Source organism: Streptomyces sp. NPDC037054 (genome assembly GCF_055606745.1).
The window spans coordinates 1-455,215 of sequence record NZ_JBVJSJ010000002.1 but is presented as its reverse complement, the minus strand read 5'-3'; the positions used below and the strand labels follow the sequence as shown (position 1 = coordinate 455,215).

The following is a 455,215-nucleotide window of genomic DNA, read 5'->3' as shown; positions in this document are numbered from 1 at the left end:
CGAAGTCGCAACGATTAGTTCGGTGGGGCTGGCTGCTTCTCCTGCCCCTCGAACAGATATTGATAGATGCCCTTCAAATATCCGTACAAGCTCTCTTCGTCATCGAACTCGACGTCCGTCAGCCGCTCATATTCAGCGACGGACAGCTCCCTTGTTTGCAGCACCGCCTCCAGCCCGTCCCGAACCGCGGCGACGTATTCCTCCTTGAAAGCATGCAAGGTCGGACGCAGGTAGCCCGAGGTGTCATAAGCCTGTTCAAGGCTTAGATACACCTTAATAAACTTTTCAAGCTCTCTATTCATGGCTTCCTTGCTCATGGATGACGACCCGGCGCAGGGTTAGCGTACATGGTTATCAGCTTCCAACTGCCGTCCTCCATGCGGTAGACGGGCCGAATGGTGCCGCCCTCGAAGTCGACAGGAAGGTATTCATTCAGATTAGCCGGGTTGCGATAGAAGCCGGTGAAGCGCTTGTGCCCCTCGGGCCCCAAGAGGTCAGCGATCGGCAACTCAGCGTCCGGAGGCTCGCCAGTACGCGCGATTTCATCCCGGAAGTACTGGTCTGCCCGGACCATGTCCTCAGCATCGTCAAACCGGGTCGCATAGGGACCCACGCGATGGGCGCCACCGTGCACTCCGTCGACGGTGGTCCCCGTGAGGGGGTCGATGTTGTTTTCTGACTTGACGTGCCCTGCATTGGCCGAATTGGGGCCGTACATCTGGGGGTTGCCCGCCCCATCGAGCTTCGGCGTGCCCAACCGATCTTGCAGCGCTTGTTCGTCCGGGTACAGATGGCGGCCGGGTGCGTGCCCTTCCCCGCCCTGCCGGTCGTCGAGCTCCTTGATCCGGTCGTCAACGACCTTGGGGTCTAGAGGAGCGTCTGCATTCGGTTGTGATGCCGAGTCGTCCGCTGGTGACGCGGGAGGCGTCCCATTCGGGTCGGCCCCATCGCCAGTACCGGTACCGGTGCCGTACCCGGCGGAGTTGTCGGTTACGGAAGTGTCGACGTGGCCGGCCGAAGGCTGCTCGGCGTGACCACCACCTGAACCGACAGCAGAATCGCTTGTCGAACTGCTTCCATGCCCACCCGAATGGCTGCCTGAAGTCTCATGGCTCGCAGATGGCACTTGGTCCGCCGCGCTGCCACCAGGCAGGTTGTCCGCAACCCCGCCCGGCACATGGTTGCCCGCGCCGGTTCCAGGCATGTCCCCGCCCGCGTGCACCGTCGGGACGTCGCCGCCCGCTTGGACCGCCGGGGTGGTCGGGGCGTCGTCGCCGGTGCGGCCGAGGTCGTCCAGGCCGTCGCTGCCCAGCCGGACCGCCTGGCCCGCGTTGTCCACCGTGGCCGCGCCCGCGCCCACCAGGGCCGGCTCGCGGACCGGGGAGTCGACACGCGGGTTGTCCGCACCCGACACGGGCGGGGTGGTGTCGGGCTGGTCGACGATGTCGCCCGGGCCGTCCGCGCCCTTCTGCACGACATTGCCGCCCTCGTCGAGGAGGTTGCCGTCCGGATCCATGTACTGCGCCGGAACACCGTCCCCGGTCGGCAGCTTCACCGTCCCCGGAGGCAGGACCGTCACATCGTCCGGGAGCTTCACGTTCCCGTCCGGCAGACGCGTCGCACCGTCCGGCAGCGCCGCGCCCTCCGGCAGGTTCACCGTCCCGTCCGGCAGCCGCACCGCACCCTCCGGGAGGGTGAACGCGTTCTCCGGGATCGCCGGGATGTCGATGTTCCCGACACCCTTCAGCGCCGCACTGATGTCACCGATCTTCGACAACCCGGCGCCCGCGCCCTTGGCGATGTACGTCATCGGGTCGATCGCCTTGCCCGCCGTGCCCAGCACCTTCGCCACCGCACCGGCCTTGCCCGCACCCGACACCGCACCACCCGCACCACCGGTGAACACGGTCGTCAGCACGTTGAAGGTGACCGCACCGGCCGCACGGGCCGGGTTCTTGCCCCACTGGTCCCACGCCACCAGCGCCTTGCCCGTCTCCTTCATCGCCGTACGCGAATCACGGATCCAGGACGGCAGCTTGTCGTCCGGCAGCGTCCAGAACATCGTCCCCACGCCGGGGATGGAGGACAGCGCCAGGCCGGTGGCCAGCTGCGCGAGGCCCTTCCACGCCTGGCCCATCGCCTCCCAGCCCCCGAAGCCCACCAGCGTGCCCAGGCCCTTGATCGTGCCCCAGATGCCGTCCACGATCAGGCCGTCCCACACGAAGGACTTCACCCAGTGGCCGACCTCGTACCAGTGGTGCTTCTCCTCCACCGGGTCACCCCAGGGAAGCTTGGCGTTCTTCATGTCCTCGGCGTTGAAGCCGTACTGGTTCGCCTTGTCGGAACCGTCCCCGGCGACCATCTGGTGGGCACCCGGAACCAGCGCCACGATCTTGTTGTGGCACGTCCGCTCCGCCGCCCAAAAGGCAGCAACCGTCGCCGTGATGTCATCGCGGAGCTGGTTGTGCTCGGAGACCTTGTCCTCGTCGTACTCCCACTCGTCGTCGTCCTTGACGGAGTCGACGAACGCCGCCGCGTCCGTCTTCAGCTGCTTCAACTTCGCGACCAGCGGCCGGATCTCCGTCGCATACGACGACAACGCCGACGACACCGTCTCCAACTCGTCCGCGAAACGGTCCGCGCGGTCCTGGACCGGCTTCGTCGTGGCGAAGAGTTTCTCCGCCTCGGGCGCCTCGTAATACGCCGACAGACCCTGGAACTGGGAATGGACGTCGCTGCCCGCGCCGCGGACATTGCCCGCGTCCTTCTTCAGGCCCGCGTAGTCCTTCTCCAACTGTTCCAGGTTGCCCGTGTATTGGGGGATCTGGTCCGGCTTGATCACGCCTTGCCCACCCCGGGCATGTCGATCTTCGGCGCCGCCAGCGTCTTGCGCTGGGCCTCCGCCGCCATCTCCTGGTCGCCGTTCAAGTAGGCCGTCGTCGCGTCCACCACGCCCTGCAACGACTTGCCCGCGCGGGCCGCGACGAACTGCAGGTCCTTCGAGGCCCGTTCGGCGTACTGCGACAGGGCGAGGGCGACCAGGCCGCCCGTGGCCTGCTGACCGCCCTCGCCACCGCCGCCGCCCTCGGCGGAAATCGTGCCCGCGCTGGACGCGGCCGACGTCAGATGGTCACCGAAGTTCTTGCCATACGTCTCGAACTTCGACGCCGTCTCACCGGTCGTCTTCAGCACACTCGAAATGCCCTGCGGCTTCAGATCCCAGCCGGTCACAACCCAACCCCCGTGGATTCCCTACCCGAAACGCTTAATTACCGGACCGCTCAGCCGATGTTGTCGACCGCGGCCTTCGCCCGCTGCAACGTCGACTGCGCCGTACCGTCGTTCTTCTCCAGCGTCGTCTTCAGCAGGTTGATGATGTTCTTGACCTCCTGCGACGCCTTGTTCCACCGCTGCTCCTTGCCGTGGTACTCGTCCGCCACACCATCAGCCGTGAAGTCCGCCATCGCCGCCTTCACCTGCCGGTCACGCTGACCGATGACCTCCTCAAGACGGGCGATCACCGACTGGATGTTGCTCTGCGCGTCAGCCGACGCACCCGTGTCGTACGACCGACGGTCCGCACCCGCACCAGCCATCAGAAAATCCCTCCCCTGGGCTCAGCGGAACCGAGCCGCGTCGAAGTTCGCCGCGGCCATCTGCTGCCGCGCGTTGTCACCCTGCTCCTGGTCACCGGAGCTGAACGCCCCGTCCATACCGGCCTGACCGCCCAGGATCGCGGACAGGGAGCCGTTCAGATCGCTGGAGATCTGGTCGGCCCGCGCCTTGAACTGGTCGAACATCACACGACCCGAGCCGTTGAACTTGCCCTCCAGCGGCTGCGCCGCCTGCACCAACTGCCGTACCAGGCTGCCGAGGTCGTCACTCGAGCCGCGTGAGTCACGCTGCAGGGTCGAGAGCGTCTGGGCTCCCATGTCGAACTTCATTCAGAACTCGCCTCCCCCGTTGGGTTCCGTTGGCCAAATAGTACGTAACTCATCTCTATCAACCCCTCGAACGCTCTCGCAATCGAGCATCGAGGGTAGGGACAGAAGCAAGACAATCCAGTGACAAACCGTCCGGTGACAACGTTCGTCAGCGGGGCGTCGCCGTCGGGCCCTCGCGGCAGATGAGCAGCAGCGCCCGGTCGTCGTTGACGTCCTTCGCGACCGCCTCGATGAGGTGCCAGGCGGCGCCGTGGAAGCCGCCGGCGACGTAGCGGTCGGCCTCGCCGGTGAGGCGGTCGATGCCCTCGACTATGTCGCGGTCGGAGGTCTCCACGAGGCCGTCGGTGAACAGCATCAGGACGTCGCCGGGGCGCAGGCTGCCCTTGACGGAGTCGAACTGGGCGCCGTCGTAGACGCCGAGGAGCGGGCCCTCGGCGGCCTTCTCCTCCCAGCGGCCGCTGCCGGCGCTGAGCTGGAGGCCGGGCGGGTGGCCCGCGGAGTACAGCTCGTAGTCACCCGAGTCGAGGTCGAGGACGAGGTGGATGGAGGTCGCGAAGCCCTCGTCCCAGTCCTGGCGCAGGAGGTAGCCGTTGGCGGCCGGAAGGAAGGCGTGCGGGGGCAGGGAGCCCAGCAGGCCGCCGAAGGCGCCGGACAGCAGCAGCGCGCGGGAGCCCGCGTCCATGCCCTTGCCGGAGACGTCGGTGAGGACGACTTCGAGGGTGCGGCCGCCGTTGGTGCGGGCCGCGACGACGAAGTCGCCGGAGAAGGACTGGCCGCCGGCCGGGCGCAGCGCCATCTCGCGGTGCCAGCCGTCGGGCAGTTTGGGCAGTTTGCTCTGTACGCGGATGCGTTCGCGGAGGTCGAAGAGCATGGTGCCGCCGCGCCGCCAGGGCACGCCGACCCGGCTGCGGAACTGGGCGAGGAGCAGCCCGAAGAAGCCGCAGGCGGCGACGACGAGGACGACGCCCGGGGTGACCCGGGAGGGACCCTCGGTGTAGGGGCCCAGTCGGACGGACTCCACGATCAGGGCGGTGGCGGCGGCCGCGTACAGGCCGAGCAGGCTCGCGGGGCGCAGCACGAGGCCGCCCGCGACGATCGGCAGGACCAGGGCGGCCGGGGAGATCCAGACGGAATTGGCGAGTGTGGCCGCCGTGATCACGGGAATGGTGAGGAAGAGACCGGCGAGCGCGACCCAGTCGGAGCCGTCGCCGCGGAAGTAGTCGACGGCGCTTCTGCGCAGGCCGGTGCGGACCCGGTGCCACTGCTTCTTCCACCGGGCCGTGAACGTGTCGGCGGCGGCGCGCCGCTCCCGTCCTGCTGCCATTAGTTCGGGACCCTATCCATCGGACCGGCCGCTTGGCACGGGAGGTCCTGCTTGTCCCCCGTCCGAGGACCGACTTCACAGTGAACTTCACGGAACGCCGTCGCGCCGCCACCTGACGGAAATTCCCTCGCCCGTCCGGCACGGGCCCTGGTACGCATGGCTCATGGGCACTGACACCGACCTGCGGGTGCTGCGGCAGGACGAATGGGACAAGTGGTACGAGACCCTGGTCCGTGCTTTCAGCGGCGTCCCGGAGGCGCCCGAGGAGCGGGAGCTGTGGAACGCGCTGACGGAGGTCGACCGGTCGCTGGGCGCCTGGGACGGCGGCGAATGCGTCGGTACGGCGGGTGCGTTCGGCTTCCGGGTGACGGTGCCCGGCGGCGCCTCGGTGCCGGCGGCGGGCGTGACGATGGTCTCCGTGGCCGGGACGCACCGCAGACGCGGGGTGCTGACGGCGATGATGCGGCGCCAACTGGACGACATCCGGTCCTGGGGCGAGCCGCTCGCCGTGCTGACCGCGTCCGAGCCGGCGATCTACGGCCGGTTCGGGTACGGCGCGGCGACCTTCCAGCGCAACGCGGAGATCGACACGAGCCGTACGACGCTGTCCGTGCCGCCCGGCACTGACGACGTGCGGCTGCGGTACGCGGCGCCGGGTGACGTGCTCGACGCGTGCGAGGCGGTGTACGCGGAGGTGGCGGCGCGGCGGCCGGGGATGACGGCCCGGATGCCGGGCTGGGAGCGGGTCGCGCTGCTGGACCCGGAGAGCGAGCGGGACGGCGCCTCGCCGCTGCAGTGCGTGGTCGCGGAGCGGGAGGGGCGGGTCGTCGGGTACGCGCGGTTCCGGGTGAAGCTCGGCTGGGAGGAGTCGGGGCACAACGGCACGGTGGTGCTCCAGGACCTGGACGCGCTGGATCCGGCGGCGGACGCGGCGCTGTGGCGTTTCCTGTTCGGCGTCGACCTGACGACGACGCTGGTCGCGCGGGGGCGGCCGGTGGACGACGCCTGGCAGTTCATGGTGTCCGACATCCGCCGGTGCCGGCCGCGGACGCGGGACCAGATGTACGTGCGTCTGGTGGACGTCGGGGCGGCGCTGGAGGCGCGGACGTATCAGGCGCCGGTGTCGGTGGTGTTCGAGGTGGAGGACGCGTTCTGCCCCTGGAACGCGGGGCGTTGGCGGCTCACCGGGGACGCGAAGGGGGCGTCCTGCGAGCGCACCGACGACGCGGCGGATCTGGCCCTGACGGTACGGGAGTTGGGGGCCGCCTACCTCGGCGGCGTGAGCCTCGCGGCGCTGGGCGCGGCCGGGCGGGTGCGCGAGCTGCGGCAGGGCGCGCTGACGGAGACGGCCGTGGCCTTCGGCTCCACCGTGGCGCCGTGGCTGTCGCACGGCTTCTGACCCCGGGCCGCCCTGCCCGCGGCGAGAGCTACTGGCGCCCGGCGCCGTGGCTGCCGCGCGGGCTTCTAGCGCGGCAGCCACGGCCAACGATCGGCTTCCGGGCCGACCCCCGGCCGTCGCGCGGTCAGTGCCCGCGCCTCATGCCCGCTGGCAGCCCGGGCACCAGAAGAGGTTGCGGGCGGCGAGATCGGCGGTGCGGATCTCGCCGCCACAGATGTGGCAGGGCAGGTTGGCCCTGCGGTACACGTACACCTCGCCGCCGTGGTCGTCGACGCGGGGCGGGCGGCCCATCGCCTCCGGGGAGTGTTCGGGGCGGACGGTGTCGATGCGGTTGTTGCGGACGCCCTCCCGCATGAGTGCCACGAGGTCGGTCCAGAGGGCGTCCCACTCGGCGGGGCGGATGTCCCGGCCCGCGCGGTACGGGTCGACGCCGTGCCGGAACAGCACCTCGGCCCGGTAGACGTTGCCGACTCCGGCGACGACCTTCTGGTCCATGAGGAGGGCGGCGATCGTCGTGCGGCTGCGGGAGATCCGCCGGTACGCGGCGGCCGGGTCGGCGTCGTCGCGCAGCGGGTCGGGGCCGAGGCGGGCGTGTATCGCGGCCTTCTCGGTGCCGGTGATCAGCGCGCACGTGGTGGGGCCGCGCAGGTCGGCGTACGCCGTGCCGTTCGCCAGGCGCAGGCGGACGGTGTCCGTGGGGGCGGGCGCCGGGGCGGGGCCGAGGGCGACCTTGCCGAACAGGCCGAGGTGGATGTGGATCCAGTCGGTGTGCCCGGGGTCGCGGAAGCCGAGGAAGAGGTGCTTGCCGTGGGCGTCGGCGGTGTGCAGGACGGTGCCGTCGAGGAGGGCGGCGGCGTCGCTGAACTTGCCCTGGGGGCTGGCGACGCGCGTCGGCGCTCCGGCGAAGGCGGCGGCGTAGTCCTGGGCCAGCCGGTGGATGGTGTGCCCCTCAGGCACGGGTGACTCTCCTTCTTCCGCCCGCGCCCCGCCGACCGGGTCGGCGGGGTGCGGGCCTGTCCCGGTCCCGGCGCGCCGTTACTGCTGCGGGTGGTGGGCCGGGATGGGCGGGAGGTCGCCCGTCGTCTCGTACGTGGCGAGCATGTCGATGCGGCGGATGTGGCGCTCGTCGCCGGAGAACGGGGTGGCGAGGAAGGTCTCGACGAACTTGGTCGCCTCGTCCAGGGAGTGCATGCGCGCGCCGACCGCGATGACGTTGGCGTTGTTGTGCTGGCGGCCGAGTTCGGCGGTCTCGGTGCTCCAGGCGAGGGCCGCCCGGACGCCCTTGACCTTGTTGGCGGCGATCTGCTCGCCGTTGCCGGAGCCGCCGATCACGACGCCGAGGGCGTCGGGGTCCGCGGCCGTCTTCTCGGCGGCGCGGAGGCAGAACGGCGGGTAGTCGTCCTGGGCGTCGTAGATGTGCGGCCCGCAGTCGACGGGCTCGTGACCGGCTGCCTCGAGCCACTGGACGAGGTGGTTCTTGAGTTCGTAGCCGGCATGGTCGGAACCGAGATACACGCGCATGGGACGAGTGTGACACGCCCGTCTCGCGGCGGCAGCGTCGGGTGCCCGCACGGAAAACTGTGAGCAACACTACAGAACCTCAGGGAAACCTCAAGTAACAATCCGGAATCAAAGGTTCCTTGATTCGTTCACCTCCGTTTCACTGGACCGGCCCGTACACCGTTCGTACGGGGAACTGCTCGACCGGCGCAAAGGAAATGTGGTCCATGACGTCACAGGGCGGCCTCCAGGCCGGATTGAAGAATCGCCATCTGTCGATGATCGCCATCGGTGGTGTGATCGGTGCCGGCCTCTTCGTCGGTTCCTCCTCCGGCATCGCCACCGCCGGGCCCGGCATCCTCCTGTCGTACGCCCTCGTCGGCACGCTCGTGGTGCTGGTGATGCGGATGCTCGGCGAGATGTCGGCCGCGAACCCGACCTCCGGGTCCTTCTCCGCGCACGCGGACCGCGCGCTCGGCGGCTGGGCCGGGTTCTCCATCGGCTGGCTGTACTGGTTCTTCTGGGTCGTGGTGCTCGCGGTCGAGGCGACCGCGGGCGCGGTGATCCTGGAGGGCTGGATCCCGGCCGTTCCGCAGTGGGCGTGGGCGCTCATCGTGATGGTGGTGCTGACCGCCACGAACCTCGTCTCCGTGGGCTCCTACGGCGAGTTCGAGTTCTGGTTCGCCGGCATCAAGGTCGTCGCGATCGCCGCGTTCATCGTCATCGGCGGTCTCGCCGTGTTCGGCCTGCTGCCGGGTGTCGACAGCGAGCAGGCGGGTCTCGCCAACCTCACGGAGCACGGCGGCTTCCTGCCGAACGGGCCGGGCGCGATCCTCACCGGTGTGCTGCTCGTCGTCTTCTCCTTCATGGGCAGCGAGATCGCGACGCTGGCGGCCGGCGAGTCGGAGAACCCGCGGCAGGCCGTCACCAAGGCCACCAACAGCATCATCTGGCGTGTCGCCGTCTTCTACCTCGGCTCCATCTTCGTCGTGGTGTCCCTGCTGCCGTGGGACAGCGAGTCGATCGCCGAGGACGGCTCGTACGTCGCCGCGCTGAACTCCCTGGGCATCCCGCACGCCGGTCAGATCATGAACTTCATCGTGCTGACCTCGGTGCTGTCCTGCCTCAACTCCGGCCTCTACACGGCCTCCCGCATGGCGTTCTCGCTCGGTGAGCGCGGCGACGCGCCGAAGGCCTTCGCCCGGACGACCGAGCGGGGCGTGCCGCGTACGGCGATCATCGCGTCGGTCGTGTTCGGCTTCGTCGCGGTGTTCTTCAACTACGAGTTCCCCGACACCGTCTTCCTCTTCCTCGTCAACTCCTCCGGCGCGGTCGCGCTGTTCGTGTGGCTGGTGATCTGCTTCTCGCAGCTGCGGATGCGGAAGATCATCCAGGCCGAGGCGCCGGAGAAGCTGGTCGTGCGGATGTGGCTGTACCCGTACCTGACCTGGGCGACGGCCGCGCTGATCGTGTTCGTCCTCGGCTACATGCTGACCGACACCGAGCACGACGGCCGCCGGACCGTGCTGCTGTCGCTGCTGGTCGCGGCGCTCGTGCTGGCCGTCGCCTTCGTCAAGCAGAAGGTGAGCGGCGGGCGTTCGGCCCACGCGGCCGAGGCGGGCAAGGCGGGCGAGGCGGGCAGGGCCGGCGAGCAGGACAAGGTCTCCACGGGCTGACGGCCCGCGGTCCCCGCGCACGACGTGAGGGCCGGGACGGCTCACCGCCGTCCCGGCCCTCACGCGCGAACTCTCAAGCGGTCACCGCTTGTCGGCGACCTTCCACGCGGTCGGCAGCAGCCCCATGGCGAGCGCGGCCTTGAGGGCGTCGCCGATCAGGAACGGCGTGAGGCCCGCCGCGAGCGCGGCGGAGGCGGACATGCCGGTGACCATGCCGAGGTAGGGGACGCCGACGGCGTAGATGATCGCCTCGCCGAGCAGCATCGTGCCGGCCATGCGCAGCACGGAGCGGTCGGCGCCGCGGCGGGCGAGGGCGCCCACGACGGTGGAGGCGAGGATCATGCCGAGGATGTAGCCGAACGACGCGCCGCCCGCGCCCGAGGTGCCGCCCGCGAACCACGGCACGCCCGCCATGCCGACCAGCGCGTACAGGGCGAGCGACAGGAAGCCGCGCCCGGCGCCGAGGGAGGTGCCGACGAGCAGCGCGGCGAAGGTCTGGCCGGTCACCGGCACCGGGGAGCCGGGCACGGGCACGGCGATCTGCGCGGCGAGCCCGGTGAGCACGGCACCGCCGACCACGAGCGCGGCGTCCCGGACACGGGATGCGGGGAGGAGGTCGGCGAGGACCTGTCCGGAGCGGACGGGGGCGGCAGCGGTGCTCATGGGGTCTCCGCGAGAGGTGATGTGGGCATGTTGGGACACGGCGACGCTATCCCAGCGCCGCGCGGCGGATCACCGTCAGCGGTCGACAAAGGAGCGAACCGCGAGTTGGTGGGCTCCGGACAATGACCGCCGGTTACACAGGTGGCCGCGTGACGCCGGTCACTGAGGCCGGGGGGCTCCGGTCACCCCGGAGGCCGTCCGCGGCGTCTGTAGGGTTTCGCCAAAACGGCGTCCGGGGGCCGCAGGTCGAGCGGGTAACCGGACCTGCACCCTCCGTATCGCGGGTGTCCGGATGCTGAACGATCTCTCGCTCTGAGCGGACGCGCGCACCAGACTGTCGGCGTTTTGCCCTCTCACGCACTGGACGAGCCGCCCTCATGCCCAGCACCCCCACGAAGACGTCGTCACCGGTGTCCTCCGAGGCGGACGCCTCGCTGTCCCACGGCCTGAAGCAACGCCATCTGTCGATGATCGCCCTCGGCGGTGTCATCGGCGCCGGCCTGTTCGTCGGTTCCGGGGCGGGCATCGCCGCCGCCGGTCCCTCGATCGTCCTCGCCTACGCCCTCTCCGGCCTCCTCGTGATGCTCGTGATGCGGATGCTGGGCGAGATGTCGGCCGCGTATCCGTCGTCCGGTTCCTTCTCCGCGCACGCCGAGCGGGCGCTCGGCCCCTGGGCCGGCTTCACGGCCGGCTGGTCGTTCTGGGTGCTGCTGTGCACGGCGGTCGGCCTGGAGGCCATCGGCGCCGCGAAGATCGTCACGGGCTGGCTGCCGGGCACGCCCGAGTGGGCGTGGGTCGCACTGTTCATGGTGGTCTTCTGCGGCACGAACCTGGCCGCCGTGAAGAACTTCGGCGAGTTCGAGTTCTGGTTCGCCGCGCTGAAGGTCGTCGCGATCGGTCTCTTCCTGGTGCTCGGCGTGCTCGCGATCGCGGGCGTCCTGCCCGGCACGGACTCCCCCGGCGCGAGCAACCTCACCGACTTCATGCCGGGCGGCACCGAGGGCCTCATCATCGGCCTGCTCGCCTCGGTGTTCGCGTACGGCGGCCTGGAGACGGTCACCATCGCGGCGGCCGAGTCGGAGAACCCCGTCAAGGGCGTGGCGAGCGCGGTGCGCACGGCGATGTGGCGCATCGCCCTGTTCTACATCGGCTCGATGGCCGTCATCGTGACCCTGGTCCCGTGGGACTCCGAGGCGGTCGTCGCCAAGGGCCCGTACGTCGCCGCCCTCGACGAGCTGGGCATCCCGGGCGCCGGGCAGCTGATGAACGTGGTCGTGCTGGTGGCGCTGCTGAGCGCGATGAACGCCAACATCTACGGCTCCTCGCGCATGGCGTACTCGCTGGTGGAGCGCGGCCAGGGCCCCCGGGTGCTGGGCCGGGTCTCCGGCGGGGTGCCGCGGATCGCGGTGCTGGCGTCCTCGGTGTTCGGCTTCGGGTGCGTGCTGCTCAGCTACTGGCGCCCGGACGACGTGTTCTCCTGGCTGCTGAACATGATCGGCGCGGTCATCCTGGTCGTCTGGATCTTCATCGCCGTCTCGCAACTGCGCCTGCGCCGGCGCCTGGAGCGCGAGGCGCCCGAGAAGCTGGTCGTGCGGATGTGGGCGTTCCCGTGGCTGACCTGGCTGGCGCTGGCCGGCATGGCGGCGGTCTTCCTGCTGATGGCCCGGGAGCCGGACACCCGCGTGCAGTTGTACTCGACGGGCGGCATGACGCTGTTCCTCGCGGCCGTCGGCTACGCCTGGCAGCGGGCGCGCGCCAGGAGCTGACCCGCCCACCTCGCCACGAAGGCCCCCGCGTGCCGTGACGCGGGGGCCTTCGCCGTACCGGCGGCGGGGGTACGGGGTTACGGCTTGCGGGCCAGGCCGCCGTGCTGGCCGATGGGGCTGGGGTGCGTGCCGGGCTCGGGGCGCCACAGGGGCACCGAGACGACGCCCGGCTCCACCATCTCCAGGCCCTCGAAGTAGGCCTCGATCTGCTCCACGGGCCGCAGGAAGTACGGGACCGCGCCGGTCTCGTTGTAGCCGTCCTGCGCCTCCTCGTAGTCCGGGTCGGTGCCGCGCGAGCCGTCGTTGACGCACAGGTAGCTGCCGGACGGCAGGCCCGCCATCAGGCGGCGCACCAGGGCGCACGCCTCGGCGTGGTCACGGACGTGACCGAGGAGCCCGCTGAGGATCAGCGCCGTGGGCCGCGACAGGTCGAGGGTCCTGGCCGCCGCCTCCAGGATGCGCTCGGGCTCGTAGAGGCTCATGTCCTCGTACGAGGTGGCGCCCTCGGGGCTGGACGTGAGCAGGGCGCGGGCGTGGGCGAGGACCAGCGGGTCGTTGTCGACGTAGACGATGCGGGACTCGGGGGCGTACCGCTGGGCGACCTCGTGGGTGTTGTCCACGGTGGGCAGGCCGGTGCCGACGTCCAGGAACTGCCGTACGCCGGCCTCCTGCACCAGGTACCGGATGGTGCGCCCCAGGAAGGCGCGGCTGCTGCGGGCGATGGTGACGATGCCGGGGAAGACGGCGGTGTAGGCGTTGCCCGCCTCCTCGTCCACCGGGTAGTTGTCCTTGCCGCCCAGCCAGTAGTTCCAGATCCGGGCCGAGTGCGGCACCGAGGTGTCGATCTCCGTCATGGGGTGGGGCTCGCCTCCAGGGTCGGTCTTCCCGCTCATGGTCCTACGCGGGGTGGTCCTGCGCCACATCCGTCCCGCACGGCACGTCGAGGGACAGCAGCGCCGCGGACTCCCCGTCCAGGCGCGGCTCGCTGAGGGCCGCGTCGCGCAGCCGGGGGAACACGCGGCGGTACGAACCTCCGCCGGGGCGCCTCGGCGAACGAGTCCGGGGACGCGTTCGCCGAGTACGCCCCGCACTACGGCCTGGGTGTGGACGCGGTGGTGACGGACTTCCCGGAGCCGGCACGGATCGCCCGAGAGGGAGCGCCGGTCACGGGCGGGTGAGCACCCGTCAGAGGTTGCTGAAGTCGGGGCCCTTGGTGCGGGTGCGCTTGATCTCGTAGAAGCCGGGCACGGAGGCGACCATCAGGGTGCCGTCCCACAGCTTGGCGGCCTCCTCGCCCTTGGGCGCCGGCGTGACGACGGGTCCGAAGAACGCGATCTGCTCGCCGTCGGCGCCGGGGACGGCGATGACGGGCGTGCCGACGTCCTGGCCGACCTTGTCGATGCCCTCCTTGTGGGAGGCGCGCAACTGCGCCTCGTACGGCGTGGCGTCCCAGTGGTCCAGGAGGGACTCGGGCAGGCCGACGTCCTTGAGGGCGGCGGCGACGGTCTCCTTGCCCGGGCCCTCCTCCTTGTTGTGGATGCGGGTGCCGAGCGCCGTGTAGAGGTCGCCGAGCACCTCGGGGCCGTGCTCCTCCTGGGCCGCGATGACGACGCGGACCGGGCCCCAGGCCTTGGTCTCGAGCAGTTCCCGGTACTCCGCCGGGAGCTCGTCCAGCTTGTCCTCGTTGAGGACCGCGAGGCTCATCAGGTGCCAGCGGACCTCGATGTCGCGGACCTTCTCCACCTCCAGCACCCAGCGGGAGGTCATCCAGGCCCAGGGGCACAGCGGGTCGAACCAGAAGTCGACGGGGGTCTTGCCGGAGACGGACTCGGACATGGCTCTCCTCGGTAAAGGTTCTTTCCCCGGGCAACACCGAAGGTGTCCCGGCGCATTCCCGGCACACCGAAGGTGGCGCGACGATTCCCGGCTGCTGCGCGTCAGGGGCGCATGGCAGGATCGGTGCTGTCCACATCCTGAAACACCACCCGAGGGAGTGCCGCCCGTGCCCGGTGAGAATCTGTCCCGCGACGAGGCCCGGGAGCGGGCCGCCCTGCTGTCCGTCGACGGGTACGACGTGTCGCTCGACGTGCGCTCCGCCGTCGGCGAGGGGGGCGACGGGCCGCGCACCTTCCGCTCGGTGACCACGATCCGGTTCCGCTGCGCCGAGCCCGGCGCGTCGAGCTTCGCCGACCTGATCGCGCCGAGCGTGACCGCCGTCTCCCTCAACGGCCGCGACCTCGACCCGAGCGAGGTCTTCGACGGCTCCCGCATCCTGCTGGAGGACCTGGCCGCCGACAACGAACTGGTCGTCGACGCCCGCTGCGCCTACTCCCGCACCGGTGAGGGCCTGCACCGCTTCGTCGACCCGGAGGACGGCGAGGTCTACCTCTACACGCAGTACGAGCCGGCCGACTCGCGCCGGGTGTTCGCCAACTTCGAGCAGCCGGACCTCAAGGCGCCGTTCCGCTTCGAGGTGCGGGCGCCGCGGGAGTGGACGGTGTGGAGCAACGGCGTGGGCGAACTCGCCGACGGCGTCTGGCGGTTCGCGGAGACCAAGCCGATCTCGACGTACATCACGTGCGTGGTGGCGGGCCCGTACCACTACGTGACGGACTCCTACGAGCGGGAGCTGGCGGACGGCACGCGGCTTCGGATCCCGCTCGGCGCGATGTGCCGCAAGGGCCTTGCGCCCCACTTCGACGCCGACGACGTGTTCCTGGTGACGAAGCAGGGCCTGGACTTCTTCCACGAGCACTTCGACTACCCGTACCCGTTCGGCAAGTACGACCAGGCGTTCGTGCCCGAGTACAACCTCGGCGCGATGGAGAACCCGGGGCTCGTCACCTTCCGGGAGGAGTTCATCTTCCGGGGCAAGGTCACGCAGGCGTCCTACGAGGCCCGCGCCAACGTGATCCTGCACGAGATGGCGCACATGTGGTTCGGCGACCTCGTCACCATGGAGTGGTGGGACGACCTGTGGCTGAAGGAGTCCTTCGCGGACTTCATGGGCGCGTTCTCGCTGGTCGGCGCGACCCGCTTCAGCGACGGCTGGATCACCTTCGCCAACCGCCGCAAGTCGTGGGCGTACCGCGCGGACCAGCTGCCGTCCACGCACCCCATCACGGCGGACATCCGTGACCTCCAGGACGCCAAGCTGAACTTCGACGGCATCACGTACGCCAAGGGCGCCTCGGTGCTCAAGCAGCTCGTGGCGTACGCCGGCCAGGACGCCTTCCTGGAGGGCGCGCGGCGCTACTTCAAGCGGCACGCGTACGGCAATACGCGCCTCGGCGACCTGCTGGCGGTGCTGGAGGAGACCAGCGGGCGGGACATGACGGCGTGGGCGCGGTCCTGGCTCCAGACTGCGGGGGTCAACTCGCTGACGCCGCAGGTGCTGTTGAACGCCGACGGCAGGGTCGACGAGCTGGCCGTGGTGCAGGAGGCCGCCGAGTCGCACCCGCACCTGCGGCCGCACCGGGTCGCGGTGGGCCTGTACCGGCGTGACGCCGAGGGCGCTCTCGTCCGGTACGCGCGCGCCGAGGCCGACGTGGACGGCCCGCGCACGGTCGTGACCGAGCTCGCGGGCGCCGAGGCCCCGGAGCTGGTGCTGGTCAACGACGACGACCTGACGTACTGCAAGATCCGCTTCGACGAGACGTCGCTGGTGACGCTGCGGGAGCACCTGGGCGCCCTCACCGACCCGCTGGCCCGCGCGCTGTGCTGGTCGGCGCTGTGGAACATGACGCGGGACGCGCTGTTGCCGGCGCGGGACTTCATCGACCTCGTGCTGCGGTTCGCGGGCCGGGAGTCCGACATCGGTGTGCTGCAGATGCTGCACGCCTGGGCCAACACGGCGCTGGTCCACTACGCGGCGCCGGAGTGGCGCGAGACCGGCGGCCGGCTGCTCGCCGAGGGGGCCCTGCGCGCGCTGCGGGCGGCGGACCCGGGCGGCGAACCCCAGCTGGCGTGGGCGCGGTTCTACGCGTCGGTGGCGTCCGACGAGGCGGACCTGGAGCTGCTGCGGGGCCTGCTGGCGGGCACCGAGAAGATCGACGGCCTGGACGTGGACCAGGAGCTGCGCTGGGCGTTCCAGGAGCCGCTGGCGGCGCACGGCGAGGGCAGGGAGCGGGCGCTCGACGAGGAACTCGCCCGGGACGACACCGCGTCCGGCAAGCGGCACCACGTGCGCTGCATGGCCGCCCGCCCGTCGGCGGCGGTGAAGGCGCAGGCGTGGGCGCAGGTCGTGGAGTCGGACGCGCTGTCCAACGCCCTGGTGGAGGCGACCATCGCGGGCTTCGCACAGCCCTCGCGGCGCGACCTGCTCGCGCCGTACACGGAGAAGTACTTCGCGGCGATCGAGCGGGTGTGGGCCGAGCGGTCGATCCAGATCGCCATGCTCGTGGTGCGGGGCCTGTTCCCCGCGCTGCGGGACTCGCAGGACACGCTCGACCGGGCGGACGCGTGGCTGGCGGCCCACGAGGACGCGGCGCCGGCGCTGCGCAGGCTGGTGCTGGAGTCGCGGGACGACCTGGCGCGGGCGCTGCGCGCACAGGCGTGCGACGCCGCGTGACCGTTACGGAACGCGGATGACCGACCCCGTAACCCCTGGTTCGTACCCCGAATGGACCAGGGGCTTTCGGCATCCGAACATCCGTCCTTTAGTTCAGGGTTGTCCGGATTTACCGACAGGCGTGTAACAGCGGTTAAAGGAGGATTCGGAGGCGGGAAAGTCCCAGGTCATGAACAACACCCCGCTCTCTCCCCTCCCCCTCCCCCGGCCGACCGACGTCCGCCGCCGCGTCCTGACGGCCGCGCAGCTGCGCGCGCACGGCGTCCCCGCCGCCGAGACGAACGAGCGGTGCCGGTCGGGCGGCCCCTGGCGGCAGATCCTCCCCGGCGTCGTCCTGCTCCACCCGGGCCCGCCGACGAACGAGGAACGGCTGCACGCGGTGCTGCTGTACGCGACGCGGGAGCGGACCGCACGGGTGCCCTCCCAGGGCGGCGCGGAGGGCGAGGCCCCCGCCGCTCCCGCGCAGCCCGAGGCGATGATCACCGGTCTGGCCGCGCTCGCCCTGCACGGCTTCCGCGCCGTTCCCCCGCTGGCGGCGCTGGGCACGATCGACGTGCTGGTGCCACGGCTGCGCCGGCTGCGCTCGACCGGCTGCGCCCGCGTCGTCCGCGCGGCGGCCCTGCCGGTGCCGCGTCAGGTGATGGGCGTGCCGGTGGCGCCTGTGCCGCGGGCGCTGGCGGACGCGGTGGCGCAGGTGACGGACGCGGTCGCGGTGCGCCGCCTGCTGACGGAGGCGGTGCGCGGCGGTCACTGCGAACCCGCCGTGGTGGTACGGGAGTTGAGCCAGACGCGGCTGCTGAACCGGCCGCACGTGGTGGACGCGGTGGACTCGCTGCTCGCGGAGGGCCGGGCCGTGGCGGAGGACCGGCTGTACGCGATGGTGCGGGATTTCGGCCTGCCGGACCCGATGTGGAACGTCGACCTGCGGCTGCCGGGCAGCCCGCACCTGGGCGGCGTCGACGCCTACTGGCCGGAGCAGGCGGTGGCGCTGGAGCTGGACACCCGGGCGCCCCGGCCGGACGACGATCCGCTGGAGTCGGAGCACGCCCGCAAGCGGGAGCACCTGGAGCGGCTGGGCATCACGGTCGTGCGGGTGCTGCCGAGGAAGCTGCGGGACGCCGCGGAGCAGCAGGCCGCGGTGATCCGCACGGCGCTGATGGCGGCGGCGGACCGGGAACCGGCGGCGCATGTCGTGGTGCTGCCCCGGTAGGTCCCGGGAGGTGGTGCGGGCCCGCTCGGGCCGCCTTCCTCGGCCCTGCTTCAGCCCTTCTTCAGCAGCAGTTCCGTGTTGCGGTCGCCCGGTGCGCCGGCCAGGTGGGTGTGCGAGCCGGGGGCGTTGAGGGACAGCTCCCGGTAGAGGGAGGCCAGGCCGGTCTGGGAGAGGTCCGCGAAGTCCGTGCGGTGCGGTGCCGAGGACTCCACGCAGGTGGTGAACAGGGACAGCGTGCCGTCCTTGTTGTCCACCAGCTCGATCACGCGGGCGAGTTGGGGGTAGTCCACGTGGGAGGCGGTGGAGATCTCCCAGAAGGAGTGGCCCTCCGGTCCGGCGTGGGCGGTGATCTCGTTGCGGTGGACATGGCCGTTGACCCACGCGAGGACGTTGCGGTGGCGGCCGAGCAGGTCGAGGACGTCGGCGCCGTCGTGGCGGGCCTCGTCCGGGCGGGCCGGGTCCGGGCGGGGGTTGTCCATCGACTCGCTCGTGTGGTGGCTGAAGATCACCGCGTACGCGTCCTCGTTGTCGCGCAGGGTCCGGTCCAGCCAGCGCAGTTGCTCCGCGCCGAGGGAGCCCTCGTAGTGGCCGCCGGGGTCCGTGGTGTCGAGGCTGATGCCGATGACGTCGTCGGCGATGCGGAAGGCGTAGTACTGGGTGCCCGCCTCCAGGTTCGCGGTGGAGTAGCCGTGGCCGACCGGACCGGGGCCCTGGAACGCCGGGTCCAGGTGGGCCTTGAGGTAGTCGGCGGGGGTGAAGGTGGCGCGCCGCTCGTCCGGGGTGACGGGGCGCATCGCGCGGCTGTGCGCCTTGAGGAAGTCGTGGAACCGCACGCCTCTGGGGTCCTTCGCCTTCTTGATGGCGCGCTGGAGCCTGGCCGCCTCGGCGGCGGGGGCGCTCATGAGTTTGCGGCCGCCGACGGCGAGGTCGGTGAGGTAGGAGTCGCCGTGCGAGGCGTAGCAGCCGAGCGGCAGGGAGTCGTGGTTGCCGACGGTCGAGTACCAGGGCAGGTTGAGGCCGGGGCTGCGCACCTCGCGGATCGCGGCGGCGAGGAAGCCCTCGACGTGCGGGAAGCCGAGCTGCTTGTCGGCGTCGCGTACGGCGGTGTCGGGCTGCCAGTACTGCTTCAGGCCGCTGTTCTGGACGCCCTCGTAGTGGCGCGGGTCGCCGGTGTTGGGGGTGATCCGGCCGCCGCTCATGACGGTCAGGAACCACTCCAGCTCGGACCGGGCGTTGTTGTCGGTGTTGTCGCCGGTGGTCATCGCGAAGTGCAGCGGGGCGCCGGTGACGGGGGCGCCCCGCAGCGCGTTGATCCGCTCGACGAGGGAGATCGCGCCGTGCACGGTGAGCGCCTCCTGCGGGCGCCAGGCGTGCACGTCGGCCGAGCGGAGGTACTCCAGGCGCAGCGGGTGCTGGGTGTCGATGATGTGCAGGTCGGTGACCTGCACGAACGCGGCGAGCGTGGTCCGCCGGGCGGCGCGGCCCGACCGGGCGGCGGCCAGGTCGGTGCGGACGACGCGCTGCCAGCCGGGCCCGTCGCCGAGCCGGCGGAAGCCGGAGCGGCCGCGCGGGGCGGCGACCTCGGCGAGGGTGGTGCCCCGGGTGTACGGGGCGAGCGGCGCGGCGGGTGCCTTGCGGGAGGAGGCGAGGGCGGCCCCGGTGTCCGCGCCGGAGGCGGTGGCGGCGCTGCTCTCGGTGGGGCGGGCGGCGTAGCCGATGCCGGCGGCCAGGGCGACCGCCCCGGTGGTGGCGAGGAAGGAACGGCGGTGGACCCCGAGGGCGGAGCCGGCGACAGAGCGTGTGCGCGACATGGCGCTTGTCTCCCCGAGTGCGAACGCGTCGGCAGTGGTGGCGGGGCGCTCGCTCTCGCGAACGTCCCGCTCTCACTGGATCGTTGGCACCGGGGGTGGCCTGCGCGTGAACGCGGCGGCAACGTGCGACGCCGATCGCCGTACGTGGATCTTGGCCCACCCCGCGCGTCCGCGGCCGCTCCTCGGACGGCCCGGAACCGGTCACTCAGTGTTCATCTCGCCGGGCAGGGGATCAGCCCGCGGGGTCGGGGTTGGCGGGTGAGTAGTCGGGCGGGGACCAGCGCAGCGGGAGCGCCGAGGGGGTCTCGACGGCCTCGGTGAGCGTGAAGCGGACCCAGCGTCCGCCGTCCGGGGTGAACTCGGTGCGGGCCTCGCCGGTGAGCTGGAGGGTCGTGCCGTCCTCCCAGTCGATCAGGAGCAGTCCGGCCCGCGGGTCGGCGACCAGGTTGCCGAGGGTGAGGAACATGGCGTTGCCCGGGTAGTCGGGCCAGCTCAGCTCGCGCGGCGAGTCGACCCGCACGAAGCCGGGGTTGCCGCCCCGGTGGCTGGCGTCGGCGCCGGTGTCGTGCACGGTGGCGACGAAGAAGGTGTCGGCCGCCCGTACGAAGGCCTGCTGGGCGGGGGTCAGCGCGGTGCCGTACCGGGGGCCGGCCGGGGTGCGGTCGGCGACGGTCTCGTAACGCTCCCTTTTCTGGAGGTACTTGGGGCAGTTGGAGAACACCCGGTCGGCGTCGATCGCGAAGCCGCGCTCCGTGGGCCGCAGCCGGCCGTTCAGGCGCATGCGGCGCCGGGTGCGCGGGTCGAGGGCGATGGTGCCGACGGGGGTGCCGGGGGTGGTGAGCGCCGTCGCGAGCGGGGCGGCCGGGCTGGCGCCTCCCGCGCCGCCGGGGGCGTGGGAGGCGCCTGCGGCGACGGCGATCCGGCGCGGTCCGGTCGCGCGGACGAAGCCCGGGGCGCCGGTGAGAGGGGCGGCCCACACCTGGCCCGTCCCGGGTTCGGCGGCGCCGAGCACCAGCAGCGGCTGGAGTTCGAGGAAGGCCGCGGCGACCGGTTTGATCGCCTCGCCGACGGACCGGCCGACGTGGTCGGCGAGTTGCCGTACGCCGGCCCGGTCCTGCACGGCGCGCGCGCCGGCGTGGTAGACGGTCATGTCCCGCGCCGCCTAGAAGAAGCCGCAGGTCGGCGCGTCGGCGTGCGGGGCGGGCGCGTTCTCGGCGCCCGTGGGGGCGGAGATCTCCAGGCGGACGCCGTCGGGGCCGTGGAAGAAGATCCCGCCGGACGCCGCGCCCTCGCCGTGGGCGACGACGCCGTCGTACGCGAAGTCCACGCCGTAGGCGCGCAGCGCGGCCTCGTACTCCCTCACGCGCTCGACGGAGTCGACCTGGAGGGCGAGGTGGTGCAGTCCGGCGCGGTCGGCGTCGTACGCCTGCCCGGCCTGCTGCCACAGCGCGAGGGCGAGGTTCTCGCCGTCACCGAGGAGGGCGTACCGCCTGCCGTCCTCCTTGCCCTCGGCGAGCAGGACGAAGCCGAGGACGTCGCGGTAGAAGGCGAGCGAGTGCTCGATGTCGGTGACGTTGAGGCCGATGTGGCCGGTGCGCAGGGTCATGGTCGTGCCCTTCGAGTCCGTCGATCTAACCTGTGTAAGTGACTTTAAAGGTTAGAAGTCGGTGACGTCAACCGGTCACGTACTCTTGAGCGGTTAGCACGGAAGGAGCCCGCCATGTCCGTCGCCCGCGACCCCCGCCCCCTCACCGGCGAGCCGCTCTCGCTCGACCTGCTCAACACGTGGTGGGTGGAGGACGGCGCCCCGCGGGACCTCCTCGCGGACACCGACGGGCTGGCGGTGTGGCTCGTGGCGGGCGGGCTCGACGACCGGTTCGCCGCCGACGCGGCCACCCTGCGGCACACCCTGCAGGCGCGGGACGCGCTGAGGACCGCCGTGGACGAGTCGCTGGAGGCGGGCGCCGGGGCCGTGGACGCCGTGCTCGCGCACGGCCGCATCCGGGCCACCCTCACCGCCGAAGGGCCCGGGGAGCTGCCCGAGTTCGCGGACGACTCGTGGGGACCGGCCTGGCTCGCCGCGCGCAACTACCTGGAGCTGCTGGCCACCGCGCCCGACCGGATCAGGCCCTGCGCCCACGAGGCCTGCGTGCTGCACTTCTTCGACACCTCGCGCAACGGCTCCCGCCGCTGGTGCTCCATGGCCGCCTGCGGCAACCGCGCGAAGGCCTCCCGCCACTACGCGCGCACCAAGGACGCCTGACCGGCCCCGCACGAGGAGTGCAGGGGCGCAGAGGCGGGGCGCCGCAAAAATGTGGGCGACTTGCCCCCTTTTGCGGCTCATCTACCCTACGTCGGCCGGGGGTTTTCCCCATGCGTCCATTTCAATTCGGCCAACTCTTCCCAAACGTCCTTCCCTTGCATAAAGCTGAGCGGTCGTCCGGGGTCGCATTCCGGACTGCCGCGGCCAGAGCCGATCGGCTCCGGTCGCCAACCGCTGGTTCCTTTACCTACAAGGGATGCCGATGACCTTCACCACCGAGCGCGCTCCGTCCTCGGGCGCGAGACGCGTGGCCCGGATAGCCGTGGCCGCAGGCCTGGTGGCCGCGCTCTCCGCGGCCGGACCGATACCCATGGCCTTCTCCGCCGACGAGCCGGCCACGGACGGCGCCGTCAAGTCCGCGCCCGACAAGCTCGGTTCCGCCGACGCGGACCTGCTCGCCGAGGCCAAGGCCGACGGCGAGAAGACCGTCACCATGATGATCGCCACCGCGCCCGGCCAGACCGAGCAGGTCGCCGCGCAGCTGGACGCGGTCAAGGGCGGCATGGTCGGCCGCAGCCACGACAAGCTCGGCTACGTCCGCGCCACCGTCCCCACCGCCAAGGCGGACGCGGCCATCGCCGCCGCCGCCAAGCTCTCCTCCGTGCACGGCATCGACCTGCGCGAGGAAATCCCGCTGGACGACCCGACGCCGGCCGGGGACCGCGCCAAGGGCGCCACCACCGGCAGCACGGGCGGCTACCCGGCCCCGGGCAAGAACACCCCGGCCGAGAACCCGTACAACCCGTCCTTCGAGACCGGCGCCGTCGACTTCGTCGAGGACCACCCGAAGGCGGACGGCCGCGGCATCACCATCGGCATCCTGGACTCCGGCGTCGACCTCGGCCACCCGGCCCTGCAGAAGACCACCACCGGCGAGCGCAAGATCGTCGACTGGGTCACCGCGACCGACCCGGTCCGCGACGGGGACGGCACCTGGCGGCGCATGACCAGCTCGGTCAGCGGCCCCGCGTTCACCATCACCACCGCCAGCCAGGGCACCGAGGCCTTCAAGGCCCCCGAGGGCGCCTACAAGTTCAACTACTTCGCCGAGTCCGCCACCACCGGCGGCGACATGGCCGGCGACCTGAACCGCGACGGCGACACCACGGACGTCTGGGGCGTGCTCTACGACGCCGCCGCCGGCACCGTCCGCGTCGACCTGAACGACAACCTCGACTTCACCGACGACGAGGCGATGAAGCCGTACAAGGACGGCTTCCAGATCGGCTACTTCGGCACGGACGACCCGGCGACCGAGATCGCCGAGCGCATCCCGTTCGTCGTCGAGATCCGCAAGGACGTCGTCTACAACGCGGACGGCGCCAAGGCCGACTACGTCAGCATCGGCGTCATCGAGGGTTCCCACGGCACCCACGTCGCCGGCATCACCGCCGCCAACGGCCTGTTCGGCGGCGAGATGAACGGCGCCGCCCCCGGCGCCAAGCTGGTCTCCTCGCGCGCCTGCACCTGGAGCGGCGGCTGCACCAACGTCGCGCTCACCGAGGGCATGATCGACCTCGTCACCAAGCGCGGCGTCGACATCGTCAACATGTCGATCGGCGGCCTGCCCGCGCTGAACGACGGCAACAACGCCCGCGCCGAGCTGTACACGCGCCTCATCGACGAGTACGGCGTGCAGCTGGTCATCTCAGCCGGCAACTCCGGCCCCGGCGCCAACACCATCGGCGACCCGTCGCTGGCCGACAAGGTCATCTCGGTCGGCGCGACCATCTCCAAGGAGACGTGGGCCGCCAACTACGGCTCCGTCGTGGAGAAGTCGTACGCGATGATGCCGTTCTCCTCCCGCGGTCCGCGTGAGGACGGCGGCTTCACGCCGACGCTGTCCGCGCCCGGCGCCGCCATCAACACCACGCAGACCTGGTCGCCCGGCGGCCCGGTCGCCGAGGCCGGCTACTCCCTGCCGCCCGGCTACTCGATGCTCCAGGGCACCTCGATGGCCTCCCCGCAGGCCGCGGGCGCCTCGGCGCTGCTGCTGAGCGCCGCGAAGCAGAAGGGCATCGACCTGACGCCCGCGAAGCTGCGCACCGCCCTCACCTCGACCGCCGACCACATCCGTGGCGTCCAGGCGTACGAGGAGGGTGCCGGTCTCATCAACATCGAGGACGCCTGGGACGCGATCCGCGACGGCGCCACCGCGCACCAGTACACGGTGAAGGCGCCGGTCGACACCGCGATCGACCAGTTCCTGAAGACCCCCGGCCACGGCACGGGCCTGTACGACCGCGAGGGCGGCCTGAAGGCCGGCCAGAAGAAGACGTACGAGATCACCCTGACCCGTACGTCGGGCGCCGACCGTGCGGTCCGGCACGAGCTGCACTTCGAGAACAACGCCGGTGACACCTTCCGGGTCGTCGGCTCGGACGAGGTGTACCTGCCGCTGAACAAGCCGGTCACCGTCAAGGTCCAGGCCGCGCCGCGCTCCGGCGGTCTCAAGAGCGCCATCCTCGAGGTGGACGACCCGCGCACCGAGGGCATCGACCGTCAGGTCCTGACGACCGTCGTCGTCGCCTCGCCGCTCGCCCACACGTTCACCGCGTCGGGCTCGGTGCAGCGCAACAGCCACAAGTCGTACTTCGTGACGGTCCCCGAGGGCGCCAAGACCCTCGAGGTCGCGCTCGGCGGGCTGAAGGACAAGAGCCAGACCCGGTTCATCTCCATCCACCCGTACGGCGTCCCGTCCGACCCGACGTCGACGATCAACTGCTACCCGAACTACGCCAACCCGGCCAACACCTGCCGTCCCGACGTGCGGTCGTACACCGACCCGCAGCCGGGCGTGTGGGAGATCGAGGTCGAGTCGCGCCGTACGTCGCCGCTGCTGGACAACCCGTACCGGCTCGACGTCGCCGTCCTCGGCGCGTCCTTCGACCCGGAGACGGTCACCGTCCCCGAGGCCAAGGTCGGCACCCCGGTCGACGCGTCGTGGAAGGTGACGAACCAGCTCGCCGCCATCGACGGCAAGCTCACCGGCGGCCCGCTCGGCTCCGCCAAGGCGGCCCGCCCGGCCATCAAGGCGGGCGAGACGCACACCAGCACGGTCGAGGTGCCCGCGGGCGCCGACTCCCTGGACGTCGTCATCGGCGGGGTCTCCGACACCGCCGCCGACCTGGACCTCGCCGTGTACGACAAGGACGGCAACGAGGTCGGCAGCTCGGCCGACGGCGACTCCGAGGAGTCCGTCTCCATCAAGAAGCCGGCCGCCGGCACGTACACCATCGAGGTCGTCGGCTACGCCGTGCCCGCCGGCACGACGGAGTACGACTACCGCGACGTGTTCTTCGCCGCCTCCCTCGGCACCGTCTCCGTCGACGGCGCCGCGTCGGTGAAGCTCGGCACGGGCGACTCGGCCACGGTCACCGCGAGCGTCACCGCCGCGGCGGCCGCACCCGAGGGACGTGAGTTCTTCGGGCGGGTCCAGCTGGTCAACGCGCGCGGCACGGTCGCGGGCGCGGGCAGCGTCGCCATCGAGAAGGTCACGCCGTAGCACCACGCACGGCGAGTGGGGCGGGCGTCCGTACGGGCGCCCGCCCCTTTCTCGTGCCCGCAGTTCGCCCGCCGTTTGCGCCGGGCCGCCCGGTCAGGTCCCGGGACAGGTCAGGGAGCGGGACCGGGGCAGGGAGCGTTCGATCCAGGCCCGCTCGACGGCGATGTCCCGCAGGTGCGTGAACACGGCGTCCGGGAAGAGGCCTTCGCGGGGGAAGCCGACGAGGGCGTAGTCGCCCACGCGCAGCGGCTCGTCCAGGGTGTTGTCCTCCACCTGGAAGACCAGCGGGTCACCGGCCTTCGCGGGCTTCTCCGGCTTGTACTGGCGCGCCACGTCCAGGGTGACCCGGGACCGCCCGGCGCCGGGCACCGGCTCCACGCCGGTCACCGTGCCCTCGACGACGAGACGGGCGCAGGCGAGGTAGCGGGGCGAGCCGAAGCCCAGGCCGCCCGCCGCCTCCTCCTTGGAGTCCGCCTGGGCGGCGCTCTTGTCGGCTCCCGAGCCGTCGGCGCTCCCGCCGCCCTCCAGGAGCAGCCAGGCCAGGCCCGACACGAAGGTGGCGGCGCAGGCCACGGCGAGCCCGCCGAGGGCGAGCGCGAAGGGGCGGCGCCGGGCGCGGGGCGGCCGGGACGCGGCAGCGGGGCGTACGGGCGCCACGGCAGGGCCTGCGGCCTTCGTCGCGGCGTCCTCGGCGTCTTCCGGGGCCCGCGCCAGCGCGTCGCCGATGAGGCCCAGCTGTTCCCGCAGGACCGCCACGTCGGCGGCGGCCGAGCGGTGTTCGGCGAACAGCCCGGCGTCCGCGCGTGCCGCCTCGGGCAGCGGCTCGTCGGCGATCACGGCCATCAGGGGGTCCGGCACCGGGGGACCCCCGGGGAAGTCGTGCTCGGCGGTCATCTCACACCACCTCGTCCTCGTGCAGGCGGACCCGCAGGGCCCGGACCGCCGTGTGCAGCCGGCTCTTGACCGTGCCCTCGGGGACGCCGAGCTCCTCGGCGATCGAGCGGACCGGCAGATCGGCGTAGAAACGCAGCACGACGACCTGGCGCTGCGGGTCGGGCAGCTCGTCCAGGCCCCGCGCGACGGCGAGGGACAGCAGGCTGGTGTCCTCGCCCGAGGGGTGTTCGAGCTGGCGCAGGGAGGCGAGGCGCTCGCCGATCCGCTCCTGGCGGCGCCGGGCGCGGTGCCAGTCCATGGCGAGGTTCGAGGCGACGACGGCCGCCCACGCGGACACGTCGCGCGGCGCCTCGCGCCCGTCGGCGGCCCGCTCCAGGAGCCGCAGGCGGACCTGCTGCACCCCGTCCGGCAGGTCCGCCTGCGGCACCCCGCCCAGCGCGAGCACCGCCCGCACCCGGCGCTCCTGGGCCGCGTCCAGCGGGTCGTCCACAGCGTGGTCCGTCCCGTGGCCGCGGCGGATCATCCTGCGCAGCACAGCCACCCCTCCCCTCGCCACGTTTCTCCTATGACGCCGGCCGGCACCGGAACGTTCGATCCGGCGCCGGCGCCGGTAGAGGTGTACGTCACACCGCCGTGTGCGCCCGGGGGCAGTGGGCAGGTGCGGACCAGCACAGCTTGCGGTCCGGGGCCCGATCCGGCTGAATTCCTGCAGTTCACCGGGGGCGACGGCGCAATGCCCGCAGCCGCCGTGCGCCCCGCCCCGTCCCATTCCCCGGGCACCCCGTGCAAAGAATTGGACAGGTGGGTCGGGGTCGGCCGCATGATGGAAAAGCCTCGGTCAGGCAACAGGCACGCAAAAGAGACGTAGAGGGAGTCGCCGTGAGGGTCGGAATCGTCGGAGCCACCGGTCAGGTCGGCACGGTCATGCGCAGGATTCTCACCGAGCGGAACTTCCCGGTCGACGAGCTGCGCCTGTTCGCGTCCGCCCGCTCGGCGGGCAAGGTGATCGACGGCGTGACCGTGGAGGACGCGACGACGGCCGACTACTCGGGCCTCGACATCGTGCTGTTCTCGGCGGGCGGCTCCACCTCCAAGGCGCTGGCCGAGAAGGTCGCCTCGCAGGGCGCGGTCGTGATCGACAACTCCTCGGCCTGGCGGCGCGACCCGCAGGTGCCGCTGGTGGTGGCCGAGGTCAACCCGCACGCGATCGCCGACCGCCCCAAGGGCATCATCGCCAACCCGAACTGCACGACGATGGCCGCGATGCCGGTGCTGCGCCCGCTGCACCGGGAGGCCGGTCTCGAAGCGCTGGTCGTGGCGACGTACCAGGCCGTGTCCGGTTCGGGTCTCGCCGGTGTGGACGAGCTGTTCGAGCAGGTCAAGAAGGTCGGCGACGACGCGCCGAAGCTGACCCACGACGGCGCCGCCGTGGAGTTCCCGAAGCCGGACAAGTACGTCGCGCCGATCGCGTACAACGTCCTGCCGATGGCCGGCTCGATCGTGGACGACGGTCTCAACGAGACCGACGAGGAGCAGAAGCTGCGCCACGAGTCCCGCAAGATCCTGGAGATCCCGGGCCTGAAGGTGTCCGGCACCTGCGTGCGCGTGCCGGTCTTCACCGGCCACTCCCTCCAGGTCAACGCCCGCTTCGCCCGGCCGATCAGCGCCGAGCGCGCCAAGGAGCTGCTGGCCGGCGCCCCCGGCGTGGCCCTGACCGACGTGCCGACCCCGCTCCAGGCCGCCGGCCAGGACCCCTCCTACGTCGGCCGCATCCGCGAGGACGAGACCGTGGACAACGGCCTCGCCCTGTTCGTGTCCAACGACAACCTCCGCAAGGGCGCGGCGCTGAACGCGGTGCAGATCGCGGAGCTGGTGGCGGCCGAGCTCAAGGGCTGACCGACCGGCCCGGTCGGGGCCTGCGCACCTCGTAGAGGAAACAGCCGTACTCGACGGCCCGGACGTGGACGAGCTCCACGGCCGGGTCGTCGAACGCTTTGCGCAGGGCCGCGTCGAAGTCGAGGTCCGTGACGAGCTGCCCGCCGAGGATGCGCCCCTCGGCCGAGTAGCGCCGCACGGTGCGGTGGGCGTCGGTGAAGGGCAGGCCCGCCCCCTCCGGTCCCTCCGGCCCCTCCGCCCCTTCCGGTCCCGCGCACTCCTCGGCATGGACGAAGACCGGGCCCTGCTCGTCGTAGGCGCCCGGGTCGGCGCCCTTCGCGGCGGCCCAGCGGCGCAGCGGGGCGTAGCTGACCAGGGCGATCAGCTCGCCGGGGCGGCTGCGGCGCAGGCAGCAGCGCAGCGGGGCGCCGCCCTCGTCGTCGGTGAAGGGAACCGTCCGGCGGCCCGCGTCGTCAGTGGAGCGCAGCTCCTTCAGCGCGGCCCGCGGAACGGGACGTGCGGTGTACGTCGTCATGTGCCCAGGTTCGCGCCCGCGCGACCCGTTCACCGGCGGGATCCGGACATCGCCTTCGGCGCAGGTCACGTGGAAGGATGGCGCAACCCACACATAACGAGGAGATGACCGCGTGCCTGGCACAAACCTGACTCGCGAAGAGGCGCAGCAGCGGGCGAAGCTGCTCGCCGTTGACTCGTACGAGATCGACCTCGACCTCTCCGGCGCGCAGGAGGGCGGTACCTACAGGTCCGTGACCACGGTGCGCTTCGACGTCGCCGAGGCCGGCGCCGAGTCCTTCATCGACCTGGTCGCCCCGACGGTCCACGAGGTGGTCCTGAACGGCGACGCCCTGGACCCGGCGGAGGTCTTCGCGGACTCGCGGATCGCGCTTCCCGGCCTGCTCCAGGGCCGCAACGTCCTGCGGGTGGTCGCGGACTGCGCGTACACCAACACCGGTGAGGGCCTGCACCGTTTCGTCGACCCGGTCGACAACCAGGCGTATCTCTACACCCAGTTCGAGGTGCCGGACGCCCGCCGTGTCTTCGCGAGCTTCGAGCAGCCCGACCTCAAGGCGACGTTCCGGTTCACGGTGCGCGCGCCCGAGGGCTGGACCGTGATCTCCAACTCGCCGACGCCCGAACCGCGCGACTGCGTCTGGGAGTTCGAACCGACGCCGCGGATCTCGACGTACATCACGGCGCTGATCGTCGGCCCGTACCACTCGGTGCACAGCGTGTACGAGAAGGACGGCCAGTCGGTGCCGCTCGGCATCTACTGCCGGCCGTCGCTCGCCGAGTACCTCGACTCGGACGCCATCTTCGAGGTCACCCGGCAGGGCTTCGACTGGTTCCAGGAGAAGTTCGACTACGCGTACCCGTTCAAGAAGTACGACCAGCTGTTCGTGCCGGAGTTCAACGCGGGCGCGATGGAGAACGCGGGCGCGGTGACCATCCGCGACCAGTACGTCTTCCGGTCGAAGGTGACGGACGCGGCGTACGAGACGCGTGCGGAGACGATCCTGCACGAGCTGGCGCACATGTGGTTCGGCGACCTCGTGACGATGGAGTGGTGGAACGACCTGTGGCTGAACGAGTCGTTCGCCACGTACACGTCGATCGCCTGCCAGGCGGCGGCGCCGGGCTCGCGCTGGCCGCAGTCGTGGACGACGTTCGCGAACTCCATGAAGACCTGGGCGTACCGGCAGGACCAGCTGCCGTCCACGCACCCGATCATGGCCGACATCCGTGACCTGGACGACGTGCTCGTCAACTTCGACGGCATCACGTACGCCAAGGGCGCGAGCGTCCTGAAGCAGCTGGTGGCCTACGTCGGCGAGGACGAGTTCTTCCGCGGCGTGCAGGCGTACTTCCAGCGGCACGCGTTCGGCAACACGCGCCTGTCGGACCTGCTGGGCGCCCTGGAGGAGACCTCCGGCCGCGACCTGAAGACCTGGTCGCAGGCGTGGCTGGAAACGGCGGGCATCAACGTCCTCCGCCCGGAGATCGAGACGGACGAGGCGGGCACCGTCACATCCTTCGCGGTCCGCCAGGAGGCCCCGGCCCTCCCGGCCGGCGCGAAGGGCGAGCCGACGCTCCGCCCGCACCGCATCGCGATCGGCGCGTACGACCTCGACGCGCACGGCAAGCTGGTGCGCGGCGAGCGCGTCGAGCTGGACGTGGACGGCGAACTGACGCCGGTGCCGCAGCTGGTGGGCAAGCCCCGCCCGGCGGTGCTCCTCCTCAACGACGACGACCTGTCGTACGCGAAGGTCCGCCTGGACGAGCAGTCGCTGGCCGTGGTCACGGACCACCTGGGCGACTTCACGAAGTCCCTGCCGCGGGCCCTGTGCTGGGCGTCGGCCTGGGACATGACGCGGGACGCGGAACTCGCCACGCGCGACTACCTCTCCCTGGTCCTGTCGGGCATCGGCAAGGAGTCCGACATCGGTGTCGTGCAGTCGCTGCACCGGCAGGTGAAGCTGGCGATCGACCTGTACGCCGACCCGGCCGGCCGCGAGGCGCTGCTGACCCGCTGGACGGACGCCACGCTCGCCCACCTGCGGGCGGCGGACGCGGGCAGCGACCACCAGCTGGCGTGGGCGCGCGCGTTCGCGGCCACGGCCCGCACGCCGGAGCAGCTGGACCTGCTGGACGCGCTGCTGGACGGCTCGCAGACGATCGAGGGCCTGGCCGTCGACACGGAGCTGCGCTGGGCGTTCGTGCAGCGCCTCGCGGCGGTCGGCCGGTTCGACGAGGCGGAGATCGCCGCTGAGTACGAGCGCGACAAGACCGCCGCCGGCGAGCGCCATGCGGCGAGCGCGCGCGCCGCCCGCCCGACGCCGGAGGCCAAGGCGGAGGCGTGGGCGTCGGTCGTCGAGTCCGACAAGCTCCCGAACTCCCTCCAGGAGGCGGTCATCGGAGGCTTCGTCCAGACGGACCAGCGTGAACTCCTGGCACCGTACGCGGAGCGCTACTTCGAGGCGGTCAAGGGCGTCTGGGACTCCCGCTCCCACGAGATGGCCCAGCAGATCGCGATCGGCCTCTACCCGTCGATCCAGGTCTCCGAGGACACCCTGACCCGCACGGACACCTGGCTCGCCTCGGCCAACCCGAACGCGGCCCTGCGCCGCCTGGTCTCGGAATCCCGAGCGGGCGTGGAACGGGCGCTGCGGGCGCAGGGGGCGGATGCGGGGGCCGGGCGGTAGCCGCGGCGGTGCTCTTGGGGCGCCTGGCTTTGGGCCGGGCGCCCCTGCCTTTTGGGCGGGGGCCGGGCGCACCGGGTGGGCGGTCGGGCTCGGCCGCTCAGATACCGAAGCCGCTGATACCGAAGCCCTTGATCACGAAGGCGCCCGCGCCGATCAGGCAGGCGGCCGAACCCACGACGTAGGCGAGGGCGTCGCCGAAACCGGTGTCGGTCGTCTCCAGCGCGGACGCATTGACGCGGGTGGGGACCGCGGGGTCGTAGGTGACCTCCGTGATCTCGCCCGGCCGCACGCCGAGGAAGTGGAGAACGGGGTTCTGTGACTCGCTCTCGACGCGGGTGCCGTCGGGCAGTTCGAACGCCAGGGTGAGGAAGTAACGGATCGCGCCGTCGCCGTCGTGATCGGTGCGGTAGTCGACCAGTTCGCCGGTCGTGCGCACTCCGCGCATCCGCAGACGGTAGATACGGCGAGCGGTCACGGCGAAGCCGCAGGAGAGCACGCCCAGGAGGAGCGCCACGAGAGTGCTCACAGCCATGGCCATGGGCGGAGTTTACCGACGGGCGGCGCGGTGGGAGCTGCTGCGTCACAGCTCTGGCAAGGGTGGCGCCTCGCGTGCCTCGACCCGGAGCTCTCGGAGCTCTCGGAGCGGTGCAACTGCGCGGGGTGGCTGGCACGATGGCCCCGTGGACGACCTGGAGCGCGTCAAAGCAGAGACCGTGGCGTACTTCCGAGCACTCGATGAAGCCGCCACCCAGCGGCATCACTTCCGCCACGCCGACGAGGAAGGCGGCCTCTGGTACTTCGAGGCCGTACCCGACCGCGACGAGTTGATCGCCGTCAAGCAGGCCGAACTGAGGCCGGCCGGCCAACTCCACCGGTACAGCTGGGAGCATCTGGAGGACGAACACGGCTTCCTGACCGACCAAGCGATCGACCCGGCAGAGGATCCGCTGGAGCCCGTCTCGGCAGAAGAGTTCCAACGGATATGGACTTGGTAATTCAGCCGCTGGGCTGCTCTTCCGAGGTGGTGGTCACCGACACAGGGGCTGCTTGGGACCGTTCCAGGCGCCGCTGACGGGCACGTGCCACGCGAGCCGGGGACTGAAACAGGTCGTTCAGCACCTCATCCATGAGTGTCAAGATTTCTTCGGCCGCCTCGTGATCAACGGGGGTGAGATCTCCATGGGCCACCTCATTGCCGCCGAAGCGCACCTCGTGTGCCGCTTCCTTGATGTGCCCGCGCAGCAGCCCCAGTTGGTGGAGCGCATCAATCTTCGCGATCAGGCTCCCTTTGGTGACACCCTTTTCCTTGGCGGACGCCTCGACCACTGCACGGGCAAGTGCCACGGCAGCTCGGTCGGCCTTGATGCCCAACTCCCCGATGGGGCAAGGAATTTGCGACCTGCCAGTGTTGTCACGCGATGCTCCATCCACCAGATGCGGCGACCAATCAGCACTGCCGACACGATCACGAAGTGTCGGCAGATCATTCGCTCGACAGGTGCCTACGCGGGTCGGCGATGACCGCCCCGACGAGAGCGTCCAGCATCTGTTGCGGCCGAGGACGTGGACGTCACGCGCCACAAGGGAGCGTCGTACTGATTCGGACGGTTGCTGATGAGCAGTCGGCGAAGGTCCTCGCGCAGCGAGCCGTTGAGGTTCAGGGCCTCTGTGATGCGGCGGAACGTCGTGTGGGTGACGCCGCGGCTGCGGGCTTCGGCCTCGAACCGGTCGAGCTGAGACAGAACTGTCTCCCGGGCAAGCTGCACTGACGGCTGATCCTTGAGCCGTGCGGCCTTGTTGCGCTCGTAGTCGATCTCCGAGTAGCCGCAGATGTCGCGGCTGTGTGCCTCGACCTCGTCCAGGGTGGTAGTCGCCAGAATGGTGCGGGCCAACCAGTTGCGTGTCAACGCCTCGTCCAGGTCGACCTCATGGACCGTTGATCCTTCGTCGGTGAGCGGGACCGGGACGCCGGCGTCTCGGATCTCGCAGGTGCCGCGTACCCCCCGGGCAGTCGCCGCGAGCATCCCCGTCGCCTCGGAGGGGTGCCACTCCAGGACCGAGCTGACCCGCTCGACGTCCTTCGCGGTGAGGGTATGGACGAGCGGGCCAAGCATGCTGCGCAGGTCTTCGAGAGGGAGTTCACCGTCGAGGCCGGGGCCCGCCACCAAGAGGCGGACGGGTGCGTTCACCTGACAGCACGCGGCGAGCGTCACGGCATCGGCGAGCGGGCTCCTCAGCGTCGGCTCGTTGCCGCGCGCGAGGATGTCGCCGCCCACGTCCAGGAGGTCGATCGACGCCGGTGACAAGTGGTCCGCCAGCTCCCCGAGTTGGCGGGTGACGCCCTCGACTCCGTAGCGCGGGTCGATCAACGCGAGCGTGTGTCGGAGTTCGGCTGCGAGCCGGGGAAGGGTCGAGCCTGCCGGAGCGATGGGGCGGGCCTCGGCCGGCACAGCCCAGACGGCTGGGGTGAGGGGGTGGAGGCCGGTGAAGTCGTCCGGTCCTCGGGGGCCTGGGACTGGGTCGATCAGGAGGCGGTCCCAGGCGTACGTAAGGATGACAGCGTGGCCCTCGTCGCCGTAGAGGGCGGCGTGAATCATGGCGGCGGCGACCGCGTCGCCCCCTCCCCCCGCTGCGACGATCAACCGCGTCATGCGCCCCAGCCTACGAAGTTGAGCAGTGACCGCTCAGCCTGGGCGCAGCAAGTCACTCTTCGCCCCACCGGTCCGTCTTGAACACCGCCCAGACGGCCTTGCCCGGTGGGCACGGTGTGATGCCGAAGTCGTCGGCGAGGGCCATGACGATGCGGAGCCCTCTGCCTCCTTCGTCTTCTGTCCTGCCGTCCACCAACTCGGGCATCCCACCGCCGCTGTCGCGCACCTCGACACGGATCAGCGGGCCGTCGGCGGCCAAGGTCAGGGCGAACTCGCGTCCTGGCGGCACGCCGTGCAGAAGTGCGTTCGTGGCCAGCTCCGAGACGCAGAGACGTACGTCTTCGCTGCGGTCGAACAGGCCCCAGTCCGTGAGCGCTTCGAGGGCGAAGCTCCGCGCCGCCTGCACGGAGCTTCGAGCCCGGGGAAATCGGCGTTGCCGAGACATGGGCACGGCTGAACCACCGCCTTGTTCCAGTGGGTATGCGGTCCCGGTGATCGTATCGCTATTCACGAAAAGCAGAAAGCTTGCCTGCTTCAAGGGCTCCGCATCCGCGTCGCTTAACGTGTAAAGCGGCAAGGTTCGAACACCGCCCAGCCTGGAGGACACGGTGAGTGACGCCACGTGGGTCAGCACGTCCATGCCGTATGTGACCCCGCGCGAGAAGGGGCGGCCCGACCCTTGGGGTGAAGAGGCCGCGGCTCGTGGGGGCAAGGGCACGCAGCGCATCACGTACGCCGGGGAGACAGTGGCCCCGGAAGAGGTCGCCCCTCTGCTCGGGCTGGCTGCGGGCGAGGCGGTCGTAGTGCGTCGCCGGGTCATCGAACTGGGCGGCGAGCCTTGTGAGTTGACGGATACGTACTACCCCGTGGACATCGCCCGGGGCACCCGTCTCGCGGAGCAGAGGAAAATCCCCGGCGGTGCCGTGACGTTCCTCGCCGAGCTGGGGTACGTCGGCGCCCGCGTCCGTGAGGACGTCAGCGCGCGGATGCCGGGGCCCGAGGAGCGCGACGTGCTTCGCCTGGGACCGGACGAACCCGTTCTCCAGGTGAGCCGGGTCACGCTGGACAGCAGCGACCGGCCCTTTCAGGTCGACATGATGGTCATGCCGGCACACCGGCAGCGACTTCGTTACGAGATCCGGATCGGATGACCGTGCCCCTCACCAACCCCGACTCCCAAGACCGTCGGTCGCTCCACGAGCGCATCGCCGCCGACCTGCGGGACGAGATCATGACCGGCGACCTCGCGCCGGGCGCCAGCCTTCCCTCCACGGCCCGCCTCAAGGAGCGTTTCGACGCCTCGAACGCCACGATCCAGAAGGCGTTGCAGATCCTGAAGGAGGAGCGCCTGGTCGTCGGCCGCGCCGGGTCCGCCGTAACCGTGCGCGAGCACCGGCAGCGGACGATTCGCCCGGCCGCCTACATGGCTCCCGCGGCCCCTGGAGAGCCGTACCGCTGGCTTACCGAGGCCGCCAAACTCGGCACCGACGCTCGGAGCACACTGCTCGAAGTCCGCGAAACCCGCCCCCCGGCCGACGTCGCGGCCGCCCTGCGTCTGGACGACGGCGAGCTCGCCGTGCTTCGCCACCAACTCCTCTCCATCGACGGTGAACCAGTCGAGTTGGTCAAGTCCTACTACCCCCTGACCATCGCCCGCGGCACGGCCATCACCGAGAAACAGAAGATCCGCGGCGGTACGTCCACTCTCCTCAGCGGGCTCGGATTCCCGCCCCGCCTGAGCATCGACCGCGTCTCGGCCAGAGTCCCGACGCAGGAGCAGTACCAGCGGCTCAACCTGCCCAGTGACCTGCCTGTCCTGCGCACCCTGCGTGTCGTGTACAGCGACAACGATCGCCCCGTGGAGGCCACCGTCATGGTCAAGGCGGGCCATCTCTACGAGCTTCAGTACGAGTTCACGCCTTGCTGACGCCCACGCCAGCGCCCGAGGTCGATGGTCGAAGCCGTAGGGGCGACGTCACGCCGGGGCAGCGAGCGGCGGATGTTCCAGCACGCGAGGCTTGTACTCGACCAGTTGGATGCGGCCGTCGAAGGTGCGGTGGTCGGTCATGTCGAGGGCGACGTCCGGGTAGCCGTCGTAGATGCGTTCCTGGCCCGTGGCGCCGGTGATCACCGGGAACATCACGACGCGGAAGCGGTCGACGAGTCCGGCGCGGAGCAGGGACCGGCACAGGCTGAGGCTGCCGATCGTGCTGAGGAGTTGCCCCGAGCCGTTCGACTTCATGGCGCGGACCGCCTCGACGGCGTCGTCACGGACGAGCGTGGAGTTGGCCCAGGTAAGCGGCTCCTCCAGGGTCGAGGAGAACACCACCTTGGACGCTTGCGTGAGTTCGTCGACGGACGCCTCTTCCTCGGGCCGGAACTCGTCCTGGCCGCTCGGGACCTCGCCCGCGGCGAAGCCCGACATCAAGCGGTAGGTGTTCGCCCCCATCAGGTAGGTGACCTTGGGCTGCTCACTGAGCCAGGCGAGGTATTCCGGGCCTTCGAGGCCCCAGAACCCCGGCCACCCCTCTCCGGACGCGTAGCCGTCGAGGGAGGTGATGAAGTCCACGAGAAGCTCGGACATGGTGGTCTCCTTTCTCGGAGTGTCACCAGCTTGGACCCTCCGGGAGCCACAAAGTCATCGGCCGCGCCGGCAACGATCTCCACGGTGTCGACCGCTCCCTTCCCGCCTGACGCCCACGGCGGTGACCGCCGTGGGCGTCAGGTCCTGCGGCACAGAGGCCCGGCCATGCACCGGGGACCGGTCAGCGGCCCACCGCGCAGGCGTCCCCGTTCAGCATGAACCGCCGCGGCGGCGACGTGTCGCCCGTGTGCTCGACGAGGTAGCCGAGGGTGACGCTCGCGCCCGGGGCGATCGTCGCGTTGTGGGAGGCGTTCGACGCCCTGATCACGTTGCTCAGCTGGGTGAGGTCCGTGTTCCAGTCGGAGACGATCGTCTGGCCGAGGGCGACCGGGAATTCCAGGTTCCAGCCGTTCACCGGCGTGCTGCCGGTGTTGGTGACGGTGAGGTCGACCGTCTGACCGGTGCCCCAGGACTTCACCGTGCGGTCCACCCGGCAGGTGGGTGCCTCCTTCGCGAACGACACCCGGTGCAGGCCGCCCGGCAGGTCGTTCACCACGTAGAACTCCCCGGCCGCCGTCGTGCCGATCGTCGTCACCTGCGTGGGCATCTGCCCGATCTCGGCCTGCTCGTAGCCGCCGTTGCCGTCGGGGCGCAGCGCCCAGACCGTGGACGAGCAGTAGTCGGTGGCGATGTACGTGCCGCCGACCAGGTCGGCGTACTGTCGGCCCCGGTAGACCTGGCCGCCGATGACCGAACAGCCGCCGGTGTACGGGGAGTACGTGAAGACCGGCTTCGTGTACGTCTCACCGGCCACGCAGTCGCCGCCCGCGAACTTCTCCAGTCCCTCGTAGCAGGACCAGCCGAGGTTCAGCCCGCCCCGGCCCGGCGCGAGGTGGTTGATCTCCTCCCAGCGGCCCTGGCCCACGTCGCCGATCCACATCGAGCCGTCGGCCGCGTCGAAGGAGAAGCGCCACGGATTGCGCAGTCCGTACAGCCAGATCTCCTCGCGGGCGCCGGCCTTGCCCACGAAGGGGTTGTCGGCGGGGACGCAGTACGGCAGCGGGTCGCAGCCTCGGCTGACGTCGATGCGCATGATCTTGCCGAGAAGGGTGTCGAGGCGCTGCCCGGCGTCGAAGGGGTCGCCGGAGCCGCCGCCGTCGCCGATGCTCCAGTACAGCTTGCCGTCGGGGCCGAACGCGAGCTGGCCGCCGTTGTGGTTGTTGTACTCGGCGTGTTCCTGGGAGAGCAGGACCTCCAGGCGGGACTCGTCCAGGCGGTAGCGGGCGAGCGTGACCGCGCCGTCGGGCAGCGCCGTGTACGCCAGGTACAGGTCCTGGCTCGCGGCGAAGTCGGGCGGAAGCGCGAGGCCGAGCAGGCCGCGCTCGTTGCCCGACTCGTCCACGGCCGAGGTGATGTCGATGAGCGGGGTCGTGGCCAGGCCGGTGTCCGGGTGGTAGACGCGGATCGTGCCGGACTTCTCGGTGATGAACAGCCGGTTCGTGCCGTCGTCGGGCGCGACCAGGGCGGTGGGGCGTCTCAGGCCGGAGGCCACCTGGGTGGTGGTCGCCTTCAGCGACGGCAGGGGCGTCGTCGCCGCCGCGGTGGCCGTCTCGGGCGACGTCGCCGCGGTGGCTGCCCGACGGGCCGTTGCCGTCTCGGCGGCCGTCTTGGCAGAGGCGTCCGTCGTGGTGGCCGCCTTGGGAGAATCGTCCGTCGCGGCGGCCGGCAGTGGGGAGAGTGCGGTCAGCATGAGGGCGAGTAACGGTCCGATCCAGCGACGTCGTGGCATCTCGGCTCCATAACTGCATGGGGGACGTGCATGAAGGACGAGGGGCGCGGGAACGCACCCGACCCGTTCATGGCATGGATATGACAACGATCCAGCCGTGGGAGCGCTCCCGCGCCTCCAGGCTGCGCGCCCTCACGCGCGGGCGGCAATGTTTGAACGCGCCACTTTCGCGCCGCATGGCGCAAAGCATGCGGTGACCGACCCCGGGTCTGCGCAACGGACGCGGTGACCGACCCCGGGCCCGCGCAACGAACGCGGTGACCGATCTTGGGCCTGCGCAGCGGACACGGTGACCGACTGGAGCCCCGCGCAACAGACGCGGCCACCACCCCTGGGCCTACGCCTCAAGTGCCGGTCCTCACGGACCCTTCGCCCGATCCCTCGCGCGGGGAACGGCGGTTAGCGTCGCGGCATGCGTATAGGAATCCTTGGCACCGGCAATGTCGCCCGCGCGCTCGCCCACGGCTGGAAGGGCGCGGGCCACGACGTCCTCCTCGGCTCCCGTCACCCCGAGGACCGGGCGGATCTCGGCCTGCCCGTCGCGGGCCTGAGCGATACGGCGGCCCACGCAGATGTCCTGGTGAACGCGACCCCGGGCACCGTCTCCGTGGAACTGCTGCGCTCCATCGGCGCCCCGGCCATGGCCGGCGTCCCGCTCATCGACGTGGGGGTCGGCCTCTCCGACGACTACACCCAGCTCTCCCACCCCAACAGCAGCCTGGGCGAGCAGATCCAGGAGGCCTTCCCGGGGACCCCCGTCGTCAAGACGCTGTGCACGATGGACTCCACCGTGATGACCGCCCCGAACGACCTGGCGGGTCCGAGCACCGTCTTCCTGTCCGGTGACGACCCCGAGGCCAAGCGGCTCGTGGGCCGGCTGCTCACCGACCTCGGCTGGTCCCCGGAGTCCCAGCTGGACATCGGCGGCATCACCACGGCCCGCGGTCAGGAGCACTTCGCCTTCCTCTTCATGGGCATCGCGGGCGGCCTGGGCGCCCACACCTTCAACATCAATGTGGTGGCCCGGCGGCCCGCCGACTAAGCCCTCCGGCCGGGGCCTCCGACCAAGACCTCCGACCAGGAACTCCGACCGGGGCCGCCGACCAGGACCTCCGGCTAGGCCCTGCTCGGCTGCCTCTCGGGAGCGGCGAGTGCTTCGGTCTTCGGCCGACTCGCGCCGCGCGCACCGCCGCCCGGCCGCAGCTGTCCCACCACCGTCGCTCCGAACGCCACCGCCATGCCCGCCAGTTGGACCGGGGTCAGCGCCTCCCCCAGCGCCGCCCAGCCCACGATCGCCGCCGTGAGCGGGGAGAGCGGGCCGAGGAAGGTGACCTGGGTGGCGCTGAGGCGGCCGATGCCGCGGAACCAGAGCCAGTACGCCACCGCGGTGTTGGCCAGCGACAGGTACAGGTAGCCGCCGACCGCCGCGCCGTCCAGCGCGGGCGGCGCGCCCTCCACCAGGAACGCGACGGGGGCGATCAGCAGGCCGCCGACGGTCAGTTGCCAGCCGGTCAGGGCCAGGGGGCCCACGCCGTCGGGGCGGCCCCAGCGCTTGGTGAGGACCGTGCCGGTGGACATGGACGCCGTGGAGGCGAGGGCCGCGAGGACGCCGACCGTGTCCAGGGCGCCGGCCGCCTTCAGGACGACCAGGCTGACGCCGAACGCCGCCGCGATCCCGGTGAGCACGGTGCGTACCGTCGGCCGCTCCCCCAGCAGCATCGCGCCGAGCCCCGCGACGAACAGCGGCCCGATCGAGCCGACGACCGCGGCCATGCCGCCGGGCAGCCGGTACGCCGAGAGGAACAGCAGCGGGAAGAACGCGCCGATGTTCAGCGCGCCCAGCACCGCGGCCTTCCACCACCAGGCGCCGCGCGGCAGCACCCGGGCGAGCGCGAGGAGCAGCAGACCGGCGGGCAGGGCGCGCATCAGCCCGGTGAACAGCGGGCGGTCGGCCGGGAGGAATTCGGTGGTGACCGCGTAGGTGGTGCCCCAGGAGATCGGGGCGAGCGCGGTGAGGGCTATGAGGGCGGGGCGGCGGCTCGTGGCGCCGGTGGCGGTGACGGTGGCCATGGGACACACCCTTCGATTAGGTCGGCACTAAGTAGCTTACCCCTAAGCTACTTTCCGTCAAGCCACTTTCTTGCGCACGACCGGTGGCGGCCGGATACTCGCCCCATGAGTGCACGTCCCCAGCGGCCCGAAGACCGGCGCGAAGACCGGCGCACGGACCCCGTCGACGCGATCGTCGACCAGTGGGCGGCGGTGCGGCCCGATCTCGACACCCGCGCGATGGAGGTGTTCGGCCGGATCTACCGCCTCTCCCGCACGATGGGCGACCGGGCGGAGAAGGCGTACGCCCCCTTCGGGATCTCGCGCGGCGAGTTCGACGTCCTGGCGACGCTGCGCCGCGCCGGCGAGCCGTACACGCTGTCGCCGCGGCAGCTCTCGGCGACGCTCATGCTCACCACGGGCGGGATGACCGGCCGTCTCGACAAGCTGGAGCGCGCGGGGCTGCTGCGCCGCTCCCCCGATCCGCACGACCGCCGCGGCCTCCAGGTGACGCTCACCGAGAAGGGCCTCGACGTCGTCGATCAGGCGGTCGGCGCGGGTCTCGCCGCGCAGACGGCCGCCCTGTCCGCCCTCGACGACGAACAGGCCGGCCACCTGGCCGACCTGCTGCGGACCTTGCTCGCCGGGACGTACGGCCCCGAGGACTGAGCCGGTCGGGGACTCACGCCTCCCGGCCGGTCACGGCCGCCGGCCCACGTGGGCCGCGACCGCCGCCTCGATCGCGGACGGCTCGGCAGCGTCCGCCGCCCAGGCCACGTAGCCGTCGGGGCGCACCAGCAGCGTCGTACGACGCCGGCTCACCCAGCGGGTCACCGCCAGCCGGTCCTCGCGGGCGGCGCCGCCGTCCTCGTACGGCTCCGGCGTGATCAGCACGAACCGGCCGCCGCGCAGCACCTCGTGGAGGCGGCCGGACTCCAGGGCGACGTCCGGCACGCGCGTGCCGGTCAGGCGGTGGGCGCCCCGCGGGGCCGGGTAGCGGTAGCCGATGCCGGTGACCTGGCCGACCATCCTGCGCCGGGCGGGGCCGACGTGGTCGAGGACCGCGGTGAGCGCGGCGCGCAGGGCGAGGGTCCAGGGGCGCTTGGCCATGGCGAGCCGGACCATGCCGCCGCTGCTGCGCAGGACCGCCCTGCCGACCGGGTGGCGCTCGGCGTGGTACGTGTCGAGCAGGGCGTCGTCCGCGTGACCGCGCAGCACCTGGGCCAGCTTCCAGCCGAGGTTGGCCGCGTCCTGGAGGCCGGTGTTCATGCCCTGCCCGCCGGCCGGGCTGTGGACGTGCGCGGCGTCGCCGGCGAGGAACACCCGGCCCACGCGGTAGGCGGGCGCCTGGCGTTCGTCGCTGTGGAAGCGGGACATCCAGCGGGCGTCGTGCATGCCGTAGTCGCGGCCGAGGGCGAGGCGGGTGATCTCCTTGATCTCGTCCAGGTCGAGCGGGGCGTCGTCCGGGACGTTCCTGGCGCGGTGCCAGCCGATCACGCGGTGGTAGCCGTCCCCGAACGGCGCGATGAAGGCGAAGGCGTCACCGACGGCGTTGACGGTGAGGAGCGTCTCCGGCCGCTCGGCGAGACGGACGTCGGCGAGGATGACGGAACGGATCACCGACCGCCCGGGGAAGGGCACCCCGATGGCCTCGCGCACGGCGCTGCGCATCCCGTCGGCGCCGACGACGTACGCCGCCCGCAGCCGCCGCTCCGCCCCGCCGGGCCCTCGCACCTCGACGGTCACGCCGTCCGCGTCCTGGGCGACGCCGGTCACCTCGGTCTCGTACCGGAAGTCCACGCCCGCCTCGGCCGCGCGCCGCTCCAGCGCCTTCTCGACCTCGTACTGCGGGAGGACCAGGAGGTGGTTGAAGCGGGACGGCAGGGGGCGCAGGTCGAGGGTGAGCCGGCCGAACAGGCGGAGGCGGTCGAGGGGGCGGCCGAGGGACTCCAGGGCGTCGGCGAGACCCCGGGCGTCGAGCTGTTCGAGGGTGCGGGCGTGCAGGACGAAGGCGCGGGAGAGGTTGCTGATGCGGTGCGGGCGCTTCTCCACGAGGGTGACGCGGATGCCGGCGGCGGCGAGGTCGCCGGCCAGGAGGAGGCCGGTGGGGCCGGAGCCGACGACGATCACGGAACGGGTGGGGGCTGTGAGGTCCGCTGTGCCACTTCCGGGGCCGGTGCCGGTGCCGGTGCCGTTCATCTTGGGCCTCCTGATTGCCAACGGGTGTTGACCAACGCTTGTTGACCACCGTAGACGCGGCTCGGAGTTCGCGTCAACAGTTGTTGGCCTACGGGTGTGGGCGCACGGCCGTTGGCGAACACTTGTTGGCGAACATCCGTGGGCCTACAGTCGTTGACATGCCCGACGCCCCCGCCCCCGCCCCCGCCTCGCCGACCTCACGGGTCCGCTCGCCCGCCCCCGCCACTCCCCGCCGCTCCGACGCGACCCGCGCCGCGATCCTCGACGCCGCCCGCGAGCGCTTCGCCGCCGACGGCTACGAGCGGGCCACCATCCGCGCCATCGCCAAGGACGCGGACATCGACCCCTCGATGGTCATGCGCTACTTCGGCAACAAGGAGGGCCTCTTCGCCGCGGCCGTCGCCGTCGATCTGAAGCTGCCCGCCCTGGGCGTGCTCCCCCGCGAGGAGGTCGGGCGCGCCCTCGTCACGCACTTCCTCGCCATGTGGGAGGAGAACGAGGTGCTCACGGCCCTGCTCCGGGTCGGCGTCACCAATCAGGCGGGGGCCGAGCGGATGCAGGGCATCTTCCGGGACCAGTTGCTGCCGGTCGCCCTGGAGGTGTGCCCGGACCCCGAGCAGGTCCCGGCGCGCGCCGCGCTCGTGTCGACACAGGTCCTCGGGATGGCGCTCGCGCGCTACGTCCTGCGCTTCCCGCCCGCCGTGACGCTGAGCCGCGAGGAGGTCGTCGCGTGGCTGGCGCCGACGGTGCAGCGGTACCTCACGGCGCCGCACCCGTGACCGGAGCACCCGTGACCGGAGCACCACGGGAGGGCCGCGCGCACGACGAAGGCGCCGCCCTCGTCGTCGTACGGCGCGGGATGCGCGTGCGTACGGCGGCGAGGACGGCGCCTCGTGAAAACAGCGAGCCGGACCGGTAGCCCGGGCCGGGACCCCGTGGCGGGATGCCCGGGCCGGTCGGTGTCAGGCCTGGATCTGGGGCCTGGCCTCGGCCTTGGGCTTCTCGTGGCGGATGGTCGACCGGTCCAGGACCATCACGGCGCCGGTGATGAGGGCGAACAGCGCGAGGGGGGCGACGACGAACCAGCCCAGCGTCTCGATGACGCTCAGGCCCGGCCCGGGGTCGTCGCCGTCGTCGCGCGTGACAGCGAGCGCGGGGGACGACATGAGCAGCATCATCAGCGTCGTACCGGCTGCCAGGGCGCCGGCGCGCAGGGCGTTCTTCTTGTCCACGGTGCCAAATTAGCCGACGCCGCTCGGGGACGCTCAGTCGGGGGTGCGTTAGCGCTCGGCCGGGGGCGCGCCGGAGCGCCGGGCACCACGGCTACCCGGCCCCCCGGACCACCTCCAGCAGCGCGTGCAGCCGCGGCGACGACGTCAGTTCCTCCAGGGTCACCGGGCGGCCCTCGGCGTCGGCGATCGGCAGGCGCCAGTTCGGGTACTGGTCCCAGGTGCCGGGCAGGTTCTGCGGGCGGCGGTCGCCGACGCCGTCCGGGAGCCAGACGCCGATCATGCGGGCCGGGGTGCGCAGCAGGTACCGGTGGACGGCCTGGATCCCGGCCTCCTCCTCGGTCGCGCCGTGCCCGACGCCCGTGCCGTGCAGCAGGCCGAGTTCGCCGAGCCGGTCCAGCCACTCCCCGGTGTCGGCGGCGGCCTCCGCGCGTTCCTCCTCGAAGGGCCGGGTGAGCAGGCCGAGCCGGTCGCGGAGTTCGACGTGCTCGCCGGTGAGGCGGGCGGCGGTGGGCGGCAGGTCGTGCGTGGTGGCGGTGGCGAGGCAGTCGGCGCGCCAGCGGTCGGGCGGCAGGGGGCGGCGGTCGCCGTCCCAGTCGCGCTCGAACCACAGCACCGACGTGCCGAGCACCCCGCGCTCGCGCAGCGCCTCGCGCACGCCGTGCTCCACGGTGCCGAGGTCCTCGCCGATGACGACGGCCCCGGCGCGGGAGGCCTCCAGGACGAGGACGGCGAGCATGGCCTCGGCGTCGTAGCGGACGTAGGTGCCCTCGGTGGGCGGGCGGCCCTGGGGGACCCACCAGAGCCGGAACAGGCCCATGACGTGGTCGATGCGCAGCGCGCCCGCGTAGCGGAACAGGCCGCGCAGCAGGCGGCGGAAGGGCTCGTAGCCGGAGGCGGCGAGCAGGTCGGGGCGCCAGGGCGGCAGGCCCCAGTCCTGGCCGCGGGCGTTGAAGGCGTCGGGGGGCGCGCCGACGGACATGCCGGCGGCGAAGTGGTCCTGCTGCGCCCAGGCGTCGGCGCCGCCGGGGTGCACGCCGACGGCGAGGTCGTGCACGATCCCGACGGGCATGCCGGCGTCGCGTGCGGTGCGCTGGGCGGCGGTGAGCTGGGTGTCGGTGAGCCAGGCGAGGCGGCAGTGGAAGTCGACGCGGTCCATGAGGTCGGCGCGGGCACGGGCGGTGTCGGCGGAGCGGGGGTCGCGCAGGCCGGCAGGCCACTGGTGCCAGTCGGGGCCGTGCACCTCGGCCAGGGCGCACCAGGTGGCGTGGTCCTCCAGGGCCTGGCCCTGCTCGGCGAGGAAGTCGCAGTAGGCGGCGCGTCTGCCGGGGCCGAGGGGGACGTCGAGGACGAGTTCGAGGGCCTCCCGTTTCAGGTCCCAGACGGCGTCCCGGTCGATGAGGGCGCCCTTGTCGAGGACGGCCTCGCGCAGCCGGGCGGCGCGTTCCAGCAGGCCGCGCACCCGGTCGGGGTCGTCGACGTGGGCGTACTCGGGGATGTCCGCGACGCGCAGGTGCACCGGGTCGGGGAAGCGGCGGGAGGAGGGGCGGTACGGGGAGGGGTCGGTGGGGGCGCCGGGCACGGCCGCGTGCAGCGGGTTGACCTGCACGAATCCGGCGCCGGCGGCGCGCCCGGCCCAGGCGGTCAGCTCGGCGAGGTCGCCGAGGTCGCCCATGCCCCAGGAGCGGCGGGACAGCAGCGAGTACAGCTGGACGAGGAGCCCGTAGGCGCGGCCCGGGGGCGTGGGCAGCCGGGGCGGGGCGGCGATCAGGTGGGCGGTGGTGGTGCGTCCGTCGGGCGCGGTGGCGGTCAGGCGGTGGACGCCGGGCGGGAGGTGTTCGGCGGACGCGCGGGTCTCGCCCTGTTCGGTCTCGACGCGCAGGCGGGTGCCGTCGGGCAGCGCGGCCAGGGCGGCCGGTGGCGCGGCGCCCCAGCACACCACGGTCGGCGGCAGCAGCCGGCCGCGCAGTTCCCGCTCCCGGTCGGCGAGCGCGGCGCGCACGGCCGCGGGGCCGCCGGCGTCGACGCCGAGGGCGCCGAGGGCGGCCGTGAGCGCGGTGGCCGGGGCCGTGACCGTACGGTCCGGGGAGGGGCTGTAGGAGGTGGCGACGCCGTGCAGGTCGGCGAGCCGGGACAGGTCCTCGGTGGGGGGCTCGGCCGGCTGGGGCGCGGTCATCTAGGGCTCCGGGCGGAAGAGGTCCGGGCCCTCGGGGAAGTCCTGGTAGTCGTGGCCCGGGTAGTCCGGGTACGACGCCGCCGGGTAGGTGTCCGGCTCGCTGGCGAGCGGGGCGGCGTCGGCGAGGGGCGGCTCGCTGGTGAGGGGTTCGGCGTCGGGCAGCGGCGGCTCGCTGGTCAGCGGGGCCTCGGCGCAGGTTCCCTCCGCGCTGAACACGCAGTAGCGCAGGGTGTCGGGTTCGGCGGACGACTCCGCCACGGGTTTGGACGGGGCGGGGATCGAAACGTCTACCGGTACAGCCACGGGGGCCTCCTTGTGGGGCACGGCTTGTGTGCGGGTAGAGGCAGCCCTACCCAGCACGCGCGAAGGCAGGCGCGTTGAGACGAACATCGTGTTCCTGGTCACATTCTTCAGCCTTGCCCACGTCATGGGCCGGGGCAAACAACGCACATCGACCACTGTCGTTGACACCCTCGCCGCGCGGATGGTGGGCTCGGTGGTCGTGCTCCCCGTGAGTGCCGCAGCGACCAGGAGGGGGCCCGTGCAGTTCGGGCGCAGGAAGAGGGCCGCCGCCCTCGCGTTCGCCGTCGTCGCCGGTGCTCTCGGCGCGTCTCCCGCCGCCGTGGCGGCGCCGCCCGCCCCCGGTACGGCCACGACGTCGCCGGACTCGGCCGGGCCCGGGGTCTCCGTGTGGCCGCGCCCCCAGTCGCTGCGGACGAACGGCGCGCCGGTCCCGGTCACCGAAGAGGTCGCGCTGGTCGCGGACGGCACGGTGGACCCGTATGCCGTGGAGGCGCTGCGGGCGCTGCTGCGGGAGGCGGGGGCGCGCCGGATCACCGAGGTCGCCGCGGGCGAGCCGCTGCCCCCGGGCGCGCTGGTGGTGCGGGCGGGCCGGGAGAGGCCCCGCGGTGACGCGCGGCACGAGCTGCCGTCGGGCGGGTACCGGCTGACCGTGGGCAGCGGCGGGGTCATGCTGTCGGGCGCCGGCCCGGACGGACTGTTCCACGCGGTGCAGACGCTGCGTCAGCTGGTGCGCGAGGACGGCACGATCGCGGCCGTGGAGGTGCGCGACTGGCCGGGCACGGCCGTGCGGGGCATCACGGAGGGCTTCTACGGCACCCCGTGGACGCACGCGCAGCGCCTGGGGCAGCTCGACTTCATGGGCCGCACGAAGCAGAACCGGTACCTGTACGCCCCCGGCGACGACCCGCACCGGCAGGCGCGCTGGCGTGAGCCGTACCCGGCGGAGCGGCGCGCGGAGTTCCGGGAGCTGGCGGAGCGGGCCCGCCGCAATCACGTGACGCTCGGCTGGGCGGTGGCGCCGGGGCAGGCGATGTGTTTCGCGTCGGACGACGACGTGCGGGCGCTGACGCGGAAGCTGGACGCGATGTGGGCGCTGGGTTTCCGCGCCTTCCAGGTGCAGTTCCAGGACGTCAGCTACAGCGAGTGGCACTGCGAGGCGGACGCCGAGCGGTTCGGGTCGGGGCCGCGGGCGGCGGCGCGGGCGCAGGCGCGGGTCGCGAACGCGGTCGCACGGCACCTGGCGGACCGTCATCCGGACGCGGCGGCCCTGTCGTTGATGCCGACGGAGTACTACGAGGACGGCGCGACGCCGTACCGGGAGGCGCTGGCGGGCGAGCTGGCCGCGGGCGTCGAGGTGGCGTGGACCGGCGTGGGCGTGGTGCCGCGGACGATCACGGGGCGCGAACTGGCCGGGGCGCGGCAGGTGTTCGGCCGGCATCCGCTGGTCACGATGGACAACTACCCGGTGAACGACTACGCGCCGGGCCGGGTGTTCCTGGGCCCCTACCAGGGCCGTGAGCCCGCCGTGGCGACGGGTTCGGCGGCGTTGCTGGCCAACGCGATGGAGCAGCCGGAGGCGTCCCGCATCCCGCTGTTCACGGCCGCCGACTACGCCTGGAACCCGCGCGCGTACCGGCCGCAGGAGTCCTGGCGGGCGTCGATCGACGACCTGTCGGCGGGCGACGACCGGCGCGAGGAGGCACTGGCGGCGCTGGCCGGGAACGACGCGTCGTCGGTGCTGGGCGCGGACGAGTCGGCGTATCTGCGTCCGCTGATGGAGGCGTACTGGAAGGCGCGCGCGCAGGCGGCGGACGCCGCGGACACACCTCAGGAGCGCCGCCTGCGGGAGGCGTTCGGGGTCATGCGGGACCTGCCGGAGCGCCTGTCCGGCACGGCTCTGGGCCGGGAAGTCGCGCCGTGGGCCGAGCAGTTGGAGCGGTACGGCGAGGCCGGTACGACGGCGCTGGACATGCTGCGGGCGCAGCGCGCCGGGGACGCGGCGGCGGCCTGGACGGCGTACCGGAGGCTCGGCGAGCAGCGTGAGCGTCTGGGGTCGGCCCGGGTGACGGTGGGCAAGGGGGTGCTGGACCCGTTCCTGAGCCGGGCGCAGAAGGCGTACCGGACGTGGACGGGCATCGACCACGAGCCGGTGACGACCGCGGGCGACGAGGCGGAGTCCCACACGGTCCGTTTCCCGCAGGCCCGTTCGCTGTCGGCGGTGACGGTGCTGGCAGAGCCGGGCACGAAGGGCGACGTCGAGATCCACGTCCCGGGCGAGGGCTGGCGCCGGGTGGGCCGGCTGGACGGGGCGGGTGCCACGGAGGCGGCGGCGCGGCTGCGGGCCGACGCGGTCCGGGTCACCGGCGCGGGGCCCGGCGGCGTACGGCACGTGGTGCCGTGGTTCGGCGACTCCCCGGACGCGTCTCTGGACCTGACGCCGGAGTCGGCGGACGTGGAGATCGGCGGCGGGGAGAGGCTGACGGCGCGGCTCGGGTCGCGGCGGCCCGGCGACGTGCGCGGCCGGCTCACCGCCGAGGCGCCCGAGGGCGTACGGGTGCGGCTGCCGAAGGAGGAGCTGACGCTGCCGCGCGGCACGACCGTGGACGTGCCGGTCGAGGTGAGCGTGGCGGCGGGGACGCCGGCCCGCTCGTACGACGTCCGGGTCTCCTTCGGCGGCGTGACCCGCACGCTCACCGTCCGGGCGTTCCCGCGCACCGGCGGCCCGGACCTGGCGCGCACCGGCACGGCGCGCTCGTCGGCCGACGAGACGCCCGACTTCCCGGCGTCGGCGGCCAACGACGGTGATCCGGCGACGCGTTGGTCGTCCCCCGCGGAGGACGGCGCCTGGTGGCAGGTGGAACTGCCCGGCCCGGTACGGCTCGGCCGCGTCGCCCTGCACTGGCAGGACGCCCACGCCGCCGCGTACCGCGTCCAGGTCTCCCCCGACGGCCGCCGCTGGCGCACGGCGGCGACGGTACGGGACGGCAGGGGCGGCCGTGAGTCGCTCCGCATGGACGAGCGGGACGTGCGGTACGTACGCGTCCAGGGCGACAAGCGGGCCACGCGGTACGGGTATTCGCTGTGGTCGGTGGAGGCGTACGCGGTGGCGGAGCGGTCGGCGGACGACTGAGGAACTCCTCGGCTCCTGCGCGGAAACCCTTCTGGAATCCCTCCAGCCAGCTATTCACTCAGTACATGTACTCAGTGCATACTGATCTTCATGAGCACCCGCCACATTCTGCTGGGGCTGCTCGCCTCGGGGCCGAGCCATGGCTACGACCTGAAGCGACGGCACGACGAACGCTTCCCGCAGGCCCGCCCGCTGGCCTACGGGCAGGTCTACACGACCCTGCAACGCCTGGTCCGGGACGGCCTCGCCGAGGTCGACGGCACCGACTCGGACGGCGGCCCGGAACGCACCGTGTACCGCTCGACGCCGGACGGCGCCGGGGAACTCGCCCGCTGGGCCGCCGAGATCGCGCCGCCCGCTCCCTTCGTGACGAACGAGATCTTCGCGAAGGTCGTCGTCTCGATCCTCGGCGGCGGCGACCCGGCCGCCTATCTGGCGGCGCAGCGCGCCGCGCACATGGCGCGGATGCGGGAACTCACGGCGGTGAAGACCGCGGGCGGCGCCGACCTGGCGACCGTCCTCTCGGCGGACTACGCCCTCAATCACCTCGACGCCGACCTCCGTTGGATGAACACCACGGCGGCCCGGCTGTCCACCCTGACCGCGGAGGTCGACGCAGCATGAACGACATGCACGCCCCGGAGCCGCTCCTCGCGGCCCGGGACCTGGTCAAGACGCACGGCAGGACCACGGCCCTGCGCGGCGCCTCGGCCGACCTGCGGGCGGGCGAGATCCTCGCCGTCACCGGCGCGAGCGGCAGCGGCAAGTCGACGCTGCTGCACTGCCTCGCGGGCATCGTCCGCCCCGACGGCGGCTCGGTCACGTACGCCGGGCAGCGCCTCGACCGCATGCCGGAGAAGCGGTTGAGCGAACTGCGCCGCACGGAGTTCGGGGTGGTCTTCCAGTTCGGGCAGCTCATCCCCGAACTGACCGCGCTCGACAACGTGGCGCTGCCGCTGATGCTGGCCGGCACGTCCCGGACGCGGGCGCGGCAGCAGGCCGGTGAGTGGCTGGAGCGGTTCGGGGCGCGCGGCCAGGGAGAGTTGCGGCCGGGCGGGATGAGCGGCGGCCAGGCGCAGCGGGTGGCCATGGCGCGGGCCCTGGTCACCGGCCCGCGGGTGGTGTTCGCGGACGAGCCGACGGGCGCGCTGGACTCGCTGGCCGGCGAGCAGGTGATGACGGCCCTGGTCCACACGGCCCGGGAGGCGGGCACCGCGGTGCTGCTGATCACGCACGACGCGCAGGTGGCGGCGTACGCGGACCGTGAGGTGTCGCTGCTGGACGGCAAGGTCGTCGCCGAGGGCGCACCGGCGCTGGAGGTGACCCCGTGACGGCGGACCTGCGGCTGGCCTGGCGGCTCGTGCAGGGCTCCGACCGGCGCGAGTGGTGGCGCATCACGCTCACCGGGGTGGGCGCGCTGCTCGCGACGGGGTTCGCGCTGGCGGCGGTGGCGGTCGGCTCGCTGCGGGGATACCACGCGGTGCCCTTCGCGGACGGCCTGCTGAACAACCCGGGCGAGCGGCGGGGCATCGTCGTGGCGCTGCTCCTGCTGCTGGTGCCGGTGCTCGGCTTCCTCGGCCAGTGCGCCCGGATCGGGGCGGTCCACCGGGACCGCCGGCTGGCGGGGCTGCGGCTCGCGGGGGCCACGCCCTGGCAGGTGCGGCGGATCGCGGCGGCCGAGGCGGGACTGGCCTGCCTGGCGGGCTCGGCGCTCGCGACCGTGTTCTGCTCGGTGCTCGTGCTGCGCCTGTGGGACGACGCGCCGGCCACCGCGTGGGCGGGGTTCGCGGCGGTGCTGGTGGCGGTGCCGGTGCTCGGGGCGCTGGTGAGCGTCGTGGCGCTGCGCCGGCTGGTGGCGTCGCCGCTGGGCTGGGTGCGCCGGTCACCGCACCGGCCGCCGGGCCGGCTGTTCCTGCTCACGCTGGCGCTGGTCCTGGGCCTGGCGGCCGTGACGTACGTGGTGACGCACCGGGGGCCGCGCGGGCCGGGGCCGGGGTCGGCGCCCGTGATGCTGTTCCCGGTGGTGGTCCTGACGGGGGCCCTGGCGCTGTGGCTGACCGGCGCCACGTCCCGGCTGACCGGCCGGGTGCTGGCCCGGCGGACCGGTGATCCGGCGGTCCTGATCGCGGCGGAGCGGCTGCGGGACAACCCCTGGGCGGCGGCCCGTACCCATGCGGCGGTGCTGCTGGTGACGATCGTCGGGACGGCGTTCGTGGGCATCCGCCAGGTGCTGCTGGAGACCCTGCACTCGGGCAAGCGCCTCGCGGAGAACCTGTCCTTCTACACCACCGGCATCGACCTGACGGCCGCCGCGATCGGCGTCGCCCTCGTGATCACGCTGTCCGGGCTGGCCGTCGGCACGGCCGAGTCGCTGGCCGCCCGCCGCCGGGGGCTGGCGGCGCAGGTCGCGGCCGGGGTGCCGCGCGCGGTGCTGGGCCGGGCGCTGCTGCTGGAGACCGCGCTGCCGCTGGCGCCCGCGGTGCTGGTGGCGGGCACCGGGGGCATGGCGATCGGCACCGGCTACGCGACGCTCGCCGACGGCGGCGGCTGGTCGCTTCCGTGGGCGGCGCTGCTGGTGCCGGTCGCGGTGTACGCCGGCTGTCTGCTGTCCGCGGCGACCGCGCTGCCGCTGCTGGGCAGGTCGGTGCGCCCGGCCGAACTGCGCTACACCTGACGGCGCGGCTCCGGGCCTCGGGGAGTCCCCGGGGCCGGGGCGCGCCGCCTCGGCAACACGAAGGCCCGGATCGTCGTCAGGCGGAGATGCCGTCGATCCGGGCCAGGGCGTCGTCCGCGCCGAACGGCTGCAGGTACGGCAGCCAGCGCGGGTCCCTATGGCCCGTGCCGATGATGCGCCAGGCCAGTCCGGTGGGCGGGGCGGGTTTGTGGCGCAGCCGCCAGCCCAGCTCGAAGAGGTGCCGGTCGGCCTTCACGTGGTTGCAGCGGCGGCAGGACGCCACCACGTTGTCCCAGACGTGCTTGCCCCCGCGGCTGCGCGGGATGACGTGGTCGACGCTGGTTGCGACGCCACCGCAGTACATGCACCGGCCCCCGTCGCGGGCGAACAGCGCCCGGCGGGTCAGAGGAACGGGCCCCCGGTAGGGAACCCGGACGAATCGCTTGAGCCGGACCACGCTGGGTGCGGGGACTGTGACGGTCGCGCTGTGCATATAGGCGCCGGTCTCCTCAAGGCATACGGCCTTGTTCTCGAGGACGAGGACGAGCGCGCGGCGGAGCGGTACGACGCCGAGCGGCTCGTACGACGCGTTGAGGACCAGGACATGCGGCACGGATGCCTCCTTGTACGCCGGCGGCGCGTGGCTCGCGCCGGGACGATCCGTAGTCAGTCTCCCCTCATGCCTGGTGGAAGCGCCACCATGTGCCGGTAACGGGCTGGGAGTGTTTTCGACCACACCTGATTTCTCCCCCTGATCACGTGCGCTTCATCCCGCCTGTTCATCCCGCGAATGAGCACAGTTCGTCCCCACTATGTGACGGCGATCCACACACGATGCCCCGTTAGTGTGGTGGAGCTGCCCTCTCGGTGACCTTCCCGTGACCTGGACCACCGTGACCCCTGGGCCGGGGGCAGTCCGCTGCACCTGGAGGTACCTGTCGTGTCCTTGTCCGCCGTCCCGCTCGCCGCCGGTCCGTCGCCGTCGCCGACCCCGTCCGAGACCTCGACGCCGGCGGTCCCCTCGCTCCGGGAGGCCCAGGAAAGCGCGACGAACGCCGCGAGCTGGGTCGAGCAGAACTGGTCGACCTGGCTGGCGATCGGGCTGCGGGTGGTGCTGATCGTGGCGATCGCGGCGGTGCTGCGCGTCATGGTGCGGCGCGCGATCACCAAGCTGATAGAGCGCATGAACCGCACCGGGCAGGGCCTGGAGGGCACCCCGCTGGGCGGCCTGCTGGTGAACGCCGAGCGGCGCCGGCAGCGCTCGCAGGCCATCGGTTCGGTCCTGCGCTCGGTCGCCAGCTTCGTGATCATGGGGACGGCCGCGCTGATGGTGCTGGCCACGTTCCAGATCAACCTCGCGCCGCTGCTGGCGTCGGCGGGTGTCGCGGGCGTGGCGATCGGCTTCGGCGCCCGGAATCTGGTCACGGACTTCCTCTCCGGCGTCTTCATGATCCTGGAGGACCAGTACGGCGTGGGCGACTCGATCGACGCGGGCGTCGCCTCCGGCGAGGTCATCGAGGTGGGCCTGCGCGTGACGAAGCTGCGCGGCGACAACGGCGAGATCTGGTACGTCCGCAACGGCGAGGTCAAGCGGATCGGCAACCTGTCGCAGGGCTGGGCGACGGCCGGCGTCGACGTGACGGTCCGCTCCGACGAGGACCTGGACAAGGTGAGGGCCACGCTCACCGAGGTCGGCGAGAAGCTGGCCAAGGAGGAGCCCTGGAACGAGCTGCTGTGGGGGCCGGTCGAGGTACTCGGCCTGGACAGCGTGCTGCTGGACTCGATGGTGGTCCGGGTCTCCGCGAAGACCATGCCGGGCAAGGCCCTGACCGTGGAGCGCGAGCTGCGCTGGCGCATCAAGCGGGCGTTCGACGCGGCCGGCATCCGCATCGTCGGTGGCCCCACCGCCGCCGAGGACGCCCCGGCCGCCGCCGACCCGACGGCCGGGGTGGCGGCACCGTCGGCCTACGCGAGCACGTCGTCGCCGCAGTCGGTGGCGGCCTCCCCGCTGTCCCCGCCGAGCACGACGAAGTAGGCGACCCGCCCCGCCGGTTCCCCGCGCACCGGACACGAGTCACCCCCGCGAGGGGAACCGAACCACCCCACCCGACGTATTCATGAGGGGGGCGCGCTGCGATCCGATCAAGATCCGGCGAAGCCCGGTGCGGATGCCGGTCCCGGCAGCGATACTTGCCGCGACGGATGACCATGGGGGAGGTCAGCAGTGACGCAGCCGCCGACGCACAGCACGGCACCACCGGGGCGGGGCACCCCCGGCACCACGCCCCCCGGCACGCCCGCCCTCCCGCCCCAGCGCACGGCCCCCACCGGGCCCCACTCGACCGCCCCCGCTCCCGCCCCCACCGTCCCCCGCCGCACCGCCTTCGCCGAGGGCACCGCCCGTCTCCGCAGGGCCGCGACCACCGAACCGGGCCGGCTGCGCATCATCGGCGCCGTCCTCGCCGCCCTGGTCGTCGCGTTCGGCGCCGTCACCGCCTGGCAGACCCACGACCGCGCGTCCGCCGCCGACGCCGTCCTGCACCGCAGCCAGCCCCTCAGCTCCGACGCGGCCGACATCTACCGCTCCCTCGCCGACGCCAACACCGCCGCGTCCAGCGGCTTCCTCGCCGGCGGCCAGGAGACCAAGGCCTCCCGCGACCGCTACGAGAAGGACATCCGCACGGCGGCCGACAAGCTCGTCAACGCCGCGGCGAACTCGGAGCCCGGCTCCCTCTCCGCGCGGACGATCGCCCGCCTCAACCGCCTCCTGCCCGAGTACAAGGGCCTCGTGGAGCGCGCCAGGACGTACAACCGCCAGGGCTTCCCGGTCGGCGGCGCCTACCTCCGGTACGCGAACGAGAAGATGCAGAAGCAGATGCTCCCGGCGGCCGAGGACCTGTACACGAAGGAGAACGAGCGCCTGCGCTCGGACTACGCGCACGCCACCCCCTACCCCTGGGCGGCGATCGGCCTCGGCGTCCTCGCGCTGGCCGCCCTCGCCTGGGCCCAGCACCGCACCTACCGCCGCACCAACCGCGTCCTGAACCACGGCCTGGTCGCGGCGACGGCCACCGCGACGGTGGTCCTGCTGTGGCTGGTCGTCGGCCACACCGTCGCCCGGTCGTCCCTCGACGACTCCTACGACCACGGCGTCCGCTCGCTGAACGTGCTGCACGACGCCCGCATCGCCTCCCTCAAGGCCAGGGGCAACGAGAACCTCACGCTCGTGGCGCGCGGCGCGGAGACGGTCAAGGTCGGCGCGCAGACGTTCGACGCCTACGACCACGACTTCCAGACGGAGATGGACGCGCTCGGCAAGGGCCTCGCGCAGGCGCGGCGCCTCGCGGACGACCGGCCGGGCGAGCAGCCGGTCGCGACGGCGGTGGGCAACATGGCGGAGTGGCGAAAGCGCCACGCCGCCGCCCGCGAGCAGGACGAGAACGGCAACTACGACGCGGCGCTGGACAAGGTGATCGGCGCGAAGGGCGCGACCGGCGAGTGCTTCGACAGCGTGGACGCCAACCTGGCCCGCGCGCTGGAGCACGAGACGCGGGAGTTCGCGTCGGCGGCCGGTGACGGCCTGGACGCGATGACGGGCCTGTCGGTGGGCGCGGGCGCGCTCGCCGTGCTGGGCGCGGCGGGGGCCGTGCTGGGCATCGGCCGCAGGCTGTCGGAGTACCGGTGAAAGGGGGCGTGACGATGGGTGCGCGACGTCTGCGGGCCGGCCTCAGGGGCTGGGGCGGTGTGGGTGCGATGGCGGTCGTCTGCGCCCTGACGGTGGTCTTCGCGCTGCTGCTGCCGCACGTGGAGCGGGCCGGCGCGGGCGGCGGGACGGACACCGGCGGCTCGGCCGTGGCCCACGGCAGCCAGGTCCGGGCGGAGGACGACTGCGCGGACCCGGAGAAGCAGACGCTGTCCCCGTCGGGCGCCGACGGCCCGACGATCGAGGCGATCAAGGGCCGGGAGGGCGAGAAGCGCAAGCTGGTCGTCGGCGTCGACCAGAACAGCTACCGCTGGGGCTACCGCAACCCCAACCGCGGCGCGTCCGGCGACCTGGAGGGCTTCGACATCGACCTGGTGCACCGCATCGCCGAGGACATCCTCGGCGACGCGGACGCCGTGCAGTTCAAGGCGATACCCACCGACCAGCGCATACCGGCGATCCAGGACGGCCGCGTCGACATGGTCGTGCGGACCATGACGATCAACTGCGCGCGCATCCGGGACGTCGCGTTCTCCGCGCCGTACTTCAAGACCGGCCAGCAGGTCCTGGCGCCCAAGTCGTCGCCGATCACGGGCTTCGACGGCTCGCTCGCGGACCAGCGGATCTGCACGGCGGCGGGCTCCACCGCGTACTCGACGCTGGAGGAGGCCCGCGAGTCGGGCGAACTGCCGATCTCGGCGGACATCTCGGCGACCGTCCCCAACCAGCTGGACTGCCTGGTGCGGCTCCAACTCGGCGAGGCGGACGCGGTGGTGACCGACGGCGCGCTCGCGGCGAGCCAGGCGGCGCAGGACCCGACGGTGCAGCTGAAGGGCGAGGCGTTCACGACCGAGTACTACGGCGTCGCGATGCGCGAGGACGCCGACGATCTGGTCCGCCGCGTCAACCGCGTACTCGTGGACTACCGCAAGGACAGCTCGAACGGATGGCAGGCGTCCTACGACAGGTGGCTGTCGGCGACACTGGGAGAGGACTCGGCGAAGTCGGAACCGCCGGCCCCGGAGTACCGGCGTTCGAGCTGACGGCACGCCGCGGGACAGGCACGCGGGACAGAGGACCAACCACCAGTCGACGACAGCAGCGAGAGGTGATCGATGGGCGTCACGGGACCCACCGGGCCGGTAATGGACCGGGACGAGGTGGACCGTGCGCTGGCGCGGCTCGGCGCGGAGCACGAGGCGATCGAGACCTCGCTGCTCGCCCTCCAGGACCACGCGGGCCGCAGACTCCTCGAAGGGGCCGCCCTCACGGGCGTCACCAAGGAACGGTGGGCGGCCACGGAGGCGGCGATCACGCTGCTGTGGGCGTACTTCGACGCGTACGCGGGCGCGTTGCGCACTGCCCGTGAGATCCGCGCGCGCCGCCGCTGGTCCAGCCGTGAGGACCTGGTGGAGCTGACCGAGCTGCTGAGCGGCGAGTCGGTCACGCTCCCGGGCGGCGCGGCGGCCATCGCGGGGGCAGCCGCGCCCGCGCCGGACGGCGCTCCGGGCCGGCTCGCCGAGCGGTACTCGCTGACGACGCTCGTGGACCGCATGAACGAGCTGTACGCGAGCTCGCTGGACATGGTCGTCGCCGCCGACGCGGTCTGGTCGGCGCTGCCCGCCCGCATCGATTTACTCGCCGCGGAGCTCCAGCGCACCCGGCAGCTCGCGCACTCCGTCGGCGTGCGCCCCGGCGAGCACCCGGCGGGCGACGACCTGGAGCGCATCACGCGCACGCTGACGCGGCTGCGCGAGCAGGTGGTGTCGGACCCGCTGGCCTTCTGGAAGCCCACCGAGGGCAGTTCGGCGCCGGGCGGCGGCCGGCCGGACACGACGGTGTACGACCGTGAGGCGCGCGCCCTGGAGGACGTGCGCCGCGAGATCGACGCGGTGCTGGAGGTCCGCAAGGACGCGGAGGCGCGCATCGTGAAGCTGCGCGACCTGCTGTCCCGCGCGGACCGCACGCTCGCCGAGGCCCGCACCGCGCGCGGCGAGGTCCTCGCGAAGATCGCCGCGACGGAGGTGCCGGTGGTGAGCGGCCCGCCGACGGTGCTCCAGGAGCAGTTGGCGACGGCGGCCGAGTACCGCAGGAACGCGCAATGGCACCGCCTGTCGCCGCTCCTGGAGGCGCTGGAGCGCAAGGCGGAGGACGAACTGCTGCGCGCCCGCGAGTCGTTGACGGCGGTCACGGCTCCCCTGGCGGTCCGCGCCGAGCTGCGCGGCCGGCTCGACGCGTACAAGGCGAAGGTCGCCAGGCACGGCCTGGCGGAGGATCCGGAGCTGGTCGAGAAGTACGAGAAGGCGCGCCGCATGCTGTGGAGCGCGCCCTGCGACCTGCGGGTCGCCGAGCAGGCCGTGCTGCGCTACCAGCACGCGGCGGCCGATCTGCTGGGCGGCGGCGCACGGGTGCCCGGCCAAGGCGGGCCCGAGGACCGCGGGGGTCCGGGCGCGTGAGCGACGACGGGGAGGCGGCGCGATGAGCGGCGCGACGAGCGGGGCGGGCAACCGGGCGGGCGGTGCCGCGGGGCGGAGCTGTCAGCGGCCCGGCTGCGAGGGCGCGTACGAGGACGTGGGCGGCGGAGAGCTGTACTGCGACATGTGCGGTCTCGCGCCGGTGGTCTCCGCGACCGGCATGGTGGGCTCGGCGCCGACCGGCATCACGGTCGGCGGCCGCGGCTCGAAGAGTTCCAAGGGCTCCAAGGGCTCGGCGGGCAGCGCCGGTTCGCGCGCGGGCAGCCGCGGTTCCCGTACGTCGTCGCAGTCGTCGAGGTCGCGGCGTTCGGTGTCGGGACGGCTGTCGCGTTCGGTGTCGGGGCGGTCCACGAGCCGTTCGGTGACGGTGCGCAGCTCCGGTTCGGCGGCCGGTTCGTCCTCGCGGGGGCGGCTCGGCGCGGGGCTGGTGCAGGTGCCGCCGATCCCCCGGCCCGACCCGCGCGCGATGGTGCTGGACAACCCCGAGGTGCCCGAGCGCAAGCGGTTCTGCTCGCGTTCGGACTGCGGGGCGCCGGTGGGGCGGGCGCGCGGCGACCGGCCGGGGCGCACGGAGGGCTTCTGCACCAAGTGCGGCCACCCGTACTCGTTCGTGCCGAAGCTGCGGGCGGGCGACGTGGTGCACGGGCAGTACGAGGTGGTGGGCTGCCTCGCGCACGGCGGGCTCGGCTGGATCTACCTCGCCGTGGACCGTGCGGTCTCCGACCGGTGGGTGGTCCTCAAGGGCCTGCTGGACACCGGCGACCAGGACGCGATGGCGGCGGCGATCTCCGAGCGGCGGTTCCTCGCGGAGATCGAGCACGCCAACATCGTGCGGATCTACAACTTCGTGGAGCACCTCGACCAGCGCACCGGCTCCCTCGACGGCTACATCGTCATGGAGTACGTCGGCGGCAAGTCGCTGAAGGAGATAGCCAACGCCCGCCGCACCCCCCAGGGCCGGCGGGACCCGCTGCCCGTGGAGCAGGCCTGCGCGTACGGCATCGAGGCGCTGGAGGCGCTCGGTCATCTGCACAGCCGCAACCTGCTGTACTGCGACTTCAAGGTCGACAACGCGATCCAGACCGAGGACCAGCTGAAGCTGATCGACATGGGCGCGGTGCGCAGGATGGACGACGACGAGTCGGCCATCTACGGCACGGTCGGCTACCAGGCGCCGGAGGTCGCGGAGGTCGGCCCGTCGGTGGCGTCCGACCTGTACACGGTGGGCCGCACGCTCGCCGTCCTCACCTTCGACTTCCAGGGCTACACGAACGTCTTCGTCGACTCGCTGCCCGACCCGGACCACATCGAGGTGTTCCGGCGGTACGAGTCCTTCTACCGGCTGCTGGTGCGGTCCACGGACCCCGATCCGGCACGCCGGTTCGCCTCCGCGCAGGAGATGGCCGAGCAGCTGACGGGCGTGCTGCGGGAGGTCGTGTCCCTCCAGACGGGGCGTGCCCGGCCCGCGCTGTCGACGCTGTTCGGACCCGAACTGAGGGTGACCGACAGCGAGTTGTTCCCGAGGCTGGACGGCGAGGTGTCCCGGCTGGGCGCGCGGTCGACGGGCGGCCGGGGCAGACCCGGCGGCCGGGGCGGTTCCCCGGGGTCCGCGCACGTAGCGCTCGTGGCCGGTGCGCCCGCGGGTGGGGGTGGCCTCGTCAAGCCGGTCGCCACGCCCGCCGCGGGGCTCGCGCTGCCGGTGCCGCGGGTGGACCCGGCCGACCCCGACGCGGGTTTCCTGGCGGGCCTGATGACGTCAGCGCCGGGCGAGCTGCTCGCCGCGCTGGCGGCGGCGCCGTCGCCGTCCGTCGAGACCCGGCTGCGGCAGATCCGCGCCTGGCTGGAGAACGGCGAATCCTCCACCGCGCTGGAGGCCCTGCGGCACGTGGAGGAGGAACGGCCCGACGACTGGCGGGTGATCTGGTACCGGGGCGTGGCCTCGCTGGTCACCGGCGACCACGAGGGCGCGGCGCTCGCCTTCGACGCGGTGTACGACGCCTTTCCGGGCGAGCCCGCGCCGAAGCTGGCCCTCGGCCTGTGCGCCGAGGTACTGGGGCAGTTGGACAACGCCGCCGAGTACTACGGCCTGGTGTGGGCGACCGACCCGAGCCATGTGAGCGCCGCGTTCGGCCTCGCGCGCGTGCAGCTCGCGGCCGGGGACCGGCGGGCTGCCGTACGGACGCTGGAGTCGGTGCCGGAGTCGTCCATCCACTACACGGCGGCCCGCGTGGCGGCCGTACGGGCGCGGCTGCGGCAGCGGACGGCCGCGGCCGGTGACGTACCGTTCCTTGACGACCTGTCGGCCGCCGCCGGGCAGGTCGAGGCGCTGGACGCGTACGGGCTCGACCCGGCGCGGCGCGAGCAGTTGTCGGTGGAAGTCCTCGGCTGCGCCCTGGACTGGGTACTCTCCGGTGGCCAGGGTTCCGCCCCGGCCGCCCGGCGGGTGCTGCTCGGCAGCGAGCTGGACGAGCGGGGCCTGCGCTTCGGCCTGGAGCGTTCGTACCGCATGCTGGCACGGCTCGCGCACGGCGGCGAGGAGAGGATCGACCTGGTGGAACGAGCCAACCGTTACCGCCCCCGGACGTGGGTGTAATTGATGTCGCAGATGCCCCAGTTGTCCGCCTGCCCGAGCTGCGAGGAACCGCTCGAGTCGGGTGACCGTTTCTGCGGTGCGTGCGGATACGACCTGTCCGCCGTACCGACACGGCCGGACGACCATCCGACGGTTACTTCGAACGGCACGGCGACGCCTCCGGCCGGCGCGGGGGAGGCACCGCCGGTGACACCTCCGACGACGCCGCCCGCCACGCCTGCGGGGACTCCGCACGGGGGTGCGGCGCAGGCGGCCCCGCCGACAGGCACGACCGTGCCGCCGGCCCCGCCGGCCCCGCCGGTTGCGCCCGGGACGCCCGTGGTGCCGGACGCCGCGCGGGGCGCCGCCCGGGTGCCCGGCTCGCCTCCGCCGCCCCCTGGGCCCCCGCCGCCCCTGGCCTCCCCGGCGGCCACCGCGCCGCCGGTCGTACCGCCGGTCGTGCCGCCTGCCGTGCCTCCGGCCGCGTCTCCGGTCGCGCCGCCTCCGGTGGCTTCCGCGTCGGCCGCCGAGGCGGCGGGAACCGCCGAGCCCGCCGAGCCCGCCCCGCCCGCCGGAGGCGTCCGATTCGACCGGCCGCCGGGGCAGGGCGAGTTCGGGTCCTCGGCGGTCGGGCGGGACGGCGCTCGGCACAGCGGCTCCGATGCCGCCGGCGGCGCCTCCCCGGCTCCGGACGAGTACGCGCTGCAGGCTCCGGACGAGTACGCGCTGCAGGCCCCCGACCCCCGCGTCGCCGCCGAGCCGGCCGCCGCCCAGGACCCGGCCGAGCCCTCGGCCGCCGTCAAGGTGTGCGTGGCCTGCCGGGCCGGGCGCGTGGACAGCGACGGGTACTGCGAGAACTGCGGGCACGCCCAGCCCCGCGAGCGCGACCACATGGAGCAGGACGCCGGCACGGTCGCCGCCGTGAGCGACCGGGGCCTGCGCCACCACCGCAACGAGGACGCGTTCGCGGTCGCCCGCACCGCGCTGCCCGACGGCTCCGCCGCCACCGTGGCGATCGTCTGCGACGGCGTCTCCTCGGCGACCCGCCCCGACGACGCCTCGCTCGCCGCGTCCCGCGCCGCCGGCGAGGCGCTGCTCGCCGCACTCCCCCGGGGCACGCACCCGCAGCAGGCCATGCACGAGGCGATCGTCGCGGCCTCACGCGCCGTCAACTCCCTCGCCGCGGAACCCGCGACGGCCCTGGAGCAGGGCCCGCACCAGAACGCCCCCGCCTGCACCCTGGTCGGTGCCGTGGTGACGCCCGGTCTCCTCGTCGTCGGCTGGGTCGGCGACAGCCGCGCCTACTGGGTCCCGGTGGACCGCTCCGCGCCCCCCGCCCGCCTCACCGAGGACGACTCGTGGGCGGCGCAGATGGTCGCGGCCGGCCTGATGAACGAGGCCGAGGCGTACGCCGACGAGCGCGCCCACGCGATCACGGGCTGGCTCGGCGCCGACGCGTACGAACTGGAGCCGCACACCGCGTCGTTCAAGCCGGACCGGCCGGGTGTCGTGGTGGTCTGCACGGACGGCCTGTGGAACTACGCGGAGGCCGCCGAGGACATGGCCCGGGTCGTCCCCCTCGACGCCGCGACCCGACCGCTGCACAGCGCCCAGGTGCTGGTGGGTCACGCCCTGGACGGCGGGGGCCACGACAACGTAACAGTGGCCGTCGTGCCGTTCCCGGCGGAGCAGCAGGGGGCAGGATCGGCCTGAGGCCGCACGGGACGAGGCCACACAGGGACCGGAGGGGACCGGTCCCGCGGACAGCGGGCGCCCCGCCCCGGTGGGGCGCCTCAGGGGGAGCGGAACAGCCATGGCCAATTTCTCGAAGTCGAACGTGCCGCACTTCGCGGTGGACGTCCACCAGAACGAGTACCTGCCGGAAGGCGGCCGCGAGGTCAACGCGATCCTCACCGTGACCGCGACCGGCGGCGGCACGGTCGGCAGCGCGGTCACCGCTCCGCACCTGTACTCGTCCGGCCGGCGCCCCTCCGCGGCCGTGGTGCTCATGGTCGACTGCTCGGGTTCGATGGACTACCCGCCGACCAAGATGCGCAACGCCCGCGACGCCACGGCCGCCGCGATCGACACGCTGCGCGACGGCGTGCGCTTCGCCGTCATCGGCGGCACGCACGTCGCCAAGGAGGTCTACCCGGCCGACGGGGGCCTCGCGGTCGCCGGTGCCACGACCCGCGAGCAGGCCAAGCAGGCGCTGCGCAGGCTCAGCGCGGGCGGCGGCACGGCGATCGGCACGTGGCTGCGGCTCGCCGACCGGCTGCTGTCCTCGGCGGACGTCGCGATCCGGCACGGCATCCTGCTCACCGACGGCCGCAACGAACACGAGTCGGCAAAGGATCTGCGCGCGGCCCTGGACGCGTGCGCCGGACGGTTCACGTGTGACGCGCGCGGTGTGGGCACCGACTGGGACGTGAAAGAAGTCACAGGGATCGCCTCCGCCCTGCTCGGCAGCGCGGACATCGTCGCCGACCCGGCCGGGCTCGCCGCCGACTTCACACGGTTGATGGAGACGGCGATGGGCAAGGAGGTCGCGGACGTCGCGCTGCGGCTGTGGACCCCGGTCGGGACGACGGTGAGGTTCGTGAAGCAGACGGCGCCGACCCTCGAAGACCTGACCGACCGCCGCGCCGAGGCGGGCCCGCGGGCCGGCGACTACCCCACCGGTTCCTGGGGCGACGAGTCCCGTGACTACCACGTCTGCGTGGAGGTTCCGCCCGCGGAGCTCGGCCAGGAGATGCTCGCGGCCCGCATCTCGCTGGTGGCCCCGCAGCCCGACGGCACCGTCCAGAACCTCGGCGCGCAGGGTCTCGTACGGGCCGTCTGGACGGACGACGTCGTCGCGTCCACGGCGATCAACCCTCAGGTCGCCCACTACACGGGGCAGGCAGAACTGGCGCAAGTCATCCAACAGGGCCTGGATCTTCGCAAAGTGGGCGATAGGGACGGAGCAACGGCCAAACTGGGCCGCGCCGTTCAGCTCGCGAGCGCCTCCGGAAACGCGGACACCGCGAAACTGCTTGCGAAGGTGGTGGACGTGGTCGATGCCGCGACGGGTACTGTGCGACTGAAGGCGAAGGTCGAGGAGGCCGACGAGATGACTCTCGAGACCCGGTCGACGAAGACCGTTCGTGTGAAGAAGTGATCTGAGCGAGCCCGACCCCCCGGGGTTGGAGAAATCCGGCCGCGCGGCCGGAAAGGAGAGGGGGAAGCGCCGACATGCCGACCTGCCCGAACGGACACCAGTCGGGTTCCGACGACTGGTGCGAGGTCTGCGGTCACCGCATGGCCGGTGCCGTACCTCCGCCCCCTCCGCCGCCCCCGCCCGGCGGCGGCTACGGCTTCCCGCCGCCCGGTGGTCCGGGTGGCCCCGGCGGCCACGGTGGCCCTGGGGGCCCGCAGGGTTCCGGCGGCCCTGGTGGCCCCGGCGGTCCGGGTGGTCCCGGCCGGCACGAGCCGGAGCTGTGCCCGCAGTGCCGCACACCCCGTGAGGGTGGCGCGCCGTTCTGCGAGGAGTGCCGGTGGAACTTCCTCACCAACACGGCGACCTCGTACACTCCGGCCGCCCCGCCCCCGCCCGGCCCCGGCGTGCGCTTCCAGCAGCCGCCGTCCGGTCCGTCGTACGGCGGCGGTCAGGACTCGTTCGACTACCAGGGCTCGCGCCCGTCGCAGATGAACCGCCCCGCCGAGCCGATCCCCCCGGGCCCACCGCCCTTCGGCGACCCGTCGGGACCTGGCGGGCACGGCGGGCACGGCGGCCCGCATGGTCCTGGGGGCCAGGGTGGTCCGGGCGGCCTGGGCGGTCCGGGTGGACACGGCGGACCTGGCGGTCCCCCGCACCCTGGCGGCCCCGGCGGACCTGGTGGACCTGGTGGACCCGGTGGACCTTCCGGTCCGGGTGGCCCGATGGGTTTCGGTCCCGGCGGTCCCGGTGGGCCTGTGCACCCCGGCGGTCCCGGTGGCCCGGGTGGGCCTGCGGGTCCGGGTGGCCCTGGTGGTCCGGGCGGCCCGCAGAGCGGGCCTCATGGTGGACCCGGTGGACCGGGTGGACCTCAGGGTCCCGGCGGCCCTGACGGCGGCCCCGGTGGTTTCGGTGGCCCGTCCGGCTTCGGCGGCGGCCCTGGCGGCCCCGGTGGCCAGCAGGGTCCCGGTGGTCCGGGTGGACCCGGCGGTCCGTCCGGCGGCTTCGGCGGCGGCCCGGGTGGACCCGGTGGTCCCGGCGCCCCCTCCCCCTTCGGCGACCCGTCGCGCCCCGTGCCGCCCCCGCCCGGCCCCACTCCGCCCGCCGGCCCCGGTGGTCCCGGTGGTCCCGGCGGCGGCCCTCAGGCGTTCCAGCAGTCCGGCCCCCCGGCTCCGCCCGGATTCCCGCAGGAGACGCACCGGCAGCAGCCGGGCGGCCCGGCGGGCGGTGCCGAGGACGACTGGATGCTGCCCCCGCCGTCGAACGGCCCGGGCGGCCCTGGTGGTCCGGGCGGCCCACAGAACGGCGGCTGTTACGGCTACCCGCCCCCCGGCGCGACCCAGGCCCCGCCCGGAGGCCAGGGCGGCTACAACCAGGGCCCCGGCCCGACGACGTGGCTGGCGACCATCGGCCCCGACCGCGAGTACTTCATGGCGATGATGCAGCGGTCCGGCCCCGAGGCCGCGGGACTGAACCTGCCCGCGTACTCCCCGGAGCAGCAGCGCACGCTCACCGGCAACCAGGTGACCATCGGCCGCCGCCGCCACTCCACCGGCGAGACCCCCGACATCGACCTGTCGGTGCCGCCGGAGGACCCGGGCGTCTCGCACCAGCACGCGGTGCTGGTGCAGCAGCCGGACGGCAGCTGGGCCGTGGTCGACCAGAACTCGACGAACGGCACCACGGTCAACGGCTCGGACGAGCCGATCCAGCCGTTCGTGCCGGTGCCGTTGCAGGACGGCGACCGGGTGCACGTCGGGGCGTGGACGACGATCACGGTCCGCCGCGGCTGAACGCGCCGTCCCACGGGACACCAGGTGACCGGCTGCCTCACGGGGCGGCCGGTCACTTCGCGAGGAGCCGGACGTACGGCCCCTCCGGACCGCCGAGCCGGGCCCCCTCGCGGCCGACGTAACCGTCACCCCGCAGGCGCCGCGGGTCAGCCCCCGCAGAAAACGGAACAGGTCCTCGTCCCGTGCGGCCCCGGATGGGCCGATTTCCGCGGGGTCCTACGTCTTGAGTCCTCGGTCCCCCTGTCTGAGAGCATGGGGGGCGTGAAAGAGATTCGGCGCGGCACGCTTCAGGAGCAGACCTTCTACGAGCAGGTCGGCGGGGAGGAGACCTTCCGCCGGCTCGTCCACCGTTTCTACCAGGGGGTCGCCGAGGACCCGCTCCTGCGCCCCATGTACCCGGAAGAGGACCTGGGCCCGGCCGAGGAGCGGCTCACGCTGTTCCTGATCCAGTACTGGGGCGGCCCCACGACGTACAGCGAGAACCGCGGCCACCCCCGGCTCCGCATGCGCCACGCCCCCTTCGTCGTGGACCGCGCGGCCCACGACGCGTGGCTCAAGCACATGCGCGACGCGGTCGACGAACTCGGCCTCTCCGAGGAACACGAACACACCCTGTGGAGCTACCTGACGTACGCGGCGGCATCCATGGTGAACACCCCGGACTGAGCCACACGAGCCGTGCGCGGGAGCATGCTCCCCCGCCGTGCGAATTGCGGTCACCCCGCGCCGGATTCCGGTCACAATCGGATCAAGTCCGGTCTACAAGCGCTTACCCGTACCCCGTGCCCTCTGACAACATCGCCAAGAGGTCTGGACAACACGGGGTGTGGTGGGGGGCGGCCGGGTGGTGGGGGGCTGGGGGCGTGCGGGCTTCGTGGTGGCGCGGGCCTGGGCGCATCGGGTGGTGCTCGGTGCCGCGTTGCTCAGTGTCGTGCTCACCACGGCGGTGCTCGCCACGCTCACCGCGTACTCGGGTGCGATCGGTGACGCCGCGTTGCGGCACGCGCTGCGGGACGCCCGCAACGCCGCCGACACGGCGCTGGTCGTCAGGGCCGATGTGCCGCCGGAGCGGCGGGAGGCCGCCGGTGAGGCCGTGGCCGACGGGGCGCGCGAGGTCTTCAGCGGGATGCCGGTCACGCTGCGCACCCTCACCCGGTCCGGCCCGTACGCCCTCCCCCGTTCCCTCCAGGCGCCCGGCGCCCGTTCCGGCGACCCGGACCTGACGCACCTCGCGGCGCTGGACCGCACGCAGATCCGCGTCACGCGGGGACGTCCGCCGCGCGGTCAGGGCTCCGCCGTGACCGAGGTCGCGCTGCCCGAGTCCGCCGCCCGCGCCCTCGGCCTCGAGGCCGGCGCCCGCCTCACGCTCACCGACCGGCTCGGCGGCCCGGACGTGCGGATCCACGTCACCGGCCTGTACCGCCCCGTCGACTCGGCCGCCCCGTACTGGCGCCTGGACGACCTGCGCGGGCGCGGTGTCGTCGAGGTCGCCTTCACGACGTACGGTCCGCTGCTCGCCGACCCGGCCGTGCTGGCCGGCGGCCGGGTGAGCGTCGGGGCGTCGGCGTGGCTGGCGTCGGCGGACTTCTCGACGGTCACCGCCGAACGCGCGGGCGCGCTGCGCGAGTCCGTCCGGGACGGCGGCGCCGCACTGCGGAAGGAGGCGGCGCTGGGCGGCTCGCCGGAGGTGAGCACCGCGCTGCCCACCGTCCTCGACCGCGTGGAGCGCGCCTCGCTGGTGTCCCGGTCCACCCTGCTGATCGTGGCGCTTCAGCTAGCGCTGCTCGCGGGCTGCACGCTGCTGCTGGTGGCGCGGCTGCTGAGCGGCGAACGCGCGGCCGAGACACGCCTGTTGAGGGCGCGCGGCGGCTCGCGCGGCCAAGTCGCCCGGTCGGCCGCCCTGGAGGCGCTGCTGCTGGCCGTGCCCGCCGCGGCCTGCGCCCCGCTGCTCGCCGGTCCGCTCACCGGACTGCTGGCCGGGCAGGGCGCCCCGGCCCGCATCGGGCTGCACCTCGACACGTCGGTGGCGTCCGTGGCCGGGCGCGGCGCCGTGTGGCTGGTGGCGGCGGGCGTGGCCCTGGCGTGTGCGGTCGCGGTGGCGCTGCCCGCGCTGACGTCGACGTTCACCACCGGGCGGGCCCGGTCGCTGCCCGGCTCGGTGCGGGCGGGCGCGGACGTGGGGCTGCTGGTCGTCGCGGGCGTCGCGTACTGGCAGTTGGACGGCCGGGCCACGGGCGCCGTCAGCAGCGACCGGTCGGGCGCCCTCGGCATCGACCCGCTGCTGGTGGTGGCGCCCGCGCTGGCCCTGTTCGCCGGCACGGTGCTCACCCTGCGGCTGCTGCCGCCCGCGGCCCGGCTCGCCGAACGCCGGGCGGCCCGGGGCCGCGGACTGCCCGGGGCATTGGCGGGCTGGCAGTTCAGCCGCCGCCCGGGACGCGGCGCGGGCCCGGTGCTGCTGCTGGTGCTCGCGGTGGCGCTGGGCATGCTCGCGATCGGGCAGGGCTCCTCGTGGGACCGCTCGCAGGACGACCAGGCGGACTTCCGGGCCGGGGCGCCGGTGCGCGTACTCGGCACCGGCGACAGCGAGTTGGGCCGCACACAGGCCTACGCGGCCGTGCCGCACATCGAGGAGGCCGCACCGGCGGTCCGGTCGACGCTGCCGATGTCGGCGAGCCGGACGGCGACCGTCCTCGCGCTGGACACCGCGCACGCGGCGGACACGCTGCTGATGCGCGGCGACCTGGCGCCGGGGGGTGTGCGCCCGCTGCTCTCGACGCTGCGGCCGAAGGGTGACACGGAGGGCGTGCGCGTGCCGGCCGGCACCGAGCGGCTGCGCCTCAAGGCGGCCCTGCGCGGCGCGAGTCGGGGCACGACGGCCGAGGTCAGGGCCATGGTGCGGGACGCGTACGGGACGCCGTACAAGCTGGCGTTCGGGCGGCTCCCGGCCGACGGGCGGAGCCACACGCTCACCCTCGAACCGGCCGCCGGCGGCACCGATCCGGGCCCGCTCACCCTCACCGCGTTCCAGCTGGACCTGCCACAGCCCGCCGGCCGAGCCGAACAACACCGGCTCGTGATCGGCGGGTTGACCGCGGAGGGAGCACCCGGCTCGGACGGCACCCGGCTCGCGCTGAGCGCCGACTGGGCCCTCACCGCGAGCACCACCAGCACGGTGTCCTCGCCCGACGCGAGCACCAGCCCGACCACACCGCGCCTGGTCGGCGCCGCCCCGCTGACGGTCGCGTACGGCACCGGGTTCGTCCCGGAGGGCAGGTTCGCGGAGGCCGCGCAGCTGACCGTACGGATGCGGGTCGCCCAGCCGGCGCTGCCCGAGGTGACCGCCGTCGCCACCGACCGGTTCCTCGCCTCGGCCAACGCCCGCACCGGGCAGCGCGTGGACGTGACGCTCGCCGGGTCCACCGTCCCGGTGCGGATCGTGCGCTCGGTCCCGGCGCTGCCGACGACCACGGTCGGCGGGGCGGGCGACGGCGGCGCGCTGCTCGTCGACCTGACCGCCGTCAACCGCGTGCTGGAGGCCCGGTACGGCGAGGGCATGGCGCCCACCGAGTGGTGGCTGCGGCCCGCGCCCGGCGAGAGCGCGCGGGTGGCGGCGGCCCTGCGGGCGCGCCCGGACGCCGATCCGGCGCGGGTCGTCGTCCGGGACGAGATCGCCGCGGAGCTGCGCCGCGACCCGTTCGGGGCCGGTCCCTCGGCCGGGTTCGGCGCGGCGGCCGTCGCGGCGGCGGCGCTCACCGCGGTCGGGTTCGCGGTGAGCGCGGCCGGGTCGCTGCGGGAGCGGGGCGCCGAGTTCGCCGTACTGCGTGCCCTGGGCACCTCGCGGCGCCGGCTGGCCCGCGTGATCGCCGCCGAGCACGGCGTGCTGGTGGGGATCGGTCTGCTGGTGGGCGTCGTCCTGGGCGCGGTGCTGACCCGCGCGGTCGTCCCGTTGATCCTGCTGACCTCGGGGGCCACGCGGCCGGTGCCGGACGTGCTGGTGCAGTTGCCGGTGGGCCGCGTGGCCCTCCTGCTGGCCGCCGTGGCCGTCGTACCGCTCGTCGTCACGGGGGTGCTGGCGGCACGGCGGGCCGCACCGGTGACGTCGCTGCGGGATCAGGGAGGTGAGTGAGGTGGGCGGCACGGGGTCGAAGGCGGCGCTGTGGCTCCGGGACACCGCGCGAAGGGTGCGGGGCCGGGACGGGGGTCGGGTCCGGGACCGGGACCGGGGCCAGGGCCAGGGCCAGGGCCAGGATCGGGGTCAGGGCCAGGACCGGGGCCAGGGCCAGGGCCAGGACCGCGGCCAGGATCGGGGCCAGGGCCAGGACCCGGACCGGACGGCGATGCGGGCGCGCCCCACCGCGCCCTGGGTCCGCACGCGCCTGCGGGCCGCGCCCGGGGCCGCGTGCGCGCTGGCGCTGCTGGTGGCGCTGACCGCGTGCCTGGCCGCCGCGCTGCCCCGCGCCGTCGACCGGTACGGCGACGCGGGTCTGCGGCACGCCGTCACGGCGGCGCGGCCCGACAGCACCACCGTCCGGATGTACGCCCCGCAGCCCGACCTCGCCCTGCCGCAGCCGCGACGGGAGGCGGCCCTGCGCCCCGCCGCGCTGGACGGCCAGTACGCCCAGATCCGCGCCGCCGCCCGCGCCTTCCCCGTCGACGCGGACCAGTCGTCGTACGGCGTCCGCACCGCCGAGGACCAGGAGGTCCCGGAGCGCTGGCTGCCGAGGCCGTACGGGCTGCCCGCCCGCGTCTCCCTCGTCGCACAGGCCGGGCTCGCCGACCACTCCCAGCTGCGCGCGGGCCGGCTGCCGCGCGCCGACGGCACGGTCACCGCGGCGAGCCCGGAGATCGAGGCCGCCGTCAGCGCCGAGACGGCGAAACACCTGCGCATCAAGGTCGGTTCGGTCATCCACGTGCCCGCCGTGCGCCGCGGCCCGCTCGCCGTCCGGATCACCGGCATCGTCGTCCCGCGCGAGCGCGCCAGCGCCTACTGGTCGACAGAACCCCTGCTGCGCACGCCGTCCCTGATCCGGGTGCCCGGGCCGGGCGACCCGCTCTTCTACTGGCTCGGTGCGCTGCTGCTCCCGCCCGACGCCGCGCCCGCCATGCTCGGCACGGCCGGAGAACCGTGGCTCTACTGGCAGTTGGCCCCCTCCACCGACCGGCTGCACGCCCACGACCTGCCCCGGCTGCGGACCGCCGTCGCCGACCTGGAGACCGGACCGGCCATGCAGCGCGTCCGCGAGGCCACCGACCCCCGGGCCTGGGCGAGCACCGAACTCGACGAGGTCCTCGCCGGATACGCGGGTCTGCGCTCCGCCATCGGCCCGCTCGTCGCGGTCGCCGCGTTCGGCACCGGGACGGTCGCCGTGGTCGTCCTGCTGATGGCGGGCGGCCTCGCCGCGGACCGCCGTCGCCCCGAACTCGCCCTGCTGCGCGCCCGCGGCGGCTCCCTGCCGGGCATCGCGGGCCGGCTGTTCGCCGAGACGGCTGTCGTCGCCGTGCCCGCGGGCGCGCTGGGCCTGACGGCCGCGCTGCTCGTCGTGCCCGAGGGACGCCGCACGTACGCCGTGGCCGCCGCGCTCGCCGTCACCGTCCTGGCCTGCGCGGCCCTCCCGCTGCGCGCCGCCGCGGCCCACCGCTCGGCGGCGCTGCACGGCACACGCCGTGACGTGACGTCCGTACGCCCGTCCCGCCGCCGCACCGTCGCCGAACTGACGCTGCTGGTGCTGGCGACGGGGGCCGTGGTGGCGCTGCGGCGCAGGGGCACGGGCGGGGCCGGCCGCGGGGCCGATGAAGCCGGGGGTGCGCGGGGCGCCGTGAGCGGCGGTGACGTAGGTGACCAACTGGTCGCGCTGGCACCGGTGTTGGTGGCCGTCATCGCGGCGCTGGTGCTGGTGCGGCTGTATCCGCTGCCGCTGCGCGCGCTGGCCCGGCCCGCCGGGCGGCTGCGGGGTGCGGTGGCCCATCTGTCGCTGGCCCGCGCGGGCCGTACGTCGGTGTCGGCGGTGCTGCCACTGCTGGCGCTGCTGACCTCCCTCACCACCGCCGCGTTCGGCGGCTCGGTCCTGACGGGCGTGGCCGAGGCCCGCGACCGGGCGGCCCTGCTCGCGGTCGGCGCCGACGCGCGCGTCGAGGCGTTCCACACCCTGCCGACGGACCTGCCCGACCGGCTCCGCCGCACACAGGGGGTACGCGACGTGACCCCGGTGAGCATCGCCTACCACGCCGAGCCGAACGACGGCCGGGTGTCGACGCCCGTGGTGGGCGTGGAGCCGGAGGGCTACGCGGAGTTGGCGCGGCGGACGGGTCTCGGGGCGTTCGGTGCCGGGAAGTTGAAGGCGTCCCACGCCGAGGGAGCCAATGCCCCCGCCCCCACCTCCGCCTCCACTCCCGCCCCTACCTCCGTCTCCACCCCCGTTCCCGCTCTCGCCTCCCCCGCCGTGGCCGAGCGCTACGGCACCCGTCCCTTCCCCGTGCGCATGGAGGACCGCTCCGTCGTCACCGTCCGCATCGTCCTGGTCCGGGACCGCACGCCGGCCCTCGTCGACCAGGACTTCCTCGTCGTGGACCGGGCCGCGCTCACCGCCCGCGCCGCGCGGCCGAACGCGCTGCTGCTCACCGGCGACGGCCTGGACGGGCCCGCGTTGCGCGAGGCGGCCGGCGACGGCCCGGGCGTGAAGCTGCGGGACGAGGAACGCGCCCGGTACGTCGACTCGCCCCTCCAGTCCGGCGCCGAGCGCGTCTACACCGCGGCGGTCGCGGCCGGCGCCGGCTACACCGTCCTCGCCCTGCTGCTGACGCTGCTGCGTGCCGCCCCCGAACGCGCCGCGCTCCTCGCCCGGCTGCGCACCATGGGCCTCACCCGCGCCCAGGGCCGCCGACTGCTCGTCCTGGAGTCGCTCCCGCAGGCCGTGCTCGCCGCGGCGGGCGGCGTCCTGACGGGCTGGGCGACCATCCGCCTGCTCTCCCCCGGCATCGACCTGACGACGGTCGCGCTGCCGTCGGCGGCCGCCGCGGCGGAACGGGCCGCGCTGCACACCGACCCGGTGTCCCTGGCCGTACCGGCACTCGCGGTCGTCGCCCTGACCGTCGGCGTGGCGGCCGGCCAGGCATGGTGGACGGGCCGCAGAGGATCCGTACGGGAACTGCGGGCGGGAGACACGGGATGAACGACGGGACGAAGAACGGGACGGACGACGGGACGGGCGTAGGGACCGGCGTCGGAACGGCCGACGGGACGGCCGACGGGACGGCCGACGGGACGGCCGACGGGACGGCCGACGGGACGGCCGACGGGATCAGCGACCAGAGGACGCGGACGAACCACCGGAGGAAGCCCCGATGACCGCGAAAGCCGCCAAGACCACCAAAACCACGAAGACCACGAAGACCACGAAGACCACGATGTCCGACGCGAAGTCCGCGACCAACCCCACCCTCGCCGACCTGGCGCAGCGCGCGAGCGCCGCCCGCGAGCGCCCCGGCTACGGCCACGACGCGCTCATCACCTGCGACCGGCTCGTCCGCATCTTCACCGTGGACGGCGTGGAGGTCCAGGCTCTCCAGGGACTCGACCTGCTCGTCCGCGAGGGCGAACTCGTGGCCCTGGTCGGCGCGTCCGGCAGCGGCAAGTCCACGCTCATGAACATCCTCGCCGGTCTCGACACCCCCACCGCCGGCGCGGCCCGCGTCGCGGGCCGCGACCTGCTCACCATGAGCGCACGGGACCGGCTCGCCTACCGCCGCGAGGTCGTCGGCTTCGTCTGGCAGCAGACCGCCCGCAACCTGCTCCCCTACCTGACCGCCGCCCAGAACGTGGCCCTGCCCCTGCAACTCGCCGGAACCGGAGCCGGAGCCAGTGCCGGAGCCAGTGCCGGACGCCGGAGCCTGAGCCGGATCCGACGCCGCACCGCCCGCACCGCCCGCACCGTCCGCGCCCTGGAACTCCTGGAGTTGCTCGGCGTGGCCGACTGCCGCGACCGCCGCCCGCACGAGATGTCCGGCGGCCAGCAGCAGCGCGTCGCGATCGCCGTGGCCCTCGCCAACAATCCGGCGGTCCTGCTCGCCGACGAACCCACCGGCGAACTCGACTCGGGCACCGCGCAGCAGATCTTCGCCGCCTTCCGCACGGCGAACGAACAGCTCGGCACCACCATCGTCGTCGTCACCCACGACCAGGCGGTGGCGAGCGAGGTGCGCCGCACGGTCGCCATCCGCGACGGCCGCACCTCCACGGAGGTGCTGCGCCACAGCGAGGTCGACGAGACGACCGGCCACGAGACGGTGGTGGCACGCGAGTACGCCATCCTGGACCGCGCGGGCCGCCTCCAGCTCCCCGCCGAGTACACGCGGGCCCTGGGCATGCGCGACCGCGTCGCCCTGGAACTGGAACCGGACCACATCGCCGTACGCCCGGACGACGACCGCGACTGAACCGTCAGCGCACGCTGAGGCCCAACGCCCCAAGTCCCGCCCGCCGTACGGCGATCGACCCGTAGGGCGTGCGCAGCCGCAGCCACGCGCCCGACGCGAACAGCACGGGCGCGCCGGCCGCCGAAGTGGTGGGCCGGAGGAAGCCGAGGGACTGGGCGGCGTGCACCGCGCGGACGGGCAGCCCGGTGTCCCCGACCGTGCGGGACCAGATCTCCCGCCCGATCCGGTCGAGTTCGGCGCGGGTACGCCCCTCGGGCGCCAACTCCTCCGTACGGGACCGGAATTCACCGACCGCGGCGGCGACCATGGCGCGCAGCGCGTCCGGCGCGGGAAGCCCCGGCTCGGGCTGCCAGCCGCCGCGCGGTGGCAGGACGCCCGCCCACGGCGGACCGGTCACCGGTGCCGGCACGACGGCCGTGGCGGCCCGCTCGTCCACCGACTCCAGCAGTTCACCGGCGGACACGGTCACGTCGAGCGTGACGTCCAGACCGTCCTCGTAGGGCTTGGCGAGCCGCACCGCGCGGATGGCCAGCACCTCGAAGGAGGGCGGCCGGCCGAAGACGGCGAGCGCGGTGCCCGCCGCCTGGAGGCGCACGGCGGCGCCGCGGTCGTAGTGGAGCAGCCGGGAGAGGAAGGCGGCGAGATCCGCCGCCTCCCCCTCGTCGGCGAGGTGGAGCACCGTCATGCGGCGACGGCCTCCGGATCCTTGTCCATGTACTCCTCGAGGAACTCCCGCTCCTCGTCGGTGATCCGGCGCGGCCGCTGGTGCTCGAAGTCGAACGGCACGATCACCGTCGACGCGCGGACGTAGATCCGGTCGCCGTCCTTCACCTCGTAGGTGACGGTGAAGGACGCCACCCTTATCTCCGTGACCCACAGCTCGATGTCCACCGGCTCGTGCCGGTGGACGAGCTGCTGCTTGTAGTCGATCTCATGGCGCGCCACCACGGACCCCTGCTTGAAGTCCTTGTCCGGCCGGAACAGGAAGTCGATACGGGCTTCCTCCAGGTAGCGGAGGAAGACCACGTTGTTGACGTGACCGTACGCGTCCATGTCCGCCCAGCGCAGCGGGCAGCGGTAGATGTGCCGCAAGAGATCAGCCCCGGGTCAGCTTCTTGTAGGTGGCGCGGTGCGGACGCGCGGCGTCCGGACCGAGCCGCTCGATCTTGTTCTTCTCGTACGACTCGAAGTTGCCCTCGAACCAGAACCACTTGGAGTCGCCCTCGTACGCGAGGATGTGCGTGGCGACGCGGTCCAGGAACCACCGGTCGTGGGAGACGACCACGGCGCAGCCGGGGAACTCGAGGAGCGCGTTCTCGAGGCTGCTGAGGGTCTCGACGTCGAGGTCGTTGGTCGGCTCGTCGAGGAGCAGCAGATTGCCGCCCTGCTTGAGGGTGAGGGCCAGGTTGAGGCGGTTGCGCTCACCGCCGGAGAGGACCCCGGCCGGCTTCTGCTGGTCCGGGCCCTTGAAGCCGAAGGCGGAGACGTACGCCCGCGAGGGCATCTCCACCTGGCCGACGTTGATGTAGTCGAGTTCGTCGGAGACGACGGCCCACAGGGTCTTCTTGGGGTCGATGTTCTCGCGGCTCTGGTCGACGTAGGAGATCTTGACCGTGTCGCCGACCTTGATCGAGCCGGAGTCGGGCTGCTCGAAGCCCTGGATCATCTTGAACAGCGTGGTCTTGCCGGCGCCGTTCGGGCCGATGACGCCGACGATGCCGTTGCGCGGGAGCGTGAAGCTGAGGTCGTCGATCAGGACCTTCTCCCCGAAGGCCTTGGTGAGGTTGTTGACCTCGACGACGACGTTGCCCAGGCGCGGGCCCGGCGGGATCTGGATCTCCTCGAAGTCCAGCTTCCGCATCTTCTCGGCCTCGGCGGCCATCTCCTCGTAGCGGGCCAGACGCGCCTTGGACTTGGCCTGGCGCCCCTTGGCGTTCGACCGCACCCACTCCAGCTCGTCCTTGAGGCGCTTCTGACGCTTGGCGTCCTTCTGCCCCTCGACCTTGAGGCGGGATGCCTTGGTCTCCAGGTACTTGGAGTAGTTGCCCTCGTAGCCGTGCAGCCGGCCGCGGTCGACCTCGCAGATCCAGCCGGCCACGTTGTCCAGGAAGTACCGGTCGTGGGTCACGGCCACGACGGTGCCCTCGTACTTGGCGAGGTGCTGCTCCAGCCAGTTCACCGACTCGGCGTCGAGGTGGTTGGTGGGCTCGTCGAGCAGCAGCAGGTCGGGCTGCTCGAGCAGCAGCTTGCACAGCGCGACGCGGCGACGCTCACCACCGGAGAGGTTGGTGACGGGCCAGTCGCCGGGCGGGCAGCCCAGCGCGTCCATGGCCTGCTCGAGCTGGGCGTCGAGGTCCCAGGCGTTCGCGTGGTCGAGCTCTTCCTGGAGCTTGCCCATCTCCTCCAGCAGCGCGTCCGAGTAGTCGGTCGCCATCAGCTCGGCGATCTCGTTGAACCGGTCGAGCTTGCCCTTGACCTCGGCGACACCCTCCTGGACGTTCTCCAGGACGGTCTTCTCCTCGCTCAGCGGGGGCTCCTGGAGCAGGATGCCGACCGTGTAGCCGGGCGACAGGAACGCGTCCCCGTTCGACGGCTGCTCCAGCCCCGCCATGATCTTCAGAACAGTCGACTTACCGGCACCGTTCGGGCCGACGACGCCGATCTTGGCACCCGGAAGGAAGTTCAGGGTGACGTCGTCGAGGATCACCTTGTCGCCGTGCGCCTTGCGCGCCTTGCGCATGGTGTAAATGAACTCAGCCAAGAGAAACCGTCCGGCAGCTTGAAATCTGGCAGTGGGCAGATACACCCCATCTTGCCGTACCGCCACCCCTCGGCGGAAACGCGTATCATCCGAGGGCTCTGACCTGGGGTTTCCCTAATGGCGGGCCCGGTCTTCCGTCAGCCCCGCGACGGGTCCAACCCTCGGCGCGGGCCGCGCAGGGCCTCCCAGACCGCTCCCAGGGCCAGGGACTGGAGCAGCGCGGACACGATCACCCCGGTGATCAGGTACCAGGTCGCTGTCTCCGGGCCGAACAGTGCTTCCCCTGTCAGGGAGACCAGGGCGAACGTCGGGAGGGTGAGCAGGGCGGGCCACACCCAGATCAGGGATTCCATGCCGTGGTTCGTGAAGAGCGGCTGGATCAGGGCGACGCCGATGGCGATGCCGACCACCCCGAGGTAGACCGCCGAGGCGGGGTTGGCGAACATCAGGCGTCGAAGCGTGCGTTTCGGAGCACGTTTCATGGTGTCGTTTCACCCCGTGCCGTCGAGTACCTCCGATCGTCCGTCGGAAACGGGGAGGGGGACAGGGCGGGACTCCCCGACGGGCCTCGGAACGCAGGCGGCGCCTCCATGGTGGTGGCCGGAGACGGCGCCTCCATGATGGTTGAAGGCGCCCGCCCGCGTCGCCGTCAGCCGTTCGTCCCGCTGTTCCTGCGGCGCGTGATCGTCAGGGCCGTGCCGCCCAGGAGGAGCAGGGCCACCGCCAGGACCGCTATCAGTGGGGTCATGTCGGACGAGCCCGTTTCGGCGAGGTTGGTGTCCGGGGCCGTGCCGCCCACTGTCGCCGGGCTGGGCTCGGTCAGGGTCTGGGTCGTGTCGCCGGCCTCGCTGCCCTGGGTCAGGCAGTCCAGTACGCCGGTGAAGCGCTTCTCGACACCGCCCGGTCCCTGGATCGTGAAGTCGTACGCCTGGTCCTCGCGCAGCGGGATCGTCACCGTCCGCGTCTCGCCCGCCGGGATCGTGTGCCGCGTGCCCATCAGCTCGAAGGTGAACGGCTCGTCGCCCTCGTTGCCCGCGGTGATGTCCACGCCGCCCTTGGCGCAGTTCTTCGCCGCGGACAGCGCCGGGATCGCGCCGGTCCCGGCCCAGGTGGCGTCGGCCGTCGCCGAGACCGTGGACTCGCTGGAGCCGGCCAGGATCTGCGTCTGGCTCCGGCTCTCGGAGGTGAACGCCCGCCCGACCGGCACCGTCGTCGAGGCCTGCACGGTCAGCGTCGCCGTGCCGTCGGCGGCGTCCTCGGGCACCTCGAAGAAGATCTGGCTGCCGTCCACGGCGGACGTGATCTCCTTGCCGTCCTTGCCGACGACGCGCACCCCGCTCACGGCGGCGTCCGCAGGCGGCGTCACGGTGACGCCGGCGGCGTCGGTCCGGACCGTGACCGGCCCGAGCCGATCACCGGGGTGACCGGAAACAGCGGGCGGATCGAGGGCCAGGGACGCCTTGGGCTCCGGCAGCTCCCGGGCGTTCTTCTCCAGGTAGTCGGCGAGCTTCTCGGCCTGCGGGTCGACGGCGTCGACGTCCGCGCCGTCCGAGTAGCGCCAGATCGCCACCTGCGTCCCGGCCGCGGCGTCCTGCTCGGAGAGGCCGCCCTTGACGCCGGCCTTCGCCGCGAGGGCCGCGAGGTCGTTCACCTGCGGGTAGGAGTTCTGCAGGATCCAGCGGATGCGGCCCGCGTCCTTGTTCGCGCCGAGCGACGTGCCGCTCCACGGCGTCTCGTGGTACTTGGCGTCCTTCTGCGTGGGGTTGTGGACGTCGACGCAGTACGTCTGGAGCGTGCCGCCGCCCTCGACGGACATCTCGAACAGGCCCGCCGACACCTGCTGGTCGCCGGCTTCGCCGCGTATCACCGCGGTGCCGTAGGTCTCCAGGCCGTTTATGGTGGCGGTCGCCCCGCCCTCGTTCTGTGCCGTCTCGTCGGCGGAGGCGGCCGGGCCGGCGCCGGCCAGCGAACCGGCGGCGACCAGCCCGGACAGCAGCGTCGCGGCGGCGACACGGGCCGCCCCTCGCCGCCGCGTGGACAGCGCGGAGAACGAAGCAAACACGCAAATTCCCTTTCGAGCAGGACCCGTTGACGTGGGGGAACGGTCCCACCAGCAGAAATCAGAAGCCCCGGGAGCTATGCCCGGCATCCTAAGGAGGCCACGGAGCGTGCCTCGCGGCGATGCCGTCCGACGACCGATCCGACTCGGAATCGTTATCGCCAACACCGGCTCCGAGCAGGGCTTGTCGGCACATTGCCCGGTGTCGTCCGGGACGCATTCGCTGATAAGCCGCAGTTCGGGCCGCCGGGTGCCAACGGGGCGGCGGACCCGTTTCCGATCTTCCGTCATGTCGCCAAGGCCGGTTCCGACGCCGCCTGTTGGGCGCCCGCGCCGGCCGGTTCCGTGGAGGTCGTGGCCGTCGGCGGTGTTTCCCAGTCGGGTTCGGGGCGCGGTGCAGCGGCGGTCTGCTGCTCCGGCCTGTTGGTGCGCCGGAACGCGGCCGTGCCCCGCGCGAGGTCGTGGCCGATGGCGACGGCGTCGATGTCCGCCGACGTCCGGCTCTGGCCTTCTCGGATCTCCGAGCGCACCTTCAGCCTCCCCTGCACGATGACCGGTTCACCCACCGACAGCGACGCCACCACGTTCGTCGCGAGCTGCCGGTTGGCCCACACCGTGAAGAAGTTGGTGTGTCCGTCCACCCATGTCTCCTTGTCGCGGTCCCAGTAGCGTGTGCCGGCCGCCAACCGGAACCGCACCGACGCGCCCGACGCCAGTTCCCGGTACACCGGCTGCGTCGCCACGTTCCCCACCGCGCAGACCATCGTCTCGTTCACAGCGAACCCCTCCCTCTCCCGGCCCCGAACGCCGGGCGGACACGCGTACGGGCCCGTCCCGTACGGCTGCGTCTGCCGCGCCGCAGGCCTCGGACACCTCGTCCGCCGACCGTGCGCCGCGACGGCCTCGCCCGTCCTGCCGGGCGATCGCCGTGATGCCAGACTGCCGCCGCCGGGCCGAGCCCGCCGAACGCTGTGGACGCACCGCCCACCTGTGGAAAACCCCGCCACCCGAACGAGTGAGAAGGGTCCGGCACGGGGCCTCAGCCCACCGAGTCACGGGGCCTCAGCCCACCCCGGCACCTGCTCCCGCACCCACACCCACCCCCGTGACCTTGGCGTACTGCTCCCGCACCTCCCGGTACCGCAGCAGTTCCGCCGCCACCGGATCCAGCACCCGGGCCCTGCCGCACCCGGCCGCCGCCTCCCGCAATCGGCGTTCCGCATCCTGTCCGTATCGCCGGGCCGGTGCCCGTGCCGCCATCCGGCAGCTCCACTCGATGAGCGGACCGCCGACGATGCCCGCCACCATGAGCAGCACCGGCACCCCGAGGTTCGGCGCCATGAAGCCGATGATCTGCCCAAGCAGCCAGAGTCCGCCGACGACTTGCAGGATCGTCATGGCCGCCTGCGCGAGCACCGCCGCCGGCCACCACCCGGGGCGGGGCGGCCGGCCGGACGGCAGTCCGGCCCGGGCCGCGAGTTCGTCCAGCGCCTCCGGCAGCCCTTGCGAGCCGCGCACGGCCGCCTCGCGCACCGCCTGCGCCCACGGCGCGGGCAGCCCGGCCGAGGCCCGGTCGGACACCGTGCGCACCGCCTGCTCGACGCGCTGCCGCGCCGTGGCCTCGGCGTCGGCCTGGGCACGCAGGGGCAGCCGCCCCGTGGGGGGTTCGCGCCGGTCGTGGTACCAGCGCCACAGCCGCAGCCAGGGCGTCCCGCACGCGCGGTTGGCGTTGCGCAGCCACGCGCGTTCGGCGGCCTCGCCCGCCGCTGTCGCGCCCACCGCGTCCGCGAGCCGCGCCGAGAACTCCTCCCGCGCCTCCTCGCTGAGCCCGGTCTGCTGCCCGGAGACGTAGACGGGCCGCAGCCGCCACGCCGCCGCGTCGACGTCGGCGGAGATGCGGCGTGCCGGTGCGGCCCGCTCCGTCACGAACTGGCCGAGGGCCTCGCGCAGTTCGCCGACGCCGTCGCCCGTGAGCGCGGACAGCGCGAGCACGGTGGCGCCCGGTTCGCCGTACTCCCCCAGGGCGATGCCGTCCTCGTCGAGCAGTCGGCGCAGGTCGTCGAGGACCTGTTCGGCGGCCTCGCCGGGCAGCCGGTCGACCTGGTTGAGGACGACGAACATGACCTCCGCGTGCCCGGCCATGGGCCGCAGATACCGCTCGTGGAGGATCGCGTCGGCGTACTTCTCGGGGTCCACGACCCACACGACCGCGTCGACGAGGGCGAGGATGCGGTCGACCTGCTCGCGGTGCTGCACGGCGGCCGAGTCGTGGTCGGGCAGGTCGATCAGGACGAGCCCGCGCAGCTGCGGATCGGCGTCCCCGCCGTGCAGCGGGCGGCGCCGCAGCCGGCCGGGGATGCCGAGGCGGTCGATGAGGGTCGCCGCGCCGTCACTCCAACTGCACGCGATGGGCGCGGCGGTGGTCGGCCTGCGCACGCCCGTCTCGGAGATCGTCACGCCGGCCAGCGCGTTGAACAGCTGTGACTTGCCGCTGCCGGTGGCGCCGGCGATGGCGACGACGGTGTGCTGCCCGGACAGCCTGCGCCGCGCGGCGGCTTCGTCCAGCACCCGGCCCGCCTCGGTGAGCGTCCGGCTGTCGAGGCGGGCGCGGGAGAGCCCGACGAGTTCCCGCAGGGCGTCCAGCCGGGTCCGCAGGGGCCCGTCGTACGCCAGTGGCGCCGTGGTCTGCGCGGTCGACGCCCGGCTCTCCACGGCGGTGAACTGCTCGGCGGAGGACGCCGTCTCGTTCACGCGCCGGGCGATCAGCCCGTCGTCCCAGGCGCCTTCGGAGTCCGCGGCGTCGTCCGCCTCGGGGTCGGCGGAGCGGGCGCCGTCGGATCGGGCACCGTCGGAGCGGGCGCCGTCAGCGCGGGCACTAGCGGCACGAGCGCCGTCGACGGGGCGGCCGTCCGGGCGGGCACCGTCGGGGGCCTCACCGGAACGGTCCTCCCCGGCGCCACCCCGCCGCTCCGAGCGCCCCTCGGCGCCCTCACCCCCTTCGCGGCGCCCGCCGCGGTCCTCGTGGCGCTCGCCGCGGTCGTCCCGCCCTCCGCGGTCGTCGCGGGCGTCCCGCTCGTCGCGGTCGTCGCGGGCGTCGTGATCGGACGACCGGCCGCTGGACGACCGGCCGCTGCCGGATCCGGTGCCCTCCGGGCGGTCGGCGTGATCGGTGTGGTCCTGATCAGTGACGGCGGTCACCGGTCACCTCTCCTTCTGCAGTACGGACAGCGCGGCGATGAGTTCGGCCTGCGGCTCGGGCTGGACGTCCAGGGCGTCGAGCGGGGCGAGCCTGCGCTCGCGTTCGGCGTTGACGACGCGGTCGACGTGCTCGACGAGCAGCCGCCCGCCCCGGTCGCGCAGCCGCAGCGCCCCGTGCGCGCCGATCCGCTCGGCGATCCCCTCGCCGGCGGCCCGCGCGCGGCGTCCGCCGAGCAGCACCGTGGCGGCGAGCGCGGCGACGACCTCGGGGTCGGGGGCGACATTGCGGTCGAGCTCGGCGACCTCCTCCTCGGCGTACTCCTCGAGCTCGCGCCGCCAGCGTCGTACGGCGAGCCCGATGCGGTGCTCGGCGGTCTCCGCGGCCGGGTCGCGCTCGATCAGCCCGGCGGCGGCGGGTTCGCGCCGCCAGGCGTCGTCGACGCGCTCGTCGGCGGCGGTGACGGCGCACAGCAGGAGCGCGCCGAGACTTTCCACGAGGGCGTCCAGGAGCTCTCCGGCGGTGCAGTCCAGGGGGAAGGCCCGCCAGCGCTTCAGGGCGTCCCCGGCGAGCACGGCACCGGCCTGCAGTCGGCCTCGCACGCGCGTGTGCTCGCTGTCGTAGGCCGAGTCGACGGCGGAGGTGAGCCGCAGGGCGGCGGCGTACTGCGCGGCGGCGGCGCTCGCCAGCTCGGGCATGCGGGACTTGAGGGAGCCGAGGACGCCGTACGCGGTACGGGCCATGGCGTGCTGGCGGGCCGCCGGGTCCTGCGCCTGGTGGACGAGCCAGGTCCGCAGCGCGGCCACGGCGGTGCCGGGCAGCAGGCCGCCGCCCCAGGCCGACTCGGGCAGTTCGGGCACGGTGAAGCGCGGTACGTCGCCGAGGCCGGCCTTGGTGAGCAGGGCGCCGTACTGCCGGGACACCTCGGAGACGACCTGGTGCGGCACCCGGTCGAGGACGGTGACGAGGGTGACGTCGTACTCCTTGGCGGTGCGCAGCAGGTGCCAGGGCACCGCGTCGGCGTAGCGGGACGCCGTCGTGACCATCACCCAGATGTCGGCGGCGCACAGCAGCTCGGCGGCGAGCACCCGGTTGTCGGAGATCAGCGAGTCGATGTCGGGGGCGTCGAGGAGGGCGAGCCCGCGCGGCAGGGTGTCCGCGGTCTCGATGCGCAGTACGCGTGCGGGGTTCTCGCCCGGGAGCAACAGGTCGTCGTCCGGGTCGCGCCGGGGCGCCCACACGCGCGTGAGGTCGGGCAGCACGCGCATGCCGCTGAACCAGTGCTGGTCCTCCGGATGGCAGACCAGCACCGGCGTCCGTGTCGTCGGCCGCAGCACGCCCGCCTCACTGACCCGCCGTCCCACGAGCGAGTTCACGAGCGTCGACTTCCCGGCTCCGGTGGAGCCCCCCACGACGGCCAGAAGAGGTGCTTCGGGCTCTCTGAGGCGGGGCACCAAGTAGTCGTCGAGCTGCGCGAGCAGTTCGTCGCGGTTGGCACGCGCGCGTGGGGCCCCCGCCAGGGGCAGCGGGAAGCGTGCGGCGGCGACACGGTCGCGCAGGGCGGAGAGTGCGTCGAGCAGCTGAGGCCGTACGTCCAAGGTCACCACATGCGAAGAATGCCCAATTTTAGGGGAATTCTGAAGCATATGAGCATGTCTGCGCGCCGACCGGACACAAGGGGCGGAAGGGGCGAGCGGGGAGCAGGCGCGCTCCAGGCATAACGAGTGCACAACACCCGATGCGCGAGAGGCAAAAAACGGTGCACGATTCGTACCCGCCTGCGATTATCGGGACCGCTTCACCGAACCTCCACATCGAGCCACGGAGGCGAAGCGACAGGGGCAGGGATGCGGGAGCCCTATCCTTGTCCCCGGCAACGTCAGGTACCGGCCACAGCCGGTCGTACACGACAGAGGCCACCACACCAGGCCCCCGTAGCTCAGTGGATAGAGCAGGCGCCTTCTAAGCGCTTGGCCGCAGGTTCGAGTCCTGCCGGGGGCGCTCGCACTACTTGACCAGCGGAAAACGCTGGTCGCTTTCCTTTCTCGACCTATGCACATCGCTGTCAGGCCAAGCGCCTTGACTGTGTCCACGAGCGTGGACACACCCCGGCACCGGAGCTGCGGTTCGAGCTGACGGATGCCTGGCTACCGCTCCTCGTCCAGCACTTGGGCAGCCATACGTGGGTCCATGAGGTTGGACCATGCCTGTTCAGCAGGGAGCAAGTCCCTCTCGGGCAGGGCGTACTCCGGATACCAGCCCTCAGCCTCGCAGCCGGGGACGTTGCGCAGGATCAGCACGGTCAGGTTCGGCGGTACGGAGCCGGTGATTCGGACGGCGAGGTAGGTCTCGTGGCCGTCGTCCGCCCGCACCTGGAGGCCAAGGGTGAAAGTGTCGAACTCCCGCGTGTGCTCACGGCCGTCGCGCAGCGTGGCCTGCGCCAGGTCCCGCAGAGTCGCCCGCAGGCGGCGCACGAAGCGGACACCTGCCTCGGCGCGGTACCGGACGTGGTCCTCGCGCGCGGGCAGAAGGTAAGCGGTGTGCGTCGTGGTCTTCAGGCCGTCGGAATGTTCCGCGTTGTAGCGCGCCCGGGCGGCGCGGCCATCGGCCTCAAGGGCCGCATAGAAGTCGTCACCCGAGCCGTCCTCGCGCCGACCCGCCGCGACAAGCCACGGCAGGTCGGCGTCCAACCACACCGCGCCGCGCCACCGCTGCACCTTGACCTTGAACAAGACCTGGTCATCCACGGACCGGATGCGTTCATGTTTGCCGTCCTCGTCCGCGAACTGCTCGGACGCTTTGGCCAGCACCGGGTGGTCGATCTCGTCCAGCGGCGCCGTGACCGGCGGCACCGCGAGGCACAAATCCTCGCGTAAGCAGCGCAGTGTCGGGCGAGCCGGGCGCAGCGGGCTGGGTCCGCTCATTCCTCGATTCCCCCGACCGCGTCGATCTCCTCCGCGGTCAGCCCGGTCAGCAGCATCACATCGGATTTCAGCGACCCATCCAGCACGCTGAGCGCCTCCACCATCCCGGACCGCAGATCCTCACGGCGCTGCTCCAGATACGCCCGGACCGCCTCGGCCACCAGGTCCTTCTTCGTCAGGCCCAGGAAATGAGCACCCTGGCTGATCAACTTGTCCGTCGCCGGGTCCACCTTCAGCGGGGACTGGCGTACCGACTTCGCCGCGGTCGTCATCGTTAACGCACCTCCGTCGCCATAGTACCTAAATACCTCATGGTTGTCTCGGCGACACCGCTGCCGAATCGCCCCGGCTCCGGCCGACGGCACGCGCCCTCGCTACCCGAGACGTCCATCGAGCAGGGTTCCCGGAATCGACAGCAAGCGCTTTGACGATCTCCGTTTCGTGGACGACCTGCAAACACGCAGGTGAGCACATCGCTCAGGCCCGAGCACCTTTTGAGTACTTGGCCACAGGTTCGAGTCCTGCCGGGGGCGCCCTTTCCAGCCAGGGCCTGGATCACGGCCGGCCCGTACGCGCGCCGCCCGGCCCGCACCATGTACGCCGCCCCTCGCGGGCGCACCCCTCCCTGACCCTCGGCCTTCCTTTGCGGCACGCACTCCGCCTCGTCCAGGATTGGGTTCCACTGACGTGGCCGCGCTTGAGTGCGAAGTCGTCGACGCCGAACACCCGCTGGCTTCCTCAACCACCGGTTCAGGCAGGCTCGGACCAGATTGAGCAGAGTGTTCGCACTGACCGGGCACCGGACTCCTCGGACGCGGCGGGCCCCGGTCCGGTCCGCCAGCGCGAGGCCGACTGCCTGAAGTGCATTGCGCTGCAGCACTCAGACCGGACGTGAACCACGAGGCGCACTGAGTCGCCGGTGTCTACGACGTCCTCAACCACCACCTTGTCGAGCCGCGGAAACAACTCGTCCAAGACATGATCGGTCAACATGTCTGGCCATAGAGGCCGACGACCACCATTCACGCCTACCCGAAATGTTGATCGGACCGAACTGAATGGCTGTCAGCAGATCGGATCTCGTTGCATTGGATCTACGCGCAAGCGGGAAATTCCCCACCGAAGGGTGCCTACAACCCGGAGAACAACCAGGCATGGGTGCGCAAACTGGGGGACCAGATTGCCACCAGAGGACGCATAGTTGTCCTCGACATGCGCAATGCCAGCCAAGCGGCGATCGACGATGTGAAGTCGATCGTCGAACAGCATGGGTGGAGTGATCGAGTTGTCTGGTATCCGCGACGTGAACCGAATCGTCCGGATGATGCCGACGGATGCGGAGGCCGCCGCAGCCCTGCGCGAGTGGGCAGAGCAACCGGACTCACGTCTGGACGCCTCGGCACTCGATCTGTCCCAGGCCGACCTGTCAGGTGCGGACCTCGCCATGTCACTCCTGACCCAGACCGTCCTCCGCAGAGCCAAACTCGTCGGCACAGACCTCTACCGGGCCCACCTGGAGGGCGCCGTGCTCGATGAGGCCGACCTCTCCAGCGCGTCGCTGGTCAAGGTTGAATTCGACGAGGCTTCCCTGCGCGGCGCCACATTGGATGAAGCAGATCTGGGGAGTACCACCCTCTGGGCGGTCGATGCCCGTTCTGCTCGCTTCCGGGCGGCAAAGCTCGACGGGGCATCCTTGATCGACGTCAGGTTGGAGGGCGCCGATCTCACCAACGCGTCGATGCGTGAGACGTCGTTGAAGGCCGTGCTCGACGAGCAAACCGTCGTACAAGGGCTCTCCGGCACGATCTTTGGCCCTGCGGTCATCGAACGGGCAGGCGTACGGCGCGAGCTCAACGGGCCGGAACTCGAACAGTGGCTGAACAGCCGCGGAGCGAACTACAAGTTCTCAATCCGCGCTCCGGTGACATCACATATTACGCCAAGTTCAGCGAAGGCTACTCTCGCAGCAACCCTCAGGGCATCGTCAGACGCCGCATGGTGAACGGTGTAGCGCATGACGAGGCATTCACCAGGAACCTGCGCTGGGAACCGACCGAGTACCTGCGGCTCTACGAGCTGGGACACAACGAGGTCGACCACGTGGAAATCACCGAAACGGAAGCTCTCGCATTCATTGAAGAGGTGACGAAAGAGAACACATAGCCAACCCAGCAGACAAGAAAACAATCGGCGAACCTCACCTCCAGAACGCCGGACCTTCATCCTGCTCGCGGGCCTCTATGCCGACGGCCCCGAATCTCGGCGTGAACACCATCGCCGACGGCGCCGTCATCCAACTCTGCGCTCCCGACGGCCGCCCCCTCGTCGCCGTGGAAGCCCTCTCCTGGTCCAGGTCTCCGGCGAGACTGCCCGCCTGCTTGATCACGTGGTGACGGGACCGGTGTGGTGGACCGACGCCCGCGCCTCCACCGCCGTCCCCGAAGCGGCACGCCTCGCCGGATCCTTCGCCGGACGAGTCGCCACCGTCCTCGACGGCGCTGCCTGGCCCCCAGAGGCCGCCTCCACTGAGGTCGTCCCGCTCACCACCGACATCTCCGCCACCCTGACCCCCGCCGCCCCGGCCGCCTACGTCATGACCCCGACCACGGCGGTGGTCATCCAGGACCGTCCCCTTGGTCGCCATGACCAGCTGATTCTCCGACGCCCTGCGCGCCGCGACCGCCACCGACCGGGCCATGCAGATCGTCACCCCGGCCAACGACACGCCGCACCCTGCCCACCCGCACGGCCTTACGCGGCCGAGTTCGCACCTTCGCATGCGGAGAGGCGACGGCTTTGAGGCGTGGACCTTGCTCAGTGCGCCCGCTCAGGACTCGAAGCTGCGCAGCGCGAGAAAGTGACAGAGGGCCGTCATCGGCTCAGGTCTCCTTCCGGATCAGGTCCCCACTGCCTCAGGTCTCCCTCTCCGGCACGTACTCCGTCTCGTCCAGGCCGAAGGTCCACGCCACGCCCTCCCGGGCCGTCCGGGTCCGGGGTGGTACGCGCAGCCAGTACGTGCGGTGGGTGCCGTCCGGCTCCGGGGTGGAGTTGAGCACCTCGACCATCACCAGCGGCTCGTCGCCCTCCAGTTCGATGCGCCACAGCACGCCCGCCTCGTCGCGCTGCACCGGCTCGGCCCCGGACTCCTCCAGGTAGCGCTCGTAGCCGTAGTGCTCCAGCATGACGCGGCGCAGCTCGGCGTTCTCCTCCTCGCGTATCCGCCGCGGCGTCAGGCCCGTGAGGCCGTCGAGGAATTCGGCCGGGACCGGCATGCCACGCCACGCGTGCAGGGCGAATCCGTCGGGGAAGGCGAGCGCCGGGCCGTCGCCGCGGTCGAGCCGGCCCGCCTCGTCCCGGTGCAGTTCCACGGGGCGTTCGCAGACGATCGCGGTCTTCTCGTACGGCCACCACCAGCCCGCGGAGCGCGCCACCGCGGCGATGCCGTCGAGGGCCTCCGCGCCCTCCTGCCCGTCGAAGGCCGCCAGCCAGGCGGCATCGTGCTGCCCCAGCACGGCATCGAGCAGCACGAGACGGACGGCCCGCTCAGCGCCCGGCGCCTCGGCCGAGGCCTCGATCACGCCGGTGCGCAGGCGCTCGGTCAGCAGGGCCGTGGTGTCCCACAGCCGGGCTCCCGTCAGGGCCCAGTGCTCGGCCCAGCCGGCCGGACCGAGCCGATGGGCCAAGCGCTTTCGCGCGGCGGCCCACGGCCGGGTGCGCACCACGTCGCGGACGCTGCGGCCCGCCGTGCCCTCCGCGCCGAGCCGCGCGGCCAGTTCCGCGCCCTCGCGGGGCGAACCCGCCCACAGGACGCGCTCGGGCCCGGGCAGGCCCGCCAGCTCGTAGGCCAGGCGCACGCCTTCCTCGGCTGCCGTACGGTCCGCCGGGCCGGTCGCCGCGGCCACCTCGCGCCACACCGCCGTGACGTCCACCCGCGCGGTCTCCATCTGCGTCGTCATGCGCCACTCCCCCGTGATCACTGTCGTGTCGTTCACCATGTCCCCCTCCTCGGCCCGCGCTCAGTCCGCCACGACGCGCACCGCGCCGGGGACGTACTCGCGCTGCCGCACCACGCGGTACCAGCCCTTGGGCAGCGGTATCGCCGCGTGCTCCTCGTGCACCACGCGTCCGCCGTCCGGCAGATGGAGCCAGGACGCGCCGAACGGGCCCGGCTCTCGGACCAGCGTCCCCGGCCCGACCACCGCGTGGGCGTGTCCGGTGACCTCGCCGAGCGCCAGCACGAGCCTGCCCCGCGCGTCCCTCGGCTGCCGCGGCAGCCCGTCCGCGGCCGGTGGCACGGCGGCCTCCGCCACGGGCACGATCAGGACATCCCCTTGCCGGTACATGCACCTCTCCCCTCACCGCCGGCACCTCGCCGACCGATGTCCACGACGCTACGACGGGGGTCTGACAACGCCCCCGGGGCCGCGGCCCGCGGGCGCTGCCACGGCGTCACGACCCCTCCGTACACAGCTCCGACCCCTCCCGTACACGGCTCCGTGCACAGCCCGTCGGCCGCGCTGTCAGTGCCGCTTGGTACAACTCTCCGCACGAGCAGCGTCCGTCCGACCAGGAGACCGGAGACCCGCGACATGTCCCACGTCGAGCATCTGCAGGAACTGCACGGCCTCCCGGCCTTCGACTTCCCCGAAGCGGGGTCCGACCGGAAACTCCCGGCCGCGGACTCCGTCGCCTGGCGGCTGGCCGTCGACCCCTACGGGGACTCCCCGGAGGAGTTCGACGACCTGTGGGCCCGCTTCGTCGCCACCGTGGACCCGGCGGGCGTGCGGGCGCTCGTCGTGGGCCGGTGGGGCGAGCCGTACGACAACGACTCCGGCGTGATCGTCAAGCACCTGGTGGACGCCAAGGACCGGCTGACCTCGCTGCGGGCGGTGTTCCTCGGGGACTTGGAGATGGAGGAGGCGGAGATCTCCTGGATCGAGCACTCCGACGTCACGCCCGTCCTCGACGCCTACCCGCTGCTGGAGGAGTTCGGCGTCCGCGGCGGCACCGGGCTGCGCTTCCCGGCGGTCCGCCACGCGCACCTGCGCACGCTGAGCTTCGAGGCTGGCGGGCTGCCCGGCGAGGTCGTGCGCGGCGTCGTCGCGAGCGAACTGCCCGCTCTGGAGTACCTGGAGATGTGGCTCGGCGTCCAGGAGTACGGCGGTGACGCGACCGTCGCCGACCTCGCGCCGCTGCTCGCCGGAGGGCGCTTCCCCGCGCTGCGCCACCTCGGCCTGCGCAACAGCGAGATCCAGGACGAGATCGCGGCGGCCGTCGCCTCGGCGCCCGTCGTCGCCCAGCTGAAGTCGCTCGACCTGTCCCTCGGCGTGCTCACCGACGAGGGCGCGGCGGCGCTGCTCGACGGCCAGCCGCTCACCCACCTGACCTGGCTCGACCTGCACCACAACTTCGTCAGCGAGCCGGTGGCCGAGCGGGTCCGGGTGGCACTGGAGCCCTCCGGCGTGGAGGTCGACCTGTCCGAGACGGGCGACGAGGACGAGTGGGACGGCGTCGTCCACCGATACACCGCCGTAGCGGAATGAGGCCCTCATGACCGTCAACGAACACCTCGGGTCCTTCCACGGCCTGCCCGTCTTCACCCTGCCCGAGCCGCCCGGGGACGGCGCGGCGGAGAAACTCCCGGACGCGGCCGGCGTCGCCTGGCGGCTGGACTGCTTCGAGGCCGGCGAGGTGCCCTTCCCCGACCTGTGGCAGGAGTTCCTCGACCGGGTGCCGAGCGAGGAGGTACGCGCGCTGGTCCTCGGCCCCTGGTGGGAGGACGAGTACACGGAGCTGCGCCCGGTGCTGGAGCGGATCGTGGCCGACGCGGGGCGCTTCCCGGCGCTGCGCGCGCTGTTCCTCGCCGACGTCATCGGTGAGGAGTGCGAGATCTCCTGGCTCCAGCTCACCGATGTCACGCCCGTCCTGGAGGCCTTCCCCCTGCTGGAGGAGTTCGGTGTCCGCGGCGGTGACTCGCAGGGGCTGGGCGAGGAGCCCCTGTCGCTGCGGCCGGTACGGCACGACGCGCTGCGTGTGCTGCGGTTCGAGTCCGGCGGCCTGCCCGGGCAGGTGGTGCGGGCGGTCGCCGCGTGCGAACTGCCCGCTCTGGAGCGGCTGGAGCTGTGGCTGGGAATCTCCCACTACGGCGGCGACGCGACCGTCGCCGACCTCGCGCCCCTGCTGGCCGGCGGCCGGTTCCCCGCCCTGCGCCATCTCGGCCTGCAGAACAGCGAGTTGCAGGACGAGATCGCGGCGGCGGTCGCCTCGGCGCCGGTCGTCGCCCAGCTGTCGTCGCTGAGCCTGTCCATGGGCATCCTCACCGACTCCGGCGCCGAAGCCCTGCTCGGCGGCCAGCCCTTGACCCACCTGCGGCGCCTGGACCTGCGGCACCACTACCTGAGCGAGGCCGTCGCCGAGCGGGTGCGGACGGCGCTCGGGTCCGCCGGGACCGACGTGGACCTGTCGGACGCGCAGACGCCGCACGTCTGGCGGGACGAGGAGTGGCGCTATGTCGCTGTCTCGGAGTGACGTGCGACGCCCTCCCGGCGCGCCAGACCTCGTCGCCCCGCACCCCGACGCGCCGCACCCCGACACCCCACGCCTCGTCGCCCCGCACCCCGACGCGCCGCACCCCGACACCCCACGCCTCGTCGCCCCGCGCCCAGACGCCCCGCACCCCGACGCGCCGGGGCCCCACGCGCCGAGCCCCGACAAGGTCACCCGCTTCGCCGTCGTCGGCAACCCCGAGAACCGCCGGACGACGATGTTCGCCGACGCCGTCCGCGCGGCCGGCCACCCCGCCCCGCGCGTGCTCGCGTGGCGGGACGTGCTGAGCGGGCGGTACGCCTTCGCCGAGGGCGAGCGGGTGCGGATCGATTCCCCCGGTGAGAACGCCGAGGTGGACCGGCTGCTGCGGGACACCGACGATCCCACGCGGGTCGAGGGCACGGCGCTCTGGTACCGCCGGTTCACGGCGGCGGTCCGGGACGTGACGGAGGCGGCGCGGCACGCGGGCGCGGTGCCGTCGACCGGCCCGGAGGACGTCGCCGTGATGTTCGACAAGCGGCGCTGCCACGCCCGGCTCACCGCCGCGGGCGTCCCGGTGCCCCCGGCTCTGACGGGCCCCGTGGGCGGCTGGGAGGAGCTCAGGCGCCTGATGGCGGACGCCCGCATGTCGCGGGTGTTCGTGAAACCGGCCCACGGCTCGTCCGCGTCCGGCGTCGTGGCCCTCGCGACGGCGGGCCCCGGCCGCGTGAAGGCGACGACCTCCGTGGAGACCGCCCCCGACGGCCGCCTGTTCAACTCCCTCCGGGTGCGGCACTACACGTCGGAACGCGCGGTCGGCGCCCTCGTCGACGCCCTCGCGCCCGACGGCCTCCACGTCGAGCGCTGGTGGCCCAAGGCCGCGCAGGACGGCCGGGCCGCCGACCTCCGGGTGGTCGTGATCGCCGGCCGCGCCACGCACGCCGTCGTACGGACCAGCCGGCACCCCATGACGAACCTCCACCTCGGCGGCGTCCGCGGCGACCTGGACGCGGCCCGCGACGCGATCCGGGCGGCGGGCGGCCGCTTCGCGGACGTGCTCGAAACGGCGGAGCGGGCCGCCGCGTGCTTCCCGGACACGGACTGCGTCGGCGTGGACGTCCTCCCGGCCACCGGCTGGCGCCGCTTCGCCGTCGGCGAGGTCAACGCCTTCGGGGACCTGCTGCCCCGCCTCACCGGCCTGCCCGGCAGCGGCGCCGAAGGGCTCGACACGTACGCCGCGCAGGTCGCCGCCGTACGACAGGACCGGACGCCCGACGAGCGGACGCCCAACGAGCAGACGTACAGCACGCGAACGTACAGCCCGCGGACGTACGGCCCGCCCGGCGAGGCGGCAGACGTACGGCGCGCACGGCGCGGACGACGCGAGGAGCACCACCATGACGCCACCGGTTGACATGAACGAGGTCGTCGGCAGCCACGACCTGCTGATGGTCACGCTCGACACGCTCCGCTACGACGTGGCGCAGGAGTTGGCGGCGGCCGGCCGCATTCCGAACCTGGCCCGGCACCTGCCCGGGGGCAGCTGGGAGCGCCGGCACGCGCCCGGCAGCTTCACCTACGCCTCCCACCAGGCGATGTTCGCGGGCTTCCTGCCGACGCCGGCCGCACCGGGCCCGCATCCGAGGCTGTTCGCCGCGCGTTTCGCGGGGAGCGAGACCACCGCGGACGGCACCTTCGTCTACGACACGCCCGATCTGGTGTCGGGCCTGGCCGCCGCCGGCTACCGCACCGTCTGCGTCGGCGGCGTCGGCTTCTTCAACAAGCGGGGCCCACTGGGCTCGGTGCTGCCCGGGCTGTTCCAGGAGAGCCACTGGGAGCCCGAGTTCGGGGTCCCGTCGCCCACGTCGTTCGAGGCGCAGGTGGCGTGCGCCGAGAAGGTCGTCGCCGGGCTCCCCGGGGAACAGCGCCTGTTCCTCTTCGTGAACGTGTCGGCCCTGCACCAGCCCAACTGGTTCCATCTGCCCGGCGCCACCCGCGAGGCGGGCGACACCCGGGCCAGCCACGCCGCGGCACTGGAGTACGTGGACCGGCACATCGGGCGGCTGTTCGCCGCCGCCGCGAGCCGCCGGCCGTGCTTCGCCGTCGTCTGCTCCGACCACGGCACCGCCTACGGCGAGGACGGCTACACCGGCCACCGCATCGGCCACGACGTCGTCTGGACGGTTCCCTACGCCCACTTCTTCCTCGACGAGGCCCGATGAGCACCACAGTGACGAGCACGACCACCAGCACGACGAACACCCCGGCCGCAGCGACGCCCTCGACGTCCCCGCCCCCCGTCCGCCCCTACCAGCACTACGTCTACGCGTACCCGCACAAGACGGCCTACCGCCCGCTGCCCCGGGAACAGGCGTCGCTGCGCGCGTTGTGGGCCGGCGAGCCGAAGGACGCCCTGTCGCTGTACTTCCACATCCCGTTCTGCGAGGTGCGCTGCGGCTTCTGCAACCTCTTCACGCGGATCGGCGCGCCGGACGGCCTGACGACCGCCTACCTGGACGCGCTGGAACGGCAGGCGGCTGCGGCGCGCGAGGCGCTCGGCGAGGGCGCGCGGTTCGCGAACGCGGCCTTCGGCGGCGGCACTCCGACGTTCCTGGAGGCGGCCGAGCTGGAGCGGCTGTGCGACATCGCCGAGCACGGCCTCGGCGCGGACCTGGCCGCCGTCCCGCTGTCCGTGGAGGCCTCGCCCGCCACGGCGACCGCCGACCGGCTGGCCGTGCTGGCGGCGCGCGGCGCCACACGGCTGAGCCTGGGCGTGCAGAGCTTCCTCGACGCCGAGGCGCGCAAGGCCGTGCGGCCGCAGCGCCGCGCGGACGTCGAGGCGGCCCTCGCCCGGGTCCGCGACGCCGGCATCCCGGTCCTGAACATCGACCTGATCTACGGCATCGACGGACAGACCGAGGCGACCTGGCGCCAGTCGCTCGACGCGGCGCTCGCCTGGCAGCCGGAGGAGCTGTACCTGTACCCGCTGTACGTGCGCCCGCTCACCGGTCTCGACCGGCACCGGGGCGGCCCGGCGTCCGGCGACGCCGAGTGGGACGCGCAGCGGCTGCGGCTGTACCGGCACGGCCGCGACCACCTCCTCGCGCACGGCTACGAGCAGGTGTCGATGCGCATGTTCCGCCGCGCGGACGCCCCCGCGACCCGCGGCGAGGACTACGCCTGCCAGACCGACGGCATGGTCGGACTGGGCTGCGGCGCCCGCTCGTACACGTCCGAGCTGCACTACTCGTTCGACTACGCCGTGGACATGCACCGGATACGCGGGATCATCGACGACTACACCGCCCGCTCCACCGAGGAGTTCGGACACGCCGACTTCGGCCGGCGGATGGACGGCGACGAGTCCCGGCGCCGCCATCTCCTCCAGTCGCTGCTCCAGGCCGAGGGGATGCCCGTCGCGGACTACCGGTCCCGGTTCGGCACGGCGCCCGGCGACGACTTCGCCGCCGAGCTGGCCCGGTTCCGCGCGCGGGGCTGGCTGGACGACTCCGCCGGTCCGGAGCTGCTGCGGCTCTCCCCCGAGGGCCTCGCGCACTCGGACGCGCTGGGCCCCGAGCTGTTCTCCGAGGCGGTGCGCGAGCACATGGCCGCGTACGAGCCGAAGTGACGGAGCCCGAGCCCGCCATGGACCTGACGATCCTGTACCGGGGCCCGCTGGCGTCGTGCGACTACGACTGCCCGTACTGCCCCTTCGCCAAGCGCCGCGACAGCCGCGCCCAACTGGCCGCCGACCGCGCGGCCCTGGAGCGGTTCGCCGACTGGGCCGCCGGGCAGCGCGAGGACCGGCTCTCCCTGCTGTTCACGCCGTGGGGCGAGGGCCTGGTCCGCTCCTGGTACCGGCGCACGCTCACGGAGCTGAGCCGGCTGCCGCACGTCCGCCGGGTCGCCATCCAGACCAACCTCAGCTGCCGCACGGACTGGACGGCGGACGCCGACCCGGACACCCTCGCCCTGTGGTGCACCTTCCACCCGGGCCAGACGCCGTACGACCGTTTCCTCGCCAAGTGCCACGACCTGGCGGCCCGGGGCGTGCGCCACAGCGTCGGCGTGGTCGGTCTGCCCGAGCACCTGGAGCAGGCGCGGCGGCTGCGCGCCGATCTCCCCTCCGGCGTGTACCTCTGGGTCAACGCCGCCGAGGGGCACACGTACACGGACGCCGAGGCCGACGACTGGACCGCGCTCGACCCGCTGTTCCCGTACAGCCGCCACCCGCATCGCAGCGCCGGCCTGCCCTGCCGGACGGGGGAGTCCGTGATCTCGGTGGACGGCGAGGGCACGGTGCGCCGCTGTCACTTCGTCCGCGCGGAGCTGGGCAACCTGTACGACGGCTCCTACCGGCGTGCCCTGCGCCCGCGCCCCTGCCCGCTGGCCGTCTGCGACTGCCACATCGGCTACGTCCACCTGGAGTCCCTGCCGCTGTACGACGTGTTCGCGGGCGGTGTCCTGGAGCGCGTCCCGGCCGCCGTGCCGCCTCCCTCCGTGCCGCCTCCCGCAGCGGGCGTCCCGCCGCGCCGGGTGCTGCCGTTGACGTCGTAGGGTCGCTCCGCGATCGGCTCCGGTGCGGCGTTCGTGTTCAAAAAGGGTGATGCGTGCCGGAATGCCGTGACCGGTCCGCGTGTGCCGCGTTGAACGGGAAGTGCGGCGGCGCGTCCTGCTGTCGCGCTCACCGAGTCAAAGGAGAACGTGATGTCTCGCATCGCGAAGGCTGCTGGAGTCGCCCTCGGCACGGGCGCCGTGGTGATCAGCGGCGCCGGTCTGGCCATGGCGGACGCGGGCGCCCAGGGCAAGGCCGTCCACTCCCCCGGCGTGGCCTCCGGCAACGTCGTGCAGGTCCCGGTCCACATCCCGGTGAACCTGTGCGGGAACACCGTCAACGTGATCGCCCTGCTGAACCCGGCGTTCGGCAACACGTGCGTCAACAACGGCGGCGACCACCACAACGGCGGCGGCTACGGCGGCTGACCGCCCGACCGCGGTCACGCACGCGGAGAGAACCGCACGCACCACGCGGAGAGAGCCCCGGCAGCTCGGCGACGAGCACCGGGGCTCTCCCATGTCCCGCGCGGGCCAGACCGCCCGTCCCGCACCGCCCGGCGACGGCGGCGGCGGCGGCGGCGGCTCAGGCGTACCGGTAGATCCGGCTCACGTCCTCCAGCCGGTCCGGTGTCACGTCCCACGGCGGCAGCCTCTCGTGCCGCGCGACGACCCGGCCGCGCTGCAGGTCGCCCAGGGCGGGCTGACGGGCCGGCAGGTAGCGGGCGCCGCCGTGCCGGCGCTGCCACCGCGTCCACTGCAGGTCGATGAAGGCGTGCACCATCCAGAACACCGGGTCGTTGACGGACGCGCCGCCGACCATGGCGCCGCCGACCCAGCGGTGCACGCGGTTGTGGTTGCGCCAGGAGGTGCTGCCCCGGCCGGCGCCCCAGCCCTCCAGTTTGTTGCGGAAGCCCTTGCGGGACGTGGAGTTCCAGGGCGAGGAGTCGTAGACCGGGTCGTCCAGCGCCCACTCCAGGTCGCTACGGGTGGGCAGCTCGATCGGGTCGCGCGGTCGGCCGAGGTCGCGGGTGAGGAACTCCTCGTCGGTCACGTTCTCCCGAAGCGTCCAGTTGCCCTCGCCGTACGCGAACGGCCCGGTCGTGACCCGGCGGTCGGAGCGCCGTCCGGTGCCGCCGAGGAGGTCGTCGGTCCAGGGCACCGAGGTCGCCCTGCGGTCCTTCGTCCAGTCCCAGTACGGCACGGTCACCGACGGGTCCACCCGGCGCAGGGCGCGCTCCAGCTCCAGCAGGAACTGGCGGTGCCAGGGCAGGAAGGACGGCGCCATGTGGGCGGTGCGCAGGCCGTCCTCGCCGTCGGAGGTGTAGTACTCGATGTGCGTGCGCACGAACTCGTCGTACTCGCCGCGCCGTTTGATCTCCAGCAGCGCCTTCACGAACCGCCGCCGCTCGGTGCGGGTGAGCGTGCTGACGTCCTTACGGATGTACGCCATGGTGTCCCCCCTCGTGCCCGGGGCCGCGCCCCGTGTCCCGCAGCCTCCGGCCCGGCCCCATCTCGTCGACGGCCGCGCGGGCCGCCTCCAGCGGGGTCGGGTACGAGCGGTAGTGGTCGACCATGGTCAGCCAGGTGCCGTCGGCGCGGCGCATCAGGTGCAGCGGCCGGCCGTCGACGGTGACGTGCCATTCACCGGCGCCGACGGCCCGGCCCGCCGAGGTGCGGATGCCGCGGATGCGGCGCCCGCGGTACGTCTCGTCGAACGCCGTGTCCCGAGGGTCGCCGTGGGCCTGTGCCGACGTGGTCTCGCGGGGCGGGCGGGAGGCGGCGACGACCGGGGTGAGCGCCACGGCTCCGGCCGAGGCGAGCAGCCCGCGCACCACACCGCGGCGGGTGCCGCCTCCGTGGGGCCTGCGCCCGGGCACCGGCTCCGGTCTGCCGGGGTCCCCCGGTCCGTGCTCCGCGCGTTCTGCCGCTCCGCCGCCGCTGACGACCATGGTGTGCTCCTCGTCCGGTTCGGGTGTCGCCTGCGGTAACCGCGACGCGGGCCGCGCGGTCACCGGGGCGGGGCCGAAGCGGTGAGGGACGTGCCCCGGACGGCCGAGGGACCGGCCGGGCACACGGGCCATGCGCGGCCGGGCCCGCGGCCGCAGCCCTCCCGTACGCGGGCCGGTACGGGGACGGCACGCGGCCGATGCGTGCCCGACGCGTGGCACATACGCAGCCCTTGCGCGACCGATACGGCGCCGACGCGCGACCCGTTCGTGCCCGGCACGCAACCCGCGCGCGGCGGCGGTCAGCGGCCGCCGGGGCCCACGCCCAGGTTGGCGCCCGGCACCGTCTGGACGACGGGGGTCAGCACGCCCGCCTCGGGCAGCTTGGTGCCGGGCAGGCCGAAGTTGTCGGGGTCGGGCGCGGTGAGCGGGGCGTCCACGGACAGGCCGGGCGACAGGGTGCGCAGGTCGGAGGCGGGCACGTCGACGCCGACGTGGTCGAAGCCGTCGCCGAGGAGCCGCGGCAGCGGGGCGTGCACGCTCAGGCCGGGCAGCGGGCTGCTGACCGGCAACTGCGGCACGGCGCGGTCGGGCAGCAGACGCCCCTCGACGTAGCGCGGCCCGTCGGGCGTGCCCGGCGCCGGGAGCGGCACCTCGGCGCCGATCCTGGGCAGGTCCACGTTGAGGGAGTTCTCGACGCCCTCCAGCGGCAGGGGCACGGGCACCGTGTCGGCGGCCGCCGCCGGGGGCGAGGCGGCACCGACCGCGGCCGCGACGCCGGCGATGACGGCGGCAAGGGTTCCTCGGGTGGTCGACTTCATCTCAGGCACGGTCCCTTTCAACAGTCGGGGCGGGGCGTCCGTACCGCGTAACGATCCGGGGCCGGGCAGCAGCGCAAGATTCCCCCGTGCGCGCCAGTAGTACGACGGACGTACCGTCAGCTCGTCCAGAAGTCCCACCAGCGGGTCAGGATCAGCATCCCGACGATTCCGAGGTGCAGGACGGGCGGCAGCCAGGTGAACTCGCCGAAGAACGCGGCCAGCCAGCGCGGCGCGGGCAGGAAGCCGTGCAGGACGCCGAAGGACGTGACGTACCAGAACATGAGGATGGTCGCGACCCACGCCAGACAGCACCACAGGCACAGGGCGTTGATGCGGTACAGCGACTCGAACTGCAGCCAGGACACGAAGCCGACGCCGAAGAGGCATCCGGCGGCGAACGTCAGCCAGTACCAGCCGGGGAACCGGGCACCGGCCAGCAGGCTCACGCCGACGCAGATCACGATGCCGTAGGCGACCAGGCCCAGCATCGGGTTGGGGAAGCCGAAGGCGGCGGCCTGGTCGCTCTCCATGACGCTGCCGCAGGACACCACCGGGTTCAGGCTGCAGCCCGGCGTGAAGTTCGGGTCCTCGAGCAGTTTGAACTTGTCGAGGGTGATGACCCAGGAGGCCAGCAGCCCCGCCGCCCCGGTGACCACCAGCAGCAGGGCGAGTCCGCGTCCGGCGCCGGCGGCGTGGCGCTCCCGGCGTGCGTGCTGCGCCGTGGAGCCGGCCATCAGCCGCGCAGGCTGCGGGCGGGCAGGACGATGTGCGCCGCGGCGTTCAGGGTCTCGTCGGCGCCGGCGAACGCGGCCAGCGCCTCGGGGGCGAGCGGCCTGCCGGGCAGGGCCTCGGGCCAGGGACGCGTGGTGAACACGAAGTAGGCGTAGCCACGGGCCGCGACCGCCGCGAGCCACTCCGGCGGCGGGGTGCACTGGGCGTTGAAGCCCGGCATGCTGACGACGGCCTGGCCGGACTGGATGAGCATGCTGACGGGGAGGCTCGGCCGGCCGTTGCCGTCGACGAGGTCGCCGCCGACGGGCAGGCCGTTGCTCTCCAGCATGTTCCGCAGCGCGGCGGACGCGGCCCCGGGGCCGGCCGGGGCGTCCCCGAGGGAGTAGGCGAGGAGGTAGGGCATGTCGCCGCCGGGAGCCTCGCCGCTCCAGGCCATCACGACGAGCGTGCCCAGGTCGGCGGGCCGAAAAGGACGCGTGGCGCCAGTAGTTGAGGTCACCGCGCGACCTTATCGGCGTACCTGAACACACCCGGGCGCGTTATCACCCGCCCGGGGGAAGGCCCTCGTTCCGTCCACACGAACGAGGGACAGTCCTCGAACAGGGCCACCGGCGGCGACGCGACGCGGTCAGCCCTGGAGCGGGAGTCCGCCGAGGAGTCCGCCGGTCGAGTTCAGCGTCTCGGTGGCGCCCTTGACGGTGTTGAGCACGGAGTCCTTGTTCTCGGTGTCGAGGGCGCGGGACTGGCTCTGCAGCGGCATCAGGTCGCCGGGCCCCTGGGCGGCCAGCTGGTCCACGGCGCCGGGGAGCTGGGCGGTCAGCGTGTTCACGCCGCCGTTGAGGCTGGTGGGCGTGAGGCCGGACGCGTCGGCGGCGAACGCGGGCGCGGCGGCACCGGCGAGGACCAGGGAACCGGCGGCGACAGCGGCAGCCTTCAGGGACTTCATCGGGGTCCTTTCTGCGGCGACTCGGCCCCACCCAAGGGGATCCGGGTCACCAGAGGAGATCCGGAGGGATTCCGGAAGAGCTTCTGACGCCGTGCTCAACGATTCCCGTCCGGTGCGGAAACTCCGGCGTGCGGAGGTTTCTGCGGGCATACAAATGCCGCTGCGCCGGTCGGGGCGACCGGCGCAGCGGCAGGCGGAGGACTCGGACGGCGCCCGGCGTCAGGAGGCGGGCAGGTCCCCGGTCGGCAGGTTGCTGCCGGTGGGCAGGTTCTGCGTCGGCAGGTTCTGCGTGGGCAGCTCGGACGTCGGCAGCTGGGACGTCGGCAGCTCGGACGTGGGGAGTTGGGACGTCGGCAGCTGGGACGTGGGCTGCTGCGCGGCCGGCAGGCTCGGCAGGGCCGGCAGGCCCGCGAGGTCCGGGGCGGGCAGCCCGCCGCCGAGCAGCGTCGCGGCGACGAGGTTGACGAGGCCGGTCACCACGTCGGTGGCGGCGGGCTGGACCTGTTCGGCGTCACCGGCGGTGGCGGCCTTGAGCAGGGCGTCCACGGACTTCTGGAGCGCGGCCAGCGAGTCGGCCCTCAGGTCGGGGGCGGGCGCCGACTTCGCGGACGCGGGCGCCGGCAGGGTCGTGGCCGGGACGGCGCCGGCCTTGGCGATGGCCTCCTTGACGGCGGCGGCGTGCTTGGCCGCCTCCTCGGGCGCGAGCCGGCCGTTGTCCGCCTTCAGGACGGCGTTCAGCAGTTCGGTGGCGGGCTTCAGCGCGTCGCTGAGGTCGCCGAGGCTCTTGGTCTGGGCGAGGAGTGCCTTGGCGTCGGCGACGGGTGCCTGGGCGACCGCGGCGGTGTGCTCCCGGGGCGCGTCGCTGCCGGCCGCCACGGCGGCGGGCCCGGTGACACCGAGCAGGAGGAAGGCGCTGAGCGTGGTGGTCGCGAGTCGCCGTGCGGGCAGACGCATGGGGGTTCCTTTCGATGAGCGTCGGATCTTGAGCCCACCGTGGAAGCGGCCACCGCGCTCTGCAACCGTACGGACACCCCGAGTGAGTGACCGCTGTCCGCCATCTCCGCGTCGGGGCAGGTGAGGGGGCGCGTCAAGTTCCGTCGGCCGTGTCGGCGCCCCCGACCCCCATTCGGGGCAGAGGAAACCGGCCGCCCTCCCGCGGGGGAACCACGGGAGGGTGGCCGGTGACAGGACTGCGCGCGGACGTCAGTCGTTGACGCAGGTGTTGCCGAACGCCGGGTTCAGCAGGCCGATGACGTTGATGGTGTTGCCGCAGACGTTGACCGGGACGTGGATCGGCACCTGGATGACGTTGCCCGACAGAACGCCCGGGGAGTGGGCGGCAACGGCCTGGGCGCCGCTGTCCGCGGCGGCGATGCCGGAGGTGCCCGCAACCGCGGCGGCGGCGACGGAGGTCAGGACCAGGCCCTTCGCGATACGCGACATGGAGAGGTGCTCCTTGGGGTTGACACAAACATCCGGGCGGATGCCCGGCGCTGTGTCAACGCGTGACGCCCGCTCAGGTTGTGCCGCCAAGCGGGTGATCCCGCGAGAACGCCCTCCTTCACCATTCCGACACACTTGGGCGCTATCACCGAATTAGTCCGCTTGGCGACTAGTGTTGCCGATCACCTGACACCCCGTACGGCACGCGCCCCTGGCACGCCCTCGATGACGGCCCCCTGCCCCCGCCCAGGTCCACCTCCCGAGCGCCACCCGTGAGCGAGGAAGCCGCGCATGCACCTGTCACCGCCCCAGCCCCCGCCACGGATCCTGCACCTCACCCAGCCCGTGGACGGCGGAGTCGCCCGCGTCGTGACGGACCTGACGCGCGCTCAGCTCGCCGCCGGGCTGCGCGTCGCCGTGGCCTGCCCGGACGGGCCGCTCGCCGCCGGGCTCGGGGCGCTGGGCGCGGACGTGCACCGGTGGGAGGCGACGCGGTCGCCGGGACCGGCGCTCGCCGGGGAGGTGCGGCGACTGGCCCGGCTCGTCGAGGACGTAGGGCCCGACGTGCTGCACGCGCACAGCGCGAAGGCCGGACTGGCCGGGCGGCTCGCGGTACGGGGACGGATCCCGACGGTGTTCCAGCCGCACGCCTGGTCGTTCGAGGCGGTCGGCGGTGTCACCGCCGCGCTCGCGCTCGGCTGGGAGCGGTGGGGCGCGCGCTGGGCCGGACGGGTGGTGTGCGTGAGCGAGGCCGAGCGCCTGCGCGGGGTGCGCGCCGGGATCCGGGGCCGGTGGACCGTCGTCCCGAACGGCATCGACCCCGAGGGTTTCCGCCCGGAGCCCGCGTGGTCGGCGCGGGGCCGGCTGCCGCTGGTCGCGGGGCTCGACCCGCGGGCGCCGCTCGTGGTGTGCGTGGGGCGGCTGTGCCGGCAGAAGGGCCAGGACGTCCTGCTGCGGGCCTGGCCCACGGTCGCGCGGCGGGTGCCCGGGGCGCGGCTGGTGCTGGTCGGTGACGGGCCCGACCGGGACCGGCTGGCGGCGCGGGCGCCCGCGTCCGTGCTGTTCGCCGGCGCGGTCGGGACCGCCGCCCCCTGGTACCGGGCCGCCGATCTGGTCGTCCTGCCGTCCCGCTGGGAGGGCATGGCGCTGGCCCCGCTGGAGGCGATGGCCTGTGAACGGCCCGTGGTGGTGACGGACGTGGACGGCGCCCGGGAGAGCCTGCCGGGCGCGCTCGCGGCGTCCTGCCTGGTGCCGCCGGAGGACCCCGCGGCGCTGGCCCGGACCGTCACCGGGCTGCTGCTCGACCCGCCGCTGCGCGCGTCCCTGGCCCGCCAGGGGCGCGCGCACGTCCTGTCCACGCACGACGTGCGGCTCACCGCCGCGGCCGTCGCGGGCGTCTACCGCGACCTCCTCGCCGGCGGGCCCACCGCGCAGGACCGGCCCGCAGAGCGCCTCGCGCCCTCCGAGTACAGGGAGTCCATCCACTCGTGACCGCGGAAAGCACCGTCCCCACCCCCGCCGGGCAGCCACGGGACCTCGGATTCTCGCCCCTCACCGTCCTGCCGCCGCGCGGCGACGCCGGCTTCCGGTTCCCGGCCGCCCGGCCGTCGGCGCGCACCCCGTCGCCGTTTCCGTTACTCGCCGCCGACTGCGCCGCCGCGCTGCTGGGCGCCCTGGCGTTGACGGGCGCCCAGCGGCGTCCGCTGCTCGTCGCGTCGCTGGTGGCGGCGTCGCTGTTGCTGCGCCCGCACGTCACGCGCCGGACGGCGGGCGTCCTGGACGAACTGCCCGCCGTGTGCGGCCGGATCGCCGTGGCCTGGCTGGGCCTGGCGACCGCCGTCGCGGCGTACGCGCCGCATCTCGCGCTGTCCGCCGACACCCTGCTGCCCGGCTTCGCCGTGCACGCGGCGGCGGGCTGCGCGGGCCGCGGCGTCGTCCACTGGCGGCGGCGCGCGGCCCTGCTGCGCCGGCCGCGCGCCGCTCTCGTCGTCGGACCGGCCGCGACCGCGCAGCGCGTGGCCGCCGCCGTGCTGCGCCACCCGGGGTGCGGTGTGCGGCCGGTCGGCGTCGTCGCCGAACACCCCGACGGCGTCGAGGGGTTGCCGGTGCTGACCACCGGCGAGGAGGTCGAGCGGGCGGTCATCCAGAACGGGGTGCGCGAGGTGCTCACCGTGCACCCGGCGGTGCGCGCCCAGCAGGGGCCGCTGCTGCGGGCGCTCGCCGAGTCGGGCTGCGCCGTGTGGGAGGTCGACGCGGACTCGCCGTCGTACGAGAGCCGGGACCGGATCGCCGGGTTCTCCTGCCGGCGCCTGGACATGGGCGGCGGGCGGGACGGGGGTCCCGGCAAGCGGCTGCTGGACGTGGTGGTGTCGGGGGTGCTGCTGGTCGTCGTCAGTCCGGTGCTGCTGGTGTGCGCGGTGGCGCTGCGGCTGGCGGACGGGCCCGGGGTGGTGTTCCGGCAGGAGCGCATCGGCAAGGACGGCAGGCCGTTCACGCTGCTGAAGTTCCGCACCCACCGCCCGGCGGACGAGCACGAGTCGGCGACCCGGTGGAGCGTGGCCGACGAGCGCCGGATGCCGTGGTTCTGCCGTTTCCTGCGCCGCACCTCGCTGGACGAGCTGCTCCAGCTGTGGAACGTCTTCCGGGGCGACATGAGCCTGGTCGGGCCGCGCCCCGAACGGCCGTACTTCGTCGCGAAGTTCAGCCAGACCTACCCCGGTTACGCCGCCCGGCACCGCATGCGGGCCGGCATCACCGGTCTCGCCCAGGTCAACGGGCTGCGCGGCGACACCTCCATCGAGGACCGGGCCCGGTTCGACAACGCCTACATCGACAACTGGTCGCTGTGGCAGGACGTCTGCATCCTGCTGCGCACCGCCGCCGCGCTGCTGCGGCCCACGGGGAGCTGACCGGATGCGTCCCGCACCGCCCCGCGTCGCGTCCCTGCCGCCGGTCCTGCCGGTGGTGGCGGTCGTCGCGCTGCTCGCCCTGCCGCTCGGCGCGGGCGGCGAGGGCGGCGCGGGTCCGGCCGACGCGGCCTCCGCGCTGGTGGTGCTGTACTGCGCGGTCCGGGTCGTACGCGAGCGGCGGCGCCCCCTGCCGCGTACGGCGGCGGTGCTGTTCGGCCTGCCGGTGGCGGGGATCGCGCCGGCGGCGCTGGGGGCGGTGTCCCTCGGGGACGGACTCACGGGGCTCGGCCGCTACGTCCAGGTCTTCGTGCTGGTCCCGGCGGCGGTGCTGCTGCTGGTCCGCGGCCGGCGCGACTTCCGGCTGCTGGCCTGGGCGTTCGTGGCGCTGGCGATGTGGCAGGGGGCGGTCGGCGTGCACCAGTACGTCACCGGGACCGGCGCCTCCTACCAGGGCGAGCAGGTCCGGGCCGTCGGCACGTTCGGCGCGCAGGACGTGATGGGGATGGCGACCGTCGTGTCGCTGGGGCTGGTGTGCGCGGTGGGTCTCGCGCTGGGCCGGGACTCCGGGCGCCACCGGGCGCTGGCCGCCGGGTGCGCGCTGCTGCTGCTGGTGCCGCTCGCGGTGTCCTTCAGCCGCGGGGCGTGGATCGCCACGGCGCTGACGTGCGCGGTGCAGCTGCTGCTCGCCGGGCTGCGGCGGGCGCTGAAGGTGGGCGCGGCCGTGGTCGCGGCGGGCGTCGTGCTGGTCGGCGGGTTCGGCGTCGGCACGGCGATGCTCCAGGAGCGGATCAGCAGCATCACGCAGGTCACCGCCGCGCCCGACCAGTCGGTCACCGACCGGTACACGATGTGGGCGGCGGCCGTCGGGATGTGGCGCGAGCAGCCGCTGACCGGCGTGGGCCTGAAGGGTTTCCCCGAGTACCGGGACGCGCACGCCTCGCTGGCGCTGTCGTCGGGCAGTGACACGCAGGGCGCGGGGGCCGCGTTCCGCAAGCAGCCGCTGCTGTCGCCGCACAACATGTATCTGCTGGTGCTGGCCGAGCAGGGCCTGCTGGGTCTGCTCGCGCTGGCGGGCGGCTGGGTGACGCTGCTGGTGTGCGCGCTGCGCCGGCTGCCGGGGGCGCGGCGCTCCGGGCGGGCCCTGGACTGCGGGCTGGTCGCCTGCGGTCTGCTCGTCTGGCTGCTGACCGACTTCGTGTACGCCGACATCGGCGGCCCCTCGACCGTGCTCACGGCGGTGTGCCTCGGCCTGTCGGCCCGCTGGGCGCTGTCCGACGGCGACGCCGGCGCGGCCCCGGGCCGCGAGGAGACGGGCGCGGCGGAGGCCCGGGGCACGGCGGAGGAGGCGAGCGCGCGATGACGGGGGCGCGGTCGGACGCCGCCACGCCACGCGACACCCGCGCGGACGCGGGCGCCGGTGCGGACACCCGGCCCGCCGAGCGTCCCGCCGGTGACGGGCTCGCCCCCGTCACCGGCCGGTTCCTCGCCCGGGCCACCCTGCTCACCGCCGTGCTGTCGGTGGGCGGGGCCGTGCTGGGGCTGGCGCGGGACCAGGCGCTGGCGCGGCTGTTCGGGGCGGGCAGCGCGACGGACGCGTTCCTCGTGGCGTGGACCGTGCCGGAGTTCGCGGCCACGCTGCTGATCGAGGACGGGCTGGCCTTCGCGCTGATCCCGGTGTTCAGCCTGGCCCTGGCCCGCCGCGCACGGGGCGGTCCGGGCGACCCGGTGCGCGCCCTGGTCGCCGCCACGCTGCCCCGGCTGGCGCCGGCGTTCGCCGCCGTCGCCGCGCTGGTCGTCGTCACCGCGCCGCAGCTCGTCGCCGCCCTCGCGCCCGGTCTGCCCGACCCGCGTCTCGCCGTCGACTGCACCCGCCTGACCGCGACCTGCGTGGTGAGCTTCGGACTCGCCGGGTACTGCAGCGCCGCGCTGCGGGCGCACCGCCGGTTCCTGGCGCCCGCAGCGATCTACATCGCGTACAACACCGGCATCATCGCCACCATGATCGCCCTCGGCGGCCGTTGGGGGGTGCGGGCGGCGGCGGCCGGGGTCGCGGCGGGCGGCTGCCTGATGGTTCTCGTGCAACTGCCCGTGCTGTGGAGGCAGTTGCGTCGGCGGGCCGCTCCGCCGGAGGTGACCGGTGGGGCGAGCGGGCCGCCGATGGGGCTCGCGCTCGTCGCCGCCGTGCTGCTGTTCGCGCTGTGCCGGCAGTCGCAGGTCCTCGTCGAACGGTTCCTCGCCTCCTCCCTCCCGGCCGGCGCCATCTCGCACCTGAACTACGCGCAGAAGGTCGCCCAGATCCCGATGACCCTGTCGCTGATGCTGTGCACGGTCACCTTCCCGCTGGTCGCGCGGGCCGTGGCCGAGGGCGACACCGAGCGGGCCCGCACCCGCGTGGAGCGGGACGTGGCGCTGGCCGCGTGCGTGGTGCTGCTCGGCGCGGCCACGGTCGTCTCCTGCGCCCCGCAGATCATCGAACTCCTCTTCCAGCGCGGCGCGTTCACCGCCCGCGACACGGCTGCGACGGCCGGCGTGATGCGGGTGTACGCGCTCGGGCTGCTCGCGCAGACCCTGGTCGGGGCGCTGGTCCGCTCCTACTTCTCGGCGAACCGCCCCAGCTGGTACCCGCTCGGCGCGATGGCCGTCGGCATCGTGGTGACCGCCGGCGCGGGCACCTGGGCGGTCGGCCCCTGGGGCGTCACCGGGATCGCCGCCGCCAACGCCGCCGGCATCACCGTCACCGCCGCCCTCCTGCTGCACGGCATGGGCCCGCGCAGCGTCCCCGTGCACACCCGCCGGGTGCTGGCCGGTCTTGGCAGGGCGCTGCTCGCCGCGGTGGCCGCGACCCTCGCCGGCGCGTTCGCCGCACGGCACGTCACCGCACCACTGGCCGGCCTCGCCGCCGGGGGGCTGACCGTCGCCGTCGTCTTCGTCCTGGCCGGCCGGGTCCTCGGCGTCCAGGTCCTCCGTTCCGTCCCCTCCGTGACCCGAAGGCTCGCACATGGCCGCTTCCGTTGAATCCGTCCGCCCCGGGCGCGCCCGTCCGGCCCCGGTCCCGTGGGTGGCGATGTACCACTCCGTGGGCGACTGCTCCGACGACCCGTACCGGATCACCGTCACGCCCGAGCGGCTGGACGAACAGCTGGCCCGACTGGGGCGGTGGGGGCTGCGGGGCGTGTCCATGGCCGAGCTGCTCGCCGCGCACGCCCGGGGGGAGGGCGACGGCCTGGTCGGGCTCACCTTCGACGACGGGTACGCCGACTTCCTCGACCACGCGCTGCCCGTGCTGCGCCGGCGGGGCTGCGGCGCCACCCTGTTCGTGCTGCCGGGCCGGCTCGGCGGCGTCAACGCCTGGGACCCGCTGGGCCCGCGCAGGCCGCTGCTCACGGCGGACGGCATCCGGCGCGCGGCGGCCGAGGGCGTCGAGATCGGCTCGCACGGCCTGACCCACGTCGACCTCACGCGCGCCGACGACGAGGTGCTGCGCGCCGAGGTCGCCGAAAGCCGCGCACTGCTCGCGGAGTTGACCGGAGCCCCGGTCGCCGGGTTCTGCTACCCGTACGGCAGCGTCGACCGGCGCGCCGCCGACGCCGTGCGGGACTCCGGGTACGCGTACGCGTGCGCGATCGACCCGGGCGCGCTGAACGGGCGGTTCGCGCTGCCTCGCGTGCACGTCGGGCAGAACGACACCGCCGTGCGCCTGTTCCTCAAGCACCGGCTGCACCGGCTGCGCCGCCGGCCGGTCGAGGACCTGCGCGCGGAGGCACCCCGGTGAGGGCGCTGCACGTCATCACCGGTCTCGGCGTCGGCGGCGCCGAGCAGCAACTGCGCCTGCTGCTGCGGCACCTGCCCGTCGAGTGCGACGTCGTCACGCTCACCAACCCGGGCGCGGTCGCCACCGGTCTGGTCGCCGACGGCGTGCGGGTCATGAACCTCGGCATGGCCGGCAACCGGGACCTGGCCGCGCTGCCCCGGCTGGTCCGGGTGATCCGCTCCGGCCGCTACGACCTGGTGCACACCCACCTCTACCGGGCCTGTCTGTACGGCAGGATCGCCGCCCGGCTCGCGGGCGTCCGCGCGGTCGTCGCCACCGAACACTCCCTGGGCGACTCCCAGATGGAGGGCCGCCCGCTGTCCACGGGCGTGCGCGCCCTCTATCTCGCGGGGGAACGCCTGGGCCGCACCACGGTCGCCGTCTCCCCCACGGTCGCCGCCCGCCTCACCCGCTGGGGCGTGCCCGCGCCGCGCATCGCGGTCGTCCCCAACGGCATCGACGTGGACCGCTTCCGCTTCGACCCGGCCGTGCGCCGCCGCACCCGCCGCCGCCTGGGCCTGCCCGAGGACGCGTACGTCGTCGGCGGCATCGGCCGGCTCACCGCGGGCAAACGCTTCGACACCGCCGTGCGCGCGCTCGCCCGGCTCCCCCGTGACTGCTGGCTGCTGCTGGTGGGCGGCGGCCCCGAGGAGAACGTGCTGCGCCGCGCCGCCCACGAGGCCGGCGTCGCCGACCGGGTGCTGCTCGCCGGTGAACGCCCCGGCCTGCCCGACGGGTCCCCGGGGCCCGCCCTGCCCGCGCTCACCGCCGCGATGGACGTCCTGGTCTCGCCGTCCCCGGAGGAGGCCTTCGGTCTCGCGGTTGTCGAGGCGCTCGCGTCCGGCCTGCCCGTCCTGTACGCGTCCTGCCCGGCGATCGAGGACCTGCCCCCGCACACGGCGCCCGCCGCCCGCCGCGTCACCGGCGGCCCCGACGCCTTCGCCCGCGCCCTGACGGACGTACGGCGGCAGGGCCCGCGCCCGCGCGACGTGCCGGAGGCCGCGCGCCACTACTGCATCACGCGCAGCGCCGACCGGCTCATGGACGTGTACGCGACGGCCCTCTCCCCCTCCTCGTCCCCGACCCTCCAGGAAGCCAGCACCTCATGACCGACAACACCGCACACCACCGCCGCCCGGCGAACGTCCTGGCCCGCGTGCGCGCGCTGCCGCCCTGGTCCCTCGTCGCGGCCGGCGTCCTCGCCGGCGGCGTCCTCGGCGGCGGGTACGGCCTGGTGAACCCGCCCACCTACACGGCCACCGCCTACGTCGTCGCCGTGCCCACCGAGAAGTCCGACCCGCCCACGGCCCTCGGCTTCGCGCAGGCCTACGGCCGGGTCGCCACCCAGCTCGCCGTCCTCGGCGACGCCCAGGTGTGGGCGGGCGTGCCGGTGAGCACCCTCCAGGACAGCGTGCGCACGGCCACCTCGCCGGACGCGCCGATGGTCGCCGTCACGGCCACGTCCTCGCGCCCCGACCTCGCGGCCGACATGGCCAACGCCGTCTCCCGCTCCCTGACCCGGCACGCCGCCGACGCCGACAGCGACACCGGCGTCGAACTCCAGCAGTTCGCGCGCGCCACGAAACCCGCCGAGCCGTCCTCGGCGTCCGCCGGGGTGACGGGCCTGGTGGGGGCGAGCGCGGGCGGGCTGCTCGGCGGCCTCGCGCTGCTGGCCAGGCCCCGGGGTGCGGCGGCCGACGCGGGGCGCCCCGCCCCGGTGCCGGGCCCGGCGACCGCGGCCGACGTGCACGGGCAGCTGTGACGTACGCGACGCGACTGGTCACCGAGGAGGCCGACTTCGCCGCGCTCGCCGACGACTGGGCGCGGCTGTACCGGCGCTGCCCGTCCGCCACCCCGTTCCAGAGCCACGCCTGGCTCCACTCGTGGTGGCTGTCGTACGGCACGCCCGGCCGGCTGCGGGTGCTGCTGGTGCGCGACGGCGGCCCGGGCGGCGAACTCGTGGCCGCGGCGCCGCTGATGCGGGTGCGCCGGCCGGTCCCGGCGCTGGTGCCGCTCGGCGGGGCGATCTCGGACTACGGCGACGTCCTCGTGGCCGAGGAGCGCGGCGGGGCGGCGGTCGCCGCGCTGACCGACGCCCTGTCCGCCGCGGCCCGCACCGCGCTGATCGACCTGCGCGAGGTCCGCCCGGGCGGCGCCGCCGAGCGGGTCTACGAGCACTGGCGCGGGCCGTGCCACCGGGTGACCGACTCGCTGTGCCTGGAGCTGCCGGCGGTGCCGATGGGGGACCTGGTCGCGCGGCTGCCGTCGGCGAAGGCGCAGCAGCGGGTGCGGGCCAAGCTGCGCAAGCTGGACGCGCTCGGCGTGCACCGGCACGTCGTCAGCCCGGACGAGGTGGACGCGGCGCTGGAACGGCTGCTGGAGCTGCACCGGCTGCAGTGGCAGGGCCGGAACGTGACGTCCGAGCACCTGCGCGGCCGGTTCCGCGCGCATCTGGTGCGGGCGGTGGGGGCGATGGCGCGGTCCGGGGACGCGGTGGTCACCGAGTTCCGCATGGACGGCGACGTGGTGGCCGTCGATGTGACGCTGCTGTCGCCGCGGCTGGCGGGCGGCTACCTGTACGGCGCCCATCCGAGGCTGCGGGAGCGCAGGGCGGACGTGGCGGTGATGCTGCTCGACGCGTGCACGACGCACACCAAGGACGGCACGTACGACACGCTGAGCCTGCTGCGCGGCAACGAGCCGTACAAGCACCACTGGCGTCCGGAACCGGTCGTCAACCAGCGGCTCCTGCTGGCCCGGCGCCGCACCGCGCCGCTGATGTCGGCGGTGCTGTGCGACGTCGCCGCGCGGCGCCGGGGCAAGGACCTGCTGCGCCGCTACCGGGAGCGCCGCGGTGACGGCGGGAGCTGAGCGCGCCCGCCGCCGGGCGGGGCACCTGGGCGGACACCCCCTAGCGGGTGCGCGACCACCAGTCGAGGCGCAGGCACAGCTTCCCGCCGAGCCAGTACTCGACCCACTCGCCGAGGTCCAGCGGCGAGCAGTCCTCCGGCGGCCGGGTGCCGGGCACGGTCGGCTGCGGGACCGTGGGCGCGGTCGGGTCGGTCGGCGCGGCCGGGTCCGTGGGCGGCTCGGCGGGGCCACTGGTGCGGCCGGACAGCACGGACCGGTAGACCTCGGCGGACCTGGGGTTGGCGGCGCAGCTCCACACGCCGTGCGGGCAGTAGTCCGTGAGCGTGTTGTAGAGCGGCTTGTGCTCGTCCATCCAGGCGAGCATGCGCCGCATGTACTCGGCGTTGTCGCCGTTGCGGAACAGCCCCCACTCCGGGTAGGAGATCGGCTTTCCGTGCGCCTTGGCGAACTCCACGTGCTCCTGGAGCCCGTACGGCTCCCGCACCTGCTCGTCGAACGGCATCCCGCGCGGCTGGTCGTACGCGTCCATGCCGATGATGTCGACGGTGTCGTCGCCGGGGTAGCACTGCGTCCAGGCGATCGCGTCCCGGCCCCGGTTGGGGGTGAAGTCGAACCGGAACTCCTGGCCGGGCACCGCGCGCATGGTGGTGACGATCCGCCGCCAGTACGCCTTCCAGGCCTCCGGGTCCGGGCCGCAGCGGTGGGTGTACGTGGTGCCGTTCATCTCCCAGCCGAGCACGACGATCGTGTCCGGCACCCTCAGCGCGACCAGCCGCTCGGCCAGCGCCCGGAAGTGGTGGTCGAACCGACCGGCCGCGCCCTGCCGCAGCAGCCGGCGCACCTCGTGGTCGGAGACGCGCGCCTCGTTGCGCTCCAGCATGGGCACGTTGAGGACGAACATGCGGTCCTGCCGCGCGTTGCGCCAGTCGGCCCAGGCCTGGAGGAAGTTCGGCGCGCCCTCGATGTTGTGCCAGCGGTCGCCCGGCAGGTAGGTGTGGCCGACGCGCAGGTCGGCGCCGTTCAGCCAGCGGCTGAGTTCGTCGATCCGGGCGACGCCGCGCTCGTCGTACTCGAGGTAGGCGCCGAAGGCGGGCGTCTGTGCCCCGGCGGGCGGCCCGGCGTCGTCCCGCCCCGCCCCCACGGCGGGGCCGGACGCCAGGACGGCCGCGGCGGCGGCCGTGGCCGCGACGAACGCCGACCGCCGGGCCCGGGCCCTTCGCTTGCGTGGGGTCATGCCCATCCCCGCTCCTCGTTCGGAAACTCCTTACTGACACTGAGTCATATGAATGGTCATCACGCCACCGCCGATACGGCTTTCGAGTGTCTCGCTCGCCCGCACCGGTGACGACAGAAGGAAATGAGTCCGTGTCGCTGTTCGACACCCGCGTCCCCGCCGTTCTGCTGCGGATCGACCGGAATCCCTTTCATCACGGCACCCTGGGCGCCGTGCGCTCGCTCGGCAGGGCGGGCATCGACGTGCACGTGGTCGCCGACTCCACGGGGAGCCCGGTGCGCGCCTCCCGCTTCGTGACCGAGCTGCACACCCCGCCGGAACCGGGCGCCTCGCCCGCCGAGGTCGCCGCCGTGCTGCGCCGGGTGGCCGCCCGGCTCGGGCGGCCCGCCGTGCTGATCCCGCTGGACGACGCGGGCGCCGTCGCGGTGAGCCGCACGCGCGCGCTGCTGGCGCCGGCGTTCCTGCTGCCCGAGCAGCCGGACACGCTGCCGGAACGGGTCGCGGACAAGGCGGAACTCGCGGCGGTCTGTGCCACCGCGGGCGTGCCGCACCCGAGGACGGCGGTCCCGGACAGCGCCGACGAGGCGTCCCGCGCCGCCTGGCGGCTGGGGCTGCCGGTGGTGGCGAAGTGGAGCAGGCCCTGGCTGCTCCCCGCGGGCGGTGGGCTGCGCAGCACGGCGGTGGTGCGCTCGGCGCGGGAGGCGCGCGAGCTGTATCTGCGCGCCGAGGAGGCCGGCAGTCGGCTGCTCCTCCAGGAGTTCCTGCCGCCGGGCCCCGACCTCGACCGGTTCTTCCACGGGTACGTCGACCGGGGCGGTACCGTCCGCGCGGGCGGTACGGGCGTGAAGCTGTGCGCCTGGCCGCGCGGCGCGGGTCTGACGGCGGTCGGCCGCTGGACGCCGGACCCCCAGGTGCGGGCGCTCGCCGAGCGGATCACGGGCGCGCTGGGCTACCGGGGCGTCCTCGACCTCGACTTCCGCCGCTGCGCGACGACGGGCCGCTGTCACCTGCTGGACTTCAACCCGCGCCCCGGCGCGCAGTTCCGGCTGTTCACCGACACGGCCGGGCTCGATGTCGTACGCGCCCTGCACCTCGACCTGACGCGGCGCCCGCTGCCGGAGGGGGCGGCGCGGCCCGGGCGGACCTTCGTGGTGGAGAACTACGCGCCCCTGGCGGCGCTGCGGCGCGCGCCGGGCGGCGGCCGGGAACTCGCCTGGTGGGCGCGGGACGACCGGGCGCCGGGCCGGGCGATGTGGGGGCTGTGGGCCCGCCACGCGTCGAACCGGCTGGCGGCCCGTGCCCGGCGCCGGCTGCGGGCGGGGCGTACGGCCCCGGACCTGCCGCGCGTCGTACGGCAGGCGGGCGCGCCGACGGAGTCGACCGGGCTGCCCGACGACCAGTGCGCGGGCAGCCGCTGAGGGGAGGGCGGCGGGTGCCGTGTGGGGTGTTCGGCGGGTGCCGGACGGGGAGCGTCCGGCACCCGATGACCACCCGGCGCCCTGTGACTACCGGTGGGACGCGGCGCGTCCCCTGCGGTAGAGGATGGCGCCGCCCAGGATGAGCGCGGCGCTCGCGGCCGAGGCGCCCAGGACGGCGTCCGTGCCGGTGTCGGCCAGCGCCGGGGGCTTCTGGCCGCCGCCAGGGGACGGGGTGTTCGGCACGCCCGGGGTCGACGGCGTCGCCGGAGGAGTCGACGGCGGGGTGACCGGGGGCGTGACCGGGGGCTTGCTCGGCGGGGTCGTCGGCGGGGTGACCGGCGGCGTCGTGGGCGGCGTGGTCGGCGGGGTGTCCCCGTAGCCGGGCGGCTCGCAGTCGTTGCCGAAGGCCGGGTTGAGGATGCCGATGAGGTCGGCCGTGTTGCCGCAGGCGTTCACCGGCACGTCCACCGGCACCTGCCCGTGGTTGCCGGAGCCGACGCCGGGCGAGCCCGCCGTGCCGCCCTCGGCCGAGGCGCCGCCGGAACCACCGGAGCCGCCGGAACCACCGGAGCCGTACTCGTCGTCGCCGTGGCCGGACGTGTCACCGGAGCCGCCGTCGTCCGAACCGGAGTCGTGGGCACAGGAGTTGCCGAACGCCGGGTTGAGCGCGGCCAGCACGTCGACGGTGTTGCCGCAGGCGTTCACCGGCACGTCGACCGGAGCCTGGACGTTGTTGCCGGACAGGACGCCCGGCGAGTTCGATGCGGTACCACTCGCGCCCGAGTCGGCGAGGGCGGGGCTGCCGCACAGGGACATGACGCTCGTCGCGGCGGCGGCCGCGACCATTCCCCTGCTCAGGGTCTGTCGCAATCTCGTGGTCTTCCTGCTTGAGGAGATGGGCCCGAACTCGAGGAGACGAGTTCGAGCGGAGGAGCTCGGAGAGACGGCGAAGGCCGGCCTCGGAGCGCGAACTGGGCGGTCCGAGGCCGGCCGTGCCGCCACCGGGGCGGCTGTGCTCTACACCGTCAGTCGTTCACGCACGTGTTGCCGAACGCGGGGTTCAGCGCCGCGATCACGTTCACGGTGTTGCCGCACAGGTTGATCGGCACGTGCACCGGGATCTGGACGACGTTGCCGGACAGGACGCCCGGGGAACCGATGGCCGCGCCCTGGGCACCGGAGTCGGCGACGGCCGGGGCGGCCGCGCCAAAGGCCATGATCGCGCCCGCGACGACGGCAGCGCTCTTCTTCATGAGCTGTCCCTTCTCTGCGGTCATGCCCACCATGACCTGTGTGCTGTGAAACGAGGAACGGACGGCCGAAGAAACTGCGGAACGCCCGCGCACGGGCGAATTCACCCGAACGCCTTCACGGAATCCACACACCGGCGATCAGCTGATTCAGCTGTTGCCCGCACCGTTTCCGGACAGCGCCGAGATGTCGCTCAGAATGTGCGACAGCGGCTCGTCGCCCTTGGCCTGCGTGGAGTTCTCCGCGCACTGCTGGTTCTGCGGGGCCGACAGGATCGGGACGTCCTGGACGGCGATCGGGATGAGGCCGACGACGGAACCGATATTGGCCTTGGCCGGCAGACCGACGCACAGCTTGTTGAGCGAGCTCTGCACCAGCGTGGCCTGCGGGCTCAGGTCGCCCTTGGTCATCTGGTTGCCGAACGACTGGTGGGCGCCGTTGCCACTGGCGGAGGTGGTGCCGGCGTCGTTGCCGATGGCGAGCGCCTGCGGGGCGGCGGCGGCCGACGCACCGACGACGGACGCGGCGACCGCCGCCGTGGCCATTGCCTTCTTCAGCATTTCGCTTTTCCTTTCCTGGCCGCTGGCCAGACGGAACTGGCCGAGACGTAGCTGGGCCAAGAGGGATGTTCCTGCCCTCGCATCAACAGCGGCCGCGAGGATTGGTTGCGGGGGGTCACCCGATCGGATCGTTTCGCGCCGCGGAATTCCCGGAATCACGGGGCGCGGCCACTCGACGGAGTGACGGTCCCCTGTGCTCCGTCGGAGTGAATGGGAGCAACCAAACGGCCGCCGGGAAGTTGACCAGAGCGCTCCGGTGGACGGGGTTTCTCCAGAAGGGACTAGCAAGTGATCAAGAAGGTTATGGCCTCCGCCGCGGTCGCCGCGTCCGTCGTCGGTGTCTCCGCCGCGGCCGCGCCGCAGGCGCTGGCCATCGGCAACGACAGCGGCACCACGTCCGCCAGCGGCAACGGCGCCTCGCAGGAGTTCGGCAACTCGGCCACGTACGGCAACATGAGCCCGCAGATGGCGCTCATCCAGGGCTCGTTCAACAAGCCCTGCATCGGCCTGCCGGCCAAGGCCAACATCGGTTCCGTCGTCGGCCTCATCCCGGTCGCCGTCCAGGACATCCCGATCCTGTCGGCCCCGCAGAACCAGCAGTGCGTCGAGAACTCCACGCAGGCCAAGGGCGACGAGCCGCTGTCGCACATCCTCGACGACATCTCGGTCCTCGCGGGCAACGGCGCGGGCAACAACTGACCGTTCCGCCTCGCGGGTTCACGCACACCGAGCCCATCGGGCCCCCTCCTCCGGGCCCCGACGAGCGGGCCGCCGATCCTTCGGCGGCCCGCTCGTTTCCGTGTGCGGCGCGTGGGCCGCGGGGGCGCCGCGCGCAAGGTCGCCGGGGCGTGAACGGGCCGCGCGGGGGCGCCCGTTGGGCGCCGGTAACGCGCTGAGCCGAACGGGGCACTGCCCGCAACCACGGCGGGGGTCGGGGCGTTGACGATCATGCAGCTCCTCCCCCGGAGTCCGCTTTTCGAAGGGAATGAACATGAAGAAGCTGTGGGCCACCGCGGCCATCGCCGCCTCCGTCGCCGGCGTCTCGGCTGCGGCCGCCCCCCAGGCGCTCGCCATCGGCAACGACAGCGGCACCACGTCCGCCAGTGGCAACGGCGCCTCGCAGGAGTTCGGCAACTCGGCCACGTTCGGCGACATGAGCCCGCAGCTGTCGCTGGTCCAGGGCTCGCTGAACAAGCCGTGTGTCGGCCTCCCCCTGAAGGCCAACGTCGGTTCTGTCGTCGGTCTCATCCCGGTCGCCGTCCAGGACATCCCGATCCTGTCGGCCCCGCAGAACCAGCAGTGCGTCGAGAACTCCACGCAGGCCAAGGGCGACGAGCCCCTGTCGCACATCCTCGACGACATCTCCGCCCTGTCCGGCAACGGCGCGGGCAACAACTGAGCCCAGGCTCGGCGCGGCGGGTCACCGGTTCCCCCGGTGGCCCGCCGCTTGCGTGTGTCCCGGGCGAGGACGGGGCTCAGGCCCCGTAGAGCGCCTCGATCTCCGCCGCGTACGCCGCCGTCGCCGCGTGCCGCTTGACCTTCAGGGACGGGGTGAGCAGGCCGTTCTCCTCGGTGAACTCGCCATCGATCAGGGCGAAGGCGCGGATCGACTCCGCCCGGGACACGGCCTCGTTGGCGTGGTCGACGGCCTTCTGCACGTCCGCGCGCAGCCGCTCGTCCCGGACGAGCTCCGACAGCGGCGTGTCGGCGGGCCGTTTGCGGACCGCCAGCCAGTGGGCGACCGCCTCCGGGTCGAGGGTGATCAGGGCGCCGACGAAGGGCCGGTTGTCGCCGACGACCAGACACTGGCCGACCAGCGGGCGGCTGCGCAGCCGGTCCTCCAGGACGGCCGGCGAGACGTTCTTGCCGCCCGAGGTGACGAGGATGTCCTTCTTGCGGCCCGTGATGGTGAGGTAGCCGTCCTCGTCGAGGGCACCGAGGTCACCGGTCGCGAACCAGCCGTCGTCGAGGACGGCGTCCGTGGCCTCGGGGTTGTTCCAGTACGAGCCGAAGACGATGCCGCCCTTGACGAGGACCTCGCCGTCGTCGGCGATGCGCACGGCGGTGCCGGGGACGGGGCGGCCGACGGTGCCGGGGCGGGGGCGCAGGGGCGGGACGACGGTGGCGGCGGCGGTGGTCTCGGTCAGGCCGTAGCCCTCGTAGACGATGATGCCCGCGGCGAAGAAGAACAGGTTGAGGTCGCGGTCGAGGGGTGAGCCGCCGCTGATGGCGTAGCGGACCCGGCCGCCGATCTCCTTGCGGATGCGCCGGTAGACCAGCAGGTCGTACAGCGCCCACGCGGCGTACAGGCCGGGGCCGGGGCCCTTGCCGCGGCCGAGGAAGCGGTTGAGGTACGCCTCGCCGAAGCGGACGCCGATGCGGTGCGCGCGGTCGAAGGAGGCGCCGCGGCCGATCTTCTCGGCGGTCGCGCGGCCGGTCTCGTGGATCTTCTCGAAGAGGTACGGCACGCCGACGAGGAACGTGGGGCGGAACGCGCGCAGCGCCGGGCGGAGTTCGTCGGGCTTGATGCTGGGGCAGTGGCCGATCTCGATGCGGGCCGAGAGGCAGGCGATCTGGAGGGTGCGGCCGAGGATGTGGGCGAGCGGCAGGAAGAGCAGCGTCGAGGCGGCGCGGGAGGTGACCGCCTTGAAGATGGGGTGCAGCAGCTCGACCGTGTTGGCGGCCTCGGCGTGCAGGTTGGCGTGGGTGAGGACGCATCCCTTGGGGCGGCCGGTGGTGCCGGAGGTGTAGCAGACGGTCGCCACGGTGTCGGGGGTCAGGGCCGTGCGGCGCTTGGTGACCTCGGCGTCGGGGACGTCCGCGCCGAGGCGGGTGAGGTCGTCGAGGGCGTCCGCGTCGAGTTGCCAGACGCGGGGCGGCTCGGGGTGGCCGCTGGTGCCGGTCAGGACGGTGGCCGCGTGCTCGGCGGTCTCCGTGACGACGTACCGGGCGCCCGAGTCGCGCACGATCCAGTCCACCTGCTCGGCGGACGAGGTGGCGTAGACGGGCACGCTCTGGCCGCCCGCGGCCCAGACGGCGAAGTCCAGGACGGTCCACTCGTAGCGGGTGCGGGACATCACGGCGACCCGGCCGCCCGGTTCGAGGCCGGCGGCGATGAAACCCTTGGCGACGGCCGTCACTTCACGGGCGAAGGCCGCCGCCGTCACGGGCTGCCAGCCGCCGTCGTGCTCGCGGCGCAGCACCACGGCGTCCGGCGCCTCGGCCGCGTTGGTGTACGGGATGTCGGCGGTGCTGCCGGTGACGGGCCGCGGTGCCAGCGGGGCGGCGTGGGCCTCGCGAACGGTGCCGGTGTCGTCCCTGACGAGATCGACCCGGCCCCGTTCCAGCAGGTCGGTGCGCCGTTTCGCCCGTTTCAGATCCTTGCGTACGCCCATGACGGCTCCCGGTCGCGGCTTGAGCTGACGTGCCGTGGTCGTCGACCACCCTTACTTACTCACCAGTCAACTTACTCATACGTAAGGAAAGGTCAATGGGTGGCGTACGCCTGGTGCCCGCCGGCGGGGTTCCGGCGGGCACCAGGCGTGGGCTGGTGGGCGGCGTGAGTGGGCAGGGAAGGTCGTCAGGCTCCGTAGCGGTCCGCCTGGTCGACGGCGTCGGCGAGTTCGCGCACCGCGTCGTCCTCCGTGGTGCGCGCCAACCGGGCCGCGCGCTCGGAGAGTTCGCCGAGGGTCGGGGCGTCCGGGAGCCGGCTGTAGCGGCTGTCGCCGGAGCGGAGGGCGTCGGCGAAGTACGCGGCGACCGCGGTCACCTGGAACCGGGCGGGCGCCTTCGCCACCGAGTCGTGCAGGGAGTCGGACTCCACGCTGCCCGACTCCTCGTGCGGGGCGCGGGTCCCGGGGTCGAGCCAGCGGACGGTGGCCGTCGCGAGGTGGCCGTCGGCGCCCGGCTCGGTCCGCACCGCGTAGAGGGCGGTGACGGTGTGGCCGGGCCCGACCTCGCCGCCGTCGACGCGGTCGTCGCGGAAGTCCTCGTCGGCGACGGCGCGGTTGTCGTAGCCGACGAGGCGGAACTCGCGGACGGTCTCCGGATCGAAGGTCACCTGGGCCTTGGCGTCGCGCGCGGTCAGCTCGACGTTCTGCGGGAGCCGTTCGCTGAACACCTCGGCCGCGTCGCCCTCGTCGGACACGTACTCGGTGTGCCCGTCGCCCTTGTCGGCGAGGCGCTCCATGAGGGCGTCGCCGTAGTCGCTGCCGACGCCGACGCCGAAGAGGGTGATGCCGTGCTCGCGGCGCTCGGTCGCGATGCGTTCCAGGATCGCGTCCGCGTCGGTGTCGCCGGTGTTGGCGAGGGCGTCGGAGACGAGGACGACGCGGTTGGTGGCGCCCTTGCGCAGGCCCTCGACGGCGGTCTCGTAGCCGGTCTCGACGCCTGCGCCGAGGTTGGTGGAGTCGGTGGGCTCCAGGGTGTCGACGGCGTCGTGGATCTCGTCGCGGTTGCCGTCGAGGCGGGTCATCGGCAGGACGGTCTCGGCCTCGTCGCTGAAGGTGACGATGGCGACCGAGTCGTCGTCGCGCAGCCGGTCCGTCATCACGCCGAGGGAGTGCTTCGCGAGGTCGAGGCGGCCCGGTTCGGCCATGGAGCCGGAGATGTCGACGACGAAGGTCAGGGCGGCGGGCGGCCGGTCCTCGGCGCGGCCGGGCGCCTTGGTGGCGAGGCCGACGCGGACCAGGGACCAGTCCTCCTCGCCGGTGCGGGCGCCGTCGACGGTCACGGAGAAGCCGTTGCCGTCGGGGCGTTCGTAGTCCTGGCGGAAGCTGTTGACGAACTCCTCGGGGCGGACCGTCGACGGGTCGGGCAGCCGGCCCTCGGAGAGGGTGCGGCGCGCGTAGCCGTAGGAGGCGGTGTCCACGTCCAGGGCGAACGTGGACCGCAGGTCGGGCGAGGGGGCCACCTCGCGGGAGTCCTCGTCCCGTCCCTCGCCCCGCCGTTCGCCCGGGGCCGGGCCGTCGGGCGCGGGGTAGGAGCCCGAGCCGCGCCTGCTGCTGTCGTGTGCCTTGTTCGCCTCGCCGTCCGCCGCGCAGCCGGTGAGCAGGAGTCCGCCCGCCGCCGTGAGCGCGACCAGCGCGCCGCGCAGCCGTCGTGTCCCGTACCACTCCATCGTCCGTCCCCCATCGGTTCGTTGACGCCGGTTCTTGTGACTGTGACGTCGGCGGCGGCCGGAACGTGCGGCACGGAGCGTTGCGGATGAGTCTCGATGCGGGCACAAACACGGCCCGCCGAGACCGGTAGGTGATCTTCCGGAGACCTAGGACACGATGTCCTTGCGGGCGAAACCGCGGAAGGCCAGCGCGAACAGCACGAGCGCGTACGTTACGGAAACCGCGGTGCCCTGGATCATGCCGGACCACTCCAGGCGGGGCTGGACGGCGTCGGCCCAGGCGAACTGCCAGTGCGCGGGCAGGAAGTCGCGCCAGTCGCCGAGGGCGGTCACCGCGTCCAGGACGTTGCCCACGATGGTCAGGCCGACCGCGCCGCCCACCGCGCCGAGCGGGGCGTCCGTCTTCGTCGACAGCCAGAACGCGAGTCCGGCCGTGACCAGTTGGGACACGAAGATGTACGCCACGACCACCACGAGCCGCTGGGCGGCGGTGCCCGGCGCGAGCTCGCCGCCCGTCGGTATCCGCAGCGGGCCCCAGCCGTAGGCGACGGTGCCGACGACGAACGCCACGAGGGGCAGCAGGACCATCGCGGCCAGGCTGAGGCCGAGGCCGACGGCGAGTTTCGACGCGAGCAGCCGGGCGCGCGGCACGGGCGCGGCCAGCAGGTAGCGCAGGGAGGACCAGCCGGCTTCCGAGGCGACGGTGTCGCCGCAGAACAGCGCGACCGGGATCACCAGCAGGAAGCTCGCGGACACGAACAGGTTCACGGCGGCGAAGTTGGCGCCCGACGCCGTCGCCGTGTCCATGAGGGTGATGCGGTCGCCGCGGCCCTCCGGGTCGCCGCCGATCGCGAACGCCACGACCAGCACGAACGGCAGGACGGCGAGGATCGCGCCCATCACCAGGGTGCGGCGGCGCTTGAGCTGGCGGACCAGCTCCACGCGCAGCGGCAGGGTGCGGCCGGGACGGTAGCCGGAGGCGACCTCGTCCTGGCGGCGCGGTGGGGTCCGCTCGGTGAGCGTGCTCACGCGGAGCCTCCGATCAGGGTGAGGAAGGCGTCTTCGAGGCGGCGGTGCGGGCCCACCGACTCCACGGGCACCTCCAGGCGGACCAACTCGGCGACCAACTGGCGGGCGCTGCCGCCGGTGTCGAGCCGGATCAGCAGGCCGTCGTCGGTGCGCACGGCGGAGGCCACGCCCGGCAGGGCGGCGACCTTCTCCGCGACCGGCTCGTCCACGGGCGTGCCGGTGCCGACGAGCAGGGTGTCGCCCGAGCCGATGATGTCGGCGACCGGGCCCGCCTGGACGAGCCGGCCGCGGTCCATGACCACGAGGTGGGTGCAGGACTGCTCGACCTCCGCCAGCAGGTGGCTGGAGACGATCACCGTGCGGCCGGCGGCCGCGTACCGGATCATCACCTCGCGCATCTCGCGGATCTGGGGCGGGTCGAGGCCGTTGGTCGGTTCGTCGAGGATGAGCAGGTCCGGCAGGCCGAGCATGGCCTGCGCGATGGCGAGGCGCTGGCGCATGCCCTGCGAGTAGGTGCGCACCGCGCGGGCCAGCGCGTCGCCGAGTCCGGCGATCTCCAGCGCCTCGTCCAGGTGCGCGTCCTCGGCCGGACGGCCGGTGGCCCGCCAGTACAGCTCCAGGTTCTCCCGGCCGGACAGGTGCGGCAGGAATCCGGCGCCCTCGACGAAGGCGCCGACGCGGGACAGCACGGGCGCGCCGGGGCGGACGGCGTGGCCGAAGACGCGGATCTCGCCCGCGTCCGGGGTGATGAGGCCCATCAGCATGCGCAGCGTCGTCGTCTTGCCGGCGCCGTTGGGGCCGAGCAGGCCCAGCACCTGGCCGCGCTCCACCTGGAAGGACAGGTCGCGTACCGCGTACCGGTCGGTGGACTTCGCGTACCGCTTGCTCAGGCCGGTGATCCGCAGGGGGACGTCGGCCAGTTCGGGGTCGGGGGCCGGGGCCGCCGTGCGGCGGCGGGCGGTCAGCAGCAGGGCCAGGGCGAGGGCGGCGCCGGTGAGCGGCAGCCACCACACCCACGCGGGCAGCGGGGCGGCGGCCGTCTCCACTCCGGGGGCGGTGGGCACCTGGAGGTCGCTCCTGAGGGCGACGGTGTACGTGGCGGGTGCGGCGGGCGACGCGTAGCCGAGGTCGGTGGAGGCGAGGACCAGGCGGAGGCGGTGGCCCTTGCGCACCTCGTGGTCGACGGCGGGCAGCGTGATCGTGACATCCTTGCCGGACTTCGCGTCCGGCACGCGCAGGGGCGTGACGAGTTGGGCGGGGAGCACCTGCTGGGTGCCGCCCGGGCCGACGTCGTAGACCTTGGCGAAGAGCACCGCGTCGTCGGAGGTGGAGGTCACCCGCGCGGTGACCGTGGGCGATCCGGTGATGCGCAGGTCTCTCGTCACGGGCGCGGAGTCGAACCGCGCGTGCTGGCCGCGGAAGTCGAGGGAGATCCCGACGCCGAGGGAGGACAGCTGGGCGAGGCCCCCGGCGCCGCCGAGGCCGGGCAGGGCGGAGACGGCGGGCGGGTTGGCGCCCGGCGGGTTGGCGAAGGCCTGCTCGCCGCCGCTCAGGGCGACCGGCCGCATGCCGCCGGCCAGGCCGGGGTAGGTGTCGGCGCTCGCGCCCCTGAGGAGGGCGGCGCCGTCGGTGGAGTCGACGCCTCCGGTGCGGCTGACGCGGAAGGCGGGGCCGGTGTCGGCGGACTTGTCGTCCTTGAGGTGGCGGTCGAACCAGGCACGCACGCGTGCCTGCACGCGGTCCGTCTCCGGGTCGCCGCCGTCGTGCCCGCCGGCGATCCAGTCGACGTCGACGGGGGCGCCGTTCGCCCGGATCCTCGCGGCGGCGGCGTCGGCCTGGCCGAGCGGGAAGAGGGAGTCGCTCTGGCCCTGCACCAGCAGGGTGGGGACCTTGATGCGGTCGCCCACGGCGGACGGCGAGCGCTGCTCCAGCAGGGCGCGCGCCTCGGCGTCGGGGGTGCCGGACTCGGCGACGCGCTCGTACATCCGGCACAGGTCGGGCTCGAACCGGGCGCAGCCGCCGCCGGTGTTGACGAAGATGCCCGCCCAGAGCTTCTTGAAGACGTCGTTCGGGAAGAGGGCGTCCGCCAGGTTCCAGTAGGTGACCGCCGGGGCGAGGGCGTCCACCCGGTCGTCGTGTCCGGCGGTGAGCAGGGCGATCGCGCCGCCGTAGGAGGCGCCGGACATGCCCACGCGGGGGTCGCCCGCCGCGTCGAGTTGGACCTGGGGCTGTCCGGCGAGCCAGTCGATGAGCCTTGAGACGTCCGCGACCTCGCCCTCGGGGTCGTTCAGCCCGATCTTCCCCGTGGACCGGCCGAAGCCGCGCGCCGACCACGTCAGTACCGCGTACCCGTCCCGGGCGAGTTGCTCGGCCTGCTGCCGGACGGCGTGCTTGCTGCCGCCGAAGCCGTGCCCCAGCAGGACGGCCGGGCGGCGGCCGGCGGGGCCCGCGGTGAAGTACGAGGTGTCGATGCGCACTCCGTCGCCCACGCTCATGACGCGGTCGGCGCGGTGCACCGGGGGCGCGTCGTCGGAGGCGACGGCCGTCCAGGTGCCGGCGCCGGCGAGCACGACGACGGCGGCCCCGGCGGCCAGCAGCCGCCGGGGCCCCCGAAGCAGCCCTCGGAGCGCGGGCAGTCGAAGATCCATGCGTCAACAGTACGGTCCGGCTCCGACAGCCGGAGCAGCCTGTGGATCGAGGCCGCGGCCCTCCCCCGGGAGTACGGCGGACCCGCCGCGTACCACGGACGCGGTAGGCGGCGGCGCTCAGGCGCGCGCGTCCTCCGGGACGGACACCAGCCAGCGGGTGTCGCGGTGCGGGCGGAGGTAGAGCGCCCAGTAGAGGGTGGCGACGGCCGTGATGCCGCCGGTCCACAGGAGATGGACCGTCTCCTGGCGGCTCAGGACGTAGGCGAGGACGGCGATCAGCAGGACCGGCATCGCGGGCCACAGCGGCATGCGCCACGCGGGTGTGTGCCGGTGCGTGCCGCGCCGGGCGAGCAGGGCGGCGACCGCGACGAGCAGGTACATGCCGGTGACGGAGACGCCCGTGACGCCGTACAGGGTGTCCAGGTTGACGAAGCACAGCGCCGCGCCGGGCACGCCGACGGCGAGGGTGGCGGCCCAGGGGGAGCCGAACCGGCCGAGCTTGCCGAAGACCTCGTTGACGGGCTCGGGCCACGCCTTGTCGCGGGCGGAGGCGAACAGGACGCGCGAGTTCTGAATGACCATCACGATGCCGGCGTTGACGATGGCGAGGGCCACGCAGAGGCTGACGAAGGTGCCGACCGCGGAGTTGGACCAGGCGGTGACCATGGCGCCGATGTCACCGCCGGTGAGTTCCGCGAGGTCGGAGGCGCCCATGGTGATGGCGACGACCGGGACCAGGATGATCACGGCGGAGATGCCGAGGGTGGCGAGCACCGTGCGGGCGACGGTGCGGCGCGGGTCCTGGAGTTCCTCGGAGAGGTAGACGGCGGTGGAGAAGCCCTGCGTGACGAAGAGGGCGATGGCCAGGCCGGAGACGACCAGCATGGCGGTCACCGCGTCGGGGCCGCCGTCGGCGCCCGCGACCTGCATGGAGGCGAGGCTGCCGGGGCCGCGCTCGCTGTGCGCGAAGCCGAGGACCGCGACGACGGCCGCCGCGACGACTTCCAGGACCAGGAAGACGCCGGTGATCCAGGCGTTGGCGCGCAGGTCGAGCAGTCCGGCGAGGGTGGCGAGCAGCATGACGCCGGCGCCGGCCAGGGAAGGGTCGAGGTCGACGACCGGGGCGAGGTAGTCGGCGGTGCCCATCGCGATCACCGGCGGCACGATCATGACGACGAGCAGGGAGAGCACGAACACCAGCCATCCCGCGAGCCGTCCGGCCAGCGTCGAGACCATGGCGTACTCGCCTCCGGCGCTGGGGACGAGGGTGCCCAGCTCGGAGTAGCAGAACGCCACGGCGACACACAGGAGGGAGCCGATGGCGATCGTGAGGGCGGTGGCGGTGCCGAGCGAGCCGAACAGGTCGGGGACGACCACGAACAGCGTCGAGGCGGGCGTCACGCACGACAGTGTCAGCAGGGTCCCGCCGACGACCCCGATGGAACGCTTGAGCTTGCGTTGACTGCTGTCCGGCGGGCCGGCGAGGGGGGTCTCGACAGGGCGGAGCGTGTCGGTCATGCGGCAGTTCCGATCGACTCGTGCGGCGGGGTTCGGGCGGGAGCGCTATCGCCTCCGGCGGCTTCGGTCGTACGTGCTGGTCGTCCGCTCCCGACGCCGCATGGAATCCCAACGAAAACCGGCACGTCAATGGTCGTTTACCTACGGAATCCGTCGCCTGACGGGCATTTCGCACTCGAATACGGCACTTTCCACTGGGGATTCCTTGCCGTTGAGGGCTGCGGGAACCGCAGGGAGGGCGGTGAAAAAACCTTTGCCCGTCCGGTATCCGGACGTTGTCGGTGGCGCCCGCTAGAGTCGCCGCCACAGTTGATCCACAGCGAAAAGGGTGGGGGCTCATGAAGCCGAGGTACACCGCGGCCTGGGTGGGGCTGACGGCGGCTGCGACGGTCGCGACGTCCGCGTGCGGTGCGGAGGGCGCCAAGACGGCCGCGGAGGCGGTGGACAAGGCCGACACGATCATGGCGGCGCTGTCGCGGGCCACGGACCGCACCGAGCGGCTCGGTTCGGCCGAGGTCAGGATGACCACCGACCTGGGCGCGGGCGAACCCGTCTCGATGGACGGCACGTACTCGTGGGGCGACGGCTACGCGTTCGACGTCGAGATGGACGCCAGGGCCGCCCAGATGCAGGAGCTGACGGACTCGCCGACGGTGCGCACGCTGTTCGTCGACGGCGCCTACTACTACGACGTCGACCCGCAGCCCTCCGGCCCGCTCCAGGGCAAGGAGTGGATGAAGATCGACGGCTCGGCCATCTTCGGCGAGCAGGGCGCGAGCGCCCTCACGGGCAACTCGGCGAGCCCGTCGGCCTCCATGAAGGGCCTGAAGTACGCGAGCGACGTCGAGGACCTCGGCGAGGAGACCGTCAACGGCACGTCCACGACGCACTACCGGGCCGTGCTCGGCCCGGAGGACCTGGGCGAGTTCCAGAAGGCCTACGGCGGGGACACCCCGTTCCACTCGATCACGGGCGGCTCCGGCGAGGTCACCATGGACGTCTGGGTCGGGCCGAAGGACCTGCCGGTGCGCATCGTCCAGGAGATCGGCGCCATGAAGGTGAGCATGGACTTCGACAAGTTCGGCGCCACGCGGGACATCGAGCCCCCGCCGGCCGCCGAGACCGGCGACCTCACCGAAGAGGTGAAGAAGGTCTCCGAGCAGGAGGGCCGACAGGGCTGACACGCCGGTGCCCCGCCCCCGGTCGGCCAGGGGCGGGGCACGGTTCGGCCGGCGGCGTCAGTGGTTGCGCGGGAAGCCCAGGTCCACGCCGGACGGGGCGTCTGCCGGGTCCGGCCAGCGGGTCGTGACGACCTTGCCGCGGGTGTAGAAGTGCGTGCCGTCGTTGCCGTAGATGTGGTGGTCGCCGAAGAGCGAGTCCTTCCAGCCACCGAAGGAGTGGTAGCCGACGGGCACCGGGATCGGCACGTTCACGCCGACCATGCCCGCCTCGATCTCCAGCTGGAAGCGGCGGGCGGCGCCGCCGTCCCGGGTGAAGATCGCGGTGCCGTTGCCGAACGGCGAGGCGTTGATGAGCGCCACGCCCTCCTCGTAGGTCTCGGCGCGCAGCACGCACAGCACCGGGCCGAAGATCTCGTCCTGGTACGCCTTCGCCGTGGTCGGCACCTTGTCGAGCAGGGAGATGCCGATCCAGTGGCCGCCCTCGTGGCCGTCGACGGTGTAGCCGGTGCCGTCCAGGACGACTTCGGCGCCCTCCGCCGCCGCACCCGTGACGTAGGTCGCCACCTTGTCGCGGTGGGCCTTGGTGATCAGCGGGCCCATCTCGGACGCCGGGTCGTCGCCGGGGCCGATCTTGATCTTCTCGGCGCGCTCGCGGATCTTCTCCACGAGGGTGTCGCCGATGGCGCCCACGGCCACCACGGCCGAGATGGCCATGCAGCGCTCGCCCGCCGAGCCGTAGGCGGCGCTGACGGCCGCGTCGGCCGCCGCGTCCAGGTCGGCGTCCGGCAGGACCAGCATGTGGTTCTTGGCGCCGCCGAGGGCCTGCACGCGCTTGCCGTTGGCGGAGGCGGTGGTGTGGATGTAGCGGGCGATCGGCGTCGAGCCGACGAAGGACACGGCCTTGACGTCCGGGTGCTCCAGGAGACGGTCGACGGCCACCTTGTCGCCGTGCACGACGTTGAAGACACCGTCCGGCAGGCCCGCCTCGGCGAGCAGCTCGGCGAGCTTCAGGGACGCCGACGGGTCCTTCTCGCTGGGCTTGAGCACGAACGTGTTGCCGCAGGCGATGGCGATGGGGAACATCCACATCGGCACCATCGCCGGGAAGTTGAACGGGGTGATGCCCGCGACGACGCCGAGCGGCTGCCGGATCGAGGACACGTCGACGCGGCTGGCGACCTGCGTGGACAGCTCGCCCTTCAGCTGGACGCTGATGCCGCAGGCCAGGTCGACGATCTCCAGGCCGCGCGCGACCTCGCCGAGCGCGTCGGAGTGCACCTTGCCGTGCTCGGCGGTGATCAGCCCGGCGATCTCGTCGCGGTGGGCGTCGAGCAGCGCGCGGAACTTGAACAGGATCGAGGTGCGCTGAGCCAGCGACGACTGGCCCCACGTCACGAAGGCCTCCTTGGCCGCCGCGACCGCCGCGTCCACCTCCTCGACCGACGCGAACGCGACCTTCGTGGTGACCTCGCCGGTCGCCGGATTCGTCACCGGCCCGTAGCTGCCCGATGCGCCTTCGGCGATCCTGCCGCCGATCCAGTGGTTGACGATCTTCGTCATGCCGGGGAACTCCTTCACAGATGGCGGCGTCGGGTGCAGACGTGCCGTTCGTACAGCTCATGTGGCCTGACCGCCGACGGTCGGGTCGTGGTCTCGGCCCCCTCTCCATCCCACCAGGGGCGAGCGGGACGCGCGCCCGACACAGTGTCTGCCGTTTCGGCCCCCGCGTAGACACATGTGGGGGTCGGCGGCGCCGTCGGCACGGCCGGAACCGCTCGTCCGGCGGGAACCTCCGGCGCGGGGGCCGCGGCGGGCGGGGAGTCGTCGCTCGCGGTTCGCTCCTGCCAGGGCGAAACCGGGCTCCCGCACCGGAGGCGTTCTGCGTGCTGCTGTCGACCGGTTTCTAGTCCCGTACGTGGAGCCCTGTCAATAGTTTGTCCGGACATTCGGACCAGACGTCTGGAAGCTGCAGGTTCTCCCCCGGATGTTTCCCCCGGACGGCTTGTGCCTCCGCTTCCCCCGGCCCGCTGTGCGGCTTGCGCCGTTCCCGTCCGCAGGCGCTTTCGCCGTTCCCGTCCGCAGGCCGGAGTGCCGTAGCACGATGGGCGGTTCGATCGGGCGGTTCGATCGGGCGGGCGGAACGGGTGCACGGAACCGTGGGGGCGGGCGATGGCGAGTGGTCGGGTGAGCGTCGGAGCGGGGCACGGGCCCGGTGGCCGCTGGGAGATCGCCGTCGCGGCGCCCCATCCCCGGCTGCGGCCCGGCGTCATCGGGTACCGCGGCGTCCGGCTCGACCTGGACGGGCCGCGCCGCAGACTGGAGGCGCCGATCGGGGCGGCGACCCTGATGCTCGGCTTCGACCGGCCGATCCGCGTCTCACGCCCCGGGCAGCCCCCGGTCACGCTCGTGTGTCTCTACTCCGGGCCGACGACCACCGCGGCCGTGGGCGAGCACTCCGGACGGCTGTCCGGCATCGAGGTGCTGCTCATGCCGTGGGCGGCGTTCACCCTGTTCGGCACTCCGCAGTACGAACTCGCCGAGCGCGTCCTCGACCCCGACGAACTGCCGCACGCCCTCGGCCGTGACCGGACGGGCGGCCGGTGGCGCAGCGTCGGCGACCTGTGCGGCGCGCTGGCCGCGCTGCCGACGTGGGCGGAGCGCTTCCGGCTGCTCGACGACGCGTTCACCCGGTGGTCGGCGGCCGGGACGCCGAGTTCGGCGCGGGTGATCGACGCGTGGGCGGAGCTGGTGCGGTCGTGGGGAACGGTGCCGGTGCCGCGACTGGCCGAGCGTGTCGGCTGGAGCGTACGGCAGCTGGAGAACCGCTTCCGGGAGCAGATCGGGCTCGGCCCCAAGGCGGCGGCCAGGGTGCTGCGCCTGGAACACGCACGCCGGCTGCTCGCGGCGGGCCGGAGCCAGGCCGAGACGGCGGCCCTGTGCGGCTTCTACGACCAGGCGCATCTGAGCGGCGAGTTCAAGGCGATGACGGGATGCACACCGGGCGAGTTCGCCACCGCCCGACGCCTCGCGGTCCAGCCACCGGACGCCGACCGCCTGGCGGGCGAGGCGACGAGCCTGGTGCTGGACGGGGTGGGCCGGGGCTGAGCCGACCGCGCCTGCCCGGCGCCCCTGGGCACGAACCGGTAGCGCCGGTTGCCCGAGTGCGGATTTTTCCAAGACCCCCGGGTCGCGGTCGGTGCAGGCTGTGCGTCCGGCCAGTCCGCCACGGGGAGGCGCGCAGGCCCTCGGCCGCCGCGCCGAGCCACGCGGGGGGAGCCGGCGGGCCGGGCCCGGTCACAGGCGTGCCCCTGCACTCCTGTTGCTTCGCGTCGAGCGCAGTCGAGCGCGGAGCGCCGGGCCCGGCCCCGTCTCACCACCGCCTCGCACTCCCACCCACCGCTGCCACCGGAAACCGCGACCGGGATCGGGGCCGGGCCGGGACCGAGGCCGCACCGGGACCGAGGTCAGACCGGGACCGGGACCGCACTGTCAACGCGCCATGCCGATGAGCCGACCCATTCCTTTGCTCCACTTGTGTCACGAACACCACCCTCGTGTCACACATGTCCCGGCCCGGCGAAATTCCCGTCACACCCGCGCACGGCACCTGCCGGGTCGTCACTGTGCGTCGTTGACCCGGTACAGGCTCTGTCGCCAGCGCAGCACCCGGCTCCCCCGACGGCCGTCCCCGGTCGCGCCGCGGTGCGCGCGGGGAGGTGTACCTCATGACCGACCACCGGCTCTGGTCCTACAAGGAGATCGCCGCACACATCCGCGTCCAGCCGGACACCGTCCGCTCGTACCGCAAGCACGGGCTGCTGCCGCCGCCCGACCTGGTGGAGGCCGGCAAGCCCTTCTGGTACCCGGAGACGGTCCGGCGCTGGGTGGCGTCCAGGCCGCGCAATCGCGGCCGGGGGGAGACCTGACGTCGTCACCTCACCGTGACGCCCGCCCGCGCGCCCCGGTCAGCTCCAGGGCTCGACGACCGTCACCCCCGCTACCGGGGCCGTCCCCATCTCCGTCAGCGCGGCCGGGGCCGCGTCCAGGGGGATCGTCGACGTCACCAGCAGGTCGGGGCGCAGCACGCCGGACCGGACCGTCTCCAGCATCGCCGGGTAGGTGTGGGCGGCCATGCCGTGGCTGCCGAGGATCTCCAGCTCCAGGGCGACCGCGCGGGCCATGGGCACGGGGGTGGTGCCGGTCGGGGACGGCAGCAGGCCGACCTGGACGTGCCGGCCGCGGCGGCGCAGGCCGTTGACCGAGGCGGCGCAGGTGACGGGCGCGCCGAGGGCGTCGAGGGACAGGTGGGCGCCGCCCCCGGTCAGCTCCCGTACGGCCAGGGCCGTGTCGTCGGTACCGGAGGCGTCCACGCATTCCGCCGCACCGAACTTGCGTGCCAGGTCGAGCGCCCCCGGTGACACGTCGACGGCGACGACGCGCGCTCCGGCGGCGGCCGCGATCATCACGGCGGACAGGCCGACGCCCCCGCAGCCGTGCACGGCGACCCACTCCCCCGCCGCGACCCGACCCTGCTGGACGACGGCCCGGAACGCCGTGGCGAACCGGCAGCCGAGCCCGGCCGCCGTCGCGAAGGACATGCCGTCGGGAACGGCGACGAGGTTCACGTCGGCGTGGTCGAGCGCCACGTACTGCGCGAAGGAGCCCCAGTGGGTGAAGCCGGGCTGCGTCTGGCGCTCGCACACCTGCTGGTCCCCGGCGGCACAGGCCGGGCAGGTGCCGCAGGCGCAGACGAAGGGCACGGTGACGCGGTCCCCGGCCCGCCACCCGGTCACCCGGGCGCCCACCGCCTCGACCACACCGGCGAGTTCGTGCCCCGGCACGTGCGGCAGCGTGATGTCAGGGTCGTGACCCTGCCAGCCGTGCCAGTCGCTGCGGCACAGCCCTGTCGCCTCGACCCGCACGACCACCCCGTGCTCCGCGGGAGCGGGATCCTCCACCTGCCGCAGGCCGATCGGGCCTCCGAACCGCTCGAACACCACTGCCCGCATCGCTGCCTCGCCTTCCGTCGTCGCCGGGGCCTTCTTGCCGGACCCGGAAACGATCATCCCTCGCGCCGTGAACCGCTAGCGCTGCGGCCGGGAAGGTTTGCCGAACCGCTCGCGGCGTCCGGTGCGGTGCGTCGCGAGGCGGAGCACCGCCCGCGTCCTGGGCGTACGCGGGTGGTGCGACAACGCCGCGAGGTGCCGTGCCGGGCGTCGCGAGCCGGTGAACCTTTCCGGTCGCAGCGCTAGCCGCCCACCCCCACGGCGTCCCGGCCCTCCGCGCTCCCCTCGGTCCGCCCGCCCGGCCCGACGTCCCCGGTCTGCGCGACGTCCTCGGTCCGCGCGGCCCGCTCGGTCTGCCCGGCCTTCCCGGGCGTGGGCGCCGGCGGCTCTCCCTCGCTCAGGCCGAAGCGTCGGTGGAAACGGCGGAGGGGGGCCGGGGCCCACCACGTCGCCCGGCCGGTCAGGCGCATCACCGCGGGGACGAGGAGGCTGCGCACGATCATCGCGTCCATCAGCACCGCCAGGGCGATGCCCAGTCCGAGCATCTTGGTGTTGGTCACGCGGGAGGTGCCTATCGCGACCATCACCACCGCGAGGATGACCGCGGCCGCGGTGATCAGCCCGCCCGTGCGCTGCACACCGTGCCGGACCGCCTGCTCGTGGTCGCCGCTGTGGTCGTACTCCTCCTTGATGCGGGACAGCAGGAACACGCCGTAGTCCATGGAGAGGCCGAAAGCCACGCAGAACATCAGGACCGGGAGGGTCGTCTCTATGGAGCCGGCGCTGGTGAAGCCGAGCAGGCCGGAGAGGTGGCCGTCCTGGAAGACCCACACGACCGCGCCGAACATCGCCGTCAGGCTGAGCGCGTTGAGCAGCACCGCCTGCAGGGGGATGAGCACGCTGCCGGTGAGCAGGAAGACCAGGAACAGGGTGACGACCGTGATGAAGAGGGCCGCCCACGGGAGGCGCTCGCCGATCGCGTCCTTGGAGTCGACCAGCACGGCCGCCGTGCCGGTCACCCGGGTGTCGAAGGGGGCGTCGGTGGCGCGCAGCTCGCCCACGAGGTTCTGGGCGGGTTCGTCGACGGCCTCGCCCTTCGGCAGCACCGTGAAGTACGCCGAGTCGCCCTTCACCAGGGGGCCTTCCACGCCGCGCACGTCGGGCAGGGCGGCCATCCGCTCCTTGTAGGCGGCGTACTGGGCCTCGGTGGCGCGGCCCTCGGCGAGGACTTCGAGGCCGCCGCCGGGGTTGCCGGGGAAGCCGTCGCGGATGTGCTGCTGCACGACGCGCGACTCGGCGCTCGCCGGCAGCTGGCGGTCGTCGGCGGTGCCGAACTTCACGCCCAGGAAGGGCAGTCCGAGCAGGACGAGCACGGCGGTGGTGCCGAGCGCGAAGACCGGGGCGCGGCGCATGACCAGCGTCGCCGTGCGCGCCCAGGCCCTGCCGTCCTCGGCGGAGCCGGTGGGCCCCGGCCGGCCGCGGCGGAACAGGCGGCGCAGGTCCAGGGAGTTGACGCGGTGGCCGAGCAGGACCAGCGCGGCCGGGAGGAGGATCAGGGCGGCCGCGGCGGCGAGGAGCACCACGGCGATCCCGGCGTAGGCGAAGGAGCGCAGGAAGTACTGCGGGAAGAGCAGCATCGCCGCCAGGGAGACCGCCACCGTGAGCGCGGAGAACAGCACCGTGCGCCCGGCCGTGCGCAGCGTGGTGCCCACGGCGGTCAGCGGCTCGGCTCCGCCGGACAGTTCCTCGCGGAAGCGGCGGACGATGAACAGGGCGTAGTCGATGGCGAGGCCCAGGCCGAGGGCCGTGGTCAGGTTCAGGGCGAAGACCGAGACGTCGGTGAGTTCGGTGAGGCCGCGCAGCAGGGCGTTGGTGCCGAGGATCGCGACGATGCCGATGCCGAGCGGCAGCAGGGCGGCGACCGCGCTGCCGAAGACCATGACCAGCAGCACGAGCGTGACCGGCAGGGCGATGAGCTCGGCGCGGGTCAGGTCCTCCTGGATGATCTTCTGCATCTCGTGGCGCACGGCGACCGGGCCGCCGATGCTCACGTCCACCGGGCCGTGCGTGCCCCGGAACTCGGGGGCGATGCGGTCGAGGGTGTCGCCCATCGCGCTCTCGTCACCCGTGATGCGGGCGGCTATCAGCGCCTCGCGCCCGTCCTCGGCGCGCAGGGTGGGGGCGCCGGTGTGCCAGTAGGAGCCGACGCCCGTGACACCCGGCTCCTCGGCCAGGCGGGCGGCGAGCCTCTTCGCCTCGGCGGCGACGGCCGGATCGTCGACCGACGAGGCGCCCGCGTCGACGAGGAGCAGCAGATTGGGCTGGGAAGCGGGGAACTCGCGCTCCAGCGCCCTGGTCGCGTACGTCGACTCGGCGGCCGGGTCCTCCCAGCCGCCGCTGCCGAGGCGGTCGGCGACGCCGCCGCCGGCCAGCACGGCCAGGACCGTGAGCACGAGGGCCGCGAGCAGCGACAGGCGTGGGCGGGCGGTCACGAATCGGGTCCAGCCTCCGACGGGCCGGGCCTTGTTGACTTCAGTCATCCTGCGGTGTCCCCTTCACCGTGAATCCATCGTGAACCGGACCGTGCCCGACGCCTTCGCGCAGGCAGGCGGCATGGATCGGCCATTGCCAATAGACTGGCAAACACGAGAGATCGCTCGCGTTTCTCTAGAATGCGAGCGAGTACTCGCGTTTGTCAATCGCGTTCGACGAGCTGGGGATGACGCGTGCCAGAGAACCGCGAGAGGACCACCGAGAGGCCCGGCGAGGAGCAGTCGGCGAGACCCGGCGAGGAGCAGTCGGCCGAGAACAGGCCGCGCCGCCGCCAGGCCCGCGGCGAGCGCCGCATCGCCCAACTGCTGGAGGCCGCCGCCTCGGTCTTCTGCACGACCGGGTACACGGCGGCGAGCACCAACGCCATCGCCCGCGAGGCCGGCGTCTCACCGGGCACGCTCTACCAGTTCTTCCCGAACAAGGAAGCGATCGCGATCGAGCTGGGCGAGCGGCTCATGCACCAGATGCGCGAGACGTACGGCGAGGCACTCGCCCCGGTCGACCCGGCCACACCCCTGGAGGAGGCCGTCGGCGCGACGGTCGACCGCTTCATCGACTTCAACTGCCGCCACCCGGTGTTCTTCGCGCTGATGCACGGCCCCGACATTCCGGGCCGCATCACCGAGGAGCACGACGCGCTCCACGCGACCCTGCTGTCCCGCATCGAGGCGCTGATCTCCTCGCTCGTGCCCGGCGCCCCCGCCGCCGACGTCTCGCGCACCGCGCAGGTCTGCCTCGGCATCTACAAGGCCGGCCTGGAACTCGTCCTGAGCCACGAGGGCGCCGAACGGGAGGCGTACGTACGGGAGTTGAAGAACGTCCTGCTGCGGTACCTCCGGCCGCTGGTCGACGCCGGCGAGCAGTCTTTGACGAATACCCCCTAGGGGTATAACTTGGATGACGTAGGGGCGACACAGGGACGCTTTCGGCCCCCGTCGACCCACTATGCCCCCATAGGACCCATACGCCTCGACGAGGAGTAACGACATGACCGCCCAGACCGACACCCCTGGTTCCGTCACCGCCGTCTACAAGGTGACCGGGATGAGCTGTGGCCACTGCGAGGGCTCCGTCTCCGCCGAGATCTCCGAGATCCCCGGCGTCCACTCGGTGAAGGCCGTCGCCGCCTCCGGCGAGGTCACCGTCGTCTCCGAGTCCCCGCTCGACGACGAGGCGGTCCGCGCCGCCGTCGACGAGGCCGGTTACGAGCTGGCCGGCAAGGCCTGAACCGCCCGGCGACGCGAGCCGCGCAGCGCATCGGCACCACCCTCCCGGCCCGGGCCGCGCCGACCGGTTCATACTGGCTCCGCACGGCCCGGTCCGTCGTCTGGAGTCCGGACATGACCAGCACCACCGCCAGCACCCCGAGCAGCAGCGCCGCCACAGCCCGCGCGGGCACCGGCACACCCCCGGGACTCTCCGAGGTCGAGCTGCGCATCGGCGGGATGACCTGCGCCTCCTGCGCAGCCCGCGTCGAGAAGAAGCTCAACCGCATGGACGGCGTGACCGCCACGGTGAACTACGCGACGGAGAAGGCCAAGGTCGCCTACCCCGCGGGCGTCGAGGTCGCCGACCTGATCGCCACCGTCGTGAAGACCGGGTACACCGCCGAGGAACCGCCCCCGCCGGAGCCCGAGCCCGAGGAGCCCGCCACGCCCGGCACGGGACCCGACGAGGACCCCGCGACGGCCGCGCTGCGCCTGCGCCTCCTCGTCTGCGCCGCCCTCGCCGTCCCCGTCGTCGCCCTGTCGATGGTCCCGGCCCTGCAGTTCGACAACTGGCAGTGGCTCTCGCTGACCCTCGCGGCGCCCGTCGTCGTCTGGGGCGGCCTGCCGTTCCACCGCGCCGCCTGGACGAACGTCCGGCACGGCGCGGCCACCATGGACACCCTGGTCTGCGTGGGCACGCTGGCGGCGTTCGGCTGGTCCCTGTGGGCGCTGTTCCTCGGCGACGCGGGCATGCCCGGCATGCGCCACGGCTTCAGCCCGGTCGTCTCGCGCGCGGACGGCGCCTCCGCCATCTACCTGGAGGTCGCCGCCGGGGTCACCACGTTCATCCTGCTCGGCCGCTACCTGGAGGCCCGCTCCAAGCGGCGCGCGGGGGCGGCGCTCAGGGCGCTCATGGAGCTCGGCGCCAAGGATGTGGCCGTACTGCGGGGCGGCTCCGAGGTCCGCGTCCCGGTCGGGCGGCTCGCGGTCGGCGACCGGTTCGTCGTACGACCCGGCGAGAAGATCGCCACCGACGGCACCGTGGTCGAGGGCGCCTCCGCCGTGGACGCCTCGATGCTGACGGGAGAGTCGGTGCCGGTGGACGTCTCCGTGGGCGACACGGTCGCCGGGGCCACCGTCAACGCCGGCGGGCGGCTGGTCGTGGAGGCCACCCGCGTCGGTTCCGGCACGCAGCTCGCGCGAATGGCGAAGCTCGTGGAGGACGCGCAGAACGGCAAGGCGGAGGTGCAGCGGCTCGCCGACCGGATTTCCGCGGTCTTCGTGCCCGTGGTGCTGCTGATCGCGGCGGGCACCTTCGGCGGCTGGCTCGGCGCGACCGGCGACACCGTCGCGGCGTTCACCGCGGCCGTCGCGGTCCTGATCATCGCCTGTCCGTGCGCGCTGGGCCTCGCCACGCCGACCGCGCTCATGGTCGGCACCGGGCGCGGCGCGCAGCTCGGCATCCTCATCAAGGGCCCGGAGGTCCTGGAGTCCACGCGCCGCGTCGACACGGTCGTCCTGGACAAGACGGGCACGGTCACCACCGGCCGCATGACCCTTCAGGAGGTGTACGTCGCCGACGGCGCCGACGAGAAGCAGGTGCTGCGGCTCGCGGGCGCCGTCGAGGACGCCTCCGAGCATCCCGTCGCCCGGGCCGTCGCCACCGGCGCGCGGGAGCGGACCGGCCCGCTGCCGCCGGCCGAGGGCTTCGAGAACGTGCCCGGCAGGGGCGTACGCGCGCGCGTGGAGGGCCACGAGGTGGCGGTCGGCCGCCTGTACGGCGAGGAGCTGCCCGAGAGCCTCGCACGCGCGCGTGCGGCCGCCGAGCGCGACGGCCGCACGGCGGTCGTCGTCGGCTGGGACGGCGCGGCGCACGGCGTGCTGGCCGTCGCGGACGCCGTGAAGGAGACCAGCGCCGAGGCGGTGCGCGAGCTGCGCGCCCTCGGGCTCACGCCGGTCCTGCTCACCGGGGACAACCGCCTGGTCGCCGAGTCCGTCGCCCGCGCCGTCGGCGTCGACGAGGTGATCGCCGAGGTGCTGCCCGAGGACAAGGTCGACGTCGTACGGCGGTTGCGGGCCGAGGGGCGGACCGTGGCCATGGTCGGCGACGGGGTCAACGACGCCGCCGCGCTCGCCGCCGCGGACCTCGGGCTCGCGATGGGCACCGGGACCGACGCCGCGATCGAGGCGGGTGATCTGACGCTGGTGCGCGGGGACCTGAGGGTGGCCGCCGACGCGATACGGCTGTCGCGGCGGACGCTGGCCACGATCAAGGGCAACCTCGTCTGGGCCTTCGGCTACAACGTGGCCGCGCTGCCGCTGGCCGCCGCCGGACTGCTCAACCCGATGATCGCGGGCGCGGCGATGGCGTTCTCGTCGGTTTTCGTGGTGACGAACAGCCTGCGTCTTCGGCGATTTTCCTGACGACAGGGCCCCATGGCCCCTGGAGTCCCGGGCCGGGCTCACATAAGCTCTTCACAAGGCTCACGCATCTTCCTTACGCTTGGGTTTCGAGTCGCTGTTTCAGGGCTCTTGCGCACTTAACGGACATTTGCAAGAGACGCAGATCACAGTGACACGAACGTAACCATCGAAGGGGTTCGAAGGTCTAAGTTGACGATGCCGGGAGCGTCTTGGGGGGCGCTTCCCGACATCTGGAGACTGTCTTGGGGGACTGTCTCCGGAAGATGCGTTGCCGGGGCACCGTACGCCGGGAAGCTTTGAGCGGCCCTCCCGGGCGTGCGCTGTCCCGGCAGACCGCACCAGCACCACCGCACCACCCCGTGCCCGTCGGGTTCACCCGTCAGGCACAACAGCGATTCAGGCGCTGTTCTCACAAGCGCCCGGCCGGATCCCGTGGGGGGAATCCGCACCGGGACATGGGAAGGCGCCCTGGACGCCGGCCCGTGGGGGGACCGGCGCCGGGGCGCCTTCTGCTGTGTGCGGCCTCCTCGGCCCCGCCGCGGCCCGCTGCCGCCGGGCCTGCCGCGTACAGCGGGCCCCGCACCCGGGATACAGCGGGCCCCGCACCCGGGCTCGGGTACGGGGCCTGAAAGACGCTGCGGCTCAGCGCTCCTCGACGGGAACGAAGTCGCGCTCGACGACGCCCGTGTAGATCTGGCGCGGGCGGCCGATGCGGGAGCCCGGCTCCTTGATCATCTCGTGCCACTGGGCGATCCAGCCCGGCAGCCGGCCGAGGGCGAACAGGACCGTGAACATCTCGGTCGGGAAGCCCATGGCCCGGTAGATCAGGCCGGTGTAGAAGTCCACGTTCGGGTAGAGGCTGCGCGAGACGAAGTAGTCGTCGGAGAGCGCGTGCTCCTCCAGCTTCAGCGCGATGTCCAGCAGCTCGTCGGACTTGCCGAGAGCGGACAGCACGTCGTGCGCGGCGGCCTTGATGATCTTGGCGCGCGGGTCGAAGTTCTTGTAGACCCGGTGGCCGAAGCCCATCAGGCGGACGCCGTCCTCCTTGTTCTTCACCTTGCGGATGAAGGAGTCCACGTCGCCGCCGGAGTCGCGGATGCCCTCCAGCATCTCCAGCACGGACTGGTTGGCGCCGCCGTGCAGCGGGCCCCAGAGCGCGTTGATGCCGGCGGAGATCGAGGCGAACATGTTCGCCTGCGAGGAGCCGACCAGGCGGACCGTGGAGGTCGAGCAGTTCTGCTCGTGGTCCGCGTGCAGGATCAGCAGCTTGTCGAGCGCGGAGACCACGATCGGGTCCAGGTCGTACTCCTGCGCCGGGACCGAGAAGGTCATCCGCAGGAAGTTCTCGACGTAGCCCAGGTCGTTGCGCGGGTAGACGAACGGGTGGCCCACGGACTTCTTGTACGCGTAGGCCGCGATCGTCGGCAGCTTCGCCAGCAGGCGGATGGTGGAGAGGTTGCGCTGCTGCTCGTCGAACGGGTTGTGGCTGTCCTGGTAGAACGTCGACAGCGCCGAGACCACGGACGACAGCATGGCCATCGGGTGGGCGTCGCGGGGGAAGCCACGGTAGAAGTTCTTGACGTCCTCGTGCAGCAGGGTGTGCTGCGTGATGTCGTTCTTGAACACCGTGAGCTCGTCCACCGTGGGCAGCTCACCGTTGATCAGCAGGTAGGCGACCTCCAGGAAGGTGGAGCGCTCGGCCAGCTGCTCGATCGGGTAGCCGCGGTAGCGGAGGATGCCCGCCTCGCCGTCCAGATACGTGACGCCGGATTTGTAGGCGGCGGTGTTTCCGTAGCCGCTGTCCAGCGTCACCAGACCGGTCTGGGCGCGGAGCTTGCCGATGTCGAAGCCCTTGTCGCCGACGGTGCTGTCGATCACCGGGTAGGTGTACTCGTTGCCGTCGTACCGCAGTACTACAGAGTTGTCGCTCACGTCTTCCCTCACCGACGTTGTGCCTCATCTTCGAGGTGCCCTGACTGTCTCTACCATCCCCCACTTGGCTCAGGAGAGTGCACTCGGGGTCGACCATCGGGCCTACTGACGGCACTCAGTGCCGCCAACTTGCTCATCCTGCCCCCTGTCTCCCGGTTCCGGAAGTGCCATGTGACCTTTACGACTCATTTGATCGATCATTTTTCGCTCTCAGCCGCCGAGAGGGCGCGGTGAGCCCGCGAGACGGTGGTCCAGAGCCGTGCAGCGGCGACCCGCCGACACCGTGCGCACCGCCTGTCCGATCGCCTTGCGCGAGCCGACCAGGACGACGAGCCTCTTCGCCCGCGTCACCGCCGTGTACAGCAGGTTCCGCTGGAGCATCATCCACGCGCCCGTGGTGACCGGGATGACCACGGCCGGGTACTCGCTGCCCTGCGAACGGTGGATCGTCACGGCGTAGGCGTGGGCGAGTTCGTCCAGTTCGTCGAATTCGTACGGCACCTCCTCGTCCTCGTCCGTCAGCACCGTGAGGCGCTGGTCGACCGGATCGAGCGAGGTGACGACGCCCACGGTGCCGTTGAAGACACCGTTCTTCCCTTTCTCGTAATTGTTGCGAATCTGGGTGACCTTGTCGCCGACGCGGAAGACCCGCCCGCCGAACCGCTTCTCCGGCAGGTCGGGGCGGCCGGGGGTCACCGCCTGCTGGAGCAGGCCGTTGAGCGTGCCCGCGCCCGCCGGGCCCCGGTGCATCGGCGCCAGCACCTGGACGTCGCGGCGCGGGTCGAGGCCGAACTTGGCCGGAATCCGCCGGGCCGCCACGTCCACCGTGAGCCGCCCGGCCTCCTCCGTGTCGTCCTCGACGAAGAGGAAGAAGTCCTTCATGCCGTCGGTCACCGGATGCTGCCCCGCGTTGATCCGGTGCGCGTTGGTGACCACGCCGGACTGCTGCGCCTGCCGGAACACGCGCGTGAGGCGCACCGCCGGCACCGGGCTGCCGTCGGCCAGCAGGTCCCGCAGCACCTCCCCCGCCCCGACGCTGGGCAACTGGTCCACGTCCCCGACGAACAGCAGATGGGCGCCCGGCGGTACGGCCTTGACCAGCTTGTTGGCGAGCAGCAGGTCCAGCATGGACGCCTCGTCGACCACCACCAGGTCGGCGTCCAGCGGACGGTCCTTGTCGTACGCCGCGTCGCCGCCGGGCTTCAGCTCCAGCAGGCGGTGCACGGTGGACGCCTCGGCGCCGGTCAGCTCCGCGAGCCGCTTGGCGGCGCGGCCGGTCGGCGCGGCGAGCAGCACCTTGGCCTGCTTCGCGCGGGCCAACTCCACGATCGAGCGCACGGTGAAGGACTTGCCGCAGCCGGGGCCACCGGTCAGGACGGCGACCTTCTCGGTGAGCGCGAGCCTCACGGCCGCCTCCTGCTCGGGCGCGAGCTCGGCGCCCGTACGGCCCTTCAGCCAGGCCAGCGCCTTGTCCCAGGCGACGTCACGGAAGCCGGGCATACGGTCCTCGTCGGTGCGCAGCAGGCGCAACAGCTGGGCGGACAGGGCGACTTCGGCGCGGTGGAAGGGGACGAGATAGATGGCCGTGACGGCGTCCTGGCCGCCGCCGTCGGGGGCGGGCACCTTCTCCCGTACGACCCCGGGGTCCTCGCCGTCCTCGGCAGGCGCGGCCAGCTCGGCGAGACACTCGATGACGAGCCCGGTGTCGACCTGGAGCAGCTTCACCGCGTCCTTGATCAGCTGCTCCTCGGGGAGGTAGCAGTTGCCCTGGTCGGTGGCCTGGGACAGGGCGTACTGCAGGCCCGCCTTCACCCGCTCCGGGCTGTCGTGCGGGATGCCGACGGACTGGGCGATCTTGTCGGCGGTGAGGAAGCCGATGCCCCAGATGTCGGAGGCGAGCCGGTAGGGCTGGTTCTTGACGACGGAGATCGACGCGTCGCCGTACTTCTTGTAGATCCGGACCGCGATCGACGTGGACACCTCGACGGTCTGGAGGAAGAGCATGACCTCCTTGATCGCCTTCTGCTCCTCCCAGGCGTCGGCGATCTTCTTCGTCCGCTTGGGGCCGAGGCCGGGCACCTCGATCAGGCGCTTCGGCTCCTCCTCGATGACGCGGAGGGTGTCGGTCCCGAAGTGCTGCGTGATGCGGTCGGCGAAGACCGGTCCGATGCCCTTGACGAGGCCGGAGCCGAGGTAGCGCCGGATGCCCTGGACGGTGGCCGGGAGGACGGTCGTGTAGTTCTCGACGTGGAACTGCTTCCCGTACTGCGGGTGCGACCCCCAGCGCCCCTCCATGCGCAGCGACTCCCCCGCCTGCGCGCCGAGCAGCGCGCCGACGACGGTGAGCAGATCGCCGGCGCCCCGGCCGGTGTCGACCCGGGCGACCGTGTAGCCGTTCTCCTCGTTGGCATACGTGATGCGCTCCAGGACACCCTCGAGCACGGCCATGCGGCGCTCGCCGCCGCTTCCCGGTGGTTGTGCCATGGGTCCGACGGTACCGGTGGGGTGTGACAGCCGCGGCCGGTCAGGGTGCGGGGGCGCGCTCGGCCGGCGTTGCGGCGTCGCCGTCGCCGTCGAGGAGACGAAGCAGTACGGCGGCCTCGGCGCGGAGGCGGGCGGCCCGGTCGGCATGGGCGGGGGCCGTCAACTGCGCGGCCGCTTCGAGCCGTTCGTCGGCCTCGGCCCGCACGATGTCCCGTACGCCGTCCTCGCTCAGCTCGCACCGCACCGCCTCGGTGGCACCGGCCCCGACGGGCGACTCCTCGATCGCGAGGCCGCGCAGGTCGCCCGCGCTCACGGGGGCCGCCTCCGCGTTGTCCAGCGCGGCGAGCGTGGCGCGCAGGGCGCTCACCGCGGCCTTGTCACGGGCGCGCATGGCTTCGGGGAGGGCACGGCGCATACGGAGGCGGAGGGGCATGGCGGCGCTCGTTTCAGGGGCGGGGGGAACGCTTCAGGGCGTCGAGGAAGGCGGAGAAGGATTCGGCGGGGAAGGTGAGGGTGGCTCGGCCGCGGGCCTTGGTGTCGCGGACGGATATGCGGGTGGGGGTGGTGGCTACCTCCACGCAGTTGTTGCCGTCGTCCGGGCCCGAGTAGGACGACTTCCGCCAGTTGCCCATGGGACAGCTCAGAGCTCCTTCGCCAGCCGGTGGATGAAGTCACGGGACCGCTCGGCGTCCAGCGACACGTCCTCCACTTTACGGAAGCGCGTTCGAAAGACGTTGAGTTGCGCCTCGGAGTCGATGAAGGCCGACCCGTGGGGTACGTCTCGCACCACTGTGTCCAGCTTCGGGACAGGGCCACTGACGTACGTCATCGCGCTGGCGGCGTTTGCGAAGTTGTCCAGGTCGAAGGGGATGACGCGCACGGTGACGCGGTCCGCCTCGGACACCTCCAGGAGCTTGACGAGCTGGTCTCGCGAAACAGCGCGGTCGCCGACCCTGATACGCAGAGCGGACTCGTGGACCACCAGCGTGTACGGAACCGTGAGTTGCTGACGCCGCATCCGGAGGCGCACACGCAACTCCAGCTCTTCCTGAGTGAGTTCGGGAATGCGGCCACGGAAGACCGCGCGAGCGTAGTCCTCGGTCTGGAGCAGGCCGGGCACATAGAGGATCGCCACCTCACGCAGCGACCTGGCGTGATGCTCCAGCTCGGCCAGATCGAGGAACGACGTCGGCAGTGACCCTCGGTACTCCTCCCACCAGCCGCGCGTTCGGTCCGTCGCCAGCGCGGCGAGCGCATCGATGAACTGCGCATCCGTACAGGCGTAGTGAGAGGCGAGGCGACGGAGTCTCTGCTCGCTCACACCGGTCAGGCCGGATTCGATGTGGCTGATCTGAACCCGACCCGCCCCCAGCAGCGCTGCCGCCTCGCGTGCGGTGAGCCCGGCCGCCTCACGGAGCCTGCGCAACTCGGTCCCCAGGCGCATCTGACGTGCGGTGGGTTCGCGCCTCAGGACCATCAACTGCTCCTTGCTCAACATGCCTGCGAGTGCGGCCCGTTCGGGGACAGATTACGCGATCCACTTGCCCGGGATAACAGGTTAGCCCTACCGTCGGTGACGCGATGAGCACTCTGCGGAAGCGCACCGCTCCGTCCTGCCATGACGGCTGCGGCAATGACACCGCGGGCCGCGCACCCCATTTCCTCACTCACCGAACCGGAGCCGCCGCATGCCCGAAAACGAACCCTGGGAGTACTCCCTGTACATCCCGAACGACGTCCGCGCCGTCACCGTCAGCCGCCGCACCCTCCGGCTGATCCTGACCATGCACGGCCTCATCGGCCTGGTGGACATGGCCGAGCTGCTCGCGACGGAGCTGGTCTCCAACGCCGTACGGCACACGAAGGGCCCCGCCGCCCTGCGGGTGCGGTGGTCACCGCCGGGCACGCTGCGCATCGCGGCGTGGGACGCGGACCCCGAACCTCCGGAGCCGCCGGTGCCGTTGGAGCGGGTGGCCGAGGCGCCCGAGTCGGAGGACGGGCGGGGCCTGGCGCTGGTGCGAGCCTGCTCCGACCTGTGGGGCTGGCACCCGCTGTCACGGCACGGCAACCGGGGGAAGCTCATCTGGTGCGAACTGGCGGCGGCCTGACCGGAGCCGCCGGAGGAGACGGTCCCGCAGAAGTGGCCATGTGGGCCGCCGCACGCCCCGGCCTGAAAAGGCCGCGTGGAGATCATTCCAGTAGTGCCACAGTGGACGTCAGGAAGAGCAACCGGGTCTCGACGACGGCCCTCTCAGTGCATCGGCAAGCGGGAGACATCATGACGAGTGCGGAGAATTCCACGCGGCAGCCCGTGTCGCGACGCCGCGTCACAACCCGGGAAGACGCCCTGTTCGACGGAGTTCCGGATCACCTGGTCCGCCCGCTGAAAGCTTGGATCAGCAAGTATCTTGACGACCGTCCGGAGCTGACCGAGAGGGTTGCCCTGCGGATGCACGTCGCCCTCGACGCCCCACACCCCGAACAGCTTGTCGAGACCGTTTCCAGCGACGATCCCTCAAAGCTGCTCGATGTCGTCGACGTCGCGCTGCACCTCGACAAGCGCCTCTGGTGGGAACTTGATGTCAGCGGCCCCGAACGCAAGATGGAGGCCGGCCTCGCCGATTGGATCGCTGCCTTCGGCTGGCCGAAGGGAAGTCGCGCGGCAGCGGTCGAAGCGCTCGACGAGATGCTCATGGATGCCGGCTCGGCGTTTGGGGTCGACTGGCGTCAACGACGCCTGCAGCGCCGAGTCGACGCGACAGTAACCGTCACGGCCGAACAGACCATGACCATGGACGCGGGAGGGCATCTTCGGGCCTCCTGGACCGCCGTGTACGGTCGGCACCCGGATCCTTCGAAGGCGTACGACGAGGCGGTCCGGGCCGTGGAGGCAGCAGCCATCCCGGTTGTGCTGCCGAACGGCACGAGAGAGACCCTCGGCAAGGTTCTTGCGCATCTCACACACGCCGGCGACAAATGGGAACTGGCAATCGAGGGGCCGAACGGTGGTGACGTCGCCTCGCTGACCGAGATGATCAGCTTGTTGTGGAAGGGACACGTTGCCCGCCACGCCGGGAGCCCCAACTTCCGACCTCAGCGTCAGGACGAAGCACGGATGGCGGTTCATCTCGCTTCAACACTCGTGCAGTGGTTCATCAGTGGAGCCGTCCGACCACGAAAGTCAGGGTGAGTTCAGAGCCTTCCCCCACCAAGGCCGAAGCCTCGCGGGCCTGTCGGATCTATGCCTGTGGTCAGGCCACCTCTCACCTCGCGCGTCAGCCGCCGTTGAGCGCGCTGCTGATGTCCCGGAGGCGCTCCTCGGGCAGGGCGAAGGTGTTGCCGGGGTTCCGGTAGGAGTACCCGCCGTCATTGACCCAGACGCCGTCTGCCGGCCTCCAGTGGGCGGGAGTCCACAGGCCCTGGTTCTGCAGGAGCATCCCCGCCACTTCGGCGGGTTCCTCGATCACGGTGAGAGCGGCGAGCGCAGGGGTGAGGGCCGCGACCGCGTCGTCGGGAAGCTGTGCGTCGCCGAACATGGGGAAGAGCAGCAGAAGACGGACGGCGGTGTCCTGGTCCCCCGCCCCCGGCTGCCGAGCCGCGGACAGCAGTTCCGGCCAGGCCAGTCCGGGCCCCATGAAGTGCCCGTCGACGGCGGCGAGGGTCTCCGCCTCGGGCCAGGACGGGTGGTGCATCACGTAGTCGACCCCGTGCTCGCCCTCGAAGTTGCGGTAGACGACGTGGATGGTGTGGCCGGAACGCAGGGGCACGCTGAACACCGGCCATGCGTCCTCGGCGGACAGCACGCGGTACAGCTCCGAGGCCGCGTCCCAGTCGGCGCCGAAGGCCGCCCGTTGCGCGTCCTCCCCGCGCAAGGAGGCGCCGAGGTGCACGGGCCAGAACAACGGGTTGTCCAGGTGGACGCCGCCGTCGACCAGAGGGCCGCCTTCGTATCCGGGGATCTCGATCACACGAGGATGATGACACCGGGGCGCACCGCCGCCCTCCGCAAGGTCCGGCCCCGTCGGCCGATCACCCTTCGCGGGGCACCGCCGGGCGAGTCACCGGAACCACGGTGAGGAGGTCGTCCAGCCCTTTGAAGTCGTCGGGGTTGGTGGTGAAGAGCGGGAGGTCCTCGGCCACCGCGATGGCGGCGATCATCAGATCGGCCACTCGGCGGCGCGGCTTGCGGCCCGCGCTGATCACCGCGGCACAGATGCGACCGTAGATACGGGCTGCCTCGGCGTCGAAGGGAATGGGGTCGAATTCGTTCTCGGCGCGCTGGAGGACGTCGAGCCTGCGGGCGCGCTCGGCGTACTCGTCGTAATCGCTCTGTTCGTCGTCGCGACGCACCTCATGCGGACCGGCGGACAGCTCGGCCAGGGTGATGGCCGTGATCGCCATCTCGTCGGGCAGTTCCTCGGGGTCCACCCACCGGCGCAAGATCATGATGTTGGTGTCGAGCAGCCCCTGCTCGTACGTCGGACGGTCAGCGCGCATAGGGATCGTCCAGGTACGTGTCGGCCGTGGCTTCCTGGTCGGCACGGAACGCGTCGAGATCGATGGCGGGGGCCGTCCTGGACATCGCGGCGAACTCCCGGCGGGAGACGAACCGCCGACGGCGACGGAGGGGGACGAGCTGCCCGATCGGGTGTCCGTCACGAGTGACGGTGAACGCCTGGCCCCCCTGTATGGCGTCCATGATCTCGCGGGACCGGTTGCGCAGATCTCGCTGGGTGATTTCGGGCTGAGCACTCATACCGACCAGAGTAGCGCCCGGTGGCACCGGGTGCTACGCCGTGCCACAACCCACACGCGATATCTGTCGAGTGGATGTGAAGTCACCGTGCAGTCAAGTGACTTGAGCCGAGCTGCTTCGCCATAGTGGCACCGTGATCGAGACCCTCATCGCCGCCTCCGGCTCGCTCATCGCCCTCGGGGCGTTGGTCGTGAGCTTCATGGCGCACCGGCATCAAGTGGCGCGAGCGGCGGCGCTCGACGAGCGTGAGGGGCGCGTCGAGGCGCGGGAGAGGGCGTTGGAGCGGCGCGAGCAGCGCGTTCAGGCGTCCATGATCGAGGTTCATGCCCGGGCCTCCCGGTCCGTGCTGCACGACGGGTGGGTGACGCCTCAGCTCCTGGTCGTGAATCCCAGCAACCAGCCCATCAGGGACCTGGCGGCGAGCTACCTCGGTGCTGCCGTGCCCGGCGTCTCCGGCTCCGTCGGGCCGGGGACCACACGCTCCTTCTCGCTGCCTCCGAACGACGGCCGCACCGAGCCACTCACGCACGACATCACCCTGTTCTTCACCGACGCCGCCGGGACGCGCTGGCGCCGGGACGGCGGTGGCGGTCTGCACCGTGGGGTGCGGGGAGCGGACGGCCGGTGGGAGTGGATGGACCGTGAAGAGCCGGTCATCGCGGAGTCACGGGCCGGTGATTACCTTCCCCAGCCCCAGCAGCTCCCCGGCTACGGGTATCCACAGGCGTCCGGCCTGCCGCCCCGACGCGCCTTCCCGCGCCGCCGGGCGGCCCTGGCCGTGGCCGCCGCCCTCGTCGTCCTCGTTGCCCTTGTCGTCCTCATCGTCCTCATCGTCCTGGCATCGTGATGCTCGGCCAGTAACTCAGCCGACGGAGCGGATCATCACGATCCGGTCTCAGCGGACACCTCAGGGGTTGTTTTCAGCCGTGTAATCGTTTCCAATCCTCCGTGTAATCGATTCCACGAGGAGGTGGAACGGCGATGGCGGGCATCAAGGACGTTGCCGCCGCGGCCGGGCTGTCCGTGGCCACCGTGTCGCGGGTGCTGAACGACCATCCGTCGGTCAGTGACGACGCGCGCAGACGCGTGACGGCCGCCGTGGAGGCGCTGGGGTACCGGCCGAACGCCGTCGCCCGTTCCCTGCGGACCGATCAGACCCGCACCCTCGGCCTCGTCATCAGCGACGTGCTCAACCCGTACTTCACGGCCCTCGCCCGGTCCGTGGAGGAGGAGGCGCGCTCGCTCGGGTACAGCGTGATCATCGGCAACGCCGACGAGCGGCCCGATCTCCAGGACCACCACGTGCGGACGCTGCTCGACCGGCGCATCGACGGGCTGCTCGTGTCGCCCACCGACGGCGGTTCGCCGCTGATGCTCGACGCCGCCCGGGGCGGGACCCCGATGGTCTTCGTCGACCGGTGGATCCCCGGCGTGGACGTGCCCGTGGTGCGGTCGGACGGCCGGGCCGCCGTGCGGGATCTCGTCGCGCACCTGTACGGGCTCGGACACCGCCGCCTCGCGATCATCGCGGGACCGGCGGCGACCACGACCGGCCGCGAGCGGGTGGACGCCTTCCGGGAGGCGCTGCACGCGTACGGGCTGCCCTTGCCGGACGCGTACGTCGGGCAGGGCGACTTCCAGGCCGAGAGCGGGCGGCGCGTCACCGAGGGGTTCCTCGCGCTGCCCGAGCCGCCCGAGGTCGTCTTCGCCACCGACAACCTGATGGCGCTCGGCGCGCTCGACGCGATCCGTGCCCGGGGGATGCGGGTGCCCGAGGACATCGGGCTCGCCGCGTTCGACGACATCCCGTGGTTCGTGCACACCGATCCCCCGGTCACCGCCGTCGCCCAGCCGACGGGCGAGCTGGGCCGCGCCGCCGTGCGCGCGCTGGTCGACCGCGTGGAGGGACGGGACGGCGCGTCCGTCACCCTCCCGGCCCGGCTCGTCGTGCGCCGCTCGTGCGGCGAGCCCCCCGGCGGGCCTCCCGCTCCCTCCGCCCCGTCCTTGGCCCCGTCCCCCGTACGAAGGAGTACGTCGTGAGCAACCCTGACGAGTTGCTGCGCATCGAGGGCATCCGCAAGACCTTTCCCGGCGTGGTGGCGCTCGACGGCGTCGACTTCGAGCTGCGCCGGGGCGAGGTCCATGTGCTGCTCGGTGAGAACGGCGCCGGCAAGAGCACGCTCATCAAGATGCTCTCCGGCGCGTACACGCCCGACGCCGGGCGGATCCTCGTAGGCGGCAAGGAGGTGCGCATCAGTGGTGCGCAGGACTCCGAGCGCCTCGGGATCGCGACGATCTACCAGGAGTTCAACCTGGTGCCCGATCTGACCGTCGCCGAGAACATCTTCCTGGGCCGGCAGCCGCGCCGCCTCGGCATGATCGACCGCAAGCGGATGGAGGCCGCGGCCGCCGTCCTGCTGGAGCGGGTCGGCGTGAACGTGTCGCCACGCGCACGCGTGCGTGAACTCGGCATCGCGCGGCTCCAGATGGTCGAGATCGCCAAGGCGCTGAGCCTGAACGCGCGCGTGCTGATCATGGACGAGCCGACGGCCGTGCTCACCTCCGAGGAGGTGGAGAAGCTGTTCGCCATCGTGCGCACGCTGCGCGAGGACGGCGTCGGCGTCGTCTTCATCACCCACCACCTGGAGGAGATCGCCGCGCTCGGCGACCGCGTCACCGTCATCCGCGACGGCCGCAGCGTCGGACAGGTGCCGGCGACCGCCTCGGAGGACGAGCTGGTACGGCTCATGGTCGGGCGGTCCATCGAGCAGCAGTATCCGCGCGAGCGGGCCGCCGCCGGTGAGGTCCTGCTGAAGGTCGACGGACTCACCCGCGACGGCGTGTTCCACGACGTGAGCTTCGAGGTGCGCGCCGGTGAGGTCGTCGGCATCGCGGGCCTCGTGGGCGCCGGGCGGACGGAGGTCGTCCGTGCCGTGTTCGGCGCCGACCCCTACGACCGGGGTGCCGTCAGGGTCGGCGGCCGGCCGCTGCGGCGCCACGACGTGAACGCCGCGATGGCGGCCGGCGTCGGCCTCGTCCCGGAGGACCGCAAGGGCCAGGGGCTGGTGCTGGACGCGTCCGTCGAGGAGAACCTCGGCTTGGTGACGCTGCGTTCGGCCACGCGCGCGGGGCTCGTCGACCTGAAGAGTCAGCGCGAGGCGGCCGGGCGGATCGCGGGGCAGCTCGGGGTGCGGATGGCCGGGCTCGGCCAGCACGTGCGCACGTTGTCCGGCGGCAACCAGCAGAAGGTCGTCATCGGCAAATGGCTGCTGGCGGACACCAAGGTACTCATCCTCGACGAGCCGACGCGCGGCATCGACGTCGGCGCCAAGGTCGAGATCTACCAGCTCGTCAACGAGCTGACGGCCGCCGGGGCCGCCGTCCTGATGATCTCCAGCGACCTGCCCGAGGTGCTCGGCATGAGCGACCGGGTGCTGGTGATGGCGCAGGGCCGGATCGCGGGCGAACTCGCCGCGGGCGAGGCCACGCAGGACGCCGTGATGGCGCTCGCCGTCAGCACCCCCACCACCACGGTCGAGAAGACCACGGCCGAGAAGACCACGGCCGAGAAGGCCGCCGTCGAGAAGACCACTGTCGACAAGACCGACGCCACCGAAGAGGAGGCCTCCCGTGGCCACTGACACGCTCAAGAGCTCCGCGGGCGCGCGGGGCGCCTCGGGCGGCCTGCGCCGCCTGCTGCTCGACAACGGCGCGCTCACCGCGCTCATCGTCCTCGTCGTCGCCATGTCGGCGCTGTCCGGCGACTTCCTGACGACGGACAACCTGCTCAACATCGGCGTCCAGGCCGCCGTGACGGCGATCCTCGCGTTCGGCGTCACCTTCGTGATCGTCTCGGCGGGCATCGACCTGTCGGTCGGCTCCGTCGCCGCCCTGTCGGCGACCGTCCTGGCGTGGAGCGCGACCTCGGCCGGCGTGCCGGTCGCCCTCGCGGTCGTCCTGGCCGTCGGCACGGGCATCGCCTGCGGCCTGGTCAACGGCTTCCTCGTGTCGTACGGCAAACTGCCGCCGTTCATCGCGACCCTGGCCATGCTGTCCGTGGCGCGCGGTCTGTCGCTGGTGATCTCGCAGGGCTCCCCGATCCCGTTCCCGGACTCCGTGTCGCGCCTCGGTGACGTGCTCGGCGGCTGGCTGCCGGTGCCGGTCCTCGTGATGGTGGCGCTCGGGCTGCTCACGGCGTTCGTGCTGGGCCGGACGTACATCGGGCGTTCCATGTACGCGATCGGCGGCAACGAGGAGGCGGCCCGGCTGTCCGGGCTGCGGGTGAAGAAGCAGAAGCTCGCCATCTACGCCCTGTCGGGTCTGTTCGCCGCCGCCGCGGGCATCGTGCTCGCCGCCCGGCTGTCGTCCGCGCAGCCGCAGGCCGCGCAGGGCTACGAGCTGGACGCGATCGCCGCCGTCGTCATCGGCGGTGCCTCGCTGGCGGGCGGCACCGGCAAGGCGTCCGGGACACTGATCGGCGCGCTGATCCTCGCGGTGCTGCGCAACGGCCTCAACCTCCTTTCGGTGTCGGCGTTCTGGCAGCAGGTCGTCATCGGTGTGGTCATCGCGCTGGCGGTGCTGCTGGACACGGTGCGGCGCAAGGCCGGGGCCGCTCCGGCGGCGGCCGGTACGGGCACGCCGGGCGGGCGGGGCAAGCAGGCAGCGACGTACGTGATCGCGGCCGTGGTCGCGGTGGCCGTCGTCGGCGCGATGTCCTTCCTGCACAACGGCTCCTCGGCGACGAAGACGCAGAAGGTGGGCCTGTCGCTGTCGACGCTCAACAACCCGTTCTTCGTGCAGATCCGCGACGGAGCCGAGGCCGAGGCGAAGCGGCTGGGCGTGGACCTGACGGTGACGGACGCCCAGAACGACGCCTCGCAGCAGGCCAACCAGTTGCAGAACTTCACCAGCGGCGGCCTCTCCGCGATCGTCGTCAACCCGGTCGACTCGGACGCGGCGGGCCCCTCGGTGCGCTCCGCGAACAAGGCCGGCATCCCCGTCGTCGCCGTCGACCGGGGCGTCAACAAGGCCGAGACGTCGGCCCTCGTCGCCTCCGACAACGTGGCGGGCGGCCGGCAGGGCGCCAAGGCGCTGGCCGAGAAGCTGGGCGGCAAGGGCACCATCGTCATCCTCCAGGGCCAGGCCGGTACGTCCGCCAGCCGGGAGCGCGGCGCGGGCTTCGCCGAGGGCCTGAAGGAGTACCCGGGCATCAAGGTCGTCGCCAAGCAGCCCGCGGACTTCGACCGCACCAAGGGCCTCGACGTGATGACGAACCTGCTCCAGGCCCACCCGGACGTCGACGGCGTGTTCGCGGAGAACGACGAGATGGCGCTCGGCGCGATCAAGGCCCTCGGTTCGAAGGCCGGGAAGTCGGTCCAGGTCGTCGGCTTCGACGGCACGCCTGACGGCCTGAAGGCGGTCGAGGCGGGCACGCTGTACGCGTCCGTCGCGCAGGTGCCGCGGGAGCTCGGCAGGATCGCCGTCGCCAACGCCCTGCGGGCGGCGGAGGACGAGAAGGTCAGCGGGACGGTCAAGGTGCCGGTGAAGGTGGTCACGAAGGAGAACGTGGCCGGGTTCGGCGGCTGACGACCGGACGGCGGGCGGGCGGTCACGACCCTGTGGCCGCCCGCCCCGGGTCACTCACGTGGGGAGCCAATTCATGTACGACTACGACCTCTTGGTCGTGGGGTCGGCCAACGCCGACCTGGTGATCGGCGTCGAGCGGCGCCCGGCGGCGGGCGAGACGGTGCTCGGCTCCGACCTGTCCGTCCACCCGGGCGGCAAGGGCGCGAACCAGGCGGTCGCCGCCGCCCGGCTCGGGGCCCGTACGGCCCTGCTGGCCCGGGTCGGCGACGACGCGCACGGCAGGCTGCTGCTGGACTCGCAGCGCGCGGCCGGCGTGGACACGGTGGGCGTGCTGGTGGGCGGTGCGCCGACCGGCGTGGCGCTGATCACGGTCGACCCGTCCGGCGACAACAGCATCGTCGTCTCGCCCGGCGCCAACGGCCGGCTGACGCCGGACGACGTGCGGGCCGCCGGGAGCCTGTTCCACGCCGCGCGGGTGGTGTCGGCGCAGCTGGAGATTCCGCTGGAGACGGTCGTGGAGGTGGTGCGGGCGCTGGCGCCGGAGAGCCGTTTCGTGCTGAACCCGTCACCGCCGCGCCCGCTGCCCGCCGAGGTGCTGGCGGCCTGCGACCCGCTCATCGTGAACGAGCACGAGGCGAAGGTGATCCTGGGCGACGCGGCCGTGGGGGACGCCCCGGAGGACTGGGCGCGCGTGCTGCTGGCGAAGGGCCCGCGTTCGGTGGTGGTGACGCTGGGCGCGCGGGGCGCGCTGGTGGCCGACGCGGGCGGGACGACGCGGGTGCCGGCGGTGCCGGTGGAGGCGGTCGACACGACGGGCGCCGGTGACGCGTTCACGGCGGCGCTGGCCTGGCGGCTCGGGGCGGGCGAGTCCCTGGCCGACGCCGCGGCGTACGCGGCGCGGGTCGGGGCGGCGGCCGTGACGCGGCGGGGCGCGCAGGAGTCGTTCCCGACGGCGGCGGAGGTCGGGGCCGGGTGAAGCGGGCCGGGATACTCAACCGCCGGCTGGCCGGGGAGCTGGCCGCTCTCGGGCACGGGGACGGCGTGCTGGTGTGCGACGTGGGCATGCCGGTGCCGGACGGGCCGCGCCTGGTGGACCTGGCGTTCCGGGCCGGGGTGCCGTCGTTCGCGGAGGTGCTGGACGGTCTGCTGGCCGAGCTGGTGGTGGAGGGCGCGACGGCGGCGACGGAGGTCCGCGCGGCGAACCCGGAGGCGGCGGCGCTGCTCGACGCCCGCTTCCCGGCGCTGGGCCTCGTGCCGCACGAGCGCCTGAAGGAGCTGTCGGCCGGCGCCCGCCTGATCGTCCGCACCGGCGAGGCACGGCCGTACGCGAACGTGCTGCTCAGGTGCGGCGTGTTCTTCTGACACACCCGGCAGCCGCCGCGTACAAGCTGAGAGGGCCCGGTCTGATGACCGGGCCCCCTTAGCTTTCCCCTCCCGCAGAACCTCCCGATCCCCCCGGATCTCCCCCTCCTGGAGGTTCTGATGCCAAGTACGACCCACCACCGGCGGAAAGGGTTGCACGCGCGCGTGGAGAATTTTTCCGGCGGCCGGGAGAGACCCTCCGAGACCCCCGGCCGCGGCTCAGGCGGCGTGCTCCACGAACCGCGCCGCCGTCTCGGCGAGCACCTCGCGGCCGTCCCGCGCCCACAGGTCGTCGTTGAACAGCTCGACCTCGATGGCGCCGGTGTACCCGGCGGCCTCCACGTAGCCCTTCCACTCGCGCATGTCGATCGAGCCGTCGCCGATCTGGCCGCGGCCGTTGAGGACGCCCTCGGGCAGCGGGGTGGTCCAGTCGGCGAGCTGGAAGGTGTGGATGCGTCCGGCGGCGCCCGCGCGGGCGATCTGCTCCGGAGCCCGGTCGTCCCACCAGATGTGGTACGTGTCGACGGTGACGCCGACCTGCTCGGCGGGGAAGCGCTCGGCGAGGTCGAGCGCCTGGCCGAGCGTGGAGACCACGCACCGGTCGGAGGCGAACATCGGGTGCAGCGGCTCGATGGCCAGCTTCACGCCGTGCCGCTCGGCGTACGGGGCCAGCTCGGCCAGTGCGTCGGCGATGCGTTCCCGGGCGCCGTGCAGGTCCTTGGAGCCGGCCGGGAGGCCGCCCGAGACGAGGACCAGCGTGTCGGTGCCGAGCGTCGCCGCCTCGTCGACGGCCCGCCGGTTGTCGTCCAGGGCGCGGGCCCGCTCCCCGGCGTCGATCGCGGTGAGGAAGCCGCCGCGGCACAGGGTGGTGACGGTCAGACCGGCGTCCCGTACGAGCTTCGCCGTGGCTTCCAGGCCGTACGACTGGACCGGCTCGCGCCACAGGCCGACGTTGCCGACGCCCAACTGCCCGCATGTTTCGGCCAGTTCGGGCAGGGACAGCTGCTTCACCGTCATCTGGTTGATCGAGAAGCGTCTCAGCGCGGGCGCGTTCACTGGGTCACCCCGTACAGGCCGAGCAGGTTCTTCATCCGTTCCTCGGCGAGCTTCGGGTCGGGGAACAGGCCCAGGCCGTCGGCGAGTTCGTAGGCGCGGGTGAAGTGCGGCAGGGAGCGGGCCGACTGCAGGCCGCCGACCATCGCGAAGTGCTCCTGGTGGCCGGCGAGCCAGGCCAGGAAGACCACGCCGGTCTTGTAGAAGCGGGTGGGCGCCTGGAAGAGGTGCCGGGACAGCTCGACGGTGGGGTCGAGGAGGTCACGGAAGCCCCGCGTGTCGCCGGTGTCGAGGACGCGGACGGCCTCGGCGGCCAGCGGGCCGAGCGGGTCGAAGATGCCGAGCAGGGCGTGACTGAAGCCCTGCTCGTCGCCGGCGATCAGCTCGGGGTAGTTGAAGTCGTCGCCGGTGTAGCAGCGGACGCCGTGCGGCAGCCTGCGGCGCAGGTCGACCTCGCGCCGGGCGTCCAGCAGGGAGATCTTGATGCCGTCGACCTTGTCGGGGTGCGCGGCGATGACCTCCAGGAAGGTGTCGGTCGCCGCGTCCAGGTCGGCCGAGCCCCAGTAGCCGGCGAGCGCCGGGTCGAACATCGGGCCCAGCCAGTGCAGGATCACCGGTTCGGCGGCCTGGCGCAGCAGGTGGCCGTAGACCTCGACGTAGTCCTCCGGCCCCCGCGCCGTGGCGGCCAGCGCCCGGGAGGCCATGAGGATGGCCTTCGCGCCGGACTCCTCGACGAGCGCGAGCTGCTCCTCGTAGGCGGCGCGGACCTCGGCGAGCGTGGCGGGGCCGGTGAGCTGGTCGGTGCCGACGCCGCAGGCGATCAGGCCGCCGACCGCCTTGGCCTCGGCGGCGCTGCGGCGGATCAGTTCGGCGGCGCCCGACCAGTCCAGGCCCATGCCGCGCTGGGCGGTGTCCATGGCCTCGGCGACCCCGAGTCCGTGGGACCACAGGTGGCGGCGGAAGGCGAGGGTGGCGTCCCAGTCGACGGCGGCGGGCGAGTCCGGGGTGACGTCGGCGAAGGGGTCGGCGACGACGTGCGCGGCGGAGTACACCGTACGGGAGGTGAAAGCGCTTCCCGGGGTGGTGGCCAGAGGTTCGGTGCGGGGCTCGTAGGTGCGCAGGGCCCCGCTCGCGTCGGGCAGTCGGATCGTCACAGCGAGATCTCCGGTACGTCGAGACGGCGGCCCTCGGCCGACGACTTCAGGCCCAGCTCGGCGAGCTGGACGCCGCGGGCGCCGGCGAGCAGGTCCCAGTGGTAGGGGGCGTCGGCGTAGACGTGCTTGAGGAACAGCTCCCACTGGGCCTTGAAGCCGTTGTCGAACTCGGCGTTGTCCGGGACCTCCTGCCACTGGTCGCGGAAGACCTCGGTGGCGGGGATGTCCGGGTTCCACACGGGCTTCGGGGTGGCGCTGCGGTGCTGGACGCGGCAGTTGCGCAGGCCCGCGACGGCCGACCCCTCGGTCCCGTCGACCTGGAACTCCACCAGCTCGTCGCGGTTGACGCGCACGGTCCAGGAGGAGTTGATCTGGGCGATCGCGCCGCCGTCGAGTTCGAAGACGCCGTAGGCGGCGTCGTCGGCGGTGGCGTCGTAGGGCTTGCCGTTCTCGTCCCAGCGCTGCGGGATGTGGGTGGCGGTGAGGGCCTGGACGGACTTCACGCGGCCGAACAGCTCGTGCAGCACGTACTCCCAGTGCGGGAACATGTCGACGACGATGCCGCCGCCGTCCTCCGCGCGGTAGTTCCACGACGGGCGCTGGGCGTCCTGCCAGTCGCCCTCGAAGACCCAGTAGCCGAACTCGCCGCGCACGGACAGGATGCGGCCGAAGAAGCCGCCGTCGATCAGCCGCTTCAGCTTGAGCAGGCCGGGCAGGAACAGCTTGTCCTGGACGACGCCGTGCTTGATGCCGGCCTCGTTCGCGAGGCGGGCGAGCTCCAGGGCGCCGTCGAGGCCGGTGGCGGTGGGCTTCTCGGTGTAGAGGTGCTTGCCCGCGGCGATCGCCTTGCGCAGGGCCTCCTCACGGGCGGAGGTGACCTGCGCGTCGAAGTAGATGTCGACGGTCTCGTCGGCGAGGACGGCGTCCAGGTCCGTCGAGACGTGCTCCAGGCCGTGCTGCTCGGCCAGCGCCCTGAGCGCGTGCTCTCGGCGGCCGACCAGGATCGGCTCCGGCCACAGCACGGTGCCGTCGCCGAGGTCGAGGCCGCCCTGTTCACGGATGGCCAGGATGGAACGGACCAGGTGCTGGCGGTAGCCCATGCGCCCGGTCACGCCGTTCATGGCGATACGCACCGTCTTGCGTGTCACGTCATTCCCTTCATAGGCGCCACCGGTTCCACCGGGGCCCGTCCGTCACTCGCCGACTGCCCGCCGACCGCCTCGGGGTGCCGGTTTCACTGGTGAGCGTTACAGCAAGCGCTTTCTATGTGTAGAGAAGCTAGCCTCTGAACAGCGGTCTGGACAAGACCGGGGTCGGGGACGAGTTGTTCCGTGCCCGTCGGCCGGCCCGGGACGGCCGACGACGAACGCGCGAGGCGGAGGACTAATACATGACGGTGACCCTGGCGGACGTGGCGGCCCGCGCGCAGGTCTCCCCCGCGACGGTGTCGCGCGTGCTGAACGGCAACTATCCCGTGGCGGCCTCCACCCGGGAGCGGGTGCTGAAAGCGGTGGACGAGCTGGACTACGTCCTCAACGGCCCCGCGAGCGCGCTGGCCGCCGCCACCTCCGACCTGGTCGGCATCCTGGTCAACGACATCGCCGACCCGTTCTTCGGGATCATGGCGAGCGCCATCCAGGCCGAGATCGGCGGGCCGGGGGGCCGCGCGGGCGGCGAGCGGCTGGCCGTCGTCTGCAACACCGGCGGCTCCCCCGAACGCGAGCTGACCTACCTCACCCTGCTCCAGCGGCAGCGCGCCGCGGCGGTCGTCCTGACCGGCGGGGCCCTGGAGAACGCGGCTCACAAGGCCGCCGTGGCGGCGAAGCTGCGGAAGCTGGCGGACGCCGGGACGCGGGTCGTGCTGTGCGGTCGTCCGCCGGCGCCGGAGACGTCGGCGATCGCGCTGACCTTCGACAACCGGGGCGGCGGGCAGGAGCTGACCGAGCACCTCATCGGGCTCGGGCACCGGCGGCTCGGGTACATCGCGGGGCCGGAGGAACGTACGACCACGCGGCACCGGCTGGAGGGCCATCGCGCCGCGCTCGCCGGGCACGGCATCGAGGAGGACCCGCGGTGGACCGTGCACGGCCGCTACGACCGGCGGTCGGGGTACGAGGCGACGCTCGAACTCCTGCGGCGGGACGCGTCGTTGACGGCTGTCGTCGCGGCGAACGACTCCGTCGCGCTGGGCGCGTGCGCGGCGCTGCGGGACTCGGGGCTGCGGATCCCGGACGACGTGTCCGTGGCCGGTTTCGACGACCTGCCGTTCAGCATCGACGCGGTGCCGTCGCTGACGACGGTGCGGTTGCCGCTGGCGGAGGCGGGGGCGCGGGCGGGGCGGATCGCCATGGGGCGGGAGGAGGCTCCGGCGGGGGGGATCGCCACGGTGCGGGGGGAATTGATGGTGCGGGGGTCTACGGCGGGGCCCCGGGGGTGACGGTGGCGTGCCGCCAGGGCTTGCGGGGGTGACGGTGGCGTGCCGCCGGGCGTATGGGGGTGACGGTGGCGTGCCGCCGGGCGTATGGGGTTGACGGTGGCGTGCCGCCGGGCGTATGGGGGTGACGGTGGCGTGCCGCCGGGCGTATGGGGGTGACGGTGGCGTGCCGCCGGGCTTGCCGGGGTGACGGTGTTTGCGGTTACCGGTGTTGGCCAGCTGGCGTCCGCGCCCACCCGTGCCGCCCTGCGGCACGACTGCCCGCGGGGTGACGGACCCTGCGCGGGTCGTACTCGCGTGCGCCTACCGTCCACACGTGGGTCGGGGGCGTGGGGCCGGGGCGAGCCCGCCGCGGTCGGGCCCTTGCCCGGGCCCACAAGTGACCGCCGGGTGGTAACCGAGTAAGCGGCGGGCTTTCGCCCCGGCCCCACGCCCCGCTCCCGTCGTACGGCGGCTGCCGGAAGGACCTCGCTGGGGTTCGGAGGGGAATGGGGCAGCGTGCCGCAGTCGCGTACGGCGAGAAGGGGACGTGGCGGGGGGTGTCCGCCCGCAGCGGACGGCGCGTCAACGCCGCGAGCTTCTCAAGACACCTCGCCCGCGCCGTTCCGAGGACGGACACCCCCCCCGGCGCGGCCCCGACCCCACCACCGGGCCGCAGGCGCTACGCGCACCCCCACCGGAGCCGCGCAGGCCGCCGCAGGCATCCCGCGCGACCGCCGGGGGCTCCGGGTAGGGTCCGTAGGCATGAAGCTGGCGTTCTCCACTCTCGGTGTCCCCGGCCTGCCTCTCTCCGACGTGTTGCGGCTGGCCACCGATCACGGCTACCACGGCGTGGAACTGCGCGCCCACCCCGAGGAGCCGGTGCACCTCGGTCTCGCCCCCGACGAACGGGCCGCCGTGGCCGCCGAGTTCGAGGCGGCCGGCGTGGAGGTCCTCGGCCTCGCCGGGTACCCCAGGGTGGCCGCGCCGGGCGAGGACGAGCCGGTGCTCGCGGAACTGCGTGCCCTGGTCGACCTGGCCGGTGACCTGGGAGCCCCGTTCGTCAGGGTCTTTCCCGGCGCCCCGGCCGACGCGAGCCCGGAGGAGGCGGACGCGACGGCGGCCCGGCGGCTGGGCACGGCCGCCGAGCACGCCGCCGACCTGGGCGTCCGCATCCTGCTGGAGACCCACGACTCCCACCGCACCGGCGCCGACGCGATGCGCGTCCTCGGTCTGGTCGGCCACCGGCAGGTCGGCGCGCTGTGGGACGTGATGCACACGTGGCTGGGCGGCGAGCAGCCCACCGACACCTATGCCGCGCTCTCGCCCCACCTCGGCTACGTCCAGGTGAAGGACATCGCCTCCCCCGACGACACGACACCGCTGCCGCTCGGCGAGGGCGTGCTTCCGCTCGCGGAGTGCGTGGAGGTGCTGTCGCGGCACGGCTGGGACGGCTGGCTGTGCTGGGAGTACGAGAAGCGGTGGTACGAGGCCGCGCCCCCGCTTCAGGACCTCTTGGCGTCGGGCCGCGACCATCTCGCCCGGCTGCTCAACGAGTCCGCCTGAGCCCGGACGTCGACTTCGACGTTCACCACCGGCACCCGCCCCAGCGACGTCATCGCCACCCCGCCCACCAGCAGCACCGCCGCACACCACCGCAGCGGGCTCACCGGCTCGCCCAGGAACACCGCCGCCGACGTCATGCCGAACACCGGCACCAAAAGCGAGAACGGCGCCACCGTGGACGCGGGGTGACGGTGCAGGAGCCAGCCCCAGGCGCCGAAGCCGAACACCGTGCTGACCCAGGCGACGAACAGGATCGCCCCCGTGCCCTGCCAGTCCAGGGCGCGCAGCGCGGCCAGGTCCCGGTCCGGGCCCTCCAGGAGGAGTGACAGGGCCAGCAGCGGGAGCACGGGGACCGTGCTCACCCACACCATGAAGTTCAGCGCGTCGGGGGGTGAGGCCTTCCGCGTCAGGACGTTGGACACGCCCCACGCCAGCGCGCCCGCGACGACCAGGAGGAACCCGGCGAGCGGCCCTCCCGTGCCCTCGTCGACGGCTGCCACCGCCACGCCGGCCACGGCCACCGTCATGCCGAGCAGTTGGACCCGGTTCAGTCGTTCCCCGAGTACCGCGACGGCTGTCGCCGCGGTGAAGACCGCCTGTATCTGGAGGACCAGCGAGGACAGGCCCGCCGGCATGCCCTGGTCCATCCCGACGAAGACCAGGCCGAACTTGGCCACGCCCAGCGTCAGGCCCACCGCGACGATCCACTTCCACGCCGCCTTCGGGCGGCCCACGAGGAACACCGCGGGGAGGGCGGCCGCCAGGAACCGCAGTGCCGAGAACAGCAGCGGCGGGAAGTGGTCGAGGCCGATCTCGATGACCGTGAAGTTCACGCCCCAGACGGCGGCCACGAGCACGGCGAGGAAGAGGTGGGAGGGTCGCATGCGTCGAGGATCACCCGGCTCGACCGTTCAGCACCAGCGATGATTCCTGCATGGTTGGATGAAGCTCCGCTAATCAGTGCCGCCCATCAGTGGACACGCCCCCGGGAGGCTCCCGTGCTGGATCTCCAGCGTCTGCGCGCCCTGCACGCCGTCTCCCTGCACGGCACCGTCGGCGCCGCCGCGGCCGCGCTCGGGTACACGCCGTCCGCCGTGTCTCAGCAGATCGCCAAGCTGGAGCGGGAGACCCGGACCGTGCTGCTGGAGCGGGAGGGGCGGGGTGTCCGGCTCACCGATGAGGCGCGGCAACTGGCCTCTGTGGCACAGGAGTTGCTGGCGCTCGTCGAGCGGGCCGAGACGGAGCTGGAGTTGCGGCGCGGTGTGCCGTCGGGGCGGCTGACCATCGCCGCGTTCGCGTCGGCCGCGCGCGGGCTCATGCCCGCGGTGCTGGCCGATCTGGCGCGGCGGCACCCGGCGCTGGACACCCGGCTCACCGAGATCGACCCGCACCTGTCGGTGGATCTGGTCGCCAGGGGTGCCGTCGACCTCGTCGTGGCCCACGACTGGGACATCGCGCCGCTGCCCGCGCCGGCGGGGGTGGAGCAGGCGGCCATCGGCGAGGACCTGTGCGATCTGCTGGTTCCGGCAGGGCACCGGTTCGCCGGGCGGAAGGGCGTGCGGCGCGCGGAGCTGGGCGGTGAGCGGTGGATCTGCCAGCCGCCGGGGCGGGTCTGCCACGACTGGCTGATGCGGACCCTGCGGGAGGCCGGTCACGAGCCGGACATCGTCCACCAGGCGGACGAGAACCCGACCCTTGTCGCCCTCGTCGCGGCGGGGCTGGGGATCGCGCTCATCCCCCGGCTGGGCCGCGGCCCGCTGCCGGAGGGTGTGGTGGAGGTGCCCCTGGACCCCATGCCCGTACGGCGGTTGTACGCGCTGTGGCGGACCGGCGCGGCCCGGCGCCCGGCGATCGCCGAGACGGTGCGGACCCTGCGGGAGCACTGGACCTGTCCACTCCCTTGACTGGCAGAAACTTCCCGGATATTGGTGACTCCTCGGAAGTTTCCTTCAGTGGATCCTCGGCGGATCACCTCCGGAAGGAGTGCAGGTGCACCACAGCAGCACGGGAAGCACAGGAGAGACCGCAAGACCCTCCAGACGTACCGTTCTCGCCGCCACCGCGGGCATCACCGCCGCCCTCGCGGTCGGCGGCACCGCGAGGGCGGCGACGCCCGACGACAGCAGGCTCCGCGGCCTCATCTCCCGCATGACGCTGGAGGAGAAGGTCGGCCAGCTCTTCGTCATGCGGGTCTACGGCCATTCCGCCACCGCCCCCGACCAGGCCGACATCGACGCCAACCTCAAGGAGATCGGCGTCCGCACGGCGGCCGAGCTGCTCGCCAAGTACCGGGTCGGCGGCATCATCTACTTCGCCTGGGCGCACAACACCCGTGATCCGCACCAGATCGCCGCGCTGTCGAACGGCATCCAGAAGGCGTCGCTCGGCCTGCCGCGCGGCCTGCCCGTGCTGATCTCCACCGACCAGGAGCACGGCGCCGTAGCCCGCGTGGGCAAGCCCGCGACGCTGCTGCCGGGCGCGATGGCCATGGGCGCGGGCGGCTCGGTGGCCGACGCACGCGCCTTCGGCCGTATCGCGGGCCGCGAGCTGCACGCCATGGGCATCCGGCAGGACTACGCGCCCGTCGCCGACGTGAACGTCAACCCGGCCAACCCGGTCATCGGCGTACGGTCGTTCGGCTCCGAGCCGGAGGCCGTCGCGCGGATGGTCGCCGCCGAGGTGACCGGGTTCCAGACCGAGGGGGTCGCGGCCACCGCCAAGCACTTCCCCGGGCACGGCGACACCGAGACCGACAGCCACTACGGCTTCCCGGTCATCAACCACACCCGCGCCCAGTGGGACGCGCTGGACGCGCCGCCGTTCCGCGCGGCGATCGAGGCCGGCATCGACTCGATCATGACCGCCCACATCATGGTCCCGGCCCTGGACGACTCCGGTGACCCGGCCACCCTGTCCCGCCCGATCCTCACCGGCATCCTGCGCGAGGAACTCGGCTACGACGGCGTCGTGGTGACCGACTCCCTCGGCATGGCGGGCGTGCGCACCAAGTACGGCGACGACCGGGTGCCGGTGCTGGCGCTGAAGGCGGGCGTCGACCAGCTGCTCAACCCGCCGAACCTGGACGTCGCGTGGAACGCCGTGCTGACGGCCGTCCGCACCGGCGAGCTGACCGAGGAGCGGCTCGACGAGTCGATCCTCCGGGTGCTGCGCCTGAAGGCGAAGCTCGGCCTGTTCGACGACGCGTACGTCAGCCCTCGCGGTGTGGACCGCAAGGTCGGCATCCCCGCGCACCTGGAGGCGGCCGACGGGATCGCCGAGCGCACGACGACGCTGCTGGTGAACGAGGGCGGTCTGCTGCCGCTGGCGCCGAGCGAGCACGGCAAACTGCTGGTCCTGGGCGCCGACCCGGCCTCCCCGTCGGGCACCACCGGCCCGCCGACCGGCGTGCTGGCGCGCGCGCTGACCGAGCTGGGCTTCACGGCCACCGCCCTGTCGACCGGTACGGCGCCGTCCTCGGCGACCATCGCGCGGGCGGTCGCGGCGGCGCAGGACGCCGACGCGGTGGTGGTCGCGACGTACAACGTGACCGCGAGCAGCGCCCAGAAGTCGCTGGTGCGGGAGTTGCTGGCGACCGGGAAGCCGGTCGTGGCGGTCGCGATCCGCAACCCGTACGACGTGGCCCATCTGCCGGACGTACGGGCCTTCCTGGCGGCCTACTCGTGGACCGACGTGGAAGTGCGCGCGGCGGCCCGGGCCATCGCGGGCCGGGTCGCGCCGCGCGGCAAGCTGCCCGTGCCGGTGCAGCGGGTGGACGACCCGTCGCAGGTGCTGTATCCGGTCGGCCACGGGCTGACCTACTAGCCCCGGGCCGGACGGGACAGAGGGCCGTGCGCACCGGGCGAAACGCCTGGTGCGCACGGCCCTTCCCGTGCCGGCCGAAGGCCGCTGACGGCTACGGCCGCAGCGTGGCCTCCCGGCGCAGGTCCCGCTTGTCGAGCTTGGCGTCGAACTTCGCCAGCGGCTTCGCCGCCGCCGGGTCGGCCTGGACCGCGGGGGACGCGACCCCGGCCCACTCCAGAATGCGCGCCGTGGCGAACGCCTTCTCCTCGGCGACGAGTCCGGCGACGTTCGCGCCGTGGTTCATGCCGGGCGCGGTGAACACGTACGAGTCGCGCGCCCCGGAGCCCAGGCGGAACGGCTCGGCTCCCCACGGGTCGTTCTCGCCGTAGACGAACAGCATGTGGCGGGCGTTCTGGCGCACCCAGTTGTCCACGTCGCGCATCGCCGACGGCTGGAACGTCATCGGGATGTCGCGCGGCACGAAGTTCCGCGGCGGCTGGTAGCCGTAGCGGACGTAGCCGTCCTCGATGTGCGGGAACCGGATGGTCGGCGCGCCGAGTTGGGTGCCGGCCTGGTAGTAGTACGGCGTGTACGGGCTCAGGCCCTGGTCCGTGTAGAAGGAGAAGCCGGAGATCGTGTCGACCGAGGTCCAGATCTCGTCGTCGGTGGCGTTCTTCGCGTCGGCCGGGATGTCCGCGCAGTCCTTCAGGGTGCTGTACTGCCAGAAGCCCCACACGTAGTCCAGGACGACCGCCTCGTAGGCGCGGTCCAGGCTGCCGATGGTGTTGAAGGTGTAGCCGCTCTCGGCGGCGAGCGCCTCGTACTTCTTCTTCAGCGGCTCGCGGCGCACCAGGGCCTCGCGCTGCACGGCGTTCAGCCGGTCGCGGCACTCCTTGGTGCCGACACGGGCGAAGAACCGGTCGTAGGCCGAGTCCTCGTTGTTGACGATGTCGTTGGGGGCGACGTACGCGACGACGCCGTCCATGTCGCGCGGGTAGAAACGCTCGTAGTAGGTGGCGGTCATGCCGCCCTTGGAGCCGCCCGTCGAGATCCAGTTCTCGTCGTAGATGGGCTTGAGCGCCTTGAAGATGCGGTGCTGGTCGCTGGCGGCCTGCCAGATGTCCAGCTTGGACCAGTCGGCCGGGTCGGGCCGGGACGGGTTGAAGAAGCGGTACTCCATGGAGACCTGGTTGCCGTCCACGATCTGCGTGGGCTCACGGCGACCGGGGTTCGTGGAGACGTTGTAGCCGCCGGTGTAGAAGACCGTGGGGCGCGAGACGTCCTTGTGCAGCACGGTGATGCGCTGCTGGAAGGTGCCCTTGGCCGGGTTCCGGTGGTCGACCGGCTGCGTGTAGTTGAGGACGAAGAAGCGGTAACCGGTGTACGGCTTCTCCTCGATGAGGCTCATGCCCGGTATGGACAGCAGCCTGTCCTTGATGTCGGCCGTTTCGGTGGTGCTGGTGACCCCGGTGGCTTCCGGCTCCGCGGCGGTGGCCGCCGTCGCCGTGCCCACTGTGCCGATGACCACGGTGAGCGCCACCAGCGATCTGAGCGCCTTGCGCATGCACCCTCCCTCGTGAGAACAGATGTGCGCCGGAAGCTATCCGAGCTTCACCCGTCCGCACCAGGGGAGATCGCGAATTGCCCACGAGAAACCTGTGCTTCGGCAGAGGATCCGAGGATCCGCTCAGCAGAGGATCCAGCCCGAACTGACCGAGCCGCTCCCCACCCGGCCCTTCACCCACACGCAGCGCTGACCGGCGTGCACGGTCACCGGGCCCGCCCGGTAGGCGAACCGGCCCTCGTCCACGACGGGGCGTCCGCCGCGCGCCTGCACGCTGACCATCATCTTCCGCCGCGTACCGGGCTTTTCGGGCAGGGTCACGGCGCAGACGTATCCGCCCCGCTTGTAGACGACCACCGAGCCCGTGGAGAACGGCAGCGTGCGGACCTTGCGGCCCGAGCAGTTCGCGGCGGCCGCCTGCGCCTCGCCGGGCGCGGCCACCGCGAGCAGTCCGCCCGCGGTCAGCACCGCCATGCCCAGGGCGAGCCGCCCGCGTATCGTTCCGCCCGCGCCCCTGGTGTCCGTCCGACTGCCCACTGTGGCCCCTCCCGCACTGTCACCACCGCGACTTGGCGTACGGGTGTACGGACGCGGGGCGTGTGTCGGATGGTTGCACGGCCGTCAGCGGGACGCGGCGACGGGCTCCCCCGGCTCGGACTGTCCGACGAACGTGCGCCACAGTTCGGCGTAGCGTCCGCCGCGCGCCAGCAGTTCCTCGTGGGTGCCGTCCTCGGCGACCCGGCCGTGGTCCATGACGACGACGCGGTCGGCGCGGGCGGCCGTGGTGAGCCGGTGCGCGACGACGAGTGTCGTGCGGCGGCCCGCTATGCGGTCGGTGGCCTGGTTGACCTGGGCCTCGGTGGCCAGGTCGAGCGCGGCCGTCGCCTCGTCGAGGAGCAGGACGTCCGGGTCGACGAGTTCGGCGCGGGCCAGCGCGATCAACTGCCGTTGCCCGGCGGACAGGTTGCGTCCGCGCTCGGCGACCTCGTGGAGGTAGCCGCCCTCCAGGGTGGCGATCATCTCGTGGGCGCCGACCGCGCGGGCCGCCGCCTCCACCTCGGCGTCGGTGGCGTCGGGCCGGCCGTAGGCGATGGCGTCGCGGACGGTGCCCTGGAAGAGGTACGCCTCCTGCGGGACGACGCCGAGCCGGTGCCGGTAGCCGGTGAGGTCGAGGTCGCGCAGGTCGGTGCCGTCGACGGTGACCCGCCCGCCCGTCGGGTCGTAGAACCGGGCCACCAGCTTCACCAGCGTCGACTTGCCGGCGCCGGTCTCGCCGACGAAGGCGACGGTCTGCCCGGCGGGGATGCGCAGGTCGATCCCGGTCAGCGCCTCTTCGTCGTCCCCGTACTGGAAGTGCACGTCCTCGAAGGCGATGTCGCCGCGCAGGGAGGGCACGTCGAGGGGTTTCTCGGGGGCCTTGGTGGAGGTGGGCTCGCGCAGCAGTTCCTGGATGCGGCCGAGGGAGACGGTGGCCTGCTGGTAGCCGTCGAAGACCTGAGAGAGCTGCTGCACGGGCGCGAAGAACAGGTCGATGTAGAGCAGGTAGGCGACGAGCGCGCCGGTGGTGAGCGTGCCGTCGTCGATGCGCATGCCGCCGACGACCAGTACGGCGGCAGCGGCGGCGGACGACAGGAACTGCACGAACGGGAAGTAGACCGAGATCAGCCACTGGCCGCGGATGCGGGCGAGCCGGTAGCTGTCGCTGCGCTCCGCGAACCGCGCGCCGCCGTCCCGCTCGCGCCGGAACGCCTGCACGATGCGCAGCCCGGACACCGACTCCTGGAGGTCGGCGTTGACAGAGGAGACCCGCTCACGGGCCAGTTCGTACGCCTTGACGCTCGCGCGGCGGAAGAAGAACGTGGCGATGATCAGCGGCGGCAGCGTGGCGAACACGACCAGCGCGAGCTGCACGTCGATCACGAGCAGCGCGACCATGATGCCGAAGAAGGTGACGACGGAGACGAAGGCCGTGACCAGGCCCGTCTGGAGGAACGTCGACAGCGCGTCGACATCGGTCGTCATCCGGGTCATGATCCGGCCGGTCAGCTCGCGCTCGTAGTAGTCGAGCCCGAGGCGCTGGAGCTGGGCGAAGATCTTCAGGCGCAGCGCGTACAGGACGCGTTCGCCGGTGCGGCCGGTCATGCGGATCTCGCCGGTCTGCGCGGCCCACTGCACGGTGACCGCGAGGAGGGCCAGCAGCGACGCCGACCAGACCGCGCCGAGCGCGAGCTGCGAGACGCCCTCGTCGATGCCGTGCCGGATCATGACCGGCAGCAGCAGGCCCATGCCGGCGTCGGCGGCGACCAGCGCGAGGCTGATCAGCAGGGGCAGCCCGAAGCCGCGCAGCAGGCGGCGCAGGCCGTACGACTCCTCGGGCCGGACGGCGCGGTCCTCGTCGACGTCCGGGACGTCGTCGGCGGGCGGCAGCGCGGCCACCTGGGCGAGGAGTTCCGGGGAGGCCGGGGAGCCCTCCATCGCCAGGTCACGGGGTTCGCGCTCCCCCGCCCACAGCCGGGGCGTGATGCCGCGCTCGGCGTCGAACTCCGCGTCCAGCTCGTCCCGTACGGAGGTTTCCTCGCGCGGTTCGGCCGCCGGCGGCACGTGGCCCGGGGAGACGCCGCCGAGCTCGTCGGGGTCGGTCAGCAGCCGCCGGTAGAGCGCGCACCGCTCCTGGAGCTCGTCGTGGGTGCCGATGTCGGCGAGCCGGCCGCCGTCGAGGACCGCGATGCGGTCGGCGAGGTTGAGGGTGGAGCGGCGGTGCGCGATGAGCAGGGTCGTACGGCCCCGCATGACGTGCTGGAGCGCCTCGTGGATCTCGTGCTCGACGCGGGCGTCCACGGCGGACGTGGCGTCGTCCAGGACGAGCAGGCGCGGGTCGCTGAGGATGGCGCGGGCGAGCGCGATGCGCTGGCGCTGGCCGCCGGAGAGGGTCAGGCCGTGCTCGCCGACGGTCGTGTCGTAGCCGTCGGGCAGCTCGGCGATGAACCGGTCGGCCTGGGCGGCGCGCGCGGCGGCCTCGATCTGCTCGTCGGTGGCGTCGGGGCGGCCGTACGCGATGTTGCTGCGGACGGTGTCGGAGAACAGGAACGAGTCCTCCGGCACGAGCCCGATCGCGGCCCGCAGCGACTCGGTGGTCAGCTCCCGCACATCGTGCCCGCCGACCAGGACGGCACCGCGCGTGACGTCGTAGAACCGCGGCAGGAGCAGGGAGACGGTGGACTTCCCGGAGCCGGAGGAGCCGACGACGGCGAGGGTCTCGCCGGGCCGGATGGTGAAGGACAGCCCGTCGAGGACGGGCCGGTCGTCGGTGTACCCGAACGACACGTCGTCGAACTCGACGGTGGCGGGCGCGTCGGCGGGCAGTTCCTTCGTCCCGTCGGTGAGGAACGGCTCGGTGTCGATCAGCTCCAGCACGCGCTCGGTGCCGGCGCGGGCCTGCTGCCCGACGGTGAGCACCATGGCCAGCATCCGGACGGGCCCGACGAGCTGCGCGAGGTACGTGGAGAAGGCGACGAACGTGCCGAGCGTGATGTCGCCGCGCACGGCGAGCCACCCACCGAGGGCGAGCATGGCGACCTGCCCGAGGGCGGGCACGGCCTGGAGCGCCGGGGTGTATCGACTGTTCAACCGAATGGTCCGCAACCGCCCGGCGAACAGCCTGCGCCCGACCGCCCGCAGCTTCGCGGTCTCCTGGTCCTCCTGCCCGAAGCCCTTCACCACGCGGACGCCGCTGACGGCCCCGTCGACCACGCCGGCGACGGCGGCGGCCTGCGCCTGGGCGTACCAGGTCGCGGGATGGAGCCGGGTGCGGCTGCGCTTGGCGATGACCCAGATGGCGGGCGCGACGGCGAGCGCGACGAGGGTGAGCGGCAGGGACAGCCAGGCCATGACGGCGAGGGAGATCAGGAAGAGCATGAAGTTCCCGATGGTCATCGGGAGCATGAACAGCAGGCTCTGGATCAGCTGGAGGTCGCTGGTGGCCCGCCCGACGACCTGCCCGGTGGACAGCTCGTCCTGCCGCCGCCCGTCGAGCCGCGTGATCGTCCCGTACATCTCCGTGCGCAGGTCGTGCTGCACGTCGAGGGCGAGGCGTCCGCCGTAGTAGCGCCGGACGTAGGTGAGGACGTACACGACGAGGGCGGCGCCGATGAGGGCGCCGGCCCAGGGCGCCATGCGCCGGCTGTGGTCGCCGATCACGTCATCGATGATCACCTTGGTGATCAACGGCACGAGGGCCATCACGGCCATCCCGCCGAGGGAGGACCCGAGGGCCAGCACGACGTCCATGCGATGACGCCAGGCGTACCCGGCCAGTCGTCGTGCCCATCCCCGTTGCGGTGTCACGCGGTGCCCTCCGTGGCGTGTGGTGGTCCGGTCGTCCTGATCGTCCGGAAGGCTGCAACGTCATCGGGGGGCGATTTCATCCCGGGCGGGTGGCGGGGCGGGGTCGAGGTGGTCCTCGTCCTGGTCGTACGGGGGCGTGTCTTCGTCATACGGGGGTGGCGGGAGGCGGTCGCCGCGGCTCTCGGCGATGCGGTGCACGTCGCGGAGGGCCTCGGTGAGGCGGGTGGCGAGGTAGCGGAGCTGGTGGGCGGTGGCGCCGGGCTCGTCGAGCAGGTCGCGGGCATGGTCGAGCAGCTCGCCGGCCATGCCGAGCTGCACGCACTCGACGGTGTCGGCGACGCGGGAGAGGTACCCGGTTCCGTCGCCGACGAGGTAGCAGGGCTTGCCGCCGGTCCCGGCCCACGGCAGGAGCCGGGCGGGCCCGTCCCCGGCGATCACGAGGTCACCTCGAAGAGGACGGCGCCGACGGCCCGCCGGTGCCGGCCGGCTCGCGGGGCGGCGGCCGGGCGACGGCGACGCCCGGTCGCCGGAAGCAGCACCCGCAGCAGCGGTTCGAGAAGGCGGGCGAAACGGTGACTCATGGCGCGACTCCCTCGGGGACGTGGCGTTGTGTAGCGATCCGCACACAGCGTGAGACGACGCGGGCTAGGCTCGCCAGGGGGTCTGGCGTGACCAGGCATTTGTCACAAGGGAGTTGGCCATGGGCACCACGTACGGTGACTGGCTCAAGCAGCAGCGCGAGACGGCGGGACTGACCCAGCAGCAACTGGCGGACATGGCGGTGATGACGCGCTCGCACATCGCCCACATCGAGGCGGGCCGCCGCATCCCGTCGAAGGAGGACGCGAGACGGCTGGACGGGGCGCTGAACACGGGGGATGTGCTGAGCAGCTTTCTGCCGACCGAGGACGTGGCCGTCGCGGACTACTTCGAGTCCGCCCGCCTGCTCGAACAACAGGCGGTGATGATCCGCGAGTTCGCGCTCTCATTCGTACCGGGCATCCTCCAGACGGAGCGCTACGCGCGTGCGGTCCTGAGCACGTCGTTCCCTCCGGTGAGTGAAGAGGAATGTGACAGGCTCGTTGTCACACGCCTGGAGCGGGCGAAGATCCTTGACGATCCGGTGACGCCGGTGGTGTGGGCGCTGCTGGACGAGGCGGTACTGCGACGAGTCGTCGGCGGACCCGAGATCATGGCGGAGCAGATCATGCACATGGTCCGCCTGGCGGAGAAGGGGCGAGTACGCCTGCACGTGCTGCCGTTCGAACTGGGCGTGCATCCCCTTATGCAAAGCATGTTGACGCTCATGAAGTTCGAGGACCAGCCGCCGGTGGCGTACGGCGAAGGGCTGCACATGGGCAAGATCCATGACGCACCCGCCACAGTGGACCGACTTGAGGGCATCTACGATCTGGCGCTAGGCGACGCGATGCCGCTGAAGGAGTCCCTTGCCCTGATGAGGGCGACGGCGAAGGGCTACGGACACCGTGACTGAATCCACCATCCACGACAGTGCCGCGCTGACGGGTTGGCGCAAGTCTTCCTACAGCGGAAACGAGGGCGGCAGCTGCCTCGAAGTCATAGACGGACACGCGGTCGGCATCCCGGTCCGCGACTCGAAGGCCCCGCAGGGCCCGGCGCTGCTGTTCTCGACGGAGGGCTGGTCACGGTTCGTCACGGCGGTGAAGGGCGGGACGCTGCGCGGCTGAGCAGTGAACGGGAATCGTTGACGCCCCCGAACCGCGATGTGAAGATCAGGCCACTGCACACCACGGGGGCTGGGGGGATCAGGTTGGCCGACGAGCACAGGCCCAGACCCGCGTGGTCGGCCACGATCGCCGGCGCACTTCTCCTCATCGGCGTCGCACTCGCCGCCCTCCTGCTGCCCGGCGAGTTGGAGAAACAGCAGGCCTACGACACGGCGCCCAGGTGCCCCACCGCGGAGCCCGCACCGGGCTGCCGGTCACAGACGCCGGTCACGCTCACTGACAAGGAGCGCCGGGAGGGCAAGGGCCGCCCCCACTACATGCTGTTCTCTCGCGACGGCGGGCCGTCGCAGTGGGTGAAGATGGGCGGCGGGAGCCACCCGGTCTACGACGCCGCCCGGCCCGGCGACACGGTCACGGCCACCTACTGGGACGGCCGGATAGTCGAGGTCGCTTTTCAGGGCCAACGGGAGATCTCCGCACAGGAACCGAGCCGCAATTTCGAGGGGTTTCTCTTCCTGACCTCGCTCCTGTTCGTGACCGGGGGCTTCGCGGCGTTCGTCGCCTCCCGGCACTTCAGGGGCAGGACGCTCCTGAAACCGGACACCAAACCCCTGGCAGCGATAGGCCTCGGCGTGGGCGGGCTCATCGGCGGCCTCCTCGCCACGGCCCTCGTCACCGCCGCCCTGAACGCCGCACTCACCCGTTGAAGCCAATCGGAGTGAGGTGGTCACGCCCTTACAGGGGCGCGAAGAAGGGCCCGCCGGGCGCGAAGTGACGGGAACAGACTGTCATGTCCTCACCTCGGCCTCCGAAAGCCGACGTCGGCAGTCATGGCGCCGCACCCTACCCAGCCGTCGGCGCGGCAACTCCCGACGCGGAACCGCTCACCGCTCCCCCGTCGCTCCAACTTGCGCCTTACCGACACACGTTCGACACGCCTCCTTCACCCCACGGCATACATGTCCATGTCACTCTCGCGGTTGGCCGCTCCATCAACCCGCGTAGATCGGACTCCCCACATGCCCGTGACACCCATACGCCGCCGCTGGAAGACGCTCGCTCTCGCCACGTCGGCCGTGCTCGTCGGCCTCACCGTGCCCGCCCTGACCGCCTCGCCGGCAGGCGCGGCGACCTCCCCGTACGACAGCACGTACTACGCCCCCGCGATCGGCAAGACGGGCAGCGCGCTGAAGACCGCGCTGCACGGGATCATCGACAACCAGACCAAGATCTCGTACGACGCGGTCTGGAACGCGCTGAAGGTCACCGACCAGGACCCGAACAACACCAACAACGTCAAGCTGCTCTACTCGGGCATCTCGCGCAGCAAGTCGCTCAACGGCGGCGACCAGGGCGACTGGAACCGCGAGCACGTGTGGGCGAAGTCGCACGGCGACTTCGGTACGGCCACCGGTCCGGGCACGGACCTGCACCACCTGCGCCCCGAGGACGTCCAGGTCAACAGCATCCGCGGCAACAAGGACTTCGACAACGGCGGCAGCAGCTTCACCAACTCCGGCGGCAGCCTGACCGACTCGAACTCCTTCGAGCCCCGCGACGCCGTCAAGGGCGACGTCGCCCGCATGATCCTCTACATGGCCGTCCGCTACGAGGGCGACGACAGCTGGCCCGACCTGGAGCCCAACGACTCGGTGACCAACGGCACTTCGCCGCTGCACGGCCGCCTGTCGGTGCTGAAGCAGTGGAACGTCGAGGACCCGCCGGACGCCTTCGAGCAGCGCCGCAACCAGGTCATCTACGACCAGTTCCAGCACAACCGCAACCCGTTCATCGACCACCCGGAGTGGGTCGAGTCGATCTGGTAGACCCGGCCACCGCGCCACTCCCCTTTCGGCCCCGGCACGCCATCCGCGCGCGCCGGGGCCATTGCGTCCGATCCCCGTCAGGGAACTCAGCGCTCGTACCGGCTCGGGAACGGGAACTGCTCCTCCAGGAACGCGCGGACGGCTTCGGCGACGCGCTCCTGGTCGGCGGGGGCCGTGTTCACGTCGTTCAGGCAGACGAAGTCGTACGTGTGGCTGCCCGCCAGCTCCTCCAGAGCGGCCGACGCGTACGGCTTGGCAATGTCGACGTAGCGCAGGTTGTACTTGCCGGGTACGGCACGGCCCGTCAGATACGCGTAGTGGTGGTGCAGGGAGGCGGCCATCGCTATGTCCGTGGTGTCCCGAAACCGGGAGCGACTGGTCCGTTCCACGTCGTCGGCGAAGCGTGCCTCCAACTCCTCCATAACCGACCGCAGTTGCGGGTGCGGGGTGTGCTTGAACTTGTTGACCGTGAACCGGCCGTGGCTCTTCGCGAGCAGGTCACGCACGTTCTTGCCCGCCGAGTTGGGCGCCGGCTCGTCGGGATGGGGCGCCGCCAGGCCGAGCTGGAACGACGAAAAGGGGAGCTTCGCTATGCCGTTGCCGTGGAAAAAGTGCTCCGCGGTGACGGGGCGCGTCAGGAAGACGTCGTCGTTGAGATACAGGTAGTGCTCCGACAGGCCGGGTATGTGGTGCAACTGAGTTTCGATGGCGTGGGAGTTGAAGACCGGGAGCGCGGACAGGTCGGTGAAGATCTCCTTGTGGTCGACGACCTGGACGCCAGCGGCACCGGTGTCCAGCCAGGTCGGTGTCTGACCGTCCGTGACGATGTAGACGGTCCGCACGAACGGGGCGTACATCTCCAGAGACCGCAGCGAATACTTGAGTTCGTCCCGGTTGGTGTATCGGGAGGCGCCCGTCTCACGACTGTTGATGCGCTCGGTGCTGCCGCCCCGGTACGCGTCCCGGCGGGCGCGCAGTTCGGGGTCGGAGCCGTCGACCCAGGTGTAGACGACATCGACGGGGAAGTCGACGATGTCGATGCGCGGCTGCAGGAAGTCGGCGAACGTGGGGTACGCCCGGCCGGCGACGGTGCGGCTGGCGGGCACCTGGGCCTCGGCGGGAAGGGTGTCACTCACGGCGTTGAGGCGAGGCGCCACCAAGGCGTCGGACAGTACGGCGGGGGGCGCCTGGGTGCGCAGGGCGTCGATACGTTCCTGCCCGAATTCGGCGTCCTCGAGCAGTTGTTGGCCCTCACGCCAGAACTCGACGTCGCAGCCGTAGGACAGATCGGCGAGGATCCGTCCGGTGGGGCTCAGGAGGATTTCACCGAAGCGGATGGAGTCCTGGCGCTTCACAGCTGTCGGCAGGGCTCCGTCCGCGTACAGGACGGCGTCGACGGGCATCGGGTCCTTGCCCGTCTTCATCGCGTACAGGGCGCTGCGGCCGTGGCGGGCGCGCAGGGCCTCGAGCACCCGCTTGCGGTCGGCCAGGCGTACGCCCACGACGTATCGCGTGCGTGAGCGACCCGGCACGAGGAAGTAGTCGACACCGGCGTCTTCGAGAGCGTCGGCCACCAGAGCGAGGTTGTGCGCCGAGGCGTCGGCCGAGGTGAATTGCCTTACTTGGCGCCCGAAGTAGGTCCGGCCTTGAACCGTCAGGGCACGCAGGTCGGTATCCGAGTCCAGCAGGCGCCTCCGCCGCGCCTCGATCTTCTCCCGACGCTTGCGCTCAGCGGCTTCCGCCTCGGCCTCCGCGCGGCGGCGAGCGCGGTCCGCGCGGACGCCGGCAGGCAGCAGACGCTCTCCAAGTGCCTTGAGTGGTGACGGCATGACTGGTTCTACCTGGGCTTTCTGTAGTGACGGTGATGCGCGAGCGGCGGACTCAGACGTGGGCCGCGATCCAGGCGAGGACTTTCTCCGGCATGCCGGGAATGTCGAGCAGTCCTCCACCATGTGCGCTGCTGCCCGCGACATGCTCGACGGTGACTCCGTCGGCGGGCATGTCGTGGTCGACTTCTTCCGCAGCCTCGAGATCCAGGGCGTGCTCAACGGGAATGAAGTCGCCTTCGGAGTGAATCAGGTACATGGGAGCGTCGTTGGCGCCGGACGCACGGTTCTTGACGACCATGTCCTTCCACGTGCCCCAGCAGCTGGGGTGGAGGGTGGCGTCCGTGTCGGTGGGGTCGGGGAAGCAGCGCGCGAGAATCGTGGCGTTGCCCCTGACCTTGCGCTCCTTGGCCGTGCTGTCCTCGTGATTGCCGTCGTTCCATGCTCGGTAGGGCGAGGCGACGGGGGAGAGTCCTACGACACCCTTGACCCGATCCCCGCCGGAACCGTAGGTGGCGACAGCGGTGGCGATCTGGCCACCTGCCGACGACCCCAGGAGCACGATCCGATTCGGGTCGAGATCGAACTTCGATGCGTTCGCCTTGATCCAGCTGATGGCTGAAATCGCATCAGTGCGCTGCGCGGGCCAGGGCGCGTCGAAGTTCAGGCGGTAGTCGACGGAAAAGACGGCATAACCCTTGTCGGCGAAGGTGCGGGACCATGTGGCCCAGCCGGAATCCGCGTACCAGTAGCCGCCGTGCAGGATGACAATGCCGGGCTGGCTGGAATTCGACGCATTCCAGTAGGCATCGATCTTCTGCCGCGCATGCGAGCCGTACGAATATGTGGATTCGCTGCGCTCTGGAGTGACCCCCGAGATTCCGACACCTGGACGCTGGATGTTTCGCCATCCAGGGGAAGTGATCCAAGGTGGCAAAGCGGAAGAACTATCCCGAAGAGTTCAAGCGGGACGCGGTGGACCTGGTGCGGTCCTCGAAGGACCGCACCCTCACCGACATCGCCCGGAGTCTGGGCATCCATCTGGAGACGCTGCGGAACTGGGTCCGCGAGGACAAAGCCCGCACCCAGGACCCGGACGGCGGGGGTGACGCCGGCATGACCCCCGACGAGAAGGAAGAACTCAAACGCCTGCGGCGGGAGAACGCCCGGCTCAAGGAGGACAACGAGATCCTCCGGAAAGCCGCCGCTTATTTCGCGCGGGAGACGACACGGTGATCCGCTTCCGTTTCGTCGACGAGCACCGGCACGCCCACGGCGTGAAGCGGATGTGCGACATCCTGGGCTGGGACCGGTCCGGTTACTACACCTGGCACAAGAACAAGGAGGCACGCGAAGAGAAAGCCGGTGCCGAGGAAGAGCTCGCACACAGCATCCGGGAGATCCATACCGATTCCAGGGGTGCCTACGGTGCCCTGCGGATCACCCGTGAACTACGCCGCCGCGGGCACGTCGTGAACCGCAAACGGGTCGCACGGATCATGCGGGAGAGACAGATCGCCGGGATAACGCGACGGAAATCGCGGTCCCTGACGAAACAGGACCGCACGGCTCCACCCGCACCGGATCTCATCCTGCGCGACTTCACCGCGCCGCTGCCGGGCCTCAAGCTCGTCGGCGACATCACCTGCATGCCGACCGCCGAGGGATGGCTGTACCTGGCGACGGTGATCGACCTGTGCACGCGCGAGGTCGTGGGCTGGTCGATGGCCGACCACATGCGGACACAGCTCGTCGAGGACGCCATCCGAATGGCCCATACCGGCGGGCACACGGCCGGCAACGCAATCTTCCATTCGGACCGCGGATCGCAATACACGTCTCGTCAATTCCGGGACACATTGGTCGAGTTGGACATCAGGCAGAGCGTCGGCCGAACCGGGTCGTGCTTCGACAATGCCGCCGCGGAGAGCTTCTTCGCCGTCCTCAAAGCCGAGATCGGCACGACGGTCTGGGAGACGAAGGCGCAGGCCCGGCAGGACGTTTTCCGGTGGATCGCGGAACATTACAACCGGGAGCGGATCCACTCGACCATCGGCTACATCACCCCGTACGAGGCGAGAACCCGCTACCGGCAACGACTCGGCCTCGCGGCATAAAACGGAAGTGTCGGGCCCCGAGGGGTCACTTCAGACCGACATCACCGGTTCGACCACCACAGGCACCACGACGTACAAGCCGGGCACGAACGGAATCCCCGACGCCGGCACCTCCTTCGGCGTGGTCGGGTGAGCAACGGAATGGCCAGAAAGCAGCGCACCACAATGAACCGCCGCACCCCCGAGTCTCGAGGCACGCGCCGGACCGTTCTGATCGCCGCCACACTCACCGCCGTGCTGGCCACCAGCCTCGGCGTGGTCCCCACCGTGAGCCAGCCGCGACCGGCTTCCGCCGCGGAGAAGGAGTCTCCGACTGCTCTGGGAGCCTCCGACGCACAGGCAAAGGCGGCCAGGAGCGGCGATCCGGTCGAGATCCTGACGCTGCGAAATGAGCGCAGCACCACAGTGGCCAACCCGGATGGCACCTTCACAACCACGGAATACGTCCAGCCTGTCCGGACTCGCAAGGACGGCAAGTGGACAAGTATCGACACCACACTGGTCAGGCAGGGAAACGGCACGTACGCACCCGAAGCTGCCCTGGCCACCCTGGCGTTCTCGGGTGGAGGTGACAGTACCTTCGCCGAGATCGAGAAGGACGGCCGTTCGCTGGCCCTGAATTGGCCGGGCAAGCTGCCCAAGCCGAGGATCGACGGCTCGACGGCCACGTACCGCAACGTTCTCGATGATGTGGACCTCAAGGTCACGGCGTCGGCCGAGGGCTTTTCCCACGTGTTGGTCGTCAAGAACGCCGAGGCAGCCGCCAACCCTGCTCTCGCCGAGCTCGAACTGCCGGTTGACACTCGGTCCATCAAGCTCAAGGAGACCGAGGACGGCGGCCTGTTGGCCGAGGACAACGGCAGTGGCGGGACCGTCTTCGAGGCTCCGCAGCCGATGATGTGGGATTCCAGCCACACCACCGCTCCGCCCGAGGGCCCGGCCCAGCCGTCGCCGACGACGACATCAGCGACGGCAAACGTCGTGGCCGAGGACGCGGTTGCCCCGCCCGAGGGGGCGCAGGTGTCCGACGTCGAAGTCGACACGACAGCGGACAAGGTGACGCTCAGGCCGGACGCCGCCCTGCTCAACGGCAAGGACACGGTCTACCCGGTCTACATCGATCCGGTGTACAAGACGTCGAACCGGACCGCCTGGGCCATGGTCTCCTCCTACTACTCGTCCTCATCGTTCTGGAAGTTCGACGAGGACGAGGGCGTGGGCCGCTGTCCGGCGAACGTCTCCTACCGCTGCACCAGCAGCAGCGACGTCAAGCGGCAGTTCTTCGCCATCCCGACAGCCACGTTCGAGGACAAGGACATCGTCGCGGCGGAGTTCGCCGTCACGATGGTCCACACGTACTCCGACTCGGCACGCTCGGTACAGCTCGGACGGGTCAACTCGACGGGCGCCAGCGCCATCAGCTCTTCGACCAGCTGGAACAATCAGCCGTCACTGAAGGACGCGATCACCACCCAGTCGCCGACCAACCCGGCCGGCTCCTGCACCTCCACCAACCAGAACGTCCGCTTCAACGTGAAGAGCACGGTGCAGCAGGCCGCAAACAGCGGTTGGGACACCACGACGTTCCGCCTCAGGGCGGGCGACGAGGGGGACTACTCGTACTGGAAGCGGTTCTGCGGGAACGCCCATCTCGAGGTCACCTACAACAGGCCGCCGCTCCAGCCGGCCATGGATGACTTGAAGATGACGCCCGGCGGCAGCTGCGAGTACGGCCACGCCACCGAGCACTACGTCAGCGAGGCACCCAAGCTGACGGCCTTCATCGAGGACTACGACCACGGTGACACCGGCAGCAACTCGGAGAGCCTCCGAGCCGAGTTCGACGTCTTCTGGACTGTCGGAAGTACGACTTACCACCGCTACTCGACCACGGCGCCGAAGAGCACCTTCGACTCGTCGAAGAGCGGCCAGACCGGTGGAGCGTCCTTCTCCTACACGGTGGGGACAAACCTGGCGGCCGACCCGGACGACGCCTCCTACACGATTCCACCGAACGTCCCCATAGGCTGGGCGGTCCGTGGCTTCGACGGCACGTCATGGGGGCCTTGGAGCCTTGAGGGCACGAGCACGCGATGCGAGTTCATCTTCGACGCGACCGCGCCGAAGGCTCCGTGGATCACGTCGGTCGAGTACCCGAACGACGACACGTGGCACGTCGGTGTTGGCGACTACGGGAGCTTCACGTTCGACTCGCCGTCAAGGGATGCATCACGTTACGAATACCGCTTTACGGGCGGTGATTGGAAGTCAGTAGCACCAGCCACCCTCGGCGGGCCGGCCACGGTGCGCTGGATGCCGCCGGACGAGGGCCCTATGTATGTGGAGGCCAGATCCGTCGACCCCGCCGGCAACGGCGAAGATTCGCCGACCTCGTACGTGTTCCTCGTCAGCGACGGACGCGCACCAGCAGCAGGCTGGACTCTGGGCGATGCACAAGGATCGACAACCGCCGTCGGCATGAGCGGCGCGCCCGCCGCCAGTCCCGGCTCTGGCGTGACCTTCGGTGCGGAAGGCCCTCTGGGGCCGGCCGACACCGCCGCTGTTCTCGACGGCTCTGAGGTCGCCTACCTGGACGCCGGAGCATCCGCGGTCGACACCAGCAGAACATTTTCGGTGAGCGCCTGGGTGAACCTGACGGCACGACCGACCGACGACATGACCATCGTCAGCCAGGACGGTACGGCCGAGCCCGGTTTTGACCTTGGATACGACGTCGACACCCAGTCGTGGGTCTTCCGCACCCCCATCTCCGACATGGAGACCATGGGCACCTGGAAGGTGTCCGGAGCAACCGCAGTGCCGGGCAGCTGGACCCATCTGATCGGCGTGTATGACGAATTCACCGGAAAGCTGAGTCTGTTCGTCAACGGCGATCTCATCGAGACGGACGTCCAGCCACGCCGAACCGTCTGGAACGCAACAGGGCCGCTCCAGATCGGACGCCGGATCAGCCTCGACGGCTACACCAACCACTTCCAGGGCAGCATCGCCGACGTCAAGATCTACGACCGAGTGGTTCCCGAGGCCGAGGGATCACAAATCGGCGGGATCTCGGCCAGGCAGCTTGCGTACTGGGAGGCTGACAGCGCCGCCGCGGGCGTTTCGCCGGAGAACGCGGGCGGTACGGGACTCATCCTCGGCGGTGGGGCCGGCATCTACCTGCCCGACGACTCCTGCGACCCCGCGGTCGACCCGGACTGCATGCCTCCGGCCGAGCCGCTGTGGGGCGATGGGCACCTCGAGTTGAACGGCACCAGCGCCTACGCGACCCGTGGGGCAGGTCTGCTGGCCAAGGAGGACAGCTTCACCGTGTCCGGGCGGGCCCGTCTCGCCACGGCCGGATCAACCAAGGACCAGACCGTGCTGTCACTGTCCGGCACCAACGGCAGTGCGGCCACCATGAAATACCTGGCCTCGGCCAACCGCTGGGCACTGACGGTCACAGACAAGGACGGCAGTACGGCTGTGTCCTCCTCGGCGACCGCAGCCGGAGTGCTGCCCAGCAGCGAAGGCGATGGTGATCATCTCGCTCTGGTCTACTCAGCGGTCTTCGGCGACATCCTGCTCTACGTCAACGGGACCCTCGCGGCCCAGGCGCCGTGGGACAACACCTGGGACTTCACGACCACGAAGCTCCAGGTGGGCAGGACCCTCACCGGGTCCACAGGTTCCGGCTTCCTCGCCGGCGCGGTCGACGAACTGCGTGTGTACCGCGGAGCACTGGACGCCAGCGTGGTCGAACAGGTAGCCGTGCTCGCCGCCGGGTCGAGCATCGAGGAGACCGTCACCTGATGAGCTGACCACGGCAGGCACTCCGCTCCAGACAAACTCCCGGACGCGGGGTGCCTGCCACCATTTGCCCTCATCGCCCCTGTTGTCACCCTCTCTACGGAGTTGTCATGCATTCGCCCTTCCGGCCACGGTGGCGAATACCCACGACCAGAAGCACAGTGCTTGCGTTGGGTATCGCCATGGCCATCGTGCTGCTACCGCAGTACACCCCAGAAGCCTCGGCCAAGGACGGTGGTCTCAGCCGCCCCGGCACACAGAGAAATCTGGACGATCCGGTAGACGGCAAGAACGTCAAGGCCAGGAAACACGGTAAGGAGAACGAGGCCGCGAAAGCCGCGGTCAAATCGGCGGCCGACGTCCACTGGCCAAAGGCTGCGTCGGACAAGGTGGAGCTGAGCTCACCCCGGAAAATGCACCAGGCCAAGGGCATGCCTGTGCGCGTCGCCGCGACGGGTAAGTCCAGTCCTGACGCTGTGCATGTGGCCGTGCTCGGCCGCCCGCAGGCGAAGGCCGCTGGGTCCGACGGTCCGCTGATGACCGTGATGCGTACAGACGGCGCGGACGCCTCCGGACCGGTGAAGTCTCCGTCGACTACTCAGATTTCGCTGAGGCATACGGGGGCAGCTTCGGCTCGCGACTGCGCCTCGTGCAGTACCCGGCCTGCGTATTGACCACTCCGAACAAGAAGGCATGTGCCGCCCCCGAACCACTCAAGAGCAGCAACAACACTGCGGCGCAGACACTGACGGCCAAGGTGTCCGCGGCGGCCGACACCTCCAGCCCGTCCGCCCAGACACTCGGCAAGAAGGACTCCGCCGAGGCAGCCGGCTCCACGACCGTTCTCGCGGTCACCGCCGGTGAATCGGGTGACCAGGGCGACTTCGGAGCGACCTCTCTGAGCCCGTCCTCGCAATGGAGCGTCTCCAACGCCTCAGGCGCGTTCAACTGGTCGTATCCGATCTCCGCGCCACCCGTGCCCGGCGGCCTCTCTCCCGAAGTCTCACTCGGATACACGTCCCAGTCGATCGACGGACAAACAGCGGCCACGAACAACCAGGGCTCGTGGGTCGGCCAGGGCTTCTCCTACGAGCCGGGTTATATCGAGCGCCGGTACAAGCCATGTGCCGACGACGGCCACGACGACACCTTCGGCGACCAGTGCTGGTACAAGTACAACGCCACCATCACACTGCCCGGCGGCGCCTCGGGTGAGATCGTCAAGGACGACACGACCGGCGAACTCCGCATTGCCTCGGACGACTTCAGCAAAGTGGAGCGGCTCTCCGGTACGACCAACGGTGACAACAACGGCGAGTACTGGAAGGTCACCGCGACTACCGGTGTCCAGTACTACTTCGGTCTGAACCGTCTGCCCGGGTACGCCGCGGGCAATGAAGAAACCGGCTCTGCCTGGACCGTGCCGGTCTACGGCGACGACTCCGGTGAACCCTGCTACCAGACCGACTTCGCGGCAGCGTACTGCACGCAGGCCTGGCGGTGGAATCTCGACTATGTCGTCAACCCGCACGGCGACACCATGTCGTATTTCTACGGCAAGGAGACGAACTACTACACCCAGGGTCTGAAGACCGCCGAGAACGGCAAGCCGTACGTCCGTGGCGGCTACCTCAAGCGCATCGACTACGGTCAGCGCGACCAGCACGCCTACGACACCAAGCCGTCCGCACGCGTCGTATTCACGACCGCGGAACGCTGCGTCGGCGCCCTCACCGACTGCTCGGCCGCCGCCCTCACCGACGCCACAGCCGCCGACTGGCCCGACGTGCCATGGGACCGCAACTGCAAGGTCGGCACGAAGTGTGCCGGGCAGAACTCACCGACGTTCTGGACTCGCAAGAAGCTCACCAAGATCACCACGCAGGTCCGCAGCGGCGACACCACCTACGAGGACGTCAACTCCTGGGCCCTGAACCACGTGTTCACCGACAACGGCGACGGCTCGAAGTCCCTCTGGCTGAACTCCATCAATCACACCGGCTTGGTCGGCACCGACGTGTCGGTGCCTTCCGTGAAGCTGTACGGCAAGCAGCTCGCCAACCGTGTCGACGTGGCAGGCGACAACATCCAGCCCTTCATCCGCTTCCGGATGTCGGCTGTGGAGAGCGAGTCGGGCAGCGTTCTGTCGGTCAACTACGCTCCCCCACAGTGCACTTCGTCGACCTTGCCCACACCAGGCAAGTCCACGGTGCGCTGTTACCCGGTCAAATGGAACCCGCCGGGTGTCACTGACCCCAGCACCGACTGGTTCCACAAGTACGTCGCCTCCTCCGTGGTCGAGACCGACCTCGTCGGTGGGAGCCCCGACCAGATCACCTCGTACACCTACCTTGGCGACGCAGGCTGGCGGAAGACCAAGCCTGACGGGGCCACCAAGTCGGAATACCTCACGTGGGCCGACTGGCGCGGCTACGGCAAGGTCCGTGTCGAGACCTCCGACGGAACCGTCAGCCCTTCGAACACCAAGACCGAGCACATCTTCTTCCAGGGCCTGGACGGCGATGCCCACCCCGACGGTGGCACGAAGTCCTCGTCCGTGACGGACTCCACCGGCACTGTCCACGCCGACTCCGACTGGAAGTCCGGCTTCGAGCTGGAGACGACCACCTACAACGGCGACAAGGTCGTTTCCAAGTCCATCAACACGCCCTGGATGAAGGTCACGTCCACCGACGCCTCCAGTTGGGGCACGAGTTACGCCCGCTTCGTGCGCCCCGCGAAGACGAACACCTATGAGGCCCTCGCCTCCGGGAGCTGGCGGCAGACGGCGTCCACGAACACCTTCGACGATGTCACCGGCCGGCTGACGCAGGTGGCCGACTACGGCCAGGTCAACGTCGCCGACAACGAGTGCTCACGCAGCTCGTACGCGGACAACCCGGCCAAGCACATGTACAACTTCGTCGCCAGAGTGGAGAAGCTCAGCGTCGACTGCTCGGCCACACCCGACCGTACGAAGGACGTCATCTCCGATGATGTGACGCTCTACGACGACACGACGACTGTCGGTGCCGCCCCCACGCAGGGCAACGTGACCACAGTCAAGCGTCTCGCGTCGCACGACGGCCTGACCGCCACGTATCAGACGGTATCGACCACGACGTACGACGAACACGGCCGTCCCCTCACGGTCAAGGACGCCGCAGGCAAGCAGAAGACGATCGCCTACACGCACACCAACGGTCTGGCGACCGCCAAGACCGAGACGAATCCGCTCGGATGGACGGCGAAGACGGAGTTCGCGCCCCAGTGGGGCACCCCGAGCGCCCAGATCGACGCTAATGGCAGGCGCACCGACCTGGCATACGACGCTCTGGGCCGCCTGACCTCGGTGTGGCTGCCGGACCGCCCCAAGGCAAGCGCCTTCTCGCCCACGATCAAGTACACCTACGGAATCCGCACCACCGGCGCCAGCTATGTGCGCACGGAGCGTATCGAGCGCGGCGGCACGACGTACGGCACTGAATACAAGTTGTACGACGGTTTGCTGCGCCCGCGCCAGGTTCAGACAGAGGGCCAGGGCGGTGGTCGCCTGATCGCGGACACTTACTACGACGGCTCCGGCCGCACGGTGAAGACCAACGACACATACTGGACGTCAGGAGCTCCCAGCTCCACGCTCTTCCAGCCGGTCAACGCCGACATCGACGCTCAGACCGTGACCGAGTACGACGGCGCGAACCGAACGACCGCGTCAGTCTTCAAGGTCGCGGGCACGGAGAAGTACCGCACCACGTACTCGTACGACGGCGACCGGGTCCACGTGGACCCGCCGGCCGGCGAGACCGCGACCACAACGATCACCGACGGCCGCGATCGCACGATCGAGCTGCGCCAGTACAAGGGCGACAAGCCACTTCCGTCGGGAACCGCGTCCGACTACACCGCCACCACCTACGGGTACACGCCCGCTGGCCAGTTGAACAAGGTCACGGACGCCAAGGGCAACACCTGGACGCATTACTACGACCAGCGTGGGCGGAAGACGAAGTCGGTGGACCCCGACACGGGTACGACCACCTTCGGCTACGACGACCTGGACCGCCAGATCACCGCGACCGACTCACGCTCCAACACCACGACCACGGTGTATGACGCACTGGGCCGGCTCAAGGAAACCTGGCAGGGCGCAGCGAGCACGGGCACCAAGCTGTCGGTGAACACGTACGACGCCATCGCCAAGGGCGAGTTGTACGGCTCCTACACCTACAAGAACGGCGCAGTCCACTCGTCCGTGACCTATCCGGTCCTCGATGCCAACAACGACTACAAGCCGACGACAACTAAGTACTACCTGTCTCCGACGGCTGAACCGGAGCTCGGTGGCACGTACGAGTTCAACACCCAGTACAACGACGACGGTACGGTCCAGGGACAGAACTTCCCAGCGGCGGGAGGTCTCGCCGCGGAAACGATCACCTACGGGTACGACTCCCTGCAACGCCCCACGTCACTCAACACGTCCCTCGGCGGCGGAACCTACGTATCCGGCGTCTCGTACGCACCGACGAACGAGCCGGAACAACTAACCCTGTCCACCGGCGGGTCTTCGGACAAGAAGACTTGGCTGACCTACAGCTACGAGCAGGGCACCAAGCGGCTCACGAACGCACGGGTGGACGTCGAGGGTGCCTCGTCGGTGGCGTACAACGCCGACTACACCTACGACGCCGCGGGTAACGTCCGGTCCATCGTGGACAACCCGACCGGCGGCGCGCGTGATGTGCAGTGCTTCCGCTACGACAGTTTCCGTCGCATGACGGAGGACTGGACGTCCTCGGCAACACCGAGCGGCGCTGTAGGCACCGGAGCGGCCGAGGCGGCCTGTACGGCAGGTCCGTCGTCGACCACGGTCGGCGGGGTGGCCCCGTACTGGCACACCTACGGTTACGACGAGGTCGGCAATCGCACCTCGGAGATCCAGCACGGCGTCAATGGTTCGGCGACATCGACCAAGACGTACACGTACGGCGAGAACGGAGAAGGACCGCACCAGCTGACGAAGGTCGTCACCGACACCGCGGCGACTTCCACGACGCCTGCCGTCACCAAGCAGGACACGTACTCCTACGATGCGATGGGCAACACCGAGACCCGAACGCTCAACGGTGACACACAGACACTGACCTGGGACAGCCAGAACGACCTGACCAAGGTCACCAACGCGAACGGCAGTTCGTCGTCCTATGTCTACGGCGCCTCCGGCGAACGCCTGCTGCGCAAGTCGGCCTCGGAGACGACCTTCTATCTGCCCGGCATGGAACTGCAGCTCGACAAGTCCTCGGGAGCAGTGAAGGCCAAGCGCTATTACGCGCTGGGCGGGCAGACGGTCGCGGTCCGGGATGCCGACGGAGTCACGTTCCTCGCGGGCGACCACCACGGCACGGCCCAGGTTGCTGTCGACTCGGTCTCCGGCGCGACGCAACGCCGCCGGCTGGACCCGTTCGGCGAGGGCCGCGACGCGGACTCCTCGAACCCCGCCAAGTGGGTGGACGACAAGGGCTTCGTAGGTGGCACGAACGACACCGTGTCGGGCCTCGTCAACGTGGGGGCACGCGAGTACGACCCGTCCACAGGGCGCTTCATCTCCGCCGACCCTGTGATGAACCTGTCCAATCCGCAGCAGATCAACGGCTACGCGTACGGGAACAACAACCCGGTCACCATCGCGGACCCGACAGGCACCTGCGCCGAGATCGACTGCCCGACCCGCCCCTGCCCCGACTGCGAGAACACGACTCCGGGCCACGAGCCCGGGCCGATACGCCTGAGCGCGAACGCACAGGCGGCGGGATTGACCCTGTCACAGGCACTGGCTCGAGACTCCGCGGCGGCGGTGAAGGCACGGGAGGCGAGGGCACGCGCCGAGGCCGCCAAGCAACGAGCCATAGCGATAGCCAAGGAACTCGCGAAAATCGTCGCGGACGAACTTGGCCTCACCGATGCGCTGGACTGCTTCACGACAGGAAGCCTGGGCGCCTGCGGTAGCACAGCCGGGAACATCGTCGCTTCACTCGTCAGCGGCGGCCCATTGGGCCGGCTGATCGGCAAGTACGGATGGCGCCTTGACAAGGCGTACGCGGTCGGCAAGCGCATAATTAACCTGGGCAAGAAACTGTGGGGCGCTTTCAAGGACTGGCGGAAGAGCCGAAAGGCGAACGCCGCAGCCTGTTCCATCGGCAACAGCTTCACGCCGCGTACAAGAGTGCTGATGGCCGACGGAACGACCAAGGCCATCAAGGACGTCGACATAGGTGACAAGGTCCTGGCGACTGACCCGGAGACCGGAAAAATAAGAGTCGAGACCGTCACGGCCGAGATCAAGGGCAAGGGCCTCAAGCACCTGGTCAAGGTCACGGTCGACACCGACGGCAAGAAGGGCACCAAGACCGCCACGGTCACTGCGACGGACGGCCACCCGTTCTGGGTGCCGGAGCTCGACGCCTGGATCGACGCGACGGACTTGAAGCCGGGCCAGTGGCTGCGGACCGGCGCGGGAACCCGGGTCCAGATCGCGGCGATCAAGCGAGTAACGGCCGCTGACGCCACCGTCCACAACCTGACTGTCGCGGGGCTGCACACGTACTATGTGCTGGCAGGGGCCACGCCGGTCCTCGTTCACAATTGCGGCGGCGGCGCTCTCGATCTTGACAACCTGCAAGACCGAGCAGACACCCTGCACGCGCTCATCCCGGCAGGGAAGGCGAATGACAGGGCGACCACTGGAGTCATGCACGCGGTAGGCGGTGGACCGGAATCTCTCGACGTTGTGGCCGTTGGAGCACGGAAGAATATCTCTCAGATTCAACGTGCACAGCTCCTCCCTCACGAGCTCGGGATATCGCGCACTGGCGTAGACGCATCAGGCAACTTCCCGCATGCAGAGGTCAAGCTTTGGGAGGCAGCAGTCCATCTTGACCTAACACCGACAGGCCTGGCAGTGAATAGACCATTCTGCCCAGCATGTCGGGGTTTCCTGCAGAACAAGGGTGCGACCCTGGTCAGCGATACACAGGCGATTTGGACTCCGTGAGGTGAATTGAGATGGGATTTCTCGAAGACGTCGAAGTCATCCGTGTGGAGTGCGCACGGCTGACCCGACGCCAACAGTTGGCCATCACGGCTCTGTGTGCGACGAAGGTGCGATCGGTATCCATGGCGTTCCTTCATGATTCAGGAGAGGGAGACTCCTTTTACCGGATCAACAACGGACTGGATGCGGTGTGGCTGGACCTGCGCGGTATCCAGCAGGCCTCGGCGTCGGATCTCACGCGGATCCGAGAGGAGGCAGAGCGCTGGATCACTCGCCTTGAGGATGTCGGCGGAGAAGCAGCCGGCTTCGCAGCGGATGCCATGTCTGTATCGGTGTCCGCGATGTCAAGCTTCCTTGAGGCAGATCCAGAGTCCGCAGTGAACTCGGCGATCTCGATCGCCGAAATCCGCTCGGAGATCGCCGAATTCCTGGCGGAATATCAGAGCGCCGAAGGGGAGTACTTCCTGAAGGGTGACGAGGCCGGGGAAGCATCCGTAGCCGAAACCAAGGGCGACGTGGATTTCCTTGGGGAGTTTCCCGCTGACGAGTTTCCCGCGACTCGGTTTATGCGTCGGGCTGGGGCTGCGAACCTTGCTCTCGCAGAGCAGATGAAGTTGGTGCTGAAGGTAGATCGGTTGCGTCTGCCCTGAGAGGTTCCGCCGAACTGCCCCTTGATGCCTACTGGCGGTGCGGCAACTGCCGCCGGGGTGCTGCGTCGCCTGGAGGGCGAGGTGCAGCCTCGCCAGCCGGGGCGACGCAAACCATGTTGGGTAGCAGTCTCAAATTTGAAGCCCCGCCAGGTATGCCCTGGCGGGGCTTCTGCCTGGGATGACGGCAGTAGTTGACGGCAATGTCAGCGCCCGTGAGGCAGCGAGCGAGCGGCGCCGCGCGGCGGCGGCCGGAACTCCGTACTCTGGTGTTGCCGGGCATGCTCCCGATGCAATGCGGCTGGGCCACGGCAAACCACCAACCTGGATCGATATGACGAAGCGAGTAAACAGCAGCCTCTCGGCCCAAGGGCAGCGCTGCCCAATTGGATGCAGTCCACTGAGGTTCGTACTGGTAGATAACAGGAGTGGCGGTGTGTGAATGGTCGGCGCTTTTGGCCGAAATGGAAGCGGCTAAGCGCATGCTGGCAGCCAGTGACCGAGATGGCCTCTGGCGTCATGAGCCACGCCGGCCTCCCGCCACGCCGGAGCAGATCGCAGCAATCACCACAGTGACAGGCTGCCCCGTGGACAGTGAGTTTGCCGATTTCCTGCTACAGGCTGACGGCTGGTCGGCCATCTTGCAGGACATCGACCTGTTTGGAACCGCGGACTTCGGTAGCCCTGCCTACATCGAGGCCGAGGAACTCGTACGCGTGATCGAAGACGAAGTGGAGATTGAGCGAGGCGATAATTCCTCTCGCTTGATTCCTATCGGCGCCTCACGAACCGACATCGACATCCTCGTCATGCCCTGCACGCGGGAACCGACTCATCCCGCACCAGTTATATGGCTCGCAGGCGGAGAAATCGAAAGATGTCGAACTTTCATAGACTTCTTTCGAGGGATGATCGCCGAAAATCGCGCCGAGGCAGACGCTCTGGCGTGAAATCCCTGGAGTATTCAGCTAATTCCCTGGGAGATGAAAGCAGAATGGAAGCCCCCGCAGGTAGCAACCTGGCGGGGGCTTCAGGCAAATGACGCCTGTAGTCAATGGCACGTCGTCGACTTGGGGCGAGATCGGCTCACTGAGCTTCTTCGAGTTGGCCACCGATCGGGTGACGGGCCGTGAAGCGCAACGAGCGAGGCCCCCGGGCTGTTGATCGAGATGTCTGACGTCTCAATCACGCTGCTCGGGGGCCTCGTTGGTCATCCATCCTGCCGCACTCGACCTGCCGCATGCACTCGTGGAGTGGGTCACCATGCTGCTCATCACCCGCGAGGGCGACCGGCGCTGCGAGCTCCGTCCGTCCCAGCGCGCGATAGTGGCACTGGTGTACCTGCGCGAACACACCACCCTCGCGAAGATCGCCGACGGGTTCGGGATCAGCGAGTCCACCGCCCACGCCTACACCAGCGCGGTCGTCGACCTACTGGCCGAACGTGCACCGGGTCTGCTGAAGACGCTGCGCGAGCACGATCCCGACTTCGTCCTGCTCGACGGCACCCTCGCCGAGTGCGACCGGGTCGGCGACGGCCGGGCCGACTACTCCCACAATCACCGGCGCCACGGGGTGAACGTGCAGGTCGTCACCGACCCCGGCGGCCAGCTGCTGTGGCTCTCGCCCGCCCTGCCGGGCCGCACCCACGACCTGACTGCAGCCCGCGCCCACCGGATCATCCGGACCTGCGAGCGTCAAGGCGTTCCCATCCTGGCCGATCTCGCTTACCAGGGCGCCGGCACGTGGCTGACCACCGGCATCAAACGAAGGCCCCTGCAGGAACTCACCCCCACCGAGAGAACTCTCAATCAGGCACTGGCCGCAGCGCGAGCACCCGTCGAACGCGGCGTCGCGAGGCTGAAGTCCTGGCGGATCTTCCGCAGGTCCCGATGCAGCCCCAATCGCATGACGTCAATCGCCAAGGGCATCCTCACCCTGGAGCGGCAACGCTGAAAAAGCTCACTGGGCCGGAATGGGCCAGGCGAACGGCGCGTGGCCGGCCCCGAGCGCCCTCGGTCAGTGCTCGCACAGCGAGAACTCCCGCTCGTAGACCTCCTCGTTGTGCTCGTCGATGAAGAACTTACGTTCCTTCATGAGTTCTTCGCGGTACTGCTTCGCCTCCGCGAGAGTCATGGTCGAGGTCGGGAACCAGGGCTGCTGCGGCGGTATGTCCGAGGTGGAGACGATCTGTTCGGACGGGTCCACGAGGAAGAACGCGAGGATCTTCCGGTGGCCCGGGCGGGTCGGGTCGGCCAGGCGGAACGGGCTGACGCGGTGCTGGAGGACGTTCGGGAAGGCGAGGCAGCGGCCGGCCGGGGTGAGGGCGGAGCCGAGGTCCTGGTTGAGGACGTCCTCCCGCTCCAGCCCGTAGACGTCGAGCACACCGTTGTCGTCGTTCTGCTCGTACTCCGGGTTGTCGAGTGCGACGCGGAAGCCGAGGCGGCTCTCGGTGATGTTCTCGCTGTCCCAGTAGTAGATGCCGGTCGAGACGATCCGCTCGTTCGCCATGCCCTCGATGTGCCAGGAGCCGCCCGGGTATTCGGGCTTGTCCGGGGTGAGGTGGATGGTCGCGAGTTTGGTGATGATCTGGAGGCGGCGGCCCTTGAGGTCGATCCGGTTCTCGGGCTCGCGCGACGGCGGGGTGAAGGCCGGGGCGTCCGGGACGTCCGGGCGGCGGTTCTCCCACCATTCGTCGCAGGCCCTGTCGTGGTCGTGGACGGCTTGCCGGTACGCCTCGTCGTCGCTGTAGTCGTCCCTGTCCGGGTGCTCGGGCTCCGGCATGGACTTGTACCAGCCGTACGGGTCCGCCTCGATGCGGAGCGGGCGGGGGTGGCGGAGGTCCGTGAGTACGTTCTCCCAGAGGGGGATGAAGCGGGCGACGAGGTCCGGGAGGACCGCGGCGAGGGCGCTGTGCCGTTCGGGGTGGACGTTGTTGACGTACGACTGGAACGTGACGGAGCCGTCGTCACGCACGTCGACGTCGGTCGGCAGCCACTGGAACTTCTTCGACAGCTCGTACTTCGCGTACTGCTGCTTCGGGGTGCTCTCCCAGGCCCGCGCGGGCCCGCCGCTCACGCCGTTCACCAGGCAGAACAGCGACGGGTGCACGAGGTCCAGCACCTGGCCGTCGGAGCCCGGGTGCCAGTCCTTCTCCTCCTCCGGCACGTCCTCCAGGACCCGGACCGCCTCGCGCAGCCGCGACCTGAGGTCCTCGTCGACGAGCGAGTCCGACTGCCAGACGCCGTCCACGGCCGACACCTCGATGCCGGTCTCCGGGTCCCGGAGTCCGGCGTAGTACGCGAGTTCGTCGAGGACGTAGCGGATCTGTGCCTCCGTGAGCCCCTGGGCCTTCGCTTCCTCGGACCACTTGGCGGCGATGGCGGGGTCCTGCATCTTGCGGAACCAGTCCGGCTTCTCCCTGATGGCGGCGCTGCACCGGATGATCTCCAGCTCCCGCAGGGTCCGGGGGTCCGCGACGGTGTCGACGTACGGCCGGAGGGAGGCGAACGGCAGCGGGAACGGGTACAGGGCGGTCATGTCGTGTGATCCTTCGGCTTGTTGTGCGGTGCCGGGAGGATACGAGAGGGGTGTGACAACAAGGTCATCGCCTCGGCGAGGCGTGAGCCGTACCGCCGTGACAGCCCGGCGAGGGCCGGTCGAGCACCTACCGAAGTCGTACGCGCACTCACCGTAGCTCGACCGGCGGTATCCTCGGAACGCCGAACACCACGCGTATGGGTAAGCACGAGGAGTTCCCTGTGGCCGACGTCCCGGTTCCCCCGCCTGAGCCGACGGAACCGCCGAAGGATGCCGTCACCGTTACCTTCACGTACACGGGGAGCGAGGCCGAAGCACTGCGCACGCTGGCGTTTCTGGAGGGCCGCACCCCCGAGGAAGTGGCCCTGGATCACATCGCTCGCGGGCTCCCCCTCACGTTTGCGTCTTCTCTCGGCGACGATTCGCGCGCCATGACGGCATTGACGAGTGCCATGTTCGACGGACCCGCCGACCTGGCCGCCGATGCGGGGCGCAACCTGTTCGAGGACGAGAGCCGGTGAACCGACATGCCTTCGCCGTCGCGGACACCTCGGTCCTCCTCGCCGTCTACAACCGCAAGGACGACCACCATGAGCGCGCCGTCGAGGCGCTCTCACGCGTCGATCGCCTCGTGGTCTCGCCGATGGTGCTCGCCGAGCTCGACTATCACCTGACCACCAAGATCAGCGGCAGGGCGGCAGCAGACACACTCGTCGGCCTGCGCGCTTGGGCGAGCACCGACCGTCTCAAGCTCGCCGCCGTGGGATGGCCGCTTCTCGGTGAAGCCGAACACCTGATGCGCACCTATTCGGACCACGACGCCATCGGCCTGACGGACGCGGTCAACGCCGTTCTCGCCTGGGCACTGCCGCAACCCGTAGTCCTGGCCCTCGACCACCACTACCAAAGCGTCATCGCCCCGAGAAAGCCGGCCGAGCGGCCCCTGATTGTGCTGCCTGGCTCGAAGTAACCGGCCCAGTCGCGTCAGTCCAGATGCGTCGCCCCGAACATCCGCAGTACCGCCGGGAGGACGACCACCGAGGGGCCCGGGGCCGACAGGGCCTTCGTCAGGTCGGCCGCCAGCGTGTCCGGGGTCGTGCGTACCGCCGGGACGCCGAAGGACTCCGCCAGGGCCGCGAAGTCCGGGCGGGTCAGGTCCGTTCCCGTCGGCTCGCCGAAGGCGTCCGTCATGTACTCGCGCAGGATGCCGTATCCCCCGTCGTCCACGATCAGCCACGTGACCGGCAGGTCGTACTGCTTCGCCGTCGCCAGTTCCGCGATCGAGTAGAGCGCGCCGCCGTCTCCCGAGACCGCGAGGACCGGGCGCGTCGGGTCCGCCACCGCCGCGCCGAGCGCCGCCGGGAAGCCGTAGCCGAGGCCGCCCGCGCCCTGCGCGGAGTGCAGCAGGTTGGGGCCCTTGGCGTCGAAGGCCGACCACGCCCAGTAGGCCAGGATCGTCATGTCCCAGAAGGACGGGGAGTCGGCGGGGAGCGCCGCGCGCACGGACGCCAGCACGTTCTGCTCCAGGGTGAGTTCCTGGGCGTCGATGCGGTCGGCCACCCGGGACAGCAGCGCCCTTACGCGCTCCGGCGCCGTCTCGTCCTGTCTCGGCGTCACCGTCTCCAGTAGTGCCTGGAGCGCCAGTCGCGCGTCCGCGTGGATGCCGAGTGCCGGGTGGTTGGCCTCCAGCTTGCCGGCGTCCGCCTCGATCTGGATCACCCGGCCGCGCGGCCTGAACGTGTGGTAGTTGGAGGAGAGTTCGCCGAGGCCCGAGCCGACCACCAGCAGGACGTCCGCGTCCTCCAGGAATTCCGTCGTGTGCCGGTCCTCCAGCCAGGACTGCAACGACAGCGGATGCCGCCACGGGAACGCGCCCTTGCCGCCGAAGGTGGTGACCACCGGGGCCGACAGCTTCTCCGCGAGCCGCCGCAGCTTGCCCGACGCGTCCGAGCGGATCACTCCCCCGCCCGCGATGATCGCCGGGCGGGACGCCGTCGACAGCAAGTGGGCCGCGAGCGCCGTCAGTTCGGGACGCGGAGGCAGGTCCTCCGGCGTCGCGTCCGGTGCCGTGACCACCGGGACCGACGTCTGGGCCAGCAGCACGTCCTGCGGGATCTCCACCCACACCGGGCCGTGCGGAGCCGTCAGCGCCGACTTCCAGGCCGCCGCGATGGCCGACGGGACCTGTGACTGCGCGCGGACGGTGTGGACGGACTTCACCACGCCCCGGAACGAGGCCGCCTGGTCGGGGAGTTCGTGCAGGTAGCCGCGTCGGCCGCCGCCCAGGCCCGCCGTCGGGACCTGGCTGGAGATCGCCAGCACCGGCGCCGAGGCGGCCGCCGCCTCCTGGAGCGCGGCCAGGGACGTCAGCGCTCCCGGGCCCGTCGACAGCAGCAGCGGCGCCGCCTCCCCGGTGATCCGGCCGTACGCGTCCGCCGCGAAACCGGCGTTGTTCTCCACCCGCAGCCCCACGTACCGCAGGTCCGAGCGGCGCAGCGCGTCGAACACGCCGAGGGCGTGCTGGCCGGGCAGGCCGAAGACGGTCGTCGCGCCGAGCCCGGCCAGCGTCTCCACGACCAGGTCTCCGCCGTTGCGGCCGGGGGGCGGGTTCAGCGCCGCCTCCGTCTGGGCCGGCGTGGGACGGAGCTCCAGGTCGTGGTCGTGGGTCACTTGCCCTCGTTCTCCTTGCCGGCCTCGCGACCGGCCTCGCGCGCCGCCGCGATCTGGCGGGACATGATCGTCGTCAGTTCGTACGCCGTGTGGGACGCGGCCACCGACGTGATCTCGGCGTGATCGTACGCGGGGGCGACCTCGACGACGTCCGCCGAGACCAGGTTGCAGGAAGCCAGGCCGCGCAGGATCTCCAGCAGTTCGCGGGAGGTCATGCCGCCCGCCTCGGGCGTGCCGGTGCCGGGAGCATGGGCCGGGTCGAGGCAGTCGATGTCGATCGAGATGTAGAGCGGGCGGTCGCCGATGCGCTGCCGGAGCTGGTCGGCGACCTCGTCCGCGCCACGGCGATAGACGTCCGCCGACGTCACGATGCCGAAGCCCATCTTCTCGTCGTCGGTGAGGTCCTGCTTGCCGTACAGCGGGCCGCGCGTGCCGACGTGGGACAGGGCGGAGGTGTCGAGGATGCCCTCCTCGACGGCCCGGCGGAACGGCGTGCCGTGGGTGTACTCGGCGCCGAAGTACGTGTCCCAGGTGTCGAGGTGCGCGTCGAAGTGCAGCAGCGCGACCGGTCCGTGCTTCTTGGCGACCGAGCGCAGCAGCGGCAGCGCGATGGTGTGGTCGCCGCCGAGGGTCATCAGGCGCGCGCCGGTGCCGAGCAGGTCGTCCGCCGCGGCCTCGACGGTCTCCACGGCCTCGTTGATGTTGAACGGGTTCACGGCGATGTCGCCGCCGTCCGCGACCTGCGCGAGGGCGAACGGGGAGGCGTCCTGCGCCGGGTTGTAGGGGCGCAGGAGCCGGGACGCCTCGCGGATCGCGTTGCCGCCGAAGCGGGCGCCCGGCCGGTACGAGACGCCCGAGTCGAACGGCACGCCCACCACGGCGACGTCCGCCGTGCCGACCTCGTCGAGGCGCGGCAGCCGGGCGAAGGTCGCGGGGCCGGCGTACCGCGGGACGCGGGAGGAGTCGACGGGGCCGCGCGGCGTCTCGTGGGTGCTCATCGGGGATGCCTTCTTTCCTGCGCTTCGTCGCGTGTGCACTGCTTGGTCGCACTTCCGGTACTTGCGACACTTGCCGCACTTACCGCATTTGCCGTACTTGTCACTGCTTGATTGTCGGCTGTCGATCCGGGTCGACACTAGTGGCCGGTAAACGCCTGGGAATTTGTACGTTTCCCACATTCGGGCCGACCGGAATGGACGAAGTGGCGAGGTGGCGGCAAGGTGCCTGGTCGGGCACGTGACGCACGTCCCAGCGGGCGGGACACCGGGGTGCGTCACAGGTGCCTGCCTCACAATGGGAGCCATGCCGATACCCGGGACACCCAGCCGCGCCGAACTGGTCGAGCACCTCGTCAGGACCCGTATCGCGGGCGACGTCGCCACGCCGCGCGAGAACAACCTCTCGCACTACCGGGAACTCGCCAACGGCAACCGCCACTACTGGTTCGGCCTGGAGCTGGGCGACCGCTGGAGCGACGAGCAGGACGTGCTCGCGGTGATGGCCGAGCGGGTCGGCGTCAGCGACGACCCCGAGCACCGGTACGGGCAGGACACCATCGACCCCGAGCTGACCGTGGCCGGCCTGGAGCGCCTGGCGGCCCGGCTGCGCAAGGCGGCGGACGGCGGGCAGCGCGTGCTGTTCGCGACCGGCCACCCCGGCGGGCTGCTGGACGTGCACCGCGCCACGGCCGCCGCACTGCGTGCCGCCGGCTGCGAGATCGTGGTGATCCCGGAAGGGCTGCGCACGGACGAGGGCTACGTCATGCAGTTCGCGGACGTCGCGGTGCTGGAGCACGGCGCCACGCTGTGGCACACGCACTCCGGCGAGCCGATGCGGGCCATCCTGACCGGCCTGGAGCGCGAGGGCCTCCCGCTGCCCGACCTGGTGGTCGCCGACCACGGCTGGGCGGGCTACGCCGGGCAGCACGGCGTCGACTCCGTCGGCTACGCGGACTGCAACGACCCGGCGCTGTTCCTCGCCGAGGCCGAGGGGACCGTACAGGTGTCGGTGCCGCTGGACGACCACGTGGTGAGCCCGCGCTACTACGACCCGATGACCGCGTACCTGCTGTCGGAGGCCGGCCTCACCACGTAGGACCGCACGGGCCGGCCTAGATGCCGGCGATCGACTCCGGCGCGCGTTCGGCGCGGGCGAGGCCCCGGATCACGCCGGTCGTGCCGTGCCGGCGCACGGCGAGGCGGGTCAGCAGCTCGATCGCCGGGGCGGTGACGTGCTCCGGGAAGGCCGGGGTGGGCAGGCCGACGCTCACCGCGAGGTCGTCGGCGTGGACGACGAGTTCCAGCAGCCGGGTGAGCAGGAAGTCGTCCAGTTCGAGGGACCAGTCGCCCCAGGACGGGATGCGCACGGGACGTTCGGCGGGCAGCCCGGGGAATGCGGCGGCGAGCCGTTCCGCCGCGTCCCGTACCCGCGCGAGCAGCGCCGCGTGCCCGTCGGCGGCCGTCGCCTCGCCGCCCGCGCGGATTCGGACGGAGACGTCCCCGTCGGCGCCGGCGTCCAGCCAGATCACGCGGTCCAGGTAGTACTCGCGCAGCGGGATCACGGGCTCGGCGGGCAGCGGGTCGGCGAGCAGGCCCGGCAGGGCCAGCTCCTGCCAGAAGGTGTGCCCGGCCAGGCCCCGCACCGGGAAGTCCTTCAGCGCGCTGGGCCCGTCCCACGCCGCGGCGACGGCCGGCTCGGCGAGCAGGCCGACGACCAGGGGCAGGGCGTCGAGAAAGGCGGCCCGGATCCGGGCGCCCCGCGGGTTCCAGGTCTCGTCGACGACAGTCACGTCAGTCATGCCGCCATCCAACGCCAACCGGCGGCCCGCGGCCACCTGTTCGGGCCGTTGCGCCGGCCGGCACGCGCGTCGGACCGTCACCGCTCCCGCGGTACCCGCACCAGCCCTTCCTGGATCACCGATATCGCGAGCCTGCCGTCCTGCGTGTAGATGCGGGCCTGGCCGAGGCCGCGCCCGCCGTGCGCGGACGGCGACTCCTGGTCGTACAGCAGCCATTCGTCGGCGCGGAACGGACGGTGGAACCACATCGCGTGGTCCAGCGAGGCGCCGACCACGTCGCCGACGGCCCAGCCGCCGCGGCCGTGCGCGAGCAGCACCGAGTCCAGCAGTGTCATGTCGGAGACGTACGTGGCGAGCACGACGTGCAGCAGCGGGTCGTCCGCGAGCTTGCCGTTGGTGCGGAACCACACCTGCGAGTGGGGTTCGCGCGCCTCGCCGAAGCGGCCGAACGGCGGCTCGTCGACGTAGCGCAGGTCGACCGCCGCGCGCGCCTCGACGAAGCGCTCCACGGTCTCCGGGTCGAGGTGCGCGTAGCCGCGCAGCCGTGCCTCGGAGGTGGGCAGCGTCGCCGGGTCGGGCGCGGCGGGCATCGGCGCCTGGTGGTCGAGGCCCCCCTCGGACGTCTGGAAGGACGCCGACAGGCCGAAGATCGGCTTGCCGTGCTGGACGGCGACGACGCGGCGAGTGGTGAAGGAGCGGCCGTCGCGGAGTCGGTCGACGTTGTAGACGATGGGCGCGCCCGGGTCGCCCGGCCGCAGGAAGTACGCGTGCAGGGAGTGCGCGAGCCGGTCGTCGGGGACGGTGCGGCCCGCCGCGACCAGCGCCTGGGCCGCGACCTGACCGCCGAAGACGCGCGGGACGACGGCGGAGCGGGACCGGCCGCGGAAGATGTCCTGCTCGATCCGCTCCAGGTCGAGCAGATCGAGCAGGTCCTGTAGTGCCTGACTCATGGGGTCAGTCGTACCGGGCAACCTTTTCGCGGGCCTTACAGGCCCATGTCCTTGGCGATGATCGTCTTCATGATCTCGCTGGTGCCGCCGTAGATGCGGTTGACGCGGTTGTCCGCGTACAGGCGGGCGATCGGGTACTCGTTCATGTAGCCGTAGCCGCCGTGCAGCTGGAGGCAGCGGTCGATGACGCGGTGCGCGACCTCGGTGCAGAACAGCTTGGCGCTGGCGGCCTCGGCCGGGGTCAGCTCACCGGCGTCGAGGGCCTCGGTGGCGCGGTCGGCGACGGCCTCGGCGGCGTCCACCTCGGCCTGGCAGGCGGCCAGTTCGAACTTGGTGTTCTGGAAGTGGGCGACCGGCTTGCCGAAGACGGTGCGCTCCTGGACGTACTGCTTGGCGAACCGGACGGCGGCCTTGGCCTGCGCGTAGGCGCCGAAGGCGATGCCCCAGCGCTCGGAGGCGAGGTTGTGGCCGAGGTAGGAGAAGCCCTTGTTCTCCTCGCCGAGCAGGTCCTCGACGGGGACCTTGACGTCGACGAAGGCCAGCTCGGCGGTGTCGGAGGTGCGCAGGCCCAGCTTGTCCAGCTTGCGGCCGATGGAGTAGCCCTCGGACTTGGTGTCCACGGCGAACAGGGAGATGCCGTGGCGGCGGTCCTCGGCGGTCGGCGCGGAGGTGCGGGCGCAGACGATGACCTTGTCGGCGTGGACGCCGCCGGTGATGAAGGTCTTGGCGCCGTTGAGGACGTAGTGCGTGCCGTCCTCGCTGAGCTTGGCGGTGGTCTTCATGCCCGCGAGGTCGGAGCCGGTGCCCGGCTCGGTCATCGCGATGGCCCACATCTCCTCGCCGGTGACGAACTTCGGCAGGTAGCGCTTCTTCTGCTCGTCCGTGGCCAGCATCTTGATGTACGGCAGGGCGAGCAGCACGTGCACGCCGGAGCCGCCGAACTGGACGCCCGCGCGGGCGGTCTCCTCGTAGAGGACGGCCTCGAACTTGTGGCTGTCCATGCCGGCGCCGCCGTACTCCTCGGGCACGTTGATGCCGAAGATGCCCAGCTCGCCGAGCTTGTAGTAGAAGTCGCGCGGCGCCTGGCCGGCCTGGAACCACTCGTCGTAGACGGGGACGACCTCGGCCTCGATGAAGGCGCGAAGGGTCTCCCGGAACGCCTCGTGATCCTCGTTGAACACCGTACGGCGCACGCCGCCCACCTCCACGTACCTCGGCCATGCCATGTCTAAGCGCTTGCTCACTTCTCAAGGTACCGGCGGGTAGGGAGCGTCGTCCAGACCGGAGGGGACGTAACCCTCGTCACGCCCTCACGCCTTCACGCCCTCACGCCATCGCCGCACCCTCGCCCCTCGCCCCTCGCCCCTCGCGGCGGCACGCGCGCGGGGAGGCCTCAGCCCTCCGCCGCCGCGAACGCGCCCCGCGCCATGCGGTGCAGCAGGTCGGCCGTCGCGCCGCGGCCCGGCAGGGTGCCGGCGCGGCCCAGGTGCGGGGTGGAGTTGAGCAGGCCGAAGACCGAGTGGACCGCCGAACGCGCCGCCGGCTCAGCGAGGTCCGGGTAGACCTTGCGGACGACCTCCACCCACAGCTCCACGTACTGCCGCTGGAGCTGCCTGACCAGCTTGCGGTCGGTGTCCCGGAGGCGGTCGAGCTCGCGGTCGTGCAGGGTGATGAGCGGGCGGTCGTCGAGCGCGAAGTCGATGTGCCCCTCGATGAGCGAGTCGAGGAGCGCCTCGGGGTCGCCCGCCGACTCGGCCACCCGCCGCTTGCCGCCGGTCAGCAGCGATCCGCTGATGCCGACCAGCAGCTCGGCGAGCATCGCGTCCTTGCCCGGGAAGTGCCGGTAGAGACCGGGGCCGCTGATGCCCACGGCGGCGCCTATCTCGTCGACCCCGACGCCGTGGAAGCCGCGCTCGGCGAACAGGCGGGCGGCCTCCTTGAGGATCTGCTCGCGACGGGTGGGGGCGTCGGTTCTCATGGCCATGTCCACAATTCTAGACAGGGAGGTTAGCGCTCGTTAACCTGTACGAAATGCGTTAACGCTCATTAACAAGGTGAGGGGACCCGCAAGGATGCACGAGGCACCGGAGCTTCACAGCGCGGCCGACCCCGCGTCGGAGGCCTTTCGGGCCAACGAGGAGGCGCACCGCGCCCTCGTCGAGGAACTGCGCGCCAAGCTGGCCGCGGCGCGGCTCGGCGGCGGCGAGAAGGCGCGCGCCCGGCACACCGCGCGCGGCAAGCTGCTGCCGCGCGACCGGGTGGACACATTGCTGGACCCGGGCTCGCCCTTCCTCGAACTGGCACCACTGGCCGCCGACGGGCTGTACGACGGGCAGGCCCCGGCCGCCGGGGTGATCGCCGGGATCGGCCGGGTGGCGGGACGCGAGTGCGTGGTCGTGGCGAACGACGCGACGGTCAAGGGCGGCACGTATTACCCGATGACGGTCAAGAAGCACCTGCGCGCGCAGGAGGTGGCGCTGGAGAACCGCCTGCCGTGCGTCTATCTCGTCGACTCCGGGGGCGCGTTCCTGCCGATGCAGGACGAGGTGTTCCCGGACCGCGAGCACTTCGGGCGGATCTTCTACAACCAGGCCCGCATGTCCGGCGCCGGCATCCCCCAGATCGCCGCCGTCCTCGGCTCCTGCACGGCGGGCGGCGCCTATGTGCCCGCGATGAGCGACGAGGCCGTGATCGTCCGCGGCCAGGGCACGATCTTCCTGGGCGGCCCGCCGCTCGTGAAGGCGGCCACCGGCGAGGTCGTCACCGCCGAGGAGCTGGGCGGCGGCGAGGTGCACTCCCGCGTGTCCGGCGTCACCGACCACCTCGCGGAGGACGACGCGCACGCGCTGCGGATCGTGCGCACCATCGTCTCCACGCTCCCCGCGCGCGGGCAGCTGCCCTGGGAGGTGCGGGCGGCGATCGAGCCGAAGGTCGACCCGGCCGGGCTGTACGGCGCGGTGCCGGTGGACTCCCGTACGCCCTACGACGTGCGGGAGATCATCGCGCGCGTGGTGGACGGCTCGCGGTTCGCCGAGTTCAAGTCGGAGTTCGGGCAGACCCTCGTCACCGGCTTCGCCCGGATCCACGGCCACCCGGTGGGGATCGTCGCCAACAACGGCATCCTGTTCGCCGAGTCCGCCCAGAAGGGCGCGCACTTCATCGAGCTGTGCGACCAGCGCGGCATCCCGCTGGTGTTCCTGCAGAACATCTCCGGCTTCATGGTCGGCAAGGACTACGAGGCGGGCGGCATCGCCAAGCACGGCGCCAAGATGGTCACGGCGGTGGCGTGCACGCGCGTGCCGAAGCTGACGGTCGTCGTCGGCGGGTCGTACGGCGCGGGCAACTACTCGATGTGCGGCCGGGCCTACTCCCCGCGCTTCATGTGGATGTGGCCCAACGCGAAGATCTCGGTGATGGGCGGCGAGCAGGCCGCCTCGGTCCTCGCGACCGTCAAGCGGGACCAGTTGGAGGCCCGCGGTGAGGACTGGCCTGCCGAGGAGGAGGAGGCCTTCAAGGCCCCGGTCCGCGCCCAGTACGAGCGGCAGGGCAACGCCTACTACGCGACGGCCCGCCTGTGGGACGACGGCGTGATCGACCCGATGGACACGCGTCAGGTCCTGGGCCTGGCACTGACGGCCTGTGGGAACGCGCCGCTGGGTGACCCCCAGTTCGGCGTCTTCCGGATGTGACGGGGAGCTGACAAGCATGTTCGAGACAGTCCTGGTGGCCAACCGCGGCGAGATCGCCGTCCGGGTCATCCGTACGCTGCGCGCCCTGGGCGTGCGCTCGGTGGCGGTGTACTCCGACGCGGACGCCGACGCCCGGCACGTCCGGGAGGCCGACACGGCGGTGCGGATCGGGCCGGCGCCCGCCGCCGAGAGCTACTTGTCCGTGGAGCGCCTGCTGGAGGCGGCGGCCCGCACGGGCGCGCAGGCGGTGCACCCGGGGTACGGATTCCTCGCGGAGAACGCGGGCTTCGCGCGCGCGTGCGCCGAGGCGGGCCTGGTGTTCATCGGGCCGCCCGCCGACGCCATCTCCCTGATGGGCGACAAGATCCGCGCCAAGGAGACCGTGAAGGCGGCCGGGGTGCCGGTCGTCCCGGGCTCCAGCGGCAGCGGACTGAGCGACGGCGAACTCGCGGACGCGGCGCGGGAGATCGGCATGCCGGTGCTGCTGAAGCCGTCGGCGGGCGGCGGCGGCAAGGGCATGCGGCTGGTGCGGGACGAGGCGCTGCTGGCGGACGAGATCGCCGCCGCCCGCCGCGAGGCCCGCGCCTCCTTCGGAGACGACACGCTCCTGGTGGAGCGGTGGATCGACCGCCCCCGGCACATCGAGATCCAGGTCCTGGCCGACGGCCACGGCGGCGTCGTGCACCTCGGCGAGCGCGAGTGCTCCCTCCAGCGCCGCCACCAGAAGATCATCGAGGAGGCGCCCAGCGTGCTCCTCGACGAGGCCACGCGCGCGGCGATGGGCGAGGCCGCGGTCCAGGCTGCCCGCTCCTGCGGCTACCGGGGCGCGGGCACGGTCGAGTTCATCGTCCCGGGCGGCGACCCGTCGTCGTACTACTTCATGGAGATGAACACGCGTCTGCAGGTGGAGCACCCGGTCACCGAACTCGTCACGGGCCTGGACCTGGTGGAGTGGCAGCTGCGGGTCGCGGCGGGCGAGCCGCTGGCCTTCGGGCAGGACGACGTCCGGCTCACGGGGCACGCCGTGGAGGCGCGGGTCTGCGCCGAGGACCCGGCGCGCGGCTTCCTGCCGTCGGGCGGCACGGTGCTGCGGCTGCGCGAGCCGCAGGGCGACGGCGTGCGCACCGACTCGGGCCTCAGCGAGGGCACGGAGGTCGGCAGCCTGTACGACCCGATGCTGTCCAAGGTGATCGCGTACGGCCCCGACCGCGCGACCGCGCTGCGCAGGCTGCGCGCGGCCCTGGCCGACACGGTCACGCTGGGCGTGCAGACGAACGCCGGGTTCCTGCGGCGGCTGCTGGCGCATCCGGCGGTCGTGGCGGGCGAGTTGGACACGGGCCTGGTGGAGCGTGAGGTGGACGCGCTCGTCGGCGGCGACGTCCCCGAGGAGGTGTACGAGGCCGCGGCGGCGGTCCGGCTGGAGGCGCTGCGCCCGCGCGGCGAGGGCTGGACGGACCCGTTCGCGGTGCCGACCGGCTGGCGTCTCGGCGGTCTCGCGCGGCCCGTCTCGTTCCCGCTGCGGGCGGCGTCCGGTGACCCCGTCACGCACACCCCGCGCGGCGCGCACACCGTCACCGACGACCGGGTGTCCGTGACGCTGGACGGCGTCCGGCACACCTTCCACCGCGCCGGCGACTGGCTCGGCCGCGACGGTGACGCCTGGCACGTGCGCGACCACGACCCGGTGGCCGCGTCCCTGACCCGGGCCGCGCACGGCGGCGCCGACTCCCTCACGGCGCCCATGCCGGGCACGGTCACGGTCGTCAAGGTCGCCGTCGGCGACGAGGTGGCGGCCGGTCAGAGCCTGCTGGTGGTCGAGGCGATGAAGATGGAGCACGTCATCTCCGCCCCGCACGCCGGCACGGTCGCCGAGCTGGACGTCACGCCGGGCACGACGGTCGCCATGGACCAGGTGCTCGCGGTCATCACGCCCGCGGACACCGCACCCGCGGACACCGCACCCGCGGAGTCCGCACCCGCCGAGTCCGCACCCGCGCGGGAGGAGACGCCATGAGCACGCCCGAACTGGGCCTGCCGATGACCGTCCGGGCGGACGGCCTGCCCGACCGCGTCCGGATCCACGAGGTGGGCCCGCGCGACGGCCTGCAGAACGAGCAGAGGACCGTCCCGACGGAGGTCAAGGCGGAGTTCATCCGCCGCCTGGCCGACGCGGGCCTGACGACGGTCGAGGCGACCAGCTTCGTGCACCCCAAGTGGGTGCCCCAGCTGTCGGACGCCGAGCAGCTGTACCCGCTCGTCGCCGATCTGCCGGTCGCCCTGCCGGTGCTCGTGCCGAACGACCGGGGCCTGGACCGCGCGCTCGCCCTCGGCGCGCGCCGGGTCGCCGTCTTCGCCAGCGCCACCGAGTCCTTCGCGAAGGCCAACCTGAACCGCACGGTGGACGAGGCGATGGCCATGTTCGAGCCGGTGGTCTCCCGCGCGAAGGCGGAGGGCCTGCACGTCCGCGGCTACCTCTCGATGTGCTTCGGCGATCCGTGGGAGGGCCCCGTGCCCGTCGGCCAGGTCGTGCGGGTCTGCCGGACGCTGCTCGACATGGGCTGCGACGAGCTGAGCCTCGGCGACACGATCGGCGTGGCCACGCCCGGCCACGTCACGGCACTCCTCACCGCGCTGACCGGGGCGCAGGTCCCCACCGGCGTCCTCGGCGTGCACTTCCACGACACCTACGGCCAGGCGCTCGCCAACACCCTCGCGGCGCTCCAGCACGGTGTCACGACCGTCGACGCCTCGGCGGGCGGCCTGGGCGGCTGCCCCTACGCCAAATCGGCGACCGGCAACCTCGCCACCGAAGACCTCGTGTGGATGCTGCGGGGACTCGGCATCGACACAGGCGTCGACCTCGGCCGTCTCGTCGCCACGAGCACGTGGATGGCCGGCCGACTGGGCCGACCCAGCCCGTCCCGCACCGTTCGCGCCCTCTCCCACCAGGAGCAGTGAAGACCGATGGACCACAAGCTCTCCCCCGAACTGGAAGAACTCCGCCGCACCGTCGAGGAGTTCGCACACGACGTCGTGGCGCCGAAGATCGGCGACTTCTACGAGCGGCACGAGTTCCCGTACGAGATCGTGCGGGAGATGGGCCGCATGGGCCTGTTCGGCCTGCCGTTCCCGGAGGAGTACGGCGGCATGGGCGGCGACTACTTCGCGCTGGGCATCGCCCTCGAGGAGCTGGCCCGGGTCGACTCGTCGGTCGCCATCACCCTGGAGGCCGGCGTCTCCCTGGGCGCGATGCCGATCCACCTGTTCGGCACCGACGAGCAGAAGCGGCAGTGGCTGCCGCGGCTGTGCTCCGGCGAGATACTGGGCGCCTTCGGCCTGACGGAGCCGGACGGCGGCTCGGACGCGGGCGCGACCCGCACGACGGCCAGGCTGGACGAGACGACCGGCGAGTGGGTCATCAACGGCACGAAGTGCTTCATCACCAACTCGGGCACGGACATCACCGGTCTGGTCACGGTCACGGCGGTCACGGGCCGCAAGCCGGACGGCAGGCCGCAGATCTCCGCGATCATCGTCCCGTCGGGCACGCCGGGCTTCACGGTGGCCGCGCCGTACTCGAAGGTGGGGTGGAACGCGTCGGACACGCGGGAGCTGTCGTTCTCCGACGTGCGTGTCCCGGCGGCCAACCTGCTGGGCGAGGAGGGCCGGGGCTACGCGCAGTTCCTGCGCATCCTGGACGAGGGCCGCGTCGCGATCGCCGCGCTGGCCACGGGGTTGGCGCAGGGCTGTGTGGACGAGTCGGTCAAGTACGCGAAGGAACGTCACGCCTTCGGCCGTCCGATCGGCGCCAACCAGGCGATCCAGTTCAAGATCGCCGACATGGAGATGAAGGCCCACACGTCCCGCCTCGCGTGGCGCGACGCGGCGAGCCGCCTGGTCGCCGGGGAGCCGTTCAAGAAGGAGGCGGCCCTGGCGAAGCTGTACTCCTCCACGATCGCGGTGGACAACGCCCGCGAGGCGACGCAGATCCACGGCGGCTACGGCTTCATGAACGAGTATCCGGTGGCTCGAATGTGGCGTGACTCGAAGATCCTGGAGATCGGCGAGGGCACGAGTGAGGTCCAACGGATGCTCATCGCACGGGAGTTGGGCCTGACCACCTGACGGACAGTCACCGCACGGCCGATCCGCGTCACTCTCCGGAGCGCGGGTCGGCCGTTGCGCGCGGTGGGCTGTGACGGACCCCACTCCTGGACAAGATCTGAGGTTAGGCTAACCTACCTTCGACTTGTCCGACGGGCGTTCCGCCCCGTTCGAAAGCAGCCACACCATGTCCCATGCCCGAGCCCTTCACCTCACCCGACGCGGCATCCTGGCCGCGGGCGGCGCCCTCGGCCTCGGAGCCGTACTCGCGGCCTGCGGCGACGACGAGGCGAAAAGCGGTGGCTCCGGCGGCGAGACGGCGGCCGCCAAGTCCGGTCCCTGGTCCTTCAAGGACGACCGCGGCAAGACCGTGAAGCTCGACAAGGTCCCCGCCACCATCGTCGCCTTCACCGGCGTCGGCGCCGCCCTGCACGACTACGGCATCCAGGTCAAGGGCGTCTTCGGCCCGACCAAGACCTCGGGCGGCAAGCCCGACGTGCAGGCCGGCGACATGGACGTCAGCAAGGTCACCGTCCTCGGCAACGTCTGGGGTTCGTTCAACGTCGAGAAGTACGCCGCCCTCGCGCCGGACGTCCTGATCTCCACCATGTTCGACGCCGCCGGCACCCTCTGGTACGTCCCGGAGGAGTCCGCGGACAAAATCGCCAAGCTGGCCCCGAGCGTCGCCATCTCCGCCTACGACCGCAAGCTCGACGTGGCCCTCGGCCGCATGCTGGAGCTCGCCGAGTCCCTCGGTGCCGACGTGAAGGCGAGCAAGGTCACCGACGCCAAGAAGCGGTTCGAGGACGCCGCCGCCCGGCTGCGCGCCGCCGCCAAGGCGAACCCCGACATCAAGGTGATGGCGGGCTCCGCGAGCCAGGACCTCTTCTACGTCTCCGGCACCAACCTCTCCCTGGACCTGGAGTACTTCAAGGCGCTCGGCGTGAACTTCGTCGAGCCGCCGGAGAAGGCCAAGGCCGAGGGCGGCGGCTGGTTCGAGAGCCTCAGCTGGGAGAACGTCGACAAGTACGCGGCCGACATCATCATGATGGACGACCGCTCCTCGACCATCCAGCCCGCCGACATCACCGAGGGCACCTGGAAGAAGCTGCCCGCCGTCAAGGCCGGCCAGGTCATCCCCCGCTCCCCGGAGCCGATCCTGTCCTACGACAAGTGCGTGCCGCTGCTGGAGAACCTCGCCGAGGCGATCGAAAAGGCCAAGAAGGTCGCGTAGCGCTTCGCGGATTCGGCGGGGGCGCGCCGTTGGGGTTTTTCGCCGTGGGGAGCTCGCGCGCCGTCGTGGCTTGGCGCGCAGTTCCCCACGCCCCCAAAAGACGACGGCGTTGACCTGACGCCCGGCCAAGAACTCAGGAGTGTTCATGTCCACCACCGCCGTCTCCCCGTTCCGCTTCTTCTCCCTGCGCGTCGTGCGGACGGAACGGCTCGGGCCGTCCCTGGTCCGGGTCTCCTTCGCCGGGGACGATCTGCGGGAGTTCCGGTCCGGCGGGCGTGACCAGTCGCTGTCGCTGTTCCTGCCGCACCCGGGGCAGGACGAGCCCGCGGTGCCGGTCGAACTCGGTGAGGACTGGTGGCGGGGCTGGCGTGAACTCCCGGACGACGTACGGGCGGTGATGCGCTCGTACACGCTGCGGGCGCTGCGCACGGGCGAGGACGGGCGCACCGTCGAGATCGACATCGACTTCGTGCTGCACGGCGTCGAGCCGGACGCGGTGGTGCAGGCGGGGCCCGCCGCCCGCTGGGCCGCGCGGGCCGGCGCCGGTGACCGGGTGCTGGTGCTCGGCCCGGCCGTCGCGGACAACCGGGCGATCCGGTTCCGTCCGCCCGAGGACACCGACCTGGTGGTGGTGTGGGGCGACGAGACCGCCGTACCGGCGGCGCTGGCCTGCGTCGAGTCACTGCCGGCCGGTGTCCGCGCCCGGGTGTGGCTGGAGGTGCCGCACGCCGGGGACATCCAGGACGTCGCCACCGAGGCGGACGCCGAGATCACCTGGCTGGTGCGCGACGAGGCGTCCGAACAGGGCTCCCCCATGGCCCTGTTCGCGCTGCGCGCCGCCGAGCTGCCGTCCGCCGAGCGGCCGTACGTGTGGATCGCCGGCGAATCCGGGTGCGTGAAGGAGCTGCGGCGGCACTTCGTGCGCGAGCGGGGCTTCGACCGCCGCCGCGTGACGTTCGTCGGCTACTGGCGCCAGGGGCTCACCGAGGAGCAACTGCGCGAGCAGGAGGCCTGATTCGCCGTGACGGCGGTCACGGGCCAGGGGGGATCACCTCAGCGCTAATTAGGTTAGGCTAACCTAAGTTGAAGTCGCGGTTCTGATTCTTCCGTCCCTCACGGACCGGACCGTCCCCACCGGAGGACTCCCACATGCGCTCGCACCTGCTCAACGACACCACCGCGGAGCACTACCGCCGCTCCGTGACCGAAGGGGTCGAGCGGGTGGCCGCCAAACTCGCCACCACCGACCGGCCGTTCACCGGTGTCACGGTCGACGCCCTCGCCCCCCGCATCGACGAGATCGACCTCGACCGCCCGCTGCGCGACACCACCGCGGTGCTCGACGAGCTGGAGGAGGTCTACCTGCGGGACGCGGTCTACTTCCACCACCCCCGCTACCTGGCGCACCTCAACTGCCCGGTCGTCATCCCCGCCGTGCTCGGCGAGGCCGTCCTGTCCGCCGTCAACTCCTCCCTGGACACCTGGGACCAGTCGGCCGGCGGCACCCTCATCGAGCGCAAGCTGATCGACTGGACGACCGGACGCATCGGCCTCGGCCCCGCCGCCGACGGCGTGTTCACCTCCGGCGGCACGCAGTCCAACCTCCAGGCGCTGCTGCTGGCCCGTGAGGAGGCCAAGTCCCGGGACTTGTCGAGGCTGCGCGTCTTCGCCTCCGAGGTCAGCCACTTCAGCGTGAAGAAGTCGGCGAAACTGCTCGGTCTCGGTCCCGACGCCGTGGTGGTCGTCCCCGTCGACCAGGACAAGCGGATGCGGACGGTGGCGCTCGCCCACGAGCTGGAGCGCTGCGTCCAGGACGGCCTCGTGCCCATGGCCGTCGTCGCCACCGCCGGCACCACCGACTTCGGCTCCATCGACCCGCTGCCCGAGATCGCGGGGCTGTGCCAGCGGTTCGGCACCTGGCTGCACGTCGACGCCGCCTACGGCTGCGGACTGCTCACCTCCCTGAAGTACCGGGACCGCCTGACCGGCATCGAGCACGCCGACTCCGTCACCGTCGACTACCACAAGTCCTTCTTCCAGCCGGTCAGTTCGTCGGCCGTGCTGGTCCGCGACGCCGCCACCCTGCGGCACGCCACCTACCACGCCGAGTACCTCAACCCGCGCCGCATGGTGCAGGAGCGCATCCCCAACCAGGTCGACAAGTCCCTCCAGACCACCCGCCGCTTCGACGCGCTCAAGCTGTGGATGACGCTGCGCGTGATGGGCGCCGACGGCATCGGGGAACTCTTCGACGAGGTCGTCGACCTGGCGCGGGAGGGCTGGGAGCTGCTCGCCGCCGACCCGCGCTTCGACGTGGTGGTCGAACCGACGCTGTCCACCCTCGTCTTCCGCTACATCCCGGCCGCGGTCACCGACCCGGCCGAGATCGACCGCGCCAACCTGTACGCCCGCAAGGCCCTGTTCGCCTCCGGTGACGCCGTGGTCGCGGGCACCAAGGTGGCCGACCGCCACTACCTGAAGTTCACCCTGCTCAACCCCGAGACGACGGTGTCCGACATGGCCGCCGTCCTCGACCTGATCGCCGGCCACGCCGAGCAGTACCTGGGAGAGTCCCTTGACCGCGCTTCCTGAAGCCGCCGTGTCCCCCGACAAGACCTACGACTTCGTGGGCATCGGCCTCGGCCCCTTCAACCTCGGACTGGCCTGCCTGACCGAGCCCATCGCCGAACTCGACGGCGTGTTCCTGGAGTCGAAGCCCGACTTCGAGTGGCACGCGGGCATGTTCCTGGACGGCGCCCACCTCCAGACGCCGTTCATGTCGGACCTGGTCACGCTCGCCGACCCGACGTCCCCGTACTCCTTCCTGAACTACCTGAAGGAGAAGGGCCGGCTGTACTCGTTCTACATCCGGGAGAACTTCTACCCGCTGCGCGTCGAGTACGACGACTACTGCCGCTGGGCCGCGAACAAGCTGACCAGCGTCCGCTTCGGCACCACGGTCACGGAGGTCACGTACGACGAGGCGGACGCGCTGTACCTGGTCCGCACCCGCGACGACGAGACGTACCGCGCCCGCCACCTGGTCCTCGGCACCGGCACCCCGCCGTATGTCCCGGACGCCTGCCGGGGCCTGGCCGGCGACTTCATCCACAACTCCCGCTACGTCCAGCACAAGGCGGAGCTGCAGAAGAAGAAGTCGATCACGCTGGTCGGCAGCGGCCAGTCCGCCGCCGAGATCTACTACGACCTGCTCTCCGAGATCGACGTGCACGGGTACCGGCTGAACTGGGTGACCCGCTCCCCGCGGTTCTTCCCCCTGGAGTACACCAAGCTCACGCTGGAGATGACCTCCCCGGAGTACATCGACTACTTCCGCGCCCTGCCCGAGCAGACCCGCTACCGCCTCACGGCGCAGCAGAAGGGCCTGTTCAAGGGCATCGACGGCGACCTGATCAACGAGATCTTCGACCTGCTGTACCAGAAGAACCTCGGCGGCCCCGTCCCCACCCGGCTGCTCACCAACTCGGCGCTGACCGAGGCCCGTTACCAGGACGGAAACTACGAGCTGACCTTCCGCCAGGAGGAGCAGGAGAAGGACTTCCGGCTCACCTCCGACGGGCTCGTCCTCGCCACCGGCTACCGCTACGTGGAGCCGGAGTTCCTCAAGCCCGTCAGGGACCGGCTGGTCTACGACGCGCACGGCAATTTCGACGTCGCCCGCAACTACGCGGTCGACGTCACCGGCAAGGGCGTCTTCCTCCAGAACGCCGGCGTCCACACGCACAGCGTCACCAGCCCCGACCTGGGCATGGGCGCGTACCGGAACAGCTGCATCATCCGGGAGCTGCTGGGCGTCGAGTACTACCCGGTGGAGAAGACGATCGCGTTCCAGGAGTTCTCCGTATGACCTTCACGTTCCGCCCCCTCGACCCCCTGAAGGACGCCGAGCTGCTGCACGGCTGGGTCACCCATCCGAAGGCCGCGTTCTGGATGATGCAGGACGCGCGACTCCAGGACGTCGAACGCGCCTACACGGACATAGCCGCCGACGAGCACCACCACGCCGAACTGGGCCTGCTCGACGGCGAACCGGCGTTCCTCATGGAGTACTACGACCCCGCCCGCCGCGAACTGGTCGGGCTGTACGAGCCGCTGCCCGGGGACGTCGGCATGCACTTCCTGACGCCGCCGACGGACCGGCCGGTGCACGGGTTCACCCGGTCCGTCATCACCGCCGTGATGGCCCGCCTCTTCGAGGACCCGGCCACCGCCCGCGTCGTCGTCGAGCCGGACGTCGCCAACAAGGCCGTGCACGCCCTGAACGAGGCGGTCGGCTTCGTGCCCGAGCGCGAGATCCAGAAGCCCGAGAAGAGGGCGCTGCTGAGCTTCTGCACGCGGGAGCAGTTCCTCGCCGCGACGGGGGTGGCCGCATGAGCCTCGCCGACGCCGTCGCCCACCTCTCCCCCGAGCGCTGGGAGCGGGCCAACCGCCTGCTGATTCGCAAGGCGCTCGCCGAGTTCGCGCACGAGCGGCTGATCACGCCCGAGGAGACCGGCCCGGGCCAGTACGTCGTCCGCAGCGACGACGGCGCGACCGCGTACCGTTTCACCGCCGTCCGGCGCGCCCTCGACCACTGGCAGATCGACGCCGAATCGATCACTCGCCACCGCGACGGGGCCGGAATCCCCCTGGCTGCCCTGGACTTCTTCATCGAGCTGAAGGACGCCCTCGGCCTGAGCGACGCGATCCTGCCGGTCTACCTGGAGGAGATCTCCTCCACCCTGTCCGGCACCTGCTACAAGCTCACCAAGCCGCAGGTCACGTCCGCCGAGCTGGCCCGCGCCGGCTTCCAGGACATCGAGACCGGCATGACCGAGGGCCACCCCTGCTTCGTGGCGAACAACGGGCGGCTCGGCTTCGGCGTCCACGAGTACCTGTCGTACGCGCCGGAGACCGCGAGCCCGGTCCGGCTGGTGTGGCTGGCCGCGCACCGCTCCCGGGCGGCGTTCACCGCGGGCGTCGGCATCGAGTACGAGTCCTTCGTGCGCCAGGAGCTGGGCGAGGACACCGTGGACCGCTTCCACGGCGTGCTGCGCGACAAGGGCCTCGACCCGGCGGACTACCTGTTCATCCCGGTGCACCCCTGGCAGTGGTGGAACAAGCTGACCGTCACCTTCGCCGCCGAGGTCGCTCGCGGACACCTGGTGTGCCTCGGCGAGGGCGAGGACGAGTACCTGGCCCAGCAGTCCATCCGGACGTTCTTCAACACCTCGCACCCCCAGAAGCACTACGTGAAGACGGCCCTGTCCGTCCTCAACATGGGCTTCATGCGCGGGCTCTCGGCCGCCTACATGGAGGCCACCCCGGCGATCAACGACTGGCTCGCACAGCTCGTCGAGCGCGACCCGGTGCTGAAGTCGACGGGCCTGACGATCATCCGGGAGCGGGCCGCGGTCGGCTACCGGCACCTGGAGTACGAGCGGGCCACCGACCGCTACTCGCCGTACCGCAAGATGCTCGCCGCGCTGTGGCGGGAGAGCCCGGTGACGTCGCTGGAGGACGGCGAGACCCTCGCCACCATGGCGTCGCTCCTGCACGTCGACCACACCGGCGCGTCCTTCGCGGGCGCCCTGATCGAGCGGTCGGGCCTCGCGCCGCGGGAGTGGCTGCGGCACTACCTGCGGGCCTACTTCACGCCGCTGCTGCACAGCTTCTACGCCTACGACCTCGTCTACATGCCGCACGGCGAGAACGTCATCCTCGTCCTGGAAGACGGCGTCGTGCGGCGCGCGATCTACAAGGACATCGCCGAGGAGATCGCGGTGATGGACCCGGACGCGGTGCTGCCGCCCGAGGTGGCCCGCATCCGTGTCTCGGTCCCGGACGACACGAAGCTGCTGTCGATCTTCACGGACGTCTTCGACTGCTTCTTCCGCTTCCTGGCCGCCGACCTCGCGTCCGAGGGGATCCTGACCGAGGACGGCTTCTGGGGCACGGTCGCGGAGGTCACCCGCGAGTACCAGGCGTCGGTGCCGGAGCTCGCGGACAAGTTCGCGCGGTACGACATCTTCGCCGAGGAGTTCGCGCTGTCCTGCCTCAACCGGCTCCAACTGCGCGACAACAAGCAGATGGTGGACCTCGCGGACCCGTCCGGGGCCCTCCAGCTCGTCGGCACGCTGAAGAACCCCATCGCCGGGCTGTAACGGCCCGTCAGTGGCTCACCCCGTGGGCCACGGCACCTGCGGCGACCGGTAGTAGCCGATGCCCAGCGCGTCCCAGCGCGGGCCCTGCGCGGCGAGCCGCACCTTGTAGCCGTCCCAGTCGTGCGTGGCGGCCGGCGACCAGCCCAGCTCGGCGACGCCGGGCAGCCGCGGGAACGCCATGTGCTCGATGTGGGCGGAGTTCTCGATCGTCTCCGTCCACAGCGGCGCCTCGACCCCGCGGATCGCCGACTCGGGCGCGCCCGGCAGATAGGCGCCCGGGTCCCAGTCGTAGGACCGCTGCACCTCGACGTAGCCCGCCCAGGAGAGCCCGAGCTGGGTGTTCCGGTCGTACTTCATGTCGAGGTAGACCCGGTCGGCCGGGGACAGGATCAGCCCCGTGCCGTTCTGCGCGGCGGCGGCGACCCGGGCCTTCTCGGCGGCGCCGGTGGCGTCCACGCCCCAGTACTGGGCGAGGGCACCCTCGGCCGGGTTGGCGGAGGTCAGCTGGTGCCAGCCGATGACCGTCTTGCCGTACTTGGCGACGACGGGCTGCACCCGGTCCATGAAGGCCACGTAGTCGGCGTGCGGCGTGGAGTGCGCCTCGTCGCCGCCGATGTGGAAGTACTTGCCGGGAGTGAGCTCGGCGATCTCGCGCACCACGTCGTCCACGAAGTCGTACGTGATGTCCTTGCCGACGCACAGCGAACTGAAGCCGACCCGGATGCCGGTGTAGAGCGGGGGCGCGACGCCGTCGCAGTTCAGCTCGGCGTAGGAGGCGAGCGCCGCGTTGGTGTGTCCCGGCATGTCGATCTCCGGGACGACCTCCAGGAAGCGGGAGGAGGCGTACCGGACGATCTCCTTGTACTCGTCCTTGGTGTAGAAGCCGCCGGGGGTGCCGCCGACCTCGGTGGAGCCGCCGTGGGCCGCCAGGTTCGGCCAGGAGTCGATGGCGATGCGCCAGCCCTGGTCGTCGCTGAGGTGCAGATGCAGCTTGTTGATCTTGTAGAGCGCCAACTGGTCGATGTAGCGCTTGACTTCGTCGACGGTGAAGAAGTGCCGTGAGACGTCGAGCATGGCGCCGCGCCAGCCGTAGCGCGGGGTGTCCTCGATGGTGCCGCCCGCGACCAGCCAGGGGCCGGGCTGCACGGAGTCCTTCTCGACGGCGGGCGGCAGCAGCTGGCGCAGGGTCTGGACGCCGTGGAACAGGCCGGCGGGCCCGCGCGCGGTGATGGTGACGCCCGAGCGGCCGCTCTCCAGCCGGTAGCCCTCGCCGCCGTACGAGCCCTTGGCGAGGCGCAGCTGGATGCCGCCGCTGCCGCTGTCGGTGACCGGCAGGCGGTAGCCGGTCGACGGGCGCAGGATGTCCGCGAGGTACTCGCCGACCTGGCGGGCCGCACCGGATGCGGCGCGGATCCGCGTGTCGCCGGTGATGCGGTACGGGGAGCCGCCGGGCTCGGCGGCGGCCGGGGCCGGGACCACCTGGCCGAGCGGGGTGGGTGCGGCCTTCGGGGCCGGTGCGGCGCCGACGGAGAAGGCGCCGGCCGCCGCCACCAGCAGCAGCGAGCCGAGCAGTCGGGTCAGGCGGGGAGTCGTTCTGTGGTGCCGTGTCACATGCGCTCCCTTCGGGAATTGGTCGAGACCATGGAATTGGTCGAGACCACTCTCCCGCAGAACCCGCCGGGCGTCGATGGTGCCGACACGCAGCGGCACCTTGCCCGAAATCGGGCAGATTTCTTGCGGAAGCGCCGCGGATACCCCAGGATCTACCGGGTGCACGACGAACTCGTTGATCACCTGACGCGGTCCACGCCCCTGAGCCGGGGCGAGGCACTGCGGGTGGTCCAGGACGTGCTCGCCTACTTCGACGAGACGACCGAGGAGTACGTCCGTCGCCGCCACCGCGAGCTCCAGGCCCAGGGCCTGGTGAACGCGGAGATCTTCGAACGGATCGCGGCGGATCTCACCTACCGCGCGGTGGCCCCGCCCGAGCTCTCGCTCAGGCAGCTGCGGCGCATCGTCTACGGCTGAGGAACACCCATACATGTGCGGAATCGTCGGATACATCGGCAAGCGTGACGTCGCCCCGCTGCTGCTGGAGGGCCTGCAGCGGCTGGAGTACCGGGGCTACGACTCGGCGGGCGTCGTCGTGACGTCCCCGAAGGCGGCCGGCCTGAAGATGGTCAAGGCCAAGGGCCGGGTCCGCGACCTGGAGGCCAAGGTCCCGGCGCGCTTCAAGGGCACCACCGGCATCGCCCACACCCGCTGGGCCACCCACGGCGCCCCGTCCGACGTGAACGCACACCCGCACCTGGACGCCGCGGGCAAGGTCGCCGTCGTCCACAACGGCATCATCGACAACGCCTCCGACCTGCGCCGCAAGCTGGAGGCGGACGGCGTCGAGTTCCTCTCCGAGACCGACACCGAGGTCCTCGTCCACCTCATCGCCCGCTCGACGGCCGAGAAGCTGGAGGACAGGGTCCGCGAGACCCTCCGGCTCATCGAGGGCACCTACGGCATCGCCGTGCTGCACGCCGACTTCCCGGACCGCATCGTCGTCGCGCGCAACGGCTCCCCGGTCGTCCTCGGCATCGGCGAGAAGGAGATGTTCGTCGCCTCGGACATCGCCGCGCTGGTCGCCCACACCCGCCAGGTCGTCACCCTCGACGACGGCGAGATGGCCACCCTCAAGGCCGACGACTTCCGCACCTACACCACCGAGGGCACCCGCACCACCGCCGAGCCGACCACCGTCGAGTGGGAGGCGGCCTCCTACGACATGGGCGGCCACGACACCTACATGCACAAGGAGATCCACGAGCAGGCCGAGGCCGTGGACCGCGTGCTGCGCGGCCGGATCGACGACCGCTTCTCCACCGTGCACCTCGGCGGCCTCAACCTGGACGCCCGCGAGGCGCGCCAGATCCGCCGCGTGAAGATCCTCGGCTGCGGCACCTCGTACCACGCGGGCATGATCGGCGCCCAGATGATCGAGGAGCTGGCCCGCATCCCCGCGGACGCCGAGCCGGCCTCCGAGTTCCGCTACCGCAACGCGGTCGTGGACCCCGACACCCTGTACATCGCGGTCTCCCAGTCCGGCGAGACGTACGACGTGCTGGCGGCCGTGCAGGAACTGAAGCGCAAGGGCGCGCGGGTCCTCGGCGTGGTCAACGTGGTCGGCTCCGCGATCGCCCGCGAGGCGGACGGCGGCATCTACGTGCACGCCGGACCCGAGGTCTGCGTCGTGTCGACCAAGTGCTTCACGAACACCACCGTCGCCTTCGCCCTGCTCGCCCTGCACCTCGGCCGCACCCGTGACCTGTCCGTCCGGGACGGCAAGCGCATCATCGAGGGCCTGCGGAAGCTGCCCGCGCAGATCGCCGAGATCATGGAGCAGGAGGAGGAGATCAAGAAGCTGGCCCTGCAGTTCGCCGAGGCCCGCTCGATGCTCTTCATCGGCCGCGTCCGGGGCTACCCGGTCGCCCGCGAGGCCTCCCTGAAGCTCAAGGAGGTCTCGTACATCCACGCCGAGGCCTACCCGGCCTCCGAGCTCAAGCACGGCCCGCTCGCCCTGATCGAGCCGGCGCTGCCGACGGTCGCGATCGTCCCGGACGACGACCTGCTGGAGAAGAACCGCGCCGCGATGGAGGAGATCAAGGCCCGCAGCGGCCAGATCCTCGCGGTGGCCCACCAGCACCAGGAGAAGGCCGACGAGACGATCGTCGTCCCGAAGAACGAGGACGAGCTCGACCCGATCCTGATGGGCATCCCGCTCCAGCTCCTCGCCTACCACACGGCCCTGGCCCTGGGCCGGGACATCGACAAGCCGCGCAACCTGGCGAAGTCGGTCACGGTCGAGTAGCGGAGCCGGACAGGACGAACGAAGGGCCCGCGCCCCGGAAGGGGGCGCGGGCCCTTTCACACGCTCACGGGTTACGGGATGACGACGACGGGCCGCTTCGCGCGCTTGGCCAGGCGGCCGGCGACGGAGCCGAAGATGCGGCCCACGATGCCGTGCGTGGAGCCGACGACGATCGCGTCCGCCTCGTACTCCCGCCCCACCTCTTCCAGTTCGTGGCAGATGTCGCCGCCGCGCTCGACCAGGATCCAGGGCACCTCGGCCAGATAGTCCGCGCAGGCCAGCTCCAGACCCAGCACCTCGGTGCGGTGGTCCGGCACGTCGACGAAGACGGGCGGCTCGCAGCCCGCCCACACCGTGGTGGGCAGCCGATTGGCGACGTGGACGATGATCAGGCCGGCCCGGGAGCGGTGCGCCATGCCGATCGCGTACGCCAGGGCGCGCTCGCTGGAGGTGGAGCCGTCGAAGCCGACGACCACGCCGTGCTTGAAGGCTGGATCACACGAGTGACGCGCCTCTTCCGCCGCCTGGGGATCGGCCGCCGTCGGGTCGGCGACCGGCCGCTTGCGGTCCGCGGGTTCGAAGAATTCGTGACCGGCCATGGCTGTCTCGGCGTTTTGATCCTTTATGGGTGGGACGAACACTGCGCGGCGGAGCTGTGTCCGGGAATCATCTTCCCAACCCCATACCCCCAAGGGTACGGCGCCACTCCTCCTTCTCCCAGATCCCGCGCAGGCTCCGGGCGGTTCCAGGGAGCATGCACGAGGCGGCACTCGTCACGCAATGGTTGCTGCCACGTACAGCCGGTTTGCACGGGATTCACTCGCACGTCGCCCTCGCGCCGGACGTCCAGTGACCGACTCGCCGGACACGCGTTGTACCCCCAGAGTCACGTCCCAGGGAGTACGCATGTCCGGACCCCGACACCCCGCCGAGGCGCCGCACCCGCCCGGAGCGCCCCGCGCCGGGCGCCGGCCGGACACCGCCGGCGACGTGGTCCGCTGGGCGGCCTTCAGCTGCGTCCTCGTCCCGGTCGTCCTGCTCTGGTACGGCACGCCCCTGGCCGGCGCGGCGGGCACGGCCCTCGGACTCGCGGCCGTCACCGGCGTCTGCCGGGTCCTGCTGCGCCGCTCCGAACGCGTCGCGCGGGACGCCGCAAGGCACACTGAGGGGCGTACACCGGCCGGTTGACCGGTTTCCATTCAACCTGGCGCATGTTTTCAGCCAACTTCTGGATTACGCGCATCCCCTGCCCCGGGCACCCCTCAACCCCCGTTCCACCTGCACGGAAAGGGTCCCAGGGGCCCCGCGCACCCTACGCGGATTGGCCACTGCGACAAGGCGCACTTCCCTGCACGCCCCGCGAGTGCAACGCTTCGTGATCGAATGCTTCACGCCAAGTTGCCATGTCGACAATGCGCCCGGTGCTCAACCGGGTCACGTCGGCACCACGCGACACAGTAGATTCGATCTTGACTGTCTACGGCGGGGGACTCGTGCAGGACCGAGGGGAAACGTGCAGGAGCGACACAACCGAGGAGCCGCGACCACCGAGGGGGGCTTAGCAGTATGAGCCACGACTCCACTGCCGCGCCGGAAGCCGCGGCCCGGAAATTGTCCGGGCGACGCCGCAAGGAGATCGTCGCGGTGCTGCTGTTCAGCGGCGGTCCCATCTTCGAGAGTTCCATACCGCTGTCGGTGTTCGGGATCGACCGCCAGGACGCCGGCGTACCGCGCTACCGACTGCTGGTGTGTGCGGGAGAGGACGGCCCGCTGCGGACCACCGGGGGACTGGAACTCACCGCACCACATGGCCTGGAGGCGATCTCCCGGGCGGGCACCGTCGTGGTGCCGGCCTGGCGCTCGATCACCTCACCGCCACCGGAGGAGGCGCTCGACGCGCTCCGCCGGGCACACGAGGAGGGCGCGCGCATAGTGGGACTGTGCACCGGCGCGTTCGTCCTCGCGGCGGCGGGCCTGCTGGACGGCCGCCCCGCGACCACACACTGGATGTACGCACCGACGCTGGCCAAGCGCTACCCGTCGGTGCACGTCGACCCGCGTGAGCTGTTCGTCGACGACGGCGACGTGCTCACCTCGGCCGGTACGGCCGCCGGGATCGACCTGTGCCTGCACATCGTGCGTACGGACCACGGCAACGAGGCGGCCGGCGCGCTGGCCCGCCGCCTGGTGGTCCCGCCGCGCCGAAGTGGCGGTCAGGAGCGCTACCTCGACAGGTCTTTACCGGAGGAGATCGGCGCCGACCCGCTCGCCGAGGTCGTCGCCTGGGCGCTGGAGCACCTCCACGAGCAGTTCGACGTGGAGACGCTGGCGGCACGCGCGTACATGAGCCGTCGTACGTTCGACCGCCGCTTCCGCTCGCTGACGGGTTCGGCCCCCCTCCAGTGGCTGATCACCCAGCGGGTGCTCCAGGCGCAGCGCCTGCTGGAGACGTCGGACTACTCGGTGGACGAGGTGGCGGGCCGCTGCGGCTTCCGCTCCCCCGTCGCGCTGCGCGGGCACTTCCGCCGCCAGCTCGGGTCCTCCCCCGCCGCCTACCGGGCGGCGTACCGGGCCCGCCGACCGCAGGGCGAACGGCAGCCGGACGCCGACACCGGCTCGCACTCGCACGGCCAGCCGTCCCAGGTGGGCCACCCCGGCCACCCCGGCGGCCCGGGCCCGGCGGCACAGGGCTCCGGCGTCCACCCGGAGAACCCGGTGCCGCTGCAGTCCCGGCGCACGGCGGCGAGCGCCATAGGGTCCTCGGCACCCTTGTCGGCATCGGCGTCGGCCGACCACGGCCGCGAGGCGTACGTGCCGAGCCGGGCGAGCCTGCCGGGGCAGCGCAGCGGTATGTGACGGACGCGGCGCGCACCTGAGGGCCCGCGGGGACAGCCTCCCCGCGGGCCCTTGCCGCACGGGCATCACCAAGCCGTCGCGCCGGGCCGTAGGGTTGGCCCATGAACGATCGCATGGTGTGGATCGACTGCGAGATGACCGGCCTCTCGCTGTCCGACGACGCGCTCATCGAGGTGGCCGCCCTCGTCACCGACTCCGAGCTCAATGTGCTGGGCGAGGGCGTGGACATCGTCATCCGCCCGCCGGACGAGGCGCTGGAGACGATGCCGGAGGTGGTGCGTCAGATGCACACCGCGTCCGGACTCCTCGACGCGCTCCCCGGCGGCACGACGCTGGCCGACGCGGAGGAGCGTGTCCTCGCGTACATCAAGGAGTACGTGAAGGAGCCGGGCAAGGCCCCGCTGTGCGGCAACTCCGTCGGCACCGACCGCGGTTTCCTGTTGCGGGACATGCCCACGCTGGAGAGCTTCCTGCACTACCGCATCGTGGACGTGTCGTCCGTGAAGGAGCTGGCGCGGCGCTGGTACCCGCGCGCGTACTTCAACAGCCCCGAGAAGAACGGCAACCACCGCGCCCTCGCCGACATCCGCGAGTCCATCGCGGAGCTGCGGTACTACCGCGAGGCCGTGTTCGTGCCCCAGCCGGGGCCGGACTCGGACACCGCCAAGGCGATCGCCGCGAAGCACGCCCTGCCTGCTCAGTAGGGGCGCCGGGGCCACCCGGAGGGGCGCCGCGAAAGTCGTGCGCGAGCACCCCTTCGGACCCTGTACACTTTTTCTCGGCCGGTCGGGGAAGGAACTGACTCCCACACCGGTCATGGTGGGTGTAGCTCAGCTGGTAGAGCACCTGGTTGTGGTCCAGGATGCCGCGGGTTCGAGTCCCGTCACTCACCCTGAGTGATCAGCCGGTGACTTCGCGAGAAGTCACCGGCTGATTGCGTTCCCGGCGCGGGCGGGACGGGCCCGGGGGCGCCCGCAGGCACCCCCGCCCCACGGGACCCCGCCCGACCGCCGGAGGCCTACGCCGAGCGGCGCGGCACCAGTTCCGTGGCCAGCACCACCTGCCGCCGCTCCAGGCCCCGCGACGCCGGCGGACGCCGGTCCGCGATCTCCGTGAGGAGCAGGTCGATCATCCGGCGGCCCATCTCCTCGATGGGCTGGCGGACCGACGTCAGCGGCGGATCCATGTGCCGCGCGATCGCCGAGTCGTCGTACCCCACCAGCGCCACGTCGTCCGGGATGCGCCGCCCCGCGTCCCGCAGGGCCTGCCGCGCGCCCGCCGCCGTCACGTCCGACGCCGCGAACACGGCGTCCAGGTCGGGCCGTCGCTCCAGCAGCGCGGCCATCGCCTGACGCCCGCCCTCCTCGGAGAAGTCCCCGGGCTCGATGAGGAGTTCGTCCACCTCGTGCCCCGCGTCGCGCAGCGCGTCCCGGTAGCCGTCGATGCGGCGCTGCGCGCCGTACACGTCCAGGCGCCCGGTGATGTGCGCTATCCGCTCGCAGCCCCGCGCCAGCAGGTGCTCCACCGCCGACCGCGCCCCGCCGTAGTTGTCGGAGTCGACCGACGCCAGTGTCTCCCCGGCCGACCGCGGGCCGCTGATCACGGCCGGGATCTCCAGCTGGGACAACAGATCGGGCAGCGGGTCGTCCGCGTGCACGGAGACCAGCAGCACGCCGTCCACCCGGTGCGCCGCGAGGTACTGCGCGAGCCGCTGCCGCTCCCGGTCGTTGCCCGCGAAGATCAGCAGCAGCTGCATCTCCGTCTCGGACAGCTCGGCCCCCACGCCCTTCAGCATGTCCGAGAAGTACGGCTCGGCGAAGAAGCGGGTCTCGGGCTCGGGCACGACGAGAGCGATGGCGTCCGTGCGGTTCGCGGCCAGCGCCCGCGCGGCCGTGTTGGGGACGTACCCGAGCTCGGCCACCGCCGCCTCGACAGCGGCGCGCGTCGCGTCGCTGACCCGCGGCGAGCCGTTGATCACCCGGGACACGGTGCCGCGCCCCACTCCGGCGCGCGCGGCGACCTCTTCCAGGGTCGGCCGACCGCCGCTCCGGCCCCGCGCTCCGTGGCCTGCCATTGGCTCCGCCTCCCGTCGACACCCCGCACTCTGCGGCTGGCCTGGAATTTAACAGCCCTCTCGGACACGATGACCTCCCGTGCCCGTCCGCTCCAGACCCGCGTGACGCGCGGAGGCCCGATTTTCCCGGCCGGGAGGGACTGGCCGGATCGGAACCATCGTCGTCCAGTTAACAGCCCGATAACTGAACACATCTCCTCGCGTCCGGTCCCTTGACACCCCCGCCCCGACCGACGAACCTTCAACACATCACATGTGGGAGCGCTCCCACACTACCTGGCACTTACACATCCCGCACGTTCCCCGCCCGAGCCGCAGCGAGAAACTAACGGGCCCAACAATGCCGTTGGCCGGGGGGTCGGCACGTCAGGGCAACAGGAGGAGCAATGCGAGCAGCACCCTCTCGAACCGCGCGCAAGGCGCTGGTCATTGCGGCCGTCGCGTCGCTGGGCGCCGGGCTGCTGGCCGGCTGTGCCGACGACGGCGACAACGGTTCCGGATCGTCGTCGGAGGGCGGCGGCGGCAAGACCAAGATCACCCTGGGACTCTTCGGCACGTTCGGCTTCGAGGAGGCCGGCCTCTACGCGGAGTACGAGAAGCTCCACCCCGACATCGACATCCAGCAGACGGTCGTCGAGCGGAACGAGAACTACTACCCCGCGCTGGTCAACCACCTCACCACCAACAGCGGCCTCCAGGACATCCAGGGCATCGAGGTCGGCAACATCGCCGAGGTCGTCGCCACCCAGTCCGACAAGCTGCTGGACCTGGCGAAGTACGGCAAGAAGAGCGACTACCTCGAGTGGAAGTGGGCGCAGGCCACGACCAAGGACGGCGAGACCGTCGGTCTCGGCACGGACGTCGGCCCGATGGCCATCTGCTACCGCAAGGACCTCTTCGAGAAGGCCGGTCTGCCGACCGACCGCGAGGAGGTCGGCAAGCTCTGGGCGGGCAGCTGGGACAAGCTCGTCGAGGTCGGCCAGGACTACAAGAAGAAGGCGCCCAAGGGCACCACCTTCCTCGACTCCCCCGGCGGCCTGATCCAGGCCATCCTCGGCAGCGAGACCGAGCGCTTCTACAACGACAAGGGCGAGGTCATCTACAAGAAGAACCCGGCCGTGAAGGCCGCGTTCGACCTCACCGCGAAGGCCACGCAGGACAAGCTGGTCGGCAACCAGACGCAGTTCCAGCCCGCCTGGGACACCACGATCGCCCAGGGCAAGTTCGCGGCGATGAGCTGCCCGCCGTGGATGCTCGGCTACATCAAGGGCAAGTCGAAGCCCGAGGCGGCCGGCAAGTGGGACGTGGCCGCGGCGCCGAAGTCCGCCAACTGGGGCGGTTCCTTCCTGGCCGTGCCGAAGTCCGGCAAGAACACCGAGGAGGCCGCGAAGCTGGCCGCCTGGCTGACCGCGCCCGAGCAGCAGGCCAAGCTGTTCGCCAAGCAGGGCAGCTTCCCGAGCACCCCGGCGGCGTACGAGTCGGACGCCGTCAAGAACGCCAAGAACGACATGACCGGTGACGCGCCGATCGGTGAGATCTTCGCGGCGGCGGCCAAGAGCAGCCCGGTTCAGGTGATCGGCCCGAAGGACCAGATCATCCAGCAGGGTCTGACCGACAATGGCGTCATCCTCGTCGCCCAGGGCAAGTCGCCCGAGGAGGCGTGGGAGACGGCCACCAAGACCATCGACAACAACCTGGACCAGTGACCGGAATGGCAACCAGGCACGACACCGCCGCGTCCCCCCGCAAGGGGGGCGCGGCCCCGGGCCGCCCGGCGGCGAAGGAGCCCTCCCCGAGGGACGACAAGCAGCGGTCGAAGCTGTCCCGCCGCTGGCAGCGGGACGTGCGCTGGAGCCCGTACGCGTTCGTCTCCCCGTTCTTCCTGCTCTTCCTGGCGTTCGGCCTCTTCCCGCTGGTCTACACCGGCTGGGCGTCGCTGCACCAGGTCGAGCTGACCGCGCCCACGGACATGTCGTGGGTCGGCATGAGGAACTACACCCGGATCTTCGACGACGACTTCTTCTGGAACGCGGCGAAGAACACCCTGATCATCGGCGTCATCTCGACGGTGCCCCAGCTGATGATGGCCATGGGCATCGCCCACCTCCTCAACTACAAGCTGCGCGCCTCGACGTTCTACCGGGTCGCGATGCTCGCGCCGTACGCCACGTCCATCGCGGCGGCCACCCTGGTCTTCGTGCTGCTGTTCGGCCGCGACTACGGCATGATCAACTGGGCGCTCGGCTTCGTCGGCATCGACGCCATCGACTGGCAGAACGACACCTGGGCCTCGAAGATCGCCGTGTCGACGATCATCATCTGGCGCTGGACCGGCTACAACGCCCTGATCTACCTCGCGGCGATGCAGGCGATCCCGCAGGACCTGTACGAGTCGGCGGCGCTGGACGGCGCGAGCCGGTGGCGGCAGTTCATCCACGTGACGCTGCCCTCGCTGCGCCCGACGATCCTGTTCACCGTCGTCGTGTCGACCATCGGCGCCTCGCAGGTGTTCGGTGAGCCGCTGCTGTTCGACGCGAACAAGGGCGCCTCCGGCGGACCGGAGCACCAGTTCCAGACGCTCGGCCTGTACCTGTACGAGCAGGGCTGGGTGAACCAGCACCTGGGCCGTGCCTCCGCGATCGCCTGGGCGATGTTCCTGATCCTCATCCTGATCGGGATCCTCAACTCCGTCATCTCGCGCCGGCTGCGCGCCAGTAGTTAAGGAGAACCGGCCGTGACGACGACCATGACGAAGCCACCTCAGGACACGGTGCCGAAGGAGTCCCGGCGCATGCTGCGGACCAAGGCGGCACGCGCGGGCGGGCAGATGCACGCGGGCCCCCTCGCGTACGTGGTCCTCGCGCTGTTCACCATCGGCTCGCTGTTCCCGCTGGTGTGGACCGCGATCGCCGCCTCGCGCGACAACCAGCGGCTCGCCGAGACGCCGCCGCCGTTCTGGTTCGGCTCCAACCTGTTCAACAACCTGGACCTCGCCTGGAACGACGCCAACCTCGGTGAGGCGTTCCTCAACACCACCTTCGTGGCGGGCGTGTCGGCGGCGACGATCGTGTTCCTGTCCACGATCGCCGGATTCGCCTTCGCCAAGCTGAAGTTCAGAGGCCGCAACGCGCTGCTGCTGATCGTGATCGGCACGATGATGGTGCCGCCGCAGCTCAGTGTGATCCCGCTGTACATGATGGTGGCCAAGCTCGACTGGTCCGACCAGCTCCAGGCGGTCATCCTGCCGTCGCTGGTGAACGCCTTCGGGGTGTTCTTCATGCGGCAGTACCTGATCCAGGCGCTGCCGGACGAGATCATCGAGGCCGCCCGGGTCGACGGCGCGAGCAGTTGGCGCGTGGTGTGGCACGTGGTGTTCCCGGCCGCGCGGCCCGCCATGGCCGTACTGGGCATGCTGATGTTCGTGCAGACCTGGAACGACTTCCTGTGGCCGTTCCTGGTGCTGACGCAGAACGGCAATCCGACCGTGCAGGTGGCGGTCGCGGGCCTGGGTCGCGGCTACACCCCCGACCAGTCCCTGATCATGGCAGGCGCGCTGCTCGGCACACTGCCCCTGCTGCTCGTCTTCGCGATCTTCGGCAAGCAGATCGTGGGCGGCATCATGCAGGGCGCGGTGAAGGGCTGACGGCCGCCGCGTCCACGGGGCCGGGTCACCGCCGCCTCGGCCCCTTTCCCTCGTCTCATTCCCCCTCCTACCCGTCGGTCTCCACGACCTCCAATGGGAGCGCTTCCATGCCTGAGTCCGCACAGCCGGTGACCCCGGTGACCTTTCCCCCCGCCTTCCTCTGGGGCGCTGCCACCTCCGCGTACCAGATAGAGGGGGCGGTGCGGGAGGACGGCCGCACCCCGTCGATCTGGGACACCTTCAGCCATACGCCGGGCAAGACGCAGGGCGGCGAGACCGGCGACATCGCTGTCGACCACTACCACCGCTACCGCGACGACGTGGCGATGATGGCGGACCTGGGGCTGACCGCCTACCGGTTCTCCGTCTCCTGGCCGCGGGTGCAGCCGACGGGCCGCGGCCCGGCCGTCCAGGTCGGCCTGGACTTCTACCGCCGGCTGGTCGACGAGCTGCTCGCGCACAACATCAAGCCCGCGGTCACCCTCTACCACTGGGACCTGCCGCAGGAGCTGGAGGACGCGGGCGGCTGGCCGGAGCGCGACACGGCGTACCGGTTCGCGGAGTACGCGGCGCTCGTCGGCGAGGCGCTCGGCGACCGCGTGGAGCAGTGGATCACGCTCAACGAGCCGTGGTGCAGCGCCTTCCTGGGCTACGCCTCCGGTGTGCACGCCCCGGGCCGTACGGACCACGCGGCGTCGCTGAAGGCCGCGCACCACCTGAACCTGGCGCACGGCCTCGGCACGTCGGCGCTGCGGTCGGTGATGCCGTCGCGCAACACGGTCGCGCTGAGCCTGAACTCGTCGGTGGTCCGCGCGGTGACGCAGGACCCGGCCGACCTGGCGGCGGCCCGCCGGATCGACGACCTGTCCAGCGGGATCTTCCACGGCCCGATCCTGCACGGCGCCTACCCGAAGACGCTGCTGGAGGCGACGTCCTCGCTCACCGACTGGTCGTTCGTCGAGGACGGCGATCTCGCCGCCATCAACCAGCCGCTGGACGCCCTGGGCCTCAACTACTACACGCCGACGCTGGTTTCGGCCGCCGACCCGGACGCGAGCGGCCCGCGCGCCGACGGGCACGGGGAGAGCGACCACTCGCCGTGGCCGGCGGCGGACGACGTGATGTTCCACCAGACGCCGGGCGAGCGCACGGAGATGGGCTGGACCATCGACGCGACGGGCCTGCACGAGCTGATCATGCGCTACACCCGTGAGGCGCCGGGCCTGCCGCTCTACGTCACGGAGAACGGCGCCGCGTACGACGACAAGCCCGACGCCGACGGCCGCGTCCACGACCCGGAGCGCATCGCCTACCTGCACGCGCACCTGTCGGCGGTGCGCCGCGCCATCACGGACGGCGCGGACGTGCGCGGCTACTACCTGTGGTCCCTGATGGACAACTTCGAGTGGGCCTACGGCTACGGCAAGCGCTTCGGCGCGGTCTACGTCGACTACGCCACGCAGGTCCGTACGCCGAAGTCGAGCGCCCACTGGTACGCCCGCGCGGCCCGCTCGGGGACGCTGCCCGAGGTCGACGCGCTGTAGAACGCCGCGCGCCCCGGCCGGGTGGGGGGTGAGCCGGCCGGGGCGTTGAGCGTGGGGGGATGTGGGGGCTGTGGGGCCCGGGGTCTGAGCGCCCGGGGGCGTGGGGCCGCGTCAGTTGTAGGCGGCGAAGGCCTTGGTGAAGGCGAACTTCTCCTGGTCGATGGAGCTGCACGTGGCGTCGGCCGAGGGCTTCGGGCCGCCGGGGCAGGCCTTGTCGCGGGTGCCGGACCACATGGAGAGCCAGCCGAGGCCCTTGGACTTGGCGAAGTCCACCAGCTGCGTGGCGTCCTCGACCTCGAACACCTCGGTCACGACGTCGTTGACGCCGATCATCGGCGTCACGGCGACCGTCCGCCACGCCTCGCTGTCGGACAGCCCGAGGACGCCCTTGATCTGGGCCTGGGTGGCGGTGGCGGCCTGCTCGGCGTAGGTGCCCATGTCGTCGCTGTAGGCGGGGCCGTAGTCCATCGCCATGATGTTGACCGCGTCGATCTTCACGCCGTTCTTCTTGGCGTCCGCCAGGAGGTTCACGCCGTCCTGCGTGAGGCCCTCGGGCATCACCGGCAGGGTGAAGGAGACGTCCAGGCCGGGGTGTTGCCGCTGGAGCTGCGCGATCGCCTGGGCGCGGCGGGTGTTGGCCGCCGCGTTGGGCAGCGCCCCGCCCTCGACGTCGAAGTCGACCTTGGCGAGCCTGTAGGTGTCCACGACCTTGCCGTACGCCGCCGCCAGCGCGTCCGCCGAGGCGCAGGTCGTGCCCAGTTCGGAGCCGGCCGCGCCGCCGAAGGAGACCCGGACGTCGCCGCCCTTGGCGCGCAGGGCGCCGATCTGCGCGGCGACGGCGTCGCTGCCGAGGTCGGTGACGCCGCCCCACTTCGGGGTGCAGCCGCCGCCGTCGGTGACGAAGGCGAGGTTGTAGTCCTTCACGCCGGTGGCCTCGGCGCTCGCGACCAGGTCGAAGGCCGGGTGGAGCGAGGTGTCGACGTAGGGGGCGAAGCCGGCGGTCTCGCCGGTGCCCGGGGGCTGCGTCGGGGTCGCCGTGGCGGTCGGGGTGGGCGTGGGTGTGGCGGTGGGCTTCTCCGTCGGGGTGGCGGTGGGAGTGGGCGTGTCCGTCGGGCGGCCGGTGGGTTCGGGCGTCGCGGCGTCGTCCGTGGAGCACGCCGCGTTGTCCACGCGGCAGCCGGTGGGGGCGGCGGTGCCGGTGGCGACGAAGCCGACGGTGACGGACTCGCCGGCGGCCAGGCCGTCGGTGTCCCACCGGGGCGGCGTCACGGTGACGTGCCGGCCGCTGACGTTCGACTCGGCGTTCCACAGCGAGCTCAGCGTGGTCCCGGCGGGCAGGTCGAACTCCAGCCGCCAGTCCTTCTTCGCCTGTCCGCTGTCGTTGGTGACGACGTACTGCGCGGTGTAGCCCGTCGACCACTCGCTGGTCTTCGTGTACGCGGCGCCGACTCCGGCCGCCTGCGCGGTGCCGGTGAACAGGAACGCGCCGCCGCCCGCCACAGCCGCGGCGACGACACCGCCCATCGCCTTGTACCTGCCACTGACCTTGCGCCGGTGCGTGCTCATCGCGTGCCTGCCTTCGCCGTTCACGGGTCCACTGGGGGTGGGGTGTGGCAGCACGCTAGCGACCGCGAACCGGGCAAACGGCCTGTTCCGGACGGGGGTTGGGGATCTTAGGGTGCGCTTAAGGAAGGGATCGGGAGCGATTAAAGGTGGCGGCGGGCCGCAGGAACCGGCGGCGGCGCACGCCCCCGCGGTGCCCGCGGCGCACCGGGTCCGCCCTGCCGTCCAGGTGGAGCCGGATCCGCACCTCGGTGCCGCCGAGCACGGAGGGGCCGATCCGTACGTCCCCGCCGGTGGATTCCGCGAGCCGGCGCACGATGTCCAGGCCGAGTCCGGTCGACCCGTCGCTCCCCGAGCCTCGGCCGCGCGCCATCGCCGCCCCGGGGTCGGGTATGCCGGGGCCCGCGTCCGACACGAGCACGAGCACCGCGTCCTCGCCGTTGTGCACGTCGACCGCGAAGGCCGTGCCCTCCGGTGTGTGCCGGAAGACGTTGCCGAGCAGGGCGTCCAGGGCGGCGGCGAGGTCGGCGCGGGCCACGGGGATGCGCACCGGCCGGTCGGCGCCCGCCACGCGCCACTTGCGGCCCTCGTCCTCGGCGAGCGCCGACCAGAAGCCCATCCGCTCGCGCACCACCTCCGCCGCGTCGCAGCCGGCGCCGGGACCGGCGGCGGCCGTCTGCGGCTTGGCCTCGCGGGCGGTCCGGATGATGGTGTCGACCTCGCGCTCCAGTTGCTCGACGGCGGTGCGGGTCTGCTCGGCGGCGGGCCCGTCGCCGAGCGAGGCCGCGTTCAGCCGCAGCACGGTCAGCGGCGTGCGCAGCCGGTGGGACAGGTCCGCCGCCAGCTCCCGCTCGTTGGCCAGCAGTTGCACGACCTGGTCGGCCATCGAGTTGAACGCGACCGCGGCGAGGCGCAGTTCGGTGGGGCCCTCCTCGGGCACGCGGGCGCCGAGCTTGCCCTCGCCCAGTTCGTGCGCGCCCTCGACCAGGCGCTGCGCGGGCTGCACCATGCGCACGCCGAGCCGGTCGGCGACGGCGACCGATCCGACGACGAGGGCGAGACCGACCCCGGCGAGCACCGCCCACGCCGTGGCGACGCCGTTGGTCATCTCGGACTCGGGCACGAACACCTCGACGACGGCTATCTCCCCGGTGCTCAGCGCGACCGGCTGGAGCAGGAGGGAGCCGTCGGCCGCCTCGGTGGTGGAGGCGCGGCCCAGTCTTCGTACGGCCGCGATGTCCCGTTCGGCGGCGCGCTGCCGTCCGAGGTCGACACGGCCGGTGTCGGCGGAGGCCGGGATGTGCACGGCCATGCCGGCGTGCGAACCGGCGGAGGCGACGACGCGCTCCAACTGGTCGTGGTCGGTGGTGATGGACAGCGCGGGGGCGACCGCGGCGGCCTGCCGCTCGGCGTTGGAGAAGGCGCGGTCGCGGGCCATCTCCTTGATGACGAGGCCGAGCGGCACGGCGAAGGCCACCACGACCATGGTCGTGACCGCCAGCGAGACCTTGACCAGCGCCCATCTCATCGCGCCGGCTCCGCTTCCGGTGGTTCCAGCTTCACGCCGACGCCCCGCAGGGTGTGCAGATAGCGCGGGCTGGCCGCCGTCTCGCCCAGTTTGCGGCGCAGCCAGGACAGGTGGACGTCGATGGTCTGGTCGTCGCCGTAGGACTGCTGCCAGACCTCGGCGAGCAGTTCCTTGCGGGGGACGACGACGCCGGGCCGGCCGGCGAGGAAGGCGAGCAGGTCGAACTCGCGGCGGGTGAGGTCGAGCCGCGTGCCGTCCAACCGGGCCTCGCGGCGCAGCGGGTCGACGGTGAGGCCGCCGACGCGCAGTACGGTCGGGGGCGGTGCCTCCCCGGCGCCGGATCTGGCGCGGCGCAGCACCGCCGCCATCCGCGCGGACAGGTGCTCGACGGAGAACGGCTTGGTCAGGTAGTCGTCCGCCCCCGCGTTCAGCAGCCGGACGATCTCGCCCTCGTCGTCGCGCGCGGTGGCGACGATGACCGGCACGTCCGTGATGCCGCGCAGCATCTTCAGCGCCTCGGAGCCGTCCAGGTCGGGCAGTCCGAGGTCCAGGATCACCACGTCGAAGGGGAAATGGGCGACCTCGCGCAGCGCCTCCAGCGCCGTGCCGACACTGCGCACCGTGTGGGCGGCGTCGGTCAGGTGCCGGATGAGCGCGGAGCGTACGAACTGGTCGTCCTCGACCACAAGCACACTTGCCATGGCCCGCACCGTACGCCATGCGCACGCGGCGGGCGCGGGCCTGTGGACAACTGCCCGCCTGTGGACGAGCGGTGGGGGAACGGGTCCGGGCGGGCGACACCCGGGGGGCGTGTGGGGCAGTATGGGCGCGCGATGCGCAGAGGACTCGTTCACGTACTGGCTTGGTCGCTCGCCACGGGCGCGGCGGTCACGCTGTCGTGGTGGGGCGTCCACACGGTGATGGCGGGCACGGCCTACGACCCGCCGCGCGCCCTGCCCATCACGGTGACGGAGGCGAGCGGGCCGCGGTCGGAGCCGCTCGCGTCGTCCACGCGGCGGCCGGCGCCGGCGCCGACGTCCAAGAGCCCGTCGCCGAAGCCGACACCGACGGTCCCGAAACCGTCCGCGACGCCCCCGCCGTCCCGCGGCGCCGCCCCGCCCGCGGACCCGTCGCCCACCACGTCGGGCGAGGTGCGCGGTTACGACACGGACGGCGGGCGCGCGGTGTTCGACCTGGGGCCGGCGTCCGCGACGCTCGTGTCGGCGACGCCGCGGACCGGCTGGTCGATGCAGGTGTGGAAGACGGAGAAGTGGATCCGCGTGGAGTACACCGCGGGCGCGGACCGGGTGTCGGTGTTCTGCACGTGGCACGACGGCCCGCCGCGCGTCGAGATCAATAACTACTAGTGCCCAGCAGGCAACTGCTGGGTGGCTGCGCGGTCAGTGGAAGACCGAGGGCGGCGGGGCCGGTGACGCCACCGCCGTCGCGTCCGTCACGGGCGGGGCGCCGCCCGTGAAGTCGGCCAGCGACCTGCCGTGTTCGACCCGGCCGGGGTGCGGGTCGGAGGCGGCGCGGCGGGTCAGCTCGGCGAGCGGGAGCGGGTGGTCGGAGGCGGCCAGGATCGCGTTCCCGAACCGCTTGCCGCGCAGCACGGCCGCGTCGGCGATCAGCGCGAGTTCCGCGAACCGGGCGGCGGCGGTGGCGATCTGGCCGCGCAGGTGGGCGAGGGGCGGGCCGTCGGCGAGGTTGGCCGCGAAGACACCGCCGGGCTTCAGCGCCCTGCGGACCTCGTCCAGGAACTCCCCCGAGGTCAGGTGGGCCGGGGTGCGGGCGCCGCTGAAGACGTCCCCGATGACGAGGTCGGCCCAGCCGTCCGGCACCTTCGCGAGGCCCTCGCGGGCGTCCACCGAGCGCACCCGGATCCGCGCGCCGGGGTCCAACGGCAGGGCGCGCCGGACCAGTTGGACGAGGGCCGCGTCCCGCTCGACCACCTGCTGGGTGGAGCGGGGGCGGGTGGCGGCGACGTAGCGGGCCAGCGTGAGGGCGCCGCCGCCGAGGTGCACGGCGTGGACCGGCCGGCCGGGCGGGGCGGCCAGGTCGATGACGTGGCCGAGGCGGCGCTGGTAGTCGAAGGAGAGGTGGCCGGGGTCGTCGAGGTCGACGTGGGACTGGGGTGCGCCGTCGATCAGGAGCGTCCACGCCCGCGGCCGGTCCCGGTCGGGTACGAGCTGCGCGCAGCCGCCGTCGACGTGCTCCACGACGGCTTCGGCCCCGCCCTGCCGGCGCCGGGGGCTCCTGGACTTTCCCATTGGCTCATTATCGGTGCCCGCGGGTACCGCTGCCCGCCCGGGTCACGGCCAGGAGGCCGGGTCCACCCGCGGACCAGCCGAGGACCACCTGCGGACCGTCCGCGGGTCTCACCGGCAGTTGTCCGCCGCCTCGATCAGCCGGGCCGCCTCGCCCAGTGCCGCGCGCAGCATCGCCGGGTCGGTCGCCGGGTCGGCCTCGCCGGGGGGCAGCAGCCAGCCCGAGTCCGCCGCCGCGGGTGGTCCGGGGACGAGGTTCAGGCCCCGGCCGTTGGTCTCGGTGCACGTGCTGCCCGGCACGTCCCACGCGGCGGCGGTCCCGGGCGGCACCAGGAAGCCCAGCGTGCCGCCGCCGTCGTGCAGGACGGGGCCCACCGAGTCGGCGGCGCCGCGCCGCAGGATGTCGACCGCCTCCAGCCCCTGCCGGGCCGGCACCGTGACGACGTCGCACGCGGCTCCCCCGGGCGGCGGTGTGCCGCCCGGCCCTCCCGACGCGCGCCCTGCCGTCGTCGGCGTACGAGGAACGTTGCTCTGGCGCGTCTCCATCCCGGCCTCCACCACGGAACCCCTGCTTGGACGAGCTACCGGGAATCACGGGCTCCCGGTCCACAAGGTTCAACGCGCGAGAACGTCAACGGCTACGGCGGAAGTCAGCCGCAAAGGATGGCACTTCATGGCAGATCGCGGAGGAGATATCCGGTTTGTGGTCAAACTCGACGTGCCGGGTCCGGCGCAGCCGGTACGTTCTTGCCCGCCGGGACCAGAGCGCCAGGACGTGACAACGCGGACAACTCGCCCTGGATCCGGCATGGTTCGACGGTTCGCACGGGAGGACCCGGCCATGGCGTCGTCAACGGTGCCCTCATCGGGGCCGGACCGGCCGGAACGGCCGCAGCCGAACCTCGTCTTCCGGCAGGTGCGCGGAGCGCGCTCGCCGGCCGAGTTCGCCGCGGCGGTCCGCCGGGCCGCCCGCGAGATCGGCGAGCGGGTCAGCTGTGACGCGCGCTACATCGGCAGGGTCGAGGCGGGCGAGATCCGGTGCCCCAACTACGCGTACGAACGGGTGTTCCTGCACATGTTCCCCGGACGCACGCTCACCGACCTGGGCTTCGCGCCCCGCTCGTCCGTACGCGGACGCCGGGCGCACGTGGTCCAGGACGGCGCTCCCCCGTCGCACGCCGCGGACCCGGCGGACGCCACGAGTGAGACGCGCGGGGCGCACGAGCCGTATGAGACGCCGGACCAGACCACGACGTACGACAACTTCGAGGAGAGCGACGTGCTGCGTCGCGCATTCATGACCGGCGGCGGCGCCACCGTGGCCGCCGCCACCCTGGGCCCCTTCGCCCTCGCGCCAGCCGCTTCGGCGGCACAGCGCCCGGCGCGCCGCGCCGGGACGAGCGAGGCGGGCGCCCTGGAGGAGGCAGTCCGCAGGATCCGGCTGCTCGACGACCGGCACGGCGCCGACGGCCTCTACCGGCGCGCGGCGGCCCCGCTGCGCGCCGCGTACGGGCTGCTCGACGCCGTGGCGACGCGGCGGGCGACGGCGGACCGGCTGTACTCGGGCGCCGGTGAACTGGCCATCTCCGTGGGCTGGCTGGCCCACGACTCGGGACGCTTCGACGACGCCCGCTCGCACTACGCGGAAGCCCTGGCCACCGCCCGGACGCACGACGACGAGGCACTGGAGGCGCACGCCTTCTGCAACGCGGCGTTCCTCGCGCGGGACACCGGCCGGCCCCGCGAGGCGGTGCGGGCGGCGCAGGCCGGGCAGCGGGCCGCCCGGCCGCTCGGCTCGGCCCGGCTGATGTCGCTGCTCGCGCTGCGCGAGGCGGGCGGCTGGGCGGGCCTCGCCGACCGTGTCGCCTGCGAGCAGGCCCTGACCCGCGCGAAGGCCCTCTTCGACCGGGGTCCCTCGGACGCCGACCCCGAGTGGATGAGCTTCTACGGCGCGGCCGAACTGGAGGGCCTGGAGGCGCAGTGCTGGTCCACCCTGGGCGACTGGCCCCGGGCGGCGCGGCACGCGCGGCGTGCCGCGGAACTGCAGGACCCGCACTTCACGCGGAACATCGCGCTCTACACGGCGGAGCTGGCGGACGACCTGGCGCGCGGCGGGCGGCCCGACGAGGCCGCGGTCGCGGGCATGCGCGTGCTGGACCTGCTGGGCGAGGTGCAGTCCTCGCGCGTGCAGACGATGCTCGCCGGGACGGCCCGGGTCCTGCTGCCGCACCGGCGGGCGCACGACGTCTCGGCGTTCCTGGAACGCCACGCCGAGCTCCCCCGGCCCGCCTGAGACCCGCCCGGCGCCCGTCCCTGGCCGCGCGAGGCGACCCCCCGGGCTGCGCGAGGTGGCCCCGGCCGCAGCACTAGGCGAGGTGGCCCACGTCGTTCCACGTCTCGATCGCCGGCTCGCCGTACGCCCAGCCCAGGACGGACAGCGACGTCGGGTTGAGGCGGACGCGGGACGCGAAGTCGATCGGCTGCCCGAGCCAGCGGGCGCCGATCGAGCGCAGGATGTGGCCGTGCGCGAAGACCAGGACGTCGCGGTCGGCGGAGCGGGCCCACGCGACGACCTCGTCCGCGCGGGCCGTCACCTCGGCGAGGGTCTCCCCCTCGGGGACGCCGTCGCGCCAGATGAGCCAGCCGGGCCGCAGGGCCTGGATCTCGGCGGGCGTCATGCCCTCGTAGCCGCCGTAGTCCCACTCCATGAGCGCGTCCCAGTTCTCGGCACGGTCGCCGAACCCGGCCAGCTCGCACGTCTCACGCGCGCGTGCCAGCGGGCTGGTGCGCACCTCCACGCCGGGCAGCCCGCCGAGCGGCGCCCGGTGCAGGCGCTCGCCGAGCAGCTTCGCGCCGCGGCGCCCCTCGTCGAGGAGCGGCACGTCGGTCCTGCCGGTGTGCTTGCCGGACAGCGACCACGCCGTCTGTCCGTGCCGGGCCAGCAGGATGCGCGGTGCCATGAGGGGCCTTTCGGGTGAACTTCAGCGCTACCCCACCATCATCGCTCACACGTTTCGCGGGCAACCCGGCGGGCGATCTCTGCGTCTATCAGGGCCGGGAGCCCGACGAGGGCGCCGGGGCACACCGTAAACCGGGGCACACCGTAAAGTGGCACGGCCGCCCACAGGGCGCCGGGCGGAAGTGAAAGGGGAGGGCGATCGGATGCCGCACACCGAGACACCGGGCACCGAGGCGGGCCCGGCGACCCGGCTGCGCTGGTGGTCCGAGCTTCCTCTGATCCTCCTCGTGTACGCCTGCTACTCGGCGGGCCGGCTGCTCGCCCGGGGCGACGTGAACACGGCCGTCGACCACGGCCTGGCGATCCTGCGCATGGAGAAGGCGCTGTTCCTCAACGCCGAGCACCCCCTCAACCGCCTCTTCACGCGCGAGCCGTGGCTGGGCGTGCCGGCGGACTTCTGGTACGCGTCGCTGCACTACCTGGTCACGCCCGTGCTGCTGGTGTGGCTCTTCCGCTCCCGCCGGGTGCACTACCGCGCGGCGCGCACCTGGCTGATGACGTCGACGTTCATCGGCCTGATCGGCTTCACGCTGCTGCCGACCTGCCCGCCCCGCCTGCTGGCCCCCGGACACGGCTTCGTCGACACGATGGCCCAGTACAGCTCGTACGGCTGGTGGGCCGGCGAGGCGAGCGCGCCGCGCGGCCTCGGCGGCATGACGAACCAGTACGCGGCGATGCCGAGCCTGCACGTGGGCTGGTCGCTGTGGTGCGGCGTGATCCTGTGGCGGTACGGCCGCACCCGGACCACGAAGGTACTGGCCGTCGTCTACCCGCTGGTGACGACGATCGTGGTGATGGGCACCGCGAACCACTACTTCCTGGACGCGGTCGCGGGCGCCGCCGTCATGGGCGTCGGCCTGCTGCTGGCGCCGGCCGTGATGCGCGCCGCCGACCGGTTCGGGCCGCGGCTGCTGCCGCGCCTCGCGGCGCCCGCCGTGGTGACCCCGGCGGTGGCGTCCACGGCCGCCCCGGAGCCGGCCGCCGTGGGCTCCGTGCCCGCGGGTTCACCGAATGTCAGTGACGGATGCCAGACTTCCGCGGGTGAGCGATTTCCACGGCAGCGCGAGTCACGGATCGGATCCGGAGCCGAGCCCGGTGCCTCACCCCAGGACGCGGGGGACGGGGCTCCGGCACCGGCTCGCTGAGCTGCGCGGTCCGGACGTCCCGGCCAAGGCACTGGACGCGCGGGCCCTGGCGGCCCTCGCCGCCAACCCGGGCTGCAGACGGCGCGCGATACTCGACGGCGCCGGGGTGGACAAGGCGGCGCTCGCGAGCGCACTGGGCTCCCCGTCGGCCTTCGGACAGTCGCAGTTCGCGCTCGTGCGGGGCAACGCGTTCGAGGCGAAGGTCAAGGCCGACGGCGGCACGGAGCTGCTGCGGCTCGTGCACGAGAAGCTGGACCCGGCGGCCGAGCCGCCCGCCGGGGCGCGCGTGCCCGACCTGACCGCGACGGGCCCCGAGGGCCGCGCGGCGCGTACGGCGCTGGCGCTGCGCGAGGCCACCGGCGCGCCGGGCGCCTGGACGCTGCTCGACCACCCCATGCTCGCGCTCGACGTGGCGGGCTCCCCCGCGTTCCTGGAGCCGGACGCGGTCGTCGTGCATCCGGACGGCGCCTGGACGGTCGTGGAGATCAAGTCCTTCCCGATGCTGGACGGCTCGGCGGACCCGGCCAAGGTGGGCGCGGCGGCCCGGCAGGCCGCGGTGTACGTGCTGGCGCTGGAGCAGGTCGCCGCGCGCCTGGACCCGGCGCCCGAGGTGCGGCACGAGGTCCTGCTGGTCTGCCCGAAGGACTTCTCCAACCTGCCGACGGCGTCCGCGATCGACGTGCGCAAGCAGCGGGCGGTGACCCGCCGCCAGCTGGCCCGCCTCACCCGCATCGAGGACATCGCCCGCACCTTGCCCGAGGGCACGTGCTTCTCCCCCGGGCTGCCCGCCGAGCAGCTCACCGTGGCCGTCGAGGCGGTCCCGGCGACGTACGCGCCCGAGTGTCTGTCCGCGTGCGAGCTGGCCTTCCACTGCCGCGCGCGGTCCCGCGAGGACGGCGTGGTGACGTCGCTCGGCCGGCCCGTGCGCGCCGAACTGGGCGGCCTGAGCACCGTCGAGGACGTCCTGGCGGCGGCCCGCGGCGAGGCCGGGGACCCGGACGACCCGGCGGTGGCCGCGCTGCGCCGGGCGGCGCTGCTGCGGGCCGAGGCCCTCGGCGGCGCCGCGGACCGGGAGGTGCCCGCGTGTCGCTGATCGCCACCCTGGCCCGCCTGGAGGCCGTCAGCACCGGCCGCGCCCAGCCCGCCGCCACCGTCCGGCACCGCAGGCTGGCCGAGCGGCCGCTGGTGTTCGTGCCGCTGACCACCGCGGGTGAGGCCGGTGCCCCGCTGGGCGCGCTGGTCGGCACCGACCGGGACGCGCCGCGTCTGCTGGTGGTGCCGCAGCCGCGCGACCGCGACCTGAGGTTCGCGTTCCTCGCCGACCTCGCCGACGTCGTCCTGCCGTACATCGACTCGTTCGCCGACGCCGTGGAGGCCGCGGAGCGCACCGAGACCGACCCGGAGACCGGCAAGCGGGTCAAGGTCGAGGTGGAACTGTGCTCGGACGCCCCGCAGTTGATCGTGCCGAGCCGGCCCGGCGTGGACTTCGTCCGGCTGCTGGGCCGCTCCACGCGGTTCCGGCGCACGGCGGAGCAGGAACCGGAGGCTCCCTATCCGGCGCCGCCTCGGGTGCCGTTGCTCGGCAGGTGGCTGACGCACTTCGGGGAGCGGGCCCGGGTGCCCGGCTCGTCGCTGCTGCTGGCCATGACGGACGTCCTGGGACGGCACTGGGCGACCGGGCAGTCGACGCTGGAGGACCAGCACCTGGGCGCGCTGCTCGCGTGGATCGACCCGCCCGGGGGCAGCACGGGCGCGGAGGCCGCGCTGCGGGCCGAGGTGGAGCGCGACGCGCGCGGGCAGCTGGCGTGCCCGCCGGCCGGCCCGGCGACGGACCCGGCGTTCGACAACAAGCTGCTCGCCCCGGCGATCGAGCGCTACGACCGGGCCCGCACGGCGCTCGCCGCCGCCGAGGACGGCCTCCAGGCCGACGAGCGGCTCGGCATCCTCACCGCGGCCGAGCGGGAGATCCGCGCGCTGGTCGAGAGCGTCACGCGGCCCACCTGGGACGCGGTGTGGCGGGGCCTGGACCTGCTGCGGGAGCTGCCGGAGGGGGCGCACGTCGAGGAGCGCTGGACGCGCGACCGCTGGTCGTTCACCGGGCACCGCGACCGCGTCCTGGCCGGTGAGCCGCCGCAGCCGCGCCGCGACGACGCGGTGACGGCGGCGAACAAGCTGGCGACGCGCGAGCGGGAGCAGGCCCGTCTGGAGGCGCAGGAGGCACTGGACGATCCGCTGGTGATGGCGGGGCGGCGGCTGGCGGGCGAGGCGTTCGCGGGGGAGGTCACGGACGTCGTGATGGCGTACAGCGAGGGCAAGCGGCCGAGCCCGCGCCCGCTGGTCACGGTGCGCACGGACGACCGGCCGCACCTCGCGGAGCGCGCGAAGGTGTTCCGCTCGCTGGGCGGCAAGCCGCAGGCGGCCGAGTTCGTGGGGTACGAGGACGACGGGGCGCTGGTCGTGCTGCGGATCGTGGACAAGATGGGGCGGGGCAAGGAGCCGGAGACCGGTTCGGTGCCCGAGAAGGGCGACCGGGTGTGCTTCACGCTGTTCGAGCACGAGCAGCGGGGCGGCGCGAAGCTGCCCGATCCGGAGGAGACGCCGTGGACGCACGGCGGGCCGCCCGGCGAGGGCGTGCCCGAGGCCGCCGACCCGGTGACCGAGGAGGACGTGCTGTGACGACCGAGGCCGTCTTCGACCCCGGCGCCGCAGCGACCCGTGCCACCGACGCGATCCTGCGCGACACGCTGCACGGCGCGCGGCGCGGTGTCGTGGTCGACTCCCCGCCGGGCGCCGGCAAGTCCACGCTGGTGGTGCGGGCGGCGCTGGAGCTGGCGGACGCCGGGCGTTCCCTGATGGTGGTCGCGCAGACCAACGCGCAGGTGGACGACCTCGTGCTGCGGCTCGCCGAGAAGAACCCCGAGCTGCCGGTGGGCCGCCTGCACAGCAGCGACGCCGACCCGTACGACAAGGCCCTCGACGACCTGCCGAACGTCCGGAAGTCGGCGAAGGCGGGGGATCTGACGGGCCTGCCGGTGGTGCTGTCGACGGCCGCCAAGTGGGCGCACGTGAAGACGGACGAGCCGTGGGAGCACGCGATCGTGGACGAGGCGTACCAGATGCGCTCGGACTCGCTGCTGGCCGTGGCCGGGCTGTTCGAGCGGGCGCTGTTCGTGGGCGACCCGGGTCAGCTGGACCCGTTCTCGATCGTCGGCGCGGAGCAGTGGGCGGGCCTGTCGTACGACCCGTCGGCGTCGGCCGTGTCCACGCTGCTGTCCCACAACCCCGACCTGCCGCAGCACCGCCTGCCGGTGTCGTGGCGGTTGCCGGCGTCGGCGGCCCCGCTGGTGTCGGACGCGTTCTACCCCTACACGCCGTTCCGCAGCGGCACCGGGCACGGCGACCGGCGGCTCGCGTTCGCCGTCGCGTCGGACGGCTCGGGTCCCGACCGGGTGATCGATGAGGCGGCGGAGTCGGGCTGGGGCCTGCTGGAGCTGCCCGCGCGCCACACGCCGCGCACGGACCCGGAGGCGGTCCGCGCGGTGGCGACGGTGGTACGGCGGCTGCTGGACCGGGGCGGCGCCGCCGTCTCGGAGCGCGTCCCGGACCCGGTGCCGCTCACCGCCGACCGGATCGCGGTCGGCACGGCGCACCGCGACCAGGCGGCGGCGGTCCGCGCGGCACTGGCGGAGCTGGGCGTGACGGACGTCACGGTCGACACGGCGAACCGGCTCCAGGGCCGGGAGTACGACGTGACGGTGGTCCTGCATCCGCTGTCCGGCCGCCCCGACGCGACGGCGTTCCACCTGGAGACGGGCCGCCTGTGCGTCCTGGCGTCCCGCCACCGGCACGCGTGCATCGTGGTATGCCGCGCGGGTGTGGACGCCCTGCTGGACGACTATCCGTCGACGGAACCGGTCCAGCTCGGCACGGTCGTGAAGTTCCCGGACGGCTGGGAGGCCAACCACGCGGTCCTGGCCCACCTCACGGAGCACCGGGTGCCGTGGCGGGGCTGAGGGACGAACCCGCCACCGCGGCACGCCCTTCTCGCCGGACGGAGTCCGGCACGCCGCCGGCAGGCGGCCAATGAACACAGCCCCGACGGCTGGGAGGCCAACCACGCGGTCCTGGCCCACCTCACGGAGCACCGGGTGCCGTGGCGAACCTGAGCCGGCCCCGGCTGTGAGGCGGGCCGGGGCCCTCTTGCGCGGGCGCGGGACAATGGACGGTGGCCCACTTCCCAGGGGGCCGTCGGCGACGTATGAGGAGGAGAAGACATGGCGGAGCCCACGCCGCGTCGGAACGAACCGCGGCTACGCCCCGCGCCCCTGCTCTTCGAGCCCGCGGAGGCGGCCTCCGACCCCGAGCACTTCTTCGACCTGGCGTCGATCGACGACCCCCGGGCGCTGCTGGACCGCGCGACGGAGCTGACGCTGGCGTTCCGCGCGGCGGCGGACCGTGCCGTGGAGTTCCAGGCGATGGCGGCGGCCCAGCTTGCGGACCCGCGGCGCTTCGACCGGCTCACGCACGCGGACATCGCCGAGCGCGCGGCCTGGACCGAGGACTACGCGAAGAAGATGGTCGAGTTCGGCCGCGATCTGCTGCGCGGTGGGGAGGGCCCGGGTCCCGCCGACCCCGTGTGACGCACCTCCGGTCGGCATATGCCGGACCCGGGCGGAAGATACTCCTTCTCACTCGTTCGTGTCCTGGTTTTCCGCAACTCACCGGAACGGACTCCTCACGCCCGGTAGATATAGATGGCATGAGCAGCGAACGGAACGAAGTCTCCGCCGTCTCGGGCGTCACCGCCGACGGTGCCGCCTGGCTCGCCTCCGCAGGAACGTATCCGCGGAGCACGCTCGCGCACTGGGAGGAGCGGCCGGACGCCCCGGTCGTGCTGCCGTGCGGTTCCGCCTTCGACGTCGTCAGCGTGCCGGCCATCTTCGGCCGGCGGATGCTGGACCGCCTCTGGGAGGAGGGCCCTGGTTCGGGCCCCGTGGCCGAGTACCGGGGCCGGATGCTGCTGTTCGCCGCGCCGGGCACGGCCCAGCGGCTGCCGTCGCTGCTGCACTGGGAGGAGTGGGGCGACCGCGGCCGGGAGCGCGGCCGGACGGGCGCGATCCCGCCGCTGCTGTGCCACGGCACCGGCGACGCGGTGACCGTGCCGGCCCTCGTCGGCGCCGACCGTGCCGAGCCGTCCGCGTCCCGCTGGCTCGTCGCGCCGGACACCCGGCACCCGTGGCTGCCGGGCCCCGAAATCGTGCTGTGGGCGGCGGTCCGGGCGGCCCGCGCGGCCGTGCGGATATCGATTTTTCCTCCCGCCGACCAGGATGCTAAGGTCTACGACGTCAGCAGGCGCCGCTAGCTCAGTTGGTTAGAGCAGCTGACTCTTAATCAGCGGGTCCGGGGTTCGAGTCCCTGGCGGCGCACGGCAGTGATCAGCCCCTCGCAGCAGCGGGGGGCTGATCGCGTTTCCGGCCCACGAGGGCCGTGCCCTACGCGCCGCCCGCCGTGATCTTCACGTTCCACGCCCCCGCCGCCGTCCGGTTCGTCACCTCCACCCGCACGTCCTCCCCCGGCACCGTGAAGCTCTCGCCGAGGCCGACCGGGGCGTCCGCGAGCGGCGGATAGACGGAGTTCTCCCAGCAGGCGTCGGTGTCCGGGTGCGCGTCGACCACCTCGATCGGCCCGCCGCCGGACTGCGTCCCGCCCCGCACCCGGTACACGAGCACGCCCGAGCGGCAGACGTCGGCGTCGTTGCCGACCGGCCCGCGCGCCTCGAAGGCGAGGACGGTGTCCGCGCCGGTGCGCACCACCGCCAGCTTGGTGCCCCGCCCGAGACCGAAGGCCGGCGCCCCCGCCGCGCCCGCCACCGGCACGCCCGGCCCCGCGCCCAGCGGCTCCAGGGTGAGCCGGGTCGGCCCGGAGCCCCGCACGCACGCCACCTGGCGCGGTTCGAGCCAGCCCAGTTTCCACTTGTGCCAGCCGAACAGATCGGGCGCGAGGCCGAACTGGCTGCCCATCAGGTCCCAGTCGCCGACGTGGGTGTCCCAGTCGCCCTTGCCGTCCACGGGCCGGTGGTAGAGGTCCGGCAGGTCGAAGACGTGCCCGGTCTCGTGGGCCAGCACCAGCCGGTCCGGCGGGTGCTTCTCGAAGACCGTGACGACGCGGCGGATGTCGGTGCCGTCGGCACGCAGCGGGGTGTCGAGGTTGACGACCTTCGTCGCGTCCGAGTCGACGCCGGGCGCGTCCGGGTCGGCGACGAAGTACACGACGTCGTAGCGGGAGAAGTCGACGTGGCCGTCGCTCGCGGCGAGCGCGTCGCGCAGGTAGGCGGCGCGATGCTCGGCGCTCCAGTCGCGCTGTATGACGTACGCCGTCGAGGGCTGCGGCATGGGGATCCAGTGGCGCAGCGGGTGCGGGCGCAGCGTGAAGCGGCCGTAGGAGGCGCGCTCGAAGAAGCGGCTGGTCTCCGGGAAGTGGTCGGCGGTGAGGTCCGCGGGGGTGGTCAGGGGGTGCGAGTCGGGGAACGACAGGAACACCATCACGGCGTCCAGGGTGCGGGTCGGCCGCGGATAGGCGGCATTCCAGGTGTCGAGGCCCTCCGAGTGGTGGGCGTCGGTGCGTTCGAGGGCGCAGGGCATCGGCGAGAACGGCTCGGCGACCGAGGGCGCGGTCACCAGGGACGTGGCGGCGAGCGCGGACATGGTGGTGAACACGGCGGCCGGCTTGCGCAGTCGGGTCCGGTCGGCCGCGCGGGTGAGTCCCAGGAAGGCGTCGGACGCGAGTCGCCTCAGGGGAAGCTGGCGCGGCACAGGGACCTCCGGGAGCGGTTCACGGGACACCGCACCCAGACTCTTCCGGTTTGTCGTACTACGCCCTGTTTGCCTGCACCGGACGGGTGAGCGGTCCGGAATTTCGGTGGAACCGACACCCCCGGGCCACTCACGGAACGTCACAACTGGTCGGAGGCCTCAAGAACCCGTCCAGGTATGAGCAGAAACGATCTGTCTCGGTGGTGGTTCCGTCCGGAACACTGGACAGCGGCTGGAAGGGCCAGGGGCCAGCCTCTATGATCGGCACACTTTCCTGACCATTTCCTGCACGGACAGAGATCGAGTGCACTGCGGGAGCGAGCGGTGAGCGGAACGTCCGAAGGGCCGACGCCCGCGGGGGACCTCGACCGGGCGGTCATCACACAGAGTGACCTCGACGCGCCTCCCCGTGCCGAGCCACTGCCGTACCGCTCCGTGTTCACGGCGGCCCCCCTCGCGATGGCCGTCGTCGACCCGGAGGGTCTGGTCGTCAGCGCCAACGACACCTTCGGCGCGCTCCTCGGCACGTCCGCCGGGGAGCTGGCCGGCGCGGTCGCCGCCGATCTGGTCGACCTCACGTCCGACGCGCGCTCCTGGAGCGCCTACCGCGAGGTGCTGAGCGGCCGTCGGGCCCGGCTGCGCTGCACGCGCCGGCTGAAGCACCCCGAGGGCCACTCGGTGTGGGCGCAGGTCACGGTCACCCCGCTGCCCGGCGCGGAGCGCGGCGTCCTGCTGTCCGTCTCCGACATCAGCGCCCGGCGCGAACTCCAGGCCAGGCTGCGGCACTTGCAGATGCACGACCCGGTGACCCGGCTGCCCAACCGCACGCTGTTCTTCGAGCGCCTGACGGCCGCGCTGGACGCCGACACCTACGAGCGGAGCGGCACCGGCCGGATCGGCCTGTGCTATCTCGACCTCGACGGCTTCAAGGCCGTCAACGACACCCTCGGCCACCGCATCGGGGACCGGCTGCTGGCCGCCGTGGCCGACCGGCTGACGCGCTGCGCCGACGAGGCCGGGTACGCGCGCGCCAACACGCCGCTGGTGGCCCGGCTCGGCGGCGACGAGTTCGCGCTGCTGGTCGAGGACTCCACCGGAACCGAGCAGCTGGCCGACCTCGCCGAGTCGGTCCTGACGGCGCTCCAGGCGCCGTTCGACATCTCCGGGCGGCGCCTGTCGGTGTCGGCGTCGATCGGCGTCGTCGAGCGGCACGCGGCCGGCACCACGCCCACCGCGCTGATGCAGGCCGCCGACACGACGCTGTACTGGGCGAAGGCCGACGGCAAGGCCCGCTGGACGCTGTTCGACCCCGAGCGCAACGCGCACCGCATGACCCGGCAGGCCCTCGCGTCCACTCTCCGCCCGGCCGTCGAACGCGGCGAGTTCACGCTGGAGTACCAGCCGCTGGTGGGCATGGCGGACGGGCGGCTCAGCGGCGTCGAGGCCCTGGTGCGCTGGAATCACCCGCAGTTCGGCACATTGACGCCGAATCGGTTCATCGGACTTGCGGAAGAAGACGGCTCGATCGTGCAGCTCGGCCGCTGGGTGCTGCGCACCGCCTGCCGTCAGGCCCGCCGCTGGCAGCTGGACCACCCCGACGAGCCGCCGATCTTCGTCAGCGTGAACGTGGCGGTCCGCCAGGTCTGGGACTCCGACCTCGTCGCGGACGTCGCGGAGACCCTCGCCGAGACCGGGCTCGCCCCGCACCTGCTCCAGCTGGAGCTCACCGAGTCGGCGGTCATGGGCTCCGCCGGCCGCCCGCTCCAGGCGCTCCAGGCCCTCAGCGACATGGGCGTGCGCATCGCCATCGACGACTTCGGCACCGGCTACTCGAACCTGGCCTACCTCAGCCGCCTGCCGGTGAACGTGCTCAAGCTGGACGGCTCCTTCGTACGGGGCTTCCAGTACGAGGAGTACGAGGGCCGGGACGCCGAACGGCCGAGCCCCGCCGACGAGGTCATCGTGGAGGCGATGATCCAGCTCGCGCACCGGCTCGGCCTCACGGTCACCGCGGAGTGCGTGGAGACCTCGGCGCAGGCCTCACGGCTGCGCGGCATCGGCTGCGACACCGGCCAGGGCTGGCTCTACTCGCGGCCGGTGCCGCCCGACCGCATCTCCGAGCTGCTGGGCAGCCCCGGGGTTCAGGCGGGCGTCGGGAACCCGTAGGCGTCGGCGATGAGTTCGTAGGAGCGCAGGCGCACCTCGCCGCTGTGGGCGTTGCCGGTGATCATCAGCTCGTCGGCGCCGGTGCGCTTCTGGAGGTCGTCCAGGCCGGCGCGGACCTCGTCGGGCGTGCCGTGCACGACGTTGGCGTTCCAGCTGTCCACGAAGTCGCGCTCCATGGGGCTGAAGGGGTACGCCTCGGCCTCCTCCGGGGTGGGCACGAGGCCGGGGCGGCCGGTGCGCAGCCGGACCATGTTCAGCGCGGCGGCCAGGACCTGGCGCCGGGCCTCCTTCTCGTCGTCGGTCGCGAGGGCGGCGACGCCGATCAGGGCGTAGGGCTCGGCCAGGACCTCGCTCGGCCGGAACGACTCCCGGTACAGGTCCAGGGCGGGGATGGTGTTCTGCGCGGAGAAGTGGTGCGCGAAGGCGAACGGCAGGCCGAGCGCGCCGGCCAGGCGGGCGCTGAAGCCGGAGGAGCCGAGCAGCCAGATCGGCGGGCGGTGCGGTGACTGGACGCCGCCGGGCGAGGTGGCCTGGACGGGGCCGGGCACGGCGTGGATACGGCGGTAGGGGTGGCCGTCGGGGAAGTCGTCGTCGAGGAACCGGGTCAGCTCCACGAGTTGCTGCGGGAAGTCGTCGGCGGACTCGTTCAGCCGGTCGCTGCGGCGCAGGGCGGCGGCGGTGGCGCCGTCGGTGCCGGGGGCGCGGCCGAGGCCGAGGTCGACGCGGCCGGGGGCCATCGCCTCCAGCGTGCCGAACTGCTCCGCGATGACCAGCGGGGCGTGGTTGGGCAGCATGACGCCGCCGGAGCCGAGGCGGATGCGGGTGGTGTGGGCGGCGAGGTGGGCGAGGATCACGGCCGGGGAGGACGACGCGACGCCGGGCATCGAGTGGTGCTCGGCGACCCAGTAGCGGTGGTAGCCGCGGGTCTCCGCGAGGCGGGACAGGGCGACGCTGGTGCGGAGGGCGTCGGTGGCGGTGCGGCCCTGGCCCACCGTGACGAGGTCCAGTACGGAGAGGGGGACGGGGGCGGTGCCGTGCGTGGTGCCCCGGATCTCGTCTTCGGCCACGGGTGTCTCCTGGTCGCGCGTGCGGTGTTCCTGCCGGAGGCTTAACGGGAACGGGGATCCGGTTATTCCCCGTTCCCGGGTGCCGCCTCTGTGGGACGGGTGCCGCCCTGCGGCACGACTGCCCGCAGCCAGGACCACGGCCCTGCGGTGCGTGACTGCCCGCGGCTATCCCATGCCCGCCTCGTACAGGGCGTGGGCCGCCCGCAGGAGCACGTCGTCCCGGTGGCGGGCCGCCACCAGTTGCAGGCCGATGGGGAGACCCTTCCCGTCCTTGCCCACCGGGATCGTCGCCGCCGGCTGCTGGGTCATGTTGAAGGGGTACGTGAACGGGGTCCAGGCCGTCCAGCGGTGGTGGCCCGAGCTCTTCGGGACCTCCGTGCCCGCCTCGAACGCCGTGATCGGCAGGGTCGGCGTGGCCAGCAGGTCGTACGTCTCGTGGAAGCGGCCCATGCGGCGGCCCAGGTCCATGCGGACGTCCACCGCGGCCAGGTAGTCCAGCGCCGAGTACCGGGCGCCCCGGGCGCAGATCTCCCGCAGGCCGGGGTCCAGGAGGCGCCGCTTGTCCGGTCCGAGGTGCTGCACGACGCGGGCCGCGCCGCTGAACCACAGGGTGTGGAAGGCCTCCACCGGGTCCGAGAGGTCGGGGTCGGCCTCGGTGACGTACGCGCCGAGTTCCGCGAGGCGTTCCACCGCCCGCCGTACCGCCGTCGCGACCTCCGGGTCGACGGCGACCTGGCCGCCCAGGGTGGGCGAGTACGCCACCCGCAGGCCGCGTACGCCGCCGGTCAGCGCGGCGGCGTAGGAGCCGGGCGCGGGGCCGAGCGCCGACCAGTCGCGGGGGTCGGGGGCGCCGATGACGTCCATCAGGAGCGCCGCGTCGGCCGCGTCGCGGGTCATGGGGCCGACGTGCGCGAGCGTGCCGAAGGCGCTCGCCGGGTACAGCGGGACCCTGCCGTAGGTGGGTTTGAGGGCGAAGACGCCGCAGAAGGACGCCGGGATGCGCACGCTGCCGCCGCCGTCCGTGCCGAGGGCGAGCGGGCCCGCGCCCAGGGCCACGGCCGCCGCCGCGCCGCCGCTCGATCCGCCGGCGGTGCGGGAGGGGTCGTACGGGTTGCGGGTGACGCCGCTCAGCGGGGAGTCCGTGACGCCCTTCCAGCCGAACTCGGGGGTCGTCGTCTTGCCGAGGAACACCGCGCCCTGCTCGCGCAGCCGCGCCACGGATGGCGCGTCCTCGTCCCAAGGGCCCTGTTCCGACACGGTTCTCGAGCCGCGCAGGGTCGGGGCGCCGCGCAGCAGCAGGATGTCCTTCACCGTGACCGGCACGCCGTCCACCACCCCGGCCGGTTCGCCGCGCCGCCAGCGCTCCTCGGAGGCGCGGGCCCGCGCGAGCGCGTCGTCGGCGGTGAGCCTGACGAACGCGTTCACCTCGGGCTGGATCCGTTCCGCGCGGTCCAGCGCCGCGCGGGTCGCTTCCACGGGACTGATGTCGCCCTTGCGGTAGCCCTCGACGAGTTGTACGGCGGTCAAGTCGGTGAGGTCGGTCATCCACCCTCCCTGGGGCGTCCGGGGCGCCTTGGGCGTCAGTGTCCGGGGACGTATCCGCGCTTCTTGTCGACGACGTTCGGCAGGGGCCTGCCCGCCGCCCACAGGTCGTACAACTCCACGAACTGCGCTCCGAGTTCGTCCCGCCAGCCGACCGTGTCGCCGCTCATGTGCGGGGAGACGATCAGGCCCGGGACGTCCCACAGCGGGCTGTCCGGCGGGAGCGGCTCGTGCTCGAAGACGTCCAGGGCGGCGCCCGCGATCCAGCGCCGGTGCAGCGCGTCCACGAGCGCGTCCTGGACGACGAGCTGCCCCCGGCCGACGTTGATGAACCGCGCGGACGGCTGCATCGCCTGGAAACGGCGGGCGTCGAACATGCCGCGCGTCTGTTCCGTGAGCGGCGCCGCGGCGACCACCCAGTCGGCGTGCGCCAGCAGCCGGTCCAGGTCCTCGGGGCCGTGGACGCCGGTGCGGGCGGTGCGGCCGACGAGCGCGGCCGTCACGCCGATCGCCTTCAGGGCGGCCACGATCGCGCGGCCGATCGGCCCGGCGCCGACGACGCACGCGCGCGTGCCGGCCACCTTCCGCGACTCGCGGTGCCGCCAGGTCCGCTCCCGTTGCAGCTCCCAGGTGCGGGGCAGATCCTTGGCCATGGCGAGGACGAGCGCGGCGACGTACTCGGCGATGGGCCGGTCGAAGATGCCGCGGGCGTTCGTCACGACCGTGTCGGAGTCGGCCAGCTCCGGGCACATCAGGTGGTCCACGCCCGCGCTGGCGGTGTGCACCCAGCGCGGCCGGGGGCCGCCGCCCGGCCAGGCCTCGCGGACCGCGTGCGACGTGAAGTCCCACACCAGCAGCACGTCGGCGTGCGGCAGCCGCTCGGCGAGGGTCGCCTCGTCCGCGTGCTCGATCCGGGCCCGTCCGGTCAGCCGGCCGAGGCGGGGCGGCGGATCGGCGTCCAGGACGAGCACAGTGGGGGTCCCGGTGGTCGCGGGAGCGGGTTCCGGTGCGGTCATGGGGGCCGTTTCTGGAGGTGGGCAGCCGTCTGACATGCGAGGTTTGACCACGCTCGCACCCGAATCTACCTTCGTCAACACGGGCGTGGTCACGGTCCGTTGCCCTTCCTTCCTCGCGCGAGGGCGGTGTCTGTCATGGACGTCTCCTTTCTCGGCGGACCGAGCCCGCAACGCGGAGTCGGTGTCGTCGCCCCCTTCGACTTCGCGCTGGACCGCGAGCTGTGGCGCTGGGTGCCGGACGAGGTGTCGCTGCATCTGACCCGGACCCCTTTCGTGCCGGTCGAGGTCGGCCTCGACCTCGCCCGGCTCGTCAGCGAGCACGAGACGCTCGGCGACGCGGTGCGCACGCTCACCGCGATATCCCCCGAGGTCGTCGCCTACGCCTGCGCCTCCGGCAGTTTCGTCGGCGGCCTCGCCGGCGAGCGCGCGATGTGCGAGGCGATGAACCGGTCCGGCGCCGTGCCGTCCCTGACCACCTCGGGCGCGCTGCTGGAGGCGCTGACGGAGCTGGGCGTGCGCCGGGTGGCGCTGGTGACGCCGTACACGGTGTCCGTCACGCGTGTACTGGAGCGCTACGTCGCCGAGGCGGGCGTCACGGTGTCCGGGCGGGCGTACATGGGGCTGACCCGGCACATCTGGCGGGTGCCCTACCGCGAGGTCGTCGAGATGGCGCGCCGGGCGGCGGCTAGGAACGGGCTGGGCGCGGCCGACGCGCTGTTCATCTCCTGCACCAACCTGCCGACCTACGACGTGATACCGCAGCTGGAGGCGGAGCTGCGGCTGCCGGTGATCTCGGCCAACCAGGTGACCATGTGGGCTGCGCTGCGCCGATTGGGTACCCGGGCGGTGGGGCCGTACCAGGCGCTGATCGATCCCGCGGCGCGCACCGGTCCCGCCCTGCCGGGGCCCGGCCCCGGCAGCGCACTGCCGCAACTGCCCGAAGAGAAGCAGCAGGAAGGCTGGTCATGACCGCACTCGGTTTCCTCTACCCCGGTCACTCCGCCGAGGACGACTATCCACGCATCGAGCAGCTGCTGGGGAGCGACATCCGGGTGGACCTGGTGCACACGGACATCGGCACGGACGCGCACCAGGTGGACGCGCTGCGTGAGATGGGCTCGGACGCACGGCTCGCGGCGGGCGTGGAGGAGCTGCGCCTGGCGGGCGCCGAGGCCGTCGTGTGGGCCTGCACCAGCGGGAGCTTCGTGTACGGCTGGGAGGGCGCCCACGAACAGGTGCGGGCGCTGGCCCGGGCGGCCGGGATGCCGGCGTCGTCGACGTCGTTCGCGTTCGTGCACGCGGCGCGTGAGCTCGGGCTGCGGCGGGTCGCGGTGGCCGCGACCTACCCGGAGGAGGTGGCGCTGCTGTTCGCGGAGTTCCTGCGGGCCGGCGGCGTCGAGGTCACGGGCGTGCGCGGCTCGGGGATCGTCACGGCGGCCGAGGTCGGCACGTGGGGCGAGACCGAGCTGTTCACGCTGGTGCGCGAGGCCGACCGGCCCGACGCCGACGCGGTGCTCGTCCCGGACACGGCCCTGCACACGGTGGCGCACGTCCCGGCGCTGGAGAAGGACCTCGGCAAGCCGGTCCTCACCGCCAATCAGGTCACGGCCTGGGAGGCGCTGCGGCTGGCCGACCGCCGGGTGAACGCGCCGTCGCTGGGCTCGCTCTTCACCCGCGAGCCGCTGGTCCAGGCATGAGGACCCCAGGGATCACAGCCTGCTGAAGGCGAGCCGCTCCCCCGCCGCCCCGGTGCGCCACAGGTCGTTGCAGGCCTCCGCCATCGCCTCCAGGCCCTCGGTGATCTGACCCCAGACGATGCCGGGGACCCAGCCGACGTCGGCGTTGAGCAGGAGGTTGTTGCGCTCGTAGAAGAGGGCCAGGTCGACGACGGTGGTGCCGGGGCGGACCTCGCGGTCGTAGCCGTAGGACCGGGTGCCGAGCTCGGTGCCCGCGAAGGAGAAATAACAGAGATCTCCCGGAATGGGCGTCACCGTGGGATTTTCCAGTGGCGGCTCCGATTCCGCGAAGGGCGGGAAGAGTGCGTAGATCTCGTTTCGGGCGTATTTGGCGTGGTAGACGTCCCCGGACAGCGGCAGGGCGTCCCACACCGCCGCGCATGTGAGGGGTGCGCGATCACTTAGCAGCTTTGCCGTGCAGCGCACGCCGCGTTGGGCCAATGAGACCTGGATGTGTCGCTCAGTCATGCGGTTCCTCGTGCCCGGTATGAATAGTTCGCATGCTCTCGGGTAGTCGCGCGCCCATGGCTCCACCACACAGAGCATCAAGAATTGGCGCAAACATTGCGGGTCCCACGGGACCGACACGCCGGTCGCTGCTCGCGGGGGTCGCGGCGCTCGGCGCGCTGGGCGCCGCGGGCTGCAGCCGCGTGGCCACCGCGACCGGCACGGACGGCGGTGACCTGCTCGACCGGCTGAAAGCGGCGGGCGTCGTACGCCTGGGCATCGCCGGCGAGATCCCGTTCGGTTACATCGACACGAACGGCGAGCTGACCGGCGAGGCGCCGGAGCTGGCGAAGGCCATCTTCAAACGGCTCGGGGTCGACCGGGTGCAGCCGGTGCCGACGGAGTTCGGCTCGCTCATTCCCGGCCTGAACTCGCAGCAGTTCGACGTCGTGGCCGCCGGGATGTACGTCAACCCGGAGCGCTGTGAGCAGGTCATCTTCTCCGACCCCGACTACCAGATGCTCGACGCCTTCATCGTGCGGAAGGGAAATCCCAAGGGTCTTCACAATTACCAGGACGTCGTGGAGAAGAAGGCGAAGTTCGCCACCGGCACCGGCTATGCCGAGATCCAGTACGCGGTCGACGCCGGCTACAAGGAGAGCGACATCCTGATCGTGCCGGACCAGGTCGCGGGCCTGAACGCCGTGGAGGCCGGCCGCGTCGACGTCTTCGCCGGTACGGCGCTCACCACCCGCGAGGTGGTGAAGAAGTCGGCCAAGGCCGAGGTCACCGAGCCGTTCAAGCCGATCGTCGACGGCAAGCCGCACGTCGACGGCGGCGCCTTCGCGTTCCGCCCGACCGAGACGAAGCTGCGCGACGCCTTCAACGTCGAGCTGCACAAGATGAAGAAGAGCGGCGAGCTGTTCCGCATCCTCAAGCCCTTCGGGTTCACCGAGGACGAGATGACGGACCTGACCGCGAAGGAGCTCTGCGGCTGATGACGTCGGGACTCTGGGAACTCGTACTCAAGGGCGTCTGGGTCACCGTCCAGCTGCTGGTCCTCAGCGCGCTGCTGGCGGCGTTCGTGTCCTTCGTCGTCGGCGTCGCGCGCACCCACCGGCTGCGGATCGTCCGCTTCCTCGCGGGCCTCTACACCGAGGTGTTCCGCGGCACGTCCGCGCTGGTCATGATCTTCTGGGTGTTCTTCGTGCTGCCCCTCGCCTTCGGCTGGCAGCTGGTGCCCCTGTGGGCGGGCACCCTCGCGCTCGGCCTGACGTACGGCGCGTACGGCTCCGAGATCGTGCGCGGCGCGCTGGTCGCGGTCGACCCGGCGCAGAAGGAGGGCGGCATCGCGCTCAGCTTCACGCCGTGGCAGCGGATGCGGCTGATCCTGCTGCCGCAGGCGGTGCCGGAGATGATCCCGCCGTTCTCCAACCTGCTGGTCGAACTGCTCAAGGGCACCGCGCTGGTGTCGATCATGGGCATGGGCGACCTGGCGTTCAGCGGCAACCTGGTGCGCCTGGCGCTCCAGGAGAGCGCGGAGATCTACACGTACATCCTGCTGATCTACTTCGTGCTCGCCTTCCTGCTCACGCGCGTGATGCGCGGCCTGGAGAAGAACCTGAAGGCGCGGGTCGGCAAGGCACCGAAGAAGAAGACCGCCGCCGTGCGCGTCCCTGAGGGAAGTGGTGTCTCGTGAACTGGGACTGGAGCGCGGTCTCCGACTTCATGCCGTACTTCTGGGACGGCCTGCTGGTCACCCTCCAGGCGCTGGTGCTCGGCTCGCTGATCTCGTTCGCGCTGGGCCTGGTGTGGGCGCTGCTGATGCGGGCGCCGAGCCGGTGGGTGCGCTGGCCGGTGGGCGCCCTCACGGAGTTCGTGCGCAACACTCCGCTGCTGGTGCAGCTGTTCTTCCTGTTCTACGTGCTGCCCGAGTGGGGAGTGACCTTCTCCGCGCTGATGACCGGCGTCTTCGCGATCGGTCTGCACTACTCGACGTACACGATGCAGGTCTACCGGGCCGGCATCGAGGCCGTGCCGGTCGGCCAGTGGGAGGCCGCGACGGCGCTGAACCTGCCGCGCCGGCGGACCTGGACCGTGGTGATCCTTCCGCAGGCGGTCCGCCGCGTGGTGCCGGCGCTCGGCAACTACGTGATCTCGATGCTCAAGGACACGCCGATGCTGATGGCGATCACCGTCCTCGAGATGCTCGGCGAGGCGCGGCTGTTCTCGCAGCAGACGTTCCGCTTCACCGAGCCCATCACGGTGATCGGCGTGGCCTTCATCGTGATCTCCTACCTGGCTTCCCTTGCCCTGCGATCCCTGGAGCGACGCCTTGTCCACTGACGCCAACCTCATGCCCGAGAAGAACCCCGCCGACAGCGGATCCGGCTCCGAGCTGGTGCGTCTGGAGCAGGTCACCAAGCGGTTCGGGGACCACACGGTCCTGGACAAGCTCGACTTCTCCGTGAACGCGGGCAAGCACGTCACGCTGATCGGCCCGTCCGGCTCCGGCAAGACGACGATCCTGCGGCTGCTGATGACGCTGACCAAGCCCGACGAGGGCCGGATCACCGTGGACGGGCAGCAGCTGTACCCGGCGCCGGAGAAGCAGGTCCGGGAGATCCGCAAGAACATCGGCATGGTGTTCCAGCAGTTCAACCTGTTCCCGAACATGACCGTCCTGCGGAACATCACCGAGGCCCCCGTCACGGTCCTCGGCATGTCGAAGGACGAGGCCGACGAGCGGGCCCGGGACCTGCTGGAGCTGGTCGGTCTGACCGAGCACGTCGACAAGCACCCCTCGCAGCTGTCCGGCGGTCAGCAGCAGCGCGTGGCGATCGCGCGGGCGCTGGCGATGCGGCCCCAGGTGCTGCTGCTGGACGAGGTGACATCGGCGCTGGACCCGGAGCTGGTCGCGGGCGTGCTGGACGTGCTGCGGGACATCGCCCGCTCCACGGACATCACGATGCTCATCGTCACGCACGAGATGAACTTCGCGCGGGACATCTCCGACCAGGTCCTGATGTTCGACTCGGGCCGGGTCATCGAGCAAGGTCCGCCGGAGAAGATCTTCAGCGAGCCCGAGCACGACCGAACCAGGGAGTTCCTCAGCGCGGTCCTGTGACACCCGGTCGAGAGGCCCGCGGGTATCGGCAACTGCCGGACCCGGCGGGCCTCTTGGCCGTTACTGTGGAGGCGGACCGAAGGGATGTGAACCGACCGGACACAGGCACCGGACAAGCGCAGGGGGAACCGTGGCGCTGAAGCACGAGCCGATACCGCCGCAGCACGCGGCCCAGGACGCCCTGCGCGTCCTGGAGACCGTGGCGCGGCACACCACCGGAGTCACCGACACCGAGCTCACCCGGCACACCGGCCTCCGCCCGGAGCGACTGACCACGCTCCTGCGGATGCTGCGCCGCGAGGGCTACGTCGACCGGGTCACCGACGGGGCGTACGTCACGGGCGACGCGCTCGCCCGCCTCGGGTCGGCCCGCGATCACGACCACGCGCGGCGCGACCAGCTGCGCGACACGCTCGCCCGGCTGCGCGACTCGATCGGCGCGGCCGTCTACCTGGGCCGGTACACGGACGGCGAGGTCACGGTCACCCACTACGCGGACGGCCCGGCGACGCCCGCGGTCAACGAGTGGGTGGACTTCCGCGACTGCGCGCACGCCACCGCGGCAGGCAAGAGCCTGCTGCGCCAGCTCGACCCGGCGGGGCGCCGGGACCACCTGGCCCGGCACCGCCCGGCCCGGCTGACGTCCCGCACGATCACCAGCGACAGGCTGCTGCTGTCCCGCCTGGAGTCGCAGCCGCCGACGGCCCCGGCGCTGGACATCCAGGAGTACGCGCTCGGCACGGTCTGCGCGGCGGTGCCGCTGCGGGCCGGGACGACGGCGCGCTGTCTGGCCGTGTCCCTGCCGCTGGAACAGGCCCATCGCCTGCGCGAGGCGACGGCCACCCTCAGCCGCGGCACCGCTCCCGTGCTGCTGTCGCTGGCGATCTAGTACCGGGCACCGGGGTGCGCGCCGGGGGTGCGGGAGCAGCCCCCGGCGTTCACCTGCCGGTGGTCAGGAGCACCCCTCGGGACCGGGTAGTATTTTTGTCGTCGCCGGCCGCGGAAAGCGGACGGCGGGAGTCATGCGCCGCTAGCTCAGTTGGTTAGAGCAGCTGACTCTTAATCAGCGGGTCCGGGGTTCGAGTCCCTGGCGGCGCACCGGTGAGGGGCCTCTCGTGGGAGCGAGAGGCCCCTCGGCGTTCGTCCGGGCGCTTGTCACAGCTGGGGCGTGGTCAGCCAGAAGTAGAGGATGGCCACGCTGGACGCCCCGACGAGGAGAAGCGTGAAGACCATCACCGCCATGTCCTTGCCGGGCTGCGGTTCCGACGCCGTGGCCTTCTCCGGGTCGTCGGCGGTGTAGTGGACGAGCGTCTCGTCGCCGACCTCCCGGCTCGGCGGCCCGCCCGACTCCTTGAAGCGGACGGCCCGGCCGTCGGCGGTGAAGTCGTACTCGTGCCACTGGACCCGCCGGGCCACGTTGTTGACCATCTGCACCGTCTGCCAGGTGCGCACCACGCGCGCCCGGGCCGTCAGACCGCTTTCCCAGGCCTCCCGGCGCTGCCGGGTCCGGCGGACGATCGAGACGCCGCCCGCGACGGCCAGGGCGATCATCAGCGGCATCACTATGTTGAACAAGGTGTTCACGTACGGGTGCACCCCCGTGCTCGGCGATCAGGAACGCGTGCGCCGGGCCTCGTGGCCCCGGCGCACGCGGACCCTACCCGAGGGGGGATCAGAAGGTGACGTCGGAGCAGGCGTAGAACGCGTTGCCCGTGTCGTGGACCGTCCACACCGCGAGGACGACGTGGTGCCCGCTCAGCCCGGACGGCAGCTGGCCGCTGTGGGAGAGGGTCTGCGGCGGACGCTGGCCGCCGTAGGGCACCGTCAGGAACGGGGTGAGGTTGAGGTCCGCCCGGGTCAGCGCGCGGTCCTGGTTCCAGCCCGGCTTCGTGACGTAGTACTTGAAGTCGGTCGTCGCGTGCATCGCCGTGAACTGCCAGCGGAAGGTGTAGTTCTGGCCACCCGTCACGCGCGTGGTCGGCCAGGCGCCGCCCGAGGGCGTCCGCGGGCTGTCGAGCTGCGCGAACGACGTGTTGCCTGCGGAGCAGATCCGGCCGTCCGCGGGGCCGCCCGACGGGAAGCCCTTCGGGCCCTCGACGCTCTGCGGCTCCCACTGGATGTTGCCGCAGTTGGTGACCATGCCGTTCTGGCACATCTTCTGCCTGCTGACGGGGAGATCGGTGTAGCCGTGGCCGCTGGCACCACCGGAGGAGAGCACGAGCGCTCCGGTCGTGGCCAGTCCCACCGCGGCTGCGTACAACTTGGTCCTTGTGCGCATGCTGCCGCTCCTGGAGAACGTGGGGGAAGGTGCAGTGAGCCGTGCAGGTCTAGACCAAGTTCAGATTATTGCCGTCACATGAACATGTCCATACCAATCACGGACCCGTTTCCCCGCGCCCCGAGCAGAACGCCACCGTGAGGTCCTTCACCAGCACCTTGCGCTCGTAGTCGTCGAGTTCGACGAGCCCGCGCATCGTCAGCCGGGTCACCGTGTCCTCCACCGAGTCCACCACCGACGTCAGCACGCTCGCCCGCTGCCGCGCGTCCAGCGCCGCGAGCCGGCGCCGGTGCATCGCCGCGGCGACCTCCGGCGCGTACTCCACCCGGACCGGCCGCACCGAGAAGACCTCGAGCCCGACCGGCGCCGCGTCCGCCGCCACCAGGTGCGTCAGCGCGTCCCCGGCCGCGTCCGCCGCCTCCGTCGCGTCCCGCTCAGCGCCCGGCGGCTCCACCGGCACCCGCGCGAGCGCCGCCTCCACGCACTCCCGCAGGTACGCCTCGTGGTCCTCGACGCCGAGCGTGGCCCGCGCGGTGTCCCGCACCCGCCACACCACCAGCGTCACCACCCGCAGCGCGACCCCGTTGCCGTCCGCCGCCGGCATCGGCTCACCGCGCCAGTGCCGCAGCCGCACGTCCACCCGGCGGCGCAGCAGCAGCGGGTTGACCCACATCAGCCCGGTCCGCCGGACCGTCCCCCGGTACCGGCCGAACAGCCCCAGCACCCAGGCCCGTCCGGCCCGGCCCCGCGACAGACCGCCGAACCCGACCAGGCCGAGGGCACCGGCGCCCGCGAACGCCGCCCACTGCGCGGGCCCGAGCCCGGCGCCGGCCTGCGCGGGCAGCCCCAGCGCCTGGACGGCGAGCGGCGGCAGCGCCCCCGCCCACCAGGCGGTGACCGCTCCCCCGGCGACCCCGGCCGCCCCGGCGAGCACCCCGGCGGCGCCGGGCAGCACGCGCGCCGGGCGTTCCGCCAGCTCGGGGTCGACCTCGGGCGCCGGGCGCGGCTTCAGCGGTCCCGGGGGCCTGAGCCGGGGCTGCTCGCCGGTGCCCTGACGGCGGGCCACGACCGTGGTCCTGACCGGCACCGGCGCCGGGTCGGGCTCGTCACGGAACAACAGGTGGACGGGGATCTCGGTGGTCGACTCGTTCTGAATGAGCCGGGCGGGCCGGACCGGCCCCTCGGCGGAACCCTCGGACTCGGGCGTCCTCGACGTGGTCGTACTCATGGGTGCCTCCAGCCTCCGCGCCAGATGCGTCACGAACAGGGGTGAGTGGGTGGGGGGTGCGAGCGCGTCGCGCCCAGGTGAGGGAATCGCGGGAGAGGTGTGGCGCGGTGCGAGACGCCGTCGCCCCCGGCCGTCACGAGAACAGTCGCCGCCAGGTCTCCGGCCCCGGATGGCCGTCCGCCGCGCCGCCCCGCCAGCCCTGGGCCCGCTGGAACGCCTCGACGTTGCGCCGGTCGGCCTCGCTCCAGCGCGGCCCCGGCCCGCTCGCGTAGTGCTTGCCGAACCCCTTCTTCACCAGCTGCCGCCCCAGCAGGGTGACGTGTGCGTTGTCGGCGCCGGGGCGGAACATCGCCCGGCCCGGGAAGGCGGGCACCCCCGGCGAGGAGGGTCCCGGGCCGCCGGTCACGGCCTTGACGTCGTTGCCCTCGCCGCTGACCAGGAGTTGCCAGGTGTGCGGTCCCGGCAGGCCGTCGGCCTCGGCGCCGCGCCAGCCCTGGGCGAGCTGGAAGGCCCGGGTCGCCCGGCGGTCGGCGTCCGTCCAGCGCGGGCCGGGGCCCGAGCGGTAGAAGCGGGCGGCGCCGCGCTCGACGAGCAGTTGCCCGAGCCGCGTCACGTACGCGTTGTTCGCGCCGGGGCCGAAATACGCCCGTCCGGGGAAGGGCGTGGCGCCCGGCGTGCCGGGTTCCTCGGTGTCCGGCTCGCCGCCCGGCGTGCCCGTCGTGAGCCCCCGGTACCGGTAGGCGAGATAGCGGGAGGAGTTGCTCCAGTAGGCGTAGGGCGTGGCCTGCCGGCGGGTGTGCGGGCGGGTCTGCTCGTAGGCGATGTAGTAGCTGTGCGTGTAGTCCGTCCAGCCGCCGAAAATGACGACGTGCGAGCCTTTCTGCGGGTCGGTCGGATTGTGGAAGAGGAGCATGTCGCCGGGCTGGAGTTCCTCTTTGGAAATGCGCTCGCCGTACTGTCCGAGCGTGCCGGTCCATTCGTTTCCGGGCAGGTTCCAGGCCATCGACACATAGCCGGAGCAGTCCTGCCGGTAGCCGTCCGACCAGTACGCGCTCATGCTGTACGGCACCTTCGCCGCGACCCAGGTCTTCGCCCGCCTGATGATGTCGGCGCGGGTCGTCTCGGGCATCCCGGCCGGGGCGGCGGCGGGCTCGGCGGGCCGGCCGCCGGGGCCGTGCAGCGGGGCCTTCACGCCCTGCGGCGTCTGGGGTTCGTCGGCTGCGGGCAGGCTGGTGCGGGCGGCTGGGGCCGGGCCGGCCAGGGCGGGTGCCGCGTGACCCGCGCCGAGTGCCGTGGCGGACGCGGCGGCCACGACGACGGTCCGCCGGACCGCCGGGTGGCCGGGGACGCGGCCGGCCGGGGAATGCGGCAGAACGCGCCGCCAGAGAACACAACCGGGGCAGTCGCAGTCGTTCGCCGGATCGAATTCCTCGAATACCGGAGCCTCCATGCGATTCCCCTCACATTCCAGCTGGAAATGTTCGTGCCGGTGCACATGGTCAGTTTCTCAACTGTCTTCCCGACGCGCATGTTGACGGTCCGAATGATGTACGCGGCCCGGCGGCGGCCCCTCGCGCGTGCGCGCGTGGTGCGGAGCACCCTCCGAGGTCGGGTAGAGTTCTCCGCGTCGACCGGCGCCGCTAGCTCAGTTGGTTAGAGCAGCTGACTCTTAATCAGCGGGTCCGGGGTTCGAGTCCCTGGCGGCGCACAGACGGAACGGGCTCCTCATGCGAATGAGGAGCCCGTTCGTGTGTGGCCGGATACCCTCTCGCCATGGCAGCGCGAGACCTCCAGGAGCGGATCAAGAAGCTCATCGTCGACCGGCGGCTGCCGTCCGGGGCCCCGCTGCCGACCGAGCCCGAACTGATGGAGTACCTCGGCGCGAGCCGGAACTCCGTGCGCGAGGCGCTGAAGGCGCTCCAGGCGATGGGCATCGTGGAGATCCGACACGGCTTCGGCACCTACGTCGGCACGATGTCGCTGGCCCCGATGATCGAGGGCCTCGCCTTCCGCACGGTCGCCGGGCACTACCGGGGCGAGGACAGCCTGCTGCAGTTGCTGGAACTGCGGGAGGCCGTGGAGACGGGGCTGGTCTCGCGTCTCGCCGGGCGCGTTCCCGAGGCGGACCTCGGTGAACTGGACGCGCTGATCGTCCGTATGGAACAGCAGGCCGCGCAGGGAGGCGCCGGCCTCGCCGAGACCGACCGGGCCTTCCACGCGACGCTCTACCGGGGACTGGACAACGTGCTGCTGAGCGAGGTGCTGGAGGCGTTCTGGGACGCCTTCCACCGGGTGCACCGGGATCTCGGGGGCGAGCCGCAGGATCCGCGGATCACCTGCCGGCAGCACCGGGAGATCCTCGACGCGGTGCGGTCCGGCGACGCACCGCGGGCGGAGGAGGCCATAAGGGAACACTTCGGCAACATCCGCGGACGGCTGTCCACGGCACGTCCGCGGGGACGCCAGGAGGACAGAAACCGGTTGCCGGGCGCCACGGGGTGAGGGCCCCCGTTCCCGCCGCACGCCGAGGGGGGCATCATGCAACCGGAAGGTCGCTGTTCCCTGTCTATAAGGTGTGGATGGCGTGGTGACAGCGACCCACCACCGACACGTCTGTGAAGGGTCGAGGGGGACCCGGCGCGGACGGCAGGAAGCGACCGATGCACGCGACTGACCCGCGTGTGGGGGGATGACTCATGACGTCGACGCCGACGGGCGCCGGACAGGACTACGACCCGTCACAGACCACCCAGCTCAGGGTGCCTTCTCACCGGTCCGGGAACACGGGGACGTTCCGCAGGATCAAGAAGACCCTGCCCAGATACGACTACGAGCACTACAGCCGGCTCGCGGGGCCCCTCACCCAGCCGGCGCCGGGCAAGCCGTACCGGGTGCAGTACCGCTCGCTGATATCCCAGGAGCCGCACCGCGTCCGCGTCGCGCTGATGCTGGCCGCCGCCCCGGTGCTGTCGCTGGTGCTGCTGTTCTGGCTGCTCCAGCCCGAGCACTGGACCGAGCGCGACTACCCGGCGTTCGACTGGCTGCCCGCCCTCGACGTCGTGATGCTCGTCTCGATCGGCCTGATCGAGTTCTTCCGCTGCATGAACGTGCTGTCCAACGCGCACGCCACCCTCGTCGCCCGCGACCCGGTGCCGGTCGTGCCCGAGACCGGCACGAGAGTCGCCTTCCTCACCTCCTTCGTGCCCGGCAAGGAGCCGCTGGAGATGGTGACGAAGACCCTGGAGGCCGCGGTGCGGATCCGGCACCGCGGGCTCATGCACGTCTGGCTCCTCGACGAGGGCGACGACCCCGAGGTCAAGGCCGTCTGCGAGCGGCTCGGCGTGCGGCACTTCTCCCGCAAGGGCGTCGCCCGCTGGAACCAGGCCAAGGGCCCGCACCGCGCCAAGACCAAGCACGGCAACTACAACGCCTGGCTCGACGCGCACGGCGACGCCTACGACTTCTTCGCCTCCGTCGACACCGACCACGTCCCGCTGCCCAACTACCTGGAGCGGATGCTCGGTTACTTCCGCGACCCGGACGTCGGCTTCGTCATCGGCCCGCAGGTCTACGGCAACTACGACAACTTCGTCACCAAGGCCGCCGAGTCGCAGCAGTTCCTCTTCCACGCGCTCATCCAGCGCGCCGGCAACAAGTACGGCGCGCCCATGTTCGTCGGCACCTCCAACGCCGTGCGCATCACGGCGCTCAAGCAGATCGGCGGCCTGTACGACTCGATCACCGAGGACATGGCCACCGGCTTCGAGATCCACCGCCACAAGAACCCGGCGACGGGGAAGAAGTGGCGCTCGGTCTACACCCCGGACGTCCTCGCGGTCGGCGAGGGCCCCAGCGCCTGGACGGACTTCTTCACCCAGCAGATGCGCTGGTCGCGGGGGACGTACGAGACGATCCTCAAGCAGTACTGGAAGGGCTGGTACTCGCTGCCGCCCGGCAAGCTGTTCAACTACACGATGATGATCATCTTCTACCCGATGTCGGCCCTCAACTGGATCCTCGCGGCGCTGAGTTGCGCGCTGTTCCTGGGTCTTGGCGCCTCGGGTGTGAACATCGACCCCGCGGTCTGGCTGATGCTCTACGGCAACGCCTCCGCCCTCCAGATCGGCCTCTACGTCTGGAACCGCCGCCACAACGTCTCCCCGCACGAGCCGGAGGGCTCCGGCGGTGTGGCCGGCATGGTGATGTCCGCGCTGTCGGCGCCGCTGTACGCCAAGGCGCTGATCGACTCCGTGCTGCGCCGCAAGAGCAAGTTCGTGGTCACGCCCAAGGGCGACTCGGCCAGCCCCGACCGGTGGTTCGGGACGTTCCGCTACCACTGGTACTTCATCCTCGTCTTCGGCGCCTCGATCGCCGCCGGTTTCGTCTACGGCCACTCGCACCCCGCGATGATCATCTGGGCGACGTTCGCCATGCTGATCACCGCGACGCCGGTCTTCGCCTGGCGGTACGGGCTCCGGCAGGAGAAGAAGCGCCCGCCGGCGGCCCCGGCCGAGCCGGCCCAGGAGCCGTACCGCACACAGCCGCTGCCGCAGCAGCCGTACACGCCGCACGCCCCGCAACAGCGGCCGACCTGGACCGGAGCGGGGCAGGAACAGACCATGCAGATAGCCCTGGGTGGACTTGGGGGACGTAAGGAATGAAAGACCGTGCCGGCCGCCGCCGGGCCCGTCGTTTGGCGATAGGCACGGCGGTGGTAGTCGCGCTGGCCGGGATGAACGGGCCGTGGCTCTACCGCTTCGGCTCCGAGAAATACCACCAGTACCAGATCAACAAGCCCGAGTACAAAGCCGAGAACGGCCGCTGGGAGATCGTCGAGTTCCCGGAGGAATACCGCCAGAACACCATCCACGCGGCGCTGCTGCGCACCGGCAAGGTGCTGCTGGTGGCGGGTTCGGGCAACGACCAGGACAACTTCGACGCGAAGAGGTACGACACCCGGATCTGGGACCCGGTCAAGGGCACGATCAAGAAGGTGCCGACGCCGACCGACCTGTTCTGCACGGGCCACACGCAGCTGGCGAACGGCAATCTGCTGATCGCGGGCGGCACCAAGCGGTACGAGAAGCTCAAGGGCGACGTGAAGAAGGCCGGCGGCCTGATGATCGTCCACAACGAGAACCCGGACAAGCCGATCACGCTGCCGGCCGGCACCAAGTTCACGGGCAAGCAGAACGGCAAGACCTTCGTCTCGAAGGACCCGGTCCTCGTGCCGCGCGCCAAGAAGGTCTTCGACCCGGCCACCGGGGCGTTCCTGCGCAACGACCCCGGCCTCGGCCGGATCTACGTCGAGGCGCAGCGGGAGGGCGCCAAGTACGAGACGGGCACCCAGGACAACTACCGGATCCAGGGCCTGTCCGGCGCCGACGCGCGCAACACGTACGGCATGGCGCAGAAGCTCGCCCTGGACAAGAAGGACTTCCAGGGCATCCGCGACGCCTACGAGTTCGACCCGGTCGCCGAGAAGTACATCAAGGTCGACCCGATGAAGGAGGCCCGCTGGTACCCGACGCTCACCACCCTGAGCGACGGGCGCGTCCTCAGCGTCTCCGGTCTCGACGACATCGGGCAGCTGGTGCCGGGCAAGAACGAGGTGTTCGACCCGAAGACCAAGAAGTGGGAGTACACCGACAAGGTCCGGCAGTTCCCGACGTACCCGGCGCTGTTCCTCATGCAGAACGGCAAGATCTTCTACTCGGGTTCCAACGCGGGCTACGGACCGGACAACGTGGGCCGCGACCCCGGCGTGTGGGACGTGGACACCAACGAGTTCACGAAGATCCCGGGGCTGAGCGACCCGAAACTGCTGGAGACGTCCGGCACGGTGCTGCTGCCGCCGGCGCAGGACGAGACGTACATGGTGATCGGCGGCGGCGGGGTCGGCGAGTCCAGGCTGTCCAGCGAGAAGACCCGCATCGTCGATCTCAGGGCCGACGACCCGAAGTTCGTGGACGGGCCTTCACTGGAGAAGGGCACCCGCTACCCGCAGGCGTCGGTGCTGCCCGACGACTCGGTGCTGGTCTCCGGCGGCTCGGAGGACTACCGGGGCCGCGGCGACTCCGACATCCTCCAGGCGCGGCTGTACGACACGGAGAAGAACGCGTTCCAGCGGGTCGCCGATCCGCTGGTGGGCCGCAACTACCACTCCGGGTCGGTGCTGTTGCCCGACGGGCGCGTGATGTTCTTCGGCTCCGACTCGCTGTTCGCGGACAAGGCCAACACGAAGCCGGGCGAGTTCGAGCAGCGCATCGAGATCTACACGCCGCCGTACCTCTACCGGGGCGAGCGGCCGGGGCTGTCCGGCGGCCCGCGGACCATCGCGCGGGGCGGCACGGGGACGTTCACGTCGGACGCGGCGGCGTCGGTGAAGAAGGTGCGGTTGATCCGGCCGAGTGCGTCGACGCACGTCACCGACGTGGATCAGCGGTCGGTGGCGCTGGACTTCAAGGTGTCCGGGGACAAGGTGACGGTGTCCGTGCCGCGGAACCGGAATCTGGTGCCGTCGGGGTGGTACATGGTGTTCGTGACGGACGGGGACGGGGTTCCCAGCGAGGCGCAGTGGGTGAGGGTGCGGTAGCGCACCGCCGGGCCGGCTAGGGGCTGTCGTTTGGATCACCCCGGCGTCGCGGGGTGATCCAAACGACAGCCCCTAACCCTCCGTCAGTTTCAAGGCGTAGTCGGCCCACCACTGGCCCGCCTTCGGGCCGCCCTTGCACTCGCCGTCCGATTCTCCCGGGCGTTTGATCCAGAGGTAGGCGTCCACCAGGGGGTCGGCCGTCTTCGTCGTCGGGGTTTCGCCGAGGGCGCGGCCGGGCGGGTTGCACCAGCGTTCGCCCGGGTCGCCCTCGGTGTAGGGGCCGTTGCCGTTGCGGCTGGTGTCGACGACGAAGTGCTTCTGGCCGACCTTCGCGGACAGCTTCTTGCCGTACGCGATGGACTCCTCGGTGGTGTAGAAGTTCGAGACGTTGACGGAGAAGCCGTCGGCCCGGTCGATGCCCGCCCACTTCAGCGGCTCGAAGATCTGGTCGGGGTTGCCCCAGCCGGCGTTGCCCGCGTCCAGGTAGACCTTCGTGTCCTTCAGGGCCGTCAGTTTCCCGATGGCGTACTTGAGGAGGTCGTAGCGCTCCTCGTGGTACTCGTCCGGGGTGCAGCCGTCCACCAGGTGCAGGACGGCGTCCGGTTCGAGGACGACGGTCGCCGGGCGGTCCCCGATGCCCTTGGCCACGCCGTCGATCCAGGACCGGTAGGCGTTGCCGTCGGCGGCGCCGCCCTGCGAGTACTGGCCGCAGTCGCGGTGCGGGATGTTGTAGAGGACGAGGAGCGCGGTGCGGCCGGCCTCGTCGGCGGCCTCGGTGAAGCCGCGGGCCTCCTGCTCGGGCTGCTCGGCGCCGATCCACTCGGCGACCGGCTGCTGGGCGATCTCCCGGATCTTCTCGGCCTCGGCCTTCTTGCCGGCCCGCTCGAAGTCGGCGACCTGGTTGGCCGCGGTGCCGTCCGGGTTGACCCAGAACGGGTTGATCTCCTTGGGCTGCTGGGTGATGGCGACCGGGCCGGACTTCTCGGGCTCGTCCCCGCCGTCGCCGGACGAACACCCGGCGACCAGCAGTGCCGCCCCCAGCACCGCCGCGGTCGCTCGCGCGCCACGTATCGCGAAGTACCCCCTGCTGCCGTACATCCACTCCCCCTTGGTGCACTGTCCCAAGTCCCAATCCTGGCATACGCCCCGCACCGTCACGAGGTCACGGGTGACCCGTCCGCGGTCGGTGAGCGGTCGGCAATTCGGGCTCAGCGGCCGGTTCCGGTGAGGTACGCCGAGACGACCACGTTCGCCGTGTAGCTGCGGCTGGCCCGGTCGAAGGTGCCGCCGCAGGTGATCAGCCGCAGCTCGGCCCGGCCCCGCTCGCGCGGGCCGTACGCCTGCCGGGCGTCGAAGCGGTCGCGGGTGAGGACCTGCACGTCGTCGACGGTGAACTCGGCGACACTGGCGTCGTCGCGGACCACGCGGACGCGCTGGCCCGGCTTCAGGGCGCTGATCTTGTAGAAGACGGCGGGCCGGGTCTCGGTGTCGACGTGGCCGACCAGCAGTGCGGTGCCGGCCTCGCCGGGGGTGGCGCCGGCCGCGTACCAGCCGACGACGCCGGGCTGGTCGTAGGGCGGCGGGTCGAGTGCCCCGCGCCCGTTGAGGCCGCCGGGCACCACGGGCGCCCGTACGCCGAGGAACGGTATGTCGAGGCGCTGCGGCAGGGCGTCGCCCAACGGCTCGGCGGCGGGCGGCAGATCGGCCTTCGGGGGGCGGCCGACCGCCGCCATGTCGCCGGTGGTGGTGCCGGACACGCCGTGCCGGACCTCGGTGGCCTCGCGGCCCCACAGCCACAGGCCGAGCAGCAGGACCGCCCAGGCGACGCCGGTCAGGAACCGGCCGCCGCCGGTGGTGCGTTCGTCGTCGGACATGGTCAGCCCGATCGACGGCTCCGACGGCGGACACCGCCGAGCACGACGGCCAGCGCGGCGACTCCCGCGAGGACGAGACCGGTCACGACGTGGCCGGTGCCGGGGCCGGTCTCCCGGCTCTCGGCGGACGCGAGGCGTGCCGTGCCGCCGCCGCCCGCCTCGACGGGCGCGACGGGTGTCGCGGGGACCTCGGGCCTCTCGGGGCGCACCGGCTCGGGCTGCCGCGGCTGCGGCTGCCGGTCGGGTTTCTGCCCGACGGTGATGGTGCCGATGCGGCCGGTGTCGCCGCAGGCCACGCGCACGTCGTAGGTGCCGGCCGTGACGGTGGAGCGGATGCGGCTCTCGCCGACGAGCATGCCGTCGACGAAGGCGAGCCGGACGTCCGCCACGAACACCGAGGAGACGGCGATGGCGGTGCGTTCCTCGCAGTCCGCCACGCGGAGGCGGACGTCGGAGCCGGGGGCCGGTGCCGAGGGGGTCACGGTCAGACCGGCCTCGTCGTCCGCGACCGCCGGGGACGCCGCCGGGAAGAGCGCCGCGGCCGCCATGACCCCCGTACAGAGCGTGACTTTCAGAGAACTCATCGTGAACCTCCAGATACCTGGAGACTCCTCCCGGGGGACCGGCCCCGCATCTCAGCGGGGCCGGTGCTGCTCCGTACGGGTGGTTCACCCCGGGTGACGGGTTTCAGATCCGGTCGACGAGATCCGCGATGGAGTCCACGACCTGCGAGGGCCGGTACGGGAACGCGTCGACCTGTTCCGGGCGGGTGAGCCCGGTCAGCACCAGGAACGTCTGCATCCCGGCCTCCATGCCGGCGAGCACGTCGGTGTCCATGCGGTCGCCGATCATCGCGCTGGTCTCGGAGTGGGCGCCGAGCGTGTTGAGGCCGGTGCGCATCATCAGCGGGTTGGGCTTGCCCGCGAAGTACGGCTGCCGTCCGGTCGCCTTGGTGATGAGCGCGGCCACGGCGCCGGTCGCCGGGAGGGGGCCCTCGGTGGAGGGTCCGGTCTCGTCGGGGTTGGTGCAGATGAAGCGGGCGCCGCCGTTGATGAGCCGGACGGCCTTGGTCATGGCCTCGAAGGAGTAGGTGCGGGTCTCGCCGAGGACCACGTAGTCGGGCTCGTGGTCGGTGAGGATGTAGCCGATGTCGTGCAGCGCCGTGGTCAGGCCGGCCTCGCCGATGACGTACGCGGAGCCGCCGGGCCGCTGGTCGTCCAGGAACTGGGCGGTGGCCAGCGCGGAGGTCCAGATGTTCTCGATCGGCACGTCCAGGCCCATGCGCCGCAGCCGGGCGTGCAGGTCGCGGGGCGTGTAGATGGAGTTGTTGGTGAGGACCAGGAAGGGCCGCTCGGCGTCCCTCAGCTTCTTGAGGAAGGAGTCGGCGCCGGGGATCGGCACACCCTCGTGGATGAGCACCCCGTCCATGTCGGTGAGCCACGACTCGATGGGCTTGCGTTCTGCCATGTGCTTCGAACTCCTGGCGTGCGTACGGACAGGGCGGGCGCCGGAACCACGGCGTACCGGAGCACCGACGCCCCAGCCTAATCAGGAGTGCGCCGGGCGGACCCCGCCGATCACGCGGTACCGGGAGCGGCAGGTCGCCGTCGCCCGTCCCCGCCCTCAGCGCCGCCTGCGGGCGAGCACGAGGGCGCAGCCGGCGGCCACGAGGAGGGCGGCGACGGCGAGCGTGGCGCGGGTCCTGTGGGCGCCGGTGCCGGCGAGTTCGTCGGCGAGCGACTGCCGGCCCGGAGGGACGGTGCCGGGGGCGGTGGGCGGCGCGGACCCGCCCTCGCCCCGGGGAAGGGGGACGTCACTGGCCCGGGGGTCGGCTCGGCCGTCCGCCTCGCGCCCTTCGCTCTCCTCACCCTCCTGCGCCGTCCCGTCGGGCCGGTCCGCGGCCCCGTCGCCGTCGCCGTCGCCGTCGTCGCCTCCCTCGATGCGGAACCGGTACGCGTTGGACTGCCCGATCCAGTCCCCGTCGTCGTCGCGGCGCTGGACGACGGCGGCGGTGGCGGTGACCTCGTTGGCGACGGCGTCGGAGGTGACGGAGAGCCGCACCTTCACGGTCCGGGTCTGCCGGGGGCCGATGGTGAGGCCGGGGACGCCCGCGTCGAAGGCGCCGACGAGTTCGTCCCGGTCGGTCGTCTCGAACCGCACCGGGTGCGGCCGGCCCTCGGCGTAGAACTCCAGCCGCGGCTGCGAGGCGCGCAGGGCGCGCTCGCGGTCGACGAGGACGACGACGGGGTGGACGTCCTCGCAGGTGCGGTCGGTGGTGTTCTTCAGGTCCAGGAACCAGGTGCCGTACCCGCCGCCGGCCTCGTAGGTCCGGGGCCCGCCGTGGATGCGGGTGGTGAGCGGGAAGGCCCGGCCGTCGGCGGCGCAGGACCCCCCGGGTTCCCGCGGCACCGCGTGCGCCACGGCGGACACCGGCGACACCGGCGACACCGGGACGAGGGCGGCTGCGGCGAGGGAGAGGCGCAGAAACGTCGACAGTCGCATAAACACGTGAGTGTGCCCACCCCGGACCCGCGCCCCCCGCTGCCGCACCGGCGCCGGCGCCGAGGTCCGCTCGATCAGCGGAGGGGGCGCACGCGGTCGCGACGAGGCCGCGCCTGGGCGCACGCGGGCGCGAGTCCAGGCCCTCCGGATCACGCGCCGCGCCCCACCCGACGACGCACCCCCACCGGATGCGAAAGTAGGACACATGACTGGCACTCCCCTCCGCGTCGGCCTCGTCGGCTACGGCCTCGCGGGCTCCGTCTTCCACGCCCCGCTGATCGCCGCGACCGAGGGCCTCGCCCTGGACACCGTGGTCACCTCGAACCCCGAGCGGCAGCAGCAGGCCCGCGCCGAGTTCCCGGACGTACGCGTGGCCGCGTCGGCGGACGAGCTGTTCGACCGGGCCGGCGAGCTGGACCTGATCGTCGTCGCGTCCCCGAACAAGACGCACGTCCCGCTGGCGACCGCCGCCCTGAAGGCCGGTCTGCCGGTCGTCGTGGACAAGCCGGTCGCGGGCACGGCGGCCGAGGCGCGCGCCCTGGCCGACCTCGCCGAGGAGCGGGGCCTGCTGCTGTCCGTCTTCCAGAACCGCCGCTGGGACAACGATTTCCTGACCCTGCGGGCTCTGCTGGCCGGCGGCGAGCTGGGCGACGTGTGGCGGTTCGAGTCGCGGTTCGAGCGGTGGCGTCCGCGGCCGAAGGGCGGCTGGCGCGAGTCCGGCGACCCGGCGGAGATCGGCGGCCTGCTCTACGACCTCGGCAGCCACGTCGTCGACCAGGCCCTGGTCCTCTTCGGCCCGGTCGCCTCGGTGTACGCGGAGACCGTGATCCGCAGGCAGGGCGCGGAGACGGACGACGACACGTTCGTCGCGCTGACGCACGAGAGCGGCGTCCGCTCCCACCTCTACGTCTCGGCGACGACCGCCCAGCTCGGCCCGCGTTTCCGGGTGCTCGGCTCGCGGGCGGGCTACGTCAAGTACGGCCTGGACCCGCAGGAGGCCGCCCTCCGCGAGGGAAGGCGGCCGGGGCGGGACGCGGCGGACTGGGGCACGGAACCGGAGTCGCTGTGGGGCCGCGTCGGCTCCGGGGAGTCCCCGGTGACCGGCGGCGGACGCCCCGAACCGACCCTGCCGGGCGACTACCCCGCCTACTATGCGGCCGTGGCGAACGCCCTCGGGAACGGCGGCCCGAACCCGGTGACCGCCCGGGAGGCGGCCGCCGCGCTCGACGTCCTGGAGGCCGCCCGCCGTTCGGCCCGCGACCAGATGGTGGTGACGCTGTGACCCCCGGCCAGAACAGCCCGCGCAACGGCCCGCGCAACACCGGGCAGACCTCGCGCGGCCAGGAACTGACCCCGAAGTTCCACCCGGAGATCACCCCGACCCTGGAGGAGCTGGAGGCGCAGGAACGCCGCCTGGTCTTCCGGCAGTTCACCCACGACGACGCCTGGTCGCTCGGCTCGCTGCTGGTGGACATGGCCCGGGAGCGGCAGGCGCCGGTGGCCGTCGACATCCACCGCGCCGGCCAGCAGCTGTTCCACGCGGCGCTGCCGGGCTCCACTCCCGACAACGACGCGTGGATCGCCCGCAAGCGCCGGGTCGTGGAGCGCTACGGCAGCGCCTCGTACCTGGTCGGCGCCCGGTTCCGGGCCAAGGGCACCACGTTCGAGGAGTCCTCGCGGCTCGACCCGGACACGTACGCGGCGCACGGCGGTTCGTTCCCGATCACCGTGGAGAACGTCGGCGTGATCGGCGCGGTGACGGTGTCCGGGCTGCCGCAACTCCAGGACCACCGCATGGTGGTGGAGGCCCTGGAGCGCTTCCTCGGTCTCGGCGACCTCTGACCACCGAACACCGGGGCGCGTGACCGTCGCCGCCGACTCAGCCGGTCACGCGTCGCCGCAGACTCAGCCGGTCACGCGCCTTCGGCCCGTCAGGCGTCCTTCAGCTCCTGCCGCTGCCGGCCCAGCCCGGAGATCTCCAGCTCCACGACGTCCCCGGCCCGCAGGTACGGCTTGGGCTCCGGGTGTCCCATCGCGACCCCAGCCGGCGTACCGGTGTTGATGACGTCGCCCGGGTACAGCGTCATGAACCGGCTGACGTACCGCACGACTTCGCCGACCGGGAAGATCTGGTCGGCGGTCGTGCCGTCCTGCTCGAGCTCGCCGTTGACCCACAGTTTCAGGGCGAGGTCCTGCGGGTCGGGTACCTCGTCGGCGGTCACGAGCCAGGGGCCCAGCGGGTTGAACGTCTCGCAGTTCTTGCCCTTGTCCCAGGTGCCGCCCCGCTCGATCTGGAACTCCCGCTCGGACACGTCGTGCGCGACGGCGTACCCGGCGACGTGCGTGAGCGCCTCCTCGGCCGAGCCGAGGTAGCGGGCCGTACGGCCGATCACGACCGCGAGTTCGACCTCCCAGTCGGTCTTCACCGAGCCGCGCGGCACGAGCACCGTGTCGTACGGCCCGACCACCGTGTCCGGCGCCTTGAAGAAGACGACGGGCTCGGCGGGCGGCTCGGCGCCGGTCTCGCGGGCGTGGTCGTGATAGTTCAGCCCGATGCACACGACCTTGCCGATGCGCGCCAGCGGCGGCCCGATCCGCAGCCCGGTCCCGTCCAGGGCGGGCAGCTCGCCGGCGTCGGCGGCGGCGCGGATCCGGTCGAGGGCCGCGTCGTCGGCGAGCAGCGCCCCGTCGATGTCCGGGACCAGGCCGGACAGGTCGCGCAGGGTGCCCTCGGCGTCGAGCAGCGCGGGCCGCTCCCGCCCCGCCGTACCGACTCGCAGCAGCTTCATGGTCACAATCTCCCTCGATCGCGGACGCCCGCCGCTCGCGCGCGGCCCGGGTGCGGCGGGCGTCGCGGCCACCGGCGGACTTGGCCGATCCTCCAAGAGGAGCGTCCAGCCCGCAATACCCGGTTCACGGACTGGACCGCGCGCGGCGCTGCGCCCCGGTTCGTGCGTCGGACCGCGCCCCGGATCGCGCCCCGGTTCGTGCGTCGGATCGCGCGTCGGAAGGCTCACCGCTGGAGCACGGCTCACCGGTAGAGCACGGCCCGCTCCACGGCGCTCCAGGTCGTGCTGGTCACCACGTACAGCGCGGCGGCCAGCGGCACCACGGCGACGCTGATCAGCGTGAAGAAGGACATGAACGGCAGGACCCGGTTCACCGCGCCGAGCCCCGGCACCTGCTCCCCGCTCGCGGCGGCCAGGGCCGGATTGGTGGCCGTCATCCGCTTGGTGCGGCGGTAGGTGAACGCGGCGACGACGGTGACGAACGCGAACAGCGCGACGTAGACGAGCCCGGCCTCACCGAAGACGCCGCCGCCGTCGAGGGCATCCGTCCAACGTCCGCCGAGGGGCGCGGCGAACAGCTCGTGCGCGAGCAGCTCATTGGCCCGCCCGCCGATCGTCGGGCTGGAGAACAGGTGGTAGAGCAGGAAGAACGCGGGCACCTGGCACAGGCTCGGCAGGCAGCCGGACAGCGGCGACACCTTCTCCTCGGCGTGCAGTTCCAGCACGGCCCGCTGGAGCTTCTCGGGGTTCCTGGCGTGCTTGCGGCGCAGTTCGGCGATCTTCGGCTGGAGCGCGGTGCGGGCCCGCTGCCCACGGGCGGCGGCGAGCGACAGCGGCAGGACGAGGAGGCGTACGAGCGCGGTGAACAGGACGATCGCGGCAGCGGCGGCGCCGGCGCCGAACAGCGGCTGGAGCAGGTCGGCCAAGTGCTCGACCAGGGTGGCGAAAACGGACATGGGTGAGCCCTCCGGGGGTCTCGTCGTGCCGGAAGAGAAGACGGCGGCATGACGACCCGCGCGGGGTCACGGTGCTGGGAAGCGGCTGGTGCCCTACGCGACGGCCGTCAAGAGGGCGAGTCCGGGCGCCCGGGGCCGGGTGCGCCCCTTGGCGTCGGGATCGCGCTGCGGCAGGAAGGCCGTACGGCGGTCCCGGTCGCGGATGGCCGTACGCACCCGGGTGCGCGGCACGGCGGGCACGCAGCGGGCGACGATCACCGAGCAGACGGCGAGCGCGGACCCGGCGGCGGCGGTCGCGGCGAGGGCGACGGTGGCGGTGAGGCTGCCGGTGTCGAGCAGGAGCACCTGGAGCAGCAGGACGAGCGGCACGAGGGCGGGACGCAGACCGACGCGGCTTCGCTGCACGGCGGCCCCTCCCCTCTTCGGCTCTTCGTGTCGCTTCGTCCGACGCGACACGCGTCTCGGCGAGATTACCGCAGTGCCGCGACGCGGTCGCGGACGGTGCGGGTGGACGGGGTGAGGCGCAGCCGACCTGCGGGTATCTCACGTACGTCACCGGGCGGCAGTACCGTGTCCCCCATGCGCCCCGACACGCCTGCCGAGAACGTCGACCACTCCGCCGAAGCGGCACGCCTGGAGCGAACCGCCGGCCTGTACCCGGAGGACGCCGAGGCCCTGCTGCTGCGGGCCGCGGCCCACCTGGAACTGGCCGGCGACCGCCCGGCGGCGACCGCGCTCTACGACCGCCTGCTGTCCACGGCGGACGCCCTCGACGACCCCGTCCTGGTACGCGCGCTCAAGGCGTCGAACCTGTGGGAGTACGGCCACGAGGCCGAGGCCCGCGCGATCATCGAGGGCGTCCGCGCGGCGTCCCCGCGGGACCCGGCGGCGTGGGTGATCGTCGCGGAGGCCCTGGAGTCGCACGACGAACTGGAGGCGGCGCACGACACGTTCACGGAGGGCGCGACCAAGCTCCTGAAGGACACGCCGGAGCCGCCTCGCTCGACGCACGCGCTGCTGTTCGGCCGTCACCGGGTACGCCGCATGCTGGGCAGGACGCACGACGAATGGGACGCCCTGGCGGACACCCTCCACACGCTGCCCGTCTCCCTGGACGAACTCCACGACCCGAAACGCGTGTGGTCCCTGGGCTCGGACAACCCGGCGGAACTGGAGGCGGAGATCTCCCGCCTCCGAGCGGAACTGGGCGCCTACCGCGAGGCCCTGTCCCGCCCGTTCCCGGTGGCGGTCCTGCACTGGCCGGAGCAGGAGCTGCGTGAACTCCTGGAGGCGTACCCGGCCCTCTCGGCGGAGTACCCGTCCCACGCGGACCACCTGGCGGCCATAGAACAGTCCCTGCGCGAACTGGCCGCGTCGGGCACCCCCAACCTGGGCATCGTCCCCGGCACGGTCCCCTCCTACGAGGCCTTCGCGGCGTCGGAGGGCTCGTCCCCGACGGACACGACACTCCTCCCCCAGTACGCGACAACGCTCGCGGCAAGGGGCCGAGCCACACCGTGGCCCCCACAACGCGACGCGGCCTGCTGGTGCGGCTCGAACCGCCCGTACGGCACCTGCCACGGCGCGTAACCCGGCCCCGGGGGGAAAGCCGCTGACCGAGCCTGACGCACCCAGCGGGGCGGACGCGCCGCATGCGACCAGCGGCAAGCCGCAAAACCCACCGGGCGTGCGCGTACGGCCGACCGCGCCGCGCACGCCGGGCACTGCACACCCCGGCCCCCGCACCCCACGCCAGGACGGCCCCGCTCCCCCGGACCGCCCGCCCGCTTCTCCCCCGTGCCGGAGCGGTCCGGGTCAAGGGTGGCCCGAAGGGCCATCGGCGAAGCCGACGCGAAGCGCCCTTGAGGCGGACCGCGGAGGCACGACACTGAGGGAAGCGGGCGGTCCCACGGCCGCGTCAGAGCCACGGGCCCCTCGAGCGATCTCCTGCATATGCCTGCCATCTCAAGGCATTCCGGAGTAGGCTGTTTGAGCTGTAAACGCACGAAGTGCGTTGCTTCCGCTTGCATGCCCAGCGGACCACGGCTGCGCCTTCGGCTGAACAGTGCAACCCCTTAAGCGGGTGCTCATTCACCCTACGCTTCCGTGACCCAGCGGGCTCGCGGTCGGCCAGGGGGGCGATTCAATTGAGGGCGGCTTACAGACAGTGGCACGAGGTTCTCTCGTCAGAGTTCTTTGGGGATGAGCACGCACATCGAAGCATCGTCCTATACGTAGACAATGAGACGGAAAAGGCCCTTGCAGATCGCCACGGCCTTGAGGAGGGCCTTGCCCAAGCGGTCGCCTCGGAGCTGAACTGGGGAGATCCGACAAAGCCACTGTTCTGCCAGATTCAGAATGCGTGTGACTTATGGGACTGCCGAGGAAGCATCGGGCCACCGCCGAGCCTTCCTGTACTGGCTCTCTCGGTTCTGGCAGCCACGCGAATGGCATCTTCAGACGGGATGCTCAAAACCAATTTTTACGGCCGCTGGGGGAAGTTGTTCGGCGAGGAGCCGCACAGTCCGGGCGCAAATAAACTGGAACACGCCTTTCCGGATGTTGCAGCAATGTGGGAGCAGCTGGATACGTGGCTGGAGCAGACACAAGGGCTCTACGGCACAAGCACGATCAGCACGGACGACTTCTACTGGAAGATCGGCTACCCCATCTCTCAAGCGCTGATCCGTGGCTCAGACCGAGAAGTTCTCACTCGCTTCTTCGCGGCAACCCGTCTGCAGCCACGCAACCCGAACAAGGTCTCTGGCCGGGAACTGTTGCGTCGGCTCCGCATGTGGACAGCCGGGCGTGACCGCCAACTGTCCCACCGACTGCTGAACGAACTTGAAAACGCCGCCGACAGCGCCGACACCCTCATCGCCAGTCTGCTCAAGCGCCTCGCAGACGACTGGGACGGGACCCTTCACGAGCCTGAGCGTGTCCGGCGTCGCCGTGCGCTGGGGCTTCGGCTCCTGGTGGCTGACAACGGCAAGCGGCTCGAGTGGCTGGCCGAAGTTGTTGCCGATCTCCCTGAAGTTCGGGTCGGACTTCCCGGCGGCCGCTCGTTCGTTCTCAACCAGGAGTACGGGGGCATGTATGGCGGCCTGGAGTCCCTGACTCCATCGCCGCAGCAACTCGCCCACGGAGTACTCCTGGAGGGCGAAGAACTCGTCCTGGAGTGGGCACCTCAAGAGGTCGTTCTGCTACGGAAGCACCCTCAACTCGGTGACTGGGCAAGCACCGAGTATTTCGAGCCCGGCGAGCAGCATTGGATTCTGGCAGCAGACTCAGCTGTCCGAGATGTGAGGTCCATGATCGACACGCTCGGCGGCCGAACCGTGGGTGAGGTGGCCGCACCAGCGGTGGGCTGGAAGCTGTTCAAGGGCGTACGCGCAGTCAACGGCACTGCCTTCGCTCGGACGCTTGATCGGGGTGGCCCTCATGTGCGTGTTCTTGAGCCCCAGATCAGGCAGCGCACCGAACTGGCCGGAGGACTACGGATCGCCCCTGAGTACCGGAGCGGCTCTGGCGTCGCAGGACACTTCCTATGTGGAGGTGCCCCAGACCTACTCCTCCCTGCCAGTGAAAAGCCGGATGGGCGGGTGAAGGTCATGCTCGATGACCAACCCCAAGTACTGAAGGCCGACCCGCGCATTCCCTTCCCGCTGTGTGTTGTCCCTCTCGAAGAGGGGGAACACCGAGTGGGCACAGAGGAAAGCAGCCAGGTCTTCACCCTTCACAACGGGCTACACGAAGGAGTACCGGAGGGAACAGGGGGCCTCGGCTACCACTGCGACAGCACCGCCCAGCTGGAGCTTGCCGAGGTGGATGGCTCTACGTCCGCGATTCGCGGCGCCTTCGCACCAGACACGATCCACCTGCCGCGCGTTGAAATCGTGCGCCAGGTCGTCCAAGAGGCGGTGCTGATCGACGGAAGGGGCGGCGTACACCAAGTCACGTCCCAGCCAGTGCCCTCCTGGATGAAAAAACGGCTGCCCTCCGGCGCTCTCAGCCCATGCCTGGAAATTGAAGTACCAGAGGGTTACGTGTGGTTGATCTATCGGACTCCGGCACGGTGGTCCGTTCGACCCCTGGCCCCAGACCAAGACATCCCTCGGCCATCGCCAGACCAGGATGCCTTTGCCTGGGCGTACGCGGTCCTCAGCGCAGCCAAGCGTTCACACATGCCGGCATGGCTCGAGTACGTAGCTGCCGCGGAGGCCATCGCCGGAAGCAGCCGGGAGACGCAATGACGGAGCCGGGCGACCTGCTTCTTCGCTGGGTGAGTGAGCTAGGGGGCGGTGCACTACCAGAGATCAAACAAGGCATGTGGTGGCTGGCGATGAGGTACTGCACCGAAGCCGAATCAGGAGCACCCGGCCGGTGGCTGCGCGACGCGGTGTCTCTGGGCTACCTCGACATCGATTGGCGAAACAGACGCTGGTGCGCAGCACCTCCGGTGCTGACGAGGTTGCCACAGGCCCGAGGCCTTGCCGTACTGACCGGAAGCAGAACTGCAGCGTTCGAGCGACAGCTCAACAGCGCCGTCCAGGACGGTCTGGTTGAACTCATACAAGTCCCCAATGGGCGCCCGCCCCGGGATATTCCGCTGCCCAAGTCACTGTTCATCCAGTTCGACAGCGAAGCTGGGCTGACAGATTGGGCGAATGAGCTAGATGTACTGTACGCCCCCTGCTTCGCGCTCCAGAGCGCCGCCTTGCTGCCACCGCTGAAGCTAGAAGCCCGAGCTTCTGCTCCGGAGTTCGGCAAGCCTCTGGAATTTTACGATCTCGCCCGGTGTGAATACCAGTGGGTGAAACGTCCACAGGGCAATGGGCTGTACCGCCTGAAGCAGCGTGAGGGTAAGCGAGTGTGCCAAGTTCTAGCGGACGGTGACTGGTACATGACCAGCCACGAGGAAGGCGTCTACGCCGTACTCCGAGCGCGCAACACCGACGCCGATGTACTGCGCTGGCTCCCTGAACCGGACTGCAGCCGGGGCCAGTTCGGAACCCTCTACGTTGACTGGGGTTACCCCCTACCGGATCTGCACAGACGAGTTGCCGCCATGTGCTCGGGTGTCGCGCCACGAATCAACGACCACGCCGAGAACCTCGCCTACGACAACGTGCCTAAGACCGTCGCTACCAAGATCGCCGAATCGCTCGGACAGCGTCTCAGGGAGAGCAATGAGTGACACCGCCGCAGAACAACCTGACGACCCGAGGAAAGAACTCGACATCTTGGGGTCTTTCGGACACCTTAAGGATGCGCTTTTCCGCTACTACAACACGCCGTTCGGACTCGCTGATGAGCACCTGGAAAGGGAGCGGCAGCAACTCTTCGACGTCGACGGCGGGGCATGGCGGAAGCCCCTACTAGAAGTCCGTCCGAGATACAGCACTATTGATGCTGGCATCACCGCGTCCGTCCGGGAAGCTGGCGCTTCCCCCGAACTGGCGGAATTGGTACAACTTGGCCTGCTGCAGGGCGTTCCAGCGCTCTACGAGCACCAGCATCGGGCTTTGGTCGCGGCCGTGCGGGATGGACGCGATGTTGTGGTCACAGCGGGGACAGGTTCCGGTAAGACTGAGTCGTTCATGCTGCCCGTACTCGCAGATCTCGTACGTGAGTCTGCTGCCTGGCCAACGTCTACGGCGCCTCTGAACCGCTGGTGGGGTTCTCCCGAAGGCAACTACCAGCCCCAGCGAGCTGGCGAACGCGGACGGCACGCGGCCGTCCGCGCCATGGTCCTCTACCCCATGAACGCCCTCGTTGATGACCAGATGATGCGCCTGCGAAAAGCGCTGGACAGTGATGACGTGCGGGCGTGGCTTGAGCGCAACCGCCCTGGCCACCGGTTCTACTTCGGCCGTTACACCGGGGCAACGCCCGTTCCCGGAGATGTGGGCTCTCCGGCTGGCGTCAAGACACTGCGCAAGGAGTTCTCCGCCACCGAAGAGCGTTCACGGCAGGCGCAGAGATCAGGCACCGACGGCCGGTTCTTCATCCCACGACTCGACGGTGCAGAAATGCGCTGCCGCTGGGACATGATCCAAGCACCCCCGGACATCCTGATCACCAACTACAGCATGCTCAATGTGATGCTGATGCGGTCGCGCGAATCGAGCATCTTTGAGAAAACACGCCGATGGCTCGAAGAGGTCCCCGAGGCCTGCTTCACTCTGGTTGTCGATGAACTCCATATGTACCGCGGGACGGCCGGTACGGAGATCGCATATCTCCTGCGAAACCTGAGACACCGCCTCGGCCTCGCTGACAGGCCGGAGAAGTTCCGGATTATGGCAGCCTCTGCTTCCCTTGAAGCACCTCGAGATCTGGCGTTCCTAGAGGAATTCTTCGGCACCGACAGTAAGCGCTTCGAAGTTCTCGGGGGGAAACTCGAGCTTCCTCCACACCTCCGCACAGATCTTTCCTACTACACAGACCAGTTCACGGCGCTCGGAACCTCCATCACTCCTGCGCAGGCAAGCAAGATCCTCGCTGAAACTGGAGCAGCGGATGCCGTCACAAACGCGCTCCGCGACGGGGATCGGCTCATCGCTGACTTCGACGAGGAGGTGTCTGCCCGGCTCTTCCCGGCCGCGGACCCGGCGCAGCGAGCGGACGCCCTGCGGGGAGTCTTGACCGCTCTCCGGTGCTCTGAGGATCCGAAGACCCCAAAACTCCGAGGCCACCTCTTCTTCAGGAACATCCCTGGAGTTTGGGCATGTTCCGACCCTGAGTGCCCCGACGCCCACCGCCCGGAGGGCGCAAAGCAAAGAACGGTCGGCAAACTGTACCCTCGCCCCACCTCGCGCTGCAGTTGCACTGCCCGGGTGCTCGAGCTTCTTTACTGCCAGACGTGCGGCGATGTGTTCCTCGGCGGTTACGCCCCCGAGTCAGCGTTCCGTAGCGCCGAGAAAGGCACCTTCGAAGCAGGTCTCCTGGCAGACCTGCCGGACCTCGACTCACTTCCTGATGCCGCTGCGCTTGGCCCCAGTGCCGCCAACTACGTCGTCTACTGGCCTCGGCGGCAGGAGCCGGCTACCAACAATCTTGCCTGGCATGCCAGCTCCGACAAGGGATCGTTGAGCGCAAGCTTCGAGTTCAAGCGCAGCAAGTACGATCCACGCACCGGCATGCTCCGCAATCATCGCAACCACACCGGTTGGTCGTTCCATGTCACCGTGCCGAGTTCCAAGAAGTCGAATGGCCGACTCAAGGCCGAGCATCTCCCCGCAGCACCGACTCAATGCCCGTCCTGTGGCGACGACTGGGAGACCAAGCGCCTCGGCAACGAATTCTTGAGCCTGACTGATTCACGTCGCATGCGAACTCCCGTCAGGTCGATGCGTACCGGTTTCGAGAAGGTCAACCAGGTATTGACCACGGGAATCCTCTCCCTCCTGCCGAATAAGCAGGCTGTGGTCTTCTCGGATAGCCGACAGGATGCCGCCAAACTCTCAGCGGGGCTCGGACTGCGTCACTATCAGGACTTGATCCGCCTGCTATTGGCTAAGGAGGTAGCCGAGCAAGGAGACCCCGCCGCCGATCTCGCCGCGGTGTCCGCGTTCTTCAGGCAGACGACGCCCGAAGCAGGAGTCGACAAGGCGGCAGCCCAGGCTGCCCGCAAGCGGCTTCGCTCACGGGATCAGGGGGCGTACGACAGGTGGGAAAAGCTTCAGAGCCCGCAACTTGCCCACGCTTTGGACGACGATCAGCCAGACCCAGCGGAGGAAGTCGAGCTCTATAACACCCTCAGCCGTGTACCGAGTTTGGACAGCCATACTGCGTCGGTAGAAGAACTTCTGGTGCAGATGGGGGTTAATCCCGGCGGCCCAAAGGCATCCCTCCAGGAGACGGCATACCAGAAGGGAACTCAACCACTATCCTGGACAACCCTGTACCAATGGCCTGAGAAGGGCCAAGGCGCAGTACAGGACAGGTCGAGCCTGCACCTGGATGACCGTCAAGAGCAGCTACGGCACGACATCCGCGAGGCCCTACGCATTGAGTTGCTGACAGGCCTCTTCGGCAGTGCAGGACGCGACTTTGAGTCGCTTGGGTTGGGCTGGCTGACCCTGGCCACCGACCGGGCACCGCTCCAGGCCGAGACGGCCTCAGACGCCGCGCTCGCCCGGGCTAGCCTCCGAGTCCTTGGGCACATGCGCCGATTCGCCGGCCTTCGGAGCCCTGCGGATGCGCCCCCGAAGGCACTTCGCGATTTCTGGGCCAGCACTGCCGATCACCTGCACCAGGACCCTGACGACCTCCAGGTGACCGTGGAACGGATCTGGGGCAAAGCGGTAATCAACTACCTCATTCAGCCGGATCAAGTCGCACTGCGCCATGGCCTTAATCAGTCGTGGACGTGTGCCACCTGCTACCGGCGGCATCTCCACCCGGGAGTCGGGTTGTGCACCAAGTGCCGCCGCCCTCTGCCCGACAAGCCTGAGGAATTCAAGGGCGCCGACGACGACTACTACGCCTGGATGGCCCAGAACAAGTTCGGCCGCTTCAGGCTCAACGCTGCTGAACTCACCGGCCAGACAGACAGGCTCGACGCGCAGGCTCGCCAGGCTCGTTTCCAGGGCATCTTTCTCGACGGCGCAGAGCACAAGCTCCCGGACACGCTCGATGTCCTTTCGGTCACTACGACGATGGAAGCCGGCGTGGACATCGGGCCGTTGTCCGCAGTCCTCATGGCCAACATGCCACCGACCCGCTTCAACTACCAGCAACGGGTGGGCCGCGCAGGACGCCGCACCTCCCCCGTCGCCCTCGCGCTGACCGTCTGCCGGGGCCGTAGCCACGACGAGCACTACTTCCAGGACCCTAAGCGCATCACGAACGACGCAACTCCACCGCCCTACCTGTCCACGGACATGACGGACATCTACCAACGCGTGCTCGCTGCTGAGGTCCTGCGTCGCGCGTTCGAGGCGGTGCGACCGGCCCAAGATGCTGAAGTGGCACTCGACCCCACGCGCAACGTGCACGGCCAATTCGGTCACTGTTCTGATTGGCTCACCCTGAGCGAGGCAGTAGGCGCCTGGATCACATCTCACGCGCCGGAGATCCGCGGCATCGCTGACGCGCTCGCTCATAAGACGCGCGACGCATGGGCACCCGACAAGGCCACCACATGGACCACCGATGAACTCATCCCACTCGTGACGAAGATCGCCTCACAGCGACACGGCCATCATGAACTCAGCCAGCGACTGGCAGAATCCGGGCTGCTTCCGATGTTCGGGTTCCCCACGTCGGCCCGCTACCTCTACACCAGGCGTCCCGTCGACTCTTATCCCTGGCCTCCGATGGGCACCATCGACCGATCTCTGGACATCGCCATTTCTCAGTTCGCCCCTGGCGCTGAGACAGTGAAAGACGGCCGCGTACACACAGCGGTTGGTGTAGTCGCGTTTGAGCCTTCAGGCAGGTCACCGCGCACGGTTGAAGATCCACTTGGGCCTGCGGCTCCGATTGGCCTCTGCCGAGCCTGCGGCCATCTGGCGGAAGACGTGCAGACTCCCCCATGTCAGAGTGACCACGCCACGCCCCAACCCTGCCCGGCCTGCGGAGCCATGGATGGAGCGTATCGGGAGATCGAGCTGCGGGAGCCAGCCGGCTTCTACTGCGGAGGGAAGGCAAGAGACTTCGATGGCAACTTCGCGTGGCGGGCGAGATCCCTCGCGCCTCGGACCGCGGCAAACCTTGAGCAAGATGCCAGGGAAAGGCTCCGGCAGTCGGACCTCGTAGTGCACGCGGGTAAGGGGCGCCGATACGCAGTCAATGACAACGGCGGCCGACTCTTCGACTTCGCCCAGGTCAAACCAAGTGCCTTCTGGTCCGGAGCGTACTTGGAGACCGGTGCGGCAGAGCTCTACCCCTGGCTGGCGAGGGACTTCGCGTCTGACACTCAAGTCGTGAGTACGGCGATCGGCGCAACCCAGCTCACCGACTTGTTCCTTCTCGGACCGCAAGTAGGAGAAATCAACCGGAGCGGTCTGCGGCTGAATCTCGCATCCGTTCCGCAAGCCACTGGCTTTCCGGATGACCGGTCGGGGCGACGCTCGGCCTGGTTCTCCCTTGCGGCGCTGCTCCGCACTGCCGCAGGCTCCCTTCTCCAGGTGCAGCCCAACGAAATCGCGGCCGGCATTCACGGAGCTGGCTCCACGACACGGGAGGCCCGCACGTTCGCGTTCTTGTCAGACACTCTGGACAACGGGGCTGGCTACTGCACACATCTCGCCGAACGTGAAGTCTTCAAAGACCTCATGGCGACGGCGAAGAACGACATGTTGGCGAGCTTTGCATCTGGTCGGCACAGCCTTGAGTGCCGTGGCTCGTGCTACGAGTGCCTTCGCGACTACACGAACATGGCTTACCACAGCCTGCTCGACTGGCGACTGGCCGCCGACCTCCTGACGATTCTCGAAACAGGACAGATCAACACGGATCGCCTGCTGGAGACAGCAGGTGATCTCCTCAAGAACTGGGCCTCAGACTTCCCGTCAGACGAGGCGGAGTTCTTGGACGACCTCGGGGGGACAGGCCCCGCTGTCCTATTCAAGGAACGCCTCTGGGTCACGGCCAAGAGCCCCTTCGAGGCAGCTGACGCCGCTCTGCAGCCGGAACGGCTAAGGCAGGTCCGATCCGCTGCGGAATCCGATCCTCGCCCAGCCCAAGATGTGATCTTCATCGATGACTTCTTGCTGGACAAGGCTCCCACGCGGGTGACGGCCTTGGCCACTGACTTTGGTTCAAATTAGCGGCCGGTCACTGCCGTGCGCTTCCCGAGTCCGCGGCAGTTGAACGGGCCTCTTCGGTGGCCGGAAACAACTTGTCCGGCCACCGAGAGCCTGTGCCAGGATGATCACTGGAGTATCAGCCGTTGCTGAACTGGAGGCGGATATGAGCGACCCCGTGCTGCTGCAGCGGTTCGCGGCATGGCTGCAGCCACAGCCATCAGCGGACGACTTAGAGCGCCGTTCCTTCTTCCAGGACGGGGTCATCGTCCTGGACACGAACGTACTTCTCAGCCTGTACGAGTACACAGAGACCTCCCGAGAGGAAGTTCTGGTGGCTCTTGAACAGACTGCTGGCCGCCTCTGGATGCCGTATCAAGTTGGGCTTGAGTTCGTCCGCGGCCGTCGCAGCACACTGGAGTCCCGCAAGCGTGCTCTGTCGGACGCTGCCCAGGAAGTCAACAAGAAGCTCATGCTCGCGCGTAGAGCGATCATCGAAGCGCGAAATACCGTATGCGCACAGCTCAACAAATATGCTCGCGCCGAGGATGAAATAACGGAGCTGAACAAGCTTGCTGCAGAGAGTTCGATCGATCAACACCTAGACATTTATCGACAGGCCTTCAAGCGCCATCTTGATATGCTGAAATCTGACCACGGACTCGCCTTGAGCGCATCCGACGCAGAGGATCCAATCCTCCCACGCATCGCCAAACTGTACGGCGACAGCATAGGTGAACAGCCTGACGACGCAACTCTCCGCAAGCGCATCGAAGATGCCACAACTTTTCGGTTCCCCAATAAAATACCTCCGGGCTTTGCCGATTCCGGAAAGGACACCCCGCTGAAATCGGCCGGTGATTTTCTCCTCTGGGAAGAGCTCATCGAATATGTGAGCAGACTTCCCGAGGAAAGGCGCCGTGTAATATTCGTCTCGAACGACACCAAGGAAGACTGGTATCAGTCTGAATCAGGCCCCTCTGGTCCGCGCCCTTGGCCGAGCCTCATTGACGAGTTGCAACGTCGAGCTTGTGCAAAGCTCCGGATCGAGACGCAGCTGAAGTTTTATGGGGGCATCAAGGAATTCCTGGATGCCCAACTGGCCGATGACACATATGCAGAGATTGAACGGGTTTCAGAATCCTTCGACTCCTCTCCAACGGCCGGAATGGTGGTGACGGCCAAGAATGCTTCGCATGTCCAGCCACCGACGGAAGCCGCTCTGGCGGCATTGAAATCCGTTGGGCTTACCTCTTCCGCGCTGCGTTCTGTCATTGAGTCAGAATCTCCGTCGAACTGGCTATTTCAGTGGTGGCTGATAGGCGTTACCGCGCAGTTGGGCCGTCGGCACATTGAGGATTCAGAACCGATAGTCGAGCTCGCAGCAGCTTCTAGAGGGGCGCGGCCTCCATCTCCCCTCTGGAGGCCAGGCACGGACTTCGCCCCGGGCGAATGGCTTCATAGGGACTCTTCGTGGATTGCGCCATGGTTCATGGAACTACTCCGGAGCACTCCTCATACAGACCGCGCAGTGTTGCGTGGTCTCGCAGCCCAGCAAGCAGCGGAGAATCGCAAGGAAGGTGATTCGGCGTGGCGATAGAGAATCAGGAAGCCTTCGATACCTGGAAACTGCTGAAGCCAGACACAGTGTTCGCGGTCAGGACTCTCAGCTGTGCCTTGGAAGATCCTCATGGGTCGCCCGAAGAGATTCTTGAGGCGTACCTTTACGCGAAGCAGGCCTTGGCGCGCTCCATGCAGCCTCTGTTGCGGTCTCAACTTCCGCAGTCGGGCAAGGCGTTCGATGATCTGCGAGAAAGAATCCAGGGAAAGATATACGCCCGGTACGGTGACGTCGTCCCCAAAAAATATCTCCGCGTACCTTACGGCACAAAGTCCAACGCAGAGCTATTTGCTGTTCTCCACCAGAAACTGGGTGAGCCTGTTGACATAGCCCGCCTTCGTACAATCAATAGGGACGACGTCCATACAGAGCGCCGCATTCGCGAACTCCGAGAGCTAGGACTCGACGTCACTGCAACCATCGTGAACGACCGGCAGCACTACATCCTCGCCTCGCTTGATCTGGACGAGGAACGAATTCACGAACTTGTGGCCAAAAAAGTCAAGAATGCAACAGGGCTGAAAGGCGAGGAGAAGAAAGACCTCCTACGACGCCTCCTGCGAATGTCTCCTGATTTCTAATCTCGCGCACCCTTAATCCGGAGTTTATCCGTGACCCTATTCGAACACTTCGGTCCCGCTGCAGGCGTCTATGACGACCCTGAACTGATGCTCGTGCGAGATCACTTGCTCACCCTCGATCCCAAGGGTGAGCGCTTCGGTCGCGTCTTGCGGGATACCATCGACCAGCTACTCGACGGCGAGCACACGGGCCGGTACGACTGGGACGACTTGCACAAGACAGAAAAGACGCACGCCGGCACTCTGGTTGAAATCAATCTGCTACGTGAATTCGGGTTCCCCAGCGGTGCAGACATGGACTATCTCATTGCAGGAGTCGAAGTCGACTGCAAGTTCTCGCAAAAACTCTACGGATGGATGATCCCGCCTGAGGCCTTGGATGAAATCTGCCTCGTTGTCTGGGCAGACGACCACCAGAGTCTCTGGAGTGCTGGGTTGCTGCGCGCTAATCGCGCGAAACTCACGACGAGCGGAAACGTCACCAAAAAGGGAAATCGTGACGGAAAATTCCGGCTAACCAAGGACCACCACTCACTCGTCAACTGGCTCTGGCATAAAGAAGCCCTCCAAGAAAACCTTCTTCTGCACATCAGCCCAAAGACACGGGCGGCAATCTACTCGGCTGGTTCCGGTTCGAAGCGCAGCCCCGGGCAGGCGAGGGTCAACGAGCTGTTCCGGCTCGTTCAAAAGCGACGCATAAGCCGTACCGTGGTGCGAACCGTCGCGCAGCAGAAGGATTACATGAAGCGCGTGCGCTACAACGGCGGCGCTCGTGAAAAGCTACGAGCGGAGGGGATCTTGATCTGCGGTGACTACCCTAATCACCAAGCTGTCGCCGCCATGCTCGGGCTCCCTGTTCCTCGGGAGGGCGAGAACGTTAGCATTCGCGTTGTCGAGGCCAAGCCGCACCACGATGGTCAGCCCAGCGTGGTACTCGAAGGCCGACGATGGGTTGAGGCAAGGCCGGACGACCGAGAGGAGCCGGCCCCCCTACTGCCTGAGACGAAGAAGACCAGCGTGCCAGGCTGACGTCTGGCCGGAGACGAGTATGCAGAAGGACACTGATAGCCGGACTGGAGATGCCTGGGTTGCTCCAGAAGGGTCCTGGGCGTCATCCGCAGCACGACGTCGCAACATGCAGGCGATCCGGAGCCGTGACACCAAGCCCGAACGGCTGGTCCGCAGCCTGCTGCATGCCCAGGGCCTGCGCTATCGCGTCGCTGCAAAGCCACTGCCAGGGCTTCGTCGGACAGCCGACATCGTCTTCCGGCCCGCGAAACTTGCGGTATTTATTGACGGTTGCTATTGGCACGGTTGCCCTGAGCATTACGTGCCGCCACGGACCAACCCCGGTTACTGGTCAGACAAAGTTGCTCGCAATATGGCCCGCGACCGGGATACCGATGAACAGCTGCGGGCTGCCGGCTGGACCGTGCTTCGCTTCTGGGAGCACGACCCAGCCGAGGACTGCGCCATCACGATCGCGGCGACAGTCAGCCGCCTAAGGAAGGTCACCTCTGAGGAAGACTCAACACTCTAGGATTTCTGTGTGCCGGCAGCGGCCTCAAAGGCGGCATAGATCTGCTCCCCAACCGCTTGCGCAACTGGGGGCGGAAAAGCATTCCCTACCTGACGATAGGCGGCTGTCTTGCGGCCGTGGAACTTCCAGTCTTCTGGGAAGCCCTGAATCAGGGCAGCTTGCGTCACGGTGAGCTTGGGACCGGCGGGGGCGAACAAGTCACGGTCTGCGTCCTTCATTTCTTCTGGCTCGTTCGCAACTCCGAGACCACATACCCCCAGCTCAGCCCACGCACGCTTTGCACGAGTGGGTCCAAGGTCGGCGCCTCCATGCTTCTTTGAGCCACCAACAACTGTGGGTGCGACGCCTTCCAGAGCCTTCTCATACCACCGCTTGAAGGCAATCTCCGCGCGTGGGTCACTCGCAACACCGTCATACCGAGCACGCATTGAGTCATGGAGAGCCTGCCCCACGCTGACGGGCTCACGCGCCTCTGGCTTCGAGTGCTGGAAGTGCTTGGCGAACTTCGGCTCCATCGCTACCAGAATGGCCCTGGGCCGAAGCTGCGGCACACCGTAGTTCTTGGCCTCCAGCAGGTCCCAGTAGCAAACCTCGTAACCCATGGACTCCAAGTCGTTAACGATGCGTTTGCGGTACTCGGCAAACTTGGGGTCCAGCAGACCGCGCACGTTCTCGATCATGACGGCCTTCGGTTCCAGCTCGTCTACGAGACGTAGCATCTCCGGGAAAAGATCACGCTCGTCATCTTCTCCCAGTTGCTTGCCAGCTGCTGAGAAGGGGGGGCAAGGCACGCCGCCCGCCAGAAGGTCCAGTTCTCCTGAAGGGATGCCGAGACTCTCCGACTCGAAGGCCCTCAGATCAGCCTCGATGACCTTGCAACCATCCCACTCGGCGTGCCGGGCGATGTTCTTCCTAAGGGTCTCGCATGCATCCTTGTCGATCTCGATCAGAGCTGCATGCTTGAAGCCAGCGTTATGCAGGCCGACAGCCTGGCCCCCAGCCCCGGCACAGATCTCCACCGAGGTGTACTTGAGCTCATTCGTGCGGGTCATGCCCCCTCCTTACAGCCGTTCAGTGGCAGACACAGCTTGCGATCCACCATCACTGAGGGTGACAGACCCCACTGACAACGAGACGTCCATCTTGCAGCATCCGCCGCGGAAGATTGAACGCACCCTCCACCCTGCCGAACACTCATACGATATGACCCATGCGGATCCCTGCGTGGACTGAAGACGAGCTGGTGCTGGCCGGGGCGCTGGTGGTGAGGAACGGGTGGCGCGAGCTGCGGACCAAGGATCCAGCCGTTCACGAGCTCTCGGAGCTGCTCCGGTCGCTGCCGATCCACGAGTCGGAAGCCCGGACGCTGCCTACCTTCCGCTCTCCCGACAGCGTCAGCCGGAAGACCACCGACTTCATGACGAACCACGACGGATACTCCGGGAAGGCCACTCGCTGCGGTAAGCCGACCCTGCTCATGATCAAGGCTTTCACCGAGCGTGAGACTGACATGCTCAAGGCCGCCCAGGCCATCGAAGAAGGCATCAGCTCGGGCGAGCTGCACCTGCTTGCCCCTCAACCCGACGAAGTTGATGAGACCGGCGCCACAGCAATTGAAGGTCGCCTCCTGGTCCGCCGCGCGCTTACCCGAGAGCGGGACCCCAAGCTCCGCGCCCAGAAGATCGCACAGGTCCAGCGTCGTGGACTGCCTCTCCGATGTGAGGTGTGCGAATTCGACTTCGCCAGCACCTACGGCGAGCTGGGGACCGGTTATATCGAGGTGCACCACGTCACGCCTCTCCACCTCTCCGGAGTCCGAGAGACCAGGTTGGACGACCTCGCTTGCGTGTGTGCCAACTGCCACCGGATGTGCCACAGGAGCTGCCCCGGAGAATCCTGGCGCACACCAGCGGAGCTGAGAGAGCGGATACGCAAGTCCGGCCCAGCCGCCGCGCACTAGGCAGCCTCCGTCTCTGCTTCAAAGTGCATCTGGGCACGGTCAAGCATGTCGTCCGGGTCGTGTCCGCGAGCGGCGGTCCAGTGAAGAAGGTCCGCAATCAGTTCCACTGCCGACTCTTCAAGCCCCACGTCCCCCGCAGGTCCGCTCAGGGCGAGACCACCATTGGCCACGCGATAGCCCTCTAGCATGCCGACAGCCCGCTCGATGCGCCGGCAGGCCTTCTCCTCGCTGACCGGAATCTCGCACCACACGGCCTTGCCCGCCGCGGTCAGAACCGTGCCCCAGTCCACGGCCAGTGAGGCAATCAAGTGCAGGCCGCGACCGCACTCATGGTCGACGCAGGCCGCCTTGACCGACGGCGTCTCCGGGCTCTTGTCGTGGACTTCGAGCCGGAGGCGGGCGCCCCGCCGTTCCAGGATCAGCGTTGCCGCCACCCCCTCACCCACGTGCTTCACGACATTTGTGGCCAATTCAGTGACCAGAAGCTCAGCTTCGTCCGTCGCCCCGGGCATTCCCCAGCGGCTGAGCTGCTTCGCGGTCGCTCTCCGCAGCAGTCCGACTTCTGCCGGCGCCGCCTCGAAGGGCAGAACACAGCGGAGTCGGGGTTCGGTGACGTCGTAGCCGGTCAAGATGACCGCTCCTCCCTCCCAGGCCACGCGCCTTGTGCGCGGTCGTGTTCACTCGACTGCGCTGCGTAGCCGTTGCGAGAGCAGCATGACATAGAGAAGTCTCACTGTGTAACTTCTCATGAGAATCCATCGAGTGAATCTGTTAGTGAGCCGCCCTGGTAGGCACCTAGCCTGATCACGATCCGCCAGGCAGCCCGCCTCCCCGGGTACGGCGAAGGAGTCCTATGTCCGAGCGCACCACCACCCGCCGCCGTCAACTAGGCGCGATGATGCGCAAGTTGCGCGCCCGCAAGGGGCTGACCCTTGAGGAAGCGGGGCGCTTGGTCGGCGTATCCAAAGCGACCGTGAGCCGGTACGAAACTCAGGCCGGTCCAGTCAAGTGGCTCGTCGTGGACGCGCTGTGCCGCGAGTACGGAGCAACCGACGCCGAGCGCAAGGCCGTTGTCGGGCTTGCCAAAGACGCCAAGCAACAGGGCTGGTGGAGTTCCTTCGCCGACTCGATTCCCGAGAGCATGAACCTGCTGCTCACGCTCGAAGACGAGGCCAGGCATGAGAGCCACTTCTCCTGCGTCTACGTCCCCGGGCTCCTCCAGACCCGCGCCTACAGCACGGCACTTCAGAAGGCCAATGAAGTGCCGCTCGAAGCGGAGGAGATCGAGCGCCTGGTCGACATCCGCATGAAGCGGCAGGAGATCCTCGACCGGCCGAAGCCGCTCCGCCTGTGGGCGATCCTGGATGAGTCCGTCATCCGCAGGGTCGTCGGATCGCCGCAGACCATGAAGGAGCAGCTCAACCGGCTGCTGGAGGCTAACGAGTCGCCCCACATAACTCTTCAGGTGCTGCCCTTCTCGCAGGGAGCCCACGCCGCAGCGCTCGGCAGCTTCGTTATCGTCGGAGGCCCGGAGCCCGCTCTCGACGTGGTGTACGTCGACTTCCACACCGGGTCGCTCTTTCTGGAGAAGGAAGAGGAACTGGACAGATACCGACTTGCGTTCGAGTACCTCCGCGCACAAGCGTTGGACATGGAAGCGTCATCCGCCATGATCCATCGCGCTTGCAAGGAGCTTTAGATGACCAACCGCAGCACCGGGTCTCCGTCTGAGCCGGCTTGGTTCAAGTCGTCCTACAGCGGCGGCAACGCGACGGAGTGCGTGGAGGCCGCTTTTGTAGCGGCCGGGGTCCTCGTACGGGACTCCAAGCACCCCGTGGGCCCGCGTCTCACGGTGTCCGCTGAAGCGTGGGCACGGTTCTTGGTGGACACGATGAGACACACAAGTGGCTGACACGCCGTGCACCCAGCCCTTGGCGGAACGACGGGACTTGGCATGTGCGGGTGGCTGTCAGGCGATCGCAGGAAGAGTCCGGAGTCGGTCGCGGAACTCACGTACTGATCGATCCGTGGCGTAGGGCTCCAGGCAGCCGCTGAACTCTGTCAGTTGTAGGCGTGCCCGGTCAGAACGGACCCGGTCCTCCAACAACTCCAAGCCCACGTTCGCGGCTTCCAACGCTCCATCCAGGTCACGGGCCGCCAACCGCGCAGTCGCGAGGCGACCAGAGCGTACGGCGCGGTCACGGGGGACCGCCTGGTCGACGGCCAAAGCGAGGGCCTTAGCCGCCCGCTCCGGAAAGCCGGATCGCAGCATGATCTTGCCCTCCGTGGACTTGAGTTGGGCCTCGCCGTACCAGCCGAGCCAGTCGGGCCGGTCGCCCTCGCGGTAGCCGCCCCACAGCTCATAGGCCCGATTGAGGGACTTGCTGGCCGCCTCGTGCTGGGTGTTCCTGGAGAACGCCTCGGCCTGATGAAGGTAGAGGTACGAGGTCGCCGCCGGCGGTAGGGCCGACGGGGCATTGCCGATGGCAGTGTCGATCAGGCTCACGCGCGCGGCCGTGTCGCCTGCGTCGGAAATGTGGACACCCATCTCAGCCAGAATGAAGGCACCGAAGCCGTCATCCTTGGCGCTGTGAGCGCTGCGTAGGGCGCCGACGTAGTAGCGCTGGCCTAGCGACCGAAGGCCCTTGTCATAGGCCATCCACCCTGCGAGGTAGGACACCCGGGCCGCCGTGGCGTAGAGGCGGTGTTCCACGCCGTCGGTGTAGCGCCCGTGGTCGAGAAGGCTGGTGATCAGTCCAAGGTCGCTGGTGGCCTGGTCCAGGAGGCGGGCGCCGCCCATCTGGTCGTCGAGCGTACGGAGGGTTGCAACGCGCGCCTCGATGGTGGTCACCATCGCATCGGTAACGCGGTCGCCCTCAAGGGCCGAGGCGAACGCCTCTGATTCGGCCGCCCAGTTGGCCGCGACGCCTGTCAGCGCAGCGCCGGTGATGGACAGGAAGCCCCGACGATCCATGTGGCCGCTCCTCACCAGATCGGCGAATACCTTCACAGTGCCGGCCGGAGTCCACGGGGCTGCGAGAGCCGTCGACTCCCAGGCTGGCAACCACCGGGGCCAGGGCACCGTGCGTGCGTGGTCTTCGGGGACGCCCAAGAGATCGGCGAGCACCTGCTGCGCGTCCGCGTCCGGTGCCTGGCCTTGCTCCCACTTCCACACGGTCGTCCGGTTGGTTGCCAGCGGCACGCCCAGTTGGGCACCACGCTCGCGCATGCGCCGAGCTAACTCTGCCTTGCCCCAGCCCTTGCCTTCTCGTACGTAGGTCAGCGGGTGCAGAGCCATCGGATCAGACATCCGCCCTCCCCTCAGATTGATGGTCATGAGGCTAACTCCCGCATGAGAAACGGGCGTTTCTCTCGCCTGAGAAACCTCCGAGAGACGTTCCAGACCTGCGGTCCACAGCCGTTCACTGGACCTCACGCAGTCCCAGACGGCGGCCTGCCACCACCGACCCTCACGCGGGTGAATGACAGTCGCCACCTTGGCCATTGTCACAACCCCAGACCTTTGAGATACGCGAGGAACACGATGAGGCGCACCGCGAAGCGAGGCTTCAATCACCGCCAAGCCGTGACTGAGGAGTGGTTCCGCACTCGCGTTCTTCCCCGTCTGTCCAGCGTGCGGTATCTCCCCTACCAAGTGAAGCAGCTGCGGAGTGAGCATCTTCCCGCGATGCTGCGCGACACGGAGCGGAAGAGCATGGCCCTCATCGCGGGGGATCTGGCGAAGGTCTCGGCGCGTTGGCGCTGCCTGCCCTTTCACTACTTTCGCTACGGCGGATACCGACGCAGCGTGTCCGCCGAAAGAGCCTGCTCGTACTTGCCAGAGGCAGCCCTGTTTCACCGGCTCCTTCCTCACGTAAACCGGGACACGATCAACTTGGACGACAAAACATCGTGCAAGAAGATCCTGGCCTCGGCCGGCATCCCGCAGCCCGCGCTGATCGCGAGCGGTGACCACCAAGCAGGCCTGACCTCGGACGGTGAGGTGGTGTCACTGCCGGACGTCCTCGATCACGCTTCCGACTTCGGGCGCGTGGTGGTCAAGCCCTCCCGTTACTCCAGCGGTGGCTCCGGCGTCGTGATCGTGCGCCCTGGCAAGGACGACTTCGACCTTGCCGCCTACGCGCAACGCTGGGGCACGTGGCTGATGGAGCAGCACTTACCACAGCATCCCGACCTGGACGTACTGAACCCGTACGCCCTCAACACGTTCCGTGTGATCACGCTGCTGCGTGAATGCAGCGCCGAGGTCCTGTACGTGATGCTGAAACTCGGCGGTACCGAGAGCGCCACCGACAACTCGGCCGTGGGCGGCATGCAGATCCGGGTTCATCCCGACGGACAGCTTGACCGCCACGGCTACGACCGGTACCTGACCGCCCACACCCACCATGAGGTCAGCTCGGTGCCGTTCGTCGACCACCGGATCTCCCGCGTGACAGAGGTCCGAGAGCTGGCCGAGCGCTGTGCCCGGCTGTTCCCGCAGGTGCCCTTCATCGGATGGGACATCGCACTGACGCCCGGCGGACCCGCGGTCATCGAGGGCAACAGCAGCCCTTCCCTCGCGCACATCCAGCGCACCCACGGCGGCGTCGCCCGGGAACTCGTTCCCGCGCTCCGGTCCGTGATGAATCGCCCGATCATCTGACCAAGGAGTTCATGTGGAAAACCTCAGGATGCAGGCCCGCGCCGCAGCCGGGGGCCTGCTCGACACGCTCAAGACGATGCCCGAGGTCCAAGCGCTCTACGTTCTGTCCTCCGCGGCGGTCGCACCCCGCAACGTCACGCGGTTCAGCACCGACTCCGACTTCGACCTGGCCATCGTCCTCGATGTCCCGCTCAAGGAGGACGAGTGGAGGCCGCGGCCATCGGACACCTACGCCCTGGTCCGTGACCAGCTCCCCGCCTGGATCCCGGAGTTCAGCTTCCACCTGCCGGTTGCCTGGGGACGTATGGAGGTCAACGTCCACCAGCTCCTGTTCCAGTACGAGGCAGACCCTCGCACGACGTGGAACAGCGACAAGTGTGACGCCTACGGGAACAAGGGCGAGCCTCTGTTCGACCGCCAGAACGCCTTTGGGGCGCTGATCACCCATAAGACGCGGGAGCAGCTTGAGCGGCTGGAGGACGAGACCCACCGGCTTCACAACCGCATCACCTGGGACGTGCGTGAGATTCCGCTGCGCATGGCGCGGCGGGTGGGGGTGCCCACGGGTCACTTCGTCCTCTCAGGTGCCCTGGACGAGGTCGTGGACTGGATGTACGCCCGATCGGGCCGGTTGCTGCCGAACATGAAATGGAAGCTGTACTCCCTCGGCGCCCTCGGTCTGATCAACAGCGAGCAGGAGAATCTGCTGATCGAGGCCCAGCAGTGTGACCCGCTGTCGCTGGCCGACCTGGAGCGGCGGTGTAAAGCGCTGGGAGAGTTCTGCCAGTCGGCCGGGATGGACCTGAGCCCTGGGGCTACCGCGGTCGTGCGGAAGGCGTACCAACGGGCCAACCACCACCTCCTCGGCGAGAAAGCGTCGGTCTTCGACGACCAGCCAACTCCCCGATTCATCCCCTTCGGCGAGTACGCCAGTTCCAGTTAGACGCTTATGTCCGGGCGTCAGTACGCTGCGTGATCCGCTTACACAGGAGGCATGATGTCGATCAAGGTCCACAACACGCTGACCGGCCAGACCGAGGAGTTCCGCCCCGAGCGGGAGGCCGAGGTGCGGATGTTCGTGTGCGGACCGACTGTGTACGGCCCCAGCCATGTCGGGCACGCGAAGACGTACACGCAGTTCGACTTCATTGCCCGGTATCTGGAGGTGAGCGGGTACAAGGTCACGTACCTCCAGAACATCACCGACGTCGACGACAAGATCATCCGGCGGTCGGCGGAGCAGGGCGTCCCGCCGGAGGAGATCGCAGCCCTCTTCGAGAAGCAGTACCTGGAGGACATGGCCGCACTGGGGAACACCCGAGTCGACGTCCACGCGCGGGCCCACGACCACATCGACGCGATCGTGGACCAGATCAAGCGGCTGATCGAGCGCGGCCACGCCTACCAGCTCGACGACGGCTGGTACTTCGACCTGGCCTCGTTCCCCGCGTACGGCAAGCTCTCCGGCCGCACCGACCTGCGCCCCGAGGACTCGGTGTCGCGGATCGACGACAACTCGAAGAAGCGCAACCCAGGCGACTTCGCCCTGTGGAAGGGCCGCAAGGACGGCGAGCCGTTCTGGGAGACCGACCTGGGCCAGGGCCGGCCGGGGTGGCACATCGAGGACACCGCGATCACGGAGACCTTCTTCGGGCCCTCGTACGACCTACACGGCGGCGCCGTCGACCTCATCTTCCCGCACCACGAAGCCGAGGTCGCCCAGATGGAAGCCGCCTCCGGCATCGAGCCGCTGGCCCGCTACTGGATGCACACCGGTCTGCTGCGCGTTGACGGCGAGAAGATGTCGAAGAGCACCGGCAACTTCCTCACCATCCGCGACGCACTCGCCCGGACGGACTTCCGCACTCTGCGGCACGCCTTCCTCTCCCAGCACTACCGCTCCTCCATGGAGCTGAACGACTCCACCCTGGAGCAGGCCCGAGGGGCACGCCGCCGGATCGAGAACTTCGCCCGGTCCGTCGACCCCGCGCACACCGACAGCCCGGCGAACGCCGCACGTGCTACGGACGCCTGGGAGGAGATGCGCGAGCGCCTGGACGACGACTTCGACACCCCCGGCGCCCTCGCCGTCCTGTTCCAGTACATCCGCGAGCAGAACCGCGTGGAGGAACCGGCCGGCCTGGCCGCCCTGCGACTGATCGAGGACGTGAACAACCTCTTCGGAACCTTCGACATCCCCAGCTCCGCCCAGAGCGACGCAACCGTCGACGAACTCGTCAAGGAACGTGACCGGCTCCGCGCCGCGAAGAAGTTCGCCGAAGCCGACGCCATCCGCGAACAGCTCACCCAGCAGGGCGTCGTCCTTGAGGACTCGCCCGAAGGCACCCGTTGGTGGAAGGAGAGCACCTCATGACCTGGAAGAGCCGCTTACCGCTCGTAGTGGAGAGCGCCATCCCCCTCAGCCTCTGCGGAGCGTTGAAGGACCATGTGAAGAACCACACCCCTCGCCCGCGCACTTACCGGGGCGTCATCGACGAAACGCTGCGCAAGAGCGAGTACGTCAAGGTCCCGACGCACCTTGAGAAGACGGTCATCTCTCACTGCGCCACCCACATCCGCAGTCACTTCGAGATCATCCCAAAGCGCGTACCCAACCAGCCTGCGGTCATCTACCGCTATGGCCCGGGCGTCGGCTTCGTCGCCCACCACGACGAGGTCACCGACATCGAACGCGAACGGGCCCGGACCAACGGACAGCCCGTTGTAGGCGGTGACCTCACCCTCGTGGTCTGGCTTAACGCCCCGGACTCCTACGGCGGGGGCGAGTTGTTCTTCGAGAACCCTGTCCTGAAGGTCAAGCCTCCCTGCGGCACCCTGGCCGCCTTTCCCGCCACCCGCGACCACATCCACGGTGTACGGCCGATCACAAGGGGCGAACGCGTCACCCTCGTCGTACGCGTCGACGCCGAACGCCTTTGAGTACCGGCCACTTCCCTGCCAGCTAGGGCAGTCCAGCTGCCAGGATGAGCGGTATGACGACGATCAGCGGTGAGGTAGCGTCCGGGTTCGAACCCGTCCACGAGGCGTTCGCAGCCAACTTCACCGAGCACGGGGACATCGGCGCGGCCGTGTGCGTCTATTGGCACGGTCGGCCGGTGGTCGACCTGTGGGGTGGCGTGGCCGACCTCAACACCGGCCGTCCATGGACACGGGACACCCTGCAACTGGTCTACTCGGTGACCAAGGGAGCCACGGCAACCGCGGCGCACATGCTTGCCGAGCGCGGCGTGCTTGACCTCGACGCACCGGTGGCGAAGTACTGGCCCGAGTTCGCGGCGAACGGCAAGGCCGACATCCCCGTACGTTGGCTTCTGTCCCACCAGGCCGGCTTGGTCGCACTCGATCACCCCCTGCCCCTGACAGAAGCGTTGCGCTGGGATCCCATGACGCGAGCGCTCGCGGCCCAGCGCCCCCTGTGGACTCCGGGCACCGCACACGGGTACCACGGCCGGACCTGGGGATGGCTGGTAGGCGAGGTGATCCACCGGGTTTCCGGTCAGTCGCCGGGCCGGTTCTTCGCCGATGAGATCGCGCGCCCACTCTCACTGGACTTCTTCATCGGGTTGCCGGCCAGTGAGCGCGGCCGAGTCAGCCGCATGGTGTACCGGCCGCCGGCCGTAGACCTCACGGCAGCGCCCCCCGAGTCCCTACCGGAGGAACTGCGCGCGCAGGTCGCCGCCTGGTCCGACCCGGACTCCTTCAGCAACCGGGCCTTCGCGGTCACCGAACCGGCGGCGATCGACTTCGACTCCCCCGAGGTGCAGGCCGCGGAACTCCCTTCCTCCAACGGGATCGGGACCGCACGGGCGCTCGCCCGCATGTACGCCGCGCTGATCGGTGAGGTGGACGGCGTGCGCCTGTTGACGCGGGAAACCCTGGCGTCCGCGACCGAGGAGCAGGCCTGTGGCAAGGACCAGGTGATGGTGGTCCCGAGCCGCTTCAGCACGGGCTACATGCTGCCCACCGTGCGCAATCCCATGACCGGCCCGAGCGCCTTCGGCCACACCGGGCGTGGCGGCTCGCTCGGCTTCGCCGACCCCGCACACGGCGTCGCCTTCGCCTACGTGACGAACCACATCGTCAGCAGCTCGGACGACTCACGGGCGGTTTCACTTACCGACGCGGTTCGGAAATCCCTGGCTTAGATACGCGTCCTTTGTTGAGGCGATTGAACTCCCGCACCTGGAGGCCATGATGGTCAGACTGCGCCGCTGCACCGAAGTGGAGCCCGTACGGCAGACCATCACCGGCATCCACGTCGAAGTACGGCAGCGCGACTTCGGTCTCACCAGCCCCTTCTACTCCGCCGAACGCTTCGGCGAGCGCCTGTCGGGGCACAGCTCCGTGCCGGGTTGGGAGGCGGTCGTCGCCTACGACGGGGACGAGCCCGCCGGTTTCGCGTACGCCACCCCGCTCGGGCCGGGCACCCGGTGGTGGTCCGCCATGACGACACCGCTGCCCGACGGCTACACGGAGGAGACCGGCGAGCGCACCCTCGCCCTGAACGAGATCGTGGTCCGCCGGCCGTGGCGAGGGACCGGGCTGGCCCACCGCGTCCACGAGGAACTGCTGTCCTTCCGGCAGGAGGAACGAGTCACCCTGCTGGTCAATCCCAAGGCCGGGGACGGCAAGGTGCAGCAGGTGTACGAGCGCTGGGGATACCAGAAGATCGGTGAGCAACAGCCCTTCCCCGACTCGCCGGTGTTCGCCTCGATGATGCGGGATCCGATTCGGTGAATGACCGCGTGAGGAGTCGGAGATGACACCACCGTCGAGTTCGCAATGGTTCAAGTCCTCCTACAGCGGCGGTAGCGGAACCGAGTGCCTGGAGTGCGCGCGAGTCGATGCGAGGGTGTTGATACGTGAAGGGAACGACCGTGGGCGTCGAAATAGAACTGCATGCCGACCGGCCTCCCCTGGACTGGGGTCGGTCCAGGGCGACGTTGATCCACGGGTCGTACGAGCATGGCGACGCCCTCGCGGATGTGTTGCTCGGTCTGGACAAAGCCCATCAGGGCAGCCTCGGGCGGGTGGATCCGTACGGAGACACGCTGTTCAACGAGCAGCAGGCGGAAGCGGCGCTGCACGAGGTGCCGGACCTGTTGCAGCAGTGTTCCGGACACGCTCAGACGGCAGCCGTCCTTGACCTGGAGAGGCTGCTCCGGTCCTGCTCGCAGACGCCAGGCAGCTATTTGTGGTTCGTCGGCGACTGATCGCCGACGATCCGCGCCGCATTCGGTCGGCCTTCTGGTGCGCCAAGTGGACCGAGGCCGCCCGGCTTCCGCGTGACGAGAGGGCCGCTTGATCGTTTCTGTCGGCGTGAAGACAACCAAGCGCGTGCTCGTCACCGTTGCTCTCGCCGGCGCGGCAGTCATGCCGGCCCAGGCCCTCGCTGTCGCGGCTGTGCCCTCGTCCACGGTGGCGCGGGCGTCCGATGCGCGGCCCCCTCTCCCCGACACCACCGACGAGGCGTTCAACGAGGAATGCCTCGCGGCGCACAACTTGTACCGCGCCCGGCACGGTGCCCCGCCCCTGGTCCTGGACGACGCGGCCGTCGCCCACGCCGTGCGACGCGCCCAGGCAGCCTCCACGCAGGACGGGCTCTCGGCGCCGCCGGGGCCGGGCTCAGCGGGTTACGGGGAGAACCGGTTCTGGTTCGCCACGTACGAGGACGAGCCCGCGTCCTGCGAGGAGGCCGTGCGGCTGTGGTACGAGGCCCGCTGGACCGGTGGCTACGACTGGGACCGGCCCGGCTACTCGCCCGACACCGGCTCCTTCACTCGGGTCGTGTGGAAGGACACCGACGTGCTCGGCTGCGGCCGGGCCTCGGGGCAGCCCGAGGGCGGGGAGTCGCACCAGACCTACATCGTCTGCAGCTACGGCCCGGCCGGGAACGTCGTCGGCAGGTTCCGGGACAACGTGGGGGCGCCCGTTGCAGGCTGAGGCACAAGCCCCGGTCAGGCGACCTCGTACGTGACGTGGGTCGCCGTCGAGGTCGGGATCACCTCGCGCTGGACCAGCGTGTGGCGCTTTTCGCCGGTGAAGAGAGGGGTTCCCGTGCCCAGGACCACCGGCGCGATGTGGAGGCTCAGTGCGTCGAGGAGGCCCGCGTCCAGGGCCGAGCCGACGGTGGCGCCGCCGCCCATGACGACGACGTCGAGGTCCTTGCCCGCGGCGGCCGACGCCGCCTCGGCCCGTTCGCGCGCGGCGGCGACCGCGTCGGGCAGGCCCGTGGTGACGAACGTCCAGTCGAGGTCGGTGAGCCGGACCGACTCCGGGGGCGTGCTCGTCACCACGACGAACGCGGGCTTTCCGACCTCGGCGGCGCCGTAGCCGACGTTGTCGTCCCAGCCGTGCGGGCCGTCGACGATGTCGAAGAGGTTGCGGCCGAGGACGACGGCGCCGGAGCGTTCCGTGGCCTGGCGTACGACGCGGCGGTCGTCGGGGTCGTCGGAGAACGCCCAGGTGTGCAGGGCTTCGCCGCCGGTGCCCAGGCCGTTGGCGGGGCCCGGGTCGGGTCCGGTGACGTAGCCGTCCAGGGAGATCGCGATGTCGGCGATGATTCGAGTCATATCAGGGCAGACCCGCGGCGGCGGTGGAACTCATCGGTCGGCCCCTCGCTCCGCGCAGCCGCGCCGCCATGGGCAGGTGCGGAGCGGGTCGTGATGGCGTCGCGTGCGATCCGCGTCAGCGCTTGACGTCGTAGATCAGCTTCAGGACGCCGTTCGCGTAGCTTTCCGTCTCGCGCAGGCTCAGCATCTGCTTGTCGCGGTCGGCGCGGCCGAACAGGCTCTTTCCGGCGCCGAGGAGTACGGGGAAGACGAGCAGGTTGTACTGGTCGATCAGGCCCGCGTCCGAGAGGCGGCGGGCGAGTTCCGCGCTGCCGTGGATGTAGATCGCGCCGCCGTCGGTCTCCTTGAGGGCGGCGATGTCCTCGGTGGAGCGCAGGACGGTGGTCGGGCCCCAGCCGTCGACGAGCGCGTCCTCGGACAGCGTCGTCGACACGACGTACTTGGGCAGGTCCTTGTAGGCGGCGTGGTCCTCGGAGCCGGGCCAGACCGACGCGAAGGCCTCGTAGCTGCGGCGGCCGAACATGAGCGCCGTCGTGTCGGCGAGCTCCTCGCCCTTCAGCGACCAGGCCTCCGGGACGAAGTCGAGGTCCTTGAAGACCCAGCCGCCGCTGCGGTGCCCCTCCTCCGTGCCACCGGGCGAGTCCACAACGCCGTCGAGCGACATGAAGCCGGTGTAGACCAGGTTGCGCATGGTGCCGTTCTCCTCGTGATCGCGTGGGGCGAGCTGATGGCACCACGCTAGAGGGCGGCACCGGCGCTGTCTTGGACAGAAACGACAGCGGCGTGCGCTCGGCCCCCGCCCAGCTCGATCATGCCGGGCCGGCGGCCACCCGGTAGAAGATCTTGCCCTTGTACTCCTCGAAGCCCAGTGAGCGGTAGAACGCCTGGGCGTTCGGATTGTCGTGGTCCCCCGTCCACTCCATCCGGCTGCACCCGGGGCGTGCCGCGGCTATGGCGCGCAGTTCGTTCATGAGGAGGGCGCCGGTGCCTCGGCCGCGGTGTGTGTCCCGGACGTAGAGCTCCTTGAGGTAGAGGGAGTGGGTCGTACCGGACGCGGGCCACAGGAACGAGTACGCGGCCAGGCCCGCCAGCTCGCCCGCCTCGTCCGCGGCGACGAGAGCGGAGGCCAGCGGCGGCGAGCCGAAGAGTGCCTGCTCGATCTGTGCGAGACGTTCGTCGAGTGGCTGGAGGCCGGCGGGGTCCTTGCCGTAGTAGCGCTCGATCTCCTCGATCAGTCCCGCCAAGGCCCGGGCGTCGTTCTTCTCGGCCGGCCGGATCGTCACCGTCATCGGCGTGGAGCTCCCGTCGTTCGACAACTTGACCGTGCGAAGCAGACCAGCCTCCGTACGCCCGGTCAAGGTCGACTCTGAGCCACGGTGAACCCGGCTCTGCCGGGCGCGGGTGCGGACGACCGGCAGCGTGGGGCGTCCGCACCCGGTCCGTCAGCGTTCCAGCAGTGCGATGCGGATCGCGCGCTCGACCAGCGGGGCGATCGCCTCGTGGCCCGCGCTGTTGGTGTGGAAGGACGTGTGGCGCTTGCCCGGGCCGAGGGTGGCGCAGCGGCCGGCCGGCCAGGTGTTGTCGGGGGCGACGGTGCCGCAGTGCCCCTCGGCCCATTTCTCGTCGGCGGACTGGCAGACGTCGTGGCCCTCGGTGGGGTGGTAGGTGTCGACGTAGCGGTCGCCGAAGAAGCCCGTGACCCTGCTGATCGTGTTGTTGAGGCGTTCCTCCGCCTCGCGCAGCCAGGCGATGTCCCCCGCGGCGAGGGTGGACGTCTTGGTGGGGTCGCCGTAGCCGCAGGCGGTGGCGTCGGCGGGGAACAGGGTCGGGTAGCCGACCGTGACCACCTTGGCGGACGGGGCGCTGTCGTGGACGGCGGCCAGCATCTGGACGTATTCGCCCTCGACACGGGCGAGACGGTTGTCGAGGCTTTCCACGCCGGCGGGCGGGTTCTCGTAGTGGTCCTTGCAGGGGCTGCCGGTCTTGTTGTCCGGGCCCAGTTCGAGGCATCGCCGGATGATCTCGTGCAACGACAGGCTGCTCGCGCCGGCGCCGATCGTCACGACGTCGGTGCTCTCGCCGAGCTTGGCGCGCGTGGTCTGCGCGGGGACCGACGCCCATCCGGCGGACGGCTTCGCCGCGTCGGGCTCGGCGCCCCAACCGGTGGGCTTCTGCGACTCGTTGGCGATTTGCGGCAGTGTGGCGCCGGCGCAGCTCACGTCGGTCAGCTCCACGAGCCGGCCCGGCGGGAATTCGGCGAGCTCGCTGTTGACCAGGTCGGGGTAGGAACCCTCGGTGCGCTCGCAGCCGTCCGGCCGGGCGGCGCGCGGGCCGGTGAACAGGCCCGCCGTGTAGGAGTCACCCAGCGCCACCCACTCGTACGCGCCGGCCGCCGCCGCGGGGGTCTGCGCGGGGGCCGCCGCCGCGGGGGTCTGCGCGGGGGCCGCCGCCGCGGGGGCGGCCAGGGCCAGTGCGGCGGCGGGCGCCGCTACGGCCGTCCAGAACTTCTTGGAAAACATGGTTTCCCTTCGTGCCTTGCTGCTTGTCGCAGTCGCATGCCGCACCGCTGCCCCGGTGCGCGCGGCCGGGGCAGGGCGAGGTGCTGAGGAGCGTGGAGATCAAGTCTTATCACTGTGTGGAGTCGCCTCAGCGCACTCCGTGTGGGCGGGTGGGTCGACCGGCGGTGGGCACGGTCAGCGGCGCTCGGGGCCGGCCGACCACGGGTCCGCGCCGCGGGCCAGGGCGCGGGCCCTGTGCCGCACGGGTGGCGGGAGGTGCTTCAGGGCCTCGCGGGCCTTGGTGCGGACGAAGGGGGACGACGTCGTGTGCAGCAGGGCGCGCCGGGCCAGGCCGGAGCGGCCGGGCGGGGCGATCGCCAGGCGGAGTTGGGCGTCGCGCGTCGTCCAGGCCGGGACGACGAGGCGGGGCGGGGTGCCCGACGCCGCCACGGGGACGTGCGGGCGGGCCGGGTTCGTGAGGCGGGATCTGCGGCCGACGCCGAGGAGTTGGGCGTAGGTCCAGACGAGGTGGGTGCCGGGGAGCGCGGGGGTGTCGCCGCGCAGGGTCTCCGGGTCCAGGGTCGTCCGGCCCGTGACGACGACTCTGTGGCGGCCTCCGCCCAGGGATTCCACGTGGGGGGTCAGCTCGCCGGGCGGGTACCACCACTCGTCGCGTGCCGTGTCGTGGACGACGAGTTCCCCGTGGGCGTAGGCCAGGGGGTGCGGGGCCTCCCAGTCCTCGGCACCCTTGATGCCGGCCAGGAGTTCGGGATCCAGCAGGAGGCGGCCGTAGTGGTCGACGAGGGTCAGGGGGCCGCCGTCGGGGCGGAGCATGCCGATCTTCGTGGTGACGAGGAGGCGGCCCTCGTGCCTGCGGATGTCCTCGACCGTCACCTCGGGCCTGATCTGCCGGACCCTGTCGGCCAGTTCGACGAGGGAGTCGAGGTTGCCCTCCTCCAGGAGCTTGCCCCGCAGGCGGGTGATCGCCGGGAGGCCGTCGCGGACGCCCGGCGGGTAGGCCTCCAGGGCCATGCGGCGGACGGTCTCGAAGTAGCGCCGGAGGGTGGCTCCCGAGCGCTGGAGGACGCGCGGTTCGCTGACCGGGCGCAGGAGTTCGACGCGGTACGAGCGGCGCAACAGGTGGTCCTGGAGGGGGCCGGGGTCCGTGCCCTCCTTGATCGCGTCCACGACGGTGCGCAGATGGGCGTAGTACGTCTCCGGGGTCGTGGCGCCCGCGCTGGTGTTGCCGCCGTCCTCGCGGCGGTTCCAGACGTAGCAGGGGTGGTCGCCGAGGATGGACACGCACTTGGCGCGCACGTACGCCCTGGCCATGAACACCTGGTCCTCCAGGCGCACGCGGCCCTCGGGGAACTCGATGCCGTGGGAGAGGAGGAACTCGCGGCGGAACATCTTGTGCGGGGTGAGGGACTCGATGAGCGGGGCGTCCGCCACCGTGCAGCGGTCCACGGTGCGCTTGAAGACGCTGCTCGGGCCCTGCATCGTCCCGGTGACCTTGCCGAGGACGACGTCCGAGTCGTTGCGGACGGCCAGGTCGTGGAGGCGTTGCAGGGCCTCGGGCGTCAACTCGTCGTCCTGGTCGACGAATTGGACGTACTCGCCGCGGGCCTCGCGGATGCCGACGTTGCGGGGCCTGCCGGGCCAGCCGGAGTTCTCCTGGTGGATCACGCGGACGTGCGGGTGCCGGGACGCCAGGCGGGCGAGCCGCGCGGGTGAGTCGTCGGTCGAGCCGTCGTCGACGTAGATCACCTCGTAGGCGTCCCGGCCCAGCGTCTGGTTGAGGAGGGACGGCGCGCAGCGGTCCAGGTAGCAGCCCGCGTTGTAGACGGGCACCACGACGCTGACCTTGAGCATCCACACCCCCGACATGTTCAGTCATTCCGGATCTGTCGGGAATTACGGTACGCCTGATCGCCGGGCCGGGGGCGGGCGAAACGCGTCGCGCCGCCGGGGCGACGCGTTACGCCGTGGGACTCAGGTCCGCCCGGCCGAACAGCAGCGCGTATCCCTGCGGGAGTTGGGCCAGGATCCTGGTGGTCAGGGCGTCGCCCATCAGGGGCGGCAGGACGCTGAGGACCGAGCTGACGTCCCAGCGCGCGGTCGCCGGTGTCGCCCCCTCGATGCGCGTGGCGACCGAGTCGACGAACTCCGCCGCCGTCAGCCGGCGCGTGGCCGGGATCTGGGACGCGATCACCCGGGCCGCCTCCTCGGGCAGGGCGCGGGCCAGGTCGACGCGTTCGTCCCCGACGACGTGACCGCCGAGGGCCGACAGCACGATCCGGGTGACGCGCTCGGCCTCCGCCGCCGTCGGGTACTGGCCGGCGTCCTGGACCCGCGCGACCAGGTCCGTCCATCTCGGGCGGGGCTCCGGCGCGGCCGGGGCCTGCGGTGCCGTGGTGGGGGTGACCGTGGGGGCGGGCACCGTCGCGGTCGGTACCGTCGTCGCGCTCATCTGCGGGCTCCTCCTGTGGGTACGGGGTGGGGACCGCGTCCCGCGGCCGCGTGCCGGGTCCCCCGGCCGCGGGACGCCATTCACGTGGGTTCGGCCGTGCTCCGTGCCGCGACCGCGAAACGCGCGAGCCGCCCGGGCCGGCCGCCGGATCAGCCGCTGATCTCCTTGCGCCCGCCGCCGCCGCTGATCCGGATGCGGCGCGGCTTGGCCTGCTCGGCGACCGGGATGCGCAGCGTGAGGACGCCGGCGTCGTACGAGGCGTCGATGCGTTCCGTGTCGAGGGTGTCGCCGAGGAAGAGCTGGCGGGTGAACGTGCCCGTGGGCCGTTCGGCGACGATCGTCTCCGCGCCGTCGGGGGCGGGGGACGTGCGCTCGGCGCGGACGTTCAGGACGTTGCGCTCGACGTCCAGTTCGATCGACTCCGGGTCGATGCCGGGGAGGTCGAAGTGGACGAGGAACTCGTCCCCGGAACGGTAGGCGTCCATGGCCATCGCGGCCGGACGGGCCGCGTCGAAGACCTGCCGCGCGAGGCGGTCGAGATCACGGAAGGGGTCCGTGCGCATGAGCATCACAGTCTCACTCCCTTCATGAGGCGTCCTGTGCGATGCCCTAACGGCTTGTCTGCCTTTTCTATATAGCTCGGAAGGAGGAAACTTGACAAGCCTCGACTCAATCCGGCGTCGGCGGCGCCGGAGGGCTAGCCTCGGTCGACGTCAGCAGCACGTAGCCGCAGGAGGCAGGCATGGCGAAGGTTCCCAGCGCGGTGGTCGCCGCGGGCGGTCTCGTCGGTGGGTACGGCGTGGCCCGCTGGACCGGGAAGCGGCAGCTCGGCGGGGTCGTCCTCGCCGCGGCCGGCGCGGCGGCGGCGCGGCAGTGGCGGCAGCGGGCGGGCGGCCCGGCGGCGGGCGCGCTGTCGGCCGCGTACGTCGCCGCGTTCGCCGGATCGCACCCCCTCGCCAAGAAGGTCGGCGCCTGGCCCGCCGTGTTCTCCGTCGCGGGCGCCGTCGCGCTCGCCTCGTGGGCGGTCGCCGACCGGCGCGGCTGAGACACGCCAGGCGGTACGGACGTACGGCCCGGCCGCCCCGCCAGGACGTACGGCCCGGCCGCCCCGTCAGGAAGGGACAGCCGGGCCGTACGCGATCTGCCCCGTGATCAACTCCCGCGATCACGGGGAGTCGATCACCGGCGGGTGCGGATCACCGGGTGGCTCGAATCACCCGGCGGTACGGATCACCACGTGACCGTCCGGCCGCCGAAGCTCACGACCAGGCGGCCGTCCGCGGCGTACGACCAGGCCAGGGCGCCGGAGTACGACGAGCAGCGCGAGCCGTTCGTGCCGTACCAGAACTGGTTGGTGCTGTCGGCCGAGCCGACGATCTTGTCGTTCGTGCCGGAGCCGCTGCGGCACGAGGTGTTGTTCTTGAACACCGACGAGCCCGCCTCCCAGGTGAAGTTCCGCTGGGCGTTGTCGACGCTGATGTTGTCCGACACCGTCATCGAACCGGTGTTCCGGTTGTACGTGAACCCGTGCTTGCCGTTGTCGTACGCGATGCTGCGCCGCACGACGTGGTTGACGCCGATGTCCTCGCCGCCGAGCTTGTAGCCGTTGCGGTCGCCGGCCGTGTTCTGGGTGCCGTCGGACAGCGTGCCGTTCTCGAACGCGAGGGAGTCCTCGATGGTCACGGGGCCGATCGCGCCCGTGTCGGACTTGGTGTAGAGGTCCCAGCCGTCGTCGATGTTGTTGTGGGCGACGGCGTAGCGGAAGACGTTGCCGGGGCCGGACGTGAGCTTCGCGGCGAAGCCGTCGGCGTCCTCGCCGTCGGAGTCGGCGTTGTCGTGCGACTCGGCGCTCAGGATGAGGTTGTTGGACGGCCACTGGTCCCGGGGCGTGTCGGAGGCCGCCCGGGAGAGCTGGAGGCCGGTGTCACGGTTGAAGCGGGTCACCGTGCGCTCGATGACGTTGTTGCTGCCGCCGACGAAGATGCCGTTGTCACCGGCGCGTTCGACGACGAGGCCGCGCACGTGCCAGTAGTCGCCGTTGACGGCGAGGCCGCGGTTCGCGGAGTTCTCGGCCTGGGCGGAGAAGTTCAGCACGGGCGTCTCGCCCTGGTACGCGACCAGTTCGGTGCGGTCGGCCGCGGTGCCGTTCTTGCCGGCCGGGATGGTGACCGTGGTCGAGAAGTTGTACCGGCCGCCGCGCAGGTAGATCGTGCCGCCCGGCGTGACGCGGTTGATCGCGGAGGTGAGCGTGGTGGGCGCCGCCTCGGTGCCGGCCGCGCCGTCGGTGCCGTTCGGCGCGACGTACAGGGCGGGGCCGGTGGGCTGCGGGGGCTCGGTGCCGCCGCCGGTGACCTCGGCGTCGAGGTGGTCGATGTTGGGCAGGCCGCCCGAGGTGGTGGGGCTGAACCGGATCGTGTTGCTGCCCGCGGTCACCGGCACGGTGAGCGTCTGCGTCGTCCACGCCGTCCAGGTGCCGGTGGCCGCGAAGGGCGCCGTGGTCGCGGAGGCGCCGTTGACCGTGACGGTGGCGGGGCGGGCGGTGGTGCCGCCGTTGGCGAAGCGGACCGACAGCGTCGCGGTCCCGGCCTGCGGTGCGTTCACCGTGAACTGGGCGGCGGCGCCCACGGCGTTGCGGCCGTTGCAGAAGCCGGTCCCGGTGAAGCCGGAGTGGTCGGAGTCGATCGCGCCGTCGCAGGTGGCGGGCGCGGTCTCGGCCTCGTGGCGGACCGGCGCGGCGCTGGCCGTGGCGGCGGGCAGGGCCACGGCCGTGCCGGCGGCGAGGGCGGCGACGGCGGCGCAGGCCGGCAGGGACAGCCGGGTTCTCGAACTCATGGGGGGGTCCTCGTCCTTCTCGTGGGCGCCCGTCGGGCGACGGGCGTCGGAGGTGCGGCTCACGGCACGAGCGATGGAGCAGGGGTGGAGCAGGGTGGGGCACAGGTCGGGCATTGAAGCGGTGGAGTGCGAGGGGAAGCGCTCCCACACGCGCACGGCAAGCGCTTCCTAGAAAGCGCTTGCCACCGTAGGGACGAGGGGATGCCGCGTCAATAGGCGGGAACGGAGGGGTCGTTGGAGGGCCGCCGCTACGCCCCCAGCATCCGCGCCACCGTATAGATCGCCAGCCCCGCCAGCGACCCGACCACCGTGCCGTTGATCCTGATGAACTGGAGGTCGCGGCCGATGTGGGCCTCGATCTTGCGGGTCGTGTGTTCCGCGTCCCAGCCGGCCACCGTGTCCGTGATCAGGGACGTGATCTCCTGGCGGTAGGTCGTCACCACGTACACCGCGGCACCCTCCACCCAGCCGTCGACCTTGTCCTGGAGCCTGGGGTCGGTCGACATGCGGGCGCCGAGGGACAGCAGGGACGCCCGCACGCGCAGGCGCAGTTCGCTGCGCTCGTCCTCGGCCGCCGCGACGATCATGGATCGTACGGCCGTCCACGCGGAGGCGATGAGGTCCTGGACCTCGCCGCGGCCGAGCACCTCGCCCTTGAGGCGCTCGACCCGGGCGCGGGTGTCCGTGTCGGACTGGAGGTCGGAGGCGAAGTCCGCGAGGAAGCGGTCCAGGGCGCCGCGCGCCGGGTGGGCGGGCATGTCGCGCATCTCGGTGACGAAGCGCAGGAGTTCCTTGTAGACGCGTTCACCGACCTTCTTGTCCACGAACCTCGGGGTCCAGCCGGGCGCGCCGCCCTGCACGGCGTCCATCACGGAGTCGCTGTGCAGGACGAGCCAGTCGTGGGCACGGGAGACGATCAGGTCGACGGCGCGTTTGTGGCCGCCGTCGGCGACGACCTTCTCCAGCATCTTGCCGATGCCCGGCGCGATCTCCTGGGCGTTGGCACGGCGCGTGATGGCCTCGCCGACCACGGCCTGGACGTCGGAGTCGCGCAGCACGGTCAGCGCGCCGCGCAGCGCGGTGGAGAGTTCGGCGGTGACGCGGTCGGCGTGCTCCGGCTGCGCGAGCCAGGCGCCGAGGCGGCTGCCGATGCCGACGGCGCGCAGCCGCTGCCGTACGACGTCCTGGGAGAGGAAGTTCTCGCCGACGAACTCGCCGAGGGAGACGCCGAGCTGGTCCTTCTTGGTGGGGATGATCGCCGTGTGCGGGATGGGCAGGCCCAGCGGCCTGCGGAACAGGGCGGTGACGGCGAACCAGTCGGCGAGGGCGCCGACCATGCCCGCCTCGGCCGCCGCCGCGACGTAGCCCGCCCAGGGTCCCGCGCCCGCGTGCGACGCCCACTCGGCGAGGACGTAGACCACGGCGACGAACAGCAGCAGGCCGGTCGCGGTGAGTTTCATGCGGCGCACGCCGCGCTGTTTCTCCAGGTCGGCCGGGCTGAACGTGGTCATCGCGCGTGCGGCAGCGGCGGGGACGCCACCACCGTCCGCAGCGTGTCGTACTTCCGGTTTTGCCCGTTCCATCCGCTCCACCCATCCGGTGATCCCGCACACATTGTCCCTTCCTGACCGACTCCCGGAACGGAACAGGAGTTCCCGGCGTCTGTTCGGAGGGGGGAATCGGGCGGGGGCCCGTCATCTCCGGACACGTCCATGTCGCATCATGGGCACATCAGATCGGGAGCGCGGCTCCCGTCGCCCGAGGAGAACAGCACAAGCATGACCCGGCGTCACGGATACGCCCTGCTCGCCGCGATCGTCGCCCTGATCGTGGCTCTTTCCGCCGCACTGTACGTCGGGGTCGCGTCCGACGACAGCGGCACCCGCACCGACACCGTCGCAGGCGGTGGCGCCCAGCGGGGCTCCGCCGCACCCGCCTCCACCGGCTCCTGGGTCGGCACCTGGTCCGCCTCGCCGGCCGGCGCCGAGCCGGGCACGGAGACCACGGGCCTCGCGGGCCGCTCGGTGCGCAACGTCGTCCACACGACCGTCGGCGGCACGAGCGCGCGCGTCACCCTCTCCAACCTCTACGGCCAGGCGCCGCTGACCATCGCGCACGCCTCGATCGCCGTCGCCGCCGGGCCGAACACCCCGGCCGCGGCGGGCGACACGATGCGCCGCCTCACGTTCGGGGGCGGCGCCACGCAGGTCGTCGTCCCGGCCGGCGGGCAGGTGATGAGCGACGCCGTCCGCATCACCGTCCCGCACGACAGCGACATCCTCGTCACCACGTACTCCCCCACCCCGTCCGGGCCCGTCACCTACCACCCGCACGCCCGGCAGATCTCCTACGCCGCCCACGGCGACCGCACCGAGGACGTGTCGGCCGCCGCGTACACCGAGCAGTCCACGGCCTGGCGCTACCTGACGGCGCTGGACGTGCTGAGCAACGAGGCGGACGGCACGGTCGTCGTCCTCGGCGACTCCCTCACCGACGGCATCTCGTCCACGACGAACGCCAACGCCCGATGGACGGACGTCCTCGCCGACCGGCTGCGCGCCGCCGCCGCGTCCGGCGCGAACGTGCCCCGCTACGGCGTCGTCAACCAGGGCATCAGCGGCAACCGCGTCCTCACCGACGGCCTGGGCCGCCCCGCCGACAACCCCAGCGGCCTGAACCGCTTCGCCCGCGACGTCCTCGGCCGCACCGGCGTCAAGGTCGTCGTCATCGACCTCGGCGTCAACGACATCCTGCGCAACCCGCAGCTCGCCGACCCGCACGCGATCCTCGACGGCCTGCGCACGCTGGTCGGGCAGGCCCACGCGCGCGGCCTCAAGGTCGTCGGGGCGACACTGATGCCGTTCAAGGGACACCGCGGCTTCACCCCCGAGCGGGAGGCGGTGCGCCAGCGGATCAACGCCGAGATCCGCGCGGGCCGCGTCTTCGACGCCGTCGTCGACTTCGACGAGGCGCTGCGCGACCCCTACGACCCGCGGCGGCTGCGCTCCGACTACGACTCGGGCGACCACCTCCACCCCAGCGACAAGGGGTACGCGCGCATGGGCGAGTACTTCGACCTGGACGAACTGAGGGGCGCGGCACCGGCCGAGCTGTAGACCGGCTCAGCCGTCCTCGGAGCGGCGGTGGGGGTCGCGCAGGAGGTCGTCGTGCGCGCCGAGCATCCGGCGGTGGGTGTCGAGGGCGTCCCCGTGGGCCGACTCGCGCAGCTCGCGCCTGGCCTGCTTGCGCTCCAGGTGTTCGCGCCGGCGCTCCTCCTTCAGGCGCTGCCGCTCCGCCCGCGGCTGCTTGCGCTCCACGCCGACGCCGCCCCAGAAGGCGAACCCCTTGAGGATCACGCGCGGTCCGCCGGGGTCGCCGGCCACGCCCTCCTCGCGCTGGTCGAAGCCGCCCATGACGCCGATGCCGCGCACGACGACCTCGACGCCGGGCGGCACGGTCACCTGCACGCCGCCCATGACGGCGACGCACACGATCTCCACCTCGCGGTCCGCGAAGTTCGCCTCGCGCAGATCGAGCTCGCCGCCGCCCCAGAAGGCGACGCACGTCATCCGCTTCGGCACCGTCCAGCGGCCCTTGCGCTGGAACCCGGACAGCACGCCCACGGCCGTGCCGGTCGCCCCGTCGCCGCCGACGATCCGGTCCGCCCAACTCGCGCCGCCCTCGGCGTCCTTGCGCAGCGAGACGACGGGCGGCACGACACCGGGGGCGGGCAGGTCGCGCGTGATCGGCGCCAGCTCCCCGTAGGTGCGGGCCGCGTACGTCGCCTCCAGCCGCTCCTGGAACTCCGTCATGTCGAGACGGCCCTCCGCGACGGCGTCCCGCAGGATCTCGGCGACACGTTCACGGTCGGCGTCGGAGGCGCGCAGCTGAGGGGCATCGTCGCTCATGACAGCAGCCTACGAGGTCCCCGCGCCCGGCACTACGCCGTCCGCGCGCCCGTCCCGGCCGGCGTGCTCGGCGTGCTCGGCGTACATCTTGGCGATCACCGCCTCGATGTCCGGCTCCCGTACCGACAGGTCGACCAGCGGGTAACGCGCCGCGATCCCCGCGACCAGCGGCGCCGCCGACTGGGACGCCGGGAACGCCAGCCACTGCCTCGGCCCCTCGACGCGGACGACACGGGCGGGCGCCGGGACCTCGACGGGCGGCAGTTCCCGCTCCAGGTCGACGACCAGGGTGCGCTCGCTCTCGCCCGCCTCGTGCAGGCCGGTGAGCGGGCCGTCGTACATCAGGCGGCCGTGGTCGATGACCATCACGCGGGAGCACAACTGCTCGATGTCCTGGAGGTCGTGGGTGGTCAGCAGCACCGTCGTGCCGCGCTCGGCGTTCAACTCCCGCAGGAAGCCCCGCACCTTGGCCTTGGAGACGACGTCCAGGCCGATGGTCGGCTCGTCCAGGTAGAGCACCTCGGGGTCGTGCAGCAGCGCCGCCGCGATGTCGCCGCGCATCCGCTGCCCGAGCGACAGCTGCCGCACCGGCACGTCCAACAGGTCGCCCAGGCCGAGGAGTTCGACGCAGCGGTCGAGGTTCTCGCGGTAACGGCCGTCCGGGATGCGGTACATGCGGTGCGCGAGCCGGTAGGAGTCGGCGAGCGGCAGGTCCCACCACAGCGTCGTGCGCTGCCCGAACACCACCCCGATGCGGTGCGCGAGCCGCGTCCGCTCCCGGGAGGGGTCGATGCCGGCGACGCGCAGCCGGCCCGCGCTCGGCGTGAGGATGCCCGTCAGCATCTTGATCGTCGTGGACTTCCCGGCGCCGTTCGGCCCGATGTAGCCGACCATCTCGCCGCGCGCCACCGTGAAGGACAGCGCGTCGACCGCCCGCACCCGCCGCCGCTCCCAGCTCAGGAAGCCGGTCTTCTTCCGTACGTCGAAGACCTTCGCGACCCCGTCGAGTTCGATCAGACCGCCGTCCCCCGCCACACCCGCCACGCCGGTCCCGCCCGACCCGCCCATGCCCCTCAGCTCCCCGTGCTCCGATACGACCGCAGCCCCGCCCGCCACGCCAGCCCCGCGAGCGCGCAGCACGCGAGGGCGGCCAACGGCGGCGTGAAGGCCACCCACTCCGGCAGATCCAGCGGATACGGCCGCCCCAGCAGATAGGAGGCGGGCAGCCAGTTCACGAACGCCAGCGGCAGCAGGAACGTCACCGAGCGCACCAGCTCCTGCCCGAACACCGTCGGCGGGTACTGCAGCAGTGTCGTCCCGCCGTACGTGAACGCGTTCTGCACCTCGGAGGCGTCCTGCGCCACGAACTGGAAGGCGGCGCCCGCCACGAACACCGCCGCGAAGATCCCCGCGCCGCTGACCAGCGTCACCGGCATCAGCAGCAGCCGGCCCGCCGTCCAGTCGACGTCCACGCTCGCCAGCGCCCAGCCGAGGACCAGCCCGCCCTGCGCGACACGGCCGACGCGGCGCAGCGCGAAGCGGTCGGCGGCGACCTGCGCGAGGACCGGCGCCGGCCGCACCAGCAGCGTGTCCAGCGTGCCGTCCCGCACCCGCCGGCCCAGCCGGTCCATCGAGCCCAGCAGCAGGTCGGCGATCCCGAACGACGTCGCCGACAGGCCGTACAGGAACGCCACTTCGGGCAGCGTGTAGCCGCCCAGCGCGTCGACCTGCGTGAACATCAGCGTGATCCCGACGAAGTCCAGGCCCGTCACCAGCAGACTGCCGACCACCGTCATCGCGAACGACGCGCGGTACGTCATCGTGGAGCGGATCCACATGCCCGCGATCAGCCCGTACGCCCGCAGCCCCGCCGCCACCCGCCCGCGAGCCACCCGGCCGTCAGCCACCCGGTCCTGGACCACCCGGTCCTCAGCCACCCCGCCGTCAGCCACCCTGGACCACCACCCGCCGCGTCGCCGCCGCCTGCACCAGCCGCCCCGCCGCCAGCAGCGCCACCGCCCACGCCGCCTGGAACGCGAACGTGGCCGCCGGATCGGCCTCCCCGAGCAGCACGTCGGCCGGCGCCTGGAGCAGCGACGACCACGGCAGGGCCCGTACGACGTCGCCGAGCGCGCCCGGGAAGACGTTCAGCGGCAGCAGCATCCCCGAGCTGAACAGCCCGACCACCATCAGCATCTGGAGCACGCCGGTGCCGTCCAGCAGCCAGAACGCGCTCAGCGCCGCCAGGTACCGGATGCCGAAACTCACCAGCATGCCCAGCAGCACGGCGACAGCGAACGACAGCCACGTCAGCGGATCGTCCGGCAGGGCCGTCGGGAACAGGAGCGTCCCGGCCAGGAACGGGATCACGCCCCGGCCCAGCAGCTGGAACAGGGAGCGGCCCACGTCGGCCGCCAGCCACCACAGCTGGAGATCCGCGGGCCGGTACAGGTCGATCGCCACGTCACCCGTGCGGATCCGCTCCATCAGCTCCGTCTCGAAGCCGCCGCCCTGGATGGCCAGCGCCGCGAACAGCGCCTGCCCGAGCCACACGTACGTCACCGCCTGCGCCTGGTCGTAGCCGCCCAGGTGGGGCCGCTCGTCCCACAGCGCCAGGTACGTGTACACCAGGATCAGCCCGAAGACGGTGTTGGTGAACACCCCGGCCGCCGTGGCCGCACGATACGTCGCGTATCGTCGGAAACCGCCCGCCGCGACGGCCGCGTACAACCGCCCCGAGCCCACACCCACCACGCTCCTCGCCGACCGGCACACAAGCGGAGGAGCCTAGTTGCGGGGCGACCGGGCCGGCCACGCATTTTCCGGGTGCGCCAACAGCGCAACGGAACGCCGGGTGCGAGAGTCTTCAACAGTGGGCGCCCAGGGGCGCAGTACAGATACGAGGCACAGGAGTCCGTGCACGAGATGAGCGACGAGCCGCAGCCACAGCAGCCGAACCCGGGCCCGCCCACCGAGCCGGACCCGCGGGCGGCCACCCCGGAAGGGGGCGGGACCGGGCGGCCCCGGCGCACCGGCTGGCGCCGGTTGATCCCCACCTGGCGGATGGTGCTCGGCGCGTGCCTCGTCGTCCTCCTGCTGGTCATCGGCGGATTCTTCCTCGGCTACTCCCTCGTGAAGATCCCGCCCGCCAACGCCCTCGCCACCAAGCAGAGCAACGTCTACCTCTACGCCGACGGCAGCCAGCTCGCCCGCGACGGCGAGGTCAACCGCGAGAACGTCAGCCTCGCCCAGGTCTCCAAGGCCGGCCGGCACGCCGTACTCGCCGCCGAGGACCGGGACTTCTACTCCGAGTCCGCCGTCGACCCCCAGGCGATGCTGCGCGCCGCGTGGAACACCGCGACCGGCAAGGGCAAGCAGTCCGGCTCGACGATCACCCAGCAGTACGTGAAGAACTACTACCTCGCACAGGAACAGACCCTGACTCGCAAGGCGAAGGAGTTCTTCATCGCGATCAAGCTGGACCGCACCGAGACCAAGGACCAGATCCTCGAGGGCTACCTCAACACCAGCTACTTCGGCCGCAACGCCTACGGCATCCAGGCCGCCGCCCAGGCCTACTACGGCGTCGACGCCGCCGACCTCGACGCCGCGCGCGGCGCCTACCTCGCCGCACTGCTGAACGCGCCCAGCGAGTACGACGTCGTCGCCCGCCCCGAGAACAGGGCCGCCGCCGAGGCCCGCTGGAACTACGTCCTCGACGGCATGGTCACGGAGGGCTGGCTCGGCGCCGGCGAGCGGGCCGGACTGAAGTTCCCCGTGCCGAGGGAGACCACCGTCTCCACCGGCCTGTCCGGACAGCGCGGCTACATCGTCCGCATCGTCCGCGACCACCTCGTCCAGAACAAGATCGTCGACGAGGCGTCCCTCGACGCCGGCGGCTACCGCATCACCACCACCCTGCACAAGGACAAGCAGGACGCCTTCGTGAAGGCCGTCAACGACAAGGTGATGAAGAAGCTCGACAAGAAGAACCGCAAGGTCGACACCTACGTCCGCGCGGGCGGCGCCTCCATCGACACGAAGACCGGCAAGGTCGTCGCGATGTACAACGGCATCGACTACGTCAAGCAGTACACGCCCAACGCCACCCGCCGCGACTTCCAGGTCGGCTCCACCTTCAAGCCGTTCGTCTTCACCTCCGCCGTCGCGAACGGCTCCGTCACCCAGGACGGCCGCCCCATCACCGCCGAGACCGTCTACGACGGCACCAACCAGCGCCCCGTCCAGGGCTGGTCCGGCGGCCACTACGCCCCCGAGAACGAGGACCACGTCAACTACGGCGACATCACCGTCCGCGAGGCCACCGACAAGTCCGTCAACGCCGTGTACGCGCAGATGGCCGTCGACGTCGGCTCCGACAAGGTCCGCGAGACCGCGATCGACCTGGGCATCCCCGCCACCACCCCCGACATGCCGGCCTCCCCCTCGATCGCCCTCGGCGTGGCCCGCGCCAGCGTCCTGGACATGGCCGAGGCCTACGCCACGCTCGCCAACCACGGCAAGCACGGCACGTACACCATGATCGAGAAGGTCACCAAGGACGGCAGGGACGTCCTCGACCTGCCGAAGCAGCAGTCCCGGCAGGCCATCAGCCGCGAGGCCGCCGACACCACGACGTCCGTCCTCCAGAGCGTCGTACAGAACGGCACCGCCACCGCCGCCCAGGCCGCGGGCCGCCCGGCGGCCGGCAAGACCGGCACCGCCGAGGAGGACGAGGCCGCCTGGTTCGCCGGCTACACGCCCGAACTCGCCACCGTCGTCGCCGTGATGGGCCAGGACCCCGAGACCGCCGAACACAAGTCGCTGTACGGCGCGATGGGCCTGCCCCGCATCAACGGCGGCGGCGCGCCCGCCGAGATCTGGGGCCAGTACACCGCCGACGCGCTGGAGGGCGAGCCGGTCACCGACTTCGACCTCGAACTCCAGGAGGGCACGGGCAACACCCAGCCCCCGACCAGCGAGGCACCCACCGGCCCCGGCACCGGCGACGACGGCGGCGCCACGACCGGCGACCCCACGACCGGCGGGCAGACCCCGGGCGACAACGAGGGCCAGACCGACGGCGGCACCACCGACGGCGGCACCACGACCGGCACCCCCGGCTGGATCGACGGCGGCACGAGCGACGGCGGGACCACCACCGGATCGGGAGGCACCACCGACGGCGGCACCACGACGGACGGCGGTACGACCACCGGGTCCGGGTCCGGGGGCACGACCGACGGCGGCACCACGGACGGCGGCACCACCACCGGCTCCGGGGGCGCGACCGACGGCGGCACGACGGGAGACACGACCACGGGCTCGGGAGGCGAGAACCCACTGGCCACCGGGTGACCCGGCCGCCGGGGAGAGCAGCCCCCGGGTCTCAGTGCCCGGAGGTCGCCTTCAGCCCCACGACCGCGACCAGCAGCAGACACACGAAGAAGATCCGCGCGGCGGTCACCGGCTCCCCGAGCACCACCATGCCCAGCACCGCCGCACCGGCCGCGCCGATCCCCACCCACACGCCGTAGGCGGTACCGATGGGCAGCGTCTTCGCCGCATGGGACAGCAACACCATGCTGGCGACGATGCCCGCGCCGGTGAGCACACTGGGAACGGGGCGGGTGAACCCCTCGGTGTACTTCATCCCGATCGACCAGCCGACCTCGAGCAGACCGGCGACCACGAGCAGAACCCACGCCATGACGAGCACCTCCGAAGACACGGACGGACTTGAGCGGTGCGTCGTCTTGTCGCTTGACCCGGTACGGCGCGTCTCGTCGGGGTGGTACGTGAGTACCTCTCGAAGCTAGCAAGAAAAACGGGAAAAGGGCCGGTGACAACGGTCACCGGCCCACTTCACCTCTGATTCACCGACTCACAGATACAGCCCCGTGGAATCCTCGGACCCCTCGAACCGGTCCGCGGCCACGGCGTGCAGGTCCCGCTCGCGCATCAGCACGTACGGAACGCCGCGCACCTCGACCTCGGCCCGGTCCTCCGGGTCGTACAGCACCCGGTCACCGGGCTCCACGGTCCGTACGTTCTGCCCCACCGCGACGACCTCGGCCCAGGCCAGCCGGCGACCGACCGCCGCCGTCGCGGGGATCAGGATGCCGCCCCCGGAACGCCGCTCGCCCTCGGTGGTGTCCTGCCGCACGAGCACACGGTCGTGCAGCATCCGGATGGGCAGCTTGTCGTGGGTGTCGTTTCTGTTGGCGCTCACGCCCCTGAACCTACCTGCCTCCGGCCCGAACGCGCGCGGGAGGGTGCCGCGCGCCCCGCCTCAGCGCCGGCGCCGGCCGCCCCGGCCGCGGCGCTGCGTCCCGACGGCGACGAGCCCGACGACACCGACCACGAGGAGCGCGACCGGCACGACCCGCTCCAGGCGGGGCGCGCCCTCCTCGTCCACGAACCGGGACTTCACGTCGCTGACGGCACGGTTCACGCCGACGTACGCGCGCCCGAGGGTGTTGTCGACGCTCGCGGCGACCTTGGCCTTGGCATCGCCCATGATCGTCTTGGGGTGCACGCGCACCCCGATCTCGTCGAGGGTCTCGGCCAGCACCTCGCGGCGACGCCTGATGTCCGCCTCGATCTGCGCCGGGGTTCTGGTGTCCGACGTGTCCGCCACCGTACGGCCTCCGAAGTCTGGTGATGCTGTTCCGGACAGTCTGTCAGCTTCGGGCCCGGCCGCACCGTCGGCACCCCCGGTTAGGCTCGGACCGGCACCACCCTTTCACGCACGCAACAGGAGTCGAGACCGATGACCGAGCGCCTCAAGCCCGGGGACGTGGCCCCCGCCTTCACCCTGCCCGACGCCGACGGCACCGAGGTGTCGCTGGCCGACCACAAGGGCCGCAAGGTCATCGTCTACTTCTACCCGGCGGCGCTGACCCCGGGCTGCACGAAGCAGGCCTGCGACTTCACGGACAACCTCGACGTCCTGGCCGGCGCCGGCTACGACGTGATCGGCATCTCCCCCGACACCCCGGAGAAGCTGGCCAAGTTCCGCGACAAGGAGTCCCTGAAGGTCACCCTCCTCGCGGACCCCGACAAGAAGGTCACCGAGGCCTACGCGGCGTACGGCGAGAAGAAGAACTACGGCAAGACGTACATGGGCGTCATCCGCTCCACGATCGTCGTGGACGAGCACGGCAAGGTGGAACGGGCCCTCTACAACGTCCGCGCGACGGGCCACGTGGCCAAGATCATCAAGGACTTGGGCATCTGACCCCCTTCACCATGCCCCACCTCACGGCCCGTACCACCCCCGGTACGGGCCGTCCCTCATACCGGACGTGACCATCCGACAATCCACCCGTTACTCCGTACGAGGCGCCGAACACGCGCCCGAGAGACGGAGGGTGGCCGGTGAGCGCCGGTGAGTACAGCAGAGAGCGGCTTGCGCAAGCGGTCGCGGAGTCCCGCACTACGTGTGCTGGTCGTCCTGCCGCCCGGCGCCGGCCGGACGAACAGATCGCAACTTCACCGCGCCCTGGCGGAGGTCGGTGTGCAGTATGCGTGCGAATCATGCGAAAACCCCGGCGAGTGGCTCGGGCAGGAGATCACCTTGCAGATCGACCACATCAACGGCGACTGGCACGACAACCGCCGGGAGAATTTGCGGTACCTGTGCCCGAACTGCCACGCCCTGACCGAGACCTGGTGCCGTGGCGGCCGTCGGCGTTCTTCTCAAGCGAGCACCACGTGACGGGTAGCATGGCCGGGCATGCGGCCGTGTTGGAATGGCAGACAAGCGGCGCTTAGAACGCCGTGGGCGAATGCCCGTGTGGGTTCGAGTCCCACCGGCCGCACGTTCACACAGGGGCCGCCCGGCTGGGTGGCCCCTGTGCCGCTGCTCAGCCCAGCAGCTCCCGCACCACCGGTACCAGTGACCTGAACGCCTTGCCGCGGTGGCTGATGGCGTTTTTCTCTTGCGGAGTCAGTTCCGCGCAGGTTCGGGTTTCGCCGTCCGGCTGGAGGATCGGGTCGTAGCCGAAGCCGTTCGTGCCGGACGGGGTGTGGCGCAGGGTGCCGCGGAGTCGGCCCTCGACGACGCGTTCCGTGCCGTCGGGCAGGGCCAGGGCGGCCGCGCAGGCGAAGTGGGCCGTGCGGTGGGGGTCGGCGATGTCGGCGAGCTGGGCCAGGAGCAGGTCCAGGTTGGCCTTGTCGTCGCCGTGGCGGCCGGACCAGCGGGCGGAGAAGATGCCGGGGGCGCCGCCGAGGACGTCGACGCAGAGGCCCGAGTCGTCGGCGACGGCCGGGAGGCCCGTGGCGCGGGCCAGGGCGTGTGCCTTCAGGAGGGCGTTCTCGGCGAAGGTGACGCCGGTCTCCTTGACGTCGGGCACGTCGGGGCAGGCGTCGGCGCCGACGAGTTCGTGCGGGAGTCCGGCCTCGGCGAGGATCGCCCTGAGCTCGGTGATCTTTCCGGCGTTGCGGGTGGCGAGGATCAAGCGGGTCATGGGGCCAGTATCCCGGCCCCGTGCGCGCCGCGGCTCGCCACCCGTCTCCCGGAGGTTACGGCGTGCAGACCTTCGTCAGTTCGCCCGCCGCGTCCGTGACCGGGCTGATGTCGGGGGTCTCGTCGCCGTTCTCCACGGAGGTGCGGACGTTCGCGACGGCCTTGCCGAGGTCGTCGACGGCCTTGTTGACGTCGGCGTTGTCCGTCTTGTCGCCTATCTTGCCGAGGTTCTTCTCGATGGAGTCGAGGGATTCCTCGAGCTGCGTCGGGTCGTTGGAGGCGTTCTCCACGGCCTGCTGGAGTTCCGTGACGCTGTCGGCGATGGCGTCGGCGGTCTGCACGCAGTCCAGCGCCTTGTCGACGGCTGCGCAGCCGGTGGTCAGGCCGGCCGTCAGTGCGGCGGCGGCCACCGCTGCGGCGGCGACGGCGATACGGCTACGGCGGCGTCGGCTCGCGGCCATGGGTGCGATCCCTCCCCTTGTTCTGGGCCGGGCGGCCCGCTGGCCGGGCGTACGGCGGTGAGCCGCACGCCCGTGTGGTTAAGGACGCGGGGGCGGGTGACCTGGTTGCCTTCCGCCGCCGTCCGTCTTGGGGCGCCCTTTACTTTCCGGCGACCGTATCAAGTGCCTTGGTCTGCAACGCCGCCAGCTCCGTGCAACCGGAAACGGCCAGGTCCAGCAGGGCGTTGAGTTCGTCGCGGGCGAACGGCTCGGCCTCGGCGGTGCCCTGGACCTCGACGAAGCGGCCGTCGCCGGTGCAGACGACGTTCATGTCGGTGTCGGCCTTGACGTCCTCCTCGTAGCAGAGGTCGAGGAGCGGGACGCCGCCGACGATGCCGACGGAGACGGCGGAGACGGTGCCGGTGATGGGCTTGCGGCCGGCGCGGATCAGCTTCTTGCCCTGGGCCCAGGCGACGGCGTCGGCGAGGGCGACGTAGGCGCCGGTGATGGCGGCGGTGCGGGTGCCGCCGTCGGCCTGGAGGACGTCGCAGTCGAGGACGATGGTGTTCTCGCCGAGCGCCTTGTAGTCGACGACGGCGCGCAGGGAGCGGCCGATGAGGCGGCTGATCTCGTGGGTGCGGCCGCCGATCCTGCCGCGGACGGACTCGCGGTCGCCGCGGGTGTTGGTGGCGCGGGGCAGCATGGCGTACTCCGCGGTGACCCACCCCTCTCCGCTGCCCTTGCGCCAGCGGGGGACGCCCTCGGTGACGGAGGCGGTGCAGAGGACCTTGGTGTCGCCGAAGGAGACGAGGACGGAGCCTTCGGCGTGCTTGCTCCAGCCGCGTTCGATGGTGACCGGGCGGAGCTGTTCGGGCGTGCGGCCGTCGATGCGTGACATGCGGTCGAGCCTAGCCGTACGTGCGGAGGGGCCCGTTCCCGCGTCGGGAACGGGCCCCTCAGGGGTGAGGCCGCGCGTCACGAGGCGTGCGTCGTGCCTCGTCGCGCTTCACATCATGTCTTCGATCTCCGCGGCGATCGGGTCGGCGTCGGTGCCGATGACGACCTGGATGGCGCTGCCCATCTTGACGACGCCGTGGGCGCCGGCGGCCTTCAGGGCGGCTTCGTCGACCTTGGAGGCGTCCACGACCTCGGTCCGCAGGCGGGTGATGCAGCCCTCGACCTCTTCGATGTTCTCGATGCCGCCGAGCCCGGCAACGATCTTCTCAGCCTTGCTGGCCATGTTCCTTCTCCCTGATCCGAACCGCTTTGACGTAGTAACCCACAGTTGGCCCATCTTCGCGAGCGATCGTCTCGTCCGTCCATGAATGATGGCGTCACGACTGCGGAACCGCCCGAACTGGTCTACACCACCGGTCGGACGGCCGCCAAACCCGCCTCCCAGCAAGGGGTCCGGATGAGCACCGAGAGCGCGGCCACTCCCGCCCGTCCCGCCCGTGACCGCTGGAACACCCTGTTCCAGGGACTGCAGAAGATGGGGCGCAGCCTCCAGTTGCCGATCGCGGTGCTGCCGGCGGCGGGGATCCTCAACCGGCTGGGGCAGCCGGACGTGTTCGGGGCGGACGGTCTGGGCTGGACGAACGTCTCGAAGGTGATGGCGGGTGCGGGTGGCGCGCTGCTCGACGGTTCGCTGGGGCTTCCGCTGCTGTTCTGTGTGGGCGTGGCCATCGGGATGGCGAAGAAGTCGGACGGTTCGACGGCGCTGGCGGCGGTGGTGGGGTTCCTCGTCTACTACAACGTGCTGCGGCAGTTCCCGGAGGACTGTCCGGCGGGGGCGAAGGTGGTGTCGGGGGTCGGCTGCCAGGCGGCGGACGGGACGACGAGTGCCTTCACGTATCAGAATCCGGGGGTGTTCGGCGGCATCGTCATCGGGTTGCTGGCGGCGTACTTCTGGCAGCGGTTCCACCGCACGCGGCTGGTGGACTGGCTGGGGTTCTTCAACGGCCGGCGGCTGGTGCCGATCATCATGGCGTTCGTGGCGATCGCGTTCGCGGCGCTGTGTCTGTGGGTGTGGCCGCCGATCGGTGACGCGCTGGAGGGTTTCAGCGACTGGATGAGCGGGCTGGGCGCGTGGGGCGCGGGTGTGTTCGGCATCGCGAACCGGGCGTTGCTGGTGGTGGGTCTGCACCAGTTCCTGAACGTGCCCATCTGGTTCCAGTTCGGCACGTTCACGAGGCCGGACGGCACGGTGGCGCACGGCGACATCAACATGTTCCTGGCGGGTGATCCGAGTGCGGGTCAGTTCACGTCGGGGTTCTTCCCGATCATGATGTTCGCGCTGCCGGCGGCGGCGCTGGCGATCACGCACTGCGCGCGGCGGGAGCGGCGCAAGGAGGTCGGGGGGCTGATGCTGTCGGTGGCGCTGACGTCGTTCGTGACGGGCATCACCGAGCCGATCGAGTACTCGTTCCTGTTCATCGCGCCGGCGCTGTACGCGGTGCACGCGATGCTGACGGGTGTGTCGATGGCGGTGACGTGGGGTCTCGGGGTGCACGACGGGTTCAGCTTCTCGGCGGGTCTGATCGACTACGTGATCAACTGGAATCTGGCGACGCGGCCGTGGCTGATCATTCCGATCGGGTTGTGCTTCGCGGCGGTGTACTACGCGATCTTCCGGTTCGCGATCACGCGGTTCGATCTGAAGACGCCGGGGCGGGAGCCGCAGGACGAGGTGGAGGACACCACCAAGGCGTGACGCGGCGCAGCCCTCCGGTAACGGGAATCGCGGGTTCCTTACGCGGCCTTCGCCGTGCTAGAACAGGTCTACACCATTTGGTGGTGTAGACCTGTTGTACGTTGCTGGAGGAAATCGTGACCACTGCCGGCGCCGCTCCCGCGGCCGAGAAGAAGAAGGGCGCCGGTGTGATGGCGGTGCTGCAGCGCATCGGCCGCAGCCTGATGCTGCCGGTGGCCGTGCTGCCGGCCGCCGCGCTGCTGGTGCGCCTCGGCAACGCCGACATGCTGGGCCGCCCGGAGTTCCCGGCCTTCGTGACGAAGATCGCGGGCTTCATGGCGGCCGGCGGCAACGCGATCCTGGACAACATGGCGCTGCTGTTCGCCGTGGGCATCGCGATCGGCTTCGCGAAGAAGTCGGACGGCTCGACGGCGCTCGCCGCGGTCGTCGGCTACTTGGTCTTCAAGAACGTGCTGGCCACGTTCACCGACGAGAACCTGCCGCAGGTGGCGAAGGCCGTCGACGGCAAGGTGGTCATGGTGGACGCGCCGGTGGACGCCAAGGTCCTCGGCGGTGTGGTGATGGGCCTCGTCGTCGCCCTGCTCTACCAGCGCTTCTACCGCACGAAGCTGCCCGACTGGGCGGGCTTCTTCGGCGGCCGCCGTCTGGTGCCGATCCTGTCGGCGTTCGCGGGCCTGGTCATCGGCATCGTGTTCGGTTACATCTGGCCGGTGCTCGGCACGGGCCTGCACAACTTCGGTGAGTGGCTGGTCGGTTCGGGCGCGGTCGGCGCGGGCATCTTCGGTGTCGCCAACCGCGCGCTGATCCCGATCGGCATGCACCACCTGCTCAACTCGTTCCCGTGGTTCCAGGCCGGTGAGTACGAGGGCAAGAGCGGTGACATCGCGCGGTTCCTGGCGGGCGACCCGACCGCCGGTCAGTTCATGACGGGCTTCTTCCCGATCATGATGTTCGCGCTGCCCGCGGCCTGCCTCGCGATCGTGCACTGCGCGCGGCCGGAGCGCCGCAAGGTGGTCGGCGGCATGATGTTCTCGCTCGCGCTCACGTCGTTCGTCACGGGCGTGACCGAGCCGATCGAGTTCACGTTCATGTTCATCGCGCCGGTCCTGTACGCGATCCACGCCGTGCTCACCGGTGTGTCGATGGCGCTGACGTGGGCGCTGGGCATGAAGGACGGCTTCGGCTTCTCGGCGGGCGCCGTCGACTTCTTCCTGAACCTGGGCATCGCGTCGAACCCGTGGGGCCTTGCCCTGGTCGGCGTGTGCTTCGCGGCGCTGTACTACGTCGTGTTCCGGTTCGCGATCACGAAGTTCAACCTGCCGACGCCGGGCCGCGAGTCCGACGAGGAGCTGGCCGAACTGCAGAAGGCGGAGGGCAAGTAGCCCTCTCCCGCACGGCTCTCGCAGGCGCCCGGCCCGGGTTTCCCGGCCGGGCGCCTCGCCGTACGGCGCCGCTTTCCCTGCCGGTGCCGGTGTCAGCGGTCCAGGGCGCCGCAGGCCTCGTCGGCGGCTCGGTCGAACGTGCCGCGGGCGTCGTCGGCGGCGCGCCGCTCGGCGGCGGAGAGGAAGTCGCGCAGGGTCTGCCGGGAGCGGCGGAGGGCGTCCACGCGGGTGTCGAGGTCGTGCAGGCGGGCGCGCAGGACGTCCAGCAGTTCGGGGCAGGGTTCGAGGTCGGGGTCCGGGCCGGTGGCGCACGGCAGGGTAAAGGCGATCTCCCGGGTGGACAGGCCCGCTTCGAGGAGTCTTCTGATCTGGGTAACGGTGAGGACGGCGTCGTCGGTGTATTCGCGGTAGCCGCCGGGTCCTCGGGTGGGCTCCAGTAACTTCTGGCTCTCGTAGTAGCGCAGCAGGTGCGGCGGGACGCCGGTCCTGCGGCTGAGTTCTCCGATCAGCACGCCGGTGCCTCCTTGACCTTCATACCGGTGTGAAGGTTGATGATCCTGCCATGACCGCACCCTTCGACCCCCGTGCGCTGCTGGCCGGGAGCCGCCTCGGCGTCCTGGCGACGATCAAGTCGGACGGACGTCCGCAGCTCTCCCCCGTCCTGCCCCATTACGACGAGTCCGCCGACGTCATCCGCGTCTCGACGTACGCGGGCGCCGCCAAGGTCGCGAACCTGCGCCGGGACCCGCGGGCGACGCTGGAAGTGACCGGTTCCGACGGCATGTCGTGGGCCACGGCCGAGGGCGTCGCGACCCTCACCGGCCCCGGCACCGACCCGGACGGTCCGGAGGTCGACGCGCTGGTGCACTACTACCGCGCCGCCGCCGGCGAACACCCGGACTGGGACGAGTACCGGGCGGTGATGGTGGCCGAGCGCAGGGTGCTCATCACGATGACGGTGGATCACGTGTACGGGGCCGACGTCGGCTGACGGCGCCGGCCTTGCGGGCCGTCCGGGCTTCCGTCCGGCCGGCCCGGAAGGGCGGGGCTCAGATCTCGTACGTCGTCCGCGGGGCCGCCAGGTCCACCGGGCCGTCGAAGACGGCGCGGGCGTCGGCGAGGTTGACCTGGGGGTCGGTCCACGGCGGGATGTGGGTGAGGACCAGGCGCCGGGCGCCGGCGCGGGTCGCGGTCTCGCCCGCCTCGCGGCCGTTGAGGTGCAGGTCGGGGATGTTCTCCTTGCCGTGCGTGAAGGCGGCCTCGCACAGGAACAGGTCGGCGTCGCGGGCGAGTTCGTCCAGCGCGGGGCTGACGCCCGTGTCGCCGGAGTACGTCAGCGAGCGGCCGCCGTGCTCGATGCGGATGCCGTACGCCTCGACGGGGTGCGCGACGCGCTCGGTGTGGACCGTGAACGGGCCGATCTCGAAAGTGCCCGGCTTCACGGTGTGGAAGTCGAAGACCTCGCTCATCGAGGAGGCGGAGGGGGTGTCGGCGTAGGCGGTGGTCAGCCGGTGTTCGGTGCCCTCGGGGCCGTAGACCGGGAGGGGGTCGCAGCGGCCGCCGTCGTGCCGGTAGTAGCGCGCCACGAAGTACGCGCACATGTCGATGCAGTGATCGGCGTGCAGGTGGCTGAGGTAGATCGCGTCGAGGTCGTAGAGACCGCAGTGGCGCTGCAGCTCGCCGAGGGCGCCGTTGCCCATGTCGAGGAGCAGCCGGAAGCCGTCGGCCTCTACGAGGTAGCTCGAGCAGGCCGATTCCGCGGACGGGAACGACCCCGAGCAGCCGACGACGGTGAGCTTCATGAAGCAGAAACCTCCGCTGGCGGGAACGACAGGAAATCCTGAATGGGGGCGACGGGGGTCGTGCAGTGTGCGGTCCGTCGAGCGTAAGGCGCAAAACGTCCGGTCGCTCCTCCGCCAAGGGCTGTTGTGGGCGAACTCACCTGTGGTGTCACCGGTTCGGCTGGCAACGGGGCGCATGAGGCGGACGGGAGGCGCGCGGGAGCAGGGGTGCGCCGGTACCGTCGTCGGTATGGACACGTCCTGGTGGCCCCTGGTCGCGGTGGTGGTGCTGCTCGCGCTGGTCGCCACGCTGGTCGACGGCGTGGGCCGCGGGTGGCGCGGACGGCGCCGCGCGCGGCCGGGCCCGGCGCGTCCGCAGCCGGCGGAGATCTGGTGGGCGCGGGTGCCGCCCGGCGAGGGCGGCGAGCCGCTGGGGCCGGTGGACGCGGGTGGGGCGCGCGGTCACGACCGGCCGTGCCTGGTGCTGTCGGTGCGCGGGCGGCACGCGGTGGTCGCGGAGATCACCAGCACGTACCGCGACGAACGGGCCGGCGTGATCCCGCTGCCACCGGGCTCGGTCGGCGGCGCGCAGGGCCGGGCGAGCTATCTGGAGACGGACGAGCTGCGGGACGTGCCGGTACGGGACTTCAGCCGGCGGGTCGGGGTGATGGACCCGGTCCTGTGGGACCAGGTCCGTCACCTCGCGACGTGAGGGGGGTGCGACCCGTTCCGGGTCAGGCCCAGAGCTGGCCCTGGAGGGTGTCGATGGCCTCTTCGGTGGTGGCCGCCGTGTAGACGCCGGTGGAGAGGTACTTCCAGCCGCCGTCGGCGACGACGAACACGATGTCGGCGCTCTCCCCCGCCTTGACCGCCTTCTTGCCGACGCCGATCGCGGCGTGCAGCGCGGCGCCGGTGGAGACGCCCGCGAAGATGCCCTCCTGCTGGAGGAGTTCACGGGTGCGGGTGACCGCGTCGGCGGACCCGACGGAGAACCGGGTGGTCAGCACGGAGGCGTCGTAGAGCTCGGGGACGAAGCCCTCGTCGAGGTTGCGCAGGCCGTACACGAGGTCGTCGTAGCGCGGTTCGGCGGCGACGATCTTGACGTCCGGCTTGTGTTCGCGCAGGTAGCGGCCGACGCCCATGAGGGTGCCGGTGGTGCCGAGGCCGGCCACGAAGTGCGTGATCGACGGGAGGTCGGCGAGGATCTCGGGGCCCGTCGTGGCGTAGTGGGCGCCCGCGTTGTCCGGGTTGCCGTACTGGTAGAGCATCACCCAGTCGGGATGCTCGGCGGACAGTTCCTTGGCGACGCGCACCGCGGTGTTGGAGCCGCCCGCGGCCGGGGACGAGATGATCTCCGCGCCCCACATGGTGAGCAGGTCGCGGCGCTCCTGCGAGGTGTTCTCGGGCATCACGCACACGATGCGGTAGCCCTTGAGCCTGGCGGCCATCGCGAGCGAGATTCCGGTGTTGCCGCTGGTGGGTTCGAGGATGGTGCAGCCCGGGGTGAGGCGTCCGTCCTTCTCGGCCTGCTCGATCATGTGCAGGGCCGGACGGTCCTTGATCGAGCCCGTGGGGTTGCGGTCCTCCAGCTTCGCCCAGACGCGGACGTCGGCGGACGGCGACAGCCGCGGCAGGCGCACCAGGGGGGTGTTGCCCACCGCGGCCAGCGGGGAGTCGTAACGCATCGCCGATCAGGCCATACCGCCGGCCACGGCCGGCAGGATCGTGATGTTGTCCCCGTCGGAGACCTTGGTGTTGATGCCGTCGAGGAAGCGGACGTCCTCGTCGTTCAGGTAGACGTTGACGAACCGGCGCAGCTGGTCGCCGTCCACGATGCGGGCGTGGATGCCCGCGTGGCGGGTCTCGAGGTCGGCGAACAGCTCGGCGAGGGTGTCACCACTGCCCTCCACCGCCTTCTGACCGTCGGTGTACTGGCGGAGGATGGTCGGGATGCGGACCTCGATGGCCATGGCTCAGGGCTCCTGTCGGGAGGTGTGTGATCGGGGCGCGCGGCGGCGCGGAAGAGCGTGGTCGTACGCAGGGTGGTGCGCCGCGGCTCACGGCCGTACGGCGGCAGGAGCAGCGTCAACAGATGGCGCTGGCGAGCCTGCACAGGTCGACGTGCAGCCGCGCCACGAGCAGCATGCCCGGCGTCTTCTCGCTCACGTCGTGGAAAACCATGGGCTCATCGTATCGATTCCCGGTCCGGTGCCCGGAGTGTGATATCGCATCTCGGACTGCTTTCGACCGGATCGTGAGACGTGGAGGTCAGGAGGGGGGTCAGTAGGCCTCGACGACCTTGACCTCTTCCTCCGTGACCTCGCCCTCGACGATCCGGAAGGAGCGGAACTGGAACTCTCCGGCGCCGTCGGTGTCGGCGGTGGAGACGAGGACGTAGTGCGCGCCGGGCTCGTTGGCGTAGGAGATGTCGGTGCGGGACGGGTAGGCCTCGGTCGCGGTGTGGGAGTGGTAGATGATCACCGGCTCCTCGTCGCGGTCGTCCATCTCGCGGTAGAGCTTGAGCAGGTCCTGCGAGTCGAACTCGTAGAAGGTGGGCGAGCGGGCCGCGTTGAGCATGGGGATGAAGCGCTCGGGACGGCCGGCTCCCACGGGTCCGGCGACGACGCCGCACGCCTCGTCGGGGTGGTCCTCGCGGGCGTGGGCGACGATGTGGTCGTAGAGGGCCTGGGTGATGGTCAGCATGGCGCCAGGATAAGCAGGAGGGCGGCACCGTACCGAGGGGTGGTACGGGGCCGCCCACATGGCGGGATCAGACCTTGTGCGGCGCCCGGGCCCGGCCGTACCGGTGACGGTACGGCCGGGCCCGGGCGGGACGCGGCGTCGGCGGCTCGGCTCAGCCGGCCTTGACCTCCTCCCGCTCCTCCTCCGCGGCTCCGCCGGCGCGGCGGTCGCGGACGGAGGCCAGGAAGGAGTCCAGCTCCCGCTTGACCACGGGGGCCAGCAGGTACAGGCCGATGATGTTGATGACGGCGAGCATGAAGAGCACGGCGTCGGCCAGGTCGATCAGCGTCTGCAGGGTGAGCAGCGAACCGGCCACCGCGAACAGCGTGTAGAGCGCCTTGTAGACCGTCTCGCTGGTCCGGCTGCGGCCGAAGAGGTACGTCCAGGCCTTGAGGCCGTAGTAGCCCCAGGTGAGCACGGTGGAGATGGCGAACAGCAGCACGGCCACGGTCAGCACGTACGGGAACCAGGGCAGCACGGTCTCGAAGGCGTCCGAGGTGATGGTGACGCCGCCGATCTCCTTGCCGTCGCGGGCCGCGGCCCAGCTGTCCGGGTTGGCGACGACGATGGTCAGCGCGGTCATGGTGCAGATGACGACCGTGTCGATGAACGGCTCCAACAGGGCGACCAGGCCCTCGCTCGCGGGGTGCTTGGTCTTCACCGCGGAGTGGGCGATCGGGGCGGAGCCGAGGCCGGCCTCGTTGGAGAACGCGGCGCGCTTGAAGCCGACGATCAGGGCGCCGATGATGCCGCCCGCCACACCCTCGGGGTTGAACGCGCCCTCGATGATCTGGGCGACGGCGTCGGGCAGGGCGCCCGCGTTGACGACGAGCACGACGAGGCAGGCGACGATGTAGATGATCGCCATGGCCGGGACCAGGCGGCTGGTGACGGAGGCGATGGAGCGGATGCCGCCGAGCAGCACGATGCCGACCAGGGCGGCGACCAGGATGCCGAAGAAGAGCGCGCCGGCCGAGGAGCCGAGGGCGCCGTCCTCACCGCCGGCCACGGAGACCAGCTGCGTGTAGCTCTGGTTGACCTGGAAGAGGTTGCCGCCGAAGAGGCCGAAGAACAGGATCATGACCGAGGCGAGGATCGCGAGCACCTTGCCGAGCTTGGCGCCGCCGCTGCCGAAGCGGTCGGCGAGGCCCTTGGGCAGGTAGTGCATGGGACCGCCGGAGACGGTGCCGTCCTCGTGCACCTGGCGGTACTTCACACCGAGGGTGACCTCGACGAACTTGGTGGCCATGCCGAGCAGACCGCAGAGGATCATCCAGAAGGTCGCGCCGGGTCCGCCGAGGGAGACGGCGACGGCGACACCGGCGATGTTGCCGAGGCCGACGGTGCCCGACACGGCCGCGGTCAGCGCCTGGAAGTGGTTGACCTCGCCGGCGGAGTCCTTCTCGTCGTGCTTGCCGCGCACGACGTCGATGGCCAGTTTGAACCGGCGCACCTGGACGAAGCCGAAGCCGAGGCTGAACACCAGGCCGGCGACGACGAGCCACGCCACGATCAGCGGCAGCTCGGTTCCCGCTACGGGGACGGAGTAGAAGACGATCTCGCCGAGTGTGGTGGCGACCGGTTCGAAGAATCCACTGACGGCATCGTCAATGGACGTGGTGACGGAGTCGAGTGACATCGAGCTTCCTCGGGGGCGCGGGGACGTGCTGGCGTGGCTCAGCGGTACGGGGTGCGGCAGGGGGGGGCGAACGCCGTTGTCCGGATCATGCGCGCCGGTGATGACCGGCACCTCCAGCACGGCGAGGGGTGGGGCCGCGAAGGAGTTGCCAGTTCTTATCACGCTGTTTACCGAGGCTTTAGTGACGCCCGTCACGGAAACCGCTGCCGCCCCGACAAACCCCAGGAGCGGTGACGGGATCGTTATCCGGATTTGAGGCTCCGCTGAGCGAACACGAAATCCGCACAAGTCGGTGCATGAGGCGCCGACGTCGGGACATCAGACGTCAGAACAGGAGACGTCAGGGCATGAGTGTCGAGACGAGGGTCTCCTGGAGGCCGCCCAGCCAGAGGTACGCCATCACCATCGGCTTGCGCGGGTCCTCGTCCGGGAGCCGGTAGAGCAGATCGGTGTCGTCCTCGTCGTCGATCTCCAGCCGGGAGCCGATCGCGAGGCGCAGGTCGTTGAGCGCCCCGAGCCACTGCCGGGACTCCTGCGCCGACAGCTTCAGCACGGCGCCGCCGTCCCCGGCCAGCGCGTCCAGCGAGCGGATCACCGCGAGGGCGTTGTCCCGCTTGCCGGCCCGCAGGTCGTTCTCGGTGTAGCGGCGGAACTCCGCGGAGTACTCCTGCCGCTCCTCGGCCTCCCGCGGGGAGGCGGGCGCGTGCTCGGGGTCTACGTAGGCGTCCGGGAAGAGCCTGCGCAGCACCGGGTCGGAGGGCGGCTCGCTCGGACCCTCGGCGAACAGCTCGGCGAGCGGGTCGCCCTGCGCGTCCTCGGCGGGGCCGGGCCCGATCAGCTCCAGGAGCTGGACGGCCAGCGACCGGATGATGGAGATCTCGACGTCGTCGAGGGCGACGGCCGCGCCGCCGCCGGGGAGCGGTTCGAATTGTCCGGGCATGGAGTCTTTTCGCTGGTGGGCGGGCGTGCTCGCTACTTGCGGTCCTGCTGGAGGGTGGCCCACAGGCCGTAGCCGTGCATGGCCTGCACGTCGCGTTCCATCTCCTCGCGGCTGCCGCTGGAGACGACCGCCCGGCCCTTGTGGTGGACATCGAGCATGAGCTTGGTGGCCTTGTCCTTGGAGTAGCCGAAGTACGTCTGGAAGACGTACGTCACGTAGCTCATGAGGTTGACCGGGTCGTTGTGGACGATGGTGACCCAGGGGACGTCCGGCTCGGGTACGGCGAATTCCTCCTCCGCCGACTCGGTGCGTTCGATCTCTAGGGGTGCGGGTGACGTCACATGGCCCATGCTGCCACCGGAGGGGGGTGGGGACACAAATGCGCCGCCCGCGGGGCGTGACCGGGGCCACTCGCACGGGAAATCGTCAAACTGACGAAATGGGGGTAGCATCCTCGTCATGAACACAGCGGACCTTGGGCTGCCGGTGGCCGTTCCCTCCACGGCGCTCTTCACCGACCACTACGAGCTGACGATGCTGCAGGCCGCGCTCAAGGCGGGCACGGCCGAGCGGCGGAGCGTGTTCGAGGTCTTCACCCGGCGGCTGCCGGACGGGCGGCGCTACGGCGTCGTCGCCGGCACCGGGCGCGTCCTGGACGCCGTCGAGAACTTCCGCTTCGACCCGGACGTCCTCGGCTTCCTGCGCGAGCGGAACGTCGTCGACGAGCGGACCCTCGCATGGCTCGCCGACTACCACTTCTCCGGCGACATCTGGGGCTACCCGGAGGGCGAGGTGTACTTCCCGGGCTCGCCGATCCTGCGGGTCGAGGGCTCCTTCGCCGAGTGCGTGCTGCTGGAGACCGTGATCCTCTCCATCCTCAACCACGACTCGGCGATCGCGGCCGCCGCCTCCCGGATGTCGTCCGCCGCCGGTGACCGCCCGCTGATCGAGATGGGCGCCCGGCGCACCCACGAACTCGCCGCGGTCGCCGCCTCCCGGGCGGCCTACGTGGGCGGCTTCACCTCCACCTCCGACCTCGCGGCCGGCTTCCGCTACAACATCCCGACCGTCGGCACCTCCGCCCACGCCTTCACCCTGCTGCACGACAGCGAGCGCGACGCCTTCCGCGCCCAGGTCGACTCCCTCGGCCGGGGCACGACGCTGCTGGTGGACACGTACGACGTCACCGAGGCCGTCCGTACGGCCGTCGAGATCGCCGGGCCCGAGCTGGGCGCCGTGCGGATCGACTCCGGCGACCTGCTGCTGGTCGCGCACCGGGTGCGCCAGCAGCTGGACGAGCTGGGCGCCCGGGACACGAAGATCATCGTGACCTCGGACCTGGACGAGTACGCCATCGCCTCGCTGGCGGCGGCGCCCGTGGACGCGTACGGCGTCGGCACCCAGCTGGTGACCGGCTCCGGTCACCCGACGGCGTCCATGGTCTACAAGCTGGTCGCGCGCGCCGCGTCCGCCGATCCCGGCGCCCCGCTGGTGCCGGTCGCGAAGAAGTCCAGCGGCGGCAAGACCTCGGTCGGCGGCCGCAAGTGGGCCGCGCGGCGGCTGGACGAGGACGGCGTCGCGGAGGCCGAGGTGGTCGGCACCGGGCCCGTGCCCGAGGAGCTGGCAGGCCGGCAGCTGCTGGTCGAGCTGGTCCGGGGCGGCGAGGTCGTCCGCCGCGAGCCGCTGGACACCGTCCGGGACCGGCACGCGGCGGCCCGCGCCAACCTGCCGCTGTCCGCCACGCAGCTCTCCCGGGGGGAACCGGTCATTCCCACGGAGTACACGCACGGACCGTCGGGTAGCTAATCCCGGCACCGCTGTCCGACCCCTCCCCACACCGCACCTGAAGTCAATAGGCTCGGATCCTCACCGGCCGGGCCCGCTCCCCGCCCCGACCCCATAGTCGAAGGACACCGACCATGCGCCGCGCCTTGATCGTCGTAGACGTGCAGAACGACTTCTGCGAGGGGGGCAGCCTCGCGGTGTCCGGTGGCGCCGACGTGGCCGCCGCCATCACCGAGCTGATCGGGCAGGCGCCCGCCGGCTACCGGCACGTGGTGGCCACCCGCGACCACCACGTCGCGCCCGGCGGGCACTTCGCCGACAACCCCGACTTCGTGCACTCCTGGCCCGCGCACTGCGTCGCCGGGACCGAGGGCGTGGGCTTCCACCCGAACTTCGCCCCGGCCGTCGCCTCCGGGTCCATCGACGCCGTGTTCGACAAGGGCGCCTACGCGGCCGCGTACAGCGGCTTCGAGGGCACCGACGAGAACGGCGTGAAGCTCGCCGAGTGGCTCAGGGCCCGGGAGATCGACGAGGTGGACGTGGTGGGCATCGCCACCGACCACTGCGTGCGGGCCACCGCGCTGGACGCGGCGCGGGAGGGCTTCCGCACCCACGTCCTGCTGGACCTGACCGCCGGAGTGGCCGCGGAGACCACCGAGCGGGCCGTGGAGGAGATGCGCGGGGCGGGCGTGGAACTCTCGGGAAAGCCCGTCGTCCAGTAGCCCGGCCGCCTCAGACCTGGCCGACCGTCGGCAGGCCCTTCGGCCGGGGCAGGCCCTGGAGCCGGGGCTGGAGCCGGTCGCCGGAGTGGGAGTGCTGCCGGGGCCGTTCCTGCGGCGCCGGGCGTCTGAGCAGGGACCGGATCGGGTGCCACAGCTCCTGCGTCGGGCCGGTACCGGGGACGCCCCCGCCGTCGGGCGCCGTGCGCCATATCAGGCCGTCGGGGTGGTGCAGGACGGCCGTGATCTCGTCCGGGGTCGGCGGCGCGGCGTTGCCCCGCAGGTAGACGGCCCGCAGCCCCAGGTTGCGCAGCCTGGTCAGGGCACGCGCCCGGTTCCGGGCGTGGACGAGAACGCGCACGTCGCCGGTGCTCTCGGCGACGGGGCTTGGCAGGTTCATCGCCACCACCACCGTGCCGTTCGGCAACTTGCAGAAACCTCCTGCGGCCATGCGGTCACACCCCCGTGCTGTCCGGTGTCAATAAGAGAATCACAGGACGCACCTAAACACGATCGGCGGCAACCCGCCAGGGGGTTGCCGCCGATCATGCTTTGACCTGCAGAAATGCCGTTTACTTCACCGCAGGGCCGACCTGGACCGAGATCGTCGACCCGTTCCAGGCCTCCTTGACGATCTTGATCTTGGTGTTGGTGTCAGTGATCTTGACGCCCGCCCGCGGGTTGGACTCGTCGTAGTAGGTGTTCGTGTGGTCGTTGAAGACCGGCACGCCCTTCGACGACGGGATCACGGTCGGGACGTCCGCCTTGTGCAGCGTCATGCCGTCCGTGCGGTACAGGCTGAACGGCGAGTCGTAGGCCTGGACGCGGTTGCGCATCAGCGTGCCGTCCGACCACTTCAGCTGGGCCGGGTGCGAGTCGACCGGCAGCAGCAGACCGGTGCCCGGGTGCTGGCTGGTGTTGTTGTCCGCCTGGGAGGTGTCCCACTTCCAGATCAACAGGCCGTTCTGGTAGGCGTAGTGCTCCACCCAGTCCGGACGGCTCGCCGAACCGAAGTTGTACGGGCCGACCTTGAGGGTCTTGTCGTACGAGACGTACTGACGGTTCTCGGCGATGTAGTACTGCGCGTACTCGTCGGTGAACGACGCGCCGATCCGGGAGAAGCCGTTGGCCGTCCAGGCCGCGTCCGCGCTCTCGGCGTTGTCCGTGAACAGCGCCGTGCCGTCGGCGGTGACGGTGACGCGGTCGGCCGCGAAGCCCTTCTGCGCGACACCGCCGTCCGTCTGGTAGCGGAAGCGCAGGTCGATCTTCTTGCCCGCGTAGGCGTCCAGCGAGTAGGCGAGCGGCTTGTAGCCGTCGACCGTGCCGGTCAGCGCCGGCTTGTCGCTGCCGTCGCGCGGGATGGGCTGACCGTCCACCGTGCCGTCGAGAGCGGTCCAGTTGGCGCCGCCGTCGGTCGACACCTCGGTGTAGAGGTAGTCGTAGTCGGCCTCGATGTCGTACCAGCCGTCCAGGGTGAGGGCGGCCGACGTCTTGCCGGTCAGGTCGACGGACCGGGTCAGCGTGTTGCGCAGGTCGTCACCGCTGCCGCTCCACCACTGGGTCTGGCCCTCGGCGGGCACGACGACCTCGGTGGTGACCTTCTTCTTCGGGAGCTCCACGACCAGCGCCTGCGGGTTCTTCGTGTTGTATTCCGCGAGACCCAGCGTGTGGGCGGACTTGGTCGCGGCCTTGGCCACGTCGTAGTCGAGCCAGCCGAGCTGGAGCTTGTCCCAGGCGGTCATGTCGCCGGGGAGGTCGCCGATCTCGTTCTTGCCGGTGCCGAGCCAGGAACCGGACGACATCAGCGTCCAGAACCCGGTGGAGTTCTCGCCGCCCGCGGTGTCGTAGTGGTCCGGCAGACCGAGGTCGTGGCCGTACTCGTGGGCGAAGACGCCGAGTCCGCCGTTCTCCGGCTGGATGGTGTAGTCGCCGACCCAGATGCCGCTGTCGCCGATCTGCGTGCCGCCGAGCCTGTTGCCCTCGGGGCCCGTGGCGCCGGCGTCCGTGCCGAAGGCGTACCAGCGGTGCGCCCAGATGGCGTCCTCGCCCTGAGCGCCGCCGCCCGCGGACTCGTCCTCGCCGGCGTGCACGATCTGGAAGTGGTCGATGTAGCCGTCGCGCTCGTTGAAGTCGCCGTCGCCGTCGTGGTCGTAGCGGTCCCACTGGTCGTACTCGGCGAGCTGCGTCTTGATCTCGGCGTCGGTCTTGCCGGCGGCCTTCTGCTGCTCGACCCAGGCGGTGACGCCGTCCTGCACCGCGAACCAGGCGCAGTTGTCGGGGTCGCACTTGTTGGAGCCGTAACGGGCCTCGTTGTAGGGGACCTTGACCCAGTCGGAGACCGTGCCGTCGATGGAGTAGCGGCCCGAGGACTGCTTCTCGTAGTACGTCTTCATCGAGTCGGTGCCGGTACCGAAGTACAGCTCCTGGAAGTGCTCCCGGTTGTAGTCCGCCTTCCAGGCGGTGCTGTTGTCCTTGGAGCGGTCCGGCTCGGCGATCTGGTTGTGCAGCGGGCCGGGGGTGCCGCCGTAGCGGCTGTCGATCTGGTCGCCGAACTCGACCAGGATGGTGAAGATCTTGTCGGTCTTCTCCCGGCCCAGCTCGACGTACTTGCTGTCGCCCTTGCGGCTCTGGAGCTCGACGACCTTGGAGCCGTCACGCTCCTTCACCTGGGCATCGCCGGATATGACCTGCTTGAGTGCCTCCTCACGCTGGGCCGCCTGAGTCTTGCTCAACGGCCCTTCGAGGTCGTGCTCCGCCATCCCCTTGGCCGGCTGAGGGTCGTGCCGTTCCACGTTCGCGGGCGGGGCGGCCGAGTCGGCCTGCGCCACGGCGATCGCCGAAAGGGTGGTGGACGCCGCTGCGAAAGCCACACCGATCGCGGCGGCTCTGAACGTCCAGGGTCTTCTGGTCACTTGATGTCCTCCCCCGCGTTTGCGCGCGCGGCAGGGAGGTCCTTTGGTGGAAGTTCCGCGGGCGCGTGATCAACGCGTGTAGTCAAGTGACGACATTTGACTAGAGGTTAAGCGGAAAAGACAGGTCTTGACTTGCGCAGGTCAAGTGCATTAAGGGAAGCGCGCCCTCCGGTATTCGGACGCTCGCGACAGTCTCGCGGTCGACTCGACGCGACGCCGAACGGGCGCGTGGATCTGTCCACTTCGTGGACGGTATGACTCCGTGCGCCCCCCGTGCTCCGGCACTGTTGGTTAGGTCACGCTTACTGCCGGTCCGGCTCGGGCATGCAGGCGAATAGAGTCGAGAAACGACGCATCCCCGCTTCCGAGGACACGATTGCCATGCCTCGTCCGACCGTCGCACAGCTCGCCTACGGTTCCAGCACCGTGATCTTCTCGACGCTCGCCATGCTGCTGCTGTCGCAGGCGACTTCAGCCCCGGGGATCGCGGTCATCACCGTCGCGGCACTCGCGCTCGGGCTGCTCGTCGCCATGACCGTGCCGCGGCCGAGGCCTGCGTCCAAGGCCGCCCGGCCCCTGTCCCGGGCCGAGTCGTCACCGGAGCGCGAGCGGCTCGCCGCGTAGCCCGGCCGTCGGCGCGGCATCGACCCGCCGGCCTGCCGTCGGCTCAACCCGTGCTGACCACAACCGTCTTGGCCGCTTTGTCGTGCAGGCCCTGTTTGTACGGCTTGTCGAAGAAGCTCCAGCCACCCGAGACCGCCGTCCAGATGCAGGCGCAGCAGAAGGCGAACGGAATCCACAGCACCGCCGCCCGGACCAACGCGCTCCGCACCGACGGTGTGGAGCCGTCGGACAGGTCGGCCACCCGCATCTTCATGAGCTTCTTGCCCAGAGTCTGACCGTTCTTGGCGGTCATCAGGGTGTCGTAGGCGATGTAGAGCACGGCCGCGACGAGGGACTGGCCGAGGGACTTGCCGACCTCGATCTCGTCGCCGTCCGTGCTGTACTCGTTGACGCCGAACGCCAGGGTGAGCAGCCAGACCACGAGCCCGACGAGGATCATGTCGATGATCCGGGCCAGCGTGCGCCTGCCGCTGTCCGCGAGCGGGGGCATGCCGGCGAGCGGATCGCCGGGTTGGCCCGCGCCGCCGTAGGGGCCGCCGCCGTACGGACCACCGCCGTACGGGCCGCCGCCGTAGGGACCCGAACCGGCGCCGTAGGGGCCGGGGCCGGCGCCGCCGTACGGGTCGCCGGATCCGTGACCGCCGCCGGGCGGACCGCCCGCTCCGTAGGGACCGCCCGCTTCGTGGGAGCCACCGCCGCCCGGGCCTTCACCGCCGTAGGGGCCGCCACTGCCGGCATACGGGGGCGGCTGGCCGCCGCCGGGCGGCGGGGGCTGCTTCCTGAACGGGTCGTCTTCCGGCGGCTGCCGGCCGGAGCCGGGGGGCGGTTCGCTGCTCATGGCCCGAGTCGACCGCGAACACCCCGGCTCCGCATCCGGCGAGCCGCCGTCCGGAGTACCCGGTCGGCCGGGTGACGGGCCCCCGGCTGTCCGGCCTTACCGCTGTCCGTCTGACCGCCTGTCCGGCTGACCGGCTGACCCGCCGAACGGCTAACCGGCTAACCGGCGACGAACGTGTGCGCTGCCTTGTCGTGCCAGCACTGCCGCCACGGCTTGTCGAACAGGCACCACAGCACGCCCACGACACCCACGACCAGCAGACCGGGCACCGAGTAGACCAGCCAGCGGCGCAGGGCGGCGCCGAACTCGGGGGCGTCGTGGCCCTCGATGTCCCGCACCTCCAGCCCCATCAGCCGCTTGCCGAGCGTGCGGCCCCACTTGGCGGTGGGCAGCGCCTCCAGGACGACCCCGGCCAGCAGCAGCACCGCGAGGACGACGGCGAGGTGGACCGACGTGGTGCCGTCGAGCAGCCAGACGGTGACGGTCTCGCCGCTCAGCTTCGCCGCCTCGATCTTGTCGTTGACGTGGTCGATCGCCTGCGACCCGAGCGGTACGGCGGCCACCGCGGTGACGGCGCCGAGCACGACCGTGTCCAGCAGCCGGGCCACGAGCCGCTTGCCGAGGGGCGCGGGACGGGCGGCCGCCTGCTGCCGGACCATCGCCTGGAACGGGTCGTCGGCCGGGGGCCGCCAGGGCGTCACCGGCTGGTCGTCACCGCCCGCGAGCTGGTGCACCTGCTGGGCCCAGGACGCCTGGCCGCCACCGGGGCCACTGGTCAGCGGGGTCTGCGCGGGCACCGGCGCGGGTGCGGCAGGGGTCGCCGGGGCGGCCGGCTGCGGGGCGGGGTGGTGCGGCGGGGCGGCCTGCGGGGGCGTGGACTGCGGGGGCGTGGACTGGGGCGGGACCGTCGGGGACAGCTGCTGCGGACCGGAGGGCGCCGGGCCGCCCTGCTGTCCCACCCGGGGCGCGACCGCGCGGAAGGTCATCGTGCCCTCGTCGGCGCGCGCGGGGCCGGCGGGCGCGGCCGGACCGTCGGTGCCGCCCGCGGAGCCGGCCGCCGGCCTGCGGAAGACGAACGTGTTGCCCGCCGCGGCCCCGTCGGAGCCCTCACCACCGGCCGCACCCTCGGCAGAGGCGGCGGAAGCGGCAGCGGGAGAAGGAGCGGCGGAGGGGGAGCCGGCGGCGGACGCGGCGGCGGGTGCCCCCGGCTCGCGCGCCACCCGCGGGTCCACCGACTCCGGGGAGCCCCACCGCACCCGGCGGTCCTGGTCCGTGCCGAAGCCGGTCTGGTGGGAGCGGTCGGCGCCCCACGCGGAGGCGGGCTCGGGGCGGCTGCCGTGCTGGGCGTCGGCGGGGGCCGGGCCGGCCGCGGCCGCTGCGTCGGCGGCCCCTGCGGTGGCGGGCCCCTCGGAGGCGGGCCCGTCGACCGGGTCCTCGTCGAAGAAGTGCGGGCCGGTCTCCTCGACGGCGGGCGGTGCCGGGCGCACCCCGGGCGGCGGGGCGAGCTGCTCGCCGTCCTTGGGCGCCGGACGGCTGGTGCCCGGTACCCAGGCGGTTCCGTTCCAGTACCGGACATATCCAGGAATGGACGGGTCCGGGTAATACCCTTCGCGGGGCCTGTCGTCGCCGGGTGCCGGGGTTGGGGCGCTCATGTCCGTCGTCCCGTATCTGCTCGGGGGTCGTCTGGGGGCCTCCACATCTATCAGACCGGTGCGCCTCCCACGGCCGGTCCGACGGTACCCACCCCTTTCCGGGCAACGGCGCACCGAAAATTCACGGGTGGGCATCAGGCCCGGGGCGCCCCCGCGCCACGCTGCCGGGACCGCGTTTCGCGGCCCCGGAAAAAAACTTCTCCGAACCCGCGTAATGCTCCGCGCCGAACCCGCTCTCTCCTCGTGCGGGCGCACCGACAGCGGCCGCACGACATCCTTCGGAGAGAGGAACGCACGCCATGCACCCCACCGTGGTTGAGCGGGAGCTGGAGCTCAAGCTCGTTCTGTCGCCCGAGCGGAGCATCCCGGTCCCGGCCCGGCTGACCTACCGCAGCGACGACCCGTACGCGATCCACATCACCTTCCACATCAACTCCGACTTCCCCGTGAACTGGACGTTCGCCCGCGAGCTGCTCGTGGAGGGGGTGTTCCGGCCGTGCGGGCACGGGGACGTGCGGGTGTGGCCGACCAAGGTCGCCGGCCGCAGCGTCGTGCTGATGGCGCTGAGCTCACCGGACGGGGACGCGCTGCTGGAGGCCCCGACGGCGCAGGTGTCGGCCTGGCTGGAGCGCACGCTGCGGGTGGTGCCCCCGGGGACTGAGGGCGAGCAGCTCGGCCTGGACGACGCCCTGGCCGAGCTGCTCGCCCCGACTCCCGCGGACGACCTGTGGCTGCGCGACCCGTGGCCGTCGGACGAGTCCCAGGACGGGGAGTGAACCGACGTCGGGAGCGACGCGTACCGACGTCAGAACAGTTTGCCCGGATTGAGGATGCCGAGCGGGTCGAAGGCGTGTTTCACGGCCCGCTGCATCTCCAGGCCCACCGGGCCGATCTCGCGCGCCAGCCACTCCTTCTTCAGGACGCCCACGCCGTGCTCGCCGGTGATCGTGCCGCCGAGTTCCAGGCCGAGGGCCATGATCTCGTCGAAGGACTCGCGGGCGCGCCGGGACTCGTCGGCGTCCTGGGCATCGAAGCAGACGGTGGGGTGGGTGTTGCCGTCCCCGGCGTGGGCGACGACGCCGATGGTCAGCCGGTGCTTCTCGGCGATCCGCTCCACGCCCTCGATCAGGTCGCCGAGCCGGGACCGGGGCACGCACACGTCGTCGATCATCGTCACGCCCCGGACCGCCTCCAGCGCCGGGAGGGACAGCCGCCGTGCCTGGAGGAGCAGTTCGGACTCGGCCGCGTCGTCCGCGGGGACGACCTGGGTGGCTCCGGCGGCCTCGCACAGCGCGCCGAGGGCGGCGAGGTCGGCGGCGGGGTCCGGTGTGTCGAAGGCGGCGAGCAGCAGGGCCTCGGTGGTCTCCGGCAGGCCCATGTGCGCCATGTCGTTGACGGCCTTGACGGTCGTACGGTCCATCAGTTCGAGGAGTGAGGGGACGTGCCCGCCGGCCATGATCCGGCACACCGCGTCGCAGGCCGCGGCGGCCGACGAGAACTCGGCGGCCAGCACGAGCTGCTCGGGCGGCTTCGGCTTGAGCGCGAGCACGGCCCGCACGACGATGCCGAGGGAACCCTCGGAGCCGACGAACAGCCGGGTCAGGTCGTACCCGGCGACGCCCTTGGCGGTGCGCCTGCCGGTGGACATCAGGCGGCCGTCGGCGAGCACGACGTCGAGGCCGAGCACGTACTCGGCGGTGACCCCGTACTTGACGCAGCACAGGCCGCCCGAGGCCGTGCCGATGTTGCCGCCGATGGTGCACATCTCCCAGCTGGAGGGGTCCGGCGGGTAGGAGAGGCCGTGTTCGTTCACGGCGCGGGAGAGCGTGGCGTTGAGGACGCCCGGTTCGACGACGGCGACGCGGTCGACCGGGTTGATTTCGAGGATGCGGTCCATCTTCGTCAGGGACAGCACGACGCAGCCGTCGGTGGCGTTGGCCGCGCCGGACAGGCCGGTGCGGGCGCCCTGCGGGACGACCGGGACGCGCAGCTCGGTGGCCGTGCGCATGACGTGCTGGACCTGCTCGACGGTGCGCGGCAGGACGACGACGGCGGGGGCGCCGGCCGGGCAGAAGCTCGCCATGTCGTGGGCGTAGGAGGCGGTGACGTCGGGGTCGGTGAGGACCGCGTCGGCGGGCAGGCCGCCGAGCAGTCGGTCGACGAGGCCGCCGGTGGCTGCCGTGCCGTCCTCGGGGGGCGCTTCGATACGGCTCATGATCACAGGTTCGCACCCGGGGCCATCGGTGTGAACCCCGTCGGCGGCGGCCGTCGCCTGCCCGGGTGTGCTCGTCGTATTGACGCACAGTGTGCGCCATGGACAACGAGGTGGAGGCGGCCCGGGTGAGGCGTCCCCGGGTCCGGCGGCGGGCGGCGATCGCGGTGGGCGCGGGGTGTGCGGTGCTGGGCGGGGCGCTGGTGCTGCTGCCGTGGGACGGGACGGCGGGCGGGCCGCCCGCGCCGGCGCCGGGTGCGCGGGCCCTGACGGCGGTGTCTGGCGGTGCTGATCGGCGAGCGGGAGGCGCATCTGCGGGAGCATCCCGGGGACGCCGGGTCGTGGGCGGTGCTGGGGGCGGCGTACGTGGAGCGGGGGCGGCGGACGGCGGACCCGGCCTGTTACCCGCGGGCCGAGAAGGCGCTGCGCACGGCGCTGCGGGTGAAGGGCGCCGGGGTGGACGCGCGGGCGGCGGCCCTGGGCGGGATGGCGGTGCTGGCGAACGCCCGGCGGGACTTTCCCGCGGGCCGGGCGTGGGCCGAGCGGGCGCGGAAGCTGGACCCGGCGCGGTGGACGGCGTATCCGCCGCTGATCGAGGCGCTGAGCGGGCTCGGCGAGCACGAGGAGGCGGGGCGGGCGCTGGACCGGCTGAGGAAGCTGCGCTCGGGGCCGGACGTGCGGGCGCGGGCCGCCGCCGTGTACCGGGAGCGCGGCTGGCGGGAGGACGCGGCGGCCAAGCTGTCCGACGCGGCGGCGGGCGCCCGGACCCCGGCCGAGCGGGCGGCGTATCTGGAGCGGGCCGGGCAGCTGGCGTGGGAGCGCGGTGAACGGGAGGCCGCGCTGCGGCACTTCGAGGAGGCGGTGCGCACCGACCCCGGGCAGTGGGCGGCGCGGGCCGGGCAGGGCAGGGCGCTGGCGGCGCTGGGCCGGACGGCACAGGCGGTGGACGCCTACCGTGCGGCGCTGGCGGGGCAGCCGTCGCCGCAGTACGCGCTGGAGCTGGGCGAGCTGTACGAGTCGCTGCGGCGGCCCGGTGCGGCCCGGGCGCAGTACGGGCTGCTGCGGGAGCGGGTGCGCGCGGCGGCGGCGGGCGGGGCGGACGAGGCGCTGGTGCTGGGGCGGTTCGAGGCGGACCACGGGGACGCGGGGGCGGCGGTGCGGCGGCTGCGGGCCGAGTGGCGGCGCCAGCCGGGGGCGGCGGTGGCGGACGCGCTCGGGTGGGCGCTGCACCGGACGGGGCGGCACGAGGAGGCGCTGCGTCTCGCGGTGCGCGCGACGGACGGCACGCGCGGCGACGTGGTGCGCAGCGCGCCGCACTTCTACCACCGGGGCATGATCGAGCGGGCCCTGGGCCGGGAGGGTGCGGCGCGGCGGCATCTCCAGGAGGCGCTGCGGATCAACCCGTACTTCTCGCCGCTGCACGGGCCGGTGGCGCGGCGGGCGCTGACGCGGCTGGGCGAGCCCTCGCTGGAGGGCCCGCCCAAGCGGTAGGTCTGCGGCGGTCAGAGGTTGCCGCGGCGTTCCTGCTCGCGCTCGATCGCCTCGAACAGGGCCTTGAAGTTGCCCTTGCCGAAGCCCATGGAGCCGTGCCGCTCGATGAGCTCGAAGAACACCGTCGGGCGGTCCTGGACCGGCTTGGTGAAGATCTGCAGCAGGTAGCCGTCCTCGTCGCGGTCGGCGAGGATCTTCAGCTCGCGCAGGGTGTCGATCGGCACGCGCGTCTCGCCGACCCACTCGCCGAGCGTGTCGTAGTACGAGTCGGGCGTGTCCAGGAACTGCACGCCGGCCGCGCGCATCTGGCGGACGGTCTGCACGATGTCGTTGGTGTTCAGCGCGATGTGCTGGACGCCGGCGCCGCCGTAGAACTCCAGGTATTCGTCGATCTGGGACTTCTTCTTGGCGATGGCGGGCTCGTTGATCGGGAACTTGACCTTGAGCGTGCCGTCGGCCACGACCTTCGACATCAGCGCGCTGTACTCGGTCGCGATGTCGTCGCCCACGAACTCCTTCATGTTCGTGAAGCCCATGACCTTGTTGTAGAAGCCCACCCACTCGTTCATGCGGCCGAGTTCGACGTTGCCGACGCAGTGGTCGATCGCCTGGAAGCTGCGCTGGGCGGGCGGCTCGACCATCGGGGCGGCGGCGACGTAGCCGGGCAGGTACGGGCCGTCGTAGCCGCGGCGCTCGACGAGGGTGTGGCGGGTCTTGCCGTACGTGGCGATCGCGGCGAGGACGACGGTGCCGTGCTCGTCCTTCAGCTCGTACGGCTCGGCGACCGAGCGGGCGCCCTGCTCGACGGCGTACGCGTAGGCGGCGCGCGCGTCGGGCACCTCGATGGCCAGGTCGATGACGCCGTCGCCGTGCGCGGCCACGTGCTCGGCCAGGAAGTGGCCCCAGGTCGTGGTGGGCTTGATGACGGAGGTGAGGACGAAGCGGGCGGAGCCGCTCTCCAGCACGTAGGCGGCGGTCTCCCGGTTGCCGTTCTCCGGTCCGGAGTAGGCGACCAGCTTCATGCCGAAGGCGGTGGAGTAGTAGTGCGCGGCCTGCTTGGCGTTGCCCACGGCGAAGACGACCGCGTCCATTCCCTTGACCGGGAAGGGGTCGTCCTGCCGGGCGGTCGTGTCGGGAGTGTGGTGTGTGGTCTGCGTCATAACCGCAGGCTCTCCCGCACTCGCAAGGTGCGCAATAGTTTGCTTGTTCACTGGGCAATCTGCCCAGGGCGATGGCCGTTGCGGCGGACTTTCTGTACAGGCTGACCATCCCGGGAGGCGGGCGTGGCGATCGATCATCTCGACGGACGGATCATCGTGCTGCTGGCGCGTGAGCCGCGCATCGGCGTGCTGGAGATGTCCCGGCGGCTGGGGGTCGCGCGCGGCACGGTGCAGGCGCGCCTGGACCGGCTTCAGTCGAACGGAGTCATCCGCGGCTTCGGCCCGGAGGTGGACCCGGCGGCGCTCGGCTACCCGGTCACGGCGTTCGCGACGCTGCAGATCCGGCAGGGTCAAGGCCCTGACGTACGGGCCCACTTGGCGACCGTGCCGGAGGTGCTGGAGCTGCTCACGACGACCGGCACCGGGGACATGCTGTGCCGTCTGGTGGCCCGCTCGAACGCCGATCTCCAGCGGGTGATCGACCGGGTTGTCGGTTTTGATGGCATCGTCCGGGCCTCCACGGCGATCGTCATGGAGAACCCCGTTCCGCTGCGGATCATCCCGCTGGTGGAACAGGCTGCGGAGGACCGGCAGCGGACCTGACACCGGCCGAGCCCCCGGGCGCGGCCCGAAGCCGGGGTGAGCGGATGTGGATTTCTGGGAGTACCTGAGCACCCGGCACCAGCAGCTGCTCATCGACGCCTACCAGCACGCGAGCGCCGTCTTCCAGTGCATGGTCGTGGCGACGCTGCTGGGGGTACTGATCGGCGTCCTCACCTATCGCAGCGAGTGGGCGGGCAGCCTCGCCACGACGACCACCGCGACGATCCTGACCATCCCGTCCCTCGCCATGATCGGTCTGCTCGTCCCGGTCGTGGGCCTGGGCGTGCCGCCCACGGTGGTCGCGCTGACGCTGTACGGGCTGCTGCCGGTCGTGCGCAACGCGATCGTCGGCCTGCGCGGTGTGGACCCGGCGCTGGTGGACGCGGCCCGCGGCATCGGGATGTCCCGGGCGGCGCGGCTGCTGCGCGTGGAGCTGCCGATGGCGTGGCCGCCGATCCTGACGGGGATCCGGGTCTCGACACAGATGCTGATGGGCATCGCGGCCATCGCGGCGTACGCCTCGGGGCCCGGACTCGGCAACGAGATCTTCCGCGGCATCGGCTCGCTGGGCAGCAAGAACGCGCTCAACCAGGTCCTCGCCGGGACCCTCGGGATCATCGTCCTGGCCCTGCTGTTCGACGCCGCGTACGTCCTCATCGGACGGCTGACCATCCCCAGGGGGATCCGTGCCTGACACGAGCAGTCACAGCGGCGCGACCGGCGCCACGATCGAGCTGGAGAACCTGACCAAGCGCTACCCGGGCAGCGCGCGGCCGGCCGTCGAGAGCGTCACGATGGAGATCCGCGCCGGTGAGACGGTGATCCTGGTCGGCCCGTCGGGGTGCGGGAAGTCCACCACGCTGAAGATGATCAACCGGCTGATCGAGCCGTCGGGCGGGCGGATCCGCATCGGCGGCGAGGACGTCACCGACATGGACCCGGTGAAGCTGCGCCGCAAGATCGGCTACGCGATCCAGTCGTCCGGTCTTTTCCCGCACATGACGGTCGCGCAGAACATCGGCCTGGTGCCGGGGATGCTGGGCTGGCCCAAGGGCCGCATCCGGGACCGTGTGGAGGAGATGCTGGACCTGGTCGGGCTGGACCCGGGCGAGTTCCACGGCCGCTATCCCCGTCAGCTGTCCGGCGGGCAGCAGCAGCGGGTGGGGGTGGCGCGGGCGCTGGCGGCCGATCCGCCGGTGCTGCTGATGGACGAGCCGTTCGGCGCCGTCGACCCGATCACGCGCGACCACCTCCAGGACGAGCTGATCCGGCTCCAGCACGAGCTGCACAAGACGATCGTGTTCGTCACGCACGACTTCGACGAGGCGATCAAGCTCGGCGACCGCATCGCGGTGCTGCGGGAGCGGTCGCACATCGCGCAGTTCGACACCCCGGAGGCCATCCTCACCAACCCGGCGGACGACTTCGTGTCCGGTTTCGTGGGCGCCGGTGCGGCCCTGAAGCGGCTGAACCTGACGCGCGTGCGGGACGTGGAGATCACCGACTATCCGACGGTGACCGTCGAGGACCCGCTCCAGGAGATCTTCAACAGGCTGCGGTCGAGCGGCAGCAACGAGATCCTGCTGCTCGACCGGCGCGGACGCCCCTACAAGTGGCTCAGGCGCGGCGACCTGATGCGCGCCAAGGGGTCGCTGGCGCGGGCCGGGACGCTCGTGCAGGACACGGTGACCCGGGACGCCACCCTGCGGGACGCCCTGGAGGCGGTGCTCACGGACAACGCGGGCCGCGTGGCGGTGACCGGGCGGCGCGGCGAGTACACGGGCGTCGTCGACATGGAGACGCTGATCAACTCCGTGCACGAGATGCTGGAGGCCGACCGGCTGGAGGCCATGGAGGCCCAGCACGAGTTGCAGGAGGCCAGAGCCCAGCAGACGCACGTCGAGCAGGAGGGCGTGGACGGCGGGGAGGCGAAGGCGTGAGCACCGCTTTCCGGCCGCCGCCCCGGCCCGAGGACGACGAGCCCGAGGCGGGTGCCCTCCGGGACGACGACTCCGTGGACGCGGAGCGCTCCGGGGGCGAAGGGCGGCGCACTCCCCCGCGCCGGGGCCCGGCCCGGCGGATCACCTGGCAGAAGCTGACGTTCCTGCCCGTGGTGCTGATCGCGGTGCTGCTGGCGACCTGGCTGTGGTTCCGGCAGGCGGACCTGGACGCGATCTCCGAGAACGCCCTGTCGGGCGGGCAGGTGTCCAAGGCGCTGTGGCAGCACATCGAACTGACGGTGATCTCCACCTTCTTCGTGCTGATCATCGCGATCCCGCTGGGCGTCCTGCTGACCCGCCGCGCCTTCCGCAAGGCGACGCCGGTGGCCATGGCGATCGCCAACATGGGGCAGGCGACCCCGGCGATCGGTCTGCTGGCGCTGCTGGTGATCTGGCTCGGCACGGGCAAGAAGGCGGCCCTGATCGGCATCATCGCGTACGCCGTGCTGCCGGTGCTGTCGAACACGATGGCGGGCCTGAAGGCGAACGACCCGACGCTGCTGGAGGCGGCGCGCGGCATCGGCATGTCCCCGCTGGGCGTGCTGACCCGGGTGGAACTGCCGCTGGCGGTGCCGCTGATCCTGGCGGGCATCCGGACGGCGCTGGTCCTGAACGTGGGCACGGCGACGCTGGCGACGTTCGGCGGGGGCAGCGGTCTCGGCGTACTGATCACGACCGGCATCACCAACCAGCGGATGCCGGTGCTCGTGCTGGGTTCGATCCTCACGGTCGCCTTGGCGCTGCTGGTGGACTGGCTGGCGTCGCTGGCGGAGCTGGGGCTGCGACCGCGGGGCCTGGAGGCGGGGACATGAGACGCGGGGACATGAGACGCGGATGCCTGCTCCTGGCCGGGGCGCTGCTGCTGGCGTCCGGCTGCGGACTGACCAGCGGTTCGCCGATGGTCGACGACGTCTCCCCCGGGTCGATCGGGCGGGGCGAGCCGCTGAAGGGCGTCGATCTGACGGTCACGTCGAAGGAGTTCAGCGAGCAGCTCATCCTGGGCGCGATCATGGGGATCGCCTTCGAGGCGGCCGGCGCGAACGTCCTCGACCGCACCGGCATCCAGGGCTCGATCGGCTCGCGCGAGGCGGTGAAGAAGGGCGCGGCGGACGCCGACTACGAGTACACGGGCACCGGGTGGATCAACTACCTCGGCAACACCCAGCCGCTGCCCGACCCGCGCGAGCAGTGGGAGGCGGTCAGGGACGCGGACCGCGAGAACGGCGTGACCTGGCTGGAGCCGTCGCCCCTCAACAACACCTACGCCCTGGCGATGAACCGGGACAACTTCGAGAAGTACGGCACGAAGACCCTCTCGGACGTGGCGGCGCTGGCGAAGAAGGACCCGGACGCGGTGACGCTGTGCGTGGAGAACCAGTTCGCCAACCGCGCGGACGGCCTGCCCGGCATGGCCGAGAAGTACGGCATGGACATCCCGGCGGGGAACGTCACGCAGATGGACACCGGGATCATCTACACGCAGGCGGCGAAGGGCAGTTGCACCTTCGGCGAGGTCTTCACGACCGACGGCCGCATCAAGTCGATGGACCTCGTGGTGATGGAGGACGACAAGAAGTTCTTCCCGAACTACAACGCGGCTCCGATGATCCACACGAAGACCCTGAAGAAGTACCCGGAGATCGCGGAGATCCTCGCCCCCATCACGAAGAAGCTGGACAACGACATCGCCCGGACCCTGAACGCGAAGGTCGACGTCGACGGCGAGGACCCCCACCAGGTGGCCCTGGACTGGCTGGTGGAGGAGGGGTTCGTCAAGGAGGGCTGAGGGCGGGCGCCCGCGTGTTCCAGTGCCGGGGCACTAGCAGCTGGGGACCTCGCCCCTGCCCGTGCCCAGCGCGGTCAGGGAGTCGATCGTGCCCTTCAGGGTCGTGACCGGGATCAGGCGCAGGCCCTTCGGGAGGTTCGACTTCGCGTCGCCGCACTCCGCCTTCGGGACCAGGAAGACCGTCGCGCCGTCGCGCCGGGCCGCCTGCGTCTTCAGGGCCACGCCGCCCACCGGGCCGACCCTGCCGTCCGCGTCGATCGTGCCGGTGCCGGCGATCACGCGGCCACCCGTGAGGTCTCCGCCGCTGCCGTCGCCGTCCAGCTTGTCGATGATGCCGAGGGTGAACAGCAGGCCCGCGCTCGGGCCGCCGACGTCCGCGAGCTTCAGGGAGACCTTCACCTTCTCGTCGTCGAGCTTCAAATGGCGCAGGGCCGCGCGCGTCGCCTCGTTCTGCGACCGGCGCATCTGCTCCTCGTTGTGCCGCTCGATCTCCTTCACGTCGCCGCCGCTCGGATACACCGAGTCGCGCGGCATGACCGCCCGGTCCGTCGCGAACCAGCCGTCCAGGACGTCGCCGAGGGACACGCGCGTGTCCGGGCTGGTCGCCTCGATCGTCGTCATCCGCAGCTCGCCGCCGGGCTCGCGGGTCGGCGCGCCCGAAATCGTGATCACGGGCGCGCCCTTGTTCTTCCCGAGCACGTCCGCCGTCATCCCGGGCTGCGCCACGGAGAACGGCAGCGGCGCGAACGCCGCCGCGGCGAGCAGAGCCACGACGGGCAGGGCACAGACGGCGACAGCCTGGGGGCGCGTGAGACGAGAGAGCACGGGATCAATCTAACGTGGCGCGGAATTCGGCCCGGGCGGGCGTCAGCGCAGGGCCTCCGCGACCTCCTTCGCCGCCTCCACGACCCGCTCGCCCACCCGCTCCGGCACCGAGTCCGCCAGCATCACGACACCGACGCTGCCCTCGACGCCCGTGACGCCGATCAGCGGCGCCGCCGCCCCGCTCGCGCCGGCCTCCAACTCGCCGTGCGTCAGCGTGTAGCCGGGGTCCGTGGCGGACTGCCGGCGGGCCTGGAGGATCGCCTTGCCCGCGGCGCCCCGGTCCAGCGGATGCCGGAACCCCGCGCGGTAGGCCACGTGGTAGTCCGTCCACGTCGGCTCGACGACGGCCACGGCCAGCGCCTCCGCGCCGTCCACCAGCGTCAGATGGGCCGTCGCGCCGATGTCCTCGGCCAGCGACCGCAGCGCCGGCATCGCCGCCTCCCGCACCAGCGGATGCACCTGGCGGCCCAGGCGCAGCACCCCGAGCCCCACCCGGGCACGGCCGCCGAGGTCACGGCGTACCAGGGCGTGCTGTTCCAGCGTGGCGAGCAGCCGGTACACCACGGTCCGGTTGACGCCCAGTTTCTGGGACAGCTCGGTCACGGTCAGACCGTGATCGGTGTCGGCGAGCAGTTTGAGGACCCGCAGGCCCCTGTCGAGCGTCTGGGAGGTCTCCGCGGTCACGACGCCCACTCCTTTGGTGGTGAGGTCGGCGGCCGCTGTCGGCGGGGCGTCACCGAGTCCCGTCAGTGACGCGCTACAGAGGCCGCCGATCGGCCGGCGGCCCGGTCCTGTCCCGGGCCCAGTCGCTTCACGGCTGCGCTCCGCGGCGGCGCTGCCACGGGGCGTGTGCGTAGCGGGACAGTAGCGAGCCGGTTCGCTGAGCGGAAGGCTCCGTCCAGAATCCGGTCAGCACCTGGTATGGACTCATTCCGTTTGTCCCGGAACATCCGGCGCGCCACCGCGCCCGCACACCCCGCGGAACGCCCCCGGCGCCCCGGCGTCACTTCATGCGCGTGGCCCACTCCTGGACCTTGGCGATGCGCTGGCGCAACTGGCCCGCGGTGGCCTCCGCGCTGGGCGGGCCGCCGCACACCCGGCGCAGTTCGGTGTGGATGACGCCGTGCGGCTTGCCGCTCTGGTGGACGTACGCGCTCACCATCGTGTTGAGCCGCTTGCGCAGCTCCATCATCTCCTTGTGGGAGACCACCGGCCGCCGCTCGGCGGGGAGTTCGAGGAGGTCGGCCTCCTCGTCCGGCTTCTTGCGGCTGTGCGCGATCTGGCGCGCCTGCCGCTTCTGCAGCAGCATCTGCACCTGGTCGGGCTCCAGCAGCCCCGGGATGCCGAGGTAGTCCTGCTCCTCCTCGCTGCCGGGGTGGGCCTGCATGCCGAACTCGGCGCCGTTGTACATGACCCGGTCGAAGACGGCGTCGGACTCCAGCGCCTCGAAGGGCAGCATGTCCTGCTCGCCGGTGTCCTCGTCCTGCTCCCGGTTCGCCTCCTCCATCTCCTTCTCGGACTCGGCGTACGGGTCCTCCTCGCCCTCCTTCTTGGGCTTGTCGAGGACGTGGTCGCGCTCGCGCTCCATCTCGTTGGCGAAGGTGAGCAGGTCGGGGATGGTCGGCAGGAACACGGACGCGGTCTCGCCGCGCCGCCTGGACCGTACGAAGCGGCCGACGGCCTGCGCGAAGAACAGCGGCGTCGAGATGGTCGTGGCGTACACGCCGACCGCGAGGCGGGGCACGTCGACGCCCTCGGACACCATGCGGACGGCGACCATCCAGCGGTCGGTACTGGCGCTGAACTCGTCGATCCGCTTCGAGGCGCCGGTGTCGTCGGACAGCACGAGGGTGGCCCGGTGGCCGGTGATGTCGCGGATGAGCTTGGCGTACGCCCGCGCGGACTCCTGGTCGGAGGCGATGACGAGCGCGCCGGCGTCGGGGACGGCCTTCCTGACCTCGGTGAGCCGCTGGTCGGCGGCGCGCAGCACGGACGGCATCCAGTCGCCGCGCGGGTCGAGGGCGGTGCGCCAGGCCTGGCTGATCGCGTCCTTGGTCATCGGCTCGCCGAGGCGGGCCGCGATCTCGTCGCCTGCCTTCGTCCGCCAGCGCATGTTGCCGCTGTAGGACATGAAGATGACGGGGCGCACGACGCCGTCCGCGAGCGCGGAGCCGTAGCCGTAGGTGTAGTCGGCGGCGGACCGCCGGATCCCGTCGTCGCCCTCCTCGTACGTGACGAAGGGGATGGGGTTGGTGTCCGACCGGAACGGCGTACCGGTCAGGGCGAGCCTGCGGGTGGCCGGCTCGAAGGCCTCCAGGCAGGCCTCGCCCCAGGACTTGGAGTCACCGGCGTGGTGGATCTCGTCCAGGATCACCAGGGTCTTGCGCTGCTCGACGCGGTTGCGGTGCAGCATGGGGCGCACGCCGACTCCGGCGTACGTGACGGCGACGCCGTCGTACTCCTTGCCGAGCGGGCCCGCGCTGTACTCCGGGTCCAGCTTGATCCCTATCCGCGCGGCGGCCTCCGCCCACTGCTTCTTCAGGTGCTCGGTCGGCGCGACCACGGTCACCTGCTGCACGACGTGGTGGTGCAGCAGCCAGGACGCCAGGGTCAGCGCGAAGGTCGTCTTACCGGCGCCGGGGGTGGCGACCGCGAGGAAGTCGCGGGGCTGCTCCTGGATGTACTTCTCCATCGCCCCCTGCTGCCAGGCACGCAGCTTGCTGGCGGTGCCCCAGGGTGCACGGCCGGGGAAGGCCGGTGACAGGTGGTGCGAGTGGCTGGCGGTGCTGGAGCTGGCGGTGGTAGTCACGGTCTCCGTGGAGGGGGTCGACTGCTCGGCTGCGTATGACAACCGGGCCACCCTACCGGCGGGCCGGGGCGGTCCGAGCGAGCACCGGGCGACCCGGGGCGGGGTGCGACCTAGCTCACACCGGTCACCCGGCCATGTCGCGCGGCGCCTCGGAGGCAGCCGCCCGGACCCGCGTCGTCACCCACGCCCCCACCAGCGCCACCCCCGCCATCGGCAGGAACACCGCCGCGAAGGCCGCCGGGTGGGAGGCCGAGGCCTCTGTCGCCGCGTGGCTCAGCCTGCCGCCGCCCAGTGCGGCGAACGCGGCGCCGCCCGTGGCCAGCAGGACGACGTTGGACAGGCCGTCGGAGATCTGGAGCGCGGCGGAGTTCGTGCCGGCCTCCTCGGGGGCGGACAGCTTCAGCAGCAGGACGCTGGTGGACGAGATCACCAGGCCCATGCCGAAGCAGCCGAACGCCCAGGCGACCGCCACCGTCCACGCCGGCACCGCGTCGATCAGCACGCTCGGCGCCGCCGCGATGGCCGCCGCCACCAGCAGCATGCCCAGCGTCATCAGCCGCTCCCGGTACGGCTCCACCCGCGGCCGGGACTGCAGCCACGAGCCCAGCGCCCACGTCGCGCCACCGGCCGCCAGCGAGAACCCGGCCATCGTCGGGCTCAGCCCACGCTGTGTGACGAGCATCAGCGGCACGAACGACTCGGCCGCGATGAACGACCCCGCCGCGATCCCGCGCAGCAGCACCACGGACGGCAGCCCGCGCGCCGCCCGGTACGTGCCGCGCGGCAGCAGCCCGAGCACCGCCGGGACCAGCAGCGCCGCCCCCACCGCGCCCGGCAGCAGCGACGCCCACCGCAGGTCCTGCGCGGCGTACTGGAGCAGTCCGGCGCCCAGCGAGATGCCGAGGGCGAGGCGGATGCGGCGCCCGTCGAGGGACGACCCGCCCTTGCCGGTGCCCGTCTCCTCCACGGGGCCGGCCGCCTTGCGCCGTATCTGCGGCAGCGCGAGCGCCAGCGGGAAGACCACCAGCACCGGGATGCCGACGAACACCCAGCGCCAGCCGAGGTGTTCGGTCACCGCGCCCGACGCCAGCGGGCCGACGATCGACGGCACGATCCAGCCCGCCGCGAACGCCGCCATGATCGCCGGGCGCAGCCGCTCCGGGTAGGCCCGGCCGACGACGACGTACAGCGCGACGATCACCAGGCCGCCGCCCAGGCCCTGCACCGCCCGGCCGAGGATGAACAGCCACATCGCCGTCGCCGTCCCCGACAGCAGCAGGCCGGCGGCGAACGAGGCGATGCCGGCCGTCAGCGCCCCGAGCGGCCCGCGCCGGTCCGCCCACTGGCCGGCGAGCACCATCCCGAACAGGCTCGTCGTGAAGTACCCCGAGAACGCGAACGCGTACAGCGACACCCCGTCCAGCTCACGCGCCGCGACCGGCATCGCGGTGCCGACGGCCGTCGCCTCGAAGGCGATCAGCAGGACGACGGAGACGATGCCGATGCTCAGCGCCCGGTAGGAGCGGCTCAGCACGGTCTCGGCCCGCCCGGTGGCAGGGTCGGGGCCGGAGGCGTCGGCGACACCGGTGTCGCGCGGTTCGAGGGCACTCATGGTCGACAGCGTAAGGGCCAAGCGGTGCGATGGCCCCTGTCGGGAGGAGGGACGGGGCTACGTCCCTGGACCTACGCCGCCCCTTCATGAACGGCGTGTGGCAGTCGCGTTGCGGGACCCCCGGTCTCCTTGAGCCCGGCGCCGCCCCGGCCGTACGGTCGAGTCGTCAACACGGCCGTGTGCCCGAGTGGTTCAGGGGCTCGCCTGCACTGCATCCATCAGCGAGCTCCGCTCGCGGGGAGTTACGTGGGTTCGAATCCCGCCACGGCTGTGAGTGACGAGTAGGACACGGCCGTGTGCCCGAGTGGTTCAGGGGCTCGCCTGCAAAGCGAGTTACGTGGGTTCGAATCCCGCCACGGCCTCCAGTGAGAATGCCGGTCGGTCAGACCTCGTCGTGAACCGTGAAGCGGGTCGGCTCGGTGATGCCTGCCCGCTTCAGGTCCTCGACCGTCGTTTCCAGACTGTCGGCCGGGGACTCCAGGGCCTCGTGGTGGTCGTGGGCGCCGGCCGGGCCGCTCCAGGGTGGGTCGAAGCTCCACGGGACCGGGCCCGTCAGCTCGTTGGCCGCCATCCAGTCGTCGATGCGGGCGTCCACCCAGCCGTGCAGCTTCCAGAAGACCGGGTTCACGTGGGCGGAGTAGGTGTCGGCGAGCCAGTCGTACCGCGCGTCGTCCCACGCGGGGTCGACGTCGAACGTGTCGCCGCCCGGCCGGTAGGCGGGCATGGCCGCCGCCCAGCGCAGGTGCATCCGGTTGTGGATGCCGAACTCGATCCTCGCGCCGAGGCGACGGAGCGTCGTCTGGCGCAGTCTCGCCGGGTCGGTGAACTCCGCCTCCCACTGGCGGATCCGGTCGAACGACTCCGGGGTCTTGGCGTCCCGGATGGCGTCGGACGTGCCGGGGTCGCCGGGGATGTCGAAGGGCGGCGGGACCGGGAACGCCGTGTCCTGCGGGGGCGGGACCGTCGGCCAGCCCTCCACCCGCGGGTGCTGCGGGTCGCCCGCGCCGGCGAGGATCTCGTTCACCGCGGCGATCATCTGCCGGTGCATGTACAGGAAGTCCTCGCCCGAGCCGTTGTCGACCTCGACGGAGGGCGCACCGGTGGCCGGGTTCGGCGCCGTCAGCGAGGGACGCGGCGGCTCCCAGCCGTGGTCGCGGAACACCTCCCGTTCGTCGGGCGTCAGGGTCGCCCAGGAGTCACGCGCGGTGTGCCAGAGCATGTGGTGCAGGCGCATGGAACGGTCGGCCATCGCGTCGATCACGGGCTTGGGCAAGGCGTTCATCTCGGCCGGCCTTCCGCAGGGAGCCGTTCACGGTTTCCGCCCCTCACTCCACTGTGACGCAGATCACCCATCGGTGCGACCGCTCACCGCACCGCCGCGGCCTCCAGCAGCGCCCTGTGCAGCAGCCACAGCGTGAAGGCCAGGGTCGAGAGGTCCGCGCCCAGCGGGTGCAGGCCCGCGTCCGGCTCGCTCCACTTCAGGAGCGTGCCCGTCCTGCCGTCCAGGACCAGGCTGCAGCCGGCCTCCGCGAGGGCACCGACGCGGATCAGGCGCTCGGCGCCCACCGGGAGGCGGGCCGGCCGGAAGTCCGTCGCGTCGTCCTCGGCGTACTCCGTCAGCGTCGGCAGCGGCACGTCCGTGTCCAGGGCGAGCGGGAACGCCTCCTCGGGCAGTCCCGTCTCCCGCAGGAAGCGGCGCGTCGGCTCGTGCGTGAGCACCGCCGGGAAGTCGACGTCCTCGAAGTGGACGACGCGGCCCCGGCCGAACTCGCGGTCCAGCAGCCCGACCGGCAGATCGAGCGCGAGCCCCGACTCCGCGCCCGCGCCCGCCGCCAGCGCCAGGAGACGGACCAGCGCCGTCATCCTCCGGTACGGCGACCGCTCCACCAGCGTGCGTATGTCGGCGCGCTCACCGCAGGGGTGCAAGTGAGCCGCTCCCGCCGGGAGTTGGCCCGTCGCCGTCGCGAGGCGGACCAGCGTCACCAGGGACGGCGCGACCCCGCGCAGCCCCGGCAGCCGGACCAGCCGCCCCTGTCCGGCACAGCTCTCCAGATTCGTCCCCGCCGTCGTGATCGCCACCCCGCTCGTCACTTCCCCGTACATGCCCGCCCCCGTCCGTTCCCGGGACCGGCCGCCCACCCCCGACGGGCGGCCGTCCCACTGCCCAGAACATTAGCCGCCACCACTGACAACGGCCTCGCAATTCCGGCCGGGCGAAGCGGCGTGTCCGACGCAACGGCCGCCGGACGCAACGCGGTTGAGGCTCGGCAAGCTCACCGTGCGGCGGCCGGCCGGGACACCGGCACCGCCGCACCGGGGCTCACTGGCCCGTGACCACCGCCGCCTGCGGGCGGATCGGGAGGCGGTTCACCGGGCGGCCCGTCGCCGCGCGCACCGCGGACGCGATGGCCGCCGGGGACGTCACGACCGGCACCGCGCTGACCGCCTTGGCGCCGAACGGCGCGACCACGTCCCGCTCCTCGACCAGCTTCACGATGCGGATGTCGGGCGCGTCCAGGGCCGTCGGCAGGGCGTACCCGGTGAGGTCGGGGTGGCGGACCAGGCCGCGCGGCGTGCGGAGGTTCTCGGTGAGCGCGATGCCCACGCCCTGCGTGACACCGCCCTCGATGCGCGCGGCGAGCTGGGCCGGGTTCAGCACCCGCCCGACGTCCTGCGCGACGGCCAGTTCCACGACGCGCACCGAGCCGATCTCGACGTCGACGTCCACGACCGCGCGGATCGCGCAGAAGGCCATGCCGACGAACGCGTCGCCCTGCCCGGAGTCGTCCAGCGGCTCGGTGGGATGCGGACGGCACTGGGCCGTCGCCCACAGTTCCTTGCCCTCCATCGCCTCGGTGACCGTCGTCGACAGCACCCCGTCGTACGACGTGATCTTGCCGTCGGTGATCTGGAGCAGCTCCGTGGACATCCCGAACTTGTGGGCCAGCGGCTGCAGGAGCTGGGTGCGGACCATCTTGGCCGCGCGCTCCACCGCGCCACCGGACACCCACGTGTGCCGCCCGCGGCAGCCCGCGCCGGCCGGCGGCTGGTCGGTGTCGACCGGCGCCACGTGCACCTCGTCGATGCCGAGCGTCTCCTGCACGATCTGCCGGGCGAGCGTGCTGAAGCCCTGGCCGGTCTCGACCGCCGAGCACAGCACCGTGGCCACGCCGTCGTGCACCTTCACGGTGGCCGTGGACACCTCGTCCGCGCCCTCCGCGCCCAGCATGTGCACCATGCCGAGCCCGTAGCCCACGCCCCGGCGCACCGCGCCCGGTTCGCCCGCGCCCTCGGGGCCGCCGGGCAGCAGCCACTCGTCCTCGGCCGCGTCCTTGGGCAGCGGCGGCAGCGGCTGGTCCCGTACGGCCTGGAGGAGTTCCGCGACCGGCGCCGGGCACGTCACCGTCTGGCCGGTGGGCAGCACGTCACCCGTGGCCATCACGTTGCGCAGGCGCAGCTCCGCCGGGTCGACGCCGAGCTTCTTCGCCAGCTTGTCCATCTGCGCCTCGTAGGCGGCGCAGACCTGCATCGCGCCCTCGCCGCGCACATGGCCGGACGGCGGGTTGTTGGTGCGCACGGCCCAGCCCTCGATGAAGGCGTTCGGCACGACGTAGGGGCCGCAGGCGAAGGCGACGGCGGCGGCCAGCGCGTCCGACGACGTGTCGGCGTACGCGCCCGCGTCGAGCAGGATCTGCGCCTCGACCTTCACGAGCCTGCCCTCGGCGTCCGCGTGGTGGCGGTAGCGCAGCAGGGTGGGGTGCCGGTGGACGTGGCCCAGGAAGGACTCCTCGCGCGTGGCGGCGAGTTTCACCGGGCAGCCTGTCGTCAGCGCGAGCAGGCCGAGGGCGAGCTGGAAGCCCTGGTCCTCGCGGTCGGAGGTGGCGCCGGGCACGCCGGTGACGACGACCTTCACGCGCTCGGGTTCGAGGCCGAACGCGGCGGCGGCCGTGTCCCGGTCGGCGTGCGGGTCGGTGGAGGCGAGGTACAGCTCCACTCCCCCGTCGGGACGCGGTACGGCGAGGCCCGCCTCGGCGCCGATGGGCGCGGGGTCCTGGCGGCCTATGCGGTACAGGCCCTCGACCACGACGTCGCCGGCGGCCTCCGGGTCGCCGTGCCGCAGCGGGATGTGCCGGATCAGATTGCCGTCGGGGTGCAGCGGCTCGGCCTCGAAGGCCTGCTCGGGGTCGGTCACCGGGTCGAGCACCTCGTACTCGACGATGACGGCGGCGGCGGCCATCCGCGCGGTGTCCGGGTGGTCGGCGGCGACGGCCGCGATGGGTTCGCCGTGGTGCCGTACGACCTCGGAGGCGAAGACGGGCCGGTCGGCCTTGCCGCGGCCGTACAGCGCGGTGCCGGGGACGTCCTCGTGGGTGACGACGGCCCGGACGCCGGGCATCTCACGCGCGTGCGTGGTGTCGATGGAGACGATGCGCGCGTGCGCGTGCGGCGAGCGGAGCACCGCGCCCCACAGCAGGCCCTCGGCCCACAGGTCGGCGGCGTACGGGAAGGTGCCCTCGGTCTTGGCGCGCGCGTCGGACGGCGGGAGCGAGGCGCCGAGGCCGTGCGGGATCGCCTCGGACGCGGCGGTGTTCGTCTCCGGGGCCTGCGCGGCCTGTGCCGTGGCGGTCTCGTTGCTCACGCGTGGCCTCCGTCCTGGCCGTGGGACTGGTCGTGCGGTCCGCCCCGGTCCGGCGGCTGCGGACCGTCGAACGCGGCGGAGTTGACGCCGCCCGCGCCCGGGCCCGCCTGGTGCGGGATGCGCGCCTCGTCGGCGGCCTCGGCGTCCGAGGCGGCGGACGCGCGGTGCGCCTCGCGCTCGGCGACGACCTCCTTGACGGCCTCCACGACGCCCCGGTAGCCGGAGCAGCGGCACAGGTTGCCGCACAGCGCCTGGCGGGTCTCCAGCTCGGTCGGGGCGGGGTTGCCCTCCAGCAGGTCGTGGACGGTCATCGCCATGCCGGGCACGCAGAAGCCGCACTGCACGGCGCCGCACCGGGCGAGGGCGCGCTGCACGTCGGACGGCTGTCCGTCGGAGGCCAGCCCTTCGACGGTGCGCACCTCGCTGCCGGCCGCGGTGACGGCCGGTACCAGGCAGGAGGCGACGAGCCGGCCGTCGACCTGGACGTTGCAGGCGCCGCACTCGCCCTGCGAGCAGCCGTCCTTGGCGCCCGCGAGGCCGAGCCGCTCCCGCAGCACGTACAGCAGGGACTCGCCGATCCAGGCGTCGCCGACGGGCCGGTCGGTGCCGTTGACGCGCAACACGTAGGAGGCGAGCGGGTGGTCCTCGTCGAGCGCGGCGGCGGACGGCCCGGTCTCGGTCCCGGAGGCGTCGGCGGCCTCGGAGGCGTCGGCGGACTCCGCGGCGGCCGCGTCGGCGTCCTGGGACTCCGGCTCGCCGGGCGCTTGCGGAGCGGCGTCCGTGGCGGCGTCCTCGGGGTCCTCGGGGGCGCCGTCGGCCTCCGTGGTCCCGGCGGTCTCCGCGGCGGCCTCAGCGGGGCGCTCAGCGGCCTCGTCGGCGCCGCCGGGCGCGTCCTCGGGGGCCTCACCGTCGGCCGGGGCGCGCGGTGAGGGTTCGGGCTGTTCGGCGGAGGCGGCGCTCGGCGCGGCCTCGTACGCGTCGGCCGGGTGCTGCGGGGCCTGTCCGGCGGGGGCCTGCCCGGCGGTGTGGTCGCCCGCGTGCCGCGGTGCGGCGTGGTCGGCGGGGGCGGGCTGCCCGGCGGTGTGGTCGGCGGCGTCCTGGCGTGCGTACTGACCGGTGTCCTGGCGCGCGTGCCCGGCGGGTTCGGCTCCCGGCACGGGCGCGTGCTCGTGCTCGTAGCCGGGTTCCGGCCGGTACTCGGGGGCCTGCTGCGCGGCGTGCGCGTCCTGGTCCCGGCGGTACGGCTCGCCCTGGTCGACGTACGGCCGGGCCAGCGCCGGTTCCTGCTGGTGCGGCGGCATGTGCTCGCCGTACGGCTGCTCGGCGGCCGGGTGTCCGTGCGCGGACCCGTGGCCGTGCTCGCCGGCGGGGCCCTGGCCGTGGTCGGCGGGCCGTTCGGCGGCCCCCGGGCCCCACGGCTGCCCGATCGACTGCTCCGTCGCCCACGGCGCGGCGGCGCCGCCGGGCAGGGTCGGCGGCGGGGTGCCGCCCCACTGCTCGACCAGCGCGGACGTGGTGAACTCGCCCGATTCGTCCGGGAGGTCGCCCCCGGCGACGGGGATCGACCACTGGCCGGTGACGTCGTGGCCGGGAGCCTGCGGGCCCTCGGGGTGCGCGACCTCACCGGTGTCCTGGAACTCCCACTGCCCGCTCGCGTCGGGCTGGTAGGTGAACCGGTCGCCGCCGGAGGTGTCCTGGCCCGAGGCGTTCGGGTCGTGCCACTGGGCGCCGTCGACGGGCGCGCCGGCGACGGGCCAGGTGCCGGTGGCCGCGGGGTCGGTGCCGGCGGTGGTGGCGGGCGCGACCGTTATCTGCGGCGGCACGTAGCCGTGGCCGGGCGCGGCGAGCGGGCTGTCCTGGGAGGCGAGGAGGGCGTCGATGCCGCCCTCGGGGAGGTTCACGAAGGCGGTGGCGCCGTCGTCGTAGTCGCCCTGGGGCAGCGGGTCCCAGCGGCCCCCGCCGCGGGGCGTGCCCTCTCCGTGCTGGTCGTCGGTCACGACAGCGCCCTCCCCAGTGCTCGTCGGGCCAGCGCGGCGACGGTGCGCCGCAGGTGCAGTACGGCGGGCGGCAGCTGCGGCACCGAGCCGTCCTCGGCGGGGCCCGGGTCGGGGATGCAGGCCGCGGCGACGTACTCGCCGAAGGCTCCGAGCGCCTCCGGCACGATCGCGCGGTTGTTGTCCCAGTCGATGAGCTGGGCGACCCAGTTCTCGGCCTCCAGGGGCCGCAGCGGCATCGGCGCTATGGCACCGACCGCGCAGCGCACGCCGCGCCGGGCCGGGTCGAGGACGAGGGCGACGGAGGCGAGGGCACGCCCGGGGCCGGTGCGGCCCGTCGCCTTGAGGAAGACCTGCGGCGCGTGCAGCAGCGGCACGCGCACGTACCCGATGAGTTCGCCGGAGCGCAGCATCTCCATCCCGGCCAGCAGGTGCGAGACCGGGATCTCGCGGCGGGCGCCGCCCGGGCCCGCGATGACCAGGGTCGCCTCCAGCGCGGCGAGGACCGGCAGGGCGTCGCCGGTGGGGGCGGCCGAGGCGATGTTGCCGCCGAGAGTGCCCGCGTTGCGGATCTGCGGTGGTCCGGCGGCGCGCGCGGCGGCGGCGAGCGCGGGGATGAGCGCGGCGAAGTCGGGGCGGCCCATGCGCGCGTGGGTGAGGCCGGCGCCCAGCAGCGCGTGGCCGTCCTGGTACTGCCAGCCGCGGATCTCGCTGATGCGGCCGAGGCCCACCAGCGCGGCGGGCCTGAGCTGCCCGGAGTTCACCGCGGCCATGAGATCGGTGCCGCCCGCGACGGGTACGGCGGCGGGCATGGCGGTGAGGGCCGCCACGGCCTCGTCCAGCGTCGTGGGCAGCGTGACGGCCTGCGCCGTCTGCGGTGCGTGCGTGGTCAAACCGGCTGCCCCTTCCCGCTGCCCTGATCCCACCTTTGTTGGCCGTACGGTACGTGCCGACAGGGCGGACGTGGCAACTCTGGCACATCTTCGCAGGGCGAGAACGCGGGGGTCCGCTAGGAGACGTTCGCCCACCTCACCGCGTAGATGGCCCGTTTTGTGCAGGCATCGCCGGTGCGCTCGAATTGGCACTCTTCGGTGAAGCTTGCACAGCTTTTCCCTTACTTTTCTCCCTCACGTGTTCGGGACTTTCTGCCCGCTTGTTCGGGTGGGGCCGGTCCCCCACCGGTCCCCCACCGGCCCGTTCCACCCCTCGGCGGCCGTCACTTCTCCGGGGGCGGTCCCTCGATCGGGCGGCCGAGCACGCCGGGCCTGCGCTGCCACGGGTGGGGTCCCGAGGGTGGCCGGTATGCGACGCCGAGGGCGTCAAGTCGCCCGTAATGGGCGGCCATTCGGCGCTCGAAGTCGGCGAAGTCCCGTTCCGCCGGGGCGGGCAGGGCGCTCCAGGCGACCTCGGCGAAGGCGGCGAGCCGGGGAAACACCTGGTAGTCGACGCGTCCCTGGTCCTCCATCACCTCGGTCCACACATTGGCCTGGGCGCCGAGCACATGGCGTGCTTCGGCCACGCTCAGCTGGGGCGGAACCGGCTCGAAGCGGTACACGTCCTCAAGGGTGCGGACGTAGCCGATGGGGACCGGCTCGTCCGCGCCTTCGTCCTGGCGGTGGTCCAGGTACACCTGCTGTTCCGGGCACATCACCACGTCGTGCCCGGCGCGCGCGGCCTCGATGCCGCCCTGGTAGCCGCGCCACGACGACACGGCCGCACCGGGCGCGAGTCCGCCCTCGAGGATCTCGTCCCAGCCGATGAGCCTGCGTCCGCGCGCGGTGAGCCAGGTGTCGAAGTGGCCGATGAACCACGCCTGGAGGGCGTTCTCGTCGGTGATCGCGAGTTCCCGCATACGGGCCTGCGCGGTCGCCGAACGGCGCCACTGGCCCTTGGGGCATTCGTCGCCGCCGACGTGAATGAACTCGGACGGGAACAGCTCCAGGAGTTCCTCGAAGACGCCTTCGTAGAACCGCAGGGTGTGGTCGGTGGGCGCGAGGACGTTCTCGCTGACGCCCCAGTTGTCCCAGACGGTGAGGGCACCGGTGTCGACGACGTCGGTGTTGCCGAGTTCCGGATACGCGGCGATCGCGGCCTGCGAGTGTCCGGGTACGTCGATTTCCGGGACGACGGTGATGTGCCGTTCGGCGGCGTACGCGACGATCTCGCGGATGTCGTCCTGCGTGTAGTGGCCACCGTGCGGTTTGTCCTCCCACAGCGGTGAGGCGCGGTGGCCGAATTTCGTGCGGGCCCGCCAGGATCCGGTCCCGGTCAGCTTCGGGTACCGCTTGATCTCTACGCGCCAGCCCTGATCGTCCGTCAGATGGAAGTGCAGGACGTTGAGTTTGTGCGCGGCCATGAGATCGAGATACCGCAGCACCCCGTCCTTGGGCATGAAGTGCCGGGCCACGTCGAGCATGAGGCCCCGCCAGCCGAAGCGGGGGTGGTCCTCGACGGTGACCCCGGGCAGCTCCCAGACGTGGCCGGGGCGCAGCGGGGCCCGGCGGAACGCGTCGGGGCCGAGGAGTTGACGGAGGGTCTGGGCGCCCCAGAAGACGCCGGCCGCGCTGCCGCCCTCGATGCGGCGCGCGTGGCCGTCGAGGACGAGCCGGTAGCCCTCGGGGGGCAGCCCCGCGTCGATGCCGAGCACAAGGCTGTCGGCGGGGTCGCCGCCCCCGGGTGCGTCGGGAAACGGCAGTCCGGTCGCCGCGCCGAGGGTCGCCCGCATCCAGCGCGCGACGCCCTCCGTGCCGGGGCCGGCGACCAGGCGCGTCCGCGCGTCCAGGCGCGCGCCGCCGGATTCGTTCCACCGCAGGCGCCGTGGCGCCGGAATCAGCTCGGTCATGTCAGTCCTTCACCGCTCCGCCGAGTCCCGAGACCAGCCGTCGCTGGACCAGGACGAAGAACACCAGTACCGGAATCGTCATCACCGTCGACGCCGCCATCACCCCGCCCCAGTCCGGCTCGTCCGGTTTGTAGAACACCAGGAGCGCCATCGGAAGCGTCGACTGGGACGTGTCACTGATGATGAACGACTTGGCGAACAGGAAGTCGTTCCAGGTGGAGATGAACGAGAACACGCTGGTCGCGACCAACCCCGGGAAGACGAGCGGGAAAAGGATCTGCCAGAGGAATCTGGCCCGGCTCGCCCCGTCGATGTACGCGGCCTCTTCCAGCGCTTCCGGGACGGCTTTCACAAAGCCCCGCAGCATCCAGATCGCGAACGGCAGCGAGAACGCGATGTGCGGCAGGATGAGCGCGCCCAGCGTGTTCAACTGGCCGAAGTCCCGCATGAGGAAGAACAACGGGATCGTGAGCGCCTCCACGGGCACCATCTGCGCCACCAGAAACATGATCAGCAGGGTGGTCCGGAAGCGGAACCGGAATCGCGTCACGGCGGTCGCCGCGAGAAACGCGATGAGCGCCGAGACGATCACGACGGTGCCCGCGACGACAAGGGAGTTGAGGAAGTAGCGGCCGAATTCCTGCTGCCCGAAGACGCGCCGGAAGGAATCCAGCGAGGGCTGAAGGGTCCACGGCCGGGGCTCGGACGACTCGATCTCGCCGGCCGGTTTGAAGGCGCCCAGCACCATCCAGTAGAGGGGGAAGGCGACCGCGAGCGCGACGAGCAGCGCCGTCACCTCGGCCGCGAGGCGGCCGGGTCTGCGGACGGATCCGCGCACAAGATTCACAGGTCTCGCGGCAGTGTGTTTCACGAGGCTCACAGCTCCTCCCCCTGACGGCGCAGCAGCCGCAGGTACACGAGCGTCACGACGAGCAGGATCAGCAGCATCACGACGCCGATCGCGGCGCCGAGGCTGTACTGCGAGGACGCGAACGCCTTCTGGTAGGCGTACACGTTCAGCACCAGGTTCTGGCCGGCGATGCCGCCGCCTCCCGTCATGACATAGATCTGTGTGAAGACCTTGAAGTCCCAGATGACCGACTGGATCGTGACGATCGTCAGGATGGGCCGGAGCATCGGCGCGAGCACCGACCGCCAGATGCGCCACTGCGAGGCGCCGTCCAGCGCGGCGGCCTCCAGCACCTCGGCCGGTACGGCGCGGATGCCGGCGTAGACGGTGACCATGACGAACGGGAAGGAGCACCAGACCACTTCGAGCAGGACGAGCGCGAAGGCGCTGATCCGGCCGTACGTCCACGAGTGGTCGCCGAGGCCGAGGACCCGGTTGACGGGGCCGAAGTCCGGGTCGAAGAGGAACAGCCAGACCGTGGACCCCGTGACCGCCGGGGTGGCCCAGGCGCCCAGCGCCGCCGTCATCAGCACGAGCCGCGGCAGGGCACGCACGCGCGTGAGGAGCACGGCGAGGGCGCAGCCCACGGCGAGCGTGGCGACGACGCACGCGGCGGCGAACAGCACGGTCGCGAGCAGCACCTGCCAGAACTGCCCGTCCCGCAGCAGCACGGCGTAGTTCCCGAAGCCCTTGAAGGAGGTCGGCTCACCACCGCTGACCTGTGCCTGGGTGTACTCCAGGAACGAGATCAGGCCGAGTTGCCAGACGGGGTAGACGAGCAGCCCGGCGAGGACGACGAGAGCGGGCGCGAGGTACAGCCAGGGGGTGGCCGAGCGCCCGAAGGGGCGCGGGGAACCGCGCGACGCGCCACGGCGCACCCGCACCCGGACACGCTCCGAACCAGCCACTCCGGTCGCCCCGCTCATCCGGCGGAGCCAAACGCCTCGTTCATCTTGCGCGCCGCGTCCTTCGACGCCGCCGCCACGTCCTTCTTGCCGCTCACGATCTCCTGGAACATGGTCGGCAGCACCAGCGAGGAGTCGATCTGCGCCCACGCGGCCGACGCGGGCACGAACTTCGTGCCGGCGGCGAGCGTCTCGACGAACGGCTTCACGAAGGGCTCCTTCTTCGCCACGTCCTGCCGCACGTCCGTGAAGGTCGGCAGGAAGCCCATGGCGTCGAAGAGTTCGCCCTGCGTCTTCTTCGCGGCGAGCCGCTTCATCAGGTCGACGGCGAGGGTGCGGTGCGAGGTGCTCTTGAGGACGCCGATGTTGTTGCCGCCCGCGAACGCCGGGGCGATCTCGCCCTCCCGCACGCCGGGCAGCGGCACGACCGCGTACTTGCCCTTCACCTCGCCCGCCTCCACGGCCCGGTGGCTGAAGTCGCCGCCGATCGCCATGCCCGCCTTGCCGGAGGCGAACGCGGTGACGGTGTCGTTGCCGCCCATGCCCGCGCACTTGGCGGCGGGGCAGTTGTCGTCGCCGAACAGGGAGGTGTACGCCGCGATGCCCTCGCGGGCGGCGGCGCCGTCGATGGCGGCGGCGTACGAACCGCCCTTGCCGGTGGCGAGTTCACCGCCGTGCGCCCACACGAAGGGCAGCGCGCCGTAGGTGTAGGCGCCGCCGACCGCGAGCCCGTACATCCCCGGCTCGGCCGCCCGGATCCTCTTGGCGGTGGCGATCAGTTCGTCCTGCGTCCTCGGGACGTCGAGGCCGTGTTCGGCGAAGAGGTCGGTGCGGTAGTAGAGGGCGCGCACGCCGACGAAGTACGGGACGCCGTAGACCTTGCCGTCGACGGTGACCGACTGGCGGGCGGTGGGGTCGGTGTCCTTGGCCTCGGCCCAGTCCGTGAAGTCGGCGGTGATGTCGGCGAGTCCGCCGTCCTTCACGTAGCCGGCGGTGTCGGTGTTGCCGTACTCGACGACGTCGGGGGCGCTCTTCGGGTCGTTGAAGGCGGCCTTGATGCGCTGGGCGCGGGTCTCGACGGGGATGTACTCGACGCTGACGTCGGCGCCCTCGTGGGCCTTCTCGAAGTCGGCGACGACCCGGTCGACGACCTCTTCCTTCGGCTTGTTGTTGACCTCCTGGAAGAGCCAGACGCGCAGCGTGCCGGTCTTCTCGTCCTTGCCGGAGGAGGAGGTGCCGGAGGTCCCGGGGGCGCAGGCGGTGGCCAGGAGGGCCGCGACGGCGGCGGCCCCGGCGAAACGGACGGACAGCTTCATGCGGTGTTCCTCCGATACGGCGTTGCAACATGCGCAATGATGGTTTCGCTGTGCACAACACCCCGGAGGCTAGGTACGCGTGAACAAGCCCACAAGAGGTCTCAACCACTCTGTGACCGGCAGACGCACCCCGTGCAACGCCCGGACAGCACAAAGGCCCCCAGGGCGCGCAAAACGCACCCGGGGGCCCGCAGACGGGGCTGCCGCTACTTGTCGCCGCCGCCCTTGCCCTTGTCGTCGCCGCCGGCGCCCATGGACTCGTAGATCTCCTTGCACATGGGACACACGGGGTACTTCTTCGGGTCGCGGCCCGGCACCCAGACCTTGCCGCACAGCGCCACGACGGGGGTGCCGTCGAGGGCGCTCGCCATGATCTTGTCCTTCTGGACGTAATGGGCGAAGCGCTCGTGGTCACCGTCACCGTGCGAGGTCTGCGGCGTCGGCTCGACGAGGGTCCCCGTACCAGTCCCGCGCTCGGGCTCAAGAGTGCTCATGCAAGCAAGGGTACTGAAGGTCACACCCATCAGTTGAGCGAAGGGTCGTCCGGATACGTCGCCACCATCGCGAGCTCGTTGCGCTGGCGGCGCAGCACCTCGCGCCAGAGTCTCTCCGGGGCCGGCGAGGACACGTCGCCGGGCTCGGACTCCACGACGTACCAGGCGCCGTCCACCAGCTCGTCCTCCAGCTGGCCCGGTCCCCAGCCGGCGTACCCGGCGAAGATCCGCAGCGAGCCGAGGGCGGAGGCGAGCAGTTCCGGCGGCGCCTCCAGGTCGACCAGGCCGATCGCGCCGTGCACCCGGCGCCAGCCCAGCGGGGCCGCCTCGCCGGTCGTCCCGCCGGGCACGACGGCGACCCCGAGGGCCGAGTCCAGGGAGACGGGGCCGCCCTGGAAGACGACACCGGGCTCACCGGCCAGGTCGGCCCAGCCCTCCAGGATGTCGCCCACGTCGACCGGGGTCGGGCGGTTGAGGACCACACCGAGCGAGCCCTCCTCGTCGTGGTCGAGGAGGAGCACCACCGCGCGGTCGAAGTTCGGGTCCGCCAGGGCGGGCGTTGCCACGAGCAACCGCCCTGTGAGCGAGGACACCTCGGTCATGCCAGACATGATCCCGCATCTTGCCGCCCCGTGGGGAGGCAATGGGGAGTACCGGAGGGAACGCAGCTCAGGGCGCACGGAAGCATCCCACGCGCGCGTACGCTCCGGTGACTGCCCGTGTCCGGCGGGGAACGGTTCGTGTCGCCGTGCGGCTCCCGCGAAGCCGGGGCCGGCCGCGGGCTTACGGCAGGGGGGTGCGCGGCCATTAGTCTGTCTGTCCGGCCCCTGCCCGACTCCACGGAACGCGAGATTCATGACCGTCAACGACGATGTCCTGCTTGTCCACGGCGGAACCCCGCTGGAGGGCGAGATCCGGGTCCGCGGTGCGAAGAACCTCGTGCCGAAGGCCATGGTCGCCGCCCTGCTCGGCAGTGCGCCGAGCCGGCTGCGCAATGTTCCGGACATCCGCGACGTGCGGGTCGTACGCGGTCTGCTGCAGTTGCACGGGGTGTCCGTCCGTCCGGGTGAGGAGCCCGGCGAGCTGGTGCTCGACCCGACGCACGTCGAGAGCGCGAACGTCGCTGACATCGATGCCCACGCCGGTTCGAGCCGCATCCCGATCCTCTTCTGCGGCCCGCTGCTGCATCGCCTCGGCCACGCCTTCATCCCGGGCCTCGGCGGCTGCGACATCGGCGGCCGGCCCATCGACTTCCACTTCGACGTGCTGCGGCAGTTCGGCGCGACCATCGAGAAGCGCGCCGACGGCCAGTACCTGGAGGCCCCGCAGCGGCTGCGCGGCACGAAGATCCGGCTGCCCTACCCGTCCGTCGGCGCGACCGAGCAGGTCCTGCTGACGGCCGTCCTCGCCGAGGGCGTCACCGAGCTCTCGAACGCGGCCGTCGAGCCGGAGATCGAGGACCTCATCTGCGTCCTGCAGAAAATGGGCGCCATCATCGCGATGGACACCGACCGCACCATCCGCATCACCGGTGTGGACAAGCTCGGCGGCTACGCCCACCGCGCCCTGCCGGACCGCCTGGAGGCCGCCTCCTGGGCGTCCGCGGCGCTCGCCACCGAGGGCAACATCTACGTCCACGGCGCGCAGCAGCGCTCGATGATGACGTTCCTGAACACCTACCGGAAGGTGGGCGGCGCCTTCGAGATCGACGACGAGGGCATCCGCTTCTGGCACCCCGGCGGCCAGCTGAAGTCGATCGCGCTGGAGACGGACGTCCACCCGGGCTTCCAGACCGACTGGCAGCAGCCGCTGGTCGTGGCGCTCACGCAGGCCACGGGCCTGTCGATCATCCACGAGACGGTGTACGAGTCCCGGCTGGGCTTCACGTCGGCGCTGAACCAGATGGGCGCCCACATCCAGCTCTACCGCGAGTGCCTCGGCGGCTCGCACTGCCGCTTCGGCCAGCGGAACTTCCTGCACTCGGCCGTGGTGTCGGGCCCGACCCGCCTCCAGGGCTCCGACCTGGTCATCCCCGACCTGCGCGGCGGCTTCTCGTACCTGATCGCCGCCCTGGCGGCCCAGGGCACGTCCCGCGTCCACGGCATCGACCTGATCAACCGCGGCTACGAGAACTTCATGGAGAAGCTCGTCCAGCTCGGCGCGAAGGTCGAGCTGCCGGGCAAGGCGCTCGGCTAGCCGACGGCTCAGCGGTACGCCGATGGGGCGGCCACCCGGACTCGGGTGACCGCCCCATCGGCGTTGAGGCGCTCGAAGCGGAACGCTTACTTGCCCTTGGCCGCTTCCTTGAGCTTGGAGCCCGCGGAGACCTTCACGCTGTAGCCGGCCGGGATCTGGATCGGCTCACCGGTCTGCGGGTTGCGCGCGGTCCGAGCGGCACGGTGGGTGCGCTCGAAGGTCAGGAAGCCGGGGATGGTGACCTTCTCGTCGCCCTTGGAGACGATGTCGCCGACGACGTCGGCGAACGCGGCCAGCACGGCGTCGGCGTCCTTGCGGGTCACCTCGGCGCGGTCGGCCAGCGCGGCCACCAGCTCACTGCGGTTCATGTTGTTACTCCCGTGTTCTTCTTGCCGTTGCGGCGTGCCACGCGGCTCGGCCGCATGTTGGGCCAGCGAAGCCGATGCTGCCAGGGTCCTCGGTGAGTCCCCGGACCCGGGTCCGTCTCGGACCCTCGCGCCCAGGGACGCATCCTGCCTCCACCAACAGGGGGAAAGCCAATCCGGCACCCGTAGGAGTCGTGAGAACACCCTTGGGAGTCACGAAACGGGGTGGAGGCCCCGAGCATGGCCGCCACCCTAGAGGGCGGCCGGTCGCTCCGGGTTCCACGACGCGCCGGTACGAAACACAGCCGTGGTGATCCTCACAGCGGTGCCGGCGCCTCTCTACTGCGCCGACGCCGCCGCCCCGACCGCCTTCGCGGCGTCGCGCACCGCTCCGGCGACCGCGCCCGCGACCTTGTCGTTGAAGACGCTGGGCACGATGTAGTTCGGGTTCAGCTCGTCCTCGGTCACCACGTCGGCGAGGGCCTTGGCGGCGGCCAGCATCATTTCCGTGTTGACCGTACGCGACTGCGCGTCGAGCAAACCGCGGAACACACCCGGGAAGACCAGGACGTTGTTGATCTGGTTCGGGAAGTCCGAGCGGCCGGTGGCCACGACGGCCGCGGTCTGCCGGGCGATCGCCGGGTCGACCTCGGGGTCGGGGTTCGCGAGCGCGAACACGATCGCGTCGTCGGCCATCGCGGCGACGTCGTCGCCGTCGAGGACGTTGGGGGCGGAGACGCCGATGAAGACGTCGGCGCCGCGCACGGCCTCCTTGAGGGTGCCGGTGAGGCCCTCGGGGTTGGTGTTGTCGGCGATCCAGCGCAGCGGCGAGTCCGCGGCGGCGGCGACCAGGTCCTCGCGGCCGGAGTGCACGACGCCGTGGATGTCGGCCACGACGGCGTTCTTCACGCCCGCGGCGAGCAGCAGCTTGAGGATGGCCGTGCCGGCCGCGCCGGCGCCGGACATCACGACGCGGACGTTCTCGATGCCCTTGCCCACGACGCGCAGCGCGTTGGTGAGGGCGGCGAGGACGACGATCGCGGTGCCGTGCTGGTCGTCGTGGAAGACGGGGATGTCGAGGGCCTCGCGCAGCCGGGCCTCGATCTCGAAGCAGCGCGGCGCGGAGATGTCCTCCAGGTTGATGCCGGCGAAGCCCGGGGCGATGGCCTTGACGATCTCGACGATCGCGTCGGTGTCCTGCGTGTCGAGGCAGATCGGCCAGGCGTCGATGCCGGCGAACCGCTTGAACAGGGCGGCCTTGCCCTCCATGACCGGCAGCGCGGCCTTCGGGCCGATGTTGCCGAGGCCCAGCACGGCGGAGCCGTCGGTGACGACCGCGACGGAGTTGCGCTTGATGGTGAGGCGGCGGGCGTCCTCGGGGTTCTCGGCGATGGCCATGCAGACGCGGGCCACGCCGGGCGTGTAGACCATGGACAGGTCGTCACGGTTGCGGATGGGGTGCTTCGACTGCATCTCGATCTTGCCGCCGAGGTGCATGAGGAACGTACGGTCCGAGACCTTGCCGAGGGTGACGCCCTCGATGCCGCGCAGTTCCTCGACGATCTCGTCGGCGTGCGCGGTCGAGCTGGCCGCGATCGTGACGTCGATGCGGAGCTTCTCGTGGCCGGACGCGGTGACGTCGAGGCCGGTCACGGAGCCTCCGGAGGACTCCACGGCGGTGGTGAGCTGCGAGACGGCCGTTCCGCTCGCGGGCACCTCCAGCCGGATCGTCATCGAGTAGGAGACGCTGGGCGCCGTTGCCATGGCCGACTTCCTCTGCTTTCACCGTGTCAAGAGTTGTGCCGTCCGATCGTCGCACCTACCACCGAGTACGTGGTAGCCGCCCCGGATTGCGGTTGTTTTGTTCACGGCGATTCCAGGGGCGGGTCGCATCGACCGAGCTTTTCGGAAAACTTCTTCCACCATACGAGATCCAACAGAATGGTGAAACCGGTCGCCGGGACCGGGCAAAGGAAAGAGGCCCACGTCACAGTGACGTGGGCCTCTCGCACGTTCATGACACCGACCCGCCATGCTCGCCTCGCGGCAAGTGGTCGCTCGAAGCGACGAAGGTTGGGCCCGGGGGCTTGGATCGGGCCGGTGCCACACCCAGGCTAACAAACCAATCCCGTAAGGCCATTCCCCGTGGCACGAGTTCATGTCCCGGCCACCCGGACGGGCCCCGGCGCTCCCCCGTCAGTCCCTCATCAGGTCCGGCACGCCGTCCGCGTCGGGCTCGTCCCGCTCCGCCGACACCACCGTGAGCTGCTGGGTCGCGCGGGTCAGCGCCACGTACAGCACCCGCAGCCCGGCCGGTGACTCGTCGGCGATCTCGGCCGGGGAGACGACGACCGTCGCGTCGTACTCCAGGCCCTTCGCCTCCAGGCTGCCCAGCGCCACCACGCGGTCGCCGAGCCCGGCCAGCCAGCGCCGGGCCTCCTCGCGGCGGTTCATGGCGACGACCACGCCGACCGTGCCGTCGACCCGGTCCAGCAGCCGCGCCGCCTCCTGCCGCACGGTGTCCGCGAGCGTGTCCCGGACGACCGCGAAGCGCGGCTCGACGCCCGTGGAGCGCACCGCCGCCGGGGCCTCGGCGCCCGGCATGGCCAGGGCCAGTACCCGGGCGGCCAGCTCGGCGATCTCCGCCGGGTTGCGGTAGTTCACGGTGAGGGTGAAACGGCGGCGCGGGCGGCTGCCGAGGGCCTCGTCGCGGGCCTGGGCCGCCTCCTCCGGGTCCGACCAGGACGACTGGGCCGGGTCGCCGACCACCGTCCACGTGGCGTGCCGGCCGCGTCGGCCCACCATCCGCCACTGCATCGGCGTCAGGTCCTGGGCCTCGTCCACGATGACGTGCGCGTACTCGGTGCGCTCCTGGGCCAGCCGCTCGGCGCGCTCGCGCTGCGACTCCTCGCGCACCGGCATCAGCTCCTCCAGGCCGGTGAGCTGGTCGAGCGGGTCCAGTTCGCGCCTGCGGCGGGGGCGGGCGGGGGCGCCGAGGATCGCCTGGAGCTCGTCCAGCAGGGCGACGTCGTGCACCGACAGGCCGTCCCGCTTCAGCGAGCGGGCGACCTTGCGGACCTCGCCCGGGTTGAGGACGCGCCGGGACCAGCGGCCGAGGCGCCGCTCGTCCGACATCGCCGTGAGCACCGCCCGCGGGGTCAGCTCCGGCCACCAGGCGTCGAGGAACGCGATGAAGTCGTCCTCGGTGCCGGCGTCCTCGTCGAAGGAGGAGCGCAGCTCGGCGGCCAGCTCCGGGTCGGTGTGCCGGGACCCGGCGCCGGACTTCTCCCACAGGGCGTCCAGCAGCAGCTTGCGGGCGCGCGGGCGCAGCAGGTTGACCGGCGCGGTGCCGCCGAGGGCGGTGCGCCGGACGCGGTCCAGCTCCTCGGCCTGCAGCTCCAGGCGGCGGCCGAAGGCGACCACCCGCAGCCGGTCCGGCGCGTCCCGCGACTCCAGGGCGCCGCGCGCGGCCTTCCGCAGCACCTTGAGCATGCGGTACGAGCCCTTGGCGCGGGCCACCGCCGGGGAGTCGTACACCGTGGCCTCGGCGCCGTCGACCAGCGAGCCGATCGCGCGGATGGCGACCTGGCCCTCCTCGCCGAGGGAGGGCAGCACGCCCTCGGTGTACGCCACCAGCAGCGGCGTCGGCGAGACGATCAGGATGCCGCCCGCGTACCGGCGCCGGTCCTGGTAGAGGAGGTAGGCGGCGCGGTGCAGCGCGACGGCCGTCTTGCCCGTGCCGGGGCCGCCCTCGACGTACGTCACGGAGGCGGCGGGGGCGCGGATCACGAGGTCCTGCTCGGCCTGGATGGAGGCGACGATGTCCCGCATGGTGTGGCTGCGGGCCTGGCCGAGCGCGGCCATCAGGGCGCCGTCGCCGATGACGGGCAGTTCACGGCCGTCGAGGAACGCCTTCAGCTCGGGGCGCATCAGGTCGTCCTCGACGCCGAGCACGCGCCGCCCCTTGGAGCGGATCACGCGGCGCCGGACGACGCGGCCGGGGTCGACCGGCGTGGAGCGGTAGAAGGGCGCGGCGGCGGGCGCCCGCCAGTCGATGACCAGCGGGGCGTAGTCCTGGTCGAGGACGCCGATGCGGCCGATGTGCAGGGTCTCGGCGATGTCGGCGGTGTTGTCGTCGCGGACGGCGCCGTCGGCCGGTTCGACGGCGGTGTACGCGCCGTCGGGTCCCTTCTTGCCGTCCTTGCCGAGGAGCAGGTCGATCCGGCCGAAGAGGAAGTCCTCGAACTCGTTGTTGAGGCGGTTCAGGTGCACGCCGGCGCGGAAGACCTGGGCGTCCCGCTCGGCGAGCGCGCCGGGCGTGCCGACCTGGCCGCGCTTGGCCGCGTCGTTCATGAGGAACTCCGCCTCGTGGATCTTCTCCTCCAGGCGGCGGTACACCCGGTCCAGGTGTTCCTGTTCGACGCCGATCTCGCGGTCGCGGACCGAGTCGACCGCGGATTCCGGCTGAGCCTGAACCGCGGTTTCCTGTTGAGCCTGAGCGGCCACCGGGCCCCCTTCTGACGTGCTGGGCAGCCGTCAACCGTACGCGAAGGGGGGCCCTGCCGGGAAGCGACGGGACTGTCAGGCGTCCACCTCGACGAGGCGCTTGCCGTCGAAGGTCATGACCTCGAAGTGGTCGATCTGGTTGGGTTCGAACGCGGCGCCGCCGTGCACGTACAGCGGCTCCTTGGCCTGCTCGGTCTTGGCGTTCGGGACGCCGTAGCCCCAGGTGGGGACGGACCAGGACGTGACGGTCTCGCGCTCGCCGTTCTTGCCGACGGCGATCAGCGAGCACTTCTGCGGGCCCGTCACGTTGTTCAGCCGGAGGACCGCGTGCGTGCCCCAGGCCTTCTCCTCCATGGCCACCGTCGCGGTGACCTTGGTGGCCGGGTCGGTCGCCGTGATCTTCTCGCCCATGCCGTCGAACGCCGCCTTCGCGGGGCTCGCCTCCGCCTGCGTCGTGCTCTTTCCGCCGCCGTTGTCGCCGCCCGTCGTCGCCACGGCCGCGAACGGGCCGCCGACGATCAACGCGGCCGCCGCGCCCACCAGATAGAAGTTGCGGCGCCGCTTGGCGGCACGGCGCTCGGCGACCTCGTCCACGAGCGCCTCGGCCAGCCTGGGGCTCGGCTTCGCGGACAGCGACTCGCCGATCGCGGGCGTGCCGGCGCCCGGCAGGTCCGCGAGCGCGGCCAGCACGGGCTCCATCCCGGCGAGTTCGTCGAGCTGCTGGGCGCACCACTCGCAGGTCGCGAGGTGCGCCTCGAAAGCGGTTGCTTCGGCGTCGTCGAGAATGCCGAGGGCGTAGGCACCGACCGTCTCGTGTTCGTTCGGCACCGGAGATCCCTGCATGGGGCCAGACATACCCGCACCACCCGCTTCGTATCCCCCGTAACCACTCATCACGCCGTCACCCCCCGCTCCTCCAGTGCCAGCTTCATCGAACGCAGGGCGTAGAACACCCGCGAGCGGACGGTGCCGCTGGGTATGCCCAGCGTCTCAGCCGCCTCATTGACGGTACGCCCCTTGAAATAGGTCTCGACCAACACCTCCCGGTGGGCCGGGGTCAGGTCGTCGAGGGCGTCCGAGAGGGTCATCAGCCACAGCGCCTTGTCGATCTCGTCCTCCGCGGGGATGACCTCCAGCGGCGACGGATCGACCTCCTGAGGCCGGGCCTGCCGGCTGCGGTGGCCGTCGATGACGATGCGCCGGGCGACCGTCACCAGCCAGGGGCGTACCGATCCGGTCGCCCGATTGAGCTGACCGGCGTTCTTCCAGGCACGGATGAGCGTCTCCTGCACGACGTCCTCGGCCCGCTGGCGGTCACCGGCGACGAGGCGCAGCACGTAGGCGAGCAAGGGTCCGGCGTGCTCGCGGTAGAGGGCGCGCATCAGCTCCTCGTCGGGTTCCGACGAGGACTGGGACATGCGATGTCGGGCCCTCGCTCCGCGTTCCCTGGCCACGACGGAATCCTTGCGCACGCCCACCTCCGATGTCCGGGGGGGACCCCCCAGCCGGTCGCTCAACGTCGGGTACGCAGCGGGGGCGTGGAGTGTTCAACGGCGGGCGAAAGTTTTCGCGCCCGGGTTTTCCGGCGCGGGCGCCCGGAGGTCTCACGCGCGGGCGAGGGCGGCGCGGCGGCGGTGGCGGGCCACGCGTTCCCGGTTGCCGCAGGTCTCGCTGGAGCACCAGCGGCGCCGGCGGCCCCGGGAGGTGTCCAGGTAGACGATCGGGCAGTCGTCGCCCGCGCACTCGCGCAGGCCGGCCCGGGCGACGGGGTCGGTGAGCAGTTCCACGGCGTCCCGGGCGACGGCGCCGATCAGGGCGGCGCACGTGGGAGGGCCGTCCAGCCGCCGCGTCAGCGCGCCCTCTTCGTCGGCCACGGCGCGCGGGGCCGGGGGCGCGGCACGGGCGAGGTCGTTGAGGCGGGCGAGGGCGAGGTCGTACGTCCGCACGCCCGGGGCCGGCCGGCCGCGCACCAACCGATCGATGTGACCGCGCAGTTCGCGGAAGGCCACCGGCCAGGTCGGGTCGGCGTGCGCGAGCGGCGTGCCGGGCGGGACGAGGCCGGAGGCGACGATCCAGGCGCGCAGCACCTCCACGGAGTCGAGCCGTTCGACGGGGTGGGTGGTGGCGAGGAGGTCCAGGCAGATCCGCCCGGCGTCGAACCGCATCTCGTGGGGTGCCGTGGCCGTACCCGTTGCCATGCTCCTGTCACCGCCTTGCGGAGGGGCATCGAAAGCGCTCCCTCTTACAGTGCCTGCCCACTCCACCGCCGTGAACCCCTCACGTCGGCCACGGCGCTTCTCCCGGCGCGGGGCCTCACGCGTCGGCGTACTTCGCGTCCGCCGCCGGGTCCAGGGCGAGGCGGTAGCCGCGTTTGACGACCGTCTGGATCAGCTTGGGGGCGCCCAGGGCGGTGCGGAGCCTGGCCATCGCGGTTTCCACCGCGTGCTCGTCGCGTCCGGCGCCGGGCAGGGCGCGCAGCAGGTCGGCGCGGGCCACGACCCAGCCGGGGCGGCGGGCGAGCGCGCGCAGCAGGGACATCCCGGCGGGCGGCACGGGCTTGAGGTCCCCGTCGACCAGCACGGCGTGCCCGCGGATCTCCACCCGGTGGCCGGCGACCGGCAACGACCGTGCGCGGGCGGGCAGTTCCTGGCAGAGCAGCTGGACGAGCGGGCCGAGCCGGAAGCGTTCCGGCTGCACCGTGTCGATGCCCCGGGCCTGTAGCGGCACCGCCGTCACGGGGCCGACGCAGGCCGGCAGCACGTCGTGGCCGAGGGCCTCCAGCAGTTCGGGCAGCAGGCCCCGTTCCTCCGCGCGGGACAGCAGCGACACCGCGGCGGGCGCGCTGGTGAAGGTGATCGCGTCGACGCCCCGGGAGACGGCCGCGTCCAGCAGCCGGTCGACCGGTCCGAGGTCCTCCGGCGGCATCCACCGGTACACCGGCACCCCGACGACCTCTCCCCCGCCGGCCCGCAACGCCTCGACGAACCCGGGCAGCGGCTCGCCGTGCAGCTGTACGGCGACCCGGCGGCCCTCGACGCCCTCCTCCAGGAGCCGGTCGAGCACCTCCGCCATCGACTCGGACGACGGCGACCACTCCTCCGTGAGTCCGGCGGCCCGGATCGCGCCCTTCACCTTGGGCCCGCGGGCCAGGATGCGCACCCCGCGCAGCCGGGCCAGCAGGGCGTCGCCGAGTCCCCAGCCGTCGGCGGCCTCCACCCAGCCGCGGAAGCCGATCGCGGTCGTCGCGACCACGATGTCCGGCGCCTGGTCGATGATCTCCTTGGTCGCCGCGAGGAGTTCGCTGTCGTCGGCGAGCTGCACGATCCGCAGGGCGGGGGCATGCAGGACGGCGGCACCACGCCGCTGGAGGAGTGCCCCCAGTTCGTCGGCCCGGCGGGCGGCGGTCACCCCTACGGTGAAGCCGGCCAGGGGGCCGTGCTCGGGCTGCTGCTGTCGGTCGTCCATGGCTCTCGTCCCGCTCTGATTATTCACTCTCACGTGCCGGAAAGCGTTCACGTCCACGTGCCGAAGGAGCCTGTCAACGGCTCGTGACAGGCTCGGTTCGGACGTATGTCGCCGGTGTTACGTCACACCTGTGCGTAGCTGAGCTGCGGCTTCTCCTCGTCGGCGGCGGAGTCGGCCCGCACCTTGGCCGACGGACGACGAAGGTATACGGCATAGGTGACCACGAAGCAGGCCGCGTAGAAGGCGAGGAAGGCGAGGAACGCGCCGGTGCCGGAGCCGTAGGAGAGGAAGGACTGGCGGAAGGCGAGGTTGATGCCGACGCCGCCGAGCGCGCCCACCGCGCCGATCAGGCCCATGGAGGCCCCGGACAGCCGGCGTCCGTAGCGGGCGGCCTCCTCGCCGGTCAGGCCCTTGGCGAGGGCCTTGTTCTGGAAGATGCCCGGGATCATCTTGAACGTCGAGCCGTTGCCGAGGCCGGTCAGCACGAACAGCACCACGAAGGCGGCGGTGAACAGGCCGAGCGACTCCGCCATGGAGGCGTACACGAGGACGGCGGTGGCGGCGCCCATGGCCACGAAGGTGTAGAGGGTGATCCTGCCGCCGCCGTACTTGTCGGCGAGCCTGCCGCCCAGGGGCCGGATCAGCGAGCCCAGCAGCGGGCCGATGAAGGTGACGTACGCGGCCTCCAGCGGCGTACGGCCGAACTGGTTCTGCAGGACCTGCCCGAAGGCGAAGCTGTAGCCGATGAAGGAGCCGAATGTGCCGATGTAGATGAAGGACATGATCCAGGTGTGCGGGTCCCGCGCGGCGTCCTTGGCGGCGCCCGTGTCGTTCTTCACGGACGCGATGTTGTCCATGAACAGCCAAGCCAGGACGGCGGCGAGCAGGATGAGCGGGATGTAGATCCCGAGCAGGACGCGCGGCCCGCCGCTCGCGCCGATGATCGCCAGGGCGGCGAGCTGGATGACGGGGACGCCGATGTTGCCGCCGCCCGCGTTGAGGCCCAGGGCCCAGCCCTTCTTGCGCAGCGGGAAGAAGGCGTTGATGTTCGTCATGGACGAGGCGAAGTTGCCGCCGCCGATGCCGGCCAGCAGGCCGACGAGCAGGAACGTCGAGAAGGACGTGCCCGGTTCCATGACCACGAACGCGGCGACGGACGGGATGAGGAGCAGGGCCGCCGACACGACCGTCCAGTTCCGGCCACCGAAGACGGCGATCGCGAAGGTGTAGGGCACCCGGACGACCGCGCCGACCAGCGTGACCACCGAGGTCAGCAGGAACTTGTCGGCCGGGGTCAGCCCGTACTCGGGTCCCATGAACAGCACCAGCACGGACCACATGGTCCAGATCGAGAAGCCGATGTGCTCGGAGAGGACGGAGAAGAACAGGTTACGACGGGCGACCTTCTCCCCGGTCTCCTTCCAGAACGCCTCGTCCTCGGGATCCCAGTGCTGGATCCAGCGGCCCCTGCTCGGGGGTGCGGGCGCTGTACTCGGGGCTGTCATGACGCCTCCACGGTGCTCCGGGCTCAGGTCGTACTGCGAGTGGCTGAGTCCCGAAGGTAGGGAGGGCGCGTTTCCGCACTGTGGCACCCGGTGACCGGAAGGGAACGTTGCTCTCACCCCGGGGGCGGAGGGGGTGAGAGGTCCGGTGGGGCGGGGTGACGTGCCCCACAGGGGTCGGTGGCGTGCCTCACAGGGGGCCGGGTGCCGTGCCTCACAGGGGGCCGGGTGCCGTGCCTCACAGGGGGCCGGGTGCCGTGCCTCGGCGGTCAGTGCTGGGGCGGCTGCCAGTGGGGGTTCTGCTGGTGGGGGTGAGGCTGCTGCTGGGGGTACTGGGGCTGCTGCGGCTGCTGGGGCATCTGGGGTGCGGCGGGGTACTGCTGCCCGCCTGGGGCGGCGCCGTACGGGCCCGGGGCGGGCGGGGCGGGGTACTGGCCGGGGGCCGGGGCCGAGGGCTGGGGCGGGTACGGCACGCCAGGGGCGCCGGGCTGGGCGTAGCCGGAGCCGCCGGGCTGCTGGGCGGCGTAGCCCGGGCCGGACTGCTGGGCCGGGTAGCCGGGGGTGGCACTCGGTGCCGGGGTGCCGTAGGGGCCGGGGTTCGCGGGCATGGCGCCGGGGCCGGGGAAGGGGTTGCCCTGGCCGCCGAACGGGTTTCCGTGGCCCGGGAGTTGGGCGCCCGGAGGGAGGTAGCGGGTGCGACCCGCCTCGTCCGTCACCGGTGCGAATCCGGCCGCCTGGAGCCGGGCGGCGAACTTGGCGTTGCGCCGCCGGGTGACGACGAGGCCGACGCCGAGGATGGCCATCAGCGCGACCCACAGGATGATGCTCCACGCCGGGAAGCCGGTCTGGAAGGCGGTGATGAGGCTGCCGATGGTGACGCCGAGCGCGCCGTACGCCATCCGCTTCTCGGCGCTCTTGCCGGTGAGGTCGAAGTTGATCCGCGCCTTCAGCAGCTCCAGCGCGTCCGGCACGAACGGCGGGACGGAGACGCCGTCGCCCGCGTTCGGGTACTGCGCCCAGTTCTGCGCGGCGCGCGCCCGGGCGGTGGGACTCGGGTCCGGCACGATCAGCATGACGAGGGCGCTGTTGTTGCCGCCGCCCTGCCGCACGTCGGCGTACTCGTAGCCGAACTGCTGGGCCAGGAAGGCCAGTCGGGCGAGCTTCTTCACCGAGGCCATGGGGCTGGTGAGTTCGACGGGCTCGCCACTGGCCATCAGCCGCAGCATCTTCTGTATCTGCCGCTTGTCGCTCATCCGCCACCCACTCCTCACGCCGCCCGCGCCGTCCCCTTCGCCGGGGCGACGCGGGCAGTTTTCCACACCGGGGCGAACGGAGGGCCGCCGGTTTCACGGAGCGATCGCGGCGACGCCGGTTCTGCCGGTCCTACGGAGCGATCGGGAGCTGCCGCTTGTGCTCGGTGAGCCGGTAGCGCCGGACGATGGCCTCGAAGGCGGGCTCGGCGACCGGCTTGCCCTCCAGGAAGTCGTCGATGTCGTCGTACGTGACGCCGAGCGCGTCCTCGTCGGGCTTGCCCGGGTCGAGGGTCTCCAGGTCCGCGGTCGGGGTCTTCCACACCAGGGAGTCCGGGGCGCCCAACTTCTGCGCGAGGGCGCGGACGCGGCGCTTGGTGAGGCCGGTGAGCGGCACGACGTCGGCCGCGCCGTCGCCGAACTTGGTGAAGAAGCCGGACACCGCCTCGGCGGCGTGGTCGGTGCCGACGACCAGGCCGTCGTGCGCGCCGGCCACCGCGTACTGGGCGATCATGCGCTGCCGGGCCTTGATGTTGCCGTGCACGAAGTCCTGGTGGTGGGCGTCGCGGAACGCGAGGCCGCCGGCCACCGCCGCCTCCAGCGCCGCGTCGCTCGCGGGCTTCACGTCGACGGTCAGGACGCGGTCGGGCCGGATGAACTCCAGCGCGCGCTGGGCGTCCTGCTCGTCGGCCTGGACGCCGTACGGCAGCCGCATCGCGTAGAAGGTGGCGTCCTGCCCCGTGGCGCGCACCCGCTCCACGGCCAGCTGGCACAGCCGCCCGGCGGTCGAGGAGTCGACGCCGCCGCTGATGCCGAGCACGAGCGAGCGCAGCCCCGTGCCGGTCAGCCGCCCGGCGAGGAAGTCCACGCGGCGCTCGATCTCCCGCGCGGCGTCGAAGGACTCGCCCACCTGGAGGTCCCGGGCGATCTGCTGCTGGACGGCTGTGGACTCCGGGTCGCTCACGTCGGTCTGCTCCTCGCTCGTCCCCGCGGGGCCCGCGGGGTGGGGTTCGTGCTGCCCCGAGAACTTTAGGCGGGGCGGGCGGGAGCGGGAGCCGCGGGAGCGGAGTGCGCGGGCGCGGAAGCTGTGGGGCGGGCGCGCAAGCTGTGGGGCGGGCGCCGGATCGACTGTGCGCCCCCGGGCATCCCTCTGCTCCGACTGGAGTCCCGCTGGAAGCGGAATCCCGCGACGCCCACGGAGCACGCGCGAACGCCCGGACAACGCGCTGGTGGGGCCGGTGGGGCCCGTGTTGCCGCAGGGGCTAACGGAGCCTGCATGGAACTGCACGCCCTCTTGCCTTCAGGTTCATGTCAAGAGAAAGTCCCTCCAGCGCCACGCTACGCGCATAGCGTCACCCCCGCTCAGGAGCCAACTTCCGCGCACCACACGGCAGTTGCTCCCCAGGCCGTGCACCGGGACCCGGTGCACCTACTTGAGGAGTCCCATGCCCCGCACCGCTCTCAAGGGTCTGGTCGCCGCCGGCATCACCACCGCGACGATCCTCGCCACCGCCTCGGCCGCCACGGCCGTCCCCGCCAACAAGGCCCAGGTGCTCGCCAGCTGGACCCAGACCACCGCGACGAGCTACAACGCCTGGGCGTCGGCCGAGGCCAACCGCTCCGCCTGGTCGGCGTACGCCTTCAACTGGTCGACGGACTACTGCAGCTCGTCCCCCGACAACCCCTTCGGCTTCCCCTTCTCGAAGGCCTGTCAGCGGCACGACTTCGGCTACCGCAACTACAAGGAGATGGGCACCTTCTCCGCCAACAAGTCGCGCATCGACAGCGCCTTCTACGAGGACCTGAAGCGCGTCTGCAACCGCTACTCGGGCGGCACGAAGACCTCCTGCAACAGCACGGCGTGGACGTACTACCAGGCGGTCCGCGCGTTCGGCTGAGCGCCGGTCGTGTGACACGGGGCGCGCCGCCCTTCGCCGAGGGCGGCGCGTCCTGTCAGTACGTTCCGGCGGCCCGGCGGCCCCGGCGTGACGTGGTCTTCCGTGCGCCGTTCGGCCACAGGCGCGGCGTGCGTTTCGCCGCCACGTCCTCGATCCAGCCGACCGCGACGATCGCCAGGCCGATCAGCGGCCACACCAGGGCGAACATCCACAGCATGTATGTGGCGTCCAGCGCCGCCACCGCCCGCTCGCTCTGCATGAACGGCAGCTCGTAGAGCCGGTCCAGGATCGGGACCGTGGCCATGATCAGCATGTTGTGCCACAGGTAGATCGTGACTGCCCGGTTGTTGGACAGCGTCACCAGCTTGTCCCACTTCGCCAGCCTGCCCGGCAGTTCCCGCCACGACGGCGAGTACTGGAGCAGGATCACGACGAAGCCGAACGACCAGGTAGCCTGGGCCAGCGGGATGTCGTTGAGGTCCCAGCCGTCCGGGCCCAGGTGGTTCGACGCCCACCACAGCCCGAAGGCCATCAGCAACGACGCGCAGGAGACGGCGACATAGCGCGGGATCTGCTTCAGCAGGCCCTCCTGGTGGGCGAAGCCCAGCACCCAGCAACCGCCGTAGACCGCGAAGTCGGTGACCGCGTTGCCCGTCTCCCCTGGGATCTTCACCAGGGACGTGCCGACGACCGCCGTGAGGGCCAGCGGGGCCAGCAGCGTCGGCCAGGGAGCGCGGCGGAACGCCCACAGCAGGAGCGGGGACGCCACCACGAACCACAGGTAGGCGCGCAGGTACCACAGCGGGCCGGCCGCCTGGACCGCCCAGGTGTCCTCCAGCAGGCCGGACTTGGAGCCGATGTGCCAGGGGAACGGCGGGGCGCCGACCGGCACGATGTAGTTGAACAGCTCCACCAGCCCCCAGGTGGGGCCGTCGGACGACTCCTTCACCGGGTTCCAGCCGTTCACGAACATCAGCGCCAGCACCACCGCGCTGAACGCCCACAGCGGCGGCAGCAGCCGGCGCACGCGGCCCTTGATGACGCCCGGCGCCGGCCGCTTCAGGGAACGCGCCATCAGCGAGCCCGCCAGCGCGAACATCACGCCCATCGACGGGAACAGCACCGTCAGCCACGCCCAGCCGAACAGGTGGTAGACGACCACGCGGACCAGGGCGATGGAGCGCAGCAGGTCCAGGTAGCGGTCCCGGCCGGGCTTCGGCGCGGTGGGCGCCGCGGCGGCGGGCTTCGGTTCGGGCGTGGGCGTGGGTTCGGGCGTCGGCGTGGGTTCGGGCGTGGGCTGCGGGGACGTGCCCGTGGTGTAGCCGTGGGTCATGCCACGGGCCTCCGATCACTGCTGGTCCGGCCGCTCGGGACGGAACCGCCCGGTGCCTCCACGACCCCGGTCCGCCGCAGTTTCTGCCAGCGCAGGCGGCCGCCCGTGAGGGCCGTGATCCAGGACTGGAGGAGGACGACGTACATGAGCTGGCGGTAGAGGAGTTGCTGGAGCGGGAGGGAGATGAGGTGGGTCATGCGTTCGCGGTCGAGGCGGAAGGCGTAGGCCGCGCAGACCGCCTGGATCGCGAGGACGCCCAGCCAGGCCACGATCGTCTTCTGCGTCGGGCCGAAGACGAGGCCGTAGAGGAGGAAGATGTCGATCAGGGGGGCGAGGAGCGGCGCGAGGACCATGAAGAGGGAGACCAGGGGCAGGCCGACGCGGCCGAAGCGGCCGGACGGGCCGCTCTCGATCAGGGCCCTGCGGTGCTTCCAGATGGCCTGCATCGTGCCGTACGACCAGCGGTAGCGCTGGGACCACAGCTGCTGCACGGTCTCCGGGGCCTCGGTCCAGGCACGGGCGTTCTCCGCGTAGACCACGCGCCAGCCGTCGCGGTGCAGGGCCATCGTGATGTCGGTGTCCTCGGCGAGCGTGTCGTCGCTCATGCCGCCGACCCGCTCCAGGGCGCTGCGGCGGAACGCGCCGACCGCGCCGGGGATGGTCGGCATGCAGCGCAGCACGTCGTACATGCGGCGGTCGAGGTTGAAGCCCATCACGTACTCGATGTGCTGCCACGCGCCGATCAGGCTGTCCTTGTTGCCGACCTTCGCGTTGCCCGCGACGGCGCCGACGCGCGGGTCGCCGAAGGGCTGGACGAGTTCGCGGACCGTGGCCGGCTCGAAGACGGTGTCGCCGTCCATCATCACGACGATGTCGTAACGGGCGTTGGCGAGGCCGCGGTTGAGGGCGGCCGGTTTGCCCGCGTTGAGCTGGCGCACGACGCGGACGTTCGGCAGGCCCATCGCCTCCACGATGCGGGCCGTGCCGTCCGTGGAGCCGTCGTCCACGACGACGATCTCGATCGGGTGCTCGCTCGCCGTCAGGGAACGCACGGTGTTCTCGATGCACTTGGCCTCGTTGTACGCCGGGACCAGCACCGACACCGGTTCGGTCACCGGCGGGCCCCAGCGGAAGCCGCGGCGCCGCACCCGGCGGGCGTGCGCGCCGGACAGCAGCAGCATCAGCACGAACCGGCCGATGACGAGCGAGCCGATCACCGCGAGGCCGACCACCAGACCGTCGGTGATCTTCTCCGAGGCCTGGACCAGGAAGATCCACGCCTTGCCCTTCAGCGACTCGAGGCCCGCGACGGAGGTGTGCGCGCTGGGCGCGTCCAGGGCCTCGGTGAGGTTGTCGAACTCGTAGCCCCGCTCCTTGAGGTCGGGCAGCATCCGGTCGAGCGCCGCGACGGTCTGGCTGCGGTCGCCGCCGGAGTCGTGCATGAGGACGATCGCGCCCTGGCCGCCCTTGGGCGTGGCGCGGCGGATGATCTCGTCGACGCCGGGCCGCTGCCAGTCCTCGCTGTCGGTGTTGTTGAGGACGGTGATGTAGCCGCGCGAGCCGATGTACTGCGTGACCGGCCAGGACGCGTTGTCCATGGCGGCGGAGAAGGACGAGTACGGCGGCCGGAAGAGGGACGTGCGGATGCCCGCGGCGCCTCTGAGGGCGAGCTGGTTCTGGGACAGCTCCCAGTCGATGCGCTTCTTCGACTGGTAGGAGAGGTCGGGGTGGTTGAAGGTGTGCAGGCCGATCTCGTGGCCCTCGTCGACCATGCGCCTGACGAGGTCGGGATGGCGGGAGGCCATGGTGCCGGCGACGAAGAAGACGGCGTGCGCGTCGTGCTTCTTCAGGACGTCCAGGACCTTCGGCGTCCACACCGGGTCCGGGCCGTCGTCGAAGGTGAGGACGAGCCGGTGGTCGGGCACGCGCAAGGTGTCGGTGCGGCCGCCGCGGGTGTCGATGACCGGGCCGCCGTCGAGGATCCGCTGCGGCACCTTGTCGGTGGGGGCGGGCGGGCGGACGCGGTGGTCGGCGAGGATCTCGCTGTGCACGTAGCCGCGCAGCATCAGCATCGCCATCAGGGCGACGAGGAGGAGTGCGGGGAGCAGGAAGCGCAGTGGCACGCGGCGGCGCCGGGGGCCGCCACGGGTGCCGGTCGCGGCCCTGTGGCGGGGGGTGCGGGATGCCATCAGAGGACGTACTCCGGGGACGGGGAGGAGGAGGCGCCCAGCGCCTCGGGGGTGCTCGCGGGGGCGGGTTCGGTGTCGCCCGGTCCGGCGGCGACGGTGTCGGCCTCGACGGGGTCGCCGCCGGCGGTCTCCGTCGGTTCGGCGGTGGGCCCGGTCGGGTCGGGCGTCGGTTCCGGGTCCTCGGTGGCCGCCGGGGGCGTGGTCTTCGTGGGGGCGGGGTCGGCGCCGCCGCCGGTGCCGGGCCGGGGGGTGGACCGCGTGGCGGTCGGCTCCGGGTCGGCGCCGGGCTCGTCGGGGTCGGTCGTGACGCCGGGGGCGCCCGCGGTGGTGCCGGGGAGCGGGGAGTCGCTCGCGCCGGGCGAGAGGGAGGTGCCCGGTTGGGGGGCGGTGGCGCCGGTGGGTCCCGTCGACGGGGTGGGCAGCGGCGTGGTGTCGACCTTGCCCGCGGGCTGTTCGTCCTTCTGGCCGGGTACGGGCAGCCAGGGGGCGTCGGAGCTGCCGGACAGCAGGGTCGCGACGATGACGACGGCGTAGACCGCGCAGGCGAGGGCGACGGCCATGCCCAGGCGGCGGAAGTGGCGGCTGCGGCGGCCGGACTCGTCCACGAACACCGGCCCGTCCGACGCCTCCTGACCACCGGCGGCGGTCGCGGCCCTGCGGATCAGCCCGTCGCCGAGCTGTACGGCGTCGAGCTGCACGGTGACCTCGTGCGGGTCGACGGTGGGGTCGTGGGCGCCGGCGTCGAGGTCCTGCTGCCAGGGGTCCCGGGGGGCGACGGACCGCGCGGACCCGACACCGGCGGCACCGGGGGCAGTGGGGGCATCGGCGACACCAGGGGCCACGTTCAGCATGGTGGTGGGGGTGTCGGTGGCGGCGAGGGGGTGGCCGGGGGCGGCGGGGGTGCGGCCGAGGGCTCCGGAGGAGCCAGGGGTGCGGTCGGTGGGCGCGGGGGCGCGGCCCGGGGCGGACCGGTCGCGGCCGGGCGTGGTGGGGACGTGGCCGGGTGTGGAGGGGGCGTGGCCGGTCGTCGCCGCGGCGTTGCGGGCGGTCGCCGGGCCGTCGGTCCGCCAGGGACCGCGGGGGGCGGCGGGGTTGGCCGGGCCGGCGTCCACGCCACCGAGGCCCACGCCGAGGGCGGTCGTACGGCGATCCGCGGCCGAGCGGTCACCCGGCCGCTCAGGTATGCGGCGCTCGGGTATGTGGCGCTCAGGTATGTGGGGCTCGGGTACGCGGCTGTCGGCGTCGGACGTGCGGCGGTCGACGTCGGGTATGTGACGCTCGGGTGCGCGGCTGCCGACGTCCGGCATGCGGCGGTCGACGTCGGGTATGCGGCGCTCGACGTCGGGGCGCTGGCCGGAATTCGCCCCTCGGGGCGTTCCTCGGGCCGGTGTCGGGCCGAACCCCGCGCCCCCCGCCTGCTGCGGGAACGCTCGTGTCGGATCCGCCCGCGTCGGGTCCACCCTCGGCAGCAGTTCCGTCGCGTCGGTGGGCGGCGTCAGCCGGTAACGGCGGTCCAGGCGCAGGGTCTCCGGGCGGGCCGCGCCGGGATCCTCACCGGACGGGACCGGGAAGGCCCGCGTCGTCGGGTCGCCCGCGTCGTCCTCCGCCACCACCGGTATCTCCTGGGTCGCCGAGGCGACCACGGGCCATTCCGGTTGGGCGTCTTCTCGCCAGTTGTTCACGCGCGCGCTTCCCCCCACGGGACAGTTCTGGGTGCGCATAACGACCCCGAGCACCCGTCGATCGACCCGGGCCCCCACTCGGCTCGAGCGCCCCATTACCACACCGTGCTCAGGCGAAGAATGTAGCGCACGCGGAGGAAGTGTGGTTGCCGCGTGTCAGTCATGAGACGACATAACGGTCTCAGGTGGGGGTCATCACGTTCTCGTCGATGGCCGGAAGCCATCCCCCCGCCGGTCTCCGCAACCACCCCTGACCGGCACTGACCTGGGCCGCGGCCCGGCGCAGGGCGTCGAGCGCGGGATGCGCGAGTCGCTTTCGCCACACCAGGGACACCGGCGACAGCGGCACGGGGTCGACGAGGGGCCGCACGACCGTCGCCGGCAGGGCCGGGAAGCCCCGCACGGCGAGGATGGGGTTCCGGGTCTTCGCCATGATCCGCTGGAACTCCTCCTCCCCGATCGCGAGCGGCGCGGGTGGCGCGATTCGTATGCCCCGCCCCTCGAACAGCCGGCGCGCGAGGTCGGTCCACTCGGGGGTGCGGGGATTGCCGGCGCCCGCGTACACGGACTCCCCCGTGAGGGCGGCGAGCGGCACCTCGGACAGCTCGGCCAGCCGGTGGTCCTCGGGCAGGACGACGGCCATCGGCTCGTAGCGCACGGGCTGGTGGTCGAGGCCGGACCGCAGCGCCGGGTCGAGTCCGGCGAACCGGCCGAACGAGGCGTCGAGGCGGCCGGCGATCAGCTCCCCGGCGGCGTACGTCAGGCCGCTCTCGTAGCGGGCCATGAGTTCGTGCTCGGGGGCGAGTTCGCGGGCCCGGTGCAGGACGCTGCGGCCGGTGCTCAGGCCCGGCGAGTTCAGGTCGACGAGCAGCGGGCGGGCCTGGCCGAAGGCGGCGAGCAGCTCGTCCTGGGCCTGGAGGGCGCGGCGCGCGTACGGCAGGAGGCGCTCGCCGTCGGCGGTCAGCGTGACCTGGCGGGTGGTGCGGACGAAGAGGTCGACGCCGAGTTCCCGCTCCAGTCGCCTGATGTCCCGGCTGAGCGCCTGCTGGGCGACGTAGAGGCGGACCGCGGCGCGGGTGAAGTGCAGTTCCTCGGCGACGGCGAGGAAGGCCCGCAGCAGCCGGGGGTCGAGGTGGGTGGGTGCGGGCACCGGGCGAATTTACAACGCGGGTGCGTGAGTCGGTACCGGATTGCCGGGACGCCGCGATTCACAACCGGGGTGCGTCAATGGGTGCCGAGCAGGTGTTGGACCCCGTGATCACCGCCGGGCGACGGTGGATGCATGCCGCAGCCCTCCCCGCCCCCGCCGTCCCCGTCCCCGTCCCCGTCCTCGGCCCCGTCCCCGTCGCCGTCCTCGAAATCCCTCGTCCTCACCGTCACCGCCGACACCCTCGTCGCCGCCGACTTCGCCCCGCGGCGCGCGTCGCCCCGGCGCCCGCCCGGCCCGTACCGGCGTCTCTTCCGGCACCGCGGCGCCCTCGCCTTCACCGTGGGGAACCTGATAGCGCGCCTGCCGATGGGGATGTTCAGCGTCAGCGCCGTGGTGATGATCGCCGGGGCGCGCGGCTCGTACGCCCTCGCCGGTGCCGTCACGGCGACCGGCCTCGCGGCGACGGCGGTGGTCGCGCCGTGGACCGCGCGGCTCGTCGACCGGTACGGCCAGGCCCGGATCGCGGTGCCCGCCACGGCGGTCGCGGTGTGCGGCTCGCTCGCCCTGCTGCTGTGCGTGCGCCACGGCACCCCGGACTGGACGCTGTTCGCCGCCTACGCCGCCACCGCCACGACCCCGAACACCGGCGGCATGTCCCGGGCCCGCTGGGCCCACCTGCTCGGCGACGACGCCGAGGCGCGGCACACCGCGAACTCCTTCGAGCAGGCGGCGGACGAGCTGTGCTTCATGCTGGGCCCGGTGCTGGCGGCGTTCCTGTGCGGGACGTTCTTCCCGGAGGCGGGCACCCTCGTCGGCGCCGTGCTGCTGCTGACCGGCGTGCTCCTGTTCGCCGCGCAGCGCTCGACCGAGCCGCCCGTGCACCGGCGCACGCCCGCGAAGTCGCCGCTGCGCGCGCCCGGCATGCCGTCGCTGCTGGCGGTGTGCCTGGCGACGGGCGGGGTGTTCGGCGCGATGGAGGTCGTGACGATCGCGTTCGCGGACGCGCAGGGGCACCGTACGGCGGCCGGCGTGGTGCTCGCGCTCCAGGCGGCCGGTTCCTGCGCGGCCGGGCTGCTGTACGGCGCCGTCCGCCCGGCCGGTCCGGCGGAGTCCCGGCTGCCGTGGTGCGTGGCCGCGATGGCGGCGCTGCTGACGCTGCCGCTGCCGGCGGCGCTCACCGGTTCGCTGCCGCTGGTGGCGGGGGCGCTGCTGCTCGCCGGGATGGCGACCGCGCCGACCATGGTCACCACGATGACGCTGGTCCAGCGCCGCACCCCCGAGGGCCGCCTCAACGAGGGCATGACGCTCGCGGTCACCGGCCTGCTGGGCGGCATCGCGTGCGGCAGCGCGACCGGCGGCTGGACCGTGGAGCACGTGTCCCCCGCCGCCGGGTACGGCGTCCCGCCGGCGGCGGCGACGGTGGCCCTCCTGCTCTCCTGCACCCTGCTCCGCCGCCCGCGACCGGCGGAACTCCCGTCCCCGGCCGCGACCTCGCGCACGGGGACGTGACCCGCCCGAAGCGGGTGGTGGAGCGCGGCACGTACGACGTCCCGGCCGCCTCCCCTTCAGCGGACGCGCGGGCGCGGGCGGCCCGGCGGGTCACCGGCGCGACGCCCCCGCCGAAGGACCGGGCCGGGCCACCCGCGCCGAACTGGGCGCGGGCGCCCGTGAGTTCCCCGCCCGACCGGCGGGTGCCGCCTGCCGGGTCAGCCGAGGCCCCAGGCCCGCCCGAGCCGGTACGCGGCGCACAGGTTCACGTCGAGGATGTAGGCGCCGGCCGTGCCGCACTGCTCGGCGCCGCTGCCCGGGTCGACGGGCTGCCCGTGCCCCATGCCGGTGATCTCGTACGTCTCGACCACGGCGTTCCCGGCCGGGCCCCGGTAGACCCGGTGCGGGTACCCGGCGACGGTGTCGGCGACATCGGCGGTCTGGTCGGCGCGGTGCACGTTGGTCCACTGCTCCACCAGGTCGGTCATGTTGACCGGCTTCACCGTGTAGTCGGCGGTGCCGTGCAGCACGGTCAGCGTGGGCCACGTCCCGGTGTACCCGGGCCGCGCGGCCCGCACCCGGTCGCCCCACTGCTGCGGGGTCTGCGTGGCACCGACGTACATGCACACGTACGGCGACCCGGCGGCCTGGGCGCAGCCGTACGGCAGCCCGGCGACGACGCCGCCCGCGGCGAACTTCTCCGGGTACGCGGCCATCATCACCGACGTCATGCCGCCGCCGGCGGACAGGCCGGTGACGTAGACGCGGGACGGGGCGCCGGAGACGTCGGCGAGCTGCCGGTCCACCATCTGCGCGATGGACGCGGCCTCGCCCTGGCCGCGCTGGATGTCGCCGGTCTGGAACCAGTTGAGGCAGGAGGAGGCGTTGTTGGCGCTCTGCTGCTGCGGCAGCACGACGGAGAAGCCCCAGCGGTCGGCGAGTTGGAGCCAGCCGCTGCCGGTGCCGTAGCCGGAGGCGTTCTGGGTGCAGCCGTGCAGGGCGACGACGACGGGCCGGCCGGCGGGCAGTCCGTCGGGCACGTAGCGGAACATGCGCAGCGCGCCGGGGTTGGTGCCGAACCCGGTGACCTCCTGGAGGGAGGCCGCGCGGGCGGTCGTGGGGGTGAGAAGGGCCGTGAGCAGGGCAACCAGGACGGTCGCCAACAGGAGGCGGGGGGATGTCGCGGCTCTGGTCGGTGTCATACCGAGGGACGGTAGAACCGTGAACCACCGACGGATATGGAGCCGGGCCCCACATCGGCCATGCCCAGCATGGGGTCAGCCTCCAGACCGCGCCCGCCACGCAAGAAACCCCCGACCGGTTTCCCGGGCGGGGGCTCTTCATGGGGTGGTGGAGATGGCGGGAATCGAACCCGCGTCCAACGGTGCGGAACCAGGGCTTCTCCGTGTGCAGTCCGCTGTGCTTTTCTCAGCCCCGGAGATCACGCGGACGAGTCTCCGACGGGCTCAGTCACTGTTTGGTTTCCCTCTACACCCCGTGACCGGGCCTAGAGGTTTAGTTCCCTAGCTGATGCCAGGATCCGGGTCGGGAACAGCCCCGGGCTGACACTCCCTTAGTAGGAGGCTCGCTCTGCTACCTGAGATCAGGCAGCGAGGGCGAAGGCCTGCTGGGAGGAATCGCGCTTGGTGTTGGCGATTATTTTTTTCGGCCTGTGGTTTACGAGATCATGGCCGCTTCCTCGACACGCTTCCCCTGCTTCGACAGCCGCTGTCGAAACCGATCATCCCCATGTTGATTTGACAAACCGCGCACCCGCTGTGAGGTGCAGATGCCATCGTACGTGACCAACGTGCGTCGATGCCACCGTATTCCCGGGGCGCGCTGCCCCAGGTCAGGCCCCGGCCCGGTCCCGTGGCTCAGGCCCGCTGCTTGCGGCGGATGGCGGAGATCACGCGGTCGGCCTCGCGGCGGTCCTGCTTCTCCCGCAGCGTCTGCCGCTTGTCGTACTCCTTCTTGCCCTTGGCCAGCGCGATCTCGACCTTGGCCCGGCCGTCCTTGAAGTACAGGGCGAGCGGCACGATCGTGTGCCCCGTCTCCTGGGACTTCGACTCCAGCTTCTCGATCTCGGCGCGGTGCAGGAGCAGCTTCCGCTTGCGGCGGGCGCTGTGGTTGGTCCACGTGCCCTGGCTGTACTCCGGCACGTGCACGTTGTAGAGCCACGCCTCGTGCCCGTCGAGCTGCACGAAGCCGTCGACCAGCGACGCCCGGCCCTGGCGCAGCGACTTCACCTCGGTCCCGGTGAGGACCAGACCGGCCTCGTAGGTGTCGATGACGAGGTAGTCGTGCCGCGCCTTCTTGTTCTGCGCGATCAGCTTGCGCCCTTTTTCCTTAGCCATAGTCCGCCCATTTTCGCACTACGACGGGGGTCGGCGGGAAGCCGTTTTCACTCGGCGTCGCCGAGGCCGCTGAGGACGGTCTCCGCGCGGACCAGCGCCTCCCGGTCCGCCTCCAGGTCGGGCGTGATGCCCCGCCCGTCGACGCCCCGCCCGGAGGGGGTGCGGTAGTGGCCGACGGTCAGCTCGGCGACGGAACCGTCGGGCAGCCGGCTCGGCATCTGCACCGAGCCCTTGCCGAAGGTCCGGGAGCCGACGACCACCGCGCGGCCGCGGTCCTGGAGGGCGCCGGTGAGCAGCTCGGCCGCGCTCATCGTGCCGCCGTCGACCAGCGCCACCAGGGGCCGGTCGGTGTCGCCGCCGGGCTCGGCGTGCAGGGCGCGCTGGGCGCCGTCGACGTCGTAGGTGGCGACGAGGCCGCCGTCGAGGAAGGCGGACGCGGCGGTCACGGCCTCGGTGACCAGCCCGCCGGAGTTGCCGCGCAGGTCGAGGACGACGCCGGCGGCGGCCGGCGCCCGCCGTACGGCGCTGCGGACCTGGTCGCCGGCGCCCTTGGTGAACGCGGCAACCTTGATCACGGTGACGCCGCCGGGCAGGGTTTGCACGCTGACGGATTCGGTGGTCAGCCGGGCGCGGCGCAGGGTCTCGGTCCACGCGCGCGTGCCGCGCTCCAGGCCGAGGCGGACGGTGGTCCCGGCGTCGGCGTCGGTGGCGTCGCCGCGCAGGAGGGCGACGACCTCGGTGACGGGCCGCCCGGTGACGCGGTGGCCGTCGACGCCGACGAGCCGGTCGCCCGCGCGGATCCCGGCGTCGGCGGCGGGCGAGCCGCTCTTGACCTTCGTCACCTCGATACGGCCGTCCCGCTCGCGCCGGGCCCACAGCCCGACGCCGGTGTACTGGCCGTCGAGGGTCTTCTCGAACTCCTCGTACTCGCCCTGCGAGTAGACGGCGGCCCAGCGGTCGCCGCTGCGGCTGACGGCGCGCTCGGCGGCCTCCACGGGGGACTTGCCGTCGGCCATCGCCTCCTCGGCCGCCCTGGCGACGTCCTCGTGGTGACCGGCGGGGGCGGCCGAACGGGCCGTGTCCGGCGCGGGTTTCGGCTCGGGAACGGGCAGCGAGCCGGTCGCCGCGCCGGCGACGAGGACGCTGGTGAACACCAAGGTCAGGGCGGCCCCGCGGCGCAGGCGGCGGGGCTGACAGAACAGGTCACGACCTGACATGCCGGTGAGTCTAGGACAACGCAAGGGGCCGTACGGCCGGTTGACCGTACGGCCCGCTTGGCATGTGTCACACCTTCAAGTACTTGCGCAGCGCGAAGAACGCGGCCAGCGCGGGCATCAGGAAGCTGGTGGCGAGGATGAGCGGCAGCTTCGCCAAGAGGGCGTCCCAGCCGATGAAGTTGATCAGGTTCAGCTTCTCGGAGAGCGCGAGTCCGTGGTCGATGATGAAGTACCGGCCGACCACCAGGAAGGCGCAGGCGACACCACCGCCGATGAGTCCGGCGACCGCGGCCTCCATGATGAACGGCGCCTGGATGTAGAAGCCGGAGGCGCCCACCAGGCGCATGATGCCGGTCTCGCGCCGCCGGCTGAACGCCGAGACGCGCACGGTGTTGACGATCAGCATCAGCGCGACGACGAGCATCAGCGCCATCACCGCGCGCGCGGCCCAGTTCATGCCGTTCAGCAGCCCGAAGAGGTTGTCCAGGATGCCCTTTTGGTCCTGCACGGACTGCACGCCGTCGCGCCCGTCGAAGGCGGTCGCGATGACCTGGTACTTCTCCGGGTCCTTCAGCTTGATGCGGTACGACTCCTGCATCTGGTCCGGCGTGAGCGAACTGGCCAGCGGGGAGTCGCCGAACTGCTCCTTGTAGTGCTTGTAGGCCTCGTCCTGCGACTCGTGGACGACGTTGTCGACGACCGACATCTTCTTGAGGTCGGCCTCGATCTCCTTCTTCTGGTCCTCGGTCACCGCGCCCTTGGCGCAGTTGGGGTCGGACTCGGCGTCGCTCTTGTTGCAGAGGAACACCGAGACGTTGACCTTGTCGTACCAGTAGCCCTTCATGGTGTTGACCTGGTCGCTCATCAGCAGCGAGCCACCGAACAGGGCCAGGGACAGGGCGACGGAGACGATGACGGCGAACGTCATCGTGAGGTTGCGGCGGAGACCGACGCCGATCTCCGACAGGACGAACTGGGCGCGCATGGCGACTGGTTATGCCTTTCCGTGGACGGTCATCGGGCGGCCGGTTACGGCGGTCAGTGCTGGTAGCCGTAGACGCCGCGGGCCTGGTCGCGGACGAGGCGGCCCTTCTCCAGCTCGATGACGCGCTTGCGCATCTGGTCCACGATGTTCTGGTCGTGCGTGGCCATGACCACGGTGGTGCCCGTCCGGTTGATGCGGTCGAGCAGCTTCATGATGCCGACGGAGGTCTGCGGGTCGAGGTTGCCGGTGGGCTCGTCGCAGATGAGCAGTTTGGGCCGGTTGACGAAGGCCCGCGCGATGGCGACGCGCTGCTGCTCACCACCGGACAGCTCGCCCGGCATGCGGTCCTCCTTGCCGCCGAGCCCGACGAGGTCGAGCACCTGCGGCACGGACTTGCGGATCTCGCCGCGGGACTTGCCGATGACCTCCTGCGCGAACGCGACGTTCTCCGCGACCGTCTTGTTCGGCAGCAGGCGGAAGTCCTGGAACACGGTCCCCAGCTGGCGCCGGATGTGCGGCACCTTCCAGTTGGAGACGCGGGCGAGGTCCTTGCCCAGGACGTGCACCTGCCCGTGGCTGGCCCGCTCCTCGCGGAGGACCAGCCGCAGGAAGGTGGACTTTCCGGAGCCGGAGGACCCCACGAGGAACACGAACTCGCCCTTCTCGACCTCGAGGGACAGGTCCCTGAGGGCTGGGCGGGTCTGCTTGGGGTAGACCTTGGACACGTTGTCGAATCGGATCACGGATGCACCACGGGTCGCCGGGGGTAGATGAGCGTGACCATACGCGAACCGGGCAGCGCGGCGCAGGCACCGGCAGCGGTTGCGGGAGGGTTGTGCGTTTTTGTGCGCCGATGCGGGCGTGGCCCCTCCGTACGCGACCCCGGGGCGGCTTCCCCGGGAACCTGGCACAGTGGAGGGGAACGTTCGCGGCCCCGTGGACGTTGACGAGGGTGGAACCGGTGCAAGGAGGGCGAAGCGCATGACGTACGACCGGTTGGTGTGCGCGAACTGTGCGGCGCCCGTGGCCGAGGGCCGGTGCCCGGTGTGCCGGGCGAACCGCGAGCGGCTGCAGCAGGGGAACTTCTTCGCGGGACTGAACCCGATGGCGCTCATCGCGCTGCTGGTGGTCCTCATCGCCGCGGTGGCCCTCCTGGCCCACCAGGGCGCGTAAGGGGCCCAGAGCCCCGCACAGGGCTTTCTCGGACGGCTGAAGGCTTCATGAAGAAGGGCCCGGAGCGGTGTGCTCCGAGCCCTTCTTCTCGCTCTCGCGCTGTGCCCGCGTTCCGTCGCGGACGGTTACCGTCAGGCAGCGGCGCCGCGGCCGGCCATGAGGCGCGGCAGGAAGCGGAAGCCGATACCGCCGGCGATCATCGTCGCGGCGCCGACCAGCAGGAACGTGGTCTCCGCCGCACCGGTCTCGGCGAGCTCCTCGCCGGTGCCCTGGGCCGAGGTGTCGGAGCCCGTGGCCGCCTCTTCGGTGCCGGTGTCCGTCAGGGAGGAGGAACCCTCTTCCTGGGCGGAGTTGTCGTTGCCACCGTCGGGGTCGGTCTGGTCGCCACCGCCGGTGGACCCACCAGTGGAACCGCCGGTGGAGTCGTCGCCACCGCCGGTGCCGCCGCCGTTGCCGCCGTTGCCGCCGGTGCCACCGCCGTTGCCGCCGGTGCCACCGCCGTTGCCGTTGCCGTTGGTGCCGCCGCCGTTGCCGTTGCCGCCGGTGGACTGCTCGCCACTGGTGCCACCGGTGGTCTGCTCACCGCTGGTGCCGCCCGTGGTCTGCTCACCGCTGGTGCCACCGCCGACGATGCCGCCGACGACGCCGCCCACGGAGCTGCCGCCCTCGGTACCACCCTCGGTGCCGCCCTGAGTGCCACCCTCGGTGCCACCTTCAGTGCCGCCCTCGGTACCGCCCTCGGTACCGCCCTCGGTACCGCCAGAGGTCTGCTCGCCGCTGGTACCACCGGTGGTGGTGTCGTCGTCGCACTCCGGGTCGACCACGATGTCGCACGGGTCCTCGCCGACGCTGACACCAACGCTGACGCCTTCCTCGCCGCCAAGGTTCACACCGATGTCCAGGGCCGAGGCGGCACCCGCGGCGGTCAGCGAGGCACCGGCGGCGATCACGGCGCCGGCCGCTATCCGCGCGACACGGATCCGCGTCTTCTTCGTCATGTGATTGCTACCCCCAGTAGCTGATCGTCAATGAGGCGGCGCTCGGGGCCGTGATCGACGGAGGTAGCTGAAGTGAAGCCCCCCGGTTCACATGCGCCCCAGAGATACGCATGCCAAGGCTTCACCCTTCCCACTTTTCAAAGCAACGTCAAGGCCGTTGCGTACGCGATGTCCAACTACGGGGGCTTTGCGGAATATTGAAGCTGTGAGTGTGATGTAAAACCCAGACACACGGTGCACAAAAGGCAACTGCCGCCCGGAAGGCGGCAGTTGCCATGTCGACAAAACACCCCCTGCGGGGCGGGTTACTTCTCCTGCTGCTTGCGCCAGCGAATTCCGGCCTCCAGGAAGCCGTCGATCTCGCCGTTGAACACGGCCTCCGGGTTGCCCACCTCAAAGTCGGTCCGCAGGTCCTTGACCATCTGGTACGGGTGCAGCACGTAGGAACGCATCTGGTTGCCCCACGAGTTGCCGCCGTCGCCCTTGAGGGCGTCCATCTTGGCCTGCTCCTCCTGGCGGCGCCGCTCGAGCAGCTTGGCCTGGAGGACGTTCATGGCCGTGGCGCGGTTCTGGATCTGGGAGCGCTCGTTCTGGCAGGACACCACGATGCCGGTCGGGATGTGCGTGATGCGCACCGCGGAGTCGGTGGTGTTCACGCCCTGGCCGCCGGGGCCGGAGGAGCGGTAGACGTCGATGCGCAGCTCCGACTCGTCGATGTCGACGTGGTCGGACTGCTCGACGACGGGCAGCACCTCGACGCCCGCGAAGGACGTCTGCCGGCGGCCCTGGTTGTCGAAGGGCGAGATGCGCACCAGCCGGTGCGTGCCCTGCTCGACGGAGAGCGTCCCGTAGGCGTACGGCGACTGCACGGCGAAGGTGGTCGACTTGATGCCGGCCTCCTCCGCGTACGACGTCTCGTAGATCTCCGTCTTGTAGCCGCGCTGCTCCGCCCAGCGCAGGTACATGCGCTGGAGCTTCTCGGCGAAGTCGGCGGCGTCGACGCCACCGGCCTCGGCGCGGATGTTGACCAGCGCCTCACGGGCGTCGTACTCGCCGCTGAGGAGGGTGCGGACCTCCATCTCGTCCAGCGCCTTCTTGACGGCGGTGAGCTCGGACTCGGCCTCGGCGCGGGTGTCCGGGTCGTCCTCCTCCTCGGCCATCTCGAAGAGCACGGCGAGATCGTCGATCCGGCCGCGCAGGGCCTCCGCCTTCCTGACCTCGGCCTGGAGGTGGGAGAGCCGGCTGGTGATCTTCTGCGCCTCGTCCGGGTTGTCCCACAGGGACGGCGCGGCCGCCTGCTCCTCGAGCACGGCGATGTCTGCCCTCAGCTTGTCGAGGTCCAGAACGGCCTCGATCGACTCCATGGTCGAGGAGAGGGACTTGAGCTCTTCGGATACATCGACGACTGCCACGCCCTCCAGCGTAACGGCTCCGCCGACCGGCCCACGCCGGTGTGTGCGGGACCACCCGGCCCGGGGCCACGGCTCAGGGGGTCACGGGTGCCGAGTTCTCGGTGTCGCGCGGCGTCGCGTCCGCGTCGTCGCCCGAGGTGGCCAGCCAGGTGCCGACCCCGAGCGCCGCGACCAGAAGCGCGGCGCCCGCGCCGAGGGCGATCCGGCGCCGCCGGGCCACCGCGCGGTTGCGGGCCGAGCCGGGGCGGGGCGAGCCGGCCGCGCGCGGGGCCCGGGCCGTGCCCCGGGCCCCGCCCGCCAGCTCGTCCGGCGCCGGGACCCGCATGGACGTGTGGGTGTCGCGGTTGGCGTCCGTGGGCCGCGCCCCCGGCACGAGCGGCACCGCGCCCCGCCGCCGCACCGCCGCCTGCGGACGCCCGCCCGGCGCGGGTGCGCCCGCCGCCGGTTCCTCCTCGGCCTCCTCGGCCGGCTCGACGTCGGGCTCGTCGACGTCCAGCGGCGGCATCCCGGCCAGCATCGGCAGCAGCTCCCGCAGTCGGCTGCCGAGCTCCGAGGCGCGCAGCCGGGAGGCCGGGGCCTTGGCGAGGCACTGCACCATCAGCTGCCACAGCTCGTCGGGGATGCCGGGCAGCGGCACCACCGTCTCGGTCACGTGCCGGCGCAGCACCGCGCCGGGGTGGCCGCCGCCGAACGGCGTGAAGCCGGCGAGCAGCTCGTACAGCACCGTGGCCAGGGCGTAGATGTCGACGGCCGCGCGGGGCGGCAGGCCCTCGACGATCTCCGGGGCCAGGTAGTCGGGGGTGCCGATGATCTTCGTGGCACGGCTGCGGCGCGGGGTGTCGATGAGCTTGGCCACGCCGAAGTCGGTGAGCAGCGCGCGGTGCGAGCCGCCGGGGCCGAGCGGGCCCTGCATGTCCAGCAGGACGTTCTCGGGCTTGACGTCGCGGTGGACGACGCCGGCGGCGTGCGCCGCGGCCAGCCCGTCCGCGACGTCGGCGGCGATCGCGACGGCGGCCTCGGGGGCGAGGCGCCGCTCGCGTTCCAGCCGGGTGCGCAGGTCGGTGCCGCGGACCAGGTCCATGACGAGCGCGAGGTCGTTGCCGTCGACGACCAGGTCGCGCACGGAGACGATGTTGGGGTGCTCCAGGCCGAGCAGCGCCGTCCGCTCCTGCACGAAGCGGCCGACGAGCTCCTGGTCGGAGGCGAGGTCCTCGCGCAGCAGCTTGACGGCGACGGGACCCTCCGGTCCCTCGCCCAGCCACACCGTGCCGGCGCTGCCCCGGCCCAGGATCTGGTTCGCGGTGTACCGGCTGCCGATCTTCCGTGCCAAGACTGCTCCTACAGACGCGTGTTGTCGCTAAAACTACGCGTCCGAGGAGCCAACCTTCACCGCCGAGGCGGAAATCACCCGCTGGGTGTCGACAAATCCCCAAACCAGGAGCCGGCGTACGGGGTGCGTCAGCCGGTGCCGGTGTCCGTGCCGGTGCCGGTCTCGCCGCCCGAGGTGCCGCCGAGGTCCTCGATCCAGCCGGTCACGGTGCCGAACCAGTCGGTGAGCTGGTCCCAGTAGCCCTTGGTGGTGCCGATCCAGTCCTGGAGCGGGCTCAGTTCCCAGATCAGCCAGCCCGCGACGAACAGGATGACGACGGTGAACAGGCAGCCCTTGAGGCAGCCGAGGCCGGGGATGCGCATCGGGTTGGCGCTGCGCTGCCGCGGCTCGCGCGGGGGCCGCTGCCGCTCCGGCGGGGGCGGCGGCGGTGCGTACCGCTGCGGCTGGGGCTGCTGGGGCGGGGGCGGCGCGTAGCGCTGGGGCTGCTGCTGCCCGTAGCCCTGCGAGGGCTGCTGGGGCTGTCGCTGCGGGGGCCGCTGGGGCTGCTGCTGGGGGCGGGCGACCTGCCGCTGGGGGCGGCGGCGCAGCGGGTCCTCGTTCGGGTCGAGGTACTGGACCTGCGTCTGTTCGTTGCGGTCGCGGGCGGCACGGAGCTGGTTCTGCCAGGGGTGCGGGTCCTCGGGGCCGCCGCCGGTCTGTCCCTGCGGCACCGGGGGCATCACGGCCGTGGGGTCGGCGGAGCCCGCCGGGCCGCCCTGGCCGCCGGTGTGCGGCATGACGCTGGTCGCGGCGTTCGGGTCGTAGGCGCTCGCGCCGTGCGGCAGCACCTGCGTGGGATCGGCGTCGCCGGTCGCGCCGGGCGTGCCCGGAACGGGAGCGGGGGCCGGGTCGGGGGCGAGGAGCGCGCCGACGTTCTCGGCGGCGGCGATCTGCGCGGAGTTCGCGTGCACGCCGATGCCCTCGGCGACGACGCGCAGGCCGCGCGCGAGGTTCTCGGCGCTGGGGCGCTCGTCGGGGTTCTTGCGCAGGCAGCGCTCGATGACCGTCCACAGCGGGTCGGGGACGGTGGAGGGGCGGCGCGGCTCGGCGCTGAGGTGCTGGTGCAGGACCTCGAGGGCGGACTGGCCGGCGAACGGCGGGCGGCCGGTGACCAGCTCGTACAGCAGGATGCCGGCGCCGTAGATGTCGACGGCGGAGGTCTGCGGGCGGCCCTCGGCGGACTCGGGCGCCACGTACGCGGGCGTGCCGACGAACTCGTGGGTGCGGGTGAGGCCCGGGGAGTCGGCGAGGCGGGCGATGCCGAAGTCGGTCAGCATCGGGTGCAGCTCGCCGCCGTCCTGCTTGAGCAGGACGTTGGCCGGCTTCAGGTCGCGGTGCACGACGCCGTCGGCGTGGCTCGCGGCCAGCGCGTCGGCGATCTGGGCGGTGACGAGGGCCGCGCCGACCGGGGTGAAGGGGCCGTTCTCCCGCAGGTGGCGGTGCAGGTCGGGGCCGTCGACCAGGTCCATGACGAGGGCCAGCAGATCGCCCTCCACGACGAGGTCGCGGACCCGCACGATGTTCGGGTGGGTCAGGCGCAGCAGCACCGACCGCTCCCGCAGGAACCGCGTGACGATGTCGGCGTCGTTCGCGAGCTCCTCCTTGAGGACCTTGATCGCGACGGTCTCCCCGGGCTGGCCCGGCACGGCCGCCTCGGCGCCCGCGGTCTCCCGCTGGCGAGCCCGCCAGACGGTCCCCGTCGCGCCACGTCCGAGCGGCTCCTCGAGGAAGTACTTGCTGCCTACCGGCCGCACGTCATGCGCTCCCTGCTTGCTTGGCTGGCCCGCACACCTGGAAATCACCGTGCCGCGGGGGTGGTCTTCGGACCAACTGTAGTGCCGTGGTGTCCGGCACCGGGCTGTCCTTGCTCCGGTATCTGCCCGGCACCTGCCCGTACATGTTCGAAGGAAAGACGCTTCAGTCGATCCGTTGGTTGCCGGAGGCCGACGTGACCGATCTCAAGTGGCTCTCAAACGGTCATCGGTGCGGCAATGGTCAGGCACTTTTGCGGGCAGAGCCGACCATTCAAGATCATTTGGTGAAGGGGGGCGGGCACGTTGTGCGCGGCAGGTGCGAGGATGCCTCCTGTACTGGCCGACGTGCTCGTGCGGCGGGGTGGGGAAAGTCCGCGGTGGGGGACCGTGGGCGGTTTCGGCTCCTGTCGGGCGGGCGCCCGTGCAGAAGGGACCGCTGACGGCGATGCAGATCCGGCTGACCGTCGTAGACCCGCTGGGCCCGCCCTCCCCCACGGCGCGGGCTCGCGCCGCGAGCTGCGACGTGCTGGTCACGGCCCCCGCCGGTACGGCGCTCGCGGCGGTGGCCTCGGCCCTCGCCTCGGCGGTCTCCGGCAGCGACGGCCCCGCCGTGCTGTACGCCGCCGCCCAGCGGCTCGACGCCCAGCGCTGCACGCTCGGGGAACCCCCGCTGATCGACGGCGCCATGCTGTCCGTGGGCGCTCCCCTGGAGCCGGAGGCGCATCCCGAGCTGGACGACGCCCCGACCCAGCTGCACGTGGTCGCCGGTCCGGACGCGGGCGGCGTCCATCTGCTGCACGGCGGCGAGATCCGCGTGGGCCGGTCCGCCGACGCCGACGTCCCGCTCGACGACCCGGACGTCTCCCGGCTGCACTGCGCGGTGACCGTCGCCGCCGACGGCCGCGTCGCGGTCGCCGACCTCGGCTCGACGAACGGCACGCTGCTGGACGGCACGCGCGTGACCGGCCGCGCGGTGCGGTTCCCGCCGGGCGCGCTGCTGCGGGTCGGCGAGTCCACCCTGCGGCTGGCCCCGTCCGGCGGCCCGGGCGCCCGCGTGGAGACCGCCCCGGACGGCGAGGGCCACGTGCGCGTGCCCGCCGACGGCACCCACGCGCGCGTGACGGACACGTCCCGCGAGGGCGCGCCGGGCCCGGTGGAGCACACGCACCACGCGTACGGATCGGTCACGGCGGTGCCGCCCGGATCCGCTGCCCCCGCTGCCCCCGGCGAGCACCACACCGTGCCGGGGCAGGGCGGGGCGCCCTGGATAGAGAGCCGGGGCGCGGCGGGCGACGGCGGCACGGGAGCGGCGGGCGGCCCGGCGACCGGGCACGGCGCAGGGGCGCGCGGCGGGAACGCGGGACGCGTTCCGTCCGCCAGGCCGGAAGCCGGTTCGGGCAACGGCTCCGCCTACGGCACGGGCGACGGCTCGGCTCCGGGCGACGACGCATCCGCTCACGGCCCGGCCCAGGGCCCGGGCGACACATCCGGTTACGGCCCGGCCCACGCATCGGGCCGTGGCTCGGCCTACGGCAGGGGCGACGGCTCGGGTCCGGGCAACGACGCAGCGGCTTACGGCTCGGCCCACGGCTCCGGCCCGGCCCACACGGGCCACGGCCCCGCCCACGGCACGGGCCACGGCCCCGCCCACGGCACGGGCGACGGCTCACGCCCGGGCAACGACGCAGCGGCTTACGGCTCGGCCCACGGCTCCGGTCCGGCCCACACGGGCCACGGCCCCGCCCACGGCACGGGCGACGGCTCACGCCCGGGCGGCGACGCATCCGCTTACGGTTCGGCCCACTCATCGGGACGTGGCTCGGCCCAGGGCCCCGGTCCGGCCCACGCGTCGGGCAACGAATCGGCCCACGGCACGGGCGACGGACCGGCTTACGCCCCGGGCGACGCGTCCGCTCACGGCTCGGGCCGCGGAGGCACGCACGGTGGTCGGCCGGCGGGCGCTTCCGGGGGCGCCCGGCACCCCGGCGCCCCGGGCGTCCGTGACGCCGCGCCGGGCGACGCCCCGGACGCCCGCGAGGTCAACGCCACCCCCGGCCGCAAAGGCACCCCGCTGCGCGGGACGGACGTACCGCAGGGCGTCCGGCGGCGCGGCGGGCTGTCCGCCTGGGCGCGGCGGCTGACCGGCGGGCGGGCCGAACAGCGCGCCGGGGACGAGGCCGGGCACGACGGCGACGGGCCGGCCGACCCCGCCGCGCGGGCGCCCCACGCCGCCACGCGCGTGCCGGAGACCTGGCCGGACCCGGCCGCGCTGCTGCTGACGGCGCTGGGACCGGGACCGCGGCTGTGGGAGCGCGGCCCCGGCCACCCGGAGGCGCTCACGGTGCGGCTCGGCACGGCCGACCGGACGGCGCCCGACGGCGGTCTGCTGCCCGCGGTGCCGGTGACCGCCGGGCTGCGCGAGGTCGGCGCGCTCGGTCTCGCGGGCCCGCGCGCGCGGCTCGCCGGGCTGGCCCGCGCGGTGCTGGCGCAGCTCGCGGCGCTGCACTCCCCCGACACGCTGGAGATCGCGCTGATCACGGCCGACCGCTCCCGCTCCGTGGAGGAGCGCACGGCCGAGTGGTCCTGGCTGGGCTGGCTGCCCCATCTGCGTCCGGGCCATGGCCAGGACTGCCGCCTGCTGCTCGCCTACGACCGCGAACAGGCCACGGCCCGCACCGACGAGCTGCTGCGCCGCCTGGAGGACCACCTGGCGGACACCCGGCAGGGCATCGACCCGGCTCGCCCGCACACCCCGGCGACGGGAGCCGCCTCCGGCGCGCTGTCCGCGTCCCGCTCCGCCGCCCACCGCCCGTCCTGGGCCCGCCCGGACGAGGCCCTCGACGGCGGCCGGGAATCCGCCGCCCCCTCCTACGACGGCCCGCACACCGTGCTCGTGGTCGACGGCGACCCCGGTGGGAGCGACGTGCGCGAGGCCGTGGCGCGGCTGGCGCTGGAGGGCCCGCGGGCCGGGATCCACGTGGTGTGCCTGGCCGAGACCGCGTCTGCCTCCCCCGCCTCGCCGGTGACGGACACGTACGAGGCGGCCTGCGCGGCGTCGCCGGTGTTCCGCGAGTGCGGCGCCGTCGCGCTGCTCAGCGGCGACGTGGCGACGGCGCTGCGGCTGCTGCGCGTGGCCCGCGCGGGCGCCCCCGGCGACCGGGTCGGCCCCGTCGGGCACGGCACGGTCGGCACCGTGGACGCGGTGTCGCTGCCCTGGGCCGAGCGGTTCGCGCGGGCGCTGGCGCCGCTGCGCACGGACGGCGGTGTGGCGGAGCGCGCGCGGGTGTCGGCGCCGCTGCCCCTGTCGGCGCGGCTGCTCGACGAGTTGGGGCTGGCGCGGGCGACCCCGGCGTCCCTGATGGCCCGTTGGGCGGCGGCCGCCGACGATCCCGAGGCGCTCGGCGGGCGGGCCTGCGCCGTGCTGGGCGCCGGTCCGCGCGGCCCGGTCGGCGTGGACCTCGCCGCGGAGGGACCGCACCTGCTGATCGAGGGGCCGCCGGGCAGCGGCCGTACGGAGCTGCTGCGGGCGGTCGTCGCGTCGCTGGCCGCCGCCGAGCGCCCGGACCGGCTCGGCGTCGTGCTGGTCGACGGCCGGGGCACCGTCGGCACGACCGGCGGCCACGGCGAGGGCCTGCACGCCGCGACGGACGTACCGCACGTCACGACGCACCTCACCGCCAACGACCCGGTGCGGATGCGGGAGTTCGCGCAGTCGCTGAGCGCGGAGCTGAAGCGCCGGGCCGAGCTGCTGGGCCGCTCCGACTTCACCGAGTGGCACACGGGCCGTGAGCTGTCGGGCCGGATGGTCGCGCAGCGCACGGCCGCGGCGCGGGGCGCCTCGGGCGCGGGCGGCGCGGACCACACCGGCGATCTGGAGGCGCCGCCGAGCTCCACGCTGAAGTTGCGTCCGGGCGCGGCCCGCCGGCGCGCGGAGCCGGCGCCGCCGCTGCCCCGGCTGGTCGTCGTCGTGGACGACCTGGACGCGCTGGTCTCGCCCGCGCTCGGCTCGCCGGGCCGCCCGGCGGCCGGGTCGGTGATGCGGGCGCTGGAGGCGGTGGCGCGGGAGGGTGAGCGGCTCGGCGTGCACCTGGTGGCGGCGTCGGCGGCGGACGGCCGTACGGCGGAGTCGGAGCCGGTCCGGCGGGCCGGGCTGCGCGTCACGCTCGACGCGCCCACCGCGGGCCCCGAGGAACCGGCGCCGGGGCGCGGCCGGCTGACCTCGGCGGACGGCCGCAGCGTCCCGTTCCAGGGCGGCCGGGTCACGGGCCGCATCCCGCGCACGGCGACCCTGCGCCCGACGGTCGTCCCGCTGGAGTGGCACCGCATGGGCGACCCCCCGACCCGCCGCCCGGTCCGCGAGCTGGGCAACGGCCCGACGGACCTGGCCCTGCTGGCCAGCGCCCTGGAGCGGGCGGCCCGCCAGGTGGAGGCCGCGGAGGTCCCCTCACTGCTGTAGCGCGGGTTTTAGCCCGTCCGGGGGTGCCCGCTGCGGTCGGGTTTGAGGACGGGGCCGTCCGGGCCGATAAGGGGGGTCCGGGGGCACCGCCCCCGGCGAGGCGAGCACCGACGCCGGTCACCGGTCACGACGGGGTCACGATGTCCCGCTTCACAGCGGACGCGCCCTTGCACGGCCCACCCCCCGGGCGTAGACCAGACCGCACGGGACAGCGCTTCGACACGTTCGACGAGGAACGAAGAACGGGGCAGTGATGCGCAGGACGAGCAGCACATTCCGGACACGTAGGTCTTCCACGAACCGCCCGCCGATCCCCCGTACCCGCAGAGCCGCGAAGACGGCGGCCGCCGTGGCGGCCGGGGCGCTCGCGCTCTCGCTCACGGCGTGCGGCGGCGGTGACGACAAGGACAACGGCGGCGGCAGCGGCGACACCGGCAAGGAAACCGGCACCACCGTCACCCTTCCCAAGCTGAACGGCGAGAGCCTGGAGGTCGCCGCCGTCTGGACCGGCGCCGAACAGGCCAACTTCAAGAAGGTCCTCGCGGAGTTCGAGAAGCGCACGGGCGCGAAGGTCACGTTCGTTCCCGCGCAGGACCCGATCATCAACTTCCTCGGCTCGAAGATCGCGGGCGGCCAGCCGCCGGACGTCGCGATGCTGCCGCAGCCGGGCGCGATCAAGCAGGCGGTCGACAAGGGCTGGGCCAAGCCGCTGGGCAAGGAGGCGCAGGACCAGCTGGCCAAGAACTACTCGCAGGGCTGGCAGGACATCGGCAAGGTCGGCGGCAAGCCGTACGGCGTCTACTACAAGGCCGCCAACAAGTCGCTGATCTGGTACAACGCGCAGGTCTTCGAGAACGCGGGCGCGAGCGAGCCCAAGACGTGGGACGAGCTGCTGACCACCGCGCAGACCGTCTACGACTCGGGCGTCACGCCGTTCTCGGTCGGCGGCGCGGACGGCTGGACGCTGACGGACTGGTTCGAGAACGTCTATCTGTCGCAGGCGGGCCCGGAGAAGTACGACCAGCTCGCCCAGCACGAGATCAAGTGGACGGACCCGTCCGTGAAGGACGCGCTGACCACGCTGGCCCAGGTGTGGGGCAAGGCGGACTACATCGCGGGCGGCGCGAGCGGCGCGCTGCAGACGGAGTTCCCGGCGTCCGTGACGCAGACCTTCACCGGCGGCGACCAGCCGAAGGCGGCGATGGTCTTCGAGGGCGACTTCGTGCAGGTCAACATCGGTGAGACCGACATGAAGGTGGGCACGGACGCGAAGGTGTTCCCGTTCCCGGCGGTCGGTGACGAGGCGCCGGTGGTGTCCGGCGGCGACGCGGCGGTGATCCTTGAGGACTCCAAGGCGTCGCAGGCGCTGGCGACGTTCCTGGCCTCGCCCGACGCGGCGACGATCCAGGCGGAGCTGGGCGGCTACCTCTCCCCGAACAAGAACGTCGACGCGGCGTCGTACCCGAACGACGTCCAGCGGAAGATGGCCGAGGCGCTGATCGCGGCCGGCGACGACTTCCGCTTCGACATGTCGGACCAGGCCCCGCAGGCCTTCGGCGGGACGCCCGGCAAGGGCGAGTGGAAGATCCTCCAGGACTTCCTGAAGAACCCGAAGGACGTCGCGGGCACCCAGGCCAAGCTGGAGGCGGAAGCGGCCAAGGCGTACGGGGGCTGATCCGGCGATGGCGTCGGACACGGCGGCAGGGGCCCCTCCGGCCCCTGCCGCGCCCAAGTCGCGCAAGAGTGTGACCGGCACCCGGCGGACCGTGGCGGCCCTGTTCCTGCTGCCCGCCCTCCTGCTGCTGGGCGCGCTCGTGGTCTACCCGATCGGGTACTCGGTCGTCCGCAGCTTCTACGACCAGTCCGGCGACGGCTTCGCCGGACTCGACAACTACGAGGCCCTGTTCACGGACGAGGGCATCCGCACCGCCCTGAAGAACAACATCATCTGGGTGGTGTTCGCGCCGACGGTGGCGACCGCGCTCGGCCTGATCTTCGCGGTGCTGACGGAACGGGTCCGCTGGGGCACGGCGTTCAAACTGGTCGTCTTCATGCCGATGGCGATCTCGATGCTGGCGGCGGGCATCATCTTCCGCCTGGTGTACGACCAGGACCCGGACAAGGGCGTCGCGAACGCGGTGTGGGTGGGCGTGCACGACACGTTCGCCCAGGCGTCGGCGTTCCCGAAGGCGCATCCGGGCCGTGACTCGCCGCTGGAGGCGGCGGGCGGCGGCGCGTTCGTCACCAAGGAGCCGGTGCGGGCCGGGCAGGCGGTGGTGCTGCCGCTCGTCGGTGTCGCCCCGGACCTGATGCCGGACGGCGCGAAGGACGCCGCGCCGCCGAAGGCCGAGCCCGGCAAGGTCTCCGGCACGACCTGGCAGGACTTCACCCGCGGCAAGGGCGTCGGGCGGCTGGGCGGCGTGGACGCGGGCGAGCTGGGCTACGCCGGGATGCGGATCGAGGCGGTGAAGGACGGCAAGGTCGTCGCGTCGGCGACGGCGGCCGGCGACGGCACGTTCACGCTGCCCGCGGCGGCCGACGGGGCGCTGCTGAGGCTCCCGGCGGAGAACTTCAAGGAGGCGTACAACGGCCTGGACTGGCTCGGCCCGTCGCTGGTCACCCCGGCGATCATCGGCGCGTACATCTGGATGTGGGCCGGGTTCGCGATGGTGCTGATCGCGGCCGGGCTCGCGGGCATCCCGCGGGAGCTGCTGGAGGCGGCCCGGGTGGACGGGGCGACCGAGTGGCAGGTGTTCCGGCGGGTCACGGTGCCACTGCTGGCGCCGGTCCTCGCGGTCGTCGCCGTCACGCTGATGATCAACGTCCTGAAGATCTTCGACCTGGTCTTCATCATCGCGCCGGGCTCCTCGCAGGACGACGCGAACGTCCTCGCGCTGGAGCTGTACCGCAAGGGCTTCTCCGAGGACCAGCCGGGCATCGCGAGCGCCATCGCGGTGTTCCTGCTGCTGCTGGTCATCCCCGTCATGTGGTTCAACGTCAGGCGGCTCAGGCGGGAGGTGCGGCGATGACCGCGGACACCGGTGCCACGAAGGCGCCACCGCCGAAGGAGGCGGTCGGGGCGGAGCGTTCGCTGGGCGCGCGGCTGGCGGAGGGCGTGAGCGGCGGGCTGCTGCGGGTGTTCCTGATCGTCGTCGGCTTCTTCTGGCTGGTGCCGACGGTCGGGCTGCTGCTGTCCTCGCTGCGCACCCCGGAGGACATGAACGAGAGCGGCTGGTGGACGGTGCTCACCGAGCCCGCGAAGCTGACGTTCACCAGCTACGAGAAGCTGCTGGAGAACGGCGACATCACCGACTCCCTCGTGAACACGGTGCTGATCACGGTGCCGGCGACCGTGCTGGTGGTGGTCATCGGCTCGCTGGCCGGGTACGCGTTCGCGTGGATGGAGTTCCCGGGCCGGGACTGGTGGTTCCTCGCGGTGGTCGGGCTGCTGGTGGTGCCGGTGCAGGTGGCGCTGATCCCGATTGCGGAACTCTTCGGCAAGCTCGGCATCTTCGGCTCGATGATCGGCGTGATCCTGTTCCACGTCGGCTTCGGCCTGCCCTTCGCGGTGTTCCTGCTGCGGAACTTCTTCGCGGAGATCCCGCGGGAGCTGCTGGAGGCGGCGCGGCTGGACGGGGCGGGCGAGCTGCGGCTGTTCGCGCGCGTCGTGATGCCGCTGGGCGGTCCGGCGATCGCCTCGCTCGGCATCTTCCAGTTCCTGTGGGTGTGGAACGACATGCTGGTCGCGCTGATCTTCACCGACTCCGGGAGCCAGCCGATCACGGTGGCCCTGCAGACGCAGGTGCGGCAGTTCGGCAACAACATCGACGTGCTGGCGCCGGGCGCCTTCATCTCGATGGTGGTCCCGCTGGCCGTGTTCTTCGCGTTCCAGCGGCAGTTCGTGTCGGGCGTGATGGCGGGCGCCGTCAAGTAGCCGACGCGGCAGGACCTTCGCGGCAGGACCTTTGAAGGGGCGGACCGTCAGCGGTCCGCCCCTTTCCGTGCTCCCGGCGTCCCCCGGACGGCACAGCGCGCGTAACCAAGTCGCCGCACCCGCCGTTCCCGGGCCGAACGCCCGCGCCGACCCATGGATGCCCGTTGGAGTCCCGTATGTCCCCCGGCACCTCGCGGCCCGTCACCGGCCGCGGCCCCGACGTGCTCACCGCTTCATGAGGCCCCGCACCTGGGTGCTGCTGCTGGCCGCGGTGTTCGCCGTGCTCCAACTGGCGAACGTCACCGGCCGGGCCACCCCCGACACCAAGAACTACGTGTCGTACGCCCTGAGTCTGCGCGGCGATTCCGAGCGCGAGGCGGCGGCGGCCACGATCGACTACTTCTGCGGGAGCAGGGCGTCGATCGCGCAGCGCAGGCAGAGCGTGCACGTGGTGCGCTTCCACCGCCCCGACCCGGCCCCGCGGGTGGCGGCCGAGTGCCGGGAACGCGAGTGGCGCGAGGTCGAGGCGCGGCTGCGGGCCGGTCAGACCGGCGGTCACACCGCGCCGTTCGCGTCGGAGCGCTTCCTGCGGATCTTCGAGTCCCGGCCCGGCTATCCGGCGTTCCTGGTGCCGTTCCTCACGGTGTTCGGCGTGACGTGGGGCGTGTGGGCGGCGGGCGTGACCGTCACGGTCGCGGGCGGTGTCCTCGCGTTCCTGATCCTGCGGACGCTGGCGGTGCCGCTGCCGCTCGCGCTGACCGGGCAGGCGCTGTACTACGTCCTGCCGTGCGGGACGACGGCGATGCGCCCGATGACGGAGGGCCTGATGATGGCGCTGACGCTGGCGGCGCTGTGGGGCTGCGCGCTGGTGCCGACGGGACGGGTGCGGGCCGGGGTCGCGCTGGTGGCGGGGTCGCTGGCCGCGCTGTTCGCGGTCAAGCACTCGCAGGCGCTGTTCCTCGGGGTGTGCCTGGCCGGGGCGGGCGCGCTGATCGCCGTGACGCGCCGGGGGCGGGGGCTGTCGCCGGGGCGTGGGCCTGTGCTGATCGGGGCGGTCGGGCTCGGCGGGGCGCTGGCGACGCTGCTGCTGGCGCGCGTGCTGCACTATCCGTCGGCGTCGGAGAGCGTCCAGGACCTGCTCACCGACCACTTCACCCGGCCGGACCGGGAACGGCCGTGGCCCGAGTTCCTCCAGCTCCAGGGCGCCTTCTGGGTGGAGTGGCTGCGGCGGCAGCTGTGGGAGCCGCTGTTCCTGGCGTTCCTGGCGGCCGGCGCGTGGGGCGCGGTGCGGCGGGGCGCGTTCGGGGTGTTCCTGTCGGCTGCGTCGTTCACCGGAATCCTCACGCAGGCCGGGCATCCGGACATCAACATCTGGGGCGGGCGGCTGATCGTGCTGGTCTGGCTGCTGCCGGTGCTGGGGGTGCCGCTGCTGCTGGAGCCCGTGGTGCGGGGCCGGGTGGTGCTGCCGTCGCAGGGGCACACCAGCCCTTTGGTCCAGGGACTCCGCCGAGGGGACGCGTGATCACGCGACCGGCCTCGCCGTCCGCCGGCTCCGGGCCGGCGCGGGTCGCGCCCTGACGGCCGTGAAGGCGGCGGCCGCCGACCGGGACAGGTGGACGGTCGGCGGCCGCCGGGTTCGGGAGGGCCTGGGCCGCGATCGAGGAGCGCGGCGCTCAGGGGGCGCCGGTCGGCGTCACTCGACGACGATGTCGACCGGGATGTTGCCGCGGGTGGCGTTGGAGTAGGGGCAGACCTCGTGGGCCTGCTCGACCAGCTTGCGGCCGGTGGCCTCGTCCACACCCTCCGGCAGCTCGACGCGGAGCGTGACCGCGAGTCCGAAGCCCGCGCCCTGCTTGCCTATGCCGACCTCACCGGTGACGGCGGCGTCGCTGACGTCCACCTTGGCCTGCCGGCCGACCAGGCCGAGCGCGCTGGCGAAGCAGGCCGCGTACCCGGCGGCGAACAGCTGCTCCGGGTTGGTGCCCTGGCCGTTGCCGCCGAGCTCCACCGGCGGGGCGAGCTGCACGTCCAGCTTGCCGTCGGAGGTGTAGGCGCGGCCGTCGCGGCCGTGGGTGGCGGTGGCGACAGCGGTGTAGAGCGCGTCCATGGATGAACCATCCCTCTCGAGTCGGTCGTGTTCCGGCGGCCTTGCCGACCGCCTCACGACCACAAGTAGAGCACACAACTCAATTGCACGCAATCAAATGGCGCACCAGGTCTACCCTGGGAACATGACCCCGACCTCCGCCCCCGGCTCCGACCCGGCGACCGCGTCCGACGCGGCCTGGCTCCGCCTGGACAGCCAGATCTGCTTCTCCCTGCACGCCGCCTCACGCGCCTTCAACGGCGTCTACCGCGTGCTCCTCAAGGACCTCGGGCTGACCTACCCCCAGTACCTGGTGATGCTGGTGCTCTGGGAGCACGGCGAGTTGCCGGTCAAGAAGCTCGGCGAGCACCTGCGCCTCGACTCGGGCACACTGTCGCCGCTGCTCAAGCGGCTGGAGGCGGCCGGCCTGGTGACCCGGCAGCGCAGCGCGCGCGACGAGCGGTCGGTCGAGGTGCGGCTGACCGGCCAGGGCCGCGCGATGCGCGAGCGGGCGGTCGAGGTGCCGCGCCGGATCGTGGAGGCGACCGGCTTCGACCTCGACGGGATCCGCGCCCTGCGCACCCATCTCGACGAGCTCACCACGGCACTGGACGCGGCGGCGGCGTCGAGCGGCGGCGACTGACGGCCGCGAGCCGCACGACCACCCTCCTCCCGCCCACCCGCCTGCGGCTGTGGCGCTTGTGGCGGTTTGTCCGCGCATGCCCATGATGGACAGATATGAGCACGCACGGTACGGACCCCGCCCCTCCCGCCGACGTCGCCGCCGTCGGCGGGCCCGTCGGTGTCGTCGTCATCGGCTACGACGACGCCGCGCACGTCGCCGACGCGGTGCGCTCGGCGCTCGCGCAGGGCGCCGCCGTCGGTGAGGTCGTCGCCGTGGACGACTGCTCGACGGACGGCAGCGCGGAACTGCTGGACCGCCTCGCCGAGACCGAGCCGCGGCTCAGGGTCGTGCGGCGGCCGGTCAACAGCGGCGGCTGCGGCAGCCCCCGCAACACCGGCATCGACGCGGTGACCACGCCGTACGTGATGTTCCTCGACAGCGACGACGTCCTGCCGCCCGGTGCCGTGGACGCGCTGCTCACGGCGGCGACCGAGGAGGACGCCGACGTCGCGAGCGGGCTGTGCGTGCGCCGGGAGCTGCCCTCGGGGCGCGAGGTGCCGTGGCAGGCGGCGCTCTACGCGGCGCGCGCCGTCGTCGCACGCCCCGCGCAGCACCCCCGGCTGGTCCACGACACGCTCTGCGTCAACAAGCTCTACCGCACGGACTTCCTGCGCGAGCACGGCATCCGCTTCCCCGAGGGCCGCTACCGCTACGAGGACTTCGTCTTCACCGCGCGCGTCCTCGCCGCCGTGCCGCGCGTCGTCCTCGTGCCGGACCGGGTCTACGTGTGGCACGTGCGCCGGTCCGCCGAACGGCTGTCGATCTCCCTGGACCGCGCGGACATCGCCAATTGGCAGGCGCGCCTGAGGGCCTGCCGGGCGGCGTACGAGATCCTGCTGGGCGCCGGTCAGAAGCGGCTCGCGCGGGCGGCGCGCGCCAAGTTCCTCGACCACGAGCTGCGCATGTACGTCCGTGAGCTGGGCCTGCGCGACCCGCACTACCGGCGCGCATGGTGGGAGCACACGCGGGCGCACCTCTCGGAGTACGACGCTGCCGACTGGTCGCGTGCTCCGGGCGCACCCGGCCGGCTGATCGGCCGGGTGGTGCTGGCCTCCCCCGAGCCGCGCGACCTGCCCCGGCTGCGGGAGCTGGCGGCCCGTCCGGCGCGGCTGTGCCCGCCGTACGCGCGCGCCGCCGACGGCACGCCGGTCTGGTCGGCCGACCTCCCCCAGGTCACGCTGGAGCCCCTGCTCACGCGCCCCATGCGGTACCTGCCCGTCGCCGTGGACGCGGAGCTGCGCCCGCGCGCCCGCGCCGCCCCGCTGCGGCTGCGCCTGCACGAGCTGTACGGGCGGCTCGGCGCGGCCGGCCCGGCGGCGGTCGAGGTGCGGTGGCGGCGCCGCGAGGACGGCACGGTCACGGCCCGCGACACGGCGGCGCTCGTCCCCGCCGGGCCCGGCACCTGGACGGCGGAGACGGCCGTGGACGCGGCCGGGCTCGGCGCGGGCACCTGGGAGTTGCGCCTGCGGCTGCGCTTCCGCGACGGCTCCGGGCGTGAGGCGACGGCGCACGCGCTGACGGGCGCCGGGCGCCTGCGCCGACGCGCCGTTCCGAGCCCGCGGCACGGGATCGTCCTCATCAGGCCGTACGCCACGAACTCCGGGTCGCTCGCCCTGCGGGTCGCGCCCGGCGTGCGCGGTGTGACGGCTGTCGTGCGCGGAAGGCTCCGGCGCCTGATTCACTGATAGCGAGCTGCCCGAGCGCACCACGCACCACCCATTCGGGCCAACAGACGAGGGGACGGCCGACATGACCTGGCTGATCACCGGCGGCGCCGGCTACATCGGGGCGCACGTCGTACGGGCGATGACCGAGGCGGGCGAGCGGACGGTCGTGTACGACGACCTGTCCACGGGCATCGCCGAGCGGGTGCCCGACGGCGTTCCGCTGGTGGTCGGCTCGGTCCTGGACGGCGAGCGGATCGGCCGCGCCCTCGCGGACCACGGCGTCACGGGTGTCGTCCACCTCGCGGCGAAGAAGCAGGTCGGCGAGTCGGTGGAGCTGCCGCTGCGGTACTACCACGAGAACGTGGAGGGCCTGCGGGTCCTGCTGGACGCGGTCACGGCGGCCGACGTGCCGTCGTTCGTGTTCTCGTCCTCGGCGGCGGTGTACGGCATGCCGGACGTCGACCTCGTCACGGAGGAGACGCCGTGCGCGCCGATGTCGCCGTACGGCGAGACCAAGCTGGCCGGCGAGTGGCTGGTCCGCGCGACGGGCCGCGCGACCGGCCTGGCCACGGCGTCCCTGCGGTACTTCAACGTGGCGGGCGCGGCGGCCCCGGAACTCTCCGACACCGGCGTCTCCAACCTCGTCCCGATGGTCTTCGAGCGGCTCACCGAGAACGCGCCCCCGCGCATCTTCGGCGACGACTACGACACCCCGGACGGCACCTGCGTCCGCGACTACATCCACGTCGTCGACCTGGCCGAGGCCCACGTCGCGGCGGCCCGCACCCTGCGCGCCTCCCCGGGCCGGGACCTCACGCTCAACATCGGCCGCGGCGAGGGCGTCTCCGTACGCGAGATGATCGACCTCATCAACGCCGTCACCGGCTACGACCGCCCCCCGACGGTCACCCCGCGCCGCCCCGGCGACCCGTCCCGCGTAGTCGCCTCGGCCGACCGGGCGGCCACGGAACTGGGCTGGAAGGCCAAGCACGACGTCCAGGACATGATCACCTCGGCCTGGCAGGGCTGGACCCACCACAACCCTGGCGCAGCCCGCGCGTGACACCGGGGTACCCGCGTAGCCGCAGGCAGTCGCACCGCACAGGCAGCGGAGTGGACGCGCGCCATTCCGCACAGCCGCGGGCAGTCGCGCCGCAGGGCGGCACGGGTGGGCGCAGCGGCACCCCGCAACGCCGGGCAGCGCGAACGCCGTAACGCTCACCGCAACGCCGGGCAGCGCGAACGCCGTAACGCTCACCGCGACGCCGGCGCAATGGTCACCCACCCCACACCGACCCCGTGACGCTCACCTCGACGCCGGTGCCACGCCGACCCCGGACACCTCAGCCCCGTACCCCCGCCCGGCCGACGGCAGTCACAGCGCCCGCAGGGCCCCCGCCGTGGCCCGGGTCAACGCCTCCAGATACCCCTTCGCCGGCCGCGGCCCCCGAATCACCACCGACCGCCAGTACAGCGGCCCCGAGATCAGGTCGAGCGCCAGCTCGTGGTCGACCCCGGCCCGCAGTTCCCCCCGCCGCTCCGCCGCCGCGACGATCCCGCTGGCGACCCCGTTCTGCCCCTCCCGCAACGCCTTCTGCAACGCCTCCGCGATCTCGGGATTGCGCGCCGCCTCGGCCTGGAGGTCGGGGATGACCTGCGAGGCGACGGGGTGGCGCAGCGCCCGCGCCGTCACCTCGTAGAGCAGCCGCAGATCCCCCTCGAGACTCCCCGTGTCCGGCGCCGGCAGCCCCTGCACGGCGATCGCCGAGACCAGGTCCAGCACCAGGTGCAGCTTGGAACGCCACCGCCGGTACACCGCCGTCTTGCCGACCCCCGCCCGCCGCGCGATCCCCTCGATGGACATCCGCGCGTACCCGACGGCCGCGAGCTCCTCGAAGACGGCCGCCCGGATCGCTTCCGTCACGTCCGCCCGCAGCACGGCCGCCCCCGCGGGGGCCCGGCGGCGCGGACGCGGCTTGGGCTCGTCGGCGTTCGTCGTCATGCGGGCCAGCATAGGCCGTAGCGTCACGACGAAACGGTTGCGTCCCGACGCCCCGGCCCCCTACGCTCACGTTGCGACGATACGGTCCCGTCCCGACGCAGACCACCGCGCGACGACGCCCCGCCCCCCACCGACCCGACCGACCGAAAGCAGCGGATGTTGACCCAGGTCCTCGACACACCGCCCCGGACACCGGCGCCCACCACGACCGCGAGCCAGGAGCTGGCCGCGCTCGCCGTCCGCCACGGCCTGACCGTCAGCGGCGCCCGCCCCTCCCTGCCCCAGTACGTCCGGCAGCTGTGGGCCCGCCGGCACTTCATAGCCGCCTTCGCGACGGCCAAGCTGACCGCGCAGTACAGCCAGGCCAAGCTGGGCCAGGTCTGGCAGGTCATGACCCCGCTGCTCAACGCGGCCGTGTACTACCTCATCTTCGGCGTGCTGCTCCAGACCAGCAGGGGCGTGCCGGACTACGTGCCGTTCCTGGTCACCGGCGTCTTCCTCTTCACCTTCACGCAGAGCTCGATCATGGCCGGCACCCGCGCCATCTCCGGCAACCTCGGCCTCGTCCGCGCCCTGCACTTCCCGCGCGCCGCGCTGCCGATCTCGTTCTGTCTCCAGCAGCTCCAGCAACTGCTGTTCTCGATGGCCGCCCTCGTCGTGATCCTGCTGGTCTTCGGCGTCCCGGTCGCCGCGTCCTGGCTGCTGGCGATCCCGGCGCTGGCACTGCAGTTCACCTTCAACGCGGGCATCGCGATGATCATGGCGCGGGTCGGCGCCAAGACCCCGGACATCGCCCAGCTCATGCCGTTCGTGCTGCGCACCTGGATGTACGCCTCCGGCGTCATGTGGAGCATCGACCACATGCTCAGCCGCCACGACGACCTGCCGGGCTGGGTCCTGCCGGTGCTCCAGGCCAACCCTGCCGCCGTCTACATCGACCTGATGCGGTTCGCGCTGATCGACAGCTTCCACGCGAGCCAGCTGCCCGCGCACGTGTGGCTGACCGCGACGGGCTGGGCGCTGCTCGCCGGCGTCGGCGGCTTCATCTACTTCTGGAAGGCTGAGGAGACCTACGGCCGTGGCTGACACCACCGAGGACCGCGTTCCCACCGTCGTCGCCGACGGCGTCGACATCGTCTACCGCGTCAACGGCACCGGCGCCGGCCGCGGCTCCGCGACCGCCGCCCTCAACCGCATCCTGCGCCGCGAGAAGACCGAGAGGGCCGCCGGCGTGCGCCGGGTGCACGCCGTGAAGAACGTGTCGTTCGTCGCGTACAAGGGCGAGGCGATCGGCCTGATCGGCACCAACGGCTCCGGCAAGTCCACCCTGCTCAAGGCCGTCGCGGGCCTGCTGCCCGTGGAGAACGGCCGCATCTACACCGGCGGCCAGCCCTCCCTCCTCGGCGTCAACGCCGCCCTGATGAACGACCTCACCGGCGAGCGCAACGTCCACCTCGGCGGTCTCGCCATGGGCATGTCCCGCGAGCAGATCAGGGAGCGCTACCAGGGGATCGTCGACTTCTCCGGCATCAACGAGAAGGGCGACTTCATCACGCTGCCGATGCGGACGTACTCCTCCGGCATGGCCGCCCGCCTGCGCTTCTCCATCGCCGCCGCCAAGGACCACGACGTCCTGCTGATCGACGAGGCGCTGGCCACCGGCGACCGGTCCTTCCAGAAGCGGTCCGAGGCCCGCATCCGCGAGCTGCGCAAGCACGCGGGCACGGTGTTCCTGGTCAGCCACAACAACAAGTCGATCCGGGACACCTGCGACCGGGTGCTGTGGCTGGAGCGCGGCGAGCTGCGCATGGACGGGCCGACGGACGAGGTCCTCAAGGAGTACGAGGCGTTCACCGGCGGCACGGACAAACCGAAGCCCAAGCCCAAGCCGAAGGCCGAAGCCAAGCCGACGCCTCAGCCCAAGGCCGAAGCGAAGCCCGGCCCCGAGCCGGAAGCGAAGGCCGCCGCCGCCGGCGCCTGACCGGCCGAGACCCGCGGGGCGTCCCTCGCCAGATCCAACCGAATTAACCCCTTCATCACATTGATGCCAGTATGGCCGGACAGGTGTGCCTGGCGAGACGAGATGAAGGAGTCCTCCGATGCCCGAACTCAGCGTCGTCGTCCACGGGCCGAACACCCAGGGTCATCTGGCCGAACTCCTCGACTCGCTCGCCGCGCGCCCCCTGCCCGACACCGAGGTCGTGGTGGCCGCGGTGGGCGACTGGGCGCAGGAGACCGCCGAGCACCACGCCCGCGACATGGCCGTACTGCCCCTGCCCGCGGGGACCAGCGACGCGCGGGCCCGGGCGGCGGGCGCGGCGCGGGCCACCGGCCGCTGGCTGCACTTCGTGCACGCCAAGGACGGGCTGCCGGCCGGCGCCTCCCACACCCTCGCCGAACGTGCCGCCGAGCTGCCCGACACGGTGGACGTTCTGCTCCTGGACCACGTCCGCAGCACCTGGCGCACCTCCGGCCTGCCCTCCTGGGACGGCCAGCTCCTCGCCCGCGCCGGACGCGGCCCCCTCGACCTGGACGACTGTGCGCAGTTGCTGCGGCTGACCCCGCTGCTCGGGAACCGGGCCGTGCGGGCCGGCTTCTGGCGGGCGAACGAGCGGCTGCTCGGCTCGGCCGACGAACCGTTCGCCGCCCTCGCCGCCCTGCTCCTCGCCGACCAGGTCGCCTGCCTGCCGCACGTCGCCCACGAGGACCGCCGGCTGCGCGCCGAGAGCGTCCCGCCGCTGACGCCGCGGGAGCACTACGCCCTCGTCGACCGCTACGAGGCCCTGCTCGACCTCGCCGAGGGCCGCCGCGCCGCGCAGGGCACGCTGTACGAGCTGATGGTCCGGGACTGTCTGCGCGCCTTCGCGCGGGCCGGGATGCCGGAGCCGGTGGCGCGGGAGTTCTTCCGGCGGGCGTCGCGCGCCGCGGTGCTCCGCAAGCCCGAGGGTCACCGGCGCCCGGCCGGCCTCGAGGGCGTCCGGCGCGGCCTGCTGGAGGAGGGCGCGTACACCAAGTACCGCGCCTTCCAGGCCGCCAACCGCACCCGGCGCGCCGCCAAGTCGGCCCTGCGCGGCGGGAAGCAGCGGGTGGGGGCCAGGATCGGCGACCACCGGTACCGCAGGGCGCTCGGCCGGCCCGTCGACCCGGGCCTCGCCGTCTTCGCCGCGTACTGGAACCGCGGCGTCGCCTGCAATCCGGCCGCGATCGCCGCCAAGCTCGCCGAACTCGCCCCGCACGTCCACCCGGTGTGGGTGGTGACCGCGGACAACGCCGCGCTGCTGCCGCCCGGCACGGACCACGTGGTGCCGGGCACCCGCCGCTACTGGGAGGTGCTGGCGCGCGCCACGTACCTCGTCAACAACGTCAACTTCCCCAACGCGGTGGTCAAACGCCCCGACGCGGTCCACGTCCAGACCCACCACGGCACCCCGCTCAAGCGCATGGGCCTGGACCAGATGCCGTACCCGGCCGCCGCCCAGGGCCTGGACTTCCGCGCCCTGCTGGAACGCATCGACAAGTGGGACTACAGCCTCTCCGCCAACAGCCACACCACCCGCATGTGGCAGCGCGCCTACCCGTCCCGCTACGTGTCGCTCGACTACGGCTATCCGCGCAACGACGTGTACTGCACGGCCGGCGCCGACGACATCCGCGCGGTCCGCGCCCGCCTCGGCGTCCCACCAGGCCGCCGCGCCGTCCTCTACGCGCCCACCCACCGCGACTACGAGGCCGGCTGGACCCCCCGCCTCGACCTCGCCGCGCTCGCCGACCGCCTCGGCGAGGACACCGTCCTGCTGGTGCGCGGCCACTACTTCTACGAGGGCGCCGCCTCCCCGCTGACCGGGCTGCGCCGCACCGGCCGCATCGTCGACGTGTCCTCCTACGAGCCCGTCGAGGACCTGTGCCTGGCCGCCGACGCGCTGGTCACGGACTACTCGTCGATCATGTTCGACTACGCCAACCTGGACCGGCCGATCGTCATCCACGCCGACGACTGGGAGACCTACCGCACCACCCGCGGCGTCTACTTCGACCTCATGGCCGACGCCCCCGGCCCGGTCGCCCGCACCCAGGAGGAGCTCACGGAGATCCTCGCGACGGAGGCGTGGCGCGACGAGTGCGCGACGAAGGCACGGGCCGCGTTCCGGCGCCGGTTCTGCGAGTACGACGACGGACGCGCCGCCGAGCGCGTCGTGCGCCGCGTCTTCCTCGGCGAGCCCGAGGAGTCGCTGCCCCCGGTCCTGCCCCTGGAGCACCGCACCCCGGCCCCGCGCCCCGAGGAGCTCGCATGACCCCCGACCGCACGACCCCCGACGTCACAGTCACTGTCATCGTCCACAACGACGCCGCCCGGCTGCCCCGGGCCGTCGGCTCCGTGCGCCGCCAGACGCACGAGAACCTCGAGATCGTCATCAGCGACGACCACTCCACCGACGAAACCCCGGACGTGGCCCGGCGGTTGGCGGCCGAGGACCCGCGCATCCGGTATCTGCGGCTGCCGGTGAACAGCGGCGGCTGCGGCGTGCCGCGCAACCGCGCCATCGCCGTCTCCCGGGCGCCGTACCTGATGTTCCTCGACAGCGACGACGAACTGCCCGCCGACGCCGTGGAGTTGCTGCTCGCCGCGCACCGCGAGCGCGACATCGACTTCGCGATGGGCGCGGTCCGGCGCATCCGCGTGGACAACGGCCGCCGTTCCACGTGGATGCCGCACCTGGTCGCCGAGCGCCGCACCCTCGACGGCATCGAGGCCGACCCGCGGCTGTTCTTCGAGCACCTGTCGACGAGCAAGATGTACGCCCGCGCCTTCCTCGACCGGCACGGCCTGCTCTTCCCCGAGGACATCCACTACGAGGACCAGTTGTTCTCGGCCCGGGCCTACTGCCTGGCCAGGGCGTTCACCATCGTCCCGGAGCCCGTCTACCACTGGTACGTGGCGCCGTACGCGCCCGCCGCCGCCGCGTCGATCTCCAACCAGCGCGACCGGCTGGAGAACGTCCGCGACCGGGTGCACGTCCAGCACCTCATCGACGCCTTCCTCGCCGAGTCCGGGCACGGCGCGCTGCGCCCGGACAAGGACTACAAGTTCCTCAAGCACGACTTCCGCATGTACTCCGGGGACCTGCCCTACCGGGACGACGACTGGCTGGCGGCCTTCGCGGACATCGTCGTCCCCTATCTGGAGACGCTCGACCCCGACGCGTACGCCCGGCTGCCGCGCGCGGAACGCGTGGTGATCCAGCTGATCCGCGACCGCCGGCTGCCCGAGGCGCGGCTCGCGGCCCGAGGGCTGGGGCACGGGGTGGCGCCCCGGCAGGTGGCGACGGACGCCGACGGCCGCGTGTACTGGGGCGACCGGGTACCCGAGACCGCGTGGGCGCGCCGCGAACTGGACGTGTCCGACCTGGAGTTGGAGACCCGGCCGTTCCCCGGAGCCCAGTTCCGTCACGAGATCACGGAGATCGGGCGCGGGCCCGGCGCCTGTGTCGACCTGACGATCCGGACGTACGACCCCGGTCTGCGGCTGCCGGTCGGCCCGCAGCGCGCGGCCCTGCACCTCGCGCCCGGCCCACGCCGCCTCGTCGTCCCGTTCCGGCTCTCCCCCGTGCGCCCCGGCGTCTTCGAGGGCCGGGTGCGGCTGGACCTGGCGGCCACCCCGCTGCCGCTCCAGGGCTTCGACGGCGTCCGGCATCCGCTGGTCCGGCTCACGCAGCGGGGCCTGAGCCACGCCGGTCTGCTGCTCGCGCCGCTGGAGTTCCCGGTGCTGACGGCCCGCGTCGACTACCGCTCCGGCACGGCCCCGCACCGGGTCACCGTCGAACCGGAGGGCCACGCGCCCGGCCGCCTCCAGATCCGCTGGCTGCCGGTCGGCGTGACGGCACGCGTGATCCGTCCCGTCGTACGGCGGGTGGCGCGGCCCCGGGTCAGGCGCGCGGCACGGCTGGTGGCCGGCGTACTGCGGTGACGGCGAAGGCGCCGGCCGCGCGGGGAGCGGGGGCTCACCCGACCTCGTACAGCACCTGCCCCCCTGGCCCCCGGACGACCTCCCGCAGCCCCGCGTCGAGCGGCACGCTCCCCTTGTCCACCACCCACCGCACGCCGTACTCCCGCACGATGTCCCGCCGCTCCCCCGGCGGCGTGCCCGGCGCGAAGTACCGCCGGACGGCCTCCTGCCGGGCCGCGTCGTCCGGCAGGAAGAAGTCGGGATAGCCGGGAGCGACCGTGTAGGCGCCGTACGCCGGGATCTGCCGGGCCGGGAAGGGCACGCGGGCCATGACGACGTCGCCGGGGCTCACCCACGGCGTGATCCAGTCGTAGCCGGGCCACGGCTGCCGGTGCTTCGCCGCGACCGCCTCCGGGAGCTTGCCGCGCGGGACGACGTACCCGGCGGTCCCGGACTGCGCCCACGCGCCGAGGGCCAGCGCGGCGGCCAGCAGGACCGCCCACCCGGCGCGGAGCCTGCGCGGCGCCTCGACCGCCTCCAGCGCGGCGGCGAGCTGTGCCGGGATCAGCGCGGCGGGCAGGGCGCGCCCCCAGGAGTAGTGCCCGGTCAGCCCTCCGGCGGCGAACACCAGCGCGCCCAGGGCGAAGAACACCACCAGCGGATCCCGGCGGTCACGCCGCCACCTGGCGACGAGGGCGGCCACCCCGAGCAGCACCAGCCAGTACCGCCCGGGCAGGTCCCGGTACAGCGGCCGGTGCACCCGCTCCAGATCGCTCCCGGCCCCGGACAGCGCGAAGAAGTCGTAGTACGGCCACGACCACAGCACCAGAAGACCGATCACCAACCCGGCGACCACCCGCACCGGCCGCGCGGTGCGGGTGCGCGGCGCCGGGCCCGTGGGCGGCGTCGGCCGGGTCGCGAGCAGGGCGGCGAGCGCGCCCAGCGACGCCACCACGCCGGTGAACTGGTGGCACAGCAGGATCACCGCCCACAGCGCCCCCAGCCCCGCCCAGGTCCCCCACCCGGCCGGGCCGCCGCGCAGCGCCCGCGTCAGCCACGCCCAGAAGTGGAAGGCGAGGCCGAGCGCGAACACGCTCGGGTACGACACCGTCAGCGCGAGGGAGTTCAGGGCGAGGAAGCCGCTCCAGGCGAACGGCGCCGTGCCCCAGAGCAGCAGCGGGCTCAGCAGCGCGAGCGCGGGCGCCGCCCGGTGCGCGCTCAGCGTCCGCGCGTACCGCCACACCCCCGTCACCAGCAGCGCCAGCCCGACGAGCGCGCCGACGCGCAGCACGACGAACACCGACAGGCCGGTCAGCCGCGCCAGGCAGCCGAGCAGCACCGTCCACGGCGAGTAGTAGGGGCTCGGGGTGTCGGCGTCGACGAGCGGGTTGCCGGGGTCGACGAGGTCGTGCCGCAGGCGCTGGATCGTCGCCGCGTGCATGCCGAGGTCGCCCGCCCACGGCAGCCGGACGATCACCGCGAGGAGCAGCAGGACCACGAGCCCGGCCGCCGCCCCGGCGACGAGCGCGGGTGCGGCCGCCGGGCGGGAGGCGGCCGGGGCGGGAGCCGGTCCGGCCGGGACCCGCGTCGTGCCGGAATGCCCTGTAGTCACGTGACCAGCCTCCGCCGCGCCCGGCCACTCCTCCACCGCAGACGGGCCGGACGGCGCAGGGCGCCCCGGCCGTCCAGGCCCGGGGCGCCCCGGTGTGCTGCTCCTGCGGAAGGATCAGCGGTGCGTGCGCAGCAGCGTCCGCATCGTCCGCATCGCCACCGACAGGTTGGCGAGGTCGAACGCCTCGGAGCCGCGGATCTCCTCCAGCGTGGTGCGGGCGCGGGAGAGGATCGCCGCGTTCCGCTGCTCCCACTCCTTGAACCGCTGCTCCGGCGTCGACGAGCCGTTGCCCACCGCGAGCACGTCGGCCGTGAGGGCCGCGTGCGCCGCGAACAGGTCCTCGCGGATCGCCGCGCGGGCCATGGACTGCCAGCGGTCGGCGCGGGGCAGCTCGATGATCCGGTCCATGAGCTGCGAGATGTGCAGCCGGTCGGCGAGGTCGTAGTACACCTCGGCGACGTCCAGCGGCTCCTTGCCCATGCGGTCGGCGATCAGGACGATGTCCAGCGTCGGGAAGGCCGAGGAGAACCCGGCCACCCGCGTGGCCAGCTCGTCCGGGACGCCCGCGCCCGTCAGCTCGTCGTGGATCTGCTGGTACCACTCCAGGTCCGCGCCGCGCAGCAGCTTCGGCAGCTGGTTCCACACCTGCTCGACGCGCTCGGCGAAGAAGCCGACGGTCTCCGCCAGCTCCAGCGGCTGCGGCCGGTTGTTGAGCAGCCAGCGCGTGCCGCGCTCCACCAGCCGGCGCGAGTGCAGCCGGATGCGGGTCTGGACCTCGGCCTCGACGCGGTTGTCGAGGGCCTCCACGCCGTCCCACACCTCGGCGGCCCGGAAGATCGCGCGGGCCGCGGTCTGCGCGCGGACGATCTCCTCCAGCGAGGCGCCGGTCTCCTCGCGCAGGCGGTGCAGATACGTCGTGCCGCCCGTGTTGACCGTGTCGTTGACCAGCACGGTCGTGGTGATCTCGCGGCGCAGCGGGTGGCGCTCGATCTGCTCGGCGAACGTCTCGCGCAGCGGCGCCGGGAAGTAGGCGTGCAGCAGGCCGCGCAGGTACGGGTCGTCGGGCAGCGCTGTGTGCTTGAGCTCCTCGGCGACCGTGATCTTCGTGTAGGCGAGCAGGACGGCCGTCTCCGGGCCGGTCAGGCCGTGCCCGGCGCCGAGCCGCTCACGGATCTGCCGGTCGGTGGGCAGGAACTCCAGCGCCCGGTCCAGCAGGCCCTCGCGGACCAGGTGGCGCATGAAGCGCTGCTGGGCGTGGACCATGTCCTGGGACTGGGCGAGGGCGTTGGCGATCGCCGTGTTCTGCGCGTAGTTGTTGCGCAGCACCAGGCGGCCGACCTCGTCGGTCATGTCGGCGAGCAGCTTGTTGCGCTGCTTGACCGTCATGTCGCCGTCCGAGACGAGCCCGTTGAGCAGGATCTTGATGTTCACCTCGTGGTCGGAGGTGTCCACGCCCGCGCTGTTGTCGATGGCGTCGGTGTTGATCCGGCCGCCCTGGAGCGCGAACTCGATCCGGCCGAGCTGGGTCAGGCCCAGGTTGCCGCCCTCGCCGACGACCTTGACGCGCAGGTCCTTGCCGTCGACGCGGATGGCGTCGTTGCTCTTGTCGCCGACGTCGGCCTGCGACTCGGTGGACGCCTTGACGTACGTGCCGATGCCGCCGTTCCACAGCAGGTCGACCGGTGCCTTGAGGATCGCCTTCATCAGGTCGGCCGGGGTCATCTTGGTGATGCCCGCGTCGATGCCGAGGGCCTCGCGGATGTGGGCGTTGACCTGGATCGACTTGGCCGAGCGCGGGAAGATCCCGCCGCCCGCGGAGAGCAGTTCGGCGTTGTAGTCGGCCCAGGAGCTGCGCGGCAGTTCGAACAGGCGGCGGCGCTCGGCGTACGAGACGGCCGCGTCCGGGTTCGGGTCGATGAAGATGTGCCGGTGGTCGAAGGCGGCGACCAGGCGGATGTGCTCGGACAGCAGCATGCCATTGCCGAACACGTCGCCGGACATGTCGCCGATGCCGACGACGGTGAAGTCCTCGGTCTGCGTGTCGACGCCCAGCTCCCGGAAGTGCCGCTTGACGGACTCCCAGGCGCCGCGGGCGGTGATGCCCATGCCCTTGTGGTCGTACCCGGCGGAGCCGCCGGAGGCGAAGGCGTCGCCCAGCCAGAAGTTGTACGACTGCGCCACGTCGTTGGCGATGTCCGAGAACGTCGCCGTGCCCTTGTCGGCCGCGACCACCAGGTACGTGTCGTCCTCGTCGTGCCGGACGACGTCCGACGGGGGCACGACCTCGCCGGCCACCATGTTGTCGGTGATGTCGAGCAGTGCCGAGATGAACGTCTTGTAGGAGGCGATGCCCTCCGCCAGCCACGCGTCGCGGTCGACGGCGGGGTCGGGCAGCTGCTTGGCGACGAAGCCGCCCTTGGCGCCGACCGGGACGATGACGGTGTTCTTCACCATCTGCGCCTTGACCAGGCCGAGGATCTCCGTGCGGAAGTCCTCACGGCGGTCGGACCAGCGCAGGCCGCCGCGGGCGACCTTGCCGAACCGCAGGTGCACGCCCTCGACGCGCGGCGAGTACACCCAGATCTCGAACGCCGGGCGCGGCGCGGGGAGGTCGGGGATGGCCTGCGGGTCGAACTTCATGGAGACGTAGTCGTGCGGCTTGCCGCCCTGCGCCTCCTGGAAGAAGTTCGTCCGCAGGGTCGCCTTGATGACGGTGAGGAACGACCTGAGGATCCGGTCCTCGTCCAGGGACGCGACCTGGTCGAGGGCGGCGTCGAGCTCCTCCAGCAGGGCGTCGACGATCTCGTGCCCGGCGCGCTGCCGCTCGGGCGACATCCGCGCCTCGAACAGCGAGACGAGCAGCCGCGTGGTGTGGACGTTGTTGCGGAGGGTGTCCTCCATGTAGTCCTGGCTGAACGTCGAGCCCGCCTGGCGCAGGTACTTGGCGTACGCCCTGAGGACCATCGCCTGACGCCAGGTCAGCCCGGCGCTCAGCACGAGCGCGTTGAAGCCGTCGTTCTCCGCGTTGCCGGTCCAGGTGGCGGCGAAGGCCTCCTGGAACCGCTCGCGGGCGTCGTCGCCGAAGTGGTCGCCGCCGGTGAGCGACTGGGGCAGGCGCAGGCCGAAGTCGTAGATCCAGGCCACGCTGCGGTCCGAGCCGCGCAGCTCGTACGGCCGCTCGTCGACGACCTCGACGCCGAGCCGCTGGAGCACCGGCAGCACCGCGGACAGGGAGACGGCGTCGCCCTTGCGGTAGATCTTGAAGCGGCGCTCCTCGGGGGCGGCGCCCACCGGCTCGTACAGGCTGAGCGCGAAGTCCTTGCCGCTCTCGCCGGCCTTGAGCTGCTCCAGGTGGACAAGGTCGGCGACGGCGGCGCGCGGGGAGTGGTCGGCCTTGTAGCCCTCCGGGAAGGCGTTGCCGTAGCGGCGCAGCAGTTCGGCCGCGCGCTCCTCACCGAGTTCGGCGTTCATCGCCTCGGCGAAGCCGTCGGCCCAGGAGCGGGCGGCCTCCACGAGCCGCGCCTCGATGCGCTCCTTGTCGGCGTCCGACAGCTGCGGCAGTTCGGTGCCGGAGGGGACGCGGACGACGAAGTGCAGCCGGGACAGGATCGACTCGGTGTTCCAGGCGGTGAAGTCGACGCTGATGCCGCCGAGCTCCTCCTTGAGGATGTCGATGATCCTGAGCCGGACGCCGGTGGTGTAGCGGTCGCGCGGCAGGTAGACGAGCGCCGAGTAGTAGCGCCCGTACTCGTCCTGGCGCAGGTAGAGGCGCAGCCGGCGGCGCTCCTGGAGGTAGAGCACCGAGGTGACGATGGCCTGGAGTTCGTCGACGGGCGTCTGGAAGAGCTCGTCGCGCGGGTAGGTCTCCAGGATCTGCAGCAGGTCGCGCCCGTCGTGGCTGTTGGGCGAGAACCCGGCCCGGGTCAGCACGTCCGCGACCTTGCGCCGGATGACCGGCACGCGGCGTACGGACTCGGTGTACGCGGCGGAGGAGAACAGGCCCAGGTAGCGCCGCTCACCGACCACGTTGCCGTCGGCGTCGAACTTCTTGACGCCGATGTAGTCCAGGTACGACGGACGGTGCACGGTCGCGCGGCTGTTGGCCTTGGTCAGCACCAGCAGCTTGTGCTCGCGGGCCTTGGCGCGGGCGTCGGCCGGCAGCCGCTCGAAGGACGGGCTGACGGGGTGGGCCTCCTCCTCGGCGTGCTGCGGGTCGGCGCGCAGGATGCCGAGTCCGGTGCCGGGCACGGCGGCCAGCGAGTCGTCCTCGCGCAGCTGGTACTCGCGGTAGCCGAGGAAGGTGAAGTGGTCGTCGGCGAGCCAGCGCAGCAGCTCGCGGGCCTCCTCGACCTCGGGTTCGGCGAGGTCGTCGGGGAGGGGCTCGGTGGGCAGCGTCTCGGCGAGGCGGACGGCCGAGTCGCGCATCTTCTCCCAGTCCTCGACGGCCTCGCGGACGTCGGACAGGACGCGCAGCAGGTCGGCGGTGATCTGCTTGAGGTCGGAGCGGTCGGTCTCGCGGTCGATCTCGACGTGGATCCAGGACTCGGTGTGCGCGTCGTGCGGGAGGTCGCCGCTGGGCCGGGTGGAGAACACCTCGATCAGCTTGCCGGTGACGTCGCGCCGCACGACGACCTGCGGGTGGATGACGACGTGGATGCCGCGGCCCTGCCGGGTCAGTTCGTTCGTCACGGAGTCGACGAGGAAGGGCATGTCGTCGGTGACGACCTCGACGACGGAGTGGCTGCACGTCCAGCCGTTCTCCTCGACCGTCGGGGTGTGCACCCGCACGTTGGCCGTGCCCTGCGGGCGGTTCTCGGCCAGCCGGTAGTGGGAGAGCGCGGCGCCGAAGACGTCGACCGGGTCGCGGTCGGTGAGGTCCTCCGGCGCGGTGTGCAGGTAGTAGCGCCGGAGGAACGCGAGGACGGACGCGTGGTCCGGGGTACCGGACGTGCCCTCGCTCGTCTTCCCAGTCGGTAGGTGCCCCCCGACCGGGCTGTTCTCAGCTACCCGGGCGGCCCTCTCGAGCAGCTCGGCCTTTGCTTCGTCCAGCTTGGTCTGCATTGTCCTCTGGCTCCTGTCGCGCGCCGTTGCGTGACGTAGAAGGAAGTACGGTCTCTGCCCTTGTGACGCGTCGTCCCGACTCGGGGTGTCCGGTCCGTGTCGACGGTATGCCGCAAGGGGAGAAGGGCGGGTGCTTGTCAGCCAACTTCGACGCGTCCGACGGGTGTGACGCTGCTCTCTGCCGCGCCACCGCCCATGAGGAATCCGGCGCCCCGGGGAACTCCGATGTCCCCTCCCGCCCGCGAAGACCAGCGACCGCCGCCCGGTCACGGATGTCGTCCGTGCGGTCCGGGCGCAGGGCAGGGGCGACGGTGCCCCCGCGAGCTATCGCGCTGATCACGCCACCAGGCTATCGCTCAGGACAGGGGCTCCGTCATGAGCCGTATGTGTACAAAACCGGGGGTGGAAGTTTGACGTTCTGCACAGAGGGGAGAGGGGCGGCCTTGCCGTAGGGGGCGCCACAGGGGGTCGCCACGGGGGGCCGTGGAGGGTCGCCGTCGGTCGCACGCGACCGACGCTCAGGCCGCAGGGGTCCGTCAGGCCGCGAGCCGCTCCGCCTCGGCGACCGCCTCCGCGAGCGTGTCCACCACGGGCACACCCACCGCCTCCAGGCTGGCCCGGCTGTGCGAACCCCCGGTGTAGAGCACCGCGCGCGCCCCCACGTGCCCCGCGGCCAGCGCGTCGTCGGCGGCGTCCCCGATCACGACCGTGCGCGCCGGGTCGACGCCGGAGAGGGCGCCGAGGTGCCGCACCATGTGCTCGGCCTTGCTTCCGCCGGACGGCCCGGTGCGCCCGTCGACGCGTATGAAGTGCGCCTCGATGCCGAAGCCCTTCACCAGCGGGACCAGCTCGTCGTGCCCGTACATGCTGAGGATCGACTGGCTGTGCCCGGCCGACCGCCAGCCGGTGAGCAGCTCCGTCACCCCGTCGGCCAGGCCGCAGCCCACCCGGTGCTCCGTGTAGTACCGGTGGAAGGTCGCGTCCATGACCTCCCACTCCGTGTCGGTGGGCAGCCGCCCCAGCAGCCGCTCGTAGAACTTCGGCACCGGGACGCAGTACAGCTCCCGGTACCGCTCCAGCGTGAGCGGCTCGAGGCCCAGCTCGGCGAAGGCCGCGTTCGTCGCTCCGATGATCGCGTCCAGGTCGTGGAACAGCGTGCCGTTCCAGTCCCAGACGATGTGCGCCCCTGTCTTCTTCCCCATGCCGAAAACGTACCCGCCGCCACTGACAATCAAGGCAACCGCAGGTCAGGCGCCGTGACCGAGCAGGCCGGGGATCTCCTGCGTCGCGTACCAGAGCAGTTCGTGGTCCTCGGCGCCGTCCACGACGAAGCGCGCGTCGTCGTCCCCGCCGTCGGCCGCCGGCAGCGCCTCGGAAGCCGCCGCCACGTCCGCCTCCGCGTCGTCCGCGTCCACGTGCACCGCCGCCGCCCTGGCCAGCGGCACGGGCCCGGCGACGCGCACCTCGCCGAGCGCGGCCGGGTCCAGGCCCCGGTCCGGGTCGACGCGCGCCGCGTTGTCGGGCACGTCGACGGCGATCACGACACGGCGGCGCGGCGCCGAGGGGTCGGCGGCGAGCAGCCGCAGGGAGGCGAGAGCGGCGCGGTTCAGCGCCGCGTACTCCAGTTCCTCCACGTCGTCGGAGAGATACCACTCGCGCAGTGCCGGCGTGACGGCGTACGCGACCAGCGTTCCGGTCCCCAGCTCACCCGTCTTGTGCGCCTCGGCGAGGCCGGGGAGGGTCAGGGGGACGTAGACGCGCATGGCGGGCCGCTTTCGTCGTGGTCGTGAGGGCTCGGCGGGGACCCCGGCAGGGGCGGTCCCGGGTCGCCCGGAGGGCCTTCAGGATACGTGCGGGGGTCCCCTTTCGGGTTCCTGCCCACCCGCCCGGAACCGTCCACCCCGGTCCACGGATTCACCCGGTGCGCCCGCGACACCACGGGCCCGGCGCCGTCGCCGTCACCCGGATAAGTGAATCTCCCCGGCGGTCCGACGCGCTCGCGGCCTCCTTGCCGGTCGCCCCCGCACCCCGTACAAGATCCCCAACAGCAAGTTACTGCCCGGTATGAAACGCCGGGCCCGCCGAACGGGGACACCCTTGATCAAGGTCATGACCAGGAGCCGACGCCGCCCCTCCACGCGCCCGCCCGGCCGTCTCGACGCCCGTCGCCCGTCCGGTCCGCCGCCCCGCACTCCGGGCGGCGGCACGGCCCGCACGACGGCCCCCGGCGACCGCCCGCCGGGCAACCCGCGCGGCCCGGCCGCGCGGCCGACGGACACCCGCCCGCCCACGGCCACCGCCGGCACCCGCCCGCCGACCCCCGTCGTCCCCGCCCAGACGCCCCGCAGGCCCGTCCCGCAACCGCGGCCCACCGACCTCTTCGCCGACCGTCTCCTCGCCGTCCTGAGCGGCCGGCGTCCCGTGCACTGGATGCTCCGGCACACCGCCGGGCCCGCCTACGACGAGCTGATCAGGCTCGCCGAACGAACCCCGCTGCGCACCCGCGGCCCCCACCCCGTCGTCCGCGACATCGGCTGGTTCGAACCCCGGCCCGGCGCCATCGAGGCCTTCGCCCGCATCGGCGCGGGCGACCGGTTGCGCGCCATGGCCTTCCGCCTGGAGCGGGGCCGCGACCTGCGCTGGCGCTGCACCGCGGTCGAACTGGGCGGCCCCCGCCCGCCCCGCGCCACCGACGGCTGAACGGGCCACGTCCCGGGTCGCGCACGGCGAAGGGCCGGGCACCCTCACGGTGCCCGGCCCTTCACCACGTGCCGCTCCTCGCGGAGCTCGCGTCACTTCTTGCGGCGACGGCCGCCCTTCGCCTGCTTGCGGCGCTCCGCGCGCGTGAGGCCGTCGGCCGGGGAACGCACCGGCTCGTCGTCCGTGGCGAAGTCGCCCTCGATGGTGCCTCCCTCGCCGTCGACGGTCGGCGCGGAGAAGTGCAGGTTCCGCCGCTGCGGCACGTCCAGGCCCTTGGCGCGGATCTCGGGACGTCCACCGGACTGCGCCGGCACCGCGTCCTGCTTCGCCGCCTCCTCCGCACGCGTGTCCTCGACCGGGACCTCCTCGACCTGCTGCTCGACCTGGACCTCCAGGTTGAACAGGTAGCCGACGGACTCCTCCTTGATGCCGTCCATCATCGCGGTGAACATGTCGAAGCCCTCGCGCTGGTACTCGACCAGCGGGTCCTTCTGGGCCATCGCGCGCAGGCCGATGCCCTCCTGGAGGTAGTCCATCTCGTAGAGGTGCTCGCGCCACTTGCGGTCCAGGACCGACAGCACGACCCGGCGCTCCAGCTCACGCATGATCTCCGAGCCGAGCTGCGCCTCGCGCGCCTCGTACTGCTCGTGGATGTCGTCCTTGACGGACTCGGCGATGAACTCGGCGGTGAGACCCGCGCGGTCGCCGGCCGCCTCCTCCAGCTCGTCGACGGTGACCTTCACCGGGTAGAGCTGCTTGAAGGCGCCCCACAGCCGGTCCAGGTCCCAGTCCTCCGGGAAGCCCTCGGCGGTCTCCGCCTGGACGTAGGCGTCGATCGTGTCGTCCATGAAGTGCTGGATCTGCTCGTGCAGGTCCTCACCCTCCAGGACGCGGCGGCGCTCGCCGTAGATGACCTCGCGCTGGCGGTTGAGGACCTCGTCGTACTTCAGGACGTTCTTGCGCGTCTCGAAGTTCTGCGTCTCGACCTGCGACTGGGCCGACGCGATCGCGCGCGTGACCATCTTGTTCTCGATCGGCACGTCGTCCGGGACGTTCGCCATCGACATCACGCGCTCGACCATCTGGGCCTTGAACAGGCGCATCAGGTCGTCGCCGAGCGACAGGTAGAAGCGGGACTCGCCCGGGTCGCCCTGACGGCCGGAACGACCGCGCAGCTGGTTGTCGATACGCCGCGACTCGTGCCGCTCGGTGCCGAGGACGTAGAGCCCGCCGAGCCTCTTGACCTCCTCGAACTCGGCCTGCACCGCCTTCTCGGCCCGCTCCAGGGCCTCGGGCAGCGCCGCGGCCCACTCCTCGATGTGCTCCTCGGGGTCGAGGCCGCGCTGGCGCAGCTCCGCCTCGGCGAGGTCGTCGGGGTTGCCGCCGAGCTTGATGTCCGTACCACGGCCGGCCATGTTGGTCGCGACCGTCACGGCGCCCTTGCGGCCGGCCTGGGCGACGATCTGCGCCTCACGGTCGTGCTGCTTCGCGTTCAGCACCTCGTGCTGAATACCGCGCTTGCTGAGCTGCTGCGAGAGGTACTCGGACTTCTCGACCGAGGTGGTGCCGACGAGGATCGGCTGCCCCTTGCGGTGCTTCTCCTCGATGTCGTCGACGACCGCCTCGAACTTGGCGACCTCGGTGCGGTAGATCAGGTCGGACTGGTCCTTGCGGACCATCGGACGGTTCGTCGGGATCGGGACCACGCCGAGCTTGTAGATCTGGTGGAACTCGGCGGCCTCGGTCATCGCCGTACCGGTCATGCCCGCGAGCTTGTTGTAGAGGCGGAAGAAGTTCTGCAGGGTGATCGTGGCGAGCGTCTGGTTCTCGTCCTTGATGTCCACCCCTTCCTTCGCCTCGATCGCCTGGTGCATGCCCTCGTTGTAGCGGCGGCCGGCGAGGATACGGCCGGTGTGCTCGTCGACGATCATGACTTCGCCGTCGATGACGACGTAGTCCTTGTCCTTCTTGAAGAGTTCCTTGGCCTTGATGGCGTTGTTCAGGTAACCCACGAGCGGGGTGTTCACCGACTCGTAGAGGTTGTCGATACCCAGCCAGTCCTCGACCTTGCCGACGCCGGACTCGTGGATGGCGACCGTGCGCTTCTTCTCGTCGACGTCGTAGTCGCCGGTCTCCTCGACGCCCTTCAGCGGGTTGCCGGCCTCGCCGCGCTTGAGGCGCTTGACCAGCTTCGCGAAGTCGGCGTACCACTTCGTGGCCTGGTCGGCCGGGCCGGAGATGATCAGCGGCGTACGGGCCTCGTCGATGAGGATGGAGTCGACCTCGTCGACGATGGCGAAGTTGTGGCCGCGCTGGACCAGCTCTTCCTTGGACCACGCCATGTTGTCGCGGAGGTAGTCGAAGCCGAACTCGTTGTTCGTGCCGTACGTGATGTCGCAGCCGTACTGCTCGCGGCGCTGGGCCGGCGTCATGTTGGCGAGGATGCAGCCGACGTCGAGGCCCAGGAACTTGTGGACGCGGCCCATCATCTCGGAGTCGCGCTCGGCCAGGTAGTCGTTGACCGTGACGATGTGCACGCCGTCGCCGGACAGGGCGTTGAGGTACGCGGGCAGCGTGCCGACGAGCGTCTTGCCCTCACCGGTCTTCATCTCGGCCACGTAGCCCATGTGCAGGGCGGCGCCGCCCATCAGCTGGACGTCGTAGTGCCGCTGGCCGAGGACGCGCTTGGCGGCCTCCCGGACGGTGGCGAAGGCCTCGGGCAGCAGGTCGTCCAGGCTCTCGCCGTCCGCGTACCGCTGCTTGTACTCATCGGTGAGGGCCCGCAGCTCGGCGTCGGAGAGGTCGACGAAGTCCTCTTCGATGGAGTTGACCTGGTCCGCGATGCGGTGCAGCTTGCGCAGGATCTTGCCTTCGCCTGCACGCATGATCTTCGAGAGGACGGACACGGGGGTTGGTCTCCTTGCCGGTCGGGCCTGGGACGGTCGGTTTCCGTTTTGACGTACTGAGCAACGGCCATCGTATGCGAGGACCCCGTCGCGCCGGGAGGCCTGGCGGGAGGGCGACCGTCAGGTGCCTTGCGTCTGTTTTTGTCTGCTTCTTCTGGCTTCTTCTCGCGGTTTCACCATGAACAACGTCCGGGAGCCCCGGATGGTGCCGCGCCCCGGCCCCGATTTGCGCGAAACGTGATCACCCGCTCACCCGCCGCGAGGAAGGGCCGGGCAGGGGGACGAAGCGCCGGACGGAGGAGGGACCGGAAAATCGTGGCGTCCGCACGCCGGGGTGAGCAGAATCGGCCGATGGAACCCGTGACGCTGACCACCGACCGCCTGCTGCTGCGCACGGTCGGCCCGCAGGACACCGACGCCGTGTACGCCGCCGTCCAGGACTCCGACATCCCGCGCTGGACCGCGATGCCCTCGCCGTATCTCCTCGAACACGCGCAGAGCTTCACGGAACAGCAGGTGCCGGACGGCTGGGCGAACGACTCCATGTTCACCTTCGGCCTCTTCCTGCCCGACCAGCGCCTGGTGGGCATGCTCGGCGTCACGATGCGTTCCCTGGGCACCGCCGAGATCGGCTTCTGGGCCGCGAAGGAGCACCGCGGCCGGGGCTACGTCACGGAGGCCGCGCTCGCCGCCGCCCGCTGGGCGTTCACACACCTGCGGATCGACCGCCTGGAGTGGCGGGCCGAGGTCGGCAACCACGCCTCCCGCGCGGTCGCGCAGCGCACGGGCTTCACCGTCGAGGGCACCCTGCGCGCCGCCATGAACAACAACGGCGTACGACGCGACTGCTGGGTCGGCTCGCTGCTCCCGTCGGACCTGGGCCTGCCCTCGACGGCGCCGTACCTGCCCGCCCCGGCGCGCACTCCGTAACGGGTTCTCGCAGCTCGGGGCGCGCTGTCAGTGCCACCTCGTATCGTGCGGAGTCATGACGACCCTCCCGCGCCCCAGCACGGAACTCTCGGCAGACGACGCCCGCCGCATCGCCCTGCGGGCGCAAGGGTTCCTCGGCGCCCCGGACCGCCGCGCCGGGGTCCGCGGCGTGCTCAGACACCTGGGCGCGGTGCAGCTCGACACGATCTCGGTCCTCGCCCGCTCCCACGAACTCGTCCCGTACGCGCGCCTGGGCGCCGTGGGCCGCAGGACCGTCGAGCGTGCCTACTGGCAGGACGGCGCGTCGGCGGCCGGACCGCACGCCTTCGAGTACTGGTCGCACGCGGCGTGCATCCTGCCCGTCGAGGAGTGGCCCCACTTCGCCTTCCGCCGCCGCGCCTACCGCAACCGCCCGCACTGGCACCACGAACTCCCCGACGGTGTCTACGACCAGGTCATCAAGCAGCTCCGTGCCGAAGGCCCCCTGACGGCCACGGAGTTGGGCGGCGCCAAGAAGACCAGCGACTGGTGGGACTGGTCGGGCACGAAGGTCGCCGTCGAGCGGGCCCTGATGTACGGGGAGGTGGTGTGCGTCGAGCGCCGCGGCTGGAAGCGGGTGTACGACCTCGCCGAGCGCGCCGTCCCGGACGCCCTGCTGCACGACGAGCTGGACGACACCGAGTGCGTGCGCCGTCTGGTCCGCCTGGCCGGCCAGGCGCTGGGCGTCGGCACGCGCGCGGACATCGCCGACTACCACCGCCTCAAGGGCGAGCAGGTGGACGCGGTGATCGCGGACTCCGGTCTGGTCCCGGTGTCGGTGGCGGGCTGGGGCAAGCCGGCCTGGGCGGACCCGGCGGCCCTGGAGACGGCGCCGCGCGGCCGGCACCGCACGACGCTGCTGTCCCCGTTCGACTCCCTGATCTGGGAACGGGCGCGCACGGAGCGGATCTTCGGCTTCACCCACCGCCTGGAGGCCTACGTCCCCAAGCCGAAGCGGGTGTACGGCTACTTCGCGATGCCGGTGCTGGCCGGCGGCCGGCTCGTCGGCCGCGTGGACCCGGCCCGCGAGGGGCGCACGCTGGTGGCCCGGCAGGTCACGCTGGAGGGCCCGAAGGCGGTGCCCGGCGTGGCGCAGGCGCTGGTCGAGGCGGCGAGCTGGGTGGAGTGCACGGACGTCCGCGTGGAGCGGGTCGACGCGCCGGAGCTGCGCGAGCCACTCACCGCGGAGCTGGCCCGGCTGCTGGCCTGAGCCCCGGGCCGGCATCCGGCCCACCACGGCCCGCCATGGGCCCACCCCGGGCTCACCGGATTTCGAGGATCTTCTCCCGCATCGCGTACACCACGGCCTCCATCCTGGAATGCAGCTGGAGCTTCTCCAGGATGTTGCGCACGTGGTTCTTCACGGTGTTCTCGGAGATGAACAACTCCTTGGCGATGTCCCGGTTGTTCATGCCCGTGGCGACGAGTTTCAGGACCTCGAGTTCGCGGTCGGTGAGCCGGGGCGCGGGCACGAGCCGGCGCTCGTCGGTCCGCTGGATCATCGACTTGAACTCGGTGAGCAGCTTCGACGCCATGGACGGGCTGATCTGCGACTGGCCGTCGGCCACCGCGCGAATGGCCGTCGCCACCTCGTCCGTGGAGATCTCCTTCAGGAGATAACCCGTCGCGCCCGCCTTGATCGCGTCGTAGAGGTCGGCTTCCTCGTCGCTTATCGTCAGCATGATGATCTTGGCGCTGGGTGCGACTTCCTTGATGGAGGTGCACGCCTCGATTCCGCCGCGCTTGGGCATCCGCACGTCCATCAGCACGATGTCGGGCAGCAGGTCGGCGGCCTTCTCGACGGCCTCGGCGCCGTCCCCGGCCTCGCCGACGACCTGGATGTCCTCCTCGGCGGCGAGCACGATCTCCAGGCCACGGCGGAACAGGGCGTGGTCGTCCACGACCAGGACTCTGATCGGCTCCTTGCGTGAGGTGCCCGCGTCCGGGCCCGTGCCGACGGTGCGGTCGTCGGCGTCCTCGGTACGCATCGGTCCGAAGCTGTCCGCCATCGTTCCTCCCCCTGAAGGCTGCGGCCTGTGGTCCTGAGCCATCGCCAACCCAAGGCAACGGCCCACCGGTTGGGCCGTTGCCGCCATGATTTCATGCCCGGACGACACCGCGGTGACGGTGCGGGGGGCGCGCGGTGGGCGCACGCCGTCGCATACCGGTGCCCCTGGGGGCGCACACGCGCTCCAGGGGCACCACCGCTGCCGTGGCCCGGCGAGGTCAGCCGCCGAGCGAACCGCCCGCGTCGGGCGAGGGCGCCTGCGTGATCATGGTGTCCGTCCTGAGGTGGATCACGCCGTAGTCGTAGGCGTGCCGCCGGTAGACGACCGCCGGCTCCTTGGTGTCGGAGTCGACGAACAGGTAGAAGTCGTGCCCGACCAGCTCCATCTCGTAGAGGGCCTGGTCGAGGGTCATCGGGGCTGCGGAGTGGGTCTTCTCGCGGACGACCAGCGGGCCGTCTCCCTGTACTTCCAGCGAGCCGATCTTCTTGGTGGGCACGGGCTCGGGCTCTTCGGGCCGGCTCGCGCCGGTGCCGTTGAGCGTGGCCGCGCCGGGGACGTGGTCGGCGACTTCAGCGGCCGTGAGGCGGCGCGCGCCGCGCCGGGAGTACCGCTTGTCGTGCTGCTTGCGCAGCCGGGCGTCCAGCTTCTCCGCCGCCAGGTCGAGCGCCGCGTACGGGTCGCTGGCCGCTGCCTCCGCCCTGATCACCGGTCCGCGGGAGCGGAGCGTGATCTCCACTCGGTCACAGCGGTCGGCCTGTCGGGGGTTGGGCTCCTTGGACACCTCGACGTCGAGGCTGATCACCTTGCCATCGAGCTTCTGGATCTTCTCCAGCTTCAGCTTCTCGGCCACGTGCTTGCGGAACCGCTCGGGCACCTCGGTCTTGCGGCCCTTGACGACGATGTCCACGCAGAACTCCGTTCCCGGATCGCTCCGCTGCGGTGCGGAGCGTCTCCCTTTCGCACCAGGCCCCGGCGGAACCCGGAGCCTCGGACTCGGTGACTTCCACCTCCTCCCCCATGGGCGAGATCTCCACTCCACCGGCACGGAGGAATGTGGAAAACCCGTGGCTCGGCATTCGGATATGAGAGGTGTGGCCTGCGGCTTTCCCTCACAACCGAACATATCTCGCCCGGAGGGATGTCGTCACCCTCTACCGCCGCGTACCTCCGTTCCGGTGAATTGACCCTGCTATTACCTGCAACGATGCAAGTTCTCAGTCAGTTCCGGTTTAATTCGAAAGAATCTGGCGATGCCGCGACCACCGCCGCGCGGATCACGTTCCCGGCGCGGTTCGGCCCGGTCTTTCCCGGGCCCGTAGAGGGCCCGTGCGTCCTCTCCTGCGATCCCGACTTCCGTTCCCCACTCCCTTCCCATCTCGCCCGCCCGTACACCGGCGACAAGGCACGCGGATCCGTTTCGGCCGAATCCCCGTACGGGACGGCCCCGCGCCTGACCGGGCCCGGGACCGTCCCGCCCCGGTCCCTATACGGATCGGACGCGCATGTGTCTCGACGCGTACCGCACCTGACCCCGCCCGCCTCGCGTGCGCGTGCCTCCCGGCAACCGGCGGACGCGCGTCCTGCCGCCTCCCGCACGGCCCGCGCCGCCTCCGCGAGCGACGCGCCGGTCGTCATCAGGTCGTCGACGAGCACGACCCGACCACCGGCGAGCAGCCCGGCACCACCGGCGACGACGGTCAGCGCTCCCGCCAGATTCGCCATGCGCTGCCGGGAGTTGAGCCCCGACTGGTCGGCCACGGCACGCCGCTGACGCAGCACGGCGGCCACCCGCGCCGGCGTCCCGGCCCGCCGCAGCCCGGCCGCCGCGGCGAGCGCGATCCGCCGGGCCGGGTCGTGCCCACGCGCCCGCACCGCCCGGCCGGCGGACGGCACGGGAACGAGCAGCACCGGCGCACCCGGCTCCGGGGCGCCATCCCCCTCCAGCCCCGCCCGCACGGCTCCCGCCAGAGCCGTACCGAGCGGGCCTGCGAGGGCCAGGGCGCCGCGCTCCTTGTGGGCCAGCAGCACGGCCCGCACCTCGTCCGCGTACCGGGCGGCCGCGTGCACCACCGGCAGCCCGGGCGGCTCCGGCACCGGTCGCACCCGGCTCGGTACGGCCCCGCTCAGGGCGGCACGGCACTCCGGGCAGAGCACCGTGCGAGGCGCTCCGCAGCCTCCGCACTCGGCCGGCAGCACCAGGTCCGTGAGGTCCCGCCACCACCCCCGCATGGACACCACTGTGCCAAGACCGGCCGGACCGGACCACCCCTGTGGACAACCGCCTGTGGACAACTCCGCCCGGCGTGTCACCGGTCCCGGCCACGGCTCAACTCCGGGCGCCGCTCCCGCAGTCGCGGCGGCCCGGGAAGCGGACGATCCGCCGCGTCATCGTCCGCCGTGCCACCGCGGTCGTGGGTCGCGTCACCGTCCCCCACGTCACGGTCCGCCGCGTCACCCCGGATAGACCGGCGCCGTCCCCTCCATCACCTTCTGCCACTGGGCCCCGGACGGCAGCCGTACGATCCCGTCCTCCGAGTTCGCCACCAACGGCATCCCGTCGTCCTGCGACGCGGCGATCTCCTCGACGCCGGGCAGCGCGGCGGGCGCCTGCTCCTCGGGCGTGGAGCCGTCGCTCTGGACGTACCGCATCTGCTGCACGCCGCCCTCCTCCCGGCCGACCACCACGAGGCGGCTGTCACCGGCCCACGACATGGCGGTGACGTCCTCCAACGCGGGCGTCGCGGAGCGCAGTTCGAGGACGGTGAGCGCCGGACGCCCGTCCGACTTGTCACCCCGTTCGATCCGCCCGATGAGCAGGGTCCGCTTGCCGTCCTTCTCCACGACGAGCGCGATCCGCACCCCGTCGGCGGCCACACGCACGGCTTGCACCCGGCCGTCGAGGCCGGACGTCTCCACCTCGACCGGCTCGCCCGCGCCCTTCTCCAGAAGCAGCAGCCGGGGCCTGGCGGGATCGCGGTCGGCCACCCACAGGTCGCCCCGGGCGTCCCAACTCGGCGCCGTCAGCCGGTCCTTCTCGCTCTTGCCCCTGCTGCGCAGCACCGGCTCCCCGAGCGAACCGCCCGACACCAGCGAACCGACGTACAGCGTCCGGCCGTCGAGGCTCACGCCGGCCGCGGTGTGCTCGTCGCGGGAGACGGCCGCCGTGCGCAGCGCGGTGGCGCCCTCGCCGAGCGCCCCCGGCACGGGCTCGGCCTTGGTGGCGCCGTTCCCGGCGGGCAGCCGTACCAGCCGGTGGTCGCCGTCGACGAAGTACAGGTAGTCGGGGTGCTGCACCGAGCCGAGCGCGGCGACCGCGTCGGCCCGCTCCCCGTCCAGCGAGCACAGCTGCTTGTCGCCGGACCGCACCTCGACCTCGTCCACCGTCGGCGTGAGGTTCTGCAGCGTGAACAGCAGCTGGGCCGCCATCTCGTCGCACTTGCCGGGACCGACCCGGGCCGCGCGCGCGTTGAGCGGCACGGTCAGCTTGTTCTGGTCGTCGGGCGTCAGCGCCCCGGCGTCCTTCTCCAGATCCGTCCCCGTCGGGAAGCTGGACCTGACCACGGGATCGAGCCAGGTCGTCGGCCCGTTGAGCAGCGAACGCACCATCTGCGTCATCGGATCCACGCGCCGGCGCACGTACACCGGATCGGCGACGGCCGCCGGCTGCGCGTTCTCCCCCGCCTCGGCGTTGGACGCGAAGTAGTACTTGTTGACCGACATGTAGTTGCGCTGGAAGTCCGACCTGCCCATCACGACGCCCTGCGGCAAATTGTCGATCCGCCACTGGCCGCTCTTACGGTCCTTCGTCAGGTGCACCGACCTGCTGTACGAGCCGGTCACGGGGACGTACGACTGCTGCGCGTCCACCGTGGCGACCTTGGTGCCGTACATCGTGAACGCGAACTCGTCGCCGTCCTCACGGCCGCCCACGGGCTCGGCCGTGCTCTCCGGCGCGTCCGCGAGCACCGTGGTGGACAGCTCGGGACGCCAGGTGCGCGCGGCCTGTGCGGTGAGGTACTGGCTCGCGGTCTCGTAGTTCGGGTCGTCGCTGGTCAGGGCCTCCAGGAAGCCCTGGACGATCTCGGAAGGCGACGCGTTCTCGTGCGGCGGCATGGCGAACACCCGCACCTGGGTGTCCTGCCGGGGCGTGGACTCCACGCCCCGCAGATCCCCGCTGTCGGGCATGGAGGCGCACCCCGACAGCAGGACGGCACCGCACACGGCGTACGCCACCGCGCTTCCCGGCTGCCGGCGGCCGCCCCTCACGCGGTCAGCGCCCACGAGTTGCCTCCCCTTGCCTGTGCGGTTCCCGCGGCCCGCCGTCCGTCCGGCCCGCGGCGGGCGCCTCGTCCCGCTGCACGTCGTCCCGCTCTACGTCGTCGGTGTCGTCCTCCGTGCCGGCCGCCTCGGCCGCGCTCTCGTGAACGCCCGCGTCCGGCGTGCCCGAGCCGCCCGCAGCGGCTGCCGCCGACCGCGGCACCACGCGCGCGCCGTTGCCGGGCAGCGCGGTGGGGTCGGCCGTGGGTGCCGCGCCGGACAGGCGCTGCCCGATCGGGTCGCGCGCGGAACCCGCGCTCCCGTCGTGCGCCGGCTGCCGCGCGGGCACGGTGGCGGACTTGTCGCCGTCCCCGCCGCCGCGCGGCAGACCGGCGTCGTCGAGGCCGCGGTTGCGCCGCGAGTCCGTGGGCTCCAGCGGTATCGGGGAGCCCCGCAGCGGCTCGTCGGCGGTCCTCGGCAGCGTCAGCCGGAACTGCGAGCCGCCACCGGGCTCGCCCCAGGCCTGCAGCCAGCCGCCGTGCAGCCGCGCGTCCTCCAGGGCGATGGACAGGCCCAGCCCCGTACCGCCCGTGGTACGCGCGCGTGCCGGATCGGCACGCCAGAAACGGCTGAACACGCGCGTGGCCTCACCGGGCTTGAGGCCGACGCCGTAGTCGCGCACGGCGACGGCCACGGCACCGCCCGCGGCGGCGAGCTTCACGACGACGTCCCGGCCCTCGCCGTGCTCGACGGCGTTGACGACGAGGTTGCGCAGGACGCGCTCCACGCGCCGCGCGTCCGCCTCGGCGACGACGGGTTGCTGATCGCCGACGACCCGGATCCGCGAGCCCTTGCGCTCGGCGAGCGGCTCGGCGCCGCTGATCACCCGGCGCACGACGTCACGCAGGTCGATCGGCTCGGCCTCCAGCGCCGCCGCGCCCGCGTCGAAGCGGCTGATCTCCAGCAGGTCCGCGAGCAGCGACTCGAACCGGTCCAGCTGGTCGGCGAGCAGTTCCGCCGACCGCGCGGTCACCGGGTCGAAGTCCACCCGCGCCTCGTGGATCACGTCGGCGGCCATCCGCACGGTCGTCAGCGGCGTCCGCAGCTCGTGCGACACGTCCGACACGAACCGGCGCTGCATCCGCGACAGGTCCTCCAGCTGGTTGATCTTCAGCTGCAGGTTCTGGGCCATCTTGTTGAACGCCTCGCCGAGCCGCGCGATGTCGTCCTCGCCGGTGACCTTCATGCGTTCCTGGAGCCGCCCGGCGGACAGCCGCTCGGCGATGCTCGCCGCCATGCGTACCGGCGTGACGACCTGCCGCACCACGAGCCAGGCGATCGCCCCGAGGAGCACGACGACGAACAGCCCGGCCGTCGCCAGCGTGCCCTTGACCAGGCTGAGCGACTTCTCCTCCTGCGTGAGCGGGAAGAGGTAGTACAGCTGGTACGGGTCGTTGTTCGGGTCGTTGACCTGCTTGCCGATGACCAGGGCCGGCTGGGACTCCTTGCCGGTGCCGGTGTTGTAGACGATGCGCGTGTAGCTCTGCGCGGCGCTCGTGCTGCGGTCGATCCGCTCGCGCAGCTCCTCGGGCACGCTCGCCGTCGGGTCCACGCCGCCGGAGGCACGCGGTCCGCGTCCGCCGGTGTCGCTCTCCGCGCCGGACGGCGGCAGGGTCACCACGTCGAACGCGCCCTGACCGCCGCTGGACAGCGAATAGACGAGGTCGCTCATCCACTGGATGACGTTCTGCGCGGAGCGGCCGTCCGGCGTGCTCGCGCCGTCCGTGCGCCCGCTGGAGGCCTCGTCCGACTTCTGCTTGGCCACCGCGAAACCACCGGTGGCCTGGCTCTGCGACGCCTTCACCTTGGCGTCGAGCAGGCCGTTGCGGACCTGCCCGATGACGACGAAGCCCAGCAGCAGGACGACGCCCAGCGACATCAGCAGCGTGGTGACGACGACCTTGAGCTGGATGTTGCGCCGCCACAGCCGCACGACCGGCAGCAGGGGCCTGCGTATCCACCGCAGCAGCAGACGCAGCACCGGGCTGCCCTGCACACCGCCCTGCAGCAGGCCGCCCTCAAGGAAGCGGTCCCAGCGGGAACCGGGCGCCTTGCGCCCGACAGGCCGCTCCGCGCGGGCTGCGGTACGGCCCGCCGCCGAAGCGGCACTGTCCTTGGACATGTCAGCTCGGGCCTGCCTTGTAGCCGACACCGCGGACGGTCACCACGATCTCGGGCTTCTCCGGGTCCTTCTCGACCTTGGAACGCAGCCGCTGCACATGGACGTTCACCAGCCGGGTGTCCGCCGCGTGCCGGTACCCCCAGACCTGCTCCAGCAGGACCTCCCGGGTGAACACCTGCCACGGCTTGCGCGCCAGCGCGACCAGCAGGTCGAACTCCAGCGGCGTCAGCGCGATCGACTGCCCGTCCCGCTTCACGGAGTGACCGGCCACGTCGATGACGAGGTCACCGATGGCGAGCTGCTCGGGAGCCGGCTCCTCCGACCTCCGCAGCCGCGCCCGGATGCGGGCGACCAGCTCCTTCGGCTTGAACGGCTTCACGATGTAGTCGTCGGCACCCGACTCCAGGCCCACGACGACGTCGACGGTGTCGCTCTTCGCCGTGAGCATCACGATCGGAACCCCGGACTCCGCCCTGATCAGGCGGCACACCTCGATACCGTCCCGACCGGGAAGCATCAGGTCCAGGAGCACCAGATCGGGCTTGGTCTCACGGAAAGCGGCCAGCGCCTTGTCGCCGTCGGCTACGAAAGACGGCTCAAAACCTTCACCACGCAGCACGATGCCGAGCATCTCGGCAAGTGCGGTGTCGTCGTCGACGACAAGGACTCGTCCCTTCATAAACGACATCATCCCATTAGCTAATCGTTACCTGGCGTGACCTGGCACACAGCTCGGCTAGCGCCTCAGCCGTCACGGGCGACACGGCGCCCTCCTCGGTGACAATCGCGGTCACCAGCTCGGGAGGCGTCACGTCGAACGCCGGGTTGTACGCCTGCGTCCCCAGCGGAGCCACCGGAATCCCGCCACCCGCTCCCGTCACCGGCACCTGCGGCGCTGTGATCTCCGTCACCTCATAGCCGGGACGCTGTTCGACCTCGATGGACGCGCCGTCGGGCGTGTCCGGATCGACCGTCGTCACCGGCGCCACCACGATGAACGGCACGTGGTGGTACCTGGCGAGCACCGCGAGCGGATAGCTCCCCACCTTGTTCGCCACCGATCCGTCGGCCGCGATGCGGTCCGCCCCGATGAGCACCGCGTCCACCTCTCCGGCGGCGAACAGGGAGCCCGCCGCGTTGTCCGTGAGGAGCGTGTACGCGATTCCGCTGCGGGCCGCCTCGTACGCCGTCAGGCGAGCACCTTGCAGCAACGGGCGCGTTTCGTCCACCCACAGCCGCCTGAGCCGCCCCGCCCGGTGCGCCGCCAGCGCCACCGCGAACGCCGTCCCCTCGCCGCCCGACACCAGCGAACCGGTGTTGCAGTGGGTCAGGATCCGGTGCCCGCCGGCCGGCAGCAGCTCGTCCAGCAGCGCCAGGCCGTGCCGCGCCATCCGGGCGCTGGCCTCGGCGTCCTGCTCGTGCAGCTGCCGCGCCGCGGCCAGCGCCGCCTCGGCCGCCTGCCCGGTGCTCCCGCCCCGCGCCAGGACGGCCTCGTGGGCGGCCTGGGCGCGGCGCACACCGACGGCCAGGTTCACCGCCGTGGGGCGGGCGCCCGCCAGCGCGTTCGCCGCCTCGCCCACGTCGTAGCCCCGTGCGGCGGCGAGCGCGACGCCGTACGCGCCCGCGATGCCGAGCAGCGGTGCCCCGCGCACGGCGAGCGACTGGATCGCGTCGACCAGGACCGACGCGTCCGTGCAGACGAGCTCGACCTCCTCTGCCGGCAGCCTCGTCTGGTCGAGAAGGACCAGTACGGGGCCTTCAGGTGGTTCCTCCCAGCGGATCGCGGGTTTCTCCGTCGGCCGTTTGTCCTCGCCTGATTGCGCGTGCTGATCAGCCATGCCGCCAGTCTGCCCCCTGCGGCACGGACAATTGAAGGTATGCAGCTCATGCCGCTGCCGGTCACGCGATGACCACCCCATGGCACGATGGCTGCCAACCTGCCGCCGCGACCGCGGACGGGCACCGTGAAGGAGCGACGATGAACGACACTCCGGGCTGGGCCTCGCCCGGATCCACCTCGCCCGAGGGGCGGGAGCCCGGCGCGTCCGGCCCCGCCGAGCCCGCCGACCGGCCCGGCCCCGCGCAGCCCGCGGACCGGCCCGGCCAGGATCCACAGGGCCCCGGCACGAAGTGGTCGAAGGAACAGCCGCCACCGGCCCAGTGGTCCGCTCCCACCGGCCCCACGGCACCCGGCCAGGCCCCGCCACCCCCACCGCCCGGCCCGGGCTGGGGCACCCCGCCCCCCGGCGGCCCCGGCGGATACGGCGGCCCCGGGGGTTACGGCGGCTATGGCGGCCCCGGTGGCCACGGCGCCTGGGGCGGCGGCTGGGGCGGTCCCCCGCCCGCGGCCAAGCCCGGCGTGATCCCGCTGCGCCCGCTGGGCGTGGGCGAGATCCTCGACGGCGCCGTCTCCACCATGCGCACCTATTGGCGCACCGTCCTCGGCATCTCCCTGACCGTCGCCGTCCTCACCGAGATCGTCGTCGTCCTGCTCCAGGGCCTCGTCCTGAACGGCAGCGGCACCGACGCCCTCGACGACCCCGAGGCCACCGTCGGCGAGCTGGGCCGCGCCATGGGCGACGTCATGATCGGCACCGGCGTCATCTTCCTGGTGTCCCTCGTCGGCACCGTCCTGGCCACCGCCCTCCTCACGACCGTCACCAGCCGCGCGGTGCTCGGCAGGCCGGTCACCATCGGCGAGGCCTGGCGCGACGCCCGGCCGCAGGTACCGAAGCTGTTCGGCCTGATCCTGCTGCTGATCCTCATCACCCTCGCCGTCGTCGCCGCCGGCTCGCTGCCCGGCATCCTGGTGATGGCCACGGGCGCCGCCGAGGCGGGAGCCGCGCTGATGGTCCTCGGCATCCTCGGAGCCGGAGTCGTCGCGATCTGGCTGATGATCCGCTTCTCCCTCGCCTCCCCGGCCCTGATGCTGGAGAAGCAGGGCATCAAGAAGGCACTGGGCCGCTCCGCCAAACTGGTCCGCGGCTCCTGGTGGCGGATCTTCGGCATCCAGTTGCTCGCCACGCTGATCGCGAACATCGTCGCGTCCATCGTGGTGATCCCCTTCACCTTCCTCGCCGCCGCGCTCAGCGGAGACGGCGTCTCCGGCTTCCTCAACAGCGGCGGCGACCTCGGCTGGACGTTCCTCATCGTCAGCGGCATCGGCGCCGTGATCGGCTCGATGGTCACCTTCCCGATCAACGCGGGCGTGACCGTGCTCCTCTACATCGACCAGCGCATCCGCCGCGAAGCCCTCGACCTCGACCTGGGCCGCGCCGCGGGCGTCCAGGGCTACGGCTCCGACGCGACGACGCCGAGGAGCTGATGCGGTGAGTTCCACGGGGGGAGTTCTCACCACGGCGCTGTCCCGCACCGGCGTGGGAACACTGCTGCACTCCGGCGACGAGCCGCCCGTCACCCTCCCGCGCGACCCCGCGCGGGAGGCGGCACGGCGCGAGCTGTCCAAGCGCATGTACCACGAGAACGACCCCGGATGGTTCGAGCGCGCCCTCAACGCGTTCTGGGACTGGGTCGACCGCCTCCTCGGCGCCGCCTCGACGGCCACCCCGGGAGGCACGCTCGGCCTGCTCGTCGTGGTCGTGGCCGTCCTCGCCGTCCTCGCCGCGCTGTGGTGGCGGCTCGGCACCCCCCGCCGCCAACCCGCCTCCGCTCCCACTCTCTTCGACGACCGCCCCCGCAGCGCCGCCGAACACCGATCCGCGGCCGAGGCCCACGCCGCCGAGGGCCACTGGAACCAGGCCGTCCAGGAACGCATGCGGGCCATCGTCCGCGCCCTCGAAGAACGCGCCCTCCTCGACGTCCGCCCCGGCCGCACCGCCGACGAGGCGGCCTCGGACGCCGGCCGTGCCCTGCCCGCCCACACCGACCGACTGCGCGCCGCCGCCCGGGACTTCGACGACGTGACGTACGGCGGGCGCGCGGCGACCGAGCAGTCGTACCAGCGGCTCGCGGAACTCGACCGCGACATCGAGCGCACCAAGCCGACCCTGGCGAGCAGCACCCACAGCACGGACCACAACGCCCGCCAGGGAGCCGCCGGATGACGACCGAGGCCACGCTTCCGCCCACCTCGGCCTCCCCCACCGCCCGCCAGGTGTGGACCCGCGCGCGAGGCATCGCACTCGCCGTGGTGCTGCTGCTGGCGGCGGCTGTCGCGATCGCCGTGATCCGCTCCGACGCCCACCACGGGGAGCTCGACCCCCGCTCCGCCGACCCCCACGGCAGCCGCGCCGTCGCCGAACTCCTCGCCGACCGGGGCGTGACCACGCGCGTGGTCACCACCCTGGCCCAGGCCCGCGCCGCCGTCGGCCCGGACACCACCCTGCTGGTCGCCACCCCCGACCTGCTGACCGGACGTCAACAGCGCGACCTGCGCGCCTCCTTCGCCGGCACCGGCGGCCGCACCGTCCTCGTCGCCCCCGGCGGATCCGCCGTCGAGCGCCTCGCGCCCGGCGTCACCGCCGACCCCGTCACCAGCTTCGACTCCACACTTGACCCGGACTGCTCGCTGCCCGCCGCCCGCCGCGCCGGCAGCGCCGACACCGGCGGCGTCCGCTACACCACCACCCACCTCGACGCCGACGAGTGCTACCCCAGCGAGCGCCTCGCCACCCTGCTGCGCATCCCGGACGCCTCCGACGGCGACACCGTCGTCCTCGGCGCGCCCGACATCCTCCTCAACGACCGCCTCGACGACGAGGGCAACGCCTCCCTCGCCCTCCAACTCCTCGGCTCCCGCCCCCATCTGGTCTGGTACCTCCCCACCCTCTCCGACGCCTCCACTGCCGACCCCGACGAGCAGCGCAGCCTCTTCGACCTGCTGCCCTCCGGCTGGCTCTGGGGCACGCTGCAACTCTTCGTCGCGGCAGCCCTCGCCGCGCTCTGGCGGGCACGCCGGCTCGGCCCCCTCGTGCCCGAGAAACTCCCCGTGGCGATCCGTGCCTCCGAAACCGTCGAGGGCCGCGCCCGCCTCTACCGCGCGGCGAACGCCCGCGACCGCGCCGCCGCCGCTCTTCGCTCCACCACCCGCACCCGACTCGCCCCCCTCGCAGGCGTCCCCGTCACCCGGGCGCACACGCCCGAAGTCCTGCTCCCCGCACTGTCCGACCACCTGCACGGCGGCGACGGACAAGCCCTGCACGCCCTCCTCTTCGGCCCGCCGCCCAGCGACGACGCGGCACTCATCGCCCTCGCCGACCGACTCGACGCCCTCGAAAGAGAGGTACGCCGTCCATGATGGACCCGACCACTGACAACGCCGCGCACACCGGGGACCCGGGCGCCGCCCGCGACTCCCTGGAAGCCCTGCGCGCCGAGATCGCCAAAGCCGTGGTCGGCCAGGACCCCGCCGTGACCGGTCTCGTCGTCGCCCTGCTCTGCCGGGGCCACGTCCTCCTCGAAGGCGTCCCCGGCGTCGCCAAGACCCTCCTCGTCCGCGCCCTCGCCTCGGCCCTCGAACTGGACACCAAGCGCGTCCAGTTCACCCCGGACCTGATGCCGAGCGACGTGACGGGCTCCCTCGTCTACGACACCCGCACCGCCCAGTTCTCCTTCCAGCCCGGTCCGGTCTTCACCAACCTGCTCCTGGCCGACGAGATCAACCGCACGCCCCCGAAGACCCAGTCGTCCCTCCTGGAGGCCATGGAGGAACGCCAGGTCACCGTCGACGGCACCCCCCGCCCCCTCCCCGAGCCGTTCCTGGTCGCCGCGACCCAGAACCCGGTCGAGTACGAGGGCACCTACCCCCTCCCCGAGGCCCAGCTGGACCGTTTCCTCCTCAAGCTCACCATCCCCCTCCCGTCCCGCCAGGACGAGATCGACGTCCTCACCCGGCACGCCGAGGGCTTCAACCCGCGCGACCTGCGCGCCGCCGGCGTACGCCCCGTCGCGAACGCCGCCGACCTGGAAGCGGCCCGTACCGCGGTCGCCAGGACGACGGTCTCCCCCGAGATCACCGCCTACGTCGTGGACATCTGCCGGGCCACCCGCGAGTCGCCGTCCTTCACCCTCGGTGTCTCCCCGCGAGGAGCCACCGCACTGCTCTCGACGGCCCGCGCCTGGGCCTGGCTGACCGGCCGCGACTACGTCATCCCCGACGACGTGAAGGCCCTCGCCCTCCCCACCCTCCGCCACCGCGTGCAGCTGCGCCCGGAGGCCGAGATGGAGGGTGTCACCGCCGACTCCGTCATCACCGCGATCCTCACCCACGTCCCCGTCCCCCGCTGATGGCTCTCACCGGACGCGCCGCGCTCCTCGCGGCCCTCGGCTCCCTCCCCGTCGGCATCTGGGAGGCCGGCTGGACGGGCATCCTCGCGGTCAACGCACCCCTGGCCGTCGCCTGCGCCTGCGACTTCGCCCTGGCAGCCCCCGTACGCCGCCTGGGCCTGACCCGCTCCGGGGACACCTCCGTACGCCTCGGCGACACGGCGGACGTCACTCTGACGGTCACCAACCCGACCCGCCGGCCGCTGCGCGCCCACCTCCGGGACGCCTGGCCACCGAGCAGCTGGCAGCCCGGCACGGAAGTGGACGCCTCCCGCCACCGCCTGAAGGTGCCGGCGGGCGAACGCCGCCGCGTCACGACCCGCCTGCGCCCCACCCGCCGCGGCGACCGCCAGGCGTCCCGGGTCACCATCCGCTCCTACGGTCCTCTCCGCCTCTTCGCCCGACAGGGCAGCCACCAGGTGCCGTGGACGGTACGCGTGCTCCCCCCGTTCACGAGCCGCAAGCACCTGCCCTCCAAGCTGGCCCGTCTGCGCGAACTGGACGGCCGCACCAGCGTCCTCACCCGCGGCGAGGGCACGGAGTTCGACAGCCTGCGCGAGTACGTGCCCGGCGACGACACCCGCTCCATCGACTGGCGCGCCACGGCCCGCCAGACCAGCGTCGCCGTACGCACCTGGCGCCCTGAGCGCGACCGGCACATCCTGCTCGTCCTCGACACGGGCCGCACCTCGGCCGGCCGCGTCGGCGACGCCCCTCGCCTCGACGCCTCCATGGACGCGGCCCTGCTCCTGGCCGCCCTGGCGTCCCGCGCCGGCGACCGCGTCGACCTCCTGGCCTACGACCGCCGGGTACGGGCCCTCGTCCAGGGCCGCGCGGCCGGCGATGTGCTGCCCGCCCTGGTCAACGCCATGGCGACGCTCGAACCGGAGATCGTGGAAACGAACGCCCGCGGCCTCACCGCCACCGCACTCCGCTCGGCCCCGCGCCGTTCCCTGATCGTCCTGCTGACCACTCTCGACGCGGCCCCGATCGAGGAGGGCCTGCTGCCGGTCCTGCCCCAGCTCACGCAACGCCATACGGTCCTGGTCGCCTCGGTGGCTGACCCCCACATCGCCGACATGGCCAAGGCCCGCGGCACCACGGACGCCGTCTACGAGGCGGCGGCCGCGGCCCAGGCCCAGTCGGAACGCCACCGCACAGCGGAACAACTCCGCCGTCACGGCGTCACGGTCGTCGACGCGACCCCGACCGAATTGGCGCCGGCCTTGGCGGACGCCTACCTGGCCTTGAAAGCGGCGGGACGCCTGTAAAGGCGTTGAGGCCAGGGGCGGCGGCCCCTTAAACGCAGAAAACCCCCGCGCCGGTATCCCCGGCCGGGGGTTTTCTCAATGATTGTTCGGCGGTGTCCTACTCTCCCACAGGGTCCCCCCTGCAGTACCATCGGCGCTGTAAGGCTTAGCTTCCGGGTTCGGAATGTAACC

The 455,215-nt window shown here is 71.7% G+C and carries 389 protein-coding genes, 8 tRNA genes, 1 rRNA gene, 1 other RNA gene, 4 pseudogenes and 1 riboswitch (1 of these 404 cut by a window edge); of the genes and pseudogenes, 196 read left to right on the top strand and 207 right to left on the bottom strand.

Features of this window, described 5'->3' with window-relative positions; all coding sequences use genetic code 11:
• The 7 genes from ACZ7D7_RS07015 to ACZ7D7_RS06985 all read right to left on the bottom strand — a co-directional run.
• Position 1, bottom strand: partial view of a hypothetical protein gene (locus ACZ7D7_RS07015; protein ID WP_470822919.1) — a 1-nt sliver only. The gene continues 620 nt to the left of window position 1, outside the view; a 1-nt sliver of its 621-nt coding sequence is all that appears in the window; only part of the start codon is in view: it crosses the left edge, with 1 base visible at position 1; the stop codon falls past the left edge of the window.
• A 13-nt stretch (positions 2-14) separates the two neighbouring features.
• Positions 15-317, bottom strand: coding sequence for a hypothetical protein (locus tag ACZ7D7_RS07010; protein WP_470822918.1), 303 nt, complete (start codon positions 315-317; stop codon positions 15-17).
• Positions 314-2,842 (bottom strand): hypothetical protein, encoded by a 2,529-nt coding sequence (locus ACZ7D7_RS07005; protein WP_470822917.1) that lies wholly within the window; start codon positions 2,840-2,842, stop codon positions 314-316. Before ACZ7D7_RS07005 ends, ACZ7D7_RS07010 begins: the two co-directional genes overlap by 4 nt.
• On the bottom strand, positions 2,839-3,231 hold the full coding sequence (locus tag ACZ7D7_RS07000; RefSeq protein ID WP_470822916.1) for a DUF6507 family protein: 393 nt from the start codon (positions 3,229-3,231) through the stop codon (positions 2,839-2,841). The genes ACZ7D7_RS07005 and ACZ7D7_RS07000 overlap by 4 nt, the downstream gene beginning before the upstream one ends.
• Positions 3,232-3,281: 50 nt before the next feature.
• On the bottom strand, positions 3,282-3,596 hold the full coding sequence (locus ACZ7D7_RS06995) for a pore-forming ESAT-6 family protein (protein ID WP_470822915.1): 315 nt from the start codon (positions 3,594-3,596) through the stop codon (positions 3,282-3,284).
• Between the two features lie 21 nt (positions 3,597-3,617).
• Complete coding sequence (locus tag ACZ7D7_RS06990) at positions 3,618-3,944, bottom strand: hypothetical protein (protein ID WP_470822914.1); 327 nt, start codon at positions 3,942-3,944, stop codon at positions 3,618-3,620.
• 148 nt (positions 3,945-4,092) lie between these two features.
• Positions 4,093-5,268, bottom strand: a complete 1,176-nt coding sequence (locus ACZ7D7_RS06985; RefSeq protein ID WP_470822913.1) for a PP2C family protein-serine/threonine phosphatase — start codon at positions 5,266-5,268, stop codon at positions 4,093-4,095.
• A 163-nt stretch (positions 5,269-5,431) separates the two neighbouring features.
• On the opposite strand from ACZ7D7_RS06985, the gene ACZ7D7_RS06980 reads away from it, so the two are divergent.
• The gene (locus tag ACZ7D7_RS06980; protein WP_470822912.1) at positions 5,432-6,667 is read left to right on the top strand and encodes a GNAT family N-acetyltransferase; all 1,236 of its coding nucleotides are present in this window, start codon (positions 5,432-5,434) and stop codon (positions 6,665-6,667) included.
• 138 nt (positions 6,668-6,805) lie between these two features.
• Here the strand turns inward: ACZ7D7_RS06980 and ACZ7D7_RS06975 are convergent, their stop codons facing one another.
• Entirely contained in the window at positions 6,806-7,624 is an 819-nt protein-coding gene (locus ACZ7D7_RS06975; protein ID WP_470822911.1) for an Fpg/Nei family DNA glycosylase, read from the bottom strand.
• Positions 7,625-7,702: 78 nt separating this feature from the next.
• A complete protein-coding gene (locus ACZ7D7_RS06970) occupies positions 7,703-8,188 on the bottom strand; it encodes a ribose-5-phosphate isomerase (protein ID WP_470822910.1) in 486 nt (161 codons plus the stop codon).
• 206 nt (positions 8,189-8,394) lie between these two features.
• Here ACZ7D7_RS06970 and ACZ7D7_RS06965 point away from each other — a divergent pair, with 206 nt between their 5' ends.
• Positions 8,395-9,843 (top strand): amino acid permease, encoded by a 1,449-nt coding sequence (locus ACZ7D7_RS06965; protein WP_470822909.1) that lies wholly within the window; start codon positions 8,395-8,397, stop codon positions 9,841-9,843.
• A gap of 81 nt (positions 9,844-9,924) precedes the next feature.
• On the opposite strand, the gene ACZ7D7_RS06960 is transcribed toward ACZ7D7_RS06965, so the two are convergent.
• Positions 9,925-10,506 carry a biotin transporter BioY gene (locus ACZ7D7_RS06960; protein WP_470822908.1) on the bottom strand — a complete coding sequence of 194 codons (582 nt, stop codon included), beginning with the start codon at positions 10,504-10,506 and terminating at the stop codon, positions 9,925-9,927.
• 377 nt (positions 10,507-10,883) lie between these two features.
• Between ACZ7D7_RS06960 and ACZ7D7_RS06955 the strand changes: the two genes are divergently transcribed.
• Positions 10,884-12,272 (top strand): amino acid permease, encoded by a 1,389-nt coding sequence (locus tag ACZ7D7_RS06955; RefSeq protein WP_470822907.1) that lies wholly within the window; start codon positions 10,884-10,886, stop codon positions 12,270-12,272.
• A 77-nt stretch (positions 12,273-12,349) separates the two neighbouring features.
• On the opposite strand, the gene ACZ7D7_RS06950 is transcribed toward ACZ7D7_RS06955, so the two are convergent.
• Both ACZ7D7_RS06950 and ACZ7D7_RS06945 read right to left on the bottom strand, forming a co-directional pair.
• Positions 12,350-13,126: an SAM-dependent methyltransferase gene (locus ACZ7D7_RS06950; RefSeq protein ID WP_470823204.1), complete on the bottom strand. Its 777-nt coding sequence runs from the start codon at positions 13,124-13,126 to the stop codon at positions 12,350-12,352.
• Between the two features lie 331 nt (positions 13,127-13,457).
• Positions 13,458-14,108: a mycothiol-dependent nitroreductase Rv2466c family protein gene (locus ACZ7D7_RS06945; protein WP_470822906.1), complete on the bottom strand. Its 651-nt coding sequence runs from the start codon at positions 14,106-14,108 to the stop codon at positions 13,458-13,460.
• Between the two features lie 166 nt (positions 14,109-14,274).
• On the opposite strand from ACZ7D7_RS06945, the gene pepN (ACZ7D7_RS06940) reads away from it, so the two are divergent.
• Together pepN (ACZ7D7_RS06940) and ACZ7D7_RS06935 are read left to right on the top strand one after the other, a co-directional pair.
• Complete coding sequence (gene pepN, locus ACZ7D7_RS06940; protein WP_470822905.1) at positions 14,275-16,842, top strand: aminopeptidase N; 2,568 nt, start codon at positions 14,275-14,277, stop codon at positions 16,840-16,842.
• 169 nt (positions 16,843-17,011) lie between these two features.
• Positions 17,012-18,052: a hypothetical protein gene (locus ACZ7D7_RS06935; RefSeq protein WP_470822904.1), complete on the top strand. Its 1,041-nt coding sequence runs from the start codon at positions 17,012-17,014 to the stop codon at positions 18,050-18,052.
• Between the two features lie 50 nt (positions 18,053-18,102).
• Here the strand turns inward: ACZ7D7_RS06935 and ACZ7D7_RS06930 are convergent, their stop codons facing one another.
• From ACZ7D7_RS06930 to ACZ7D7_RS06920, 3 genes are all read right to left on the bottom strand, one after another.
• Complete coding sequence (locus ACZ7D7_RS06930; protein WP_470822903.1) at positions 18,103-19,863, bottom strand: TIGR03767 family metallophosphoesterase; 1,761 nt, start codon at positions 19,861-19,863, stop codon at positions 18,103-18,105.
• Between the two features lie 232 nt (positions 19,864-20,095).
• Positions 20,096-20,644 carry a pyridoxamine 5'-phosphate oxidase family protein gene (locus tag ACZ7D7_RS06925; protein ID WP_470823203.1) on the bottom strand — a complete coding sequence of 183 codons (549 nt, stop codon included), beginning with the start codon at positions 20,642-20,644 and terminating at the stop codon, positions 20,096-20,098.
• Between the two features lie 381 nt (positions 20,645-21,025).
• Positions 21,026-21,469 carry a VOC family protein gene (locus ACZ7D7_RS06920; RefSeq protein ID WP_470822902.1) on the bottom strand — a complete coding sequence of 148 codons (444 nt, stop codon included), beginning with the start codon at positions 21,467-21,469 and terminating at the stop codon, positions 21,026-21,028.
• Positions 21,470-21,583: 114 nt separating this feature from the next.
• On the opposite strand from ACZ7D7_RS06920, the gene ACZ7D7_RS06915 reads away from it, so the two are divergent.
• Together ACZ7D7_RS06915 and ACZ7D7_RS06910 are read left to right on the top strand one after the other, a co-directional pair.
• On the top strand, positions 21,584-22,126 hold the full coding sequence (locus ACZ7D7_RS06915) for a CGNR zinc finger domain-containing protein (RefSeq protein ID WP_470822901.1): 543 nt from the start codon (positions 21,584-21,586) through the stop codon (positions 22,124-22,126).
• A 262-nt stretch (positions 22,127-22,388) separates the two neighbouring features.
• Positions 22,389-25,691: a S8 family serine peptidase gene (locus ACZ7D7_RS06910; RefSeq protein ID WP_470822900.1), complete on the top strand. Its 3,303-nt coding sequence runs from the start codon at positions 22,389-22,391 to the stop codon at positions 25,689-25,691.
• Between the two features lie 93 nt (positions 25,692-25,784).
• Here the strand turns inward: ACZ7D7_RS06910 and ACZ7D7_RS06905 are convergent, their stop codons facing one another.
• Both ACZ7D7_RS06905 and ACZ7D7_RS06900 read right to left on the bottom strand, forming a co-directional pair.
• The gene (locus tag ACZ7D7_RS06905; protein WP_470822899.1) at positions 25,785-26,585 is read right to left on the bottom strand and encodes a hypothetical protein; all 801 of its coding nucleotides are present in this window, start codon (positions 26,583-26,585) and stop codon (positions 25,785-25,787) included.
• A gap of 1 nt (position 26,586) precedes the next feature.
• Positions 26,587-27,126 carry an RNA polymerase sigma factor gene (locus ACZ7D7_RS06900; RefSeq protein ID WP_470822898.1) on the bottom strand — a complete coding sequence of 180 codons (540 nt, stop codon included), beginning with the start codon at positions 27,124-27,126 and terminating at the stop codon, positions 26,587-26,589.
• Between the two features lie 338 nt (positions 27,127-27,464).
• Between ACZ7D7_RS06900 and ACZ7D7_RS06895 the strand changes: the two genes are divergently transcribed.
• Positions 27,465-28,481, top strand: a complete 1,017-nt coding sequence (locus ACZ7D7_RS06895) for an aspartate-semialdehyde dehydrogenase (RefSeq protein ID WP_470822897.1) — start codon at positions 27,465-27,467, stop codon at positions 28,479-28,481.
• On the opposite strand, the gene ACZ7D7_RS06890 is transcribed toward ACZ7D7_RS06895, so the two are convergent.
• The gene (locus ACZ7D7_RS06890; protein ID WP_470822896.1) at positions 28,471-28,995 is read right to left on the bottom strand and encodes a DUF1203 domain-containing protein; all 525 of its coding nucleotides are present in this window, start codon (positions 28,993-28,995) and stop codon (positions 28,471-28,473) included. The genes ACZ7D7_RS06895 and ACZ7D7_RS06890 overlap by 11 nt on opposite strands.
• A 112-nt stretch (positions 28,996-29,107) precedes the next feature.
• Between ACZ7D7_RS06890 and pepN (ACZ7D7_RS06885) the strand changes: the two genes are divergently transcribed.
• Complete coding sequence (pepN, locus tag ACZ7D7_RS06885) at positions 29,108-31,681, top strand: aminopeptidase N (protein ID WP_470822895.1); 2,574 nt, start codon at positions 29,108-29,110, stop codon at positions 31,679-31,681.
• Positions 31,682-31,778: 97 nt separating this feature from the next.
• Here the strand turns inward: pepN (ACZ7D7_RS06885) and ACZ7D7_RS06880 are convergent, their stop codons facing one another.
• Positions 31,779-32,219 carry a hypothetical protein gene (locus ACZ7D7_RS06880; protein WP_470822894.1) on the bottom strand — a complete coding sequence of 147 codons (441 nt, stop codon included), beginning with the start codon at positions 32,217-32,219 and terminating at the stop codon, positions 31,779-31,781.
• Positions 32,220-32,361: 142 nt separating this feature from the next.
• Between ACZ7D7_RS06880 and ACZ7D7_RS06875 the strand changes: the two genes are divergently transcribed.
• Positions 32,362-32,676, top strand: a complete 315-nt coding sequence (locus ACZ7D7_RS06875; RefSeq protein ID WP_470822893.1) for a hypothetical protein — start codon at positions 32,362-32,364, stop codon at positions 32,674-32,676.
• A 1-nt stretch (position 32,677) separates the two neighbouring features.
• On the opposite strand, the gene ACZ7D7_RS06870 is transcribed toward ACZ7D7_RS06875, so the two are convergent.
• The 3 genes from ACZ7D7_RS06870 to ACZ7D7_RS06860 all read right to left on the bottom strand — a co-directional run bounded on the left by ACZ7D7_RS06870 (position 32,678) and on the right by ACZ7D7_RS06860 (position 34,972).
• Positions 32,678-33,052: a DUF4145 domain-containing protein gene (locus ACZ7D7_RS06870; RefSeq protein ID WP_470822892.1), complete on the bottom strand. Its 375-nt coding sequence runs from the start codon at positions 33,050-33,052 to the stop codon at positions 32,678-32,680.
• Between the two features lie 131 nt (positions 33,053-33,183).
• Complete coding sequence (locus ACZ7D7_RS06865; RefSeq protein WP_470822891.1) at positions 33,184-34,332, bottom strand: DUF1152 domain-containing protein; 1,149 nt, start codon at positions 34,330-34,332, stop codon at positions 33,184-33,186.
• Between the two features lie 52 nt (positions 34,333-34,384).
• On the bottom strand, positions 34,385-34,972 hold the full coding sequence (locus tag ACZ7D7_RS06860) for an ATP-binding protein (protein ID WP_470822890.1): 588 nt from the start codon (positions 34,970-34,972) through the stop codon (positions 34,385-34,387).
• Here ACZ7D7_RS06860 and ACZ7D7_RS06855 point away from each other — a divergent pair.
• Positions 34,941-35,483, top strand: a complete 543-nt coding sequence (locus tag ACZ7D7_RS06855) for a GntR family transcriptional regulator (protein WP_470822889.1) — start codon at positions 34,941-34,943, stop codon at positions 35,481-35,483. The two genes, ACZ7D7_RS06860 and ACZ7D7_RS06855, sit on opposite strands and share 32 nt — an antisense overlap.
• On the top strand, positions 35,480-36,259 hold the full coding sequence (locus ACZ7D7_RS06850) for a GntR family transcriptional regulator (RefSeq protein ID WP_470822888.1): 780 nt from the start codon (positions 35,480-35,482) through the stop codon (positions 36,257-36,259). The genes ACZ7D7_RS06855 and ACZ7D7_RS06850 overlap by 4 nt, the downstream gene beginning before the upstream one ends.
• Before the next feature lie 48 nt (positions 36,260-36,307).
• Here ACZ7D7_RS06850 and ACZ7D7_RS06845 read toward each other — a convergent pair whose 3' ends face one another.
• Positions 36,308-36,916: a dihydrofolate reductase family protein gene (locus ACZ7D7_RS06845; RefSeq protein WP_470822887.1), complete on the bottom strand. Its 609-nt coding sequence runs from the start codon at positions 36,914-36,916 to the stop codon at positions 36,308-36,310.
• Between the two features lie 181 nt (positions 36,917-37,097).
• On the bottom strand, positions 37,098-38,666 hold the full coding sequence (locus ACZ7D7_RS06840) for a PQQ-dependent sugar dehydrogenase (protein WP_470822886.1): 1,569 nt from the start codon (positions 38,664-38,666) through the stop codon (positions 37,098-37,100).
• A 451-nt stretch (positions 38,667-39,117) separates the two neighbouring features.
• On the opposite strand from ACZ7D7_RS06840, the gene ACZ7D7_RS06835 reads away from it, so the two are divergent.
• The gene (locus ACZ7D7_RS06835) at positions 39,118-39,747 is read left to right on the top strand and encodes an NADPH-dependent F420 reductase (protein WP_470822885.1); all 630 of its coding nucleotides are present in this window, start codon (positions 39,118-39,120) and stop codon (positions 39,745-39,747) included.
• Between the two features lie 74 nt (positions 39,748-39,821).
• Here ACZ7D7_RS06835 and ACZ7D7_RS06830 read toward each other — a convergent pair whose 3' ends face one another.
• Positions 39,822-40,775, bottom strand: coding sequence for an EamA family transporter (locus ACZ7D7_RS06830; protein WP_470822884.1), 954 nt, complete (start codon positions 40,773-40,775; stop codon positions 39,822-39,824).
• A gap of 105 nt (positions 40,776-40,880) precedes the next feature.
• Between ACZ7D7_RS06830 and ACZ7D7_RS06825 the strand changes: the two genes are divergently transcribed.
• Positions 40,881-41,423 (top strand): MarR family winged helix-turn-helix transcriptional regulator, encoded by a 543-nt coding sequence (locus ACZ7D7_RS06825; RefSeq protein ID WP_470822883.1) that lies wholly within the window; start codon positions 40,881-40,883, stop codon positions 41,421-41,423.
• A 30-nt stretch (positions 41,424-41,453) separates the two neighbouring features.
• Here ACZ7D7_RS06825 and ACZ7D7_RS06820 read toward each other — a convergent pair whose 3' ends face one another.
• On the bottom strand, positions 41,454-42,953 hold the full coding sequence (locus tag ACZ7D7_RS06820; protein WP_470822882.1) for an FAD-dependent monooxygenase: 1,500 nt from the start codon (positions 42,951-42,953) through the stop codon (positions 41,454-41,456).
• 158 nt (positions 42,954-43,111) lie between these two features.
• On the opposite strand from ACZ7D7_RS06820, the gene ACZ7D7_RS06815 reads away from it, so the two are divergent.
• On the top strand, positions 43,112-43,732 hold the full coding sequence (locus ACZ7D7_RS06815) for a TetR/AcrR family transcriptional regulator (RefSeq protein ID WP_470822881.1): 621 nt from the start codon (positions 43,112-43,114) through the stop codon (positions 43,730-43,732).
• A gap of 183 nt (positions 43,733-43,915) precedes the next feature.
• Here ACZ7D7_RS06815 and ACZ7D7_RS06810 read toward each other — a convergent pair whose 3' ends face one another.
• The 3 genes from ACZ7D7_RS06810 to ACZ7D7_RS06800 all read right to left on the bottom strand — a co-directional run bounded on the left by ACZ7D7_RS06810 (position 43,916) and on the right by ACZ7D7_RS06800 (position 46,661).
• The gene (locus ACZ7D7_RS06810; protein WP_470822880.1) at positions 43,916-44,185 is read right to left on the bottom strand and encodes a hypothetical protein; all 270 of its coding nucleotides are present in this window, start codon (positions 44,183-44,185) and stop codon (positions 43,916-43,918) included.
• Positions 44,186-44,276: 91 nt separating this feature from the next.
• Positions 44,277-46,358, bottom strand: coding sequence for a 4-alpha-glucanotransferase (gene malQ / locus ACZ7D7_RS06805; RefSeq protein ID WP_470822879.1), 2,082 nt, complete (start codon positions 46,356-46,358; stop codon positions 44,277-44,279).
• On the bottom strand, positions 46,359-46,661 hold the full coding sequence (locus ACZ7D7_RS06800; RefSeq protein ID WP_470822878.1) for a hypothetical protein: 303 nt from the start codon (positions 46,659-46,661) through the stop codon (positions 46,359-46,361).
• A 238-nt stretch (positions 46,662-46,899) separates the two neighbouring features.
• On the opposite strand from ACZ7D7_RS06800, the gene ACZ7D7_RS06795 reads away from it, so the two are divergent.
• The 4 genes from ACZ7D7_RS06795 to ACZ7D7_RS06780 all read left to right on the top strand — a co-directional run bounded on the left by ACZ7D7_RS06795 (position 46,900) and on the right by ACZ7D7_RS06780 (position 52,465).
• Entirely contained in the window at positions 46,900-49,791 is a 2,892-nt protein-coding gene (locus ACZ7D7_RS06795; RefSeq protein ID WP_470822877.1) for a beta-N-acetylglucosaminidase domain-containing protein, read from the top strand.
• Between the two features lie 90 nt (positions 49,792-49,881).
• A complete protein-coding gene (locus tag ACZ7D7_RS06790) occupies positions 49,882-50,415 on the top strand; it encodes a PadR family transcriptional regulator (RefSeq protein WP_470822876.1) in 534 nt (177 codons plus the stop codon).
• A complete protein-coding gene (locus ACZ7D7_RS06785; protein ID WP_470822875.1) occupies positions 50,412-51,122 on the top strand; it encodes an ABC transporter ATP-binding protein in 711 nt (236 codons plus the stop codon). The genes ACZ7D7_RS06790 and ACZ7D7_RS06785 overlap by 4 nt, the downstream gene beginning before the upstream one ends.
• On the top strand, positions 51,119-52,465 hold the full coding sequence (locus tag ACZ7D7_RS06780; protein WP_470822874.1) for an FtsX-like permease family protein: 1,347 nt from the start codon (positions 51,119-51,121) through the stop codon (positions 52,463-52,465). The genes ACZ7D7_RS06785 and ACZ7D7_RS06780 overlap by 4 nt, the downstream gene beginning before the upstream one ends.
• Before the next feature lie 76 nt (positions 52,466-52,541).
• On the opposite strand, the gene ACZ7D7_RS06775 is transcribed toward ACZ7D7_RS06780, so the two are convergent.
• Positions 52,542-53,078: an HNH endonuclease gene (locus ACZ7D7_RS06775; protein ID WP_470822873.1), complete on the bottom strand. Its 537-nt coding sequence runs from the start codon at positions 53,076-53,078 to the stop codon at positions 52,542-52,544.
• Positions 53,079-53,405: 327 nt separating this feature from the next.
• Here ACZ7D7_RS06775 and ACZ7D7_RS06770 point away from each other — a divergent pair, with 327 nt between their 5' ends.
• From ACZ7D7_RS06770 to ACZ7D7_RS06710, 13 genes are all read left to right on the top strand, one after another.
• On the top strand, positions 53,406-54,500 hold the full coding sequence (locus ACZ7D7_RS06770; protein WP_470822872.1) for a mechanosensitive ion channel family protein: 1,095 nt from the start codon (positions 53,406-53,408) through the stop codon (positions 54,498-54,500).
• Positions 54,501-54,689: 189 nt separating this feature from the next.
• Positions 54,690-56,150, top strand: coding sequence for a hypothetical protein (locus ACZ7D7_RS06765; protein ID WP_470822871.1), 1,461 nt, complete (start codon positions 54,690-54,692; stop codon positions 56,148-56,150).
• A gap of 14 nt (positions 56,151-56,164) precedes the next feature.
• Positions 56,165-57,211 (top strand): glutamate ABC transporter substrate-binding protein, encoded by a 1,047-nt coding sequence (locus ACZ7D7_RS06760; RefSeq protein WP_470822870.1) that lies wholly within the window; start codon positions 56,165-56,167, stop codon positions 57,209-57,211.
• Between the two features lie 72 nt (positions 57,212-57,283).
• Positions 57,284-58,624 carry a coiled-coil domain-containing protein gene (locus ACZ7D7_RS06755; protein ID WP_470822869.1) on the top strand — a complete coding sequence of 447 codons (1,341 nt, stop codon included), beginning with the start codon at positions 57,284-57,286 and terminating at the stop codon, positions 58,622-58,624.
• A gap of 22 nt (positions 58,625-58,646) precedes the next feature.
• Complete coding sequence (locus ACZ7D7_RS06750) at positions 58,647-61,235, top strand: serine/threonine-protein kinase (protein WP_470822868.1); 2,589 nt, start codon at positions 58,647-58,649, stop codon at positions 61,233-61,235.
• A 3-nt stretch (positions 61,236-61,238) separates the two neighbouring features.
• Positions 61,239-62,927, top strand: a complete 1,689-nt coding sequence (locus ACZ7D7_RS06745) for a PP2C family serine/threonine-protein phosphatase (RefSeq protein WP_470822867.1) — start codon at positions 61,239-61,241, stop codon at positions 62,925-62,927.
• Positions 62,928-63,027: 100 nt separating this feature from the next.
• Positions 63,028-64,374, top strand: a complete 1,347-nt coding sequence (locus ACZ7D7_RS06740; protein ID WP_470822866.1) for a vWA domain-containing protein — start codon at positions 63,028-63,030, stop codon at positions 64,372-64,374.
• Between the two features lie 74 nt (positions 64,375-64,448).
• Entirely contained in the window at positions 64,449-66,203 is a 1,755-nt protein-coding gene (locus ACZ7D7_RS06735) for an FHA domain-containing protein (RefSeq protein ID WP_470822865.1), read from the top strand.
• Between the two features lie 252 nt (positions 66,204-66,455).
• Entirely contained in the window at positions 66,456-66,869 is a 414-nt protein-coding gene (locus ACZ7D7_RS06730) for a globin (protein WP_470822864.1), read from the top strand.
• A 178-nt stretch (positions 66,870-67,047) separates the two neighbouring features.
• Positions 67,048-70,329 carry an FtsX-like permease family protein gene (locus tag ACZ7D7_RS06725; protein WP_470822863.1) on the top strand — a complete coding sequence of 1,094 codons (3,282 nt, stop codon included), beginning with the start codon at positions 67,048-67,050 and terminating at the stop codon, positions 70,327-70,329.
• Between the two features lie 211 nt (positions 70,330-70,540).
• Positions 70,541-73,372, top strand: coding sequence for an FtsX-like permease family protein (locus tag ACZ7D7_RS06720; RefSeq protein ID WP_470823202.1), 2,832 nt, complete (start codon positions 70,541-70,543; stop codon positions 73,370-73,372).
• On the top strand, positions 73,369-73,548 hold the full coding sequence (locus ACZ7D7_RS06715; protein ID WP_470822862.1) for a hypothetical protein: 180 nt from the start codon (positions 73,369-73,371) through the stop codon (positions 73,546-73,548). The genes ACZ7D7_RS06720 and ACZ7D7_RS06715 overlap by 4 nt, the downstream gene beginning before the upstream one ends.
• Positions 73,549-73,607: 59 nt before the next feature.
• Complete coding sequence (locus ACZ7D7_RS06710) at positions 73,608-74,636, top strand: ABC transporter ATP-binding protein (protein WP_470823201.1); 1,029 nt, start codon at positions 73,608-73,610, stop codon at positions 74,634-74,636.
• 4 nt (positions 74,637-74,640) lie between these two features.
• Here the strand turns inward: ACZ7D7_RS06710 and ACZ7D7_RS06705 are convergent, their stop codons facing one another.
• From ACZ7D7_RS06705 to ACZ7D7_RS06670, 8 genes are all read right to left on the bottom strand, one after another.
• Positions 74,641-75,321 (bottom strand): DUF8185 domain-containing protein, encoded by a 681-nt coding sequence (locus tag ACZ7D7_RS06705; protein WP_470822861.1) that lies wholly within the window; start codon positions 75,319-75,321, stop codon positions 74,641-74,643.
• Positions 75,318-75,728 (bottom strand): acyl-CoA thioesterase, encoded by a 411-nt coding sequence (locus ACZ7D7_RS06700; RefSeq protein ID WP_470822860.1) that lies wholly within the window; start codon positions 75,726-75,728, stop codon positions 75,318-75,320. The genes ACZ7D7_RS06705 and ACZ7D7_RS06700 overlap by 4 nt, the downstream gene beginning before the upstream one ends.
• A 4-nt stretch (positions 75,729-75,732) precedes the next feature.
• On the bottom strand, positions 75,733-77,397 hold the full coding sequence (ettA, locus tag ACZ7D7_RS06695) for an energy-dependent translational throttle protein EttA (protein WP_470822859.1): 1,665 nt from the start codon (positions 77,395-77,397) through the stop codon (positions 75,733-75,735).
• Positions 77,398-77,534: 137 nt separating this feature from the next.
• Positions 77,535-77,879 (bottom strand): SCO4225 family membrane protein, encoded by a 345-nt coding sequence (locus ACZ7D7_RS06690; protein WP_470822858.1) that lies wholly within the window; start codon positions 77,877-77,879, stop codon positions 77,535-77,537.
• A gap of 167 nt (positions 77,880-78,046) precedes the next feature.
• A complete protein-coding gene (locus tag ACZ7D7_RS06685) occupies positions 78,047-79,459 on the bottom strand; it encodes a Cys-Gln thioester bond-forming surface protein (protein ID WP_470822857.1) in 1,413 nt (470 codons plus the stop codon).
• Positions 79,460-79,743: 284 nt separating this feature from the next.
• Positions 79,744-80,232 (bottom strand): single-stranded DNA-binding protein, encoded by a 489-nt coding sequence (locus tag ACZ7D7_RS06680; RefSeq protein WP_470822856.1) that lies wholly within the window; start codon positions 80,230-80,232, stop codon positions 79,744-79,746.
• Between the two features lie 286 nt (positions 80,233-80,518).
• Positions 80,519-82,654, bottom strand: a complete 2,136-nt coding sequence (locus ACZ7D7_RS06675; RefSeq protein ID WP_470822855.1) for a YfjP family GTPase — start codon at positions 82,652-82,654, stop codon at positions 80,519-80,521.
• A gap of 3 nt (positions 82,655-82,657) precedes the next feature.
• The gene (locus tag ACZ7D7_RS06670; protein ID WP_470822854.1) at positions 82,658-84,259 is read right to left on the bottom strand and encodes a dynamin family protein; all 1,602 of its coding nucleotides are present in this window, start codon (positions 84,257-84,259) and stop codon (positions 82,658-82,660) included.
• 321 nt (positions 84,260-84,580) lie between these two features.
• Between ACZ7D7_RS06670 and ACZ7D7_RS06665 the strand changes: the two genes are divergently transcribed.
• Positions 84,581-84,653: transfer RNA gene (locus tag ACZ7D7_RS06665), tRNA-Arg, on the top strand.
• Positions 84,654-84,799: 146 nt separating this feature from the next.
• Here the strand turns inward: ACZ7D7_RS06665 and ACZ7D7_RS06660 are convergent.
• Entirely contained in the window at positions 84,800-85,576 is a 777-nt protein-coding gene (locus ACZ7D7_RS06660) for a hypothetical protein (protein WP_470822853.1), read from the bottom strand.
• On the bottom strand, positions 85,573-85,848 hold the full coding sequence (locus tag ACZ7D7_RS06655) for a DNA replication complex GINS family protein (protein ID WP_365364972.1): 276 nt from the start codon (positions 85,846-85,848) through the stop codon (positions 85,573-85,575). Before ACZ7D7_RS06655 ends, ACZ7D7_RS06660 begins: the two co-directional genes overlap by 4 nt.
• 1,004 nt (positions 85,849-86,852) lie before the next feature.
• Between ACZ7D7_RS06655 and ACZ7D7_RS06650 the strand changes: the two genes are divergently transcribed.
• Both ACZ7D7_RS06650 and ACZ7D7_RS06645 read left to right on the top strand, forming a co-directional pair.
• Entirely contained in the window at positions 86,853-87,578 is a 726-nt protein-coding gene (locus tag ACZ7D7_RS06650) for a pentapeptide repeat-containing protein (protein WP_470822852.1), read from the top strand.
• On the top strand, positions 87,572-87,739 hold the full coding sequence (locus tag ACZ7D7_RS06645; protein WP_470822851.1) for a hypothetical protein: 168 nt from the start codon (positions 87,572-87,574) through the stop codon (positions 87,737-87,739). The genes ACZ7D7_RS06650 and ACZ7D7_RS06645 overlap by 7 nt, the downstream gene beginning before the upstream one ends.
• A 749-nt stretch (positions 87,740-88,488) precedes the next feature.
• On the opposite strand, the gene ACZ7D7_RS06640 is transcribed toward ACZ7D7_RS06645, so the two are convergent.
• On the bottom strand, positions 88,489-89,520 hold the full coding sequence (locus ACZ7D7_RS06640; protein ID WP_470823200.1) for a DUF6745 domain-containing protein: 1,032 nt from the start codon (positions 89,518-89,520) through the stop codon (positions 88,489-88,491).
• Between the two features lie 72 nt (positions 89,521-89,592).
• Positions 89,593-89,919, bottom strand: coding sequence for a hypothetical protein (locus ACZ7D7_RS06635; protein WP_470822850.1), 327 nt, complete (start codon positions 89,917-89,919; stop codon positions 89,593-89,595).
• A gap of 246 nt (positions 89,920-90,165) precedes the next feature.
• Here ACZ7D7_RS06635 and ACZ7D7_RS06630 point away from each other — a divergent pair, with 246 nt between their 5' ends.
• The 7 genes from ACZ7D7_RS06630 to ACZ7D7_RS06600 all read left to right on the top strand — a co-directional run bounded on the left by ACZ7D7_RS06630 (position 90,166) and on the right by ACZ7D7_RS06600 (position 97,084).
• A complete protein-coding gene (locus ACZ7D7_RS06630; RefSeq protein ID WP_470822849.1) occupies positions 90,166-91,119 on the top strand; it encodes an STM4015 family protein in 954 nt (317 codons plus the stop codon).
• A gap of 7 nt (positions 91,120-91,126) precedes the next feature.
• Complete coding sequence (locus tag ACZ7D7_RS06625; protein ID WP_470822848.1) at positions 91,127-92,104, top strand: STM4015 family protein; 978 nt, start codon at positions 91,127-91,129, stop codon at positions 92,102-92,104.
• 235 nt (positions 92,105-92,339) lie between these two features.
• Positions 92,340-93,515 carry an STM4014 family protein gene (locus ACZ7D7_RS06620; protein ID WP_470823199.1) on the top strand — a complete coding sequence of 392 codons (1,176 nt, stop codon included), beginning with the start codon at positions 92,340-92,342 and terminating at the stop codon, positions 93,513-93,515.
• Position 93,516: 1 nt separating this feature from the next.
• Positions 93,517-94,323: an STM4013/SEN3800 family hydrolase gene (locus ACZ7D7_RS06615; protein WP_470823198.1), complete on the top strand. Its 807-nt coding sequence runs from the start codon at positions 93,517-93,519 to the stop codon at positions 94,321-94,323.
• Positions 94,320-95,729 carry an STM4012 family radical SAM protein gene (locus tag ACZ7D7_RS06610; protein WP_470822847.1) on the top strand — a complete coding sequence of 470 codons (1,410 nt, stop codon included), beginning with the start codon at positions 94,320-94,322 and terminating at the stop codon, positions 95,727-95,729. Before ACZ7D7_RS06615 ends, ACZ7D7_RS06610 begins: the two co-directional genes overlap by 4 nt.
• Positions 95,730-95,746: 17 nt before the next feature.
• Positions 95,747-96,658: an STM4011 family radical SAM protein gene (locus tag ACZ7D7_RS06605; protein ID WP_470823197.1), complete on the top strand. Its 912-nt coding sequence runs from the start codon at positions 95,747-95,749 to the stop codon at positions 96,656-96,658.
• 150 nt (positions 96,659-96,808) lie between these two features.
• Positions 96,809-97,084, top strand: coding sequence for a chaplin (locus ACZ7D7_RS06600; protein WP_470822846.1), 276 nt, complete (start codon positions 96,809-96,811; stop codon positions 97,082-97,084).
• Between the two features lie 157 nt (positions 97,085-97,241).
• Here the strand turns inward: ACZ7D7_RS06600 and ACZ7D7_RS06595 are convergent, their stop codons facing one another.
• From ACZ7D7_RS06595 to chpG, 8 genes are all read right to left on the bottom strand, one after another.
• Positions 97,242-98,108, bottom strand: coding sequence for a tyrosinase family protein (locus ACZ7D7_RS06595; protein WP_470822845.1), 867 nt, complete (start codon positions 98,106-98,108; stop codon positions 97,242-97,244).
• Positions 98,092-98,607, bottom strand: coding sequence for a tyrosinase family oxidase copper chaperone (locus ACZ7D7_RS06590; RefSeq protein ID WP_470822844.1), 516 nt, complete (start codon positions 98,605-98,607; stop codon positions 98,092-98,094). Before ACZ7D7_RS06590 ends, ACZ7D7_RS06595 begins: the two co-directional genes overlap by 17 nt.
• Before the next feature lie 299 nt (positions 98,608-98,906).
• Positions 98,907-99,425 (bottom strand): hypothetical protein, encoded by a 519-nt coding sequence (locus tag ACZ7D7_RS06585; RefSeq protein ID WP_470822843.1) that lies wholly within the window; start codon positions 99,423-99,425, stop codon positions 98,907-98,909.
• Positions 99,426-99,541: 116 nt separating this feature from the next.
• Positions 99,542-100,159, bottom strand: a complete 618-nt coding sequence (locus tag ACZ7D7_RS06580) for a vitamin K epoxide reductase family protein (protein WP_470822842.1) — start codon at positions 100,157-100,159, stop codon at positions 99,542-99,544.
• Complete coding sequence (locus tag ACZ7D7_RS06575; RefSeq protein ID WP_470822841.1) at positions 100,159-100,656, bottom strand: DUF5949 family protein; 498 nt, start codon at positions 100,654-100,656, stop codon at positions 100,159-100,161. Before ACZ7D7_RS06575 ends, ACZ7D7_RS06580 begins: the two co-directional genes overlap by 1 nt.
• Positions 100,657-100,785: 129 nt before the next feature.
• Entirely contained in the window at positions 100,786-101,103 is a 318-nt protein-coding gene (locus ACZ7D7_RS06570; RefSeq protein ID WP_470822840.1) for a hypothetical protein, read from the bottom strand.
• A gap of 219 nt (positions 101,104-101,322) precedes the next feature.
• Positions 101,323-102,057 carry a hypothetical protein gene (locus ACZ7D7_RS06565; protein WP_470822839.1) on the bottom strand — a complete coding sequence of 245 codons (735 nt, stop codon included), beginning with the start codon at positions 102,055-102,057 and terminating at the stop codon, positions 101,323-101,325.
• Between the two features lie 249 nt (positions 102,058-102,306).
• Entirely contained in the window at positions 102,307-102,546 is a 240-nt protein-coding gene (gene chpG / locus ACZ7D7_RS06560; RefSeq protein WP_470822838.1) for a chaplin ChpG, read from the bottom strand.
• 291 nt (positions 102,547-102,837) lie between these two features.
• On the opposite strand from chpG, the gene ACZ7D7_RS06555 reads away from it, so the two are divergent.
• The 8 genes from ACZ7D7_RS06555 to ACZ7D7_RS06520 are packed head-to-tail and all read left to right on the top strand — an operon-like array spanning position 102,838 to position 112,137.
• Entirely contained in the window at positions 102,838-104,037 is a 1,200-nt protein-coding gene (locus ACZ7D7_RS06555) for a glycosyltransferase family 4 protein (protein ID WP_470822837.1), read from the top strand.
• Positions 104,034-105,455, top strand: coding sequence for an exopolysaccharide biosynthesis polyprenyl glycosylphosphotransferase (locus ACZ7D7_RS06550; protein ID WP_470822836.1), 1,422 nt, complete (start codon positions 104,034-104,036; stop codon positions 105,453-105,455). The genes ACZ7D7_RS06555 and ACZ7D7_RS06550 overlap by 4 nt, the downstream gene beginning before the upstream one ends.
• Before the next feature lie 4 nt (positions 105,456-105,459).
• Positions 105,460-106,815: an O-antigen ligase family protein gene (locus ACZ7D7_RS06545; protein ID WP_470822835.1), complete on the top strand. Its 1,356-nt coding sequence runs from the start codon at positions 105,460-105,462 to the stop codon at positions 106,813-106,815.
• On the top strand, positions 106,812-108,470 hold the full coding sequence (gene murJ, locus ACZ7D7_RS06540; protein ID WP_470822834.1) for a murein biosynthesis integral membrane protein MurJ: 1,659 nt from the start codon (positions 106,812-106,814) through the stop codon (positions 108,468-108,470). Before ACZ7D7_RS06545 ends, murJ begins: the two co-directional genes overlap by 4 nt.
• The gene (locus ACZ7D7_RS06535) at positions 108,454-109,227 is read left to right on the top strand and encodes a polysaccharide deacetylase family protein (RefSeq protein WP_470822833.1); all 774 of its coding nucleotides are present in this window, start codon (positions 108,454-108,456) and stop codon (positions 109,225-109,227) included. Before murJ ends, ACZ7D7_RS06535 begins: the two co-directional genes overlap by 17 nt.
• The gene (locus ACZ7D7_RS06530) at positions 109,224-110,375 is read left to right on the top strand and encodes a glycosyltransferase (RefSeq protein WP_470822832.1); all 1,152 of its coding nucleotides are present in this window, start codon (positions 109,224-109,226) and stop codon (positions 110,373-110,375) included. The genes ACZ7D7_RS06535 and ACZ7D7_RS06530 overlap by 4 nt, the downstream gene beginning before the upstream one ends.
• Positions 110,372-111,028 (top strand): YveK family protein, encoded by a 657-nt coding sequence (locus tag ACZ7D7_RS06525; protein WP_470822831.1) that lies wholly within the window; start codon positions 110,372-110,374, stop codon positions 111,026-111,028. Before ACZ7D7_RS06530 ends, ACZ7D7_RS06525 begins: the two co-directional genes overlap by 4 nt.
• A complete protein-coding gene (locus ACZ7D7_RS06520; RefSeq protein WP_470822830.1) occupies positions 111,025-112,137 on the top strand; it encodes a GNAT family N-acetyltransferase in 1,113 nt (370 codons plus the stop codon). The genes ACZ7D7_RS06525 and ACZ7D7_RS06520 overlap by 4 nt, the downstream gene beginning before the upstream one ends.
• 40 nt (positions 112,138-112,177) lie before the next feature.
• On the opposite strand, the gene ACZ7D7_RS06515 is transcribed toward ACZ7D7_RS06520, so the two are convergent.
• Positions 112,178-113,371 (bottom strand): glycoside hydrolase family 26 protein, encoded by a 1,194-nt coding sequence (locus ACZ7D7_RS06515; RefSeq protein ID WP_470822829.1) that lies wholly within the window; start codon positions 113,369-113,371, stop codon positions 112,178-112,180.
• Between the two features lie 131 nt (positions 113,372-113,502).
• Between ACZ7D7_RS06515 and ACZ7D7_RS06510 the strand changes: the two genes are divergently transcribed.
• The gene (locus ACZ7D7_RS06510; protein WP_470822828.1) at positions 113,503-114,789 is read left to right on the top strand and encodes a carboxylate--amine ligase; all 1,287 of its coding nucleotides are present in this window, start codon (positions 113,503-113,505) and stop codon (positions 114,787-114,789) included.
• A gap of 87 nt (positions 114,790-114,876) precedes the next feature.
• Here ACZ7D7_RS06510 and ACZ7D7_RS06505 read toward each other — a convergent pair whose 3' ends face one another.
• The 3 genes from ACZ7D7_RS06505 to ACZ7D7_RS06495 all read right to left on the bottom strand — a co-directional run bounded on the left by ACZ7D7_RS06505 (position 114,877) and on the right by ACZ7D7_RS06495 (position 116,600).
• Entirely contained in the window at positions 114,877-115,659 is a 783-nt protein-coding gene (locus ACZ7D7_RS06505; RefSeq protein WP_470822827.1) for a chaplin, read from the bottom strand.
• A 155-nt stretch (positions 115,660-115,814) separates the two neighbouring features.
• Positions 115,815-116,042, bottom strand: coding sequence for a chaplin (locus tag ACZ7D7_RS06500; RefSeq protein ID WP_470823196.1), 228 nt, complete (start codon positions 116,040-116,042; stop codon positions 115,815-115,817).
• 147 nt (positions 116,043-116,189) lie between these two features.
• Entirely contained in the window at positions 116,190-116,600 is a 411-nt protein-coding gene (locus ACZ7D7_RS06495) for a rodlin (protein ID WP_470822826.1), read from the bottom strand.
• A 288-nt stretch (positions 116,601-116,888) separates the two neighbouring features.
• Here ACZ7D7_RS06495 and ACZ7D7_RS06490 point away from each other — a divergent pair, with 288 nt between their 5' ends.
• Both ACZ7D7_RS06490 and ACZ7D7_RS06485 read left to right on the top strand, forming a co-directional pair.
• Positions 116,889-117,299, top strand: a complete 411-nt coding sequence (locus ACZ7D7_RS06490; RefSeq protein WP_470822825.1) for a rodlin — start codon at positions 116,889-116,891, stop codon at positions 117,297-117,299.
• Positions 117,300-117,591: 292 nt separating this feature from the next.
• The gene (locus tag ACZ7D7_RS06485; protein ID WP_470822824.1) at positions 117,592-117,999 is read left to right on the top strand and encodes a rodlin; all 408 of its coding nucleotides are present in this window, start codon (positions 117,592-117,594) and stop codon (positions 117,997-117,999) included.
• Between the two features lie 76 nt (positions 118,000-118,075).
• On the opposite strand, the gene ACZ7D7_RS06480 is transcribed toward ACZ7D7_RS06485, so the two are convergent.
• From ACZ7D7_RS06480 to ACZ7D7_RS06460, 5 genes are all read right to left on the bottom strand, one after another.
• A complete protein-coding gene (locus ACZ7D7_RS06480; protein ID WP_470822823.1) occupies positions 118,076-119,995 on the bottom strand; it encodes an AMP-dependent synthetase/ligase in 1,920 nt (639 codons plus the stop codon).
• Positions 119,996-120,180: 185 nt separating this feature from the next.
• Positions 120,181-121,719 carry a vWA domain-containing protein gene (locus ACZ7D7_RS06475; protein WP_470822822.1) on the bottom strand — a complete coding sequence of 513 codons (1,539 nt, stop codon included), beginning with the start codon at positions 121,717-121,719 and terminating at the stop codon, positions 120,181-120,183.
• 147 nt (positions 121,720-121,866) lie between these two features.
• A complete protein-coding gene (locus ACZ7D7_RS06470; protein WP_470822821.1) occupies positions 121,867-122,748 on the bottom strand; it encodes an ABC transporter permease in 882 nt (293 codons plus the stop codon).
• Complete coding sequence (locus tag ACZ7D7_RS06465; RefSeq protein ID WP_470822820.1) at positions 122,745-125,396, bottom strand: alpha/beta fold hydrolase; 2,652 nt, start codon at positions 125,394-125,396, stop codon at positions 122,745-122,747. The genes ACZ7D7_RS06470 and ACZ7D7_RS06465 overlap by 4 nt, the downstream gene beginning before the upstream one ends.
• Positions 125,397-125,513: 117 nt before the next feature.
• Positions 125,514-126,914, bottom strand: coding sequence for an APC family permease (locus ACZ7D7_RS06460; RefSeq protein WP_470822819.1), 1,401 nt, complete (start codon positions 126,912-126,914; stop codon positions 125,514-125,516).
• 338 nt (positions 126,915-127,252) lie between these two features.
• Between ACZ7D7_RS06460 and ACZ7D7_RS06455 the strand changes: the two genes are divergently transcribed.
• Positions 127,253-128,095, top strand: a complete 843-nt coding sequence (locus ACZ7D7_RS06455; RefSeq protein ID WP_470822818.1) for an SCO4651 family lipoprotein — start codon at positions 127,253-127,255, stop codon at positions 128,093-128,095.
• 57 nt (positions 128,096-128,152) lie between these two features.
• Here the strand turns inward: ACZ7D7_RS06455 and mmsA are convergent, their stop codons facing one another.
• Positions 128,153-129,655, bottom strand: a complete 1,503-nt coding sequence (gene mmsA, locus ACZ7D7_RS06450) for a CoA-acylating methylmalonate-semialdehyde dehydrogenase (RefSeq protein ID WP_470822817.1) — start codon at positions 129,653-129,655, stop codon at positions 128,153-128,155.
• A 14-nt stretch (positions 129,656-129,669) separates the two neighbouring features.
• Positions 129,670-129,873, bottom strand: a pseudogene (locus ACZ7D7_RS06445) (3D-(3,5/4)-trihydroxycyclohexane-1,2-dione acylhydrolase (decyclizing)); the annotation flags it as partial.
• Positions 129,874-130,264: 391 nt separating this feature from the next.
• Here ACZ7D7_RS06445 and ACZ7D7_RS06440 point away from each other — a divergent pair.
• Both ACZ7D7_RS06440 and ACZ7D7_RS06435 read left to right on the top strand, forming a co-directional pair.
• Positions 130,265-131,200, top strand: a complete 936-nt coding sequence (locus ACZ7D7_RS06440; RefSeq protein WP_470822816.1) for a helix-turn-helix domain-containing protein — start codon at positions 130,265-130,267, stop codon at positions 131,198-131,200.
• A 620-nt stretch (positions 131,201-131,820) separates the two neighbouring features.
• Positions 131,821-132,021 (top strand): helix-turn-helix transcriptional regulator, encoded by a 201-nt coding sequence (locus ACZ7D7_RS06435; RefSeq protein ID WP_470822815.1) that lies wholly within the window; start codon positions 131,821-131,823, stop codon positions 132,019-132,021.
• Between the two features lie 39 nt (positions 132,022-132,060).
• On the opposite strand, the gene ACZ7D7_RS06430 is transcribed toward ACZ7D7_RS06435, so the two are convergent.
• Together ACZ7D7_RS06430 and ACZ7D7_RS06425 are read right to left on the bottom strand one after the other, a co-directional pair.
• Complete coding sequence (locus tag ACZ7D7_RS06430; protein ID WP_470823195.1) at positions 132,061-133,104, bottom strand: zinc-dependent alcohol dehydrogenase family protein; 1,044 nt, start codon at positions 133,102-133,104, stop codon at positions 132,061-132,063.
• A 239-nt stretch (positions 133,105-133,343) separates the two neighbouring features.
• Positions 133,344-135,641 (bottom strand): MMPL family transporter, encoded by a 2,298-nt coding sequence (locus tag ACZ7D7_RS06425; RefSeq protein WP_470822814.1) that lies wholly within the window; start codon positions 135,639-135,641, stop codon positions 133,344-133,346.
• A gap of 186 nt (positions 135,642-135,827) precedes the next feature.
• Here ACZ7D7_RS06425 and ACZ7D7_RS06420 point away from each other — a divergent pair, with 186 nt between their 5' ends.
• From ACZ7D7_RS06420 to ACZ7D7_RS06410, 3 genes are all read left to right on the top strand, one after another.
• Positions 135,828-136,538: a TetR/AcrR family transcriptional regulator gene (locus ACZ7D7_RS06420; RefSeq protein WP_470822813.1), complete on the top strand. Its 711-nt coding sequence runs from the start codon at positions 135,828-135,830 to the stop codon at positions 136,536-136,538.
• A 103-nt stretch (positions 136,539-136,641) separates the two neighbouring features.
• On the top strand, positions 136,642-136,881 hold the full coding sequence (locus ACZ7D7_RS06415) for a heavy-metal-associated domain-containing protein (RefSeq protein WP_470822812.1): 240 nt from the start codon (positions 136,642-136,644) through the stop codon (positions 136,879-136,881).
• 113 nt (positions 136,882-136,994) lie between these two features.
• Positions 136,995-139,286 carry a heavy metal translocating P-type ATPase gene (locus tag ACZ7D7_RS06410; protein ID WP_470822811.1) on the top strand — a complete coding sequence of 764 codons (2,292 nt, stop codon included), beginning with the start codon at positions 136,995-136,997 and terminating at the stop codon, positions 139,284-139,286.
• Positions 139,287-139,928: 642 nt separating this feature from the next.
• Here the strand turns inward: ACZ7D7_RS06410 and ACZ7D7_RS06405 are convergent.
• The 5 genes from ACZ7D7_RS06405 to ACZ7D7_RS06385 all read right to left on the bottom strand — a co-directional run bounded on the left by ACZ7D7_RS06405 (position 139,929) and on the right by ACZ7D7_RS06385 (position 145,179).
• Positions 139,929-141,218 carry a citrate synthase gene (locus tag ACZ7D7_RS06405; RefSeq protein WP_470822810.1) on the bottom strand — a complete coding sequence of 430 codons (1,290 nt, stop codon included), beginning with the start codon at positions 141,216-141,218 and terminating at the stop codon, positions 139,929-139,931.
• A 210-nt stretch (positions 141,219-141,428) separates the two neighbouring features.
• Positions 141,429-143,702: an SF1B family DNA helicase RecD2 gene (gene recD2 / locus ACZ7D7_RS06400; protein ID WP_470822809.1), complete on the bottom strand. Its 2,274-nt coding sequence runs from the start codon at positions 143,700-143,702 to the stop codon at positions 141,429-141,431.
• Between the two features lie 40 nt (positions 143,703-143,742).
• Complete coding sequence (locus tag ACZ7D7_RS06395) at positions 143,743-144,093, bottom strand: hypothetical protein (protein ID WP_470823194.1); 351 nt, start codon at positions 144,091-144,093, stop codon at positions 143,743-143,745.
• A gap of 55 nt (positions 144,094-144,148) precedes the next feature.
• The gene (locus ACZ7D7_RS06390; protein WP_470822808.1) at positions 144,149-144,334 is read right to left on the bottom strand and encodes a DUF397 domain-containing protein; all 186 of its coding nucleotides are present in this window, start codon (positions 144,332-144,334) and stop codon (positions 144,149-144,151) included.
• Positions 144,335-144,342: 8 nt separating this feature from the next.
• Positions 144,343-145,179, bottom strand: a complete 837-nt coding sequence (locus tag ACZ7D7_RS06385; RefSeq protein ID WP_470823193.1) for a helix-turn-helix domain-containing protein — start codon at positions 145,177-145,179, stop codon at positions 144,343-144,345.
• Positions 145,180-145,390: 211 nt separating this feature from the next.
• On the opposite strand from ACZ7D7_RS06385, the gene ACZ7D7_RS06380 reads away from it, so the two are divergent.
• Positions 145,391-145,810 carry an ATP-binding protein gene (locus ACZ7D7_RS06380; RefSeq protein WP_470822807.1) on the top strand — a complete coding sequence of 140 codons (420 nt, stop codon included), beginning with the start codon at positions 145,391-145,393 and terminating at the stop codon, positions 145,808-145,810.
• Between the two features lie 170 nt (positions 145,811-145,980).
• Positions 145,981-146,892 (top strand): hypothetical protein, encoded by a 912-nt coding sequence (locus tag ACZ7D7_RS06375; protein WP_470822806.1) that lies wholly within the window; start codon positions 145,981-145,983, stop codon positions 146,890-146,892.
• 85 nt (positions 146,893-146,977) lie between these two features.
• Here ACZ7D7_RS06375 and ACZ7D7_RS06370 read toward each other — a convergent pair whose 3' ends face one another.
• The 3 genes from ACZ7D7_RS06370 to ACZ7D7_RS06360 all read right to left on the bottom strand — a co-directional run bounded on the left by ACZ7D7_RS06370 (position 146,978) and on the right by ACZ7D7_RS06360 (position 148,458).
• Entirely contained in the window at positions 146,978-147,670 is a 693-nt protein-coding gene (locus tag ACZ7D7_RS06370; protein ID WP_470822805.1) for a hypothetical protein, read from the bottom strand.
• 61 nt (positions 147,671-147,731) lie between these two features.
• Positions 147,732-148,199: a PIN domain-containing protein gene (locus tag ACZ7D7_RS06365; protein ID WP_470822804.1), complete on the bottom strand. Its 468-nt coding sequence runs from the start codon at positions 148,197-148,199 to the stop codon at positions 147,732-147,734.
• On the bottom strand, positions 148,189-148,458 hold the full coding sequence (locus ACZ7D7_RS06360; protein WP_470822803.1) for a type II toxin-antitoxin system Phd/YefM family antitoxin: 270 nt from the start codon (positions 148,456-148,458) through the stop codon (positions 148,189-148,191). The genes ACZ7D7_RS06365 and ACZ7D7_RS06360 overlap by 11 nt, the downstream gene beginning before the upstream one ends.
• A gap of 133 nt (positions 148,459-148,591) precedes the next feature.
• Between ACZ7D7_RS06360 and ACZ7D7_RS06355 the strand changes: the two genes are divergently transcribed.
• The 6 genes from ACZ7D7_RS06355 to rbsD all read left to right on the top strand — a co-directional run bounded on the left by ACZ7D7_RS06355 (position 148,592) and on the right by rbsD (position 155,406).
• A complete protein-coding gene (locus ACZ7D7_RS06355; RefSeq protein WP_470822802.1) occupies positions 148,592-149,305 on the top strand; it encodes a hypothetical protein in 714 nt (237 codons plus the stop codon).
• Between the two features lie 134 nt (positions 149,306-149,439).
• On the top strand, positions 149,440-150,498 hold the full coding sequence (locus ACZ7D7_RS06350) for a LacI family DNA-binding transcriptional regulator (protein ID WP_470822801.1): 1,059 nt from the start codon (positions 149,440-149,442) through the stop codon (positions 150,496-150,498).
• Complete coding sequence (locus ACZ7D7_RS06345) at positions 150,495-152,099, top strand: sugar ABC transporter ATP-binding protein (protein ID WP_470822800.1); 1,605 nt, start codon at positions 150,495-150,497, stop codon at positions 152,097-152,099. The genes ACZ7D7_RS06350 and ACZ7D7_RS06345 overlap by 4 nt, the downstream gene beginning before the upstream one ends.
• Positions 152,089-154,044 carry an ABC transporter permease/substrate-binding protein gene (locus tag ACZ7D7_RS06340; RefSeq protein WP_470822799.1) on the top strand — a complete coding sequence of 652 codons (1,956 nt, stop codon included), beginning with the start codon at positions 152,089-152,091 and terminating at the stop codon, positions 154,042-154,044. Before ACZ7D7_RS06345 ends, ACZ7D7_RS06340 begins: the two co-directional genes overlap by 11 nt.
• A gap of 73 nt (positions 154,045-154,117) precedes the next feature.
• Positions 154,118-155,020 carry a ribokinase gene (locus ACZ7D7_RS06335; protein WP_470822798.1) on the top strand — a complete coding sequence of 301 codons (903 nt, stop codon included), beginning with the start codon at positions 154,118-154,120 and terminating at the stop codon, positions 155,018-155,020.
• Positions 155,017-155,406 carry a D-ribose pyranase gene (rbsD, locus tag ACZ7D7_RS06330; RefSeq protein WP_470822797.1) on the top strand — a complete coding sequence of 130 codons (390 nt, stop codon included), beginning with the start codon at positions 155,017-155,019 and terminating at the stop codon, positions 155,404-155,406. Before ACZ7D7_RS06335 ends, rbsD begins: the two co-directional genes overlap by 4 nt.
• A 219-nt stretch (positions 155,407-155,625) precedes the next feature.
• On the opposite strand, the gene ACZ7D7_RS06325 is transcribed toward rbsD, so the two are convergent.
• Genes ACZ7D7_RS06325 through ACZ7D7_RS06315 form a run of 3 tightly spaced genes read right to left on the bottom strand, consistent with a single transcriptional unit; the run spans position 155,626 to position 158,761 of the window.
• Positions 155,626-156,423: a sugar phosphate isomerase/epimerase family protein gene (locus ACZ7D7_RS06325; protein WP_470823192.1), complete on the bottom strand. Its 798-nt coding sequence runs from the start codon at positions 156,421-156,423 to the stop codon at positions 155,626-155,628.
• A gap of 35 nt (positions 156,424-156,458) precedes the next feature.
• The gene (locus ACZ7D7_RS06320) at positions 156,459-157,613 is read right to left on the bottom strand and encodes a dihydrodipicolinate synthase family protein (RefSeq protein WP_470822796.1); all 1,155 of its coding nucleotides are present in this window, start codon (positions 157,611-157,613) and stop codon (positions 156,459-156,461) included.
• Entirely contained in the window at positions 157,610-158,761 is a 1,152-nt protein-coding gene (locus tag ACZ7D7_RS06315; protein ID WP_470822795.1) for a Gfo/Idh/MocA family protein, read from the bottom strand. Before ACZ7D7_RS06315 ends, ACZ7D7_RS06320 begins: the two co-directional genes overlap by 4 nt.
• 242 nt (positions 158,762-159,003) lie before the next feature.
• Here ACZ7D7_RS06315 and ACZ7D7_RS06310 point away from each other — a divergent pair, with 242 nt between their 5' ends.
• Complete coding sequence (locus ACZ7D7_RS06310; RefSeq protein WP_470822794.1) at positions 159,004-160,050, top strand: LacI family DNA-binding transcriptional regulator; 1,047 nt, start codon at positions 159,004-159,006, stop codon at positions 160,048-160,050.
• 741 nt (positions 160,051-160,791) lie between these two features.
• A complete protein-coding gene (locus ACZ7D7_RS06305; protein ID WP_470822793.1) occupies positions 160,792-161,592 on the top strand; it encodes a sugar phosphate isomerase/epimerase family protein in 801 nt (266 codons plus the stop codon).
• On the opposite strand, the gene ACZ7D7_RS06300 is transcribed toward ACZ7D7_RS06305, so the two are convergent.
• Complete coding sequence (locus ACZ7D7_RS06300; protein ID WP_470822792.1) at positions 161,532-162,476, bottom strand: EamA family transporter; 945 nt, start codon at positions 162,474-162,476, stop codon at positions 161,532-161,534. The genes ACZ7D7_RS06305 and ACZ7D7_RS06300 overlap by 61 nt on opposite strands.
• Before the next feature lie 114 nt (positions 162,477-162,590).
• On the opposite strand from ACZ7D7_RS06300, the gene ACZ7D7_RS06295 reads away from it, so the two are divergent.
• Positions 162,591-163,496, top strand: coding sequence for a LysR family transcriptional regulator (locus ACZ7D7_RS06295; RefSeq protein WP_470822791.1), 906 nt, complete (start codon positions 162,591-162,593; stop codon positions 163,494-163,496).
• Positions 163,497-163,581: 85 nt separating this feature from the next.
• A complete protein-coding gene (locus ACZ7D7_RS06290) occupies positions 163,582-165,414 on the top strand; it encodes a glycoside hydrolase family 3 protein (protein WP_470822790.1) in 1,833 nt (610 codons plus the stop codon).
• Positions 165,415-165,505: 91 nt separating this feature from the next.
• On the opposite strand, the gene ACZ7D7_RS06285 is transcribed toward ACZ7D7_RS06290, so the two are convergent.
• The 5 genes from ACZ7D7_RS06285 to ACZ7D7_RS06265 form a co-directional block, all read right to left on the bottom strand.
• The gene (locus tag ACZ7D7_RS06285) at positions 165,506-166,957 is read right to left on the bottom strand and encodes a S28 family serine protease (RefSeq protein ID WP_470822789.1); all 1,452 of its coding nucleotides are present in this window, start codon (positions 166,955-166,957) and stop codon (positions 165,506-165,508) included.
• Between the two features lie 123 nt (positions 166,958-167,080).
• Positions 167,081-167,431 (bottom strand): hypothetical protein, encoded by a 351-nt coding sequence (locus ACZ7D7_RS06280; RefSeq protein ID WP_470823191.1) that lies wholly within the window; start codon positions 167,429-167,431, stop codon positions 167,081-167,083.
• A gap of 147 nt (positions 167,432-167,578) precedes the next feature.
• Positions 167,579-171,301, bottom strand: a complete 3,723-nt coding sequence (locus ACZ7D7_RS06275) for an ABC transporter ATP-binding protein (protein WP_470822788.1) — start codon at positions 171,299-171,301, stop codon at positions 167,579-167,581.
• 60 nt (positions 171,302-171,361) lie between these two features.
• The gene (locus tag ACZ7D7_RS06270; protein WP_470822787.1) at positions 171,362-171,739 is read right to left on the bottom strand and encodes a hypothetical protein; all 378 of its coding nucleotides are present in this window, start codon (positions 171,737-171,739) and stop codon (positions 171,362-171,364) included.
• On the bottom strand, positions 171,736-171,882 hold the full coding sequence (locus ACZ7D7_RS06265; protein WP_470822786.1) for a hypothetical protein: 147 nt from the start codon (positions 171,880-171,882) through the stop codon (positions 171,736-171,738). The genes ACZ7D7_RS06270 and ACZ7D7_RS06265 overlap by 4 nt, the downstream gene beginning before the upstream one ends.
• A gap of 119 nt (positions 171,883-172,001) precedes the next feature.
• On the opposite strand from ACZ7D7_RS06265, the gene ACZ7D7_RS06260 reads away from it, so the two are divergent.
• The 4 genes from ACZ7D7_RS06260 (at position 172,002) to ACZ7D7_RS06245 (ending at position 174,836) form a co-directional block, all read left to right on the top strand.
• Complete coding sequence (locus ACZ7D7_RS06260) at positions 172,002-172,796, top strand: helix-turn-helix domain-containing protein (protein ID WP_470822785.1); 795 nt, start codon at positions 172,002-172,004, stop codon at positions 172,794-172,796.
• The gene (locus ACZ7D7_RS06255) at positions 172,789-173,010 is read left to right on the top strand and encodes a DUF397 domain-containing protein (protein ID WP_470822784.1); all 222 of its coding nucleotides are present in this window, start codon (positions 172,789-172,791) and stop codon (positions 173,008-173,010) included. The genes ACZ7D7_RS06260 and ACZ7D7_RS06255 overlap by 8 nt, the downstream gene beginning before the upstream one ends.
• A 17-nt stretch (positions 173,011-173,027) precedes the next feature.
• The gene (locus tag ACZ7D7_RS06250) at positions 173,028-173,717 is read left to right on the top strand and encodes a hypothetical protein (protein WP_470822783.1); all 690 of its coding nucleotides are present in this window, start codon (positions 173,028-173,030) and stop codon (positions 173,715-173,717) included.
• Positions 173,718-174,029: 312 nt separating this feature from the next.
• Positions 174,030-174,836 (top strand): endonuclease I family protein, encoded by an 807-nt coding sequence (locus tag ACZ7D7_RS06245; RefSeq protein WP_470822782.1) that lies wholly within the window; start codon positions 174,030-174,032, stop codon positions 174,834-174,836.
• An 86-nt stretch (positions 174,837-174,922) separates the two neighbouring features.
• Here ACZ7D7_RS06245 and ACZ7D7_RS06240 read toward each other — a convergent pair whose 3' ends face one another.
• Entirely contained in the window at positions 174,923-176,665 is a 1,743-nt protein-coding gene (locus ACZ7D7_RS06240) for a stealth family protein (protein ID WP_470822781.1), read from the bottom strand.
• Between the two features lie 52 nt (positions 176,666-176,717).
• A complete protein-coding gene (locus ACZ7D7_RS06235; protein WP_470822780.1) occupies positions 176,718-177,599 on the bottom strand; it encodes an alpha/beta hydrolase in 882 nt (293 codons plus the stop codon).
• On the opposite strand from ACZ7D7_RS06235, the gene ACZ7D7_RS06230 reads away from it, so the two are divergent.
• The 8 genes from ACZ7D7_RS06230 (at position 177,593) to ACZ7D7_RS06195 (ending at position 192,246) form a co-directional block, all read left to right on the top strand.
• Entirely contained in the window at positions 177,593-177,898 is a 306-nt protein-coding gene (locus ACZ7D7_RS06230) for a transposase (protein WP_470822779.1), read from the top strand. The two genes, ACZ7D7_RS06235 and ACZ7D7_RS06230, sit on opposite strands and share 7 nt — an antisense overlap.
• Complete coding sequence (locus tag ACZ7D7_RS06225) at positions 177,895-178,779, top strand: IS3 family transposase (RefSeq protein ID WP_470822778.1); 885 nt, start codon at positions 177,895-177,897, stop codon at positions 178,777-178,779. Before ACZ7D7_RS06230 ends, ACZ7D7_RS06225 begins: the two co-directional genes overlap by 4 nt.
• A gap of 141 nt (positions 178,780-178,920) precedes the next feature.
• Complete coding sequence (locus tag ACZ7D7_RS06220; protein ID WP_470822777.1) at positions 178,921-182,592, top strand: LamG-like jellyroll fold domain-containing protein; 3,672 nt, start codon at positions 178,921-178,923, stop codon at positions 182,590-182,592.
• Between the two features lie 179 nt (positions 182,593-182,771).
• Entirely contained in the window at positions 182,772-183,263 is a 492-nt protein-coding gene (locus ACZ7D7_RS06215; RefSeq protein ID WP_470822776.1) for a hypothetical protein, read from the top strand.
• On the top strand, positions 183,239-189,643 hold the full coding sequence (locus ACZ7D7_RS06210) for a polymorphic toxin-type HINT domain-containing protein (RefSeq protein WP_470822775.1): 6,405 nt from the start codon (positions 183,239-183,241) through the stop codon (positions 189,641-189,643). The genes ACZ7D7_RS06215 and ACZ7D7_RS06210 overlap by 25 nt, the downstream gene beginning before the upstream one ends.
• An 11-nt stretch (positions 189,644-189,654) precedes the next feature.
• A complete protein-coding gene (locus ACZ7D7_RS06205) occupies positions 189,655-190,293 on the top strand; it encodes a hypothetical protein (RefSeq protein ID WP_470822774.1) in 639 nt (212 codons plus the stop codon).
• A gap of 425 nt (positions 190,294-190,718) precedes the next feature.
• Positions 190,719-191,240 carry an SMI1/KNR4 family protein gene (locus ACZ7D7_RS06200; protein WP_470822773.1) on the top strand — a complete coding sequence of 174 codons (522 nt, stop codon included), beginning with the start codon at positions 190,719-190,721 and terminating at the stop codon, positions 191,238-191,240.
• Between the two features lie 256 nt (positions 191,241-191,496).
• Complete coding sequence (locus ACZ7D7_RS06195) at positions 191,497-192,246, top strand: transposase (protein ID WP_470822772.1); 750 nt, start codon at positions 191,497-191,499, stop codon at positions 192,244-192,246.
• A gap of 63 nt (positions 192,247-192,309) precedes the next feature.
• On the opposite strand, the gene ACZ7D7_RS06190 is transcribed toward ACZ7D7_RS06195, so the two are convergent.
• Positions 192,310-193,830 (bottom strand): DUF4246 domain-containing protein, encoded by a 1,521-nt coding sequence (locus ACZ7D7_RS06190; protein WP_470822771.1) that lies wholly within the window; start codon positions 193,828-193,830, stop codon positions 192,310-192,312.
• Between the two features lie 221 nt (positions 193,831-194,051).
• On the opposite strand from ACZ7D7_RS06190, the gene ACZ7D7_RS06185 reads away from it, so the two are divergent.
• Together ACZ7D7_RS06185 and ACZ7D7_RS06180 are read left to right on the top strand one after the other, a co-directional pair.
• Positions 194,052-194,351: a hypothetical protein gene (locus tag ACZ7D7_RS06185; RefSeq protein ID WP_470822770.1), complete on the top strand. Its 300-nt coding sequence runs from the start codon at positions 194,052-194,054 to the stop codon at positions 194,349-194,351.
• The gene (locus tag ACZ7D7_RS06180) at positions 194,348-194,800 is read left to right on the top strand and encodes a type II toxin-antitoxin system VapC family toxin (RefSeq protein ID WP_470822769.1); all 453 of its coding nucleotides are present in this window, start codon (positions 194,348-194,350) and stop codon (positions 194,798-194,800) included. Before ACZ7D7_RS06185 ends, ACZ7D7_RS06180 begins: the two co-directional genes overlap by 4 nt.
• A gap of 14 nt (positions 194,801-194,814) precedes the next feature.
• Here the strand turns inward: ACZ7D7_RS06180 and ACZ7D7_RS06175 are convergent, their stop codons facing one another.
• Both ACZ7D7_RS06175 and speB read right to left on the bottom strand, forming a co-directional pair.
• A complete protein-coding gene (locus tag ACZ7D7_RS06175) occupies positions 194,815-196,500 on the bottom strand; it encodes a thiamine pyrophosphate-binding protein (RefSeq protein ID WP_470822768.1) in 1,686 nt (561 codons plus the stop codon).
• The gene (gene speB, locus ACZ7D7_RS06170; RefSeq protein WP_470822767.1) at positions 196,497-197,498 is read right to left on the bottom strand and encodes an agmatinase; all 1,002 of its coding nucleotides are present in this window, start codon (positions 197,496-197,498) and stop codon (positions 196,497-196,499) included. The genes ACZ7D7_RS06175 and speB overlap by 4 nt, the downstream gene beginning before the upstream one ends.
• 304 nt (positions 197,499-197,802) lie before the next feature.
• Between speB and ACZ7D7_RS06165 the strand changes: the two genes are divergently transcribed.
• Positions 197,803-198,594, top strand: a complete 792-nt coding sequence (locus ACZ7D7_RS06165) for a phosphatase (protein ID WP_470822766.1) — start codon at positions 197,803-197,805, stop codon at positions 198,592-198,594.
• A 16-nt stretch (positions 198,595-198,610) separates the two neighbouring features.
• Here the strand turns inward: ACZ7D7_RS06165 and ACZ7D7_RS06160 are convergent, their stop codons facing one another.
• From ACZ7D7_RS06160 to ACZ7D7_RS06145, 4 genes are all read right to left on the bottom strand, one after another.
• The gene (locus ACZ7D7_RS06160; protein WP_470822765.1) at positions 198,611-199,297 is read right to left on the bottom strand and encodes a maleylpyruvate isomerase N-terminal domain-containing protein; all 687 of its coding nucleotides are present in this window, start codon (positions 199,295-199,297) and stop codon (positions 198,611-198,613) included.
• 77 nt (positions 199,298-199,374) lie between these two features.
• On the bottom strand, positions 199,375-200,247 hold the full coding sequence (gene tesB, locus ACZ7D7_RS06155; RefSeq protein ID WP_470822764.1) for an acyl-CoA thioesterase II: 873 nt from the start codon (positions 200,245-200,247) through the stop codon (positions 199,375-199,377).
• Positions 200,248-200,282: 35 nt separating this feature from the next.
• On the bottom strand, positions 200,283-201,440 hold the full coding sequence (locus tag ACZ7D7_RS06150) for an acyl-CoA dehydrogenase family protein (RefSeq protein WP_470823190.1): 1,158 nt from the start codon (positions 201,438-201,440) through the stop codon (positions 200,283-200,285).
• Between the two features lie 200 nt (positions 201,441-201,640).
• The gene (locus tag ACZ7D7_RS06145) at positions 201,641-202,231 is read right to left on the bottom strand and encodes an SACE_7040 family transcriptional regulator (protein ID WP_470822763.1); all 591 of its coding nucleotides are present in this window, start codon (positions 202,229-202,231) and stop codon (positions 201,641-201,643) included.
• A gap of 88 nt (positions 202,232-202,319) precedes the next feature.
• Between ACZ7D7_RS06145 and ACZ7D7_RS06140 the strand changes: the two genes are divergently transcribed.
• The 10 genes from ACZ7D7_RS06140 (at position 202,320) to ACZ7D7_RS06095 (ending at position 215,438) form a co-directional block, all read left to right on the top strand.
• A complete protein-coding gene (locus ACZ7D7_RS06140; protein ID WP_470822762.1) occupies positions 202,320-203,936 on the top strand; it encodes a carboxyl transferase domain-containing protein in 1,617 nt (538 codons plus the stop codon).
• 16 nt (positions 203,937-203,952) lie between these two features.
• Positions 203,953-205,950, top strand: a complete 1,998-nt coding sequence (locus tag ACZ7D7_RS06135; RefSeq protein ID WP_470822761.1) for an acetyl/propionyl/methylcrotonyl-CoA carboxylase subunit alpha — start codon at positions 203,953-203,955, stop codon at positions 205,948-205,950.
• The gene (locus ACZ7D7_RS06130; protein ID WP_470822760.1) at positions 205,947-206,894 is read left to right on the top strand and encodes a hydroxymethylglutaryl-CoA lyase; all 948 of its coding nucleotides are present in this window, start codon (positions 205,947-205,949) and stop codon (positions 206,892-206,894) included. The genes ACZ7D7_RS06135 and ACZ7D7_RS06130 overlap by 4 nt, the downstream gene beginning before the upstream one ends.
• A 6-nt stretch (positions 206,895-206,900) precedes the next feature.
• Positions 206,901-208,061 (top strand): acyl-CoA dehydrogenase family protein, encoded by a 1,161-nt coding sequence (locus tag ACZ7D7_RS06125; RefSeq protein WP_470822759.1) that lies wholly within the window; start codon positions 206,901-206,903, stop codon positions 208,059-208,061.
• A 166-nt stretch (positions 208,062-208,227) separates the two neighbouring features.
• Complete coding sequence (locus ACZ7D7_RS06120; protein ID WP_470822758.1) at positions 208,228-209,274, top strand: ABC transporter substrate-binding protein; 1,047 nt, start codon at positions 208,228-208,230, stop codon at positions 209,272-209,274.
• 145 nt (positions 209,275-209,419) lie between these two features.
• The gene (locus ACZ7D7_RS06115) at positions 209,420-210,289 is read left to right on the top strand and encodes a siderophore-interacting protein (protein WP_470822757.1); all 870 of its coding nucleotides are present in this window, start codon (positions 209,420-209,422) and stop codon (positions 210,287-210,289) included.
• A 134-nt stretch (positions 210,290-210,423) separates the two neighbouring features.
• Positions 210,424-211,866, top strand: a complete 1,443-nt coding sequence (desA, locus tag ACZ7D7_RS06110) for a lysine decarboxylase DesA (RefSeq protein ID WP_470822756.1) — start codon at positions 210,424-210,426, stop codon at positions 211,864-211,866.
• Complete coding sequence (locus tag ACZ7D7_RS06105; protein WP_470822755.1) at positions 211,850-213,142, top strand: lysine N(6)-hydroxylase/L-ornithine N(5)-oxygenase family protein; 1,293 nt, start codon at positions 211,850-211,852, stop codon at positions 213,140-213,142. The genes desA and ACZ7D7_RS06105 overlap by 17 nt, the downstream gene beginning before the upstream one ends.
• On the top strand, positions 213,139-213,669 hold the full coding sequence (locus ACZ7D7_RS06100) for a GNAT family N-acetyltransferase (RefSeq protein ID WP_470822754.1): 531 nt from the start codon (positions 213,139-213,141) through the stop codon (positions 213,667-213,669). Before ACZ7D7_RS06105 ends, ACZ7D7_RS06100 begins: the two co-directional genes overlap by 4 nt.
• Complete coding sequence (locus ACZ7D7_RS06095; RefSeq protein ID WP_470822753.1) at positions 213,666-215,438, top strand: IucA/IucC family protein; 1,773 nt, start codon at positions 213,666-213,668, stop codon at positions 215,436-215,438. Before ACZ7D7_RS06100 ends, ACZ7D7_RS06095 begins: the two co-directional genes overlap by 4 nt.
• Positions 215,439-215,453: 15 nt before the next feature.
• Here the strand turns inward: ACZ7D7_RS06095 and ACZ7D7_RS06090 are convergent, their stop codons facing one another.
• Positions 215,454-217,049: a beta-N-acetylhexosaminidase gene (locus ACZ7D7_RS06090; protein WP_470822752.1), complete on the bottom strand. Its 1,596-nt coding sequence runs from the start codon at positions 217,047-217,049 to the stop codon at positions 215,454-215,456.
• 159 nt (positions 217,050-217,208) lie between these two features.
• Here ACZ7D7_RS06090 and ACZ7D7_RS06085 point away from each other — a divergent pair, with 159 nt between their 5' ends.
• Together ACZ7D7_RS06085 and glmS are read left to right on the top strand one after the other, a co-directional pair.
• Positions 217,209-217,466, top strand: a complete 258-nt coding sequence (locus ACZ7D7_RS06085; protein WP_470822751.1) for a hypothetical protein — start codon at positions 217,209-217,211, stop codon at positions 217,464-217,466.
• A gap of 13 nt (positions 217,467-217,479) precedes the next feature.
• A complete protein-coding gene (glmS, locus tag ACZ7D7_RS06080) occupies positions 217,480-219,297 on the top strand; it encodes a glutamine--fructose-6-phosphate transaminase (isomerizing) (protein WP_470822750.1) in 1,818 nt (605 codons plus the stop codon).
• A 71-nt stretch (positions 219,298-219,368) separates the two neighbouring features.
• Here the strand turns inward: glmS and ACZ7D7_RS06075 are convergent, their stop codons facing one another.
• Positions 219,369-219,896, bottom strand: coding sequence for a universal stress protein (locus tag ACZ7D7_RS06075; RefSeq protein ID WP_470822749.1), 528 nt, complete (start codon positions 219,894-219,896; stop codon positions 219,369-219,371).
• Positions 219,897-220,203: 307 nt separating this feature from the next.
• Here ACZ7D7_RS06075 and ACZ7D7_RS06070 point away from each other — a divergent pair, with 307 nt between their 5' ends.
• The 4 genes from ACZ7D7_RS06070 (at position 220,204) to ACZ7D7_RS06055 (ending at position 223,045) form a co-directional block, all read left to right on the top strand.
• Positions 220,204-220,485 carry a hypothetical protein gene (locus ACZ7D7_RS06070; RefSeq protein ID WP_470822748.1) on the top strand — a complete coding sequence of 94 codons (282 nt, stop codon included), beginning with the start codon at positions 220,204-220,206 and terminating at the stop codon, positions 220,483-220,485.
• A gap of 378 nt (positions 220,486-220,863) precedes the next feature.
• A complete protein-coding gene (locus ACZ7D7_RS06065) occupies positions 220,864-222,153 on the top strand; it encodes a helix-turn-helix domain-containing protein (protein WP_470822747.1) in 1,290 nt (429 codons plus the stop codon).
• A gap of 101 nt (positions 222,154-222,254) precedes the next feature.
• Positions 222,255-222,857, top strand: coding sequence for an oligoribonuclease (gene orn / locus ACZ7D7_RS06060; protein WP_470822746.1), 603 nt, complete (start codon positions 222,255-222,257; stop codon positions 222,855-222,857).
• A gap of 115 nt (positions 222,858-222,972) precedes the next feature.
• Positions 222,973-223,045: transfer RNA gene (locus ACZ7D7_RS06055), tRNA-His, on the top strand.
• 126 nt (positions 223,046-223,171) lie between these two features.
• On the opposite strand, the gene ACZ7D7_RS06050 is transcribed toward ACZ7D7_RS06055, so the two are convergent.
• Positions 223,172-224,227, bottom strand: a complete 1,056-nt coding sequence (locus ACZ7D7_RS06050) for a LacI family DNA-binding transcriptional regulator (protein WP_470822745.1) — start codon at positions 224,225-224,227, stop codon at positions 223,172-223,174.
• Positions 224,228-224,613: 386 nt separating this feature from the next.
• Here ACZ7D7_RS06050 and ACZ7D7_RS06045 point away from each other — a divergent pair, with 386 nt between their 5' ends.
• The 4 genes from ACZ7D7_RS06045 to ACZ7D7_RS06030 all read left to right on the top strand — a co-directional run bounded on the left by ACZ7D7_RS06045 (position 224,614) and on the right by ACZ7D7_RS06030 (position 229,414).
• Positions 224,614-225,933, top strand: a complete 1,320-nt coding sequence (locus ACZ7D7_RS06045; protein WP_470822744.1) for an ABC transporter substrate-binding protein — start codon at positions 224,614-224,616, stop codon at positions 225,931-225,933.
• 5 nt (positions 225,934-225,938) lie between these two features.
• A complete protein-coding gene (locus ACZ7D7_RS06040; RefSeq protein ID WP_470823189.1) occupies positions 225,939-226,949 on the top strand; it encodes a carbohydrate ABC transporter permease in 1,011 nt (336 codons plus the stop codon).
• Positions 226,950-226,961: 12 nt separating this feature from the next.
• Complete coding sequence (locus ACZ7D7_RS06035) at positions 226,962-227,870, top strand: carbohydrate ABC transporter permease (RefSeq protein ID WP_470822743.1); 909 nt, start codon at positions 226,962-226,964, stop codon at positions 227,868-227,870.
• Between the two features lie 107 nt (positions 227,871-227,977).
• Positions 227,978-229,414 carry a GH1 family beta-glucosidase gene (locus ACZ7D7_RS06030; RefSeq protein WP_470822742.1) on the top strand — a complete coding sequence of 479 codons (1,437 nt, stop codon included), beginning with the start codon at positions 227,978-227,980 and terminating at the stop codon, positions 229,412-229,414.
• Between the two features lie 111 nt (positions 229,415-229,525).
• On the opposite strand, the gene ACZ7D7_RS06025 is transcribed toward ACZ7D7_RS06030, so the two are convergent.
• The 3 genes from ACZ7D7_RS06025 to ACZ7D7_RS06015 form a co-directional block, all read right to left on the bottom strand.
• The gene (locus ACZ7D7_RS06025; RefSeq protein ID WP_470822741.1) at positions 229,526-230,980 is read right to left on the bottom strand and encodes a glycoside hydrolase family 18 protein; all 1,455 of its coding nucleotides are present in this window, start codon (positions 230,978-230,980) and stop codon (positions 229,526-229,528) included.
• A 118-nt stretch (positions 230,981-231,098) separates the two neighbouring features.
• Entirely contained in the window at positions 231,099-232,505 is a 1,407-nt protein-coding gene (locus ACZ7D7_RS06020; RefSeq protein ID WP_470822740.1) for a sensor histidine kinase, read from the bottom strand.
• Positions 232,502-233,206, bottom strand: a complete 705-nt coding sequence (locus ACZ7D7_RS06015; protein WP_470822739.1) for a response regulator transcription factor — start codon at positions 233,204-233,206, stop codon at positions 232,502-232,504. The genes ACZ7D7_RS06020 and ACZ7D7_RS06015 overlap by 4 nt, the downstream gene beginning before the upstream one ends.
• A 132-nt stretch (positions 233,207-233,338) precedes the next feature.
• On the opposite strand from ACZ7D7_RS06015, the gene ACZ7D7_RS06010 reads away from it, so the two are divergent.
• Positions 233,339-233,872 (top strand): hypothetical protein, encoded by a 534-nt coding sequence (locus tag ACZ7D7_RS06010; RefSeq protein ID WP_470822738.1) that lies wholly within the window; start codon positions 233,339-233,341, stop codon positions 233,870-233,872.
• Between the two features lie 33 nt (positions 233,873-233,905).
• On the opposite strand, the gene ACZ7D7_RS06005 is transcribed toward ACZ7D7_RS06010, so the two are convergent.
• Positions 233,906-234,775 (bottom strand): spermidine synthase, encoded by an 870-nt coding sequence (locus tag ACZ7D7_RS06005; protein WP_470822737.1) that lies wholly within the window; start codon positions 234,773-234,775, stop codon positions 233,906-233,908.
• A gap of 108 nt (positions 234,776-234,883) precedes the next feature.
• Positions 234,884-235,318, bottom strand: a complete 435-nt coding sequence (locus ACZ7D7_RS06000; protein WP_470822736.1) for a hypothetical protein — start codon at positions 235,316-235,318, stop codon at positions 234,884-234,886.
• A gap of 295 nt (positions 235,319-235,613) precedes the next feature.
• On the opposite strand from ACZ7D7_RS06000, the gene ACZ7D7_RS05995 reads away from it, so the two are divergent.
• Positions 235,614-237,065 (top strand): hypothetical protein, encoded by a 1,452-nt coding sequence (locus ACZ7D7_RS05995; protein WP_470822735.1) that lies wholly within the window; start codon positions 235,614-235,616, stop codon positions 237,063-237,065.
• Positions 237,066-237,138: 73 nt separating this feature from the next.
• On the opposite strand, the gene ACZ7D7_RS05990 is transcribed toward ACZ7D7_RS05995, so the two are convergent.
• Positions 237,139-237,732 (bottom strand): histidine phosphatase family protein, encoded by a 594-nt coding sequence (locus ACZ7D7_RS05990; protein WP_470822734.1) that lies wholly within the window; start codon positions 237,730-237,732, stop codon positions 237,139-237,141.
• A gap of 202 nt (positions 237,733-237,934) precedes the next feature.
• On the opposite strand from ACZ7D7_RS05990, the gene ACZ7D7_RS05985 reads away from it, so the two are divergent.
• From ACZ7D7_RS05985 to ACZ7D7_RS05955, 7 genes are all read left to right on the top strand, one after another.
• Positions 237,935-238,936 (top strand): phosphatase PAP2 family protein, encoded by a 1,002-nt coding sequence (locus ACZ7D7_RS05985; RefSeq protein WP_470822733.1) that lies wholly within the window; start codon positions 237,935-237,937, stop codon positions 238,934-238,936.
• Complete coding sequence (locus ACZ7D7_RS05980; RefSeq protein WP_470822732.1) at positions 238,887-240,029, top strand: hypothetical protein; 1,143 nt, start codon at positions 238,887-238,889, stop codon at positions 240,027-240,029. The genes ACZ7D7_RS05985 and ACZ7D7_RS05980 overlap by 50 nt, the downstream gene beginning before the upstream one ends.
• The gene (locus ACZ7D7_RS05975; protein ID WP_470822731.1) at positions 240,020-241,612 is read left to right on the top strand and encodes a hypothetical protein; all 1,593 of its coding nucleotides are present in this window, start codon (positions 240,020-240,022) and stop codon (positions 241,610-241,612) included. The genes ACZ7D7_RS05980 and ACZ7D7_RS05975 overlap by 10 nt, the downstream gene beginning before the upstream one ends.
• Positions 241,609-242,949, top strand: coding sequence for an AAA domain-containing protein (locus ACZ7D7_RS05970; RefSeq protein WP_470822730.1), 1,341 nt, complete (start codon positions 241,609-241,611; stop codon positions 242,947-242,949). Before ACZ7D7_RS05975 ends, ACZ7D7_RS05970 begins: the two co-directional genes overlap by 4 nt.
• A gap of 261 nt (positions 242,950-243,210) precedes the next feature.
• On the top strand, positions 243,211-243,576 hold the full coding sequence (locus ACZ7D7_RS05965; protein ID WP_470822729.1) for a hypothetical protein: 366 nt from the start codon (positions 243,211-243,213) through the stop codon (positions 243,574-243,576).
• Positions 243,577-243,695: 119 nt separating this feature from the next.
• On the top strand, positions 243,696-244,298 hold the full coding sequence (locus tag ACZ7D7_RS05960; RefSeq protein WP_470822728.1) for a bifunctional DNA primase/polymerase: 603 nt from the start codon (positions 243,696-243,698) through the stop codon (positions 244,296-244,298).
• Positions 244,289-244,362: transfer RNA gene (locus tag ACZ7D7_RS05955), tRNA-Lys, on the top strand. The genes ACZ7D7_RS05960 and ACZ7D7_RS05955 overlap by 10 nt, the downstream gene beginning before the upstream one ends.
• Positions 244,363-244,428: 66 nt before the next feature.
• Here ACZ7D7_RS05955 and ACZ7D7_RS05950 read toward each other — a convergent pair.
• On the bottom strand, positions 244,429-245,778 hold the full coding sequence (locus ACZ7D7_RS05950; protein WP_470822727.1) for a M6 family metalloprotease domain-containing protein: 1,350 nt from the start codon (positions 245,776-245,778) through the stop codon (positions 244,429-244,431).
• A gap of 294 nt (positions 245,779-246,072) precedes the next feature.
• On the opposite strand from ACZ7D7_RS05950, the gene ACZ7D7_RS05945 reads away from it, so the two are divergent.
• Entirely contained in the window at positions 246,073-247,914 is a 1,842-nt protein-coding gene (locus tag ACZ7D7_RS05945; protein WP_470822726.1) for a putative bifunctional diguanylate cyclase/phosphodiesterase, read from the top strand.
• On the opposite strand, the gene ACZ7D7_RS05940 is transcribed toward ACZ7D7_RS05945, so the two are convergent.
• From ACZ7D7_RS05940 to ACZ7D7_RS05930, 3 genes are all read right to left on the bottom strand, one after another.
• A complete protein-coding gene (locus ACZ7D7_RS05940) occupies positions 247,890-248,981 on the bottom strand; it encodes an LLM class flavin-dependent oxidoreductase (RefSeq protein WP_470822725.1) in 1,092 nt (363 codons plus the stop codon). The two genes, ACZ7D7_RS05945 and ACZ7D7_RS05940, sit on opposite strands and share 25 nt — an antisense overlap.
• Before the next feature lie 165 nt (positions 248,982-249,146).
• The gene (locus tag ACZ7D7_RS05935; protein ID WP_470822724.1) at positions 249,147-250,526 is read right to left on the bottom strand and encodes an amidase; all 1,380 of its coding nucleotides are present in this window, start codon (positions 250,524-250,526) and stop codon (positions 249,147-249,149) included.
• Between the two features lie 35 nt (positions 250,527-250,561).
• Complete coding sequence (locus tag ACZ7D7_RS05930; protein ID WP_470822723.1) at positions 250,562-251,539, bottom strand: D-2-hydroxyacid dehydrogenase; 978 nt, start codon at positions 251,537-251,539, stop codon at positions 250,562-250,564.
• A 135-nt stretch (positions 251,540-251,674) separates the two neighbouring features.
• On the opposite strand from ACZ7D7_RS05930, the gene ACZ7D7_RS05925 reads away from it, so the two are divergent.
• Both ACZ7D7_RS05925 and ACZ7D7_RS05920 read left to right on the top strand, forming a co-directional pair.
• Positions 251,675-252,508, top strand: a complete 834-nt coding sequence (locus ACZ7D7_RS05925) for a maleate cis-trans isomerase family protein (RefSeq protein WP_470822722.1) — start codon at positions 251,675-251,677, stop codon at positions 252,506-252,508.
• A complete protein-coding gene (locus tag ACZ7D7_RS05920) occupies positions 252,505-253,236 on the top strand; it encodes a maleate cis-trans isomerase family protein (RefSeq protein WP_470822721.1) in 732 nt (243 codons plus the stop codon). The genes ACZ7D7_RS05925 and ACZ7D7_RS05920 overlap by 4 nt, the downstream gene beginning before the upstream one ends.
• A 12-nt stretch (positions 253,237-253,248) precedes the next feature.
• Here ACZ7D7_RS05920 and ACZ7D7_RS05915 read toward each other — a convergent pair whose 3' ends face one another.
• Positions 253,249-253,743 (bottom strand): DUF3830 family protein, encoded by a 495-nt coding sequence (locus tag ACZ7D7_RS05915; RefSeq protein WP_470822720.1) that lies wholly within the window; start codon positions 253,741-253,743, stop codon positions 253,249-253,251.
• Positions 253,744-253,799: 56 nt separating this feature from the next.
• On the opposite strand from ACZ7D7_RS05915, the gene ehuB reads away from it, so the two are divergent.
• The 6 genes from ehuB to ACZ7D7_RS05885 all read left to right on the top strand — a co-directional run bounded on the left by ehuB (position 253,800) and on the right by ACZ7D7_RS05885 (position 257,947).
• Positions 253,800-254,720 (top strand): ectoine/hydroxyectoine ABC transporter substrate-binding protein EhuB, encoded by a 921-nt coding sequence (gene ehuB / locus ACZ7D7_RS05910; RefSeq protein WP_470822719.1) that lies wholly within the window; start codon positions 253,800-253,802, stop codon positions 254,718-254,720.
• Positions 254,720-255,421 (top strand): ectoine/hydroxyectoine ABC transporter permease subunit EhuC, encoded by a 702-nt coding sequence (gene ehuC, locus ACZ7D7_RS05905; protein WP_470822718.1) that lies wholly within the window; start codon positions 254,720-254,722, stop codon positions 255,419-255,421. Before ehuB ends, ehuC begins: the two co-directional genes overlap by 1 nt.
• Entirely contained in the window at positions 255,418-256,068 is a 651-nt protein-coding gene (ehuD, locus tag ACZ7D7_RS05900; protein WP_470822717.1) for an ectoine/hydroxyectoine ABC transporter permease subunit EhuD, read from the top strand. Before ehuC ends, ehuD begins: the two co-directional genes overlap by 4 nt.
• Positions 256,069-256,078: 10 nt before the next feature.
• On the top strand, positions 256,079-256,849 hold the full coding sequence (gene ehuA / locus ACZ7D7_RS05895; RefSeq protein ID WP_470823188.1) for an ectoine/hydroxyectoine ABC transporter ATP-binding protein EhuA: 771 nt from the start codon (positions 256,079-256,081) through the stop codon (positions 256,847-256,849).
• 130 nt (positions 256,850-256,979) lie between these two features.
• The gene (locus ACZ7D7_RS05890; protein WP_470822716.1) at positions 256,980-257,738 is read left to right on the top strand and encodes an IclR family transcriptional regulator; all 759 of its coding nucleotides are present in this window, start codon (positions 256,980-256,982) and stop codon (positions 257,736-257,738) included.
• A 135-nt stretch (positions 257,739-257,873) separates the two neighbouring features.
• Positions 257,874-257,947, top strand: a tRNA-Lys gene (locus ACZ7D7_RS05885).
• A 57-nt stretch (positions 257,948-258,004) separates the two neighbouring features.
• On the opposite strand, the gene ACZ7D7_RS05880 is transcribed toward ACZ7D7_RS05885, so the two are convergent.
• The 4 genes from ACZ7D7_RS05880 to ACZ7D7_RS05865 form a co-directional block, all read right to left on the bottom strand.
• A complete protein-coding gene (locus ACZ7D7_RS05880) occupies positions 258,005-258,433 on the bottom strand; it encodes a hypothetical protein (protein ID WP_470822715.1) in 429 nt (142 codons plus the stop codon).
• A gap of 88 nt (positions 258,434-258,521) precedes the next feature.
• On the bottom strand, positions 258,522-259,127 hold the full coding sequence (locus ACZ7D7_RS05875; protein WP_470822714.1) for a lytic polysaccharide monooxygenase auxiliary activity family 9 protein: 606 nt from the start codon (positions 259,125-259,127) through the stop codon (positions 258,522-258,524).
• 97 nt (positions 259,128-259,224) lie between these two features.
• Positions 259,225-260,355, bottom strand: coding sequence for an SPFH domain-containing protein (locus ACZ7D7_RS05870; protein ID WP_470822713.1), 1,131 nt, complete (start codon positions 260,353-260,355; stop codon positions 259,225-259,227).
• Between the two features lie 133 nt (positions 260,356-260,488).
• Entirely contained in the window at positions 260,489-261,805 is a 1,317-nt protein-coding gene (locus ACZ7D7_RS05865) for a peptidoglycan-binding protein (protein WP_470822712.1), read from the bottom strand.
• A 184-nt stretch (positions 261,806-261,989) separates the two neighbouring features.
• Between ACZ7D7_RS05865 and ACZ7D7_RS05860 the strand changes: the two genes are divergently transcribed.
• The 4 genes from ACZ7D7_RS05860 to glxA all read left to right on the top strand — a co-directional run bounded on the left by ACZ7D7_RS05860 (position 261,990) and on the right by glxA (position 266,950).
• A tRNA-Lys gene (locus tag ACZ7D7_RS05860) sits at positions 261,990-262,063 on the top strand.
• Positions 262,064-262,128: 65 nt separating this feature from the next.
• Entirely contained in the window at positions 262,129-262,857 is a 729-nt protein-coding gene (locus tag ACZ7D7_RS05855) for a FadR/GntR family transcriptional regulator (protein WP_470822711.1), read from the top strand.
• 194 nt (positions 262,858-263,051) lie between these two features.
• Positions 263,052-265,016 carry a glycosyltransferase family 2 protein gene (locus ACZ7D7_RS05850; RefSeq protein ID WP_470822710.1) on the top strand — a complete coding sequence of 655 codons (1,965 nt, stop codon included), beginning with the start codon at positions 263,052-263,054 and terminating at the stop codon, positions 265,014-265,016.
• Positions 265,013-266,950: a radical copper oxidase GlxA gene (gene glxA, locus ACZ7D7_RS05845; RefSeq protein ID WP_470822709.1), complete on the top strand. Its 1,938-nt coding sequence runs from the start codon at positions 265,013-265,015 to the stop codon at positions 266,948-266,950. Before ACZ7D7_RS05850 ends, glxA begins: the two co-directional genes overlap by 4 nt.
• Positions 266,951-267,022: 72 nt before the next feature.
• On the opposite strand, the gene ACZ7D7_RS05840 is transcribed toward glxA, so the two are convergent.
• The 5 genes from ACZ7D7_RS05840 to ACZ7D7_RS05820 all read right to left on the bottom strand — a co-directional run bounded on the left by ACZ7D7_RS05840 (position 267,023) and on the right by ACZ7D7_RS05820 (position 271,326).
• The gene (locus ACZ7D7_RS05840; protein ID WP_470822708.1) at positions 267,023-268,048 is read right to left on the bottom strand and encodes a glycoside hydrolase family 6 protein; all 1,026 of its coding nucleotides are present in this window, start codon (positions 268,046-268,048) and stop codon (positions 267,023-267,025) included.
• A 110-nt stretch (positions 268,049-268,158) separates the two neighbouring features.
• The gene (locus ACZ7D7_RS05835; RefSeq protein WP_470822707.1) at positions 268,159-268,824 is read right to left on the bottom strand and encodes a class F sortase; all 666 of its coding nucleotides are present in this window, start codon (positions 268,822-268,824) and stop codon (positions 268,159-268,161) included.
• A gap of 2 nt (positions 268,825-268,826) precedes the next feature.
• On the bottom strand, positions 268,827-269,408 hold the full coding sequence (locus tag ACZ7D7_RS05830; protein ID WP_470822706.1) for a hypothetical protein: 582 nt from the start codon (positions 269,406-269,408) through the stop codon (positions 268,827-268,829).
• Positions 269,409-269,511: 103 nt separating this feature from the next.
• Entirely contained in the window at positions 269,512-270,291 is a 780-nt protein-coding gene (locus ACZ7D7_RS05825) for an HAD-IIA family hydrolase (protein ID WP_470822705.1), read from the bottom strand.
• 156 nt (positions 270,292-270,447) lie between these two features.
• Entirely contained in the window at positions 270,448-271,326 is an 879-nt protein-coding gene (locus tag ACZ7D7_RS05820; protein WP_470822704.1) for a hypothetical protein, read from the bottom strand.
• Between the two features lie 205 nt (positions 271,327-271,531).
• On the opposite strand from ACZ7D7_RS05820, the gene ACZ7D7_RS05815 reads away from it, so the two are divergent.
• Positions 271,532-272,608, top strand: coding sequence for a Gfo/Idh/MocA family oxidoreductase (locus tag ACZ7D7_RS05815; RefSeq protein WP_470822703.1), 1,077 nt, complete (start codon positions 271,532-271,534; stop codon positions 272,606-272,608).
• Between the two features lie 65 nt (positions 272,609-272,673).
• The gene (locus tag ACZ7D7_RS05810; RefSeq protein WP_470823187.1) at positions 272,674-273,168 is read left to right on the top strand and encodes a heme-degrading domain-containing protein; all 495 of its coding nucleotides are present in this window, start codon (positions 272,674-272,676) and stop codon (positions 273,166-273,168) included.
• An 89-nt stretch (positions 273,169-273,257) separates the two neighbouring features.
• Here the strand turns inward: ACZ7D7_RS05810 and ACZ7D7_RS05805 are convergent, their stop codons facing one another.
• The 3 genes from ACZ7D7_RS05805 to ACZ7D7_RS05795 all read right to left on the bottom strand — a co-directional run bounded on the left by ACZ7D7_RS05805 (position 273,258) and on the right by ACZ7D7_RS05795 (position 275,476).
• Positions 273,258-274,115 carry a fumarylacetoacetate hydrolase family protein gene (locus tag ACZ7D7_RS05805; RefSeq protein WP_470822702.1) on the bottom strand — a complete coding sequence of 286 codons (858 nt, stop codon included), beginning with the start codon at positions 274,113-274,115 and terminating at the stop codon, positions 273,258-273,260.
• Positions 274,116-274,357: 242 nt separating this feature from the next.
• Positions 274,358-275,071, bottom strand: coding sequence for a YidC/Oxa1 family membrane protein insertase (locus ACZ7D7_RS05800; RefSeq protein ID WP_470822701.1), 714 nt, complete (start codon positions 275,069-275,071; stop codon positions 274,358-274,360).
• 93 nt (positions 275,072-275,164) lie between these two features.
• Complete coding sequence (locus ACZ7D7_RS05795) at positions 275,165-275,476, bottom strand: DUF6412 domain-containing protein (protein ID WP_470822700.1); 312 nt, start codon at positions 275,474-275,476, stop codon at positions 275,165-275,167.
• A gap of 174 nt (positions 275,477-275,650) precedes the next feature.
• Between ACZ7D7_RS05795 and ACZ7D7_RS05790 the strand changes: the two genes are divergently transcribed.
• From ACZ7D7_RS05790 to ACZ7D7_RS05755, 8 genes are all read left to right on the top strand, one after another.
• Positions 275,651-276,661, top strand: a complete 1,011-nt coding sequence (locus ACZ7D7_RS05790) for an SEC-C domain-containing protein (protein WP_470822699.1) — start codon at positions 275,651-275,653, stop codon at positions 276,659-276,661.
• A gap of 875 nt (positions 276,662-277,536) precedes the next feature.
• On the top strand, positions 277,537-279,324 hold the full coding sequence (locus ACZ7D7_RS05785; RefSeq protein WP_470822698.1) for a hypothetical protein: 1,788 nt from the start codon (positions 277,537-277,539) through the stop codon (positions 279,322-279,324).
• Positions 279,321-280,268, top strand: a complete 948-nt coding sequence (locus ACZ7D7_RS05780; protein ID WP_470822697.1) for a hypothetical protein — start codon at positions 279,321-279,323, stop codon at positions 280,266-280,268. Before ACZ7D7_RS05785 ends, ACZ7D7_RS05780 begins: the two co-directional genes overlap by 4 nt.
• Positions 280,261-285,849 carry a DEAD/DEAH box helicase gene (locus ACZ7D7_RS05775; RefSeq protein ID WP_470822696.1) on the top strand — a complete coding sequence of 1,863 codons (5,589 nt, stop codon included), beginning with the start codon at positions 280,261-280,263 and terminating at the stop codon, positions 285,847-285,849. Before ACZ7D7_RS05780 ends, ACZ7D7_RS05775 begins: the two co-directional genes overlap by 8 nt.
• 100 nt (positions 285,850-285,949) lie before the next feature.
• On the top strand, positions 285,950-287,425 hold the full coding sequence (locus ACZ7D7_RS05770; protein ID WP_470822695.1) for a PIN-like domain-containing protein: 1,476 nt from the start codon (positions 285,950-285,952) through the stop codon (positions 287,423-287,425).
• Positions 287,416-288,027 carry a hypothetical protein gene (locus ACZ7D7_RS05765; RefSeq protein ID WP_470822694.1) on the top strand — a complete coding sequence of 204 codons (612 nt, stop codon included), beginning with the start codon at positions 287,416-287,418 and terminating at the stop codon, positions 288,025-288,027. Before ACZ7D7_RS05770 ends, ACZ7D7_RS05765 begins: the two co-directional genes overlap by 10 nt.
• Before the next feature lie 30 nt (positions 288,028-288,057).
• The gene (locus ACZ7D7_RS05760) at positions 288,058-289,056 is read left to right on the top strand and encodes a NaeI family type II restriction endonuclease (RefSeq protein WP_470822693.1); all 999 of its coding nucleotides are present in this window, start codon (positions 288,058-288,060) and stop codon (positions 289,054-289,056) included.
• A 19-nt stretch (positions 289,057-289,075) separates the two neighbouring features.
• The gene (locus tag ACZ7D7_RS05755) at positions 289,076-289,567 is read left to right on the top strand and encodes a very short patch repair endonuclease (protein ID WP_470822692.1); all 492 of its coding nucleotides are present in this window, start codon (positions 289,076-289,078) and stop codon (positions 289,565-289,567) included.
• On the opposite strand, the gene ACZ7D7_RS05750 is transcribed toward ACZ7D7_RS05755, so the two are convergent.
• On the bottom strand, positions 289,564-290,619 hold the full coding sequence (locus tag ACZ7D7_RS05750; protein ID WP_470822691.1) for a DNA cytosine methyltransferase: 1,056 nt from the start codon (positions 290,617-290,619) through the stop codon (positions 289,564-289,566). The genes ACZ7D7_RS05755 and ACZ7D7_RS05750 overlap by 4 nt on opposite strands.
• Before the next feature lie 158 nt (positions 290,620-290,777).
• On the opposite strand from ACZ7D7_RS05750, the gene ACZ7D7_RS05745 reads away from it, so the two are divergent.
• A complete protein-coding gene (locus tag ACZ7D7_RS05745) occupies positions 290,778-291,527 on the top strand; it encodes an HNH endonuclease (RefSeq protein ID WP_470822690.1) in 750 nt (249 codons plus the stop codon).
• Here ACZ7D7_RS05745 and ACZ7D7_RS05740 read toward each other — a convergent pair.
• Entirely contained in the window at positions 291,524-292,156 is a 633-nt protein-coding gene (locus ACZ7D7_RS05740; RefSeq protein WP_470822689.1) for an ATP-binding protein, read from the bottom strand. The genes ACZ7D7_RS05745 and ACZ7D7_RS05740 overlap by 4 nt on opposite strands.
• Before the next feature lie 224 nt (positions 292,157-292,380).
• Between ACZ7D7_RS05740 and ACZ7D7_RS05735 the strand changes: the two genes are divergently transcribed.
• Positions 292,381-293,226 carry a helix-turn-helix domain-containing protein gene (locus tag ACZ7D7_RS05735; protein ID WP_470822688.1) on the top strand — a complete coding sequence of 282 codons (846 nt, stop codon included), beginning with the start codon at positions 292,381-292,383 and terminating at the stop codon, positions 293,224-293,226.
• Positions 293,227-293,439 carry a DUF397 domain-containing protein gene (locus tag ACZ7D7_RS05730; protein ID WP_470822687.1) on the top strand — a complete coding sequence of 71 codons (213 nt, stop codon included), beginning with the start codon at positions 293,227-293,229 and terminating at the stop codon, positions 293,437-293,439.
• 57 nt (positions 293,440-293,496) lie between these two features.
• On the opposite strand, the gene ACZ7D7_RS05725 is transcribed toward ACZ7D7_RS05730, so the two are convergent.
• A complete protein-coding gene (locus ACZ7D7_RS05725) occupies positions 293,497-294,864 on the bottom strand; it encodes a helix-turn-helix domain-containing protein (protein WP_470822686.1) in 1,368 nt (455 codons plus the stop codon).
• A gap of 207 nt (positions 294,865-295,071) precedes the next feature.
• Between ACZ7D7_RS05725 and ACZ7D7_RS05720 the strand changes: the two genes are divergently transcribed.
• The 9 genes and pseudogenes from ACZ7D7_RS05720 (at position 295,072) to ACZ7D7_RS05680 (ending at position 302,157) form a co-directional block, all read left to right on the top strand.
• Complete coding sequence (locus ACZ7D7_RS05720) at positions 295,072-296,193, top strand: sugar-transfer associated ATP-grasp domain-containing protein (protein WP_470822685.1); 1,122 nt, start codon at positions 295,072-295,074, stop codon at positions 296,191-296,193.
• A 13-nt stretch (positions 296,194-296,206) separates the two neighbouring features.
• The gene (locus ACZ7D7_RS05715) at positions 296,207-297,136 is read left to right on the top strand and encodes a hypothetical protein (protein ID WP_470822684.1); all 930 of its coding nucleotides are present in this window, start codon (positions 296,207-296,209) and stop codon (positions 297,134-297,136) included.
• A 51-nt stretch (positions 297,137-297,187) separates the two neighbouring features.
• Positions 297,188-298,567, top strand: coding sequence for a cysteine--tRNA ligase (gene cysS / locus ACZ7D7_RS05710; RefSeq protein ID WP_470822683.1), 1,380 nt, complete (start codon positions 297,188-297,190; stop codon positions 298,565-298,567).
• Complete coding sequence (locus ACZ7D7_RS05705; RefSeq protein ID WP_470822682.1) at positions 298,564-299,133, top strand: 2OG-Fe(II) oxygenase; 570 nt, start codon at positions 298,564-298,566, stop codon at positions 299,131-299,133. Before cysS ends, ACZ7D7_RS05705 begins: the two co-directional genes overlap by 4 nt.
• Before the next feature lie 53 nt (positions 299,134-299,186).
• The gene (locus ACZ7D7_RS05700) at positions 299,187-300,359 is read left to right on the top strand and encodes a serine hydrolase domain-containing protein (protein ID WP_470822681.1); all 1,173 of its coding nucleotides are present in this window, start codon (positions 299,187-299,189) and stop codon (positions 300,357-300,359) included.
• Between the two features lie 46 nt (positions 300,360-300,405).
• Positions 300,406-300,951, top strand: a complete 546-nt coding sequence (locus tag ACZ7D7_RS05695) for a GNAT family N-acetyltransferase (protein WP_470822680.1) — start codon at positions 300,406-300,408, stop codon at positions 300,949-300,951.
• A 22-nt stretch (positions 300,952-300,973) separates the two neighbouring features.
• Positions 300,974-301,048, top strand: a pseudogene (locus tag ACZ7D7_RS05690) (DUF397 domain-containing protein); the annotation flags it as partial.
• 28 nt (positions 301,049-301,076) lie between these two features.
• Positions 301,077-301,427 (top strand): hypothetical protein, encoded by a 351-nt coding sequence (locus ACZ7D7_RS05685; protein ID WP_470822679.1) that lies wholly within the window; start codon positions 301,077-301,079, stop codon positions 301,425-301,427.
• Positions 301,428-301,533: 106 nt separating this feature from the next.
• On the top strand, positions 301,534-302,157 hold the full coding sequence (locus tag ACZ7D7_RS05680; RefSeq protein WP_470822678.1) for a CAP family protein: 624 nt from the start codon (positions 301,534-301,536) through the stop codon (positions 302,155-302,157).
• A 14-nt stretch (positions 302,158-302,171) separates the two neighbouring features.
• Here the strand turns inward: ACZ7D7_RS05680 and ACZ7D7_RS05675 are convergent, their stop codons facing one another.
• From ACZ7D7_RS05675 to ACZ7D7_RS05645, 7 genes are all read right to left on the bottom strand, one after another.
• Positions 302,172-302,786, bottom strand: coding sequence for a dihydrofolate reductase family protein (locus tag ACZ7D7_RS05675; RefSeq protein ID WP_470822677.1), 615 nt, complete (start codon positions 302,784-302,786; stop codon positions 302,172-302,174).
• A gap of 115 nt (positions 302,787-302,901) precedes the next feature.
• Positions 302,902-303,477 (bottom strand): dihydrofolate reductase family protein, encoded by a 576-nt coding sequence (locus ACZ7D7_RS05670; RefSeq protein ID WP_470822676.1) that lies wholly within the window; start codon positions 303,475-303,477, stop codon positions 302,902-302,904.
• A 118-nt stretch (positions 303,478-303,595) separates the two neighbouring features.
• Positions 303,596-304,075 (bottom strand): cyclophane-containing RiPP N-acetyltransferase HaaN, encoded by a 480-nt coding sequence (gene haaN, locus ACZ7D7_RS05665; RefSeq protein ID WP_470822675.1) that lies wholly within the window; start codon positions 304,073-304,075, stop codon positions 303,596-303,598.
• 153 nt (positions 304,076-304,228) lie between these two features.
• Complete coding sequence (locus tag ACZ7D7_RS05660; protein WP_470822674.1) at positions 304,229-305,305, bottom strand: SGNH/GDSL hydrolase family protein; 1,077 nt, start codon at positions 305,303-305,305, stop codon at positions 304,229-304,231.
• 174 nt (positions 305,306-305,479) lie between these two features.
• Positions 305,480-307,171: a glycosyltransferase family 2 protein gene (locus ACZ7D7_RS05655; RefSeq protein WP_470822673.1), complete on the bottom strand. Its 1,692-nt coding sequence runs from the start codon at positions 307,169-307,171 to the stop codon at positions 305,480-305,482.
• 91 nt (positions 307,172-307,262) lie between these two features.
• Complete coding sequence (locus ACZ7D7_RS05650; RefSeq protein ID WP_470822672.1) at positions 307,263-307,754, bottom strand: DUF2267 domain-containing protein; 492 nt, start codon at positions 307,752-307,754, stop codon at positions 307,263-307,265.
• Positions 307,755-307,903: 149 nt separating this feature from the next.
• Positions 307,904-308,323: an Hsp20/alpha crystallin family protein gene (locus ACZ7D7_RS05645; RefSeq protein ID WP_470822671.1), complete on the bottom strand. Its 420-nt coding sequence runs from the start codon at positions 308,321-308,323 to the stop codon at positions 307,904-307,906.
• A gap of 173 nt (positions 308,324-308,496) precedes the next feature.
• On the opposite strand from ACZ7D7_RS05645, the gene ACZ7D7_RS05640 reads away from it, so the two are divergent.
• Positions 308,497-308,799: a hypothetical protein gene (locus ACZ7D7_RS05640; RefSeq protein ID WP_470822670.1), complete on the top strand. Its 303-nt coding sequence runs from the start codon at positions 308,497-308,499 to the stop codon at positions 308,797-308,799.
• Between the two features lie 185 nt (positions 308,800-308,984).
• Here ACZ7D7_RS05640 and ACZ7D7_RS05635 read toward each other — a convergent pair whose 3' ends face one another.
• Together ACZ7D7_RS05635 and ACZ7D7_RS05630 are read right to left on the bottom strand one after the other, a co-directional pair.
• Entirely contained in the window at positions 308,985-310,586 is a 1,602-nt protein-coding gene (locus ACZ7D7_RS05635; protein ID WP_470822669.1) for a carbohydrate-binding protein, read from the bottom strand.
• Positions 310,587-310,834: 248 nt separating this feature from the next.
• On the bottom strand, positions 310,835-312,169 hold the full coding sequence (locus tag ACZ7D7_RS05630; RefSeq protein ID WP_470822668.1) for a DUF445 domain-containing protein: 1,335 nt from the start codon (positions 312,167-312,169) through the stop codon (positions 310,835-310,837).
• Positions 312,170-312,364: 195 nt separating this feature from the next.
• On the opposite strand from ACZ7D7_RS05630, the gene ACZ7D7_RS05625 reads away from it, so the two are divergent.
• Positions 312,365-313,702: an SGNH/GDSL hydrolase family protein gene (locus tag ACZ7D7_RS05625; RefSeq protein ID WP_470822667.1), complete on the top strand. Its 1,338-nt coding sequence runs from the start codon at positions 312,365-312,367 to the stop codon at positions 313,700-313,702.
• A 6-nt stretch (positions 313,703-313,708) separates the two neighbouring features.
• On the opposite strand, the gene ACZ7D7_RS05620 is transcribed toward ACZ7D7_RS05625, so the two are convergent.
• The 4 genes from ACZ7D7_RS05620 to ACZ7D7_RS05605 all read right to left on the bottom strand — a co-directional run bounded on the left by ACZ7D7_RS05620 (position 313,709) and on the right by ACZ7D7_RS05605 (position 317,245).
• On the bottom strand, positions 313,709-314,494 hold the full coding sequence (locus ACZ7D7_RS05620; protein WP_470822666.1) for a DUF1707 SHOCT-like domain-containing protein: 786 nt from the start codon (positions 314,492-314,494) through the stop codon (positions 313,709-313,711).
• 9 nt (positions 314,495-314,503) lie between these two features.
• Positions 314,504-315,562, bottom strand: a complete 1,059-nt coding sequence (locus ACZ7D7_RS05615) for an ABC transporter ATP-binding protein (protein WP_470822665.1) — start codon at positions 315,560-315,562, stop codon at positions 314,504-314,506.
• 5 nt (positions 315,563-315,567) lie between these two features.
• A complete protein-coding gene (locus ACZ7D7_RS05610) occupies positions 315,568-316,332 on the bottom strand; it encodes an ABC transporter permease (protein WP_470823186.1) in 765 nt (254 codons plus the stop codon).
• Between the two features lie 106 nt (positions 316,333-316,438).
• Positions 316,439-317,245 (bottom strand): ABC transporter permease, encoded by an 807-nt coding sequence (locus ACZ7D7_RS05605; RefSeq protein ID WP_470822664.1) that lies wholly within the window; start codon positions 317,243-317,245, stop codon positions 316,439-316,441.
• Between the two features lie 174 nt (positions 317,246-317,419).
• On the opposite strand from ACZ7D7_RS05605, the gene ACZ7D7_RS05600 reads away from it, so the two are divergent.
• A complete protein-coding gene (locus ACZ7D7_RS05600; protein WP_470822663.1) occupies positions 317,420-319,852 on the top strand; it encodes a transglycosylase domain-containing protein in 2,433 nt (810 codons plus the stop codon).
• Between the two features lie 31 nt (positions 319,853-319,883).
• Here ACZ7D7_RS05600 and ACZ7D7_RS05595 read toward each other — a convergent pair whose 3' ends face one another.
• The 3 genes from ACZ7D7_RS05595 to ACZ7D7_RS05585 all read right to left on the bottom strand — a co-directional run bounded on the left by ACZ7D7_RS05595 (position 319,884) and on the right by ACZ7D7_RS05585 (position 321,134).
• Positions 319,884-320,204, bottom strand: a complete 321-nt coding sequence (locus ACZ7D7_RS05595; protein ID WP_470822662.1) for a DMT family transporter — start codon at positions 320,202-320,204, stop codon at positions 319,884-319,886.
• A gap of 35 nt (positions 320,205-320,239) precedes the next feature.
• A riboswitch (guanidine-III (ykkC-III) riboswitch) is annotated at positions 320,240-320,306 on the bottom strand.
• 72 nt (positions 320,307-320,378) lie between these two features.
• Positions 320,379-320,681 carry a GroES family chaperonin gene (locus tag ACZ7D7_RS05590; protein ID WP_165264756.1) on the bottom strand — a complete coding sequence of 101 codons (303 nt, stop codon included), beginning with the start codon at positions 320,679-320,681 and terminating at the stop codon, positions 320,379-320,381.
• A gap of 105 nt (positions 320,682-320,786) precedes the next feature.
• The gene (locus ACZ7D7_RS05585) at positions 320,787-321,134 is read right to left on the bottom strand and encodes a DUF3618 domain-containing protein (RefSeq protein ID WP_470822661.1); all 348 of its coding nucleotides are present in this window, start codon (positions 321,132-321,134) and stop codon (positions 320,787-320,789) included.
• A 132-nt stretch (positions 321,135-321,266) separates the two neighbouring features.
• Here ACZ7D7_RS05585 and bcp point away from each other — a divergent pair, with 132 nt between their 5' ends.
• The 3 genes from bcp (at position 321,267) to ACZ7D7_RS05570 (ending at position 322,317) form a co-directional block, all read left to right on the top strand.
• Positions 321,267-321,734 (top strand): thioredoxin-dependent thiol peroxidase, encoded by a 468-nt coding sequence (gene bcp, locus ACZ7D7_RS05580; protein WP_470822660.1) that lies wholly within the window; start codon positions 321,267-321,269, stop codon positions 321,732-321,734.
• 204 nt (positions 321,735-321,938) lie between these two features.
• A complete protein-coding gene (locus ACZ7D7_RS05575; protein ID WP_470822659.1) occupies positions 321,939-322,214 on the top strand; it encodes an HNH endonuclease signature motif containing protein in 276 nt (91 codons plus the stop codon).
• Between the two features lie 20 nt (positions 322,215-322,234).
• A tRNA-Leu gene (locus tag ACZ7D7_RS05570) sits at positions 322,235-322,317 on the top strand.
• A 45-nt stretch (positions 322,318-322,362) separates the two neighbouring features.
• On the opposite strand, the gene rdgB is transcribed toward ACZ7D7_RS05570, so the two are convergent.
• The 4 genes from rdgB to ACZ7D7_RS05550 all read right to left on the bottom strand — a co-directional run bounded on the left by rdgB (position 322,363) and on the right by ACZ7D7_RS05550 (position 324,644).
• The gene (gene rdgB, locus ACZ7D7_RS05565; protein WP_470822658.1) at positions 322,363-322,965 is read right to left on the bottom strand and encodes an RdgB/HAM1 family non-canonical purine NTP pyrophosphatase; all 603 of its coding nucleotides are present in this window, start codon (positions 322,963-322,965) and stop codon (positions 322,363-322,365) included.
• Between the two features lie 55 nt (positions 322,966-323,020).
• Entirely contained in the window at positions 323,021-323,425 is a 405-nt protein-coding gene (locus ACZ7D7_RS05560; RefSeq protein ID WP_470822657.1) for a hypothetical protein, read from the bottom strand.
• A gap of 139 nt (positions 323,426-323,564) precedes the next feature.
• A complete protein-coding gene (gene rph, locus ACZ7D7_RS05555) occupies positions 323,565-324,302 on the bottom strand; it encodes a ribonuclease PH (protein WP_470822656.1) in 738 nt (245 codons plus the stop codon).
• Positions 324,303-324,410: 108 nt separating this feature from the next.
• Entirely contained in the window at positions 324,411-324,644 is a 234-nt protein-coding gene (locus ACZ7D7_RS05550) for a PTS sugar transporter subunit IIB (RefSeq protein ID WP_470822655.1), read from the bottom strand.
• Between the two features lie 174 nt (positions 324,645-324,818).
• On the opposite strand from ACZ7D7_RS05550, the gene ACZ7D7_RS05545 reads away from it, so the two are divergent.
• Both ACZ7D7_RS05545 and ACZ7D7_RS05540 read left to right on the top strand, forming a co-directional pair.
• Positions 324,819-326,117: a PTS transporter subunit EIIC gene (locus ACZ7D7_RS05545; protein WP_470822654.1), complete on the top strand. Its 1,299-nt coding sequence runs from the start codon at positions 324,819-324,821 to the stop codon at positions 326,115-326,117.
• A gap of 116 nt (positions 326,118-326,233) precedes the next feature.
• Positions 326,234-327,499, top strand: coding sequence for a PTS transporter subunit EIIC (locus tag ACZ7D7_RS05540; RefSeq protein ID WP_470822653.1), 1,266 nt, complete (start codon positions 326,234-326,236; stop codon positions 327,497-327,499).
• A 92-nt stretch (positions 327,500-327,591) separates the two neighbouring features.
• Here the strand turns inward: ACZ7D7_RS05540 and ACZ7D7_RS05535 are convergent, their stop codons facing one another.
• Complete coding sequence (locus ACZ7D7_RS05535) at positions 327,592-328,011, bottom strand: MerR family transcriptional regulator (protein WP_470822651.1); 420 nt, start codon at positions 328,009-328,011, stop codon at positions 327,592-327,594.
• A gap of 50 nt (positions 328,012-328,061) precedes the next feature.
• On the opposite strand from ACZ7D7_RS05535, the gene ACZ7D7_RS05530 reads away from it, so the two are divergent.
• The gene (locus ACZ7D7_RS05530; RefSeq protein WP_470822649.1) at positions 328,062-328,490 is read left to right on the top strand and encodes a PPOX class F420-dependent oxidoreductase; all 429 of its coding nucleotides are present in this window, start codon (positions 328,062-328,064) and stop codon (positions 328,488-328,490) included.
• A 58-nt stretch (positions 328,491-328,548) separates the two neighbouring features.
• Here ACZ7D7_RS05530 and ACZ7D7_RS05525 read toward each other — a convergent pair whose 3' ends face one another.
• Positions 328,549-329,301: an MBL fold metallo-hydrolase gene (locus ACZ7D7_RS05525; RefSeq protein ID WP_470822646.1), complete on the bottom strand. Its 753-nt coding sequence runs from the start codon at positions 329,299-329,301 to the stop codon at positions 328,549-328,551.
• Positions 329,302-329,530: 229 nt separating this feature from the next.
• Between ACZ7D7_RS05525 and ACZ7D7_RS05520 the strand changes: the two genes are divergently transcribed.
• On the top strand, positions 329,531-329,992 hold the full coding sequence (locus ACZ7D7_RS05520; protein WP_470822644.1) for a type II toxin-antitoxin system PemK/MazF family toxin: 462 nt from the start codon (positions 329,531-329,533) through the stop codon (positions 329,990-329,992).
• 22 nt (positions 329,993-330,014) lie between these two features.
• Here the strand turns inward: ACZ7D7_RS05520 and ACZ7D7_RS05515 are convergent, their stop codons facing one another.
• The 7 genes from ACZ7D7_RS05515 to clpS all read right to left on the bottom strand — a co-directional run bounded on the left by ACZ7D7_RS05515 (position 330,015) and on the right by clpS (position 334,951).
• On the bottom strand, positions 330,015-330,965 hold the full coding sequence (locus ACZ7D7_RS05515) for a PLP-dependent cysteine synthase family protein (RefSeq protein WP_470822642.1): 951 nt from the start codon (positions 330,963-330,965) through the stop codon (positions 330,015-330,017).
• Positions 330,966-330,971: 6 nt separating this feature from the next.
• Positions 330,972-331,250: a MoaD/ThiS family protein gene (locus ACZ7D7_RS05510; RefSeq protein ID WP_470822640.1), complete on the bottom strand. Its 279-nt coding sequence runs from the start codon at positions 331,248-331,250 to the stop codon at positions 330,972-330,974.
• Between the two features lie 115 nt (positions 331,251-331,365).
• On the bottom strand, positions 331,366-331,461 hold the full coding sequence (locus ACZ7D7_RS05505) for a putative leader peptide (protein ID WP_316959376.1): 96 nt from the start codon (positions 331,459-331,461) through the stop codon (positions 331,366-331,368).
• Between the two features lie 99 nt (positions 331,462-331,560).
• Positions 331,561-331,983, bottom strand: a complete 423-nt coding sequence (locus ACZ7D7_RS05500) for a M67 family metallopeptidase (RefSeq protein WP_470822638.1) — start codon at positions 331,981-331,983, stop codon at positions 331,561-331,563.
• Positions 331,984-332,134: 151 nt separating this feature from the next.
• Positions 332,135-333,661, bottom strand: a complete 1,527-nt coding sequence (locus ACZ7D7_RS05495) for an alanine/glycine:cation symporter family protein (protein WP_470822636.1) — start codon at positions 333,659-333,661, stop codon at positions 332,135-332,137.
• A gap of 340 nt (positions 333,662-334,001) precedes the next feature.
• Positions 334,002-334,601 (bottom strand): DUF2017 domain-containing protein, encoded by a 600-nt coding sequence (locus ACZ7D7_RS05490; protein ID WP_470822634.1) that lies wholly within the window; start codon positions 334,599-334,601, stop codon positions 334,002-334,004.
• A gap of 32 nt (positions 334,602-334,633) precedes the next feature.
• Entirely contained in the window at positions 334,634-334,951 is a 318-nt protein-coding gene (gene clpS, locus ACZ7D7_RS05485; RefSeq protein WP_279552349.1) for an ATP-dependent Clp protease adapter ClpS, read from the bottom strand.
• Between the two features lie 109 nt (positions 334,952-335,060).
• Between clpS and ACZ7D7_RS05480 the strand changes: the two genes are divergently transcribed.
• Both ACZ7D7_RS05480 and ACZ7D7_RS05475 read left to right on the top strand, forming a co-directional pair.
• Positions 335,061-336,407, top strand: coding sequence for a nicotinate phosphoribosyltransferase (locus ACZ7D7_RS05480; protein ID WP_470822632.1), 1,347 nt, complete (start codon positions 335,061-335,063; stop codon positions 336,405-336,407).
• A gap of 113 nt (positions 336,408-336,520) precedes the next feature.
• A complete protein-coding gene (locus tag ACZ7D7_RS05475; RefSeq protein WP_470822630.1) occupies positions 336,521-337,108 on the top strand; it encodes a nicotinamidase in 588 nt (195 codons plus the stop codon).
• Between the two features lie 109 nt (positions 337,109-337,217).
• Here ACZ7D7_RS05475 and ACZ7D7_RS05470 read toward each other — a convergent pair.
• Positions 337,218-337,556, bottom strand: a pseudogene (locus tag ACZ7D7_RS05470) (hypothetical protein); the annotation flags it as partial.
• A 121-nt stretch (positions 337,557-337,677) separates the two neighbouring features.
• Positions 337,678-340,017 (bottom strand): immune inhibitor A domain-containing protein, encoded by a 2,340-nt coding sequence (locus tag ACZ7D7_RS05465; protein ID WP_470822628.1) that lies wholly within the window; start codon positions 340,015-340,017, stop codon positions 337,678-337,680.
• Between the two features lie 381 nt (positions 340,018-340,398).
• Between ACZ7D7_RS05465 and ACZ7D7_RS05460 the strand changes: the two genes are divergently transcribed.
• Positions 340,399-340,641, top strand: coding sequence for a hypothetical protein (locus tag ACZ7D7_RS05460; protein ID WP_470822626.1), 243 nt, complete (start codon positions 340,399-340,401; stop codon positions 340,639-340,641).
• A 43-nt stretch (positions 340,642-340,684) separates the two neighbouring features.
• On the opposite strand, the gene ACZ7D7_RS05455 is transcribed toward ACZ7D7_RS05460, so the two are convergent.
• Both ACZ7D7_RS05455 and ACZ7D7_RS05450 read right to left on the bottom strand, forming a co-directional pair.
• On the bottom strand, positions 340,685-341,479 hold the full coding sequence (locus tag ACZ7D7_RS05455; RefSeq protein WP_470822624.1) for an RDD family protein: 795 nt from the start codon (positions 341,477-341,479) through the stop codon (positions 340,685-340,687).
• Positions 341,480-341,637: 158 nt separating this feature from the next.
• A complete protein-coding gene (locus ACZ7D7_RS05450; protein ID WP_470822622.1) occupies positions 341,638-343,131 on the bottom strand; it encodes an RDD family protein in 1,494 nt (497 codons plus the stop codon).
• Between the two features lie 299 nt (positions 343,132-343,430).
• On the opposite strand from ACZ7D7_RS05450, the gene ACZ7D7_RS05445 reads away from it, so the two are divergent.
• Positions 343,431-343,907, top strand: a complete 477-nt coding sequence (locus ACZ7D7_RS05445) for an SsgA family sporulation/cell division regulator (RefSeq protein WP_470822620.1) — start codon at positions 343,431-343,433, stop codon at positions 343,905-343,907.
• 29 nt (positions 343,908-343,936) lie between these two features.
• Here the strand turns inward: ACZ7D7_RS05445 and ACZ7D7_RS05440 are convergent, their stop codons facing one another.
• Positions 343,937-345,352, bottom strand: a complete 1,416-nt coding sequence (locus ACZ7D7_RS05440) for an FAD-binding oxidoreductase (RefSeq protein ID WP_470822619.1) — start codon at positions 345,350-345,352, stop codon at positions 343,937-343,939.
• A gap of 92 nt (positions 345,353-345,444) precedes the next feature.
• On the opposite strand from ACZ7D7_RS05440, the pseudogene ACZ7D7_RS05435 reads away from it, so the two are divergent.
• Positions 345,445-346,834: pseudogene (locus ACZ7D7_RS05435) on the top strand (tetratricopeptide repeat protein).
• Positions 346,835-346,845: 11 nt separating this feature from the next.
• Here ACZ7D7_RS05435 and hppD read toward each other — a convergent pair.
• Positions 346,846-347,994 (bottom strand): 4-hydroxyphenylpyruvate dioxygenase, encoded by a 1,149-nt coding sequence (hppD, locus tag ACZ7D7_RS05430; protein ID WP_470822617.1) that lies wholly within the window; start codon positions 347,992-347,994, stop codon positions 346,846-346,848.
• 123 nt (positions 347,995-348,117) lie between these two features.
• On the opposite strand from hppD, the gene ACZ7D7_RS05425 reads away from it, so the two are divergent.
• The 5 genes from ACZ7D7_RS05425 (at position 348,118) to ACZ7D7_RS05405 (ending at position 352,383) form a co-directional block, all read left to right on the top strand.
• Complete coding sequence (locus ACZ7D7_RS05425; RefSeq protein WP_470822615.1) at positions 348,118-348,597, top strand: Lrp/AsnC family transcriptional regulator; 480 nt, start codon at positions 348,118-348,120, stop codon at positions 348,595-348,597.
• A 46-nt stretch (positions 348,598-348,643) separates the two neighbouring features.
• A complete protein-coding gene (locus tag ACZ7D7_RS05420; protein ID WP_470822613.1) occupies positions 348,644-349,291 on the top strand; it encodes an ABC transporter permease in 648 nt (215 codons plus the stop codon).
• Positions 349,284-350,537: a betaine/proline/choline family ABC transporter ATP-binding protein gene (locus tag ACZ7D7_RS05415; RefSeq protein WP_470822611.1), complete on the top strand. Its 1,254-nt coding sequence runs from the start codon at positions 349,284-349,286 to the stop codon at positions 350,535-350,537. The genes ACZ7D7_RS05420 and ACZ7D7_RS05415 overlap by 8 nt, the downstream gene beginning before the upstream one ends.
• A 74-nt stretch (positions 350,538-350,611) precedes the next feature.
• Positions 350,612-351,409, top strand: a complete 798-nt coding sequence (locus ACZ7D7_RS05410; RefSeq protein WP_470823185.1) for an ABC transporter permease — start codon at positions 350,612-350,614, stop codon at positions 351,407-351,409.
• Between the two features lie 11 nt (positions 351,410-351,420).
• Complete coding sequence (locus tag ACZ7D7_RS05405; RefSeq protein WP_470822609.1) at positions 351,421-352,383, top strand: glycine betaine ABC transporter substrate-binding protein; 963 nt, start codon at positions 351,421-351,423, stop codon at positions 352,381-352,383.
• 33 nt (positions 352,384-352,416) lie between these two features.
• Here the strand turns inward: ACZ7D7_RS05405 and ACZ7D7_RS05400 are convergent, their stop codons facing one another.
• The 4 genes from ACZ7D7_RS05400 to ACZ7D7_RS05385 form a co-directional block, all read right to left on the bottom strand.
• Complete coding sequence (locus ACZ7D7_RS05400) at positions 352,417-353,208, bottom strand: S16 family serine protease (protein ID WP_470822607.1); 792 nt, start codon at positions 353,206-353,208, stop codon at positions 352,417-352,419.
• A gap of 42 nt (positions 353,209-353,250) precedes the next feature.
• Positions 353,251-353,892 carry an IclR family transcriptional regulator gene (locus ACZ7D7_RS05395; RefSeq protein ID WP_470822605.1) on the bottom strand — a complete coding sequence of 214 codons (642 nt, stop codon included), beginning with the start codon at positions 353,890-353,892 and terminating at the stop codon, positions 353,251-353,253.
• Between the two features lie 319 nt (positions 353,893-354,211).
• Positions 354,212-356,017 (bottom strand): DEAD/DEAH box helicase, encoded by a 1,806-nt coding sequence (locus tag ACZ7D7_RS05390; RefSeq protein WP_470822603.1) that lies wholly within the window; start codon positions 356,015-356,017, stop codon positions 354,212-354,214.
• A gap of 124 nt (positions 356,018-356,141) precedes the next feature.
• Complete coding sequence (locus ACZ7D7_RS05385) at positions 356,142-357,629, bottom strand: MFS transporter (protein WP_470822601.1); 1,488 nt, start codon at positions 357,627-357,629, stop codon at positions 356,142-356,144.
• Between the two features lie 173 nt (positions 357,630-357,802).
• Here ACZ7D7_RS05385 and ACZ7D7_RS05380 point away from each other — a divergent pair.
• A tRNA-OTHER gene (locus tag ACZ7D7_RS05380) sits at positions 357,803-357,900 on the top strand.
• A 19-nt stretch (positions 357,901-357,919) separates the two neighbouring features.
• A tRNA-Cys gene (locus ACZ7D7_RS05375) sits at positions 357,920-357,994 on the top strand.
• Positions 357,995-358,011: 17 nt separating this feature from the next.
• Here the strand turns inward: ACZ7D7_RS05375 and ACZ7D7_RS05370 are convergent.
• From ACZ7D7_RS05370 to ACZ7D7_RS05320, 11 genes are all read right to left on the bottom strand, one after another.
• Entirely contained in the window at positions 358,012-358,911 is a 900-nt protein-coding gene (locus ACZ7D7_RS05370; protein ID WP_470822599.1) for a hypothetical protein, read from the bottom strand.
• 83 nt (positions 358,912-358,994) lie between these two features.
• Positions 358,995-359,732, bottom strand: coding sequence for an SUKH-4 family immunity protein (locus ACZ7D7_RS05365; protein ID WP_470822592.1), 738 nt, complete (start codon positions 359,730-359,732; stop codon positions 358,995-358,997).
• 217 nt (positions 359,733-359,949) lie between these two features.
• Complete coding sequence (locus tag ACZ7D7_RS05360) at positions 359,950-362,268, bottom strand: xanthine dehydrogenase family protein molybdopterin-binding subunit (RefSeq protein ID WP_470822591.1); 2,319 nt, start codon at positions 362,266-362,268, stop codon at positions 359,950-359,952.
• The gene (locus ACZ7D7_RS05355) at positions 362,265-364,265 is read right to left on the bottom strand and encodes a (2Fe-2S)-binding protein (protein ID WP_470822589.1); all 2,001 of its coding nucleotides are present in this window, start codon (positions 364,263-364,265) and stop codon (positions 362,265-362,267) included. Before ACZ7D7_RS05355 ends, ACZ7D7_RS05360 begins: the two co-directional genes overlap by 4 nt.
• Complete coding sequence (locus tag ACZ7D7_RS05350; RefSeq protein WP_470822587.1) at positions 364,262-365,155, bottom strand: FAD binding domain-containing protein; 894 nt, start codon at positions 365,153-365,155, stop codon at positions 364,262-364,264. Before ACZ7D7_RS05350 ends, ACZ7D7_RS05355 begins: the two co-directional genes overlap by 4 nt.
• A 323-nt stretch (positions 365,156-365,478) precedes the next feature.
• Positions 365,479-367,104: a beta-N-acetylhexosaminidase gene (locus tag ACZ7D7_RS05345; RefSeq protein WP_470822585.1), complete on the bottom strand. Its 1,626-nt coding sequence runs from the start codon at positions 367,102-367,104 to the stop codon at positions 365,479-365,481.
• A gap of 1 nt (position 367,105) precedes the next feature.
• The gene (locus ACZ7D7_RS05340; protein ID WP_470822583.1) at positions 367,106-367,951 is read right to left on the bottom strand and encodes a carbohydrate ABC transporter permease; all 846 of its coding nucleotides are present in this window, start codon (positions 367,949-367,951) and stop codon (positions 367,106-367,108) included.
• 29 nt (positions 367,952-367,980) lie between these two features.
• Positions 367,981-368,940: a carbohydrate ABC transporter permease gene (locus ACZ7D7_RS05335; RefSeq protein WP_470822581.1), complete on the bottom strand. Its 960-nt coding sequence runs from the start codon at positions 368,938-368,940 to the stop codon at positions 367,981-367,983.
• Positions 368,937-370,235 carry an extracellular solute-binding protein gene (locus ACZ7D7_RS05330; protein ID WP_470822579.1) on the bottom strand — a complete coding sequence of 433 codons (1,299 nt, stop codon included), beginning with the start codon at positions 370,233-370,235 and terminating at the stop codon, positions 368,937-368,939. The genes ACZ7D7_RS05335 and ACZ7D7_RS05330 overlap by 4 nt, the downstream gene beginning before the upstream one ends.
• 206 nt (positions 370,236-370,441) lie before the next feature.
• On the bottom strand, positions 370,442-370,729 hold the full coding sequence (locus ACZ7D7_RS05325) for a DUF3039 domain-containing protein (RefSeq protein ID WP_358653618.1): 288 nt from the start codon (positions 370,727-370,729) through the stop codon (positions 370,442-370,444).
• Between the two features lie 29 nt (positions 370,730-370,758).
• Positions 370,759-371,331 carry a YqgE/AlgH family protein gene (locus tag ACZ7D7_RS05320; protein WP_470822577.1) on the bottom strand — a complete coding sequence of 191 codons (573 nt, stop codon included), beginning with the start codon at positions 371,329-371,331 and terminating at the stop codon, positions 370,759-370,761.
• Between the two features lie 253 nt (positions 371,332-371,584).
• On the opposite strand from ACZ7D7_RS05320, the gene murA reads away from it, so the two are divergent.
• Complete coding sequence (gene murA, locus ACZ7D7_RS05315) at positions 371,585-372,925, top strand: UDP-N-acetylglucosamine 1-carboxyvinyltransferase (protein ID WP_470822575.1); 1,341 nt, start codon at positions 371,585-371,587, stop codon at positions 372,923-372,925.
• Positions 372,926-373,011: 86 nt separating this feature from the next.
• Here the strand turns inward: murA and ACZ7D7_RS05310 are convergent, their stop codons facing one another.
• From ACZ7D7_RS05310 to nadE, 10 genes are all read right to left on the bottom strand, one after another.
• On the bottom strand, positions 373,012-373,293 hold the full coding sequence (locus ACZ7D7_RS05310) for an HU family DNA-binding protein (protein WP_003990598.1): 282 nt from the start codon (positions 373,291-373,293) through the stop codon (positions 373,012-373,014).
• A gap of 336 nt (positions 373,294-373,629) precedes the next feature.
• A complete protein-coding gene (locus ACZ7D7_RS05305; protein ID WP_470822573.1) occupies positions 373,630-375,054 on the bottom strand; it encodes an NAD-dependent malic enzyme in 1,425 nt (474 codons plus the stop codon).
• A gap of 432 nt (positions 375,055-375,486) precedes the next feature.
• Complete coding sequence (locus ACZ7D7_RS05300; protein WP_470822571.1) at positions 375,487-377,796, bottom strand: HelD family protein; 2,310 nt, start codon at positions 377,794-377,796, stop codon at positions 375,487-375,489.
• Positions 377,797-377,871: 75 nt separating this feature from the next.
• Complete coding sequence (locus ACZ7D7_RS05295) at positions 377,872-378,690, bottom strand: zf-HC2 domain-containing protein (protein ID WP_470822569.1); 819 nt, start codon at positions 378,688-378,690, stop codon at positions 377,872-377,874.
• Entirely contained in the window at positions 378,690-379,214 is a 525-nt protein-coding gene (locus ACZ7D7_RS05290; protein WP_470822567.1) for a sigma-70 family RNA polymerase sigma factor, read from the bottom strand. The genes ACZ7D7_RS05295 and ACZ7D7_RS05290 overlap by 1 nt, the downstream gene beginning before the upstream one ends.
• Positions 379,215-379,400: 186 nt before the next feature.
• Positions 379,401-379,994 carry a CGNR zinc finger domain-containing protein gene (locus ACZ7D7_RS05285; protein WP_470822565.1) on the bottom strand — a complete coding sequence of 198 codons (594 nt, stop codon included), beginning with the start codon at positions 379,992-379,994 and terminating at the stop codon, positions 379,401-379,403.
• Between the two features lie 115 nt (positions 379,995-380,109).
• Positions 380,110-381,261 carry a uroporphyrinogen-III synthase gene (locus tag ACZ7D7_RS05280; protein WP_470822563.1) on the bottom strand — a complete coding sequence of 384 codons (1,152 nt, stop codon included), beginning with the start codon at positions 381,259-381,261 and terminating at the stop codon, positions 380,110-380,112.
• 122 nt (positions 381,262-381,383) lie between these two features.
• Entirely contained in the window at positions 381,384-382,766 is a 1,383-nt protein-coding gene (locus ACZ7D7_RS05275) for a nitrate/nitrite transporter (protein ID WP_470822562.1), read from the bottom strand.
• Positions 382,767-383,032: 266 nt separating this feature from the next.
• Positions 383,033-384,016, bottom strand: coding sequence for a hypothetical protein (locus ACZ7D7_RS05270; protein ID WP_470822560.1), 984 nt, complete (start codon positions 384,014-384,016; stop codon positions 383,033-383,035).
• Positions 384,017-384,146: 130 nt separating this feature from the next.
• Positions 384,147-384,977 (bottom strand): ammonia-dependent NAD(+) synthetase, encoded by an 831-nt coding sequence (gene nadE, locus ACZ7D7_RS05265; protein ID WP_470822558.1) that lies wholly within the window; start codon positions 384,975-384,977, stop codon positions 384,147-384,149.
• Between the two features lie 481 nt (positions 384,978-385,458).
• On the opposite strand from nadE, the gene ACZ7D7_RS05260 reads away from it, so the two are divergent.
• The gene (locus ACZ7D7_RS05260) at positions 385,459-385,911 is read left to right on the top strand and encodes a phospholipase (RefSeq protein ID WP_470822556.1); all 453 of its coding nucleotides are present in this window, start codon (positions 385,459-385,461) and stop codon (positions 385,909-385,911) included.
• Positions 385,912-385,966: 55 nt separating this feature from the next.
• On the opposite strand, the gene ACZ7D7_RS05255 is transcribed toward ACZ7D7_RS05260, so the two are convergent.
• The 4 genes from ACZ7D7_RS05255 to ACZ7D7_RS05240 form a co-directional block, all read right to left on the bottom strand.
• A complete protein-coding gene (locus tag ACZ7D7_RS05255) occupies positions 385,967-387,244 on the bottom strand; it encodes an acyltransferase family protein (RefSeq protein ID WP_470822555.1) in 1,278 nt (425 codons plus the stop codon).
• Positions 387,241-389,433, bottom strand: coding sequence for a polysaccharide deacetylase family protein (locus ACZ7D7_RS05250; protein ID WP_470822553.1), 2,193 nt, complete (start codon positions 389,431-389,433; stop codon positions 387,241-387,243). Before ACZ7D7_RS05250 ends, ACZ7D7_RS05255 begins: the two co-directional genes overlap by 4 nt.
• Entirely contained in the window at positions 389,433-391,115 is a 1,683-nt protein-coding gene (locus ACZ7D7_RS05245; RefSeq protein ID WP_470822552.1) for a DNA polymerase III subunit gamma/tau domain-containing protein, read from the bottom strand. Before ACZ7D7_RS05245 ends, ACZ7D7_RS05250 begins: the two co-directional genes overlap by 1 nt.
• 181 nt (positions 391,116-391,296) lie before the next feature.
• Positions 391,297-392,265, bottom strand: a complete 969-nt coding sequence (locus ACZ7D7_RS05240; protein WP_470822550.1) for a LysR family transcriptional regulator — start codon at positions 392,263-392,265, stop codon at positions 391,297-391,299.
• Positions 392,266-392,397: 132 nt separating this feature from the next.
• On the opposite strand from ACZ7D7_RS05240, the gene ACZ7D7_RS05235 reads away from it, so the two are divergent.
• Positions 392,398-393,774 (top strand): MFS transporter, encoded by a 1,377-nt coding sequence (locus ACZ7D7_RS05235; protein WP_470822548.1) that lies wholly within the window; start codon positions 392,398-392,400, stop codon positions 393,772-393,774.
• A gap of 197 nt (positions 393,775-393,971) precedes the next feature.
• Here the strand turns inward: ACZ7D7_RS05235 and ACZ7D7_RS05230 are convergent, their stop codons facing one another.
• The 6 genes from ACZ7D7_RS05230 to ftsE all read right to left on the bottom strand — a co-directional run bounded on the left by ACZ7D7_RS05230 (position 393,972) and on the right by ftsE (position 399,055).
• Positions 393,972-394,955, bottom strand: coding sequence for an extracellular catalytic domain type 1 short-chain-length polyhydroxyalkanoate depolymerase (locus ACZ7D7_RS05230; protein ID WP_470822547.1), 984 nt, complete (start codon positions 394,953-394,955; stop codon positions 393,972-393,974).
• A gap of 146 nt (positions 394,956-395,101) precedes the next feature.
• Positions 395,102-395,502, bottom strand: a transfer-messenger RNA (tmRNA) gene (gene ssrA / locus ACZ7D7_RS05225).
• A gap of 128 nt (positions 395,503-395,630) precedes the next feature.
• Entirely contained in the window at positions 395,631-396,110 is a 480-nt protein-coding gene (gene smpB / locus ACZ7D7_RS05220; protein ID WP_470822545.1) for an SsrA-binding protein SmpB, read from the bottom strand.
• Between the two features lie 47 nt (positions 396,111-396,157).
• Positions 396,158-397,327 (bottom strand): S41 family peptidase, encoded by a 1,170-nt coding sequence (locus ACZ7D7_RS05215; RefSeq protein WP_470822543.1) that lies wholly within the window; start codon positions 397,325-397,327, stop codon positions 396,158-396,160.
• A 67-nt stretch (positions 397,328-397,394) separates the two neighbouring features.
• Positions 397,395-398,312 carry a permease-like cell division protein FtsX gene (ftsX, locus tag ACZ7D7_RS05210; protein ID WP_470822542.1) on the bottom strand — a complete coding sequence of 306 codons (918 nt, stop codon included), beginning with the start codon at positions 398,310-398,312 and terminating at the stop codon, positions 397,395-397,397.
• Between the two features lie 53 nt (positions 398,313-398,365).
• Positions 398,366-399,055 carry a cell division ATP-binding protein FtsE gene (ftsE, locus tag ACZ7D7_RS05205; RefSeq protein ID WP_470822540.1) on the bottom strand — a complete coding sequence of 230 codons (690 nt, stop codon included), beginning with the start codon at positions 399,053-399,055 and terminating at the stop codon, positions 398,366-398,368.
• Positions 399,056-399,293: 238 nt separating this feature from the next.
• Here ftsE and ACZ7D7_RS05200 point away from each other — a divergent pair, with 238 nt between their 5' ends.
• Entirely contained in the window at positions 399,294-399,485 is a 192-nt protein-coding gene (locus ACZ7D7_RS05200) for a hypothetical protein (RefSeq protein WP_470822538.1), read from the top strand.
• A 131-nt stretch (positions 399,486-399,616) separates the two neighbouring features.
• Here the strand turns inward: ACZ7D7_RS05200 and ACZ7D7_RS05195 are convergent, their stop codons facing one another.
• The 4 genes from ACZ7D7_RS05195 to ACZ7D7_RS05180 all read right to left on the bottom strand — a co-directional run bounded on the left by ACZ7D7_RS05195 (position 399,617) and on the right by ACZ7D7_RS05180 (position 405,018).
• On the bottom strand, positions 399,617-400,483 hold the full coding sequence (locus tag ACZ7D7_RS05195; RefSeq protein ID WP_470822537.1) for a hypothetical protein: 867 nt from the start codon (positions 400,481-400,483) through the stop codon (positions 399,617-399,619).
• 305 nt (positions 400,484-400,788) lie between these two features.
• Complete coding sequence (gene prfB, locus ACZ7D7_RS05190) at positions 400,789-401,895, bottom strand: peptide chain release factor 2 (protein WP_470822536.1); 1,107 nt, start codon at positions 401,893-401,895, stop codon at positions 400,789-400,791.
• A gap of 73 nt (positions 401,896-401,968) precedes the next feature.
• Positions 401,969-403,225: a serine/threonine-protein kinase gene (locus ACZ7D7_RS05185; protein ID WP_470822534.1), complete on the bottom strand. Its 1,257-nt coding sequence runs from the start codon at positions 403,223-403,225 to the stop codon at positions 401,969-401,971.
• A gap of 128 nt (positions 403,226-403,353) precedes the next feature.
• A complete protein-coding gene (locus ACZ7D7_RS05180; RefSeq protein WP_470822532.1) occupies positions 403,354-405,018 on the bottom strand; it encodes a serine/threonine-protein kinase in 1,665 nt (554 codons plus the stop codon).
• Between the two features lie 445 nt (positions 405,019-405,463).
• Here ACZ7D7_RS05180 and ACZ7D7_RS05175 point away from each other — a divergent pair, with 445 nt between their 5' ends.
• The 5 genes from ACZ7D7_RS05175 (at position 405,464) to ACZ7D7_RS05155 (ending at position 414,930) form a co-directional block, all read left to right on the top strand.
• Entirely contained in the window at positions 405,464-409,474 is a 4,011-nt protein-coding gene (locus tag ACZ7D7_RS05175) for an FHA domain-containing protein (protein ID WP_470823184.1), read from the top strand.
• 253 nt (positions 409,475-409,727) lie between these two features.
• Entirely contained in the window at positions 409,728-411,149 is a 1,422-nt protein-coding gene (locus ACZ7D7_RS05170; protein WP_470822530.1) for an ABC transporter substrate-binding protein, read from the top strand.
• A 7-nt stretch (positions 411,150-411,156) separates the two neighbouring features.
• Positions 411,157-412,503: a carbohydrate ABC transporter permease gene (locus ACZ7D7_RS05165; RefSeq protein ID WP_470822528.1), complete on the top strand. Its 1,347-nt coding sequence runs from the start codon at positions 411,157-411,159 to the stop codon at positions 412,501-412,503.
• The gene (locus ACZ7D7_RS05160; RefSeq protein WP_470822527.1) at positions 412,500-413,408 is read left to right on the top strand and encodes a carbohydrate ABC transporter permease; all 909 of its coding nucleotides are present in this window, start codon (positions 412,500-412,502) and stop codon (positions 413,406-413,408) included. Before ACZ7D7_RS05165 ends, ACZ7D7_RS05160 begins: the two co-directional genes overlap by 4 nt.
• Before the next feature lie 235 nt (positions 413,409-413,643).
• Positions 413,644-414,930: a hypothetical protein gene (locus ACZ7D7_RS05155; protein ID WP_470822526.1), complete on the top strand. Its 1,287-nt coding sequence runs from the start codon at positions 413,644-413,646 to the stop codon at positions 414,928-414,930.
• Between the two features lie 171 nt (positions 414,931-415,101).
• Here the strand turns inward: ACZ7D7_RS05155 and ACZ7D7_RS05150 are convergent, their stop codons facing one another.
• A complete protein-coding gene (locus ACZ7D7_RS05150) occupies positions 415,102-415,515 on the bottom strand; it encodes an organic hydroperoxide resistance protein (protein WP_470822524.1) in 414 nt (137 codons plus the stop codon).
• A gap of 124 nt (positions 415,516-415,639) precedes the next feature.
• On the opposite strand from ACZ7D7_RS05150, the gene ACZ7D7_RS05145 reads away from it, so the two are divergent.
• From ACZ7D7_RS05145 to galE, 3 genes are all read left to right on the top strand, one after another.
• Entirely contained in the window at positions 415,640-416,137 is a 498-nt protein-coding gene (locus ACZ7D7_RS05145; protein ID WP_470822522.1) for a MarR family winged helix-turn-helix transcriptional regulator, read from the top strand.
• A 95-nt stretch (positions 416,138-416,232) separates the two neighbouring features.
• Positions 416,233-417,864, top strand: a complete 1,632-nt coding sequence (locus tag ACZ7D7_RS05140) for a glycosyltransferase (RefSeq protein ID WP_470822520.1) — start codon at positions 416,233-416,235, stop codon at positions 417,862-417,864.
• A 64-nt stretch (positions 417,865-417,928) separates the two neighbouring features.
• Positions 417,929-418,909 (top strand): UDP-glucose 4-epimerase GalE, encoded by a 981-nt coding sequence (gene galE, locus ACZ7D7_RS05135; protein ID WP_470822519.1) that lies wholly within the window; start codon positions 417,929-417,931, stop codon positions 418,907-418,909.
• 312 nt (positions 418,910-419,221) lie between these two features.
• Here galE and ACZ7D7_RS05130 read toward each other — a convergent pair whose 3' ends face one another.
• Positions 419,222-419,860 carry a TetR/AcrR family transcriptional regulator gene (locus tag ACZ7D7_RS05130; RefSeq protein WP_470823183.1) on the bottom strand — a complete coding sequence of 213 codons (639 nt, stop codon included), beginning with the start codon at positions 419,858-419,860 and terminating at the stop codon, positions 419,222-419,224.
• 147 nt (positions 419,861-420,007) lie between these two features.
• Between ACZ7D7_RS05130 and ACZ7D7_RS05125 the strand changes: the two genes are divergently transcribed.
• The 4 genes from ACZ7D7_RS05125 (at position 420,008) to ACZ7D7_RS05110 (ending at position 425,813) form a co-directional block, all read left to right on the top strand.
• Positions 420,008-420,934, top strand: coding sequence for an ABC transporter permease (locus ACZ7D7_RS05125; protein ID WP_470823182.1), 927 nt, complete (start codon positions 420,008-420,010; stop codon positions 420,932-420,934).
• Positions 420,927-421,829, top strand: coding sequence for an ABC transporter ATP-binding protein (locus ACZ7D7_RS05120; protein WP_470822517.1), 903 nt, complete (start codon positions 420,927-420,929; stop codon positions 421,827-421,829). Before ACZ7D7_RS05125 ends, ACZ7D7_RS05120 begins: the two co-directional genes overlap by 8 nt.
• Before the next feature lie 118 nt (positions 421,830-421,947).
• Positions 421,948-424,140: a CDP-glycerol glycerophosphotransferase family protein gene (locus tag ACZ7D7_RS05115; protein WP_470822516.1), complete on the top strand. Its 2,193-nt coding sequence runs from the start codon at positions 421,948-421,950 to the stop codon at positions 424,138-424,140.
• Positions 424,137-425,813, top strand: a complete 1,677-nt coding sequence (locus ACZ7D7_RS05110; protein ID WP_470822514.1) for a glycosyltransferase family 2 protein — start codon at positions 424,137-424,139, stop codon at positions 425,811-425,813. Before ACZ7D7_RS05115 ends, ACZ7D7_RS05110 begins: the two co-directional genes overlap by 4 nt.
• A 34-nt stretch (positions 425,814-425,847) precedes the next feature.
• Here the strand turns inward: ACZ7D7_RS05110 and ACZ7D7_RS05105 are convergent, their stop codons facing one another.
• From ACZ7D7_RS05105 to ACZ7D7_RS05090, 4 genes are all read right to left on the bottom strand, one after another.
• Positions 425,848-427,404, bottom strand: coding sequence for a hypothetical protein (locus ACZ7D7_RS05105; protein WP_470822513.1), 1,557 nt, complete (start codon positions 427,402-427,404; stop codon positions 425,848-425,850).
• Positions 427,405-427,518: 114 nt separating this feature from the next.
• Positions 427,519-432,465, bottom strand: a complete 4,947-nt coding sequence (locus ACZ7D7_RS05100; protein ID WP_470822511.1) for an NAD-glutamate dehydrogenase — start codon at positions 432,463-432,465, stop codon at positions 427,519-427,521.
• A 536-nt stretch (positions 432,466-433,001) separates the two neighbouring features.
• Positions 433,002-433,667, bottom strand: a complete 666-nt coding sequence (locus tag ACZ7D7_RS05095) for an HAD family hydrolase (RefSeq protein WP_470822510.1) — start codon at positions 433,665-433,667, stop codon at positions 433,002-433,004.
• A 45-nt stretch (positions 433,668-433,712) separates the two neighbouring features.
• Entirely contained in the window at positions 433,713-434,228 is a 516-nt protein-coding gene (locus tag ACZ7D7_RS05090) for a DUF6912 family protein (protein WP_470822508.1), read from the bottom strand.
• 334 nt (positions 434,229-434,562) lie between these two features.
• Between ACZ7D7_RS05090 and ACZ7D7_RS05085 the strand changes: the two genes are divergently transcribed.
• Positions 434,563-435,165, top strand: a complete 603-nt coding sequence (locus tag ACZ7D7_RS05085) for an Rv3235 family protein (RefSeq protein ID WP_470822506.1) — start codon at positions 434,563-434,565, stop codon at positions 435,163-435,165.
• A gap of 92 nt (positions 435,166-435,257) precedes the next feature.
• On the opposite strand, the gene secA is transcribed toward ACZ7D7_RS05085, so the two are convergent.
• Complete coding sequence (secA, locus tag ACZ7D7_RS05080) at positions 435,258-438,071, bottom strand: preprotein translocase subunit SecA (protein WP_470822504.1); 2,814 nt, start codon at positions 438,069-438,071, stop codon at positions 435,258-435,260.
• 351 nt (positions 438,072-438,422) lie between these two features.
• On the opposite strand from secA, the gene ACZ7D7_RS05075 reads away from it, so the two are divergent.
• Complete coding sequence (locus tag ACZ7D7_RS05075) at positions 438,423-439,001, top strand: GNAT family N-acetyltransferase (RefSeq protein ID WP_470822502.1); 579 nt, start codon at positions 438,423-438,425, stop codon at positions 438,999-439,001.
• A 55-nt stretch (positions 439,002-439,056) separates the two neighbouring features.
• Positions 439,057-440,250 carry a winged helix-turn-helix domain-containing protein gene (locus ACZ7D7_RS05070; RefSeq protein WP_470822500.1) on the top strand — a complete coding sequence of 398 codons (1,194 nt, stop codon included), beginning with the start codon at positions 439,057-439,059 and terminating at the stop codon, positions 440,248-440,250.
• A 52-nt stretch (positions 440,251-440,302) separates the two neighbouring features.
• On the opposite strand, the gene ACZ7D7_RS05065 is transcribed toward ACZ7D7_RS05070, so the two are convergent.
• From ACZ7D7_RS05065 to mtnA, 7 genes are all read right to left on the bottom strand, one after another.
• The gene (locus ACZ7D7_RS05065; RefSeq protein ID WP_470822498.1) at positions 440,303-441,049 is read right to left on the bottom strand and encodes a response regulator; all 747 of its coding nucleotides are present in this window, start codon (positions 441,047-441,049) and stop codon (positions 440,303-440,305) included.
• A 217-nt stretch (positions 441,050-441,266) separates the two neighbouring features.
• Positions 441,267-441,956, bottom strand: a complete 690-nt coding sequence (hpf, locus tag ACZ7D7_RS05060) for a ribosome hibernation-promoting factor, HPF/YfiA family (protein WP_470822497.1) — start codon at positions 441,954-441,956, stop codon at positions 441,267-441,269.
• Between the two features lie 311 nt (positions 441,957-442,267).
• Positions 442,268-443,278, bottom strand: a complete 1,011-nt coding sequence (locus ACZ7D7_RS05055) for a ComF family protein (RefSeq protein WP_470822495.1) — start codon at positions 443,276-443,278, stop codon at positions 442,268-442,270.
• Positions 443,279-443,500: 222 nt separating this feature from the next.
• A complete protein-coding gene (locus ACZ7D7_RS05050) occupies positions 443,501-445,330 on the bottom strand; it encodes an LpqB family beta-propeller domain-containing protein (RefSeq protein ID WP_470822493.1) in 1,830 nt (609 codons plus the stop codon).
• Positions 445,320-447,488, bottom strand: coding sequence for an MtrAB system histidine kinase MtrB (mtrB, locus tag ACZ7D7_RS05045; protein WP_470822491.1), 2,169 nt, complete (start codon positions 447,486-447,488; stop codon positions 445,320-445,322). The genes ACZ7D7_RS05050 and mtrB overlap by 11 nt, the downstream gene beginning before the upstream one ends.
• A 1-nt stretch (position 447,489) precedes the next feature.
• Positions 447,490-448,179, bottom strand: coding sequence for a two-component system response regulator MtrA (mtrA, locus tag ACZ7D7_RS05040; RefSeq protein ID WP_003975799.1), 690 nt, complete (start codon positions 448,177-448,179; stop codon positions 447,490-447,492).
• Positions 448,180-448,183: 4 nt separating this feature from the next.
• Positions 448,184-449,326, bottom strand: coding sequence for an S-methyl-5-thioribose-1-phosphate isomerase (gene mtnA / locus ACZ7D7_RS05035; protein ID WP_470822488.1), 1,143 nt, complete (start codon positions 449,324-449,326; stop codon positions 448,184-448,186).
• Positions 449,327-449,466: 140 nt separating this feature from the next.
• Here mtnA and ACZ7D7_RS05030 point away from each other — a divergent pair, with 140 nt between their 5' ends.
• From ACZ7D7_RS05030 to ACZ7D7_RS05010, 5 genes are read left to right on the top strand one after another with little or no spacing between them, the layout of a single operon-like run.
• On the top strand, positions 449,467-450,813 hold the full coding sequence (locus tag ACZ7D7_RS05030; RefSeq protein ID WP_470822486.1) for a glycerophosphoryl diester phosphodiesterase membrane domain-containing protein: 1,347 nt from the start codon (positions 449,467-449,469) through the stop codon (positions 450,811-450,813).
• 4 nt (positions 450,814-450,817) lie between these two features.
• The gene (locus tag ACZ7D7_RS05025) at positions 450,818-451,552 is read left to right on the top strand and encodes a DUF4129 domain-containing protein (RefSeq protein ID WP_470822484.1); all 735 of its coding nucleotides are present in this window, start codon (positions 450,818-450,820) and stop codon (positions 451,550-451,552) included.
• On the top strand, positions 451,549-452,745 hold the full coding sequence (locus ACZ7D7_RS05020; RefSeq protein WP_470822483.1) for a DUF4350 domain-containing protein: 1,197 nt from the start codon (positions 451,549-451,551) through the stop codon (positions 452,743-452,745). Before ACZ7D7_RS05025 ends, ACZ7D7_RS05020 begins: the two co-directional genes overlap by 4 nt.
• The gene (locus tag ACZ7D7_RS05015; RefSeq protein ID WP_470823181.1) at positions 452,745-453,734 is read left to right on the top strand and encodes an AAA family ATPase; all 990 of its coding nucleotides are present in this window, start codon (positions 452,745-452,747) and stop codon (positions 453,732-453,734) included. The genes ACZ7D7_RS05020 and ACZ7D7_RS05015 overlap by 1 nt, the downstream gene beginning before the upstream one ends.
• Positions 453,734-455,044, top strand: a complete 1,311-nt coding sequence (locus ACZ7D7_RS05010; RefSeq protein ID WP_470822482.1) for a DUF58 domain-containing protein — start codon at positions 453,734-453,736, stop codon at positions 455,042-455,044. Before ACZ7D7_RS05015 ends, ACZ7D7_RS05010 begins: the two co-directional genes overlap by 1 nt.
• Positions 455,045-455,128: 84 nt before the next feature.
• Here ACZ7D7_RS05010 and rrf read toward each other — a convergent pair.
• Positions 455,129-455,215 (bottom strand): 5S ribosomal RNA (gene rrf / locus ACZ7D7_RS05005); the annotation flags it as partial.

Bases quoted from the DNA above. Each gene is read 5' to 3' on its own strand.
- ACZ7D7_RS05530 (WP_470822649.1), top strand. From the start codon at position 328,062: ATGACCGCACCCTTCGACCCCCGTGCGCTGCTGGCCGGGAGCCGCCTC.
- ACZ7D7_RS05550 (WP_470822655.1), bottom strand. From the start codon at position 324,644: ATGGCCAGCAAGGCTGAGAAGATCGTTGCCGGGCTCGGCGGCATCGAG.
- ACZ7D7_RS05165 (WP_470822528.1), top strand. From the start codon at position 411,157: ATGGCGTCGGACACGGCGGCAGGGGCCCCTCCGGCCCCTGCCGCGCCC.
- ACZ7D7_RS05855 (WP_470822711.1), top strand. From the start codon at position 262,129: ATGGCAGCGCGAGACCTCCAGGAGCGGATCAAGAAGCTCATCGTCGAC.
- ACZ7D7_RS05270 (WP_470822560.1), bottom strand. From the start codon at position 384,016: ATGAGCGACAAGCGGCAGATACAGAAGATGCTGCGGCTGATGGCCAGT.
- ACZ7D7_RS05930 (WP_470822723.1), bottom strand. From the start codon at position 251,539: ATGACCGCACCGGAACCCGCTCCCGCGACCACCGGGACCCCCACTGTG.
- ACZ7D7_RS06645 (WP_470822851.1), top strand. From the start codon at position 87,572: ATGGTGAACGGTGTAGCGCATGACGAGGCATTCACCAGGAACCTGCGC.
- ACZ7D7_RS05055 (WP_470822495.1), bottom strand. From the start codon at position 443,278: ATGCGGGGGTGGTGGCGGGACCTCACGGACCTGGTGCTGCCGGCCGAG.
- ACZ7D7_RS06740 (WP_470822866.1), top strand. From the start codon at position 63,028: ATGGCCAATTTCTCGAAGTCGAACGTGCCGCACTTCGCGGTGGACGTC.
- ACZ7D7_RS06615 (WP_470823198.1), top strand. From the start codon at position 93,517: ATGAACGAGGTCGTCGGCAGCCACGACCTGCTGATGGTCACGCTCGAC.
- ACZ7D7_RS06205 (WP_470822774.1), top strand. From the start codon at position 189,655: ATGGGATTTCTCGAAGACGTCGAAGTCATCCGTGTGGAGTGCGCACGG.
- ACZ7D7_RS05460 (WP_470822626.1), top strand. From the start codon at position 340,399: ATGCCTCGTCCGACCGTCGCACAGCTCGCCTACGGTTCCAGCACCGTG.
- ACZ7D7_RS06310 (WP_470822794.1), top strand. From the start codon at position 159,004: ATGACGGTGACCCTGGCGGACGTGGCGGCCCGCGCGCAGGTCTCCCCC.
- murJ (WP_470822834.1), top strand. From the start codon at position 106,812: ATGACGGGGGCGCGGTCGGACGCCGCCACGCCACGCGACACCCGCGCG.
- ACZ7D7_RS06820 (WP_470822882.1), bottom strand. From the start codon at position 42,953: ATGAACGGCACCGGCACCGGCACCGGCCCCGGAAGTGGCACAGCGGAC.
- ACZ7D7_RS06660 (WP_470822853.1), bottom strand. From the start codon at position 85,576: ATGAGCGGACCCAGCCCGCTGCGCCCGGCTCGCCCGACACTGCGCTGC.
- clpS (WP_279552349.1), bottom strand. From the start codon at position 334,951: ATGGGCCATGTGACGTCACCCGCACCCCTAGAGATCGAACGCACCGAG.
- ACZ7D7_RS05770 (WP_470822695.1), top strand. From the start codon at position 285,950: ATGATCACTGGAGTATCAGCCGTTGCTGAACTGGAGGCGGATATGAGC.
- ACZ7D7_RS06360 (WP_470822803.1), bottom strand. From the start codon at position 148,458: ATGAGTGCTCAGCCCGAAATCACCCAGCGAGATCTGCGCAACCGGTCC.
- ACZ7D7_RS06830 (WP_470822884.1), bottom strand. From the start codon at position 40,775: ATGGCCACCGTCACCGCCACCGGCGCCACGAGCCGCCGCCCCGCCCTC.
- ACZ7D7_RS05370 (WP_470822599.1), bottom strand. From the start codon at position 358,911: ATGAACGCCTTGCCCAAGCCCGTGATCGACGCGATGGCCGACCGTTCC.
- ACZ7D7_RS05155 (WP_470822526.1), top strand. From the start codon at position 413,644: ATGAGGCCCCGCACCTGGGTGCTGCTGCTGGCCGCGGTGTTCGCCGTG.
- ACZ7D7_RS06165 (WP_470822766.1), top strand. From the start codon at position 197,803: ATGCCGATACCCGGGACACCCAGCCGCGCCGAACTGGTCGAGCACCTC.
- ACZ7D7_RS05365 (WP_470822592.1), bottom strand. From the start codon at position 359,732: ATGTACGGGGAAGTGACGAGCGGGGTGGCGATCACGACGGCGGGGACG.
- ACZ7D7_RS06595 (WP_470822845.1), bottom strand. From the start codon at position 98,108: ATGGCGTACATCCGTAAGGACGTCAGCACGCTCACCCGCACCGAGCGG.
- ACZ7D7_RS06040 (WP_470823189.1), top strand. From the start codon at position 225,939: ATGGCAACCAGGCACGACACCGCCGCGTCCCCCCGCAAGGGGGGCGCG.
- mtrB (WP_470822491.1), bottom strand. From the start codon at position 447,488: ATGTCCAAGGACAGTGCCGCTTCGGCGGCGGGCCGTACCGCAGCCCGC.
- ACZ7D7_RS06145 (WP_470822763.1), bottom strand. From the start codon at position 202,231: ATGGCCATGAGAACCGACGCCCCCACCCGTCGCGAGCAGATCCTCAAG.
- ACZ7D7_RS05385 (WP_470822601.1), bottom strand. From the start codon at position 357,629: ATGAGTGCCCTCGAACCGCGCGACACCGGTGTCGCCGACGCCTCCGGC.
- ACZ7D7_RS06630 (WP_470822849.1), top strand. From the start codon at position 90,166: ATGTCCCACGTCGAGCATCTGCAGGAACTGCACGGCCTCCCGGCCTTC.
- ACZ7D7_RS05305 (WP_470822573.1), bottom strand. From the start codon at position 375,054: ATGGCAACGGCGCCCAGCGTCTCCTACTCGATGACGATCCGGCTGGAG.
- ACZ7D7_RS05175 (WP_470823184.1), top strand. From the start codon at position 405,464: ATGCAGATCCGGCTGACCGTCGTAGACCCGCTGGGCCCGCCCTCCCCC.
- ACZ7D7_RS05525 (WP_470822646.1), bottom strand. From the start codon at position 329,301: ATGAAGCTCACCGTCGTCGGCTGCTCGGGGTCGTTCCCGTCCGCGGAA.
- ACZ7D7_RS05755 (WP_470822692.1), top strand. From the start codon at position 289,076: ATGCAGAAGGACACTGATAGCCGGACTGGAGATGCCTGGGTTGCTCCA.
- ACZ7D7_RS06395 (WP_470823194.1), bottom strand. From the start codon at position 144,093: ATGCGCGCCCGTGACAAGGCCGCGGTGAGCGCCCTGCGCGCCACGCTC.
- ACZ7D7_RS06815 (WP_470822881.1), top strand. From the start codon at position 43,112: ATGCCCGACGCCCCCGCCCCCGCCCCCGCCTCGCCGACCTCACGGGTC.
- ACZ7D7_RS05695 (WP_470822680.1), top strand. From the start codon at position 300,406: ATGATGGTCAGACTGCGCCGCTGCACCGAAGTGGAGCCCGTACGGCAG.
- ACZ7D7_RS05615 (WP_470822665.1), bottom strand. From the start codon at position 315,562: ATGGGCGGGTCGGGCGGGACCGGCGTGGCGGGTGTGGCGGGGGACGGC.
- glxA (WP_470822709.1), top strand. From the start codon at position 265,013: ATGAAAGACCGTGCCGGCCGCCGCCGGGCCCGTCGTTTGGCGATAGGC.
- ACZ7D7_RS06930 (WP_470822903.1), bottom strand. From the start codon at position 19,863: ATGTCGCGCACACGCTCTGTCGCCGGCTCCGCCCTCGGGGTCCACCGC.
- ACZ7D7_RS06525 (WP_470822831.1), top strand. From the start codon at position 110,372: ATGACCGACAACACCGCACACCACCGCCGCCCGGCGAACGTCCTGGCC.
- ACZ7D7_RS06790 (WP_470822876.1), top strand. From the start codon at position 49,882: ATGAGCACCCGCCACATTCTGCTGGGGCTGCTCGCCTCGGGGCCGAGC.
- ACZ7D7_RS06985 (WP_470822913.1), bottom strand. From the start codon at position 5,268: ATGGCAGCAGGACGGGAGCGGCGCGCCGCCGCCGACACGTTCACGGCC.
- ACZ7D7_RS05670 (WP_470822676.1), bottom strand. From the start codon at position 303,477: ATGCGCAACCTGGTCTACACCGGCTTCATGTCGCTCGACGGCGTTGTG.
- rdgB (WP_470822658.1), bottom strand. From the start codon at position 322,965: ATGACCCGCTTGATCCTCGCCACCCGCAACGCCGGAAAGATCACCGAG.
- ACZ7D7_RS06620 (WP_470823199.1), top strand. From the start codon at position 92,340: ATGTTCGCCGACGCCGTCCGCGCGGCCGGCCACCCCGCCCCGCGCGTG.
- malQ (WP_470822879.1), bottom strand. From the start codon at position 46,358: ATGACCGCGCCCCAGCCGGCCGAGCCCCCCACCGAGGACCTGTCCCGG.
- ACZ7D7_RS05985 (WP_470822733.1), top strand. From the start codon at position 237,935: ATGCCGCACACCGAGACACCGGGCACCGAGGCGGGCCCGGCGACCCGG.
- ACZ7D7_RS05200 (WP_470822538.1), top strand. From the start codon at position 399,294: ATGACGTACGACCGGTTGGTGTGCGCGAACTGTGCGGCGCCCGTGGCC.
- ACZ7D7_RS05820 (WP_470822704.1), bottom strand. From the start codon at position 271,326: ATGCGACTGTCGACGTTTCTGCGCCTCTCCCTCGCCGCAGCCGCCCTC.
- ACZ7D7_RS05920 (WP_470822721.1), top strand. From the start codon at position 252,505: ATGACCGCACTCGGTTTCCTCTACCCCGGTCACTCCGCCGAGGACGAC.
- ACZ7D7_RS06440 (WP_470822816.1), top strand. From the start codon at position 130,265: ATGGCGAGTGGTCGGGTGAGCGTCGGAGCGGGGCACGGGCCCGGTGGC.
- ACZ7D7_RS06605 (WP_470823197.1), top strand. From the start codon at position 95,747: ATGGACCTGACGATCCTGTACCGGGGCCCGCTGGCGTCGTGCGACTAC.
- ACZ7D7_RS05850 (WP_470822710.1), top strand. From the start codon at position 263,052: ATGACGTCGACGCCGACGGGCGCCGGACAGGACTACGACCCGTCACAG.
- ACZ7D7_RS05840 (WP_470822708.1), bottom strand. From the start codon at position 268,048: ATGTACGGCAGCAGGGGGTACTTCGCGATACGTGGCGCGCGAGCGACC.
- ACZ7D7_RS06455 (WP_470822818.1), top strand. From the start codon at position 127,253: ATGAAGCCGAGGTACACCGCGGCCTGGGTGGGGCTGACGGCGGCTGCG.
- ACZ7D7_RS06380 (WP_470822807.1), top strand. From the start codon at position 145,391: ATGCCCGAAAACGAACCCTGGGAGTACTCCCTGTACATCCCGAACGAC.
- galE (WP_470822519.1), top strand. From the start codon at position 417,929: ATGACCTGGCTGATCACCGGCGGCGCCGGCTACATCGGGGCGCACGTC.
- cysS (WP_470822683.1), top strand. From the start codon at position 297,188: ATGATGTCGATCAAGGTCCACAACACGCTGACCGGCCAGACCGAGGAG.
- ACZ7D7_RS06760 (WP_470822870.1), top strand. From the start codon at position 56,165: ATGGGTGCGCGACGTCTGCGGGCCGGCCTCAGGGGCTGGGGCGGTGTG.
- ACZ7D7_RS05655 (WP_470822673.1), bottom strand. From the start codon at position 307,171: ATGTCGGGGGTGTGGATGCTCAAGGTCAGCGTCGTGGTGCCCGTCTAC.
- ACZ7D7_RS06350 (WP_470822801.1), top strand. From the start codon at position 149,440: ATGGCGGGCATCAAGGACGTTGCCGCCGCGGCCGGGCTGTCCGTGGCC.
- ACZ7D7_RS06555 (WP_470822837.1), top strand. From the start codon at position 102,838: ATGCACCTGTCACCGCCCCAGCCCCCGCCACGGATCCTGCACCTCACC.
- ACZ7D7_RS05475 (WP_470822630.1), top strand. From the start codon at position 336,521: ATGCGCCGCGCCTTGATCGTCGTAGACGTGCAGAACGACTTCTGCGAG.
- ACZ7D7_RS06840 (WP_470822886.1), bottom strand. From the start codon at position 38,666: ATGCTGACCGCACTCTCCCCACTGCCGGCCGCCGCGACGGACGATTCT.
- ACZ7D7_RS05875 (WP_470822714.1), bottom strand. From the start codon at position 259,127: ATGCGCACAAGGACCAAGTTGTACGCAGCCGCGGTGGGACTGGCCACG.
- ACZ7D7_RS06715 (WP_470822862.1), top strand. From the start codon at position 73,369: ATGAACGACGGGACGAAGAACGGGACGGACGACGGGACGGGCGTAGGG.
- ACZ7D7_RS06070 (WP_470822748.1), top strand. From the start codon at position 220,204: ATGTCCGGACCCCGACACCCCGCCGAGGCGCCGCACCCGCCCGGAGCG.
- ACZ7D7_RS05600 (WP_470822663.1), top strand. From the start codon at position 317,420: ATGAGCGACGAGCCGCAGCCACAGCAGCCGAACCCGGGCCCGCCCACC.
- glmS (WP_470822750.1), top strand. From the start codon at position 217,480: ATGTGCGGAATCGTCGGATACATCGGCAAGCGTGACGTCGCCCCGCTG.
- ACZ7D7_RS06300 (WP_470822792.1), bottom strand. From the start codon at position 162,476: ATGCGACCCTCCCACCTCTTCCTCGCCGTGCTCGTGGCCGCCGTCTGG.
- ACZ7D7_RS05500 (WP_470822638.1), bottom strand. From the start codon at position 331,983: ATGCTGACCATCACCCAGGCCCTCTACGACCACATCGTCGCCCACGCC.
- ACZ7D7_RS06065 (WP_470822747.1), top strand. From the start codon at position 220,864: ATGAGCCACGACTCCACTGCCGCGCCGGAAGCCGCGGCCCGGAAATTG.
- desA (WP_470822756.1), top strand. From the start codon at position 210,424: ATGCGCTCGCACCTGCTCAACGACACCACCGCGGAGCACTACCGCCGC.
- ACZ7D7_RS05130 (WP_470823183.1), bottom strand. From the start codon at position 419,860: ATGCTGGCCCGCATGACGACGAACGCCGACGAGCCCAAGCCGCGTCCG.
- ACZ7D7_RS05310 (WP_003990598.1), bottom strand. From the start codon at position 373,293: ATGAACCGCAGTGAGCTGGTGGCCGCGCTGGCCGACCGCGCCGAGGTG.
- ACZ7D7_RS05280 (WP_470822563.1), bottom strand. From the start codon at position 381,261: ATGGACGACCGACAGCAGCAGCCCGAGCACGGCCCCCTGGCCGGCTTC.
- ACZ7D7_RS05750 (WP_470822691.1), bottom strand. From the start codon at position 290,619: ATGACCCGCACGAATGAGCTCAAGTACACCTCGGTGGAGATCTGTGCC.
- ACZ7D7_RS06465 (WP_470822820.1), bottom strand. From the start codon at position 125,396: ATGGATCTTCGACTGCCCGCGCTCCGAGGGCTGCTTCGGGGGCCCCGG.
- smpB (WP_470822545.1), bottom strand. From the start codon at position 396,110: ATGGCTAAGGAAAAAGGGCGCAAGCTGATCGCGCAGAACAAGAAGGCG.
- ACZ7D7_RS06905 (WP_470822899.1), bottom strand. From the start codon at position 26,585: ATGACCGCCGAGCACGACTTCCCCGGGGGTCCCCCGGTGCCGGACCCC.
- ehuB (WP_470822719.1), top strand. From the start codon at position 253,800: ATGGCTCCACCACACAGAGCATCAAGAATTGGCGCAAACATTGCGGGT.
- ACZ7D7_RS05445 (WP_470822620.1), top strand. From the start codon at position 343,431: ATGCACCCCACCGTGGTTGAGCGGGAGCTGGAGCTCAAGCTCGTTCTG.
- ehuC (WP_470822718.1), top strand. From the start codon at position 254,720: ATGACGTCGGGACTCTGGGAACTCGTACTCAAGGGCGTCTGGGTCACC.
- ACZ7D7_RS06955 (WP_470822907.1), top strand. From the start codon at position 10,884: ATGCCCAGCACCCCCACGAAGACGTCGTCACCGGTGTCCTCCGAGGCG.
- ACZ7D7_RS06425 (WP_470822814.1), bottom strand. From the start codon at position 135,641: ATGACTGAAGTCAACAAGGCCCGGCCCGTCGGAGGCTGGACCCGATTC.
- ACZ7D7_RS05640 (WP_470822670.1), top strand. From the start codon at position 308,497: ATGGCGAAGGTTCCCAGCGCGGTGGTCGCCGCGGGCGGTCTCGTCGGT.
- ACZ7D7_RS06190 (WP_470822771.1), bottom strand. From the start codon at position 193,830: ATGACCGCCCTGTACCCGTTCCCGCTGCCGTTCGCCTCCCTCCGGCCG.
- ACZ7D7_RS06635 (WP_470822850.1), bottom strand. From the start codon at position 89,919: ATGTACCGGCAAGGGGATGTCCTGATCGTGCCCGTGGCGGAGGCCGCC.
- ACZ7D7_RS05870 (WP_470822713.1), bottom strand. From the start codon at position 260,355: ATGAGTACGACCACGTCGAGGACGCCCGAGTCCGAGGGTTCCGCCGAG.
- ACZ7D7_RS05520 (WP_470822644.1), top strand. From the start codon at position 329,531: ATGGACACGTCCTGGTGGCCCCTGGTCGCGGTGGTGGTGCTGCTCGCG.
- ACZ7D7_RS05250 (WP_470822553.1), bottom strand. From the start codon at position 389,433: ATGGCATCCCGCACCCCCCGCCACAGGGCCGCGACCGGCACCCGTGGC.
- ACZ7D7_RS05290 (WP_470822567.1), bottom strand. From the start codon at position 379,214: ATGTCCCAGTCCTCGTCGGAACCCGACGAGGAGCTGATGCGCGCCCTC.
- rph (WP_470822656.1), bottom strand. From the start codon at position 324,302: ATGTCACGCATCGACGGCCGCACGCCCGAACAGCTCCGCCCGGTCACC.
- ACZ7D7_RS06280 (WP_470823191.1), bottom strand. From the start codon at position 167,431: ATGGCGGTGCTGACCGCGGGCGGACTGCTCGCGGTGGCCGCGCCCGGC.
- ACZ7D7_RS05700 (WP_470822681.1), top strand. From the start codon at position 299,187: ATGACGACGATCAGCGGTGAGGTAGCGTCCGGGTTCGAACCCGTCCAC.
- ACZ7D7_RS06890 (WP_470822896.1), bottom strand. From the start codon at position 28,995: ATGACGACGTACACCGCACGTCCCGTTCCGCGGGCCGCGCTGAAGGAG.
- ACZ7D7_RS05790 (WP_470822699.1), top strand. From the start codon at position 275,651: ATGCGCCCCGACACGCCTGCCGAGAACGTCGACCACTCCGCCGAAGCG.
- ACZ7D7_RS06240 (WP_470822781.1), bottom strand. From the start codon at position 176,665: ATGCCGTCACCACTCAAGGCACTTGGAGAGCGTCTGCTGCCTGCCGGC.
- ACZ7D7_RS06415 (WP_470822812.1), top strand. From the start codon at position 136,642: ATGACCGCCCAGACCGACACCCCTGGTTCCGTCACCGCCGTCTACAAG.
- ACZ7D7_RS06120 (WP_470822758.1), top strand. From the start codon at position 208,228: ATGTCCCATGCCCGAGCCCTTCACCTCACCCGACGCGGCATCCTGGCC.
- ACZ7D7_RS05320 (WP_470822577.1), bottom strand. From the start codon at position 371,331: ATGACCGAGGTGTCCTCGCTCACAGGGCGGTTGCTCGTGGCAACGCCC.
- ACZ7D7_RS05070 (WP_470822500.1), top strand. From the start codon at position 439,057: ATGACGACCCTCCCGCGCCCCAGCACGGAACTCTCGGCAGACGACGCC.
- ACZ7D7_RS05620 (WP_470822666.1), bottom strand. From the start codon at position 314,494: ATGAGCGACGATGCCCCTCAGCTGCGCGCCTCCGACGCCGACCGTGAA.
- ACZ7D7_RS05295 (WP_470822569.1), bottom strand. From the start codon at position 378,690: ATGAGTGGTTACGGGGGATACGAAGCGGGTGGTGCGGGTATGTCTGGC.
- ACZ7D7_RS05145 (WP_470822522.1), top strand. From the start codon at position 415,640: ATGACCCCGACCTCCGCCCCCGGCTCCGACCCGGCGACCGCGTCCGAC.
- ACZ7D7_RS06850 (WP_470822888.1), top strand. From the start codon at position 35,480: ATGACCGTGCCCCTCACCAACCCCGACTCCCAAGACCGTCGGTCGCTC.
- ACZ7D7_RS06220 (WP_470822777.1), top strand. From the start codon at position 178,921: ATGGCCAGAAAGCAGCGCACCACAATGAACCGCCGCACCCCCGAGTCT.
- ACZ7D7_RS06750 (WP_470822868.1), top strand. From the start codon at position 58,647: ATGAGCGGCGCGACGAGCGGGGCGGGCAACCGGGCGGGCGGTGCCGCG.
- ACZ7D7_RS05675 (WP_470822677.1), bottom strand. From the start codon at position 302,786: ATGACTCGAATCATCGCCGACATCGCGATCTCCCTGGACGGCTACGTC.
- ACZ7D7_RS06025 (WP_470822741.1), bottom strand. From the start codon at position 230,980: ATGAGCACGCACCGGCGCAAGGTCAGTGGCAGGTACAAGGCGATGGGC.
- ACZ7D7_RS06100 (WP_470822754.1), top strand. From the start codon at position 213,139: ATGACCTTCACGTTCCGCCCCCTCGACCCCCTGAAGGACGCCGAGCTG.
- ACZ7D7_RS06960 (WP_470822908.1), bottom strand. From the start codon at position 10,506: ATGAGCACCGCTGCCGCCCCCGTCCGCTCCGGACAGGTCCTCGCCGAC.
- murA (WP_470822575.1), top strand. From the start codon at position 371,585: ATGACCGTCAACGACGATGTCCTGCTTGTCCACGGCGGAACCCCGCTG.
- ACZ7D7_RS05260 (WP_470822556.1), top strand. From the start codon at position 385,459: ATGCCCCGCACCGCTCTCAAGGGTCTGGTCGCCGCCGGCATCACCACC.
- ACZ7D7_RS06735 (WP_470822865.1), top strand. From the start codon at position 64,449: ATGCCGACCTGCCCGAACGGACACCAGTCGGGTTCCGACGACTGGTGC.
- ACZ7D7_RS05140 (WP_470822520.1), top strand. From the start codon at position 416,233: ATGAGCACGCACGGTACGGACCCCGCCCCTCCCGCCGACGTCGCCGCC.
- ACZ7D7_RS06640 (WP_470823200.1), bottom strand. From the start codon at position 89,520: ATGGAGACCGCGCGGGTGGACGTCACGGCGGTGTGGCGCGAGGTGGCC.
- ACZ7D7_RS05195 (WP_470822537.1), bottom strand. From the start codon at position 400,483: ATGACGAAGAAGACGCGGATCCGTGTCGCGCGGATAGCGGCCGGCGCC.
- ACZ7D7_RS06480 (WP_470822823.1), bottom strand. From the start codon at position 119,995: ATGGGCGTACGCAAGGATCTGAAACGGGCGAAACGGCGCACCGACCTG.
- ACZ7D7_RS06475 (WP_470822822.1), bottom strand. From the start codon at position 121,719: ATGGAGTGGTACGGGACACGACGGCTGCGCGGCGCGCTGGTCGCGCTC.
- ACZ7D7_RS06460 (WP_470822819.1), bottom strand. From the start codon at position 126,914: ATGACCGACACGCTCCGCCCTGTCGAGACCCCCCTCGCCGGCCCGCCG.
- ACZ7D7_RS06945 (WP_470822906.1), bottom strand. From the start codon at position 14,108: ATGTCCGAGTCCGTCTCCGGCAAGACCCCCGTCGACTTCTGGTTCGAC.
- ACZ7D7_RS06785 (WP_470822875.1), top strand. From the start codon at position 50,412: ATGAACGACATGCACGCCCCGGAGCCGCTCCTCGCGGCCCGGGACCTG.
- ACZ7D7_RS06600 (WP_470822846.1), top strand. From the start codon at position 96,809: ATGTCTCGCATCGCGAAGGCTGCTGGAGTCGCCCTCGGCACGGGCGCC.
- ACZ7D7_RS05830 (WP_470822706.1), bottom strand. From the start codon at position 269,408: ATGAGTTCTCTGAAAGTCACGCTCTGTACGGGGGTCATGGCGGCCGCG.
- ACZ7D7_RS06570 (WP_470822840.1), bottom strand. From the start codon at position 101,103: ATGAAGTCCCTGAAGGCTGCCGCTGTCGCCGCCGGTTCCCTGGTCCTC.
- ACZ7D7_RS06005 (WP_470822737.1), bottom strand. From the start codon at position 234,775: ATGGGAAAGTCCAGGAGCCCCCGGCGCCGGCAGGGCGGGGCCGAAGCC.
- ACZ7D7_RS05235 (WP_470822548.1), top strand. From the start codon at position 392,398: ATGCCGCAGCCCTCCCCGCCCCCGCCGTCCCCGTCCCCGTCCCCGTCC.
- ACZ7D7_RS05345 (WP_470822585.1), bottom strand. From the start codon at position 367,104: ATGACCGAGCTGATTCCGGCGCCACGGCGCCTGCGGTGGAACGAATCC.
- ACZ7D7_RS06140 (WP_470822762.1), top strand. From the start codon at position 202,320: ATGCACGAGGCACCGGAGCTTCACAGCGCGGCCGACCCCGCGTCGGAG.
- ACZ7D7_RS06495 (WP_470822826.1), bottom strand. From the start codon at position 116,600: ATGCTGAAGAAGGCAATGGCCACGGCGGCGGTCGCCGCGTCCGTCGTC.
- ACZ7D7_RS05450 (WP_470822622.1), bottom strand. From the start codon at position 343,131: ATGAGCGCCCCAACCCCGGCACCCGGCGACGACAGGCCCCGCGAAGGG.
- ACZ7D7_RS06030 (WP_470822742.1), top strand. From the start codon at position 227,978: ATGCCTGAGTCCGCACAGCCGGTGACCCCGGTGACCTTTCCCCCCGCC.
- ACZ7D7_RS05995 (WP_470822735.1), top strand. From the start codon at position 235,614: ATGGCGTCGTCAACGGTGCCCTCATCGGGGCCGGACCGGCCGGAACGG.
- ACZ7D7_RS05150 (WP_470822524.1), bottom strand. From the start codon at position 415,515: ATGGACGCGCTCTACACCGCTGTCGCCACCGCCACCCACGGCCGCGAC.
- ACZ7D7_RS05630 (WP_470822668.1), bottom strand. From the start codon at position 312,169: ATGGAACGGGCAAAACCGGAAGTACGACACGCTGCGGACGGTGGTGGC.
- ACZ7D7_RS06825 (WP_470822883.1), top strand. From the start codon at position 40,881: ATGAGTGCACGTCCCCAGCGGCCCGAAGACCGGCGCGAAGACCGGCGC.
- ACZ7D7_RS05720 (WP_470822685.1), top strand. From the start codon at position 295,072: ATGAGGCGCACCGCGAAGCGAGGCTTCAATCACCGCCAAGCCGTGACT.
- ftsX (WP_470822542.1), bottom strand. From the start codon at position 398,312: ATGCGCGCCCAGTTCGTCCTGTCGGAGATCGGCGTCGGTCTCCGCCGC.
- ACZ7D7_RS06130 (WP_470822760.1), top strand. From the start codon at position 205,947: ATGAGCACGCCCGAACTGGGCCTGCCGATGACCGTCCGGGCGGACGGC.
- ACZ7D7_RS05095 (WP_470822510.1), bottom strand. From the start codon at position 433,667: ATGGGGAAGAAGACAGGGGCGCACATCGTCTGGGACTGGAACGGCACG.
- ACZ7D7_RS05915 (WP_470822720.1), bottom strand. From the start codon at position 253,743: ATGACTGAGCGACACATCCAGGTCTCATTGGCCCAACGCGGCGTGCGC.
- ACZ7D7_RS06410 (WP_470822811.1), top strand. From the start codon at position 136,995: ATGACCAGCACCACCGCCAGCACCCCGAGCAGCAGCGCCGCCACAGCC.
- hppD (WP_470822617.1), bottom strand. From the start codon at position 347,994: ATGACGCAGACCACACACCACACTCCCGACACGACCGCCCGGCAGGAC.
- ACZ7D7_RS05515 (WP_470822642.1), bottom strand. From the start codon at position 330,965: ATGCGTTACGACTCCCCGCTGGCCGCGGTGGGCAACACCCCCCTGGTG.
- ACZ7D7_RS06335 (WP_470822798.1), top strand. From the start codon at position 154,118: ATGTACGACTACGACCTCTTGGTCGTGGGGTCGGCCAACGCCGACCTG.
- ACZ7D7_RS05705 (WP_470822682.1), top strand. From the start codon at position 298,564: ATGACCTGGAAGAGCCGCTTACCGCTCGTAGTGGAGAGCGCCATCCCC.
- chpG (WP_470822838.1), bottom strand. From the start codon at position 102,546: ATGTCGCGTATCGCGAAGGGCCTGGTCCTGACCTCCGTCGCCGCCGCC.
- ACZ7D7_RS05815 (WP_470822703.1), top strand. From the start codon at position 271,532: ATGACTGGCACTCCCCTCCGCGTCGGCCTCGTCGGCTACGGCCTCGCG.
- ACZ7D7_RS05825 (WP_470822705.1), bottom strand. From the start codon at position 270,291: ATGGCAGAACGCAAGCCCATCGAGTCGTGGCTCACCGACATGGACGGG.
- ACZ7D7_RS06655 (WP_365364972.1), bottom strand. From the start codon at position 85,848: ATGACGACCGCGGCGAAGTCGGTACGCCAGTCCCCGCTGAAGGTGGAC.
- ACZ7D7_RS05255 (WP_470822555.1), bottom strand. From the start codon at position 387,244: ATGACCCACGGCTACACCACGGGCACGTCCCCGCAGCCCACGCCCGAA.
- ACZ7D7_RS05610 (WP_470823186.1), bottom strand. From the start codon at position 316,332: ATGTGGATCCGCTCCACGATGACGTACCGCGCGTCGTTCGCGATGACG.
- ACZ7D7_RS06880 (WP_470822894.1), bottom strand. From the start codon at position 32,219: ATGGCCATGGCTGTGAGCACTCTCGTGGCGCTCCTCCTGGGCGTGCTC.
- ACZ7D7_RS05965 (WP_470822729.1), top strand. From the start codon at position 243,211: ATGGCGGAGCCCACGCCGCGTCGGAACGAACCGCGGCTACGCCCCGCG.
- speB (WP_470822767.1), bottom strand. From the start codon at position 197,498: ATGAGCACCCACGAGACGCCGCGCGGCCCCGTCGACTCCTCCCGCGTC.
- ACZ7D7_RS06925 (WP_470823203.1), bottom strand. From the start codon at position 20,644: ATGCGCCTGAACGGCCGGCTGCGGCCCACGGAGCGCGGCTTCGCGATC.
- haaN (WP_470822675.1), bottom strand. From the start codon at position 304,075: ATGACGGTGACGATCCGGCCGGCCGAGAAGAACGACGCCCGGGCCTTG.
- ACZ7D7_RS06135 (WP_470822761.1), top strand. From the start codon at position 203,953: ATGTTCGAGACAGTCCTGGTGGCCAACCGCGGCGAGATCGCCGTCCGG.
- ACZ7D7_RS06535 (WP_470822833.1), top strand. From the start codon at position 108,454: ATGGCCGCTTCCGTTGAATCCGTCCGCCCCGGGCGCGCCCGTCCGGCC.
- ACZ7D7_RS06385 (WP_470823193.1), bottom strand. From the start codon at position 145,179: ATGGTCCTGAGGCGCGAACCCACCGCACGTCAGATGCGCCTGGGGACC.
- mtrA (WP_003975799.1), bottom strand. From the start codon at position 448,179: ATGATGTCGTTTATGAAGGGACGAGTCCTTGTCGTCGACGACGACACC.
- ACZ7D7_RS06050 (WP_470822745.1), bottom strand. From the start codon at position 224,227: ATGGCAGGCCACGGAGCGCGGGGCCGGAGCGGCGGTCGGCCGACCCTG.
- ACZ7D7_RS06430 (WP_470823195.1), bottom strand. From the start codon at position 133,104: ATGCGGGCAGTGGTGTTCGAGCGGTTCGGAGGCCCGATCGGCCTGCGG.
- ACZ7D7_RS05170 (WP_470822530.1), top strand. From the start codon at position 409,728: ATGCGCAGGACGAGCAGCACATTCCGGACACGTAGGTCTTCCACGAAC.
- ACZ7D7_RS05590 (WP_165264756.1), bottom strand. From the start codon at position 320,681: ATGCTGCACGACCGTGTGCTCGTGCGGCAGGACACCACCGAGGGCGAG.
- ACZ7D7_RS06075 (WP_470822749.1), bottom strand. From the start codon at position 219,896: ATGGCCGGTCACGAATTCTTCGAACCCGCGGACCGCAAGCGGCCGGTC.
- ACZ7D7_RS05660 (WP_470822674.1), bottom strand. From the start codon at position 305,305: ATGTTTTCCAAGAAGTTCTGGACGGCCGTAGCGGCGCCCGCCGCCGCA.
- ACZ7D7_RS05650 (WP_470822672.1), bottom strand. From the start codon at position 307,754: ATGAGCGCGACGACGGTACCGACCGCGACGGTGCCCGCCCCCACGGTC.
- ACZ7D7_RS06305 (WP_470822793.1), top strand. From the start codon at position 160,792: ATGAAGCTGGCGTTCTCCACTCTCGGTGTCCCCGGCCTGCCTCTCTCC.
- ACZ7D7_RS05990 (WP_470822734.1), bottom strand. From the start codon at position 237,732: ATGGCACCGCGCATCCTGCTGGCCCGGCACGGACAGACGGCGTGGTCG.
- ACZ7D7_RS05065 (WP_470822498.1), bottom strand. From the start codon at position 441,049: ATGGCGGACAGCTTCGGACCGATGCGTACCGAGGACGCCGACGACCGC.
- ACZ7D7_RS06705 (WP_470822861.1), bottom strand. From the start codon at position 75,321: ATGACGGTGCTCCACCTCGCCGACGAGGGGGAGGCGGCGGATCTCGCC.
- ACZ7D7_RS05215 (WP_470822543.1), bottom strand. From the start codon at position 397,327: ATGTCAGGTCGTGACCTGTTCTGTCAGCCCCGCCGCCTGCGCCGCGGG.
- ACZ7D7_RS06935 (WP_470822904.1), top strand. From the start codon at position 17,012: ATGAACAACACCCCGCTCTCTCCCCTCCCCCTCCCCCGGCCGACCGAC.
- ACZ7D7_RS06970 (WP_470822910.1), bottom strand. From the start codon at position 8,188: ATGCGCGTGTATCTCGGTTCCGACCATGCCGGCTACGAACTCAAGAAC.
- ACZ7D7_RS06115 (WP_470822757.1), top strand. From the start codon at position 209,420: ATGTCCACCACCGCCGTCTCCCCGTTCCGCTTCTTCTCCCTGCGCGTC.
- ACZ7D7_RS05325 (WP_358653618.1), bottom strand. From the start codon at position 370,729: ATGAGCACTCTTGAGCCCGAGCGCGGGACTGGTACGGGGACCCTCGTC.
- ACZ7D7_RS06500 (WP_470823196.1), bottom strand. From the start codon at position 116,042: ATGAAGAAGAGCGCTGCCGTCGTCGCGGGCGCGATCATGGCCTTTGGC.
- ACZ7D7_RS06755 (WP_470822869.1), top strand. From the start codon at position 57,284: ATGGGCGTCACGGGACCCACCGGGCCGGTAATGGACCGGGACGAGGTG.
- bcp (WP_470822660.1), top strand. From the start codon at position 321,267: ATGACCGAGCGCCTCAAGCCCGGGGACGTGGCCCCCGCCTTCACCCTG.
- ACZ7D7_RS06125 (WP_470822759.1), top strand. From the start codon at position 206,901: ATGGACCACAAGCTCTCCCCCGAACTGGAAGAACTCCGCCGCACCGTC.
- ACZ7D7_RS05100 (WP_470822511.1), bottom strand. From the start codon at position 432,465: ATGCAGACCAAGCTGGACGAAGCAAAGGCCGAGCTGCTCGAGAGGGCC.
- ACZ7D7_RS05275 (WP_470822562.1), bottom strand. From the start codon at position 382,766: ATGACAGCCCCGAGTACAGCGCCCGCACCCCCGAGCAGGGGCCGCTGG.
- ACZ7D7_RS05115 (WP_470822516.1), top strand. From the start codon at position 421,948: ATGCCCGAACTCAGCGTCGTCGTCCACGGGCCGAACACCCAGGGTCAT.
- ACZ7D7_RS06625 (WP_470822848.1), top strand. From the start codon at position 91,127: ATGACCGTCAACGAACACCTCGGGTCCTTCCACGGCCTGCCCGTCTTC.
- ACZ7D7_RS05505 (WP_316959376.1), bottom strand. From the start codon at position 331,461: ATGGTTTTCCACGACGTGAGCGAGAAGACGCCGGGCATGCTGCTCGTG.
- ACZ7D7_RS06585 (WP_470822843.1), bottom strand. From the start codon at position 99,425: ATGAAGTCGACCACCCGAGGAACCCTTGCCGCCGTCATCGCCGGCGTC.
- ACZ7D7_RS05285 (WP_470822565.1), bottom strand. From the start codon at position 379,994: ATGGCAACGGGTACGGCCACGGCACCCCACGAGATGCGGTTCGACGCC.
- ACZ7D7_RS05960 (WP_470822728.1), top strand. From the start codon at position 243,696: ATGAGCAGCGAACGGAACGAAGTCTCCGCCGTCTCGGGCGTCACCGCC.
- ACZ7D7_RS05925 (WP_470822722.1), top strand. From the start codon at position 251,675: ATGGACGTCTCCTTTCTCGGCGGACCGAGCCCGCAACGCGGAGTCGGT.
- mtnA (WP_470822488.1), bottom strand. From the start codon at position 449,326: ATGGCTGATCAGCACGCGCAATCAGGCGAGGACAAACGGCCGACGGAG.
- ACZ7D7_RS05835 (WP_470822707.1), bottom strand. From the start codon at position 268,824: ATGTCCGACGACGAACGCACCACCGGCGGCGGCCGGTTCCTGACCGGC.
- ACZ7D7_RS06010 (WP_470822738.1), top strand. From the start codon at position 233,339: ATGCGCAGAGGACTCGTTCACGTACTGGCTTGGTCGCTCGCCACGGGC.
- ACZ7D7_RS05595 (WP_470822662.1), bottom strand. From the start codon at position 320,204: ATGGCGTGGGTTCTGCTCGTGGTCGCCGGTCTGCTCGAGGTCGGCTGG.
- ACZ7D7_RS06245 (WP_470822782.1), top strand. From the start codon at position 174,030: ATGCCCGTGACACCCATACGCCGCCGCTGGAAGACGCTCGCTCTCGCC.
- ACZ7D7_RS06325 (WP_470823192.1), bottom strand. From the start codon at position 156,423: ATGACGGTGAAGCAGCTGTCCCTGCCCGAACTGGCCGAAACATGCGGG.
- ACZ7D7_RS05725 (WP_470822686.1), bottom strand. From the start codon at position 294,864: ATGACCATCAATCTGAGGGGAGGGCGGATGTCTGATCCGATGGCTCTG.
- ACZ7D7_RS05735 (WP_470822688.1), top strand. From the start codon at position 292,381: ATGTCCGAGCGCACCACCACCCGCCGCCGTCAACTAGGCGCGATGATG.
- ACZ7D7_RS06095 (WP_470822753.1), top strand. From the start codon at position 213,666: ATGAGCCTCGCCGACGCCGTCGCCCACCTCTCCCCCGAGCGCTGGGAG.
- ACZ7D7_RS05020 (WP_470822483.1), top strand. From the start codon at position 451,549: ATGACGACCGAGGCCACGCTTCCGCCCACCTCGGCCTCCCCCACCGCC.
- ACZ7D7_RS06045 (WP_470822744.1), top strand. From the start codon at position 224,614: ATGCGAGCAGCACCCTCTCGAACCGCGCGCAAGGCGCTGGTCATTGCG.
- ACZ7D7_RS05495 (WP_470822636.1), bottom strand. From the start codon at position 333,661: ATGTCACTCGACTCCGTCACCACGTCCATTGACGATGCCGTCAGTGGA.
- recD2 (WP_470822809.1), bottom strand. From the start codon at position 143,702: ATGGCACAACCACCGGGAAGCGGCGGCGAGCGCCGCATGGCCGTGCTC.
- ACZ7D7_RS05800 (WP_470822701.1), bottom strand. From the start codon at position 275,071: ATGTCCGTTTTCGCCACCCTGGTCGAGCACTTGGCCGACCTGCTCCAG.
- ACZ7D7_RS06610 (WP_470822847.1), top strand. From the start codon at position 94,320: ATGAGCACCACAGTGACGAGCACGACCACCAGCACGACGAACACCCCG.
- ACZ7D7_RS06515 (WP_470822829.1), bottom strand. From the start codon at position 113,371: ATGACCCCACGCAAGCGAAGGGCCCGGGCCCGGCGGTCGGCGTTCGTC.
- ACZ7D7_RS05075 (WP_470822502.1), top strand. From the start codon at position 438,423: ATGGAACCCGTGACGCTGACCACCGACCGCCTGCTGCTGCGCACGGTC.
- ACZ7D7_RS06375 (WP_470822806.1), top strand. From the start codon at position 145,981: ATGACGAGTGCGGAGAATTCCACGCGGCAGCCCGTGTCGCGACGCCGC.
- ACZ7D7_RS07010 (WP_470822918.1), bottom strand. From the start codon at position 317: ATGAGCAAGGAAGCCATGAATAGAGAGCTTGAAAAGTTTATTAAGGTG.
- ACZ7D7_RS06545 (WP_470822835.1), top strand. From the start codon at position 105,460: ATGCGTCCCGCACCGCCCCGCGTCGCGTCCCTGCCGCCGGTCCTGCCG.
- ACZ7D7_RS06720 (WP_470823202.1), top strand. From the start codon at position 70,541: ATGCGGGCGCGCCCCACCGCGCCCTGGGTCCGCACGCGCCTGCGGGCC.
- ACZ7D7_RS06485 (WP_470822824.1), top strand. From the start codon at position 117,592: ATGAAGAAGCTGTGGGCCACCGCGGCCATCGCCGCCTCCGTCGCCGGC.
- mmsA (WP_470822817.1), bottom strand. From the start codon at position 129,655: ATGACGAAGATCGTCAACCACTGGATCGGCGGCAGGATCGCCGAAGGC.
- ACZ7D7_RS05785 (WP_470822698.1), top strand. From the start codon at position 277,537: ATGCTCAAAACCAATTTTTACGGCCGCTGGGGGAAGTTGTTCGGCGAG.
- ACZ7D7_RS06950 (WP_470823204.1), bottom strand. From the start codon at position 13,126: ATGACGGAGATCGACACCTCGGTGCCGCACTCGGCCCGGATCTGGAAC.
- ACZ7D7_RS05330 (WP_470822579.1), bottom strand. From the start codon at position 370,235: ATGAAGCTGTCCGTCCGTTTCGCCGGGGCCGCCGCCGTCGCGGCCCTC.
- ACZ7D7_RS05480 (WP_470822632.1), top strand. From the start codon at position 335,061: ATGAACACAGCGGACCTTGGGCTGCCGGTGGCCGTTCCCTCCACGGCG.
- ACZ7D7_RS05935 (WP_470822724.1), bottom strand. From the start codon at position 250,526: ATGACCGACCTCACCGACTTGACCGCCGTACAACTCGTCGAGGGCTAC.
- ACZ7D7_RS06865 (WP_470822891.1), bottom strand. From the start codon at position 34,332: ATGACGCGGTTGATCGTCGCAGCGGGGGGAGGGGGCGACGCGGTCGCC.
- ACZ7D7_RS05560 (WP_470822657.1), bottom strand. From the start codon at position 323,425: ATGGCCGCGAGCCGACGCCGCCGTAGCCGTATCGCCGTCGCCGCCGCA.
- ACZ7D7_RS05230 (WP_470822547.1), bottom strand. From the start codon at position 394,955: ATGACACCGACCAGAGCCGCGACATCCCCCCGCCTCCTGTTGGCGACC.
- ACZ7D7_RS06915 (WP_470822901.1), top strand. From the start codon at position 21,584: ATGTCCGTCGCCCGCGACCCCCGCCCCCTCACCGGCGAGCCGCTCTCG.
- ACZ7D7_RS05775 (WP_470822696.1), top strand. From the start codon at position 280,261: ATGAGTGACACCGCCGCAGAACAACCTGACGACCCGAGGAAAGAACTC.
- ACZ7D7_RS06260 (WP_470822785.1), top strand. From the start codon at position 172,002: ATGGGCACCACGTACGGTGACTGGCTCAAGCAGCAGCGCGAGACGGCG.
- ehuA (WP_470823188.1), top strand. From the start codon at position 256,079: ATGCCCGAGAAGAACCCCGCCGACAGCGGATCCGGCTCCGAGCTGGTG.
- ACZ7D7_RS05490 (WP_470822634.1), bottom strand. From the start codon at position 334,601: ATGCCCGGACAATTCGAACCGCTCCCCGGCGGCGGCGCGGCCGTCGCC.
- ACZ7D7_RS05015 (WP_470823181.1), top strand. From the start codon at position 452,745: ATGGACCCGACCACTGACAACGCCGCGCACACCGGGGACCCGGGCGCC.
- orn (WP_470822746.1), top strand. From the start codon at position 222,255: ATGAACGATCGCATGGTGTGGATCGACTGCGAGATGACCGGCCTCTCG.
- ACZ7D7_RS05160 (WP_470822527.1), top strand. From the start codon at position 412,500: ATGACCGCGGACACCGGTGCCACGAAGGCGCCACCGCCGAAGGAGGCG.
- ACZ7D7_RS06690 (WP_470822858.1), bottom strand. From the start codon at position 77,879: ATGAAACGTGCTCCGAAACGCACGCTTCGACGCCTGATGTTCGCCAAC.
- ACZ7D7_RS05780 (WP_470822697.1), top strand. From the start codon at position 279,321: ATGACGGAGCCGGGCGACCTGCTTCTTCGCTGGGTGAGTGAGCTAGGG.
- ACZ7D7_RS06965 (WP_470822909.1), top strand. From the start codon at position 8,395: ATGACGTCACAGGGCGGCCTCCAGGCCGGATTGAAGAATCGCCATCTG.
- ACZ7D7_RS06435 (WP_470822815.1), top strand. From the start codon at position 131,821: ATGACCGACCACCGGCTCTGGTCCTACAAGGAGATCGCCGCACACATC.
- ACZ7D7_RS06835 (WP_470822885.1), top strand. From the start codon at position 39,118: ATGCGTATAGGAATCCTTGGCACCGGCAATGTCGCCCGCGCGCTCGCC.
- ACZ7D7_RS06285 (WP_470822789.1), bottom strand. From the start codon at position 166,957: ATGCGCAAGGCGCTCAGATCGCTGGTGGCGCTCACCGTGGTCATCGGC.
- ACZ7D7_RS06590 (WP_470822844.1), bottom strand. From the start codon at position 98,607: ATGGTCGTCAGCGGCGGCGGAGCGGCAGAACGCGCGGAGCACGGACCG.
- ACZ7D7_RS06920 (WP_470822902.1), bottom strand. From the start codon at position 21,469: ATGACCCTGCGCACCGGCCACATCGGCCTCAACGTCACCGACATCGAG.
- ACZ7D7_RS05010 (WP_470822482.1), top strand. From the start codon at position 453,734: ATGGCTCTCACCGGACGCGCCGCGCTCCTCGCGGCCCTCGGCTCCCTC.
- ACZ7D7_RS06845 (WP_470822887.1), bottom strand. From the start codon at position 36,916: ATGTCCGAGCTTCTCGTGGACTTCATCACCTCCCTCGACGGCTACGCG.
- ACZ7D7_RS06215 (WP_470822776.1), top strand. From the start codon at position 182,772: ATGGCCATCGTGCTGCTACCGCAGTACACCCCAGAAGCCTCGGCCAAG.
- ACZ7D7_RS05625 (WP_470822667.1), top strand. From the start codon at position 312,365: ATGACCCGGCGTCACGGATACGCCCTGCTCGCCGCGATCGTCGCCCTG.
- ACZ7D7_RS06995 (WP_470822915.1), bottom strand. From the start codon at position 3,596: ATGGCTGGTGCGGGTGCGGACCGTCGGTCGTACGACACGGGTGCGTCG.
- ACZ7D7_RS05645 (WP_470822671.1), bottom strand. From the start codon at position 308,323: ATGCTCATGCGCACGGACCCCTTCCGTGATCTCGACCGCCTCGCGCGG.
- ACZ7D7_RS05805 (WP_470822702.1), bottom strand. From the start codon at position 274,115: ATGAAGCTGCTGCGAGTCGGTACGGCGGGGCGGGAGCGGCCCGCGCTG.
- ACZ7D7_RS05335 (WP_470822581.1), bottom strand. From the start codon at position 368,940: ATGAGCGGGGCGACCGGAGTGGCTGGTTCGGAGCGTGTCCGGGTGCGG.
- ACZ7D7_RS05030 (WP_470822486.1), top strand. From the start codon at position 449,467: ATGAACGACACTCCGGGCTGGGCCTCGCCCGGATCCACCTCGCCCGAG.
- ACZ7D7_RS06910 (WP_470822900.1), top strand. From the start codon at position 22,389: ATGACCTTCACCACCGAGCGCGCTCCGTCCTCGGGCGCGAGACGCGTG.
- ACZ7D7_RS05110 (WP_470822514.1), top strand. From the start codon at position 424,137: ATGACCCCCGACCGCACGACCCCCGACGTCACAGTCACTGTCATCGTC.
- ACZ7D7_RS06265 (WP_470822786.1), bottom strand. From the start codon at position 171,882: ATGAGTCACCGTTTCGCCCGCCTTCTCGAACCGCTGCTGCGGGTGCTG.
- ACZ7D7_RS06000 (WP_470822736.1), bottom strand. From the start codon at position 235,318: ATGGAGACGCGCCAGAGCAACGTTCCTCGTACGCCGACGACGGCAGGG.
- ACZ7D7_RS06990 (WP_470822914.1), bottom strand. From the start codon at position 3,944: ATGAAGTTCGACATGGGAGCCCAGACGCTCTCGACCCTGCAGCGTGAC.
- ACZ7D7_RS05745 (WP_470822690.1), top strand. From the start codon at position 290,778: ATGCGGATCCCTGCGTGGACTGAAGACGAGCTGGTGCTGGCCGGGGCG.
- ACZ7D7_RS06710 (WP_470823201.1), top strand. From the start codon at position 73,608: ATGTCCGACGCGAAGTCCGCGACCAACCCCACCCTCGCCGACCTGGCG.
- ACZ7D7_RS06015 (WP_470822739.1), bottom strand. From the start codon at position 233,206: ATGGCAAGTGTGCTTGTGGTCGAGGACGACCAGTTCGTACGCTCCGCG.
- ACZ7D7_RS06365 (WP_470822804.1), bottom strand. From the start codon at position 148,199: ATGCGCGCTGACCGTCCGACGTACGAGCAGGGGCTGCTCGACACCAAC.
- ACZ7D7_RS06160 (WP_470822765.1), bottom strand. From the start codon at position 199,297: ATGACTGACGTGACTGTCGTCGACGAGACCTGGAACCCGCGGGGCGCC.
- ACZ7D7_RS06390 (WP_470822808.1), bottom strand. From the start codon at position 144,334: ATGGGCAACTGGCGGAAGTCGTCCTACTCGGGCCCGGACGACGGCAAC.
- tesB (WP_470822764.1), bottom strand. From the start codon at position 200,247: ATGAGTCAGGCACTACAGGACCTGCTCGATCTGCTCGACCTGGAGCGG.
- ACZ7D7_RS05455 (WP_470822624.1), bottom strand. From the start codon at position 341,479: ATGAGCAGCGAACCGCCCCCCGGCTCCGGCCGGCAGCCGCCGGAAGAC.
- ACZ7D7_RS05405 (WP_470822609.1), top strand. From the start codon at position 351,421: ATGAGACGCGGATGCCTGCTCCTGGCCGGGGCGCTGCTGCTGGCGTCC.
- ACZ7D7_RS05865 (WP_470822712.1), bottom strand. From the start codon at position 261,805: ATGGAGGCTCCGGTATTCGAGGAATTCGATCCGGCGAACGACTGCGAC.
- ACZ7D7_RS05090 (WP_470822508.1), bottom strand. From the start codon at position 434,228: ATGCGCGTCTACGTCCCCCTGACCCTCCCCGGCCTCGCCGAGGCGCAC.
- ACZ7D7_RS05545 (WP_470822654.1), top strand. From the start codon at position 324,819: ATGAGCACCGAGAGCGCGGCCACTCCCGCCCGTCCCGCCCGTGACCGC.
- ACZ7D7_RS05635 (WP_470822669.1), bottom strand. From the start codon at position 310,586: ATGAGTTCGAGAACCCGGCTGTCCCTGCCGGCCTGCGCCGCCGTCGCC.
- ACZ7D7_RS06565 (WP_470822839.1), bottom strand. From the start codon at position 102,057: ATGCGTCTGCCCGCACGGCGACTCGCGACCACCACGCTCAGCGCCTTC.
- ACZ7D7_RS06980 (WP_470822912.1), top strand. From the start codon at position 5,432: ATGGGCACTGACACCGACCTGCGGGTGCTGCGGCAGGACGAATGGGAC.
- ACZ7D7_RS06745 (WP_470822867.1), top strand. From the start codon at position 61,239: ATGTCGCAGATGCCCCAGTTGTCCGCCTGCCCGAGCTGCGAGGAACCG.
- ACZ7D7_RS05730 (WP_470822687.1), top strand. From the start codon at position 293,227: ATGACCAACCGCAGCACCGGGTCTCCGTCTGAGCCGGCTTGGTTCAAG.
- ACZ7D7_RS06020 (WP_470822740.1), bottom strand. From the start codon at position 232,505: ATGAGATGGGCGCTGGTCAAGGTCTCGCTGGCGGTCACGACCATGGTC.
- ACZ7D7_RS05510 (WP_470822640.1), bottom strand. From the start codon at position 331,250: ATGGCCATCGAGGTCCGCATCCCGACCATCCTCCGCCAGTACACCGAC.
- ACZ7D7_RS06860 (WP_470822890.1), bottom strand. From the start codon at position 34,972: ATGGACGTGCTGACCCACGTGGCGTCACTCACCGTGTCCTCCAGGCTG.
- ACZ7D7_RS06580 (WP_470822842.1), bottom strand. From the start codon at position 100,159: ATGGCCGGCTCCACGGCGCAGCACGCACGCCGGGAGCGCCACGCCGCC.
- ACZ7D7_RS06730 (WP_470822864.1), top strand. From the start codon at position 66,456: ATGGGGGGCGTGAAAGAGATTCGGCGCGGCACGCTTCAGGAGCAGACC.